Raw genomic sequence first — 449,782 nt, 5'->3', positions numbered from 1 at the left:
ATCTACCGGTGTCTCCGTCGCGTTCGGGTCGAGCTGCGCCCCGACGCCGTCTCCGGCCTGGGCGACGCCGACCGACTGGTCGTTCCTGATCGCGTCGAGCAGCTTCTGGCCGCGCCCGGCATCCGGTTGCACGTGGCCCTCGTAGATGCCCGTGCCGCCCGTCGTGCCCGGGTACTGCACGAAGGTCAGACGCTCGAGCGGGATGTTGTGGAGCGCCCGCGCCATCGCGACCATCGTCGTCGGGTTGGTGAGCTCGGCCGAGAGCTCCATCTTCTCGGAGGCGATCTGTGCGAGACCCACGATCGTGGTCACGTTCGTGAGCGTCCCCTCCGCCGTCAGCTTCCTGACGAGCGCCGACAGGTAGACCTGCTGCGAACTGATGCGCGTGAGATCCGAACCGTCGCCTACCCCGTGCCGGGTGCGCAGGAACATGAGGGCCTCCCAGCCGCTCAGCGTGTGGGTGCCCGCGTCCAGGTGCAGGCCGGTGAACGCGTCGTCGATGGGGCTCGCCACGCACACCGGCACTCCCCCGACGGCGTCCGCCATCGAGGCGACGCCGTCGAAGCCGATGAGCCCCGCGTACTGGATCTCGAGCCCGGTGAAACCGCGCAGCACGTCGACCACGCACCCGAGCCCGCCGTACGCGTAGGCGTTGTTGACGGGCAGCCCGCGGGCCGCGCTCGAGGTGCGCCCCGTCTTCGGGTCGGTGCACGGTGGGAACGGCATGACCATGTCGCGCGGGAAGCTCACGGCGACGGCGCTCGTCTGGTCCTCGGAGACGTGCAGCAGGATGTTGACGTCGTTGAGCACGCTGTCGCGGTCGTAGTACTCGTCCTTGCCGACCACGAGGATGTTGAAGCCGCCCTCGATCGCCCCGATCTCCGGAATGGGCGCCTCGCTCGCGTTGATCACCACTCCCCGCTCGCGCAGGCCCTGGGCGAAGTGGGAGACCTCGATGCCGACCACGGCCACCGTCGCCACGAGCACCACGGCGAGTCCGCTCGCCACCCAGCGGACCGCGGTCACCCACGCACGTCGATGTGGGAGTCTGCCGTGTCGGGTCGCGACCGCCGTCGCGTCTTCGGCCTTCGCCATCGAGGAAGTCTCGCACACCCCGGCACCTCTACGATCGAGGCGAGGGGGTCCCATGGGCGAGCGCAACTGGGCAGGCAACATCGAGTTCGGCGGGACGGTCGCGAGCCCGGCATCCGTCACGGACGTGCAGCGGCTCGTCGCGGATGCCGGGCCCGGCTCGCTGCGTCCGCTCGGCACGCGGCACTCCTTCTCGCCCATCGCGGACACGCGCGGCGCGCTCGTGAGCTCCGCGGGGTTCGCGGATGCGGCCCAGGTGCGCATCGCCGACGACCGGCGCAGCGTCTCGGTGCCCGCCGGCATCCGCTACGGCGAGCTGGCCCGGCTGCTCGAGGCGGAAGGCCTCGCGCTCGCGAACCTCGCCTCGCTCCCCCACATCTCCGTCGCGGGTGCGGTCGCGACCGGAACGCACGGCTCCGGCGTCGCCAACGGATCGCTCGCGACGTCGGTGCGCGAACTCGAGTTCGTCGACGGCGAGGGTGCGCTCGTCACGCTGCGCCGCGGGGACGCGGACTTCGCGGGCGCCGTGGTCGCGCTCGGCGTGCTCGGGTTCGTCACGCGGATCGTGCTCGACGTGGAGCCGAGTTTCACGGTCGCGCAGACCGTCTACCGCCACCTGCCGGTCGACGAGGTGCTCTCCGGCTTCGACAAGCTCGTCGCACTCGGCTACAGCGTGAGCCTCTTCACCTCCTGGGCCGATCCCGACGTGATCGATCAGCTCTGGCTCAAGCGCCGCCTCGACCGCGACGCGCCGGCGCCCGACGAGGTACTCGGGGCGCTCCCCTCCCCCGTGGCGATGCATCCCATCGCGGATGTCGACCCGGTGCACTGCACCCCGCAGCTCGGGCGCCCGGGCCCGTGGCTCGACCGTCTGCCGCACTTCCGGCTCGAGTTCACACCCTCCAACGGTGCCGAACTGCAGTCCGAGTACCTGGTCCCGCGCGCCGCCGCCCGCGATGCGCTATATGCCGTTCGCGGCATGTCAGCCGAGATCGTCCCGCTCCTCCAGATCACCGAGATCCGGGAGATCGCGGCGGACGAGCTGTGGCTCTCCTCCGCCTTCGGCACCGACGCGGTCGGCCTCCACTTCACCTGGAAGCCCGAGCAGACCGCCGTCGACGCCCTGCTCCCCCGCCTCGAGGAGCGGCTGCTGCCGCTCGGCGCGCGTCCGCACTGGGGCAAGCGCTTCCACGCGGACGCCGACACGCTCGCGCCGCTCTATCCCCGCTTCGACGACTTCCGCGCGCTCGCCGCCCGCCACGATCCACGCGGCCTCTTCGTCAACGACTTCCTGCGCGACAAGCTCGCCCTCTGAGCGGCGTCGGCGCGCTCAGTCGGGGATGCTGGGCGTCCAGTCCCCCGTGAGCAGCCCCTTCGCCACGTACAGCGCGACGCCGAGCACCACGAGGACGACCAGCAGACGCACGAGTCCGCGGAACGCACCCGACAGGGACCGCACGATGTCACCCGTCGGTTCCGCCACGGGGTCGAGGCCCGCGCCGCGCTTGGGACCCTCGCGAGCCGGGAGAGCCGAGAGGCCGGGAAGGGACGCGGCGGGGATGCCGGCCCCCTCGGCCACCGCGCGCACGTTGCGCGCCGCCTGGGTGAACTGCTGGAGCATCATCCGCGCCTCGGGGGCGAGCGGCTTCCCCGCGGCGTCGAGCGGCACCACCTCCACCGGATCCGGGATGAGCGGTGCGGTCGAGGTGGCATCGGCGGAGAGCAGGGCGTCGGCGAGCCGCCAGACGGGCGCCTGAGCGGCCGGATCGTCCGGATCGATCACCCGGTCGATCGAGATGCGCGCCGTCTCGTTCCAGGTGGTGACGGTGACGCCGGCGCCCAGCGCGCGGATCGCGTCACGCACCTCCGGGGTGAACAGCGCGATCGCCTCCCCGGCGAACTCGCGCTCCGCCCACAACGCGAACCCCTCGAAGCCGTCGGCGGCGACGTGGTGGGGCAGCGCCTGCGGTGCCTGCGAGGTCTCGTCGAGCGTCTTCAGGCGGAACTCCGGGTAGGTGTGACGGAGCGACACCTGCAGCCACCCGCCGCGCGAGATCGAGCGCACCCACCGGGACGCGCTGTCCGGCCCCCTGTCGATGCGCTGCTCGTGCGTGGTGTGACGTTCGGCGATCAACGCGCCGTCGGGTCTCCGCAGCACGTCACGGTACTCGATGCGCTTCGCGGCGAACCCGGACGCGATTCCGCCCTCCCAGGGCGCGTACCCCATCCCCTGTGCGGCGGCCTGCTGGAAGCGCCGCTCCCACCGAGCCCACGGCAGCACCAACCGCGACACCCTCGTGGCGAACCGCACGACGACCGCCACCAGCACCGCGACCGCGATCCCGATCGGCAGCATGATCGACACCGGGTCGGACACCCACACCGTGCCGGGCAGCAGGGCGAACAGGATGTTCCGCAGCACGCCGAACCACATCGCGACGCCACCCGCGACCCCCAGCAGCCCGAAGACGAAAGGCGTGATGGCATCCGACCAGCCGGCGTAGCTGCGTCGGTAGTCGTAGCGCTTCGCGAGCGCCCTCCACGCGCGCCGCCGATCGGCGGCACCTCCCGACTGCGCCTCCATGGCGACATTGTGGCGGGGCGACCGCTCCCCCGCTACCCGTCGGAGGCAGCCGAAGACGGCCCGACGGCGAGGCTCAGTCGGTGCCGAGGTCGAACGCAGAACCCTCGTTGGCCTCGTCGAGAGCCGACTCGAGCGCCTCCTCGGCGGGGCTCGCCGACTCGGCCGCGTCGAGGATCTGCTCGGCGGCGCCCGCCTCGAGACGCCCGACGAGCTCGCCCGTCGGGCCCCCGATGAGGCCCTGCGCGGCGTACTGCTCGAGACGCGAACGAGAGTCGGCGATGTCGAGGTTGCGCATGGTGAGCTGCCCGATGCGGTCGTCCGGACCGAAGGCGGCATCGCCGACGCGCTCCATCGAGAGCTTCTCGGGGGCGTAGCTGAGGTGCGGGCCGGTGGTGTTGAGGATCGTGTAGTCGTCGCCGCGACGCAGACGCAGCGTCACCTCGCCCGTGATCGCCGAACCGACCCAGCGCTGCAGCGACTCGCGCAGCATGAGCGACTGCGGGTCGAGCCAGCGGCCCTCGTACATGAGGCGCCCGAGGCGACGGCCCTCCGCGTGGTAGTTCGCGACGGTGTCCTCGTTGTGGATGGCGTTCAGCAGCCGCTCGTAGGTGATGTGCAGCAGCGCCATGCCCGGGGCCTCGTAGATGCCGCGCGACTTCGCCTCGATGATGCGGTTCTCGATCTGGTCGGAGGCGCCGAGCCCATGGCGTCCGCCGATCGCGTTCGCCTCGAGCACGAGGGCGACCGGGTCGGAGAACTCGACGCCGTTGATCGCGACGGGGCGGCCCGCCTCGTAGCGCACCGTGACCTCCTCGGGCGCGATCTCGACATCCTCGCGCCAGGAGGCGACACCCATGATCGGGTCGACGATGTCGAGGCCGCTCGAGAGCTCCTCGAGGTTCTTGGCCTCGTGGGTGGCGCCCCAGATGTTGGCGTCGGTCGAGTAGGCCTTCTCGACGGAGTCGCGATACGGGAAGCCGTGCGCGACGAGCCATTCGCTCATCTCCTTACGGCCACCCAGCTCGCGGACGAAGTCGACGTCGAGCCACGGCTTGTAGATGCGCAGCCGCGGGTTGGCGAGCAGGCCGTAGCGGTAGAACCGCTCGATGTCGTTGCCCTTGTAGGTGGAGCCGTCGCCCCAGATCTCGACGCCGTCCTCCTTCATGGCGCGCACGAGCATGGTGCCGGTGACGGCACGGCCGAGCGGCGTCGTGTTGAAGTAGGTCTTGCCGCCAGAGCGGATGTGGAAGGCGCCGCACTGCAGGGCGACGAGGCCCTCCTCGACGAGCGCCGTCTTGGCGTCGACGATGCGGGCCAGCTCGGCGCCGTACTCGAGGGCACGACCCGGCACCGCGTCGATGTCGGGCTCGTCGTACTGCCCGAGGTCCGCCGTGTACGTGCACGGGACGGCGCCCTTGTCGCGCATCCACGCGACCGCACAGGAGGTGTCGAGGCCGCCGGAGAACGCGATGCCGACGCGCTCGCCGACGGGGAGGGAGCTCAAGACCTTGGTCACCCTCCCAGCCTAGGGCGCGGCACGGCGCGCGCCCGCCACCATCCGCCCACGCCCGGCTCCTGGTCCCTGTTTCCGCGCCCGGATCCGCCCGTCTCCCGCCCGCGTACTTTCGCAACTCAGGAACTCCCGCGCTTCCGACGCCGTCGGCGGCCCTTTCGTGCCACATCTCCTGAGTTGCGAAACCTGCCGATGCCGCAACTCAGGAGGATTCCCGCGGGTCGGGGAACCATGGCCGAGAAAGGGGCCGCGTCCTGAGTTGCGGAATCGGCACCTAGCATCGGGGGATGCGCATCCGCCCGTTCTCCGTGTCGGACACCGAGGCCGTCGTCACGCTGTGGCGGGCGGCGGGGCTCACCCGGCCGTGGAACGACCCGTATCGCGACATCGAGCGGAAGCTCACGGTGCAGCCCGAGCTGTTCCTCGTGGCGGAGGAGGCGGATGCCGTGGTCGGCACCGCGATGGGCGGCTACGACGGCCATCGCGGCTGGCTCTACTACCTCGCGGTCGCGCCGGACCACCGACGGGAGGGCATCGGGCGCGCCCTCGTCGCGGCGGTCGAGGAGCGCCTCCTCGCGCTCGGCTGCCCGAAGCTCAACCTGCAGGTGCGCGCCGACGGCGAGGAAGCCCTCGCGTTCTACCGGGATCTCGGCTACCGCGTCGACGAGGTCGCCTCGCTCGGCCACCGGCTCATCCCCGACGCCTGAGCCGCGACGACCCGCGAGCGGGGCGCATCCGGGTGCCCCGATTTCCGGGGATCGCCGCTACCCTGAATGCATGGCGGACCAGCGGCGCACCCCGGGGTCGCAGACGTCTCTGCGCGAGGCGAATCGCGGCCGCATCGTCGACGCCGTCAAGAAGCACGGCGGGCTCACCCAGGTGGAGCTCGCCGGCGCCACGGGCCTCTCCCCCGCCACCGTCTCCAACATCGTCAAGGAGCTCTCCGAGTCGGGCGTGCTGAGCACCTCGAAGTCGATGCGCTCGGGCCGCCGTGCCCAGTACGTGACCCTCGCGCACGCCTCGGGCCTCGTGTGCGGCATCCACTTCTCGCAGCGCCAGCTGCGGGTGGCGCTCGCCGACACCGGCATGACGGTCGTCTCCGAGCACGAGATGCCGCTCGCCCGCGACCACCGCTCCGACAACGAGATCCGCCGCGTCGGCATGCTCATCGCCGACATGCTCGAGAACGTCTCCGCCGACCGCGACGAGCTGCTCGCCGTCGGGATCGCCGTCTCGGCCCCCATGGATGCGGCGAGCGGCATGATCGCCCGCCCCGGCATCCTGCGCGGCTGGGAGGGCATCGCGATCCGCGAGACCGCAGAGCGGGCGCTGCGGGTGCCGGTGTTCGTCGACAACTCCTCCAACCTCTCGGCCCTCGCCGAGCACCGCCTGGGCGCCCTCCGCGGCCACAGCGACGCCGTCTTCGTGGAGGTGAGCGACGGCATCGGCGCGGGCGTCATCGTCGGCGGTCGCGGCTACCGCGGCGCGAGCGGCAGCGCGGGCGAGTTCGGCCACATGGTCATCGTCGAGAACGGACCGCTGTGCCGCTGCGGCAACCTCGGATGCCTCGAGGCGATCGCGGGCGGCGACGCCATCGTCGAGAGCCTCAAGAACCGCTACTCGGGCCTCAAGCTCGCCGACGTCATCGTGCGGGCCATGGCGGGCGACGACGTCTGCATCCGCAGCATCGCCGACGCAGGCTCGCACATCGGGGTCGCCGCCGCCAACATCGCGAGCATGTTCGACCCCGGTCGCATCGTCGTGGGCGGCCAGTTGGCGCGCTCCGGCGAGCTGCTGCTCGGACCGATCCGCCAGGTCGTCGACCGCTCGCTCGCCACCCGGCTGGCCCCGCCTCCCGAGATCGTCGCCGGGCAGCTCGGTGCCCGCGCCGCGGTCGTCGGCGCGATCGGCTTCGCCGCCGACCAGCTCAGCGCCTTCCCCGCTGCGGCAGCCGGTCCCGCCGAACTCCGCGCGGCGTTCGGGTGAGTTGATGTTCCGCGCTTCCCGGGCGGTCGCCGCAACGGCCGCCGCCTTCCTCGCCGCCCTCGCGCTGGCCGCCTGCACCAACGGGGTGCAGGGCGGCGCGCCGACCGACCCCGAGCACGCCCGCATCGGCCTGCTGCTGCCGGATTCGGTCACGGCCCGCTACGACTCGGCCGACCGCCCGTACTTCGAGGAGCGGATCGCGGAGCTCTGCCCCGGCTGCGAGGTGCTCTACGGCAACGCCGACGGCGACGCCGCGAAGCAGCAGCAGCAGGCGGAGTCGATGCTCACCCAGGGCGTCTCGGTGCTCGTGCTGGACCCGTTCGACGGCAAGGCGGCCGCCTCCATCGTCGGCCTCGCGACGGCGCGGAGCGTTCCCGTCATCGCCTACGACCGCCTCATCGACAGCGCGGACATCGCCTACTACATCTCGTTCGACAACGAGAAGGTGGGCCGCCTTCAGGCCGAGTCGCTGCTCGCGAAGCTCGACGAGGACGGCGTGGAGCCGGGCGAGGGCGGCATCCTCATGGTCAACGGCTCCCCGACCGACAACAACGCCTCGCAGTTCAAGCTCGGTGCGCACGCGGTGATCGATCCGAGCGGCTACACGGTGCTCGCCGAGTTCGACACCCCCGGCTGGGATCCCGCCAAGGCACAGGACTGGGTCACCGGGCAGATCACGCAGTTCGGCGACCGCATCGTGGGCGTCTACGCGGCGAACGACCCCACCGCGGGCGGGGCCATCGCCTCGCTGCGGGCCGCGGGCGTGTCGCCGCTGCCCCCGGTGACGGGTCAGGATGCCGAGCTCGCGGGCCTGCAGCGCATCCTGACGGGCGACCAGTACATGACCGTCTACAAGGCGCTCAAGCCCGAGGCCTACCGCGCCGCGGAGCTCGCGATCGACCTCGTGAACGGCCGCACCCCCGCGGGCGAGGTCCAGGTGGAGGTGAAGGGCACCGACATCCCGTCGTTCCTGCTCGTACCGGTGGCGGTGACGCTCGACCAGGTCGGTCCCGTCGTGATCGCCGACGGCTTCTTCACGCTCGCACAGCTGTGCACCCCCGACTACGCGGCGGCCTGCGCGGCCGCGGGGCTGGAGTGACCTCGTGACCATCGCGCCCGTCCCCACCCTGCCCGACCCGATCGTGCCGGACCGGGTGCCCGTGCTCTCGATGCGGGGCATCTCGAAGAACTTCGGCAAGGTTCAGGCGCTCACCGACATCCACCTCGACATCTACGCGGGCGAGGTGGTCGCGATCGTCGGCGACAACGGCGCCGGCAAGTCGACGCTCGTGAAGATCCTCGCCGGCGTGCACCCGGCCGACGACGGCGAGGTCGAGTTCGAGGGGCAGACCGTCGCCATCCCCGATCCCACCGCCTCCCGTGCGCTCGGCATCGCGACCGTCTTCCAGGATCTCGCGCTGTGCGACAACCTCGACGTCGTCGCGAACCTGTTCCTCGGCCGCGAGCTCGCGGGCGCCGCCCTCGAGGAGGAGGAGATGGAGCGCCGTGCGTGGGAGCTGCTGCGGCAGCTGTCGGCCCGCATCCCCTCGGTGCGGGTGCCGATCGCGGCGCTCTCGGGCGGCCAGCGGCAGACCGTCGCGATCGCCCGGTCGCTCATCGGCGACCCGCGGGTCGTGATCCTCGACGAGCCGACCGCGGCGCTCGGCGTCGCCCAGACCGCCGAGGTGCTCAACCTCATCGAACGCCTGCGCGAACGCGGTCACGGGGTCGTGCTCATCAGCCACAACATGGCCGACGTGCAGGCGGTCGCCGACCGGATCGTCGTGCTGCGACTCGGTCGCAACAACGGCGACTTCCTCGCCCCCGACGTCGGCTACGAGGACATCATCGCCGCCATCACGGGTGCCACCGAGCACGCGCAACGCGCACCCGAGGAGCGGCTGCCGCCTCCCCCGCGGATCGGGCCGGCCCCGTGACGGGCCCCGCCATCGGCGCGGTCGAGACGGGACGTTCGCGCGTGGCCTCGGCGGCGCGCGAACTGCGCGACCGCGTCACGGGCGGCAGCCTCGGCTCGCTGCCGGTCGTCATCGGCCTCGTGCTCATCTGGGCGGTGTTCCAGGCGCTCAACCCCAGCTTCCTGTCGGCCGACAACCTCGTGAACCTCACGCTGCAGTGCGCCGCCGTCGGCACGATCGCGATCGGCATCGTGCTCGTGCTGCTGCTCGGTCAGATCGACCTCTCGGTCGGCTCGGTGTCGGGTCTCGCCGCCGCGATCCTCGGCGTCGGGCTCACCCAGCTCGGCTGGCCGCTCGCCCTCACGATCCTCGTCGCCCTGCTCGCCGGCGTCGCCATCGGCCTGCTCTACGGCGTGCTGTTCACGCGTTTCGGCGTGCCGAGCTTCATCATCACGCTCGCCGGCCTGCTCGGCGTGCTCGGCCTGCAGCTCAAGGTGCTCGGGCCGGCCGGCTCGATCAACATCCCGCCGGAGTCGCCCATCGTGCTCTTCGCGCAGAGCTGGTTCCTGCCTCCGTGGCTCGCCTATCTGCTCGCCGCGCTGTGGGCGGGGGCGATGTTCCTCTCCGCGGTGCTGCGCCAGCGCCGCCGCATCCGCGCCGAGCTCCCGACCTCCTCGCTCGGCTGGCAGGCGGCGAAGGCGGGCGGGCTGCTCCTGCTGTGCGCGGCGGCCGTGAGCTACCTCGCGACGGATCGCGGCGTCGGGGTCATGTTCGTGTTCTTCATCGCGCTCGTGATCGTCATGGATGTCGTGCTCACCCGCACGGTGTGGGGTCGCGAGGTGTACGCGGTCGGCGGCTCGGTCGAGGCGGCCCGGCGCGCCGGCATCCGGGTGAACCGGGTGTACATCTCGGTGTTCGTGCTGTGCTCGTGCTTCGCGGTGGTCGGCGGCATCCTGGCCGCGGGGCGGCTCAGCTCGGTGACCCTGTCGTCGGGCGCCGGCGACACCAACCTCAACGCGATCGCGGCGGCGGTCATCGGCGGCACGAGCCTCTTCGGCGGCCGCGGTTCGGCCTGGAGCGCCCTGCTCGGCATCGCCGTCATCCAGTCGATCTCGAACGGCCTCACGCTGCTGACGCTCGACTCCTCCATCCGCTACATGATCACCGGCGGTGTGCTGCTGCTCGCCGTCATCATCGACTCGCTGTCGCGTCGCTCGCGCGCGGCGCACGGGCAGGCCTGACGGCCGCGAGAACGGAGCCCCCATGGACGACGAGGTCCAGACCATCACCGGCAGATCCCGGCAGTCCGAGATCTACCGCGCGGGGGCGTCGGGCGCCCGGCCGCGCGTGCCCACCGGCTGGCCGGCCCTCGTGTCGGCCGCCGAGCGCGCGATGTCGCCGGATGCCTGGGCCTACGTCGCGGGTTCGGCCGGCCGGGAGTCGACCGCCGAGGCGAACTACGACGCCTTCGACTCGTGGCGCATCGTGCCGCGGATGCTGCGCGACGTGTCCAGCCGCGATCTCTCGGTCGAGCTGTTCGGGCGCCGTCACCCCACCCCGATCATCGCCTGCCCGGTGGGGGTGCTCGAGCTCGTCGACCCGGATGCCGACCTCGCGATCGCGCGCGCCGCCGGCTCCCTCGGCATCACGAGCGTCGTCTCGAGCCAGGCGTCCATCCCCCTCGAGCGCATCGCCGAGGCCGACGCCGGCCCCCGCTGGTTCCAGCTGTACTGGGCGGGCGACGACGAACTCGTCGCGAGCTTCGTGTCGCGCGCCGAGGCCTCCGGCGCCGAGGCGATCGTGGTGACCCTCGACACGGGCATGCTCGGCTGGCGACCGCGCGACCTCGACCGCGGCTTCCTGCCCTTCATCCAGGGCATGGGCATCGCCCAGTACACGAGCGACCCGGTGTTCCGGCGGCTCGTGGCCGAGCGCATGGCGCGCCCCGCGACCGGTCCGCGGCCGCGCGTCACACCTGCGGCGGTGCGCACGCTGCTGGCCATGACGCGGCGCTACCCGGGCGCCTTCCGGGGGAACCTGCGCTCCGGCGAACCGCGCGTGGCCGTCGAGACCTTCCTCGACGTGTTCTCCCGTCCCTCCCTCACCTGGGCCGATCTGCCGTTCCTGCGCGAACGCACCCGGCTGCCGATCCTGCTGAAGGGCATCCAGCATCCCGACGACGCCCGCCGCGCGCTCGACGCGGGTGTCGACGGCGTCGTCGTGTCGACGCACGGCGGCCGCCAGGTGGACGGCGCGGTGGGCGCGATCGACGCGCTGCCGGGCGTCGTCGAGGCGGTCGCGGGGCGTGCGCCCGTGATCCTCGACTCGGGCGTGCGCGGTGGAGCGGATGTCGTGCGTGCGCTCGCGCTCGGTGCGACCGCGGTGGGCGTCGGCCGGGCGTGGGTCTACGGCCTCGCCATCGACGGCGAGCAGGGGGCGCGGTCGGTGCTCGCGAACCTCGTCGCGGAGACCGACCTGGTGCTCGGGCTCGCCGGTCTCCGCAGCGTCGCCGAGCTCGACCGCGATGCCGTCGTACGCCTCTGACCGGGGATTTCGGCCCGCGTCAGACGCGCACGAGCACGGTGCCCGCGGCCTTGTCGTGCAGCCCGCGCTGGTCGCGGTCCCAGATGGCCGCCGGGATCACGAGGCACAGCAGCACGGTGCGCACGAGCGGGCGCCACGCGCCCAGGTAGCCGCCGCGGAGAGGCACGAGCCGCATCCGCAGCAGCAGGTGGCCGACGCTGCCGTTGACGATCAGCAGGAACAGGAATTGGAGGGCGGCGAAGATGCCGAGGGTCACGAACGGCGCCGTGCCGTCCGGCGTCGGGAAGAACGCCCAGGACAGGAGGTAGGCGATCGCCCAGTCGATCACGAGCGCCGCGATCCGACGCCCGAGGCGGGCGACCGAGCGCGGACCCGTCTCGGGGAGCCCGAGCCTCTCCCCCGGCCAGCGCTGATCGGGGGCGGCGTCGGGCGGGCTCGCGGTCACTCGACCACTCTAGGCAGCGGCGCGTAACATGCCGGAAACAAACCGGTCACGGTCGGGAAATCCCGTCCCCCTAGCCTCTCAAGCGGCTGCATCCGCAACCACACCCCGTTCCACGCCCTTGGAGTAACGCCCTATGTCCAAGCCCCTTTTCAGCGACTCCTCCGAGGTGCTGAAGTTCATCAAGGACACGGATGTCAAGTTCCTCGACATCCGATTCACCGACCTCCCCGGAGTGCAGCAGCACTTCAACATCCCGGCCTCGACCGTGGATGAGGACTTCTTCACCGTGGGCCAGCTGTTCGACGGTTCGTCGATCCGCGGCTTCCAGTCGATCCACGAGTCCGACCTGCAGCTCATCCCGGACATCTCGACGGCGTACGTCGACCCGTTCCGCACCGAGCGCACCCTCGTGATCGTCTTCGACATCTACAACCCGCGCAACGGCGAGATCTACGGCCGTGACCCGCGCCAGGTCGCCAAGAAGGCCGAGAAGTACCTCGCCTCGACCGGCATCGCCGACACCGCGTTCTTCGCGCCGGAGGCGGAGTTCTACATCTTCGACGACGTGCGCTACGAGGTGAAGCAGAACAAGTCGTACTACGAGGTGGACTCCTCGGAGGCGGCCTGGAACTCGGGCAAGGCCGAAGAGGGCGGCAACCTCGCCAACAAGACCCCGTACAAGGGCGGCTACTTTCCCGTCACGCCGGTCGACCAGCACGCCGACCTGCGCGACGACATCGTGCTCAAGCTCATCGAGGTGGGCCTCGAGGTCGAGCGCAGCCACCACGAGGTGGGCACCGCCGGCCAGGGCGAGATCAACTACAAGTTCGACACCATGGTTCACGCCGGTGACGACATCCTGAAGTTCAAGTACATCGTCAAGAACACGGCGCTCGAGTGGGGCAAGACGGCGACCTTCATGCCGAAGCCGCTCATGGGCGACAACGGTTCGGGCATGCACACCCACCAGTCGCTGTGGAACGACGGCAAGCCGCTGTTCTACGACGAGCAGGGCTACGGCGGCCTGTCGGACATCGCGCGTTGGTACATCGGCGGCATCCTCAAGCACGCCGCCTCGCTGGCCGCGTTCACGAACCCGACGGTCAACTCGTACCACCGCCTCATCCCGGGCTTCGAGGCCCCCGTGAACCTGGTCTACTCGGCCGGCAACCGCTCCGCCTCGATCCGCATCCCGATCACGGGCACCAACCCGAAGGCCAAGCGCATCGAGTACCGCGCGCCCGACGCCTCCGGCAACCCGTACCTCGCGTTCGCGGCCCAGCTCATGGCGGGTATCGACGGCATCAAGAACAAGATCGAGCCGCACGAGCCCGTCGACAAGGACCTCTACGAGCTGCCGCCCGAGGAGGCCAAGGGCATCCCGCAGCTGCCGGGCTCGCTCGGCGAGGCGCTCGACGCGCTCGAGGCCGACCACGACTACCTGCTCGAGGGCGGCGTGTTCACCGCCGACCTCATCGGCGCGTGGCTCGACTACAAGCGCGAGAAGGAGCTCCTCCCCTTCGCGCAGCGCCCGCACCCCTTCGAGTACGAGCTGTACTTCGGGGTCTGAGCCACCTGCACCACAGCGAACGGACGGGCCGTCTCCTTCGGGAGGCGGCCCGTCCGGCGTAGGAGGCCGCGGCGACAACTGCATTCCTCCGCGCGAGGTCCACTCCGACGCCCGCCGCGACGCTCAGCTACACAGCTAGGCCCTGTTCGCAGCTACTCACTGAGAATCTCAGGAAGCGCCGCCTGATAGGCCGACACGACCGTATCCGCGAAGTCGAGCAGCAGCGGAACACGTTCAGGTGTGAGCCAATCGACGGCCGAATAGCCCTTGGTCAGCGCGAGCCTCTTCGACACCGCCTCGATGAAATCGTCCGAGGCCAGCACCGGTATGGGATAGCCGGAGTTCTTGCCCGAAAACGCGCTGAACGAGACGTAGATGCGTCCGTCCGCGAAGGCGGTGAAAACGGTCCGCCATCCACTCGATGATGGCCCCCGCGCACCGAAGCTCAGCAGAGGAGTCCCGCCGCGGATGATCGCCGCCGGGACGGGAAGGTTGCGCGCTTTCCAGGCATCCACCAGGGCGACGGCGGCGGCGCGGCGCTCCCCCGGAAACGCGGACAGCACCTCGTCGAGGCCGACGCGGCGTTCGTACCCGGCCACGCGGCCGGCGACCTCCTGCACGAACTTGCTCGGCTCGGCGACAACCTCGAAAACCGGTGCCCAGGCAGAGTCATCAACACGGATGGCCTTGGCCTCCACCAGCCAGACCTTGATCCCCTTACCGGCCCGCGCTGCGAGGTCGTTCAGGTAGTGCGCGACTTCGCGGAACTCGTCTCGATGCTCTTCCGCGACCACAATCAGGCCCGCCGCCTCGGCTGAGACCGCGTACGCAAGTCCACGAGTCAGGTGATCGTGATCGGCGCGACCGTATTGGTTCTCAATGACGTAGTGGGAACCATCGATCCCGCTGGCCAAGATGTCGATGCGACGGCCACCGGCCGCCGGTACCTCCGTGTCGGGTTGGGAGAGGCCGAGGCCGAGGTCCCGGTCAAGCAATTCGAGATGCCGTGCGAGTTCTGGAGTGAAATCAGCAGCCTCGCCGGGCCAGGCTGAGGTGAGCCTGCCCCATTCCGCTCGTCCCATGGCCATGGACGCAATCTACCGCCACTCGCGAGACTGACGCCCTCACGCGAGCAGTTCGGCCATCGGCATGCCGACGGGCGCCGCGGTCGGGCGGGTGCCGAGGCCGATGACGGTCCATCCCGCCGCCGACCAGCGGGCCGCGTCGAGCTTGTTGCGGGCGTCGATGATCGTGCGCCTCCCCACGAGCTCGCCGAGCGCGACTGGATCGGCGTCGAGGAACTCCGCCCACTCGGTCAGCAGGAGCACGACGTGGGCGCCCCGGATCGCGTCCTCGGTCCCCGCGGCGAACGACAGCGTGGGGAAGGTGCGACGCGCGGTATCCCCCGCCGCCGGGTCGAAGACCGTCACCTGTGCGCCCCGCAGGTGCAGGGCCGCCGCGACGTTGAGCGCCGGCGAGTCGCGCACGTCGTCGGTGAGCGGCTTGAACGCGGCGCCGAGCACTCCGATCCGGGCGTTGAGCACCGAGCCTCCGCAGCTCTGCAGCGCGAGGTCCACGACCCGCTGGCGCTGCGCCATGTTGATCTCGTCGACCTGCTGCATGAGACCCACCACCTCGAGCGCCCCGAGCTCGCCCGCACGGTGCATGAGGGCGCGGATGTCCTTCGGGAGGCAGCCGCCCCCGAAGCCGAGCCCGGCATCCAGGAAGCGTCGCCCGATGCGCCCGTCCAGACCGATCGCATCCGCGAGGGCCGTGACGTCCGCATCCGCGGCGGTGCACAGCTCCGCGATCGCGTTGATGAAGGAGATCTTGGTGGCGAGGAACGCGTTCGCGCTGACCTTGACGAGCTCGGCCGTCTCGAGACCCACCGTGAGGAACGGCGCCCCCTCGGCGACCGGTGCCGCGTACACCTCGCGCATGGCCGTCTCGGCAGCCGCGGATGCTCCCCCGATGACGACGCGATCAGGATGCAGGGTGTCCTCGACCGCCTTCCCCTCACGCAGGAACTCCGGGTTCCAGATGAGCTCCGCCGCCACTCCCTCGGGCGCGAGCGCGCCGAGCAGTTCCCGCAGGCGCGCCGCGGTTCCGACCGGAACCGTCGACTTGCCCACGACGATGCCGTCGTGGCTGAGCGCCCGAGCGATCCCCGCGACGGCCGACTCGACGAACCGCAGGTCGGCCGCGTGGCTCGTCGCCTGCTGCGGCGTGCCCACGCACACGAAATGGATGTCGCTCACCGCGACCGCCTCGGTCAAGTCGGTCGTGAACCGCAGCCGTCCGGTCGCGAGGTGCTCGGAGATGAGCTCGCCGAGACCCGGCTCGTAGAACGGCAGCCGACCCGCGGAGAGCGCCTCCACCTTCGCCGGATCGGTGTCGACCCCGACGACGTCGAAGCCGAGCTCCGCCATCGCCGCCGCATGCGTGGCGCCGAGATACCCCGTGCCGATGACGCTGATCCGAGGGCGGGGCGCGTCCGCACCCGACTCCCCCTCGGTGACCTTCTCGAACATCCCATCTCCTCCCTGATTCAGCCGTTCGGCTGGGTCTTCACGTGGTCCCCGAGCGAGGTAAGCCCGGCCTGGAACGCGGCGAGCGAGTCGGCGCGCGAGTCGATGCGCCAGTCGTTCGTGGCCCGTTCGCCCTGCACGTAGGTGGTCACGGCGAGACTGAACCACCCGAAACCGACGACGTCGTCGTTGGCGGGATCGGCGAGCCCCTCGAAGAAGCTCGCCACCCATTCGGGTTTGTGCCCCTCGGTCTCCGACGCAGCCACCTCGGCGAGCACGATCGGTTTGTCGGTCAGGGCGCGCAACTGAGTGAGCGTCGCCCCGAAGGTCGCGTCGAAGGTGTAGCTCGAGGCGTCGGTGTAGGGCGGGCGCAGGTAACCGGACATCCCGACCCAGTCGACGTAGTCGTCGCCCGGATAGAGCCGCTGCAGGAACTCGGCGGAACGGTTGGCCTTCGGCAGGTTGTCGATCCGGTTCGGCGCCCACACCCAGATGACCAGGTCGTTCGCGCCCTCCTGCTGGAAGATGTCGTGCACGTGCTGCCACATCTTCACGTAGTCGCCGGGGCTGTTGCCGTTGAGCGAACCGCCCGAGGCGTTCGTCTCCGACCACGGATACCAGATGCCGTTCATCTCGTGATCGAGGCGGATGGCGAGCGGCAGCCCCGTCGCGACGATCTGCTGCGCGTAGCGGTGCAGATACTCATCGAACGCCCCGTCGATGATGCGCGGCAGGCTGTAGTCGGGCTCGTCGACCACGTCGTTCTGCGCCTGGATGGGACGGGACTCCCAGGTGAGCATCGGCAGCATGCCGCGCGACCAGGAGCGCGTCACGGCATCCGCGCGGAACTCCTCATCCCATCCGCCGAAGTAGCCCACCATGCTCGGCAGGGCGCCGACCTTCGCGGAGGTCGCGTCGAGGGTCGCCCAGTTGTGCGGCGCCTGCTCGGTGTACATGCCGTAGTAGAGGGCGTCGGGTGCGAGGAGCTCCGCCTTCGAGGGGGCCGTCACGGGCGCCGCCGGGGCGACGGTCGGCGTCTGGCTCCGCGGCGTGGTCGTCGTGACGGGTGCCGTGCTGCGGGCGGCGGACGCGTCCTTCAGCAGCGCCAGCTCCCTGAGGGTCGCCTGGAGGGTGCCGTCGCTCTCGGCGAGGGCCTGCTCGGCGTCGGCCTTCCCCTCGGTGAGCGAGTCGACCTGCGCCTCCAGGGCGTCGATCCGCGCGAGCAGCTGCTCGCGCTCCTTCGCGTCGGCGTCCGCCTGCTGCAGCCCCTCCGCCACGCGGAGCGTCTGCTGCACCGGCGAGATGTCGGGTGAGGTCCAGACGACGACGCTGATGGCGCCCAGGGCGAGGACGAGGGCGGTCGCCGCGACGGCGGTGAACCGGGAACGGGTGCGTGAGACGGCCCACCAGCTGCGGGCTGCGGTGACGCTAGGCAAGGAGCATCGCCTCCAGCCCGAAGATCGTGAAGCCGATGAGGTACGGGATCGCGGCGAGCGGGTTGAGCCTGCGGCGGGCGCGCCGCGGGCCGGTGTGCTCGCGCACCGGACTCGGCGCGAGCCCCGTGATCGCCGCCGCGCCGACCGGCGCCGCCATCGCCCGCGTGAGGGTGGCGACCCCGCTGCGCACCGGCACCGGATCACCACCCGCGTAGGCGCCCGCACGCGTGCCCCAGCCGCTCGCGTGCGCCATCCGGAAGAAGCCCAGCAGCCGGATCGGCATGAGGAAGAACGTCGAGACGATGATGAACACCGGCAGCCGCAGGAAGTCGCCGGGGCGCTCCGAGAGGTGCCGCAGTTGGCGGATGGCCATGCTGAGCACCGAGGAGGCCACCATGAGCACGAGCACGAAGACGACACCCGACTGCAGGCCGTACTCCTCGAGGAAGCCCGCATAGAAGTTGTAGCCCTGGCCGGTGAACGCGCGGTAGGCCCACCCCGCGATGACGCCCCAGAGCAGGAACGGCAGCAGGATGTCCATGACGAAGAACACCGCGAGCACCGGCGCGTGCCCGAGCATCCAGGGCAGCATCCGCAGCGTGTTGTACTGGCTGCCGCGCGCCCAGCGCAGCTGCTGCTTGAAGAGCTTCTTCACCTGAAGCGGCGCATCCGTGTAGACGAGGCTCGTGTACTGGTACACGGTGCGATAGCCCGCCTTCAGGGTCAGGTTCGTGAGGGTGCGGTCGTCGGAGACCTCGAGGAACACCCCGAGGAACCGCGCCGTCATGAAGTCGTGCATGACACGCTCGAGGATCGAGCGCCGGAAGGCGATCGTGCGGCCCGGCAGGCAGCCGACCTGGCCGAGCACGCTCTGGGCCGGCATCGAGTACAGCGCGCGGGAGTTCTCGAGCCAGTCGGCCCAGCGGGTGATCCAGCTGCGCTCCGGCTTCAGGATGCGCTGGCGCGTCGTGACCCCGCCGATCGTCGGGTCGGCGAAGGGCTTCACGAGCTCTGCGAGCGTTCCGTCGGTCCAGACGGTGTCGGAGTCGACGAGCACCGTGATCTCGCCGGTGGAGAGCTCGGTGCCGATCTTGACGGCGTTGCGCTTGCCCGGGATGGGCGTGTGCACCCAGCGCACGAGCGGAGCGAACTCCTCGCAGACCTCGACGAGCCCCGGGTTCGGGGCCCCGTTGATGACGACGATGATCTCGTCGGGGCGCTGCTGGACCATCCGCCCGATCACGTCTCGGAACAGCTCGAGCGGTTCGTCGACGACCGGGACGACGACGCTCGTCGTGCCGCGGAAGGTGTCCGTGTACGGCCGGTATCGCGACGACAACACGACCTTCACGATCCAGAGCACCCAGATGAGCGCCGAGTACACGGCGAACAGGTACAACTCCGGATGACCTTCGGTCATGTGCCGCAACTGCAGCAGGAAGATGAACATGAGACCCCCTCTTTCACGTGTCCGCATGGATTGCCGGAACATCCGCGACGTTGGGGACCTGGTCCTGACCGTTCGTTTCCACGATTCTGAAACGGTGCATCGAGGCTCGCAAGAGGCCCCCACCGCCGCCGCGGGGTGCACCTCTCATACACGAGCGTCCCTTACTTCACCGTGTCCGCGCTTTGGCCGACACCCGCCCAGGGGTGCCGCGAGCCACCCCTCCGGATGACTCGGCGTTCGGGAAAACGCCCGATCACCCGACGCATCAGGGGTCGACTCGTGCGCCGCCTCGAGGGTCGCCCGCTCACCCGGCGCACGTCACCCCGCGAGTCGCCTCCCCCTCGAACGGGGTACAGAATCGCGAGCCGCGAAATCCGCGGAAACTCTCATCTGCGACGTGCGGGGCTTCGGCGTGTCGCGGTCAGACGCGTGCGCCGTAGAAGCGCCGTTCGAACACCTGGCGCGCGATGCGGGTCGTGCGCAGGTAGTCCTCCTCGAGCCGGGTCGCCGAGTGCGGCGGGTACTCCATGAGCCGCGCGACGCCCTCCAGCGCGCGTCGCTCGGTGGGCAGCACGTCGGCCGTCTTCGCGGTCCAGAGGGTCATCGCGGAGCGTGCCCGGGAGGCGATGATCCAGGCCGCGCGCAGACGCTCGGCATCGGCCGCGGGCACGAGCTCGGCGTCGACGGCCGCGGCGAGGGCGCGCAGGGTCGAGGTGGTGCGCAGCCCCGGCACCTCGTGGGCGTGCTCGAGCTGCAGCAGCTGCACGAACCACTCGACATCCGAGAGCGAGCCCCGGCCGAGCTTCAGGTGACGGGAGGGGTCGGCGCCCTGCGGCAGGCGCTCCGACTCGACGCGCGCCTTGATGCGCTTGACCTCGCGCACGGCGTCGGCGCCGATCTCGGCCGGATAGCGCACCTCGTCCGCCATCCGCTCGAACTCGGCGAGCAGCTCGGCATCGCCGACCACGCCGCGCCCGCGCAGCAGCGCCTGCGCCTCCCAGGTGAGCGACCAGCGGTCGTAGTAGGCGCGGTAGGAGTCGAGGGAGCGCACGATCGCGCCGTTCTTGCCCTCGGGGCGCAGCCCGAGATCCAGGTCGAGCGGCAGGCGCAGATCCTCGGTGAGCTGCTTGATCTCGTGGACGATCTGCTCGGCGCGCTTCTGGGCGACCTCGGGCTCACAGCCGGCCGGGCGGTAGACGTACATGATGTCGGCGTCGCTGCCGAAACCCAGCTCCGCGCCGCCGTAGCGGCCCATCGCGATGATGCCGAACTCGACCTCGTCACCCCAGCGGTGGGCCAGGCGCAGCGCGCCCGTGAGGATCGCCGTGGTCACGTCGGCGAGGGCGGGCCCGAGCTCCTCGATGCTCACGAGGCCCACGATCGCCGCGAGGGCGAGCCGCAGCACCTCCCGTCGGCGGGCGGTGCGGAGCGCCTTCGCCGCGGCGTCGACGTCGCCCGCGTGCCGCGCGATCGTCGCCTCCGTCTCCTCGAGCAGCTCCTCGAGGCCACGGGGCCGCAGCTCGCCGTCGTTCTCGAGCCAGGCCGCCGCCTCCGGGAAGCGCTCGAACAGCACGCCCACGAACCGCGAGCCCGCGAGCACGTGGCTGAGCCGGTAGGCCGCGCCGGAGGAGTCGCGCAGCATCCGGAGGAACCAGTAGGCCTCCCCCAGGTCGTCGGAGAGGCGTCGGAACGCGAGCAGGCCGTAGTCGGGGTCGGCGCCCTCGGCGAACCACTGCAGCATGACCGGCAGCAGGGCGCGTTGGATCGCGGCACGGCGCGAGACGCCGCCCGTGAGCGCCGCGATGTGGTGCAGCGCCCCGCGCGGATCCTGGAAGCCGATCGCCGCGAGGCGGGCCTCCGCCTGCTCGCTCGTGAGCGCGTAGCCGTCCTCCGGCAGACCCGCGACCGCCGACAGCAGTGGCCGGTAGAAGAGCTTCTCGTGGAGGCTGCGCACCTCCTGCTGCACCTGGCGCCACTGCTCGACGAGGCCGTCCGCGGTCGTGGCGAGCCGCGATCCGCGCGCGAGCGCACGCAGCTCCTGCTCGCCGCGGGGCATGAGGTGGGTGCGGCGCAGCCGGGTGAGCTGGAGGCGGTGCTCGAGCAGCCGCAGCAGCCGGTAGTCGCGGGCGAACCCGGCGGCCTCGACGCGGCCGATGTAGCCGCGGTCGGCGAGGGCGACGAGCGCCTCGAGCGTGCCGCGCTGGCGGATCTCGGGGTCGGAGTGGCCGTGCACGAGCTGCAGCAGCTGGATGGTGAACTCGACGTCGCGCAGGCCCCCCGGGCCGAGCTTCAGCTGCACGTCGACCTCGTCGCGCGGGATGTGCGCCATGACCCGCTCGCGCATCTTCTGCACCGACTCGACGAAGCCCTCGCGCGAGGACGCCGTCCACACCTTCGGCGCCACGCCCGCGACGAAACGCTCGCCGAGCTCCCGGTCGCCCGCGAGCGGACGCGCCTTCAGGAGCGCCTGGAACTCCCAGCTCTTCGCCCAGCGGTCGTAGTACGCCAGGTGCGAGTCGAGTGTGCGCACGAGCGCGCCGTCCTTGCCCTCCGGCCGCAGGTTGGCGTCCACCTCCCAGAGCGGCGGCTCCACGGCGAGCTCGTGGATGGCGTGCATCGTGTCGACGGCCAGCCGCGTCGCGATCTCGATGGCGCGCGCGTCGGGGATGCCGTCACCCGCGGCCACGAAGATGACGTCGACGTCGCTCACGTAGTTGAGCTCCCGCGCGCCCGCCTTGCCCATGCCGACGATGGCGAGCCGCGTCGCCGCGACCTCCTCGGCCGGGAAGCGCGACTGCGCGCGGGCGACGAGCAGGGCGGCGTCGAGCGCCGCACCGGCGAGGTCGGCGAGGGCCGCCGCGACGCGCGGCACGACGTCGACGGGAGCCTCCTGACCGAGGTCCCACGCCGCGAGCCGCGTGAGCTCGCGACGGTAGGCGATGCGCAGGGCGTTGCGGGCATCCTCCCCCGAGAGCCGTGCCACCGACTCGGCGAGCATCGCGCGATAGCGCTCCGGGCCGGGGGGCTCGGCCATCGGCTCCGCGAGCACGGCGAGCTCGGCCGGATGCCGCTGCAGGAAGGTCGCGAGGCCCTCCGACGCGCCGAGCACCTCCAGCAGTCGGCGGGCGGCATCCTCGTCGGCGAGCAGTGCACCCGACGCCTCGGGCGCCCTCTCGACGAGCCCCAGCAGCAGCCTCAGCGCCTGATCGGGGTCGGCGACGCCCGAGAAGAGCGGCACGACCGCGTCGGGCACCCCCGGAAGCGCGGCGGCGGCGCCCCCCAGGTCGCTGAAACCCAGCCGGGCGAGCTCGGTGAGGGTGACCGCGCTCCTGCTCAGAGCGCCTCCAGGTTCGCTTCCAGCTCGAACGGCGTCACCTGCGCGCGGTAGCCCGACCACTCGCGACGCTTGTTGAGCAGCACGTAGTTGAACACCTGCTCGCCGAGGGTCTCGGCGACGAGCTCCGACTCCTCCATGATGAGCAGCGCGCGGTCGAGGCTCGAGGGCAGCGCCTCGTAGCCGAGCGCGCGGCGTTCGGCGCTCGTCATGTCGAAGACGTCGGCGTCGGCCTCCGGGGGCAGTTCGTAGCCCTCCTCGATGCCCTTGAGGCCCGCCGCGAGCAGCAGAGCGTAGGCGAGGTAGGGGTTGGCGGCCGAGTCGATGCCGCGGTACTCGATGCGGGCGCTCTGCCCCTTGCCGGGCTTGTAGAGCGGCACGCGCACGAGCGCGGAGCGGTTGTTGTGCCCCCAGGTCACGTAGCTGGGCGCCTCGTCGCCGCCCCACAGGCGCTTGTAGGAGTTCACGAACTGGTTGGTGACGGCCGTGATCTCCGGCGCGTGGCGCAGCACGCCCGCGACGAACTGACGGCCGATCTGCGAGAGCTGGTACTGCCCGCCCGCGTCGAAGAAGGCGTTCGTGTCGCCCTCGAACAGAGAGACGTGCGTGTGCATGCCGGAACCGGGATGCTCCGAGAACGGCTTCGGCATGAACGTCGCGTAGACGCCCTGCTCGATCGCCACCTCCTTGATCACGGTGCGGAAGGTCATGATGTTGTCGGCGGTCGCGAGCGCGTCCGCGTAGCGCAGATCGATCTCGTTCTGACCGGGGCCCGCCTCGTGGTGGCTGAACTCGACCGAGATGCCGAGATCCTCCAGCATCCGCACGCTCCGGCGGCGGAAGTCGTGGGCGGTGCCGCCCGGCACGTTGTCGAAGTAGCCGGCCGAGTCGACGGGCACCGGCCTGCCGTTCTTGAGCTTGCTGGACTTCAGCAGGTAGAACTCGATCTCCGGATGCGTGTAGAAGGTGAAGCCGCGGTCGGCCGCCTTCGCGAGCGCGCGTTTGAGCACGTTGCGCGGGTCGGCGACGGCGGGCTGCCCGTCGGGGGTCGTGATGTCGCAGAACATGCGCGCGGTCGGGTCGACCTCGCCGCGCCACGGCAGGATCTGGAAGGTCGCGGGGTCGGGGTGGGCGAGCACGTCGGCCTCGAACGCGCGGGTGAGGCCCTCGATCGCGGAACCGTCGATCCCGACGCCCTCGGAGAAGGCCCCCTCGACCTCGGCGGGGGCGAGTGCGACCGACTTGAGCGTGCCGACGACATCGGTGAACCACAGGCGGATGAACTTCACCCCGCGCTCCTCGATCGTGCGCAGAACGAAGTCTCGCTGCTTGTCCACTCGGGTCTCCTTCTCGCCGCGTCGCGTGCTCGTCCTAGGCTATCGCCATGCCCCGCCTGCGATTGGCACTTGCGCAGTCCAACCCGCTGGTCGGCGACCTCGCGGGGAACGCCGACCTCATCGTGGCGTCCGCGCGCGCCGCATCCGAGGCCGGAGCCGAACTGCTCGCGACCGGCGAGATGGCCCTCACGGGCTATCCCATCGAGGATCTCGCGGCGCAGCCGGGCTTCCTGCGGGCCGCATCCGAGGCGGTCCCGGCACTCGCCCGCCGCCTCGACGAGGAGGGGTTCGGCGAGCTCATCGTCGTGGTCGGCCACCCCGAGGGGCCGTTCGCACCGCGGCTGCTCGGCACGAGCAACGCGCCCACCGCGATCGCCCAGAACTGCGCCTCGGTGCTGCACCGCGGCCGGGTCGTCGCCCGCTACGCGAAGCACCACCTGCCGAACTACTCGGTCTTCGACGAGTACCGCGTCTTCATCCCGGGCGACGAGCTGCTCGTGCTGCGCATCCGCGGCGTCGACGTGGCCCTCATCATCTGCGAGGACCTCTGGCGCGACGGCGGGCCCGTCGGCCGGGTGCTCGACGCGGATGCCGGGCTGCTGCTCGTCGTGAACGCCTCGCCGTTCGAGCGCGACAAGGACGAGGTGCGCCTGCCGCTCGTCACGCGCCGGGCGACCGAGACGCGCACGATCGTCGCCTACGTCAACATCGTCGGCGGCCAGGACGACCTCGTCTTCGACGGCGACTCGGTCGTCGTCGACGAGACGGGCCGCATCCTGGCGCGCGCCCCGCAGTTCCGCGAGCACCTGCTCGTCGTCGACGTGGAGCCGGATGCCGCGGGCGAGGTCCCCGAGCTCGAGAACGTTCGGCGCGTGGTGATCGACGCCGAGGCACCCGAGCTCTCCCCCGAGCTCTCCCCCGACATCGCCGAGCTCCCCGACGACCGCGAGCAGCTCTGGAACGCGCTCGTGCTGGGACTGCGCGACTACGTCGAGAAGAACCGCTTCCCGAGCGTCGTGCTCGGCCTCTCCGGCGGCATCGATTCGGCCGTCTGCGCGGCGCTCGCGGCCGACGCGCTCGGGGCCGACCGTGTGCACGGCGTGAGCATGCCGAGCCGCTACAGCTCCGAGGGTTCGCGCTCGGATGCCGACGACCTCGCCGAGCGGATCGGCCTGCACTACTCGGTGGAGCCGATCGCCGAGCTCGTGCACCCCGTCGAGGAGCAGCTCGCCCTCACCGGGGTCGCCGCCGAGAACCTGCAGGCGCGCATCCGCGGCATCATCCTCATGGCGAAGTCGAACATGGACGGCCATCTCGTGCTCACGACCGGCAACAAGACGGAGCTCGCGGTCGGCTACTCGACCATCTACGGCGACTCGGCGGGCGGGTTCGCCCCCCTCAAGGACGTGCCGAAGACGCTCGTCTGGGAGCTCGCGCGCTGGCGCAACGCGCACGCCGCCGCCCGCGGCGAGACGCCCCCCATCCCGGAGAACTCCATCTCGAAGCCGCCGAGCGCGGAGCTGCGTCCCGACCAGACCGACCAGGATTCGCTGCCCCCGTATCCGCTGCTCGACGCGATCCTGGAGGCCTACGTGACACGGCGCCTCGGCCGCACCGACATCGTCGCCCTCGGCTACGATGCGGAGACGGTCGACTTCGTCACCCGTCTCGTCGACCGTTCAGAGTGGAAGCGCCGGCAGGGTGCCATCGGGCCGAAGATCTCGGGCATGGCGTTCGGCCGCGACCGCCGGCTTCCCATCACGTACCGCCCCGGGGCCTGACCCCGCCGCTCCGCCCGCCCCTGCCCGGGGCAGAAAGCTCCACCCTCCGTGAATCTTCCCTCCTACGTCGAGTCCGTCTACCGCACCGCCGTCGCGCGGAACGCCGGTGAGCCCGAGTTCCACCAGGCCCTCCACGAGGTGCTCGAATCCGTCGGCCCGGTGCTCGAGCACCACCCCGAGTACGTCGAGGCCGGCATCCTCGAGCGGCTCGTCGAGCCCGAGCGCCAGATCATCTTCCGCGTGCCGTGGACCGACGACGAAGGTCGCGTGCAGGTGAACCGCGGATTCCGCGTGCAGTTCAACTCGGCCCTCGGCCCGTACAAGGGCGGGCTGCGGTTCCACCCGAGCGTCAACCTCGGCATCATCAAGTTCCTCGGCTTCGAGCAGATCCTCAAGAACGCCCTCACCGGTCAGGGCATCGGCGGCGCGAAGGGCGGCAGCGACTTCGACCCGCACGGCCGCAGCGACCGCGAGATCGAGCGCTTCTCGCAGAGCTTCATGTCGGAGCTGTACCGCCACCTCGGCGAGCACACGGACGTGCCCGCGGGCGACATCGGCGTCGGCGCGCGCGAGATCGGCTACCTGTTCGGGCAGTACCGCAAGATCACCAACCGTCACGAATCGGGCATGTTCACCGGCAAGGGCGTGCAGTGGGGCGGCGCCGAGGTGCGCACCGAGGCAACCGGCTACGGCGCGGTGTTCTTCCTGCAGGAGATGCTCGCCCGCCGCGGCGAGGGCCTCGAGGGCCGCACGGCGATCGTGTCGGGCTCCGGCAACGTCGCCCTCTACGCGATCGAGAAGCTCCACCAGCTCGGCGCGAAGGCGCTCACCGCATCCGACTCCTCGGGCTACGTCGTCGACGAGGCCGGCATCGACCTCGAGCTGCTCAAGCAGCTCAAGGAGGTCGAGCGCGCCCGGATCGCCGAGTACGCGGAACGCCGCCCCTCGGCGCGCTTCGTGCCGGACGCACGCGTCTGGGAGGTGCCGGGCGACGTCGCGCTGCCCTCCGCCACCCAGAACGAGCTCGACGGCGACGACGCCGCTGCCCTCATCCGGGGCGGGGTGATCGCGGTCAGCGAGGGCGCCAACATGCCGAGCACCCCGGAGGCGATCGCCGCGTTCCAGGAGGCGGGCGTGCTGTTCGCGCCGGGCAAGGCCGCCAACGCGGGCGGCGTCGCCACCTCCGCGCTCGAGATGAGCCAGAACGCCTCGCGCCAGCACTGGGGCTTCGACGACAGCGAGGCACGGCTGCACCAGATCATGCGCGACATCCACGGCGCCGCGTACGACGCATCCGAGCGCTACGGCCGCCCCGGCGACTACGTGCTCGGCGCGAACGCCGCGGGCTTCGTGCGGGTCGCGGACGCGATGCTCGCCCAGGGCCTCATCTGATGCGACGGGTCCCGCTGGTGCTCGGTGCGTTCGCACCGTTCCTGGCGGTGTCGGCCTTCCACCTCGCGGTCAAGCTCGCGGGACTCGTCGAACTGGATCGTGCCACCAAGGGCCTCACGGTCCCCGCCCTGATCCTCGGGGTGGGGATCGTGCTGCTCATCGGGCGGCTGTGGTTGCCGCTCCCCGTGCTGCTGACCCTGCTCGCGGGCCTCGTGCTGTCGTGGATCGGCGACATCACGCTCACCGACTTCGTGGTCGGGCTGAGCTTCTTCCTGGCGGCGCACGTGGCCTACATGGCGCTCTTCCTCGTCGGATTCCGGCGACGGCCGAGCTGGTGGTCGCTCGGGCTCCTCGCCTGGTACGCGGGGCTGCTCGTCGCCCTCGTGCCGTCGCTCGGCGAGCTCACGGGCATCGTGGCCGCCTACGGCGCGGCGCTCGCCCTCATGGCGGCGCTCTCGACGCGCGGCAACCTCTTCACGATGCTCGGCGGCACCCTCTTCGTCGCGAGCGACTCGCTGCTCGCCTTCCGCCTCTTCACCCCGCTGTTCCAGACCCCGCCCGAGGACACCCTCATCATGGGCCTCTACCTCGCAGCCCAGCTCTGCATCGTGCTCGGTGCGCTCCGGCTCGCGACCCCGCGCACCCCGGCGGCGCGGCGCGACGCGGAGGCCGCGGCCTAGACTGGCGAAATGGCAGACGAGGTCGTCAAGAAGGTCCGCACCCGGCATTTCCAGAACGCCAAGGCGAACGGCATCAAGATCACCGGGCTCACGAGCTACGACCAGCTCACCGCCGCCATCTTCGACAAGGCGGGCATCGACTTCCTGCTCGTGGGCGACTCGGCGGGCAACAACGTCTTCGGCTACGACACGACGCTCCCCGTCACGGTCGACCAGCTCATCCCGCTCACGCGCGCCGTCGCGGGCGCCGTGAAGCGCGCGTTCGTCGTCGCCGACATGCCCTTCGGCTCCTACGAGACCGGGCCCGACGAGGCTCTGCACACCGCCTTCCGCTTCATGAAGGAGACCGGCGCCCACGCCGTCAAGCTCGAGGGCGGCGTGCGCTCGGCAGAGCAGATCCGCCGCATCGTGTCGGCCGGCATCCCGGTGATGGCGCACATCGGCTTCACCCCCCAGAGCGAGCACCAGCTCGGCGGCCACGTCATCCAGGGCCGCGGGGAGCGCGTCGAGCAGCTGCTCGCCGACGCCCACGCCGTCGAGGAGGCGGGCGCGTTCGCGGTGGTGCTCGAGATGGTGCCCGCGGAGGCGGCGCGCCGGGTGACCGAGGAGCTCACGATCCCGACGATCTCCGTCGGAGCCGGCCCCCACACGGACGGACAGCTCCTCGTCTGGACCGACTGGGCGGGCCTGACCTCCGGTCGGATCCCGAAGTTCGTGCGGCAGTACGCCGACCTGACGGGGGTGCTCACGGACGCCGCGCGCACCTGGACCGCCGATGTCGCCTCCGGCGCCTACCCCGGCCCGGAGCACTCCTACGAGGACTGAGCCCGGATGGCCGTCGCACGCGTGGGCATGGCCGGCTGGACCTATGCGCCCTGGCGCGGCGACTTCTACCCGAGGGGTCTGCGGCAGGCCGACGAACTGCGTTACGCGTCGGAGCGGGTGACCTCGATCGAGCTCAACGGCTCGTTCTACGCACTGCAGAAGCCCGCGAGCTGGGTGAAGTGGCGCGCCGAGACGCCCGACGACTTCGTCTTCGCGGTCAAGGCGCCGCGCTTCATCACGCACATCCGCCGGCTCGACGACGTCGCCGAGCCGCTCGCCGACTTTCTCGCCTCCGGCATCCTCGGCCTCGGCCCGAAGCTCGGACCGATCCTCTGGCAGCTGCCGCCGAGCCTCGAGTACGACCCGGAGACGATCGCCGCCTTCCTCGCGCTGCTGCCGCACGACACCGGCTCGGCGCTCGAGTCCGCGCGCGGCCGAAGCGAGCGGATGCGGGGCAGGGAGCTGCTCGAGATCGACGAGGTGCGGCCGCTCCGTCACGCCATCGAGCCGCGCGCATACAGCTTCGATGACCAGGAGTTCGCCGACCAGGCCGCGGCAGCGGGGGTCGCCGTGGTGCTCGGCGACTCGGCCGGGCGCTGGCCGCGACTCGACTGGGTGACCGCCGACTTCGCCTACGCGCGCCTGCACGGCGACGAGGAGCTCTACACCTCGGGCTACGACGCGGCGGGTCTCGACGAGTGGGAGGAGTGGACGCGCGACCACCTCGACCACGATCGCGACGTCCACGTGTACTTCGACAACGACCAGAAGGTCCGAGCGCCGTTCGACGCGATGTCGCTGCTCGAGAGGCTCGCCCGATGACCGACCCGCCCGATGCCGTGCCCGCGCGCGCGGCCGCCGCGGTAGCTCAGCCCTCTTCGTCCTCCGCCGCCCAGGCGCGGGCGCGCTCCGCCGCGATCTCGGGGGCGCGCTCGGCCTCCTCGCGGGTCGCGTAGGGGCCGTCGCGGTCCGAGCCCAGCGACTGGGGGCCCTCCTCGACCTGTCCGGTCCTGTGGTTGTACCACCAGTCGGCCATGTTCGGCCCCTTCCGCTCGGTAGTCTGAGCCTATGCCTCGCGACGCAGCCGGTCACCTCGTCGCGGGCAGACTGTCGCCCCGGCGCGCGGTGCCCGCCTCCATCCCGCGGCCCGAGTACGTGGGCCGACCGGGGCCGCGCGCGTTCACGGGCTCCGACGTGTACTCCCCCGCCGACGTCGAGCGCATCCGCACGAGCGGACGGATCGCGGCGCAGGCCGTCGAGGCCGTCCGCGCCGCCGTGCGCCCCGGCGTCACGACCGACGAGCTCGACGCGATCGCGCACGACTTCCTCGTCGCGCACGACGCCTACCCGTCGACCCTCGGCTACCGGGGCTACCCGAAGTCGTGCTGCACCTCGCTCAACGAGGTGATCTGCCACGGGATCCCCGACGACACCGTGCTCGAGGACGGCGACATCCTCAACGTCGACATCACCGCCTACCACGACGGCATGCACGGCGACCTCAACGCGACCTTCCTGGTGGGCGACGTCGCCCCGGAGGCCCGCGAGCTCGTCGAGCGCACCCGGCTCGCGCTCGAGCGCGGCATCAAGGCCGTCGCGCCGGGCCGGGAGATCAACGTCATCGGCCGCGCGATCGAGAGCTACGCCCGCCGCTTCGGCTACGGCGTGGTGCGCGACTACACCGGCCACGGCGTCGGCAGCGCCTTCCACACCGGGCTCATCGTGCCCCACTACGACGCGGCGCCGCGCTACGACACCGTCATGGAGGTCGGCATGGTGTTCACGATCGAGCCCATGCTGACCCTCGGCACACCCGAGCACCCCGGCACCGCCGACTGGGACGAGTGGGACGACGAGTGGACCATCACGACGCGCGACAAGAGCCTCACCGCCCAGTTCGAGCACACCCTCGTCGTCACCGAGACCGGCGCCGACATCCTGACCCTTCCCTGACCACCACCCGAGCCCTGGAGGACCCATGAGCACACTGGCCGTCGGCATCGACATCGGAGGCACCGGCATCAAGGGCGCCCTCGTGGACGTCGCCAGCGGCGAACTCGCGGGCGACCGGGTCAAGGTGCCCACCCCCGAGGGTGGCGATCCGGATGCCGTGCTCGCCGCCGTGGCCGGGATGGTCGCCGGCTTCGGCTCGGAGGCCGACGGCGTGCCGGTGGGGGTCTGCTTCCCCGCGATCGTGCGGCACGGCCGCACGATGTCGGCCGCCAACGTCTCGAAGCGCTGGATCGGCCTCGAGGCCGACCGGCTGTTCGAGACGGCGCTCGGGCGCCGCATCCACTTCGTCAACGACGCGGATGCGGCGGGCGTCGCCGAGGCCCGCTTCGGGGCGGCCGCCGGCGTCGACGGGCTCGTGATCGTGACGACCCTCGGCACCGGCATCGGCAGCGCCTTCCTCTACGACGGCGTGCTCGTGCCCAACACCGAGCTCGGCCACCTGCAGCTGAAGGGTCGGGATGCCGAGCGTCTCGCCTCGTTCTCGGCGAAGGAGCGCGGGCACCTCAGTTGGCGGCGCTGGGCCGACCGGCTGCAGCTGTTCTACGGCACGGTCGAGTTCCTGTTCTCGCCGGAGCTGTTCATCGTCGGCGGCGGGGTGTCGAAGAACCACGAGGAGTTCCTGCCGCTGCTGGAGCTCACGACCCCCATCGTGCCCGCGACGCTGCGCAACAACGCCGGCATCCTGGGCGCCGCGTGGCTCGCGGCGGGCCCGCACGCTCGATGACGCCAGGTTTCAGTTCGGTGAAATCTCGGGCCATCCCCTGTGAGCCCGTCGGCTGCGTGCACTAAGTTGAGCAGACGCCCCCGAGGTGGGGTGCGTGCACCATGAAGAAAGCAGTCTCATGCCCACTGGAACCGTGAAGTGGTTCAACGCCGAAAAGGGTTTCGGCTTCATCACCCCCGACGATGGCGCCCAGGACGTCTTCGCGCACTACTCGGCCATCGACTCGAGCGGTTACCGCACCCTCGAAGAGGGCCAGCGCGTCGAATTCGAGGTCGCTCAGGGCCAGAAGGGTCCGCAGGCCGCGAACATCCGCATCGCCTGACGACCACCACGAGGTAGCGCCCCCGGTCTTCCGGGGGCGCTTCTCTCATCTCGGGGCGAACGGGCCGGCCGATACGCCGGGTTCTGTCGGTCGGTGCCTTGCGGCCCCGATCGGACGGCCATCTCTCTCGGGGGCACGTCGCCGTACCCCTCCAGCGGTCTACCCGACACCTCGGCGAGCAGCCTCATCGGTGTCTGTCTGACCTTGCTCCGGGCGAGGTTTACCCAGCGAGCCCGATCACTCGGGCCCCTGGTGGTCTCTTACACCACCGTTTCACCCTTACCTCGGGACGGATCCCGAGGCGGTCTGCTCTCTGTTGCACTTTCTCGCGGATTGCTCCGGGTGGGTGTTACCCACCGCCCTGCTCTGTGGAGCCCGGACGTTCCTCGGCGCACCCCTCGCGGGATGCGACGCGACCGTCTGGCCGACCCGTTCGCCTAGCCAGGCTAGCGCGCGCGGCCGATCAGCGGCTCACAGGCCGGATTCCGCCGTGCGCACGAGGATCGCGCTCGAGTCGGGGCACAGGATGACATCATCCGGTGCCGCGGCCCGCACGGCATTCAGGTCGGTGGCGTTGAGGGCCACCCCGCTCGCGCTCGAGACCCCGGCGCGCAGGTGCGAGGCGCCGACGCCGTAGCGCTCGCGCTGCTTCTCGTAGAGGGCGAGCAGATCTGCGGGCACCTTGCCGGCCACCGTCGCGCGGTTCGCGGCGATGTGGATGCGGTCCTGTTCGAGCGCCGCGAGGGCGGTGTCGCGGGCCGCGACGGTCTCCGCCGAGCGCGCCTCGAGGGCGGCGAGCTCCTCGCGGGTCGCCGCGAGGGCGGTCTCCTGCTCCTCGACGCGTTCCATCACGACGAGCTCGATCTCCTCGAGCTCGTCCTGCCGGCGGGCGAGGGCGGCGAGCTCCTGCTCGAGCGCCGCGACATCCTTCACCGAGGAGCTGCCCTGCAGCCGGTCGCGGTCGCGCGCGATCCGCGCCTCGACGACCGCGACATCCGATTCGACCCGGCCGAGCTCGGTGCGCGCGTCCTCCCAGCTGCCGGTCTGCTCGGCGAGGGTGCGGCGCACCGTCTCGATCTCGCCGCCGAGGGCCGCCACCGCGGCGTGCTCGGGCAGGGTGCGGGCGCGGTGTGCGAGCTGCTGCAGCCGCGTGTCGAACTCCTGCAGCTCGAGCAGCAGCGCCTGGTCTTCGGGTGCGGCCTTGAGGCCCATGCGGTTTCCGTTTCTGTTGTCGGCCGGAGCCGGGAAGGTCAGACGAGGGCGAAGTCCCACGGGTCGGTGCGCAGCTCGCTCACCGTCACCGTGACCCCGGGCAATGCGGCGCGCAGCTGCTCGGCGGCGACGTCGAGCCACAGCCACTCCGCCGCCCAGTGCGAGATGTCGAGCAGCGCCGGGCCGCCGCCGATGCGGGCGTTCTCGCGCGCCTCGGACGCCGGGTGGTGCCGCAGGTCGCTCGTGACGTACACCTCGGAGGCGAGCACCTCCGGGTGTGCGAGCAGAGAGTCGCCCGCGCCGGCGCACAGCGCGATCCGCTGCACGCGGGCGAAGTAGTCGCCCGCCCCGCGGATGCCCTGCGCGGTCGCGGGCAGCAGCTCCTGCAGGCCCCGCGCGAGCTCCCCGAGGGTCACCGGCTCGGGCAGCTCCCCCATGCGGCCGAGGCCGAGGGCCGGGGCGGATGCCGACGGCACGATGGGCCGCACGTCACGCAGCCCGAGGGCGCGGGCGAGCACCGCGGAGGTGCCGTCGGCGACGACGTCGGCATTGGTGTGGGCGGCGAGCAGCGCACAGCCGCCGCGGATCAGCCGGGAGATCACGGCGCCCTTGTAGCGATCCTCTGCCACGCTCGTGACGCCGCGCAGCAGCAGCGGATGGTGCACGAGCAGCAGCTGGGCGCCGAGTTCGAGCGCCTCGTCGGCGGTCGCCGCGACGGCGTCGACCGCGAGATGCACGGCGGCCACCTCCGCGGACGGGTCGCCCGCGATGAGGCCCGGCGCATCCCAGGACTCGGCGCCCGAGAGCGGCCAGAGCGTCTGGGCGACGTCGGTCACATGCGCGAGGGTCGGGGCCACGCGCCTCAGTCTACGAGGGCGTCGACCGCGGGCATCCCGCCCGACGCCGTGGCGTCGACGGGGCGCTCCTGCCGGCGGATGACGGGGATCGCGGTGGCGAGCGGCAGGATGAGGCCGAGCGCGAGCGCGACGAGCACACCCGCATCCGCCGACCGCCACGGGTCGTCGGCGGCCAGGCCGAACAGCCCCAGCAGGTAGCCCTGCCAGTCGAGACCCGGAAGCTCGGCCGAGGTGAGCCCGAGACCGACGACGCTGATGACGACGAGCCCCACGAGGCTGACCCAGCGCACCTGCGGGTACACCCCGCCCGGCGCGAGCAGCGACGGCGCGTGGAAGCGCCGCAGCCGGATCATCATCTCGCTCGCGAAGATACCCGCCCAGGCGGCCACCGGCACCGCGAGCGTCGTGGTCAGGTCGCGCACGATCTCCTCGGTGTCGCTGCCGCTCGCGAGCAGTCCCACCGCCGCGGCGCCGACGAGCACGGCGGCGATGAGGGATGCGATGGGCCGCGGCGCACGCAGACCCGAGGCGACCACCGCGAGCCCGCCCGAGTAGCTCGTGACGATGGCCGAGGAGAGCAGGCCGAGCGCGGTCGCCCCGAACAGCGGGAGCACGAACCAGTCGGGCACGAGGGCGAGCAGCGCGTCGATCGGATGCCGCGCGAGCCCGTCCGCGAGCTCGGGGTCCGACGCGGCGAGCAGCGCGCCCCAGCCGAGGATGAGCAGGGTCGGCAGGATGACGCCGAAGCTGCCCCACAGCATGTTCGCGCCGCCGGATCCCGATGCCCGCTGGTAGCGCGCGAGGTCGGAGCTGGACTGCGCCCAGGCGAGGCCGACGACGCTGAAGACGATCACGACACCGCCGATCGCGAGCACCCAGGAGCCGTCGTCCGTCTCGAGCGCGGTCTGCACGTCGACGTGCTCCGCGGTGAGCGCGATCGTCGCCACGAGCAGCACGGTCGAGAGGATGCTGAACACGCGCTGCACCCGGTAGAGCAACCCGTAGCCGAAGACGGCCACGATGCCGGCGAGCACGGCCCCCACGAGCACGGTCACGAGCGGCACGACCGTGAGCCCGGGCGCGTCCGCACCGGGGTCGAGCAGCACGGAGGCCGATCCCGCGAGCAGCCACAGCGAGACGCCACCCCACAGCACCCGGCCGAGCACGGCGAGGATCACGGGCAGCACGTTGCCGGCGAGCCCGAAGGTGGCGCGCGAGACGACCATGGTCGGCTGACCGCTCCACTTGCCGGCGAGCGTGCCGAGGCCGAGCGGCAGCGCCGACAGCGCGACGCCCGCGACGACCGCCACGAGCACCTGCCGCAGACTCATGCCGAGCCCGAAGAGCGTCGCCCCGACCGCGACCATCACGAAGGAGGAGTTCGCCGCGAACCACAGCCAGAACAATCGGGCCGCGTGCCCGGCGCGCTGCTCGAGCGGCGTCGGTTCGAGGGCGAGCTGCTCGATCGCGAGGGAGTCGGGCTCGCGCGCGGGGGCGGGCTCCGCGCCGGGCGCGTCCACCGCGACGGCGGCGGCCACGACCGGTGCGGGGGCGACCGAGGCGATCCCCGTGTCGTCGACCGGGATGGGGGCGGCGAGGTCGGCACGGTCGAGCGCGTCGATGCCCTCCATGTCGGGGTCGACGACGGGTTCGGCGATGAGCGCCTCGAAGGCGGGCGGCGTGATGGGCACCGCCGCGACGACGGGCGGGGGCGCGTCGTGGAAGTCGACCGGGACGCCCGCGGTCATCGGCGGGGGCGGCAGGGTCGAGACGTCGACCGGGGGCGGGGTGAACACCGCCGGATCCGCGGTCGGCGGCACGGGAGGTTCGACGAGCGCCGGGGGCGCGAAACTCGGCGGCGGGGCCGACAGCCACGCCTGCTCGGCGGGAGCCTCGGCGAGCGGCGAGCCCTCGTTCTCCGGATCGGGGGCGGGCGTCCAACCGGGCGGGCTCGTGGGCGGCTCGGCGGGAGGCGCTTCGACCTCGGACGGCGGCGCCTCGACCACGGGCTCCGCGAAGACCGGCTCCACGAAGACCGGCTCCGCGACGGGCGGCTCCGCCGACACGTCGACCGGGAACGCGGGCGGCTCGGGGGCCGGCGCGGCGAACGGCACCTGTCCGAAGCCCGCATCGATGTCGACGGGCGGCGTGTCGGCGGCCTCGACGGGTGCCAGCCCTTGCCTGCGCCGCAGCTCGTTCTCGAGCAGGAGGATGGCGTCGAGCGTCGAGCCGGCGGCGGCCTCGTTCTCGACCTCGCGGCTGAGCTCGAAGTCCTCCAGCGGGATCCCCTCGACCGGAGTCGGCTCGGGCGACGGCTCGACCACGGCCGCCGGGAACGACTCGGCATACGGCTCTGAGGCGGTCGGCGGCAGCGCCTGTTCGAGCGTCGGCGGTTCGGGGTCGGCGGCCACCACGTCGGGCGCGATGTACTCGGCGGGCGGCGGGGGCGGCGGAACCGGCACGGGCGGCAGCACGACCTCGGGCGCGGGCCACTCGGCCGACGGCGCCTGCTCGTACACCGGCTGTTCGTACACCGGCTGCTCATACGACGGCTGCTCGTACACGGGCGCCTCGACGTCCGACTCCTCCGCCACCGGAGGTGCCGGGTCGGGGGGAGGCGGCACATCCGCCTGCAGCTCGGCCGGATCGGGCCGGAAGACGGGATCCGAGTTGAGCACCGGGATCGTGATCGGCCCGGTGTACATCGCGGTCTGGGCCGCCAGCGCGGCTGCGAGATCGTCGTCGCTCACCGTCGGCTCGCCGCCGAACGGTGGCGGATACGCCGCGTAGTTCGCGGCGGCACCGTCGCCTGTGGCGGTCCCGTCGTCAGGTGTCTCCCCCGGCGCGGCGTCCGGTGGTCCCTCCGTCATGGCTCGAAGTCTAGGGGGGCTCGCGTCCGGATCCGGGGAGGCCGGGCCGTCACGAGCAGGGCGATTCCGGCGAGGATGACGGCGATCCCGAGCCAGCCGAGCGCCCCGAGCCGCTCCCCCACGACGACCACGGCGAGCACGGTCGCCACGACCGGTTCGAGCAGCGCGATCGTCGTCACGGTCGACGAGCGCAGGGTGCGCAACGCCACGCCGACGAGCAGGTACGCGACGAACATCGGCCCGAGCGCGAGGTAGGCCGCGATCCCGAGGGATGCCGGTGCGGCGATGAGCGGCGCCCCGGTGAGCAGCAGCACGGGCAGCAGCAGCACCGCGCCGCAGCCGAACATCGCCCCCATGACCGCCCGCGAGGGCCGCCCCGCCCCGATGCCGCGCGCCGAGGCGTAGGTGTAGAGGCCGTAGGCGGCGCCCGCGACGAGCCCGAGCAGCACGCCGGGCAGCACGCCTCCCTCCCCGGCACCGCTCGCCTCCGGATGCCGGCCCGTCGAGAGCAGCACGACCCCAGCCACCGCGAGGGCGGTCGCCGCTGCCCAGCGCGCCGAGAGCGGATGCCGTTCGATGATCCGCTCGAGCAGGCCGGTGACGATGGGGCCGCTGCCGAGCGCCACGACGTTGCCGATCGCCACACCCGCCAGGTCCATCCCCGAGTAGAACGCGAGGGGGTAGGCGAACACGCCCACGGCGCCGAGCAGCACCCACCCGCGGGCGCGCGCGTCGCGCAGCACTCCGAGCGACGCACGGGGCGCGGTCGCGAACAGCAACGCACCGCCGACGCCCATCGTCGCGGCGCCCACCGCGAGCGGGCTCACGGCATCCGGCAGGAAGCTCGCCGCGGTGCCCGTGGTGCCCCAGAGCAGCGCGGCGACCACGATCGCGAGGGTCGCGCGCGCCCGGGCCGGCTCCATGTGGGCGCTGAGGGACTCGAACCCCCGGCATCTTCGGTGTAAACGAAGCGCTCTACCAGCTGAGCTAAGCGCCCGGAACACCCGATGCTACCGGGCGCCGGGAATAGGCTCCGTGCATGACCGCCGCCGACTTCCGCGCCCGTCCGGAACACCGCTGGCCGGTCGTCGTCGCACTCCTCGTGGCCGTGGTGCTCTACCTGCTGCTCCCCGGTGCGTTCCTGCCCGCGCTGCGCTACACGATCGCGGGCATCTGCCTTCTCGCCCTGGTGCCGCTCATCGTGTTCAACCCCGTGCGGCTGACGCGGGAGACGCGCCTGTCGCGGCGCCTCTCGATCGCCCTCGCCGTCGTGCTGCTGCTCGCGAACCAGGTGGCGCTCGTGCAGCTCGGCTACCAGCTGCTCGTGGCGCACAACTCCGACGCGCCCGCCATCCTGCTCGCCGCCGTGCAGGTGTGGGCGACGAACGTGATCGCCTACGCGATCATCTACTGGGAACTGGATCGCGGCGGACCCGTGGCCCGGCGTCGCGACGCCCGCGACGCCCTGCCGCCCGCCGACTTCCGCTTCCCGCAGGACGAGGACGACGACGCCGTCGCCGAGGTCGCGGTGCGCTCCTCGACCCGGGCCGACTGGAGCCCGCAGTTCTTCGACTACCTGTATTTCTCGACGACGGATGCGATGGCCTTCAGCCCCACCGACGTCATGCCGCTGTCGATCCGCGCGAAGGCGCTCATGCTGCTCGAGTCGCTGTCGGGATTCGTCGTCCTCGCGCTCGTCATCGCGCGCGCCGTCAACGTCATGGGCGGCTGAACGCCGCCGCGTGCCTCAGACCGAGACCGGCAGCACCTCGTCGAGTGCCGCGCGGTACTCCTCGACGGAGCGCGCCTGCCCGGGGGCGGTGATGAAGGAGGCCCGGATGACGCCCTTGGCGTCGATCACGAAGGTCGCGCGGTTCGCGAAGCCCTTCTCCTCGAGGAAGACGCCGTACTCCTTGGCGACGGCGCCATGGGGCCAGAAGTCGGCCAGCAGGGTGAAGTCGTAGCCCTCCTCCTCGGCCCACGCCCGCAGCGTCGCCTTCGAGTCGACGGAGATGCCGATGAGCTCGACGCCGTGCTGCTGGAACAGGGAGAGGTTGTCGCGGAGCGCGCACAGCTCCCCCGTGCAGGTGCTCGAGAAGGCGAGGGGGAAGAACACGAGCGCGACGGGCTTGCGCCCGCGGAAGTCGCTCAGCCGGACGTGCTCGCCGAACTGGTTCGCGAGGTCGAAGTCGGGTGCCTGCGTGTCGTTCTCCAAAGCCACGAGGAGCGATCATACGCCCGGATCCGCGCGAGTGCCGGTGGCATCCCGGCGATGAGCGAGCGGGAGCCCCGGCAGAACTAGACTCGAAGACGGCCATGACACGATCAGGAAGAGGTCAAGGGTGACGGTGAACGATCAGGATCCGTACTCGGTGCACAACATCGATCAGGATCCGGAGGAGACCGCCGAATGGCAGGAGTCCCTCGACGCGCTCGTCGACGCGAAGGGACCCGGGCGCGGCCGCGAGGTCATGCTCAGCCTGCTGAAGCGATCCAAGGAACTGCACCTGGGCGTGCCCATGGTGCCGACCACCGACTACATCAACACGATCGCCCCGGAGAACGAACCGGAGTTCCCGGGTGACGAGGAGCTCGAGCGGCAGTACCGCCGCTGGATCCGCTGGAACGCCGCCATCACGGTGCACCGTGCGCAGCGCCCCGGCATCGCGGTCGGCGGTCACATCTCGACCTACGCCTCGAGCGCCTCGCTCTACGAGGTGGGCCACAACTGGTTCTTCCGCGGCCAGGACCACCCCTCCGGCGGCGACCAGATCTTCTACCAGGGCCACGCCTCCCCCGGCATGTACGCCCGCGCCTACCTCGAGGGGCGCCTGAGCGAGCAGCAGCTCGACGGCTTCCGGCAGGAGAAGTCGCGCGCGCCCTACGGGCTCAGCTCCTACCCGCATCCGCGGCTCATGCCCGAGTTCTGGCAGTTCCCGACGGTGTCGATGGGCCTCGGCCCCATCAACGCCATCTACCAGGCGCAGAACAACAAGTACCTCACCAACCGCGGCATCGTCGACCGCTCGGACAGCCGCGTCTGGGCGTTCCTCGGCGACGGCGAGATGGACGAGGTCGAGAGCCGCGGGGCCCTGCAGTGGGCCGCCAACGAGAAGCTCGACAACCTGACGTTCGTCATCAACTGCAACCTGCAGCGCCTCGACGGACCCGTCCGCGGCAACGGCAAGATCATCCAGGAGCTCGAGAGCTTCTTCCGCGGAGCCGGCTGGAACGTCATCAAGGTCGTCTGGGGTCGCGAGTGGGACGAGCTGCTCGCCCGCGACACCACGGGTGCGCTCGTGAACCTCATGAACGCCACCCCCGACGGCGACTACCAGACCTACAAGACCGAGGACGGCGCCTACGTGCGCGAGAACTTCTTCGGTCGCGACCCCGAGGCGCTCAAGCTCGTCGAGGGCTACAGCGACGAGCAGGTCTGGAACCTCAAGCGCGGCGGCCACGACTACCGCAAGGTCTACGCGGCCTTCAAGGCGGCCGTCGAGCACGAGGGCCAGCCCACCGTCATCCTCGCGAAGACCATCAAGGGCTACGGTCTCGGCAAGAGCTTCGAGGGACGCAACGCGACCCACCAGATGAAGAAGCTCACGCTCGACAACCTCAAGCAGTTCCGCGACGAGCTGCGCATCCCGGTCACCGACGCGCAGCTCGAGGAGAACCCCTACCTGCCGCCGTACTACCACCCGGGCCAGGAGGATCCGGCGGTGCAGTACCTGCAGGAACGCCGCCGCGAGCTGGGCGGGTACCTGCCCGAGCGCCGCACGGCGCACGTCGCCCTCAACCTGCCCGAGGACTCCGCCTACGAGATCGCCAAGAAGGGCTCCGGCAAGCAGGAGGTCGCCACGACGATGGCGTTCGCCCGACTGCTCAAGGACCTGCTGCGCTCGCCCGACTTCGGCAACCGCATCGTGCCGATCATCCCGGACGAGGCGCGCACCTTCGGCATGGACGCCTACTTCCCGACGGCGAAGATCTACAACCCGAACGGCCAGCACTACACCTCGGTCGACCGGGAGCTGCTGCTCGCCTACAAGGAGAGCCCGCAGGGCCAGATCGTGCACGTCGGCATCAACGAGGCGGGCGCCTTCGCGGCGTTCACCGCGGTCGGCACCTCGTACGCGACGCACGGGCAGCCGCTCATCCCGGTGTACGTCTTCTACTCGATGTTCGGCTTCCAGCGCACGGGCGACGCCATGTGGGCCGCCGGCGACCAGATGGCGCGCGGCTTCATCATCGGCGCCACCGCGGGCCGCACGACGCTCACGGGCGAGGGCCTGCAGCACGCCGACGGCCACTCGCCGCTGCTCGCATCCACGAACCCCGCGGTCGTCGCCTACGACCCCGCCTACGGCTACGAGATCGGCCACATCGTGAAGGCCGGCCTCGAGCGCATGTACGGCGGATCGCATCCCGACCCGAACGTCATGTACTACCTCACGGTGTACAACGAGCCGCACGTGCAGCCGGTCGAGCCCGAGGGACTCGACGTCGACGGACTGCTCCGGGGCATCTACAAGCTCAAGGACGCGACGATCGGCGGTCCGAAGACGCAGCTGCTCGCCTCCGGCGTCGCGGTGCCGTGGGCCCTCGAGGCCCAGGAGCTGCTCGCGAAGGACTGGGGCGTCGCCGCGGATGTGTGGAGCGTCACCTCGTGGAGCGAGCTGCGCCGCGACGGCATCGCCGCCGACGAGCACAACTTCCTCAACCCCACCAAGCAGCCGCACGTGCCGTACGTGTGGCAGAAGCTCAACGGGGCCGAGGGACCGTTCCTCGCGGTGACCGACTACATGCACGCCGTGCCCGACCAGATCCGCGCGTGGGTCCCCGGCGAGTTCGCGACGCTCGGCGCCGACGACTTCGGCTTCAGCGACACGCGCCCGGCCGCTCGCCGCTACTTCAAGATCGACGGCCCGTCGGTCGTCGTGCGCGCGCTGCAGTCGCTCGCCCGGCGCGGACAGGTCGACCCGGCCTACGTGCTCCAGGCGATCGACAAGTACAAGCTGCACGACGTGACCGCCGGCACGACCGGCTCGGCGGGCGGCGAGAGCTAGAGCCGACCCGACCGTGCCCGAGAGGACCAAGGAGCAGACGCTCGCCTGGCTGCGCACGCTGTCAGGCGAGCTCGCGACGACGACGCTCAAGCGACTCGACGAGACGCTCCCCTGGTATCGCGAGATGCCGCCGGGGCGTCGCAGCGCCGTCGGACTCGTCGCGCAGGCGGGCATCACCTCGTTCATCTCCTGGTACGACGACCCGACCTCGACTCCGTGGATCGCGGCCGACGTGTTCGGGGCGGCGCCGCGCGAGCTGCTGCGCTCGGTGAGCCTGCAGCAGACGCTGCAGCTCATCCGCGTGACGGTCGAGGTCGTCGAGGACCGCGTCACGAGCGCGGGAGACGAGCTGCGCGAGGCGATCCTGCTGTACTCGCGTGAGATCGCCTTCGCGGCCGCCGACGTCTACGCCCGCGCCGCCGAGGCCCGCGGGCTCTGGGATGCCCGGCTCGAGGCGCTCGTGGTCGACTCGATCCTCACCGGCGAGTACGACAGCGAGCTGCCGAGCCGGGTCGCCGCGCTCGGCTGGAACGGCCACGGCTCGGTCTCGGTGCTCGTCGGGACGGCACCGCGGATGCTCGACGTCGACCAGCTGCGGCGCACCGCCCGCCACCTCGACGCCGACGTGCTCATCGGCGTGCAGGGCTCGCGGCTCGTGCTCGTGATCGGCCGCGTCGACGCCTCCGAGGAGGCCGAGACCCGGGATGCCCTGCCGTTCATCGAGATCGCCCGCCAGCTCGAGCCCGGCTTCGGTCCGGGGCACCTGGTGCTCGGCCACGAGGTGCCCTCGCTCGTGGATGCCGCCCGCAGCGCGAAGGCGGCCCTCGCGGGCTTCGCGGTCGCCCGGGCCTGGCGCGGCGCGCCGCGCCCGACCCTCGCCGACGACCTGCTGCCGGAGCGCGCCCTCGCGGGCGACCCGCTCGCGCGCGCGACCCTCATCTCGCGCATCTACCAGCCCCTGCAGAACCATTCCACCGAACTGCTCACGACGCTCTGGGCCTACCTCGACAACGGACGCTCGCTCGAGGCGACCGCACGCGAGCTCTTCGTGCACCCCAACACCGTGCGCTACCGCCTCAAGCGCATCAGCGAGGTCATCGGCTGGGACGCCACCGGCGCCCGCGAGGCCCTCATCCTGCAGACCGCGCTCATCGTCGGCTCGATCGCCGACACCGCCCGCCCCCGCGGCTGAGTTCGCCCGCTGTAGACATCCGCCAAGGTCTCGGCGGATTTTCCGTGGCCTGTATGCCACGCAGCGCACCGAGGGTTGGCAGGATGGACGGGTGACCGTCGTGATCGTCGCGCCCGGACAGGGCTCGCAGACCCCCGGATTCCTCGACCCCTGGCTCGCCGAGCCGCGCTTCGCCGAGCACCTCGACGCTCTCGCGGAGGCAGCCGGAGTCGACCTGCGCACCCACGGCACGGTCTCGGACGCCGACACCATCCGCGACACCGCGGTGGCGCAGCCGCTCATCGTGGCCGCCTCGATCCTCTCGCTCGGTGCCGTGCTCGGCGGCGGGCGCCGCGACAAGGTCGCCGGGATCGCGGGGCACTCGGTCGGCGAGCTCGCCGCGGCGGCGGGCGCCGGCATCCTCACGGAGTCCGACGCGATGCGCCTCGTGGCGCTGCGCGGGCGGGCGATGGCCGAGGCGGCGGCCCTCGAGGACACCGGGATGAGCGCCGTCATCGGTGCCGACGAGGCCGAGCTGCTCGCGAAGCTCGAGACGCTGGGCCTCGAGCCCGCCAACTTCAACGGCGGCGGCCAGATCGTCGTCGCCGGCGCCCGCGACGCCCTCGCGCAGCTGCAGGCCGAACCGCCCGCCGGCGCGCGCGTCATCCCGCTGCAGGTCGCCGGAGCCTTCCACACGCGCTACATGGCGCCCGCGGTCGACGCGCTGCGTGCGGCCGCCGCCGGGGTCGACGCCGCCGACCCGAGCCTGACCATCTGGACCAACCGCGACGGCAGCACCGTGGCATCCGGTCGCGCCTACCTCGACCTCGTCGTGGGTCAGGTCGCGTCGCCCGTGCGCTGGGACCTCGACATGGAGGCCTTCGCCACCGCCGGCGTCACGGGGCTCATCGAGCTCGCCCCCGCGGGCGCCCTCGTCGGGCTCGCGAAGCGGGGCCTCAAGGGGCTCCCCACCGTCGCCGTCAAGACGCCCGACGACCTCGCCGCCGCCCACGCCCTCATCGACCAGGAGACCGTCGCGTGACGACCCTCAAGCAGGCCCAGGGCCCGCAGTTCACCCGCATCTACAGCTACGGCGCGGCCCGCGGCGACCGCCTCGTCCCGAATGACGACCTCGTCGGGCCCATCGACTCGAGCGACGAGTGGATCCGCCAGCGCACCGGCATCGTGACGCGCGCCCGCGCCTCCGCCGGCATCCTCGCCGTCGACCTCGCCACCGAGGCCGGCCGCGAGGCGATCGAGAAGTCGGGGGTCGCCCCGGAGTCCATCGACCTCGTCATCGTCGCGACCATCAGCAACGTGCAGCAGACCCCCTCCATCGCGGCCGTCGTGGCCGACCGCGTCGGCGCGAACCCCGCTGCCGCCTACGACGAGAACGCCGCCTGCGCGGGCTTCAGCTACGCGGTCACCCAGGCCGATGCGCTCATCCGCGCCGGCGCCGCCCACTACGCGCTCGTCATCGGCGCCGAGAAGCTCTCGGACGTCGTCGACCCCACCGACCGCTCCATCTCGTTCCTGCTCGGCGACGGCGCCGGTGCCGTCGTCATCGGCCCCGCCGACGAGCCCGGCATCGCGGCACCCGTCTGGGGCTCGGACGGCTCCAAGGCGGATGCCGTGGGCATGAACGCGACGCTCATCGACTTCCGCGACGGCGAGGCCGCCTGGCCGACGCTGCGCCAGGAGGGCCAGACGGTGTTCCGCTGGGCAGTCTGGGAGATGGCGAAGGTGGCGCGTCAGGCGCTCGAGGTGGCGGGCGTCGAGCCCGAGGATCTCGCGCTCTTCGTGCCGCACCAGGCGAACATGCGCATCATCGACGAGTTCGCCAAGCAGCTGAAGCTCCCCGAGACCGTCGTCGTCGCGCGCGACATCGCCGAGACGGGCAACACGTCCGCCGCGTCCATCCCCCTCGCCACCCACCGTGCTCTGCAGGAGCACCCCGAGCTGTCGGGCGGACTCGCCCTGCAGATCGGATTCGGCGCGGGCCTCGTCTTCGGGGCCCAGGTCGTGCGGCTCCCCTAAACTTGTCCCCGGTCACTCGACACCCCTAGGAGAAAACGAACATGGCACTGTCCACCGAAGAAGTCCTCGCCGGCCTGGCTGAGCTCATCAACGACGAGACCGGCATCGCGGCGGACACCGTCGAGCTCGACAAGTCGTTCACGGACGACCTCGACATCGACTCCATCTCGATGATGACCATCGTGGTCAACGCCGAGGAGAAGTTCGACGTCAAGATCCCCGACGAGGAGGTCAAGAACCTCAAGACCGTCGGCGACGCCGTCAGCTACATCGTCAACGCCAGCTAGTCGACGACGGGCGGGGACGCATCCGTCCCCGCCCGACCCCCGACGTCCCGGAACAACCCCACGGGACGAGTACCGCCCATCCTCGGAGTTCCACGAATGACCAAGAAGATCGTCGTCACCGGCATCGGCACGTCCTCCCCGCTCGGAGGCACCGCACCCGACACCTGGAACGCGCTGCTCGCCGGTGAGTCCGGAGCCCACACCCTCACCCACGAGTGGGTGAGCGAGCTCGAGCTGCCCGTCACCTTCGCCGCGGAGGCCAAGGTGCGCCCCGAGGAGGTGCTCGAGCGCCAGGAGATCAAGCGTCTCGACCCGATGAGCCAGTTCGCGCTCATCGCCTCGCGTGAGGCATGGCAGGATGCCGGCGCCCCCGAGGTGGAGCCCGAGCGCTTCGGCGTCGAGTACTCGACCGGCATCGGCGGGCTGTGGACGCTGCTCGACGCCTGGGACACCCTCAAGGAGAAAGGTCCGCGCCGGGTGCTCCCGATGACGGTCCCCATGCTCATGCCGAACGCCGCCGCGGCGGCCGTCAGCATGCACCTCGGTGCGCGCGCCTTCGCCCGCACCGACGTCTCCGCGTGCGCCTCCAGCACCGAAGCCATCGCGAACGCCTACGACCACCTGCAGCAGGGCTACGCCGACATCGTCATCGCCGGCGGCACCGAGTCGGCGATCCACGGCATCACCCTCGCCTCCTTCGCCTCCATGCAGGCGCTCTCCAAGCGCAACGACTCCCCCGAGACCGCCTCCCGGCCCTACGACGTGAGCCGTGACGGCTTCGTCATGGGCGAGGGCGCCGCCTCGATCGTGCTCGAGACCGAGGAGCACGCGAAGGCCCGCGGGGCGAAGATCTACGCCGAGCTCGCCGGTGGCGGCGTCACGAGCGACTCGTACCACATCACGGCCCCCGACCCCGAGGGCTGGGGCGCCTCGCGCGCCGTCCAGGCCGCACTCGCGCAGGCGGGCGCATCCGCCGACGAGGTCACCCACGTCAACGCGCACGCGACGAGCACGCCCGTCGGCGACATCGCCGAGTACAAGGCGCTGCTGTCGGTGTTCGGCGACCGGGTGCACGGCATCCCCGTGTCGGCCACCAAGGCCTCGACCGGCCACCTGCTGGGCGGCACCGGCGCGCTCGAGGCGATCTTCACGATCCTCGCCGTGCAGCAGCGCCTGGCGCCGCCGACGATCAACCTGACCGAACAGGACCCCGAGATCCCGCTCGACGTGGTCACCTCGCCGCGCCCGCTCGGCGACGGTCCGCAGCTCGCGATCTCGAACTCGTTCGGGTTCGGCGGCCACAACTCCGTCGTGGTGTTCCGCTCGGTCTGAGCCGGGTTCGCGCTCAGCCGGAGATGATCCGGCAGCCGTCGTGCTGCGTGCAGAGCCCGTCGAATCCGTCGTCGGGCTCCTCCGCCTCGACCACCTCGGCCACGTGGATCAGGGGCTCCTCGAGCTCGTCGAGCAGTCGGCGCAGATCGATCTCGTCCGTCTTCAGCATCGCCATCGCTCCCTTGCGCTAGCCGACCTTGTGCAGCCAGATGACCGGGCTGTCCTCGCCCGCGTAGCGGAAGGGCTCGAGCTCCTCGTCCCAGGCGTGGCCGAGGGCCACCCGCAGCTGCCGGTGCAGTTCGAAGGCGTCGGAACCCGCGGCCTCCATGGCGGCGCGGATGCGGTCCTCCGGGACGACCGTGTTGCCCGCCGTGTCGGTCTGAGCGAAGAAGATCCCGAGGTCGGGCGTGTGCATCCAGCGGCCGCCGTCGGTGCCGAGGCCGGCATCCTCGGTGACCTCGTAGCGCAGGTGCTCCCAGCCGCGCAGCGCGGAGGCGAGCAGCGCGCCCGTGCCGCGCGGGCCCTCCCAGGTGTACTCGGTGCGATGGGCGCCGGGCAGCACCGGCTGCGGGCGCCAATCGAAGTTGACGGCGCGTCCGAGCGCACGGCCCGCTGCCCACTCGACATGCGGGCAGAGCGCACGAGGAGCGGAGTGGACGTACACCACTCCGCGCGACATCGCAGCAGCCACTTTTCTCTCCGTTCGTCAGATGCGACTTCCCCATCGACCTGACGTACGTTCGCTGTTGCTTGCGGTCATTATGCCCTGTTGACCGGGGGAATCACAAGCGTGTCGTTCGGTGTGTGGCTACTTCGCGTCGGCGTAGCTGTCGACCACGGCGACGCTCAGCGGGAACTCGACGGGCGCCGCGCCGAACAGGATGCGCCCGGCCTCGGCCGCTGACCCGCGCAGGGCGTCGGCGACCCGCTCCGCGAGTTCGGCGGGGGTGTGCACGATGAGCTCGTCGTGCAGGAAGAACACGAGGTGCGGACGCTCGGCCAGGGGGCGCGGATCGCCGTCCGCCCCGCCGAGCTGCCACAGCATCCGCCGCAGTGCACCCATCCAGCACAGCGCCCACTCCGCGGCGGTGCCCTGCACGACGAAGTTGCGGGTGAAGCGGCCCCAGGCGCGACGCCCCGTGCGGTCCCGGTCGCGGTCCTCCGCGGTGCGCGTCTCGTCGTAGCCGGCCTCGGGGCCCCGCGGCGAGGTGCGCCCGAGCCAGGTGGAGACCGTCTCGCCGCGTTCGCCCGCCCGTGCCGCCGCCTCCACGAACGCCATGGCGCGCGGGAAGGCGCGCTCGATACGGGGGCGCATCCGCCCCGACTCCCCCGTGGTTCCCCCGTAGATCGCGCCGAGCATGCCGTACTTCGCCTGCTCGCGGGTCTCGACCGCGCCCGTGTCGACCATCCCCTGGTAGAGGTCGTGGGCGCGTCCGGCGCGGGCCATCGCGGCATCCGACGACATCGCGGCGAGCACGCGCGGCTCGAGCTGCGCGGCGTCCGCGACGACGAGCTTCCAGCCGGGGTCGGCGACGACCGCGCCACGCACCTGGCGCGGCAGCTGCAGCGCGCCGCCGCCGTCCGAGGCCCACCGGCCCGTCACGACACCCGCGGGCACGTAGACCGGGCGGAAGCGGCCCTCGCGCACCCACTCGGCGAGCCACGCCCAGCCGTTCGCCGTGTAGAGCCGCGCGAGGCGCTTGTAGGCGAGCAGCGGCGCCACCACGGGGTGCTCGACCGACTTGAGCTCCCAGCGGCTCGTGCTCCCGACCCGCAGCCCGGCGCGTTGCAGGCTGCGCAGCAGGGTCGGCGCCGAGTCGGGGTTCACCTCGGGGTCGTCGAGGGCCGCCCGGATCTCGGCGACGAGCGCCTCCATCCGGGCGGGGCGCCCGCCGGCCATCCGCTCGCCCAGCAGCTCGGTGAGGATGCGATCGTGGCGCGCGGCGTCCCACGGGAGGCCCGCGTGCCGCAGCTCGACGGCGACGAGCGCCCCGACGCTGTCGGCGGCGCACAGCAGGCCGAGCCGTCCGGGCTCGGCGGATGCGGCGATCGCCGCGCGCTGCCGGTACAGCTCGGCGACCGGGTCGTCGTCGGGCAGCGGCGCCTCCAGCTCGAAGAGGGCGTCGGAGGCCGCGGCGAGGGGGCTCGGCTCGTCCCAGCGGTCGCGGGGCGTGCGGGCCAACTCCGTGTCGCGCGCGGCGGCGGCGTTCCGCAGGAGGAGGCGGCACATCCGCAGGTCGACGCAGCGCTCGACACGGACGCCCGCCGCGAGCAGGCCGGGGTACCAGCGTGTCGTGTCGGCCCACACCCACCGCGGGTGGTCGCGCTCGTGCTCGCGGGCACGCACCGCGAACTCCGTCTCGGCGAAACGCTCCCGCGACGTCGCGTCGCCCTCGGCATCGAGAGCGACGAGCTCGACCCGCCCCGGCGCGGGCGAGCTGACGGCGAGGAACACGTTCCCATTGTCGCCACCGGCCCCGACATCCCGCTCCGTTTCGCAACTCAGGAGATCCGGCCGCCACGGCCCCGACCTCGACCGATACGCCTCCGTTTCCTGAGTTGCGAACCCGCGCGGGTTCCGCAACTCAGGAAGATGCGTCGGTTTCGGTGACGAAACGCGTGGGGAGGCCGGATCTCCTGAGTTGCGGAAGTCCAGGCGGACAGGGAGGCGGATGCCGAGGCGAGGTGGGGGTGCGTGGTCAGGCGAACGGGGTGGCCGTGTCCATGAGCTCGGAGCGGATGAGGAAGCGCACGCCCTCGGGGGCCTCGACCGAGAAGCCGGAGCCGCGGCCGGGCACGACGTCGACGAGCAGCTTGGTGTGCGACCAGTAGGCGAACTGCTCGGCCGACATCCAGAACTCGAGCGCCTGCGTGGGCTCCCCGGGGGCTGCGAGGTCGAACACGCCGAGCAGCACGTCGGCGTCGGAGGTGAGGAACTCCCCCGCCGGGTAGCACATGGGCGAGCTGCCGTCGCAGCAGCCGCCCGACTGGTGGAACATGAGCGGACCATGCCGGCCCCGCAGCCGCCGCAGCAGCGCGACGGCCTCGTCGCTCAGCGCGACGCGCGACCGCGTCTCGCCGGGACGCGTGACGGTGGACTCCAGCATCCCCGCCCCCTTCCCTCGAAGGTCGGGGAGCCGGCCCCCTGCAGGCCCAGGGTGCCGGCTCCCGGTCGGTCGGCCGGCCGCGCGCGTCGAGCCGCGCGGCCGACCGGGTCGATCAGAAGAAGCCCAGCGCCGCCTCGGAGTACGAGACGAGCAGGTTCTTCGTCTGCTGGTAGTGGTCGAGCGCCTGGGCGCTGTTCTCGCGCCCGATGCCGGAGCTCTTGTAGCCGCCGAACGCCGCCCCCGCCGGGTAGGCGTGGTAGTTGTTCACCCACACGCGCCCGGCCTGGATGTCGCGGCCGGCCCGGTAGGCGAGGTTGCCGTTGCGGGTCCACACGCCGGCGCCGAGACCGTAGAGGGTGTCGTTGGCGAGCATGATCGCCTCGGCGTAGTCCTCGAAGGTGGTGACGGCGACGACCGGGCCGAAGATCTCCTCCTGGAACAGCCTCATCGAGTTCTGCCCCTCGAAGATGGTCGGCTCGACGTAGTAGCCGCCCGTGAGGTCGCCGCCGAGGTCGGCGCGACCGCCGCCGACGGCGATCTTCGCGCCCTCCTTCACGCCGATGTCGATGTAGCTGAGGATCTTCTCGAGCTGGTCGTTCGACGCCTGGGCGCCCACCTGCGTGTCGGTGTCGAGCGGGTTGCCCTGCACGGCGAGCTTGGTGCGCGCGACCGCGGCCTCGAGGAACTCGTCGTAGATCGAGCGCTGGATGAGGGCGCGGCTCGGGCAGGTGCACACCTCGCCCTGGTTGAAGGCGAACAGCGTGAAGCCCTCGAGCGCCTTGTCGTAGTAGCTGTCCTTCTGCTGCACGACATCCTCGAAGAACAGGTTGGGGCTCTTGCCGCCGAGCTCGAGGGTCGCCGGGATGATGTTGGCGCTCGCGTACTGCAGGATGAGGCGGCCGGTGGTCGTCTCGCCCGTGAACGCGATCTTCCGGATGCGGTTGCTGGAGGCGAGCGGCTTACCCGCCTCGACACCGAAGCCGTTGACGACGTTGACGACGCCGGGCGGCAGGATGTCGCCGATCAGCTCGATGAGCACGAGGATCGACACCGGCGTCTGCTCGGCCGGCTTCAGCACGACCGTGTTGCCGGCCGCGAGGGCGGGGGCGAGCTTCCACACGGCCATGAGCAGCGGGAAGTTCCACGGGATGATCTGCCCGACGACGCCGAGCGGCTCGTGGAAGTGGTAGGCGACGGTGTCGTGGTCGAGCTGCGTGAAGCTGCCCTCCTGCGCCCGGATGAGGCTCGCGTAGTAGCGGAAGTGGTCGGCGGCGAGCGGGAGGTCGGCGTTGAGCGGTTCGCGGATCGCCTTACCGTTGTCCCAGGTCTCGGCGACCGCGAGCACCTCCAGGTTCTGCTCGATGACATCCGCGATCCGGTGCAGCACCGCGGCACGTTCCGCGGCGGAGGCGCGGCCCCAGGCGGGGGCGGCCTTCTCGGCGGCGTCGAGCGCCGCGTCGATGTCCTCCGAGGTGCCGCGCGCGACCTCCGCGAACGGCTTGCCGTTGACCGGCGAGATGTCTTCGAAGTACTGCCCGAGTTTCGGCTTCACCCACTCCCCGCCGATCCAGTGCTCGTAGCGGGGCTTGAAGTCGATGAGTGCTCCCGGCGTTCCCGGTGCTGCATAGACGGTCATCCTCGACCCTCCTGTGACGTCGTCGTCTGCCCGGCGGTCGCCGGGTGCGCACGACGCTACGGACGCGGAGGTTGCGGGAGGGTTGCAGTCTGTTGCATGCGGCCGAGCTCGTGCTCGATCCGTTCGATGCGCGACACGACGAGCGCCCGTTTCGGCGAGCGGGCGGGCAGCAGCCGCAGGCACGCCTGCCACACCTCGAGGTCGTCGGCGGCGTCGAAGCTGCGCGCGTACTCGAGCAGGGTGTCGACGGAGGCGTCGGCGAGCATCGCCTCGCGCAGCGCCGCCCGCAGCTCCTCGCGGATGGCGACGATGCCGGGCGCATCCGACTGCGGCAGCAGCGGGCCCGGGTAGCTGCCGAGGGCCACCTTGTGGGCGCCGCGTTCGAGGAAGCCGAGCACGCGGTGCACGTCGAGTTCGAGCGGCTCGGTGAGGCGGTAGGGCCGGGACTCCGGGGCGAGGGATTCCGGCAGCTCGCGACGCAGCCGCACCATCTCGGCGCGCAGGGTCACGGTGGCGTCGTCGCGCCCGTAGACGAGCTCGGCGAGCCGCTCGGCGCTGAGGCCCTGCCGATGCCAGGCGAGCAGCGTGAGGATCTCGGCGTGCCGCCGGGTGAGCTCGAGGCTCGTGCGCCCGTGGTCGAGCCGGCCCTCGTCGCGTCCGAGCACGTGCAGCACGGGGCGCACGACGGATGCCGGGGGTCGCCGCACGGGCGCGACCACGTCGTCGAGCCGGCGGATGCGCAGCTCCGCCTCGACGGCCGCGACGGCCGCCTCGAGCAGCGGCAGCGTGGCGGGGGCCGCGGCGTCGTCGCCGCCCGTGATGTCGATGACGCCCACGAGCGACCCGGTGCCCGGGTCGTGCACGGGCACCGCGGTGCACGACCACGGATGCACGACGCGACCGAAGTGCTCGGCACCGGAGATCTGGATGCCGTGGTCGAGCGCGAGGGCGGTGCCGGGCGCGCTCGTGCCGACGGCGCGCTCGGACCAGTCGGCACCCTCGACGAAGCCCATGCTCTCGGCGCGGCGCCGCAGCGCGCGGTCGCCGTCGATCCACAGCAGGCGGCCCGCCTGGTCGCCGACGGCGATGATGAGCCCCGCGTCGAAGGTGTGCCGGATGAGCAGCCGGTGCAGGCTCGGCAGCGCCGAGGAGAGCGGATGCGCGTCGCGGTAGGCGCGCAACTCCTCCTCGCTGAGCTCCACATCCGGCGACAGCTTGTCGGGGTCGACGCGGAAGCCGACCGAGCGCTCCCAGGACTCGCGCACGAGACGCCGCACGCCCTCCGAGTCGCGACGCTCCCCCACGACCGCGTCGTGCGCGGCGCGCACCGCGTCGCGGTGCTCGGTGGGCAGGGCGACCCACGGGCTCGAGGTCACGCAGCGCTCCCTTCGGCGTCGACAGGGTGCTGCAAGGGTAACGCGGACGGGGGCGGCGCGTCCCCTAACGTGGACGGATGCGCATCCTGCTGCTCCGGATCGTGTTCGCCGCCTACCTCGTGGCTGTCGGCTTCGCCGTGTGGGCGCCGAATCCGGCCGACGGCGCGTACGCGGGTGTGCTCGCGATGCCGGCGCGCTGGCTCGCGAGCCTCGGCCTGCCGTTCGAGCCGAGCTACGCCGTGCTCGAGTTCACGGCGAACATCGCGATGTTCGTGCCGTTCGGGGTGCTCGCGATGACCGCGTTCCGGATGCGCGTGTGGTCGACGACCCTCGCGGGACTGGCGACGAGTGCGCTCATCGAGGGTGTGCAGCTGTTCCTGCCGACGCGGTACTCGACGGTCTCGGACCTCGTGGCGAACACGGCGGGTGCACTCGTCGGCGCCCTGCTCGTCGCCGCGGTGAGACGCTCCCGGACCCGGCGCTCACAGCAGCTTCCGAGCGTCGCCTAGAGCACCGCTCAGCGAGCGGGCGCAGGGTGAGCGCGATGACCGCTCCCGCCCGTGCTCCGCAGTCCAAGAAGGAGCTCCGCAAGCTCTCGAAGAAGGAGCAGATCGCCCGCTCCCGCGAGGGCGCGAGGATCAAACGGGAACGGGAGCGCAAGCGCCGGATCCGGAATCGCCTCCTCCTCGCTTCCGGATTGACGGTGGCGGTCGCGCTCACGGCGACCGCCACCGTCACGGTGCAGGCCGCCCAGCAGCGGGAGGCGAACGCCGGTCCCGAGAACATGGCGAGCAACGGCATCCTGTTCACGGGCGACGGCTCGGCGATGAGCGCGACGCGCACGGCGCGGCTCGAGGAGGACGACTCGCCCACGCCGACCGCGCTCGACGAGACCGACGGTGTGGTCGCGGTGACCGCGTACCTCGACTTCGCCGACCCCGACTCGATGGCGTTCCTCACCGCGAACACGAACCTGGAGTCGTGGGTGACCGCCGGCTACCTCACGCTCGAGCTGCACCCGGTGGCGGTGACGGCGACGAAGGTGGGCGACGACTACTCGATCCGTGCGGCGAACGCCTTCGCGTGCGTCGCGCAGTACGCGCCCGACAGCGCCTTCGCGGTCGCCTCCGCGATGGCGAAGGCCTACCCGGCCGACGACGCGGATCCGCCGGCCGACGACGCGCTCGTGCTGCTCGTGCAGAACGCCGGCGTGACCGACGACGATGTCGCGAAGTGCATCACGGATGGCCGCTTCCGGCCGTGGGTGACGCGGGCGACCGCGCGGGCCACCTCGTCCGGCATCCCGAACTCCTCGGTGTCGGCGCTCAGCGCGACCCCGACGATCCTCGTGAACCGCGAGCAGTACACGGGCGACGCGGATGACGCGGATGCGTTCACCTCGTTCGTGCTCGCCCAGTACGACGCCGAGACGGGCACGGATTCCGGCGACACGGGCGACGGCGGCGACACCGGGGACGCGACCGGGGACGCGACCGGGTGAGCGTCGAGGCTCAGTGCAGGAGTGAGCCGTCCTCCTTCACCGCGTTCTTCTCGCCCGCCTCGATGGCGAACGGGAAGCGGTTCTGCTTGGGCGGCAGCGGGCAGTTGAAGGCGTAGCTGAAGGCGCACGGCGGCAGTACGGCCCGGTTGAAGTCGAGCGTGATGGTGCCGTCGGCGTTCGGGGCGACGAAGAGGAAGCGGCCGACGCTGTAGGTGCTGACGTCGTTGGTGGCGTCGGCGAAGACGAGCTGCAGGGCGCGGCCCGACTTGAAGGCGGCGAGGTCGTAGTCGACGCCGTCGCGGCTGAAGGTGATGCGACCGGGCACCACCTCGTCGCGGGTCTTGCCGTCGTCCTTGAGGTGCTCGAAGCCGAGCACGGTGCCCTCCGGGTTGAGCGACCAGTCGGCGGTGACCACCCAGTCGGGGTTGTAGTCGAACGCGTCGATGCCGCCGAACTCCTGGATCGCCTCCGACTGGGCGTCGAAGACGCGCAGCGCGTAGAGGCCGCCCTCCTGGGCGATGACGAAGCCCGTGACGGTGTCGCTGAAGCGCACGGCCGACGGTTCGGGCGAGTCCTTGCCACGCACCGTGACGGTGCCCTCGACGAGCACGCCGTCGACCTGGATGCCGTCCGCCGCGGTCGCGGTGAGGCTGATGCCCGACTCGCCGGCCGGCAGCGGGGCCCAGGTTCCCGGGACGCCCCACACCGTCTGCTCGATGTCGATGACCTGCGTCGTGGTGAGCGCGAGGCTGCCCTGCGGCTGCACGACCGCCAGCTCGCGGCGCGAGTGGAAGAACGCGAACTGCTCTTCGGGGGTCTGCTGTGCGGTGGGGGCGGCGGTCTCGGTCATGCTGTCCATCCTGGTCGACTCCCCCGGTTCAACCGCACGGGACACGGCGATATTTCCTCCCGCGTCCCCTCGCGCCCGCTCCCGGGCTGTCAGCTGGCGTCGGGCAGGGTTGTGTATTCCCTGCCGAGGTAGGAGGTCCATTGCAGTACCCCGCGGGTGTCTTGGACGACTTTCCATCCGCCGTGGTGTTTCAGGGTGTGGTGTCCGCGGGAGAGGTGGGCGAGGTTGTCGTGGTCGGTGGGTCCGTTCTGGGTTGCCCAGTCGCGGGTGTGGTCGATGTCGCATCGTCGGGTGCAGATGAGGCACATCGGGAACCGGCATGATCCGTCTCGGACCCGCAGCCATCGTCGCAATGGTTCGGGGACCCGGTAGGCGGTGCGTCCCATCGACAGCCCGGTCCCGGTGTCTGGGTCGGTGAGCATCCGATACAGCACGGGTGCGTGGGAGGTGAGTTTGCGTGCGGTGGCGGCGTCGATCGGCCCGACCCCTTCCAGGTTCCCCGGTTGGTTCCCGCCGAGGAGAGTGCCGATCGGGACGGTGACGATGACGGTCGGGATGATGCCGGCGAACGGTCCCACGGTGGTCTCCTGGATCGCCAACAACTCGTCCGGGTCCGCGTTCATGGTCTCCAACATGGTCCGACCCAACCCGAGCGTGGAGTCGCGTTCCAGGAGGGCGTCGACGAGCACGTCGACCCGCAACTGGGTCAACGTCCGCGGATCCCCATCCTCCACGGCGTGTCCGGCGGCGGTGGTGGCTTTCTCGTAGATCGCCGCCGCGTCGACCGCGTTGGTGTAGATGCCCAGGTATGCCATCCCGTCTCGGGCAGGTTCGAGCACGAGTTCACGTCGGGTGTGGGCGGTGCGCACCCGTTCGACCATCGACTCCGGGTTCCGTCGCTCCCGCAACCGGCGCACCTTCCTGCGGAACTGTGCCACCGTCACCGACCTGGCAACCCCGAGCGCCACCCGCTCCACCGCCTCCCGATCCACCGGGTCCAGTTCCGCGGTCTCGTCGATCAGCACCTGCGCATGCCGATACGAGAACAACCCTTCCCCCAACGCGGCGAACGTTGCAGGCAGTTGCCGAGTCAGCATCCGCGACTCACCCAACAGCGTCTCGACAGCCCGTTCCGGCATCCGCAACGCACACGCCAACTCCGCCCGCTCAGCACGCTCCCGCAACGGAGCAGCCGACGGCGGATACGCCACCGCGAACGCCGCCTCGAACTCCAACAGAGCCTCCGCACGCGCCGCCGACAGAGCATCCATCTGCGCCTGGATCGCCACGACACGACCCAGGGCGGCATCCGCCACAGCAACCGGATCGGGTCGTTTCCTCATGCCTCAAGGCCACACGAGACCCCCGACATCGAGGACCCGAAACAGGCCCTCAGAGGCCCCACGGCGGGAGCAATTCCCGCACCGTTACCCAGCTGTGACCTACACTGCCCCTGCCGCATCCGCAACGGGCCGATCGACGCCTCAGCGGGGCCAAGGTGGAAGCGCTCGCCCTGTGGCCGGGACGCAACTACGCGGGCGGCGGCCGGTGGCGCGGGGCGCTCAACTGGTCGAAGCGCCTCGACTACGAATCGTTCTACCGGCGGCGGTTCCGCGCAGCAGCCGAGGCGATCGGTCGGCCCACACTGAGGTTCCACGACCTGCGGCACACCGCCGCGAGCTTGTGGGCGCTGTCAGGCATGCCGATGGAGCGTGTTGCCGCAGCCCTCGGACATGCCGACACCGGCGTCACCTATAGGACCTACCTGCACTTCTTCCCCGACGCCTGGGACGCCGACATGGCGCGCTTCGAGGCGAGCCTCGCAGCCCCGAGCGCGCGGGTCACTCCGTTGCAACGGGAGGCGTGGGGCGGGCCAGGAGCCCAGCGGTGAAGAACTGCACCAACGGGACGGCGAGCAGCACCGCCGCCTCTGCCTCGGCGGGCGTCGGCTTGCGGTAGCCGTTGCCACCGTGGCGGCTCTCCTGGCCTTCCCACAGCGACTTCATCATTTCGAGCGGCGCACCCACCGCCGAGGCGGATTCAAGCGGGAGGCGCCAGTCGCCCTGGTCGCGCACCGCAGCGATCATCGTTCCAAGGGTGGCCTTGGGATTCATCGGCAGCACGAGCTCGGCCCCGGCCTCCTCGACGGCCTTGATCGCCTTCTCGTAGGCCTCCTCAGGGTCAGGGTTGCGACCAAAGGCGGCGTGCCACGCCTCGGACAGCAAAGCACCGGCGGTCGCCGAGTTGGCGATGACAGCATCCACGGCGTCGGCAACGCCCTGCGGCACGCGCTTCTCTAAACCGGGGTTCCCGCCCCGGTCGCCGACTTTCCACTCCGAGCCACCGGCATGCAGGATCTCTTCGAGGTCGCGCTTGTGCTGCCAACCGCCGTCGGTGTGTGACAGCTCATAGACGAGCCAGTCAAGAAAGGCAAGCTGCTGCTCCTCATCGAGCCATTCCCAGTAGTGCGCGGCGGCGTCACCCTGACTCCAGTCATCACGGTGGGGCGGGTCATTGCGCATCGCAACGTCCCACTTCGCGACCAATGACTCGTTCAAGAAATAACCGCCCTGCACCCGAAGGAAACGCATTGCCCACGCCTGCACGCTGGTGGCGCTCCACGTCGGGATGCCGGGGACCAGCGCAGCGTGCTCAACCGGGTCAACTCCGGGTGGCGTCCAAGGAGACATACCTACATGTTGCCCGAGCGCACCGACACAAGGCCGCGCGACACGATGGACGGGATTTGCCTTTGCAGGCTTGTGCGCCGATGCCCAAACTTCCCCGTAAACGTTCGGTAGGGCGGACGGGACTTGAACCCGTGACCGACGGATTATGAGTCCGCTGCTCTAACCGGCTGAGCTACCGCCCCGCGACAACGCTACCCGGTGAAGGGAGCGTCGGGCGCCTGCCCGCCGGTGGCCCGCTCGCCGGCGACCTCGATGAGCCATTCGACCCGCCGACGATGGGCGCGTCGCCGCGAGAACCACCCCCACAGCGCGACCACCCCGAGCACGACGCCCGCGATCGTCACGAGGACGCCGACGGCGGGCGGTCCGTAGCCCCGCGCCAGGGCGACCGGCCCGCCGATCACCGCGAGGAGCGCCACCATCCCGAGTACGAACAACCCGACCCCCGCCATCCGACCGCCGGGGGCGCCGAGCCACGCCGCGTGGAAGGGGGTCGGGAGGCCGCGCTCGCCCTGGGCCACGGATGCCGCCGCGAGCCAGCGGCGCGAGGACGCGCGCACACGGGCGTCGTCGACGTCGGCGGCGACCGCCCAGACGATCCCGAAAAGCACGCTCACCAGCATCAACGTCGTCATCACGGCCGTCAGCGGGTCTTCGTCGAACGCGCCGAAGTCCCTCCCGCCCCACTCCATGGTGAGCAGCACCAGGAGGACGATCACCGTCACCACGCACGCGAGGACGAGCGTCCAGAACGCGATCCGTCGCACCAGGCGGGTCCCGCGCGTGACCGAGAGGAGTTCGGCCGCCGCGGCACGATCGTCGGCGAGGGTCACGTCGTCATCGCCGGAGGACGCCGCCGGAGGTTCCTCCTGCACGGCCGCCACCTCAGGCACCTGATGCGGCACCCCGAGCAAGCCGTCGAGCTCGCGCAGCACGAGGCCGCGATCCACCTCCACCTGGCGACCACTCGCCAGCACGTTCTCGCTCAGGAAGCCCCGCTCCTGCGCCGCATCCGCTCCCGCCGGGATGCCGGATGCCGCCACGGCCTCCCACAGCAGCCGCGCCTGAGCGGTGTCGAGCCCCCGGATGGGCGCGCCCGCGACGAGCACCCGGATGCGGCGGCCACCGGCCGTGCGGAACGTCAGCACGAGGTAGCCGGCACCGCCCCCGCTCGACACCGAGCGCCGCACGGTCACCAGTTCGGCCGGGCGCACGGTGACCCCGCGCAGACGCAGCGCGCCGTCCGGCAGCACCACGATCCGCGGATACGCCGCCGCGAGCCCCAACACGATCGCGAGGACCACCGGCACGGCGATCGCCAGGAAGACGAGCACCCGCGGTGTCGCCGGCGGCAGCAGCGCCGCGACGGGCTCCTGCAGCACGATGCTCAGCACGACGACCGCGATGACCATCGGGGCGATCGCCCGACGCCACGCGGCCGGCTGCAGCACCCGCCCGGCCGCGTCCGGCGCGCTCACCGCGCGAGCTCCCCCTCGGTGTCGGGGTCGACGACGCTCTCGCCGCGGTAGAGCGCCTCGAAGATGTCGAGGGTGCGCTGGATGTCGTGGGCCTCGACCGTGCGCAGCGCCCCGCGCTGCAGCCGCTCGAACTCGGCGGGCGGCGCCGTGAGCACCGCGCGCAGGTGCGCGGCGAACTCGTCGATGTCGCCCGGCTGGTACAGGTAGCCGTTCTCGCCGGGGTGCACGAGGTGCGGCAGCGCCATCGCGTCGGCGGCCACCACCGGAAGCCCCGAGGCGAGCGCCTCCATCGTCGCGATCGACTGCAGCTCGGCACGCGACGGCATCGCGAACACGGATGCCGAGGTGAGGGTGCTGCGCAGCACCTCGTCCGAGACCCGACCGCGGAAGTTCACCCGCTCGGCGATGCCGAGCTCACGCGCCCGCGCCTCGAGCTGCTTGCGCACCTCGCCGCCGCCGATGATCTCGACCCGCACGTCGAGGTCGCCGAGCTTCGCGGCGGCCTCGAGCAGTTCGTGGATGTACTTCTCCTCGTCGAGCCGCCCGAGGAAGGCGATGACGTTCTCGGTGCGCGGCGAGAAGTCGGCCGTGTAGAAGCTCGTGTCGATGCCGCACGAGATCGCGAGCACGTGGTCGAGCCCCGTGCCCTTCTCGAAGAACTCGGCCGCGCGGCGCGTGGGCGTCGTCACGGCATCCGCCATCGAGAACCACTTGCGCGCCGAGCCCCACTGGATGCTCGCGAGCCAGCCGAGCATCGCGTTCGGCAGTACGGTGACGTGCTGCAGGATGTTTTCCGGCATCACGTGGTTGGTGCCGATCAGCTGGATGCCGTGGCGCTTCGCCGCCGTGGCGAGCCCTCGCCCGACGACGATGTGCGACTGGAAGTGCACCGCATCCGGCTTCACCTCGCGCACGATGCGCTCGGCGTTGGCCTTGACCCGCCAGGGCAGCATGAACCGCAGCCACGGGTGCGGCAGCCAACGCCACGAGTACACGCGGTGCACCGTGAGCGGCACCCCCTCGTGCTCCTCGGTGAAGGTGCCGACCTTGCCGCGCTGCGCGGGCGCCATGACGTGCACCTCGTGCCCGCGACGGGCGAGGCCGGCGGCGAGGTTGCGCGTGAACGTGGCGGCGCCGTTGACATCCGGGGTGAAGGTGTCGGCGCCGATGAGAACGGTCAGGCGTGGCGCGGAGGCGGGGTTCGACGACGGGGCGTCGCTCACTCGATCAGTCCCTCGGTCGGTGGAAACAACTCCTCCACGCTACCTCAGGGTCGCGAATTCCCCGGGCTCATCGCGGTGGTGGGTCTGCGGATGGTGTTTCGCGAGTTGGAAGACGCCGTAGATGGCGACCCCACCCGAGAGCACCCACATGACGAGCGCCCAGACGGGGGTCTCGGACGCCTCCCCGAGCACGAAGATGCCGATCGCGATCGCCACCAGCGGGTCGATGACCGTGAGCCCCGCGATCACGAGGTCGGGTGCGCCCACCGAGTACGCCGTCTGCACGAAGTAGAAGCCGAGCGCGAGGGCGAGCAGCAGGCCGACGGCGCCGACGACGGTCACCCAGCTCGCGTTGCCGTTGAGGATGCGGTTGATGACGACCTTCGCGATCGAGGCGACGAAGCCGTACAGGATGCCGCCCGCGGCGATGTAGAAGAGCGCCGTGAGGCGCTTGCGGAAGAACACGAACGCGGCCGCGAGGGCGAGCAGCACGAGCCCCAGGATGCCGAGGATGATGATGAGCTGCGTCTCGCCGATGATGTGCTCGGTCGCGTAGAACGCCGCGATCGTCACGAAGGCGCCGATGCCGAGCACGCACATGGTGATCGCGAGGATCGCCGGCCGGTCGAGCTTCACGTGCGAGACCCGCGCGTTGAGGATCGAGGTGAGCACGAGCGCCACGATGCCGATCGGCTGCACGACGATGAGCGGTGCGAAGCCGAGCGCCGTGAGCTGCATCACGATGGCGAGTCCCAGCATGATCGTGCCGAACAGCCAGCTCGGTCGGGCGAGCAGCCGCAGCAGCTGACCGCCCGAGAGGCCGGCCTTCTCGCCTGTGCCGTAGCGCTCCTCGACCTTCTCCACGCCGCGGTGCTGCAGTTGCGCACCGAGTGCGAGGAAGACGGCGCCCACGATCGCGATGAGGATCCCGATGGGCGTCGACCCCTCGAACAGCTGCGCGACGTCGTCGGCGAGGGGGATGGGGTCGAGCACCCGTCGAATCTACCGGTCGCCGCGCCGATATCCTGTGCGAATGGCCGTCCTCCCGATCCGGATCACCGGAGACCCCGTGCTGCACAGTCGCGCGCAGGAGGTGGAGGAGATCGACGAGAGCCTGTTCACCCTCGTGCACGACATGGAGGACACCATGTCGGCCGCGCCGGGCGTCGGGCTCGCCGCCCCGCAGGTGGGCGTGCCCCTGCGCCTGTTCGTCTACAACTGGCGCGACGAGGAGGGCGTGCTGCATCGCGGCACCGCCATCAACCCGCAGCTGCTCATCTCGCCGCCGCCCGTCGGCGTGCCGGATCCGGACGACGAGTCGGAGGGCTGCCTCTCGATCCCGGGCGAGCGCTTCCCGCTGCTGCGCTCGCGCACGGCGCTGCTGCGCGCCGTGGAGCTCGACGGCAAGCCCTACGAGCTGCTCGTGAACGGTTGGCTCGCCCGCATCTTCCAGCACGAGTTCGACCACCTGGACGGCATCCTGTACGCCGACCGTCTCGACGACGCGCACGCGCGCGCCGCGCAGCGCACCGTGCGCCGCCGCAAGTGGGGTGTTCCGGGGCAGTCCTGGCTCCCCGGTCGCGACCACCTCGAGGACTGAGGCGCGTCCGGGCCCTAGCGGGGCTCGAGCGGCACGCCGTGCACGCCGTTGTGGAAGCGCAGCCCGGGGAACACCGCCTGCACGGTGAAGCCGACCCCCGGCACCGTGTGCGCCTCGAACACGCCCCCGAACAGCTCGGTGCGCTCGCGCATCTCGGTGATCCCGCGCCCCGCGGGTGAGCGGGTGAGCGCGGCGAGGTCGTCGTCGACCGTGTAGCTCTGGCGCTGCGCCTCCTCGTAGGGGTCGCGCCCGGCGCGGATCGCCTCGGCCCGGATGCCGTCGTCCTCGACGAGCAGCTGCAGGCCGTCGTCGGTCCAGGTGAAGGCGACCTTCGCGTGGGTGCCCTCGCCGCCGTGCGCGAGCGCGTTGCTGAGCGCCTCCTGCAGGATGCGGAACACCGCGAGTTCGGCGCCGGGCCGCAGTTCGTGCCGCGTGCCGTGCTCGACGAACTCGATGTCGAGTCCCGCGTCGCGCATGACCCCGACGAGCTCGAGCGCCGAGGTCAGCTCCGGCTCGGCCATCGCCTCCGCCTCGCCGTCGCGCACGACGGTCATCACCCGGCGCAGGTCGGCGAGGGTGGCGCGGGCGGCGTCCTCGATGAGGCCGGCGCTGCGCCCGGCGGCCGAGGGGTCCTGGGTGGCGGCGTAGCGTGCACCCTCCGCCTGGCTGATGATGACCGATACGGAGTGCACGGCGATCTCGTGCAGCTCGCGGATCATCCGCAGTCGGCTCCCCTGCTCGGCGAGCGTGAGCTCGAGGTCGATGCGCTCGCGTTCGGCGGCGGCCCGTTCGGTGCGCGCCGTGCGGGCCGCGCGTCGCGCGCGGCGCCACAGCACGAGGAGGATGAGCGCGAGGAGCACGAGCGCCGCGCAGCCGGCGGCGAGGACGACCGTCGTCGTCGAACCGGCGATCGCCGAGACGTCCATGTCGTCCTCCCCGCCGCGGGGCTCGGGTCGCCGACGCGGTCGTGACGATGCTAGCGAAACGCGACCCGAACCCGGTGCTCAGTCCTGCGGAGGCTGCTGCTGAGAGCGCAGCACCTCGAGGCGGGCGCGGTACTCGACCTCCTCGATGTCGCCTCGTGCGAAGCGCTCGGCGAGCACGGCCTCGGCGCTCCGCGCGGCCTGGGCCTGCACCCAGGGATGGGCGCCCGGTCCGGCGCCCCAGTAGGGGTGGCGGCCGAAGCGGCGGCGGCGCGTGACGACGAGCGTGATGATCAGACCGACGATCAGCAGCCAGAAGATCGCGGGCACGAACCAGAAGCCCCACCCCCACGCGTGGAACGGGTGGAAGGCGGCGAGGATCGGGGCGGCCGCGATCGCGACGGTGGATGACATGGCGGGTCTCCTCTCGGATCCGACCCCACGGCGGGGCCGGTGATCCCAGACTCCGCCGGGCACGGCATCCGCGAATCCGCCCGCGGGTGTCGGCCGGCTACTCCCCCGGGACGACGCCGGGCGTCACGAGGCCCGTCTCGTAGGCGACGATGACGAGCTGCACCCGGTCGCGGGCTGCCAGCTTCGTCATGATGCGCGAGACGTGGGTCTTCGCGGTGAGGGGGCTGAGGTACAGGCGCGCCCCGATCTCCTCGTTGGTGAGGCCCTGTCCGACGAGCGCGAGCACCTCGCGCTCGCGCTCGGTGAGCACCTCGAGCCGCGTGCGGTCCGGGGCGACCGCGAGACCCCCGGCCACCCGCGACAGCAGGGTGCGGGTCACGCTCGGGCTCAGCAGCGCATCCCCCGCCGTCACCACCCGCACGGCGCGCAGCAGCTCGACCGGCTCCGTGTCCTTCACGAGGAAGCCGCTCGCGCCCGCCCGGATCGCCTGGGCGACGTACTCGTCGAGCTCGAAGGTCGTCACCACCACGACCCGCACGCCCGCGAGCTGCGGGTCGGACACGATCTGCTCGGTCGCCCACAGGCCGTCGCCGTCGGGCATCCGGATGTCCATGAGCAGCACGTCGGGGCGCTCGAGCCGGGCCGCTGCGACGGCCTCGCGGCCGGTGCCGGCCTCGCCGACGACCTGCATGTCGGGCTCCGAGTCGAGCAGGCTCCGGAAGCCCGCGCGGATGAGCTGCTGGTCGTCGGCGACGACGACGCGGATCACGTCGCACCGCCCGTCGGGAGCACGGCGCGCACCGTGAAGCCGTGCTCGGCGTCCGTCTCGAAGCGACCGCCGAGCAGCTCGACGCGTTCGCGCATGCCGAGCAGCCCGCGACCGGGCACGACCTCGCCGGGTGTGCCGTCGTCGTCGACCTCGACGAGCAGGCCGCCGGGTGCGGCGTCGAGCCGCACCGTCACGCGGCCCACGTCGACCCCGTGCCGGCCGACGTTGGTGAGCGCCTCCTGCACGATGCGGTACGCCGCGGCGCCGACCGCGGCCGGCACCTCGTGCGGGGCGAAGCGGTCGACGAGCTCCACCCGGGCGCCCGGGATCTCGACGGACGCGACCAGCGCGGGGATGCCGTCGAGCGACGGCTGGGGCGCGCGCGGCGCCTGCTCGCCCTCGTCGCGCAGCATCCCGAGCACCGTGCGCACGTCGTCGAGCGCGGTCTTGCTCGTCTGCTTGATGGCGGCGAGGGCCTCGACGGCCTGCTCCGGCCGGCTCTCGGCGAGGTGCAGGCCGACGCCCGCCTGCACGTTGATCTGGCTGAGGGAGTGCGCGAGCACGTCGTGCAGCTCGCGCGCGATCCGCATCCGCTCGGCCTCCGCCGCATCCATCCGCCGACGGGCGAGCACGGCGCGGAACTCCGCGGCGCGTTCGCGGCGGGTGCGCAGGCTCTCGCCGATGCCCATCACGAGCAGCAGGCCGAGCGTCGTCCCCACGATCCGGAGCGGACTCCAGGCCTGCTCGGGCGCGACGAGCAGCACCGCGAAGGCGGTCGCCCAGCCCACCGCGAGCGACACCCAGGCCCAGACGCGGGCGCCGCGCACGACCGCGGCGGCGAGGGCGAAGACGAGGGCGAGGGGCGGCGGGCCGCCGTTGACGCCCACGAGCAGCTCCCCCACGGCCGCGGCCGTCGCGACGGCGGCCACCGGCCCGGGGAGGCGCCGCGCGGCGATGAGGGCGAGCGGGCCGACGGCGGCGAGGGCGATCGTCGCGGTGGCGATCCACGGGTCGGGCTGCACGAGCCGCACGAGCACCGCCGCGACGGGCAGCTGCACGAGCGCGCTCAGCACGACGGGCGCCCACAGCCTGAACCCGGGCGACGCGAACCGCGGGCGAGGATGCCCCGGATCGCCGAGCGCCCACGGCCCGGCACCCCAGGCGACGCCGTCGGCGGATGCGGGCGGCCGGGGCATGCCCCGATGCTACGCGCGTGGGGCGCACCGCCTCATCCGACCGCGGGCGCGGGAGCGGTACTCCCGCGGGAGTACGGGACGAGGGGGAACCTGTGGCTCCCCGGCTTGGACTCGAACCAAGAACCTATCGGTTAACAGCCGATTGCTCTGCCAATTGAGCTACCGAGGATCGCTGCCGAGACAGCCTCGCTAGCTTAGCAAAGGATCGACGGGGCTCCGCGCAGTGGCGGAGTGAAGCGCCCTGGGCTTCGTGGAGGCTCGGCTACCTCGAACCCGTCGATCGTCCGGCACCCGCCGTCGCCGTCGACGACCGATACGCTCGATCGCGTGGGCGGGGGCAGTGCACGGGAACACGACTACGCGCTCGTCGCGCACACGGGGTGCCGGCGGGTCACCGCCCAGACCGATGCCGCGGTGATCGCCGCGCTGGGGCGCCTCGCCGAGCAGGGCCTCGCCGTGCGCGAGGGCGACTCTGTCGCACTCCTCGCGCCCGACGACGCCGGCATCCGCGACCCGGACGCTCGCGACCGGCTCGCCGCCCTCCGAGAGGACTGGCTGCGTCATACCGACGCGCAGGATCGCGAACCCGACGACGACGAGGTGCTCTACGGCGACCTCGGCTACTGGACCCACTGGTGGAACCAGCTGAACGAGCGCCGGGAGTCGGCGAGGCCCGTGCGGATGGACCTCGTGGTGGCCGACGACGGCGCTTTCGACGCGCGGGACTGGATCGGGGAGTTCGATCAGGCGATCCTCGGCCACGTGGTCGCGAACCGTCTGCTGACGGGGCGGGCGATCGTCGCGACGGCCGGTCTCGACGCCCCGTCCGGCGACATCGTTCGCCTCGCCCGATCGCTCGGCTTCCAGGTGCGCGTGCTCGCCTCGCCCGCCCACTACGCGCTCTACGACGACCGCACGGCGGTGCTGCGAGAGCACGCGGCGGACGGGGCGGTGCGGCACCGGTGCACGAGGCGGCCGAGCACGGTCGAGCCGCTGCGGCAGCTGTTCGCGCTGCAGTGGTCGGTCGCCGTGCCGTGGAACGAGGTCGCCAACGGGACCCACGACATCCTGCGCCTGCTCGCGCGCGGGATGACCGACGCACAGATCGCCGCCGCGACGAACCAGTCGATGCGCACCGTCAGCAGGCGGATCACCGAGACGATGCGGGCCGCCGGGGTCGACACACGCTTCCAGCTGGGGATGCGCTACGCGCAGACCGGAGGCCAGGGCGCGCCGAGCTGAGCCGTTGGCGTCTTCGCGCCAACCTCGCGGAGGCGTTTCGGTCGACCGGGGATGCTGGTGCGGTGTGCGCCGCGTCACGGCGCGCCGCCGCGCCGCCGATGCGACGCGGTCGACACGACGCACCAGGGGGATCGCCATGCGCGCCAGCTTCCGCACCCGCCGCCGCGCCCGCCTGCTCGCCGCCGCGCTCGTCCTCGGCGGCCTCGTGGCCACGGCCGGCGTGGCGGCGACGGACACGGCCGCGCAGGCCGCGGTGCCGATCGCGCCGCCGGCGGCCACGCCGCCCATCGCCGCGCCGACGGCGCACTCGCTCGAATCGCAGGTCTGGGTGCGATGGGAGCCGGCGATCCCCGCCGATGGCGAGGCCGTCACCGGCTACACCGTGCACGTCTACGAGGGTGCGAACGAGGTGGCCGAGTGGCACGCCGCCGCGCTGCTGACGGGACGCCTCATCCCCGAACTGACCAACGGCACGGCCTACTCGTTCACCGTCAGCGTCAGCACGACCGAGGGCGAGAGCGCAGAGTCCGACCCGAGCGCGGCGGTGACCCCGGTGGATGCGGTGGCCCCCGACGAGATCGTCGACACGATCGACGTCGACGTCTCGCCGCAGTCGGCGGTGGTCTCGCCGGACGGCACCCGGCTGTATACGGGGAACAACTCCGCCCACACGGTGTCGGTCGTCGACACCGCGGCCGGGGTCGCGCTCGACACGATCGACATCGACGCCACCGCGGGGGCGTTGGCGATCTCGCCCGACGGCCGCACGCTCTATGTGAGCCGGTACGTGTCCGGGATGGGATCCTACGGAGTGTCGGTCATCGACACCGCGACGGGAACCGTCTCGGCCACGATCTCATTCCCGGAGTACATGTCGCGCATGGCCGTCTCGCCGGACGGCGCACGACTCTACGCGGTCATGAACGGATCCGGCCGCATCAGGGTGATCGACACCGCCACGAACACGGAGATCGGCGACGACATCTCTCTCGGCTACGGGATCCCCGGGATCGCGGTGTCGCCGGACTCGACGTCGCTCTACGTCCTGTCGCGGTCGGCTGACGATCAGCTGTTGGTGTTCGACACGGCGACGTTCACCGTCACCAGGGCGGCCCAGATCGCGGGAACTCCCTACCAGCTCGACCTCTCCCCCGATGGCCGCACGGCCTTCGTCCTCGAGCCGACGGGTGGGGAGCTCCTGGTCATCGACACGGCGTCGCTGGCGACGCGCGACCGCATCACTGTCGGAGACGTGTGGAATCACCAGGCATCCACGCCCGACGGGGCGATGGTGTATCTGGTCTCGTCGGATACGGTGGCGATCGTCGACGTGGATGCGGGCGACGTGGTCGCGACCCTGCCGACCACCGGGGAGGGTTCGCTGTCGCCGGCGGTGTCGCCGGACGGCACGGCCGTCTACGTGCCCAGCCTTCGGGGTGGCAGCGTCGATGTGCTGCGGTACGTCCCGCCACCGACGACGGTGGTGTTCGATGCGAACGGCGGCACCGGGACCATGTCGGATCAGACGAGCGGGCGGGATCAGGCGGCCGCCCTCGGCCCGGTGGCCTTCACCAAGGCGGACCACGCCTTCGCAGGTTGGAACACGGCCGCGGACGGCTCGGGCACCGCCTACGCGGACCAGGCGGTCTACGGGTTCGAGGCGGATGCCACGCTCTACGCGCAGTGGTCGAGCACGGTGATCGCCTCGCTGGCGATCCACGGCCCGACCGCCGCGGAGGAGGGCGACCACGTCGACTACACGGTCGAGGCGTTCAACGCCGCCGGAGGCTCACTCGGCGACGTCACGGCGCAGACCGAGCTCGGCACCGACGTCTCCGCCGACGACGTCGTCGGCGCGGAGGTGACCTTCGGCTTCGTCCCGAGCGCGCTCGGCGGCAGCAGCACGAGGGCACTCACGGCGACGCTCTCCACCGACCCCGGGATCACGGCGACGCTCTCGGTCGAGGTCGACTCGGCCGCGTCCGGGATCCGGCTGTCGGCGCCCACGACCGCCGGGCAGGGCGACACGATCACGGTGACGGTCGAGGCCGTGGATGCCGCGGGCGGGGCGCTCGGGAACGTGACGGGGCTCGCGGTGATCACCAGCAGCGTCGAGTCCGACGAGATCGTCGGCGATCAGGTGCACTTCGTGCACGCCAGCCCGCACCTGATCACCGCGACGATCCCCGGGGTGCCGGGTTTCACGGCGCGCGCGACGGTGGAGGTCGCCCCGACGCGGTCCTCGACGCTCGAGGCCACCGGAGCGGACCCGTCGGCCCCCGCCGCCGTCGCCGCGGCGCTGCTCGCGCTCGGCGCAGCCGGACTGCTGCTCGCGCGTCGCGCCGTGCGACGCCCCTGAGCCGGCGGTCGCCTCCCCGCTACGCGCGGGCGAGGCAGGTGGGCGCGGCGACGGCGGTCTCGCCGAGCGGCTCCGGGATGCCGTCCGCCCCGATCCGGAACGTCGAGACGCGGTCGGAGCGCTGGTTCGCGACGTGCAGCAGCTCGCCGTCGACGAGCAGGTGCCGCGGCCAGGCGCCGCCCGAGGGCACGGCGCCGAGCGGACGCGCACCGTCGGCGTCGAGGGACACGACCGCGACGAGGTCGGCACCCCGCAGCCCCGCGTAGAGGTGGCGTCCGTCCGCCGAGAGGCCGAGGGCGGCGGCCTGGTCGGCTCCGGGCGTCGCGCCCGGCAGCGCGAGGATCTGCACGATCTCGAACTCGACGCCCGCCGGGTCGAGGATGAGCAGTTCGCAGCTCCACTCGCCGAGCAGGGCGAGCTCGCCGGAGGGCAGCGCGAGGAGGTCGCGCGGCCCGGTGCCCTCGGGCAGCGGCAGCGAGTCGATGCGCTCGAGCAGTCCGTCTTCGGTGCGGCGGTGCACGTGGAGGCGATCGGCGCCGAGGTCGAGGGTCAGCACGCGCCCGTCGGGCAGCACATGCACGTGGTGGGCGTGCGGACCCTCCTGAGCGGGCAGCGGGCCGGAGCCGGTGCCCTCCAGACGTTGGAGCGGCGCCTCCTCACCGTGCCGCACCACCACGACTGCGCCGTCGCCGTAGCAGGCCACCGCGACCGTGTCATCGTCGAGGAACGCGGCGTGGCAGGGCCAGTGACCGCCCGTCGCGACCACGCCGTCCGGGGCCCAGCCGGCGTCCGTGCGCACGAACCAGGCGAGGCCGCCCTCGCCCTCGAGGGTCGCGACCAGGCGGTCGCCGCGCACCGTCAGCCACGACGGCGAGGGGCACTCGGCGATCAGCTCGACCCCGCCCGGAAGCCCCGCGGATGCCGTGACGATGCCGCGGCCCGCGCCGCCCATGTCGGGCCCGTAGCCGCCGACGAGCAGCGCGCTCACGCGCCGAGCTCCGCGAGCCGCTGCACATAGCCGTGCAGCGGGTTCGCGAGCACCTCGTCCACCGAGCCGTAGCCGACGATGAGCCCCGCGTGCAGCACGGCGATGCGGTCGACCACGGTGCGCAGCTCGCGCAGGTCGTGCCCCACGATGAGCGCGCTGAAGCCGAGCTCCTTCTGCAACTCGGCGACCACTTGCAGAATCGGACCGCGCACCAGCACGTCGACGCCCATCGTCGGGTCGTCGGCGACGAGCAGCTCCGGCTCGAGCACGAGCGAGCGCGCCAGGGCGATGCGCTGGCGCTGGCCGCGGCTCAGCTCGTGCGGGAACTTCTCCATGACCGAGAGCGGCAGCCGCACCGCGTCGACGAGCCCCGCGACGGCGGTGCCGGCCTCGAGGCGGTCGAAGTGCTTGTCGCGCTGGAAGATCGGCTCGGCGACGTTCTCGCCGACGGTCAGGTGGGGTTGCAGCGAGGATCCGCCGTCCTGCGGGAGGTAGCCGACCCGCAGGGCGAGCGCGTCGCGCCGACGCCGACTCGCGCCGCGCAGCTCGCGCCCGAGCACCGTGAGGCGGCCACGGGCGATGACGGGCGCCTCGCGCTCCCCCGGTGCGAGCTGCGAGGCGACCGCGCGCGCCAGGGTCGACTTGCCGGAGCCCGCCTCGCCGATGAGCCCGAGCGTCTCGCCCGCCGCGATCTGGAACGACACCCCGTTGATCGCGGGGAGCTCGTCGTGCCCGTAGAACAGCGTCAGGTCGTCGGCGAGCACCGCCAGCTCGGCGGGGACGTGGCTCCTCGTCATGCCTCCGATTCTGGCAGGGATGCCAGCGCGGCGCGGCGCGCAGCCTGCTCGACGGGGTCCGGCACCGGAAGGGATGCCAGCAGGCGTCGGGTGTACGGGTCACGCGGCGCTCCCAGCACCTCGCGCGTGTCGCCCTGCTCGACGACGTCGCCGTGGTGCAGCACGACCACGCGGTGCGCCACCCGGTCCACGACCGCGAGGTCGTGGGTGATGAACAGCGAGGCGAAGCCGAAGCGCCCCTGCAGCTCCTCGAAGAGTTCGAGCACACGCGCCTGCACGGAGACGTCGAGCGCGCTCGTCGGCTCGTCGGCGATGAGCAGCTTCGGGTCGAGCGCGAGGGCGCGCGCGAGGCTCGCGCGCTGCCGCTGCCCACCGGAGAGCTCGTGCGGGTAGCGGTCGCCGTACGCGCCGCCGAGCTGCACGGCCTCGAGCAGCTCGTCGACCCGGGCGCGCGCGTCGGCGGGCGAGCTCGCGACGCCGTGCACGACGAGCGGCTCGGCGACGCAGTCGGCGATCGTGAGCAGCGGGTTGAAGCTCGTCGCGGGGTCCTGGAAGACGAAGCCGAGCTCGCGGCGACGGGCGCGGAACGCCCGCTCCTTGACCCCGAGCATCTCGGTGCCGAGCACCCGCAGCGACCCGCCCGTGACGGGCGTGAGGCCCGCGATGGCCCGGCCGATCGTCGTCTTGCCGGAGCCGGACTCGCCGACGAGGCCCACGACCTCGCCGGGTGCGATGCTCAGGTCGATCCCGCGCACCGCGAGGAAGGGCTTGCGCCCGAACCGGCCCGGGTACTCGATCTCGAGCCCCACCGCCTCGACGACGGCTCCGCCCTCGACCGCGGGAGGGGCGGCGCGTTCGGTGAGCTCGACGCGCGGCACCGCCGCGAGCAGCTTCTTCGTGTAGTCGTGGCGGGGCGTCTCGAAGAGCTCGCGCACCGGCGCGGTCTCGACGACCTCGCCCTGGAACATGACCGCCACGCGGTCCGCGAGGTCGGCGACGACGCCCATGTTGTGCGTGATGAGCACGATCGCCGTGCCGAACTCGTCACGGCAGCGCCGCAGCAGCTCGAGGATCTCGGCCTGCACCGTCACGTCGAGCGCCGTCGTCGGCTCGTCGGCGATGAGCACCGAGGCGTCGAGCGCGAGCGCCATCGCGATCACGATGCGCTGCTTCTGTCCGCCCGAGAACTGGTGCGGGTAGTCGTCGACGCGCTGCTCGGGATGCGGGATGCCGACCTTGCGCAGCATCTCGATCGCGTGCGCCCGCGCGCGCTTCTTCGAGTACTTCCCGTGCGCCCGCAGGCCCTCGGCGAGCTGCCAGCCGACCGTGTAGACGGGGTTGAGCGCCGTCGACGGCTCCTGGAAGATCATCGCGGCCGCGGTGCCGCGCAGCTCGCGCAGGCGGCGCGCGTCGAGGGTCACGACATCCTCGGCACCCACCATGACGGCACCGCGCACGGTGGCCGTCTCGGGCAGCAGGCGCAGGATGCTGCGGGCCGTCACGGTCTTGCCGGAGCCCGACTCGCCGACGATCGCGAGCACCTCCCCCGGCGCGACCTCGAGGTCCACCCCCCGCACGGCCTGCACGGTTCCGCCGTCGGTGTCGAAGGTGACCCGGAGGTCGCGGATGTCGACGGCCGCTTCGCGCGCGTTCACTGCACGTCCCCCAGCTCCTCACGGGCCGCGGGCTCCGCGGCGGCCACCGCCTGCGCCGGCGTGACGGCGGGCTTGCGCCTCGCCCGCAGGCGAGGATCCGCCAGGTCGTTGAGACTCTCGCCGATGAGCGTGATGCCGAGCACGACGAGCACGATCGCGAGGCCCGGGAAGATCGAGGTCCACCAGATGCCGCTCGTGACGTCGGAGAGCGACTTGTTGAGGTCGTACCCCCACTCGGCGGCGGCGCTCGGCTCGATGCCGAAGCCGAGGAAGCCGAGCCCGGCGAGCGTCAGGATCGCCTCCGAGCTGTTGAGCGTGACGATGAGCGGCAGCGTGCGGGTCGAGTTGCGCAGCACGTGACGGAACATGATCCGACCCGTGGAGGCCCCGACGACCTTCGCCGACTCCACGAACGCCTCCGACTTGACCCGCAGCACCTCCGCACGCACGACCCGCAGGTACTGCGGGATGAACACGACCGTGATCGAGATCGCCGCCGCGAGGATGCCGCCCCAGAGGCTCGACTGGCCGCCCGAGATGACGATGGCCGCGACGATCGCGAGCAGGAGGCTCGGGAAGGCGTAGATCGCATCCGCGATGACGATCGTGATGCGGTCGAACCATCCGCCGAGGTAGCCCGTGAGCAGGCCGAGCGCGACGCCCAGGAACACCGAGAGCACGATCGCGACGATGATCACGAGCAGCGCGGTCTGCGCCCCCCAGAGCACGCGCGAGAGCACGTCGTAGCCGCCGACGGTGGTGCCCAGCAGGTGGTCGGAGCTCGGCGGCTGCTGGGCGCCGAAGAGACCGTCGGGCCCGCGCAGCTGGTTGTAGCCGTACGGCGCGAGCAGCGGCGCGAGGATCGCGACGATCACGAAGATCGTCGTGATGACGAGGCCGGTGAGCAGCATGCCGCGCTGCAGGCCCACGCTCTGCTGGAGCTGCTGCAGCACGGGCAGCCGGCGCCACCACCGCGGGCGGACGCGAGCGGATGCGGGGGTCGGGGTCGTCGCGGTCATCAGTACCTCACCCGGGGGTCGAGGATCGCCGCCACGATGTCGACGATGAAGTTCGTGAGGGCGACGATCACCGCGAGCAGCGCGACGATGCCCTGCACCGCCACGAAGTCGCGCTTGGAGAGGTAGTAGGCCAACTGGAAGCCGAGACCCTTCCACTCGAAGGTCGTCTCGGTGAGCACCGCGCCGCCGAGCAGCAGGGCGATCTGCAGGCCGATGACCGTGATGATGGGCACGAGCGCGGGCTTGAGCGCGTGGCGGCGCACGAGGCGGTACTCGCGGACGCCGCGCGAGCGGGCGGCATCCACGTAGTCCCGGGAGAGCGTGCCGATGACGTTGGTGCGCACGAGCCGCAGGAAGACGCCCGCCGTCAGCAGGCCGAGCGCGAGCGCCGGGAGCACCGCGTGCACGAGCACGTCGCCGATCGCGGCGGCGCTGCCCGTGCGGATCGCGTCGATGAGGTAGATGCCCGTCGGGTCGTCGAGCTGCTGGAACTTGATCTCGGTGCGCGTCGACGCCCGCCCCGCGACGGGCAGCACCTTGAGCCACACGGAGAAGACGAGCTTGAGCACGAGGCCCGCGAAGAACACGGGCGTCGCGTAGCTGAGGATCGCGAACACGCGCAGCGCCGCATCCCCCCAGCGATCGCGGAAGTACGCGGCGACCATGCCGAGCGGGATGCCGACGAGGAAGGCGACGATGAGCGAGTAGAAGACGAGCTCGAGCGTCGCCGAACCGTAGGTCCAGAGGATCTCGGTGATCGGGCGGCCGTCGGTGATCGAGCTGCCGAAGTCGCCCGTGAAGACCCGCCCGAGGTACTCGAGGTACTGCACGATGATCGGCCGGTCGTAGCCCGCCTCGTGGATGCGCTCGGCGAGCTGGTCGGGGGTGAGGCGGTCGCCGAGCGAGGCGGTGATGGGGTCGCCCGTGAGCCGCATGAGGAAGAAGACGAGCGTCACGAGGATGAAGATCGTCGGGAAGATCAGCAGGAAGCGCACGAGCAGGTAGCGCCAGAAGCCGCCGCCTCGCGCTCGCCGGATGCCCGCGGTCCCCGCGCCGGGCGGCGCGGACGGGGCGGTGACGGTCGTCATGTCGTGAATCTCCCTCGATGCCACGAGAACGGGGCGGCCAGCGAGTGGCCGCCCCGTTCCGTGTGCGGACGTATCCGGCTTCGCTCAGCCCTTGGTCAGGCTACCGAAGCGGAACTTGAACGAGCCGTCGAGCACCGCGCCCGAGACGTCCTTGCCCGTGATCGCCGTCTGCGCGCCCTGCAGGAGCGGCAGGGTCGACAGCTGGGCGGCCACCTTGGCCTGGATGTCCTCGAGGATCGCGGCGCGCGCGTCGGGGTCGGTCTCGGTCTGCTGCTGGACGATCAGTCCGTCCACCTCGGAGTCGCTGTAGTGGTTCGCGAGGAAGTTGTCGGTCGCGAAGAACGGCGTGAGGTAGTTGTCCGCGTCCGAGTAGTCCGGGAACCAGCCGAGCTGGTACAGCGGGTACAGGTCGGCCGTGCGGTCCTTCGAGTACTGCGTCCACTCGGTCGAGCCGAGGTTGACGGTGAAGAGGCCGCTCGAGTCGAGCTGGTCCTTGACGAGCGCGTACTCGTCGGCGGACGACTCGCCGTAGTGGTCGGGGTTGTACTGGAGGTTGATCTCGACCGGGGTCGCGACGCCGGCGGCCTCGAGGGTCGCCTTCGCCTTGTCGACGTCCGCGCCGCCGTCACCGTCGCCGTAGAGGTCCTTGAGGACCTCGGTGGCACCGGTCAGACCCTGCGGCACGTAAGAGTACAGCGGCGTGTAGGTGTCCTTGTAGACCTGCGTCGCGATCTCCGAGCGGTCGACGACATCCGCGATCGCCTGGCGCACCGCGAGAGCCTTCGCCGGGTCGGCGTCGGGGGTCGAGGCGCCGTACGGCTGCGTGTTGAAGTTGAACACGATGTAGCGGATCTCGCCGCCGGGGCCGTCGACGACCTTCACCGAGTCCTGCGTGCGCAGGTCGGCGATGTCGGTCGCCGAGAGGCTGCGGTACGCCACGTCGATGTTGCCCTCCTGCACGTCGAGCTTCAGGTTCGAGGCGTCGGCGTAGTACTTGAGGGTGACGTCCGAGTTCTCGGGGGCGCCCAGGTTGCCCTGGTACTCCTCGTTCGGCGTGAAGGTCACGAGCTCGTTGAACTTGTAGCTCGAGATCGTGTACGGGCCGGCGAAGGCCTCGCCCGCGACGATGTCGTCGTCGCTCGTGATCGCGTCGGCCGAGAAGACCTCCTCGTCGACGATCGGAGCGGCGGGGCTCGAGAGCACCTGCGGGAAGGTCTGGTCGTTGCCGTTCTTGAGGTGGAACACGACGGTCGTGTCGTCGGGCGCGTCGATGCTGTCGATGGCGCCGAGGAGGTACGACGGGCCGTTCTCGTCGGCGATCGCGAGCTGGCGGTCGAAGCTGAACTTCACGTCCGAGGAGGTGAGGTCGTGGCCGTTCGCGAACTTCAGGCCCGACTTCAGCACGACCGTGTACTCGCCCTCGGCGGTGTACTCGGCCGACTCGGCGATGTCCGGCGTGACGTCGGAGGTGCCCTGCACGGAGTTGAGCAGGAAGGGGTAGACCTGGTTCATGACGGCGAACGAGCCGTTGTCGTACGAGCCGGCAGGGTCGAGGAAGGTGACCTTGTCGGTGGTGCCGACGATGATGCTGCTGCCGTCCGAACCGCCGTTGTCGTCGGTGTCGGAGGCGCAACCCGCGAGCACGATCGCAGCACTCACGGGGAGTGCGACGGCGGCGAGGACGCGGGTCTTGCGAGAGACGGATGCCATGTCCGTGGACCTCATTCCTTGGGATGTGAAAGGACGGACGACCGTGGTCGCCCGACCATCAGGTCTATCACGGCGGACGGGGCCGCCCTGCCACGAGGCGCCCGGTGGCCCCTTTGTTTACGGCATTGAAACGATTGACGCAGTTTTCCTGCGTGAGCGGGCGATCCATGCAAGAACATGCATCCCGATGGCGGATCTCACTCCCCGCGCAACTCGCGCCGTTCGCTCTCGAGCGCGGCCGACTGGCGGCTGAGCGCGAGCTCGCGCTCGTGGTCGCCGTCGGCACGCGCGCGTTGCATGGCGCCGAGCACCTCGCCCTTGCGGCGCAGCAGGTCGCGGTCGATGAGCGAGGTGACCACGCCCTGGCAGTAGCTCGTCAGCTGCTCCCGCCGCTCCGGGATGGGTGCGACCCCGAGCTGGGTCACGAGGGTGCCGAGCCCCGCGGGCATGTCGTCCGCGACGCGCTGCAACCACTCGCCCGCGCCCAGGTGCTCGAGGTTGGCGCGCACGGCATCCCGCACCACCGCGAGGGTCGCGTTCGCGAAGCGCGCCTCGACGGCCTTGCCGACGAGACCGGCGCCCACGGTCTCCGGATACTGCAGGATCGCCATGAGCGCGTCGCGCTCCATGCGGGTGATCGGGTCGGTCGGCAGCTCGGTGAGGCTCACCTCGCGCGGCGCGGGCGCCTCCGTCTCCCCCGTGGGGCGCTCCGAGCGGCCCTCGACGCGGGCCTCGGAACGCTGTGCCGTGTTCGCCGCGCTCGTGACCGCCCGGCCCACCTCGGTCGGGTCCATGCCGAGCCAGCCCGCGAGGTTGCGCACGTAGCCGACGCTCAGCGAGCGGTCGCGGATGCCGGCGACGACGGGGGCCGCGGCCCGGAGCGCCGCCACCCGACCCTCGACCGTCTCGAGGTCGTGACCCGCGAGACGTCGACGGATCATGAACTCGAACATGGGCTTGCGCCCCGTGATGAGCTGGCGCACCGCCTCGTCGCCGCGGTGGATGCGCAGATCGCACGGGTCGAGGTTGTCGGGGGCGACGGCGACGAAGGTCTGCGCCGCGAAGCGCTGCTCCTCCGCGAAGGCGCGGCTCGCGGCCCGCTGCCCGGCCTCGTCGGGGTCGAAGGTGAAGACCACCTCGCCCGTCGAGGTGGCGTCCGCGTTCTCGACGTCGCCCAGCACGCGCCGCACGACCTTGATGTGGTCGACGCCGAACGCCGTGCCGCACGTGGCGACCGCGGTGGTGACGCCCGCGAGATGGCACGCCATGACGTCGGTGTAGCCCTCGACGATGACGACCTGCTTGCCCTTGGCGATGTCGCGACGTGCGAGGTCGAGGCCGTAGAGCACCTGGCTCTTGTGGAAGACGGGCGTCTCGGGGGTGTTCAGGTACTTGGGGCCCTGGTCGTCGTCGAACAGCTTGCGCGCGCCGAAGCCGACGGTGGTGCCCGTCACGTCGCGGATCGGCCAGATCACCCGGCCGCGGAAGCGGTCGTAGCTGTTGCCCCGGTCGCCCGTGGAGAGCAGGCCCGCGGCCGTGAGCTCCTCGGCGCTGAAGCCCTGCCTCCCGAGCGCGTTCTTGAGCGCGTCGAACGACTTCGGCGCGTAGCCGACGCCGAAGCGCTCCGCCGCCGCCTGGTCGAAGCCGCGCCCTCCCAGGAAGTCGCGCCCCGGCTGCGCGCCGGGCTCGGCGAGCTGGGCGCGGAAGAACTCCTCCGCCGCCTTGTTGGCCGCGAGCAGCCGGGCCCGCTGGCCGTGGTCGGATGCCGGGCCGCCGCCGTCCTCGTAGTGCAGCTCGATGCCGACCCGCGCGGCCATCCGCTCGACGGCCTCCTGGAAGCTCACGTGATCCATCCGCTGCAGGAAGGTGAAGACGTCGCCGTCCTCGCCGCAACCGAAGCAGTGGTAGCGCCCGACGCCCGGTCGCACGTGGAAGCTCGGGCTGCGCTCCTCGTGGAAGGGGCACAGTCCCTTGAGGGAGCCGACGCCGGCCGACTTGAGGGTCACGTAGTCGCCCACGATGTCGGCGATGTTCACCCGGGACCGGACCTCGTCGATGTCGCTTCGACGAATGAGACCGGGCATGCCTGTGATTCTAGGAGCCGCCCCGGATGCCGCGCCCGCTCCGGTGTGCGACACCGTGCACGTAGGCCTCGACGATGGCGCGCAGCTGCTCGTCCGAGCCGTAGGCGACGAGCTCGTCGGCGACCGCCGCCGTGGCCGGATACGCCTCCGCCGACGCCGCACGGATGACGGCCGCGACCGCCGCGCGATCCTGCGCGGCGGGGCGCACGACCGGCGCGAGGAAGCCCGCCGCTCCGTAGACGAGGGCGAGCAGGCCGGTGAACAGCTCCACGGCCTCGCGGTGCGTGAGCCCGCCGCGCAGGGCTGCGGAGAGGTACAGCTCCCCCGCCGCGGTCGCGCCGCGGCCCGGGTCGGGGCGCGCGAAGAGCGCGGGAACGGCCCACGGGTTCGCCCGCAGGTGGTCGAGCAGGCGCAGCGCCGCCTCCACCACCACCTCATCCCACGGGCGCGTCGGATCGTCCTCCCCCGCGATTTCGCCGAGGTACCCGCTCAGCACGAGGTCGAGCAGCTCCTCCTTCGAGGCGACGTGCGTGTAGAGCGCCATCGGCGACGCCCCGAGCCGGGCGCCGCGCAGGCGTGGGCCTTCCGACGCCCGCCCGCCCGCTGGATGGTGGCATCCGCGCTCGGTCTCGCGGTCGGCAACGGTCTCGCGGCCGCGCTCGCCGCGCTGCTGCCCGATTCGCCGTCCGCCGTGCTCGGCGGGGCGGCCCTCGCGGGCGCCGTGCTCGGCGCCGCCCAGGCGATCGCCGGCGCGCCCCTGCGGGCCGTGGCGTGGATCCCGCTCCTCGCCGCCGGCTGGACGCTCGCCTGGGGCGTGAGCCTCGCGCTCGCGATCGACGCCGAGCAGGGATTCGGCATCTTCGGCTCCACGGGCTCGCTGCTGCTCGCCGTCGCGCTCGCCGTCGTGCTGCGTCTCACGGCGGGCACCCGCATCGCCGCGGCACCCGAAGCCTCCCCCGAGACCACGGCGGCCGCGTGATGCTGCCCGCGCTGCTCATCGCCATCCCGCTCGCGTTCAACCTCGCCTACGGCCTGCTCGCCTGGCGGTTCTCGTACCCGGGCATCCTGCGCGAGCCGACCGAGGTCATCCTCGGGCGCTTCCGCGCCGGCGGCTCGGGGCTCGTGCTGCTCTGGTGGTTCTTCGCCCTCACGGCGATCGCGTTCCTGCCGATCCCGGTGCTCGCCGCCGCGCTCGTGGCCGACCCCTCGCTCGCCGCGCTCGGGCTCGTGGTGGGCGTGCTCGCCGCGCTCGTGCAGGGCCTCGGGCTGCTGCGCTGGGTGTTCCTCGTCCCGCACCTCGCGCGCGAGTCGGCCGCGGGCGCCGATCCGAGGACCGTCGACCTCGTCTTCCAGTCGTTCCACCGCTACCTCGGCGTCGCGGTCGGCGAGCACCTCGGCTACCTCTTCACGGGCCTGTGGACGATCCTGCTCGCGATCGGCGCGGCCGGGGCCCTGCCGCTGTGGTCCGTGATCGCGGGCGTCGTGATCGGCACGATGCTGCTCGTCGGCGCCCTCGAGTTCGTCGGGCCCTTCGAGCCCCGCGGCTGGACCGTCGCGGGGATCCTCGTGCCGGTCGGCTACATCCTCTGGTCGGCGTGGCTCATCGCGCTCGGCGTGCTGCTGCTCGTCTAGGCGGACGGCTCAGGGCACCAGCCGCTCGTGCCAGGCGTTGGCCGAGGGGTCGGTGAGCGAGGCGACCTGGTCGACGACGACCCGCTTGCGGGCGGCGTCGTCGCCGGCCGCGGCGAAATCGGCCGCGAAGCCCGCGTCGAGGTGGCTCGGATCCGCCCACAGCGCGTCGGCGAGCTCGGCGAGGATGCGGCGCTGCTGTGCGTAGATCGGCTTCCGGGCGTTCGTCGACATGACGTTCGCCGCCACGATGCCCTTGAGCACCGCGATCTCGGCGCGCGTCTCGAGCGGCACCACGACATCCGCCCCGAAACGCGCGAGCGCGCCCTGCGGATGCGCCTCACGGGTCGAGCGCACGGCCTCCCCGGCGAAGCGGCCGATGAGCTGCGAGGTGAGGTTCTTGAGGCGGGCCTGGTCGCGCCGCGAGCCGTCCCAGGAGTCGATCCAGTCGGGCAGGCTGTCGAGCCGGTCGAAGGCCGCGATGAGCGTCTCGTGGTCGAGCTCGCCGCCGATCCACTCGACCATGCTGTCGACGAGCGCGTCGTGCTCGACGCGTGCCGAGAGGGCGCGGACGTCGAGGTAGCCCGTGATGATGGCGTCCTCGAAGTCGTGCACCGAGTACGCGATGTCGTCGGAGAGGTCCATGACCTGCGCCTCGATGCAGCGCACCCGCGCCGGCGCCCCGGCCCGCAGCCACACGAAGGCGGGCGTGTCGTCCGCATAGAAGCCGAACTTGCTGCGGCCGGAGGGGTCGGGGATGCCGTCCTGCTCGGGCCAGGGGTACTTGCAGCTCGCGTCGAGGCTCGCACGCGTGAGGTTCAGGCCGTAGGCGCGACCGTCGGCGTCGAAGACCTTCGGCTCGAGCCGGGTGAGCAGCCGCAGCGTCTGGGCGTTGCCCTCGAAGCCGCCGATGTCGGAGGCCCAGTCGTTGAGCGCACGCTCGCCGTTGTGGCCGTACGGCGGATGCCCCAGGTCGTGGGCGAGGCACGCCGTGTCGACCACGTCGGGGTCGAGGCCGAGGTTCACCGCGAGCTCCCGGCCCACCTGGGCGACCTCGAGGGAGTGGGTGAGCCGGTTGCGCGCGAAGTCGAGGCCCGCGGTGGGGCTCAGCACCTGCGTCTTCACGGCGAGCCGACGCAGCGCGCTCGAGTGCAGCAGGCGGGCGCGGTCGCGCGCGAAGTCGCTGCGGCGGGAGGAGTGCTCCTCGGGGAGCATGCGCTCGGTGTCGGCCGGCGTGTAGCCGGACGCGAGCTCACCCACCGCTCGTGTCCAACTCGGCCTCGGTCAGCTCGGCCCGGTGGGTCTCCTGCAGCTCGCGCGAGTCGAGCCAGCGGTCCGGCAGGGCGGGCTGCTTGGGGGTGCCCGCGCGTCCGCGCTGGCCCTCCGCATCCGCGCCCGGGTACGGCTGGGCGGGATCGAGGCGGCCGAGCAGCTCGTCGATCTCGGCGAGGCTCGACGCCTGCGCGAGCGCGGCACGGATCTCGCCGCCCACGGCATAGCCCTTGAAGTACCAGGCGACGTGCTTGCGGATGTCGCGGCAGGCGCGACCCTCGTCGCCGTCGAAGAACTCGACGAGCAGCTCCGCGTGGCGGCGGAAGCCCGCCCCGACCTCGCCGAGGGTCGGCTCCGCCTTCAGACCACCGCCCGTGAACGCGGAGGCCAGGTCGCCGAACAGCCACGGACGGCCGAGGCACCCGCGGCCGACCACGACGCCGTCGCACCCGGTCTCGGCGACCATGCGCACGGCATCCGCGGCGCTCCAGATGTCGCCGTTGCCGAGCACGGGCACGCCCGTGACCGTCTGCTTGAGCTTCGCGATCGCCGACCAGTCGGCGGTGCCCGAGTAGAACTCGGCGGCGGTGCGCGCGTGCAGGGCGACCGCGGCGACGCCCGCACCCTCGGCGATGCGTCCCGCCTCGAGGTAGGTCAGGTGGTCCGAGTCGATGCCCTTGCGCATCTTGACGGTGAGCGGCAGCGGGCCCGCGGCCTTCACGGCCCCCTCGACGATCTGGCGGAAGAGCTCGGTCTTCCACGGCAGCGCCGCTCCCCCGCCCTTGCGGGTGACCTTCGGCACGGGGCAGCCGAAGTTGAGGTCGATGTGGTCGGCGCGGTCCTCGGCGACGAGCATCGTGACGGCCTCGGCGACCGTCTTCGGGTCGACTCCGTAGAGCTGGATCGAACGCGGCGTCTCCGACTCATGGTGGCGGATGAGGCGCATCGACTCGGGCGTGCGTTCGACGAGCGCGCGGCTCGTGATCATCTCGGAGACGTAGAGCCCGGCACCGTATTCGCGGCACAGCCGCCGGAACGCGGTGTTCGTGATGCCCGCCATGGGCGCCAGCACGACGGGCACGTCGAGGCGCAGGGGGCCGATCGACAGCGCGGGTGCCGGGGGCGCGAATAGGGTGGACATCTTCTCGATTCTCTCAGATCGAGCCGTGAGGAGGCCGGGCATGGGCGCAGGACGCGATCGGGTGGCGGCGGATGCGGCCGCGCGCGGCATCGAGGTGGAGTTCGTCGAGCGGCAGGCTGCGTCGTCTCTCGAGGAGGCCGCCGCGATCCTCGGCATCACGCCCGCCGACATCGTGAAGTCGCTCGTCGTGAAGCGCAGCGACGGCACCTTCCTGTTCGCGGAGATCCCCGGCGACCGGGTCATCTCCTGGCCGAAGCTGCGCGCGCTCGTCGGCGTCAACAAGCTGCAGCTGCCCGACGCATCCCTCGCCCTCGAGGCGACCGGCTACGAGCGCGGCACGATCACCCCGCTCGGCTCGACCACCGCGTGGCCCGTCTACGTCGACGAGCGGATCGTCGGCCGCCGTGTCTCGATGGGCGCGGGCGAGCATGGCGCGAGCCTCTTCGTCGAGGCCGACGCGCTCATCGCGGGCCTCGACGCGACCGTCGCGGACATCAGCGAGCCCGCCCCGCAGCGCTGATTCCGTTCGGGAGGACGACACGCCGCCCGCAGCCGGTTCAGCGCGACGTGCGCGGCGTGTCGTCCTCCCGAACGAACGGCACCTCGCAGACGTCGCCCTCGCAGGCGATCGCGTCCGGGTCGCCGAGCGGGATGAGGCCGCTCACGCGTCGACTTTCTCGGCCGCGACCTGACGCAGCACCTCGGCGAAGGTGCCGGGCTCCTGGGCGCCCGAGACGCCGTACTTGCGGTCGATGACGAAGAACGGCACCCCCTGGATGCCGAACTCCTGGGCAACGGCCTGGTCTTCACGCACGTCGGCCAGGTGCTCGTCGGCCTCGAGCGAGCGGACCACGTCGTCGCGGTCGAAGCCGAGCTCCGCCGCGAGGTCGGCGAGATCCTCGACGCGACCCACGTGGCGACCCTCCTCGAAGTACGCCGCGAGCAGGCGCTCCTTCATCTCCAGCTGGCGTCCGCGCAGCTTCGCGTAGTGCAGCAACTGGTGCGCCTTGACGGTGTTGGTGTGCTGCAGTGCGTCGTAGTCGTAGTTCAGCCCCACCGTGGAGGCGATGCCGGTGACCCGCTCGATCATCTGCTTCGCGGTCGCCTCCGGAATGCCCTTGTGCTGCGCCAGGAACTCGAACTCGCTGCCGTCGAAGTCGACCGGGGTGTCGGGGGCGAGCTCGAAGGAGTGGTACTCGATCTCGACGGGCACCCCCGCCTCGGCGGCTCCCGCCTCGAAACGGCGCTTGCCGATGAAGCACCAGGGGCAGGCGATGTCGGACCAGATGTCGATCTTGAGAGGTTCAGGCACGACACAGACGAACCACTGTCGTCTACCTGTTATTCCCGCAGGGCCTGCAGTAGCCTGCGAACGTCCGCCGGGGGCCGGAGTTCCCGATAAACCCCGGACCCCGGCGGAACCTCATGACCGCGTCACGCCGACCTCTGCAGGTCTGCCGAGAGCGCGGTACTCCCAGCCGGCGGCACGGTAGTTCTCGACGTCGAGGGCGCTGCGGCCGTCGACGATACGGCGATGGGCGACGAGTACGCCCATGTCCTCGGGGTCGGCGGAGACGAACTCCGCCCACTCGGTGAGCAGCACGACGACGTCGGCGCCGTTCACGGCCTCCGCGAGCGAGCTCGCGTAGTCCAGGTCGGGGTATGCCCGGTGCGCGTTGGCGTTCGCCTGCGGGTCGTAGACGACGACGGATGCACCCTCCAGATAGAGCAGGCGCGCCACGTCGAGGGCCGGGGCATCGCGCACGTCGTCGGAGTCGGGCTTGAAGGCGGCTCCGAGCGCCGCGACGCGGACACCCTGCAACTCGCCGTCGGCCAGTTCGCGCACGAGGTCGACAGTGCGCGAACGCCGGCGCAGGTTGATCTGGTCGACCTCGTGGAGGAAGGTGACGGCGGCGCTCACCCCGAGCTCCTCGGCTCGCGCACGGAACGCGCGGATGTCCTTGGGGAGGCATCCTCCACCGAATCCCAGGCCGGGCTTCAGGAAGCGTCCGCCGATGCGATCGTCGTAGCTGAGCGCCTTCGCGAGAAGCGAGACGTCGGCACCCGCGGCCTCGCACACCTCGGCCATCGCGTTGATGAAGGAGATCTTGGTGGCGAGGAAGGAGTTGGCCGCCACCTTGACGAGTTCGGCGGTCGCCGGGTCGGCGACGACGACGGGGACGCCGTCCGCGACGAGCGGCGCGAAGACCTCGCGCAGCATCCGCTCCGCCCATGCGCTCGTCACGCCGAACACGAGGCGGTCGGGGCGCAGCGTGTCATCGACCGCGTAGCCCTCCCGCAGGAACTCCGGGTTCCAGGCCAGCTCGAGCGCATCGCCTGCCGGCGACATCTCCCTCACCATCGCCGCGAGCCGATCGGCGGTGCCGACCGGGACGGTCGACTTGCCCACCAGCAGAGCGCGGCCGGTGATGCGGCGGGCAAGCTCTCCGAACGCGGCGTCCACGTAACGCAGATCGGCGGCATCCGAACCGCTCGACTGCGGGGTGCCGACGCAGACGAAGTGCACGTCGCCGAACGCCGCGGCGTCATCGAAGTCCGTGGAGAAGCGCAGCCGACCGGTGGCGAGGGTGTCGACGAGCAGCGTGTCGAGTCCGGGCTCGTAGAACGGCAGCCGACCGGAGGCGAGCGCCTCGATCTTGCCGGGGTCGACATCGACGGCGAGCACCTCGAATCCGAGGTGGGCCATGCAGACCGCCTGGGTGGCACCCAGATAGCCGGTCCCGATGACGGTGATACGCGGAGCAGGGGGGATGGTGGTCACGGTACGTCCTCACGTCAGGAGTTTCCGAGTCTCAACTGACGCCACCTATCGGGGTGGTGACGCAATCCCCATCGACCGTGGACGGTGTGACATTCCGGGAGTGGGATCCTGGTCTCCGCCCAACAGCTGCTGGGCTTCACCGTGGCACCAGCGCGCTGCCAGCGTCAAGCCCCCGTGACCCCCGAACGGGGAGGTTTTACGTGCCGTTAACGATCACGACTCTCCACCGTCACGGCGCGACGACGCGAACGGTCACGGGCACGCTCGTCGTCGCCCCGCTCGTCGAGACGACGACCGCGGTCGTCGCGTAGCTCGCGGGCGGGACGCCGGTGAGATTCCAGGCCACGGTCCACCCGCTCGCCACCCGGGTGCCGCGCACGACGACCTTCCCGCTGACGGGGATCGAGAACGATGCGGCCGACGATATCCCCTTGCTCGCGAAGTACGCGTCGATCCCCGGGATGTCGGAACTCGACCCCGCGTCGGCCGTGAGGGTGATCGAGTTCGATCCCCCGCCTCCGCCCGCGCCGCTCGTCGGGGGGACCGGGGACGGCACCGCCCCGAGGTTTGCCCCGGGCACGGCATCCGCGCCCGCAAGCCGCACATCGACCGACTGACCGTCGATGTCCCGTGCCGCGGTGGCTACCGTGCCGAGCTGGGAGATCCGCGCCTGCGTGGGGTTCGTGAGGTGCAGGTCGCCCGCCGAACGATCGCGGAAGTCGACGACGCCGTAGCGCGTGCCGGCGGCTCCCAGCGACGCCGGTCGAGCGCAGACCGCCGTGTTCCACGACAGCAGCACCGAGTTCGTGACCGGTGCCGCGCAATCGGACAGGTAGCCGACGATGTTGCGGTCGAAGACGAGCCCCGGTGAGGCGACCAGGCGCGTGGAACCGTCTAGGATCGTGTTGCCGCGGACCACCAGCCCGCTGATACTCGGCGGCCGCAGGTCGACTGCCGACCCACCCGCGCACAGGGTCGTCTTGACGACGCAGCCCTGGATGAAGTTCGACTCGATGACGATGTCGGTCATCCCCTTCCCCGCACCCGGGGAGAGGATGACGCCCGCGTTGTAGCAGTCGCCCAAGCGGTTGCCCCGCACCGTGACGCGCACGCTGTCGAATATCTGGACGCAGTCCGCGTGGTAGCCGTTGGCGATGCTCTGGTCGTAATCGCGCACGGTGTTGCCCTCGACGAGTACATCCGAGGCGTTGCCGATCTGGATGCCGTCGATCGAGTGCCCGTTCTCGAACAGCGACCCGGTCACCGTCGCCTGCGCCGCCCGCACGAACAACCCGCCCCCGTCGAAGTGCATCCCCGTGAGGGTCGAGCCCGTCGACCCGGCGTTCAGATAGAACGTCGTGGTGACCTTCAGTCCGCTCCAGATGATGTGGGGCGCCGTCGTGCGCACTCGCGTGAGCGTCACGGCGGCCCCGGATGCCGAGGTCACGGTGACAGGGGCCGCGGTGGTGCCGCCTCCCCCGCTCACCACGAGGTCGGGGTAGCTGCCGGAGGTCAGCAGCACACGTCCCCCCGCGCTCGCACCCGCGATCGCCGCGGGCACCGCGCACGGCGCGCTCGACGTGCACGCCGTGCCGCTGCCCGCGGGCGCCGCGTACCGGTCGGCGGGCGCAGCCTGTGTGCCCGCCGCCGGCACGAGCAGCGCCCCCACGAGCACCGCGAGTGCCGCCCCCCTCAGCCCATTGCGCATCCAGCTGTTTCGATCGTGCACGCCGATCGCCCCCGTCCCCTCATCATCAGTTGCGGATCACCACCGTGATCTGCGCACTGTTTCCGGTGTTTCCGGCCGCGTCGCGAGCTTTCGCGACGATCGGGTACGAGCCGTTTCGATATGCAGTTGTATTCACCGTAAGCACCCAGAACTGCCCTGACCAGACCGCATCACCGAGTTTCTGGGATCCGGACCAGAGCGACACCCCTGTCACCCCCACGTCGTCCGATGCGGAGACCGCGGCCGTGAAGGTGCCGCTGATGGTCTGCCCGCTCGTCGGGGTGATGATCGAGACGATGGGCGCCTGCGTGTCCGGCGCCGGGGTGGGCGTCGGGGTCGGGGTGGGAGTCGGAGTGGGCGTCTCGGTCGGAGTCGGGGTCGGTGTCGGACTCGGACTCGGAGTCTCGGTCGGAGTCGGCGTGGGCGTGGGCGTGTCCGTGGGCGTGGGAGTCGGAGTGACGTCGTCGACCGGCACGACGGAGGCCGCGAAACCGAAGTACTTCCCGGCGACGGGGTTCAACGGGTCGCCCACGATGCGATGGTCGCGCAGCAGCGCGGAGGCCGCGGCCTGAGATCGCACGATCTGGATGATGTCCGCACTCGACTTGCCGACGCACGCTCCGCCGGTCGAGAGGCAGTCGAGCACCACGCCGCTCACCGCCGCGGTCGACATGCTCGTACCCGATTGGATGTAGGCGTAACCGTTTCCCTTCTTCGTTGTGAAGGGGCACATCCCGGGGCCCGACACCGTGTGCGCGGCATCCGCGGCGAGCACCGCGAAGCTGCTCGTCACGGCGTAGCTGTCGTCAGGTGTCTCGGCGTCGCAGGGAGCGGCGGCGAGACCGCCCGGGCGGCCATCGTAGTCCGCGAAGTTGGTGACGGTGAGCACCTCGTCGTAGGCGGCCGGGATCTGGTTGCGGAAGTCCACCTTCTGGTTGCCTGCTGCAGCGACCACCGTGACGCCGTCCGCCGCCAGCTCGCAGATCACCTGGTGCACGACGTCACCGTTCGTGTAGCCGCAGTTGCCGTCGTCGGCGCCGGGGGTGCCCATGCTCATGTTGACGACCTTGATGTCGTACTCCGCGTGGTGCTGCACGAGCCAGTCGAGACCGCACATGAGCCCCGTCAGGGTGCCGTCGTTCTTGGAGCCGAGCACCCGCACCGAGTAGATCGGCGCTCCTGGCGCGACCCCGACGATGCCGATCGCATTGTCGTACGCGGCCATATAGCCCGAGACCCCGGTGCCATGGCCATTGGCGTCGCCGACCCCGCCGGATCCGTAGCAGTTCACGGCGCCCGCGAGGTTGTAGTCGGGGTGGCTGTCGACACCGGAATCGACGACGGCGACCGCGGGACCTGTGTAGTCGGTCACACCGTCACCCGCGAAGACGGGGGCCTCGTCCGCCTCCACGGCGCCGGGGACGGGCGTCACGGTCTGCGCGTAGCCCACGACGACGCGGTCGAGCGAGAGACCCCGCACCGAACCGTCGCGCGAGAGGGCTGTCGCCTGCTGCGAGGTCAAGTAGGCGGCGTAGCCCTGCACCGAGGAGTACTCGCGCTCACGGTCGAGTGTGAAGGCGTCGGCGATGCGGTCGGCGGCGGCCGCATCCGAGAAGGCCACGATGTAGCGCCCGGCGGGCAGCGTGAGGGGCGGGGCGACCGTCGCGATGCCGCCGGCGATCGTGGCTGCGAGGGTGATGAGCGCGAGCAGGACGACGAGGGCGATCCGACGGGGGGTCAGCGAGATCGAGCGGATGCCGGGCAGGGTGACCCGGGGTGTGCGGGGGTACGGCAAAGCGGTCATCAGGGGGCTCCATCGGGTTCGGGTTGTGCCTCACGGGGAGGTGTGCGGTGACGCGACGAGGGTCGCGTCCGCAATCGGCACTATCGGGGAGCCGGTCGCGGATTGTCTCTCAGGTGGAACATTCCGCCTCGAAACGGGGATCCGGGGGTGCTCGCGCACCGCGGAGTAGGCCTCGAGTGTCTGGTGGGCGACAGTATCCCACTCGAGGGGGTCGAGGTCTACGGTCACGGGACGGCCCGCCTCGGTCGCCCAGCGGATGGCGTCCGACAGCTCGGCGGAGCTCAGTTCACCGTGGAAGGTACGCACCCACGCGGCGCCGAGTTGCTCGCCGAGCTCGGTGAGCGATCCGAGATCCGGCACCAGCACGGGCCGGTCCGCCGAGAGCGCGAGGATCGCCGAGCCCGAATTGAGCACGGCACGATACGGCAGCACGACGAGGTCCGCGGCGCGCAGCCACCACGCCATCCGTTCGTCGCTCTGGAACGCGAGGTCGAGTACCACGCGAGGATCACCGTCCGCGGCCGCACGCAGATCCTCCGCGAGCTCGGCCGAGGAAGGGCGCCCCGCGACGACGAGGCGCGCGCCGGACACCGCGACATCGGAGAAGGCATCGAGCAGCGCGGGGATGTTCTTGTAGGGCCTGATCTGGCCGACGGTGACGACGAGGGGACCCTCTGCGGGCACGCCGAGCAGTTCGCGCGCACGGCCGCGGTCGAGCGACCAGTCATAGGCGGCGCGGTAGTGGCCGTGCGGGGTCACGAAGCCGGGTAGGGCGTCGAGCTCGGGATAGCGCTGCCGGGCGAGCTCGAGGCTCGACGCCGAGAGGGCGAGCAGGCCGTCGAGCTCGGCGACGAGCATGCGGTGCAGCCGTTCGCGCAACACGGGCGTCGCGCGGCTCTCGTGGGACTCGAGATTGTGGACGGTCCAGACCAAGCGGGTGCCGCGCAAGCGCGCCAGCCGCAACGCATTCCGGAAGAAGAACAGTCGAGCTCGCACGATCGACATTCGATGCCCCGAGAGGAATGTGAGATCGGGCCAGTGCAGATGCACGATGTCCGCGCGTCCGAGCGCGAGCCGCAGATAGCTCAGATCCCGGACCCGCGCCCCGTGCTCGACGAGCGCGTCGGCGAGCAGGGCGTTGTACGGGTTCGCTGCCGCGGTGCGGTAGGCGGGCTCGGCCTCGACGCGCATCGTCATCACACGCCCACCGACCGCTCGGCGGAGAACAACGCCGCCCGCGCCGCGGGGTACCCCGGCTCCCAGTCCGCGCGTCGTCGCCAGACCTCGCGCCACGTGTCCTTGCCGAGCAGCGCCCGCAGACCTGCGCCACCCGCGAGCAGCGCGAGCGCCAGGCGGGCGCGACCCGGGCTCCAGCGCAGCCGCGCATCGGTGGCCTTGCCCGCCATGACGAGGCACATCTTGCGCCCGCTCGAGGCGGTCGATCCGCCCACCTCATGCACGATGACGGCATCCGGGACGATCACCGGACGCATCCCGGCCATGCGCGCGCGCCGTGAGAAGTCGGCGTCCTCGCCGTACAGGAAGAACCTCTCATCCATGCCGCCGAGCAGCTCCCAGTCGTCTCGGGAGATGAGCAGCAGGCATCCCGTGACGACGGGGACCTCGCGCACGGTGTCGCGCTGCCACCGCCCCAGCGACTCGGGGTCGAACAGGGCAGAGCGGTGGAAGAGGGTCGTGAGCCCCGTGGCGAAGCACACGAGGCTCCACAGGGTCGGCTCACCCCAGCACGAGCTCGGGTCGAGCTCGCCGTCGGGGCGCAGCGTGCGGCCGCCGTAGACGCGGTACGCGGGGTGGGCGTCGGCGAACCCGAGAAGCGCGTCAAGCGAACCCGCATGGACGATCGTGTCGGGGTTCAGCAACAGGATGCGCTCCCCGGATCCCGCCGCAGCACCACGGTTGACCCCCGCCGCGAAGCCCAGGTTCTCCCCCGTGTCGACGACCTCGACGTCGGGGAAGCGCGAGCGGAGCAACTCGACGCTGCCGTCGCGTGACCCGTTGTCGACGACCACGACCTCGGCATCCATCCCCTCGGCGAGCACCGAGTCCACGCACGCGGCCGTCGCCTCCGCCGTGTTGAAGTTCACGATGACGATCGTGACGGCGGGGTTCATACGCCGAGCTCCGCCGTCGAGAACTCGCCGTCCGCCGCCGCTTCGGATGCGGCCTCGGGTCGCCAGCCGATGACCTTCGCGGGCACCCCTCCCACGATCGCGAACGCGGGCACATCCCGCGTCACGACGGCGCCCGCCCCGACGATCGCACCGTCGCCGATCGTGACCCCCGCGGTCACGACGACGTTGGCGCCGAGCCACACGTCGTCGCCGATCACGATGTCGCGCTCCACCTTGGGCTGGTCCATGACGGGCGTACCGCGCTCGATCCCGTAGTTGGAGGCGGTGATCGTGACGTGCGGTGCGAGCAGCGCCTTGCGCCCGAGCGTCACTCGCCCGGTCGAGTTGCCCGCCCAGACGATCGAGAACTCGCCGATGTGCGAGCCGTCGCCGATCCGGATGCGTTCCGCGTTGCGGAACGACACGTTGGGCGCGAAGGAGACGTCCGCACCGCGCTCGAGCAGGCGCACCTGCCGCACGTGGGAATAGGAGGCGAAGTGGGCGAGACGGATGCCCTGCAGGTAGGTGCCGACGTCGAGCATGGACTGCAGGAGACCCCCGACGCGGCTCACGCGGGTACCTCGATCGGCGCGGGTGCGGCCGCGAGCAGCTCGGCGGCGATCCGGTCGCGGAGGGCGATCACGGTCGCTTCCTCGGTGCCCGAGACGGCGATCGAGAAGGTGCCGGCGTAGCTTCCCGCGAAGACGCTGAAGTCGTGCCGCGGGTCGAGCACGGGCCAGAGCACGAGGGTGCGCACGAGCGCCTGCCCCGCATACCGCGGTCGTACCCGCCAGGGGAGGTAGGAGACGTACCCGGGCGCGGGACCCTCGACGGCGGCACCGCCCTCGCCCGATGCAGCAGCCGCGACCTGCGATGCCACCGTGGCCACGGCATCCGCGCGCTCGGTTCCGGGCGGCAGTTGCACGCGCGTCATGGAGATGTTGTTGCGCTCGTCTCCCGTCGTACCCGCGCGGCGCGACACCGGGACGAGCAGCGCGGCGCCCGAGCCGTGCGCCACGAGTTCGTCGACGGCGCGGAGAGCACCCGTCACCAGGGCGTCATGCACGGAGCAGCCGGCCTCGCGCGCCGCGAGCTTCACCTCCCGCAGCTCGAGCGTCGTGAACGCATGGTGGCGGGACGGCGGCGGGGTCGTCGACTGCCGACGCATCCGTCCCGGCCGCAGGATCCTCCCGCCCGTACGACGTAGGCGCCGCACGAAGGACTTGCGCGTGTACTCGCGCCACGCCGCCGGGAGGGAGCCCTGTGTCCGCCACCACGAGCCGAAGGCGGCGGCGAGCACACCCACGGCCGTGCGTGGCGAGACGAGCGGCTCGGGCGGCGGCGTCTCGCGCGGGTCGAACGGGGCGTCGGCGGTGAGGTGCTCGATGAAGCGCATCGCGAAGATCCCGTCGCCGAGCGCATGCTGCACCTGCGGCACGAAGGCGACATCGCCGTCCGGCAGGCCCACCACGAGCACGACCCACAACGGACGGTCGAGTTCGAGCAGTCCGTGCTCGGCCCCGCCGAGCACGGCGTCCACGCGCTCAGGCGGGCACTCGTCGAGGAAGCGAACGTGCCACGCGAGGTCGGGTTCGCAAGCCTCCCACACGGGTGTGGTGACCCCGAGCGGCATCGGCCGCACTCGCATCCTGAGCGCCGGCCACTGCGCGACGACGTGACGCACGTGCTCGATGGCGGCCGCATGGTCGAGCGCCCCCTCTGCCGTGCGCAGCGTCTCACCCGCGACGACCAGCGCCCCGCAGGGACGCATCGTCTGGAACGTCGCCCAGTCGCCGATGAACTTCTCGTCGAGCGTGCGCATGAGCTCGACCGGCAGCTTCTGCACCATCAGCTCCCCTCCTCCGTCGTGCCGGAGGCGGCCGGGTGGCTCGCCTCCTCGAGGACGATGGGCGCCGGACGGTCGTCGTCGACGAACCGGCCGCCCTCCAGCGCGAGACGGCGGCTCGACCGGATGCCGGAGATGATGCCCGCGAGCATCGCGCGCTCGGCCGGGCCGCGTCGTGCGTCCGATCGGCTGCGCACCGCTCGACGCAGCGTGCGGGCGGCGAGCGTCACGAACATCCGCATCCCGACGATCGGCCGCAGCCGCATCCACTTGCCGACGAGACCGCCGAGCCCCAGGCCGTAGCCCCGGTACAGGTGCTCGTAGGCGTCGTCGTCTCGGGTGTGCACATGCGTCACGATGCAGCTCGGGTCGTGCACGACGGCGTACCCCGCGTCGAGGATGCGGCAGAAGATGTCGAGATCTTCGGCACCCGCGAGGTGGCGGCCCGCGCCGAGCACCTCGTCGAATCCGCCGAGCTCCACGAGCACCTCGCGGCGGAATGCCATGAGCGCGCCATGACCGGCGTCCAGACCCGCGAGCACCCGGGTGTGACGGGTCGGCCCGAGAGGCGCCGAATGGTCGACGGCCGTATGGTCGATCATCTCCCCCGTGACCGCGCCCACGCGTTCGTCGGCGAACCGTTCGAGGATGCCCTCGGTCCAGCGCTCGACCGCGACGCAGTCGTCGTCCGTGTAGACCAGGTACGGCCGTGCGGTCGCCGAGATGCCGACATTGCGAGCGATCGAGAGCCCCTTCGTGTCGGTGCGCACGTAGCGCACACCCGCCGCATGCGCCGCCTCGCGCGTCGCCGCACTCGTCGACGCGGAATCGACGACGAGGATCTCCGCCTCGCGCGGCGTGTGCAGCACGATCGTGCCGAGCGCGTCCGAGAGCATCCCCGCCCGTTCGCGCGAACAGACGACGACCGCGAGCTCACTCGGCGACGGCATGCGCCACCTCCCGTCGCCGTTCGAGCGCCTCGCGGTAGGCCTCGACGAGCGCGCGGCCCGCCGCCTCCCAGCTGAGCTCCGGGGCGTGGGCGACCGCGGCGGCCGACATCCGGGCGCGCGCGGCGGGATCCGAGGCGAGCAGGTCGAACTGCGCACAGAGGGTGTCGACGTCGCGCGGAGCGTGCACGAGACCGTGCACGCCGTGGTCGAGGTAGGCGCCGGCCGCACTCGACACGAGCGGGATGCAGCCGGCGATCTGCGCCTCGTACGTCACGAGCGCGCTCCCCTCCTCGATCGTGGGCAGCACGAGCGCGTCGGCACCGGCGAGGGCCGCCGACGGATCGCTCGTGAAGCCGCGCAGCTCGACGCCCGGCTGCTCCAGGAGAGGAGCGAGGTGCGTCGCGTACGACGGGATCGCCTCCCCGTGCACCACGAACCGCCCGCCTGCCTCGCGCAGCAGCGACTGCGACCACGCCCGCAAGGCGTAGTGCAGGCCCTTGCGCGGTTCCAGACGCCCCAGGAAGAGCACGACCGGTCCCCCGTCATGCCTCCGCGGCGGGGCGGATGCGACCGTCGCGTGTGCCGACGCGCGCGCCCCGTATCGGTGCCGCACGAGGCGTCGGGGATCGTGCCCGCGCTCGACGAAGCTGCGCGCCACGGCATCCGACGGCGCGAGCACCGCGGTGGCGGCGGCCCACTCCCGCTCCTCGATCGCGAGGTGTGCCGCGTTCGCGGCGTGCGAGGCGGTCGCTGGGAGGTCCACGCCGAGCAGCGCGCACTCCTCCGCGACGACCTCGAAGGCGTGTGCTGTGTGGGTATTCGGCGCCTCGCGCAGGCTCGCCGCTCCCACCTCCGCCGCGGCCGCGAACGTCCGCGTCGCGGCGAGGGGCCAGCCGTGCACGACATCCGGGCGCACCCGGCGTACGACACCCGCCGCGATCCGGTCGTGATGCCGGAACGCGCGGTCACGCCCGACGGCCCGATGCGGCACACGCAGCCCGGCCAGCTCGAGGGTGCGCTGGGAGGAGGCGAGGCCCGGCACGGGCCGGGCGACGCTCGAGGTCACCAGGTGCACCTCATGGCCGGCCGCCACCAACTCGACGACCTGGTTCCAGGCCGTCCAGCCGATTCCGGGCGCACCAAGCGGGTGCGGGAACGAATAGACGACAGAAAGCCGACCGTTGCTCTCTGATCCGCGTTTCGACGTCATGGCTCTCACCTCCGTCGGGATCAGGTGATGATCGACACCCTTATGGGGGGCATACGCCCCGCGCAAGCCCTCCGGGCGAAAGTCGCCCTCCGTTCGCGCAGGTTTTACATGTCGGCAACATGCCGAGGTGGAGCCGGTAACACGGGGCCTGCGAAGGTGAGCGTGAGGGAATCCCCGATACTCCCTCCGCACCTCCCCCCGGTGTCGTGCAATGGCGCCCTCCCGGAATGTCCTCCCCCCGATCGGAAGGTTCCCGCATGGACATCCCGAAGTACCTCCACATCCTCTGGAGCCAGAAGTGGCTCCTCCTCATCGGACTCGTCACGGCCGTCGTGGCCGGCCTCTTCGCCGGCTACACGATCGTCGACGGCACGCTCGTGTCGCGGGTGGTCCCGAGCTACCGAGCGGCCACGACCGTGCTCGTCGGCAGCGCGAGTCAGCCGATCTTCCAGGCCGAGACGCCTGTCGTCGACGGGTCGGCGGCACCGCAGAGCCGAGACCTCACGCAGACGGCCGTCGTCTACGCCTACGTCGTCGCGGGCGACCAGATCCGCGCGGCCGTGGAGGCCGAGATCGGGCCCCTCGGCGACGGCGAGACGATCACCGCGGTGCGTCGCACCACTCAGCCGAGCGGCGACGAGTCCTCACCCGGGCGCTTCTCGCTTCCCATCCTCGACGTCATCGGCACCGCCGAGGGCGCCGAACGCGCCGAGCTCATCTCGCGCACCGCGACCGACGCCTTCCAGGACTACGTCACGGCCGAGCAGGACGCCGCCGACATCGACACGGCATCCCGCGTGCAGTTGACGACCCTCGATCAGCGAGCTGCCGAGGACGTGACCAAGAGCGGATCGATGCTCCCGGTCGTCGTGACGGGGCTCGGCGTCCTCGCCGCCTTCATCGTCGCGGCGTTCGTCGTCTGGAACGTGCGCGAGTCGCGGTCCCGGCGTCGCGCGGCGCGGCCCGTGAGCGTGCTCCCGGCAGGCGACGGCGAGGCGACGACGACCCGGCCCGTTCCGGTGTACGCGGCCGAGTCGCGCTGACGACGGCGACGGTCATGACGCTCCCCGTGGACGTCGTCGCGCCTCGGCAGACCCCGCCCGTCCCACCGGGCGCTGTTCGGCGCGTCGTCTCCGGCCCCACCGTGGCGCTGGTGGCTCTGCTCGCGGTGATCCTGTTCGTGCCCATCCGCACCTACGCGATCCCGGTCCCCCTGCCGTTCCAGCTGGAGCCGTACCGGCTGCTCATCGCCGTGCTGCTCATCGGCGCGTTCTTCGTGCTGCTCGCGCATCCCCGGATGCGGCTGCGCCCGGTCGCCTTCGGGGTACCGATCGCCGTGTTCCTCGGCACCCTCGTGTTGTCGATCGTCGTGAGCATCGTGCCGCTGGCCCAGCAGGGGCTCGTCGGCACCGCGTTCGGCGGTCTCGTGAACCTCATGTTCATCCTCAGCGTGTTCTTCCTCGTGCGGCAATTCCTGAGCTCGGAGCGCGTCGTCATGGCGACGCTCGGATTCCTCGCCTACGGGGGAACCACCGTCGCCTTCTTCGCGATCGTCGAACGCGTGACCCACATCAACGTGTTCCTGCGTTTCGGAGACGTGCTCCCGCTCCAGTTGCTGCGCGACGCGACCGAGGACTGGCGGGCGGGCGGTGCGCGCTCCTTCGGCTCCGCCCAGCACCCCATCGCGCTCTCGGTGATGCTGTGCATGCTCATCCCGATCGTGCTCTACCTGGCGCGGGAGGCGAGCTGGCCGCGCAACACCGTCAATCGCGCGATCGTGCACGGGGCGATGCTCGTCGTACTGCTGGGCGGGATCGGGGTAGCCGTGTCGCGCACGGGCGTCGTCGTGCTCGCGACGATGTTCGTCGTCACCCTGGTGCTGCGCCCGGTGATCGCGGCGGGCCTCGCCCTCGCCACCATCCCGATGGTGCTGCTCGCCTCCTTCGCGAGCCCGAAGACCGTCTCGGAGACGCTCCTGTCGTTCCTCGACCTGGACACGCTCGTCGCCTCGCAGTACACCTCACCCGGATGGGCTGGGCAGGGGCGTCTCGCCGACCTCGGGCCCGCGTTCCAACTCGTCCAACAGCATCCCGTCTTCGGCACCGGCTACGGCGGCCGCATCGTGGTGGGCGAGGACGCCAACGGCTTCATCCTCGACAATCAGGTGCTCGGCATCCTCATGGACTCCGGCGTCGCGGGGGTCATCGGTCTCGCGATCTTCGTACTCGTGCCGTTCGTGCTGCTCGTGCGGCATTCCCTCGACCGGCGCGTGCCCGAGCGGTACCGCACGCTCGCGTTCGCGATCGCGGTCTCGACGGCGGGCTACGCGGCCGCGATGTTCTTCTACGACGCCTTCGGATTCATGCAGACGCTGCTCGTGCTGTGCGTGCTGTGGGCGGTCGGCGCGTGGCTGCTCACCGAGGCGCCCCGTGTGGTCACGGCGCCCGCTGTGAAGGTGCGAACGTGAGCGCGCGCATGTCCGTCATCGTCCCGGCCCATGACGAAGCGCACGTGCTCGCCGTCAACCTCGCCCGGATGACGTCCGGGATTCCGCGCGACGCCCTGCAGTTCGTCGTGGTCGCGAACGGGTGCAGCGACGACACGGCGGAGATCGCACGGGCCGCAGGCGTCGACGTCGTCGAGCTCGCGACGGGGTCGAAGATCGCGGCACTCAACGCGGGCGACGCGGCGGCACGGTACGCGGCCCGCGCCTACGTCGACGCGGATGTGCGGGTGTCGGGTGAGACCCTGCTCGCCCTCGCGGAGCTGCTCACGCACTCCGACGGCCCGCTCGTCGCGTCTCCCCGGTTCACCGTCGACACCCGCTTCTCGTCGCTCTTCGTCCGCGCCCACTACCGGGTCTGGGAGCACACCGACTACCGCCGCTCGGGCCACATCGGTTCGGGGGTCTACGCCCTCTCCGCCCGTGGGCGGATGCGCTTCGACCGCTTCCCAGAGGTCATCGCGGACGACCGCTACGTGCAGCAGCTGTTCTCCCCCGCCGAGCGGGCGCTGCTGCCCGGCCACAGTTTCGAGGTTCCTGCGCCCCGCACCCTGCGCGCGCAGATCCGCCGGGCCACCCGTATCCAACGCGGCAACGACGAGCTCGCCGAGCGGTTCCCCGAGCTGCGGTCCGAATCCGTGGTGAGCCGCGCGGGCGGCCTGCTCGGCCGGATCGCCCGCCGCCCGCAGCTCTGGCCGGCCGTGCCGGTCTACCTCGTCGGCACGGTGGGCCCGCGGTTGCGGGCCGCGACAGCCCGCGGCCCGCAGGCATGGAACCGCGACGAGACGAGCAGACGATGACCGCCCAGCAGGAGGATCAGCGCAGCGCGCCCCCCGCCGACCTCGCCCGCAAGGCGTCCCGCGGCACCCTCGTCACGGCGGGCGGCCTCTGGGGCCGCGCCCTGCTGCAGACGGGGTCGACCGTCGTGCTCGCCCGCCTGCTCGACCCGACCGACTTCGGTCTGCTCGCGATGATCACGGCGATCGTCGGCGTCGCGGATCTGCTGCGCGACTTCGGCCTGACCGCGGCCCTCATCCAGACGCGCACCATGACGACGGCTCTCTGGTCGAGCGCCCTGTGGCTCTCCGTCGTGCTCGGCACCGTGCTCGCCGTCGCCGTCGCCGCGGCGGCCCCCCTCATCGCGTTGTTGTACGGCGAACCGCAGCTCGTGCTCCTCACGATCGTCATCGCGCCCACCCTGCTCATCAACGGCATCGCGATGCCCATGCAAGCCAAGCTCCAACGCGAACTGCGGTTCACGACGCTCGCCCACATCGACGTCGGGTCGATGCTCGTCGGCGTCGCCCTGTCGATCGGTGCGGCCGTGCTCGGCTGGGGCGTCTGGTCGCTCGTGCTGCTCGCCGGCGCCGGCCAGGTCTACCGTCTCGTCGCCCTGTGGCTGAGCGCGCGTCCGCGGTTCGGGCCCCCGCGGATCTCACGCGCCGTCCTCCCGCTGGTCTCGACGGGGGGAAGCGTCTTCGGTGTGCAGCTGCTGAACTACGCGGCCCGCAACCTCGACAACGTCGTGATCGGCCATCAGCTCGGTCCACAGGAGCTCGGCTACTACTCGCGGGCGTACGCGCTCTTCCTGCTGCCCCTCCAGCAGTTGAACGGACCGCTCGGCCGGGTCGCACTGCCCGTGTTGTCGACCCTCCGCGACGAGCCGGAGCGCTTCCGCAGCTACATCCGGGGCGCCGTGCTCATGATCGGCTATCTGACCATCCCCGCGTACGCGGTGGCTGCGGCCGTCTCCGGGCCCCTCATCGCGCTGCTGCTCGGCCCCGGTTGGCAGCCAGCGGGCCTCGTCTTCTCGCTGCTCGCCGTCGCAGGGGTCGTGCAGGCCGTCGGCAGCGTGCAGGGCTGGCTCTACCTCACCCTCGAGCGTGCCCATCGTCAACTGATCTACTACGCCATCACGCGCCCGCTCGTGATCGCGGGCTTCTTCTTCGGAGTGTGGTGGGGTGGCATCGCGGGTGTCGCTCTCGTCTACAGCCTCACGACGCTCGTGCTCGCGGTGCCGGGCTTCTGGTTCGCCATCCGCGGTACCTTCGTGCGCGGCACCGACATCGTCGGGCCGCTCGCGCGTCCCGCACTCGCCGCGCTCCCCGCCTTCGGCGCCGCGTTCCTCGCGCTGCAGTTCGTCGACGGGCCGGCCGTGCTCGAGCTCCTCGCGGGATGCGGGGCGGGCCTCGTACCTCTCGCGCTCGTGTGCCTCATCCCCGCCTATCGTCGAGACCTGCGGCGAATCGTCGGCTTCGTCGCGCTCGTGCGCCGGCGTTCCGCCCCTGCGAGCACCCCGACGCCGGAGGGCGCGGAGGCGTGACTCGACACCTTCCCCCCCTGCGCGCGTCGACGGCCCTCCTCCTCGCGGCCGTGGCTCTGAGCGCCTGCACGCCGGAGACCGCCGGCACCCGTCCCGTCGTCGTCGACGAGCCGAGCCCGGTCGGTCCGACGCGGCCCGCGATCATCGACGAGGTGGAACAGATCCTCGTGCTGGGAGACTCCGTGACCCTCGGCGTCAACGCCTGCACGCGCGAGGAACGCATCTGCGGTGCGGCATCGTGGGCGACAGGAGGATCGGACGTCGACTCGCTCGCCGTGCGGGCCACCGCGCAGAATCCGGGCGCCGTCGTGAGCGCGCTCGCCCGCGACGGCGCGCGGGTGTCGACCGCGCTCGGCAACCTCGACACGATCCTCGCCGAGCACGCGCAGCTCGTCGTGGTGTTCCTGGGGGCCAACGATGCCTGCGCGCCCTCCCTCGACGAGATGACGGACATCGCGACCTTCCGCGACCAGTACGGTCGACTGCTGAATGCGCTGCACGCGGACTCGGACCCGGCGATCCTCGCCGTGCTCGTGCCCGATCTCGAGAACGTCTGGGAGCAGGGCCACGGCACCCCGCAGGCGCTTCGCGCCTGGGGCTCGACGCCCGCCTGCCGCTCGTTGCTGGGCGATGCCGACGACACGGGGGCCACCGCATCCGGCCGTCGTGCCGCCGTCTCCACGCGCGTCGACGAGTACAACGCCGCGATCGCCGAGCTGTGCGGGTTGCTGCCGAAGTGCAGGACGGACGGTGGAGTCGTCCACGACCACCCCTTCGATTCCGGCGAGCTCTCCACCGTCGACTACTTCCACCCCTCCGAGGCCGGCCAGCGGGTGATCGCCTCGCTCGTCTGGTCGGCCCTCGCCGAGCTGCCGACCGCAAACGGATGACCTCGCGCCTCCCCACCCTCTTCGCGATGGTCGTCGCGATCGTTGCGCTCACCGCCTGCACCGCCGAACCCACCCCCGCGGTGGACGCGGCGCCCGTCGTCCTGTCGGTGCTCCCGGACGGCACAGGCGATTGCACGGCGGCCCACCCGTGCGGCTTCGAGACGGCGCTCGCCCGGGCCTCCTCGAACACCCGGATCGAGTTCGGCACAGGAGACTACGGATCGCTCGAGATCTCCGGAAACGGTCGCTTCGCCGAGTTCGCGGTTCCTCTCGTCCTCACGACGGCACCCGATGCCGCCCCCGTCATCGACCGCCTGCGGATCTCAGCGCCGGCCGTGCACCTCGTCGACCTCACCGTGCGCGGTCTCACGGCGTTCGACCCCGGCGCGGACGGCGGGCGCGCCGAGCGTCTGCACGTCACCGGCAGCGGGATGTTCGTGCGCGCCGACCACGTGCGCATCATCGATTCGCTCTTCGAGGGGGGAAGCTCGGTCGACGGCCTGCAGATCGCGGGGGCCAGCGACGTCGTCGTCGAGGGGTCGACGGTACGCGACTACGACCAGGAGGTCGACAACGGCCGCCACGCCGACTGCATCCAGCTCTTCGACATCGCGGATGTCGTGCTCCGCGGCAACCGGCTCGCCAACTGCTACAACGCCGGGATCATCATCTCCGGAGGCGGGCGGGGCATCCAGGGTCTGCTCGTCGAGGCCAACTACGTGCAGGGCTGCGTGGTCAAGACCGAGCGCTGCGGCGGCGGTTCGGCGGCCGAGTTCCGAGAGCAGGCCGTGGACGGGCTCGTGGTGCGGAACAACACGTTCCTCGACGGCTCGGTGCGCTGGGGCTCGGCGCCCGGTGCGGTGTTCGACCGCAACATCGTCGGCTATCTCAGCGAGTGCGGCTCCCGGATCACCCGTTCACTCGTGCTCGCCTGGAACCAGAAGATGTGCGCAGAACCGGCCTGGTTGGGTGCCGACGGCAACCGGACGGGAACCCTCGAGGTGCGCGACCGCGCGGCGGGCGACCTCGCGCCCCTCAACGCCGACGAGGTGCGCATCGACGCCGCCGCCCGGCCCGACGCGCCCATCACCGGGATCGACGGCGAGACCATCCCGGACGACGTCGCGGGGGCGGCCGCCCCCTGAGCGACCGCCCCCGCTCCCCCGTCAGGCCGCGAGCTGCTCGTCGAGGGCGAAGGGAGCCGCCCCGACCGTGCGCGTGGAACGACGCGCGGCATCGAGCAGCAGTTCCGAGCTGAGCTGCTCCGGCGTCGCGTGCACGGCGAGCCCACGGCGCGCGAGCTCCTGGGCGATCTGGACCTGATGGTCGTCGATGTGCTCGTGATGCCGCGCCAGGCGTGGCACGAGCACGGGGCACTTGCCCGCCTCGATCGCGGTGACGGCCGCCCCGACGCCCGCGTGGGCGACGACGAGGTCGGCCTCCTCGATCGCCGCGGTGAGCTCGGCGTGCGGGACCGTCGCCCGGCCCTCGACGCCGAAGCGCGAGACGTCGTGCGGGCCCGTCTGCCACAGCACCTCGGCATCCGCGACGAGCGGGGCGAGGGCCGCGACGAGGCGGTCGAAGGGATAGCCGTCCTGCGTGCCGAGCGAGACCACGACCTTGCGCAGCCGGGGCACCTCGACGGGGTCACCCGCGTCGTAGGCGTCGAAGATGGCGCCGCGGAACTGCCAGTGCCCGTCCGCCCACGCCGGATACTGGGTGTAGGTGTGCACGCGCGGGAAGCGCGAGACGATCTTGGCCGACAGCGAGGGGCCGTCCGCACGCGCCGCGCTCTCGATGTAGTGCGAGGGGATGCCGCGCATCGTCGCCTGCGGGAGCGCCGCGACTGCGGGGCTCGCCCCCGTGCTGACGACGCGGTCGATGTCGCGGCTTGCGAGCAGCTTGCGGACCACCTGGGCGATGCGCGCCGTGTTCCAGGCGTCGCGGGGGGCGGCGAACGGCACGAAGACCGTGTCGCGTCCCTCCAGAAGGCTCGTCGACAGGCCGTTCTCGAACGTCGCCCAGAGCTGCTGCTCCGGGGCGATGCCGAGGCGCGGGGCGAGGGCGTACAGCTGCTTGAGGTGACCGCCCCCCGAGCAGATGAGCAGGGTCTGGTTCATCGGATCTCCATTCAGTAGGCGCCTTCCTTGCGGAACACCGCTCGCGCGGTCTTGAGCAAGATCACGAGGTCCCCGGTGACCGACCAGTTCTCGACGTAGGAGAGGTCGAGCTTGACGCTGTCCTCCCAACTGAGGTTCGAGCGGCCCGACACCTGCCACAGGCCCGTGATGCCGGGCTTGATGAGGAGGCGCCGGTTCACCCGGTCCTCGTACATCTCGACCTCGGCGGGCAGCGGCGGACGGGGTCCGATGAGGCTCATGTCTCCGAGCAGCACGTTCATGAACTGCGGGAGCTCGTCGAGCGAGTAGCGACGCATGATGCGCCCGATGGGCGTGATCCGCGGGTCGTCCTTGATCTTGAAGAGCACGGCGTTGCCGGCATCGCGCTCGGCCTGGAGCTCCGCGAGCCGGGCCTCGGCGTCGACGACCATGGAGCGGAACTTGAACATGGTGAAGGTGGTGCCCTTCAGGCCGACGCGGGTCTGCCGGAAGATGACGGGCCCGTCGCTCGAGAGCCGGATCGACATCGCGAGGAAGGCCAGCAGGGGCGCGAGCAGCACGAGCGCCGCACCGGCGGCCACGACATCCATCACACGCTTGATGGCGTGGTTGACGCCGGTGTACTGCGGCAGGTCGACGTGCACCATGGGCAGGTCCTGCACAGGTCGCAGATGCATACGCGGTCCGGCGACGTCGGTGAGACGGGACACGAGGATGAGCTCCGTGCGCGCGTTCTCGAGCTGCCAGCCGATCTCGCGGATCTGCTCGCGTCCTCCCGGGAGGTTGCCCGCGATCATGACGGCGCGCGTGCGGGTGCGGCGCGAGATGGCCGGGAGCTCGTCGATCGGGATCTCCGGAATGCTGTCGACCCACTCCTTCAGGCGCCTGCCATCGGTCACGACCACGGCGATCGGACGGTAGCCGGCCCGCAGGTTGACCTGCAGCTGGGCGACCACGCGCCGCACGTCCGCCGCGGGCCCCACCACGATCGCGCCGGTCAGGCAGCGACCCGAGCGTCGCAGGGCGACGAGCGTGCGCCGCCACACCACCCGCCCGCCGAGCAGCAGCACGAGACCGACCGGCAGGGCCACCGCGAGGTAGCCGCGGGCGACGTCGAGCTGCGCGATGAAGGCGAGGATCGCGAGCAGGCCGAAGGTCCAGAGCGTCGCGTTGAGCACCCGCTGGTACTCGAGCACGCCGACGCCGATCACGCGGGTGTCGCGGGATCGCGTCGCCGAGAGGGTCACGAGCCACAGCACCGCGATGGCGACGGCCACCCACAGGTAGAGGGACTCCATGGCGGGGCGGCCGGCCGGCGGGGCGCCGAAGCGCACGAGCTGCGCCACCATGAGGCTCACGGCGATCGCGAGCATGTCGGTGACGACGAGCGCGCGCGTGAGCCGACCGGGCCAGGCGAGCCGGATGGGCTGGGCGACCACGCGGGCAGGGCCCGCGGTCAGCGAAGGGGTCGACAGAGCAGGGGTGAGACCGGACATGCAGCGGTGCCTTTCGAGCGGGGGGACTCGAAGACTCCGCGCGACACGTCAGGCAGCGGAAGTACCGCGCGGATGTCTGCGGTGACAGCGTTTCGGATGACCAGAGCGGTCCATCCGGCGGCAATCGGGATGCATCCGGAGAGTGGGTACGGGCATGACGTTAGCCCCCCGTCCGGGGGGTGGCAATGGTGGGCGGGGTTTCGTTACGGGGAGTTCGCGTCGGCGAAATCAGCCCGACACATTCGAGCGCGCGAAGAGCAGCTCGAAGACGTCACGGTGCCGCGACTCCCAGGAGTTGCGGGCGACGAAACGCATCCGCTCCTCCTCGTCGGCGCGGCCCGCGGCGATCACCTCGTCGATCGCGTCCCCGAAGTCGCGCACCCGGGGCACGAGCCGCACGCGCGGGTCGATCCCGTGCATGGGCGGCAGGTCGACAGAGAGCACGGGGGCGCCGGCGGCGAGGTACTCGTAGGCCTTGAGCGGGCTCATGGCCTCGGTGAGCGGGGTCACGCGGTGGGCGACGAGGGCTGCCTCGGCATCGCGCAGCACCGCGACGAGCTCGGCGCGCCCCACGGCCGGGTGCACGATGACGTTCGGGATGCCCTCGACCGGCGCGAGGTGCGCGGGCGCCGCGACGTGGCCGAGCAGCACGATCGTCACGCCCGGGCGGGCGCGCGCGAGCTCCGCGACACCCTCCGCGTCGAGGCGCTCGTCGATCGTGCCGACGTAGACCGCACGCGGGGCGGGCAACGCCGCGAACCAGTCGGGTGCGGCCGGACGCGGTCCCGTCCACTCGGCGACCTCGACACCGTTCGGCACGACCGCCGCCGGACCGGAGGGCGCGATGCGCTCGATGATCTGCGCGGAAACCGCGGCGACCGGCATGCCGCTCTGTGCGATCCGCCGATAGGCCTCGCGGTAGGCGGGCCAGTACTCCGATCGACCCGGGAAGCTGGTCCAGTCGTCGCGGCCGAAGTACACGACGCGCTCCGCCCACTCGGGCTGGGCGAATCCGGCGACGAGCGGATGCGTCGTCAACATCACGGGCCCGCTATGCCCGTGGCGCCTGGCGGCCCGTCCGAGCGCCCGCCCGTAGGCGCGGTAGCGCTCCTCGAGCGCGTCCGGCTCGATCGGGTCGCGGCGGTCTCGCAATCGCCACGGCTGCGCGAGGTGCCGCCCCGCGACCGCGGGGAAAGGCGCACCCGCCCCGGTGAGACGCCGGGCGAGCAGGGTCGGGAGCCAGCGGAACGGGTTCGCGACGATCACGTCCCGCACGGCGGGATCGGCGATGAGCGCTGCCGCCAGACGATCGGGGGGACGCATCATCCCGCGCCGCACCGCGTCGTCCCACGTCTCGTAGGAGAAGGTGAAGACCACGTCGTGGCCGGCGCGCGGGCTCATGCCAGTTGCCTGATCACGCGGGCCGGCGCACCCGCGACGACCGCCCTCGCCGGCACGTCGTCGCGCACCACGCTGTTGGCGCCCACCACGGCGTTCTCGCCGATCGTCACTCCGGGCAGCACCACGACGTTCTGCCCGAGCCAGGCGCCCCGGCAGATCCGCACGGGGGCCACCCGCGCGAGCGGCTGGTCGCGGATCGGGATGTCGCCTCGCTCGAAGCTGTGGGAGTGGTCGGTGATGTAGCACCCGCGGGCGATGTCGACGCCCTCCTCGATGACCACGCTCTGCACGGCCGTGATCGAGGTCTGATTGATCCGCGCGCGATCGTGCAGCTCGATGACGGGCCCCGGATGCTCGCGTGCGGGCGACATGAGCCACGAGCCCGCCCCGACGATGACGCCCGAGCCGATCGAGATCAGGTCGGGGTTGCCCGTGCGGAAGGGCAGCAGGATGCGCGATCCACGCCCGAAGGAGTGGAAGCCCCTCGCCGCCAACATACTGAACGCGGCGTCCCTGGCGCGTTGCAGACCCATCAGAAATTCGAGCGTGTTCATCACGTCTCCTTGTCGGGGTCCATCCCGCGGAGCCCACGATAACCACGAACCCGTACCCCCCCGAAGCGGGGGCACAGGGAATTTACGTCGCGTTTACACGGCGTCCCTCCGCAGCAACATCCCGCGGCTATCGTCACGACATGCAGTCCTCCCCCCCGGGCGCACCTATTCCGCTGTCACGCCGACTGGTCACGGGCGCCCGCGGGCTCGTCCGCGGTACCGCGCTACGCCGTGCCGCGGGTGCCATCGCCGCAGCGAGCGTTCCCGCACGCGCGCGCCCCAACGCGGACCGGCACCTGCTCGTCGCGCCCCCCGGCCACGGCAACATCGGGGACCAGGCGCTCGTCGAGGCGTTCCTCGAGCAGGTGCCGGGGCCGGTGACGGTCATCACCCGGCGCGCGGGCGACATCACGATCCCCGAGGCCGAGCTCGATCGGGTCGTCACGGTCGCTCTGCCCTCGCTCATCTACGGCGGGGCGCTCGGTCACGCGCGTGACGTGCGCGCCTTCGCGGGGCTGTTGCGCGACGCGCGTTCACTGAGCATCGTCGGGGCGGATGTGATGGACGGCGCCTACGTCACGGGCGCCTCGATCGCGCGCGCGGATGCGGCCCGACTCGCCGCGCGTCGGGGCGTCGACGCACGCATCCTCGGCTTCAGCTGGAACGCCGCGCCGCACCCGGAGGCCCTCGCCGCCGTGCTGCGCGCCGAGGCGGGGGGCGTGCGGATGCTGCTGCGCGATCCGATCTCGGCCGAACGCGCCGCGCGCGACGGCTTCGCCGAGCCACGGCTCACCGCCGACATCGTCTTCGCAGCCCGGGAGGCCGACGATCTCCTCGCCGAGGAGCTCTCCGCGCGGCTCGGCGACGCCCCGTTCGCGATCGTGAACGCGAGTGGTCTCGTGGGCGACGTGGAACCGCAGCTCGCCGAGTACCTGCCGATCGTGCGCGCGCTCCGCGAGCAGGGGCTCGGAGTCGTCGTGCTGCCACACGTCTCCCGCCCAGGGGCCGACGATCTGCCGATCTGCCGACGCCTCGTCGACGTCGCCGACGACGCCGGCGTGGTGCTCGTGGAGCACCTCGCCACGCCCCCGCAGATCCGTGGGCTCGCCCGCCGGGCCGAGATCACCGTGACGGGGCGGATGCACCTCGCGATCATGACCCTCCTCGCGGGCGTCCCCGCGGTGACGGTCGCCACACAGGGCAAGGTCGAGGGCCTCATGGCCTCACTCGGCACCCCGGAACTGTGCCAGGAGCCGGGGCCCGGCCTCGGCGCGCGGGTCGTGGAGGTGGTCGCCGCGGCCCTGCCGGTCGACTCGCCCATCCGCCGGTCGATCGCGCATCACCTCCCGACGCTCGTCGAGCGTGCGCGGGCGAACGTCGAGGGCCTCGCGGCCGTTCCGGCGGCGATCGGCTAGGCGGGCGGCGCGACCGGAGCGTGAGGCGCGACCGGGGCGGGCACCGGGAGCGGGCGCACCCGCTCGATACCCGACCGCGTCGCGAGCCGATCCACCCAGAGCACGAACGCGGCCGCGAAGATCGCCTGCAGGAGGGGCGCCTCGGGTCCGGAGCCCTCGGAGCTCATCTGCGTCGTCCCGGTCGCGCCGGTCGCGAGCAGGGCGAGGGCGATCAGGTTGTTGACCACGTGGAGCGCGATGCCCGCCTCGAGCCCGCCGGTGCGCCACGCGACGATCGCGAAGCCGGCGCCCATGACGGCGACGCTCAGCATGCCCCACAGCTCGTACTGGGTGTGCCCGATCGTGAACAGCACGGTCGACAGCACGATCGCGACCCACACCGGGCGCACCCACGCGCCGATCGTCTGCATGAGCAGTCCGCGGAACACGTACTCCTCGGCCGCCGCCTGGAACGGCACGAGCAGCACGATGAGCACGAGGCCGAGCACGAGGTTCACGACCGGCACGGCGACGGGCTCGATCCGCTGCCCGGCGGCGAGCGCGATCCCGAGCGAGACGAGGGTGCTGACGACCGTGATGATGAGCGCGGGCACGAGGCAGCGCGCGAGCCAGCCCCAGCGCAGCCGGAACGCGACCGAGTGCCGCAGGCTCACGGGGCGCAGACCCGCGCAGAGCATCGCGGCGGGCACGAGCGGCAGCAGCACGACGAGGCTCGCGAGCAGCAGGAACAGGCTGAGCGGATTCGACACATCGGTCGCCTGGGCGATGAGGTCGGACTGCAGCGAACCAGTGTCGCCGAGCAGGTCGAGCTGGCCGGTCATGACGGCGATGACGATCCAGACGACGCTCACGGCGATGAGCGCGACGACGGCGAACACCCCGAACAGCACGACCGCGAGGAGCGGACGCCACCATGCGAAGTTCGGCGAGGTGCGGAAGAGCCGGTGGTACGGGATGCCGTCGCTCATGCGCCGCGCAGCCGCTCGGCGAGGTAGCCGTGCAGGCGGTCGAGCGACACGCGCTCCTGCGCCATCGAGTCGCGCTCGCGCACGGTGACCGCCTTGTCCTCGAGGGTGTCGAAGTCGACCGTCACGGCGAACGGCGTGCCGATCTCGTCCTGCCGGCGGTAGCGGCGGCCGATGGCGCCCGCGTCGTCGAACTCGATCATCCAGTCCTCGCGGAGGTCGGCGGCGAGCTCGCGCGCGACGGGCGAGAGCTGCTCGTTGCGCGACAGCGGCAGCACGGCGGCCTTGACGGGCGCGAGGCGACGGTCGAGCCGCAGCACCGTGCGCACATCCGTGCCGCCCTTCGCGTTCGGCGCCTCGTCCTCGTGGTACGCGTCGATGAGGAACGCCATGAGCGCGCGGGTGAGGCCGAACGCGGGCTCGATGACGTACGGCACCCAGCGCTCGTTCGTGGTCTGGTCGAAGTAGGAGAGGTCCTTGCCGGAGTGCTCCGAGTGGGTCTTCAGGTCGAAGTCGGTGCGGTTGGCGATACCCATGAGCTCGCCCCACTCGCCCGAGGCGAAGTTGAACCGGTACTCCACGTCGACGGTGCGCTTCGAGTAGTGGCTGAGCTTCTCCTTCGGGTGTTCGTAGAAGCGCAGGTTCTCCTCGCGGATGCCGAGGCCGCGGTACCAGTCGTAGGAGGCGTCGATCCAGTACTGGTGCCATTCCTCGTCGGTGCCCGGCTGCACGAAGAACTCCATCTCCATCTGCTCGAACTCGCGCGTGCGGAAGATGAAGTTGCCGGGGGTGATCTCGTTGCGGAAGCTCTTGCCGATCTGGGCGATGCCGAACGGCGGCTTCATGCGGGCGCTCGAGAGCACGTTGGCGAAGTTGACGAAGATGCCCTGTGCTGTCTCGGGGCGCAGGTAGTGCATCCCCTCCTCGTCGTCGACCGGCCCGAGGAAGGTCTTCAGCAGTCCGGAGAAGGCGCGCGGCTCGGTCCACTGGCCGCGCGTGCCGCAGTTCTCGCACACGATGTCGGCGAGGCCGTTCTCGGGCGCGCGGCCCTTCTTCTCCTCGTAGGCCTCGAGCAGGTGGTCCTCGCGGTAGCGCTTGTGGCAGTTGAGGCACTCGATGAGCGAGTCGGAGAACACCTCGACGTGGCCGGAGGCCTCCCACACCTGCCGCGGCAGGATCACGGAGGAGTCGATGCCGACGATGTCGTCACGGCGCTGCACCATGAACTTCCACCACTCGCGCTTGATGTTCTCCTTGAGCGCGGTGCCGAGGGGGCCGTAGTCCCAGGCGGAACGGGATCCGCCGTAGATCTCACCCGCCTGGAAGACGAAGCCACGGCGCTTCGCGAGGGAGATGACCTGGTCGAGGGGGTTGGGCGTCGCCACGGGGGTGCTCCTGAGGATGGGCCGCGCCGGCTTGCGCGGTCTGAGAGGTGAGAACCCCCAGCCTACCGACCCGGGAGTGTGGCGAATGCGCCTGTCGCGGCCCGCGTCGCCGTGCCACGCTCGGCGGGTGACCCCGCAGCGCCTCGTCCCCGGCATCATCGGCTTCGCCCCCGCGACGGATGCCGTCTACCTGCGGGAACTGCACGCGGCGGTGCCGACCGCGCAGCTCGGCACCGTCAACACGCTCCGCAGCGTGACCGCATCCCTCGACACCGACGCGTTCTTCGCCCTCGACGTCGCGGGCCGCAAGGCCGAGGCGGAGGCCCTCATCCTCGCCGTCGCGCGCTCGCTGCGGGCGGCGGGCGCCGACTTCCTGGTCGTCACCTCCAACACGGGCAGCATCATCCTCGAGGGCGCCGCCGAGCAGGTGCTGCCGATCCTCGACATCTTCGCGGCGACGGTCGACGCCGCCGTCGACGCGGGGTTCGCACGTCCGGGTCTGCTCTCGACGGCCCGCACCGCCGCTTCCGGTCGGTACCACGCCGCCGCCGATCGGCGCGGCGCGGTCGTGTCGACGCCCCCGAGGGCGCGGATCGCGGGGATCGACGCACTCATCGGGCGCGAGGCGATCCGCGGGGTGCAGACGCCCGAGTCGTTGCGCGTGCTGCAGGACGCCGTCGACGAGCTCGCCGCGGCGGGCGCCGACAGCGTCATCCTCGGCTGCACCGACCTCGTGCTGTACGGTCCCGACCGGATCGGGCACGGCGTGCTGCCGGTCGTCGACTCGACGCACGCCCATGCCCGCGCGGCCGCGCGGCTCGCCCTCGGCGGGTCAGCCTCGTAGCGCCGCCACGATCTCGGCGACGTCGTCCTCGGTGTTCCACAGGTGGAACGAGGCGCGCGCCCGCCCGGCGCGCCCCGAGATGCGGATGCCGGCAGCCGTCATGCGTGCCAGCTGCGAGCCGTCGGGGTCGGGCCACGACACGATCGCCTGCCGCTGCGGGGGCAGGTCGAGCTCGTGGCAGAGCAGCTCGCCGAGCGACGCCGAGCGGTCCCACACCTCGGCGATGTCGAGCCCCGCGAACAGTCCGATCGACTGCTCGGCGCCGATCCACGCCTGCCAGGCGGGTGACACGTCGAAGCGGCGTGCGTCGCGGGCGAGCGTGATGTCGGTGCCGTAGCAGCTGCGCCAGACGTCGTCGCCCGCGTACCAGCCGCTCTGACGGGGGTGCAGCACGGCGTCCGCCTTCGGGCCGACGGTCAGGAACGCGACCCCGCGCGGTGAGCACAGCCACTTGTAGGCGTGGCAGATCGTGAGGTCGAAGTCGCTCGCGTCGACGGGGAGCACGCCGGCGGCCTGGGTGGTGTCGCACAGGGTGAGCGCGCCGTGACGCCCGGCCGCCTCGCGGATCGCCGCGGCGTCCGCGACGTAGCCGGTGGCCGACTGCACGAGCGAGAACACGACGAGGAAGGTGTCGGCGGTGACGGCGTCCGCGAGGCGCTCGATCGGCGCGGAGCGGACGCGGGCGCCGGGGGTCTGCGTGAACGGCATGACGAGGGAGGAGAAGTCGCGCTCGGCGACGAGCACCTCGGCGCCCTCGGGCACGGATGCCGCGACGAGCGAGGCGAGCACCGAGGTCTGAGATCCGATCGCCACCCGCGACGCGTCGACGCAGACGAGGCGCGCGTAGCTCGCGCGGGTGCGCTCGGCCACCGAGTCGTAGCCCTGGGGGTCGCGGTCGGCGCGCGCCCAGGCGTCGAGGTCGGCGCGGAGGGCGTCGACGGTTCGGCGGGGCGGGATGCCGATCGACGCGGTCGCGACGTAGCCGCGCGGTTCGCCGAACTCCGCGATCGCGTCGGCCAGGGCTCGGGAGGGCGCGGTCAGGATGCTCACCCTTCCAGGGTGCGTCGGCGTCATCTATCGCACAAGGGCATGTGCTGCATGCAATCCATCCACTATCGTTATGTGATGGATCTGGACCTCCAGTCGGTGCGCATCGTGCGCGCCATCGCCGAGCACGGCTCGATCAGCAAGGCGGCGCGCGCCCTCGGCTACAGCCAGCCGGCCGTCAGCCAGCACCTGCGACGCGCGGAGCAGCGGCTCGGACTCCCCCTCGTGATGCGTGCGGGTCGCGGCGTGCGGCTCACCGAGCCCGGCATGGTGCTCGCCCGTCACGCGCAGACGATCGGCTCGGCGATGGATGCCGCGAGCGGCGAGCTCGCCGAACTCGTGGGGCTGCGCACCGGAACGGTGCGCGTCGCCGCATTCCCCACCGCCTCCTCGACGATCGTGCCGCGGCTGCTCGGCACCCTGCGCAGCGCGCATCCGGGACTCACGGTCAGCTACGTCGAGGCGGAGCCCCCGGAGGCGCTCGCGATGCTGCGCGACGGCGCGATCGACCTCGCCATCACCTTCGCCTACCCCGGCGACCGCGCCGACCCGCACCGCGAGTCGGAGGGGCCGGTCGAGACCGTCCCGCTGTTCACCGAGCCGGTCGTCATCGCCCTGCCCGAGACGCATCCGCACGCGACGGCCGGCACCCCCGTCGAACTCGCCCGGCTCGGGGACGAGCGTTGGATCGCCGGATGCCCGCTGTGCCGCGGCCACCTGCTCGCGGCGTGCGAGGCGGTCGGCGTCGACCCCGACATCGAGTTGGAGACCGACAACGCGGTCGCCGTGCTCCACCTCGTCGCGACCCAGCTCGGGGTCGCGCTGCTCCCCCGCCTCGCCCTCGCGACGGCGACCGTGCCGGCGGGCGCCGTCATCCGCGCCACCTCACCGTCGAGCGACCGCTCGATCCAGGTCGTCGCCCTCCAGGGGGCGCGCCGGGTTCCGGCCATCGCCACCGTGCTCGCCGCCGTGGAGTCGCTCGACGGCGACGACTGGGGGCTGAGCCCTCAGTAGCGTGCTGAAAAGCCGCCGCCCGGCGGCCGGCTCGCCCGCGCGTCGACGGCGACGCGGCGGGTCGTCCCCCGGTGCCGTCGATCGGGGGATTGTCGTGTGGCGCGGGCGTCGGTAGCATCCGGGGCCATACCCTCCACCGCATCCGTGACCCGAACGCGACGCGGAGCCCGCACCGCGGTGTGCCTGCTCGCGGCGCTGGCGCTCGCCCTCGGGACCGCGGCATCCGCCTCCGCCGCGACCCCCACCCCGACCCCCGCGCCCGCCGAGACGCCGGCACCGGGCACGCAGATCGTGTACGCCGGGCACGCGGCGCTCACCGACATCAGTCCCGACGGCCGAACCGAACCGGGCGAGGGGCAGGACGTCACCCTCACGATCTCCTGCACCGCCGACGACGCCTGCGCGATCAGCGGATGGCCGTTGAGCCTGCCCGGCGATGCCTTCCCCTACACGGGACCGAGCGGCACGTGGGACTTCCCCCTCGAGGGCACCTGGTGCGGCCCGGACGGGAGACGACCGCGCACCATGACGCTCGTGTCGGCGACGGGGAGCGAACTGGTCGGCACCGTCGACTCCCCCGTCAGCGGCTGGATGGACTGCGACGGGACGAACACCAACTTCTGGGGACTCCACTACGAGATGACGCTCGCCTACGTGTCGGGCAACGTCTGTGTGATCGAGGCGACGATCTGCCCGCCGGAGCCGGAGGTCGAAGCCGAGCCGGTCGCCGCAGCCGACGAACCCGTGACCGCCGCGCCGGTGCCCCGCACCGCGACCTCGCCCACCGTACTGAGCGCGCTCTTGACGCCGGCAGAGACGCTCAGCGTGCAGCAGTGCGCGCTCGCCGCGCTGCTCGCCGTCATCCTGGCGCTCCTCATGGGCTTCCCGACGCATCTCATCGGCAAGGTGTCGGACGAGCTCGGGGCGCGGCTCGGCACGTGGTGGCGGCGCGTCCGGCCGCCGCGCGCGACCGGGGAGGCGGCCGACGCGGATGCCGAGGCCCAGCCCGCCACCATCCGCGCGACGGACCGCTTCCGCGGCTGGCTGCCCGCCGCGCTCGGCGTGCTCGCCGCCGCGCTCATCACCTCCTTCGTCGACCCCGCCTTCGGCTTCGACGCCGCGAGCCTGCGCCAGTTCGGTTCGATCGCGATCGGCTTCGCCCTCGACGTCGTGGTGGGCTGGTTCGTGCTCATCTGGGTCGTCGGGAGGCTGCACCCGCAGGCGACCGCGGCGTTCGAGTTCCGCCCGCTGACCCTCCTGGTGGTCGTCGCGACGGTCGTCTTCACGCGGCTCACGGGGTTCCAGCCCGGCATCGTGTTCGGCCTCGTCGCCGGGGTGGCGTTCGGCACCGCGATCGCCACCTCCGCCGCGAAGGCGCGCCTGACCCTCATCACCCTCGGCTGGGGCCTCGGACTCGCCCTGCTCGCGTGGGTCGGCTACACGCTGCTGCAGGATGCGGGTGACGACCTCGGCACCGTCTTCCTCCGCGAGACCCTGGCCTCGCTCACCGCAGCGGGGGTCTCGGCGCTGCCGATCGCGCTGCTGCCGGTGCGCGGACTGACCGGCTCGTCGCTGTTCGCCTGGAACCGGATCGTCTGGGGCGGCGTCTACGCCGCGGGCCTGCTCGCCTTCTTCCTCGTGCTCATGCCCATGCCCACGTCGTGGGCGGAGGTGCCGTTCGCCCTCTGGACCTGGGTCGGCATGTACGCGGCCTACGCGGCGGTCGCCCTCGGCCTGTGGGTCCTCGTGACCCGGCCCTGGCGGCGCGACGGTCAGCGCGCCGCGAGCCCGCCGACCGAGGAGACGGCGGCGAGCAGCCGGTCGACGACCTCCGACGCCTGAAGCGGGGTGACATCCGCGGGAAACGTCAGGCGCACGGCGGTCTGCGCCACCTCGGGCGCGAGACCGAGCGCCACCAGCACCGGTGACGGGTCGTCGCTGCCCGCCGCGCACGCCGAACCCGAGGAGCACACGACGCCGCGCCGCTCCAGCTCGAGCAGCACCGCCTCGCCGCTCGTGCCGGGGAAGCAGAACGAGGCGTGGTTCGGGAGGCGGTGGGTGCGGGAGCCGGTCAGGATCGCACCGGGCACGCGCGCGAGGACGCCGTCGATGATCGCGTCGCGCGCCGCCGCGATCCGCGGCTCGGCACGCCGCTCGGTCGCGGCGAGGGCGAGGGCGGTGGCGAAGCCGACGACACCCGCGACGTTCTCGGTGCCCGAGCGCCGGCCGCGCTCCTGGCCGCCACCGTGCAGCAGCGGCTCGATCGGGAGGGCGCCGCGCACGGCGAGGGCGCCGACGCCCTTCGGAGCGCCGAGCTTGTGGCCGGCGACGCTGACGGCGTCGACGCCGAGCACATCGAGGCCCACCTCGAGCGCACCCGCCGACTGCACGGCATCCGTGTGGAACGGCACGCCGGCCGCGCGGGCGACATCGGCGAGCTCGCGGATCGGCTGCACGGTGCCGATCTCGTTGCTCGCGTGCTGGATGCTGACGAGCGTCGTGTCGGGGCGGACCGCCGCGGCGAGGTCGCCCGGCGCGACGCGCCCCTCGGCGTCGACCGGCAGCACCGTCACCTCGAAGCCGTGCAGTCGCCGCAGATGGTCGGCGGACTCGACGACCGCCTCGTGCTCGATCGGCGAGATCACGAGGTGACGCCCCCGCGGCGCACCCAGCGCGATGCCCTTGATCGCGAGGTTGTCGGCCTCGGTGCCGCCCGAGGTGAACACGACCTCGGACGGCCGGCATCCGAGCTGTTCCGCGACGACCGCCCGCGCGGCCTGCACGGCATGCGCGGCGCGCTCCCCCGGTTCGTGGCGGCTCGAGGGGTTGCCGAACTCGCCCGTCAGGTAGGGCCACATCGCCTCGAGCACCTCGCGTCGCACCGGCGTGGTGGCGGCGGTGTCGAGGTAGAGCTGCCCGGTCATCAGCCGACCGTCACATCCAGCCCGAGGTCGAGGGCGCGCACGCTGTGGGTGAGCGCGCCGACCGAGATGACGTCGACGCCCGCCTCGGCGATGGCGCGCACGGTGTCGAGGTTCACGCCGCCCGAGGCCTCGACGAGCGCCCGCCCGGCGACGAGCGCGACCCCCTCTCGGAGTTCGGCCGGGCTGAAGTTGTCGAGCATGATCGTGTCGACGCCCGCCGCCACGACCTCCTCCACCTGATCCAGCCGATCGACCTCCACCTCGAGGTGGACCGTGTGACCGAGCCGGGCGCGCGCGGCACGGATCGCGTCGCCGAGTGGCACCCCGGATGCCGCGAGCACGGCGAGGTGGTTGTCCTTCGCCATCACGGCATCCGAGAGCGAGAAGCGGTGGTTGCGGCCGCCGCCGTCGCGCACCGCCTGACGCTCGAGGATGCGGAGCCCGGGCGTCGTCTTGCGGGTGTCGACGATGCGCGCGGAGGTGCCCTCGACCTCCGCGACGTAGCGCGCGGTGAGGGTCGCGATGCCGCTCATCCGCTGCACGAGGTTGAGGGCGATGCGCTCGGCGCGCAGCACGGCGCGGGCGGGCCCCGCGACGCGGGCGAGCGCCTCGCCCGCCGCGAACGCCGCGCCGTCGTGCCGCAGCAGCTCGACGGTCGTTTCGGCGTCGACGAGCGCGAACACCCGGGCGAAGACCTCCGCCCCCGAGAGCACGCCGGGCTCGCGCGCGACGAGCGACGCGGATGCCGTGGCCTCCGCCGGCAGGAACGTCTCGCTCGTGAGGTCGCCCCAGGGGGCGTCCTCGGCGAGGGCGCGGGTGATGATGTCGTCGATCGCGGCGCTCATCGCGCGGGCTCCAGTTCTCGTGTCGGCACGGTGCTCCAGACGAGCGGGCGCGCCTGCGCGGGGTCGGTGTCGGGGTGGTCGGTGCGGAAGTGGGCGCCGCGCGACTCGGTGCGCGCGAGGGCGGCGCGCGTGGTGAGGCGGGCGAGCTCGAGCAGGCCGCGGGTCTCGCCGTCGGCGTTCCACCCCTCGAGCGTGCGGAGGGCCGCGGCGAGGGTGTCGCCGTCGCGTTCGAGGCCGACGGCGCTCCACATGAGGGCGCGGATGTCGTCGGCGCCCACCGGTTCCCGGTCGCTCCCCGCGGGGGGTAGTGGCGCGCCGGTCGGCGCGGCCGGAAGCTCCTCGATCACCTGAGCGACCCGATGCCCGAAGACGAGACCCTCGAGCAAGGAGTTGGAGGCGAGGCGGTTGGCGCCGTGCACGCCCGTGCGGGCGGCCTCGCCGACCGCGAACAGCCCCGGCAGGCTCGTGCGCCCGTCGAGATCCGTGCGGATGCCGCCCATCCAGAAGTGGGCGGCGGGCGTCACGGGCACCGGCTCGCGCCTCCAGTCGAGGCCGTGCTCGCGCGTCAGCCGCGTGAGGCTCGGGAAGCGCGCCGCGAGGTAGCCGTCGCCGCGTTCCCGCTCCACCCGCGCCGCGTCGAGCAGCACGGGCGCCCCGTCCTGCCGCGCCATGGCGCGCGCGACGCCCCGGGCGACGACGTCGCGCGGCGCGAGTTCGGCATCCGCGTGCACCTCCGTCAGGAAGCGCCGGCCCTCGGCGTCGAGCAGCACCGCGCCTTCGCCGCGCACCGCCTCCGAGACGAGCGGACGGCCCGGCACGGCGAGGGCGGTGGGGTGGAACTGCATGAACTCGAGGTCGGCGAGCTCGGCTCCCGCGCGGTACGCCGCCGCGATGCCGTCGCCCGTCGTGACCGCGGGGTTGGTGGTGTGCGCGTAGAGCCGGCCGGCGCCGCCCGTGGCGATCACCACGGCATCCGCCCCGAGCACGCCGACCGTGCCGTCGGCATGCCGCACCAGGGCCCCGACCACCCGTCCGGCGTCGACGAGCAGCTCGCGCAGGCTCGTGTGCTCGTGCACGACCGTCGTCGTCGCCCGCACCGCGCGGATGAGCGTCGCCTCGATCGCGCGCCCCGTCGCGTCGCCCCCGGCGTGCAGCACGCGGCGCACGCCGTGGGCGGCCTCCCGCCCGCGGGCGAGCGCGCCGTCGGGATCCCGGTCGAACGGCACGCCGAGCGCGACCAGCTCGCGCACCCGCGCGGGGCCCTCGGTGCACAGCACCCGCACGGCCTCCGGGTCGGCGAGCCCCGCCCCCGCCCGCAGGGTGTCGGAGGCGTGGGCCGCGGCGCTGTCGTCCGGGAAGAGGGCGGCCGCGATGCCGCCCTGGGCATGGCGGGTGTTCGACTCGGTGAGCTCGCCCTTCGTCACGAGCACCACCTCGTGCCGCGCGCTCGCGCGCCACGCGGTGACGAGCCCCGCGATGCCGCTGCCGACCACGACGACGCGCATCTCAGGCCCTCGGCTTGGCGTCGAGCATGCGCTCGAGGGCGATGCGCGCCTCGGCCGCCACGGCATCCGGCACCGCGATCACGTTCGGCGTCTCGCCGCGCACCAGGGCCTCGAGCACCCAGGCGAGGTAGCCGGGGTGGATGCGGTACATCGTCGAGCAGGGGCACACGACCGGGTCGAGGCAGAAGATCTCGTGCTGCGGGAACTCGGCGGCGAGCCGGTTCACCATGTTGATCTCGGTGCCGATCGCGAAGGTCGTCGGCTCGCTCGCGGCCGCCACCGCCCTGCGGATGTGGTCGGTCGAGCCGGCCTCGTCGGCCGCGTCGACGACCGCCATCGGGCACTCCGGGTGCACGATGACGCGCACGCCGGGGTGCTCGGCGCGGGCCTGCTCGATCTGCGCCACCGTGAAGCGCTTGTGCACCGAGCAGAAGCCGTGCCAGAGGATCACGCGGGCATCCAGCAGCGCATCCCCCGCGTGGCCGCCGAGCGGCCTGCGCGGATCCCACATCGGCATCCGCTCGAGCGGCACCCCGAGCTTCTTGGCGGTGTTGCGGCCGAGGTGCTGGTCGGGGAAGAACAGCACCCGCTGGCCGCGCTCGAAGGCCCACTCGAGCACGGTCTCGGCGTTCGAGCTCGTGCAGACGATGCCGCCGTGGCGCCCGCAGAAGGCCTTGAGCGCGGCCGAGGAGTTCATGTAGGTGACGGGGATCACGGGGACCCGGCCCGCGGCATCCGATTCGGTGCCGTAGAGCGCCTCGAGCTGCTCCCAGCACTCCTCGACCGAGTCGGCGTCGGCCATGTCGGCCATCGAGCAGCCCGCGGCCAGGTTCGGCAGGATGACGCGCTGCTCCGGCCGCGCCAGGATGTCGGCCGTCTCGGCCATGAAGTGCACGCCGCAGAACACGATCGCCTCGGCGTCCGGCACCGTCTGGGCGGCGTTCGCGAGCTGGAACGAGTCGCCGAGGAAGTCGGCGTGCTGCACGATCTCGTCGCGCTGGTAGAAGTGCCCGAGGATCACGACGCGGTCGCCGAGGGTGCGCTTGGCGGCACGGATGCGCGCGTGGAGCTCCTCGGCGCTCGCCGTGCGGTACTCCTCGGGCAGGGCGCCCTGGCGCGGGGCACCCGCGGGGATGACGTCGCCCATCGAGGATCCGGGGCCGTACTGCAGCACGCCGTCGAACTCCCACGGTGCGCGGGCGAGGGCGGGGCTGCACGCCTCGGCGGGGCGTCCCGCGGCGTCGCGCCCGGTCGTGCGGATCAGTCGGATGGTGGTGTCGACGGACGTCATGGGGGGATCTCCGGGGGTGTCGGTCAGCGGATGCCGGCTGCGCCGAGCGGACCCGTGTCGACCGGTTCGATCGTGGTGTCGTAGCGGTAGAGCTTCGGGGGGCGGTGCCGGCCGCCGGTCTGCCGCTCGCCGGTCGGCACGACGGCACCCGACGCCTCGATCTGCCGACGGAAGTTGGCGGGGTCGAGGGGCTTCTGCAGCACGAGCTCGTGCACCTGACGCAGCTCGGCGAGCGTGAAGGTGGGGCCGAGGAAGGCGTGGGCGATGCGGGCGTAGCCGAGCTTGGTGCGCAGCCGCCAGAGGGCGTAGCCGACGATGAGGTCGTGGTCGAAGGCGAGCGCCGGGTGCGCGTCGGCCGGGAACCAGGCCACGTTCTCGCCCTCGAGCGCCCGGTCCGCCTCGTCACCGTGCACGAGCGCCCAGTAGACGACCGAGACGACGCGGCCGGTCGGGGACCGGTCCGGCTCGCCGAAGGCGTAGAGCTGCTCGAGATAGCTGGGGGCGAGGCCCGTCGTCTCGGCGAGCTTGCGGGCCGCGGTGTCGGCGAGGCTCTCCCCCGCATCCGCCGCACCGCCCGGCAGCGCCCAGCGCCCCTCGAAGGGCTCCCGGATGCGCCGCACGAGCGGCAGCGACAGCACGAGGCGCCCCTCGGCATCCGGGCGCAGCGCGAAGATCACGGTCGACACCGCCAGCTCGATCCCGCTCATCCGCCCCTCCGACTTAGAGTCACCCAAACCTGAACAAACCCTACCACTGAAGGTCACCCCGCCCCTCACTGCGGGTGGTCAAGCGCTGTAGCGCTTCGTCACACGCGCCAGACACTGCTGCCGCCCCGGGCCGACCGCTGCAGCGTTTGACCAGGGATGTGGAGGCTCAGCGGGTGAGGAGGCCGGCGTCGAGGGTGTACTGGGCGCCCGTCACGTAGCGGGCGCGGTCGGAGACGAGGTAGCGCACGAGCTCGGCGACGTCGGAGGTCTCGATCCACGGGACGCCCGGCAGCAGGTTGCCGGCGCTGCGCTCGGCGATCTCCTGCGGGGTCGCGCCCTCCTGAGCTGCGAGACCGTCGTTCATGGGGGTGTCGACCCCCGTCGGGTGGATCGACACGACCCGCACCCCGAACGGCGCGAGCTCGATCGCCCACGCCTTCGTGAGGCCCGTGAGGCCGTGCTTCGATGCCACGTAGTGCGAGAGCCGGTTGCCGCCGCGCAGCCCCATGACGCTCGAGTTGTTGACGATCACGCCGTGCCCGGATGCCTTGAGGTGCGGCACGGCGGCGCGCGCCACCACGAACGGACCGGTCAGATTGATGCCGATCATGGCATCCCATTCCGCATCCGACATGGACTCGAGCTCGGCGTAGGCGACGATGCCCGCGTTGTTGATGAGGATGTCGATGCCGCCGAACGCCTCGACGCCGGCGTCGACCGCCCGCTGCACCGCCGCGGCATCCCGCACGTCGGCGAGGGCCGGGATCGCGCGTCCGCCCGCCTCGAGGATCTCGGCCACCAGGGTCTCGAGCTCGGCCGTCGTGCCCTGCGCGTAGGCCGGGTAGGCGAGCTCGGCGCCCACGTCGAGTGCCACGATCGCCGCGCCGTCCTCGGCGAGGGCCCGCGCGATGGCGCGCCCCTGGCCGTGCGCCGCGCCCGTCACGAGCGCCACCCGTCCCGCAAGCGGATGCTCCCGCGTCATTCAGGCGCCCCCGGTCAGCAACGGGATCGCCGCGAGGATGGCCAGGCACGCGAGGGTCGCACCCGCGATCGTCGCCGCGACCCCCGCGATCCCTGTGCGCCTCAAGGGCGCTACCACCGCCGAGCGGCCGGGAACCCCCGCGCCCGGATCGCGGTAGTGCTCCGCCTGCCCCGCCACCTCCCGCGCGACCCGGATGAGGCGGAACGCGCCCGCGTAGTCGAGCGGCCGGGCCGAGACGAACGGGGTCGCCGAGACGAACACCAGCCACGCTCCCCGGGTGACGGCCGACCACGACCCCGCGTGATCGATCATGGCCGCCATCACATCGGGCGTCATGATCTGCAGGGCATCCCGCTCGAAGCCGGGCGGGCAGAAGAGGGTGAAGTGCGCGTCCCAGTCCCCCTCGAGCGACAGGGTCTGCGTCTCGTGGATCTCGAGCTCGGCGCCGCCGTCCGCGCGCGACTGGATCGCGATCGTCGGAAGCTCGCGCGGCATCCGGATCGCGACGTAGGCGACCGAGCGCGTCGCCCGGGAGCCGCCGGCATACTCCTCGAGCCAGATGTAGTCGCCCAGCTCCGCGACGCCCGGCGACGGATCGGGGGCGCCGTCGTCCGCGCGCAGCCGGTTCTCGAGGCGATCCGCGATGAGGCGCCCGGACCCGGACACGCCGGGTCGCACGCGCGGCACCGCGACCTCGCGGTCGAGGGTCAAGCCGTTCGCCTCCGCGAACGCGGGCAGGCGGGGCGCGAGACGCACCTGCTCCGAGGTGCCCCAGCGCATCCAGCGACGATCCCAGCGCCAGGCGCCGACGAGCGCCGCACCCGGCACCACGGCGAAGCCCAGGTAGGCGAGCGCCGTCACGGGACGTCCTTGCAGAGCCAGCAGCGCGCTCAGCACGAGACACGCGACGAGCAGGATCAAGCCGAGCAGCACGGCGAGGAAGAACACCACCAGGGTGTTCCTGCGTATCGGCTCGGCCCACCGGAACGACTCCTCGCCGGGACGCGCGGGCGCGAGGAGCACCGAAAGCTCGGGCTCGCCGGTCACCGACGACCCTCCCGTCGATGGGGCGGCGCGGGGCGGCGCCCCTCACTCGGTGCGGTCATCCCCCGGCTTCCGGAAGTCGTACAGCACCTCGTCGAGCGGCACGCGCCCGACCGTGTTGAACAGGTTCGTCGCCACCATGAGGCCCGCGAACGCGACCAGGATGATGCGCAGCTTCGGCGAGAACGCGCGCTCCAACCGCTCGCGGAACGCCGGCGGGATGCCGTTCGGGTCGGTCGCGATCATCCGCCCCCAGTCGAGCAGCAGCTGCTCGGTCTCGGTCACCTGCGGGTCGTCGGGGTCGTCGCCCGATTCGATCAGGATGCGGCGGAAGAACACCGAGCAGACGAGGCACTCGTTGGCGTCCGAGATGGCGTAGGAGAACAGCGACACCGCCCGCTCGCCGATGTACGGCTCGAGCTCGTCCTTCAGCGTGTACCACTCCATGTAGGCGTCGAAGCTCGGCACGTGGCCGAGCAGGGTGCGCTTCATGTTGGTGATGCGGCCACCGTGCAGCTGCACCTGACGCTCGGCCGCCGCGATCGCGTCGGACGAGAGCTCCGCATCCTCGGACATGGGCAGGAAGGTCATGCGCCCAGCCTAGGACGCGCGGACGCGGCTGAGGCTAGGCCGCGACGCGCGGCGACGCACCCGCGATCGGCTCGACCTCGTCGAACACCCCGCGGCGGATCGCCTGGAACACCTCGACGGCCGCCTCGGCGAGCTTGCCGTGGCCGGTGAGCACCGTGCGGCGCACCCGCACGTCGTCGCGGATGGCGAGGTCGGGGGCCGCCTCGACGATGCGCGCACCGAGCGAACGCGCCCAGGCGGCCGTCATCTCGGCCACCAGCGGGTCGGCGGAGACGACGCGCACGCCGTCGCCGCGGCTGAACGGGCGGGTGCGCACGAGGGCGCGCGCGATGAGGCCGGCGCCGAGGTAGCTCACGACCTGCTCGTCGCTGATCCAGCGCGGCACGCCCAGCACGTCGCGCTGCTCGCGCAGCACGAGTTCGCCGAGCTCCTCGCCGGTGTCGCGCCAGGCGACCCGGTCGCGCGGGGCGAAGCCGTTCGTGTCGGGGCCGGCGGCATCCACGGTGCCGACGACGAAGCCGCGCCCACGCAGGGTCGGACGCAGGCGGAGGACGCCCGTGGTCGGGCGCGGGACGGCGGTACGGAGAGCAGTCATATCGTGTGGTGCAACGCGTATGCAGGCGCATGCATTCCCGCCGAGCGGTGCCGCCTAGGAGAACACCTTGCCGGGGTTGAGGATGCCCTGCGGGTCGAACACCGCCTTGAGCTGCCGCTGCAGCCCGTAGCCGTCGTCGCCGAGCTCGTCGCGCAGCCAGCGGCGCTTGAGCAGCCCCACGCCGTGCTCGCCCGTGAGCGTGCCGCCGAGCCGCAGGCACTCCTGGAACAGCTCGTGCGCGGCGTCCCAGATGTGCTCGGGCACCTCCTCGCGCCCGTCGCGCAGGACGGGCCGGTAGACGAAGTTGGGGTGCAGGTTGCCGTCGCCCGCGTGCGCGACGGTCGGGATGCGGATGCCGTACCGCCCCTCGATGCGGGCGATCGCCGCGAACATGGCGGGCAGGGCGCTGCGCGGCACGGCGACGTCCTCGATGAGCACGCTGCCCTGGCGTTCCATGGCGGGGTGGAACGCGCGGCGGATCGCGAACAGCCGCTCGCCCTCCTCGGCGTCGCCGAGCTCCGCGGTGCCGCCGGAGGCCTCCACGACGGCGAGCACGCGCGCCGCCTCCGCGTCCGCATGGCCGCCGTCGGTCTGCACGAGCAGGCGTGCGCCCCCGCCGAGCCCGACTCCGAGATACGCCCCGATCGCGTCGAGCGCACCCGTGTCGAGCAGTTCGAGCGCCGCCGGGCGCACTCCGGAGGCCGTGATCGCCGCGGCCGCGCGCGCGGCGGCGTCGACATCCGGGAACGCCGCGCTCACCGTCACGACGGCGCCGCGCTCGACCGGGCGCACCCGCACGGTCGCCTCCACGATCACCCCGAGCGTGCCCTCCGAGCCGATCATGAGCGCGGTCAGGTCGTAGCCGGTGACACCCTTGACGGTGCGGTGCCCGAGCTCGAGCAGGCGGCCGTCGGCGAGCACGACCTTCATGCCGAGCACCGACTCGCGCGTCACGCCGTACTTGACGCACATGAGGCCGCCCGCGTTCGTGGCGAGGTTGCCGCCGATCGTCGAGATCGCGCGGCTCGCGGGGTCGGGCGTGTACCAGAGGCCGTGCTCAGCGAGCGCCGTGTTGAGCTCGGCGTTGATGACACCCGCCTCGACGACCGCGAGCTCGTCGGCGGCGGAGATCTCGAGGATGCGGTCGAGGCGCGACGTCGAGAGCACGAGCTCCCCCGCGCCCGCCAGGGCGCCGCCCGCGAGGCCGGTGCCCGCGCCGCGCGGCACGACGGGCACCCCGTGCGCGCTCGCCCAGCGCAGCGCCGCCTGCACGTGACCGATCTCCCGCGCCTCGACGATCGCGAGCGGGGCCGCCGCCGAGCGCTGCCCCGACTTGTCGCCGCGCGCCGCCTCGAGCGCCGCGGCATCCGTGACGAGCGCCTCGCCCACGGCCGCGCGCAGCTCCTCCAGCATCCCCCGAGCGTATCGAGGCGCGGCGGAAGCCATGCCACGGAGGTCGTGTCCGATTTCCGCTGGGAGGAGGGGGCGGGGCGTGGCAGGGTGAGGGGATGCGGGCGGATGCGGCGGATGCGGCGGAGTTCTCGCGGCGGTACGCCGCGGTCGCCTCGCGCGATGCGCGCTTCGACGGGCAGTTCATCGTGGGCGTGCACTCGACGGGCATCTACTGCCGGCCGAGCTGCCCCGCGATGACCCCCAAGCCCGGCAATGTGAGCTTCTACCGCACCGCCGCCGCCGCGCACGAGGCCGGGCTGCGGGCCTGCAAGCGCTGCCAGCCGGACGCCGTGCCCGGCTCCCCCGACTGGAACCTGCGCGACGACCTCGCCGCGCGCGCCATGCGGCTCGTGCAGGACGGCGTCGTCGACCGGGAGGGCGTCGAGGGCCTGGCCACCCGGCTCGGCTACTCGAGCCGGCACCTCACGCGGGTGCTGACGGCCGAACTCGGCGCCGGGCCGCTCGCGCTCGCCCGCGCCCATCGCGCGCAGACGGCGCGCACCCTGCTCGCCGCGACCGAGCTGCCGGTCGCCGACATCGCGTTCGCGTCCGGTTTCGGCAGCCTGCGGCAGTTCAACGAGACCATCGCGGAGGTCTACCGTGCGACCCCCACCGAGCTCCGTGCCCTGAGCCGCCGTGGCGTCGGCGCGCCGACCGCCGCGACCGGCGACACGGGTACCCTCACGCTGCGCCTCCCGGCGCGCGAGCCCATCGACCGCGCCGGGCTGTTCGACTACTTCGCACGCCATGCCATCCCGGGGCTCGAGAGCGCTGACGGCGCCCAGCTCCGCCGCCCGCTGGCCCTTCCGGGCGGCCCCGGTGCGCTCGAGGTGCGCGTCGACCCGGCGGGGCCCGGACTGCTGTGCACCGTGCGCCTCACGCGGCTGTCCGACGTGACGGCCGCGGTCGCGCGCATCCGACGCGCCTTCGATCTGGACGCCGACGCGTCGGCCATCGACGTCGCACTCGCCGCCGACCCCGCGCTCGGGCCGCTCGTCGCGGCGGTGCCGGGCATCCGGATCGCGGGCGCCTTCGACCCCGAGGAGGCGCTGTTCCGCACGCTGCTCGGCCAGCAGATCTCGGTCCCCGCCGCCCGCACCGTGCTCGGCAGGCTCGTCGCCGCGCTCGGCGACGGCGGGTTCCCGTCCGCCGCCGTCATCGCGGAGCGCGGGCGCGAGGTGCTGCGCGGGCCGGCGGGCCGCATCGACGCCATCGTCGGCGTCGCGGAGGAGCTCGCGGAGGGTCGGCTCGTGCTCGACATCGGGATGCCGGCGATGGAGTTCCGTCGGGCGCTCCTCGCCCAGCGCGGCATCGGCCCGTGGACGGCCGACTTCCTCGCGATGCACATCCTGGGATCCCCCGACGTGCTGCCCGTGGACGACCTCGTCATCCGACGTTCGGCCTCCGCCCTCGGCCTCCCCGGCGAGCGACGCACCCTCGCGGCGCACGCCGAGGCGTGGTCCCCCTGGCGCAGCTACGCCGCCCTGCACCTGTGGCGCGCCGGCAGCCCACGCCCCGCGAGCACGCCCCGTTAGCAGGCCACCCGGCGCCCGGCAACGGGGCGGCCCCGGATCCGCCGGGGGTCGTAGCATGCCCCCATGGCCGCTGACGACGACGCCCTCCCCGGCGACGGGCGGGACGAGACGGAGACCGAGCGCCTCGACCGCAACTGGAACGAGATCCTGCAGGAGCTGCGCGTCGTGCAGACGGGTACGCAGATCCTCACCGGCTTCCTGCTGACGGTGGCGTTCCAGCAGCGCTTCGACGAGCTCGACCACTACCAGGTCACCGTCTACCTCGTGCTCGTGAGCCTCGCGGCGATCGCGACGCTGCTCGCGCTCACCCCGGTCGGGATGCACCGGGCGCTGTTCCGGCGCCGTGCGAAGCCGCAGATCGTGCACGTGGCGAACAGCATCCTCATCGCGACCCTCGCCGCGGTGCTGCTGACCCTGGCGGGCACCGCGATGCTCATCTTCGACATGGTCGCGGGGCATCCGGCGGGCTTCGTCGCGGGCGGGGTGGTGCTCGCGGGCGGGGTGATCGCATGGTTCGCGATGCCCGCCGCGGTGCGGATCCGGATGCGCTCCCCCCTCTGATGGACGAGGAGCTGCGGCGTGCCCTCGACCCGGGCGACCCGGGACGCCCGACGCGGCTGCCCCCGGGGAGCTGGCGCCTCGCGGTGCGACGCGCGTGGCACGGCTTCGTGCGCCACCGCGGCGTCGACGCGGCGGCGGCGCTCACCTTCTTCACGGCGGTCGCGGCCTTCCCGGCGGCGCTCGCCGTGGCATCCGCCTTCGCGCTCGCGAGCGACCGCGAACGCGCGGTCGAGGACCTCGTGGCGATCGCGCGCACGCTGCTGCCGGACGACGTGGCCGAGTCGCTCGCGGCGCCGGTCGGGCAGCTGCTGCGCCTCGAGAACGCGGGGGTCGCGCTCGCGATCGCCCTCGTGCTGCTCGTGTGGACGGTCTCCGGCTATGCGACGGCCTTCGGCCGCGCCGTGAACGCCGTCTACGAGGTGCAGGAGGGGCGGCCGTTCTGGGCCTTCCGGGCCCGGATGCTGCTCGTCGCCGCCGCGCTCGTCGTGCTCGCCACGATCGCCGCTGCGACGCTGCTCTCGACGCCGACGGCCGTCGACGACATCCTGGGGGAACGCGGCATCGCGCCCGCCGTGACGACCGTGTGGGCGGTGCTGCGGTGGCCGGTGCTGCTCGCGGTGCTCGTGCTGGCGGTCGCCCTGCTCTACACGCTCACGCCGAACGTGCGCCACCAGCGCACCATCTGGGCGAGCGTCGGCTCGGTCTTCGCGATCGCGGTCTGGGCGGTCGCGACCGGCGGCTACGCGCTCTACGTGAGCCTCGTCGGCGCCTACGGGGCGATCTACGGCTCGATCGGCACCCTCCTCGTCGCCCTGCTGTGGGGCTACCTCGGCAATCTCGCCCTCGTCGCGGGAGCCGAGCTCGACGCCGAGTTCGTGCGGCTGCGGCAGCTCGCGCGCGGCATCGACGCCGCGGAGCTCGTGCGCCTGCCGGTGCGCGACACCCGCCGCAACCACTGGATCGCCAGCCGTCACGACGCCGACGTCGCGGAGGCCCGCCGCATCCGCGAGCGCACCGACGAGTAGCACGCCCGCCCCGGATGCGGAACCCCCTTGAGGCTCCGCCCCTGAGGGGGTGGGCTGGAGGCGATGCGGAAGGGGGCTCTCATGCCCGGATCACGGAACGACTCGCTCAAGAACCCGGAGCTCTACGAGAAGCTGCGGGATGAGGGCGACAGCAAGGAGAAGGCCGCCCGGATCTCGAACGCGGTCGCGGCGCGCGGCGGGAAGTCCGTCGGGCGGAAGGGCGGGAAGGCGACCGACCTCGACGAGCGCACGGTGCCGCAGTTGCGCTCGCGCGCGAAGGAGCTCGGCATCACCGGCTACTCGGGCAAGACCAAGGCGCAGCTGATCGACCTCATCCGCCACCACTAGGACGGGTCAGTAGACGAAGATCGGGATCCAGCCGGGGTTGTGCGCGTGCACGATCGCGAGGAACACGATCGCGTCGAACAGCAGGTGCACCGAGAGCACGTAGCCGAGCGAGCGGGTGCGGGCGAAGAGGTAGCCCTGCAGCAGGGCGAACGGGAAGGTCAGCAGCGGGCCCCAGGCACGGTAGCCGAGCTCCCACAGGAACGACACGAAGATCACCGCCTGCACGAGGTTCGCCGGCCAGACCGGCATATGCCGCCGCAGCAGGGCGAAGCACGTGCAGATGAAGAACAGCTCGTCCCAGGTGCCGACCGCGATGACGCCGACGAGGAAGCGCAGCAGCTCGGAGAGGTCGGTGATGTGCGGCCAGTTGAGGTACGCGCCCGAGCGGATGAAGTAGAAGGGCAGGATGAGCCAGCCGAGCAGCGGCACCGCGACCAGGTAGGCGATCTCGAGCCGGGTCTTCTTCTCGCGACTGCGCCACGGGAAGGTGATGGCGCGCCGCCGCAGCAGGAAGCGGTCGAGCACGAACGGCACCGCGACGGCGAGCGCGAGCACCGTGCCGATCCGGAAGAATGCGCCCCAGGCGACGTCCGCCTCGACGGAGGTCGCGGAGACGATCGCGATGCCGACCCCGATGAGGGTCAGATCGGCGCCGAGTTCGCGGTCGAGCCACCACGCGAGGCCGACGGACGCGACGAGCAGCAGGTGCCCCCAGCCGGGCAGCTGGAAGCCGAACAGCACGAGCGCGGATGCGGCGACCCCGGACGCGGGGACGAGCGCGCGTCGCGACCAGGCGGCGACGGGCTGCTGCATGCCTCCAGTGTGTCAGGGGCTCAGCCGGCGGAGCGCTTGGCGGGCTTCTTCTTGGCGGGGGCCGACCCGCGGCGCTTCTCGACGGAGCGCTTGAGCGCCTCCATGAGGTCGAGCACCTCTCCCCCGGCCTCCGCCTGCCGACCGAAGGTGGCCTCCGTGTCGAGTGCGTCGCCCTGCTCGAGCTTCGCCTCGACGAGGGTGCGCAGCTGCTCCTGGTAGTCGTCGGTGAACTTCTCCGGCTCGAAGTCGGAGGCGAAGCTCTCGACGAGCTGCTTCGACATCTTCAGCTCCGCGTCCGTGATCTTCGGGGTCTCGTCGAGCTCCGGGAAGCGGGCCTCGCGCACCTCGTCGTCCCAGAGCAGCGTCTGCATCGTGAGCACGCCGTCGCGCACCCGCAGTGCCGCCAGTCGGGTCTTCTGCCGCAGCGCGAACTTCACGATCGCGGTGCGGTCCGACTCCTCGAGTGTGCGCATGAGCAGCACGTAGGCCTTCGTCGACTTCGAGTCGGGCGAGAGGTAGTAGCTCTTCTCGAACATGATCGGGTCGATCTGGGCGGTCGGCACGAACTCGACGACGTCGATGTCGCGCGAGCGCTCGACGGGCAGCGCCGCGAAGTCGTCGTCAGTGAGGATGACGGTCTGGTCGCCGTCGACGTACGCCTTCGCGATGTGCTCGTAGTCGACCGTCTCGCCGTCGAGCTCGCAGATCCGCTTGTAGCGGATGCGTCCGCCGTCCGCGTCGTGCACCTGGTGCAGTGGCACATCGTGGTCCTCGGTGGCGGAGTACAGCTTCACGGGCACGTTGACGAGCCCGAAGCTGAGCGAGCCCTTCCAGATGGAGCGCATCCCGTCATCGTCCCACCGAATGTGGACAGTGTGAACCCCCGTTGAATCGCCCGCTGCGCGGGGATAGGGTGCCCGGATGACGCCCCCGCGCGATCCGTCCGCCGAGCAGTACGTGAGCGTCGGCGGTCACCGGCTGCGGCTCACGAGCCTCGACAAGGTCATGTACCCGGAGACGGGCACGACGAAGGCCGAGGTGATCGACTACTACACGCGCGTGGCCGAGTTCCTCATCCCGCACGCGAAGGACCGCCCCGCGACCCGCAAACGGTGGGTCTCGGGCGTCGGCACCGCCGACAAACCCGGGCAGGTGTTCTTCGAGAAGAACCTGCCGGATTCGGCGCCCGCCTGGATCGCACGCCGCGAGATCCAGCACGCCGACCACGTCAACAGCTACCCGCTCGTCGACGACCTGGCGACGCTCGTCTGGATCGCCCAGCAGAACGCGCTCGAGCTGCACGTGCCGCAGTGGCGCTTCGGTCCGCGCGGTGCCCGCCGGAACCCCGACCGCATGGTGCTCGACCTCGATCCGGGCGAGGGCGCGGGCCTTCCCGAGTGCGTCGAGGTCGCGAAGCTCGTGCGCGAGATCCTCACCGACATCGGGCTCGACCCGATGCCCGTCACGAGCGGCAGCAAGGGCATCCACCTGTACGCGGCGCTCGACGGCAGCCGCTCGAGCGACCAGATCTCGGCGATCGCGCACGAGCTCGCCCGCGCGCTCGAGGCCGACCACCCGGAGCTCGTCGTGAGCGACATGAAGAAGGCGATCCGCGGCGGCAAGGTGCTGCTCGACTGGAGCCAGAACAACGGCAGCAAGACGACGATCGTGCCGTACTCGCTGCGCGGCAGGCTGCGGCCGACCGTCGCGGCGCCCCGCACCTGGCGCGAGCTCTCCTCGCCGACGCTGCGCCAGCTCGAGTTCGGCGAGGTGCTCGAACGCCTTCGGAAGAAGGGGGATCCGCTCGCCGAACTCTCGGCGAGCCATCCACCTGGGCGCTGAGGTCGACGCGCGGCTCGGCACCTACCGCTCAATGCGCGACGCCGCGAAGACGCCCGAGCCGATGGGCGGCGCGGATGCGGCGAGCCGGGCCGCCGAGCCGATGTTCGTCATCCAGGAGCACCACGCCACCCGCCTGCACCACGACTTCCGGCTCGAGCACGACGGCGTGCTCGTGTCGTGGGCGCTGCCGAAGGGCCTCCCCACCGATCCGGGCGTCAACCACCTCGCGGTGCAGACGGAGGACCACCCGCTCGAGTACGGCTCCTTCGAGGGCACCATCCCGCGGGGCGCGTACGGTGCGGGCACCGTCACGATCTGGGACACCGGCACGTACGACCTCGAGAAGTGGCGGGACGGGCAGGAGATCATCGTCACCATCCACGGCCGGAACCACGGCGACCACCGGCTCGCCCTCATCCGCACGGGCGGGGACGACGCCAAGCCGCAGTGGCTCATCCACCTCATGAAGGATCAGACACCGCACCCGGAGCATGCCGGCGACGAGCCGTACCGCAGGCCGCCCTCGACGTCGCCCGGCCGGGGCCTCCGCCGCGGCAAGACCGTCGTCGGCTCGCGCAAGCAGGTCGCGGGCGTCGTGCACCCCATGCTCGCGACCGCCGCCGAGCCCGCCGAGCTGCGGGGGAAGACCGGATGGCGCTTCGAGATGAAGTGGGACGGCTTCCGGGCGATCGCCCGCATCTCGGGCGACGAGGTGACGCTCACCTCCCGCAACGGCCTCGACCTCACCCCCACCTTCCCCGAGCTCGCGGTGCTCGCGGATGCCGTGCGCGGCGACGCCGTGCTCGACGGCGAGATCGTCGCCCCGGATGAGCACGGGGTGCCCCGCTTCGCCCGCATCCAGCAGCGTGCGGGACTCACCAATCCCCGGGACGTGGACCGCGCCCGACGCGTCGTGGGAGTCGAGTACTACGTCTTCGACATGCTGGAGGAGGGCGGTCGATCGCTCACCGCACTCCCCTACACCGAGCGGCGCGCGCGGCTCGAGGAACTCGTCCGCGGCAACGCGCTCGTGCGGGTGCCGCCCGCGGCGGGCGACGGGCTGGACGACGCCCTCGCCACGAGTCGCGAGCTCGGGCTCGAGGGGGTGATGGCGAAGCGCGCCGACTCGCCCTACCGGGAGGGCCGACGCAGCCGCGACTGGCTCAAGCTCAAGCACACCCGCGCCCAGGAGGTCGTCGTCGCGGGCTGGCGCACCGGCAACGGGGCGCGCGCCGACACGATCGGCTCGCTGCTCGTCGGCATCCCGGATGCCGCGGGACGCCTCCGCTACGCCGGCCGGGTCGGCAGCGGCTTCCGCGACCGCGAGCTCACGCGGGTGCGCGAGCGGCTCGACGCCCTCGCGATCCACGCCCCCGCGCTCGACGGCGTGCCCGCCGAGGACGCGCGCGACGCCCACTGGGTGACGCCCGCGCTCGTCGGCGAAGTCGAGTACGGCGAGTCGACCCCCGACGGCCGCCTGCGGCATCCCGTCTGGCGCGGCTGGCGCTTCGACAAGTCCCCCGCCGAGGTGCGCTGGGAGCGCACCCCGGGGTGAGTCCCGCCCGCTACTCCACGATCTTGCCGACCACGACCGGGATCGCCCCCGTGGGCGGCACGATGCCCGAGAGCCGCTCGGGGGCGAGCACGCGCCCGACCTCCTCGCGCGACATGAGGCCGTGGCCGACGACGAGGTCGGCGATCGAGGCGTTCGTGGTGAGCGCGAGGTGCGCGAGGTGCGCCGCCTCGGTGTAGCCGATGTACGGCGTGAGGGCGGTGACGACGCCGACGCTCGTGGCGACCTGGCCGGCGAGCCGGGCCTCGTTCGCGGTGATCCCGTCGACGCAGTTGATGCGCAGCGTGCGGCAGGCGTTCGTCATCCAGGCGAGCGACTGCAGGATCGAGTGCGCGATGACCGGCTCGAAGGCGTTGAGCTGCAGCTGACCCCCCTCGGCGGCGGCCGTGACGGTCGCATCCGCGCCGATGACGCTGAACGCGACCTGGTTGACGACCTCGGGGATCACCGGGTTCACCTTGCCGGGCATGATCGAGCTGCCGGCCTGTCGGGCCGGGAGGTGGATCTCGCCGAGCCCCGCCTGCGGGCCCGACGACAGCAGCCGCAGGTCGTTGCACACCTTCGAGAGCTTCACGGCCGCGCGCTTGAGCGTGCCCGAGAGCGTCATGAAGATGCCCGCGTCGGCGGTCGCCTCGATGAGGTCGGGCGCGGTCTCCTGCGGGATGCCGGTGAGCTCCTCGAGGTGCCGGCGCACGGCCTCCGCATAGCGCGGGTCGGCCGTGATGCCGGTGCCGATCGCCGTCGCACCGAGATTGATCTCGTTGAGCCACGGCACGACCTCGGAGAGCCGGTCCTCGTCCTCGGCGAGGGTCGTCGCGAAGCCCGCGAACTCCTGGCCGAGCGTCATCGGCACGGCATCCTGCAGCTGGGTGCGCCCGACCTTGAGCACGTGGGCGAACTCGCGCCCCTTCGCGCGGAAGCTCGCGGTGAGCTTGGCGTGCTCCTCGAGCAGCCGCAGCACCCCGAACACCATCGCGAGCTTGATCGCCGTCGGGTACACGTCGTTCGTCGACTGGCTGCGGTTGACGTCGTCGATGGGGTGCAGGTGGGCGTAGTCGCCCTTCGGGTGGCCCAGCACCTCGAGGCACGCGTTCGCGATCACCTCGTTGGTGTTCATGTTGGTGCTCGTGCCGGCGCCGCCCTGGATGACGCCCACGACGAACTGGTCGTGCAGCTCCCCCGCGACGATGCGCTCGCACACGGCGTCGATCACGTCGGCCTTCGCCGGGTCGAGCACCCCGAGCTCGCGGTTGGCCCGCGCGGCGGCCTGCTTCACGCGGGCGAGGGCGCGGATGAGGTCGGGGTAGTTCGAGATCGCGCGCCGCGTGATGGGGAAGTTCACGAGCGCGCGAGCGGTATGCACCCCCCAATAGACCTCGGCCGGGATCTCGAGACTGCCGAGCGAGTCGGTCTCGGTGCGGGTCGGTCCGGTGCCTGAGAGCAGCTCACGGGCGCCGTCGGGCCCGGTGGTGACGAGATCCTCGTCGCCCACGATCAGCTGCTCGGAGGCGGTCAGTCCGGTCGTATCGGGCATCACGCATCTCCTTCGATGGGGTGTGCCCCGAGTCTATGCCGGGGCACATGCCTCAACGCGTGAAGAGCGTGGTGAGGTGGTCGCCCACGATCAGGTACAGCCCGAACACGACGACGACGGCGCACAGCACGAACAGTGCGACGGACAGCGGACGCCGCCAGCTGGCCTCGCCGTCGCCGAAACGCAGGGCGAGCGAGAACAGCGTCACGGCGACGCACGCGGACACGAGCGAGGCGACCAGCACCGTGACGAACGCCATCCAGTCGATCATCGCCGCGCCTTCCTGCGCTTCTTGGGCCGCACGAACACGCCGGGTTCGGGCTGGTGGAGGTTGCGGTGGTCGACCCGGGTGCGGCGCGACCAGAGGAAGATCGTGAGGATCGCGATGCCGGCGAGCACGACGTCCACGACGATGCCGGCCACGCCGAGACTCGCGATGAAGGCGGCGAGCGCACCGACGGCACCCGCCGCGGGGATCGTGATGAGCCAACCGAGGGCGATGCGTCCCGCGGTGCGCCAGCGCACCGAGGCGCCCTTGCGGCCGATGCCCGTGCCGATGACCGAACCGGAGGCGACCTGCGTCGTCGAGAGGGCGAAGCCGAGGTGGGTGGAGGCGAGGATCGTGGCGGTCGTCGCCGCCTCGGCCGCGAACCCCTGGGCGGGCTCGACCTCGGTGATGCCGCGTCCCATCGTGCGGATGATGCGCCAGCCGCCCGAGTAGGTGCCGATGGCGATCGCGACGGCGCACGCGGCGATGACCCACAGCTCGGGACCGGTGCCGACGTCCTGGAAGCCCGCGGCGATGAGCGCGAGCGTGATGACGCCCATGGTCTTCTGCGCGTCGTTCGTGCCGTGGGCGAGGGAGACGAGGCTCGCCGTGAAGATCTGCCCCTTTTTGAAGCCGTCGCGCTCGCGCTTGCGGGTGAGGCTGTAGGCGATCTTGGTCGCGAGGAACGACACGAGCCCCGCCGTGAGGGGCGCCAGGAGCGCCGGGATGAGGATCTTCGAGATGAGCACCCCGCCGTCGATCGCGGCGAAGCCCGCACCCACGATCGCGGCGCCGATGAGACCGCCGAACAGCGCGTGGCTCGAGGAGGACGGCAGCCCGAGCAGCCACGTGACGAGGTTCCAGACGATCGCGCCGATGAGACCCGCGAGGATCAGCACGGGCGTGATCTGCACCCCGCCGTCGCCCTCCCGGATGAGGCCGCCCGAGATGGTCTTGGCGACCTCCGTGCTGAGGAAGGCGCCGACGAGGTTGAGCACCGCGGCGATCGCGACGGCGGCCTTGGGGCCGAGGGCACCGGTCGCGATGGGGGTCGCCATCGCGTTGGCCGTGTCATGGAAGCCGTTGGTGAAATCGAAGAAGAGGGCCAGCGCGATGACGAGCGCAACCAGAATCAGGGGGTCCACTGCGGGCAATCCTCACACGTGAGAGGACGGTGGGCAACTTGCGGGTGAACGTCCGGTGAACGGGGTACACGACGGCGTCCGATCGGGTGGCAGACAGGATCCGAAACCCCCGGAATGGGGAATGTCCGGCCTCTTCTCGGCGGCCCTACTATCCGAGACGACAGTCGGGCCGATCCGGCAGGAGAACAGCGCGTGCGCTCCCGGAGAGTGCTGGGCGCGATCGCGCTCATCGCGATCGTCGTCGCAGCGATCAGTTTCGCCGTGGTCGATGTGTCGACCTCGGCCGCGAACGGCTGCCTGGACGCCCGCACCGTCTGCGGCGAGGAGCGCACCGTGCCCCCGATCGCCGTCGTGTGCGCCGCGATCGGCGCGCTGGCGCTGCTCGGCGGCATCGTCCCGGCGATCCTGTGGCTCGTGCAGACCGTCTCGCAGCACCAGACGGCACGGCACACCGACGTCGACTACTCGCAGGGCCCGTCCGCGCGCGTGCGCGACGACGAGGAGGACGACCTCACAGGCGCGTGAGGCCGCCGACGGTCACGATCGCCTCGCCCGCGAGCCGGGAGGCGTCGAGGTCGACGACCGCCGCGATCCCCCAGTCGTGGTCGCCCGCGGGGTCGTCGACGATCTGCCGCACCTCCCAGCGATCCGGGTGCTCCGTGATGAGCAGCCGGGATGCGCCGCGCGCGTCGGGGCCGATGCCGATCGCGTCGTGTTCGGCGTAGTACGCGTCGAGCGCCTCCGGCCAGCCGGCATCCGGGTCCAGCGCGACGAGCTCGTCGTCCGCCTGCCGCGCGGCGAGCTGCACGCGCCGCCACAGCTGGTTGCGCACGAGCACGAGGAAGGCGCGACGGTTCGACACGACATCCGAGGGCGCGGGAGGCGCGACCTCCGCTGCGGGGCCCTCGAGTGCGCGTGCGGGATCGGTGAGCGCCGCCCACTCGTCGAGCAGGCTCGAGTCCACCTGCCGCACGAGCTCGCCGAGCCACTCGACGAGGTCGCGCAGCTGCTCGGTCTTCGCCTCGTCGGGGATCGTCTGCCTGGCCGCCCGGTACGCGTCGCTCAGGTAGCGCAGCACGAGCCCCTCGCTGCGCCCGAGCTGGTAGAAGGAGACGTATTCGGAGAACGTCATCGCCCGCTCCCAGAGGTCGCGCACGACCGACTTCGGCCGCAGCTCGAAGTCGCGGATCCACGGCTGGCTCGAGGCGAAGGTCTCGTAGGCCTCGGCGAGCAGCTCGGCGAGCGGCTTCGGCCAGCCGACCTCCTCGAGCAGCTCCATGCGCTCGTCGTACTCGATGCCCTCGGCCTTCATGGCGGCGACGGCCTCGCCTCGGGCGCGGAACTGCTGCTGCGCGAGCACGGGCCGCGGGTCGTCGAGGGTCGCCTCGATGACGCTCAGGGCGTCGAGTGCGTAGCCCGGTGACGCCGGGTCGAGCAGTTCCAGGGCGGCGAGCGCGAACGGCGACAGCGGCTGGTTGAGGGCGAAGTCGTCCTGCAGCTGCACCGTGACCCGCATCCGCGCGGTGCCGTCGAAGCCGCCGCCGTCCTGCTCGACGACCCCCGCGGTCCGCAGGGTGCGGTAGAGGGCGATCGCGCGGCGCGCGAGGGCCGCGCGGCGGGCGGGAGGCTCGTGGTTGTCGGTGACGAGCGCCCGCACGGTCCGGAAGGCGCTCGCCGGGTCGGAGGCCGGCGCATCCGCCCCCTCGCGACCGATGAGCTGCAGGAGCATCGCCGCCGTGATCCGCAGCGAGCTCGCGAGCGCCTCGGGCTCGGCGCCGATGAGCCGCTCGAAGCTCGCGGGACCCCAGTTGACGAAACCGTCGGGGGCGCGCTTCTTCACGAGCTTGCGCTTCGCCTTCGGGTCGTCGCCCGCCTTGGCGGCCGCCCGCGTGTTCTCGATCTCGTGTTCGGGGGCGAGCGCCACGACCTCGCCCGCGGTGTCGAAGCCCGCACGCCCCGCACGCCCCGCCACCTGGTGGAACTCGCGCGCCGTGAGCTGCCGCATCCGCGCCCCGTCGAACTTCGTGAGCCCGGTCAGCAGCACGGTGCGGATCGGCACGTTGATGCCGACGCCGAGCGTGTCGGTGCCGCAGATGACGCGCAGCAGCCCCTGCTGGGCGAGCTGCTCGACGAGCCGCCGATAGCGCGGCAGCATGCCCGCGTGGTGCACGCCGATGCCGGACCGCACGAGCCGCCCGAGCGTCTGCCCGAAACCCGTCGAGAAGCGGAACGCCCCGATCGCCTCGGCGATCGCGTCGCGCTGCTCGCGGCTCGCGACCCGCACGCTCGCGAGCGCCTGGGCGCGCTCGACGGCCGCCGCCTGGGAGAAGTGCACGATGTAGACGGGGGCGAGGCCGTCGGCCAGGAGCTCCTCGACCGTCTCCTGCACGGGTGTGACGAGGTAGCGGTAGTGCAGCGGCACGGGCCGCTCGACCCCCGTCACGCGCGCGACCTCGCGGCCCGTGCGGCGCTCGAGGTCGGAGGCGATGGCCGTCACGTCGCCGAGGGTCGCCGACATGAGCACGAAACGGGTGCCCGGCAGCAGCAGGAGCGGCACCTGCCACGCCCAGCCGCGCTCCGGGTCGGCGTAGAAGTGGAACTCGTCCATGACGACGGAGTCGACCGGCGCGTCCGCGCCCTGCCGGAGGGCCATGTTGGCGAGGATCTCGGCCGTGCAGCACAGGATCGGCGCGTCCGGGTTCACGCGCGAGTCGCCCGTCACCATGCCCACGTTCTCGGCCCCGAACAGGTGCACGAGGTCGAAGAACTTCTCGCTCACGAGCGCCTTGATGGGCGCCGTGTACACGGAGCGCCTGCCCTGGGCGAGCGCGATCGCGTGCGAGGCGACCGCCACGAGCGACTTGCCGGTGCCCGTCGGCGTGCTGAGCACGAGGTGCTTCTCGAGCACGAGCTCCAGCACCGCCTCCTCCTGCGCCGGGTACAGCGGCGTGCCGCGGCCGCGCGCCCAGTCCTCGAAGACGGCGAGGAAGGCATCCGGATCCCACGGCCGGGGAAGGGCTGCGGGGAGCTCGGACGGGGCCATCCGTCGAGTCTGCCGCACCCGGGGCGATCGGCCCGTGTCCCTAGGCTTGGGGGTGCCGTCATGTCTATCGGCGCCGATGCGCGCGCCTCTATCATGCACACGGGAAACGTGACGTTTTCGGCGGGGGATGCGATCCGAAGCACCCCGACGGAGACGCGGTGAGGAAGGTATCTCATGGCGGAAGAGGAAGGCCATGTGCCGGCGGGGTGGTACCCCGATCCGCTCGGGCTTCCCCAGCTGCGCTGGTGGGACAACCACGCATGGACCGAGCACACCTCCGACGCGCGCCAGCCGATGGTCGCCCAGGAGACGGTCACCGCGAAGCTCGCGTACGCGGACGACGACGAGTTCCTGACCCGCGAGACCCGCGAGGAGCTGCACACCGACTCCGGTGGTGCGCAGTCCTCCGGCGAGACGATCTTCGCGACCGCCGACCCGGTGCTCTCGCTCGAGGCGGCGCCGCAGGCGCAGGCCCGTGACGAGGCGGAGGTCTCCCCCGGTCTGCGCTTCGCCCAGGAGCACGTCATCGAGGACGCCCCGCAGAGCGCCCCGTTCCTGCTCGACACGAGCTACGACGACCTGCTCGGCGTGCCGATCAACCCGGCCGAGGCCCAGCAGGCCACCCCGCGCTCGGCGTTCGACCACGCGGGCGTCTTCGAGCAGGCCTTCACCGTCGACCCCAACGCCGCCGCCGGCGCCGGGACGTTCACGAGCACGAACTTCGACCCGTCGTCGTTCGGCAACTACAGCTTCACGCCCACCGTGCAGGCCCCCGACCTGACGCAGCCGCTCACGCGCCGCGCCGTCATGGCCGAGAACGGCCTCTCGATCAACACGGGCCCCGTGTGGATCATCGCGCTCATGCCGGTCATCATGCTCGTGCTCGCGCTGCTGTTCCTGCTCGCCGGCGAGGCGGGCCGCGACTCGACGCTGTTCGCCGGGATCATCCTCGGCGGTTCGTACATCGCGACCGTGATCCTCGCCGTCATCGACCGCACCATGCTCAACCGCATGGGGCACGCCCGCACCGCCAACTGGGACTGGGCGTTCCTCGGCGCCCCGGTGTACCTCATCGCCCGCATGGCGAACGTCGTCCGCGAGACCGGCAAGGGCCTGCGTCCGTTCCTCACCTGGTCGGCGCTCACGATCGTGCTCATCGCGTCCGCCGTCGCCGTGCCCGGCATCGTCATGGCGCTCGCGCCCGGCGTGTTCTCCGAGCAGGCGGAGGATGCTGTCGTCGAGCAGGCGAGCATCCTCGGCGCCAGCCTCAAGGTCACCTGCGACGACGTCCCGCCGCTCATCATCGGCGACAGCATGACGTGCAGCGCCGTCTCGCCGTCGAAGGTCTCGAACGTCGAGGTGAGCCTCGTCCGCAAGAACGGCTGGATCGGCTGGCGCGTCGACGACTGGGGCACGTACTCGACCAACCGTGGCTGAGCCGCGGGATCCGCTGAACGATGTTCCGGTCGACGCCGACCAACCCGAGAACGTACAGGAGGTGGTACGCATGACCGATCAGGCGACCCGCGTGGTCCCGGCCGGGTGGTACCAGGATCCGTCCGACGCCGAGAAGGTGCGGTGGTGGAACGGCATCGCCTGGACCGACCACACCCAGGACAAGCCCGACCTCGACGCGATCGCCGAGGCCGAGACCGCCGAGCTCGAGGAGAAGTTCGCCGAGTCCGCCGCCGTGCGCAGCCGCGTGCGCGTGCGGTCGACCTCGACGAGCGAGAGCTGGCTGCTGGCCTTCAGCCCCATCCTGCTCGCGCTCGGCCTGCTGGCCGCCGGATGGGCGTGGCTCTACGTCTCCCCGCAGCTGCTGTGGGTGGGGGTCGCCGTCGCCGTGGTGTACGCGTTCGGCGTCGTCGTCGCGCTGCTCGACCGCCGCAAGCTCCGCCGCTGGGGCCACACCGCTCCCGGGGTGATCCTCGTGATCCTGGGGGCGTTCGTGTACCTCCTCGGCCGCGCGGTACGGCTCAAGAGCTGGGCGCTGCCGATCGTCTGGCTCGGACTGCTCGTCGCCCTCGTCGGCGGCCCCGCGGCCGCCTGGTTCGGCGGTGCCCTCCCGAGCGTGCAGCTCGCGGTCGGCATCCAGGCCGAGCTGCGCGACGAGCTCGTCGGGAACGGGACGGCCAGCGCCGTCTCCTGCCCGCCGGTCGCCGACACCACGACGGTGGGCTCGCTGTACACGTGCGACGTGACGCTCGTCGACGGCAGCCACAAGACGCTGTGGGTGAGCATCGACTCCGAGCAGGGCGACTACAGCACCTCCTTCGCGATCAACTGAGCCGCCGCGCGGGGACGCGCGTAGGCTCGCAGCATGACCGCGCACCGTTCCGACCGCGAGGAGGCGGAGGACGCCCTGCGCGCCCGCGCCTCGCTCGCCGGCGACTCCTTCGACCACGAGGCGCTCGAAGCGCCGGGCTCCGCCGTGGGCTACCCCGCCGAGGACGTCCTCGATTCCGCGGGCGAGCTCGCCGACGAACTCGCCGACGATGAGGGGGACGCGTCGGCGTGAGCGATTCCGGCCGGGAGGCCGGGCGCCCCATGCTGTCTACCCCATAGCCGGGGGTCCCCCTAATGGGGATCTCGTGCGCGCGCGAGGCGGCCCTAGACTCCTTGCCAGCAGCCAAAGGGGAGGCTGCTGCTCAAGGGGGAGGGAACTCGTGAGTCTCAGTGCCGCCGCACCGGTCGCCGCCTGGTATCCGGATCCGACCGACGCGGATCTGCTTCGTTGGTGGGACGGCCTCGGCTGGACGTCGCACACGCGACCGCGTCCGGCGCAGCCGCCCGCCAGCCTGCCGATGCCCGATCCCGCGACCGCCTACATCCCGGAGGCGCCTCCCACGGCGGCTCCCGTGAACGTCGAGCCGATGGCCGGCGTCGCGCCGCCGAGCGCGCAGCCCGCCCCGGACCCCAGTCAGATCGCCGCGGCGCTCGCGGCGGCCCCTGCACCCGCCGCGGGCACCGCGGGGATCGCCGCGGTGCCGTCGCCCACGAGCGCCTTCCCCGCCGAGGCTCCGCCCGCCGCGCCTCCGGCCCCGCCCGTCGCCGCCGCGCCCGTCGAGGACAACCAGTCCGTCGCGGCCGCCCGTGCCGCGTTCGCCGCCGCCCAGGCGGAGAAGGCCGCGGCCGCCGCAGCTGCCGCCGCCCAGGCGGCCGTCGAGGCCGCCGCGGGCGTCGCGTCGGTGTCCGCCCCCGTGGCGACGCCGTCGGAGGCTTCGATCGCACCTGCTGAGACTCTCGCCGCCCCGGCCGCCGCACCCGCATCTCCGGCGGCCGGCGGCGGCGAGGACCAGTTCACCTCGGTCGCCCAGGCCCGCGCCGCGTTCGCCGCAAAGCGCGCCGCCGCGGCGGAGGCCAAGGTGGAGGCGCCGGCCGAGGCGGCACCCTCCGTGCTCGCTCCGGCGCCCGCGAGCACCGACGACGCCCGTCCGGTGTCGGTCGCGGCCGCCCGCGCCGCCGCCGCGAAGGCGAAGGCCGAAGCCGCCGCGCAGGCGACGTCCGACGACCAGCAGGTCGACGAGCACGGCCGCAAGTGGCATCTGCCCAAGTTCAACTGAGCGCGCCATGCTTCATCACCCGAACGGGGGACTGAGCCTCCCCCGCGGTGACGCATAGGCTCGACACACATCACGGACACAGTGGGGGCTCTGACGTGTCGGACATGACCAGCGTGTCGCCTCGGGCGGCATGGTATCCCGACCCCAGCAATGCGAACATGCAGCGCTGGTGGGATGGTCGCGCCTGGACCGCGTACACCACGCCGATCCCGCCCCCTCCGCCGATGTTCGCGACGATGTCGCCACCGCAGCTGCCGGAGCCGACGGTCGAGCCGGCCGTCGCGTCGCAGCCCGCAGTGCCGCAGCCCGTCGCCCAGCCGGTCCAGCCGGTCCAGCCGGTCGCCCAGCAGCCGGTTCAGCCGACGGTGCAGCAGCCGACGGTGCAGCAGCCCGCGGTGCCGCAGCCGGTCACCCCGCAGTCGGTGCAGCCCGTGCAGCAGGCTCCGCAGCAGCCCGTCACCCAGCCTTCCGTGCAGCCCGTGCACGTCCCGCCGACGCAGCAGGCGCCGGTCACGCCCCAGCAGCAGCCCGTCTCCGCGCCCGTCGTGCCGGTCCAGCAGGCGCCGGCTCAGCCCGTGCAGCCCGTGCAGCAGACGTTCCCGCCTGTGCAGCCTGTGCAGCCTGTGCAGCCTGTGCAGCCCACCGTCCAGGCCCCGGCTCAACCGCTGCTGCCGCAGCAGCCCGCCGCCCCGGCACAGCAGCCCGCCGCGTCGGCGCCGAGCTACCCGCAGGTGACCGCGCCCGCCGCTCCGGTCGCGCAGCCCGCTCCGGTCACGCCGGTCGCGGCATCCGTCGCCCCGGAGGTCTCCGCACCCGCGGCTGCGGCTCCCGCCGTCCCGGCCTACAGCCAGCAGCCGGCTCCGCAGCCCAGCCGACCGGCGACGCCGCCCGTGCCGCCGCAGCTCCTCGCGCAGCAGGCGCCGCCATCGGGCCCGCCCGTCGCGTCGGTCGCCCCGGTCGCCCCGGTTGCGCCGTCGGTCGCACCGGTCGCCTCGACCCCGTACGCCTCGGTGTCCTCGGCCGCCCCCGCAGCTCCCGCGGTGACGCCGACGGTGCTGCCCGCCGTCTCGCCCGCGGAGTCCGCGCCCGCCTACGCCGCGGCGCCCGCGCCCGAGCCGCCCGCCCTCGTCGCCCCGCCGAGCGTCTCGCCGCCGAGCGTCTCGCCCGCGCCCGCAGCGCCCGCCGACGCGGGTCCGCCGCGGGTCGCCCCGCCCGGTGCCGCACCGTCGGTCTACCAGAGCGCCCAGCCGCCCTCGATGTACGCCAACGCCCCGGCGCCCGCCGCGCCCCTCGGCGCGCTCGAGGCGGGCCCCTCCGCCTACACGGCCGGCTCGACCATCCCCGGCTTCACCCCCGCCCCTACAGTCCTCGCGCTGCCCGCCCTGCTCGGCGGCGCGTCCACGACCGCTGCGGCACCGTCAGCGCCGGCCCCCACGCCGGCCCCCGATGCACATCACCCCACGATGTCGCCTTCGGCGACGGTGCCGTCGGTGTCGCAGCACTCCCCCGCCCCGAGCGCCCCGACCGGGGGCGGATCGTCGGTGGAGGCGAACGCCGCGTACCTCGCCTCGCTCGGCCTCACGGCGCCCGGAGCTCCGCGTCCCGTCGACTCCAACGCGCCCGCGACCGGGCCCCAGCCGGTGCCCATGCCGAATGACTCCGGCCCGCTCGGTCCGGCCCCCGCGACCGCTCTCGCGCTCCCGCAGGAGCCCGACCGCACGCGCGACCTCGCGCCCGACGGCCGCACCGACTTCGGTGCGCCCCTGCACCGCATCTAGGACGCGTCAGACGAAGCGCACGGCCGCCTGGATGCGCGTGCGCAGCTCGAAGAGGTCCGTGCCCCCCGTGCCGACCCCGGGCAGCCCGCTGCGCACCACGTGGGCGAGCTGCGGTGCGGGGATCAGCAGAGCGCGCGAGCCGCGCACCGAGCCGAGGTCGACGAGCCGCGGCGCATCCGCCTCGGGCACGACGATCCCGATCGCCGAGAACCTCACCCGGGCGCTCCGCGCGAAGGCGCGCGCCCGCGTGGACAGCGCGTGGACGGGCCTCTCGCCGCCGACGGCGGGCCCGATGAGCTCGGACCCCTTGACCTTCACCTCGCCGCCCCAGTCCTCGCTCAGGAGCGCCCAGAGGCCGCTGGGACCGAGCACCACGTGATCGATCTTCCCGGCCGGGGTGTCGACGTCGTGCCACACCGTGTAGCCGATGCCGAGGCCGGTGAGCTCGCGCGCCGAGTTCTCCTCGGCGATCGCGGCCGCCAGCAGGTGCTTCACCTGTCGGGGCGCCGAGCGCACGAGCGCCGGGTCGTAGGGGTCCGGGAGCTCGACCCCGCGCCCCGCCCACTCGCGCACCTCGGCGAGGTAGCGCTCACGGTACCAACCGCCCGGGTGCCCACTCGAACGCGCCTGCGGCCGGGAGTCGGCGCGCGGCCGCGGCGCACGCGGCGCGTAGGCGGGCGGCACCGAATCCGTCGTGCGGGCACCCCGTGCGTCGTAGGCGGCGCGCGCCTCCGGGGTGCCCACGAGCTCCCAGGCGTCCTGTACGGCGTGGAACTCGGCCGCGCGGCCCCCCGCATCCGGATGCGTCTCCCGGAGCCTCCTGCGGTACGCGCGGCGCAGCTCCTCGGCGCTCGCCTGCGCGCTCACGCCGAGGATCTCGTAGGGCGAGTCGGCGAGCGGGCTGTCGGGCACTCCACGATCGTAGAGCGCGCCGCCTCGGAGCCGCCCGGGTGCGACGTAGGCTCGTGGGGTGAGCAGGGACGAGGAGATCGCGGGCGTCCGGCGCCGGGCGAGCCTCGAGGTGCTGCGCGCCGAGGCGGGCGACGAGCTCGGCAGCGTCGTGCTCGAGCGGCTGCGCGCCGGCGAGGACCCGTGGGAGTTCATGCAGGAGCTCCCCACCGTCGACGAGCTCGTCGTGCTCACCCTGCGCGCCGAACTCATCCGCGCCGACAACGCGCGGCGGCCCACCCCCGAGGTCGACTACCGGATGCTGCGGCAGATCGCGCTCGCCTACCCCGCCCTCAGCGCGACCGTCTGGTCGCTGCTGGACGCCGAACGCACCCGACGGAGGACCGCGTGAGCGTCGTCGCCCTCATCGACTTCGACCCGGCGACGGGCGAGGCCACCGGCTTCCACCTCGGCGACGCCGAGGAGCCGCAGCTGCTCGTCACCGACCTCGCGGCGACCCGCGGCGACGGGATCTTCGAGACCGCGAGCCTCGCGCACGGCCACGTGCACGCGCTCGAGGCGCACCTCGCGCGACTCGCCCAGTCCGCCGCGATGCTGCAGCTCCCCGAGCCCGACCCCGCCGTCTGGCGCGCGGCCGTCGAGGCGGTCGGCGAGGCGCTGACGGCCCAGGGCGTCGACGAGGGCGCCGTCAAGTTCGTGCTCACGCGCGGCGTCGAGGGCGGCTCCACGCCGACCGGCTGGGTGTACGGCACCGCATCCCCCGACTTCTCCCGGGAACGCACGGAGGGCGTGCGCATCGTGCTGCTCGACCGCGGCTACCGGCACGACGTGCCGCAGACGGCCCCGTGGCTGCTCGCGGGGGCCAAGACCCTCAGCTACGCCGTCAACCGTGCGGCGTTGCGCGAGGCGGCCAGGCGAGGCGCGGAGGACGTGCTGTTCACCTCGAGCGACGGCTACCTGCTCGAGGGACCCACCTCGACGCTCCTGCTGCGTCACGGCCGGCGCCTCGTGACGCCGCGCGTCGACCTCGGCATCCTCGCGGGCACGACGCAGGCCGACCTGTTCACCTGGGCCGAGGCCGAGGGCTACGAGACCGGCTACGAGCTGCTGACGCCCGCGGACCTCGCCTCGGCGGATGCGGCCTGGCTCGTCTCGAGCGTGCGCCACGTGGCGCCCGTGCGGGCCGTGGACGGGGTCGCACGCGCCGTCGATCGGGAGCTCAGCGACCGGCTGAACGCCGCCCTGCTCGCGCGCGTCCGCTGACATACGAAGGGCCCCCGGGTAGCTAGTCCAGGGGCCCTTCTGTGTCGATGTGGCCGCCGCGCCCCGCGAGCTCTCGGGTCGGGCGTTCGCCGTGAGGACGGAAGCTCGGATCCGGTGGCGAACCACCTCGTCCGAGGCCGCTCCGGGATCGCGGGTCTCCCCCGAGGGACCTCGGCCGGAGCCGGTGGTGCACCCGGTCCGGGCGTCGGCGCCTGCGGAGTCTCCCCCGCTGCGTCTCGGCCCGGCCCTTCGTCACCGCCGCCTTCCGGCGTCGGATCCTCGGAATCCGCCCCGCCTCCGGCTCCGATGAGCCCTACGGCCCACCATCCTCGGCTGCGAGGTGTCACCCTCGGCTTCCCGGTGCTGTCCCACGGACGGAACTCACGTTCCGTGTTCCCTTGGGACCGCTCCCCACCCCTCCCGGGCTGACCCGTTCGGCGTGAGAAGACACCGTCCCCGCTTCGGCTGCGCCCCGCTCACTCCCGGATCTCTCCGTTTGCGTCGGGTTCGCGCCTCATCGGTTGAGTAGAGATTACTCAGCGGTGAACGGCGCACAAGCCGTGAAGTCTCACTAGATAGTTGAGACTCCTCGTCGGACGCCGGCCGAACGGCCTCGGGGCGCGCACGAGGGGTTAAACATGGGCGGCGGTGATGCTGTCCGCGATTCCTCGTACCCCCGTATCGGAATCGCGATGAAGACAGGATCACCGCCGCCGCCTAGTCCCCCAACTAGTGCAGTCATCACCATAGAAGCCCGCGTCCGACCCGCGCGCCCCCCACTACGGGTGACTGACGACGGGCCGCCCACGGGCCTAGCATCCGGGCCGGCAGCCGCTCCCCGGGAACGACGAAAGGCCCCCGGTTGCCGCGTTCCCCCGGCGCCGAAGCACCAGCGGTTCGTCGAGCCCCGAGGGCCTTTCTGTCACCGTCCGGCCGATCCCCGGGGGGATCCGCGCCTTTCGGTGAACACGAGAATACTCAGCGGTGAACACCGCACAACCCGTGAAGTCTCGCTAGATAGTTGAGGGTTGCGCGCGGGTGGCGTCAGAGCTCGGCCACCGCGTCGCGGAGCAGCGCGACGAGCGCCTCGAGCTGCACCGACACCTCGACGCCCTCGGCCGCCTCGCCGTCGAGGGCGCGCGCCGCGAGGCCCGCCTTCGAGTCGATGAGCTCGGCGATGCGGCCGTCGATCGTCTGCGCCGCGATGATCCGCCAGGCGGTCACCGGCAGCTCCTGACCGATGCGGTGCACGCGGTCGATCGCCTGGGTCTGCTCGGCGTTGGTCCAGCTCAGCTCCGCGAGCACGACGTTGGACGCCGCCTGCAGGTTCACCCCGACGCCCGCCGCCGTGAGCGAGCACACCGCGATGGCGACCTCGGGATCGTTCTGGAAGGCGTCGATCTCCGCCTGGCGCGCCTTCGAGCTCTGGTCGCCGCGGATCGAGACCGTGCGCAGCCCCGCCTGGGCGAAGTAGCGCTCCGCCGCGTCCATGACGTCGATGTGCTTCGCGAAGAAGACCACCTTGCCGACGTTGCGCGCGAGGTTCACCGTGTAGTCCGCGGCCGGGGTCGCCTTCGCCTGGCCGATGCGGCGCACCATCGTGAAGACGTTGTCGCCCGAGGCGTCCGCCTGTTTCGACTCCTCGAGCTCGGCCGCCGCGACGAGGCGGATGAGGTCGTCGGTCTCCGAATCCGGTCGCGTCGCGCGCAGCCGCCGGTAGCGCTCCACGAGCCGCGCGACGAGCGCGCGCTCGGCCTCGCGGATCGAGCGGCCGGCCTCGCCGTCGAGTTCGACCGGGATGTCGGCGATGCGGCGCGCCGGGATGTCGGCGGCGACGTCGACCTTCTTGCGACGCACGATGCCCATGCCCACCACGGCGCGACGTGCGGCGGCGAAGAAGCCGGGGTCGACGGGGGTCAGCTCGGTCTCCTCGAGCGCCGCCATGAGCGCCGGCAGCGGCTTCTTCTCGTCGATCCAGCCGAGGAACTGCCAGATCATCCGGAAGTCCTCGATCTGGTTGATGAGCGGCGTGCCGGTCAGTGCGACGAGCAACGGCTGCCGGATGCTCTGCCGGATGCTGCGCGAGAGCGCCTGCACGTGCTTCGAGCGCTGGGAGTCCTTGTTCTTGATGAAGTGGGCCTCGTCGACGATCATGCCGCGGAAGCCGCGCCGCGAGAGCCACGCGACGTGCCGATCGAGCACCTCGTAGTTGACGATGACGATGTCGGCGAAGGCGTCGATGTCGTCGCCGTCGCCGTGCACGACGGTCGCGGTGCGCTGCGGCGTCCACTTCTCGACCTCGCGCGCCCAGTTCACCTTGACGACGTTGGGCACGACGACGAGCAGCGGGTAGGCGTTCGCGACGTCGGCCGCGAGCAGCGCCTGCGCCGTCTTGCCGAGGCCCGGCTCGTCGGCGAGCAGGTAGCTGCGGTGGCCCTCCCGGGCCGACTCGACGAAACGGGCCTGGTGGCGCATGAGCTCGAGGGAGCCGGGCGTCGCGAGGGAGCGCGCCTCCGGCAGCTCCATGCTCGCGGCTCCGCCGCCCGCCCCCACCTCGAAGGCGCGGAACAGCGGCTCGATGAGCTCCCAGTTGTCGAGCTGGCCGCTGCGCGAGGCGGGGGCCGGCTTCTGGTAGGCGCTGAAGTCGGGCGCGAGGAACGGGTTCGACATCTGGTACTGCCGCACCGACTGCGGCACGACGCGCCGCTCCTCGGCGACCGGCTTCTGCTCGGGCTCCACGACGACCACGAGATCCTCGGGCGCGAGCGGGGTGCCGGCCTCGAGCAGCAGGCCGCGACGCACCTCCTGCTGCGCGGGCGTGAGCGGCGCGGCATCCGTGAGCAGCTGGATGAGGCTCGCGTCGCGCGCGGCCGTCTTCGCCATGATCGTGGCGATGCCGTCGAGACGCGTGAGCTCCTTGGTGCGCTCCGCGTCGCTGAGACCCGCATCCGCCTTGATGCGGGCGCGCTCCTCGCGCGCGAGCACGGCGACCACGCGGTAGCGCACGCGGTTCGCCGCGTTCACCTTGCCGCGGTCGGCCGCGTTCTCGATGCCGCGCACGACGCGCGCGAGCACGGGGATGATGCCCGTCTCGTCCTGGTGGGGACGGCGTCGTTGCGTCCCCCGACTCCCGGACGTCTTGGTGCCGGTACGGGATTTCTGGCCCGATGTGGCCATCGTTCTCCTCGGGGGCTGTGACCCCATCGCGACGGAGCACCGTCGCGTCTTCGGCGGTGCGGCGCAGACGCCGGACCGGATTCTCGGTGCAGATCGCTCTCCTGTGGTTCTCCCCTGAACCCGGCTTGGCCGGACGGGGTGGTGAGCACCGCCAGTCTAGCGCACGACGGCCCGGATGGGGCGCGAAGCGCCGTTAGGGTGGGGGCATGCTCACGACGGCCGCCCGCGCACTCGCGCGGAGCTGGCCGGGGCTGCTGGCCTGGTTCCTCGCCGGCTGGACGGCGCGGCTGCTGCTGCTGCGGCTCGCGGGGGCGGTCGGCAACGAGTGGCCGCTGCTCGGCCAGCTCATCCTCCCCCTCGCCGTCATCGCCCGTCTCGCGAGCTACGTCGCGATGTTCCTCGTGCTGCGCTCCGCGCTGCCGCACGTGCCCGATCCCGAGAGCACCGCGGCGGGTTGGCGCGGCTTCCTGTCCCGCTGGGGCACCGCGATCTCCGCGGCGATCCTGCCGTTCTTCGTGATCTACGCGGCGTGGGGCATGATCGCCGAGGACTCCCGCGACTACGCGAGCTCCGCACTCGACCAGGCGAACTACTTCGCCGACCAGTCCGCCCGAGCCCTCGATGTCACGGTCGACGCGTGGTCGCTCTCGCTGCTCGCGGTAGCGTTCGCCGCGCGCTGGCTGCTGCAGCGATTCCGGGAAAAGCTCCCGCGCTGGACGGCCGTCGTCTCGGCGTACCTCGAGGCCGTCTGGGTGCTCGTGGCGCTGCTCATCGTGCGGGAGCTGCTCGCGGGCGTGCCGAACTGGTTCGCGACGCGTCGGATGTTCGCGCCCGTCGTCGACGCGGTCGTCCGCTGGCGTGACGACACCCCGTGGTTCCGCGGGCTCGGCGACGCATTCTCCTGGCTCATGACCCAACTCGGCGATGTCGTGTTCCAACCGCTCGCGTGGGTCGCGCTCGCCGGGGTCGTGTATCTCGGTTCGCGCACCGTCGCCGACCGCTCGACGGCGGGGGCGCGCACACGCCGTGCTCGTGCCGTGGCCGTCGAGCGCTGGAACCGGCTACCCGGATGGGTGCGCACGGGCGTCACCGCGATCACGGGCGGATTCCAGGAGCGTTGGCTGCCGATCGCGGGCTCCGTGCGCCTCATCTGGTCCGCCGGGCCCCTCGTGCTCGCCGGGTTCCTCCTCGCCTACGCCGTCGTGCACGCTGCGGGAGAGTGGGCCGGGATGGGGCTGTTCCGGATGCTCGGACCGAACCCGTACGCCTTCTGGGCCGCGGTCGACGAGCTGATCGACCTCGCGATCGTGATGATCGTAATCCCCCTTCAGCTCGTGCTCGTGGCGGCCGCCTACGACACCGCGGCGCGCGGCGGTGTCGCGCCCCTCAGTCCAGTCGCAGCTGCAGAGCCCGAGGCAGTTCCGAACCGATGACGACCTCGGCGACGACGTCGCCCACGGCGTCCTCGGGGATCAGGAAGGCCGACTCGACCGGGAAGGGCTCCTCGAACGGTCCACACGAGACGGGCACGCCGTCCGGAAGCCCGCGTCCCGGCCAGTAGTCGGTGCCCATCGCCGAGTCGCTCCAGCGGCGGTCGGAATCCGGTTGCAGGAGCTTGACCGTGCACCCGATGAACTCCTCGCCGGCCCCCGTCGGGTCGACCTCGTAGGTGACCGAGACGAGTGCGGCCCCCTCCGGAACCCCGTAGAGCTCCCCGTCGGGTGAGTCTGCGGTCGCGGTCCAGGTGTCGATCACCCGGAGCCGAACGCCGCCGAGCTCTCCCGTCTCCCCCGCGGCCACCGTCGTGATCTCACGGGGCCGCCCGTTCCAGTAGTCGGCGAAGTCGACGGACAGCGCGGCGACCGCGGCCGCGGGCAGCAGCAGCACGAGGGCCAGCAATCCGGCACGCGCCGAGCGCCACCATCCGCCGTGCGAGGTCACCATGTCGCACGCTCCGCAGGCGCGAGGTCGAGCCGATCGGACCGCCCGAGGGTCCCCAGGTCGATCGTCGCCTGGACCACGCTGTCGAGCCGCGCGTCGGAACCCGACATGATCCACAACACCGCGCGATCCGCCCCCGGCACCGACGCGATGTCGGAGGGGAGTTCGAAGACGAAGACGCCCGCCATCGGCAGACCCGGCGCGAGCGTCGTCTTCTGCAGGCTCGAGTAGTCGGCGCGCTGGCTCGGGATCCAGGTGCGCTCCCCGACGTGCAGTTCCGCGCCCGGGAGTGAACTCGTGAGCATCGCCGCCGTCTGCGCCTCGACGACGAGCCACACCCCGCGCGTCTCGCCCGTCCACGAGCCCATCGAGACGGTGTCGGCGAACTCCGCGCCATCCACCTGCGCCGCGATGTTGCGCCCCGTCGCACGCTCTCCGATCGCCACCGTCTGCACGAACGGTGCGAACCTGACCTCCGACTCGGGTTCGGTCCGGGCGACCACGAACGCGAGCGCGAGCAGCACGAGCGCCGCGGTCACGGATGCGAGCCTCGTCCTCATCCATGGCTCCACGGGTAGACGAGCTCATCGCTCGGATGCGGCACGAGCGTCACGCGAACCGCGGCGTGCTCGTCGCGCCAGATCGTGCCGCTGTACAGCACCGCGCGATCGGGGCGTCCGTCGACGATGTGCAGCTCGAGCGGCTCACCCGCCGTGACCGAGCCGAGCGGCACCTCCCAGCGCAGCAGCACCTCCGTCTCGACGCCCGGCGGCAGCGCCGAGGTCCAGGTTCCGTCGGCGACCACCCGCACCAGGGCGTCGCGGTCGATCGGCTTCAGCGCGTCGAGCGCGTCGAAGAGGAGAAGTCCGGCGGCGCCCGAGTCGGTCTCGACCCACTCGTTGCGCAGCACGGCGCGGACGACGACGAACGTCATCCCCTCCTCGGGCACGTCGTAGTCGTCGGGCATGGTCTCACCGACCCAGGCCTCCTCGATCGACACCGAGAAGTGCCGACCAGCGTAGGTCTCGCCGACCGCCAGCTCCGGGATCTCGGCCGTGCGGAGCGTCGCCGTGCTCCAACCGCCGAGCGGGATCGCCACGAGCGCCGCGACGCCGAGCAACACGAGCACCGCGATCGCGACCGTCGCACTGCGGCCCGGGCGACGACGACGGACGGCGGTCTCCGTCCCCGCGCTCACCGGCGGCTCTCCCCCGGCGGCAGCGGCACCTTGATGAGCACGCCCGCCGCGAGGAACGCGATGATCGCCACGTACTGGGCGCCGAGCCAGAGCGGTCCACCGAAGCCGAACGGCACGACGGGGTTCCACAGCACCGCGACCGCGGCGAACACCGGGAGCCACCACCAGTGGCGGGCCTGCACGGCGAACACCATGACGATGAGCGCGAGCACCGCGACGCCCCAGCTGATGTAGACGAAGGCGTCGTCGCCGATGAGCGCGATCCCGACGAACAGCACCACCGCCGCGATGAGGCCGGGCGCGAGCGCGAGGCGCCGGAAGCCGGGGTCGCCGTAGCGGGAGGCGGGACGCGGGCTGCTCACGCCCCCAGCGTATCGAGCCCGGCCGGTGACGCCGTCCGCCGCTCCTAGGATCGGAGCATGAGCGACGCCGCCCTCGAGCGCTTCCGCACCCTGCTGCGCCACGCGACCTTCTCGCACGACGGGGCGGAGGGCGTCGACGAGGCCTTCGACGGATTCCACGCCGACCTCGCGCGGCTGTTCCCGCTCGTCCACGAGCGGCTCGAGCGCGAGCTGGTGGCCGGCCGCAGCCTGCTGTACCGCTGGGCGGGCGACGACCCGACACGCGCGGCCGTGCTGCTCGCCCACCAGGACGTCGTGGCCGTCGACGACGACAGCCGCTGGACGCATCCGCCGTTCGCCGCCGAGCTCGACGGCGACGGCGAGGAGCGCACGATCTGGGGCCGCGGCGCCCTCGACGACAAGGCGGCCCTCGTGTCGACCCTCGAGGCCGTCGAGGCGCGGCTCGCCGCGGGCTTCACCCCGCGCGGCGACGTGTACCTCGCCTTCGGCCACGACGAGGAGGCGGGCGGCACCGGCGCGGAGGCGATCGTCGAGCAGCTGGCCGCGCGCGGCGTCGAGCCGTGGCTCGTGATCGACGAGGGCGGCGCCGTCATGGACGGCCTGCTGCCGGGTCTCGGGCCGACCGCCGTCGTGGGGCTCACCGAGAAGGGCATCATGAACGTCGAGCTCGTCGTCGAGCAGGCCGGCGGTCACGCGGCCATCCCGCTCTCCGGCGGATCGACCGCGGTGCTCGCCCGCGCCATCCTGCGGCTCGAGAACCAGCCGGAGCCCCCGCACCTCATCGAGCCCACGATCGGGCTCCTGGAGGCCCTCGGGGCGCGGATGGGAGGCATCCGCGGGTGGGCGCTGCGGCACGCCCGGATGCTGCGCGGCCCGCTCGCGAAGACGCTCGCCTCCTCGAGCCCGCAGCTCGCCGCCATGACGCGCACGACGCGCGCCGTGACGCAGCTGCGCGGCTCCTCCAGCAAGAACGTCGTCCCCGAGCGCGCGAGCGCGACCCTCAACGTGCGCATCCTGCCGGGCGCGACCGTCGAGACCGCCCTCGCCGACATCGCGCGCACGATCGACGACCCGGCCGTGCAGTTGCGCGTGCTCGACGGCGCGGACCCGGCGCCCGTGTCGCCCGCCGAGGGGCCCGCCTGGGAGGCGATCTCGGCGAGCATCCGCGAGGTGTTCCCGGAGGCCGCCGTCGCGCCCTACGTCATGCTGCAGGCGAGCGACGCGCGGCACTTCTCGCGCATCTCGCGCGCCGTGTACCGCTTCCTGCCGTTCGACCTGCGCCAGGAGGAGCTGCAGTCCATCCACGGCGTCGACGAACGCATCCGCGTCTCCACGTACCTGCGCGCGATCGCGTTCTTCGACGCCCTCGTCGGCCGCCTCTGACGCGCTGTTCTCCGCAACTCAGGAGATTCCGCGACATCCGCCCCGCGACCACCCGTATCCGCCGCCCCTCCTGAGTTGCGAAACAGCCGACGGGCTCAGGTGCCGGGGGCGGTCTCGGCGATCCAGCCGTCGAGCTTCGACGGCTTGTCGGTGATGATGCCGTCGACGCCGTACTCGAGCGCCTCGCTCCAGCGCTTCGCCGAGTTGAGCGTGTAGACGAGCACGCCGAGGCCCGCCTCGTGCATGCGGGTCACGGCCTCCGGGTCGCTCTCGAGGGAGTTCGGGGTCGTGAGGATCGCGATCGCGTCGTAGTACTGCGCGAGCCCCACGGGGTCGCTCGGCAGGTCGCGCTTGATGATGACGCGCGGGATGGCGGGCGCCGCGTCGACCGCGTTCGCGACGGTCGAGAGGTCGAAGCTCGCGAAGACGACGCGGTTCTGCACCCCACGCGCGTAGATGTCGCCGAGGATGCCGCGGATCTCGTCCGCGGTCCAGAACCCCTTCAGCTCGACGAGCGCCTTCTTCTTCGAGCCGGCGAGCGCGTCGAGGAACTCGTCGAGCACGGGCACCTGTGTTCCGGCGAACTCGGGTGCGTACCAGGAGCCGGCGTCGAGCGCCCGGATCTGCTCGAGCGTGAGGTCGGCGACCGCGCCCGTGCCGTCGGTCGTGCGGTCGACGGTCTCGTCGTGAATGAGCACCGGATGCCCGTCGGCCGTCAGCTGCACATCCGTCTCGACGAACTCGAGGCCGGAGGCGAACGCCGAGGCGAACGCCGGCATCGTGTTCTCGGGGGCGGATGCCCGGTCACCGCGGTGGCCGGCGACGAAGGCGGGCTCGCCGGGCGCCCGCAACGGCCCCATGAGGTTCGTCGCGTAGACGCGCACGGCATCCGGCACGAGCAGCAGCACCGCCACCAGGGCGAGTGTCACCACCGCGGACGCGAGCGCCCGTCTCACCGGATGCGTCACCATCGACACGTCCACTTCCGACTCGGGTTCCCCGCCCGATCGCGGGGTGAGCCGACTGTAACACGTCCGTTATCGTTTCGTGACCTCTTCGTGACCCGCGTTCGGGGTCAGATGAGCGACTTCGTGTGCCAGACCGTCTTCGTCTCCGTGAACGCCGTCACCCGGTCGAGCGCGAGGCCGGGCACCCCCGGCTCCGGACGCAGCACGCGCGTGAGCGTCTCGGCGGCCGCGATCTCGAGGTCGACCCAGTCGAGCTCCCCCGCGCCCGTGAGGTCGAGCGCGTCGACGTCGGCGTGCGAGGCGAGCCACGGGGCGATCTCGGCCGGCGAACCCGTGAGCACGTTGACGACGCCGCCCGGCACGTCGCTCGTGGCGAGCACCTCGGCGAGACTGACCGCCGGGAGCGGGAAGCGCTCGCTCGCGACCACCACGACCGTGTTGCCCGCGACGAGCGCGGGCGCGACGGTGCGCACGAGGCCGAGCAGACCATCCGCCTGCGGGGCGACGATCGCGACGACCCCGGTCGGCTCCGGCACCGAGAGGTTGAAGTAGGGCCCCGCGACCGGGTTGCCCGAACCCGCGACCTGCACGAACTTGTCGGCCCAGCCCGCGTACCAGACCCAGGTGTCGATCGCCTCGTCGACCTCGCGCCCCGCGGCGGCGGTCGTGAGCCCCTGCGCGGCCACGAGCTCGGCCACGAACTGGGCCCGACGCCCCTCGAGCACCTCGGCGACGCGGTAGAGCACCTGCCCGCGGTTGTACGCGGTCGCCCCCGACCATCCGGAGACGGCCGCGCGTGCCGCGACCACGGCATCCCGGGCATCCTTGCGGGAGGCGAGCGAGGCGTTCGCGAGGAAGGCGCCGTCGGCGGTGCGCACCTCGTAGCTGCGCCCCGACTCGCTGCGCGGGAACTTGCCGCCGATGTAGAGCTTGTAGGTCTTGGGGATCGTGAGGCGGGTCATGCGGATGCTCCCTTGAGGTACGCGGCGAGACCGTGGCGGCCGCCCTCGCGGCCGTAGCCCGACTCCTTGAATCCGCCGAAGGGGCTCGCGGGGTCGAAGCGGTTGAAGGTGTTGGCCCAGATGACGCCCGCGCGCAGCCTGTCGGCGACGGCGAGGATCTTCGAGCCCTTGTCCGACCAGATGCCGGCCGAGAGCCCGTAGGGGGTGTTGTTGGCCTTCGCGATCGCCTCGGCGGGCGTGCGGAAGGTGAGCACCGAGAGCACCGGTCCGAAGATCTCCTCGCGCGCGATCGTCGACGACGTCGACACCCCCGTGAAGATCGTCGGGGCGAACCAGAAGCCGTTCTCCGGGAGCTCGCACGGCGCGCTCCAGCGCTCGCCGCCCTCCTGCTCGCCGAGCTCGCTCAGCGCGCGGATGCGGTCGAGCTGCTCGCGGGAGTTGATCGCCCCGATGTCGGTGTTCTTGTCGAGCGGGTCGCCGAGGCGCAGCGTCGCGAGTCGCCGCTTGAGCCGCTCGACGACCTCGTCGTGGATGTTCTCCTGCACGAGCAGCCGGCTGCCCGCACAGCACACGTGCCCCTGGTTGAAGAAGATGCCGTTCACGATGCCCTCGACCGCCTGATCGAGGGGGGCGTCGTCGAAGACGATGTTGGCGGCCTTGCCGCCGAGTTCGAGCGTCACCTTCTTGTGCGTACCGGCGACCGTGCGCGCGATCTCGCGGCCGACGGCGGTCGAGCCCGTGAAGGCGACCTTGTCGACATCCGGATGCCGAACGAGCGCCGCGCCGGTCTCGCCCGCCCCCGTCACGATGTTGACGACGCCCGCGGGGAGGTCGGCCTGCTGCAGGATCTCGGCGAACAGCAGCGCCGTGAGCGGCGTGGTCTCGGCGGGCTTCAGCACGACCGTGTTGCCCGCCGCGAGGGCCGGCGCGATCTTCCAGGCGAGCATGAGCAGCGGGAAGTTCCACGGGATGACCTGCGCGGCGACCCCGAGCGCGCGCGGGTCCGCCCCGAGGCCCGCGTAGTCGAGCTTGTCGGCCCAGCCCGCGTAGTAGAAGAACCAGGCCGCGACGAGCGGCACGTCGACGTCGCGGCTCTCCTTGATGGGCTTGCCGTTGTCGAGCGACTCGGCGACCGCGAGCTCGCGGGCGCGCTCCTGCACGAGTCGGGCGATGCGGAACAGGTACTTGCCGCGATCGGAGCCCGACATCCGCGACCACGTCTTCGTGTACGCGCGGCGCGCGGCGGCGACGGCCGCGTCGACGTCGACCTCGGAGGCGGTCGCGATCTCGGCGATCCGCTTCTCGGTGGCGGGCGAGATGGTCGTGAACGAACCGCCCGTGCCGTCGCGGAACTCGCCGTCGATGAAGAGCCCGTAGCTCTCCCTCAGGTGCAGCACCGAGGTCGACTCGGGTGCCGGGGCGTAGTCGAGGAAGCCGCGGCCGGAGATGTCGAGGTCTTTCATGGGAGGGCTTCCTAGTCGATCGTCACGTAGTCGGGGCCGGAGTAGTGGCCGGTGCGGAGCTTCTGGCGCTGCAGGAGCACGTCGTTGAGCAGGCTCGAGGCGCCGAAGCGGAACAGGTGCGGCTGCAGCCACTGCTCGCCGACCGTCTCGGCCACCGTCACGAGGTACTTGACGGCGTCCTTCGAGCTGCGGATGCCGCCCGCCGGCTTCACGCCGACGTACTCGCCCGTGAGCCGATGCCAGTCGCGCACGGCCTCGAGCATGAGGAGCGTCACGGGCAGGGTCGCGGCCGGGCTCACCTTGCCGGTGGAGGTCTTGATGAAGTCGCCGCCCGCGAGGATCGCGAGCCAGGAGGCGCGGCGCACGTTGTCGTAGCTGTTCAGCTCGCCGGTCTCGAGGATCACCTTGAGGCTCGCGTAGCTGCCGTCGGCGCGGCGGCAGGCCTCCTTGACGGCCACGATCTGCTCGAACACCGTGCCGTAGCGGCCCGCGAGGAAGGCGCCGCGGTCGATGACCATGTCGATCTCGTCGGCCCCCGCCGCGACCGCGTCGCGCGTGTCGGCGAGTTTGACGGCGAGCGAGGCGCGACCGGAGGGGAACGCCGTGGCGACCGCGGCGACCGAGACGAGACCGTCGTCCGGGTCGCCGTGGGCGGCACCCAACGCCTCCACCGCGGCCGGCACCATGTCGCCGTAGACGCACACCGCGGCGACGCGCGGTGTCGTCGGATCGGAGGCGTCCGGCTGCAGCGCCTTCGCCACGAGCGAGCGCACCTTGCCGGGGGTGTCGGCGCCCTCGAGGGTCGTCAGGTCGATGAGCTCGATGATGCGGTCGAGCGCCCACGCCTTCGAGCTCGTCTTGATGGAGCGGGTACCGAGGGATGCGGCGCGCTGCTCGAGCCCGACCGCGTCGACCCCGGAGAGCCCCTCGAGGTGCTGCCGGAGGCTGCGTTCGGTGAGGTCGCCTCCGAGCAGGCGCACGGCGCGGTCGGCGGGGGCGAGCACGGTCGTCTCGATGGTCATGAGTCCTCCAGAAGGGCGCGGGCGGTCGCCTCGTCGGTGATGAGCACGCTGCACAGGCCGCTCAGCACGATCGCCCGCGCGATGTCGTGCTTGGCGCGTCCGGCGACGACGCAGATGCCCGTCGATGCGGCACGCAGCGTCTCGAGCGAGATGCCGAGCGTGCGCTCGTCGAGCGCCGGGTCGACGATGTTGCCGTTCGCGTCGATGTAGCGCCCGACGACGTCGCCGATGGCGCCCCGCCGGGCGAGCTCCTCGACGTCGTCGGCACGCAGGTAGCCGCTCTCGACGTGCGCCGAGTTCTCGTCGCCGACGCCGGCGCTGTACAGGTAGGCGTCGGCGTGGGCGGCGCGCTCCAGCACCCCCGCGACGGTGCGGTCGGCCTCGATGGCCTGCTTCGTGGAGACGCGCTCGAGGATCGCGGGGCTCGGCAGCAGCACGGCCTCGCCCCGACCGCGCTGGGCGATCGTCGCGGCGAGGGTCGCCGCCGTGCCGGGACGCCGGTTGAGACTCACCCCGCCGTTGATCTGCACGACCGTGATGCCGTGCGCCCAGCCGTCCGGCATCCGCTCGGCGACCTCGGTGAGCGTGCGACCCCAGCTGACGCCGAGCACGCGCGGGGCGGGGCGCAAGGCCGTGAGGAAGTCGGCCGCGGCCTGGGCGACCCGGCCGGTGACGCCGGCCTCGTCGTCGGGGGTGGGGACGACCACGGCGTCGGCGAGACCGAAGCGCTCGCGCAGCATCCGCTCGCTCACGAGCCGGCGTGCGCGCGGATGCACGATCTCGATGCGCACGATGCCGCGCTCACGCGCCTCGGCGAGCAGGCGACCGGCCTTCCAGCGCGAGATGCCGAGCAGGCCGCCGATCTCGTCCTGCGTCTTGTCCTCGTCGTAGTAGAGCTCGGCGACGCGCACGGCGAGCAGTTCGTCGTCCATCGTCCCTCCGCATCCGACGGTAGCCCTCGGCGGGACGTGCGGCAACATTCGCGTGCGAGTGTGCTCGAATGAGCAGCTGCGGGCGCTCGTCGGCGCGGCTGCGCTCAGCGCGCGCGGCGCCGACCGAGCTCGGCGCGCGCAGCGGCGTCCTCCGCGTGGTGGCGCGTCGACCAGGTGGCCCAGTCGACGGGATGCCCGTGCAGCAGGTCTTCGAGCTGGTCGAGGCGCAGCGACCACAGCGCCTCGCGCTCGGAGAGCCGCCCCCACGCGTCGACCACGGTCAGGCGCAGCACCGTCGATTCGCCGCGGGGGCCGCCGAGGGCGCCCGCGAGCTCGATCGTCACGTCACCGAAGGCGGGCGAGACGACCTGCAGGACCGCGGGTGCCGCAGGGGTCTCCGGCTCCTCGAAGCGCACGGGCGTCGTGCCCGAGACGAGCCGCTCGGCGGGGTGCAGCCAGCCCTCCACGAGCACGGGGTCGACGAGCGCCTCCCACACGATCCCGCGCGGCAGCGGGATCGACCGCTCGGCGCGCAACTCGTCCACGCCTCAACGCTACGCCGCGGCACCGTCACCGCCGTGCCGCCTCGCCCGTCCGCGAAAGTACGCACTTTTGGGCTCGGGATGCGGCGTGTCGGCCCAAAAGCACGTACTTTCGGGGACTCGGGTCAGAGCTCCGAGTCGACGGAGCGGCCGCGGGCGAGGATCGCGCTCGCGGGGAGGATGAGCACGACGGTCGCGAGCAGGAACACGAGCGGCACGGTCCAGCCGCCCGTCGCGTCGTGCAGGATCCCCACGATGAACGGGCCCGTCGCCCCGAGCAGGTAGCCCACGGTCTGCACGAAGCCCGAGAGCGCGACCGTGGATGCCGGGCTCGCCGAGCGCAGGTTGATGAGCACGAGGGCGAGCGGGAACAGCAGCGGCCCGAGCCCCGCGCTCGCGACCCACACGACGGGCGCCGCCGCGGGCGCGAACAGCAGCCCGAGGTAGCCCACCACGAAGCAGGCCATGCCGAGCAGGGCGAGCGGTGCCGAGCTGCGCGGGAACCGCGCCGTGATGACGGGCACGAGCAGGCCCGCCGGGAAGCCCATGAGGGCGTAGAGCGCGAGCAGGGCGCCCGCCGCCGCGTCGTCCATGCCGGCGTGCTCGGTGAGCAGCTTCGGCAGCCAGGCGAAGGCGGCGTACGCGGCGAGGCTCGACGAGCCGAAGATCACGCCGATCGACCAGGCGGTGGGCGAGCGCAGCATCCGCACCCCGAGGCGCGGTCCGCGGGGTGCCCCCGGATGCTCGACGGCCGCCTCCGTCGCGGCGGCCTGCGCGTCCTCCATCGCGACCGCGCCGAGCTCGATCGGGCCGGTCGCGACGGTCTCCGTCGGCGACGCGGCGACCGGTTCCGGCCGCCGCAGGTACGGGATCCACGGCACCGCGGCGATCGCCGCCACGAGCACCCACACCGCGAGCGAGGTGCGCCAGCCCGCCGAGTCGGCGATCGGCACGGCGAGCAACGCCGGGATGCCGGTCGAGACCGACAGCAGGGTCGCGTAGAGCGCGGTCACGAGCCCGACCCGGTCGGGGAAGTACCGGCGCACGACGGGCGGCAGCAGCACGTTGCCGAATCCCGCGCCGAGCAGCGCGACCATGCTCGCGAACGTCAGCACGAGCGACTCGGGCGCCAGCGTGCGGCCGAGGTGCCCGAGCACCATCGCCCCGAGCGCCGCCATGAGCGCGCGCTCGAGCCCGAGCCGGCGGGCGACCAGCGGGGCCAGCAGTCCGCTCGCGGCGAAGGCGAGCGGCGGCGCCGAGCCGATCACCCCGAGCACGACGGTGTCGAGCGGGATGTCGCGCCCGACCTGGTCGAGGATCGGCGAGAGTGCCGCGACGGGTGTGCGCAGGCTCAGCGCGACGAGCAGGATGCCGAGGAGCGCGAGCGAGCGTCCCGCCCACAGCGGGCGCGTCGTCACGGGGCGTCCGCGAGGATGCGGCGGGCGGCATCCGCGTCGCTGCGGATCGCGGCGACGAGCGCGTCGAGGTCGTCGAACTTCTCCATGCCGCGCACGAAGTCGACGAAGGCGAGCTCGATCGTGCGCCCGTAGAGGTCGAGGTCGACGTCGAGCAGGTGCGCCTCGGCCTGGTGCTGCGGCACGCCGTCGAAGGTGGGGTTGTTGCCGATCGAGACCGCCGCCGGGTAGCGGTGTCCGTCGACGGTCGCCCACGCGGCGTAGACGCCGTCTGCGGGGAGGAAGCCCTCGAGGCGCTCGGGGTCGAGGTTGGCGGTCGGGTAGCCGAGCTCGCGACCGCGCCGCTCCCCCGCCACGACGACCGAGCGCACGGTCGGGTACCGGCCGAGCACGCGCCCGGCCTCGACGACGCGTCCGGCGTCGAGCGCCTCGCGCACCCAGGTCGACGACGCGCGCCGCTCGGCGGCATCCGCCCGGTCCTCGCCCGTGCGCACGTCGTCGATGAGCACGACCTCGAAGCCGTGCGCGGCGCCGAGCTCCCGCAGCAGCTCCACGTCGCCCGCGCCCTTGCGACCGAAGCGGAAGTCGCTGCCCGCGAGCACGACGCGCGCGCCGAGACCGTCGACGAGCACGCGGCGCACGAACTCGGTCGGCTCGAGGTCGGCGAGGGCCTGGTCGAAGGTCAGCATGAGGGTCGCATCCACCCCGGCGTCCGCGAGCAGCTCGCGCTTCTGCGGGTTGCTCACGAGCGGCGCGGGGCAGAACGCGGGCGCGAGGAGCGACAGCGGATGCCGGTCGAAGGTCACCGCGACCGAGTGCAGCCCGCGCTCCGCGGCGACGTCGGCGAGCCGGCGGAGCACCGCGCGGTGGCCCGTGTGCACGCCGTCGAACTTGCCGATCGTGACGGCGCTCGGCCCGAAGTCGGCCGGCACCTCCCCGAGCGACGCGAAGAACTGCATCAGGCGGGCGTCTCCGCGCGCCGCCGGGCGCGCAGCCAGAGGATGCCGAGCACGGGCAGCACGAGCGGCACGAACAGGTAGCCGGCTCCGAAGGCGCTCCAGACCGTCGCCTCGCGGCCGAAGGGGTTCGCGTCGTGCAGGCCCAGCACGGCGGGCGCGAGCAGCGAGAGCGCGCCGACGACGAGCACGCCCGCGAGCTCGAAGCTGATCGTGACCCAGGCCACGCGATCCCAGCCGAGGGCGAGCGACAGCGTCGCGAGCACGTAGACGACGGCCGCGACGGCCGACAGGGTGAACGCGACGGGCGCCTCGTCGAAGCGGTCGATGATCTGGAAGCTCGATCGGCCGAGGGCGGCGATCGCGAGGATCCCGTAGAGGGCGACGAGGACGCGACCGACGCCGATGGTGCGGGTGCGGGGCTGGGCGGACATCGCCCACCAGACTATCCCGCCAGCTGCACGCTCCAGATCTGCTCCATCCGCCACAGCATGACGGCGATCGCGAAGGCCGCGGCGCCCAGCACGACGTTGGACCAGCGGGTGCGCTCGACGAGCGACCAGACGATCGCGAGCGGGGGGATGATGAGCGCCGAGATCAGGTACATCCAGAACTCGAGGGGGTTGCCGGTGGGCGTGTTGCCGGCGAACGGCGCGACGATCGCGACGACCGCCTGCGCGACGAGCAGCAGCTCGATCGCGGCGACCGAGAGCACCGTGAGGTCGTTGGGCTTGCGTCCCGCGAGCCCGAGCACGACGCACACGAGCCCCACGAGGGCCGCGTAGACGCCCTGCACGATCGTGAAGCCGATGATCATGGCAGCACCTCCGAGGTCGGCAGCCCGAGCAGCACGCGCGCGCGTCCGCCGCGCAGGGCGACGAGCGCCGCGAGCCGTCCCTCCGGCGTGAGCGCGGCTGCGGTCTCGGCGTCGGGGGCGTCGAGCTCGACGCGCTTGCCGTGGGCGAGGTCGCGCGTCGCGTCGGCGTCGAGGCGGACGACGGGGAACAGCGCCGAGGCGACGTCGGCCGGGTCGCGCAGCACGGCATCCGCGTCGAGGGCCGCCGCCGCGTCGGGATCGTGTCGCGGGTCGGGCAGCGTGACCGCGTCGTCGATGCGGAACGGGCCCACGCGCGTGCGCCGCAGCGCCGTGAGGTGCCCGCCCACGCCGAGCCCGGCGCCCAGGTCGCGGGCGAGGGAGCGGATGTAGGTGCCCGAACTGCACTCGACGCGCACGTCGAGCTCGACGGCCGTGCCCGCACGGCGGGTGGCGAGCAGCTCGAAGCTGCGGATGACGACCCGCCGGGCCGCGAGCGTCACCTCCTCCCCCGCACGCGCGAGGTCGTAGGCGCGACGCCCGTCGACCTTGATGGCGCTGTAGCTGCTCGGCACCTGCTCGAGCTCGCCCGTGAGCGCGGCGATCCCGGCGGCGACCGCCGCATCCGTCACGCCGGAGGCGTCGGCCTCGGAGATCGGGGTGCCGTCGGCGTCGTCGGTGTCGGTCGCGACGCCGAGCCGGATGGTCGCGGTGTACTCCTTGTCGAGGCCCACGAGGTAGGTGAGCAGCCGGGTCGCGCTGTCGACGCCGAGCAGCAGCAGCCCCGTCGCCATCGGATCGAGGGTTCCCGCGTGGCCGACCTTGCGCGTGCCGAGGATGCGCCGGGCGCGCGCGACGACGTCGTGGCTCGTGACCCCCTGCGGCTTGTCGACGAGCAGCACACCGCTCGTCACGAGGTCGGCTCGTCGCGCAGGGCCAGCAGCAGGTCGAGCTTGGTGGGCAGGATCGCCTCGAGCAGCTCGCGCGCGAGCGGGTCGTCGTCGTAGTCGTCGGCCATCCGCATCCCCACGACGGTGTTGAGCAGCATGCCGCCCGCGAGGAAGTCGCTGCACTCGGCGGCGTCGAGTCCCACCTCGTCGCGCAGGAAGCGGTACACGTCGAGCATGCCCTGACGGGCGGCGCGCCCGATGACGGGGTCGGCGCCCATCGCGAAGGCGTGCATGAGGCTCAGCAGCAGCCCGCGGTCGGCCAGCAGGTCGACGTAGGTGCGGCCGATGCAGCGCTGCAGCGCCTCGTGATCGCCCGGGTCCGCGGTCTCGCGGTTCTCCTCGAGCGCGGTGCGGAAGGCCGACATCATGCGGTCGAGCGCGCGCTGCAGCACCTCGAGGAAGAGGGTCTCCTTGTTGCCGAACATCCGCACGACGTAGGGCTGGCTGACGCCCGCCTCGCGGGCGATCTGGTCGGTGGTGGCTCCGTAGTAGCCGCGGTCGCCGAAGACCCGGGTCGCCGCCTCGAGCACGAGGGCGCGGCGGTCCTCGGATCGCATGCGGGTGACGACGGCGTCATCGGTGCTCAGGCTCACGCTTGACATGTTATCAACCGATTACTAATCTCGCTGCTTGTAATCATCCGATTACCTCATCCACGTTTCTCGTCCACCGACGCTGGAGCCATCATGACCACCTCCCCCGCAATCGACGTCGAGACCCGCCCGGCACGGCGGATCCCCTTCGGCCTCGCCGTGCTCGCCACGGCCCTCCCCATGTTCATGGCCACCCTCGACAACCTCGTCATGACGAACGCGCTCCCCGCCATCCGCCTCGACCTCGGTGCCGACATCGAGGAGCTGCAGTGGTTCATGAACGCCTACACGCTCGTGTTCGCGAGCTTCATCCTCATGGCCGTCGCCCTCGGCGACCGCTACGGGCGGCGCACCGTGTTCGCGATCGGCATCGGGCTGTTCACCGCATCCTCCGCCGCGGCCGCGCTCGCGACCGACCCCACCCAGCTCATCGTCGCGCGCGCCTTCCAGGGCCTCGGCGGGGCGGCCATCATGCCGCTCTCGCTCGCGCTGCTCGCCGGCTCGGTGCCCGAACGGCGCCGCCCGCTCGCCATCGGCATCTGGGGCGGGATCTCGGGGCTCGCCGTCGCGGCAGGCCCGCTCATCGGCGGCGCCGTCGTCGAAGGCTGGAACTGGAACGCGATCTTCTGGCTCAACGTGCCGATCGGCCTCATCGCGATCCCCGTCGCCCTCGCCCTGCTGCCGAACGCCTTCGGCGAGAAGGTGCGCGCCGACCTGCTCGGCCTCGCGCTCGCCGGCCTCGGCGTGCTCGGACTCGTCTGGGGCATCGTGCGCGGCAACGACGCCGGCTGGGACAGCGCCGAGGTGCTGCTCGGGCTCATCGGCGGCGGCATCCTGCTCGCGCTCTTCCTGCTGTGGGAGACGCGTGCGAGCGCCCCGCTGCTGCCGCTGCGGCTCTTCCGCGACCGCTCGTTCTCGATCGCGAACGTCGTGGGCCTCGGCTTCGGCTTCGGGATGTTCGGCTCGGTGTTCATCCTCATCCAGTTCCTGCAGATCGTGCAGGGCTACTCCCCGCTCGAGGCGGGAGTGCTGACCATGCCGTGGACGCTCGCCCCCATGTTCGTGGCGCCGCTCGCGGGCATCTTCGCGCCGCGCGTCGGCACGCGCACGCTCATCGTGGCGGGCCTCGTGCTGCAGGCGACCGGCCTGTTCTGGCTCGCCGCCGTCATGACGGCCGACGTGCCCTACGGCGAACTCGTCGGCGCGTTCATCGTCGCGGGCATCGGCATGGGGCTCGTCTTCGCGCCCTCCTCGACGGCCGTGCTCGCGAACATGGTCCCGGCGGACACCGCCAAGGCATCCGGAACGAACTCCACCATCCGCGAGATCGGCATCGCGCTCGGGATCGCCGTGCTGACGGCCGTCTTCACCGGGGCGGGCGGCGAGCTCACCCCGACCGGCTACGTCGACGCCGCAATCCCCGCGGTGCTGACGGGGGCGGCCGTCGTCGCCGTGACCGCGGCCGTCGCCCTGCTGCTGCCCGCCGGCCGCCGCGCCGCGGCACACGCCCCCGCGGATGCCGAAGTCGTCGCCGAGGAGCCGGTGGCCGTCGCGGGCTGAGGCGGTCCGCCGGACACCGCCTAGGCTCGGAGGCATGCGGATCGGCGTGATCGGGGCGGGGGCCGTCGGCGGCACCTTCGCGGGCCTGCTCGCCGCGGCCGGCCACGACGTCGAGGTCGCCGCCCGCGGCGCGCAGCTCGACGCGATCCGCGCGGGCGGCCTGCACCTCGACGGCGGCTGGGGCGAGCACACCGCCGCCGTCCAGGCGAACCCCACGCTCACGGTGCGACCCGAGCTCGCGATCCTCGCCACGAAGGCGCAGGATGCCGCGACCGCCCTCGCGGCGAACGCGACCCGGCTCGAGGGGGTGCCGCTGCTCGTCGTGCAGAACGGCCTCGGCGGGCTGCGCGTCGCGCATGAGGAACTGCCCGACTCGCCCCTGCTCGGCTGCCTCGCCCTGTTCGCCGCCTCCTACCTGGAGCCCGGCCACGTGACCGTCACGGGCGCCAACCCCGTCGTCATCGGCGAGGGGCCGGGCGCCGACCGGGCGCTGCTCGAGCGCGTCGGGGCCCTGGTCGGCGAGGCGCTGCCCGTCGAGCTCACCGACGACCTGGTGGGCGCGCAGTGGACGAAGCTGCTCATCAACCACGTCAACGCGCTCCCCGCGATCACCGGCCTCTCGGTGCAGGAGGTGGTCGCCGACCGACGCCTGCGTCGCATCCTCAGCGCGAGCATGCGCGAGACGGTGCGCGTCGCCCGACGGATCGGCGTGCGGTTCGGGAAGGTGCAGGGCGTCTCGGGCCGCGTGCTCGACCTGCTCGGGGTGCTGCCGCTCGCGCTCGGCGAGCAGTTCCCCCGGCTGCTCGCGCGGCGCATGGGCGCGGTGCCCAACCCGGGTTCGACGCTGCAGAGCATCCGGCGCGGGCAGCTCACCGAGATCGAGTTCCTGAACGGCGCCGTCGTCGATGCGGCGACCGAGCACGGGCTGAGCGCCCCGGTCAACGCCGCGATCGTCGCCCTCGTGCACGAGGTGGAGGGCACGCGCGAGTTCCTCGGCGTCGACCAGGTCGCGGCGCGGGTGCCGGTCTAGGGGCCTCCCCGGGGATCAGCAGGCGTCGGCGAACACGCGCCGCGGATGCTCGACGTCGGTGTTGTCGATGATCGCGATCGCCGCCTGCCGCGGCTTCGCGTCGCGCTCGTAGAGCTCCTGCGCGCCGTCATAGCGGGCGGCCAGCTCGGGCGACGGGGTGGAGCCGTCGCGCACCCGCATCCGCTCGGCCCGCACCTCGGCGTCCGCCTCGAGCCAGATCGAGTAGTTCCAGATGCCGCGCAGTTCGGGGCGGTTGAGGAACACGCCGTCGACGATGAGGAACAGGTCGGCGGGGCCCGTCGTCCACTTCGGCTCGATCGGCGTATCGCGCCGGTAGTCGAAGGCGGCGGTCACGAAGGCGGCCGAGCCTCCCACCCGGAAGGGCTCGATGAGCACGCGACGGAACACGTCGTACTGGTAGCCGTCGCGGTAGCAGCCCTCGGCCGAGAAGCGGCCGCGACGGTAGCGCTGCTCGGCGGGCGCGTGGAAGTCGTCGATCGAGGCGCGCGCGACGGCGAGCCCGCGCCGCTCGAACTCGCGCGCGAGGTCGTCGGCGAAGACCGTCTTGCCGGCGCCATCCGCCCCGTCGACCGCGATCGCGATGCGCCCGCGCCGGTAGTTGCCGAGGATCTCGTCGACGGTCGCCGCGATCACGTCGCGGCGCAGGGGTGCCCAGCGCGCCATGGCGTCAGCCTACGCTGAGCAGGTGCAGCGGGCGGCGGATGCGGGGATCGGCGAGAGCGTCGCCGCCTGGTTCGCGGCGGGGCACCGGCCGCTGCCGTGGCGCGCGACGGGCTTCCCCGCCTGGGGCGTGCTCGTCTCGGAGTTCATGCTGCAGCAGACCCCCGTCGCGCGGGTGATCCCGCGCCTCGCGGAGTGGCTCGAACGCTGGCCGGAGCCCGCGGCGCTCGCCGCGGTGCCGCCCGGCGAGGCGGTGCGCGCGTGGGACCGGCTCGGCTACCCCCGGCGCGCGCTCAACCTGCACGCGGCATCCGTCGCGATCACCGAACGGCACGCGGGCGTCGTGCCGGAGGACATCGAGGCGCTGCTCGCGCTGCCGGGGGTCGGACCGTACACGGCGCGCGCCGTCGCGGCGTTCGCCTACGGCATCCGGGTGCCGGTCGTCGACGTCAACGTGCGCCGCGTGCTCGCCCGCGCGGTGCGTGGGGTCGGGGAACCGGGCCCCGCCCGCACGACCGAGGAGCTCGCCCTCATGGAGTCGCTGCTGCCCGCCGACGCGCCCACGGCACGACTCGCGAACGCGGGGATGATGGAGCTCGGGCAGACCGTCTGCACGGCCCGCACCCCCGACTGCGCACGCTGCCCGATCGCCGCGGCGTGCGCCTGGCGGGCGGCGGGCTACCCCGCGTACACCGGCCCGGCGGCGCCCAGGCAGAAGCCGTACGCGGGATCCGATCGCGAGGTGCGCGGCCGGATCCTGCGCGAACTGCGGGCGAGCGAGCTCCCGGTGCCCGCCTCCCGGGTGGCAGAGCTGTGGGCGGATGCCGTGCAACGCGAGCGCGCCCTCGCGGGCCTGCTCGCCGACGGCCTCGCCGTCGCGGTCGACGACGCGTACGCCCTCCCGACGGCCTGACCCGGCCCGACCGGCGGAAGGCGCTCGATCCGCAGCGCCCGCCGCGCGTCCGCGGCAGACTGTTCGCATGCCCGAGCTGCCGGAGGTGCACGCGCTCGCGACCGAGCTGGATGCGCGCCTGCGCGGCCGGGTGATCGAGCGGCTGCAGGTGGTGGCGTTCCCCGCGCTCAAAACCTACGACCCGCCCGTCGAGGCCCTCGCGGGCGAACGGATCGCGGGCGTCGCCCGGCACGGCAAGTTCCTCGACGTCTCGACCGAGGGCGGCCCGCATCTCGTGATGCACCTCGCCCGCGCCGGCTGGGTCCGCTGGCGCGCGGGCGCGCCGAAGACCTCGGGCCGCCCGGGCTCCGGCCCGCTCGCGGCACGCCTCGTGCTCGACGACGGCTCCGGTTTCGACGTGACCGAGGCCGGCACGAAGAAGAGCCTTGCGCTGTACGTCGTGCGCGACCCCGCGGAGGTGCCGGGCATCGCGCGCCTCGGGCCGGATCCGCTCGCCGCCGACTTCACCCTGGAACGCTTCCGCGGCATCCTCGCGGAGCAGGGCCGCACGCAACTCAAGGGCGTGCTGCGCGACCAGTCCGTCATCGCGGGCGTCGGCAACGCCTACTCGGACGAGATCCTGCACCTCGCGCGCATGTCGCCGTACAAGCCCGCCGCGATGGGCGAGGAGGACTCCGCGGCGCTCTTCGACGCCCTGCGCACGACGCTCGCGGATGCCGTGGCACGCGCCGAGGGCACGGCGGCCACCGAGCTCAAGGCCGAGAAGAAGTCGAAGCTGCGCGTGCACGGGCGCTTCGGCGAACCGTGCCCGGTCTGCGGGCGCCGGATCGAGCAGGTGATCCTCGCCGACCGCACCTTCCAGTACTGCCCCGGATGCCAGACGGGCGGGAGGAAGCTCAGCGACCGGGTACTGGATCGGCTGCTGAAGTAGCGGGCAGACGCTCGGCGAGCAGCTCCAGGGTGCGCTCGCGACCCACCGCGCGGTCGACGGGCTCGTCCTCGCGCGATCCGGCACCCGGCGACACCATGACTTCGTCGACCCCGAAGCGCTCCGCGAGCTCCCGGATGCGGGCGGCCGCGGCATCCGGGGCGCCCACCACCCAGCGCTCGCGCATGAGCTCGATGACGTGGCGCGCGGCCGTGTCGAGCTCCTCGCGCTCGGCCGTCTCGACCGTGTCGAGGGCGCGCAGCGGCTTCCCGGTGCGCAGCCGCGCCATGTTCTGCAGCGCGGGGAGGGCGCGGGCCTCCGCCTCCTCGGCGGTGTCGGCGACGACCACGTTGAGGGTCAGGAAGGTGCGCGGCGCGGCGAGCGTCTCGGAGGCGCGGAACTCGCGCCGGTAGACGTCGAGGGCGAACTCGGTGCCCTCGCCCGAGAAGTGGTGCGCGAACACGTAGGGCAGGCCGAGCTTGGCCGCGAGGTGGGCGGAGTACTCGCTCGAGCCGAGCAGCCAGAGCTCGGGCAGCCCCGCCGCCGCAGGGGTCGCCCGCACCTCGTAGTCGCGCAGGCCGTCGCGCGTGTTGACGGTGACGGTCGCGCCGTCGCCCGCGAGTGCCCGGATGTCGCCGAGGTGCTCCTCGAAGCGGTCGACCTCGCTCGTCGGGCCGCTCGAGCGCAGCAGCGCCGAGATGACGGGGTCGGAGCCGGGCGCCCGCCCGATCCCGAGGTCGATGCGGCCCGGGGCGAGCGCCTCGAGCGCCGCGAACTGCTCGGCGACCACGAGCGGCGCGTGGTTCGGCAGCATGACGCCGCCCGAGCCGACACGGATGCGTTCGGTGCGCGCCGCGACGGCCGCGATGAGCACGGGCGGCGTGGTCGATGCCACAGACGGCATGTTGTGGTGCTCGGCGAACCAGTAGCGCGTGTAGCCGAGCTCGTCGGCGCGCCGGGCGAGCGCGAGCGAGGCGGCCACGGCATCCGCCGAGCTCTGGCCGGTGCGCACGGGCACGAGGTCGAGCACGGAGAGAGCGGGGGTCACCCTCGCCTCAACGCATCCACGACCGACCCGATTCCCGGCGATGTCTCCGCAACTCAGGAGAACCTGCGAAAACGCCTATGCAGCCACGCCGAAAGGCGATATCTCCTGAGTCGCGAACCCGCGGGTTTTCGCAACTCAGGAAATCCGATCGCATCCACGGGAGAAACACCGCACAGGCCCGGATCTCCTGAGTTGCGAAACAGGCGCGGTTCAGTCCTCGTCGTCCTCGTCGAGCTCGCGGGGCTTCACGTACGGGTCCTCGTCGCCCGCGTAGTGGGCGTTCGCGGCGAGGGCCCGCGCCTCGTTGTCGCGCTCGGTCGCCTCGCGCAGCAGCGCGTCGATCGCGGCCGCGTTCTCGGGGATCGCGTCGGCGATGAACTCGAGGCTCGGCGTGAGCCGCAGGTTGAGGTTCTTGCCCACCTCGGTGCGCAGCATCCCGGTCGCCGCCTTGAGGGCGGCCGCGGAATCCACGCGCTCTTCCTCACTGCCGTACACCGTGTAGAAGACGCTCGCGTGCTGCAGGTCGCCCGTCACCCGCACATCCGTGATGGTCACGAAGCCGAGGCGCGGGTCGCGGATGCCGCGCTCGAGGCGACGCGCGATGATCTCGCGGATGCGGTCGGCGACCTTGGCCGCCCGGGGGTTCTCACCCATGGGTCTCTCCTCTCCGAGAGCCGCGAACGGTGCCGAGGCGGGGCCCCGGCACCGTTCGATGCATCAGCCGCGCGGCTTCTCCACCATCTCGATGGTCTCGATCTCGTCGCCGAGCTGGATGTCGTTGTACTTGCCGAGCCCGATACCGCACTCGAACCCTTCCTTGACCTCCGTCACGTCGTCCTTGAAACGACGCAGCGACTCGATCGCGAGACCGTCGGCGAGCACGACGCCGTCGCGGATGACGCGCGCCTTGGCGTTGCGCGTGATCGTGCCCGAGCGCACCAGCACACCCGCGATGTTGCCGAACTTGGAGGAGCGGAACACCTCGCGGATCTCGGCGACACCCGACTGCACCTCCTCGTACTCCGGCTTGAGCATGCCCTTGAGGGACTGCTCGATGTCGTCGAGGGCCGAGTAGATGACCGAGTAGAAGCGGATGTCGATGCCTTCGCGGGCGGCCCGCTCGCGCGCCTTGACGTCCGGGCGCACGTTGAAGCCGATCACGATCGCGTTGTCGATCGTGGCGAGATCCACATCCGACTCGGTGATCGCACCGACGCCGCGGTGCAGGATGCGCAGCTGGACCGAGTCGTCGACCTCGATCTTGAGCAGCGACTCCTCGAGCGCCTCGACGGCACCGGAGACGTCACCCTTGATGATGAGGTTGAGCGAGTCGACCTTGCCCTCCTCGAGCGCACGGGTGAAGTCCTCGAGGCTGATGCGCTTGCGGGCCTTCGCCAGCTGGGCGTTGCGTTCGACGGCCTCGCGCTTCTCGGCGATCTGGCGGGCGGTGCGGTCCTCCTCGGTGACGAGGAAGGTGTCGCCCGCGCGCGGCACGGTCGACAGACCCTGCACCTGCACGGGGCGCGACGGCCACGCCTCCTCGACCGGCTCGCCGTTCTCGTCGTGCATGGCACGCACGCGGCCGTAGGCGGTGCCCGCCACGATCGCGTCGCCGACGCGGAGGGTTCCCGACTGGATGAGCACGGTCGCCACGGCGCCGCGGCCCTTGTCGAGCTTGGCTTCGATCGCGACACCGCGCGCGTCCTTGTTGGGGTTCGCGCGCAGGTCGAGGCCGGCGTCCGCGGTGAGCAGCACCGCATCCAGCAGGTCCGTGATGCCGATGTTGTTGAGCGCCGACACGTCGATGAACATCGTCTCGCCGCCGTACTCCTCGGCCACGAGACCGAACTCGGTGAGCTGCTGGCGCACCTTGGCGGGGTTGGCCCCCTCCTTGTCGATCTTGTTGACCGCGACCACGATCGGCACGTTCGCCGCCTGGGCGTGGTTCAGGGCCTCCACCGTCTGGGGCATGATGCCGTCGTCGGCCGCGACCACGAGGATCGCGATGTCGGTCACCTGCGCACCACGGGCACGCATGGCGGTGAACGCCTCGTGACCCGGGGTGTCGATGAAGGTGATGGCGCGCTCGATGCCCTCGTGCTCGGTCCACACCTGGTAGGCGCCGATGTGCTGGGTGATGCCGCCCGCCTCGCCCGCGACGACGTTCGCCTTGCGGATGGCGTCGAGCAGCTTGGTCTTTCCGTGGTCGACGTGACCCATGACGGTGACGACCGGGGGCCGGATCTCGAGGTCCTCGTCGTCCTCGTCCTCGAGCTCCTGCTCGAGGTCGAGCCCGAAGCCCTCGAGGAGCTCCTTGTCCTCGTCCTCGGGGCTCACGACCTGGATCTTGTAGCCGAGCTCCTCGCCGAGGATCGTGAAGGTCGCCTCGTCGAGCGACTCGGTCGCGGTGGCCATCTCGCCCAGGTGGAACAGGGCGGTCACGAGCGAGCCGGGCTGCACGGTGAAGCCGGTCAGGGCCTCCAGCTTGTCGGCGAGGTCGCTGATGGACGCGCCGCGGCGCAGGCGGATGACGGTCTTGCCGTCGCCGCGGGGAACGCTGACGCCGCCGAGCTGCGGGGCGTCCCGCATCTCGAACTCGGCGCGCTTCGTCCGCTTCGACTTGCGGGCGCGCGACTTGCCGCCGCCCTTGCCGAACGCACCGGCCGTGCCGCCGCCGGGGCCACGACCACGGCCGCCGCCGCCACCGGGACGACCGGCGAAGCCGCCGCCACCGCCGGGGCCGCCGCCGGGACGCTGGAAGCCGCCGCCGGCGCCGCCGGGACGGCCGGGGCCGCCGGGACGCTGCTGGAACGGCGCGCCGCCGGGACGCGGGGCACCGGGGCGCGGGGCTCCCGGACGCGGGGCGCCGGGGCGCGGAGCGGCCGGACGCGGGATCGCGCCGCCGCCCGGACGCGGCATGCCCTGCGTCGAGGAGAACGGGTTGTTGCCGGGACGCGGGGCGCCGGGACGCTGCATGCCCTGGCTGGGCGCGTAGGGGTTGTTCCCGGGACGCGGAGCACCGGGACGCGGGCCGCCTGCGGCGGGCGCGCCCGGGGTGCGCGGGGCCGCGGGGGCCGCCGGACGCTCCGCCGCGGGCGCGGCGGGCGCCGCGGGCGCGCTCGGGGTCTCGGCGGGAGCCGGGGCCGGAGCCGCGGGCGCCTCGGCGGCGGGCGCGGGGGCCGGCTTCGCGGCCGCCGGACGCGGTGCCGGCTTGGCGGGAGCGGGCGACGGCGATGCCGGCGCCACGCCGTCGGCCTGCAGCGCCGCCTTGAGGCGACGCGCGACCGGCGGTGCGATGGAGGAGGACGCACTCTTCACGAACTCGCCCATGTCCTTGAGCTTCTCAAGGGCGATCTTGCTGTCGATGCCGAGTTCGTTCGCGATCTCGTGCACGCGGGGGTTGGCCACAATTCTCCTGTCTGGATTCCGCTCCAGGCAGGAGCGGACGTTATCGGTGGAGGGGTCTCATTTCGAGCCGCTCATTAGTTGTCCATGTGCCGTTCAGCCTGTTCGTCAGGGACTGGATAGAGGTTCGTCAGCTCGCTCGCATCGAGCGCCCCGTCCGTCCGGAGGGCCCGCCCGAGGGCGCGCTTCCGGATGGCCGTCGCGACGCATCCCGGATCCGGGTGGACCCAGGCGCCGCGCCCTGGGAGTCGTGCCGCGGTATCCACCACGACCCGTCCGTCGCGCGCGACGAATCTCACGAGTGAGGTTCGGGGAGCACGCTGCCGGCAACCCAGGCAGGTTCTGACGGACTCCATCCTACCCCCTCGCCCGGACGCGTCGCCGACCGGCGCGCGCCTCAGGACTCCATGACGGAATCGGGCTGGATGTCGATGCGCGCCCCCGTGAGCTTCGCGGCCAGGCGGGCGTTCTGCCCCTCCTTGCCGATCGCGAGCGACAGCTGGTAGTCGGGAACGAGCGCCCGCACGGCCTTGAGCGACTGGTCGACGACGAAGGCGCTCGTCACCTTCGCGGGGCTCAGCGCGTGGGCCACGAAGGTCGCGAGGTCATCGGAGTAGTCGACGATGTCGATCTTCTCGTCGTTGAGCTCGGTCGTGACGGCACGCACCCGTGCGCCGAGCTCGCCGATGCACGCGCCCTTGGCGTTGATGCCGGGCTGGGTGGCGCGGACCGCGATCTTGGTGCGGTGACCGGCCTCGCGGGCGAGCGAGGTGATCTCGACGACGCCCGACGCGATCTCGGGAACCTCGAGTGCGAAGAGCTTGCGCACGAGCCCCGGATGCGTGCGGCTCACCGTGATCGAGGGGCCCTTGAGCCCCTTCGCGACGCTCGTCACGTAGACGCGGATGCGGGCGCCGTGCGGATACTCCTCGCCCGGCACCTGCTCCTCGGGCGGCAGGATCGCCTCCACGGTGCCGAGGTCGATGTGCACCATCCGCGGGTTCGGCCCCTGCTGGATGACGCCCGCGACGATGTCGCCCTCGCGCCCGCGGAACTCGCCGAGCACCTTGTCGTCGCCGATGTCGCGCAACCGCTGGTTGATGACCTGCTTGGCGGCGAAGGCCGCGATCCGACCGAAGTCGTCGGGGCTGTCGATGGCCTCGCCGATGATCTCGTCGTTCTCGTCGCGCTCGGGCACGTAGATGGCGACGTGTCCGGTCTTGCGGTCGAGCTCGGCGCGGGCGCCCGCGTCGGGGGCCTGCCCGGTGTGCTTGAGGTAGGCGGTCAGGATGGCCTGCTCGATGATCTGGACGAGTTCGTCGAAGGGGATCTCGCGCTCACGTTCCATGAGCCGCAGTACGGCGAGGTCGATGTCCACGTCAGCCTCCGATATTCAGATCTCGTCCCGGCGCCCCGGGGGTGCCGCGACCGTCCACTCTACCCGAGCGGATGCGGCGGGCGCACCGACGCGGGACACGCCGGAAACGTTGGGGCGCGTCCGGTCGGCGCCCGGCCCCACACTGGGAGCATGCCCGACGCGCCCGCCGAGTTCACGGACGTCTACCGGCGGCATCTGCCCGCCGTGAGCGCCTACCTCGCCCGCCGCGTCGACCGGGCCGACGTCGAGGATCTCGCCGCCGACACCTTCGCGATCGCGTGGCGCAAGCGCGACGCCGTCGCGGCCGGCGAGGAGCTGCCGTGGCTCTACCGCATCGCCTCGTACCAGGTCGCCAACCACCGGCGTCGGCTCGCGATCCGCGCGAGCGCGCTCGGCCTGCTGAGCGCGCCCGACTCGGCGCCCGGCGCGGATGCGTTCGTCGAGGCCGACCCGGAGCTCGCCGCCGCCTGGCGCGGTCTGCCCGCGCGACACCGCGAGATCCTCGCGCTCGTCGTGCTCGACGAGCTGCCCGTGGGCGAGGCGGCGATCGCCCTCGGGATCAGCCCGAACGCCACGAGCATCCGCCTGCACCGCGCCAAGAAGGCCCTCGCCGACGCCCTCGCGGGGGCGCGCACGGATGCCGGAGGCCAGGGATCGGACCCGGATTCGTCCCCGGGTGAAAGATCGGCGCCCGCCGCGACATAAACCGGGTATGAACGATCTCTCCGACGAGACCACCGCCCGTCTCCGCGCCGCAGCCGCGGCCTCCCCCGCCCCCGACCTGGACCCCGCGGTCGTGGCGGGCGCGCCGGGTCACCACGCCCCGCGCCTCGTGCGGAAGGGCCGGGCCGTGCGCGCCGCGGGCGTCTCGGTCGCGGCCGTCGCCGCGGTCTCGGTGGGGGCGCTCGTCATCGCGAACCCCTTCGCCGCACCCGCCGCCCTGTTCGCGGCCGGCGGCGGCTCGCCCGTGGCCGCCGGTGCCGAGGACTCGGCGCTGTCGGCCGACAGCCGCCTCGCGCTGTGGACGCAGTACGAGTACCTCGCGGGTGCCGGGCTCTCGACCGACGGCGGCCGCGGCACCGTCTACGAGCTGCGCCGCACGGGCGACCCGGAGGCCGTGCTCGCGCGTGCGGCCCGGGCGCTCGGCCTCGACGGAGAGGTGCACGCGTCGAGCTGGTCGACCCCCGAGTACCCCACGTGGATCGTGGGCCCCGAGGACGGCACCGCACCCTCCGCGAGCGTGACCTGGACCGGGACCGGCAGCTGGTGGTACAGCGACCCCACCGCCTCCCCTGCGCCGGTGTGCGTCGACGTGCCCGTCGAGGAGACCCCCGACGGCACGACCGGCGGCTACCAGGACTGCACGCAGCCGGAGGTGCCGGCATCCGAATCGCTCGCGCCGAGCGAGGCCGAGGCACGCGATCTCGCGGCCGAGCTGTTCGACGCCACGGGCTTCCCCGTGAAGGAGTCCGACATCCGCGTGACGGCGGACGCCTGGCAGACCACCGCGAGCGCGAGCCTCGTCGTCGACGGCGTCGCGACCGCGCTCGAGGCGAGCGTCGCATGGTCGACGCTCGGCAGGATCACCTGGGCCACCGGCCACTCGGTCGAGGTCGTCGCCCGCGGCGACTACGACACGGTGTCGGCGGCCTCCGCCGTCGACCGCCTGGACGACGGGCGCTGGTACGGCGCGGCCGGACCGGACTACACGGGCTCCGCCGTGCTGTACGCCGCCGACAGCGGCCTCGCCCGCGACGGCGTCGCCGTCTCCTCGGGCGAGGCGGAGCCGCCGGTACCCTCGGACGGCGACGGTTCGACGGGCGGCGAGCCCGTCCCCGCCCCGACCGAGCCCGCCGACCCGGGCGACCCCGGCGTCGTCCTGCCGGATCCGGGCGTGACCGAGCCGGGCACCGTCCCCGGTACCGAGCCGACCGATCCGCCTCTCGTGGACCCGATCCCGGAGCCGCTGCCGACGCCTGAGACCGTCACCGTGACGCTCGACCACGCCGAGGCCACCCTGCTGCTCATGTGGGACGTCGACGGCAACGCCTGGCTCGTGCCCGGCTACGCCTACGAGATCCCCGAGCAGGACTACTGGACGACGATCGTCTCGCTCGTCGAGGGCGTCATCACGCTCCCCGAGCCCGCGCAGATCGAGCCCCTGTCCGACGAGGCCGCCTACTGACGCAGAGGCCTAGAGATTCGTGCCGTTTGGTCGCTTCGGGGCTCGAATAGCGACCAGACGGCACGAATCTCAGGCTCGTCGCACGATGAGCACGGTGCGGAGGCGTGCGAGGAAGGCGGCAGGGTCGCCGAACAGGTCGGCGGCGGTGACGCGGATGACGCGGTAGCCAGCGTCCTCGAACAGCTCCCGGCGGCGGGGTGCGCGGGAACAGCACCGAGACGTGTAGCGGCTCGTCTGTGAGCCACGACGGGAGGGGCGCCCCGTACAGCGCCGCCGCGGTCACATGGCTGAACGCCTGCCCGTCGAGCATGATCGGCTGGAACGCCGCGCACCGCTCGCGAATCGTGTCAAGCCGCAACTCGACGCCCGAGACGCCGTGGAAGGGATGCGCCACATCCCTTCGCCGCATTCGCGACCTGGACACGTCCCAGATCGCCGCCTCCGAGGTGCGGATCGCGAGCCCCGCGAGTTCGGGCGGGAGTCTCCGGGGAGGACGCGACATCCCCGCAGCATGCCCGGTCCGCCCTCGATGCCGCGCCGCTCATCCACAGGGTGAGGAGATTCGTGCCATCTGGTCGATTCGAGTCCCGAATAGCGACCAGACGGCACGAATCCCGAGTCTCAGGTGAGGGATGCGGTGAAGCGCTCCACGAGGTCCGCGGCGGGGACCTCGGTGCGCTCGTTCGTGCGACGGTCCCACAGCTCGACGAGGCCGTCGGCGGCGCCGCGACCCACGATCACGACGGTCGGCACGCCGAGCAGCTCGGCGTCGCCGAACTTGACGCCCGGGGAGACCTTGGGGCGGTCGTCGTAGAGCACCTCGAAGCGCTCCGCCTCGAGCGAGGCGGCGAGCGAGGCCGCGAGCTCGAAGGCCACCTCGTCCTTGCCGGTCGCGACGACGTGCACGTCGAACGGCGCGATGCCGCGCGGCCACAGCAGCCCGCGCTCGTCGGCGGTGGTCTCGGCGATCGCCGCCAGGATGCGGGTGACGCCGATGCCGTAGGAGCCCATCGTGACGGTCACGAGCTTGCCGTTCTCGTCGAGCACCTTCAGGCCGAGCGCCTCGGCGTACTTGCGGCCGAGCTGGAACACGTGCCCGATCTCCATGCCGCGGGCGAGCTCGACGGGCCCCGAGCCGTCGGGGGCGGGGTCGCCCGCGCGCACCTCGGCGATCTCGACCGTGCCGTCGAGGGTGAAGTCACGGCCCGCGACGAGGCCGAACACGTGCTTGCCGTCGACGTTGGCACCGGTGATCCAGCTCGTGCCGTCGACGACGCGCGGGTCGCCGAGGTAGCGGATGCCGGATGCCGACTCCTCGCCCAGCACCGCCCCGGTGGGCGACCACGGGCCGATGTAGCCCTTCACGAGCACGGGGTTCTTGTCGAAGTCCGCCTCGGTCGCGGGCTCCACCTCCGCGGGCGCGAACGCCACCTCGGCGCGCTTCAGGTCGACCTCGCGGTCGCCGGGCACCGCGACGATGACGAGCTCGCGCGTGCCGTCGAGGTGGGTGAGGGCGAGCACGACGTTCTTGAGCGTGTCGGCGGCCGTCCAGGCGCGATCCTCACGCGGCACGCCCGCGTTCGCGACATCGACGAGCGTCGCGATGGTGGGCGTGTTCGGGGTGTCGTGCACGGCCGCCTCCGGCTGGCCCTCGATGGGCAGCGCCGCGGGCGCGACCGTCGTGAACGCCTCGACGTTCGCCGCGTAGCCGCCCGCGGAGCGCACGAAGGTGTCCTCGCCGATCTCGGTGGGGTGCAGGAACTCCTCGGAGCGCGATCCGCCCATGGCGCCGGCATCCGCCTGCACGATCACGTAGTCGAGGCCGAGCCGCGTGAAGATGCGCTCGTAGGCGTCGCGCTGCGCCTGGTACGAGACGTCGAGGCCCGCATCCGTGTGGTCGAAGGAGTAGGCGTCCTTCATCGAGAACTCGCGGCCGCGCAGCAGGCCCGCGCGGGGTCGCGCCTCGTCGCGGTACTTGTCCTGGATCTGGAAGATCGTGAGCGGCAGGTCCTTGTAGCTCGAGTAGAGGTCCTTCACGAGCAGGGTGAAGACCTCCTCGTGGGTGGGCGCGAGGAGGTAGTCGGCGCCCTTGCGGTCCTGCAGGCGGAAGATGCCGTCGCCGTACTCCTCCCAGCGCCCGGTGGCCTCGTAGGGCTCGCGGGGCAGCAGGGCCGGGAACAGCACCTCCTGGGCACCGGCGGCCGCCATCTCCTCGCGGATGACGCGCTCGATCTTCGCGCGCACCCGTAGCCCGAGCGGCAGCCACGCGAAGATGCCCGGCGCCTGCCGGCGGATGTAGCCGGCGCGCACGAGCAGCTTGTGGCTCGTGGCCTCGGCGTCGGCGGGGTCTTCCTTCAGGGTGCGGACGAAGAGCTGGGAGAGGAGCGTGGGCACCCGTTTACTGTAGCCGCGCGCGCCCGGCGACCCGCACGAGCACGCGGTCACCCGGATGCCGCCGCGAGTACCGCGGATGCCGCGCGCTCGGCCGCATCCGCGTCGCGTAGCCGCTCCCCGAGTCGGGCCGCGCGCGCCGCGACCGCCTCGTCGCCGAGCAACCGTTCGATCGCGGCGCGCAGCTGCGCCACGGAGGCCTCGCGGTGCAGGCTCTCCCCCACTCCGGCCCGCGCGACCGCCTCGCCGACGAGCGGCTGGTCGGCGTGCGAGCTCATGGCGACGACGAGCACCGGGACGCCCGCGGCGAGCGCGGCCATCGTCGTGCCGTGGCCGCCGTGGCCGACCAGCAGCCGCGCCCCGGGCAGCAGCTCCGCGTGCGGGGTGAAGCCGCGTCGCTCGACGTTCGCGGGGATGCGCAGCTCCTGCGCGTCGAGCGACGGCGCGAGCGTCACGACCGCGTCGACCGGCAGTGCCCCGACGGCGTCGAGCGTCCGCTGCAGCGCCTCGCGCTGCCCCGGATAGCTGATGGTGCTGAAGCTCACGACCACCCGCCCCGCCGCACTACCCGCCGCCGCGCCCCCGCCGGCGAGCACGGGCCCCGCCTGCACGAGCCCCGCCGCCGGGATCGCCGACGGATCGACCGGATCGAGCCCGGGGTCGGTCAGCACGATCGCGAGGTCCGCCGGATGCCGTGCCGGGTGGGCGCGCCGCACCCGCAGCCACGCCCCCATCGGGCTCGTCGGGCGCCACTGGCCGGTCCAGTAGCGCGAGAAGGCGTGCAGCACGAGCACCGTCGTCGCCCCGGACGCACGCGCCGGCGCGAGCGCGACGGGGACCATGCAGTCCACGAGCACGACATCCGCCGGCTCGCGCGCGAGCTCCTCGGCGACGTCCCGGGCGATCCCGCGGTCGGAGGCGAGCCCCAGCCAGCCGAGCATCGAGCGGATGCCGGGGCGCGCGGCGAGCGGCGACCACGGCCGCGCGTGACGGTAGGGCAGGAACTCGGCGCCGCTCGCCTCGTACGCCGCCGAGACCGCGGGGTGCGCGAGCACCCGCACCCGGCATCCGCGCCGGGCGAGCGCCGCGATGACGGCCGCGACGGGCTGCGTGTTGCCCCCGGCGTGCGCCGTCACCACGAGCACCCGGGTGCCCGCAGCCGAAGCTCTCGCCGGCACGCGCTCACCCGCCCGTGTCGAACGGCGGCTCGGACCCCTCGGGGAAGGCGAGCACGCCGGCGCGCGGCGTGAGGGTGCTCCACGCGCGCACCTCGTCGAGGTCCTGCGGCATCCCCGCCGCGGGGCGCAGGAACAGCAGCACCCGCTCCCCCGTCGGGATCGGGTCGTCCGCGGGCTGGGGCGGATGCTCGACGCAGTAGTCGCGCGGCGAGGCGGCCCAGAGCTCCGACGCCTCGAGCTCACCCTTGAGCACGGTGTCGATCTCGACGCGGTGCCGGTCCCCCGGACCCGTGTCGAACTCCACCCGACCGTCGGCGCCGCCCGCCGTGCCGGCGACCACGAGCACCGCCTCGTCGTACATCTTCTGGGCGTCGTCGAAGTCGACCCAGTCCGCGCAGGCGTACGCGGTCCGCCCGCAGCCCGCGAGGGCGGGGCCGAGGGCCAGCAGGAGGGCGGCGGTCGCCGCGATGCGTCGCTTCACGGCTCTCACGCTAGGAAGCCGGACGGCATCGCGCCACCCAACGTTTCGCGAGGCTCAGCTCGTGACGACGACGGGCTCGCCGACGCCCGCCTCGTCGCCCATCTCGTCGGCGATGCGGCGCGCCTCGGCGATGAGGGTCCCGACGATCTCGGCCTCGGGCACCGTCTTGATGACCTCGCCCTTGACGAAGATCTGCCCCTTGCCGTTGCCCGAGGCGACCCCGAGGTCCGCCTCGCGTGCCTCGCCCGGGCCGTTGACGACGCAGCCCATGACCGCGACGCGCAGCGGCACCGTCACGTTCTTGAGGCCCTCGGTCACGTCGTTGGCGAGCGTGTAGACGTCCACCTGTGCGCGGCCGCAGGAGGGGCACGACACGATCTCGAGCTTGCGTTCGCGGAGGTTGAGCGACTGCAGGATCTGCAGGCCCACCTTCACCTCCTGGGCGGGCGGCGCCGACAGCGAGACGCGGATCGTGTCGCCGATGCCCTCCGAGAGCAGGATGCCGAAGGCTGTCGCCGACTTGATGGTGCCCTGGAACTCGGGGCCGGCCTCGGTGACGCCGAGGTGCAGCGGCCAGTCGCCGCGCTCGGCGAGCAGCCGGTAGGCCTTCACCATGACGATGGGGTCGTTGTGCTTGACCGAGATCTTGAAGTCGTGGAAGTCGTGCTCCTCGAACAGGCTCGCCTCCCACACCGCGCTCTCGACGAGCGCCTCGGGCGTGGCCTTGCCGTACCGCTCGAGCAGCCGCGGGTCGAGGGATCCGGCGTTCACTCCGATGCGCAGGCTGACGCCCGCATCCTTCGCCGCCTTCGCGATGGCGCCCACCTGGTCGTCGAACTTTCGGATGTTGCCGGGGTTCACGCGCACCGCCGCGCAGCCCGCGTCGATCGCCTGGAAGACGTACTTCGGCTGGAAGTGGATGTCGGCGATGACCGGGATCTGGCTCTTCTTGGCGATGATGTGCAGCACATCCGCGTCGTCCTGGCTCGGCACGGCGACGCGCACGATGTCGCACCCGGATGCCGTGAGCTCGGCGATCTGCTGCAGGGTGCCGTTGATGTTGGTGGTCGGCGTCGTCGTCATCGACTGGACGCTGACGGGCGCGTCGCCCCCGACCAGCACCTTGCCGACCTTGATCTGGCGGGACGTGCGGCGCGGAGCGAGGGTCTCGGGCGCGGACTTGGGCATCCCGATGTTCACAGCAGGCACGGTCCCAGCTTAGATCCGGCACCTGGGTGCCGCCGGGACGGGCGCGGCGCCGGAGCGGCGCGCTAGTGTGCCGCCGTGACCAGCGTCCCGCTCCACCATCGCCTCCGCCGCATCCAGGGCAGGGACCCGGGCGAGCCGCACCGCGCCTCCTCGCCGCTCGAGCTGCTGTTCGACCTGACCTTCGTGATCGCCTTCGGGGCGACCTCGACCCAGCTCGCCCACGCGATCGCGGGCGGGCACACCGCGAGCGGGCTGCTCGCCTTCGGCTTCTCGACGTTCGCGGTGAGCTGGGCCTGGATCAACTACTCGTGGTGGGCGTCGGCGTTCGACACCGACGACTGGTACGTGCGGCTCATGACACTCGTGCAGATGGTGGGCGTGCTCATCCTGAGCCTCGGGGTGCCGCAGGTCTTCGCGAGCATCGAGGAGGGCGAGCTCGACCCGGGCCTCGTCGTGGCGGGCTACATCGTCATGCGCCTCGGGATGCTGGCGCTCTGGCTGCGGGTGGCGGTGCAGGATCCCGTGCACCGCCGCACGGCGCTCGCCTTCGCCGGGTCCCTGCTGCTCGCCCAGCTCGGCTGGGTCGCGCTCGGCCTCGGCCATCTGCCGCTCGTGGCGGGCCTGGTCGCCGCCGTGCCGCTCTACCTCATCGAGACGGTGGGGCCGATCTTCGCCGAGAACCGGCTCCAGCGGACGCCCTGGCATCCGCATCACATCGCCGAGCGCTACGGGCTGCTCGTCATCATCACGCTCGGCGAGGTGGTCCTTGGCACCGCCACGACGATCAGCGCGATCGTGCAGGAGTCGGGGTGGACGGCGGATGCGGCGATCGTCGGCTTCGCCGGGACCGCCCTCGCCTTCGCCCTGTGGTGGATGTACTTCATGCTCCCCTCGGGCGTGCTGCTCGCCCGGTTCCCCCGGCGCGGCTTCGTCTGGGGCTACGGCCACATCGTCCTGTTCGGCGCCCTCGTGGCGACCGGCGCGGGGCTCGACGTCGCCGCACTCACGACGGAGGGCGAGTCGCACCTCACCTCGGTCGCGGTGGCCCTCGCCGTCGCGGTGCCCACCTGGGTGCTGCTCACGGCGTTCTTCGCCCTGTACTCGTTGCTCATCGGCACCTTCGACCCCTTCCACCTGCTGCTCTACCTCGGCGCGCTCGTCATGCTGGCGGCGGCGGTCGGGGTGGCGGCCGTCGGGCTCCCGCTCGCGGTCTGGCTGAGCTTCGTGGTGCTCGCACCCGTCGTCGTGATCGTCGGCTACGAGACGGTCGGCTATCGCCACCAGGCGGAGCGCTTGGCCGAGCTGGACGCCTGAGTCGCGCCGCGTCCCCGACTACTGGAGGGTGACGGGGTTGACGATGTCCGCGTAGATGAGCAGCGCGCTCGACACCGCGAGCACCGCGACGATCACCATCGTGAGCGGCAGGAGGCGTGCGATGTCGACGGGCCCGGGGTCCGGACGTCCCCGCAGCTTCGCGAAGCCGCGGCGGATCGCCTCCCACAGCGCCCCCGCGACGTGGCCGCCGTCGAGCGGCAGCAGCGGGATGAGGTTGAAGGCGAAGAGGGCGACGTTGAGCGCCGCGAGCATCTGGATCAGGCCCGCCGCCCGGTCGGCCACCGGTGCCGCGTCGAGCGCGGTGATCTCCCCCGCGAGCCGGCCGACGCCCACGACGCTGATGGGGCCGTTCGGGTCGCGTTCGTCGCCGCCGAAGGCCGCCTGACCCACCTGCACGAGGCGCTGCGGGAGGGTGAGGATGATCTTCCCGACGGCGACCGTGTTGTCCCACACGGCGGGCAGCACGGCGGTCACGGGCTGCCGTACCTTCTCGGTGGCCGGTCCCACGCCGATGAAGCCGACCTCCTGGGTCACGGGGTTCCCGTCTGCGTCGACGACCCCCTGGCCGTCGTCGCCGACGAGCTGCCGCTCGACGAGCATGGGCGTCACCTGCAGGGTCACCTCGGAGCCGTCGCGCTCGACGACGAAGGCGATCGTCTCGTCGGGGTGGCTGCGGATGAGCTCGCTCGCCTGGTTCCAGTCGGTCACGGCCGTGCCGTCGATCGAGACGAGCCGGTCGCCGGGTCGCAGCCCCGCCTCCGCGGCGGGGGCCGCCGGGTCGGCGTCGGTGCACTCGGTCTGCGAGACGTCGGTGACGACGCACTCGTTGACGGCGCCGAGCGTCGTCGAGTACTGGTTGATCCCGAATCCGCACAGCACGATCGCGTACAGCACGATCGCGATCAGCAGGTTCATGACGGGGCCGCCGAGCATGATGACGATGCGCTTGGGCACCGAGAGCTTGTAGAAGACGCGGTCCTCGTCGCCCTCGCCGATGGTCTCGGCGGACTGGTCGCGCGCATCCTGCACGAGCGTGTCGAAGAAGCCCGTGCTCGCGGTGCGCGACCCCGCACCGACCTTGGCGGGCGGGTACATGCCCGCCATCGAGATGTAGCCGCCGAGCGGGATGGCCTTCACGCCGTACTCGGTCTCGCCGCGTCGACGCGACCACAGGGTCGGGCCGAAGCCGATCATGTACTGCCCGACCTTCACCCCGAACCTCTTGGCCGGGATGAGGTGGCCGAGCTCGTGGAGGCCGATCGAGAGCGCGAGCCCCACGACCACGACGAGGATGCCGAGGGCGTAGAGCAGCACGGTTTCCACCGCGCCAGGCTAGGGCACCCCGCCTGGGAGCGCGCCCAGGCGGGCCCGGGATCGCGCTGAGCGCTAGTAGCGCACGCGCCTGCGTCTCTCGCCGCGTCGGTGCACGATGCCGCCGAGCACGACGAGCAGCACCATGAGGCCGAAGATCGTGCCGACGACGGCGAGCGCGAGCCCCACCGGTACGCCGCCGATCTGCACGTACTTGGTCCGGGTGACGACGGGCGTGTAGTCGGCGCGCGCACCCGTCGAGGTGATCGTGAGGTCCCCCGTGATCTGGCCCGCGGGATCCGGGAAGTAGGCCTCGACGACGGTGAGGTAGGCGCCGAACTGCTTGAGCACGGCCTGGGTCACGGGACCGGCCCACGTCACGTCGCCCGCGACCGTGCCGTCGGGGAAAGCCGCCTGCATGGTGTCGTCGCCGAACAGGTACAGCCGCACGGTCTGCGGGGTCTGGGCGGCCTGCGAGAGCAGCAGCGGGTAGACGACCTCGCTCGTGGCGAACTCGAAGCGCACGGGGTCGAGGGTGCCGTCGAGCGGCTCCTCGCCCGTCAGCTTGAGGGCCGCGAACGACCAGCCGCGGGCGATGTAGTCGGCGAAGAGCGACTGCACGGCCGGGTCGATGCCGTAACCGTTCGCGGTCAGCCACGCCTGCAGTCCCGCGGCGTCGGAGGCCGCGAGGGTGACCGCCTGCACCGGACCGAGATCCACCTCGCTCAGCACCTCGGGCGGCGCACCCGCCGACGCACCGTCGCTCATCCCGCCCCACCAGTCCTCCACGACCTCCACCTCGGGCGCGGTCTGGGTGTCGAGTGCGTCGAAGATCTTCGCGTCGCCGAGGCTCACGGTCGCGGGCGTCGGCGTCGGCAGCACGAGGCCCGTGTCGGCCCCGTCGGCGAGCATGTCGAGCACGAGGTCGATGCGCTCGGTCGTGCCGTCGTAGCTCACGAGTGCGTGCTCCTCGCCGACCGAGACGACGGTGCCCGCGGGGGGCGTCGGCGCCCCGCACGCGCATGCGGCGGCCGGCAGCGCGATCCCGGCGGCGGTGAGTCCCGCGCTCAGCACCGCGGTCGCGAGCACGCCCGCGAGCAGTCGTGTCCTCATCCGTTCACCCCTCCCGCCAGCAGCCGGTCGGCCTCGTCCCGTGCCCAGGATTCCGCGGCGAGCACCCCCGCGAGGGTCGGCTCGCCGGGCACGTGCGATTCCACGACGCGGCGGATCGTCTCGACGATCCCCAGGAACGGCACGCGACGGGCGTGGAAGGCGTCGACGGCCTGCTCGTTGGCGGCGTTGTAGACGGCGGGGTAGGTGCCGCCGAGCTCCCCCACGTGCCGCGCGAGGGCGACCGCGGGGAAGGTCTCGTCGTCGAGCGGCTCGAAGTCCCAGCGCGCGGCGCGCGTCCAGTCGAGCGGTGCACCGACGCCCGGCACCCGGTGCGGCCAGTCGAGGGCGAGCGAGATCGGCAACCGCATGTCGGGCGGCGAGGCCTGCGCGATCGTGGAGCCGTCGACGAACTCGACCATCGAGTGCACGATCGACTGCGGGTGCACGACGACGTCGATCCGGTCGTACGGGATCCCGAACAGCAGGTGCGCCTCGATGACCTCGAGACCCTTGTTGACGAGCGTCGCCGAGTTCGTCGTGATGACCCGCCCCATGTCCCAGGTCGGATGCGCGAGCGCGTCCTCGGGGCGCACCGCGGCGAGCTCCTCCCGGCTGCGTCCGCGGAACGGACCGCCGGATGCCGTGACGACGAGCCGGCGCACCTCGCCGTGCTCCCCCGCCCGCAGCGCCTGCGCGAGCGCCGAATGCTCGGAGTCGACCGGGACGAGCTGACCGGGCGCGGCCGCCGCGAGCACGAGCTCGCCGCCCACGATGAGGCTCTCCTTGTTGGCGAGCGCGAGCACGGCGCCCGTCTCGAGCGCGGCGAGCGTCGCGGCCAGGCCCACCGATCCCGTGATGCCGTTGACGACGACATCCGCGTCGACCTCGCGCACCAGGGCGACCGCCTCGTCGACGCCGAGGGCGGACCGTACTCCCCCGGCGGCTCCGGCCTGACGCGCCAACGCCTCCGTGTTGCGCCCGGCGGCGATGCCGACGAGCTCGAAGCGGTCGCGGTTCGCGGCGATCACCTCGAGCGCCTGCACCCCGATCGACCCCGTCGATCCGAGGACGATGACACGGCGCCGACTCATGCGCCCGAGCCTAGCGAGCGGGGCGCCCCGACGGTCAGACCGTCGGCACCGCCGCGAGCACGTCGACGACGAAGATGAGCGTCTTGCCCGCCAGCTGGCTCGTGTTGTCGCCGCCGGCCTCCCCGTAGCCCTCCGCGGGCGGGATGACGACGATGAACTGCGAGCCGACGGTCTGGCCGACGAGGGCGTTCGTGAAGCCCGTGATGAATCCGCTCGCCGAGCCGCCGTACGGCGCGCCGTCCCAGGTCTGGTCGAACACCTCGCCGGTCTCGGCGTCGAGCCCGTAGTACTGGATGTAGACGCTGTCGGTCGCGGCGACCTCGGCCCCGTCGCCCTTGATGAGCACGGCGGACTGACTCGTGGTGGGCAGGGTGAAGTCGTCGGGGATGGTGACGCTCGGCGCGCCCGATTCGTCGAGCTCGACGGTCGGGAAGCCGGCGGGCGCCTCCTGGGGATCGCCCCACGCGCGCGTCACGGCGTCCACGATGTCGACCACGAAGACGAGCGAGTCGCCGCCCGAGATGCCGTAGTCCTCGAGGCCGTCGTCGCCGAAGGCGTCCGCGGCGGGCACGACGCCCGTCACGCGCGAACCGACCGGGGTGCACTCGACGGTCTTCAGCAGGCCGCTCAGCAGCTTGGTCTCGTCGACCACGAACACCGCCTGCTCACCCTCGGTGAAGTTCGTCGACTCGATGGCCTCGCCCGTGGTGCCGTTGTAGAAGCTGTAGTCGACCGTCACGACCGACCCGTACGGGGTGGGCTCGCCGTCGCCCTCGATCACGACCGTGCGCTGGGTCTCGTCGAGCTCGAGCGGGGCGTCGAACTCGACGGTCGGCAGGGTGCCGATGTCGCCCGTGACCTTGACCGAGTCCGAGACGGGGCCCGAGGCGGTGCACTCGCGCGCATCCGGCGTGCTCGTGTCGGTGGGGGCGGGCTCGGAGTCGGCGGCGCAGCCCACGAGGGCGACGGCGAGCGCCGCGACGGTCAGGGCGGGCAGGAATCGGGGCACGACGGAACTCCTCGGATGCGGTGCGGGACGCCCCATCCTCTCGCACCTTTCCTTGGCGGCAGGTGTGCGCCGAAGGATTCTCACGGCGGGCGCGACCTAGACTCGGCGCATGCCCTTCAGCGTGCCCCAGGAGCGCAAGCTCGTCACCGAACTGCCCGGTCCGAAGTCCCGCGCACTGCAGGAACGCCGGGTCGCCGCGGTGTCCCGGGGCGCGGGCACCCTCGCGAACATCTACATGGACCACGGTTCGGGCGCGATCCTCGTCGACGTCGACGGCAACCAGCTCATCGACCTCGGCTGCGGCATCGGCGTCACGACGATCGGCCACGCGCATCCCGAGGTCGCCCAGGCGGTCGCCGAGCAGGCCGCGAAGCTCACCCACACCCTGTTCACGGTGACCCCGTACGAGAACTACGTGCGCGTCGCCGAGAAGCTCGCCGAGATCACCCCCGGCGACTTCGAGAAGCACACCATCCTCGTCAACTCGGGTGCGGAGGCCGTCGAGAACGCCGTCAAGATCGCGCGCCGCTTCACGGGCCGTCGCGCCATCGTGAGCCTCGACCACGCCTTCCACGGTCGCACCAACCTCACCATGGCGATGACGTACCGCCCGTGGCCGGAGCGCGCCGGCATGGGACCCTTCCCCGGCGAGCTCTACTCGGTGCCGATCTCCTACCCCTTCCGCGACGGCCTCACGGGCGAGGAGGCGGCCGCCAAGACGATCGACTACATCCAGACCCACATCGGCGCCACCGAGGTCGCGGCGTTCTTCGCCGAGCCGATCCAGGGCGACGGTGGCATCGTCATCCCCGCACCCGGCTACTTCGCCGCCATCAAGCGCTTCTGCGAGGACAACGGCATCGTCTTCGTCGCCGACGAGATCCAGGCCGGCATCGCCCGCACGGGCGCCTGGTACTCGATCGAGCACCACGGCGTCGTGCCCGACCTCGTCACGAGCGCGAAGGGCATCGCGGGCGGGATGCCGCTCGCCGCGGTCACGGGCCGCGCCGACATCATGGATGCCGTGCAGCCGGGCGGGATCGGCGGCACCTTCGGCGGCAACCCGGTCTCGACGGCGGCCGCCCTCAAGGTCTTCGAGATCATCGAGCGCGACGACCTGATCGGCGAGGCGCAGCGCGTCGAGCGCGCGATCACCGCGCGCATCGGCGACTGGGCCGAGCGTTTCGACGTCGTCGGCGAGGTGCGCGGCAAGGGCGCCATGTTCGGCATCGAGCTCGTGCAGCCCGGCACCACGACCCCGAACCCCGAGGCGCTCACGGCCGTGCTGCGCCACGCGACCGCGAACGGCGTCATCCCGCTCGACGCCGGTTCCTGGGACTCGGTGCTGCGCCTGCTGCCGAGCGTCGTCATCAGCGAGGAGCTCATCGACGACGCCGCGTCGGTGCTCGAAGAGGCCCTCGCGACCCGGTGAGCCCCGCATGACCGACGAACTCACCCAGCAGCGCGGCACGCCCTCCGCGGATCCGTTCCCGGTGGACGGCGCGCCCGAGTCCGCGCCGCACGCCCGCGTGCGGCCGCCCCGCCGTCGCCGCGGTGGCCGCTGGGTGGGTGCCGTCGTGCTCGTGCTCGCACTCGTCGGCCTCGTGCTGCTCGCGCCATGGGACCCGCAACGGCGGCAGGCCTACGCCGACCAGTTCACGGTGTGGACGGAGCCCCCGAGCGCCCAGGTCGAGCAGCTCGCCGAGGAGCTGCAGCTCACCGAGGACGGCCGTCGGGTCTTCTTCGCCACGCGCCCGCAGGTGGAGACGGCCCGCGATTTCGAGGAGCACTGCCCCTTCGAGGCCGAGATCGTGCTCGGCTGCTACGACAGCGGCCGCATCTACGTCTACGAGGTGAGCGACGAGCGCCTCGCCGGAACCGTCGAGGCGACCGCCGCCCACGAGCTGCTGCACGCCGTCTACGAGCGGATGTCGGAGTCGGACGCGCGGCGCGTCGACGAGCTCGTCGCCGGATACGTCGCCACCCTTCCGGAAGACGACGAGAACGTCACGATCGTCGCCGGATACCCCGCGGCGCAGCGCGCCGACGAGTGGCACTCGCGCCTCGGCACCTCCTACACCGACCTCCCGGCTGAGCTGGAGGCGCACTACGCGACGGTCTTCGCCGACCGCAGCCGCGTGCTCGCCTTCGACGACGGGTCGCGAGAGGCGCTCGAGGAGTACACCGCACGGATCGACCAGCTGAGCGCCGAGCTCGACGCGGCATCCGCCGAGCTGGCCCAGCGCGCGAGCGACTACGACGCGACCCTCGCGACCCTCGACGCCGACGTCACGGCGTTCAACGCGCGGGCGGCGGCGGGAGACTTCTCCTCGCAGAGCCAGTTCGACAGCGAACGGGCGGCCATCATCGCCCGGCAGGACGCGCTGGAGGCCGAGCGCCTCGCCCTCAACGCCGACGTCGACGCCTACAACGCGAAGCTCGCCGAACTGCAGTCCCTCGACTCGGAGCGCGCGGACCTGTACTCGCAGCTCGACAGCCGTCAGGCTCCCTGACGGGCTCCCGGCTCAGCCGAGCGGGTCGTCGGCGAGCCGGATCGTCGGCTCGTGGTGCACGGGGAAGTTCACGGATGCGGCGATGAAGCACAGCTCCGACGCCTCGTGGTGGGCGTCGAGGGCGTCGGCGGGGTCGCCCGCGGCGATCGTGACGACGGGTCTGAGCGTCGCCTCGGTGAAGCGTCCGCCGCCGTCGGGGGTCTGCACCATCTCGCCGACCGCGTCGTCGGTGTAGGCGACGACGACGATGCCGCGCTTCGCCGCGACGTGCAGGTAGCTCAGCAGGTGGCACTCGCTGAGCGCCGCGAGCAGCAGCTCCTCCGGGTTCCACCGTGCCCGGTCGCCGTGGAAGGCGCGGTCGCTCGACCCGGCGAGCTCGTGGAGCTTGCCCTCCGCCCGTGTCACGAGGTCGCGGTCGTAGTCGCGGTAGCCCGAGGTACCGGTACCGCGGTTGCCCCTCCATTCGACGGAAACCGCGTAATGGTGGCGGTGATCCATGGGAATCCTCACTCTGAGCAGGCCACAGCTTCGGAATCAGCAGCATCCGACGGCGGAGAGCCCGCGGTAGGATCGCAGCCATGACCGACACCCTGACCTCCCCCACGGTAGCGCCGCTCGCGCAGGAGCGCCGCCTCGTCACCGCGATCCCCGGACCGCGTTCGGTGGAGCTGCAGGAGCGACGCCGCCGGGTCGTGTCGGACGGCGTCTCGAGCGCGCTGCCGGTGTTCGTCCAGCGGGCGCACGGGGCGATCCTCGTCGACGTCGACGGCAACCAGTTCATCGACCTCGGCGCCGGCATCGGCGTGACGACGATCGGGCACACCGACGACGCGGTCGTCGCCGCGGCGCAGGCCCAGCTCGCGGATGTCGTGCACACCCTGTTCACGATCACCCCGTACGAGGAGTACGTGCGGGTCGCCGAGTTGCTCGCCGAGCACACCCCCGGCGACTTCGCGAAGAAGACGGTGCTCGTCAACTCCGGTGCCGAGGCGGTCGAGAACGGCGTCAAGATCGCCCGCAAGTTCACGGGCCGTCCGGGCATCGCGGTGCTCGAGCACGCCTACCACGGCCGCACGAACCTCACGATGGCGATGAACTTCAAGGCGATGCCCTACGCCCTCGGCTTCGGCCCCTTCGCGGGCGACGTGTACCGCGCACCCAACTCGTACCCCCTGCACGACGGGCTCTCGGGCGGCGAAGCGGCCGAGCGCACCATCGCGTACCTCGAGAAGACGGTCGGCGCATCCGACCTCGCCTGCCTCGTCGTCGAGCCGATCCAGGGCGAGGGCGGCTTCGTCGTGCCCGCCGACGGCTACCTGCCGGCGCTGCAGGAGTGGTGCACGGCGAACGGCATCGTCTTCATCGCCGACGAGATCCAGTCGGGCATGGCCCGCACGGGCGCCTACTTCGCAAGCTCGCACTTCGGCCTCGTGCCCGACCTGGTGCTCTCGGCGAAGGGCATCGCGGGCGGCCTGCCGCTCGCGGGCGTCACGGGCCGCGCCGAGATCATGGACGCCGCCCAGCCCGGCGGCCTCGGCGGCACCTTCGGCGGCAACCCGGTCGCGTGCGCCGCCGCGGTCGCCGTCTTCGAGCGCATCGAGCAGGACGAGCTGCTCGCCGAGGCGCGGCGGATCGAGGCGGGCCTGCGCGCGGCGCTCGAGGCGCTGCGCGAGCGGTTCCCGGTGATCGCCGAGGTGCGCGGCATCGGGGCGATGATCGCGATCGAGCTGCTCGACCCCGAGACGCACCGGCCGCGCGCGGACCTCGTCACGAGGATCGCGGCGGAGGCCGCCCAGCGCGGCGTGCTCGTGCTGACCGCGGGCACCTACGGCAACGTGCTGCGCTTCCTGCCGAGTCTCGCCCTCGGCGACGAGCTTCTCGCGGATGCGATGGGGGTGCTCGCCGAGTCGTTCGAGGCCGCGGGGGCGTGAGCACGCCGCTCGACGTCGACGGCTCGGCCCTGCTCGCGATCGTCGAGCGGTCGGGCTTCCCCGAGTCGCGCCACCTCGGCGCCGCCGCGCTCGTCGATCCGGACGGTGCCGTCGTACGGGCGCTCGGCGATCCCGCCGCACTCGTCTACCCGCGCTCGACCCTCAAGCTCGCCCAGGCGACCGCGGTCGAACTGCTGGGGGTCGTGTTCGATCCCGAGCAGACCGTGCTGTCGGCTGCCAGCCACTCGGGCACCCGCGCCCACGTGGCCGTCGTCGAGCGGATGCTCGCGGATGCCGGCCTCGACGCGAGCGCCCTGCGCTGCCCGGCCGACTGGCCGGGTGATCCGGTGGCGCGGCGGGCGGCGAGCGAGCCCGCGCGGATCACCATGAACTGCTCGGGCAAGCACGCCGGCTTCCTCGCCGCGGCGGTCGCCCACGGCTGGGAGCTCGAGAGCTACCTCGACCCGGAGCATCCCCTGCAGCGCCACGTGCTCGCGACCGTGGAGGAACTCGCCGGGGAGCGGATCACCCACCTCGGCGTCGACGGCTGCGGCGCCCCGGTGCCGGTGCTGAGCCTCGCGGGACTCGCCCGCACCGCCTCCCGCACCGCGCGCGCCGGCACGGCGCTCGGCGACGCCATCCGCGCGCACCCGTGGGCGCTCGACGGCCCGGGGCGCGCCAACACCGTCACGATCGAACGCACCGGCCTCGTCGCGAAGCTCGGCGCCGAGGGCGTGCTCGTGCTCGTCACCGACGAGGGCGCGGCCGTCGCCGTGAAGGCGCTCGACGGCGCCCACCGCGCCACGACCCCCACCGGGCTCGAGCTCCTCGTGCGCGAGGGCCTGCTCCCCCGCGGGCTCGCGGACGCCGCCCTCACCGCGATCGCGGACCCCTGGACGACGCTCCGCCTCGCGTTCTGAGCTCACCTCCGCCGGTTGAGTGCCGCCGCGGAGCGGCGGCACTCAACCAGCGGAGGGGGCGCGCTCACCGAACGGAAGGGGCGGCGCACCTCAGCCGAAGAGCGACGCGACCGCCTCGCGGAAGGCGACCGTGTGGCGCTCGACGTCGGCGGAGGTGGTGGCGGGCGACATGAGCGCCATGTTGTGGAACGGCGTGACGAGGATGCCGCGGTTGAGGGAGTGCAGGTGCAGGTACTGCTGCAGCGCGAAGTCGTCCGCCTCCGCCGCCTCCCGCCCGTCGCGGGGCGGCGTCGGGCGGAAGGAGTACTCGGCACGACAGCCGAGCTGCGTCACCTGCCACGGCACCCCGAACTCGTCGATCGCCGCCTGCACCCCGGCGGTCCACTCGGCCGCCCGCGCGATCATGCCCGGGTAGACCTCGGGGGTCAGCACCTCCGCGAGGGTCGCGCGGATGCCCGCCATCGACACCGCGTTGCCGGCGAGGGTCCCGCCGACACCGCCGACGTCGATGTCCTCGAGCCCCTCGCCGTCCGGGTCGAGCTTCGCGCGCACCGCGTCGGCGAACGTCGTCGTCATGCCCCAGGCTCCCGCCGGCACGCCGCCGGCGATCGTCTTGCCGACGACCACGGCGTCCGGTCGCAGCCCGTCACGTGCCGTCATCCCGCCGGGACCGGCGCACAGCGTGTGGGTCTCGTCGATCACGAGGTAGCTCCCGGCGTCCCGGCACGCCCGCGCGACGCCCTCGTGCCAGTCCGGCTCGGGCAGTACGATGCCGATGTTGGTCATCGCGGGCTCGACGAGCACCGCGGCGACCTCGCCGGTCGCGAGCGCGGCCCGCATCGCGGGCACGTCGTTGAACGGCACGACGATCGTCGTGAGGGCGGGGTCCACGGGCGGCCCGATGTTGCCGCGGCGTGGGATAACGCGACCGTCGGCGTCGAGGGTCGCGTACGCCTCGTCGACGGTGCCGTGGTAGCTGTAGTCGATCACGACGACCTTCGGCCGCCCCGTGACGAGTCGTGCGTAGCGCAGCACGTGGCGGTTCGCATCGGTGGCCGAGAGCGTGAACTGCCAGCGCTCCAGGCCGAAGCGGCCGGCGAGCTCGTGCGCGGCGGCCGCGGCATCCTCCGTCGGCAGCATGAACGTCGAACCCTGGGCGAGGCGTTCGGCGATCGCGCGCACGCTCGCTTCGGGCGCGTGCCCCACCATCGCCCCGGTGTCGCCGAGGCACAGGTCGACGTGGTCGATGCCGTCCGCGCAGCGGAAGCGGGCACCCTTCGCCTCGGTCACGTAGACGGGCCACGGGCCCGGCCACTTCTCCATCCAGAGCATGGGCACCCCGCCCGGCATGACCTCCTCGGCGGCACGATGCAGGCGTGCCGACTCGGGTCGTGCCGCACGGAAGGCGGCGAGTTCCGCCTCCCACAACCGCGTGAGGCGCGCGCGGTCCTGATACACGCTCAGCCCGACTTCGCGAGCTTCCGCCGGCGCGCGCTCGCCGAGAGCTGGGCGATCACGACGATGAGGATCGCCAGCACGAACACGGCGGATGCGATGACGTTGGCCTGCGGCGGGATGCCGCGGGAGGCCGCGACGTAGACGAACTTCGGGAAGGTCTCGGCGTTGCCGGAGACGAAGTTGGTGATGATGAAGTCGTCGAAGCTGAGCGCGAAGCACAGCAGCGCGGCGGCGAGGATGCCGGGCATGAGCAGCGGCAGCGTGACCCGCCAGAACACCTGTGCGGGGCTCGCGTAGAGATCGCGGCCCGCCTCCTCGAGCGCGGGGTCGAGGCTCGCGACGCGGGCGCGCACCGTCACCACGACGAAGCTGATGCAGAACATGATGTGGGCGACGATGACCGTCCACAGCCCGCGCTCGACGCCGAAGTTGACGAACTGCGATCCGAGCCCGGAGCCCAGCACGACCTCCGGGGTCGCCATCGGCAGGAACAGCAGCACCGTCACGAGCGTGCGCAGCCGGAAGGTGTACCGCACGATCGCGATCGCGATCATCGTGCCGAGGATCGTGGCCGCGACGGTCGCCGAGACGCCCACGATGATGCTGTTGCCGAAGGCTTCGCACACACGCGCGTCGTCGCAGATGTCGAGCCAGTTGTCGAAGGTGAATCCGCGCCAGACGATGTTGGTGCGGCGGGCCGAGTTGAAGGAGAACACGATCGTGTAGACGATCGGGATGAGCATGAGCCCGAGCGCGAGGAGCGAGTACACCCCGAGCACGAGCGAGCCGGCACCCCCGCGTCCGTTGCGCGGCCGCCGCTGCCTCCGTGGCGTGCTCTCCGTCTCGGCGAGCACGGCGGCACCCTGCGTCGTCACAGCAGCTCCTCCGATCCGCTCTTGGCCACGTAGGCGATCACGGGGATGAGGATGGCGATCATGAGCAGGATCGACACGGCCGCCGAGACCGGGTAGAAGCTCTGGAAGAACATGTCGTTGATGACGTTGCCCGCCATCGTCGTGCTCGTGGACCCGAGGAAGTCCTTGCTCGCGTTGACGTAGTCGCCGGAGGCCGGGATGAAGGTCAGCAGGGTCCCCGAGACCACACCCGGCAGCGAGAGCGGCAGGATGATGCGCCAGAACCGCTGCGCGGGGCCCGCGTAGAGGTCGCCCCCCGCCTCCACGTACCGCAGGTCCAGCCGCTCGAGGGAGGCGTAGATCGGCAGCGTCATGAAGGGGATGTAGTTGTAGGTGAGGCCGAGGATGACGGTGAAGGCGGTGCCGTTGAGGTAGTCCTCGGGGCCGAGGATGCCGACCGACTGGAGCGCGGTCACGACGGGGCCCTCGTCGGCGAAGATCGCCTTGAGGGCGAGCGTGCGCAGCAGGAAGCTGATGAAGAACGGCGCGATGACGAGGATGAGCGTGAGGCTCTGCCAGAGCGGATAGCGCCGCAGCGTCACGCCGATGAAGTACGCGAGCGGGTAGCTGATGAGCAGCGCGAGCACCGTCGCGATGGCCGAGAACCCGAAGGTGCGCAGGAAGATCTCGCCGAAACGACCGAGCGCCTCGGTGTAGTTCTCCCAGCGGAACGCGAACACGTACTCGCCGACCTCGAAGTTCCCGCCCGGCTCCTTGAAGCTCGTGAGCACGAGCGAGACGAGCGGTGCGACGAAGGTCGCGACGAGGTAGAGCACACCGGGCAGCAGCAGGATGAGGGCGATGTAGCTGCGACGGCGCGGGGCCGCTGCCGAGAGGTCGGGGCCGGTGTTGGCGAAGGCTCCGAAGGCCACCTCAGGCCTCTTCCAGCTCGTCCTCGAGGCGCTGCCTGCGCTGCACCGCGATGGTCTTGGTGTCGTCGTCGTCCGCGAACTTGGGTTCGGGCGCCGGCTCGTCGGCGAGACCGAAGCTGTGCTCGACCCGCCACGACACCCACACCTCGGCGCCCGCCTCGACGACGGGGCCGAACGCCATGTTCTGCGCGAACACCGTGATGACGGGCAGCCCCGGCACCTGCACGAGGTACTGGGTGCTCACGCCCGTGAACGACACGTCCGTCACGACGCCCGGACCGAGCACGTTGACGCCCGCGGCGACCGTGGGCTTCGCGGTGAGCAGCGTGAGCTTCTCGGGCCGCACGCCGATCGTCACCTCGCCGGCGTGGCGCTGGGCGCGCTCCCGCGGCACCTTGAGGCCGAGCCCGGCGATGTCGACGGTGAGCGCATCCTTGCCGGATTCGACCACCTCCCCCGTGAACAGGTTCGACTGACCGAGGAAGTTGGCGACGAAGGCGGTGCGCGGCAGCTCGTAGAGCTCCTCCGGGGCGCCCATCTGCTCGATGCGGCCCTTGTTCATGACGGCGACCGTGTCGGCCATCGTCATGGCCTCCTCCTGGTCGTGGGTCACATGGAGGAAGGTGAGCCCCACCTCGCCCTGGATCGTCTTGAGCTCGAGCTGCATCTGACGGCGGAGCTTCAGGTCGAGGGCGCCGAGCGGCTCGTCGAGCAGCAGGAGGGCCGGCCGGTTGACGATCGCGCGGGCGAGCGCGACGCGCTGCTGCTGACCGCCCGAGAGCTGGGTGGGCCGGCGGGACGCCACATGATCGAGCTCGACGAGCCGGAGCGCCTCGTGCGCGAGGGCGTGCGCGTTCGCGATGCCGCGGCGCTTGAGGCCGAACTCCACGTTCGCGAGCACCGTCATGTGCGGGAACAGGGCGTAGCTCTGGAACACCGTGTTGACGGGCCGCTGGTGCGGCTTGCTGGCGGTGACGTCCTTCCCGCCGATCAGGATGCGACCGGCGGTCGGCTCCTCGAGGCCCGCGACGAGACGCAGGGTCGTGGTCTTGCCGCATCCGGACGGACCGAGCAGGGCGAAGAACGATCCCGCGGGGATCATCAGGTTGAGGTTCTCGAGCGCCGTGAACCCCGGGAACCGCTTCGTGACGCCGACCAGTTCGAGGTCGGCTCCCGACTCGTCGAACGATCCGGCCATCAGGCGCCGATCAGCACCGACTGGAACTCGGCACCGTAGGCCTGCTCCTGGGCGGGGGTGAGCGAGCGGAACCGCTTGACCTGGGAGAGCGTCTCCTCGTTCGGGAAGATCAGCTGGTTGTCGACGAGCTCGGGATCGATCGCCTCGGCCGCCTCCTTCGCGCCGACGACGGGGGTGATGTAGTTCACCCACGCCGCCACCTCGGCGGCGATCTCGGGGTCGTAGTAGAAGTCGATGAGCTTCTCGGCGTTCGTCTTGCGCGGCGAGCCCACGGGGATCATGAAGTTGTCGTTCCAGATCGTGCCGCCCGCCTCGGGGAGCGCGAACTCCCAGCGGTCGCCGTTCTCGAGGTTGAGCGTCGTGACGTCGCCCGACCAGACGATCGCCGCGAGGGTGTCCTCGTTGGCGAGGTCGTCGATGTACGAGTTGCCCTTGATGTTGCGGATCTGCCCGCTCTCGACCTGCTCGCGGAAGAGGTCGATCGCGGCGCCGAACTGGTCGTCCGTGAAGTCGCCCGAGATGTCGACGCCCTGCTCGAGCATGATCACGCCGATCGTGTCGCGCATCTCGCTCAGCACGCCGACGCGGCCCTTGAGGGAGGGATCCCACAGGTCGCTGACCGACTTGAGGCCGTTCGGCACCTTCTCCTTGTTCCAGCAGATGCCGGCGAAGCCACCCTGCCACGGCAGCGACTGCGTGCGCCCCGGGTCGAAGTCGACGTTCAGCAGGCTCGGCTCGAGGTTGGCCCGCGCGTTCGGGAGGTTCGCGTCGGTGAACGTCTGCGTGTAGCCGAGGCGGATCCAGCGGCTCACCATCCAGTCGGTGAGGCACACGAGGTCGGAGCCGATGTGCTGGCCGAGGGCCAGCTGGTCCTTGACCTTCGCGTAGAAGGAGTTGTTGTCGTCGATGTCGACGCGGTAGTCGACGGTGATGCCGGTCGCCTCGGTGAACGCCTCGAGGGTGGGGTGGTTGCCGTCGTCGTCCTCGTCGAGGTAGAGCGCCCAGTTGGCCCAGGTGAGGGTCGGGTCGTTGGCCGAGTTGTCCTCCGCGGGGGTCGGCTTGCCGCTGCCCTCGGGCGCGCATGCGGCCAGGGTCAGCGCCGCGGCTCCGGCTCCGGCACCGGCGAGCACGGCGCGGCGGCTCATCTGGTGACGGCGCGCCTGGATGACGAGGCTGCGGATCAGCGGGTCTTCGGGAAGCGACCGGGTCATCGGTTGGACTCCTTCACGTGGTGCGCGGGCACAGGCGGCGATGCCGTGGGTTGATACTGACACATCGCGACGCAGCAGACGTACCGAACGGGCAAAAGCGTCCATTTCGAAACATAGATTTCACGAAATCAGCATCAGAAGACGTACTTCTCCTTCGGAATCCTCGGTATCCGCGACTACTCTGGCGATATGAAGGTCGGGGTTCCGAGCGAGGTCAAGAACAACGAGTTCCGGGTGGCCATCACCCCGTCGGGGGTGCACGACCTGACCGCGAACGGGCACGAGGTGCTCATCGAGAGCGGAGCCGGGCTCGGCTCCTCCCTCACCGACGCGGCGTACGCGGACGCCGGAGCGCGCATCGTGCCGGACGCGGAGACGGCGTGGGGCGAGGCCGAGCTCGTGCTCAAGGTCAAGGAGCCGATCGAGAGCGAGTACCCGCGATTCCGCGACGGGCTCGTGCTGTTCACCTATCTGCACCTCGCCGCGGAGCCCGAGCTCACGCACGCGCTCGTCGCGAGCGGCGTCACCGCGATCGCGTACGAGACCGTGCAGCTGCCGTCGGGTGCCCTGCCGCTCCTCGCCCCCATGAGCGAGGTGGCGGGCCGCCTCGCGCCGATCGTCGGCGCGAACGTCATGATGCGGCCGCACGGCGGCCCGGGGCTCCTCGTGCCGGGCGTGCCCGGGACCCGGTCGGCCCACATCGTCGTGCTCGGCGGCGGGGTCGCCGGGACGAACGCGATCGAGGTGGCGGTGGGGCTCGGCGCCCAGGTCACCGTGCTCGACACGAACATCGCCCGACTGCGCGAGCTCGACGCGCACTACATGGGCAGGGTCCGCACGATCGCATCCAACAGCTTCGAGATCGAGCGCGCCGTGCTCGACGCCGACCTCGTGATCGGCTCCGTCCTCGTGCCGGGGGCGAAGGCTCCGAAGCTCGTGACCAACGCCCTCGTGGCCCGGATGAAGCCGGGCAGCGTGCTCGTCGACATCGCGATCGACCAGGGCGGCTGCTTCGAGGACTCGCATCCCACGACCCACACCGACCCGACCTTCACGGTGCACGGCTCGCTGTTCTACTGCGTCGCGAACATGCCGGGCGCGGTCGCCAACACCTCCACCTACGCCCTCACCAACGCGACGCTGCCCTACGTGCGGGCGATCGCGAACGCAGGCTGGCGCGAGGCGCTGCGCGCGGATGCGGCGCTCGCGCGCGGTCTCAACGTGCACGCGGGCCGGGTGGTCAACGCCGCCGTGGCGGCCGCCCTCGGCGTCGAGGTCGAGGAGGCCCAGCTCGGGCTCGCCTGAGCTCAGGGCACCACCCGCACGCGACCGGTCTCGCCGCCCTCGACGAGCCACGCCTCGCCGTCGGCCCGCCCGAGCGGCGGCAGCGGCGTGCGCAGCCGGGTGAGGGCGCGATGGTCGGCGGCCGTGCAACCGAGGAGCAGCATCCGCCCCTCCCGGCGCACGGCGCCGAGCGCCGCGTAGTCGGCGAGCCAGTCGTCGACGTCGCCGACGACGACCGCCGGCCGGGGCACGGCACCGGCGGGCCCCGCGTCGACGCCCCGGGCGGTCCAGGCCGCGATGAGCCGTGCGGGGTGCGGCGAGACGACCGCCCACTCCCCTACGCCGAGCCTCGCGTCGCGGAGGCTCGCCCGCCAGGGCGCGGGAACCGGCCCCCCGGGGACGGCGAGCTGCGCCTCCGAACCCCGCCAGACGGCACCGCCCGGCCGGCGGTCCGCGCGGTGACCGCCGAGCTCGCCGCCCGCGAGCAGGTGCTCCTCGCGGCTGGGCAGGCGCAGCAGCAGCCGGTGCTCGAACGCCGACTGCACGGCGTGCAGCGCCCCGCCGACCGCGCGCGCGCTCGCGGCGAGGCCGAGGCCGGTGCGGCGCGCGTCGCGGACGGTGCGCACGAGGAGCTCGCCGAGCTCGGCCCGCTGCTCGGGATCGGCGATCGCGAGAGTGCGGTCGAGGTCGTCGGCGATCACGAGGGTGCGTCCGTCCGGTTCCGCGACGAGGGCCTGCCACAGCTCGGCCGGGTCGTCCGGCACCCAGCGCACGGCGGCATCCGTCACGCGGGCGAGCATCGCGAGCGCGGTCGTCCGGCCCGCCCCGCCCGCACCGACGACGAGCAGGCCACCCGTCCAGGGATCGACGGCGAGCGGCACGCGGCGCTGCTCCGCGGGACGATCGACGAGGCCGATGACGGCCTCCGTCCCCGCTCCACCGCGGGCGGGGAGGGCGGACTCGGGCAGCTCGGCCGGCAGCGGATCGAGCCAGGGCCGCTCGGCGGGCACCGGATGCCCGGCCCAGCGCTCGCGGAGCGCCGCGGCGTCTCGCGGTGTCGAGAGGGCCGTCTGCACGGGGCGGGCTCGCCCGCCCATCCCGAGCAGCGCCCGGCCACGGGCCTCCGCGGGGAGCGCGGCGGCGGCCCGGGTGCCCATGAGCGCCTCGCTGTCGCCCGCGTCGAGCACCCGGAGGCAGATCCGCAGCGTGATGTTCGCGAGCACCGCATCGCGGACGACGCCCGCGGGACGCTGGGTGCCGAGCACGAGGTGCAGCCCGAGCGAACGGCCGCGCGCGGCGAGATCGGAGAACACCCCCTGCAGCTCCGGGTCGAGCGCGACGAGCGCCGCGAACTCGTCGACGACGATGACGAGCCGCGCGAGCGACCCGGGGGGCAGCTCCGCGATCGCGCGGGCGCCCGCCCGTGCGAGCTCGCGTTCGCGGCGCTGCAGCTCGGCCCGCAGACTGCTCACCGCGCGCGTCGCGGTCGCGGCATCGAGGTCGCTCACGATGCCGCGCACGTGCGGCAGCTCCGCGAGCGGTGCGAACGCCGCGCCGCCCTTGAAGTCGACGAGCAGGAAGCCCAGCTCGCCGGGCGGATGGTGCGCCGCGAGGGCGAGCACCCAGCTCACGAGCAGTTCGCTCTTCCCGGAACCCGTCGTGCCCGCGATGATCGCGTGCGGCCCGTCGGCGTCGAGGTCGACGACGACCGGCCCGTCGGCATCCCGGGCGAAGGCGGCCGAGAGGCCGCCCTCCGGCGCGGGAGCCGCCAGCAGGGGGGCGAGGGGCACCCGTTCCGGCAGCGCCGTGTCGCTGCGCCAGCCGCGACGCCGGGCGCGGTCGGCGAGCGCCACGGCCGAGGAGCGCGCCTCCGCGCGGCAGCACAACGCGGGTCGGAACGCGATCGAGCCGCCCCCGGACTCGACGCGCGGCGGGGAACCCGCGGCGTCCCCCAGGCGCACGACGACGGGCCGCGCCGCACCCTCCTCGTGCCGGGTGGAGATCCGGAGGAGGCGACGCCCGTCGCTGCGCACCTCCCACGCCTCTCCCGTCTCGACGGGGTGCGGCAGCAGACGCGCCCAGGGCTCCCCCTCGGGCACGACGACGATCGCGTCCTCGGGCCGGCATCCGGCGGCCGCCTGCAGCACGAGGGCGCGCGCGAAGGCCGCCACGAGCGGCGACGGCCCGAGCGCGACGAGCTCGACCTCGCCGAGCAGCACGGGGGCGCCGTCGACGACGGAGCCCCGGCTGCGCACCCGGGAGACCGCCTCCGCGAGCTCCGGGGCCTCGACGTCGCCCTCCGGCACGAACTCGATGCCGGAGGGCAGGCCGCCCGTGCCGAGCCGCACCCGCAGGGACCCGGGCTCCTCCTCACCCGCGACCCGCGCGCCGAGGGGCGGCCCCTCGGCCTCGAGGACGCGTCGCCGCGTCGCCGCGCGGTCGGCCAGGCGATGCTCCAGCTCGGCGAGGCGGCGCAGCGCCTCCGCCACGTCCCGGCGCCGGGCCCGACGCGCCGTCCGCCGTGCGTCCATCGCGCTCGCGAGGGCGACGACGGGTCCGAGCAGGCCGAACAGCAGCGCGTAGGGCGAGGAGGTCATCACCCACAGCACGACGGCCATGGCGAGCGGCGCGAGCGAGGCGACGAGCGGGAAACCCGAACGGGGAGGAGCGGCCGGGATGCCGGGCAGCGGGATCCTCTCCGTGTCGTGGCTCACATCGGCCAGTCAAGCGCGCAGGCCAAGCCTCGCCGCACGCGGCTCCCGCATCCGGTGGACAACGGCGCACGGCGCGGGCTGTGCAGGATCAGCTGACGATGAAGAACTGCTCCCCGATCTCGACGCGGGTTCCGCGCGCGATGATGTAGCGCCTGCCCGGCTCGCAACGCACCGCCTCGGCATCCGGCTGCCGCACGATCGTGCCGTTCGTGGAGTACCGGTCGCTGATCCAGAACCTGCCGGACTCCTGGCCGAACTCGATGTGCGACTTGGACACCGACTTGCCCACGTCGAAGATCGCGACGAGCTCGTCGACGAACTCCCCCGGCTCGGCGCTCGGGTTGCGTCCGACGAGGCCGCTGCCGGTCACCACGACGCTCTCGCCCGTGCTGAACTGCAGCACGTAGCGCTCCGCAGCGGGTCGGGCGGCGACGATCCGGGTCTCCTCGATGTCCTCGAGCCGCGGCTGTGCGAGGAAGTCGACGGCGGGCAGTTCCTCGACGTCGGGCTCGTCGCCGGAGTCCATCGGCTCCGGGGCCGGCACGACGGCGATCGCCGAGGTGTCCGTGCCCGTGATCGGGCACAGCACGAAGCCGCACTCGGGGCAGAAGATGTCGACGGCCTCCACGGCCTGCCCGCATTGCGGGCAGTGCAGCGTGGCGGCGACCGGATGGGGCGGCACCGGCGCCGGCGCCTCGACGCGCGGCGCGGACGGCGTCGGCAGCTCGCGCTCGGCGACCGAACGCCCGCATTCGACGCAGAACAGGGCGCCCACCGGGAGGGCGGTCCCGCAGTGGCGACAGTTCACGATCGCGCCCCCGGTCGTCGCAGCAGCTGGCGCACCGCGCCGCCCCCGAGGGATCGCACCGACACGAGGGCGCGCCAGCGTTCCCGCCGGGTGCGGCCCGCGTCGAGCGAGCCGCGCAGCTCGCGCACCGCGACCCACACGCGGTCCGCGTCGCTCGAAGCGGGCTCACCGGGCGCGAACACCGCCCGGTCGACGACCGCCGCGAGCACGCGCGACGGCAGCGTGCCGACCGCGGCGGCCACCTCGGATCGCGTCGCGGAGGGCGGCAGCGGAAGGCGGTGGTCGACGACGAGGTCGGCGAACTCGTCCCAGCCGCCGCGGATGCGGGCGAGGGTCGTCGGTGCCGTCTTGCGCAGGTGCCGTCGTCGGGCCTTCGCCCCCAGGACGACGAGGAACGGCGAGAGCGCCGCGAGCACGACCAGCACGACGATCCCCGAGATCCGCAGCACCTGCAGCAGCACCTCGAGCGTCGTGTCGGGCGACACCGGCTGCTCGGCGGTCGTGTCGGGGTCCGTCTGATCCTCCCGAGGGTCGGGGCGGTCCGCGGGCGGCGGCACGATCGACTCCGGACGCGAGACCGGCGTCGGCTCCTCGGGATCCTCTTCGGGGATCGGGCGCACGGGCGGCACGGGGTCGATCGCGACCCAGCCGTAGCGGGCGGTGTCGACCTCGATCCAGGCGGTGATGTCGGAACCGCGCACCGTCGTCGTCGCGTCGACGCCCGCCGACTCGGGTGCGAAGCCGACGACGACGCGGGCCGGGAAGCCGAGCCGATCCGCCATGAGGGCGGCCGCGACGGCGTACTGCTCCGCATCCCCGATCATCCGCGTGCCGGAGAACAGCTCGGCGATGCGGTCGAGGGAGTGACCGGAACGGCTCGCGGGTTCGTCGGCCGAGAGCCCGTGGCTGATGTAGCCGTCGGTGCGCAGCGCGCTGATCGCCGCGACGAGGCGCGCCCCGGCGCCGTCGGTGCCCGCGATGTACCCGTCGAGCGTCGTGGCGAGCTCGTCGGGCACCTCGGTGATGCGGGGAACGTCGGCCGAACCGGGGACGGTCTCGGCGAGGTCGGAGAGGCGCGGCTCGTCGGGCAGCACGGCGTCGAGGTGGTAGCGGTCGCCCGGGTCGAGCTCGCCCAGGTCGGCGGCGGTGCCGCTCGTCTCGTTGAACGCGAAGCCGTCCTCGAGGGTCGTCGCGTCGCCGCCCTGGAAGGCCACGTCGCCGAGCAGCCCCACGGTGGGCACCCACACGCCTGAGTAGCCCACGACGTCGACGTCGAGGCTCAGCTGCTCCCCCGCGACCCCCGAACGGTCGATCGCCGACGGGAGCCGCACGAAGGTCCCCGACGCCGAGTCGACGGTGGCCGAGCCGACCGCGTAGACGACACCGTCATAGCTGTCGAGAGTTGCGATGCGGATGCGGGCGCCGGCGGGGAGGCCCGTCACCTCGAGCATCGTGCGGTCGACGTCGTCGTCGCGGAGGTAGCGGCGGAAGCCCGCGAGCGGGCTCGCGTAGTCGCGCGGGTCGAACGGCTGGGCGACGGCGGTGCGCAGCACGTCGCGCTCGCCGCGCGGGGCCGCGGCGGTCGCCGCGGCGACCGAGCCGGTCACCGCGAGGGCGAGGATCGCGACGGCGCCCACGAGCGTGCGCACCTCCACCCCGAAGCGCAGCAGCGGACCGGACTCGCGGTCGAAGCGACGGGTCGCCGCCCGACGGCGACGCCACCTCCACCAGCTGACCCAGGAGACGCACACCACGAACATGGCGAGCCCGAGCACGAGAGGCGCCATGGCATCCGCGGGCCCGAAGAGGATCCCGAGCACGAACACGACGGCCGGCGGGATCGTGGCGAGCTCGCCGTAGCGCACCCGCAGCGCGATGCTGCCGGAGAGCACCGTGCCGCCGAGCAGCAGCACGAAGGCGGGCACGAGGAGCGCCTGGTAGTCGCCGACCGGAAGCGTGATCGTGAGCAGCTGCTTCCAGCCGAGCGCGACGCCCGAGAACAGGTCGAGGAGGCCGTCGACGCTCGGCAGCACGCCCCCGATCGCGTGCGAGGGGACGGCGAGCGGAACGCCGGCGACGGTGAAGGCCCCGAGCGTGACGAGCATCACGACCCAGGCCGGCCAGCGGAAGGCGGCTCCCGCGACCGCGATCATCGTGCCGATCGCGATCGTCGCGACCGCCATGACGAGGAAGCCGTTCGAGCGGTAGATCGGCCAGAGCATGGCGGCGGCGAGCCCCATCGCGAGCCACAGCTGCACGACGTCGCCGATCGCCGAGAGCCCCACCTGGCGCTTCATGCGACGGCCGCCGATCGCGCGAGCGCGAGCCGGAGCTCCTCGAGGTAGCCGATCGTGAGCACGTTGAGGCCGGCGATCCGCCGCAGACCCGGGATCGCCTCCGGATCGCACACGATCGCGACGACCTCGACGTCGACCGGGAAGCGTGCCGCGCAGGCGCGCAGCTCCTGCGCGGTCGTGCGCGAGCCGCACACCAGGAAGGCGACCGAGATGCCCGGGATGTCGTCGGCCACGACGCGGGCGATGTCGCGCAGCGGCAGGGCCGTCGCCGCCGCGTCGACCGTCGCGAGGTCGTCGAGCAGCCGCTCCGGCAGGTGCACGGCGAGCGGACGCACCGCGTACACGCGGCGCTTCGCGAACTCCGGCGTCAGCGCCGACACGACGACGGCGACCGTGCGCCCGTCGCGCACGGCGCGCACGCCGAGCGAACCCGCGACGCTCACGGCGAGCTCGAACTCCTCCTCGCTCGCGAAGTCGTGCGTCGAGAGGCTGAGCGCGACGACGAGGTGGCTGCGCCGGGTCTGCTCGAACTGGCGCACCATGTAGGTGCCGGTCTTCGCGGTCGACTTCCAGTGGATGTGACGGCGGTCGTCGCCCGCCTGGTACTCGCGCAGCGCGTGGAAGGCGACGTCGCTCGAGGTGAGGTCGCGCGTGGGCGAGCCCTCGAGGTCGCGGATGAGCCCGGTGCTCGTGGACGGCACGCTCACGGTGCGCGGGTGCACGACGAGTTCGAGCCCGTCCGTCCACTCCAGCTCGCGGCGCACGAGTCCGAGCGGATCACCGCGCACGGTCCGCACGGGTCCCACCTTGATGACACCGCGCTTCGCGGTCGGGATGGCGAAGTCCTCGGTGCGGGTCGTGCCGCCGCGCAGACCGGGGAGCCCGAGCTCCACGACGCCGTCGGCGACCGGCACCTCGAGCACCGCGGCGAGCGTGCGCCGGGAGCTCGTGTTGCGCACGCTGATGGCGCCGCGCGCCGCCTCCCCCACGACCGCGCGGCGGTGCGGAAGCTGCAGCGACATCCGGTACGGCGCCCGCCCGATGAGCGCGATCGCACCCACGACCGCGAGCGCGACGGACGCCCACCCGGTCGCCACGAACTCGAGCCAGCCGAAGGCGTAGCCGATCCCGAGCGCCGCGGGGATGAGGGCGAGCACGACCCAGCCGAGGGGCGACACGACGGCGCTCAGCCGCCGGAGGACCCGGAGCGAGACCGACCCGACGGCACGCGCCGCCCGCACCACGCCGACGACCGCGTCCGCGAGCACGCCCGTGCGCGCGCCCACGATGCGGGCGCGCGTGTTGGTGAGCCCGACGGCGTCGATCGAGGACTGCGTGTCGCGGCTCGAGGTGCGCGTTCGTGAGCTCACACGGCTTGCCGATCACTCGGCGGCGGGGTCTCGAGCAGCAGCTGGGCGATGATGCTCGACGCGGTGACGCCGTCGAACTCCGCCTCGGGGTCGAGCACGAGCCGGTGCGCGAGCACCGCCTCCGCGAGCGACTTGATGTCGTCGGGCACCACGTAGTGCCGCCCGCTCGCCGCGGCGAGGGTCTTGGCGGCGCGGACGAGGGCGAGCGCCCCGCGCACGCTCACGCCGAGGCGCACCTCGACCGCCGAACGGGTCGCCTCGACGAGCCGCGACACGTAGTCGTTGATCGAGGGGTCCACGTGCACGGTGCGCACGAGCGCCGCGAGCTCGACGACCTCCTTCGCCGTGATGACGGCCGGGACGACCGTGTCGTGGGCGCGCACGCCCGCGCCCTCGAGGATGCGCACGGTCGAGGCGTGGTCGGGATAGCCGATCGAGGCCTTGAGCAGGAAGCGGTCGAGCTGCGCCTCCGGGAGCCGGTAGGTGCCGGCCTGCTCGATCGGATTCTGGGTCGCGATGACCATGAACGGCGCGTCGACGGGATGGGTCTCTCCGTCGACCGTCACGCGCCCCTCCTCCATGACCTCGAGCAGCGCGGCCTGGGTCTTGGGGCTCGCCCGGTTGATCTCGTCGGCGAGCACGACGTTCGCGAAGACGGGGCCGTGGTGGAAGTCGAAGGCGCCCGAGCGCTGGTCGTAGATGCTCACGCCCGTGATGTCGCCGGGCAGCAGGTCGGGGGTGAACTGGATGCGGTTCGAGCTGCCGTCGAGGCTCTGCGCGATCGCGCGCGCGAGGGAGGTCTTCCCCGTGCCGGGGAAGTCCTCCAGCAGCAGGTGCCCCTCGCTGAACAGCGCGATGAAGCCGAGCCGCACGACGAACGTCTTGCCGAGCAGCACCTGTTCCACGCCGGACACCAGGCGGCCGAACGTCTCGTGGAAGCTGCTCGCCTGTTCGGGCGTCATCGTCATGGAGGAATCCTCTCGGGGTCGGCGGGCCATCAGTGGATGTCCGTCCAGGAATATGTTCGCGTATAGTCGGCGCCGTCCGAGCTCACGGTGACCACCAGATCCGGGTACGCGTCGCCCGTGAGCCCACCGCCGACGACCTCGCACTGCGGCGTCGAGGTGTCGTCGTCGGGTCCGCAGCCGAAGCTCACCGTGTCGTAGCCGGGCGCCCCGACGACGGGCCCACCCGTCCACGACCAGTACCCGGTGCCGGGGGCCGGCGGCAGCAGCATCGGCGGGGCGGTCTCGACCGCCTGCAGACCGTCGAGCTGGATGCGCACCGCACGCCCGAGCACGACGGGGTCGGACCACTCCTGACTGCACAGCAGCACCTCGGTGTACTGGCGGCAGGCCTTCACCTCGACGCTCACCTGGTTGCCGTAGTGGCTGGTGCCCGCCGTGAGGAACGCGCCGAACGGCGTCGGGGCCGAGGCGCTCGTGTCGGTCGTCCCGCCCGAGAGCCGGTACACGAAGCTGTCGACGTCGGCCGAACCCTCCGGGATGTGCAGGCCGTTGAGCTGGAAGTCCCACGTGCCGGTGCCGCTCGCGACGAGCCCGGTGACATCACCCGACTGCAGCACGACCTTGCCGGGGGCGGCCCGCGGAGTCGCCGTCACGGGGGCGGATGCCGTGCATCCCTGTCCGTTGTAGGCGTACACCGTGAGCGTGTAGCTCGTGTTGGGGGTGAGGCCGCCGAAGGTCGCGCTCGTGCCGCTCGTGACCTGCTGCACGTTCGAGCCGCTCGGCGGGGTGAAGGTCGGCGAACCCGACTCGACGCCCGTGACGGTGCACTCCGGCGGGGTGCCGTCGTGCAGGGCCACGTAGTAGGCGCTGATCGCTTTGCCGTTGTCGGCGAACGCTCCCGGCCACGCGACGCTCACGGTCGTGCCGTCGGTGGTGGAGGCGCTCGCCGCGGGGCTCGCCGTGACGATCGGGGCGCCGGCCGGAGTCCCCGTCCCCCCTGCCTCGTTCCAGGTCGCGAGCGAGTTGGGCGCCTTGTTGCGGGCGCTCACCGAGAACGGCGCCACCGCGCCGTTGGCGATGCCGGGCTGGCTGACGACCTTGGAGTACTCGGTGCCGACCGCATCGGCGGGGTCGACCGTGACGGATACGGCAACCCCCGCGACCGTCACGACGTAGCTGTCGACGGGGCTGCCGGAGGTGGTGGCGGGCTTGCGCCAGGTGACGCGCAGTCCGTGGTCGACGGGCGTCGCGGTGACCGCGGAGGGCGGCGGCGGGATGACATCGGACCAGATGCTGCCCGCGAGTTCGGACGGCAGCGACTCGCCGATGGCGTTGATCGCGACGACCGTGAACCGCACGGCGTTCGAGGGCCCGTTGCCCGGCGTCGTCACGGCGCAGCCGACGGTGACGGTGCAACTCGTCGTCGAGAGGGTCGAGCCCGTCGCGGCGTTCGTCATCGTCACCCGGTACTCGGTGATGGCCGAGTTGTTGAACGGCCCGGGCGACCAGCCGAGCTTGAGGGTGCGGTCGCCGAACTCCGTGACCCGGAGGTTGGTGACCGGATCGGGCACATCCTGGACGGAGATCGTGACGGTGCCCCACACGTACCGGTCCGCATCCCCCGTCGCGTCCGCCACCTGGTATTGGAGCGTCGTGTCGAGGGGCTCGGCGGCGTCCGCGACGGTGACGGAGAGCTTCGAGCGATCGGCGCTCGGGGTGATCGAGATGCCGGCGGGCAGGGTCGCCCCGGAGAGGCCGCGGATGTCGACGACGCGCAACGGCACGTCGGGGAAGGGGTTGGTGGCGGCGTCGTTGGCGAGCACGTCCACGACGGTCGTCTCGCCGCGCCGCGCGATCGCCTGGTCGGCGATCGGGCGGGCGAGCGGCCGGGTGGACGGCACGACGCGCAGCTCCACCCGACCGCTCTGGCCCTCGTTGAGCGCGTCGCGGACGCTCAGCGTGATGCTCGTCGTGCTGCCCTTGACCGCGGAGGCGTCGGCGGTGAGCAGCAGGCGCTGGCCGTTGATCTGGTAGCTGAACCCGACGGGGAGCGGCTCGAGCACCGCGTAGGTGAGCTCGTCGATGTCGTCGTCGTAGGGGTACTTGGTGAGTTTGACGAGGTCGAGCTCCTTCTGCTGGCCGGGCTCGAACTCCACGACACCGCCGCTGAAGATGGGGGGCTGGTTCTCGCGCGGGGTCACCTCGATCGGCAGCGAGAGCGTCGTCACGTGTCCGTCGGGGTCCGTCGCCGAGGTGCCGTCCGTGACCTCGAAGCTGATCGAGGCGGGCCCCCAGTACCGATCGGCCGAGGTGAACTCGAGGGTGTCCTCGTCGACGACGAGAGAGGAGCCGTCGGAGTGGGTGGCCCGCACGGTGCTCGAGTCGGTCAGCCGCACCTTCGACCCGCCCAGGGCGACGACGTACTGCGAGAGCTCGATGCGCACGGTCGACTCGCTCTCGACCTTGAGCGGCGGCGCCTTGGTGTTGATCTGCGGAAGGGCGTCGTCGTAACCCGGAACCCGGATGAAGGCGTAGGCCCGGATGGTCGGCTCGTCGGGCCGGAAGACCGCGAAGGGGATGATCTGGCTGCGGTCGCCGATCGTCACCCGCACGCGCTTGTTGGCGAGCACCTCCGCCGACTCCGAGAACCCGGGCACCAGCTCGACCCCGAGCTCGGAGACGTCCCCATCCGCCCAGAACGCGCGCTCGAGCACCGACACGTCGACCGTCTCGCGCTCGAGCACGTCGGTGACGCTCAGCACGGTGTCGGTGACGTTCGGACGGGCGAGCGGCGCATCGGGCGAGACCGTCACCCGGATGAAGTTCGAGCTCGTGCCGCCTGTGTCGTTCTCGATCGTGTAGACGACGCTGTAGTCGCCCGCCACCGAGGGCGGCGTGATGCGGACGACGTCGTCGCCGACGATCTGCGCCTTGGTCACGTCGTCGTTGGGTTCCACCTGCCGGATGCGGAGCACGCTGCCGTCCGGGTCGGAGTCGTTGAGCAGCGCCCGCACCGAGACGGTGCGCCCGGGACGGACGGTGACGGTGTCGATGTTCGCGACCGGGTTGCGGGCCCCCTCGAGGGCAGGCGAGATGCCCACCCGGATGGTGCCGGTCGCGCGGGCGCCGAGCCCGTCGACGACCGCGTACTGGAACACGTCGGTTCCCGAGGAGTAGTCGCCCGCCTGGTACTGGATGCTGTTGCCGTCGACCGAGACGACGCTGCCCTTCTCGGGGTTCGTGGTCTGCCCGATGAGCTGCACGGCGTCGCCGTCGGGGTCCACGCCGCTCGTCGGGATGTCGATGTGCACCGTCTGACCGGCGAGCACCCGCGCCGTCACCGTGCGCGGCACGGGCGGGTTGTTGGTGGCCGCGTTGCGTTCGCGCACCGAGATGAGCACCCGCGCCTGCGCGACCTGCCCGTCCGGGCCGGAGATCGCGTAGACGGCCGAGTAGTTGCCCGCGGTCTGCGGGGCGAGGTAGCGCAGCCGGTCGTCCGCGACGAACAGCAGACCGCCGTCCTCGGGCAGTTCGACGGCGAGGTCGGGCAGCAGGGTGATCTCGGCACCGTCGGGCTGCTCGTCGTTGTCGAGCACCGAGATGTCGATCGCGTCGCCGACGCGCACCGTCACCTGGTCGTCGGTCGCGATGGGCGGCTGGAGGCGCTGCGGGCTCGGGATCTCGACGACCGTGATGGTGCCCTCGGTCTCGGCGAGCCCGTTGCTGATGCGGTAGTTGAAGCTGACGGGGGTGTCGAGCGGTGCGTTGAGGGTCACGCGCACCCGACGTTGGTCCAGCACCTCGGCGACGATGCCCGAGCCCGCCGGGATGTTCATGACACCGGTGACCACGAGCACGCCGCCGGCGGGGTCGATGTCGGTCGTCGGCGGGTCGACCGTCTGCGTGCTGTCGAGGGTCATGAAGATCGTCTTCGGCACCGTGATGGGGCGCGTGGAGGCGTCGGCGGGCGCCGAGACGTCGATCCGCACGAATCCGGTCACGGTCTGGGTGCCGTCGGTCACCGTGAACTCGATGTAGTGGGTGCGCACGTCGTCGGAGAGGAAGGTGAAGGTGCCCGCCTCGAAGCTCGGCACGATCGTCGTGCCGGCCTTGGGCGGCACGCCGCCCAACCGGATCGTCGCGTTGCCGCCGCGCACGTGCTGCATCGGGCGCACCGTGATCTCCTCGCCCGCCGAGGCGAGCGCCACCCAGGGCTCGACGAGGATCGGCACCTCCCCGCGCGGACGCACGGTGACCTGCAGCGATCCGCCGCTCACGGCGCGGCCGTCGGAGACGGTCAGCGCGACCGTCTTCATGCCGGTGCCCTCGCCGCCGTCGGTGAAGACGACGACGCCGTCGGGCTTGAAGCCCACCTGGTCGGGCGCCGCGATCGACGCCGCGGTGAGATAGATGGCGTCGCCGTCGGGGTCGAACCAGTCCCCCAGCACCTGCGTCGAGACGCGTCCCCCGGACGCCACGGTCGCCGTCGAGGTGCGCACCGCCTGGGGAGGCGAGTTCTCCTCCGGGCTCCGCACGGTCACCGTCACCTCCGCGCTCGCGGTGCCCCCGCGGCCGTCGGAGATCGTGTAGCGGAAGCGGATGACGCCGCTCGCCCCGTCGGTGAGGGTGAGCTGCAGCTGCTGGTTGCGGCTCACGAGGTCGAGGCGGCCGAGCGCCTCGTCGATGGGATCGAAGGAGGTCACGACGAGCACGTCGCCGTTCGGGTCGTAGTCGTTCAGCAGCACGGGCAGCACGCTCGCCCGGCCCGGCCGCGCGCCCATCTCGTCGTCGACCGCGACGGGCGGCTGCTGCACCTCCTCGAGTTCCGGGGGCGTCTCGTCGTCGGCCTCCGGCTGCTCCTGCTGCTCGTCGTCGTCGAGGATGAGGTCGTCCCAGTTGTCGATGAGCTCGCCGTCCGACTGGATCGCCCAGCTCGCGCCGCTCGCCGTGTCGTTGAGCGTGACCCGGCCCCCGTTCACGGCGAAGGCGAGCGCGGGGTTGCCCGGCATCCCCGAGAGCGCGAACCGCACGGAGTCGTCCGAACCGCACGTGCGCCAGAGCGCCCCGCTCGTCCAGGCTGCGAAGCGGCACCCGTCGACGACGACCGGTGCGACCGGCACGCCCGCCACGTCGTCGGCGAGCACGGTCGCGTCACCGCCGCCGAGCGGCACCGCGAGCAGGCTCGCCGAGTCGGCCACGAGCACGCGCGAATCCGCCGGCCCCGGCGCCTGCAGGCGCTGATTGGTGCCGGCGAGCGAGCCGAGCTCGTGCACGCCCGAGGCCGTCGCGAGCTCGTCGATCGTCGTGTCGAGCACCGCCCAGTCCTCGCCCACGGCGGTGAGCTGCACGTCGTCGCTGCGCGCGGCATCCCATCCGACACCGGTCCGGTCGCCCACCACGAGCTCCCCGGGTTCGACCCGCCACACCTCGGAGGTCTCCGGGACGTAGGCGAGCAGGGCGCCGGAGCCGGTCACCGTCACGACGGCGCCCTCGCCGAGGCTCAGGGTGGAGGGCGAGGCGGCGTCGAAGGTGTCGAGCTCGGTGAGCGGCACGAGCCAGACCTCGCCGGTGGCCTGTGCGAACACGACCACGCGGTCGCCCGCCAGGAACAGCTCCGGCTGCTGCGGGGGCAGGGCGATGTCGTCGCCGAGGGTCGAGGTGACAGGGTCGACCCGCTGCACGGTCGCGGACGCGCCGTCGACGAGCAGCACGGTCGAGCCGGACTGGACGAGCTGCGCGTCCTCGGCGTCCGTCGGGATGACGCTGTCGAGTTCCAGCACCTCGGTGTTGGCGCGCCCGATCGCCTGGCGGTCGCCGCCGACCACCCAGACCGAGGGGTCGCTGAGATCCATGCGCTGCGCGGTATATCCTGTCGAGACGACCGCGAGAGTGGCGACGAGCGCGGCCACGACCGTGCCGCTCGTCGCGGTCGCGACGAGCGATCGATGCGTCGACAGCCAGGACACGACTCAGCCCTCGGCCGCGTCCACGCACTTCTCGGCGCTCGGGGCGCCCGAGGTGCCGTTCCGGTTCACCGTCACGGTCACGCACACCGTGTCACCCGGGTCGGCGTCGACGACGAACCGCGGCGCCTCCTGCACGGTCGGCGCGGAGGGGACCCCCTCGTCGGTCACCGTCACCTGGTACAGGTCGCCGTCGTCGATCCCGGGGTCGGGCCAGCTGAACTCGACACGCCCGCCCGAGTCGAGCTCCGCCTCGATGTCGGAGACCACCGGGATGCCGCCCCCGACCGTCCGCAGCAGGACGACGAGCGCGATCGCACCGAGCCCCGCGACGAGCACGGCGGCACCCGCGAGCGCCCACGCGAGGCGCCGGAACCCGGGACCCGCGTCGCTCGTGCGGCTCTTCGAATGCGGGCCCTCGGGCCCGCTGCGTTCGCGCACCGTGCCGACCGGGGCGTAGGGCGTGCTCTCGACCGGCCGACGCCGACGCCGACGGTTCGGCTGCGAGGGGCTCGAGCCGGTGGCGACGGGACGCAGGCGGGTGCGCTCCTCCTCGTCCGCCACCGTGCCGAGCGCCCAGTCGTCCATGGCGATCTCGGCGGCCGTCTGCGGCATCCCGAGCTCGGTCTCGACCAGCTGCAGCTCGCGCACGAGCTCGAGCGCGCTCGCCGGGCGCTGCTCGGGGCGGCGCGACATGGCGCGGCGGAGCACCTCCTCGAGGCTCGACGGCACGTCCGGTCGGCCGATCGGCTGGGGCTTCGCGCGGGCGATGCGGCCCATGAGGTCGCTCGAGGTGTTGGCGCCGCCCGGGATCTCGAAGGGCGAGCGGCCGGCGAGCAGCGAGTACACGGTCGCGGCGAGCGACCACACCTCCGAGGCGATCGTTCCGGGCGTCTCGTCGAGCAGCACCTCGGGCGCCGACCACGGGATCGACAGGCCCACCGAATCCTGGTCCTTCTGGCCGGTGAGCGTCGACGCGATGCCGAAGTCGGAGAGCACGGGGTGCCCGTAGGCGGTCAGGAGGATGTTGGACGGCTTGATGTCGCGGTGCAGCACCCCGGCGCGGTGCGCCGTCTCGATCGCCGAACCGATCTTGATGCCGATCCTCAGCACCTCCGGGACGGGCAGCGGTTCGCGGCGGTAGCGCTCGCTGAGGGATGCCGAGCACAGCTCCATGACGAGGAACGGGCGCCCGTCGCTCGAGACGCTCGCCTGGTAGACCGTGAGGATCGAGGGGTGCGCGCTCAGCTGCGCCATCAGGTTCGCCTCGGCCTGGAACATCTGCCGCACCTGGTCGTTGACGACCTCGCTCAGCATGACCTTGACCGCCACCTGGCGTCGGGGCATGTTCTGCTCGAACAGGAAAACGTCGGCGAAACCGCCCGAGCCGAGGACGTGCACGTAGGAGAACCCCGGCAGCACCGGCGGCTGGGACGGCAGTCGACGCGCCATGCCTACCCCCTCGCCCCGGCCGAGCCTTCAGTGTAGGCAGGCGATTCTGAACGTTCGGGGGCGTCGAGCACGTCGACCACGACGACGGTCACGTTGTCGCGCCCGCCCGCCGCGAGTGCGGCGTCGACGAGCGCCCCCGCGGTCTCCGCGGCCGACAGCCGGGCGGCGAGGTGCAGGTGGATGCGCGCGGGGGTCAGCTCCTTGGTGAGCCCGTCCGAGCACAGCAGCAGCCGCATCCCGGTGCGGATGGGCAGCATCCAGTAGTCGGGGCGCGGCTCCTCGCGGAAGCCGAGCGCACGCGTGACGACGTTCGACTCGGGGTGCCCCTCGGCATCCGTCGGCGACAGCACGCCGGCGTCGATGAGCTCCTGCACGACCGAGTGGTCGTGCGTCACCTGGGTCAGCTCGTTGCCGACGAAGCTGTAGACGCGGCTGTCGCCGACGTTGAACACGACGAACTGCGGCTCGTCGCCGCCGAGGTCGAGCACGGCACCCGTGACGGTCGTGCCCGCGCCGAGCGGCAGGTGCTCCGCGATGTCGTCGATGTCGTGCGCGGCGAGCGAGAGGGCGTCGCCGACGACGGAGACGTCGACGTCGCCGCGCCCGGAGAGTGCCGAGAGCCGGTCGACGACGGCGGCGCTCGCGAGGTCGCCCGCGGCGTGCCCGCCCATCCCGTCCGCGACCGCGAACACGGGCGGCTCCACGATGAGGCTGTCCTCGTTCGCGTGTCGACGGTGGCCCACGTCGGTCGCGGCCGCCCAGGCGAGCGTCACCTGCTCGTCGGGACGCCCCGGGATGTCGAAGCTGTGCCGGGCGGCGTCGGCCCCGTGGCGGGTCATCGGGCCACCCCCGGCCTGCCGGGGGTGAGGATCTCGATGATCACTCCCTCGCCCAGGTCGATGCTGCTACCGGGTGTGACGACGATCGACGCACCCCGTTGCAGCACCTGCACGGGCGAGCCGGGCACCCGGATCTCGCTGCCGTTGAGGGTGCGCAGATCGGTCGCGACCACCGCCGAGCCCTGCTCGCGCAACTCGAGGTGGGTCGAGGAGATGCCGCCGTTCGGGCTCTCCACGGCGACCAGCCGCGGCTCGAGCTCGCTCGGTACCCGGGGTGCGCTCGGGCGGCGTCCGATCCGGGCCGGACGGTCCAGCTCCCAGGTCTCCCCCGATCCGACGCGGAAACGGTAGTGCGGGCGCAGCGCCTGCGGCACGGGCGGCAGGTCGACGACCACGGGTGCGGCGGGACGGCGCTTGCGGGAGCCCCGGCCGCGCACGACCGTGTCGCCGAGGGCGTTGTCGACCTCGTCGACCGCGTCGCGCGCGCGCGCGAGCCCGGCCACGACGGCCTGCGGAACCGTGTCGTCGTCGTCTTCGTGCACGCGCGATCCACCCCTCCCTCGTACTCCATTGTCCCGTGCGCCGTGCAGACGCCCGTATCCCCAGAGATGGTGGGGCGGAAAGTCACTCCCCGATGAACGACATCACGTGCTTGATGCGCGTGTAGTCCTCGAAACCGTACATCGAGAGATCCTTACCATAGCCGGAATGCTTGAAGCCCCCGTGCGGCATCTCCGCGACGAGCGGGATGTGGGTGTTGATCCACACGCAGCCGAAGTCCAGGTGCTTCGCGAAGCGCATGGCGCGACCGTGGTCGCTCGTCCACACGCTCGAGGAGAGCCCGTACTGCACGCCGTTCGCCCAGGCGAGGGCCTCCGCCTCGTCCGAGAACGTCTGCACCGTGATGACGGGCCCGAAGATCTCGTTCTGGATGGCGTCGTCGTCCTGGCGGAGCGCGTCGACGATGGTCGGCTCGATGAAGTAGCCGGAGCCCGCCTTGCGCTCCCCGCCCGTCACGATCTCCGCGTGCGAGGGCAGCGCGCCGATCATGCCCATCACCCGCTCGAGCTGGTTCGCGTTGTTGACCGGGCCGAAGAAGGTGTCGGGATCCGACGGCGCACCCGTCGTGACGTTGTCCTTCACGTAGGCGGCGAGCGCCGCGAGGAAGTCGTCGTGGGCGTCGCGGTGCACGAGCACGCGGGTGGCCGCCGTGCAGTCCTGACCGGCGTTGAAGTAGCCGGCGATCGCGATGCCCTCGGCGGCCTTGGCCATGTCGGCATCCGGGAACACGATGACGGGCGCCTTGCCGCCGAGCTCGAGGTGCACGCGCTTGAGGTCGGATGCCGCGGCGCGCGCGACCTCCATACCCGCCCGCACGGATCCCGTGATCGACACCATCTGCGGCGTCGGGTGCTCGATCATCGCCGCGCCCGTGGTCCGGTCGCCCGTGAGCACGTTGAGCACCCCCGGCGGGAGGAACTCGGCCGCGATCTCGGCGAGCAGCAGGGTGGACTGCGGGGTCGTGTCGGAGGGCTTGAGCACGGTCGTGTTGCCGGCCGCGATGGCGGGCGCGATCTTCCAGACCGCCATGTTGAGCGGGTAGTTCCACGGCGTGACCTGCCCGATCACGCCGATCGGCTCGCGGCGGATGGAACTCGTGTGGTCCTTCATGTACTCGGCGGTCGCGCGACCCTCGAGGGTGCGCGCCGCGCCCGCGAAGAAGCGGATCTGGTCGACCGAGAGCATGATCTCGTCGTCGACGAGGGTGGCGCGCGGCTTGCCGGTGTCCTGCGACTCGAGATCGGCGAACTCCTCGGCCCGCTCCTCGAGACGGTCCGCGATGCGGAACAGCGCGAGCTGACGCTCGGCCGGCGTGGTCTCGCCCCAGCTCTCGAAGGCGGCGGCCGCGGCGGAGAACGCGGCATCCACGTCCGCCTTCCCGGAGACGGGCGAGTCGGCGTAGCTCTGCTCGGTCGCGGGGTCGATCACGGCGAAGCTCTCGTCGCCGCGTGCCTCGACGTACTCGCCGTTGATGAAGTTGCGCAGGATCCGTTCGGCCATGCCCTCACCCTAATCGCTCGCCCCGGCCCCCGGAACTTCTGATTTCGTCGCTCGGGCACCCGAGGATTGCGGATTCGTTTGTCAGGACCCTGCCGGGATGAGAGAATCGAGCGCATGGCCGCCCGCAGTCGCCCGATCGCCCTCGACGATGTGTCGAAGGCCATCATCGAGCAGTTGCAGGAGGACGGCCGCCGCTCCTACGCCGAGATCGGCAAGGCCGTCGGGCTCTCCGAGGCGGCTGTCCGGCAGCGCGTCCAGAAGCTCACCGAGTCCGGTGTCATGCAGGTTGTCGCGGTGACCGACCCCATGCAGCTCGGCTTCTACCGGCAGGCGATGGTCGGCATCCGGGTGACGGGCGACAGCACGGTCGTGGCCGAGCGCCTCGCCGAGATCCCGGCCGTCGACTACGTCGTGCTCACCGCGGGCAGCTTCGACCTGCTCGCCGAGGTGGTGTGCGAGAACGACGACGACCTCATCGAGCTGCTGAACCGCCGCATCCGCTCCATCGAGGGCGTGCAGGCGACCGAGACCTTCGTCTATCTGAAGCTGCAGAAGCAGCTCTACAACTGGGGAACCAGGTGATCGCACCATGACCATGACCGAGAACGCCCTGAGCGCGCAGACCGACGAGGAGCTGCAGCGCAAGGCCAAGGACCACCTCTGGATGCACTTCGCACGCCAGTCGGTGCTCGAGGAGCACGGGGCCCCCATCATCGTGAAGGGCGACGGCCACCACATCTGGGACTCGCGGGGGAAGAAGTACTTCGACGGGCTCTCCGGCCTGTTCGTCGTGAACGCCGGACACGGCAGGCGCCGGCTCGCGGAGGTCGCGGCCAAGCAGGCGGAGGAGCTCGCCTTCTTCCCGCTGTGGTCGTACGCGCACCCCGCCGCGATCGAGCTCGCCGACCGGCTCGCCGACCACGCGCCCGGCGACCTCGACCGGGTGTTCTTCACCACGGGCGGCGGCGAGGCCGTCGAGACGGCCTTCAAGCTCGCCAAGTACTACTGGAAGCTGCAGGGGCGTCCCACCAAGCACAAGGTCATCTCGCGCTACGTCGCGTACCACGGCACCCCGCAGGGCGCGCTCGCCATCACCGGCATCCCGGCGATGAAGGAGATGTTCGAGCCCGTCACGCCGGGCGGCTTCCGGGTGCCGAACACCAACTTCTACCGCGCCGCCGAGATGGGCTACGAGGGCCAGAGCATCGAGGGCTTCGGGCAGTGGGCGGCGAACCGCATCGAGGAGATGATCGTGTTCGAGGGCCCCGAGACGGTCGCGGCCGTCTTCCTCGAGCCCGTGCAGAACTCCGGCGGATGCTTCCCGCCGCCCCCCGGCTACTTCCAGCGGGTGCGCGAGATCTGCGACAAGTACGACGTGCTGCTCGTGGCCGACGAGGTCATCACGGGCTTCGGCCGCATCGGCGACATGTTCGCGTCGACGACGTACGACATCCGCCCCGACATGATCACGTGCGCGAAGGGCATGACGAGCGGGTACTCCCCCATCGGCGCGTGCATCGTGAGCGACCGGCTCTATGAGCCGTTCCGCCACGGCACGACGGCGTTCTACCACGGCTACACCTTCGGAGGTCACCCGGTCTCGAGCGCGGTCGCCCTCGAGAACCTCGCGATCTTCGAGGAGGAGGGGCTCGTCGAGCGGGTCAAGCAGAACTCGCCCGTCTTCCGCGCGACGCTCGAGAAGCTGCTCGACCTGCCGATCGTCGGCGACGTGCGCGGCGACGGCTACTTCTTCGGCATCGAGCTCGTGAAGGACAAGACGACCCGCGAGACCTTCGACGACGACGAGTCGGAGCGCCTGCTGCGCGGCTTCCTCTCGAAGGCCCTGTTCGACGCGGGCCTCTACTGCCGCGCCGACGACCGCGGCGACCCCGTCGTGCAGCTGGCTCCCCCCCTCACGATCGGGCCCGCCGAGTTCGACGAGATCGAGGGGATCCTCCGCTCGGTGCTCACCGAGGCCTGGTCCCGCCTCTGACCGCCGCCCAGCCCGCTCCCGTCACCATCCCGGTTCCGTCACCATCCCATCTCAAGGACTCGGGCATCCCATTTCAAGGAGTCGATGTGACAGCTGGGGCTGGTGTCGGCTGATGAGCCCGGATGCGCTGGATGCGTCCTCGAGACCGGTCGCCCGAGTCCTTGAAATGGGATCCCTCGGGGCGCAGCTGAGGGGCGCACGGGGATGAACGAGTACCGGGAGCTGTCCTACTGGCACGACTCGGTCGCCGCGGCGGGCGACCCGCTCGAGAAGCGTCCGGGACTCGACGGGGACGCGGAGGCCGACGTCGCGATCGTCGGCGGCGGCCTGACGGGTCTGTGGACGGCCTGGTACCTGCTCGAGCGGGAGCCGGGCGCCCGCATCCTCGTGCTCGAGAAGGAGATCGCGGGCTTCGGCGCCTCCGGTCGCAACGGCGGATGGTGCTCGGCGCTGTTCCCGCGCGGGACGGCGTCCCTCGCGAAGACGCACGGGCGCGATGCCGCCCTCGCGATGCGCCGGGCGATGATCGACACGGTCGGCGAGGTCGGTCGGGCCGCGGCGGAGGCGGGCATCGACTGCGACTACGTGCGGGGCGGCACGCTCGTCTACGCGCGCTCCGAGGTGCAGGAGCGCGCCGCCCGCGCGGAGGTCGACGAGGCGGCCGGGTACGGGGTCGACCCGCTCGAGTGGTGGGATGCCGATCGGGCGCACGCCGCGGGCGCCCGGGGCGGCGTCTTCGACCCGAACTGCGCGCGGCTGCATCCGGGCAAGCTCGTGCGCGGGCTCGCCCGGGCGCTCGAGGCGCGCGGGGTGCGGATCGCCGAGGGCACGACCGTCACGCGCGTGGATCCCGGACGGGTCGAGACCTACCGCGGCGTGGTGACCGCCGACCGCGTCGTCATCGCGCTCGAGGGCTACGGCGCGACGCTCGCGCAGACCCACCGGCGCATCCTGCCGCTCTACTCGCTCATGATCGCCACCGAGCCGCTGCCTGCCGCCCTCTGGGACGAGCTCGGCATCCCCCACGGGCGCACCTTCAGCGACTACCGCAACCTCATCATCTACGGGCAGCGCACGGCCGACGACCGCTTCGCCTTCGGCGGTCGCGGGGCCCGCTACCACTGGGGCAGCGCCATCCGCGGCGGGTACGACCGGGTCGAGCGGGTGTTCGAGCACCTGCGGCGCACGCTCGGCGAGCTGTTCCCGGCGATCGGGGATGCGGAGGTCACCCACCGCTGGGGCGGGCCGCTCGGCGTGCCGCGCGACTGGCACGCCGCGGTGCGCTACGACCCGGCGACGCGCATCGCGTGGGCGGGCGGCTACGTCGGCGACGGCCTGTCGACCACGAACCTCGCCGGCCGCACGCTCGCCGAGCTGCTCACCGGCGCCGACCGCGAGTTGAGCCGGCTGCCCTGGGTCGGCCACCGCTCCCCCGACTGGGAGCCCGAGCCGCTGCGCTTCCTCGGCGCGAACGCCGGGCTCCTCGGGATGACGGCCGCCGACGTGGAGGAGCGTGTCACCGGGCGCGCCTCCCTCGCCGCCCGCGTGCTCGGCCCCCTCACCGGTCACTGACCGCGTCAGCCGAGTCGGCCCGCGTCGAGCGCGATGTAGCTCGTCTCCAGATACTCCTCGATGCCCTCGGAGCCGCCCTCGCGTCCGTACCCGCTCGACTTCCAGCCGCCGAAGGGCGCCGCGACGTTGGAGAGCACCCCGCGGTTGAGCCCGATCATGCCGGTCTCGAGGCGCTCCGCCACCCGGACCGCCCGGTCCAGGTCGCGCGTGAAGACATAGGAGGCGAGACCGTATTCGGAGGAGTTCGCCCAGCTGAGGACCTCATCCTCGTCCGAGAAGCCGACGACCGGGGCGACCGGGCCGAAGATCTCCTCCGTCACGAGCCGCGAGTCGTGGGGAACCGCGTCGACGACGGTGTGCGGGTAGTAGCTTCCGGCCCCTCGCGGGATCTCGCCTCGGAAGCGCACGACCGCGCCCGCCGAGGTCGCGGCGCCGACGAGCTCCTCGACCTTCGCCACCGCCGCCGTGTCGATGAGGGGGCCGATGCCCACCCCGGGCTCGGTGCCGCGGCCGATCCGTACGCCCGCGAACGCCTCCACGAGGCGGTCCACGAACTGCGCGCGCACACCCTCCTGGACGAAGATCCGATTGGCCGCCGTGCACGCCTCGCCGTTGTTGCGCAGCTTCGCACGCATCGCGGCCTCCACGGCGACATCGAGGTCGGCGTCGTCGAAGACGATGAAGGGCCCGTTGCCGCCGAGTTCGAGGGAGAGACGCAGCATCCGCTCGGCGGACTGCCGCACGAGCTCGCGCCCGACCTCGGTGGATCCCGTGAAGGAGAGCTTGCGCAGGCGAGCGTCCCCCATCAACCGAGCCACCACGCTGCGCGAGTCGCGCGTCGTGACGATCGAGACGACGTCTGCCGGAAGCCCCGCCTCGAGCAGCAGCGCACCGAGCGCGAGCATGGACAGCGGGGTCTGCTTGGCGGGCTTGACGATCGCCGTGCAACCGGCGGCGAGCGCCGGGCCGAGCTTGCGGGTGCCCATCGCGAGCGGGAAGTTCCAGGGCGTCACGAGCAGCGCCGGCCCGACCGGCTTCCGCATCGTCCAGATGCGCGACGCCCCGTCGGGTGCGACGCTCCAGCGGCCGTTGATTCGCACCGCCTCCTCCGAGAACCATCGGAGGTAGTCCGCCGCGTAGGCGACCTCGGCGTGCGACTCGGCGAGCGGCTTGCCCATCTCGAGCGTCATGACGAGCGCGAGCTCGTCGCTGCGCTCGAGCATGAGCTCGTAGCAGCGGCGGAGGATGTCGGCACGCTCGCGCGGTGGGGTACGGCCCCAGCGGTTCTGGGCGTCGGCGGCCGTCGCGAGGGCGAGCTCGGCATCCGCGACCGAGCCGTCGGCGACGTGCGCGATCGTCTCGCCCGTCGACGGGTCGTCGACCGCGAAGGTCGCGCCGCCCTCCGCCTCGCGCCATCCGTCGATGAGCAGGGTCGTCGGCACGGCGGCGACCGCCGCCGCCTCCGCGGCAGCGAGGCTCACCGGGGAACCTCCTTCCCGGCGGCCGAGAGCTCCTCGACCATGATCGGCACGCCGACGGTCACGGCGTGGATGCCCAGCACGCTCGAGATCTCCATGACCTCGAGGATCTGCCCCACCGTCGCACCGTGGTTGAGCGCGTTGCGGATGTGGAGCTTCGTCCCGGGCACGTAGAGGTGCGTCGCCGCGATGTCGTAGGAGATGTAGATGAGCTCCTTCTCGGCGGGCGTGAGCGCTCCCGTACGCCACGGGACCGACGAGAACTCGGTGTAGGCGCCGAACATCTCGGGGTCGAGTTCGAGCATCTCGTTCCAGAAGTCGTGCCAGTAGCCACGCACCCGCGTGAACTCGGCCTTGAGCTCCTCCCGCCGCGCATCGAGCGGCGCGGGTCCCGTGCGCCCGCGCTCCTCGAGCACCTCGACGAGCAGGGGGACGCCGATGTTCATGGTGTGGATGCCGAGGGTCGCGGCGAGCTCGAGCACCTCGACGATCTCGGCGGGCGTCGCGCCGAACTCGATCGCCCGCCGCATGTGGGCGCGGATCCCCGGCTCGTGAAGGTGCGTCGCCGCGGCGTTCCAGGCGAGATAGCAGAGCTCCTTGAACTTGTCGCTCAGCTCGTTCTTCGTCCAGGGCACCTGATACATGTCCAGGTAGGCGGCGACGAAGTCCGGGTCGACGGCGAGCACGGTGTCCCACGGCGCTCCCCAACTGCCGCGCGCGGCGATGTACCGGTCCTTGATCTCCTGCTGTTTCGGGGTGAGCGTCATCGCTCGGCTCCTCGTGTCTGGTCGACGGCGTGCGGGCACGCCCCTCCGCCGACGGCGTGGGTGGGTGGTCCGCGGCGGCGACCTCAGTCGCCGGAGCGGATGTGGTGCAGGGCGGTCACGGACGCCGCCCGGATGTGCTCGGTGGTGCGGCGCGCGGCGAGCTCGGCATCGCGCTCCTTGATGGCGTCGACGATCCCCTGCAGCTCCCGGACCGCGGCGAAGGTGCGCCCCTCCTCCGAGAGCGACGTCGCGCGCAGCACCTGCACGCGGGCCTGGATGCCCTCGAGCAGCTGCTGCAGCGCGGTGCTGTTCGCCCCCTCGATGAGCACGACGTAGAACTTGTCCTTGGCCGCGAGGATCTGCCGGATGTCGGCGGTGCGGATCGACGCATCGGCGAACCCCTGTACGGCCTGCTCGAGTCGCCGCACCTGCTCGTCGCTCGCGCGTTCGATGAAGCGTTGCACGACGAGCGACTCCAGCGCGGCGCGCACCTCGTAGAGGTCGAGCGCGTCGTCGGGGGTGGGCGTCGCCACGACGGCTCCCCGCTGGGGCACGACCGTCACGAGACCCTCCGAGGTGAGTTCGCGCAGGGCCTCACGCACCGTCGTACGGGAGACGCCGAGCTGCTCCATCAACTCGCGTTCGACGAGTCGCTGACCGGGCTTGAGGTGGAAGTCGAGGATCGCCTGGCGCAGCGATGCCAGCACCTGCTCGCGCAGAGGGGCGGCCACCCGCCCGATGGGCTGGGCGTTCCAGGATTCCGCCAGGGAGTTCTCGCGCGCCATCTCTCCGCTTCCAGTTGTGCGATCGCCAGGTTGTCCGACATCGTGACTAGATCGTCATCTTAGGCCCCTCCCCTCGCCTGAACCCACTTCGCCACCTCGGTGTGGTCGGCGCGTTCCGGGAGTCCCTCTGCCGCGCGCGCCCACAGCTCGACCGCATCGGCCCCGAGCGCACTCGGTGCACCGAGCTGATCGGCGAGACCCACCGCGATGCGCATGTCCTTGAGCATGAGCCGCAGACCGAATCCGGAGTCGTAGCGTCCCGTGAGCACGAAGTTCGGCCACTTGTTCTCGGTCGAACCGCTGCGTCCGCTCGAGCTGTTGAAGATCGACAGCATGACCTCGGGGTCGAGACCGAAGCGCTGCCCCACCGCCATCGCCTCGGCGGTGATCCACAGATGGGTCGCCGACAGGAGGTTGTTGAGCGCCTTGATGGCATGCCCCGACCCCACGGGACCCGCGTGCACGACCGTGCCGAGCTCCTCGAGCACCGGACGCACGCGCGCGACGGCGGTGTTCGATCCGCCGACCATGATCGTGAGACTCCCCGCGACGGCCCCCTTCACCCCGCCCGAGACGGGCGCATCGACGAGCTCCACCCCCCGGGCGTCGAGGCGCGCCGCGAGGGCGCGCGTCGCCGCCGGCTCCGACGAGCTCATGTCGACCACGATCGAGCCGGGCACGAGCGCCGCGAGCAGGCCCTCGTCGCCGATCACCTGCTCGACCACGCGCGAGTCCGGGAGCATGAGGATGAGCAGTCCTGCGTCGGAGGCCGCCTCGGCGAGCGATCCCGCCGGTTCGCCTCCCGCCTCCGCGAGCGCTCTGCGGGTTTCCTCGGAGACATCGAAGCCGCGCACCCGGTGGCCGGCCGCGACGAGGCGGCGGGACATGGGCGCACCCATGTTCCCGAGCCCGACGAAGCCGACGGGGACGGTGCTCGCGGGCCCATCGCTCACTGGCGCATCTCCTGGATGACCCGCTCCGCCACGCGGAACGACTCGAGCGACGCCGGCACGCCGACGTAGATCGCGGTCTGCAGGAGGACCTCCTGGATCTCCTGCTCGGTGACCCCGTTGTTGAGGGCGCCGCGGACGTGGACGGCCAGCTCGTGCGAACGGTTGAGCGCCGTCAGCATCGCGATGTTGATGAGGCTGCGCGTCGCACGCGGCAGACCGTCGCGGCTCCAGATCTCGCCCCAGCAGTACTCGGTCACGAGCTCCTGGATGGGCTTGGAGAACTCGGAGACCTGGGCGAGCGAGCGCTCGACGTGGGCGTCGCCCAGCACCGCACGCCGCACGGCCATGCCGCGTTCGAAGGTCTCCTGGTGGGTGGTCTCAGTGGTCATCGGTGGTGTCCTTCTTCTCGCTGGGTGTCGCCTCGTATTCGGCGGGGGTTACCTCGTCCGACCACACCGTCGATCCGAGTGAGATCGCGGTGTGGGTGAGGAAGCTGTCGGGGGCTGCGCCGTGCCAATGCCGCTCGCCCGGGGGGATCCAGATCCAGTCGCCCGTCCGGATGGGCTCGGGGGATCGACCGTGGGTGCAGATGAGCCCGTAGCCGGCATCCACCCGGAGGATCTGCCCGTGCTCATGGTGGTGCCAGTGGGTGCGGGCGCCCGGGGCGAAGGTGACCGTGTTGATGATCACCCCGTCGGTCGCGGGCAGCACCGAGTCGCCTACGGCGTCGCCCGTGAAGTTGGATGCCTTACCGGGCGCGACGCGGCTCTCGTTGGCGTGACGGATGATCATTCGCCCTCCTCGGGGTCGTGCAGGCGGATGCCGCCGGAGACGTCGCCGATCGCGTCGACGACGGTGTTGCTGATCTGGTCGGCGTAGCCGAGCTGGCGGGCCAGCCCGAAGGCGGCGAGCGGCGCCGGCGCGTTGAGCGCCGCGACGCCGAGTTCCGAGAGCAGCTCGGTGTAGAGCACGACGTCCTTCATCATGAGCGTGTTGGTGAGCCCGCCCTTGAGGTAGTCGCCCGTGATGATCTTCGGGAACCGGTTCAGGGTCGCGAAGTTCACGCCGGAGCTCTTGTTGAAGACGTCGAGCACCGTGGCGAGGTCGAGTCCCGCCTTCTTGGCCGCCACCATCACCTCGGCGGTCGCCGACAGGGCGATCGCGTTGAGGAAGTTGTTGAGCAGCTTCGTGGTGTGCCCGGCGCCCGGCCCGCCGACGTGGAAGACGTTGCTCGCGAAGGGCGACATCGCATCCCGCACCTTCTCGAGCTCCTCGAGCTCGCCGCCGACCATGAGGGTGAGCGTCCCCGCCTCCGCGGCGGCGGCCCCGCCCGAGATCCCCGCGTCGAGGTAGCCGACGCGGCGTTCCCAGGCCAGGTCGTGCAGTCGGCGCGTGGATGCGGGTGCCGAGGTGCTCAGGTCGACGATGACGGTGCCCGCGCGCGCCGCGGCGAGCACGCCGTCGTCGCCGAGCACGACCGCCTCGACGACGTGACTGTCGGGCAGCGAGAGGAACACGATGTCGCTTCCCGCGGCGAGCTCCGCGGCGGAGGGCGCCGGGTCCGCGCCCGCCGCCTCCGCGGCGCCCGGCTGCGGGTCGAACCCCCGCACACGTGTGCCGGCGTCGACGAGGCGGCGCGTCATCCGTCCGCCCATGTTGCCGAGGCCGATGAATCCGATGTCGGTCATGCTCCGCTCCAGTTCCCGCTGTTCCGATAGAGCGGCTCGTCGACCGCCCGGGTGTCCCATGCGCCCGCGCCACCCGATGGCCGCACGGTGTTGACGATCGTCGCGCCGCCGTCCGCGCTCACGAGCTGGCCGGTGACGTACCCGGCGTCCTCGCTCAGGAGGAACGCGACGACGCCCGCGATCTCCTCGGGGGTGCCCGCCCGCCGCAGCGGGGTCGTCGAGGCGCGCCGAGTCATGTCGTTCTTGCCTCCCGAGTCGTCGGCCGCGCTCGCGAACAGCTCCGTCGGCACGATGCCGGGTGCGACCGCGTTGACGCGGATGCCGAGCGGACCGCCGTAGACGGCCGCCCCGTGCACGAGACCCGTGACCGCGTGCTTGGAGGTGTGGTACGCGAGCAGGTCGGCGGCTCCGGTCAGGCTCGCGATGGAGGCGGTGAGCACGATCGAGCCGGCGCTCCCCTGCGTCGAGAACTGCCGGAACGCGCCTCGGAGGCCGAGGAACTGGCCGCGCACGTTGACCGCCATGACGCGCTCGAACTCCGCGAGCGGCAGCTCCGGCAACGGGATGAACGCGCCGAAGATGCCGGCGTTGAGGTGGTGCAGGTCGATGCGCCCGAAGCGCTCGACGGCCCGGCGCAGGTAGTCCTCGACCTGCGCCTCCTCGGCGACGTCGGCGCGCACGACGAGGGTCTCGCCCGCGATCGTCTCCGCGACCCGGGTCGCGGCATCCTCGTCGACGTCGACGAGCACGACGCGTGCTCCCTCCGCGCCGAGCCTCCGGGCCGAGGCGCGTCCGAGACCACTGCCCGCACCGGTGACGACGGCCACGCATCCGTCGAACCGCCCGCTCATGCGCGCCTCCCGATGACGGCGGCGTCGCCCGCGAGCGGGGCGCCGAGGGCGGCGAAACCGTCGAGGGTGCCCGGGTCGTGCCCCGGCACGAGGTGCCTCACGGTCCCGTCGTCGAGCAGCTCTCGGATGCGGTCGAAACCCGCGTACATGTCGACGAGGTTCGCGACCGACATGAACGGCAGGTCCGCCTCGTACTCCTCCAGGTAGTGCACCGCGTCGGAGGCGAGCAGCACGGGTCCCTCGGAGGTCTGCACGATCACGACCGACTGGCCGGGGGTGTGACCGCCCACCCGCAGCATCCGGATGCCGGGGGCGACGTCGACCTCGTCCTCGAAGAGGTCGATGCGGCCGTCGCCGTCGGCGGCGACGAGCGCCGCGATCTCCTCGTCCTCGGCCGAGTGGTGGAACTGGGCACGGTGGGCATGCGGCCCCGTCCAGAACTCGAGTTCGGCGCGCGCCATCCGGATGCGGGACGCCGGGAAGTCGGCCACGTGACCCGTGTGGTCGTAGTGCGCGTGCGTGAGGAGGATCTCCGGAGCCGTCTCGGGGGTGATGCCGAGCCGTGCCCACGCCTCGAGTGGCGGCACGACCGTCGTGCGGTTCCGGCGCGCCCCACCGGCCGCCGAGAAGCCCGTGTCCACGAGGATCGTGCGCGCCTCGTTGCGCACCACCCAGACGAAGTAGTCCATCCGGATGGGCCCATCGGGCTCGTGATAGAGCGGGTAGTTGAGGAACACCTCGCCGCGGGTCGTCTCACGCGTGCCGTAGCGCACGATGATGACCTCGTACGTGTCGTCGCTCATCGTCTCTCCCCTCTCGTCGTCTCGTCTGTCATGTCCATCGGTTTAGCCCAGGTACGCATCGATCAGGGCGCGACCCTCCGCGCCGATGTCGTCCGCACGCCCCTCGTCGACGATCCGCCCGCCGTAGACCACGTAGACCCGATCGCACACCTCGAGTGCCAGGTCGACGCGCTGTTCGACGAGCAGGATCGAGTGGTCGCGCTCGCGCAGCCGCCGCAGCGCCGCCGAGAGGTCGGCGATCGCGAGCGGCGCGAGGCCGAGCGAGGGCTCGTCGAGGAGCATGAGCGAGGGGTCGCTCATCATCATGCGGCCGATGGCGACCATCTGCTGCTCGCCACCCGACAGCGCCGTCGCCTCCCGCCTGCGGTACCGCTCGACGACGGGGAACAGCTCGAAGACGCTCTCCAGCAGCTGCTCCGTACGCTCGCGGTCGCGTCGATGGCGGAGGCCTCCGAGACGCAGGTTGTCCTCCACGCTCTGCCCGACGAACAGCCGCCTGCCCTCCGGGACCATCGCCGCGTGTCCGCGCGCGATGCGGTGCGGTGGCAGCGAGCCGACGTCGACGCCGTCGATCTCGACCCGTCCGCGACGACGCGCGAGCAGCCCGGTGAGGGCGCGCATGATGGTGGTCTTGCCTGCGCCGTTGGGACCGAGCAGGGCCACCGCCTCACCGCGTCCGACACGGAAGGCGATGTCGTGGATGACGTCGAAGCGGTCGTAGCCGCCGCTCAGCCCCTCGACGACGAGGGTGTCGCTGTTCTCGCTCATTGCCCCAGGTAGACCTCTCTGACGCGTTCGTTCTCCCGTACCTCGGCGGCGGCGCCGCTCGTCACGAGCTCCCCCGCGGCGAGCACGGTCACGTCGTCGCAGTTGTCGAAGATGAAGCGGGTCTGGTGTTCGATGACGATCACCGTGACGCCGCGTTCGCGCAGTCGGCGCAGGATCTGCGCGACGTGCGTGACCTCCGCGCCCGAGAGGCCGGCGAGCGGCTCATCGAGCACGAGCACGCTCGGCTCCGAGACGATCGAGGACGCGAGTTGGGTGAGCTGCTCCACGCCATGCGGCACGTCGCGCACCGGCATCGGATGCCAGCTCGCGTCGAGACCGACGGCGGCGAGCGCCGTGGAGGCCCGCGCGCGGAGCTCCCGTCCGTCACGCCGCGCACCCGGCAGCAAAGGCCAGATGACCGACCGCGCGGCGATCCCGCGCACCGTGCTGTAGAGCCCGATGGTGGTGTTCTCCCGCAGCGACAGCTCGCGCACGAGCACCGCGCTCTGGAAGGTGCGCATGAGCCCGTGCCGGGGACGGGCGGGCGCCCCGAGTCGCTCGACCCGCACCCCACCCAGCTCGATCGAGCCGGATGCCGGGCGCAGTTCCCCCGAGATGAGGTTGACGAGCGTCGACTTCCCCGAGCCGTTCGGCCCGATGAGTCCGTGGATGGTCCCCCGTCGCACGATCATGTCGACGTCGCGCAGCACGGGTACGCCCGGCACGTAGCCGAAGCGGATGCCGCGGGCGGCGAGAGCGACCTCTTCGGCCGGCTCCCCCTGCTGCGCGGCCTCGGCGATCGGTGCGACCTCGACCTCGGTGATCGCCGCCTCGCGCTCCTCGACGCCGCGACGCGCCTGGCCGCGTCCCCGGATGCGGCGCACGAGCTGCTCGGCGATGCCGACGATGCCGCGGGGGAAGAAGACGATGACCGCGACGAAGACCGCGCCGAAGACGACGTTCTGCCAGAACGGGTCGATCTTCACGACGAACGGGAAGACGCTCACGAGCACCGCACCGAGGATCGGTCCGAACCTCGTGTTCATGCCGCCGATGATGACCATGACGAGGAGATAGACCGACTGCACCCAGCCGAACTGTCCCGGTGACTGGTAGACGAGGAACGAGAACACCCATCCGGCCATCGCTGCGAGGCCCGCCGAGAGGGCGAAGACACCGACCTTGACGAGCGCGGTGCGCACACCGTTCGCCCGCGCGTACGGTTCGGCGTCGCGCACCGCGAGCAGCACCGGATAGAACGCCGAGGCCCGGATGCTCCACACGATGACCACCGCGACGATGAGCACGGCAGCGACGGCCCAGACGACCGAGCGGCCCAGCACGTTCTGCACGGCGAGCGGGAACGCCGGGAAGATCGGCCCCGACAGCCCCTGCAGGCCCATCGTCCAGGACGAGTTGCTGAGCACGACGTACACGATGATCGTGAAGATGAAGGTCGTGATGGAGAAGTAGAGGCCGCTCACGCGGAGCGACAGCGCCCCGAGGAGCGCCCCGACGATCCCCGCGCCGACGATCACGATCGGCAGCAGGAGGAACACGTCGAGGTGGAGGTACCTGCTGAGCAAGGTGGTGCCGTACGCGCCGATCGCGAAGAGACCCGCGTGGCCGAGGGAGTAGAGCCCCACGTATCCGGCGACGAGGTCCAGGCTCACGGCGAGCACGACGTAGACGGCGGCGACCGTGACGATGCTCTGGAGCCCGAAGTTGCCCTTCGCGACCACCCAGGTGCCCACCAGCACGGCGAGCAGGAGGAGCACGCCGCCGACCCAGCGATTGCGGGTGAGGAGCGCGTTCATGCGCGGCCTCCCGTCGCGAGCGCGGGACGGCGGAAGATGCGTCGCAGCTCCGAACCCGAGGCGAACACGCCGTTCGGGGTCAGCAGCAGCACGAGGAGCACCAGCACGAACGGGAACCAGTCGGATGCCTGCGCGCCGATGTAGGTGTTCGCCGCGATCGACAGCACGCCCAGCACGAGACCTCCTCCCAGAGCTGCGGCGGGGCGCTGGACGCCTCCGATCATGAGCGCGATGAAGCCGAAGATGCCGTAGGTGTCACCCAGGTACGGGTTGCCGTAGGTGATGGGGCCCACGAGGATGCCGGCGAGCCCCGCCAGGAGGCCGCCGACCGCGAAGGAGCCGACGGCGAAGGCGGTGACGTTGGCGCCGACCGTGCCGGCGATCTCCGGATCGGTCGAGATCGCCATCCCCAGCTTGCCGAGCAGCGTGTGGCGGCGCAGCAGCGCCCAGCCGACGATCGCGAGCAGCCCGATCGCGAGGGTCACGAGCTCCTGCACCGTGATGGTCGCACCGGGGAGCCGGATGGGGATGGCGTGCCAGCCCCGCGGGAAGGGCTGCGAGGCGGGGCCGAAGATGAGGGCGAAGACCGACTGGATGACGATCGCGACCCCGAGGGTCGACACGAGCCAGGCGAAACTGAAGCGATCGAACCGCAGCACGGGACGCACCGCGACGAAGTAGGTGGCGACGCCCAGCAGCGCCGAGAGCAGGAGGGCGAGCACGATCGCGACGCCGTCAGGCAGGCCGAGCTTCACGAGGCCGACGGTCGTGAGGATCGACACCATGAGCAACTGCCCGGTGGCGAAGTTGATGACCTTGGTCACGTAGAACACCACGGCGAACGCCATGGCGACGAGGCCGTAGATCGTTCCGACCGCGAGGCCGGAGAGGAGTACCTGGAGCATGGATGACCTTCGAGAACTGTTCCCGGATGACAGGGCTGGGCGGCTGGGCGGCGGTCCCGGCGGAGTCGTCACCACTCCGCCGGAACCGCCGGAACTCACTCCATCGGCTCCCACTTCTTCGAGCCGTAGTTCCACTGCACCATCGTCAGCTGCTCCTTGTTGATGGTCGTGTGGATCTGCTCGGTGAAGCTGAGCTTGCCGGTGAGGCCGTCGAAGTCGGTGAGCTTGTTGAGCCCCGCACGGATGGTCTCCGGCGAGGTGTCGCCGTCGGCATCCTCGATGACCTGCTTGAGGATGTAGACCGCGTCGTAGCTGAGCTCCGCGAACGGTCCGGGCTCGAGTCCGTCGAACAGGCCGCGATACTCCTCCTGCCACGCCGACAGCCGCTCGTCCGGGTAGACGTCGGAGGTCAGCAGCGCCGAGATCATCCCGTCGCCCTCCGGCCCGGCGAGATCGACGAAGGTCGCATCCGCGTTGGTGACGTCGTTGCCGAGCACCTTGAGGTCGGTGATGCCGAGCGAGGCGATCTCCTGCATGAAGGCCGCCTCGTCACCCGGGGTCAACCACACCTCGACGCAGCTCGCGCCGGAGTCGACGATCTTCTGGATCTCGGCGTCGAGGTTGACGGTCGCGCCGCTCCCCCAGTTCTCGGTGATCGACTCGACGTAGACGAAGTCGTGCCCGGTCTCCTCGAACACCATCTCGAAGCCGGCGAGGCCGCCGAGCCCGTAGGTCGTGGGGTCGTGCAGCATCGCGAGCCCGTTCGGGCAGTTGTCGATCGACCACTCGGCGAGCTTGCCGCCCCAGGCGAAGGTGTTGAGCGAGGTGCTGAACGTCCAGGCGTACGGGGGCTCGTCGGGACCGTTCGGGTAGACGGTGAGCCCGCCGTCGTCGACGGCGCCGAGCACCGGGATCTGCATCTGATCGCCGAGGGCGGCGGTCGTGGGGCCGGTGTCGGGAGAGCCGAGGATCGCGACCGCGCCCTCGCTCACGTACTGCTGGAACAGCTGGGAGGACTTCGTCGCGTCGGCGGCGTCGTCGTCCCAGCGGAAGTCGATCTGGCGTCCGGCGATGCCGCCGTCCGCGTTGATCTCGTCGACCGCCATCTGCGTGCCGTTGATGACGGCGATGCCGACCGCGCCGTAGGCGCCCGTCGTGCCGGCGATCCCGCCGATGACGATCTTGTCGCCGGATCCGGACCCGTCCGATCCGGGATCACCGGAACATCCGGCGAGGGCGAGCGTGGCGACCGCGAGGGCGGCCACACCGGGGACGATTCGCTTCATTGCAGAACCTCTCTGTCTTGTCTGTGCTTCTCGGTGGGGTCGAGGCGTCGGGGGTGGACGCCACGGGTGGTCACTGGGCGAGGTACCCGCCGTCGACGACGAGGGCGGTGCCGGTGACGTAGCTGGACTCGTCGCTCGCCAGGAAGAGCGCGGCGTACGCCGTCTCGTGCGGCAGGCCGGGACGCCCGAGCACGGTGCCGGCGATGAGCGCGGCGTTGATCTCCGGCGCCTGGTGCTCGTTCATCGGCGAGAGGATGTAGCCCGGGTGCAGCGAATTGCAGCGCACGCCGTCCTTGCCGTGCGTGGTCGCCACGTTCTTGCTGACGTTGAGGATCGCGCCCTTCGCCGCCTGGTAGGCGAAGGAGTTCGGCACGCCGCCGAGGCCCCAGATCGACGAGACGTTGATGATGGATCCCGCCTGCTGCGCGATCATGTGCGGCAGCACCTCCTTCGTCCCGAGGAAGATGCTCTTGAGGTCGATGTCGAGCACGCGATCCCATTGCTCGAGCGTCGTCTCGAGGATCGGTTCGTACTCGCACACCGCGGCGTTGTTGATGAGCACGTCGATGCGTCCGTGCTCGGCCACGATGTCGCCCACGACGCGCGCCCAGTCCTCGGGGCTCGTGACGTCGAGCTTCCGGAAGTCGACGCGGCTGCCCTCGGGCTCCCGGGGGTCGAGCACGTCGCCCGAGATCACGGCAGCGGCGCCCTCGTCGAGGAACAGCTCGGCCATCGCGCGTCCCTGTCCGCGGGATGCTCCGGTGATGAGGGCGACCTTGCCCGTCATGCGATCCACCATGGGTTTTCCTTTCGTGTGGTGCGGTTGCGTGGTCCGCGTCAGCTGGTCTTCAGATAGCGACGGGAGAGGGTGGCGAGTCCGACGGCGAGGATGAGGATCCCGCCGCTGAAGACCTGCTGGGCCCAGGAGGGTGCGCCGAAGATGCTGAGTCCGTTGAAGCCGACCGAGATCACGAGCACGCCGACGAGGGTGCCGACGATGTGGAACTCGCCGTCCCGCAGCGTCGCCGAGCCGAGGAAGACGGCGGCGAACGCGTCGAGCAGGTAGCCGTCGGCGGCCGCGAGCGTGCCGCTGCCGAGCAGCGACGACAGCATGACGCCGGTGAGGGCGGCGCAGACGCCGGCCGTCGCGAAGGCGAAGATCTTCACCCGGTCGACGCGGATGCCGGACAGCCGCGCCGCCTCCGGGTTGCCGCCGACGGCCTGCATCCGGATGCCGAGGTTGGTCTTGTTGAGCACGACCCAGAGCAGGGCCAGCACGATGACCATGATCGGGATCGAGTTCGGGACGCCCGGGATCAGCCGCCCGAGGGAGATCTGCGAGAACTCGGTCGGGATGTTCGTGACGATCGGGAACGGGCTGTACGCGAATCCGAGCCCCGTGAGGATCGTCCCGACGCCGAGTGTCGCGATCACGGCGCTGATGCGCGCCTTCGTCACGAGCACGCCGTTGAGCGCGCCGATGATCCCGCCGATGACGAGCATGAGCGGCACGGCGAGCCAGATCGGCAGCCCCTGCAGCGCCATGAACCCCACGACGAGCAGCCCCGCGAAGCTCGCGGTGTAGCCGATGCTGAGGTCGAACTCGCCGACCACGAGGGTCATCGTGAGGCCCGCCGCGATGATCGCGGTGAGCGAGCCCTGGGCGAGGATGTTGGTGAAGTTCTGCGCGCTGAAGAACGCGGACGGAGCCCGGACCGTGAACAGCACGATCATGAGGGCGAGCCCGATGAGGGTGCCGTAGCGCGAAAGGATGAAGAGGGTCAGCTGGCCGGGCGTCCGCTTCGTGCGGGGCGTGAGCCCGGGAGCCGAGCCGACCGGGACGGTCTGGGTCATCTGGTCACTTCCTGCAGTTCGTGGACGGGTGCGTAGCTGAGCTCGACGATGTTCTCCTCGGTCACCGCCGCCCCCTCGAGTTCGCCGGTCACCTCGCCCTCCCGCAGCACGACGACGCGGTCGCACAGCATCGCGAGCTCCTCGACATCCGAGGAGATGACGACGGTCGCGACGCCGCGAGCGGCGAAATCGCGGATGGCGGCGTGGATCTCCTCGCGCGCGCCGACGTCGACGCCGCGTGAGGGCTCGTCGAAGAAGATGAGCCGGATGCCGGGCAACAGCCACCGGCCGATGACGACCTTCTGCTGGTTGCCGCCGGAGAGCCGCCCCACGTTCTGGGCGGGTCCCGCGGTCTTGACCGCGAGCGCGCGGATGATCTCGAGTGTTCGAGAGCGCGTGCGGCGATCGCTCACGAAGGGCAGGCGGCCGAGCGACCTCAGGGAGTCGAGGGCGGCGAGGCTCGCGTTGAAGCTCACCGACTTCTCGAGCAGCAGCGCCTGTGAGCGCCGCTCCTCGGGGATGAGGGCGACCCCGCGCGCGACCGCGTTCGCCACCGAGCGGGGCGCGTACGGGGCGCCGTCGAGGAGGAAGTGCCCCGCGTCGAGCTTCTCGGCGCCGAAGGCAAGCCGGGCGACTTCGGTGCGCCCCGCTCCCACGAGGCCGCCGAGTCCCAGCACCTCGCCCGGATAGACCGAGAACGAGACCTCGCGCACCATGGGCGCGTCGCGCACCCCGACGGCTTCGAAGAGCGGTGCCGAGCGGTCGACGGCGTCACGGGCCTGGCGCGTCGACGCCTTGACCTCGTGGCCCACGATCGCGCGGATGAGGCCCCGCTTGTCGAGGTCGCCGCGCACGGCACGGTCGGTCACCCGCCCATCGCGGAACACCGTGATCCGGTCCGAGAGGTCGAGCACCTCGTCGAGGCGGTGGGAGACGTAGAGGATGGAGACGCCGGATGCGGCGAGCTCTCGCACGATCCGGAACAGGGACGCGCTCTCCTGGTCCGACAGCGACGCCGTCGGCTCGTCCATCGCGATGAGGGAGGCGTTCTGCACGAGGGCGCGCGCGATCATGATGAGCCAGCGGTCGCCGACCGAGAGCTCGTCGACGCGGCGGTCGAGCGGGAAGTCGGCGCCGATCCGTTCCGCGGCGCTCTTCGCGAGCACGCGCGCCTCCCGACTGCGGACGAGGCCGAGCCTCGTCGGCTGGTCGATCCCCAACAGGATGTTGTCAACGGCGTCGAAGTGGGGCACCAGGTTCAGCTCCTGGTGGATGAAGGCGAAGCCGGCGCGTTCCGCATCGCGCGGGGTGGCGAGCTCGAGCGGTTCTCCGTCGAGCAGGATCTCCCCCTCGTCGGGGCGCACGACGCCGGCGAGGCACCGGATGAGGGTCGACTTGCCGGCGCCGTTGGCACCGACGAGGCCGTGCACCTCTCCGCGGTGGATGTCGAGGTCCACCGCGGAGAGGGCGACCGCACCGCCGTACCGCTTGCTGAGTCCGCGGACGCGCAGGCGCGCGTCGTGCTCGGTGTGCGTCACGTGTCCTCCCGTCCTCGGCGTCGGTTCGGCGGTGCGGTCGGGTGTCACGGGTTGAGCGCGTTCGGGTGCTCGGTCAGGAACTGGTCGATGTTGTCGGCCGTCACGACCACGCCCGGCACGTCGATCGTCTTCTGGTCCCACCCGTCGGGTGCGGCGAGGTAGTCCACGGCGGCCTGCATCATCTCGGCGCCCTCGGTCTGCCCGTCCTGCCAGACGACCTGCCGGATGGTGCCGTCCTTGACCGCCTGCAGCGCCTGAGGTCCGCCGTTGATCGAGTACACCCGGACGTCGTCGCGTCCCGACTGCTGCAGCGCGGCGACCGCGCCGATCGCGGGCTCGTCCCAGGCGCCCCAGACGGCGAGCGGTCCGCTGCCCTCAGGGTTGCTCGCGAGCCATGCGGAGGTGAAGCGCGTGCCGTCCTCGACCTGTCCGGGGATGGCGACCTCGTTGCGCGTGACGTTGAGGGAGGTGAGCGGCGCGACGGTGTCGTCGAAGGCGTAGCCGCGGTAGAGGCAGAGCACGCCGGTGTGATACGTGAGCGCGAGGATCGCGCCCTCGTCGCCGAAGTCGTCGAGCAGCGCGTCGATCGAATCCTGGCCGACCGCGCGGGCGCTCGTCGTCGCGACGATGCCGGCGCCGAGTTCGCCACCCCAGCTGACGACCGGGATGTCGGCTGCCTGCGCGGACTGGAGTCCGGCCTGGAGGGCGTTGGTCTGGAACGCCATCACGGCGATCGCGTCCATCTTCTGCGTGGTCGAGTAGGTGATCATGGCGGCGTTGGCGGCTTCGACGCTGCCGTTGGTGTCGGTGACGTGCACCTTCCAGCCGTTCTCCTCCGCCACCTCGGTGACGCCCTGGATGACGGCTGCGTTGAGCGCATCGGTGGCGACGAGCGCGACGACCCCGATGGTCTTCGTGCCGTCGTCGGATGCGCCCCCGCCTCCCGCGGGCTCCGAGCAGGCGGTGAGGCCCACGGCCAGGCCGACGGCCGCCGCGAGCGCCAGAATTCGCTTCATTGCAAACCCCTTGCTGTGTTGTCCGGACCGGAGGCGGAGCTTCCTCGCTCGCGCCCTCTCCCCTCATTGGAAGACCGTCCGATTGTCGTACAATCATTCAATGTCTAGACGGGACGCCTGGCGGCTGTCAAGTAGACAGGCCGGACGCGCATTCGGTTGACGCAGATTGTCGGACGATCGTATAGTCAGCGAATCGGGCGCCGTGCCCCACCTGCGCCCCAGATGAACGAAGGAGTTCACAGATGCCCGCGAACGGACTCTCGGTCTGGTCGGTCAAGTACGGCGAGCGCGTCGTCCGCAAGAGCGACGTCTTCCACGACTACGCCCAGTACGGTCTCCCCGACGGCGACCTCGACATGGACTACAACTTCTGGGTTGTCCGCGACGGGGAGACGATCATCCTCGTCGACACCGGCTACGACATCCCCAAGTTCGATTGGCTCGGGGAGATCAGCGTCACCCCTACCCCGCGCGGCCTCGACATCCTCGGGATCGATCCCGCCGACGTCTCGATGGTCATCACGAGCCACTACCATTACGACCACATCGGCTACCTGGGTCTCTTCACCAACGCCCAGGTCGTCTCGGGCCGCGCCGAGCGCGACTACTGGTTCGGCAAGGAGGAGCGTGGCGAGCTCGAGGGCGAGTTCTCGACGGTCGACGACCTCGCGCCCGTGCACCGCGCCGAGGCCGAGGGCAGACTGCGGCTCGTCGACGAGGAGACCGAGGTCTATCCGGGCATCACCGTCTACCCGATCGGCGGGCACTGCCCCGGCGAGCTGCTGACGCGCATCGAGACCGCGTCCGGCGGGCTCATCCTGTCGGTCGACGCCGCCCACTTCTACGAGCAGGTCGAGCACGAGTGGCCGTTCTTCGCCTACACCGACCTCGAGGAGATGAAGGCGGGGCTCGCCTTCATCACGAAGCTCGCCGCCGAGACCGGCGCCACCGTCGTACCCGGGCACGACGGGCGCACGCGCGACCGCTTCCCCGCCGCGCCCGGGGCGGCCGGCGAGATCGCCACCGTGCTGGCCTGATCGCGATGGCCCTCACCGCACGGCAGGAGGAGCTCAAGGCCGAGTTCGAGCGCGTGCACGGCGCGTGGGACGACGGATGGCAGGCCGTCCTCGAGCTGGACTCCGACTTCTTCGCCGCCTACCTCGGCTTCGCGGCAGTGCCGCATCGCAAGCAGCATCTCGACGCGAAGACCCGCGCGCTCATGGCGCTGACCGTCGACGCCGCGACGACGCACCTGCACTCCCCCGGCATCCGGCGGCACGTCGCGGCGGCTCTGGCCGCGGGGGCGACCCCGGGCGAGGTCATGGAGGTGCTCGAGTGCACGGCGACCCTCGGCATCCACGCGATGAACCTCGGCGTGCCCGTGCTCGTCGAGGTGCTCGCCGAGCGCGGCGACCGCACCGAGCCGGCACCGCTCAGCGCGTACCAGGAGCAGGTGAAGGCCGAGTTCACCCGTGACCGCGGCTACTGGAACCCGACCTGGGACGAGATGCTCGAACTCGACCCCGAGCTGCTGCAGGCCTACACCGATTTCTCGGCGCACCCGTGGCGGCACGGCACCCTCGGTCCGAAGCTCCGGGAGTTCGTCTACATCGCATTCGACACCTCGGCCACGCACCTCTACCGGGTCGGGCTCAAGCTCCACATCGAGAACGCCCTGGGGTACGGGGCGACCCCGCAGGAGATCCTCGAGATCATGGAGATCGCGAGCGTCATCGGGATGCAGAGCGTCACGGCCGCCGCCCCGATCCTGCGAGAGCTCGCGCGGGGCTGAGAGGTGAAGCGTTCAGCCGCCACGGCTGCCTGCATCGTGGCGCTGCTCGCCGGGTGCGCGGCGCTTCCCGTCGACGCGGCTTCCGCCCCCACGACGACGACCCTCCCGGGCCCTGTCGGTCACGCCGAGCTCCGGGTGGCGGGCGAGTGGGAGGGCGAGCTCGACGAGCGCGGCTTCGGCGTGCTCGCGATGAGCGTCGAACCCACGGAGGTCGCGACCGAGTTCGAGGCGCTCGTGACCTTCGTCGACAGGACGGGCACCCGGACCGAGCCCTCGCGCGGGGAGATGACGCCCAACGGCCACCTCGTCATCGAGGTGGGTGAGGATGCCATGGTCGAGGCCCACATCACCGACCCGGTGACGTTCGACTACTGCTTCGTCGTCTACGGCTTCGATCCGGTGTACAGCTGCGGGCGCCTCGTGCACGCGGATGCGACGGACTAGGCGGCCCGCGGGAAGAGCCCGTCGATGTACGCGTGCTCCTCGGGGGTGGGACGCCAGGCGGTGCCCGCGTCCGCGTTCGCGCGGATCTGCTCGGGGCGCGTGGCGCCGGCGATGACGCTCGTGAGCTCGGGGCGGGCGAGCAGCCAGCCGAAGGTCGCCTCGAGGATGCCGATGCCGCGCTCGGCGGCGAACGCCTCGATCGCCTCGATCGCATCCCACGGCGCGTTCTCGGCGATGTGCGGGCGCTGGCGCGAGATCCGCGTGTCGGCAGGCCGCTCGGTACGGCTGAACTTGCCGGTGAACAGCCCGTTCGCGAGCGGGAAGAACGGCAGGAAGCCGAGACCCCGCTCCCGCACCGCCGGCAGCAGTTCGAGTTCGGCGCCGCGGGCGAGGAGGCTGTACTCGTTCTGCGCGGAGGCGAAGCGGATGATGCCGAGCGCGGTCGCGGCGTCGTCGGCCGCCCGGAGCTGCACGCCGTCGAAGTTGGACTGACCGATCGCGCGCACCTTGCCCTCGCGGACGAGTTCGTCGAGCGCAGCCAGGGTCTCTTCGACCGGGGTCGCCGCGTCGGGGGTGTGCTGCTGGTACAGATCGATGCGATCGGTCTGCAGCCGACGGAGCGATCCCTCGACGGCGGCGCGCAGGTAGGAGCGGCTGCCGCGCGGGCCGACGTCGGAGAGCGGCGAGGGGAAGTCGACGTGCCCGAACTTGGTGGCGATGACGGCCTCGTCCCGCCTGCCGCGCAGGGCCTCGCCGAGCAGCGTCTCGGAGAGGCCGTACTCGGTGCCGTAGATGTCGGCCGTGTCGAAGAACGTGACGCCCGCATCGAGGGCGGCATGCACGACGGCCGTCGCCCCCTCCTGGGTGAGGGTCGCCGTGCCGGCGCGGCCGAGGTTGTTGCAGCCGAGTCCGACGACGCTGAGCGACAGGGACGAGGGGCCGAGGATGCGGGAGTCCATGACCCGAGCGTACGCGTCCTCTCCTCCCCTACCCGCGCCGGCGGCGCCCCTCCACGCGATGTCCGATTCCCGCCGGTCGGCGTCGGCGGCGGCGGTTACGCTCGAGCCATGACCTCCCCCGCATCCCCGCCCGTCGCGCTCCAGCGTCTCGACAGCCCGATCGGGCGCATCGAGGTCGTGGGCGACGGCTCCGCGATCATCTCCCTCTCGATCGAGCACGACGGCCTGCTCCCCCACGACGAGCTCGACGAGCGACCGGACGCCGTGACGCGGCTCGCGGCCCGGCAGCTCGGGGAGTACTTCGACGGGCGCCGCCACGACTTCGACGTCCCCGTGTCGCTCACCTCCGGCACCGAGTTCCAACGCGCGGTCTGGGAGCAGCTCGTGGAACTGCAGTGGGGCGAGGTCATCTCCTACGGCGAACTCGGCCAGACGACGGGCCGCCCGGCGGCGGGCCGCGCGGTGGGTGGCGCGGTCGGCGCGAACCCCGTGCCGATCATCGTCCCCTGCCACCGCGTGCTCGGCGCGAGCGGCCTCATCACGGGGTACTCCGGCGGCGAGGGCATCCCCACGAAGTCCTGGCTGCTCGAGCACGAGGGCATCCCGCACAGGCTCCCGGGCGCGCTCCGGGCCGACCCGGCACCGATGCTCGACCTCCCCGGCGAGGAGCCCGCCGCGTGACGCGCGCCGAGCTCGTCGTCGGCGACGACGATCTCGCCCGCTGCGGCTGGGTCGGCGACGACCCCGAGTACCGCCGCTACCACGACGAGGAGTGGGGGCATCCGTTGCACGGCGACCGGGCGCTGTTCGAGAAGATCGCGCTCGAGGGCTTCCAGGCGGGGCTGTCCTGGATCACCATCCTGCGGCGGCGACCTACCTTCCGCGTCGCGTTCCGCGGCTTCGACCTCGACGCGGTCGCCGCCTTCGACGACGACGACGTCGAGCGGCTGCTGGCCGACCCCGGCATCATCCGCAACCGCGCGAAGGTCGAGGCGACGATCTCGAATGCCCGGGTGATCCAGGCGCTCGTCGCCGACGATCCCGGCGCGCTCGACCGTCTCGTCTGGTCGTTCGTGCCGGTCGACCCCCGACCGCGGCCGACCGGGTTCGCCGAGGTGCCCGCGGTCACCGCCGAGGCGACCGCGCTCAGTCGCGCCCTCAAACGGGCGGGGCTCCGCTTCGTCGGACCCACGACGATGTATGCGCTCATGCAGTCGGCGGGTCTCGTCGACGACCACCTCGTGGGGTGCTGGCGCGCCTCCTAGACCACGAGGTCGAGCTCACCCGGTGCACCGGGCTCCAGGCGGATGCCGACGCTCGACGCCCAGGCGAGGAGCGAGTCGGCGTCCGGGTGGTCGATGCCGGCGAGCAGGAGCTCGCGCGTGAATCGTCCCTTGCCCGCCTTGTTGAAGTGGTTGAGCGCGCGCCGTCGCCCACCGTCCTCGGTGACCACCCGCACGAAGAGCGCGTCAGCCCGCTCGGGCACCGGCCCGAGCGCCGCATAGGCCTCGGAGCGGAGGTCGAGCGCGAGCCCGGGTGTGCGCGCGAGCTCCGCGCCGATCGGTGCCGTCCAGAGCTGCTTCAGGCGCAGGCCGGGCAGGCGCGAGCCGGCCGAGAGACGATAGGCCGGGATCGGGTCGAGGGCGCGGGTGAGGCCGAACAGCGCCGAGGCGATCGCCACGTGCTCCTGCGCGAAGGCGCGGGCGGCATCCGGCAGCGTCGCGGCGTCGAGCGCGTCGTAGAGCACGCCGTCGTACCGGTCGATCGCGGGCATCACCGGCGACCGACGGATGCGGCGATTACGTTCCGCCTCGTGCGCCTGCGTGGGGCCGAGGCCGAGCACCACGGCCGAGGCCTCCGGATCCTTCGCGAGCTCCTCGAGCGCGACGAGGGCCGTCCGCCGGGCCGCTGCGAGGCCCGGGAACGAGAGCCGTCCGAGGGCGAGCCGGCTCCCCGGCTCCCCACCCTCCCGTTTGGTCTCGGAGGGCGGCAGCAGGATCAGCACCTCAGCGCTGCAGGAACGCGAGCGCGCGTTCCACGTTGACGCCGAGGGGTTCCACCGAGTCGAGGGTGATGCGGGCGATGGCGCCGCTGGCCCCCGACCACTCCTCCCACTCGTCGAGGCTCTGCTCCACCGCGAAGGCCCCCGGGAGCGCGGTCTCGGCGAGTCGCGCCGCACGCGCCTCGAGGCGCTCACGGTGCAGCTCGGCATCCGAGCAGACCACTTCGACTAAGCGGATCTCCGCCTTCTGCGCCTCGGCGAGCTTCACCCACTGCTCCCGCGCGGGGTTCACGGCGTTCACCGCGTCGACGATGATGCTGCCGCCGCCCGCGAGCACGGCATCCGCGAACGCCCCCGCGACGAGATACGCGGCGAGCCCCGTGGGCTGGTCGGCGTCGATGCCCGCCGAGAGGATCGCGGTCTCGATCGGATCGACGGAGACGACGGGCAGCCCCATCCGATTGCCGACCACCTCGGCAATCGTGCTCTTGCCGGCCGCCGGAAGTCCCGCCATCACGATGAGCATGGCTCCACTCTACGGTGCGTCGGCGTCGGCGCGATCCGCGAAGCGGCGTGAGCGCACGAGCGCGATCAACAGGAATCCGACCATGAGCACCGCAGCCGCCCACATCACCGCCGCGCCGACGTCCACCCCGGTCGCTCCCAACCGGTCGTCCGCGGTGAAGGTCAGTCGCCCGAGGACGCTGCCGGTCGGGTCTTCTCCCGGAGGCGCCGTCAGCGTCGCCGTGACGGTGACCGTCGTGGCACCCGCCGCGAACGTCACGGGTCCGGCCAGGTTCTGCGGGTCGACGCAGACGCCGCTCGACGCGCACACCTCGATCCGCAGGTCGACATCCTGCATGACTCCCTCGCGTTCCAACCACGAGAACCCGGTGAGCTGAGCCTCACGACCGAGCGAGAAGTCGTCGCTGCGGGTCTGCGGCACTCCCTGCTCGAGGAGGTCGAACTCCAGCAGGAAGACGGTCGGCTCGGGTGGCGCGGCGTGCGCCGCACCACCCGCGGCCAACCCGATCGCGCTCAGCGCGACGGTGGCGAAGGCGGCCGTTCCGACCCATCGCCGTCTCATGCGCGCGCCCCCGGCTCATCGATCGGATCCCCCGCGCGATGGGCGTGCGCCCGGCGACGGCCGGAGGGCACCATCGTGAACCCGATCAGTGCGACCAAGGCGACGATGGCCGGGACGATCACCGCAGGACGCAGGACCCTCTCCAGCACCGCCCCCGCACCGGGGACCGTCACCACGGGATGCCAGACCCTGTCGTCCGAGGCGACGCGGTACGGCTCGGGGTCCGGGGTGCCGTTGGCATCTCCCTGCATGGTGACGAGGTAGTCCTGCCCGAGCTGCTCGATCCCGACGATCCGGTGCGTGATGTAGCGGCCCGTCTGCGGGTTCGGCAGGGTCGCGACCTCACCGACACGCAGCTCACGGGCTTCCACCGGCACGGCGAACAGCAGGTCGCCCGTCGCGATCTTCGGCGACATCGACCCCGAGACGACGATGAGCGGTTGCACCCAGCCGACGGCATTCGCCGCCCACACCAGTCCCGCGAGCACGCCGACGGAGGCGAGCACCCACAGCAGGGTGTCGCCGATCCGACGGAGCGTCCTCACGGAACCGGGAAGTCGAGGGTCAGTCGCTCGTCCCCGTCACCTGGATCACGATGGTGGCGTCCAGACCGAAGGCGCCGTCGTCCCAGGTGTCCGGGGTCTCGATGGTCAGCGTGCCCTGGACCGTGGCATTCGACGCGCCGATCGTGGGAGAGGCCAGGGTCGCATCGGCGTCGGCGTCGGCGAGGTATCCCTCGTCGACCAGGTCACCGGATACGGTGACCTCGGTGACCACGATATCGCCACCGATCGTTCCGGCGTTGCGCAGGCAGAACGGCACCGTGTAGGTCTCATCGGGGGCGATCGCGCCGAGCGCCGTGGTGGTGATGTCGACGTAGTCGGTCGAGGTGGTCTCCGTGCCGCCGGCGATGTCCTCCCAGGCCCCCTCCGCCACCGCAGCGCAGTTCGCGGCCGCACCGAGAGGTGCGCCCTGCAGGTCGAAACTGCTCGCGGTCGCGGTCGCGCCGAAGAACACGTCGTCGACCCAGGCAGCCGAGGTGGCCGCCGCGCCGATGCCGAGCACGGCGACGCTTCCGAGGACGATACGAAGGGCGATGGCCCGACGCCGCGGGCCCTCATGGGCTGGTGTGGTGTTCATGTGGATCTCCTATTCGGTGGTGGGTGGTGATCAGTTGTAGGTGCAGGCGGTCAGGACGACGTTCGAGAACAGATTGACGAATCGGGTCAGGGCGTTGTAGCCGGTGAAGGTGACGAGGTGGTCGGCTCCCGTGACACCGGAGGCTGTACTCCCCCACCAGTACACCCGCGGCAACCACGAGTCGTATTGAGCTTGCGTGATGACGCCGTCGGTGAGGGCGTCATCCAACAGCGCGTGATAGTCGAAGTTCGCGGTGAAGCCGAGGAAGTAGGGGGTGTGGCCCACGACCGTCAGCGTCACGCAGGGGTTCCCACCGCTGACGTCCAGCACGGGAGCGAGCACTGTGTAGGTCGTGTCCCCGGGCGGACTCCACGGCGGATCCGGCACATTCGCGCACACCCTCATCGTCAGCGGAGAGCTCGCCGAGATCGTCGCGTTCTCGAAGGGGACGATGTCCACCAACCCGGTGTTCACGAAGTCCGGCGTCTCCTCCCACGACGAGAAGGGATCGACCCAGACATTGCTCGTGTAGTCCCCTGTCGCGAACGGAGCCGGGAAGTTGAACGGCTGCACGGCGAGATTCACCCTGACCCGGAACGGCACCGGCGTCTCGGACGTCGTGGACACTTCGAACGCCGCGCAGAAGGCGTTCGGAACGGGCGGATCGTCGGAGCTGTCGCTCTTGGTCCAGGTCCATTCGTCGGGATCGTCTCCGACGATCGTGTTGGCGTCGCCCGAAGTGAAGGGCAGTTCACGGTCGTCCGCGATGGCGCCGGCCTCGACGGGGACGATGGCCTTCCCGTCATCCACCCACGCAGCCTCGGTGGCGAAAAGAGCCCCGCTCGACACACCCATGACCAGCACGAAACCGGTCACCATCCCTGCCGCGACGAGCCCCATCTCGCGTGCGCTCACGGCTGGACACCCACCACGGAGATCTGAATCGAGAACTGCCCCGCACTACCGTCGAGGTCATGCCCGAAGTCCGTCGTCGTGAACTGGATCCACCCGAAGAGCGGTTCGGCGGCGCCATCCGACGCGCACGAGTCCGCCGGGATCGTCGTCCCCACATCGATGGTGTCGACATCGATGCTCGTCAATTCGACCAGCCCCGTGTCGGTCGTGATGATCGCCTCCGCGATCTCGCCGTCCACATCGCCGTCGTTGCAGAGCTCGATGGGTACCGCATAGCTCGTCAGCGGGTGCAGGTCGCCGACGGTCGGAGCGACGATCGGCACGACCAGCGTGTCGGGGTCACCGGGTAGCCCCACGTCGTACCAGGCTCCCGGCGTCCACACCGGGGCGATGTCAGGGTCGGTCGGATGGCGGTCGACGGTCCCCGTGCGCGCCTGGATGTCGAACGTCGACGGAGTCGCCTCGGCGCCGAGGAACACGTCGTCTCTCCACGCCGCGGCTGTGGTCACCGCACCGGCTCCACCCAGCAGCAGACCGACGAGCACGAGCGCGACCGACCTCGCCCGCGCGCCCGCACCGGTCTTCTCAGTCATGTGATCCTCGGAGAGTTTTCTCCGAGTCTGACATGCCCGGCAGGCGCGGGCTAGACGAGCTCTGCGGTGCCCGCGACGATCGTGACCGTGTCGCCCTGCACCGAGAGGAAGCCGTCCTCCACGCGCGCCTTGACGACGGTGCCGTCGGTCGTGGTGATGCGCGACTCCCCCGGCGCCAGGATGCCGAGCACGGGCTCGTGGCCGGTCAGGATGCCGATCTCACCCACCGTGGTGCGGGCGACGACCTGCTTGGCCTCGCCCGACCACAGTTCGCGTTCCGCCGAGACGACGGAGACGTTGAGGGCCATGATCAGCCGTTCTCCTTCTGCAGCTGCGCCCACTTCGCCTCGACGTCCGAGATCGGGCCGACGTTGAAGAAGGCCTGCTCGGCGACGTGGTCGAAGTCGCCGCGCACGATCGCGTCGAACGACTCGATGGTGTCGCGCAGCGGCACGGTCGATCCCTCGACACCGGTGAACTTCTTCGCCATGTAGGTGTTCTGGGAGAGGAACTGCTGGATGCGGCGGGCGCGCGAGACGGTGATCTTGTCCTCTTCGGAGAGCTCGTCGACACCGAGGATCGCGATGATCTCCTGGAGTTCCTTGTTCTTCTGGAGGATCGCCTTCACCGAGGTGGCCACGCGGTAGTGGTCCTCGCCCAGGTAGCGGGGGTCCATGATGCGCGAGGTCGAGGTGAGCGGGTCGACGGCCGGGTACAGACCCTTCGACGCGATCTCACGCGAGAGCTCGGTCGTCGCGTCGAGGTGCGCGAAGGTGGTCGCCGGCGCCGGGTCGGTGTAGTCGTCGGCCGGCACGTAGATCGCCTGCAGCGAGGTGATCGAGTGGCCGCGCGTCGAGGTGATGCGCTCCTGGAGCACACCCATCTCGTCGGCGAGGTTCGGCTGGTAGCCCACCGCGGAGGGCATGCGGCCGAGCAGCGTCGACACCTCGGAACCCGCCTGCGTGAAGCGGAAGATGTTGTCGATGAACAGCAGCACGTCCTGCTTCTGCACGTCGCGGAAGTACTCGGCCATGGTGAGCGCCGAGAGGGCGACGCGCAGACGCGTCCCCGGGGGCTCGTCCATCTGGCCGAAGACGAGGGCGGTCTTGTCGAAGACGCCCGCGTCCTCCATCTCGTGGATGAGGTCGTTGCCCTCACGGGTGCGCTCGCCGACACCGGCGAACACCGACACACCACCGTGGTCCTGCGCGACGCGCTGGATCATCTCCTGGATGAGGACGGTCTTGCCGACGCCCGCGCCGCCGAAGAGGCCGATCTTGCCACCCTGCACATACGGGGTGAGCAGGTCGATGACCTTGATGCCGGTCTCGAAGAGCTGGGTCTTCGACTCAAGCTGGTCGAATGCCGGGGGCTTGCGGTGGATGCCCCAACGCTCGGTGATCTCGATCTTCTCGCCGGGGGCCGCGTTCAGCACCTCACCGGTGACGTTGAAGACCTTGCCCTTGGTGACGTCGCCCACGGGAACCGAGATGGGGCCGCCGGTGTCGCGCACCTCCTGGCCGCGGACGAGACCGTCGGTCGGCTTCAGGGCGATCGCACGCACGAGGTCGTCGCCGAGGTGCTGGGCGACCTCGAGCGTCAGCGTCGTCGTCTCACCGCTCAGGGTGATCTCGGTCTGCAGCGCGTTGTAGATGTCGGGGATCGCGTCGTGCGGGAACTCGATGTCGACGACGGGACCCGTGACGCGCGCGATGCGTCCGACGCCGCCCGCAGCGGGAGCCTCCGACGCCGGTGCCTTCTTGGTAGCGGTAGCCATGGTTTCTCTTCCTGATCGTTACTTCGCCGAACCGAGGGCGTCAGCGCCGCCCACGATCTCGGAAATCTGCTGGGTGATCTCCGCCTGACGCGCGTTGTTCGCGAGGCGGGTGTAGTCGCGGATGAGCTTGTCCGCATTGTCGGATGCCGACTTCATCGCCTTCTGCGTCGCGGCCTGCTTGGAGGCGGCGGACTGCAGCAGCGCGTTGAAGATGCGGCTCTCGATGTACACGGGGAGCAGCGCGTCGAGCACCTTCTCGGGCTCCGGCTCGAACTCGTAGAGCGGGAACACCTCGGCGCCACCCGGCTCCTCGACGCCCTCCACGACCTCGAGCGGCAGCAGACGCACCACCTCGGGCTCCTGGGTGAGCATCGAGACGAAGCGGTTGTAGACGATGTGGATCTCGTCCACGCCGCCCTCGGCCGTCGACTGCACGAAGCGGGCGACGATCTCCTCGCCGATCTCCTGCGCGGTCGCGAAGCTCGGCGCGTCGGTGTCGCCGATCCAGGCGCGCTCCGGGGTGCGCTTGCGGAAGTTGAAGTAGCTCACCCCGCGGCGGCCGACGACGAAGTGCACGACCTCCTTGCCCTGCTCGGTGAGCAGGGTGGTGAGCTCCTCGCTCGCCCGCAGCACGTTCGCGTTGAACGCACCGGCGAGCCCCCGGTCGGAGGTGAAGACGAGCACCGCGGCGCGGTGGATCGTCTCCGGCTCGGTCGTGAGCACGTGGCCCACGTTCGAGTACGTGGCCACCGCCGAGACGGCGCGCGTCACCGCACGGGCGTACGGCGTCGACGCCGACACCCGCTGGAGCGCCTTCTGGATGCGGCTCGCCGCGATCAGCTCCATGGCACGGGTGATCTTCTTGGTCGTCTGGGCAGAGCGGATCTTCTGCCGGTAGACCCGAAGCTGGGCTCCCATGTCCTATCTCTTCCTGTCGGTGTGTCGATCGTGGATGCGCGAACCGCCGGAGCGGATCAGCGCTTGCCCTTCACGATGCGCTCCTGGTTGACGTCCTCGACCTCCGTCGCCGCGAACTCCTCGTGGCCGGGGGCGTCGAGGTCGACACCGCCGCCGGGCTGGAACTCGACGAGGAAGGCGTCGACCGCCTTCTCGAGCTCGGCCTCGGTCGCGTCGTCGAGCACGTTCGTGTCGCGGAGGGTGTCGAGCACCTTCGTGTTGCGACCGAGGTGGTCGAGCAGCTCCGACTCGAAGCGCAGCACGTCCTCCACCGGGATGCTGTCGAGCTTGCCCTTCGTGCCGGCCCAGATCGAGACGACCTGCTGCTCGACGGGGAACGGCGAGTACTGCGGCTGACGCAGCAGCTCCGTGAGGCGGGCGCCACGCTCGAGCTGGCGACGGCTCGTCGCGTCGAGGTCGGAGGCGAACAGCGCGAACGCCTCGAGCGCACGGTACTGGGCGAGCTCGAGCTTGAGCGTTCCCGAGACCTTCTTGATCGACTTGACCTGGGCGTCACCGCCGACGCGCGAGACCGAGATGCCGACGTCGACCGCGGGACGCTGGTTGGCGTTGAACAGGTCGGACTGCAGGAAGATCTGGCCGTCGGTGATCGAGATCACGTTGGTCGGGATGTACGCCGAGACGTCGTTCGCCTTGGTCTCGATGATCGGCAGGCCGGTCATCGAGCCGGCGCCCAGCTCGTCGGAGAGCTTGGCGCAACGCTCGAGCAGACGCGAGTGCAGGTAGAAGACGTCGCCGGGGTAGGCCTCGCGGCCCGGCGGGCGACGCAGCAGGAGCGACACGGCGCGGTAGGCCTCGGCCTGCTTCGACAGGTCGTCGAAGATGATCAGCACGTGCTTGCCGCCGTACATCCAGTGCTGGCCGATGGCCGAGCCGGTGTAGGGGGCGAGGTACTTGAAGCCGGCGGGGTCGGACGCCGGGGCCGCGACGATCGTCGTGTACTCCATGGCGCCGGCGTCCTCGAGGGCGCCCTTCACCGCGGCGATGGTCGAGCCCTTCTGGCCGATGGCGACGTAGATGCAGCGCACCTGCTTGTCGACGTCGCCCGAGTCCCAGTTGGCCTTCTGGTTGATGATCGTGTCGATCGCGATCGCCGTCTTGCCGGTCTGGCGGTCGCCGATGATGAGCTGACGCTGGCCGCGGCCGACGGGGATCATCGCGTCGATGGCCTTGATGCCGGTCTGCAGCGGCTCGTGCACCGACTTGCGCTGCATGACGCCGGGTGCCTGGAGCTCGAGGGCGCGGCGGCCCTCGGCCTTGATCTCGCCGAGGCCGTCGATCGGGTTGCCGAGCGGGTCGACCACGCGGCCGAGGAAGCCGTCGCCGACGGGCGAGGAGAGCACCTCGCCGGTCCGGGTGACCTCCTGGCCCTCCTCGATGCCGGTGAACTCGCCGAGCACGATGACACCGATCTCGTTCTCGTCGAGGTTGAGCGCGAGGCCGAGCGTGCCGTCCGCGAAGCGGAGCAGCTCGTTGGCCATGGCGCCGGGGAGACCCTCGACGTGGGCGATGCCGTCGGCCGCGTCCACGACGGTGCCGACCTCGGTGGTCGCCGCGGCGCCGGGCTGGTAGCCGGCGACGAAGTCGCGGAGGGCGTCGCGGATCTCGTCGGGACTGATCGTGATGTCTGCCATGTCTGTACCTGTCTGATGTTTCGCGGGTGACCGCGGGGGTTTTCGGGGCCGGCGTCAGCCGGCGAGCTGGAGTCGGAGGTCGCTGAGCCGCGAGGACACGGTGCCGTCGACGACCTCGTCGCCGACCTGCACACGGATCCCGCCGAGCACCGCGGGGTCGAGCACGACGTCGATGAGCACCTCACGGCCGTACTGCGCGGCGAGGGCGGCGCCGAGCCGCTTCACCTGGGCGTCGGACAGCGCGACCGCGGTCGTGACCGTCGCGACGAGCCGGCCGGCGGTGTCCGAGACGATCCGGGCCGCGAGCGAGATCAGCTCGCCGATGCGGCGTCCGCGCGGACTCTGCACGAGGTGCGCGAGGATCGCGGTCGTCGCGGGCGAGGCCTTGCCGGCGAGCAGCTTCTCGACGAGTCGGCCCTTGGCGGCCGGGTCGCCGAGCTTGCTGCCGAGCGCGAGCTCGAGTTCGGCGTCGGAGCCGATCACGCGGCCCACCGAGAACAGCTCCTGCTCGATCGAGTCGGCCGCATCGGCGCCCGCGATCGCACGGATGCCGAGCTCCTCGACGCCCGCGACGAGCTCGTCGGAGCTCGACCAGCGGCTCTCGGCGACGACGGCGAGCAGACGGCCCGCCCCGGCGCCGACGCGCGCGAACGCGGCGGAGATGAGCTTCGACTTCTCGGCACCCGGGATGGCGGGGTCGGCGAGCACGGCCCGCAACTGCGGCGAGCCGGCGAGGGCACGGGCGGCGGCGAGGAGCTCCTCACCGGTCGCGAGCGTGGTGCCCTTCTCGGCGTCGAGCGCCGCCTTCGCGGTGGCGAGGGCGCTGCGGGTCGCGCTTCCCATTACTTGGCCGCCTTCTCGCTGGCTTCGAGGTCGGCGAGGAACCGGTCGACGAGCGCGGAGGCGCGCTTGTCGTCGGTGAGGCTCTCACCGATCACACCCGACGCGAGGTCGAGCGCGAGCGAGCCGACCTCGCCGCGCAGCGAGACGAGCGCTGCGGCGCGCTCGGCCTCGATCTGCACCTGGGCGTTCGCGATCACGCGGGCAGCCTCGGCCTGCGCCTGCTCCTTGAGCTCCGCGAGGATCGCGGCGCCGTCGGTGCGGGCCTGCTCGCGGATGCGGGCGGCCTCGGTGCGGGCGTCGGCGAGCGCCTGCTCGTACTCGCCCTTCTTCGCCTCGGCTGCCGCCTCGGCGCGCGATGCGCGCTCGATGCCGCCCTCGATGGCTTCACGACGCTCGTCGAGCGCCTTGTTGATCGCCGGGAGCACCTTCCAGATGACCACCACGAGCACGACCAGGAAGGCGATCGAGCCCCAGATCAGGTCGGGCAGCTCCGGGATGAGGATGCTGTGGCTCTCGCCACCGTCCTCCGGCTCGGCAGCGGCGAGGATGAATGCGGTCTGCATTCAGACTCCTATCGGATGCGGGGGCGGATTTACGGCGCGGGGAACGGGATGAACGCGACACCGATCGCGATGAAGCAGAGGGCCTCGGTGAGCGCGATACCGATCCACATGAGGGTCTGGAGTCGACCCTGCAGCTCCGGCTGGCGGGCGACCGACTCGATCGTCTTGCCGACGATCAGGCCCACGCCGATACCGGAGCCGATGACGGCGAGACCGAACGCCAGCGGGGCGAGCTGTCCAACGATGTTCATGGTTTTCCTTTCAAGGGGTGGTGCAAGCGACCGACCGGGAGGTCAGTGCTCGTCGGCGAGCGCCATCTGGATGTAGATGGCGGTCAGAATGGTGAAGACGTAGGCCTGCAGTCCGGCGACGAAGATCTCGAGCACGACGAAGGCCGTGCCGAAGGCGAAGGTGCCGATGCCGATGAGGCCGAAGGCGCTCCCCTGCCCGAAGAGCAGGGTGACGAAGAAGAAGTTCGTCGCGAGGAAGCAGAGGGTCAGCAGCATGTGGCCGGCGACCATGTTCATCGTGAGACGCAAGGTGAGCGTGATCGGGCGGATTATGAAGGTCGACAGCGCCTCGAGCACCGCGATGACCGGTGCGATCACGAGCGGCACGCCCGGCAGCACGGTGGCGTTCTTGAAGAACTTGAGGCCGTGCTTGCGGATGCCCGCGTAGATGAAGGTCACGTAGGCGATGACCGCCATGATGAGCGCCTGGCCGATGAGGCCCGTGCTCGCGATCTGCAGGCCCGGGATGGTTCCCGTCATGTTGAGCGCGAGCGTCAGGAAGAAGATCGTGAAGAGCAGCGGCATGAACCGCTTGCCCTCCTTCTCACCCAGCGTGCCGATGACGATGCCCGTGCGGACGAAGTCGATGATGAACTCGAGGGCGGCCTGGCCGCGGCTCGGGACGAGCTTGAGGCGCCGGGTGCCGAGCCACAGGATCAGCACGATGACGGCCGTCGCGAGGAGACGGATGAGCAGCACCCGGTTCAGTTCGAACGGCGTCCCGGCGAACAGGATGGGGTCCGGGAAGAACTCATCGATCGAAGGTCCGTGGAATTCCCCGTCGCCCGGATCGTCGGCTGCGACGAACGGGACGAGGGTGGCAAGTAGAGACAGAATGCTCTCCAGAATCGGGGCGTGCAAAACGCGGCGATCGAAGGGGATGTGGCTTTCACATTACCAGAGATTCGGGGGTCACCTGACGGCGTCGTCGGTGTCCCCCGTGGCCTCCGGACCCGGCAGTTCGACGTCCACGTAGGGCACCCGGGTGCGGATCGCGGCGACCATGTCGACCACGAGCGAGGCGACCACGGCGACGATCGCGACGATCGCGAAGACCGTGGGGTTGAGCCAGTCCTGCCCGCGCAGCCAGAGGGCCAGCACGACGAAGATGACGAGCTTGAGGAACCAGGTGCCGAGCACGATGCCGAGGTAGGCGGGGCTCAGCATGTTGCCCCGCGACACCCGCGAGGCGATGAGCACGCTCGCCGCGGTGGTGCCGACGAAGAGGAAGGCGATGCCGGCGCCGAGCGCTCCCCCGACGAGCCCCGGGGCCCCGTCGACGAGCCAGCCGATGCCGCTGCCGAGCACCGCGAGCACCGCGGCCACGACGGCGCCCCAGCGCAGCGCCCCGCGTTGCACGGCATCGCCGGAGTTCGCGCCCATCAGGAGTCCTCTCTCTCGTGGAGCCGCGTGAGCACCTCGCGCACCTCGTCCTCGCTCGGCGCCTCGCCGTCCGTCGCCGCCGCGTCGAGCGGGTCGAAGCGCGCGACGTCCGCGTCGTCGAGCGCCGGGTCGGCGCTCTGGGCGGCCGCCTCGGCGGCCTTGCGCCTGCTGAGCGGCGCGAGGGTCACGATCGTGCAGGCGAGCAGGCCGAGCGCCGTCGCGAGGGCCGCCCACCAGGTGTCGATGAAGAGGAACAGCAGCAGGCCGATCGAGGCGGCGCCCGTCCAGCCGTAGAGGATGAGCACCGCATGCAGGTGCGAGTGCCCCATGTCGAGCAGGCGGTGGTGCAGGTGCTTGCGGTCGGCGCTGAACGGCGACTTGCCGGCCCGCAGACGCCGGATGATCGCGAGCCCGAAGTCGAGCAGCGGCACGATGAGGATCGTGAACGGCAGGAGCAGCGGGATGAGCGCCGGCACGAGCTGACGGGCGCTGCCGACCGTCTCCTCGACGGAGGTGGCGTCGACCTGGCCGGTGACCGAGATCGTCGAGGCGGCCATCATGAGCCCGACGAGCATCGACCCCGCATCCCCCATGAACAGCCGCGCGGGATGCCAGTTGAGCGGTAGGAAGCCGAGGCAGGCACCGATGAGCACGGCGGAGATGAGCTGCGCGAGGCTGAAGTAGTCGCTCTGCTGCCCGGTGGAGAGCATGAAGACGTACACGGAGAACACGCCGTTGGCGATGATCGCGACGCCCGCGACGAGGCCGTCGAGGCCGTCGATGAAGTTGATCGCGTTCATCACGAGCACGATCGAGATGACCGTGATGACGAGCGACTGCCACGAGGCGAGGTTCACGACGACGCCGGGCAGCGGGAACGACAGGAACTGGATGCCCGACCAGGCCAGCAGCGCCGCGGCGAGCATCTGCCCGGCGAGCTTGGTGAACCAGTCGAGGTCCCAGATGTCGTCGGCGACCCCGATGAGCACGATCATGAGAGCCGCGCCGATGAGCCCCCACACGTGCATGGGCTGCGAGTAGGCGAGGGCGAGCGAGGGCAGGAACGATCCGATGCCGAGGGCGATCACGACACCGAGGAACATCGCGACGCCGCCGAGCCGCGGGGTGGGGCGGGTGTGCACGTCGCGCTCGCGGATCTTCGGGTACAGCCGGTAGCGCGTGGAGAGCTTCCAGATGACCATCGAGAGGGCGAACGAGACGATCGCGGCGATGCCCGCCGCCGCGACGAAGGCGATCACGCGCATCGCTCGGCCCCCACGACGCGCACGATCTCCTCGTCGGGGATCACGCCGTGACGCACAATGCGGAGGCGGCCCTCGGGATGCTCGAGGTTCGTGGCGTCGACGATGGTCGACCCGGAGTGCGCCGGGGCGTCGGGGTACCCCGCACCGGCCGCCCCCGCGTCGAGGTACACCGCGACGGCGTCGCCCAGCATCCGCTCGGCCTCCGCGGCCGTGAGCGCGGCGGGCTCCCCCGTGCGGTTGGCGCTCGAGACGGCGAGCGGGCCCGTCTCGGCGAGCAGTTCGAGCGCGATCGGGTCGGAGGGCATGCGCAGCGCGACGGTGCCGCGGGTGTCGCCGAGGTCCCAGTCGAGCATCGCGCGGGCGCGCAGGATGACGGTGAGCCCACCCGGCCAGAACTCCTCGACGAGGCGACGCACCTCCTCGGGCACGGGGTCCGCGAGCGCGTCGAGGGTCGCGACGCCGGGCACGAGCACGGGCGGCGGCGCGCTGCGGTCGCGGCCCTTCGCGTCGAGCAGGCGCTGCACGGCCTCGGCCGAGAAGGCGTCGGCGGCGAGGCCGTAGACGGTGTCGGTGGGGATCACGACGAGCTCGCCGCGCCCGATGGCGCCGCGGGCGAGGCGCATGCCCGTCAGCAGCTGGTCGGGGACGCCCGTGTCGTAGATCGCCATGGCATCCCCATCCTAGGTTCGCGGGCCGCGTGCGGCGGTCGTCGCGCGGTCGCGTCCGAGCAGGTCGCGATGGGTCGCCGTGGCCCGCCAGCCGTCCGCCTCGAGCAGCGCCCGCAGCTCCGCGCCCTGGAGCTCGCCGTGCTCGATGACGAGGGCTCCCCCCTCGCGCAGCAGCCGGAGGGCGCGCTGGGAGAGCGCCCGCACGATGTCGAGCCCGTCGGGGCCGCCGTAGAGCGCGACGGCGGGGTCGTGCAGCCGCACCTCCGGGTCGCGCGGGATCGCGTCGTCGGGGATGTACGGCGGGTTCGACACGACCACGTCGACCGTGCCGTCGAGCTCGGGGACCGCATCGGCGAGGTCGGCGAAGACGAGCCGCAGGTTGTCCGCGTCGACCGTGCGGGCGTTCTGCTTGGCCCAGATGAAGGCGCGCGGCGAGTTCTCGACCGCGGTGACCCGGGCGTGCGGCACCTCGGTCGCGAGGGCGAGGGCGATGGCCCCGGAGCCCGTCCCGAGGTCGACGGCGACGGGCTGGGGCACGGCCGTCGCCTGCAGCGCGTCGATCGCGAGCTGCGCCACGAACTCGGTCTCGGGCCGCGGCACGAAGACCCCGGGTCCCACCGCGAGCTCGAGCGAGCGGAACGGGGCGACCCCCGTGATGTGCTGCAGCGGCTCCCGCGCGGCGCGACGTTCGAGCGCCTCGACGAAGGCGAGCCGCTCGTCCGCCCCGACCACGCCGCCCGTGACGGCCTTCGCCTGCACCTGGCCGCGCGTGAGGCCGAGCACGTGCGCGAGCAGCAGCTCGGCATCCGCCTCGGGCGTCGGCACGCGCGCGGACTCGAGCACGCGGATGCCGTGGGCGCGCAGCTCGGCGACGGTCGGAGCCATCAGTCGTCGGCGGTGCCGAGGGCCGCGAGGCGCGCCTCCTCGTCCAGCTGGATGCACGACTCGATGACGGGGCCGAGGGCGCCGTTCATCACCTGGTCGAGGTTGTAGGCCTTGTAGCCGGTGCGGTGGTCGGCGATGCGGTTCTCGGGGAAGTTGTAGGTGCGGATGCGCTCGGAGCGGTCCATCGAGCGGATCTGGCTCCTGCGGGCGTCCGAGGCGACCGCCGCGAGCTCCTCCTGCTGCTTGGCGAGCAGCCGCGCGCGCAGCACGCGCATGCCCGCCTCGCGGTTCTGCAGCTGCGATTTCTCGTTCTGCATCGACACCACGATCCCGGTGGGGAGGTGGGTGATGCGCACCGCGGAGTCGGTCGTGTTGACGGACTGGCCGCCGGGGCCCGAGGAGCGGAAGACGTCGATCTTCAACTCGTTCGGGTCGATGTGGATCTCCTCCGGCTCGTCCACCTCGGGGAAGACGAGCACGCCCGTCGTCGAGGTGTGGATGCGGCCCTGCGACTCGGTGGCCGGCACCCGCTGCACGCGGTGCACGCCGCCCTCGTACTTGAGGCTCGCCCAGACGCCCTCGGCGGGGTCGGTGGCGTTCGACTTGATCGCGACCTGCACGTCCTTGTAGCCGCCGAGGTCGGACTCGGTGCGCTCGAGCAGCTCGGTCTTCCAGCCGCGCGACTCGGCGTAGTGCAGGTACATGCGCAGCAGGTCGGCCGCGAACAGCGCCGACTCCTCGCCGCCCTCGCCGCCCTTGATCTCCATGATCACGTCACGCCCGTCGTCCGGGTCGCGCGGGATCAGCAGCCGCCGCAGCTTCTCCTGGGCAGCCTGGAGACCCTCCTCGAGCGAGGGCACCTCCTCGGCGAACGCCTCGTCCTCGCGGGCGAGCTCGCGCGCCGCCTCGAGGTCGGACTCGGCCTGCTGCCACTGCTCGTGGGCGTGCGCGATCTGACTCAGCTCGGCGTAACGCCGGTTGACCTTCTTGGCGCGCGCCGCATCCGCGTGGATCGCGGGATCCGCGAGCTGCTGCTGGAGCTGTTCGTGCTCGGCCAGCAGCGACTGGACCGAATCGAACACGCCTCAGCCCTTGTGGTGGGCCGCGCCGCCGTTGCCGTTGCCGCCGCCCGCGGGGAGCGACTGCTGGATCTGCACGAGGAACTCGGTGTTGGAACCGGTCTCCTTGAGCTTGGACAACACGACCTCGAGCTGCTGCTGCAGTTCGAGTCCGGCGAGCGCGCGACGCAGACGCCAGGTGATCTTGACCTCGTCGGCCGAGAGCAGCTCCTCCTCGCGGCGGGTGCTCGAGGCGTAGATGTCGACCGCCGGGAAGATGCGCTTGTCGGCGAGGGCGCGCGAGAGCCGCAGCTCCATGTTGCCGGTGCCCTTGAACTCCTCGAAGATGACCTCGTCCATCTTGGAGCCGGTCTCGACGAGCGCCGTCGCGAGGATGGTCAGCGAACCGCCGCCCTCGATGTTGCGCGCCGCGCCGAAGAAGCGCTTCGGCGGGTAGAGGGCCGAGGCGTCGACGCCGCCGGAGAGGATGCGCCCGGAGGCCGGCGAGGCCAGGTTGTAGGCGCGGCCGAGGCGGGTGATCGAGTCGAGCAGCACGACGACGTCGTTGCCGAGCTCGACGAGGCGCTTCGCGCGCTCGATCGCGAGCTCCGCGACCGTGGTGTGGTCCTCGGCGGGACGGTCGAAGGTCGAGGCGATGACCTCGCCCTTCACCGAGCGCTGCATGTCGGTGACCTCTTCGGGCCGCTCGTCCACGAGCACCACCATGATGTGGACCTCGGGGTTGTTGACCGCGATGGCCTTGGCGATGGCCTGCAGGATGAGCGTCTTGCCCGCCTTCGGGGGCGCGACGATGAGGCCGCGCTGGCCCTTGCCGATCGGCGCGATGAGGTCGATGATGCGCGTCGAGAGCTTCTCAGGGCTCGTCTCGAGGCGCAGGCGCTCGTTCGGGTAGATCGGGGTGAGCTTGCCGAAGTCGACGCGGTCCGCGGCCTCGTCGACGGTCTGGCCGTTGACGGAGTCGATCTTCACGATCGCGTTGTACTTCTGGCGACCGCTGCCCTGCTCGCCGTCGCGCGGCTGGCGGATGGCGCCGACCACGGCGTCGCCCTTGCGCAGGTTGTACTTCTTCACCTGGCCGAGCGAGACGTAGACGTCGCTCGGGCCGGGGAGGTAGCCGGTGGTGCGCACGAAGGCGTAGTTGTCGAGCACGTCGAGGATGCCGGCGATCGGGATGAGCACGTCGTCGTCGGAGATCTCCGGGTCGAGCTCGTCGACGACCCCGCCGCGGCCCCCGCGCTTGCGGTCGCGGTAGCGGCCTCGGCCCCGACCGTCGCCCTCCTGGCCGCCCTGGTTCTGGCCCTGCTGGCCGCCCTGCGACTTCTCGGCGGGCTGCTCGGCGTCGCCCTCGGCGGCGGAGCCGCCCTGGTTCTGGCCCTGCTGACCCTGGTTCTGGGCGCCCTGCCCGCGGCCTCCGCGGCGGTTGCGGCTGCGACGGCTCGGCTGGGCCTCGCCCTCGGCCTCACCCTCGGCCTCGGCGGCCGGGATGAGCTTGTCGAGCTCGAGTCCGAGCTCGGCCTGGGCGGCGTGCTGGGCGGCGCTGCGGCGCGGCTGCTCCGTCGCGGTCACGGTCGGCAGGACGGCGGCGATCGCCGCGGCGTCGGCGGAGGCGGCGCTCGCGCGACGCGAGCCGCGGCGGGCGGGGGCGACGGGCGCCTCAGCGGCCGGCTCCTCAGCGGCGGGCTCCTCGACGGGCGCCTGCTCCTCGGAGACCGGCGCCTCCTCGGCGGGGGCTGCCTCCTCGCTCGTCGCACCCTCCTCGGGTGCGGGGGTCTCCTCGACGGGTGCCTCCGCGGGGGCGTCCTCGACGGGTGCGCCCTCGGTCTCGGAAAGGTCGGAGAGAGTGGTCACGAGATCTCCTTTTCGCATCTGGGAAACGCCGGTGATGCCGCGTGCGGCGGCGAGAGCCTGGAGCTCCGCGAGCCGCAGCCGGCTCAGCGCGGCGCGGTTCCCCGCGCCATCGGCGGGGATGGTGGTGTCGGTCACGACTGGATCGTCCTTTCGACCCGGGCACAGAACTTCCCGGGTGGGGGGCATCGCCGGTTGCGGTCGGGTTGCACGGATGCGCAGAACTGCGGTTGGCGAGTGCCGGTGAGATGCACCCTCGCGCCGGGTTACGCCGCGGCGTCGTCCGAGTGCAGCACCACTGTAGCACCCCGGAAGTCGACGGCGAGCATCCGGCAGTCCCACTCCGACTCGGCGTGCTCGGCGATGAGCTCCGCCGCGCGCAGCCGCTGCGAGGGGTCGCTGCCGAGCACCAGGATCGAGGGACCGGCCCCGGAGACGACGGCCGCGAGGCCCTCGGCGCGGAGCATCTGGATGAGGGCGTGGGTCTGCGGCATCGCGCTCGCCCGGTAGTTCTGGTGCAGCTTGTCCTCGGTCGCGGCGAGCAGCAGCTCCGGGCTCTGGACGAGCGCCGCGATGAGCAGCGCGGAGCGCGAGACGTTGAAGATGGCGTCCTCGTGCGGCACCGACTCGGGCTGCAGGCTGCGGGCGAGCGCCGTCGACATCGTGAGCTCGACCGGCACGGCGACGAGAGGGCTCACCCCGCGGTGCACCATGAGCTTCTTGAAGCGTGGCCCCTCGGGGGTGACCCAGGTGATCGTGAGCCCGCCGAACAGCGCCGGGGCGACGTTGTCGGGGTGCCCCTCGAGCTCGGTCGCGAGCTTCAGCAGGAGCTCCTCGTCGAACTCGACGACGCCCTCGAGCAGCCCCTTGGCCGCCATGATCCCCGAGACGATCGCGGCACCGGAGGATCCCATCCCCCGGCCGTGCGGGATGGCGTTGTGGGCGACGAGCTCGAGGCCCGGCAGCTCCTGGCCCACCGCGGCGAAGGTGTGCGCGATCGAGCGCACCACGAGGTTGCTCTCGTCGGTGGGCACCTCGCCCTCGCCGACCCCGATGACCTGCACGGTCGCGCCCGGCTGCTCGCGCACCGTCACCTGCAGCTCGTCGTAGACGGCGAGCGCCATGCCGAGGGTGTCGAACCCCGGTCCGAGGTTCGCCGTCGTCGCGGGAACCCGCACCGTCACGGCGCGCCCGAGGAGGCTCATGCAGCGCCCTGCGCGAGGCCCAGCACGCCGGCGATCTCGGCGACGTCGACACCGACGCTCGTCGGCTGCACGTCGGATCCGTCGGCCGTCTTGAGCGCCCACTGCGGGTCCTTGAGGCCGTGGCCGGTGACCGTCAGCACGATCGTCGCATCCTTCGGGATCGCACCGGCCTCCGCGCGGTCGAGCAGACCCGCGACGCTCGCGGCCGAACCCGGCTCGACGAAGATGCCGACCTCGCTCGAGAGGATGCGGTGCGCCTCGAGGATCTTGGCGTCGCTGATCGCCCCGAAGTAGCCGTCGGTCTCGTCGCGCGCGGTGAGCGCGAGCTCCCAGGAGGCGGGGTTGCCGATGCGGATCGCGGAGGCGATGGTCTCCGGGTTGCGCACGATCTCGCCCCGCACGATGGGGGCCGATCCCTCCGCCTGGAAGCCGAACATCCGCGGGCGCTTCGTCGTGACGCCGCGCTCGGCCTCCTCCTTGTAGCCCCGCGTGTAGGCGGTGTAGTTGCCGGCGTTGCCGACCGGGATGAAGTGGAAGTCGGGGGCGTCGCCGAGCACCTCGACGACCTCGAAGGCCGCCGTCTTCTGCCCCTCGATGCGGTCGTTGTTGACCGAGTTCACGAGGTGGACGGGGTAGTTGGCGGCGAGGTCGCGCGCGATGTCGAGACAGTCGTCGAAGTTGCCGCGCACCTGCAGCAGCTCGGCGCCGTGGGCGATCGCCTGGGCGAGCTTGCCCATGGCGATCTTGCCCTCCGGCACGAGCACGGCCGCGGTGATGCCCGCGTGGGTCGCGTAGGCGGCCGCCGAGGCCGAGGTGTTGCCGGTCGAGGCGCAGATGATCGCCTTCGCGCCGTGCTCGACGGCCTTCGAGACGGCCATCGTCATGCCACGGTCCTTGAACGAGCCGGTGGGGTTCATGCCCTCGAACTTGACCCACACCTTCGCGCCCGTGCGCGCCGACAGCGCGGCGGCGGGGATGAGCGGGGTGCCTCCCTCGCCGAGGGTGATGACGGGGGTCGCCTCGGAGACGTCGAGTCGGTCCGCGTACTCGCGGAGGACGCCGCGCCACTGGTGTGCCATGTATTCCCTACTGTCTGACTCTCTCGTCGGCTCCCTCGAGCCGGCTACAGGCCCTCGACCCGCAGCACGCTCTCGACGCGCTCGACGACGGGGCTGTCGGCGAGGGCGGCGACCGTGTCCGCGAGGGCGGCCTCGGTGGCCCGGTGCGTGCCGATCACCAGCGTAGCGCCGCCGGGCTCGTCGCCCGGACCGCCGGAGACGGGGGCGGGGACGCTCTGCTGCACCGCCTCGACCGAGACGCCGTGCTCGCTGAACAGGGTCGCGATCTGGGCGAGCACGCCCGGGCGGTCGTACACGCTGAGGGTGATCTGGTAGCGCGTGACGACGGAGCTGATCGGCAGGATCGGCAGGTCGGCCTGTGTCGACTCCGCGACGCCCGGGCCGCCGACGACGTGGCGGCGCGCCGCGGACACGAGGTCGCCGAGCACGGCGGATGCGGTCTGGACACCGCCCGCGCCCGCGCCGTAGAACATGAGGTCGCCGGCGGCCTCCGCCTCGACGAACACGGCGTTGTTGGCGCCGTGCACGGCGGCGAGCGGGTGGCTCGCCGGCACGAGCGCGGGGTGCACGCGGGCGCTCACGCCGTCGACGCCCGTCTCCGGGTCGGTGAGCCGCTCGCACACGGCGAGCAGCTTGATGACGTAGCCCGAGCGCTGCGCCGAGCGCACCTGCTCGTGGGTGATGCCCGTGATGCCCTCGCGGTGCACCTCGTCGACGGGCACGATCGTGTGGAAGGCGAGGCTCGCGAGGATCGACGCCTTCTGCGCGGCGTCGTAGCCCTCGATGTCGGCCGTGGGGTCCGCCTCGGCGTAGCCGAGCTCGGTGGCCACGGCGAGGGCCGACTCGAGGCTGTCGCCCTGGCGGTCCATGCGGTCGAGGATGTAGTTCGTCGTGCCGTTGACGATGCCGAGGATGCGCCGCACCCGGTCGCCCGCGAGGCTGTCGCGCAGCGGGCGGATGATGGGGATCGCGCCGCCGACCGCGGCCTCGTAGTACAGCTGGGCGCCCACCTGCTCGGCGATCGCGAAGAGCTCGGGGCCGTGGGTCGCCAGCAGCGCCTTGTTCGCGGTGATGACGTCGGCACCCGAGGTGAGGGCGAGCTCGATGTACTCGCGGGCGGGCTCGATGCCGCCCATCACCTCGATGACGATGTCGGCGCCCAGGATGAGCGAGCGCGCATCCGTCGTGAACAGCTCGCGCGGCAGCTCGGCCGTGCGCGGCGCGTCGAGGTCGCGCACGGCGATGCCGACCACCTCGAGGCCGGCGCCGACACGACCGGCGAGCTCCTCGCCGTGTTCGAGCAGGAGGGCGGCGACCTGGGCTCCGACGGAGCCTGCGCCGAGGATGGCGATGCGGAGGTTGCGGTATTCGATCATGGAAGGCTCACGGTCGGGTGGAGTGGTCGATGTCCTCGGCGCTCGAGCTGTAGCCGGAGTCGCGACGCAGCAGGTCGAACTCCGTCTCGCGGCGCACGAGCACGCGGCTGCGCCCGTCGCGCACGGCGACGACCGCGGGACGGCCGAGGTAGTTGTAGTTGCTGGAGAGCGACCAGCAGTAGGCGCCCGTCGCGGGCACCGCGAGCAGGTCGCCCGGGCGCACGTCGCCCGGCAGGTAGTCGGCCTGCACGACGATGTCGCCCGACTCGCAGTGCTTCCCGGCGATCCGCACGAGCGCGGGGTCGGCATCCGAGACGCGGTTCGCGATGCGCACGGAGTAGTCGGCCTTGTAGAGGGCGGTGCGCAGGTTGTCGCTCATGCCACCGTCGACGCTCACGTAGCGGCGCACCGCGGTGTCGTCGACCGTCACGTCCTTGACGGTGCCGACCTCGTACAGGGTGACGCCCGCCGGCCCGATGATGGCGCGCCCCGGCTCGATCGCGATCGCGGGCACCGGGATGCCGAGCCGTGCGCACTCCGAGCCCACCACCTCTGCGAGCTCCGTCGCGAGACGCTCGATGGGGGCCACCTCGTCGGCGCCCGTGTAGGCGATGCCGAAGCCCCCGCCGAGGTTCAGCTCGGGCACCTCGCCGCCTTCGAGGAGCGTCGCGTGCACCTCGAGCAGCCGACGCGCGGCCTCCGCGAAACCGGCGGACTCGAAGATCTGCGAGCCGATGTGGGAGTGCAGGCCCAGGAACCTCAGGCTCGGCTGGGCGCGGATCGCGGCGACGGCGGCTGCGGCGTCGGCGAGCGGGATGCCGAACTTCTGGTCCTCGCGGGCGGTCGCGAGGTACTCGTGGGTGGAGGCGTGCACGCCGCTGTTGATGCGCAGCCGCACGTTCTGCACGCGCCCGTGACGGGTGGCGGCCTGGGCGACACGGTCGATCTCGACGACGCTGTCGAGAACGATCGCGCCCACGCCGAGCTCGACCGCCTGGTCGATCTCGGCGAGGCTCTTGTTGTTGCCGTGGAACCCGAGCCGGTGCGGGTCGATGTCGGCCGCGAGCGCGACGGCGAGCTCTCCCCCGCTGCACACGTCGAGGTTGAGGCCGTCGTCGACCATCCAGCGCGCCACCTCGATCGTGAGGAACGCCTTGCCCGCGTAGTAGACGGTCGTGCGCGCGCCGCTCGACGCGAAGGCGTCGGCGAAGGCGTCGCGGATGCGCGCGGCCCGGTCGCGGGCGGCTTCCTCGTCGACGACGTAGAGCGGGGTGCCGTAGGCGGCGTGCAGCGCGGGCGCGGTGACACCCGCGATGCGCAGCGCCCCGGAGCCCGCGCGGTCGGCGTTCGCCGGCCAGACGGCGGGCGCGAGGGCGTTCGCGTCGTCCGGATGGGCGAGCCACCCGGGTGCGAGCGGATTGACGGTCACGGGAATCCCCACAGAGGTCGTCGTCGGAACGATGAGAGTGAGGCGAGCGGACCCGGCTTGGCCCCTGAAGCCGCCGTCAGTCTAGCGGGGTGCACATGCCCACGTGGATGCACGGGGCTCAGGAGGCGGGGCAGGTGCCCTTCGTGTCGTAGTCGGCGAGCGGTGCGCCGGAGCCGTCGAGCACGACCCGCAGGGTGCCGCCCACGACATCCGCGTCCGCGAGGGTGAGCGCGTCCGGCAGCCGGTCGGCGATGCAGACGCTGCGCTGCTGCAGCACGGTTCCCGCGATCGCGCCCCACACCGGGTCGCCCGTGAGGGCCGCCGTGTCGAGCTGCTGGTCGCCGATGCGGATGCTCGTCACGGTGAAGGCGATCGCCCCGTCGGCCACGCCCGGCGTGAGCCCGAGGCCGAGCGGCAGCGAGAGGCCGAACACGGAGACGGTGCCGTCGGCCACGATCTCCGGCTCGGCGAGCGTCACCGAGTCGATGGGCACGCCGCTCAGCTCGGAGGAGATGCCCTGCAGGGCTGCCTCCGGGATCGTGAAGCTCGCCGTGAGCGCCCGCGTGGGCTGCGCCGGGTCGATCGGCACCCCCTCGGCGTCGATGGCGAGGTCACCCGAGAGCGGCCCGAGCCCGAGGGCGTCGACACGGATGCCGACCTCGTCGATGCTGCCGCCGAGTGCCTGCAGCAGGATCGATCCGCCGCCGAGGTCCACCTCGACGGGGGTGCCCGCGGGCACGTCGAGCGCATCCGCGACGCGGTCGGCGATCAGGTCCTCCGCGTAGCCGCGCGCGAGCAGATCGACCGCGACGGCGGCGCCCGCCACGAGCAGCACGATGCCGCCGAGCACCCACGGCCACGCGCGGCGCCTCCGGGGAAGCGGCGCGGGGCTCGTGACCCCTGCGGTCACGTCACATCCGCTCGGGTGCCGAGACGCCGAGCAGCGCGAGGCCGTTGCGCAGCACCTGGCCGGTGGCGTCGTTGAGGGTGAGGCGCGCACGGTGCACGTCCTCGACGGGGGCGTCGCCGAGCGGGATGACGCGGCAGGCGCCGTACCAGCGGTGGTACGAGCCGGCGAGCTCCTCGAGGTAGCGGGCCACCCGGTGCGGCTCGCGCAGCTCGGCCGCCTGCAGCACGATCCGCGGGAACTCGGCGAGGGCGCCGAGCAGCTCGCTCTCGGTCTCGTGCACGAGCAGCGCCGGATCGAACCCGGTGCGCTCGACACCGGCGGTCGCCGCGTTGCGGGCGACGGCGCGGGTGCGGGACTGCGCGTACTGCACGTAGAAGACCGGGTTGTCGTTGGTCTTCTTGGCGAGCAGGTCGAGGTCGATGTCGATGTTGGAGTCGATCGAGCTGCGCACGAGCGCGTACCGCGCCGCGTCGACGCCCACGGCATCCACGAGGTCCTCCATCGTGACGACGGTGCCGGCGCGCTTGGACATGCGCATCGGCTCGCCGCCGCGCACGAGGTTCACGAGCTGCCCGATGAGGATCTCGTGGTTGACGTACGGCACGTCGCCGAAGGCGGCCGTCATCGCCATGAGGCGCTGCACGTAGCCGTGGTGGTCGGCGCCCAGCATGATGAGGCAGCGGTCGAATCCGCGTTCGCGCTTGTCGAGGTAGTAGGCGAGGTCGCCCGAGATGTAGGCGGGCTCGCCATCCGACTTGATGACGACGCGGTCCTTGTCGTCGCCGAACTCGGTCGTGCGCAGCCAGGTGGCGCCGTCGGCCTCGTAGATGTGACCGAGTTCGCGCAGTCGCGCGACGGCCCGCTCGACCGCGCCGGATTCGTGCAACGAGTTCTCGTGGAAGTAGACGTCGAAGTCGACCCCGAAGTCGTGCAGGCTCGCCTTGATCTCGCCGAACATCTGGGTGACGCCGAGCTCGCGGAACACCTCCTGCTGCTCGGCGCGGCTGAGCGCGGAGAGGTCGCCCGGGTAGTCCGCCTCGACGCGCGCCGCGATGTCGAGGATGTAGCTGCCGCCGTAGCCGTCCTCGGGGGCCGGCTCGCCGAGGTGGGCCGCGAGCAGCGAGCGCGCGAAGCGGTCGATCTGCGCGCCGTGGTCGTTGAAGTAGTACTCGCGGGTGACCTCGCCACCCTGCGCCTCGAACAGCCGCGCGAGGCTGTCGCCGACCGCCGCCCAGCGGGTGCCGCCGATGTGGATGGGGCCGGTCGGGTTGGCGGACACGAACTCGAGGTCGATGCGCACGCCGGCATACAGTTCGCCGCGCCCGTACGCCTCCCCCGCCTCGAGGATCCGCTCGGCGAGCACGCCGGCGGCGGCCGCGTCGAGGGTGATGTTGAGGAAGCCGGGTCCGGCCACGTCGGCCGCGGCGACGCCGTCGACCTCGCGCAGCGCCGCGACGAGCTGCTCGGCGAACTCGCGAGGCGGTACGCCGAGGCGCTTGCCGAGCTTGAGGGCGGCGTTGGACGCCCAGTCGCCGTGCTCGCGGTTGCGGGGCCGTTCGAGCGCGGCGTCCTCCGGCGCGATCGTGTCGGGGTCGGTCCCGCGCTCGGCGGCGGCCCTGCGGACGATCTCGAGCAGGACGGCGGCGAGTTCGGCGGGGTTCACGAGGTTCGATCCTATCCGGGTGAGAATGGGGGAATGCCGCGCCGCTCCCCCGTCACCGTGCTGTCCGCATCCGCGCTCCTCACCGCCGCGCTCCTGCTGACGGGGTGCACGACCCCGGAGCCCGCCCCCGTCACCGACCCGCCGACGCCGAGCGACACCCCCACCCCCACCCCGGAGCCGACCGAGACGACGGCCCCGCCGCAGTCGAGCCCCGTCGAGGTGCCGTGCGACACGCTCGTGAGCGCGCAGGCGATGTACGACTTCAACCCGAACTTCAGCCTGCTCGACTCGTGGACGCCGGATGCCTCCTCGGCCGCCGCGCACGCGCTCGCCGACGAGGGCACCGCCTGCCGCTGGCAGAACGACACGAGCGGCGAGACGATCGACGTGTCGGTCGCCTCCTACGACGCGGCGACCCTCGAGCAACTCGCGAACGAGGCGTACTCGTCGAGCACGATGGTGCCGACCTACGACGCCGACGAGGCGTACTTCGCGGTCACCGCCGGCGTCGGCGAGGCGATCGTCTTCGACCGCGACTACTGGGTCGTCGTGCGTTCGAGCTACTTCCTCGAGCCGGGCGACGCCGAGCCGATCGTCTCGGCCGTGCTGACCGCGCTGCCCTGAGCGGCCCTCGCTCAGCCGAGTTCGACGGGCTCGTCGGGATCGTCCGCGAACACGGTGTCGGCGCGCGCGTCGATCGACATCGTGAGCAGTTCGACGTCGGCGAGGGTGTTGGTCTCGAACGCGGTGTCGGTCGCGTCGCGGCCCGTCGCGATGCGGACGAGGCCGGTGCGCGGCGCGAGGCGTGTCGCGTCGACGACGACCCACCTGCCCTCGACGAGCACCTCGACGACGGCGTGCAGGTCCATGGGGTCCAGCTGCGGCGCGTACACCGACACGATCCGGGCCGGATGGTCGAGGGCGCGCAGCAGCGCCGCCGTGAGGTGCGCGTAGTCGCGGCAGACACCCGCACCCACCTCGAGCGTCTCGACGGCACCCCCGGTCGGTGAGGTGGCGTCCGGCCGGTACTCGAGCCGGTCGTGCACCCACTCGCCGACCGCGCGGGCGAGCGGCCACCCCTCGAGCCCGCCGAAGGTGTCGCGGGCGAACGGGGTGAGGGTGTCCGACTGCACGTAGCGGCTCGGCCGCAGGTACACGACCGCGTCGACGGCGTCGACGGGGGCCGGCTCCGCGCGCCCGACGACCGTCGCCGTGTAGTCGAGTTGCAGGATGCCGGGGGTCGTCTCGAACAGCGACAGCCGCGTGCCGTGCCCCTCGGTGAGCGGACGCGGCTCCACCGGCTCGCCGTCGAGGGCCACCCGCAGGGTCTCGACGGTCGTGGGCACCCCCTCGGCGACGGCCACCGCGAGCACGAAGGCGGTCGGGTCGGACACCTCGAACACGAGGCTCGTGCACACCTCCCGCCGGGGCGTCACGGGCGCCGGCAGGTCGCGGAGGGGGCGTGGTCCATGCTGCTAACCTAGGTCAGTCCCGCCCTTGTAGCTCAGTGGATAGAGCGCTTCCCTCCGGAGGAAGAAGTCGCACGTTCGAATCGTGTCAAGGGCACCCTCTCCCCAACGTTCTCCCTCGAACCTCCGTCTGATCAGATAGAGGGGAGGAATCCGTGGCACGCACATCCGGCTGGGAGCAGGTCGTCGCCGAGCTCGTCGCCGAGCGCGGGGATGCGCTGCTGCGCTACGCGCGGCTGCTGACCGGCAGTCCGGATGACGCCGCCGACCTCGTGCAGGACGCCCTCGTGCGCACCTTCGGCCGCCTCCGCAACGGTTTCAGCGTCGAATCGGCCGAGGCCTACGTGCGCCGCGCCATCCTCAACGCCTCCCTCGACCACGGCCGGCGCGTGACCCTGTGGCGGCGGATCGCGCCCGCCCAGTACCAGCCCGACGAGCTGCCCCCCGCGGACGGCGCGATCGAGCTGCGGCTCGACGTGCACGAGGAACTCCAGAAGCTCACCCCGCGCGAGCGCGCCTGCCTCGTGCTGCGCTACTACGACGACCTCAAGGTCGACGACATCGCCGCGACGCTCGGCATCAGCTCGGGTGCCGTCAAGCGCTACCTGAGCGACGGCCTCGCCAAGATGGCGATCGCGCTCGCCGACGACGGCACCGCGGAGGGGCGGCTCGGTCCGGGCGGCGCCCGCCCCGGCACCGGCACGACGCCGCTGCGGCGCCCCGCGTCCGCGCCCGACCCGAAGGAGGGCGACCGTGCCCGACGAAGCTGAACTGCGCGCCATGCTGCGGGGCGACGGCGGCGAGGAGTCGCGTCTCGACGTCGACGCCGTCATCCGCCGCGCCCGCGCGCGCCGTCGTCCGCGCCAGGCCGCGGCGGGCCTGATCGTCGGTCTCGCGGCCGTCGCCGTCGTCGTGCCGGTCGGGTACGGCGTGGGCGCGATGCGTCCGATGGGCGCGAGCGACGAAGCCGGATCCGCCGCGGCTCCCGACGCCGCCGACGGTGCGGGGCAGGAGTTCGACGCCCGCTCCACGCAGGAGGGCACGCCCTACCCCGGGATCACGGTGTCGTGCCTGCCGCCGCTCTGGAGCGGTGAGGAGCTGACGACTGCGACGCTCACGATCACGCAGGAGGTCTCGGGAGGGGACGTCGCGCTGATGCTCGCGAACGGGGGCGACGACGAGCTGCGCGGCGTGCTCGCCTCGGCCCCCACGCTGCTGCTGTCGTCGGACGGCGTCGTCGTGGGCTGGTCGACGGGCGGTGAGGATGCCGCGGACGTGGCACTCGCACCCGGCGACGTGCGGGAGTTCGACGCGCCGCTCGACGCCGTCGACTGCACCGGCGCACCCCTCGCCGCGGGCGGCTACGACGCGGGCGCGGTGCTCGCGATCCGCCGCGACGACGGCACGATCGCGTTCGCCACTTCCGCGTTCACCCCGATCACCGTCACCTCCGCGCAATAGGATCCGGTACGGGCGCACCCCCGCCCGCCATCCGATCCGGGAGGCACCATGGCCGTCTTCGTCGTCGTCCCGCAGTGGCAGGGCTCGCCCTCGAGCCGCGCGATGCGGCTCGCCGAGGGCGCCGCCGCGATCCGCGCCGACCTGCCGGACTCCGCGACCCATGAGGTGGCCGTGCCGCTCGAGTCCGGCGACTCCCAGGGCACCGGGATCGCGCGCTTCAGCTCGCTGCAGCTCGTGCGCGAGCGCCTCATCGACACGCTCGACGAGCACGACGGACCCGCGATCGTCATCGGCGGCGACTGCGCCGTCTCGGCGGGCGCCGTCGCCCACGTCGCGGGAGACGACCTCGCCGTCGTGTGGTTCGACGCCCACCCCGACCTCAACACGCCCAGCACCTCGCCCTCCGGCGCCTTCGGCGGCATGGTGCTCGCCGCCCTCGTCGAGGACGGCACCGTCGACGCCTCACGGGTGCTCGTCGCGGGCGCCCGCTCCTGGGACGCCGCCGAGGAGGACTTCGCGGCCGCGAAGGGCATCGTCTCCCTCGACGTCGACGCGATCGCGGAGGCCGAGCGGCTCGCGGATGCCGTGGCCGCGACGGGCGCGGCGCGGGTCTACATCCACATCGACCTCGACGTGCTCGACCCGTCCGAGTTCTCGGGGTTGCTCGAGCCGATCCCGTTCGGGGTGACGACGGCGCAGCTCGTCGCCGCGGTCAAGGCGGTCCTCTCGCGGGCGCCGCTCGCGGGCGCCACGATCGCGTCCTTCGCCCCGGAGTCGGCCGAGCACGCGGTCGACGACGCCCCGGCGATCCTGCGGATCATCGCGGCCCTGCGCGGCTGAGGCCTTCGCGACCGGGCCGCGGACGCCTACGCTCGGGGCATGGGCGTGCGCGAGGTCGACGTGATCGTGATCGGCGCGGGTGCGATCGGCGAGAACGTCGCCGACCGCACCACGCAGGGCGGACTCGAGACGGTCATCGTCGAGGAGGAGCTGGTCGGCGGCGAGTGCTCCTACTGGGCCTGCATGCCGTCGAAGGCGCTGCTGCGCGCCGGGGCCGCCCTCCGCGCGGCGCGGGCGGTCGCGGGTGCCGCGGAGGCGGTCACGGGCGAGCTCGATCCGCGCGCGGTGTTCCGCCGCCGCGACCGCATCACCCACGACCGCTCCGACGCCTCCCAGGTGCAGTGGCTCGACGGGGCGGGCATCGAGCTCGTGCGCGGCCATGCGCGGTTCACGGGCCCGCGACGCGTCGTCGTCACGGCGTCCGACGGCACGGTCGTCGAGCTCGAGGCGCGGCACGCGGTCGCCGTGTGCACCGGCTCGGTGCCGGTGCTGCCCGCCGTGCCGGGTCTCGCCGAGCTCGACCCGTGGACGAGCCGCGACGCGACCTCCGCCTCCGAGGCGCCCGCGACGCTCGCCGTGCTCGGCGGGGGCGTCGTCGGCTGCGAGCTCGCGACCGCCTACGCGAGCCTCGGCAGCCGCGTCACCCTCGTGGCCCGGCACGGTCTGCTGGGTGGCCAGGAGCCGTTCGCGGCGGATGCCGTGCGGGCGGGGCTGGAAGGCGCGGGCGTGCGGGTGCTCACCGACACCGACGTCGTGGCGGCGCACGCCGCCGAGAAGAACGCCGTGCTGACCCTCGGCGACGGCAGTCGCATCCTCGCCGAGCGCGTGCTCGTCGCGACCGGACGCACGGGGCGCACGCGCGACCTGGGGATCGAGGAGCTCGGGCTCGCCGCCGGCGACCGCATCGAGGTCGACGACACCCTGCGGGTGCCGGGCTTCGAGTGGCTCTACGCGGTCGGCGACGTCAACGGCCGCGCCCTGCTCACCCACCAGGGCAAGTACCAGGCGCGTGCCGCGGGTGACGCGATCGCCGCGCGCGCGGCGGGTCGCGCGGTCGACGACGCCCCGTGGGGTGCGCACGTGGCGACCGCCGACCACCGGGCCGTGCCCCAGGTGACCTTCACCGATCCGGAGGTCGCCTCGGTCGGGCTCACGGCCGCCGCCGCCGAACGGGCGGGCCTGCGCACGCGGGTGCTCGACTACGAGCTGTCGTGGCTCGCGGGCGCCACGGTGTACGCCGACGACTACGCGGGGCGGGCGCGAGCCGTCGTCGACCTCGACCGCGGCGTGCTCGTCGGCGCGACCTTCGTGGGCCCGGATGTCGGCGAGCTGCTGCAGGCGGCCACGATCGCGGTCGTCGGCGAGGTGCCGCTCGATCGGCTCTGGCACGCCGTTCCCGCCTACCCCACCGTGAGCGAGGTGTGGCTGCGGTGGCTGGAGGCGTTCGGGCGCCCGGGGACCACCGGATGACGCCTCCCGTGCGGCCGCTGCATCCGAACCGCGTCGAACGGGCGGCGGCGGGTCTCGTACGGGCCGTCGTGGCGGTGCCGGGCCTGCGTCGGGTGCTCCTCTGGCGCGCGGTCGCGCTGCCCGGCTACTGGTTCGCCACCGCGTGCGCCTTCGTGTGGGGCAGCATCCTGCTGGGACGCCACCGCACGAGCCACGGTCTGCACATCATCCACCGGCTGCCGCGCTGGGCCTTCGGTCGCGGCGGCACCACGATCGGCGCCGTGTACCTCACGCGCGACAACCTCTCCGACCCCGTGCTCGCGCACGAGGCCGCGCACCGCGTGCAGTGGCGGCACTACGGGATGAGCCTGCCGCTGCTGTACCTCGCGGCGGGGTCGGCGCCGCTCACCAACCGCTTCGAGGTGGAGGCGGGGCTAGAGAGGGGCGGCTACGTCTGAGCCGCTGCTACCGACGCGGAACCGCGCCGACAGCAGCGTCGCGTCGCGCGACGAGGGTCCCACGAGAACCTCGAAGTCCCCCGGCTCGACCACCCGCACGCCCGCCGCGTCGACGATCGTGCAGTCGGCGACCCGGAGCTCGATGCGAACCCGCTCGGATGCGCCGGGCGCCACGGTCAGCTGACGGTAGGCCTTGAGCTCCTTGTCGGCCCAGCTCGCACTCGTCACCTCGTCGCGCAGGTAGAGCTGCACCGTCTCGCGCACCGGCCGCCGCCCGGTATTGGTCACGGTGACCTCGGCGACGACGGTGTCGTCGATGCCGGCCTCGGATCGTGAGAGCGCGAGATCGCGGTAGTCGACGCCCGTGTAGGAACGCCCCTCGCCGAACGCCCAGGCGGGCGACTGCGTGAGGTCGGCGTACCGGTCGCCGTGTTGGCCGCGGATCTGGTTGTAGTAGATGGGCTGCTGCCCGACGTGCCGGGCGAAGGAGATCGGCAGCCGTCCCGAGGGCTCCACGTGCCCGAGCACCAGCTCGGCGATCGCGCGACCGCCTTCCATGCCCGGGTTGGCGGCCCAGATCACCGCGGCGGCATCCGCCACCGACTCCGGCAGCACGAGCGGCTTGGAGGCGAGCAGCACGACGACGACGGGCGTCCCGGTCGCGACGAGTGCGTCGAGCAGGGCGTTCTGGCCGCCGAGCAGCTCGAGGGTCGCGGTCGAGCGGCCCTCGCCGACGAGCTCGATGTGGTCGCCGACCACCGCCACCACGACGTCGGCCCGCACGGCATCGGCGACGGCCGCCGCGATGAGCTCCGCATCGGGCGGGCACGCCTGCACGACGGGCGGCCTCGGCTGCCCGTCGGCGAAGTGCGAACCCAGCGGATGCGGTTCGAGGGTCAGGATGTCGGCGCCGCGCGCGTAGTCGACGTGCGACCCCGCGGGCGCGAGTTCGCGCAGGCCGTCGAGCACCGTCGTGATGAGCTCACGCGGTTGCCCGTCGAGCCAGCCCGCCTGTCCCGAGCCGCCCGCCCAGTCGCCGAGCTGGTACTGGGCGTCGTCGGCGAGGGGGCCCGCGACCGCGATGCGCAGGGGCCGCGTCGCGGCACCCGCCGCGCCGGGCTCCACACCGAGCGGCAGGGTGCCGTCGTTCTCGAGCAGCACGAGCGAGCGCCGGGCGATCTCCCGGTTGAGCTCCCGATGGGCGGGCTGCCCGACGATGTCGTCGTGGTCGGCGACGGGGAGGCGCGGGTCCTCGAAGAGCCCGAGATCGAACTTGAGGGCGAGGATCCGCGCCACGGCGGCGTCGAAGGCGTCCTCCGGCAGCATCCCGCGCTCGACCGCCTCGAGCGCCCCCTCGAAGAAGCCGGGGGTCGTCATGATCATGTCGTTGCCGGCGCGGGTTGCCGCCGCCGCCGCGTGCGCGTAGTCGGGCTGCACGCGCTGCTCCCACACCATCCGCCCGACGTTGTCCCAGTCTGTGACGAGGGCGCCGGTGTATCCCCACTCGTTCTTGAGCACCTCGGTGAGCAGCCAGTCGTTGACCGTGATCGGCACGCCGTCGGTCGTCTGGTAGCCGAGCATGAAGGTGCGGCACCCCTCGCGCGCGACGCGCTCGAACGGCGGCAGGAACCAGGAGCGCAGCTTGCGACGCGAGATGTCGGCCTCGGATGCGTCGCGGCCGCCCTGTGTCTCGCTGTAGCCGGCGAAGTGCTTCGCGGTGGCGAGGATCGCGGTGCGGTCGGCGAGACCGTCGCCCTGATAGCCCCGCACCATGGCGGAGGCGTACTCGCCGATGAGGTGCGGGTCCTCGCCGAAGGTCTCGTCGACGCGCCCCCAGCGCAGGTCGCGGGCGATGCAGAGCACGGGCGAGAAGGTCCAGTGGATGCCCGTCGCGGCGACCTCGACCGCCGTCGCGCGCGCGACCCTCTCGAGCAGCTCCGGATCCCACGACGAGGCCATGCCGAGCTGGGTGGGGAAGATCGTGGCACCCGGCCAGAACGAGTGCCCGTGGATGCAGTCCTCGGCCACGAGCAACGGGATCCGCAGGCGGGTGTCGGCGGTGAGCCGGTTCGCCTCGAGGATGCGCTCGGGCGAGGTGTGCAGGATCGAGCCGGCGTGGCGTCGTCGCACGATGTCCGCGAGGTCGCCCCGCGCATCCAGCTGCAGCATCTGGCCGATCTTCTCCTCGAGCGTCATGCGCGCGAGCAGGTCGGCGACCCGCTCGCTCGTGTCGAGGGTCGGGTCGCGGAACGGTTCGGTCATGCCTGGACTCTCTCGCCGGGCGCGGCGGGTTCGGGGCGCACGGCGGTGACGGCGTCGTTCACGTCGAGGCCCTTCTTCTTGAGCGCGCGGGCGCGCTCGCCCGCCGAGCGCAGGCGCGGGTTGACGTACTCGTCGATGCCGAAGTTGATGAGCGAGAGCGCGACGCCGATGATCGCGATGCAGAGACCCGGAGGCAGGTACCACCACCACTGGTTCTGCTGGAAGGCCCCCTGCGCCGAGGCCCAGTTGAGGATCGTGCCCCAGTTGTAGGTCGTGACGGGGATGACGCCGATGTAGGAGAGCGTCGTGAGGCCGAGGATGGCCGCGGTCACGGTGCCGACGAAGCTCGCGGCGATGAGCGCCATGAGGTTCGGCAGCATCTCGACGAGGATGATGCGGCGCAGCGGCTCGCCGTTGGCCCGCGCCGCGAGGATGAAGTCGCGGTTGCGCAGCGACATCGTCTGGGCGCGCAGCACGCGCGCGCCCCACGCCCAGCCGATGAGCCCCAGCACCGCGGCGATCGCCCACAGCGGCGGGTCCTCGAAGATGGAGGCGACGACGATGATGAGGGGGATGCCGGGGATGACGAGGAAGACGTTGGTGAGCGCGGACAGGCTCTCGCTCTTCCACCCCGTCAGGTAGCCCGCGATCACGCCGACGGTGATCGCGATGACGGTGGCGATCGCCGCGGCGAGGAAGCCGACGACGATGACGCCGCGCGTGCCGTGGATCACCTGGCTGAGCACGTCCTCGCCGATGTGGGTCGTGCCGAGCCAGTGCTCGGGCGACGGGGGCTTGAGGCGCTCGGTCGGGTTGACCTTGGTCGGCGAGTAGGGCGCGAGCACGTCGGCGAAGATCGCCACGAGCACGAAGAACGCGAGGATCGCGAGCCCGGTGATCGACTTGCCGTTGCGGAACATGGCGAATGCCGAGCCGATGCGGCTCCCGAGCCTCCCCCGGTCGCCCGAGCCCCGCGGGCTCGTGGCCGTGCGGATCAGCAAGGTCTCGGGGGTGCCGACCCCTGTGGGCCGGTCGCGGTCGCGTGTGGTGTCTGTCATGGTTCAGGCCTCGGTCTGACGGGTGCGCGGGTCGAGGAAGGCGTAGGCGACGTCGGCCAGCAGGTTGGCGACGAGCACGGAGAGGGTGATGACGAGGAACACGCCCTGCATGAGCGCGTAGTCCTTCGCGTTGGTGGCGTCCAGCAGCAGCTTGCCGATGCCCGGATAGCTGAACACCATCTCCATGACGATCGTCCCGCCGACCACGAAGCCGAGCGAGAGCGCGAAGCTCTGGATCTGCGGCAGCACGGCGTTGCGGGCCGCGTACCCCCACAGCACGCGGCGGTTCGGCATCCCCTTCGCCTGGGCGACGGTGATGTAGTCCTCGTCGAGCACGGTGAGCATCATGTTGCGCATGCCGAGCATCCAGCCGCCGAGGGAGGCGATGACGATGGTGAGCACGGGGAGCGTGCCGTGGTGGATGACCTCGCCGATGAACTCGAACGACCACTCGGGCTTCGTGCCGACGCCGTACGCCTTGCCGATCGGGAACCACCGCAGGTTCACCGAGAAGGCGGCGATCGCGAGCATCCCGAGCCAGAAGTACGGGATGGTGCCCAGGAACGTCGTGATCGGGATGAACACGTCGAGCCTGCTGCCGCGCCGCCAGCCGATGATCGCCCCGCCGACCGTGCCGATCGTGAAGGCGACGATCGTCGCGAAGCCGACGAGTCCGATGGTCCACGGCAGGGCCTGAGAGATCACCTCGGTGACCGGCCGCAGCCCGTGCAGGAGCGAGACGCCGAGGTCGCCGCGCAGCAGGTGCGCCCAGTAGTCGATGTACTGCTCGAAGAGCGACTTGTCGGTGTCGAGCCCGAGCAGCGCGCGCAACGCATCCGCCGCCTCCGGGCTGACGTTGCGGTTGCGGGCGAGGTACTGGTCGACGGCGTCGCCCTTCATCATGCGGGGCAGGAAGAAGTTGATGGTGATGGCCGCCCACAGCGTGAACAGGTAGAAGGCGGCGCGGCCGCCGAGGAAACGCCACGGGATGCGGGAGCGCGCGCCGGTCGTGCGGGTCGCGGTGGTGCCGACCTCGAGGGCGTCGACCTCGGGTTCGAGGGTCGGCGGCTGGACGGCGGTCATCGCGCTCCTCCCGGCTCGCGACCCACGGTCGCGAAGTGCTTCTCGGGGTCGGGGGACGCCGCACGCAGCTCGCGCGTGTACGGATCCTGCGGGTGGAGGATGACCTCGTCGGCGGGACCTCGTTCGACGACGCGTCCCTGGTTGAGCACCATGATCTCGTCGCTGAAGTGGCGGGCGGTCGCGAGGTCGTGCGTGATGTAGAGCACGCCGAGCCCCTCCTCGCGCTGCAGTCGGGCGAGCAGGTTCAGCACGCCCGAGCGGATCGACACGTCGAGCATCGACACCGGCTCGTCGGCCACGAGCAGCTTCGGCCGCGAGGCGAGGGCGCGCGCGATCGCGACGCGTTGCCGCTGACCGCCGGACAGCTCGTGGGGACGGCGCTCGATCACGGCATCCGGGTCGAGGCGCACGCGCTCGAGCAGACGCCGCACCTCGGCATCCACCTGATCGGACGGCACGACGCGATCCAGTCGCAGCGGGCGCTCGAGGTGGTAGCGGATGGAGTGGTACGGATTGAGGGAGGCGAACGGGTCCTGGAAGACCATGCGCAGCTGCTGCCGGTAGCGGCGCAGCGCCTTCCCGTGGCGCGGGATCGGCGCGCCGTCGAGCAGCACGCGGCCGGTGGTGGGGGTCTCCAGCTGGGTGAGGATCTTCGCGATCGTCGACTTGCCGCTGCCGGACTGGCCGACGAGTCCGATCGTGCGGCCCGACTCGAGCGTGAAGCTCACGTCGTCGAGGGCCTTCATCTGGCCGGCGCCCCGCACGTTGTAGATCTTGGTGATGTGGTCGAACTCGAGCACGCTCATCGGGCCACCACCCCCCTCTCCCCCGTCAGGCGGGGGAACGAGGCGAGGAGCATCCGGGTGTAGTCGTCCTGCGGGTCGTTCCAGATGCGCTCCGCGGCGGCGAGCTCGACGATCTCGCCCTCGCGCATGATCGCGATCCGGTCGCTGATCTCGAGCAGCAACGGCAGGTCGTGGGTGATGAAGATGACCGAGAAGCCGAACTCGTGACGCAGTTGCGAGATCTGCCGCAGGATCTCGCGTTGCACGAGGACGTCGAGCGCCGTGGTGGGCTCGTCCATGACCATGAGCTGCGGACGCAGCGCGAGCGCCATCGCGATCATGACGCGCTGCCGCATGCCCCCCGAGAGCTCGTGCGGGAACGAGCGGGCGCGCGCCGCGCCCACCTTCACGATCTCCAGCAGCTCCGCCACCTCGGCGCGTCGCGTCGCGCGCGACATCGCGGGGCGGTGCACCTCGAAGACGTCCTCGAGCTGCCGCCCGATCGGGGCGACCGGGTTGAGCGCGTTCATGGCGCCCTGGAAGACCATCGACACCTTGTCCCAGCGGAAGCGCCGCATCTCCTCGGCGTCGAGTGCGTTGACGTCGATGTCGGCACCGGATGCGTCATGGAACACCACGGATCCGCCGGTGATGACGGCGGGCGCCTTGAGCAGGCGCTGCACCCCGTAGGCGAGCGTCGTCTTGCCGCATCCGCTCTCGCCCGCGAGTCCCAGGATCTCGCCGCGGCGCAGTTCGAGGGTCACGTTCTTCACGGCGGCCACGGGAGGATCGACGTCGTACACGACCGAGAAGTCGCGCACGCTCAACAGCGCTTCGCTCATCGATGTCGCTTTCGTTCGGCACGCGTCGGGGTGGATGCACGCAACGCGCACCCACCCCGACGTGTGTGGATCAGTTGGCGGGCTTCAGCTTCGTCAGGATCTGGACGACCGCCGGCTGGGTCGGGTCGGCCGACGCGTACAGGTCGTCCTCCGACGGCCACCCGACGTAGTTGCGGGTGTTGAACTCGCCGAGCAGCGGGTGCGATCCGAGCGGGATGGCCGGCACGTTGTCGACGAACGCCTTCTGGATCACGGCGAGCGCCGCCTGGCGGCTCCCGTCGTCGGATGCGTTGGCGTAGTCGTTGAGCGCCTGGGTCACCTCGGGCTCGTCGAAGCGGCCGAAGTCGTACTGGGCCTTCCCGTCGACGATCCACTTGGGGTCCATCGTCGAGGTGTAGAGGCCGTACGCGTTCCCGGTGTCCTCGAGCCAGTGGATGATCGCCTGGAAGGTGCCCTCCTGACGGGCGGCGTCCCAGCCGCCCCAGTCGGGCTGGTCGACCTTGACCTCGATGCCGAGCGCCTCCTTCAGCTCTTCGGCGATGAGCGCCTGCTCGGTGTTCCAGTCGCTCCAGCCGGCCGGCACGGAGATCGAGAAGCTGACGGCCTCGCCATCCGGATCGATGAGCTGGTCGTCCTTCCAGGTGTAGCCGGCGTCGGTGAGGATCTGCCGGGCCTTGTCGACGTCGACCGAGTAGTTCTCGTCCTTGTACTCGGGCAGGATCTCGTCGTCGAGCAGCTCGCTCAATCCGGTCGCGCTCCAGATGGCGGAGCTGGCACCTTCGCGGGCGATGTCGACATAGGCGTCGCGGTCGATGGTCCAGGCGAGCGCCTGGCGGAGGGCGACGTTGTCGAAGGGCTTCGTCTGCAGGTTCATGAAGACGGTGCCGGCGCCGAGGGTCGGTGCGGCGAGGAAGTGGTTGTCCTCGTCGGCGGCCAGGAAGCTGTCCTTGATCTGCGGGATGAACGCCTGCGCCCAGTCGGCTTCGCCCGACGAGAGCGCCGTGGTGAGCGCCGCGTTGTCGCCGTAGGAGACGTAGTGCAGCTCGGGCACGGCGAGCTCGCCGCCCCAGTAGTCCGGGTTCGCCGTCAGGGTGACCGACTCGGTCGTCCAGCTGTCGAGCACGTAGGGTCCGGTGCCGACGGCGAGGCCCTCGCCGGTGAGCGGGTCGGTGTTCGGGTCGTCGATGTTCTCCCAGATGTGCTTGGGCACGATCGCCGTGTGCAGCACGCGCGCCTGGGCCGTGTACTTCGAACCGCCGAAGGTGATGACGACGGTGTCGCCGTCCACCGTGACATCGGTGACGCCCAGCGCGCCGCCGTCGGTCAGCTTGCCGGACTGCAGCATGCCGAAGGTGAAGGCGATGTCGTCGGCGGTGAAGTCCTCGCCGTCGCTCCACTTCACGCCCGCGCGCGGCACGACCGTGAGCTGGCTGTAGTCGTCGTTCCACTGCACCGACTGGGCGAGCCACGGGGTGGTGCCGAGGTCGCCGGTCGGGTTGACGAGCGCGAGCGGCTCGAAGATGACCTTCGCGTATCCGTACTTGGAGGCCGACGAGTCGCCGAGGAAGGGGTTGTGGGATTCGGTCGTGATCGCGCCGTCCGGCTTCGCGATCGTGAGGGCGGCGCCGGTCGTTCCCGGGTCGGTGCTGGTCGAGCATCCGGCGAGTGTCGCCGCGCCGAGGGTGAGGATCGCGCCGACGGCGATCAAGGACTTTCTGAGCTTCATTGCTTCTCCTTGGGGCAGGGCTTGCTGCGTGTCCGATGGGGGCCCATCGGAGCGACTGATTGCCTACTTGATCACTTACTTACTCTTTAGTAAGTCAGCGACCACGCTAAGGTTACTCACGAGAAAGCTGTCCCGCAACATGACGACAAGGGGATCCCGTGGCGCAGACATCCAGCAGCGCGACGCGCAGCCGTCCGGAGACGGCGCGCAAGCGCACCGAGATCCTGCAGGCGGCGATCGAGACGTTCGGCGCCAAGGGGTCCGCGAACGGCACGCTCGCCGACATCGCCGAACAGGTCGGCATGACGCACGCGGGCGTGCTGCACCACTTCGGGTCGAAGCAGAAGCTCCTCCTCGAAGTGCTCGCCTATCGCGACGAGTCGGACGTGCAGGCCCTCGTCGACCGGCACATCCCGGGCGGCCCGGAGCTCTTCCTGCATCTCGTCCGCACGGCGCACGCGAACGCCCTGCGCCCCGGCATCGTGCAGGTGTACGCCGTCCTGTCCTCCGAGTCGGTCACCGACGGCCACCCCGCCCGCAGCTTCTTCGAGCAGCGCTTCCGCGTGCTCCGTCAGGATGTGCGCGACGCGTTCCTCGAGCTGTGCGCCCAGGAGGGCGTGACCGATCGATCCACCGTGGACATGGCGTGCGCGTCGATCCTCGGCGCCATGGACGGGCTGCAACTCCAGTGGCTACTCGACCCCACCGCGATCGACCTCGGCGAGGCAACCGAGTTCGCGATCACGGCGATCGTCAACGGCGTGCTGCACCCCGGGCCGCCGCTCGCGAGCCGCATCGAGCCGCTCGGCTGACCCGCAGCTGCCGGATCAGTCCGAGGTGAGGGCGTGGGCGACGCGGTCGCCGGAGATCCACGCGTAGACCTGGTGCTCGCGCTCGGCCTCGACGGGCAGCATCTCGGCGAGCCAGGCGTCGACCGCGGCGCGCATCGACTGGCCGAGGTCGCGGCGCAACCAGGTGACGCAGACACGTCCGGGCGCGGCGAACTCGCGGATGCCGGCGGCGTCGGCCACCTCGAGGAAGATGCGGCCGCGCGCCTTGGCGGGCAGGGTGGCCGCGACCGTCTCGGCGATGGCGATGTCGGCGTCGACCGCCCCGAGCAGCACCGAGTCGCCCTCGCGGGGATTCCAGGCGATGGTGGCGGGGAGCAGGTCAGAGAGGAACATCACCCTCAGTATAGGTCAGCCTTACCTAAGGCGATGCTGCGAGTCCGCTGCGACTCCGGGGCTCACGCCGTCCAGGCGGGGGGATGCCGACGCTGCCAGCGCAGCCGCCGCTCGAGCTGCGCGCCCAGCGCCAGCAGGGTGCGCTCGCCACCCGGTCGCCCGACGAGCTGCACGCCCATCGGCAGCCCCTCCGCTGTCGCGTGCACCGGCAGCGTGATCGCCGGGAGCCCCGCGACGTTGACGAAGCTCGTGAACGGCGTGTACCGCACCTGCTGCGCGAAGTTCTCCTCGCCGTCGTCCGGGTCGTACCAGCCGACCGGCCGCGGGGTGAGGGCGAGCGCGGGCATGAGCACGGCGTCGTACGGGGCCAGCCGCGCGATCGTGCGGCGCTCGTAGCCGGCGAGCCAGGCGAGCGCCTCGCCGAGACGGCGGGCGTCGAGAGCGCGCCCGCGCTCGACGAGCCACCGGGTGAGCGGTTCGACGAGCTCGAGCAGGGCGTCGTCGAGCGGCAGGGTGGCGGCGCCCGCCTGCCACACCGTGCGGAAGGCGTCGGAGTAGCCCGGTTCCTCGGGGATGCGGAGCTCCTCGATGCCGTGACCGAGCGCCGTGAGCTCGGCGATCGCGAGCTCGAGCGCCGCGCGCGCCGCCGGGTCGAGCGCGAGCTCGTAGGCGCCGGCCCACGGGCTGTCGGTGCTCACGGCGAGCTGGAACCGGCCCTCGCCGCGCGTCGCCGCCGCGAGGAAGGGGCCCTCGTCGGAGCCGGGCGGCGCGGTCGCCCACGACGCGGCGGCGCCCGGCGGGGCGACCAGCGCATCCAGCAGCAGTCCGGCGTCGGCCACGGTGCGGGCGAGCGGTCCCGCGGTCACGAGGCCCGCGAGCGTCTCGAACCCGGATGCCGCGGGCACCCGGCCGCGCGAGGGCTTGAGGCCCACGAGACCCGTCGCCGCGGCGGGGATGCGGATCGAGCCGCCGCCGTCGGAGCCGGGCGCCACCGGGAGCAGGCCCGCCGCGACCGCGACGGCCGCTCCCCCGCTCGAGCCGCCCGCGCCGAGCGCGAGGTCGTAGGGGTTGCGCGCGGGACGCCCGGCGAGCGGCTCCGTGTAACTCGGGAAACCGAACTCGGGGGCGGCGGTCGCGCCGAGGCTCACAGCGCCCGCCGCGTCGAGCACGAGGGCGAGCTCGTCACTCTCGGCGGGAACGTGGCCTGCGAAGGCGCGCGAGCCGAAGGCGCTCACCCGTCCCGCGCGGGCGACGAGCGCCTTGTCGGCGGTCGGCAGACCCCACAGGGCCAGCGCGTGCGGCAGGGCGGCGGCCGCGTCGGCGCGGGCGAGCGCCGCATCCGCGTCGACCACGGCGAAGGCGCCGAGCTCCCCGTCGAGGCGCGCGATGCGGGCGAGGTAGTGCTCGGCGAGCTCGCGCGGCGTGATCTCGCCGCGGCGCAGCCAGTCCAGTTGTTCGACGGCGCTCAGGTGGTGGAGTTCGAACACCTTCCGAGCGTACGGCGGCTCGGGGCTTGACACGGCTCCCGCCGCATGGTTGGTTAGTTACTCAAGTAACTAACCCATCCACCACAGGAGCCCACCGTGGACGACAGCCGCCCGATCTTCCTCCAGATCGCCGAGCAGCTCGAGAACGACATCATCTCCGGCGCGCTCCCCGAGGAGACCCAGGTCCCATCCACCAACGAGCTGGCCGCGTTCCTGCGCATCAACCCGGCGACAGCCGGCAAGGGCGTGAACCTGCTCGTGGACTCGGGTGTGCTCTACAAGAAGAGAGGAATCGGAATGTTCGTCGCCGACGGCGCCCGCGCGCGCCTCATGGCCGAGCGTCGAGACCAGTTCCGGGAGCAGTACCTCGCTCCCCTGCTCGCCGAGGCGCAGAAGCTCGGGATCACCCCGGTGCAGCTGGCCGCCATGATCCAGGACGGCACGCGATGAGCGCCGTCATCCGGGTCGAAGGGCTCGAGAAGACCTTCGGCGTCGGCCAGAACGCCGTGCACGCGGTGCGCGAGGCGAGCTTCACGCTCGAGGAGAACCGCATCCACGGCCTGCTCGGACGCAACGGGGCCGGCAAGACCACGCTCATGCAACTGCTCACCGGCCAGGAGTTCGCGAGCCGCGGCAGCATCCGCGTGTTCGGCGAGTCCCCCGTCGAGAACGCCCGAGTGCTCGACCGGGTCTGCTTCATCAAGGAGAGCCAGCGCTATCCGGACGACTTCCGGGTGGCGCACGTCCTCCGGAGCGCCCCGTGGTTCTTCTCGGGGTGGGACGCCGACTACGCCGCGGAGCTCGTCGAACGGTTCCGGGTGCCGGTGCGGCGCCGGATGAAGAAGCTCTCGCGCGGCCAGCTCTCGGCCGTCGGCGTGATCGTCGGGCTCGCGAGCCGGGCGCCGCTCACCTTCTTCGACGAGCCGTACCTCGGCCTCGACGCCGTCGCCCGGCAGCTGTTCTACGACGCGCTGCTCGCCGACTACGCCGAGCACCCGCGCACGGTCGTGCTGTCGACGCACCTCATCGACGAGGTGTCGAACCTGCTCGAGCACGTGATCGTGATCGACGAGGGACGCATCCTCATCGACGCGGATGCCGAGGCGCTGCGCGGATCCACGATCGATGTCGTCGGCGCCCGCACCGCGGTCGACGCGTTCACCGCCGGACGCGAGGTGCTGCACCGGGCGAGCCTCGGCGGACTCGCCACGGCGACCGTCGCCGGCCTCGACGAGGCGGGGCGCGCCTCCGCCCGCGCGGCCGGGCTCGAACTGGCCCCGGTCTCGTTGCAGCAGCTCGTGATCCGCACCACCACCGGCGGCGAGGCCGCCCCCGCGAACGGAGCAGACGCATGACCACCCTCACCGCACCCGCCCCCACGACACCCCCGGCGTTCGCGCGGGTGTGGCGCATCGTGAAGCTGCTGACGGCCAACCCCTGGACGGTCGTGTGGATGCCGCTCATCATCCTCGGCGCGATCTTCGTGCTGACGTGGTCGATCTGGTGGCTGCTCTTCCTCAACCTCGACCTCGACCAGGCGGACGATGCGGCCGCCGGCATCCAGTACAACGGCGCGTCGAGCTACATCTTCGTGTACATGCTGATCGTCGCCGTGCAGGCGGTGAATCTCGCCTTCCCGCTCGCGCTCGGCTACGGCTCGACCCGGCGTTCGTTCACCCTCGGACTCTCGCTCACCTTCCTGATCATGTCGATCGGCTACGCGATCCTGATGACGGTCGGGGCGTTCCTCGAAGAAGCGACGGGCGGCTGGGGGCTGCGGGGCAGCTTCTTCCGCACCTTCTACTTCACGACGGACGGGTGGCTCGTGCAGTGGTGGGTCTACTTCTGCTGGTTCGTGTGCTTCTTCTTCACGGGAACCGCATTCGCCGCGATGTTCGTGCGCTGGAGGGCCCCCGGTCTCATCGTCGCGTTCGGCGTGCTCGCCGTCGTCGTCCTGGGCGGGGCCACGCTGCTGACCCTCGCGGACGGCTGGCTCGGATTCTGGGGCACCATCGGCGACCTGGGAACCGTCGGCGTCGCGAGCGCACTCCTGGTGCCCGCGGCGATCGGGGCCCTCATCGGCCACCTCGTGCTGAGCCGGGCGACGCCACGCGGCTGACACGTCGGGGTGGTAGCTTTCACGGCATCCGGAAGGGACGGGGATGGGCACGGCTCGCGACGTCGGCACGACGCTCGCCGTCGCGCTCATCCCCCTCGCCCTGTTGAGCGGGTGCGGCGCGACACCCGGAGAACCGGGCGCCGCGCCGAGTCCGCCCGCATCCGCGGAGCCGACGCCCACGACGACTCCCACGCCCACCCCCACGCCCGTGGAGTTCCGGATGCCGACCGCGTGCGCCGAGCTGCTGCCGCCCGAGCGGATCGCGGACCTGGAGGCGGTCGGCATGGAACTGCTCGCCGGCCCCGACGGCAAGTACGGCGACGCCTATCTCGCCGACCCCACCCCCGAGCAGCAGGTCGGCGGCATGACCTGCATCTGGGGTGAGGAGCAGGTGCCCGAGAACTCGGTGACCGTCTCGGTGGCCTCCCTCGACGCCGCGACGCACGACGAGGTCGTCGCGGCGCTCGTCGCGCAGGGACTCAACACCCGGACCGAGGGCGACGCGGTCGTCTACGAACGCGTCGGCGACGAGATCGCCGCCCCCGCGATCGTCAACCTCCTGCGCGAGGACAGCTGGATCTCGGTCATCGAGGGCCTCGGCGGCACGGCCTTCCACGAGGAGGCCGTCGACATCGCGGCCGAGGTCGAGACGCAGCTCGGCGCGCGGTGACCGGCCCGGGGGCGTCCTACTTCAGGCTCTTCTGCATGAGCACGGTGCCGAGCCAGCGCCCGAACTTGAACCCCACCTTGCCCATGTGGCCGATCTCCTTGAAGCCGAAGCGCTGGTGCATCGCGATCGAGGCATCCGCCCCCTTGTCGGCGATGACGGCGATGACCTCCTTGATGCCCGCCGCCTTCGCGCGGCGCAGGAACTCGGCCATGAGCGCCGTGCCGAGGCCCTTGCCGGTGGAGGCGGCACGCAGGTAGATCGAGTTCTCGACGGTGTAGCGGTAGGCCGCCTTCTGCTTCCACGGGGAGGCGTTCGCGTAGCCGAGGATCTGCCCGGTGGGCGACACCGCGACGAGCCACGGGTAGCCGAGCTTCGCGTTGTGGCGGAACTTCGCCCGCAGTTCCGTGAGGGTCTGCGGCTCCTCGTCGAAGGTCACCGTCGAGTTCGCGACGTAGTGGTTGTAGATCTCCCGGATGTCGGGGAGGTCCCGCTCCGTCGCGTCGCGGATCTCGAACGCGAACCCCGGCTCGGGGGCGGCCTTCTTCTTGAGGTGCTGCGGCAACGCGCGCCGCGGGTTGTACTCCTCCTCGAGCATCGGCCGCTCCTCCCGCGGATCAGGTCACATCGCGCCGCCAGGTCGTCGCCGCGCCCGCGACCAGGAACAGGGCGGCGTATCCCGCGAGCACGAGACCACCCTGCCACCATTCGAGCGGCTGGACCGCACTTCCGCCGGTGAGGGCCGAGAAGATGCTCGACCCGACGAGGGCGTCGCCCGCGGCCCCGGGCAGGAACCGGCCGACCGCCGCCGACCACTCCCAGAAGGCGGCCGCCGTGCGCAGCAGCGGCTCGACGAACTGGGTGAAGGCGAGCACGATGACGATCACGGCCACCTGGTTCGGCACCAGCACGCCGAGGCCCACGCCGATCACCGCCCACAACACCATCGCGATGACCACGCGGCCGAGCAGCGCCCAGGTGTCGCTCGCGCCGAGCAGCGGGTCGTGGCCCGTGGCCGCGATGACGATGCCGCCGAGTCCGACCGCCCCGAGCGAGCCGACCACGGCGTAGACCACGCCGAACACGACCGCCGTGACGACCTTGCCGCCGAGCACGGTCGAGCGGCGCGGCGTCGCGAGGAAGGTGGGGGTGAGTGTCTGGTGCCGGAACTCGCCCGTCGTCGCGAGGGCGCCGAACAGCACCGGGAACACGTAGCCGAACGCGGTCGTCAGGCTGTAGATGAGCGGGGGGATGCCCTCCTCCGGGATGCCCTGACCGCCCTGCTCCGTCAACTGGTCGGATGCGAAGGCGAACAGCGCGGCCATGCCGGCGGCGACGAGTGCGATGTAGCCGAAGAGGATGAGCGCGAGGATCCACCAGATGCGGGTCGTCAGCACCTTGCGGATCTCGGAGTGGATCGAACGCAGCATCAGCGCACCCCTCCCTCTCCGACGATGCCGAGGAAGACGTCTTCCAGGCCCTCCTTCTCGGGCACCAGGAGTCGGAGCGCGAGCCCCGCCCCGAGCGCCAGCTCCCCGATCCGCGCGGCGTCGAGCCCCGCGACGTGCAGGCCGTCGGGCGAGGTCTCGACCGCGCCCCCCTCGGCGGCGAGCACCCGGCCGAGCTCGGCACGGTCGGCGGCATCGACGTGCACACGCGCGGTGCCCGCCTCGAGCCCGTCGAGCGTGCCCTGGTAGGCGAGCCTGCCCTGGCTGATGATGACGACGCGGTCGACCGTCTGCTGCACCTCGCTCAGCAGGTGCGAGGAGACGAGCACCGTGCGGCCCTCCGCGGCGAGCCTGCGGAGGAACTCGCGGATCCAGCGGATGCCCTCGGGGTCGAGCCCGTTGATCGGCTCGTCGAGCACGAGCGCACCCGGGTCGCCGAGCAGCGCGAAGGCGAGGCCGAGGCGCTGCCGCATGCCGAGGGAGTAGCCGCCCGCGCGGCGCCGCGCGGCGGCCGTGAGGCCCACCCACTCGAGCACCTCGTCGACGCGCGCGTCGCCGATGCCCGCGGCGGCCGCGGCGACCCGCAGGTGGTCGCGCCCGCTGCGACCGGGGTGGAAGCTCGAGGCCTCGAGCGCCGTGCCCACGGTGCGCAACGGATCCCGCAGCTCGGCGTAGGCGACCCCGTCGAAGGTCGCCCGTCCGCTCGTGGGCGACACGAGCCCGACGAGCGAGCGCAGCGTCGTGGTCTTGCCGGCGCCGTTCGGGCCGAGGAAGCCCGTGACGACGCCGGGTTCGACCCGGAAGCTGAGGTCGTCGACGGCTGTCGTGCCGCCGAAGCGTTTGGTGAGGCCCTGGATCTCGATGACTGCTCCGGTCATGTCCCCCACGCTATCCGCGCGATCCGGCGCCGTCCTCCCCCGTGTGGCGGAGATCCCAGTCGACCGGCGCCCCGCCCGCCTGCTCGAGCAGCGCGTTCGCCCGGCTGAACGGCCGCGAGCCGAAGAATCCGTTGTGCGCCGACAGGGGGCTCGGATGCGCCGAGGAGATCACCGGCGTGCTCCCCATCAGCGGGCGCAGGGTGCCGGCATCCCGCCCCCAGAGGATCGCCACGAGCGGTGCGTCGCGCGCCACGAGCGCCCGGATGGCGTGCTCGGTGACAGCCTCCCAGCCCATGCCGCGGTGCGACCCCGAGGCGCCCGCGCGCACCGTGAGCACGCGGTTGAGCAGCATGACGCCCTGCTCGCTCCAGCCCGACAGGTCGCCGTGCTCGGGCGGCGTGACGCCGAGGTCGTCGTGGAGCTCGCGGTAGATGTTCTGCAGGCTCCGCGGCACCGGACGCACGTGACGCTCGACCGCGAAGGAGAGCCCGATCGGATGCCCGGGCGTCGGATACGGGTCCTGGCCGACGATGAGCACGCGCACCGCGTCGAAGGGCTGGGTGAAGGCGCGCAGCACGTTCGCTCCCGCGGGGAGGTACGGCCGGCCCGCCGCGACCTCCGCGCGCAGCAGCTCCCCCATCCGCGCCACCTGGGGGGCGACCGGTTCGAGCGCGACGGCCCAGCCGGGGTCGACGAGCTCGGAGAGCGGCCGCGGGGCGCTCATCCGCCGAGGGTTCCCACGATGACGCCCGCCGGCTCGTCGAGCACCTGCCAGACGCTTCCCTCGCCGAACACCGCGAAGCCCTCGTCGCCCACCACGAGCACCGTCTTCTCGTCGATCGCCACGCCGCCGTCGACGAGTCCCGCCTCGGTCGCCGCGACGAGGCGGCTGAGCGTGCCCCACTGGGCGGCGTGCACGTCGACCGCGAGGTCGACGAGGCCGAGCCCCTCGACGACGGTGACCTCGTCGAGGTCCTCGCTCGTCTCCTCCGGGCACACGGCGATGCCGTTGATGCGCCAGCCGCCGACGATGGCCCGATCGGCGGCGATCATCGCACCTGCCGAGAAGCCGAGGTAGGGCAGGCCGTCGGCGACGAGCAGCCGGATCTCCTCGACGAGCTCGTCGACCGCCGCGTGGTAGGCGGGGGTGAGGCCGCCGCCGACCAGCAGCCCGTCGACGTCCGTCAGCACGCTCGGCGCGAAGGACTCGCCCGCGGCGACGATCGTGACGACGGGGTCGCACGCGGCGACCGCCCGGAGCGACGCCGGATAGCCGACGCGGTACTCCTCGGACGGCGTGCCGCCGTCGACGACGATGAGCACGGCGATCCGCGGCACCATCCGCCCGCCGCCCGCCGCGCGCGCGGCCGCCTCGGCGAGGAACGTGGAGGTGACCGCGGGATCGCCCTCGGGCGACCAGCCCCCTCCCACGAGGTGCACGCTCACGCGGCGCCCTCCGCGTCGTCCGGGTAGGAGACGGGGCCGGCGGAGCTCCACGGGAACATGATCCAGCGGTCCGTGCGCTTCCACGTGTAGTACGGCTCGTGCACCGTGCCGGGCTTCGCGTAGAGGCAGACCGTGCGCACCTCTCCCCCGCCCGCCTGCAGCAGCTGCAGCACGAGCGCGAGGGTGCGACCCGAGTCGGCCACGTCGTCGGCGAGCAGGATGCGCTTGCCCACGAGCGAGTCGCGGTCGAGCGTCGGCGGCAGCACGACGGGCTCGTCCAGCCGCGACTCGACGCCCGTGTAGAACTCGACGTTGAGGCTGCCGAGCATCTTCACGTCGAGGGCGTAGCCGAGCGCGCCCGCGAGCGGCAGGCCGCCCCGGGCGATCGCGACGATGGCATCCGGTCGGAACCGGTCGCCCGCGATCGTCTCCGCGAGCTCGCGCGAGGCGCGTCCGAAGGTGTCCCAGTCCAGAATCTCGCGCTCGTCTCCCGCCATGCCTCAACGCTACCGACCCGCGAACGGCCTAACATCCGTTCATGGCGACCCGAACCACCCGATCCGTCGGCGCGATCACCTTCTCGCTCGTCGGATTCCTCTTCCTCGTCGAGCTCACGAGCGGCATCCTGCAGGGCTTCTACGTGCCCCTGATCCCCGACCTCGTCGACCACCTCCGCATCCGCGACGGCGACTTCAACTGGTTCGAGGCGGGCGGACTGCTGCTCTCCGCGATCATCGTGCCCGTCTTCTCGAAGCTCGGCGACATGCACGGACACAAGCGGATCCTGCTGATCTCGACCGCGCTCACGGCGGGCGCGACGTGGTGGCTCGCCGTGACGGCCGACTTCTGGAGCTTCCTCGCGGCGTGGTCGCTGCAGTCGTTCTACGTCGTCTGGCTGCCGCTCGAGGTGGCCCTCATCTTCGACCGCGGTCGCCGCACCGGCACCGCCGCCTCGCAGACCCGCCGCGCGGCGGGCTTCCTCGTGGTGGCCCTCGAGGCGGGCGCGATCATCGGCGCGCTCGGCGCGAGCGCCGTGCTCGCGGCGTTCGGCGGGGACCTGATGCTGACCCTGTTCGTGCCCGCCGTCGCCGTCACGCTCGTGTTCTTCGCGATCCTGTTCGGCGTGCCCGAGTCGGAGCCCCTGCCCGGCCGCTCGCTCGACCTCGTCGGCTTCGGCATCCTGACCCTCGGACTCATCGTCATCACCTCCGGGCTCGTGCTGCTGCGCGAGGACGCCGGGATGATGGGGCTGCTCGGCGTCGTCGGCCTCATCGCGGCGGGGCTCGCGATCCTGGTGGGCTTCGGGTTCTGGGTGCTCCGGCGCCCCGACCCCGCGATCGACCTGCGGGTCATGCGACGGCCGAACATGTGGCCGGTGCTGGTCACGGCGGGACTCTTCGGCATCAGCGTGCTCGGCGCCCAGGCGCCGCTCACGACTTACGCGGGGACGGATCCGGCGCTCGGCTACGGGCTGGGGCTCAGCTCCGGCCAGCGCTCGATCATCATCGGCGTCTACCTCGTCGCGATGATCACGGGCGCCCTCGTCTTCTCGGCCGTGTCGAGACGTGTCGCCCCGCGGCTGTCGCTCATCGTCGCGACGGCCGTCGTGGCGCTCGGCTACCTGCTGTTCCTGCCGTTCCACCTCGAGGCCTGGCAGGTCATCACCAACATGGCGATCGCCGGGCTCGGCTCCGGGGCGCTCGTCGCGGCGCTCCCGGCCGCCGCGGCCGCCGCCGCCCCGCGCGGGCAGACCGGCATCGCGGCCGGGATGACGAACACCACCAAGACGATCGGCGGCGCCTTCGCCTCGGCGATCTTCGGCGTGGTGCTGGTCGCGGGCGTGACAGGCGACGAGACGGCGGCGCCGCTCTCGGGCTACCTCACCGTGTGGGCGATCTGCGGTGTCGGCGCCCTCGTCGCCATGGTGCTGCTGTTCTTCGTGCCGAAGCTCGCCTTCGCCGACGTCGAGGAGGACCCGGCGCTCAGTCCTTCGGCGTGAGCGGCCCGCGGTGGATGGTGCGCACGGCCGACTGCGCGACGGGCTTCACGACCACGAGGTCGAGGTCGACGTGGCTCGGCAGCTCGACGGCGTGCACGATCGCCTCGGCGATGTCGTCGGCGAGGAGCGGATGCTCGACTCCCTCGTACACGGCATCCGCGAGCGCCGCATCGCCCTTGTAGCGCACGAGCGAGAAGTCGGTCTTGACCATGCCGGGCGCGATCTCGATGACCCGCAGCGGCTCGCCGCCGAGCTCGAGCCGCAGCACCGCCATGACGGCGTGCTGGGCGTGCTTCGCGGCGTTGTAGCCGCCCCCGCCCGGGTACACCGTGTGGCCGGCGATCGAGGTGACGGCGACGATGTCGCCGCTGCCGCGCCCCCGCGCGCCCTCCCGGAGCGCGGGCAGCAGCGCCGCGGTCACCCGCTGGGTGCCGATGACGTTCGTCTCGTACATCGCGCGCCAGTCGTCGGGGTCGCCGTCCTCGATCGACTCGGCGCCGAGCGCCCCGCCCGCGTTGTTGACGAGCGCGTGCAGCACCCCGCCCACCTCGGCGCGGATGCGGGCCACGTCGGCGGCATCCGTCACGTCCGCGACGATCGGGGTGAGCACCCCCTCCGCCTCGAGGGCGGCGAGCCGCTCCGCCCGGCGCGCGACGCCGAGCACCTCCCAGCCGCGGGCCGCGAAGCGACGTGCCGTCGCCTCCCCGATGCCCGAACTCGCCCCGGTCACGACCACGCGATAGCTCATGCCCTCCACGCTACGGGAGTGCGGGGGCGCCGCGCGTAGGGTGGAACGGGTGACGGAGACCAAACCGCGCGTGCGCGTGCCGTTCTGGGACAACGCGCGCTTCGCCTGCATCGTGCTCGTCGTCATGGGGCACGCGATCCAGCGGCAGACGGCCGACTCCGACAACGCCCTGACGCTGTACCTGTTCATCTACGCGTTCCACATGCCCGCGTTCGCGATCGTGTCGGGCTTCTTCTCGAAGGCGACGCCGCCGGGCCTGCGGCAGATGCGCCGCGTCGTCACCGACATCCTGCTCCCGTACCTCATCATGCAGACCATCTGGTCGCTCGTGCAGTGGCTCGTCGAGGGCAAGAACGTCTTCAACCCGACCGAGCCGCACTGGACGCTGTGGTTCCTGCTCGCGCTCGCGATCTTCCGGATCGTGCTGCCGTACCTCGCGCTGCTGCGCTGGCCGCTCGTCTGGGCCGTCGCGTTCTCGGTGACGATCGGCTACTTCGCCAACGTCGACTCGACGTTCTCGCTGTCGCGCGCGATCGGCATCCTGCCGTTCTTCGTGCTCGGCTGGCGGCTGCGGCACTGGGGGCTCGTGGATCGCTGGCGGCGTCTCGGCACGGGGGCGGTGTGGGGCGCGCGCGTCGCCGCGATCGGCGTGTTCGCGGCGTGGCTCGCGGTCGTGGCGCTCAACGTGCAGGCGTTCCGCGCGTTCGACCTGCGCTACTGGTTCTTCTACGACGACTCCTACCAGGCGCTCGGCGAGCCCACCTGGTGGGCGGGCCTGCTGCGGCTCGGGCTCATCGCGCTCGCCGTGCTGCTGAGCGCCGCCTTCTTCGTGCTCGTTCCGCGTCGGCGCACCTTCTTCACGACCTTCGGGCAGGCCACGATGTACGTCTACCTGCTGCACTCCTTCGTGCTGTATCCGATCCGCGAGTCCGGGGTGCTGCGCGACGACCACTCCTCGGCCGTCTGGCTGCTCACCATGGTGTTCGCCTCGCTCGCGATCTCGGTCGCGCTCTCGAGCCCCTGGGTGCGGAAGGTCTTCCGCCCGCTCATCGAGCCGAAGCCGCGCTGGCTGCTCGCCCACGCCGACGACGACCCGCCGACCGCCTCCCGCACCGACCCCACCGGCTCCCGTCGGAGGTGACAAACGCTGCAGCGTTTCCCGGTCGGCCGCAGTGATTCCTGCCGCCCCGGGCCAACCGCTGCAGCGTTTGACAGATCACTCGGAGGGGATGGTCTGGTAGCCGCGGTCGACGCGCTTGGGGAGCACGAAGACGAGGGCGAACGCGGCGACCGCGAAGGCGGCGGAGACGAGCATGGCGTGCGCCGCCGAGCTCGCGAAGGCGGGTGCCACGTCCGCGGGTCCCGAGATCTCGAGGGTGCCGAAGAACACCGAGCCGATCACCGCGATGCCGATCGCCGAGCCGATGCGCTGCATCGTGCCGATGACACCGGATGCGGCGCCCGCCTCGGTGCGGTCGACCGTGGCGACGATGAACTGCGCGTTCGGCGCGATGAAGATGCCCGAGCCGACGCCCGCGACCGCGAGCGGGGCGAGCAGCTCCCAGTTGGTGAGGTCGGCGGCCGGCACGAGCAGCAGCACGAGCCAGACGGCGATGAGCCCGAGCGCGACGAGGGCCGTGCCGATGACGAGCGCACGGCGCCCCAGGTGGTGCGCGAGCCGGTCGCTGAACGCCGCGCCGACGATCGAGCCGAGCGCGAACGGGATCGACACGAGGCCCGACTCGAGGGCGGTGTGGCCGAGGCCGGACTGCCACAGGATCGAGATGGTGAAGAAGATGCTCGTGAAGGCCGCGAAGTAGACGAGCGCGAGTACGACACCGCCCGAGAACGCCGGGTGGCTGAACAGGTGCGGCGGCACGAGCGGGCTCGTGCGTCCGCGGCGGGCGAGGGCGAGCTCCCACAGGGCGAACAGCACGAGCAGCACCACGCCACCCGCGAGCGACAGCCACGTCCACAGCGGCCAGTCCTGGTCCTGCCCCTCGATGAGCGGCACGAGGATCGCCACGAGCGCACCGCCGAGCAGCAGGAAGCCGAACCAGTCGGCGCCCTTCGCATCCGCACCCTCGGCACCGCCCGGCAGCACGATGAGGGCCGCGATGACCGCGATGACGCCGAAGGGCAGGTTCACGAAGAAGATCGAGCGCCAGCCCTCGGCCTCGCCGAGCCACTCGATGAGCAGGCCGCCGACGATCGGGCCGAGCGCCGTGGAGACGCCGATCGAGGCGCCCATGACCGCGAAGGCCTTGCCGCGGGCCCGGCCGGGGAACATGAGCTGGATGAGGGCCGTGACGGGCGGGAAGAACAGCCCGCCGAACAGGCCCTGCGCGACGCGCGCGACGACGAGGGCCGTGCCGTCCTGGGCGAGACCGCAGGCGAGGCTCGCGACCGTGAAGCCCGTGAGTCCGACGAGGAACACCCACTTGTGCCCGATGCGGTCGCCGATGCGGCCGGCCGGGATGAGGATGAGGCCGTACGCGAGCGCATAGCCCGAGATGATCCAGGAGAGCACCGACTCGGAGGCGTCGAGGCTCGTGCGGATGGTGGGCAGCGCGACGTTGACGATCGTCGTGTCGAGCATGCCCATGACGACGCCGAGGATGAGCACCGCGAGCGCGAGCCATGCCTTCCGGGTCGACTGCAGGGAGGTGGGAGAGGTGGCGCTCATGACTGTTCCTTCGTCCGGGTCCGCTCGTCGCGGATGATGTCGGGCACGGCGGCGAGCAGCTCGTCGTGCCAGTTCAGCTCGGCCTCGAGGCGACGCTCGCCGTGCTGCGTCGCGATCCACTCGGCGACCGTCAGGTAGCGGCGGATGCGGGCGCGATGGCGGCGGGTCTCCTCGAGGACGGCGGCGATGCGGTCGCGTCGCGCGCGCACCACCTCCTCGAGCTCGTCGAGCGCGTCGGGGTCGAGGCGGGACACGGCCAGGTCGACCGGGTCGTGCCGCCAGGAGAGCTCGGCGAGGCCCTCGCGCTGCAGCGTGCGCAGGGCGGCGCGCCCCGCATCCGTGATGCCGAAGACCTGGCGCTCGGGATAGTTGCCCTGCCGCTCCACGCGCACGGCCTCGATGAGGCCCTCGCGTGCGAGGCGGCGGGCGGCGCCGTACAGGCCGCCCACCGAGATGTCGGTCCACTCGTGCACGTGCTCCTGCTCGGCGAGCGCCACGAGTGCGTGACCGTGCATGGGGCCCCGCTCCGCGAGGGCGGCCAGGATGTAGAAGCGGATGGATGACACGCGACTACTTTCACGCAAGTAGTCGCGTGTGTCAAGTGGATGTGACGCAGCGTTTCGGGGGAATTGCCCGCCGGGCGGGGGCGACGTAACGTTCCCGGAAAGCAGGCGCACGCCCGCACGCCGACCCGAACGAGGAGCAGACATGTCGGACTGGAAGTTCGAGACCCAGCAGATCCACGCGGGCGCCGCCCCCGACCCGGTGACCAACGCGCGCGCCACCCCGATCTACAAGACGACCTCGTACGTCTTCAACAACGCCGACCACGCGAAGAACCTCTTCGCGCTCGCCGAGTTCGGCAACATCTACACGCGCATCCAGAACCCCACCCAGGCGGTCGTCGAGGAGCGCGTCGCCGCGCTCGAGGGCGGCACCGCGGCCCTCGCCACGGCATCCGGCTCGAGCGCCATCACCTACTCGATCCTCAACATCGCGCAGGCCGGCGACCACATCGTCTCGTCGAGCTCGATCTACGGCGGCACCTACAACCTCTTCAAGTACACGCTCGCGAAGCTCGGCATCGAGGTCACCTTCGTCGAGAACCAGGACGACGCCGCCGAGTGGCGCGCCGCCGTGCGCCCCAACACGAAGGCGTTCTTCGCCGAGACGATCGGCAACCCGCGCATCAACGTGCTCGACATCCAGCTCGTCGCCGACATCGCGCACGAGAACGCGGTGCCGCTCATCGTCGACAACACGATCGCGACCCCGTACCTCATCCGCCCCTTCGAGCACGGCGCCGACATCGTCGTGCACTCGGCCACCAAGTTCCTCGGCGGCCACGGCACCGTCATCGCCGGTGTGCTCGTCGACGGCGGGAAGTTCCCCTGGTCGCAGCACGTCGACAAGTTCCCCGGCCTCACCGAGCCCGACCCCTCGTACCACGGTGCGAGCTACACGGGTGTGCTCGGCGACGCGATCGCCTACGTGATCAAGGCCCGCGTGCAGCTGCTGCGCGACACCGGCGCCGCCCTCTCCCCCGACAGCGCGTTCAGCCTCATCCAGGGCATCGAGACGCTGTCGCTGCGCATCGAGCGCCACGTCGAGAACGCCCAGAACATCGCCGAGTGGCTCGAGGCACACCCGGACGTCGCCTCGGTGAACTACTCGGGACTCCCCTCGAGCCCGTGGTACGCGGCTGCCAACAAGTACGCCCCGAAGGGCGTCGGTGCGGTGCTGTCGTTCGAGCTCAAGGGCGGCGTCGACGCCGGCCGCGCGCTCGTCGACAACGTGACGCTGTTCAGCCACCTCGCCAACATCGGCGACGTGCGCAGCCTCATCATCCACCCCGCGTCGACCACGCACTCGCAGCTCACGCCCGAGCAGCAGCTCACGGCGGGCGTCACGCCCGGACTCGTGCGCCTCTCGGTCGGCCTCGAGCACATCGACGACCTCACCGCCGACCTGCAGGCCGGCTTCGACGCGGCGCGCCGCGTCGTCACGGCGAACGCGCAGGCCTAGGCCTCGTCACTCCCACGCGGGCCCCGTCCTCGGACGGGGCCCGCGTGCGTAACACGGTCCGCCGACGCGACAGAATGGCGGGATGGACTGGCAGACCCCCGAGGACACGGTGCAGGCCGCGTTCGTCACCGAGTCCAACCGGCGCGCCATCTCGGCCGCCCCGCCCGCCTCCGGCGCCTGGCGCATCGGCGACGACCCCGGCGACCGCGCGTTCGCCCACCTCGGCCCGATGGAGTTCGAGCGCGGCGGTTCGCTGCCGGCCGTCACGATCGCCTACGAGACCTGGGGCAGCCTCAACGAGGCCGGCGACAACGCCGTGCTCGTGCTGCACGCCCTCACGGGCGACAGCCACCTGACGGGCCCTCCCGGACCGGGCCACGCGACCGCGGGATGGTGGTCGGGGCTCGTCGGCCCCGGCAAGACGCTCGACCCCGAGCGCTGGTTCATCGTCGCCCCCAACATGCTGGGCGGATGCCAGGGATCCACAGGCCCCGCATCCGTCGCACCCGACGGCGTCGAGTGGGGGTCCCGCTTCCCCTTCCTCACGATCCGCGACCAGGTCGCCGCGCAGCGCGCCCTGAGCGACGAGCTCGGCATCCGCAGCTGGGCGGCCGTCGTCGGCGGCTCGATGGGCGGCATGCAGGTGCTCGAGTGGGCGATCACCCACCCCGAGCGGGTCGAGAAGTTCGCGGTGCTCGCGGCACCGCCCCTGTCGAGCGCCGATCAGCTCGCCCTCAACTTCGTGCAGTCCGAGGCGATCCGCATCGACCCCGCCTTCGCGGGCGGCGACTACTACAACTCCCCCGACGGCGAGGGCCCGCATCGCGGGCTCGCCCTCGCGCGGCGGATGGCGCTGCTCAACTACCGCTCCCCCACCGAGCTCGACGACCGCTTCGCGCGCAGCTGGCAGAGCGGCCTCAACCCGATGGGCGGCGGCGGCCGGTTCGCGGTGGAGAGCTACCTCGACTTCCACGGCAACAAGTTCACGCGCCGCTTCGACGCCAACAGCTACCTCGTGCTCGTCGACGCCATGAACTCGCACGACATCGGCCGCGATCGCGACGGCGTCGCCGCGGCGCTGCGTCGTGTGACAGGGCTCGGCCTCGTGCTCGGCATCGACTCCGACCGGCTGTTCCCGGTGCCCGGCCAGGAGGTCATCGCGGCAGGCCTGCCGAACAGCCTGACCGGCAGCGAGCCCGTCGTCATCTCCTCGCCGTTCGGCCACGACGCCTTCCTCATCGAGGACGCGCTCGTCGGCGCGCAGATCGCGCGGCTGCTCGACGCGTGACGCGCGGGCGTGGCACCCCCGTTCGGGTGCCGCGATCTGACAGCATGTGATCGAGGAGGCCCCGGTCACCCGAGTGCGGGGTTGTGTGCGCGATGGATCTGATCGCCAAGGAACGCGACCGCGTCCTGCAGCGGACCGCGCGCGTCTACGGCCTGAGCTTCACCCTCGTGTCGGCCCTGTGCTACCTGCTGCCGGGTGCGGTCGAGGGCGCCGCCGCCCTCTGGGGCGGCCTGGCGCTGTACCTGCTGCTCGCCGCCGCGCAGTTCATGCTCGGCATCAGCCGCAATCCGGTGTGGATCCTGCTGCCGCTCGGCGCCGGTCTCGGCATCGTCGCGCTCGCCACCGGCCTCGGCACCGTCGACCTCGGCGAGGGCGGCCGCACCGCGATCCAGCTGCTGCTGTCGGGCTCCCTCGCCTCCGTCGCGATCGTGCTGACGGGGACCGCCTGGCGCATCATCGGTCTCGGCGCGGCCTTCGTGGTCGTGACCCTCGCCGCCCTGTGGTTCACCTCCCTGGCCCAGCCGCCGCTGCGCACGGGCGGGTTGCTGCTGCTCGGCTGGTTCCTCACGGGCGGCATCGGCATGTGGATCTCGGCGGGCGTGCCGCAGGTCAGCAAGCGCATCGCGAGCATCGGGCGCGCCCACCGCGCCGAACGCCAGGCGAGCGAGCTCGAGGCGCAGCGCCGCCAGTCCGCCCGCCTGCTGCACGACACCGTGCTCGCCACCCTCACGCTGCTCGCCCACTCCGGCGTCGGCGTCACCCCCGACGCCCTGCGTCAGCAGGCGGCCGACGACGCCCGGCTGCTGCGCCAGCTGCGGCTCGGCTCGACGCCCACCCCGCAGTCGTCCGGCAGCTACCAGCTCGAACCGGGCGGCGAGGCGGAGCCCGTGCTCGGACGCACCCTCGAATCCGTCAAGCAGCGCTTCGGCCGGATGGGGCTCGAGGTGAGCTGGCACGGCACCGGGCAGGTGCTGCTGCCGAGCGAGGTGCTCGACGCCTTCCTGCTCGCGCTCGCCGAGTGCCTCGAGAACGTGCGACGCCACTCCGGCGTCACGCAGGCGCACGTCACGATCACCGACGACGAGACCACCGTGCGCGCCATGGTCACCGACGCGGGCGTCGGCTTCGCGATCGCCGACATCGACGAGGCGAAGCTCGGCTTCGCGGAGTCGGTCGTCGCCCGACTGCGCGAGGTGGGCGGCAACGCCCGCCTGTTCTCCTCCCCCGGCGCTGGCACGACCGTCGTGCTGGAGGTGCCCCGATGACCGGCATCCCCGAGGAGAACACCCTCGGCATCGTCGTCGGCAACGCGGCCCGCGCCGTGTCGAAGACGGCCCGCCGGATCGGGCGCGCCGGCGCCCGCCCGGGCCTCGGCAGCTCCTTCCTCGCCCTCGGCGCCGACATCCTCGTGGTCCTGCGGTCGCTCTACGGGATCATCGTGTTCATCGGCCTGTGGAGCCTGTACCCGGCGCCCGCGGCGGCGGCATCCGCCTGGGGCGTGCTGCTCGTCGTGATCGCCGGCACCATCATCGGCACGCGGCTCGGCGGCGACCGGATGCCGACCTGGGCCTTCCTGCTCGTGCTGTGCGGTCTCGCGGCGGCGGTCGCGCTCGACGTCGTCGCCGTGTGGGAGCTGCATGACCTCGGACGCACGCTGACCGCCGCGACGGCGGCGGGCACCACCCTGCTGCTCGTCGTCACCCACCGCGGCGCCACCGAGGTGCTCGTCGCCGCGGGCGTGCTCGGGGCGACGCTCGTCGCGCTGATCTTCTTCAACACGCCCCCGGGCACCCCGTTCGACTCCGACCACTTCGCGCCCGCCCTCGCGACGATCGCCTTCGCCGTGCTCCCCGCGATCATCGGTGTCGTGGTCGTGCACGGCTACCGGCAGATGGTGCAGCTCGAGCTCGACCGCGTGCTCGTGCAGTCGAACGTGTCGGCGCCGCGCTTCGCGGTGGGCATGCTCGCCTCCGAGGAGCTCGCCCGCCTCGACCTCGCCGCCGAACGACTGCTCGACTCGATCGCCACCAAGAAGACCGCCCTGCCGCTCACGCCCAAGACGGCCTCGCTCGCGGCATCCCTCGCGACCGAATTGCGACTGCACCTCATCGAGGGCCGCCGCGAGACGTGGCTCTACCACGCGGTGAGCGAGTCGGAGATGCTCGGCAAGTCGGTGACCCTCGTCGACAAGTCCTCGCTCGCGGGCCTGCTCGACCCGACCCAGCGCGACGGCCTGCTGTCCACCGCGTGGCTGCTCGTGAGCGACACCCGCAAGAAGTCGAGCCCGCACCGCACCGTGACGGTGCAGGTGGGGCCGCTCGCCCCGAGCCCCGAGGCCCGCACCGACCGCAAGATCGTCATCCCGATCCGGATCACGAGCACCGGCATCAGCCGCAATCGTGTCGATCCCGCGATCTGGGCGGCACTGGGACGGGTGGGCCGCTACTCTGACTCCACGGAGGACGGCAGCCTGCGGGTCGACATCGAGACGATCGTCGACAACCCGGCCGACGTCTGACCCCCACCACAGAAGGAGACGCGCAGATGGCAGCCCCCATCCGACTCGCCGTCGTCGACGACCACCGCATGATCCTGAGCGGACTCGCGAACTGGATCCGGAACGCCACCGACGAGATCGACGTCGTCGCCGAGCTCGCGACCTGGCCCGAGCTGCTCACGCACCCCTCGTTCCCCGTCGACGTCGTGCTGCTGGACCTCGACCTCAAGGACAACATCCCGGTCGCCGTGAAGATCTCGGCCCTCAAGTCGACGGGCGTGCGCGTCGTGCTCATGAGCACCTACTCGGAGCCGAACGTCGTGCGCGAGGCGCTCGCGGCCGGCGCACTCGGGTATCTCGTGAAGAGCGAGGATGCCGAGATGATCGTGGAGGCGATCCGCGCGGCAGCGCAGGGCGAGAGCTTCGTCTCGGCCGAGCTCGACCTCGCGATCAACGCCTCCGACATCGGCGGCGCCCCCAAGCTCTCGGCGCAGGAGCGCCGTGTCATGGCGCTCTACGGCGGCGGCGAGCCCGTCAAGTCGGTCGCCTACCAGCTCGGCATCTCGGAGGAGACCGCCAAGAGCTACCTCAAGCGCATCCGCGAGAAGTACCGTGTGGCGGGCATCGACGTGGGCACCAAGGTGGCCCTGCGCCGTCGCGCCATCCAGGACGGCATCCTCATCCAGGACGCCCCCACCGGCTCCTTCTGATCCGCTACCTGCGCGAGGTGACCCAGGCGCCCGCGAGGGCGAGCAGGATGCCCGGGGCGCAGAGCACGAGGCCGAGCCAGGTGGGCGCGAGGTAGCCCCAGCCGGCCGCGATCACGGCGCCGCCGAGGAACGCGCCGAGCGCGTTGCCGATGTTGAGCGCGGAGTGGTTGACGGCCGCCGCGAGGGTCTGGCTGTCGCCCGCGACGTCCATGAGACGGGTCTGGATGGCCGGCGAGAGCGCCGCCGCCGCGCCACCGACCCCGAACAGGAAGCCGAACAGGCCGAGCGGCTGCGCCGCCGTCAGCGCGAGGCCGAGCAGCACGACCGCGAACACGCCGAAGCACAGGAACAACGCCCGCAGCACCCCGCGATCCGCCGCCCAACCCCCCAGCAGGTTGCCGAGCGTCATGCCCACGCCCAGCGTGACGAGCGCCCACGGCACGGCCGACTCGGGCAGCCCCGTGACCTCGGTCGTGAGCGGGGCGACGTAGCTGTAGACCGCGAAGAAGCCCGCGAAGCCCACCGAACCGGTGAGCAGCGCGAACCACACCGCGGGGCGCGCGAAGGCGCCGAGCTCGCGACGCGGCGTCGCATCCGGGTCGCCCGGCTGCGTCGGCACGGTGAGGCGGATGGCGACCACGGACGCCGCGAAGATCGCGGCGACCACGAGATACGCGATGCGCCAGCCGGCCGACTGCCCGAGCGCCGTGATGAGCGGCACGCCCACGACGTTCGCGACCGTGAGACCCGAGAGCACGAGCGCGACACCCTGGCCGCGCTTGCCCGGGCCCATGAGCGAGGCCGCCACGAGGGCGGCGATGCCGAAGTACGCGCCGTGCGGCAGCGCCGCGACGAAACGGAACAGCACGACGAGCCCGAAGGTGGGCGCGAGCGCCGAGGCGACCGTGCCGAGGGTGAACGCGACCGTCAGCGCGAGCAGGATGATGCGGCGCGGCACCCGGGCCGCGAACACCGCGATGGTCGGCGCGCCCACCACGACGCCGAGGGCGTAGGCGGCGATCATGACGCCCGCCTGGGCGATCGCGTCATCCGAGGACGAGGCCCAGACGCCCGGCAGCAGGTCCTGCGCGATCTGCGGCAGCAGGCCCATGGCGACGAACTCGGTCGCGCCGATCCCGAATCCGCCGAGGGCGAGCGCGAGCAGCGCGAGACGGGTGCGGGCGGGCGAGAGCACGGGAGGCGCGGCGGTCACGAGGGCTCGGAATCCGATCTGACGGCGTCGACGAGGGCCGTCACGGCCCAGCCGACGAGGATGACGTAGAACACGTTGCGCGCGGTCAGCGCGATGAGGACAACCGTGTCGAGGCCCAGAAGCTTCCCGTACAGGTACGGGTACACCACCTGGGTGAGCGCCCCGATCACGAGCGCGAGGATCGCGGGCACGCGGAAGGATCGCCCGCCCTCGAGCCGTGCGGTGACGAGTCCGAACAGCACGGGCGCGGCGAGCCAGCCGGCGAACTGCGGCGAGCCGACCTTGTTGAACAGGATGAGCACGGCGGTCAGCGCGAGCAGCAGCGGGGGCAGCAGCACGGCGGACGGACGCCGTCGCACGGCACCGACCACGCCGAGCGCGGCGACGGCGCCGACGGCGAGGGCCAGCAGGGGCGTCGAGAGGCTCGCGGCGAACTCGGTGCCCGGACCCTGGAGCTGGAACGTCAGGATCTGCCGGTCGTAGTAGATCGAGGTGCCGCCGTGCGCCCACGCCGTCCACATCGCGACGATCGCGAGCGGCGACTCGATCTGTAGACCGCGGCCGCTCTGCTGCGTGATGAAGCTCAGCAGCCCGGTGCCGCCACCCAGGATGAGGCCGATCAGCAGCACCACGGCGCTCGTCGCGACCGCGGCGGTGAGCACCGTCACCCGCTGCCGCAGCGCGATGACCGCCCCTGCGACGAGCGCCGCGGGCCACACCTTGATCCACGCCGCGATCGAGAGCAGCACCGAGCCGAGCACGGGACGACCGACGATGACGAGCACCCCCACGATCGCCACGGCGGTCGCGAAGGAGTCGATCCGGCCGAGCGCGACGGGTCCCACCGCCGCCAGGAACGCGAGCCACCACCACGCCACGGGGGCCGTCGCCCGCTCGGGTCGACCGCGGTGCAGCAGCACCGCGAAGGCGGCCGCGTCGACCGCCATCACGAGGCTCAGCCAGGTGCTCGCGTAGAACGTCCAGCCGAACACGGCCGACGCCGCCATCGGCACGATCGCGAGCAGCGGATAGACCCAGGCCGTGTCGATGCCGACCCAGACGTCGGCCTCGAGCCCCTGCCGCATCCAGTACTCGTAGACGATCGTGACGTCGCCCATCGGCAGGCTCGGATGCGTGAGGCAGATGAGGCCGAGCACGAGATGCACGAGCACGAAGGCCGCCCACAGCACCGCGGGATGCGACGCGACGGACGCGACGCGGGACCGGATGCCGGAGCCGGTCGCCGCATCCGTCATGGATTCCAGCGTACCGGCGCGCATGACACCGCATGACGCGGCGAGGCAGCGCGCGCCGACCGGGCACGGGAAGATGGAGGTCCCGACACAGCATCTGGAGGCCCCCATGACCCGCATCCGCACCCGCCTGGCCGCCGTGGCCTCGGCGGCCGCGATCGCCCTCAGCCTCGCCGCCTGCGCGAGCGACGCCCCGTCGTCCGACGGCGCCGACGAGGGCTACATCACGCCCGGCAAGCTCACCATCGCGACCGGCGAGACCGCCTACGAGCCCTACGTGATCGACGACAATCCGGAATCCGGCGAGGGCTTCGAGGCGGCGGTCGCGTACGCGGTCGCCGCGGAGCTCGGCTTCGCCCCGGAGGACGTCGTCTGGGTGCGCACGAGCTTCGAGGCGGCCATCGCGCCCGGGCCGAAGACCTTCGACTTCAACATCCAGCAGTACACGATCACCGACGAGCGCAAGCAGGCGGTCGACTTCTCGAGCCCGTACTTCGAGGCGAGCCAGGCGATCGTGGCGCTGAAGGGCGGCGCGGCCGACGGTGTCGCGTCGATCGCCGACCTCAAGCCCCTCGTGCTCGGTGCGATGGCCGGCTCGACGAGCGCGACCACGATCGAGAAGGCCATCGAGCCCGACAGCGACCCGCAGCTGTACAACTCCAACGAGGACGCCGTCGCGGCGCTCAACGCGGGTCAGATCGACGCGCTCGTGCTCGACCTGCCGACCGCCTACGTCGCCGCCAACTTCTACATCGAGAACGCCTTCCTCGTCGGCGAGCTCCCCGCCGCAGGCGTGCCCGACCAGTGGGGCCTGCTGCTGGCGAAGGACTCGCCGCTGACGCCGGCCGTCACGGCGGCCGTCGACAAGCTCCGCGAGGACGGCACCCTCGCCGAGCTGCAGGACAAGTGGCTGTCGGTGCTCAGCGAGGGCGTCCCGCAGCTGCAGTAGCCGGCGCCCGCTAGCGTCGTCACCGTGAGTTCCTCCGTTCCGGCCTCGAGCCGACCGGCTCCCCACGAGCCGAGTCGGCTCGAGGTCGAACGTCGCGCCTTCCGCCGCGCCCGCGAGCGGCGCTCGGTGCTGCTCGCGATCGCCTCCACCCTGGTGTTCGCGGTGCTCGTGTGGGCGACCGTCGTCAACACCCCCGGCTGGGCGGCCGTGCAGCAGGCGTTCTTCAATCCGGAGATCGCGCTGCGCTCCCTCCCCCGGGTGTGGGACGGCTTCCTCTTCAACCTGCAGGTGCTCGGCATCTCGGTCGTCACCGTCGGCATCAGCGCGCTGCTGCTCGCCTCGCTGCGGACGCTGCGCGGCCCCGTGTTCTTCCCGGTGCGCGCGCTCGTCGCCGCCTACACCGACATCTTCCGCGGACTGCCGTTCATCATCGTCGCCTACCTTATCGGCTTCGGCCTGCCGACGATCCTGCAGGCCCGCATCCCTCCCCTCTGGCTCGGTGTGCTCGCCATCACGCTCACCTACTCGGCGTACGTGTCGGAGGTGATCCGGGCCGGCATCGAGGCGGTGCACCCCTCGCAGCGACTCGCGGCGCGCGCCCTCGGGCTCGGCTACGTGCAGACGCTGCGGCGCATCGTGCTGCCGCAGGCGCTGCGCAAGATGACGCCGCCGCTCATGAACGACTTCATCTCGATGCAGAAGGATGTGGGGCTCGTCTCGATCCTGGGGGCCGTGGACGCCGTGCGCGCGGCGAACATCGAGGCCTCGCAGACGTACAACTTCACGCCGTACATCGTCGCGGGCATCCTGTTCATCCTGCTCGCGATCCCCAGCATCCGGCTCGCCGACTGGTACACGGCGCGGCTGCGCGAGCGCGAGCAGACGGGGTCGGCGCTGTGAGCGCGGTGCTGCGGGCCGAGGGCCTCTGGAAGGCGTTCGGCGAGCGCGAGGTGCTGCGCGGCGTGGATGTGGCCCTCGCGCGGCACGAGGTGGTCGCGCTCATCGGGTCGAGCGGCTCCGGCAAGTCGACGCTGCTGCGCTGCCTCGGGCTGCTCGAGCCCATCGACGACGGCCAGATCTTCCTCGGCGAGGAGGACATCTCCGACCCCCGCGTCGACGGCAACCGCGTGCGGGCGCGGTTCGGGGCGGTGTTCCAGGCCTACAACCTGTTCCCGCACCTCTCGGTGCTCGACAACGTGACCCTGGCATCCCGTGTCGTGCACCGGGTGCCCCGCGGCGAGGCCGAGGAGCGCGCGATGGCGCTGCTCGAGCGCATCGGGCTCGCCGACAAGGCGCGGGAGCATCCCGACCGGCTCTCGGGCGGCCAGCAGCAGCGCGCCGCCATCGTGCGGGCGATCGCGACCGACCCCGAGGTGCTGCTGCTCGACGAGATCACCTCGGCGCTCGACCCCGAACTCGTGGGCGAGGTGCTGGAGCTCGTGCGCGAGCTCGCCTCCGACGGCGCCACGATCCTCATGGCGACGCACGAGATGGCGTTCGCGCGCGACGTCGCGAACCACGTGCTGTTCCTCGACGGCGGCGTGGTCGTCGAGCAGGGCCCGCCCGCCGAGCTCTTCACGTCCCCCCGACACCCGCGCACCCGCGAGTTCCTCGCCCGCCTCGCCCCGTGAGTTCCGGTCAAACGCTGTAGCGGTTCTCCACGCGCGGCAGCAGTTGCCGGCGCGGGGGGCCGGCCGCTACAGCGTTTGACTACCCCGCGAGGAGGGAACGGATCGTGGCGGGCAACTCGGCGCAGAGGTCGAGCACGGTGAAGGGGCCGCCGCCGCTCGCCCGCTCGGCGGCGAGGCCGTGCAGCACGGCGGCGGTCGCGGCGAGGGGCGCGGCGATGCCCGGGTCGGCCTCGAGCTCGAGTGCGTGCGTCGCGAGCAGCGCGCCCAGGATGCCGGCGAGCGCGTCTCCGGTGCCTGCGGTCGCCGTCCAGGCGGGGGCGGATGCGGCGCTCAGCAGGCCGCCGTCGGCATCCGCGACATACGTGGTGTGGCCCTTCAGCAGCACGACCGCCGAGAGGCGGGAGGCGGCCTCGAGGGCGGCGCCGGCGGCATCCGCCTCGACCTCGGCGCGGTCGCGACCGAGCAGGCGGGCGAGCTCGCCGGCGTGCGGGGTGAGCACGCGGGTGCCGGTCGCGCGGCCCGCGAACGACAGTGCGCCGGCGTCGAGCACCGTCGGCACGGGGTCGGCGAGTGCCCGCTCACGCAGCGCCGCGGTGAGCTCGTCGACGTCGTCGGGATCCTGGCCAGAGCCCACGACCCACGCCTGCACGCGCCCCTCCGCCGTGACCGCCTCGGGCCGGCGCTGCAACACGAGCCGCGTCGGGCGACCCGCGCCGAGGTAGCGCGCCATGCCGACGCCGGTGCGCAACGCCGCCTCGACCCCCAGCACGGCGGCGCCCGGGTAGCGTGCCGAGCCCGTCACGAAGCCGACCACGCCGCGCGAGTACTTGTCGTCCGCCGGGCCCGGCACGGCGATCCACCGGGCCGCCTGCTCGGGGCCGAACGATGCGTCCATGCGGCCACGATAGTTTGGCGAGGTGAACTCCGGAGGTCATGGTCCCATCCGCATCCCCGACCGGGTGGTCGTCTTCGACTACGGCGAGGTGATCTCGATGTCGCAGAGCGAGCACGACCGTCTCGCCCTGCTCGGCACCGCCTCGCAGACGGCCGAGGCGTTCTGGCCCGTCTACTGGCGCCACCGCGACGCACTCGACAAGGGCGAGCTGCGCGTCGTGGAGTACTGGAGGGCGGTGGCCGACGAGCTCGGCGTCAGCTGGGATCTGCCCACGGTGCAGCGGCTCTGGGCGATCGACTTCCGCAGCTGGATCAGCGTCGAGCCCGGAACCGTGCGCGTGCTGCAGGAGCTGCACGACGGCGGCACGCGCATCGCGCTGCTCTCGAACGCGGGCTTCGACTTCGGCGACGCCTTCCGGAACGCCCCCTTCGCCACCCTCTTCGAGCGCATCTTCGTGAGCGCGGAGCTCGGGATGCTGAAACCGGACGCCGAGATCTACCGGCACGTGACCTCCGAGCTGGGCATCGAGCCCGCGCAGCTCGTGTTCATCGACAACAAGGCCGTCAACGTCGAGGGCGCCACCGCACTCGGGGCCACCGGTCACGTCTTCACGGGCGTCGCCGAGCTGCGCGGCTTCCTCGACTCGCTCGCGGCGGAGGCCTGATGCCCGGCCTGTTCGACCCGCTCACCCTGCGCGGAACGACCTTCCGCAACCGGCTGTGGGTCGCGCCGATGTGCCAGTACTCGGTGCCGGCGCGCGACGGCGTGCCGACCGACTGGCACCTCGTGCACCTCGGCTCGCTCGCCCGCGGCGGCTCAGGGCTCGTGATCGCCGAGGCCACCGCCGTCGCGCCGGAGGGCCGCATCTCGCCCGAGGACACCGGACTGTGGAACGAGGCGCAGGAGGCCGCCTGGTCGCGGATCGCGGACTTCGTGCGCGGCCAGGGCGCGATCCCCGGCATCCAGCTCGCGCACGCCGGCCGCAAGGCCTCGACGTTCTCGGTGTGGGGCGATGAGCGGGACGGCTCGGTGCCGTTCGACGAGGGCGGCTGGCAGACTCTCGCCCCGTCGGCGATCGCCTTCGAGGGCTACGCGGAGCCGCGCGCGCTCGAGCTCGCCGAGCTGCCGGACGTCGTGCGGGCCTTCGCGGATGCCGCGGTCCGCGCCGTGCGCGCCGGTTTCGGCCTCGTCGAGGTGCACGCCGCCCACGGCTACCTGCTGCACCAGTTCCTCTCCCCGCTCTCGAACCGGCGCGACGACGCCTACGGCGGTCCGCTCGAGCACCGCGCCCGCCTGCTGCTCGAGGTGGTGCGCGCGGTGCGCGAGGCGGTCGGCCCGGAGCTGCCCGTGCTCGTGCGCTTCTCCGCCACCGACTGGGTGGAGGACGGCTGGGATCCCGAGCAGACCGCCACGGTCGCCGCCTGGGCACGCGAGGCCGGCGCCGACCTGTTCGACATCTCCTCGGGCGGCCTCGTCGCCGGCGCCCGCATCCCCCTCGGCCCGGGCTACCAGGTGCACCTGGCCGAGTCGGTCGGCGAGGACGCCGAGGTGCCGGTCGCCGCGGTGGGCCTCATCACGACCCCCGCCCAGGCGGATGCCGTCATCCGCGAGGGCCGAGCGGATGCCGTGCTGCTCGGCCGCGAGCTGCTGCGCGACCCGCACTTCCCGCTCCGCGCCGCCCACGAGCTGGGCGTCGACCTCCCCTACTGGCCGCCGCAGTACCTCCGCGCTCGCTGGCGTTGAGGACGGGCAGTCTCGCAACTCAGGAGAGGGTTCCCCAAGCCGGGTAGAGGAACTTCAAGTCCGAGCTCCGTCCTGACGTGCGAGGCTACAGGCCGAGCACGCGCGACTTGGCCGCCGCAAACTCGACATCGCCCAAGATGCCGGCCTCGTGCAACTCGGCGAGCTTCAGGATCTGCGAGTACTGGTCATCCACTCGCCCCACGATCTTGTTCTTCGCGGCCTCGAACTCTGCATCCGTGATTGCCCGCGTGTAGAGCAGCTTCTGCAGGTTCTGGATCGCCTGCGCGGTTGCCGGATCGGAGAGCGCGTCGATCTGTGCGGCGGCAGCAGACTCCGCATTAGTCGCTGTCGATCGAGGTCGAATCACCCGCTCGATGCCCGCCACGATCCCCCACGCGTTCGCCCTTCGCCTCTTCGCCGCCGCCACCTTGCGCTCCTCTGCGAGGCGAGTCTCGACCTCTTGTGTGGTCGGACCTTGACCGCGAAGGAAATAAACGCAGGCCGCCCCCGCGACCAACAGCACGACGATCCCCAGGACTAGATAGATGGCGTTCTGCGACTCGGCGAACCCGAGGATCATCAACAGACTGAACCCTCCGCCCGTGCCAGTGACGACGGTCGCCCACGTGGTCTCGTGCGAGGCCGCAGCGAACGGCCTACGCCGCGGCCTGGCGTCACCCGTCCAGCGCGAGCCGTCCCAGTACCTCGCGCCGCCCGTGACTGGATCTGGATACCACCCACTCGCGGAAGGACCGTATTCGCTCAACTTTTTCTCACTTCGCTGTGGTTTTCGCGGGCATCAGTTTGGTGAACTGAGACAGAAACTCCGCATTGAACAACGCGCCCAGAGCGTCGCCGTCGAGCGCCTCGTCACCACCTTCGACAAGGCGCTCGCACACTGCCGCCCAGGCGTACCCGATCGCTCCCGTGATGGCGCCTGCCGTGACACCACTGATGATGCCGCCCACGATAGAGCCGCCGACAGGGATGAGCTTGAGTAGTCCGACGACGGCGGCCTTGCCCGCGTTAGTCGCGATGACAGGCATCAAGGTCGCCGCCATGGCCGCTTTGTCCGGCTTGATTCCGTAGATCGCCGAGATAGACGCGATGAGGCCCACTTGCAGTGGTGCGAGGAGCAACGCGTCAGAGAAGGGGATGGGAATTCCGCCGATACCGCCAGCCGTCCCAATAGCGGCGCCGATCGCTGTCGTCGCCTTGGTACGCTTGCGCGCCAAGTCGATCTTCTGTGCCGCGATCAACGCGTCTCGAACCGCCTCCGGAACGACGCGAAACGTGGCATCGAGAAGTTCCTCGAGGCCGTGCTGGGTCTGGCCCGTGAACTCGTCGGCCATGGCCATCAGCATTATCGGCTCTCCCTCGATCGGGAGGTTCTCCTTCGCGATCTCGTCGGCCATCGCAATGGCGTGCGCATGCCGCTGACCGTCGCGCGCGGGGACTTGTGTCAGCACCACGATGACGGGGAGATCCAGCTCGCCAAGACGCCGAATGAACTCCGCTTCGGTCGGCTCGAAGCGGCGATCCATCGCACGCACGCAGTACCAAGCCGCGTGAATCTGGTCGGACAGCGGCTTCTTGCGGTTCTCGTGAATCAGTTCCTCGAGAGCTTTGATGATGGTGTCGGAGTCGTCACCAATCTCGACGCCACGGGTGTCATAGATGCCGAGGAAGTCCGCGCTGCTGAGGTAAAGATGGCTGTCCATAGTGACAGGTCGCCCAATGCCCGTCGCCGCGACATCCTCGCCGAAGACAGCATTGATGAGCGTCGACTTGCCGACACCTGTCTTTCCGAAGATCGCGAGGTTGAATCGGCCGAGCTTGTCAGCGTGCTCCTGGTACTTTTCCCGGAACTGGGTCTCGAACCAGGTGTCAATCGGTTCGGTGGGCTCGGATGACATGGTGACGCCTTTCGGGTAGCGCGCGGATCCACAGCGAGTGTCTCAGCATCCGCCTATGAACGCACTACCCGAAAGTAGGGGCAGCCTCCGACGGCGGTTGCGAGACGGGTCCACCCGTGAAGGAGCCCCCTCGACTATCTGACGGTCAGCTACGACTGCGCGCATAGAGGGCATGAGCTTCCAGGCCGCGTCCCCGCCTGCCAGAGGCGGATGCGGGCCGGGGGAAGCGGGCGGTTCAGCCCGGGTTGCGACGGGTCGCGTCCTGCACCTCTCCGACGAGCTCCTCGATGATGTCCTCGAGGAAGAGCACGCCGCGGGTGGCTCCGTTCTGGTCGAACACGCGCGCCACGTGGCTGCCGGCGCGGCGGAGGGTCGCGAGGGCGTCCTCGAGCTCCATCCCGCGATAGAGCGAGATGAGCTGGCGGATGCGCTTGGGCGGCACCGGCTCGGTGTACTCGTCGTCGTCGAGGTCGATGACGTCCTTCAGGTGCACGTACCCGGTCGGCTCGCCGGCCTCGTCGACGAGCACGTAGCGGCTGAAGCCGTGCTGGGCGACCGCGCGGTCGACGTCCGCGGGGGCGGCGTCCTCGGGCAGGGTGACGAGCTCGTCCATGCCGACCGCGACATCCTTCACCTTCTTGGTCGTGAACTCGAAGGCATTGCTGAGGGTGCCGGTGGTGTCGGTGAGCACGCCCTCGCGCGTGGAGGTGCGCACGATGAGCTCGACCTCCTCGACCGTGAAGGCGCTCGTGGCCTCGTTCTTCGGCTGCACCCGGAACAGCAGCAGCACACCGTTGGCGGTCGCGTTGAGGGCCCGGATGATGGGGCGGAACACGGTGGCGACGGCGACCAGCGGGGTGGCGAGCAGCAGCACGGAGCGGTCGGGCACCGAGAAGGAGATGTTCTTCGGCACCATCTCGCCGAACACCACGTGCAGGAACGACACGAGCACGAGGGTGACGATGAACGAGACCGTGCCGATGACCTCCTCGGGCCATCCGGTGAGCCCGAACGGCACCTCGAGCAGGTGGTGGATGGCCGGCTCGGAGACGTTGAGGATGAGCAGCGAGCAGACGGTGATGCCGAGCTGGCTCGTCGCGAGCATGAGGGTCGCGTGCTCCATGGCCCAGAGCGCGGTGCGGGCGGCGCGCGATCCGGCCTCCGCCCGCGGCTCGATCTGGGAGCGGCGCGCGGAGATGACGGCGAACTCGGCGCCGACGAAGAAGGCGTTCACCGCGAGCAGGATGAACAGCCACGCGATGCCCCACCAGTCGGAGCCGCTCATGCCTCGGCCCCCTCGTCGGTCTCGACGGGGCGCGGCGTGAACCGCAGCCGGTCGATGCGGCGGCCGTCCATCCGTTCGACGCGGAAGGTGCCGGCGTCGATGTCGACGGTGTCGCCGGCGGCGGGGATGCGACCGAGCTCGCTCATGATCCAGCCGGCGACGGTCTCGTAGGGGCCGTCGTCGGGCACGGTCACACCCGCGCGCTCGAGCAGTTCGTCGGGCCGGAGCGCGCCGGGGAAGGTGAGCCAGTCGCGACTGCGCACGACGCCGGCGAGCGAGCGGTCGTGCTCGTCGGAGACCTCGCCGACGAGCTCCTCGACGAGGTCTTCGAGGGTGGCGACGCCCGCGGTGCCGCCGTATTCGTCGACGACGACGGCGAGCTGGTAGCTGCGCGCGCGCAGTTCGCCGAGCAGCACATCCAGTCTCATCGTCTCGGGCACCCGCAGCGCCTCGGTCTGCAGCGCGGAGACGGGAACGGATGCGCGCCGATCGCGCGGCACGGCGACCGCCTGCTTGACGTGCACGACGCCGACGATGTCGTCGACGTCGTCCTCGACGACGGGGAAGCGCGAGTAGCCGGTGCGGCGGGCGAGCTCGACCACCGTCTCGGCGGTGTCGGTGCGTTCGACGGATGCGAGCCGCGGGCGCGGCGTCATGACGTCGGCCGCGGTGTGCTCGGAGAAGGCGAGGGTGCGCGCGAGCAGGGTCGCGGTGTCGCGGTCGAGGGCGCCCTCGCTCGCGGAACGGCGCACGAGGCTCTTCAGCTCGTCGGCGGTGCGGGCCGAGCTCAGCTCCTCCTTCGGCTCGATGCCGATGCCGCGGAGCACGGCGTTGGCGGTGCCGTTGAGCAGGGCGACGAACGGCCGGAAGACGGCGGTGAACACCACCTGGAAGGGGATGACGACCTTCGCCGTCTGACGCGGCAGCGCCATCGCGAAGTTCTTCGGCACGAGTTCGCCGATGATCATCGACAGCAGCGTGGCGACCGACACCGCGACGATGGTCGCGACGACGCGCGAGGTGGCCGCCCCGAGGCCCCAGGCGTCGAACAGGGGGCGCAGCCATCCGCTGAACGCGGGTTCGAGGGTGAAGCCGGCGAGCAGGGTCGTGAGGGTGATGCCGAGCTGCGCGGAGGAGAGGTGGGTCGAGGTGACCTTGAGCGCCCCGATCGTGGGGCCGAGCATCGTCTCGCCCTTGGACTGGCGGTCCTCGAGCTCGTGCCGGTCGAGGTTGACGAGCGCGAACTCGCTCGCGACGAAGAAGCCGGTGCCGACCGTGAGGACGAGGCCCGCGATGAACATCCACCATTCGGTGGTCATCGCGCATCACCCCCTGCGGCGGCCACCGGCGTGGGATTGTGGTCTGGCTCTGACGTCGAAGACGGAGGGTCACCCATGATCGGCCAGCCTAGCGGCCCGCCCGCCCCCGCGCCTGGGCGATCGCCCGAAGCCCCGACCGTTGTTGTCAAACGCTGCAGCGCTTGCCCTCGCGCGCCAGACAATGCCGCCGCGCGGCGTCAAGAGATGGCGCGCGACGTGCCCTCCTCCCCAACCCGGACTCAGGGTCGCGTATCCACGGATGGCGGCATCCGCCCTCCGCCGGCCTCGGCGTGCGCGTGACGCTACAGCGATGAACACACGACTCCACCGCATCACCCGCCCCGAAGCGCTCGACCAGGGCTTCACGGACCGTCAGGTCGCCGCGCTCATCCGCCTCAAGCAACTCCATCGCGTCCGCCCCGGCGAGTACGCGCTCCCCGAGGAATGGACGACCGCGGAACCCCACGAGCGGCACCGAGAACTGGTGCTGCGCACGTCCGAGAGGGTCGCCGAGCCGCAGGTGTACTCGCACCTCGCCGCCGCCGCGCTCTGGGGGATCCGCATCCTCGGCACGTGGCCGACGCGCGTCGATGTGCTCGTTCCCCGATCCTCCGGCGGCCGATCGAGCGGACGACTCCGCCGTCATGCGATCGGCTACGACGACCGCGACGTGGTCGAGCTCGACGGCATCCTCGTGACCTCCCCCGCCCAAACCGTGGTGGATCTCGCCCGCATGCTGCCGTTCATGGATGCGGTGGTCGCCGCGGATTCGGCTCTCGGCACCGCGTTCGGTCGCGCGCCGCTGACGACCCTCGACGAGATCTCCAAGATCGTCCGCGCGGCGGGTCGGGGCCGCGGCGTTGCGCGGGCACGCGCGGCACTCGCCTTCGCCGACCGCCGGGCCGAAGCTCCCCCCGAGACGGTCTCGCGCGTGGGGGCGACGGTTCTCGGGTTTCCTCCGCCCGAACCGCAGAAGGAGTTCGCGACCGCAAGCGGGCGACGGCGCGTGGACCTGTGGTGGGGAGCCTTCGGACGGGTGGGCGAGAGCGACGGGCGGGCGAAGTACACCGATCCGGCCCTCCTTCGCGGCCGCTCCCCCGATGAGGTGTTCCGTCGCGAGAAGCAGCGCGACCGTGAGCTGCTCGCCCTGCCCGAGGTCGACGGCATCACCCACTGGGAACCTGCCGAGTTGTACTCTCCCGCGAAGTTCTACGACATCCTGCGCGCAGCGGGTCTTCCGACCAGGCTGCCCCGTCCACGCTTCACGAGCTGGTCATCCCCTGACGTGGCGCTCGCGGCCGCGCGCCTCCGGCCGAGCGACGCGCGCCAGTCTTCGGCAAGTGGCGCTACACATCCCTACCGCGGGTGACCAAGCGCTGCAGCGTTTGACAAGAAGACCGTCACCACGAGACGGGGAGGGCCTTGCCCTCCTCGTAGCCGGCGGCCGACTGGAAGCCGACGACGGCGCGCTCGTGGAACTCGGCGAGGGATGCCGCGCCCGCGTAGGTGAAGGAGCTGCGCACACCCGAGGTGATCATGTCGAGCAGGTCCTCGAGCGAGGGGCGCAGCGGGTCGAGGTAGATCTTCGAGCTCGAGATGCCCTCCGCGAACAGCTCCTTGCGCGCCAGTTCGTAGGGGTCGAGCCGCCCGAAGCGCTCCTGCACGGCCTTCGTGGAGGCCATGCCCCAGCTCTCCTTGTAGAGCTTGCCCTGCGCATCCGTCTCGAGCAGGCCGGGCGCCTCGATGGTGCCGGCGAACCACGAGCCGACCATGACGGATGCCGCCCCCGCGGCGAGCGCGAGCGCGACATCGCGCGGGTAGCGCACGCCGCCGTCCGCCCACACGTGGGCGCCGAGCGCGCGAGCCGCCTCGGCGGTCTCGAGCACGGCCGAGAACTGCGGCCGCCCGACGGCGGTCATCATGCGCGTCGTGCACATGGCGCCCGGGCCGACACCGACCTTGAGGATGTCCGCCCCCGCCTCGACGAGGTCACGCACGCCCTCGGCGGTGACGACGTTGCCCGCCGCGATCGGGATGCCGAGGCCGAGCCCGGCGACGGTGCGCAGCGCCGCGAGCATGCCCTCCTGGTGTCCGTGGGCGGTGTCGACGACGAGCACGTCGACCCCCGCGTCGGCGAGCGCGCGCGCCTTCGACGCAACGTCGCCGTTGATGCCGACGGCCGCGGCCACCCGCAGACGTCCGTCGGCGTCGAGCGCGGGTGCGTAGAGCGTCGACCGCAGCGCGCTGCGGCGCGTGACCGCGCCGACGAGGTGGCCGTGGTGCCGCACGAGCGCGACGTCGAGGCCGGCCTCGACGAGCAGGTCGAAGGCGGCGCGCGGTCCGGTCAGGTCGTCGGCGTCGAGGGAGGCCACGGTGCCGTGCACGAGGTCGCCGAGTCGCGCATCCGGGAGGGCCGTGCCGAGCCGCGCGGCGGGCACCGATCCGGCCTCGGAGCCGTCCTCGGCGCGCAGCACGATGACGCCCGCCGAGATCGCCGGCACCACGCGCCGCGCCTCGAGCACGGTCGTGTGCGCGGGCAGCTCGACGGGGGCGTCCCAGCCGACCGGCTGCGCCTTCACCCAGCGGATCGCCGCATCCAGCTCCTGCAGCGGCAGGTCCTGCGGCAGCACCCCCAGTCCGCCGCGCCGCGCGAGGGTCGCCGCGAGGCGCGGGCCGGTGACGGAGTTCATGTTCGCGGACACGATCGGGATGGTCGCACCGGTGCCGTCGGTGGGCGCCAGATCGACCGAGAGCCGGCTCGTCACCCCCGAGCGGCTGGGCACGAGGAACACGTCGGAGTAGGTCAGATCGTGGGCCGGAACCTGTCCCGTGAATCGCATACCCTCACGCTACGCGTTCGCAGCCTTCTGTTTTGCTGGATCGTGCCGCCGGGAGTCCGCATCCGGCGGGTACCCGGGTTAGGCTTGACGTCGGTGTGACCAGCGGGGATCACCCGGATCCCTGGCATCGGCGAGTAGTGAGAGTGGGCGGTCGGCTGTGTCCAACCCCGTCACAGGTGTGACACCCGAGGAGAACGCCTCGGGAGAGTTCGGAGCCAACGAATGGCTCGTCGACGAGATGTACGAGCGGTACCTCGTCGACAAGGAGTCGGTCGACCGCAGCTGGTGGCCGATCCTCGAGTCGTACCGCCCGGTCGACGACCCGACACCCACCCAGGTGCTGCCGGTCGTGACCCCGGATGCGGCGCCCGCCGCGGCCGCGCCCACGCCCGAGCCCACGCCGGCGGCAGCACCCGAGCCGGCCGCAGCGGCGGCACCCGCGCCCGCCCCGGCGGCGACGCCCGCGCCCGAGCCGGCCCCCGCATCCGAGGCCGCTCCCCCGACGACCCCCATCGCGCGCACCACCTCGGCACCCGCGAAGCCGCAGCCGATCCCGGCCGAGGCTCCGACGACCGCCTCGACGCCCGTCGTGCCCGCGACGACCGAGCCCGAGGAGTCGGTCACCGTGCTCAAGGGCATGTCGAAGACCCTCGCCGCGAACATGGACCAGAGCCTCACCGTGCCGACCGCCACGAGTGTGCGCACCGTGCCGGCGAAGCTCATGATCGACAACCGCATCGTCATCAACAACCACCTGCGCCGCGCGCGCGGCGGCAAGGTGTCGTTCACGCACCTCATCGCGTGGGCCATGGTGAAGACGCTCAAGGAGTTCCCCAGCCAGAACGTGTTCTACCGCGAGGACGACGGCAAGCCCACCGTCGTCGCCCCCGCCCACGTGACGCTCGGCATCGCGATCGACCTCCCGAAGCCCGACGGCACCCGCTCGCTGCTCGTGCCGGGCATCAAGCGCGCCGACACCATGAACTTCGCCGAGTTCCTCACCGCCTACGAGGATGTCGTGGCGCGTGCCCGGGCGAACAAGCTCACGGCCGCCGACTTCCAGGGCGTGACGATCTCGCTCACCAACCCCGGCGGCATCGGCACCGAGCACTCCGTGCCCCGGCTCATGCGCGGGCAGGGCTGCATCATCGGCGCGGGCGCCCTCGAGTACCCGGCCGCGTTCCAGGGCGCGAGCCCGAAGACGCTCGTCGAGCTCGGCATCGGCAAGACCATCACGCTCACGAGCACCTACGACCACCGCGTCATCCAGGGCGCCGGTTCGGGCGAGTTCCTCAAGAAGGTGCACGAGCTGCTCATCGGCGAGCGCGGCTTCTACAGCGACATCTTCGCGGCGCTGCGCATCCCCTACGACCCGATCCACTGGGCCGAGGACATCAACGTCGACCTCTCGGAGCGCATCTCCAAGACGAGCCGCGTGCAGGAGCTCATCAACTCGTTCCGCGTGCGCGGCCACCTCATGGCCGACGTCGACCCGCTCGAGTACCGCCAGCGCTCGCACCCCGACCTCGACATCGCGAGCCACGGCCTCACCTTCTGGGACCTCGACCGCGAGTTCGTGACGGGCGGCTTCGGCGGCAAGCGCCAGTCGCTCCTCCGCGACATCCTCGGCGTGCTGCGCGACTCCTACTGCCGCACCGTGGGCATCGAGTACATGCACATCCAGGACCCCGAGCAGCGCGCCTGGTTCCAGGAGCGGCTCGAGCAGAAGTACGAGAAGCCCTCGCACGACGAGCAGCTGCGCATCATGGGCAAGCTCAACGAGGCCGAGGCCTTCGAGACCTTCCTGCAGACCAAGTACGTGGGCCAGAAGCGCTTCAGCCTCGAGGGAGGCGAGTCGACGATCGCCCTGCTCGACGAGATCCTGCAGGGTGCGGCGGAGGCGGGCCTCGACGAGGTCGCCATCGGCATGGCCCACCGCGGGCGGCTCAACGTGCTCACCAACATCGCGGGAAAGACCTACGGTCAGGTGTTCCGCGAGTTCGAGGGCACCCAGGACCCGAAGTCGGTGCAGGGCTCGGGAGACGTCAAGTACCACCTCGGCACCGAGGGCACCTTCACCGCGATGAGCGGCAAGGAGGTTCCGGTGTACCTCGCCGCGAACCCCTCGCACCTCGAGGCCGTCAACGGCGTGCTCGAGGGCATCGTGCGCGCCAAGCAGGACCGCACGGGCGACGGCCAGTTCGGCACCCTGCCGATCCTCGTGCACGGGGACGCCTCGATGGCGGGCCAGGGCGTCGTGGTCGAGACGCTGCAGATGTCGCAGCTTCGCGCCTACAAGACGGGCGGCACGATCCACCTCGTCATCAACAACCAGGTCGGCTTCACGACGACGCCGCAGGATGCGCGCAGCTCGGTGTACTCGACGGATGTCGCGAAGACCATCCAGGCACCGATCTTCCACGTGAACGGCGACGACCCAGAGGCGGTGGTGCGCGTCGCGGAGCACGCCTTCGCCTACCGCCAGAAGTTCAAGCGCGACGTCGTCATCGACCTCGTCTGCTACCGCCGTCGCGGGCACAACGAGGGCGACGACCCGTCGATGACGCAGCCGCTCATGTACAACCTCATCGAGGCCAAGCGCAGCGTCCGCACCCTCTACACGGAGGCCCTCGTCGGTCGCGGCGACATCACGCCGGAGGAGTTCGAGGAGGCGCAGAAGGACTTCCAGGAGCGCCTGGAGCGGGCTTTCGCGGAGACCCACGCGGCGCAGACCGGATCCATCCCGGTCATCGCGCACGACCAGAGCCCCGTGGCGGACCTCGAGCGCCCCGTCGCGCAGCAGCGCGAGGACTCCGGCGCGGGCGAGCCGGCGTCGACGGCCGTCGACCTCGGCGTCGTCGAGCTCATCGGCGACGCGCACGACAACCCACCCGCCGGCTTCACGGTGCACCCGAAGCTGCAGCAGCTGCTCAAGAAGCGCTTCGACATGAGCCGCAACGGCTCGATCGACTGGGGCTTCGGCGAGCTCATCGCGCTCGGCTCGCTGCTGCTCGAGGGCACCCCGGTGCGCCTCGTCGGCCAGGACGCCCGCCGCGGCACCTTCGTGTCGCGCCACGCGGTGTTCCACGACCGCGAGAACGGCCAGGAGTGGCTGCCGCTCGGCAACCTCGCCGACAACCAGGCCCGGCTCGCGATCTACGACTCGCTGCTGTCGGAGTACGCGGCGCTCGCCTTCGAGTACGGCTACTCCGTCGAGCGGCCGGATGCGCTGGTGCTGTGGGAGGCGCAGTTCGGCGACTTCGCGAACGGCGCCCAGACGGTCATCGACGAGTTCATCTCGAGCGCCGAGCAGAAGTGGGGCCAGCGCTCCGGCGTCGTCATGCTGCTGCCGCACGGCTACGAGGGCCAGGGCCCCGACCACTCCTCGGCCCGCATCGAGCGCTACCTGCAGCTCGCGGCGGAGAACAACATGACGATCGCGCGCCCCTCGACGCCGGCGTCGTACTTCCACCTGCTGCGGCGCCAGGCGTACGCGCGCCCGCGGCGTCCGCTCATCGTCTTCACGCCGAAGTCGATGCTGCGCCTGCGCGGTGCCACGAGCGAGGTGGCCGACTTCACGCAGGGCCGCTTCGAGCCCGTCATCGACGACGCCCGCATCCAGGACCCGTCGACGGTGAAGCGCGTGCTGCTGCACTCCGGCAAGATCCACTACGACCTGCTGAACGAGGTCGAGAAGCGCGGCGACGCGGGAGCGTTCGCGCTCGTGCGGCTCGAGCAGTACTACCCGCTGCCGACCGAGCAGCTGCTGCCGATCCTCGAGCGCTACCCGGATGCCGAGGTCATGTGGGTGCAGGACGAGCCGGCCAACCAGGGCGCCTGGCCGTTCCTGGCGATCGAGCTGGCACCGCTGCTCGGCGACCGTCAGCTGCTGGTCTCCTCGCGCGCGGCATCCGCCTCGCCCGCGACGGGCTCCTCGAAGCGCAGCGCGGCCGAGCAGACGGCGCTCATCGCGGCGGCGCTGGAGCTGTAGCCGGCGAGAGGCCACCACGGAGAGAGGACGCCCCGTCGAGGGGCGTCCTCTCTGGTCTCGATACACCGCGCTGCGCGCGGCACTCGACCAGCGGGCCGGCGAGCGTAGCGGGGGTGCGGATCCGCTCCCCCGCGGAGCGGGGTGAGGCTAGCTGTCGAGGGAGGCGAGGATCGAGGCCCGCAGCTCCTCGGGGGCCTTCTCCTGGCAGGCGCGCTGCACCTTCTGGGTGAGCGTCAGCCCCACGAGGTGCTCGCCGGAGCAGTCCTCGCAGCCGTCGAGGTGCTCCTGGATGTCGACGAGGTCCTGCTCGGAGAGCTCCCGGTGCAGGAACTCCTCGAGCTCGGCCTTCGCCTTCTCGCAGCCGCAGTCGGTCATCTCGTGCTCCCGGAGGGTGTGTCCGCGGCGGTGTACCCACGCTCGCGGGCGTAGTCGGCGAGGCGCTCGCGCAGCAGGCGGCGTCCGCGGTGGAGTCGGCTCATGACGGTGCCGACGGGGGTCTTCATGATGTCGGCGATCTCCTGGTAGGAGAAGCCCTCGACGTCGGCCAGGTAGACGGCGAGGCGGAAGTCCTCGGGGATCGACTGCAGCGCCTCCTTGACGTCGCTGTCGGGGAGGTGGTCGATCGCCTCGGCCTCGGCCGAGCGGGTGGTGCGCCCCTGGGTGAGGGACTCCGCGGAGCCCAGCTGCCAGTCCTCGAGCTCGTCGATCGCGCCCTGGTACGGCGTGCGCTGGTTCTTGCGGTAGCTGTTGATGTAGGTGTTGGTGAGGATGCGGTAGAGCCACGCCTTGAGGTTTGTGCCCTGCTCGAATCCGCGGAACGCCGCGAACGCCTTCGCGTAGGTCTCCTGCACGAGGTCTCCCGCATCCGCCGGGTTGCGCGTCATGCGCATGGCGGCCGCGTAGAGCTGGTCCATGAACGGGATCGCCTGCTCGGCGAACAGCCCCCGCAGCTCGTCGGGGGTGGGCTCGGTGCGTGCGCTGTCAGCCATCGCGGTCGAGTCTATGCCGAGCATCGCCGTGAGCTCGGCCGTCGTCGGCACGTCCAGCACCAGCACCTCGACTCCTTCCCGCCCTCACGGGCACTACCCTTGACAACCGATGGGCGTTCTCAGGTATTCCGGTCGCGACGAGCTGATCCCCGAGCTTCCGGGCCGTGCGGAGGATCCCTTCGTGCTGCCGGGCGACGCGCTCGCTCCCGCGATCGCGGATGGCCCGTGGGTCGCGCCGCTCGCCGACGGCCCGCTCGCCGCGCACCTGACCCTCCCGGGCTCCAAGAGCCTCACCAACCGCGAGCTCGTGCTCGCGGCGCTCGCCGACGGTCCGTCCACGATCCGGCGGCCCCTGCACTCGCGCGACACCGCGCTCATGATCGAGGGCCTGCGGAATCTGGGCGTGGGCATCGTCGAGGTCCCGGGCGACGGCGAGTTCGGGCCGGACCTGCGGATCACCCCGGGCGAGCTGCTCGGTTCGAGCATCGACGGCGGCCTCGCCGGCACGGTCATGCGCTTCCTGCCGATCGTCGCGGCGCTCGCCCTCGGCCCGACGAGCGTCGACGGCGACCCGTACGCGCGCAAGCGCCCCATGAACGTCACGATCGAGGCGCTGCGCGGCCTCGGCGTCGAGGTGAGCGACGACGGCCGCGGCACGATGCCGTTCACGGTGCACGGCACGGGCGCCGTGCGCGGCGGTGAGCTCGCGATCGACGCCTCCGCCTCGAGCCAGTTCGTCTCCGGTCTGCTGCTCGCGGCGCCGCGCTTCGCGGAGGGGCTGACGTTGCGCCACACGGGCGAGCGGCTGCCGAGCCTCCCCCACATCCGCATGACGATCGCGTGCCTCGCCGCGCGTGGGGTCACCGTCGAGGAGCCGGAGCCCGGCGTCTGGGTCGTGGCACCGCAGCCGATCCGCGCGGTCGACGTGACGATCGAGCCCGACCTCTCGAACGCGGGCCCCTTCCTCGCCGCGGCCCTGCTCGCGGGCGGCACGGTGACGATCGGCGGTTGGCCGGCGGAGACCACGCAGGTGGGCGACGAGTTCCTGCGCATCCTGCCGCGGCTCGGCGCGACCGTCACGGTCGACGGGGATGCGGTGACGGTCGACGGCGGCGCGGGGGTCCGCGCGGGCGGCACGGTCACCGCGACCGACATCGACCTCGCGATCGGGGGCGAGCTCGCCCCCACCGTGGCGACGCTGCTCGCCTTCGCCGACGGTCCGAGCACGGTGACCGGCATCGGCCACCTGCGCGGTCACGAGACCGACCGCCTCGCGGCGCTCGCGGCCGAGCTCGGACGACTCGGCGGCGAGGTCGTCGAGCTCGACGAGGGGCTCGAGATCCACCCGCGCCCGCTGCACGGCGGCGCCTGGGAGGCCTACGCCGACCACCGGATGGCCACCTCCGGTGCGCTCGCGGGCCTCGTCGTGCCGGGCGTCACGGTCGACGACATCGGCACCACGGCGAAGACGCTGCCCGAGTTCCCGGAGCTCTGGGGGCGGATGCTGGGGCGCTCGGCGCAGGGCACGCACTGGGAGTCGCTGCCCCTGTGAGGCAGACGGTGGGGCCGTCCCGGTGAGCTGGCTGAGCGACGACGACGAGGAGCCGGAGGGCTTCGACGCGTGGGACGAGACGGATGTGCGCATCCGTCCGAACCCGAAGGGCAACCGGCCCCGCACCAAGATCCGCCCGAGTCACGACGACGCCGTCGACGGGCGCGTGCTCTCGGTCGACCGCGGCCGCTACACGGTGCTCGTCGACGAGGATGCGGCCGACGAGCGCACCGCGACCGCGACACGCGCCCGCGAGCTGCGCGACGTGGCGATCGTGACGGGCGACCGGGTCGACCTCGTGGGCGACGCCACGGGCGAGGCGGGCACCCTCGCCCGCATCGTGCGGGTGCAGCCGCGCACGACGCTGCTGCGCCGCAGCGCCGACGACACGGATGCCGTGGAGCGGGTCATCGTCGCGAACGCCGACCAGCTGCTCATCGTGGTGGCGGCTGCGAACCCCGAGCCGCGCCCGCGGCTCGTCGACCGCTACCTCGTCGCTGCGTACGACGCCGGCATCCACCCGCTCATGGTGATCACGAAGACCGACCTGGCCGATCCGGAGCCGTTCCTCGCCAACTTCGCGGGGCTCGACATCCCCGTGGTGCGCAGCGCCCGCGACGCCTGGCCGGTCGCCGAGCTCGCCCCGCTGCTCGCGGGGCACACGACCGTCGCGGTCGGCCACTCCGGGGTGGGCAAGTCGACGCTCGTCAACGCGCTCGTGCCGGGCACCGACCGTGCCACCGGCGTCGTCAACGCGGTCACCGGCCGCGGCCGCCACACCTCCTCGTCGACCGTGTCGCTGCGGGTGCCGACGGGCGGCTGGATCATCGACACCCCCGGCGTGCGCTCCTTCGGGCTCGGGCACGTCGACCCGGCCAACATCCTGCGCGGCTTCCCCGACCTCGACGCCGTCGCCGAGGACTGCCCCCGCGGCTGCACCCACCTCGCCGACGCGCCCGACTGCGCGCTCGACGAGGCCGTCGCCGACGGGCGAGTCGACCCGGCCCGCGTCGACTCGCTGCGCCGCCTGCTCGCGAGCATCGGCCCCGAGGCGCTTCGCTAGGCTCGGAGCGTGAGCGACTCCCCCGACTACACCGTCGCCGACGACCTCGCGGTCGCGCTGACCCTCGCCGCCGAGGCCGACCTCATCGCGATGGACCGCTATCGCTCGCAGGATCTCGGCATCCAGCTCAAGGCCGACAAGTCGATCGTCACCGACGCCGACACGCGCGTCGAGCGGATGATCCGCGACCACCTCGCCGAGGCGCGCCCGCACGACGCGGTGCTCGGCGAGGAGTTCGGCGATGCGGGCTCCTCCCACCGCCGCTGGATCGTCGACCCCATCGACGGCACGAGCAACTTCGCGCGCGGTGTGCCGATCTGGGGGGCGCTCATCGCGCTCGTCGTGGACGAGGTGCCCGTCGTGGGCGTCGTGAGCGCCCCCGCTCTCGGGCGCCGCTGGTGGGGCGCGACCGGGCACGGCGCCTGGGTGCAGGAGCACGGCGGCGAGCCGCGGCGCATCCGGGTGAGCGCGGTCGACGCCCTCGAGGACGCGACCCTGAGCTACAACAACCTGCAGACGTGGGACCAGTACGGTCACCTCGACCACCTCGTCGCCCTCTCGAGATCGGTGGGCCGCACGCGCGCCTTCGGCGACCTGTGGTCGTACATGCTGCTCGCGGAGGGCGCGATCGACGTCGCGGGCGAGTTCGACGTGAAGCCGTGGGACATCGCGGCCCTCGTGCCGGTCGTAACGGAGGCGGGCGGTCGCGTGACGAGCGCGAGCGGCAGCTCCTCGTTGTCGGAGCTGAGCGTGATCGCGAGCAACGGCGTGCTTCACGACGCGGTACTGACGCGCCTCCGGGGCTAATCCTTCACATCGTGAACTGAACTCAACACGTCGGCTCGGCGCGTTAGGCCGTCCACTTCCGCCGAAAAGCTGCGCTGTTACCGAATAGTTACCGAATTTCAGCCGCGCCAGGTATCTTCAAGTCTTGAAGTCAGTGCACAATCACACTGCCGCTGTTCAATGCCGAGAGCGGCACTCGAGGAAGTTCCCCCTCACACCAATGAGAAAGGGAGTGACGTGAAGAAGTCATCGATGATTTCGCTCGCAGCACTCGCCGGTGCATCCGCACTGGTTCTGGCCGGATGTTCCACCCCGTCGGGCGACGGAGGCAACGAGGGAGGCACCGCCTCCACGCGCGCCTGCGTCATCCTCCCCGACACCGAGTCGTCGGACCGCTGGGAGAACGGTGACCGTCCCGCGCTCGAGAAGGCGTTCACCGACGCCGGCTTCGAGGCCGACATCCAGAACGCCCAGGGCTCGACCGACAAGATGGCGACCATCGCCGACCAGCAGCTCTCCAAGGGCTGCGGCGTGATGCTCGTCGTCGACTACCAGGGTGCCGGCGTCGCCGTCACCGAGAAGGCCAAGGCCGAGGGCATCCCGGTCATCGCCTACGACCGCCCGATCTCGGGTGCCGACTACTACGTCTCGTTCGACAACGAGAAGGTCGGCGAGCTCGAGGGCCAGTCGGTCGTCGACGGCCTCGAGGCCGCCGGCAAGGACCCGGCCACCGCGATCGTCGTCTACATGGGCGGCGACCCGTCCGACGGCAACGCGGCCATGTTCCACGACGGCGCCGTGAAGGTCATGGAGGCCGCGGGCATCAAGCCGGCCGCCGAGCCCACCGGCGTCTGGGACACCGAGAAGTCGGCTGACAACTTCGAGCAGGCGCTCACCTCGCTCGGCGGCAAGGTCGACGCGGTCTGGTCCGCGAACGACGCCAACGCCGCCGGCGTGATCTCGATCCTCGACAAGAACGGCCTCACCGTTCCCGTCTCGGGTCAGGACGCCTCGGTCGCGGGTCTGCAGAACGTGCTCCTCGGCAAGCAGACCGCCACGGTCTACAAGCCGTTCCAGCTCGAGGCCAAGGCTGCTTCCGACCTCGCGATCGCGCTGCTCAACGGCGAGACCCCGACGGCCGACAAGAAGCTCGACGACGGCACCCCGTACATCGCGGTCACCCCGGTCCTCGTCGGACCGAGTGACGTGCAGTCGGTGATCGACGACGGCAACGCGAAGGCGTCGGAGCTCTGCACCGGCGACGTCGCCGCCAAGTGCGACGAGTACGGCGTCAAGTAACACCCGCGAGGAGGGGCCTCGCGTCGGGAGAGATTCCACGGCGCGGGGCCCTTCCCACGACGGAACCCACCTCGAGTGGGAACATGACATCACGGGACGAGGACGTCCCAGAAAGGAGGGGGCCCCGTGGATGCGCCCCTCATCGAACTCTCTGACATCGTCAAGAGCTTCGGCCCGGTGAGCGTGCTCAAGGGTGTGAACCTCAAGGCCTACGCCGGCAAGGTCACCGCCCTCGTGGGCGACAACGGCGCCGGCAAGTCGACCCTCATCAAGGGCCTCGCGGGCGTGCAGCCCTACGACGGCGGTGAGGTGCGCTTCGAGGGCGAGGTCGTGCACCTGCACACGCCGCGTGACGCCTCCCACCTCGGCATCGAGGTCGTGTACCAGGACCTCGCGCTCTGCGACAACCTCGACATCGTGCAGAACATGTTCCTCGGCCGCGAGGAGACCGCCGGTCTCACCTTCGACGAGGGGCAGATGGAGCGCGAGGCGAGCGAGACGCTGCGCTCCCTCTCGGTGCGCACCGTCAAGTCGGTGCGCCAGAAGGTCTCCTCCCTCTCGGGCGGCCAGCGCCAGACCGTCGCCATCGCGCGATCCGTGCTCAAGAAGGCCAAGCTCGTCATCCTCGACGAACCGACCGCCGCCCTCGGCGTCGCCCAGACCGAGCAGGTGCTCAACCTGGTGCGGCGACTCGCCGACCAGGGCGTCGCCGTCATCATCATCAGCCACAACCTGCAGGACGTATTCAAGGTCGCCGACTTCATCAACGTGCTCTACCTCGGCACGATGGTCGCCGCCATCCCGACGAGCGAGACCACGAGCGACGACGTCGTGGGCTACATCACCGGCAGCAAGACCTACGACGGAGTCAACGCATGACCACCACCCCCGGCACCCCGCATCCCTCCCCCACCGACACGACAAGCCTCCCCGCCGAGGGCGGCTTCATCGGCAGCGGCCAGGAGGGCGGGATCCTCGACCAGGTGCGCGCGTACATCCAGCGCGTGCGCCACGGCGACATGGGCGCCCTGCCCGCCATCGGCGGACTGTTCGTGCTCGTGATCCTGTTCACGATCCTCAGCGAGGCGATGCTCGGCCAGCAGTACTTCCTCACCGAGCGCAACTTCGCGAACCTGCTCACCCAGGCCGCGTCGCTCGTGATGCTCGCGATGGCGCTCGTGTTCGTGATCCTCCTCGGCGAGATCGACCTCTCGGCCGGTGTCACCTCGGGCGTCGCGCTCTCGGCCTTCGTCGTGCTGACCAAGCCCGACGGCATCAACATGAACTGGATCCTGGCGCTCGTCATCGCGCTCGCCGTGGGTCTCGTGATCGGTGCCTTCATCGGCTTCTTCGTGGCGCGGGTGGGTATCCCCTCGTTCGTCGTGACGCTGGGTCTGTTCATCGGCCTGCAGGGCGTGACCCTCATCCTGCTCGGCGCGGGCGGCGTCTTCCGCATCCAGATCCCCGAGTTCCTCGCGATCCAGAACGCCAACCTGCCGATCTGGGCGGGCTGGACGATGCTCGCGGTCATCCTGCTGATCTCCTTCGCGACCTCGATGTGGGACCGGTACCTGCGCAACCGCGCCGGGGTGCCCAACCGCACCTTCGCGCTCGTGATCGCCAAGCTCGCCGTCATCGCGGTGATCGGCGGCTTCGTGATCGCGGTGCTGAGCGACAACCGCTCCTCGAGCATCAAGGTCATCGAGGGCGTGCCGATCGTCGTGCCGATCGTGCTCGCGATCCTCTGGATCGGCACCTTCGTGCTCGACCGCACCAAGTTCGGCCGCTACATCTACGCGATCGGCGGCAACGCCGAGGCGGCGCGGCGCTCCGGCATCAAGGTCATCACGATCCGCTGGCTCGCCTTCGTCGTGTGTTCGCTGCTCGCGGTCGTCGCGGGCGTGTTCAGCGCGAGCAAGGTCGGCTCGGTCAACGCCGGATTCGGCACCGACACGGTGCTGAGCGGCGTCGCGGCGGCCGTCGTCGGCGGCGTGAGCCTCTTCGGCGGACGCGGGCGTCTCATCCACGCCGCGATCGGCGCGCTCGTGATCGCCGTCATCGCGAACGGGCTCGGCCTGCTGAACCTGCCCGCGGGCGTCAACTACATCGTGACCGGCAGCGTGCTCGTGCTCGCGGCGACCGTCGACGCGGTCTCCCGGGTGCGGGCGGGCGGCTCGCTCATGCGCACCTGACGCATCCGTTCTCGGGTCAAACGCTGCAGCGCTTGCCCCGCCGCGCCGGCAATACCGGGCGCGCGCGGGCAAGCGCTGCAGCGTTTGACCAACCGGGGCTCAGAGGTGGCGCTCCTCGGGGCCGACGTACTCCGAGAGCGGTCGGATGAGGGCGTTGGCCGCCGCCTGCTCGCGGATGTGCGCGGTCCACCCGGTGACGCGGCTCGCCACGAACAGCGGGGTGAAGAGCTCCGTGTCGAAGCCGATCAGGTGGTACGCGGGCCCCGAGGGGTAGTCGAGGTTCGGCTTGATGCCCTTGCGCGCGTCCATCGCCTGCTCGAGCGCCGTGTAGAGCTCGCCGAGGTCGGCGCGGTCGTACTCGACGAGAAGGGTGTCGAGCGACGCCTTCATGGTCGGCACGCGCGAGTCGCCGTTCTTGTAGACGCGGTGTCCGAAGCCCATGATCTTGCGCTTCTCGGCGAGGGCCGCATCCAGCCAGCCCTCGGCCCGGTCGGCGAAGACGATCTCGTCGAACATGTGCATGACGGCCTCGTTCGCCCCGCCGTGCAGCGGCCCCTTGAGGGCGCCGATCGCCGCGGTGACGGCCGAGTACAGGTCGGCGAGGGTCGAGGTCACGACGCGCGCCGTGAAGGTCGAGGCGTTGAAGGAGTGCTCGGCGTACAGGATCATCGAGACGTCGAAGGCGGTGACGACCACCAGATCCGGCACCTCGCCGAAGGTCATGTGCAGGAAGTTCGCCGAGTAGCCGAGGTCGTCACGCGGCTCGACGAGCTCCTCGTCGCGCAGGCGCCGCTGCGTGTAGGCCACGATCGCGGGCAGCTGGGCCCACAGCCGCTTCGCCTGGTCGAGCTGGGCCTCGGGGCTCGGGTCGGCGACGCTCGGGTCGGCCGCACCGTACGCCGAGACGGCGGTGCGCACGACATCCATCGGATGCGCGTCCAGCGGCAGCAGGTCGATCGCGTGCTTCGCGACGTGGCTCAGCTCGCGGTGCGCGCGCTCGAAGGTCTGCAGCTCCTCGAGCTGCACCGGCGTCGGCAGCTCCCCGTGCCACAGCAGGTAGGCCACCTCCTCGAAGGTGCAGTTCGCGGCGAGCTCCTGGACGGGGTAGCCGCGGTAGAGCAGCGAGTTCGTCTCGGGGTTGACCTTCGAGATCGCGGTCACGTCGACGACGACGCCCGCGAGCCCCTTCTTGATGTCGGCCTCTGCCATGTCAGCTCCTGTTGTTGGTCAGATCGAAGGTGTAGACGCCCGCGTCGAACTCCGAGTACCCGGCGTAGTCGACCAGCTCGTACAGCCTCGCACGGGTCTGCATCTCGGGCACCCGGCTCGTGAGGCTGCCCTCGGCGAGGATCGTGTCGAGTCCGCGCTCGGCGGCGCCCATGGCGAGCCGCAGCAGGCTCACCGGGAAGATGACGATGTTCACGCCCACGTCGGCGAGCTGCTGCGTCGTGTAGAGGTCGGACTTGCCGAACTCAGTCATGTTGGCGAGGATCGGCACGTCGACCGCCTCGCGGATGGCGGCGAACTCGGCGAGGTCGGCCATCGCCTCCGGGAAGATCGCGTCGGCGCCCGCATCCACGAGCTTCTTCGCGCGGTCCTTCGCCGCCTCGAGCCCCTCGATGCCGCGGATGTCGGTGCGCGCCATGACGAGGAAGTCGGGGTCGCGACGCGCCTCGACGGCGGCCCGGATGCGCTTGAGCGCGGTCGCCTCGTCGACGACCGCCTTGCCGTCGAGGTGGCCGCAGCGCTTGGGGTTGACCTGGTCCTCGAGGTGCATGCCGGAGATCCCGGCGTCCTCGAGGATCTGCACCGTGCGGGCGACGTTCATCGGCTCGCCGAAGCCGGTGTCGGCGTCGATGAGGGTCGGCAGCTCGGTCACGCGCGCGATCTGGCCGCCACGCCCGGCGACCTCGGTGAGCGTCGTCAGGCCGATGTCCGGCAGCCCGAGGTCGGCCGAGAGCACGGCGCCCGAGATGTAGACGCCCTCGAAGCCCTTGTCCTCGATGAGCTTCGCCGAGAGCGGGTTGAACGCGCCCGGCATCCGCACGAGCTCGCCCGAGGCGAGTCGCGCGCGGAGCCCCTGGCGCTTGGCGGATGCGGTGAGCTTCGCGTGCAGCATCAGAACAGTCCTTCCGGAGGGGTCGGCAGGCCGCTCGCCACGACGTTGAGCCGGGCGACCTCGGCCGCGGTGAGCTCGGGCAGGCGCTCGGCGAGGCCGAGGAAGCGCTCGATCTCGGCGTCCGCGAGCACACCCGTGGCGAGGGTGCGGAACTTCTTCACGTAGTCGGCGCGGGCGAAGGGGCGGGCGCCCAGCGGGTGCGCGTCGGCGACGGCGATCTCCTCGACGATGCGGGAGCCGTCGGCGAGCTCGATCTCGACGCGGCCGCCGAAGGCCTTCTCGGCCGGATCCTCCGAGTGGTAGCGGCGCGTCCACTCGGCGTCCTCGGCGGTCGTGACCTTGTGCCAGAGCGCGACGGTGTCGGGGCGGCCGGCGCGCTCGGGGGCGTAGGAGCCCACGTGATCCCAGGCGCCGTCCTGCAGGGCGACGGTGAAGATGTACGGGATCGAGTGGTCGAGGGTCTCGCGGCTCGCCGTGGGGTCGTACTTCTGCGGGTCACCCGAGCCCGAGCCGATCACGTAGTGCGTGTGGTGGCTCGTGTGCAGCACGACCTGGCGCACGGCATCCGGGTTGCGCAGTTCCGGGTGCTCGAGGCCGAGGCGCCGGGCGAGGTCGATCCAGGCCTGCGCCTGGTACTCGGCCGAGTGCTCCTTCGTGTAGCTGTCGAGGATGGCGCGCTTCGGCTCGCCCCACTCGGGCAGCGGCACCTCGTAGCGACCGTCCGGGCCGTCGAGCAGCCAGGCGATGACGCCGTCCTCGCCCTCCCAGATGGGAGCGGGCGAGGTCTGCCCGCGCATCGCGCGGTCGATCGCCTCGACGGCCATCTTGCCGGCGAAGGCGGGGGCGTGCGCCTTCCAGGTGGAGATCTGGCCCTTGCGCGACTGGCGGGTCGCCGTGGTCGTGTGGAGCGCCTGGCCGATCGCCTGGTAGATGGTCTCCGGGGCGAGGCCGAGGAGGGTGCCGATGCCGGCGGCGGCCGAGGGGCCGAGGTGGGCGACGTGGTCGATCTTGTGCTTGTGCAGGCTGATGGCGCGCACGAGGTCCATCTGGATCTCGTAGCCGGTCGCGATGCCGCGCACGAGGGCCGCCCCGTCGGCACCGGTGTGCTGGGCGACCGCGAGGATCGGCGGGATGTTGTCGCCCGGGTGGGAGTACTCGGCGGCGAGGAAGGTGTCGTGGTAGTCGAGCTCGCGCACGGCGACCCCGTTCGCCCAGGCGGCCCACTCGGGGTCGTGGACGCCCTCGACGCCGAAGACGGCGGATCCCGCGCGGCCCGGGCGCGCATCCGCCTGCGGACGCGACTGCGCCTGCCCGCGGGCCGCGACGACGGGGCCGCGGGAGAGCGAGGCGACCGCGACGGAGGCGTTGTCGATGACGCGGTTGACGATCATCTCGGCCACCTCGGACTCGACCGCGACGGGGTCGGCGGCGACCTGGGCGACCTTCCAGGCGAGCTCCTCCTCGCGCGGGAGGTGCTCGTCGCTGCGGTGGGTGCGGACGGTGTGGAGCTTCATCGGCTCTCCTTCGTGTGCGAGGCGGTGGCCTCGAGGATGTGGTTCAGGCTCGCGTGCAGGTGCACGGCGGTCGCATGGCGGGCGAGGTCGGGGGCGCCGTCGCGGATCGCCTCGGCGATGAGGCGGTGCTCGGCCGCGGCGCTCTCGAGCCGCGCGGGGTCGTCCTGCGCGAGGCGGCGGATGCGCGTGAGGTGGGTGCGCACGCCGCGCAGCGCGCCTACGAGCGCGGGGTTGGCGATGCTCGCGTCGATCGCGGCGTCGAAGCGGCCGACGAGGCCGTAGTAGGCCTCGAGCTCACGGCGTCGTGCGAGCTCGGCGGCATCCGCGAACTCGCGCGCGAGCGCGGCGAAGACCTCGGGGTCGCGGCGTTCGGCGGCGAGCGCCGCGGCGGCGGTCTCGAGCGCGACGCGCAGTTCGAACAGGCCCCGCACATCCGAGACGTCGGCGGAGGACACCACGAGGCCGCGGCCCGACTGCGCCTCGACGAGCCCCTCGGCCGACAGCCGCGACAGCGCCTCGCGCAGGGGGGTGCGCGAGACGCCGAGCCGGGCGGCCTGCTCGACCTCGCCGAGCACGGTTCCGGGCGCGAGGCGCCACTGCAGGATCTCCTCCCGCAGCACCTCGTAGGCACGGTCGCTCGCGCGTCCGCTGGGCATGCTCACAGGTTCAATGTATACATTGAACCCCGGTTACGCTACGGAATAGCCCCAGAAGGCCCCGCTTGTATACAAGCGGGGCCTTCTGTGTGTCCGTCTCCCCACCGGAGAAATGCAGGAGATCCGCCGCGGCGACGGGCCGCATACCCGTGGATCCGGGTCACCGCCGGGGAGCCTCCTGCATTTCTGGAGGTGAGGGGTTACTTGACGAGGGCGAAACCGGCGGTCCAGGCGGTCTTCTCGGCCACGGCGAGCGTGAGCTGCAGGAAGCCGAGCGCCTCGAGCTCGCGGGCGCGCTTGAGCGATCCGGCATCCTCGCCGCGGAGTCCGGCCGCGCGCACCACGGCGAGCAGGGCGTCCTTCGAGGCCTGGTCGTCGCCCGCGACGAGCACCGTCGTCGGCTGGTCGCCGACGGCGCCCGAGGCGAGGGTCGCGGCGAAGTTCGTGTTGAAGGCCTTCACGACGTGCGAGGCCGGGAGCTTCGCGGCGATGACGGCGGCGGCCGAGGAGTCGGCGGGAACGACGAGGTCGTCGAAGGTCGAGAAGTCGAGCGGGTTGGTGATGTCGACCACGGTCTTGCCCGCGAGCTGCGCGCCGTACTGCGCGATCACCTCGTCGACGGCCGGGTACGGCAGCGCCAGCACGACGATGTCGCCCGTGAGCGCCTGGTCGGAGCCGCGTCCGACGAGCTGCACCTCCGCGCCGCCCTTCGCCGCGATGCCGGCGATGGCGCCGCCCATGTTGCCGGTGCCGATGATGCTGATCGAGGTCATGTCCCGACCTTCCTTCCGATTGGTTGTTGCGTCAACGATATGCCCAACATGGTTGTCTCTGCAACCATTCCCGTAGGATGTCGTCATGACCCGACTCGTGCCCCGCCTCGACGCCGAGGAGTCCGCGGCGTGGATCTCGCTCGTCGCGCTCCTCGAGCTGCTGCCGAGCGCACTCGACTCCCAGCTGCAGCGCGACTCCGACCTCACCCACTTCGAGTTCGCCGTGCTCTCGGTGCTGCGCTTCTCGAAGGACGGACCCATCCGGATGAGCGAGCTCGCGGCCGGCACCTACGCGACCCTCCCCCGCCTCTCGCACGTGGTGACGCGCCTCGAGCGCCGCGGCCTCGTCGAGCGCACCCCGTGCGCCGAGGACCGCCGCGCGACCAACGTCGGCCTCACCGACGAGGGCCGCCGTGCCCTCGTGCGGGCGACCTCCGGCCACATCGACCTCGTGCGCCGCGTCGTCATCGACTCCCTCAGCCGCGAGCAGCTCGCCCAGCTCACCGACATCGCCGGAACGATCGACCGCGCCCTCGACCCCGACCAGCGCTTCGCCTCCCTCTTCGACGCGCCCTCCTCCTGAGCTTCGCCGTGAGGTCGCCGCTCCCGCCACGCCAGGTTCTCGTGGAGGCGCGAGGGTTCTAGGCTCATGCGCATGACGGATGGTGACGACGCGGTCGCAGCCGCGCGGAAGGCTCTCGAAGACGCGCAGGCCGCGCTCGCGCAGGCGGAGGCCGCGGCGAAGGCGGCCGAGGCCGCGCCGGCACCCGCGGCGGAACCGGCACCCGCGGCATCCGCACCGGGCGGGCCGCTCGACGCGGCGGCCGTCGACGCGATCCGGGCGGGCTACGCCTTCGATGCACCCGCGCTCGAGATGGGGGCGCTCGTCAACGGCGACGCGCGCGCCGACGTGCCCATCCGCATCCCGCTGTCGATGGTCAACCGCCACGGGCTCGTCGCGGGCGCCACCGGAACCGGCAAGACGAAGACCCTGCAGGTGCTCGCCGAGCAGCTGAGCTCGGCGGGCGTGCCCGTGTTCGCGGCCGACATCAAGGGCGACCTCTCGGGCATCGCCTCCCCCGGCACGCCGAGCGAGAAGCTGCTCGCCCGCACCGCCGGCCTCGGCCAGCAGTGGACCGCCCACCCCTCGCCGACCGCGCTCTACGCGCTCGGCGGCGACGGCATCGGCGTGCCGATCCGCGCGAGCGTCGAGGGCTTCGGCTCGGTCATGCTCAGCAAGGTGCTCGGCCTCAACGAGACCCAGGAGTCGAGCCTCGGCCTCGTGTTCCACTACGCGAAGGAGCAGCAGCTGCCCCTCGTGACGCTCGACGACCTGCGCGCGGTGCTGCAGTACCTCACGAGCCCCGAGGGCAAGGCCGAGCTCGAGAACCTCGGCGGGCTCTCGAAGGCGACCGCGGGCGTCATCCTGCGCGAGCTCGTCGCCTTCGCCGAGCAGGGCGCGGATGTGTTCTTCGGCCTGCCGCAGATCGACACGGCCGACTTCTTCCGCACGGAGCTCGGGCCGGACGGCGTCACGCGCGGCGTCGTCAGCCTGCTCGAGGTGCGCAGCCAGCTCGGTCGCCCCGAGCTGTTCTCGACGTTCCTCATGTGGCTGCTCACGCAGCTGTACGCGTCGCTGCCCGAGGTGGGCGACGTCGACAAGCCCAAGCTCGTGTTCTTCTTCGACGAGGCGCACCTGCTGTTCGCGGATGCGAGCGACGACTTCCTGAGCATCGTCACCCAGACCGTGCGCCTCATCCGCTCGCGCGGGGTCGGCATCTTCTTCGTGACCCAGACCCCGAAGGACGTGCCGGGCGACGTGCTCGCCCAGCTCGGCAGCCGCGTGCAGCACCAGCTGCGCGCCCACACGCCCGACGACGCGAAGGCCCTCAAGTCGACCGTGTCGACCTACCCGAACTCGGCCTACGAGCTCGGCGAGGTGCTCACGACCCTCGCGATCGGCGAGGCGATCGTGACCGTCATGAACGAGAAGGGGGCGCCGACGCCCGTCGCCTGGACGCGGCTGCGCGCACCCGAGGGGTCGATGGATCCGACCCCGGATGCGACGCTGCAGGCCGCGGTCGCCGCGTCGCCGCTGTCGGCGAAGTACGCGGGGGCCGAGACGAAGGGCGCGGCCGCCGTGCTCGCCGAGCGGGCCGCCGCGGCCGGCCAGGCGGCCGGCGCGACGGATGCGGCCGCCGGCGCGGCATCCGGGGCGACGGCCGCCGAGATCGCCCGCGCGCAGAAGAAGGCCGAGCAGGAGGCCGCGCGCGAGAAGAAGCGCCTCGAGCAGGAGGCGGCCCGCGAGGCGCGCGAGCGCAAGAAGCAGGCCGACCGCATCCAGAAGGAGGTCGTCTCGGGCGGCCTGCGCATCGCACGCGACGTGATCAACGGACTGTTCCGCAAGCGGTAGCCTCGATGCGGCCATGACCGCACCCGACATCCGCCCCCTGGCACCCGAGCCGACGCCCGACGCGGCCGTCGACGCGCCCGCGTCGCGCCCTCGGCGCGCACGCGCACGGCGCCCCCGCCGCCGTACCGTGCTGCTCGTCGCGGGTGTCGCCGCGGTGCTCGTGGCGGCCGGGATCGTGGCGGCGCTGCTCGTGAGCGCCCACCTCGCCCGGCAGGACGCCCTCGCGGAGCTCGCCACCGCCCGCGCCGACGCGAGAGCCGCCTCGGCCGGGCTGAACCTCGCCCAGCAGCAGCGCATCGACGCCGTCGAGAAGCTCGAGGCGCTGCTCGGCCACGCGGATGCGGTCACCGCGATCACCGGGACGGGCATCGACCCCGCCGCGACCGAGCAGCTCGCCGCCGCGCGCGCGGCGATCGCGGTGCCCGAGGTGGATGCCTCGCCGGTCGAGCCGGCCGGCTCCCTCCCCCTCGACGAGGCCGACACCGCGCAGCTGCGGGCCTATGCGACGGCGCAACACGACTACGCCGACCGCCTCGACGGACGCGCCGAGGCCGAGCGCTCCGCCGCCACGCAGGCGACCGCGGACGCCGACACGCTCACCGCGGCGTTCACCGTGTTCGCCGAGGCGACCGTCGAGGAGGGCGACGCCCTGCTCGGCGAACGCGCGGATGCGGCCGACGACGCGAAGGCGGCGCTCGAGGCCGCGGGCGACGCGCTCACGGCATCCGCACCCGACGCCCTCGCGGCGGCGCTCGCCGCCTACCGCGCGGCGGTGGATGCGGTCGTGACCTCGTCCGACGCGGCCCGCACCCCTGCGAGCGGGCACATCGGCACGGGCGTCGACGACCCCACCTCGCTCACCGTGGTCGTCAACAAGCGGCGCGCCCTGCCCGCGAACTACGCCCCGAACGACCTGCGCCGACCCGCGGGGGTCGGCAACGCCCTGCCCCTCCGCGCGGTCGCGGCGAGCGCCGCCGAGCGGATGGCGGCCGACATGGCCGCGGTCGGCATCCAGCTGCGCATGTCGAGCGGCTACCGCAGCTACAGCCGCCAGCAGACCATCTACAACGGCTTCGTCGCCCGCGAGGGCGTGGCCGGAGCGGACGAGCACTCGGCGCGTCCCGGGTTCTCCGAGCACCAGACCGGTCTCGCGGCCGACTTCGACGACGGCGCCGGCTGCAACCTCAACGTGTGCTTCCGTGACACCGCGGGCGGGCGCTGGCTCGCCGAGAACGCGTGGAAGTACGGCTTCATCCTGCGCTACGGCGACGGCTGGCAGCCGACCGTCGGCTACCGCTTCGAGCCCTGGCACTACCGGTACGTCGGCGAGACGGTGGCCGCCGACATGCACGAGCGCGGCATCACGACCCTCGAGGACTACTTCGGCTTGGGGGCGGCGCCCGACTACGGGTGAGGCTCGACGCGTCGCGCTGCTTAGGTTAGCCTTACCTATGTGATCGACGAGCCCCACTTCCTCCTCGTCGGCGACAGCAGGGACATCCCCGCCATCAGTGGGATGCTCACCCGTCTCCCGGTCGGCTCCTTCGGCCAGGTGTACCTCGAGGTGGCGTCCGCCATCCAGATGCGTCGCCTGCCCGCCCCCGACCGCGTCTCGGTGACCTGGCTGTGCCGCGACCGTCAGGCCTCCGCGAGCGGCGCCATCGCACCGCGCGGCGAACTCGCCGCGCGGGCCGCCGCCGCCTGGGTCTCCGAATGGATGCCGGAGGACTCCGACACGCGCCCGCATCCCTACATCATGTGGATCGGCTGCTCGACGAGCGCCCCCGTGAGCGAGCTCTACCGCCGCCTCGCCGACCGCCTCGGCGACGCCCACCTGCACCACCCGCACTACTGAGACCGCAAAGGAACCCCGTGTCCCCCACCGAACGCCGCCTGTCCGCCACCGTGCTCGTGATCGGCACCGGGGGCTCGGGCCTCCGCGCCGCCATCGAACTCGCCGAGGCGGGCGTCGACGTGCTCGTCGTCGGCAAGCGCCCCCAGGCCGACGCCCACACCTCGCTCGCCGCCGGCGGCATCAACGCGGCGCTCGGCACCATGGACCCCGACGACTCGTGGCAGCAGCACGCGGCCGACACCCTCACCGAGAGCTACCTGCTCGCCGACCCGCGCACCGTCGAGATCGTCACGCGCGAGGCGGCCCGCGGCATCGAGGACCTCGAGCGCTACGGGATGCCGTTCGCCCGCGAGGAGGACGGTCGCATCTCGCAGCGCTTCTTCGGCGCGCACACCTTCCGCCGCACCGCGTTCGCGGGCGACTACACGGGGCTGGAGATCCAGCGCACGCTCGTGAACCGGGCGGCGCAGTTGCACATCCCCGTGCTCGACTCCGTCTACATCACGCGCCTCCTGACACGCGACGGGGCGGTGTTCGGCGCCTACGGCTTCGACGTGGGCGACGGCACGCGCTTCCTCGTGCACGCGGATGCCGTGATCCTGGCCGCGGGCGGCCACAACCGCATCTGGCGCCGCACCTCCTCGCGCCGCGACGAGAACACGGGCGACTCCTTCCGGCTCGCCGTGGAGGCGGGTGGGCGCCTCCGCGACGCCGAGCTCGTGCAGTTCCATCCCTCCGGGATCCTCGAGCCCGAGAACGCCGCGGGAACCCTCATCTCCGAGGCCGCGCGCGGCGAGGGCGGGATCCTGCGGAACGCGCTCGGCGAGCGGTTCATGGGCCGCTACGACGCCGAGCGCATGGAGCTCTCCACGCGCGACCGCGTGGCGCTCGCCGCCTACACCGAGATCAAGGAGGGCCGCGGTACCGCGAAGGGCGGGGTGTGGCTCGACGTCTCGCACCTGCCGCGCGAGACCATCATGCGGAAGCTCCCCCGCGTCTACCAGACGATGCTCGAACTGCAGATGCTCGACATCACGACCGACCCGATCGAGATCGCGCCGACCGCGCACTACTCGATGGGCGGCGTATGGGTGCGGCCCGAAGACCACTCGACGGATGTCGAGGGCCTCTACGCGATCGGCGAGGCGGCATCCGGGCTGCACGGCGCCAACCGACTGGGCGGCAACTCGCTCATCGAGCTGCTCGTCTACGGGCGCATCACGGCGCAGGCCGCCGCAGCGTACGCATCCGGCCTCGACGCCCAGCGCCGCTCGGCGGACGCCGAGGCCTTCGCCCGCGCCGAGGTCGACGGCCTGCTCGCCGCCGACGGGCCGGAGAACGTGCGGGCGCTGCAGCGCGGCGTCCGCAACACCATGACCGAGCACGCCGGCGTCGTGCGCGACGAGGCGGGACTCACCGCGGGCCTCGCCGAGCTCGACGCGATCGAGGAGCGGATGCGCGACGTCGGCGTGCACCCCGACATCGCCGGCTTCCAGGACCTCGCCCACGCCTTCGACCTCAAGGCCTCCGCCCTCGCCGCCCGCGCCACCCTGCAGTCCGCGCTCGAGCGGCGCGAGACCCGCGGCTGCCACAACCGCTCCGACTTCCCCGAGCTCGACCCGGCACTGCAGGTGAACCTCGTGTGGTCGGCCGACGGCACGGTCGAGCGCGAGCCGATCGCCGCCATCCCCGCCGAGATCGCCGAACGGATGCACGAGGTCTCGGCCGCGGGCAAGCTCGTGGAGTAGTGGCTCACGAGATCCCCGCAGCGCGTGATGACGACCGATGGTGGAGATGGGGGGAATTGAACCCCCGTCCATCGCTGTGAGCCTGCGCCTTCTCCGGGCGCAGTCCGTGAAAACGTTCTACTCGGCTCCGACCTTCGTCACGAACACCTAGGTCGACGAGCCCAGCCCCAGTGAAAGTCCCGCGCGACCCTGGAACTCAGCCGCACAGCAAGCCCTCTAGATGACGCCAGGGTCCGGATCGAGGGCGAGTCCGGTCTGACGGACCTATCTACTCCGCTTAGGCAGCGAGAGCGAGGTCGGTGCGCTTAACGTTGGCACCTATGGATTGCGGAGGGCGTTAACGAGATAACCCCGCATCCTCGGCCCGCTTCTCGCAGTTTCGCAGGCGATGTCGAAACCGATCATCCCCATGGTCACCTCGGGATCTCTCCCGTTCGAGGTGGGCCGTCATCACGCGCTGTGGAGTTGTGAATCCGCGCCGTCTCCGGCGCAGCCCTTCATCATAGCCGAGGAGGGCGCCGCCTGGCAGGATGAGGCGATGGGCACCGTCATCACCGTTCAGGGCCACTTCACCGCCTGGTATCCCGCCGAGCGCGCCACCGTCCGTCTCGCCGTCGCCTTCGACGGTGCGAAGCGCGAGGGCGTGCTCGCCTCGGCGACCGCCGCGGTGCAGACCGTCACCGACTCCGTCAAGCGTCTGCACGATCCGGATGCCGGACCCGTCACCTGGTGGGCGAGCGACCGCATCCGGGTGTGGGCGCAGCGTCCCTGGAACAACGAGGGCAAGCAGCTGGCGCCCGTGCACCACGCGGCGATCTCGATCACCGTGAAGTTCAAGGACTTCGACGCCCTCGCCGACTGGCTCACCGAGGCCGCCACGGTGCCCGGTGTGCAGGTGAGCGGCATCGAGTGGGGGCTCACGGAGGCCAAGCGCACCTCCGTGACGACCGAGGTGCGCTCGCGCGCCGTCACGGACGCCGCCGACAAGGCGCGCGTCTTCGCGCAGGCGATCGGGCTCGCCCAGGTGACGGCGACCGCGATCGCCGACCCCGGGATGCTGGGGGTGACGGGCGACCCGGGCGCCCCCGCCCCGACGATGATGCGGGCGGCCGCGTTCGCCGCTCCCCCGCCGGGAGGCGCATCCCTCGACTTCACCCCCGAGGACATCGAGGTGTCGGCATCCGTCGACGCGCGCTTCGAGGCAGACTGAGCGTCTACTCCCCCAGGTGGCGGCGGCTCGCCATCGCGCGGTCGGCCTCGCGCTTGTCCTGCCGCTCGCGCAGGGCCTGGCGCTTGTCGTACTCGCGCTTGCCCTTCGCGATCGCCAGCTCGACCTTCGCGCGGCCGTCCTTGAAGTAGATCGAGAGCGGCACGAGCGTGTAGCCGCCCTCCTTCGTGCGGTGGCTGATCTTGACGATCTGCTCCTTGTGCAGCAGGAGCTTGCGCTTGCGACGCGTGGCGTGGTTCGTCCACGAGCCGGAGCCCCACTCGGGGATGTGCACGGCATCCAGCCACAGCTCGCCGCCGTCGATGAAGGCGTAGCCGTCGACGAGCGACGCCTTGCCCTCGCGCAGCGACTTCACCTCGGTGCCCGAGAGCACGATCCCGGCCTCATAGGTGTCCTCGATCGTGTAGTCGTGGCGCGCCTTGCGGTTGGTCGCGACGACCTTCTCACCCTTCTCACGGGGCATGGCGCACCTCCTTCGACTCTCGTGCCGTGCGCGCGGCAGCCGTTCAGTCTATGTCAAACGCTGCAGCGCCTGTCTCCGCGCGGCAGACATCACCGCAGCGCGAGGGGAAGCGCTGCAGCGTTTGACACCTAGGCCTTGAGGTAGCGGCGGATGGCGACGCTCGCCGAGAGGGCGGCCAGCAGGGCGCCGACCCCGACCAGGATCGGGGCGACCAGCAGCGCATCCTGGATGCCGATGAAGGAGTAGTTGGTGAAGTTCTCGCTGAGGTAGCCCGTGACGAAGAAGTGCACGATCGCGACGACCGCGCCGCTCGCCAGCACCGAACCGATGAGCGAGGCGAGCACGCCCTCGAGGATGAACGGCGTCTCGATGAAACGGTTCGAGGCGCCGACGAGCCGCATGATCGCGAGCTCACGCCGGCGGGAGAAGGCCGACAGCCGGATCGTGGTCGAGATGAGCAGCACCGCCGTGACGAGCATGAGGCCCGCGATGCCGACGGCCGTGTAACTCGCGGCGTTCATGACGTCGAAGATCGGCTGCAGCAGCGCCCGCTGGTCGCGCACCTCGTCGACACCCGGCATCCCCGTGATCGAGTCGATGATGACGTCCGACTGGTTCGGGTCGTAGAGCTTCACCTGGAAGTCCGGGCCGAAGGAGTCGATCGTCGCGAGTTCGGCGAGGCTCGACCCCGCGAACTCCTCCTGGAAGCGCGCGAACGCCTCCTCGGTGGACTCGAAGTTGACGGTCTCGACGAAGTCGGCGAGCGTCGGGCTGTCGAGCTGCGCCTGCACGGCGTCGATCTGCTCCTGGGTGGCGTCGGCTCCGTCGCACGCCTTCACGATGTCGGTGCACATGTACACCGTCACCTCGGCGCGGTCGTACCAGTAGCCCTTCATCTGCCCGATCTGCAGCTGCAGCAGCACGGCTGCGCCGAAGAAGGTGAGCGAGATGAAGGTCACCAGGATGACCGACACGACCATCGAGAGGTTGCGTCGGAACCCCTGACCGACCTCCGAGAGGATGAGTCCCAGTCGCATCAGTCGGCCTCCGGCTCCACGAGCGGCGGCGGCACGGGCGGCGCCGAGGAGGTGGCGGATGCCGCGGGCTGCGTCACCGCACGCACGGACGCGGTGACGGGCTCGCGCGGCTCGACGGGCGCGGTGCGCGGGGCGAACGGCGACACGGCGGGTGCGGATGCCGCTGTCGGCACCGCGGGGGCGGTCGGCGCAGCGGGCGTCGCCGCCGTGACCGGCGGCACCGAGGTGCGCAGCGCATCCGGGGCGGGCGCGCCCGAGGCGGCGAGCCGCTCGCGCTCCATCGCGGCGCCGAAGTCCTGCACCGGGATCGCCTGCGTCTGGTAGCCGCCCTGGCGCTCGTCGCGCACGATCTGACCCGAGACGAGCTCGATGACGCGACGCTTCATGGTGTCGACGATGCCGGAGTCGTGGGTCGCCATGAGCACCGTGGTGCCGTTGGCGTTGATGGTCGACAGCAGCGTCATGATCCCGGCGCTCGTGGCCGGGTCGAGGTTGCCGGTCGGCTCGTCGGCGAGCAGGATCGCAGGCTTGTTGACGATGGCGCGCGCGATCGCGACACGCTGCTGCTCACCGCCCGAGAGCTCGTGCGGGAACCTGCCCGACTTGCCGGCGAGGCCCACCATCTTGAGCACATCCGGCACCGCCTCCTGGATGAAGCCCTTCGACTTGCCGATCACCTGCAGGGTGAAGGCCACGTTGTCGAAGACGGTCTTCGCGGGCAGCAGACGGAAGTCCTGGAACACGACGCCGAGGCTGCGTCGGAAGTAGGGCACCTTGCGGTTGGCGAGGCTCGTGAGGTCGTGGCCGAGCACGTGGATCCTGCCCTTGCTGGGCCGCTCCTCCTTGAGGATCAGCCGCAGGAAGCTCGACTTGCCCGACCCGGAGGCGCCCACGAGGAACACGAACTCCCCCTTGAGCACCTCGAGGCTCACGTTGTTGAGGGCGGGACGTGTGGCACCCGAGTAGGTCTTCGTCACCTGGTCGAATCGGATCATGGCGTTTCGAGCCTAAGCAGGCTTTCGCGGGAGCCGGGGCGCGACACTCCCCCCAGTTCGGGATCGGCGGATCTCGATACGCCGCTGCGCGGCTACTCGATCAGCGGAGGTTGTTCGGGATCGGCGGATCAGTCCTCGTGGTCCTGCTTGCGCCAGCGGATGCCGGCCGCGATGAGCCCGTCGAGGTCGCCGTCGAAGACGGCGGCCGGGTTGCCGACCTCGTAACCGGTGCGCAGATCCTTCACGAGCTGCTGGCCGTAGAGGAAGTAGGAGCGCATCTGGTCGCCCCAGCTCGCCGTGATGACGCCCGCGAGCTCCTTCTTCTTGGCAGCCTCCTCCTCGCGCTTGAGCAGCAGCAGGCGGGTCTGCAGCACGCGCATGGCGGCGGCGCGGTTCTGGATCTGCGACTTCTCGTTCTGCATCGAGACGACGAGCCCGGTCGGCAGGTGGGTGATGCGCACCGCCGAGTCGGTCGTGTTGACCGACTGGCCGCCGGGTCCGGAGGAGCGGAACACGTCGACGCGGATGTCGCCCTCCGGGATCTCCACCTCCTGCGCCTCCTCCATGACGGGGATCACCTCGACGGCCGCGAAGCTCGTCTGGCGCTTGTCGGCCGAGCCGAAGGGGCTGATGCGCGCGAGCCGGTGGGTGCCCGCCTCGATCGAGAGGGTGCCGTAGGCGTAGGGGGCGTCGACCTCGAAGGTGGCCGACTTGATGCCGGCGCCCTCCGCGTAGGAGGTGTCCATGACCTTCACGGGGTAGCCGTGGCGCTCGGCCCAGCGCAGGTACATGCGCAGCAGCATCTCGGCGAAGTCGGTGGCGTCGTCGCCGCCGGCGCCGGAGCGGATGGTGACGACGGCCGAGCGGGCGTCGTACTCGCCGTCGAGCAGGGTCTGCACCTCGAGGTCGCCGATGGTCTTCTTGAGCGCCTCGTACTCGGCCTCCGCCTCGGCGGCCGTGTCGGCATCCTCTGCCTCGCGCGCGAGCTCGACGAGCACCTCGAGGTCGTCGATGCGGCGCTCGACGCCGGTGATGCGGGTGAGTTCGGCCTGGCGGTGGCTGAGCGCGCTCGTCACCTTCTGGGCGTTCTCGGGGTCGTCCCAGAGGTCCGGGGCGCCGGCCTTCTCGGAGAGGTCGGCGATCTCGGCCTCGAGCCGCTCCACCCCCACGACGGCGCGGATGTCGTCGAAGGTGCTGCGGAGGGCGGCGAGCTGTGCGGGGAGGTCATCGAGCATGGCGGTTACAGCCTAGGCGAGTAACGTGGTCCGGCCATGACCGCGCGCCCCGACGATCCCCGTTTCCCGTGGCGTCAGGTCGTCGTGGCGGCGTTCCTGCCGACCATCCTGTTCTCGATCGGCGAGGGCGCGATCATCCCGGTGATCCCCGTCGTGGCCCACGAGCTGGGCACCGGGCTCGCGGGCGCGGGCCTCATCGCGGCGATGATCGTGGTCGGCGAGCTGCTCGGCGACATCCCGAGCGGCGCCCTGGTGGCGCGGATCGGCGAGCGCGCGGCGATGATCGCCGCGTGCGTCGTGTCGATCGCGGGCAGTGCGCTCGCGGTGTTCGCGACGGAGCCGTGGATGCTGGGGGTCGCGATTCTGCTGATCGGCCTCGCGACGGCGGTGTTCGCGCTGGCCCGCCACGCCTTCATGACGAGCTTCGTGCCGCCGGTGTTCCGCGCGCGGGCGCTCTCGACGCTCGGGGGCACCTTCCGTCTCGGCTTCCTGATCGGCCCGTTCGCCACCGCCGGGGTGATCCAGGCGACGGGCGTCGCCGCGTACGCGTTCTGGATCCAGGTGGCGGCCTGCCTCGCCGCCGGCGTGGTGCTCGTCGTGCTGCACGACCCGGCCGAGGTGGCCGCCGCGGGCCCCACGGCGGGCGTCGTGGAGGCGGTGGAGGCCGAGCGGGGGCTCTGGCGCACGATCGCGGCGAACCGCCGCGTGCTGCTGACGCTCGGGAGCGGCTCCGCCACGGTGGCGGCGCTGCGCTCGAGCCGCAACGTCATCCTGCCCCTGTGGGCGGTGTCGATCGGCATGCACGAGGCGACGGCGGCGATCGTGATCGGCTCGGCAGCCGCGGTCGACTTCGCGCTGTTCTACGCGGGCGGCTGGATCATGGACCGCTTCGGGCGCCTGTGGACGGCGGTGCCGTCGATGATCGGCCTCGGGCTCTCGCACCTGCTGCTCGCGGTCACCCACGACGTGCCGAACGCCCAGCTGTGGTTCGTGGTGGTGGCGGTGACGCTGGCGCTCTCGAACGGCATCGGGGCGGGCATCCTGATGACGCTCGGCGCCGACCTCGCCGACCCCGCGCATCCGGCCCCCTTCCTCGGGGCGTGGCGGTTCACGAACGACACCGGAGCGGCGCTCGCCCCGCTCGCGATCGCGGGCGTCACGGCGGTGGCCTCGCTGCCGATCGCGGTGGGCGTGATGGGGGTCGTCGGGCTGCTCGGCGCGCTCGATCTGCGCATCTTCGTGCCGCGGTACTCGCAGCGGCGTCCACGCTGAGGCCCGGCCGCTCAGCTGGTGAAGACCACCGCGTCGCCGATCAGGATCGAGGTGATGAGGCCGTCGGCGACGCCGAAGATGACGATCGTGCCGTCGGCGGCCTGCGCCGAGACCACGTCGGCGGGTATCAGATCGCCGTACCAGCCGGCGCGGAAGGCGTCGAGCTGGGCGTCGGGAACCGGGGAGGACCAGCTGCTCGCCGACAGGTAGCCGCTCGCACCCGCGACCTCGGACGCCGCGATGAGGCCGCAGCATTCGCTCGCGGCGAGGATGTAGTTCACGGGGTCGGCGAGGTAGGGACGGATGTCGTCGATCCGTCCGGCGTTGAGGGCCGCGATCACGGCCGCGCGTTCGGTCGCGTCGAGCGCGGGCGCCTCGGCGACGGGCTCGTCCGCCGGCTCCTCCTCGGCGGCCCCGTCGTCCGTCTCCTCGACGGTCGGTTCGTCGGAGGCGGCCGCGGTGGGCGTCTCGGAGGACGACGCGTCGTCCGGTGCGACGGGCCCCGCGCATCCGCTGAGCGCGAGGAGGAGGGCGAGGGCGCCCGCGGCGGCCCCGAACGTGGTGGTGGTCTTCATGCCTTCACGACGCGTGGATACCGCTGCGAGGTTGACACGCTCACCCGAAGACGGACCTCGCGGTCGCGGTGGCGTCGATGCGGATGCCGTCGGGCACGAACACGGTGACGATCGGCGGGCGCCAGGTGGCCGACATCGTGACGGTCGCGCTGCGACCGTCGACGCTGGCCGCCTCGTCGACGGCGAGCTCCTCGAACTCGGCCATCGGGTTGCCGTCGAGGTAGCCGGCGACCGCGGATGCCACGTCCGCGCTCTCGAGCACGGGCCGCGGTCCGTCCGGCGTGAGCGACACCGCGTCGAGCTCGAAGGCCTCCGCACCGACGAGCGCGGCACCGTCGGCGAGCGTGAACAGCCGCTTCTTCTCGAGGTAGAGCGAGGTGGCGGCCGTCACGACGAGCACGACCGCGAGCGCGAGGAAGCCGAAGAAGATGACGAGGGGCAGCGTCGAGCCCTCGTCCGCGGCGAGCCGCTGCCGCCTCATCCGCCCACCCGGAAGCGCGAGACCTGCTCGGTCGCGACCGCCCGCACCGGCACCCCGGCCGGCACGTCGAGGGTCAGCACGGGTGGGGCGAGGGGCAGCGGCACGACCGTCGCGATCTCGACGGTGACGAAGCCGCGGCGGGCGAGGCAGTCGGCGGGGTCGGGTCGGCAGCTGATCGCGACCTGCGCGGCGGATGCCTGGAGCCCGTAGTCGGCGAGCGTCACCGCCACCGCGCGCTCGGCGGCGGCACGCGCCTCCTCGAGCGTCGGCTCCTGCACGAAGACGCGACTCGCCTGCCGCGCCGCGCCCTCGACCCCGAGGGCCGCCGCCTGCAGCGCCGAGACGGTGAGCACGAGGTAGACGAGCGGCACGAGCAGCAGCACGCCGACGGTGATGAACTCGAGCGAGGCGGAGCCCCCGTCGGTTCGCGCGTGCGCGAGCCGGTGCCGCAGCGCCTCAGTCCAGCGTCTCGCGAGCCGCATGGCCCTCGACCTCCAGCGCGCGGTCGGGGCCGAGCAGTCCGAGCAGCGGCAGGGTGGTGCGCACCGTGACGATGACGGCGGGCGCGCCCATCCACGAGCCCTCGCTCACCCGGATGTCGCGCGCGTAGTCGGGGCCGACGGCGGTCGCGATGAGCTCCGCGGTGCGCGGCGCCGCATCCGCCGGCACGTTGTCGGCGAGCGCCCCGAAGCGGGCGCCCTCGGCGGCCGCGTCGAGCACGGTGTTGCGGATGTGCAGCGCGAGGGCGAGCTGCAGCACCGCGAGCGTGAGGAAGGTCAGCAGCACCCCGACGAGCACGAACTCGACGGGCGCCGATCCGGCGTCGTCGGCGAACACGCGACGGATGCGGCCGGCCCCCACCTCAGATCCCGGAGACCTTGTCGATGGCGTTCTGGAAGATGTCGGAGAGTGCGGGCCCCGCGAGCGCCCAGATGAGGATGACGAGCGCCGCGGTCATGAGGGTGATGAGCACCCACCCCGGCACGTCGCCCCGGTCGTCTCGAAGCCGCAGCAGGAAGCGTCGCATGCCGCCCAGTGTGGTGCGGATCCGCCGACGGCGTCGGCGGTTATCCACAGGCTTCCTCGACCGCGTTATCGGATCGACGACGGATGGTGATCGTGTCGAGACCTTCCGTGCCGCTCCGCTTCCTACGATGACTGCGTGAACCACCGCCGAGTCGCCGCACTGGTCGCCACCGCGACGCTGTCGTGCTGCGGGCTCTCCGGCTGCACCCCGGGAACGCCGGTCGCCTACCACGTGACCGCCGGCACCGTCGACATCGCGTTCTGCGACACCTTCACCGCTGACTCGGTGGTGATCTCCTTCGTCGGGCCCGCCGGAGAGCCGGCCTCTCCGTCCGGGATCTCGGCCTCGGGCGAATCGGCCGACTTCGGCAATGGAGTGCCCGTCTCCGTCTCGATGGAGAACTGGGTCGAGACCCCCGGGTCCGAGGGCATCCCCTCCGATTGGGCACGCGTCGACTACGAGTTCTCCGCGGACGGCGACTACGCCGGCGAAGAGTACCTCTTCCGACGCGACGTGGGCTCGTCGGGGTGGGGATGGACCAGCGGTTTCAACGTCGCCTCGCCCTCCTGCGAGCTGCAGCTCGAGTCGAACGCCAGCCGCTGAGGCGCCTAGAACCCCAGCTCGAGCACGAGGGTGGCCGGGAACAGGGCGAAGACCACCGTCACGGGCAGGATGAGGAACACGAGCGGAACGAGCATCGTGACCTCCTTGCGCCCGGCCGACTCGAGCAGCGACCGCTTGGCGTCCTCGCGGGAATCCTGCGCCTGGGCCCGCAGCACCTCGACGAGCGGGCTGCCGCGGTCGAGCGCGGTGACCAGCTGCTCCGTCGCGCGGCTGAGGGCGGGCAGCCCGAGCGCGTCGGCGCAGCGGGAGAGCGCATCGGTGAGGGGCACGCCGATGTCGACGTCGGCGATCACCCGGCCGAGTTCGGCGGCGAGCTCGCCGCTGCCGACACGGGCGACGCGGCGCAGGGCGTCGCGCACCGTCTCGCCCGCCGAGAGCGCGAGGCTCAGGAACTCGAGCACGGTCGGCAGCTCGTCGGCGATGCGGGCCACGCGGGCGCGTGCCCGCCGGGCGAGCAGCTGCTCGGGCAGCAGCAGGCCGCCCGCGGCCAGCACGACCCCGAGCACGACCGACACCACGGGCTGCACGGCGGCCGTCTGGGCCAGCAGCAACGCCACGACGATGCCCAGGGCGGCACCGGCGGCCGCGCACGCGAGCTGCCGGGAGCGGAATCCGGCCACCGTGAGCATCGAGCCGGCCTGCCGCAGGCGGCGGGCGACCGTCACGTCGCCGCCCAGCAGGTTCGCGAGCAGCCCGCGCGCCCGGTCGAGCGCGGGGCCCGCGAGTCCCGCGATGACGGATGCCGGCTCGCCCGAGCGGCGAGCGCGCAGCGCGCGGGCCTCGGCCGAGACGTCGAGCACGTACGGGGCCACCCGGTCGGCGAGGCGTCTCGCGCCGAGGCGGGGCAGCATCCCGGCGAGCGTCCAGAGCCCGAGCCCCAGCCCGATCCCGGCCGCCACGGCGAGCGCGAGCGTCGGGCTCACGCGAACCACCGCCGTTCCTCGGGCAACCTCCCGAGCGCGAGCATGAGACGGTAGGCGACGACCGTCACGACGAGACCGACCGCGAGCACCGTCACCCCGAGCGGCGAGTTGTAGGCGCGCACCGCCTCCGGACGCGCGGCGAGCAGCAGCAGCACGAGCCAGGGCGCCGCCACCCCGAGGCGCGCGGCGCTGACGACCCAGGTCTGCCGCGCCTCGACCTCGGAGCGGATGGCGGCATCCGCTCTCAGGTGCGCGGCGAGGGCCCGCAGCACGGGCGGCAGCTCGGTGCCGCCCACCTCGCGCGCCACCCGCACCGTCTCGACGACGCGATCGGCGACGGGGTCGGCGAGCCGGGCCTTCAACTCGTCGAGGGCGAGGGAGAGCTGGCCGGTCGCCCGGTAGTCGTCGGCGAGTTCGAGGAACGCGGGGCGCAGTGGCGTCGGGCCGCTCTCGCCGAGCGCGCAGAGGGCGTCGGCGAGCGGGAGACCGGATCGGAGCCCGGCGACGAGGTGGTCGAGCGCATCCGGCCAGACGGCCCGCATCGCGCGGCGGCGGGCCCGGGCGCGGGCCGAGATGAGGGCGAACGGCAGCGCCGTCGCCGCGAGCCCCGTCGCCACCGCGAGCGCGACGACGGGGGTGAGGGCGAGCACGAGCACGCCCGCCGCGATGCCGATGACGACGGCGACCGCGATCACGACGGGCCCCGAGACGCGGGAGAGCCCCGCCTGCGCGAGCCGCTCCTCGAGCCGCACCAGCGGATCGCGCCGCACCCGCCGCGGCGCCCGCGCGTCGGCGGGCCACAGCCACGGGGAGGCGACGAACAGCAGCCCGACGCCGAGCAGCAGTCCCCACGCGACGGCGATCACGATGCCGACGCGCTCTCGCGCAGGATGGGCGCCGGGTCGACCCCCGCCCGCTCGAAGGCCGCCATCCGGGGCGGCAACGCACCCGTCGCCACGAGCCGGTCGCCCGCGAGCGCGAACAGCGTGGTCGCCTCGACGACGCCGTCGACGACCCGGCCGCTCGGGGCGAGCACCTCGACGACGCGGCGGCGCCCGTCGCGCTGCAGCTCGGCGTGCACGACGAGGTCGATCGACGAGGCGACCGTCGGGGTGACGAACCCGACGTCGATGTTGCGCCCGGCGAGCAGCGGCAGGGTGCACAGCTTCACGAGCGCCTCCCGGGCGCTGCCCGCGTGCAGCGAGCACATGCCCGGGATCCCCGAGTTCAAGGCGATCAGCAGGTCGAGCGACTCGGCCTCGCGCACCTCGCCCACGATGAGCCGGTCGGGTCGCATCCTCAGCGACTCCTTGATGAGCCGCCGCAGGCTGATCTCGCCCGTGCCCTCGAGGCTCGGCTGGCGGCACTGCATCGCGACGTGGTCGACGGCGGAGACCGAGAGCTCGAAGGTCTCCTCGACGGTCACGACCCGCTCGCCCGGGCGGCACGAGCCGAGCAGCGCGCCGAGCAGCGTCGTCTTGCCGCTGTGGGTGGCCCCCGTCACCAGGATGTTGTGGCCGGTGCGCACGGCGACGTGCAGGAACCCGGCCGCCTGGCTCGTGAGCGAGCCGAGCTTCACGAGGTCGACGAGCGTGCGCATGCCCGCCCGGAAGCGGCGGATGTTGACAGAGATCTCGGCGCGCGTGACGTCCGGGATGACGGCGTGCAGGCGCGAACCGTCGGGCAGCGAGGCGTCGACGAACGGCGAGGCCAGGTCGACCCGGCGGCCGGTCTGGTGCAGCATCCGCTCGAGCAGCTCCCGCACCTCGCCGGGGGTGAGCGCGAGCGGCACCCGCTCGGCGATGCCGTCGCGCGCGACGAAGATGCGGTCGGGGGCGTTGATCCACAGCTCCTCGACGCGCGGGTCGTCGAGGTACGGCTGCAGCGGGCCGAGGCCGGTGAGGGCGGCCACCACCTGCCGGGCCACGTGCGCCTCGTCGTCGAGCAGCGGCACGGAGCCGCCGAGCGCGAGCTCGGCGTAGCGCTGCACCTCATCGCGCACGTAGCGGTCGGCGAGCGCCGCATCCGCCCGGAGGTCGACCCCCTCGCGCCGCACGCGCTCGCGCACCTGTTCGGCGATGAGTCCGACCGCGCTCGTCACCCGGTCATGATGCCCGGCCGCGGCGGGAGGCCGCGGAAGTTGTCCACAACCGGCGGATGCGGCGCCTCCTAGACTGAAGCTCCTGCGGGAGTGGTGGAACGGTAGACACGCAGGATTTAGGTTCCTGTGCCTCACGGCATGCGGGTTCGAGCCCCGCCTCCCGCACGCCCCCCCCCCCCCCCCCCCCGCTGACCGGTCGGTGATTCGCCTCATCCGGGCGGTTTAGGGCTGGAAACCGACCACTCAGCGACGTCGGCTCGCACCAACCCGGGGGTGAACCCCCAGGTTGCGGATGCCGTGAGCGGCTACGCTGAACGCACCCGCCACCCGCCGATCGCCCCGCGACCGACGTTCAGGAGAACCCTCTCGTGCCGTTCACCACCGCCGCCCTCGCGTTCATCGCCGCCGCGCCGATGGGACTCATCCCCTGGCTCGACCCGCACGAGATCATCGTCAACGCCGGCCCGTGGGCACTGCTCGTGGTGTGCCTCATCGTCTTCGCCGAGACGGGCCTGCTCGTCGGCTTCATCCTGCCGGGCGACACCCTGCTCATCATCACGGGCCTGTTGAGCTTCACCGGCACCATGACCGAGTCGGGCACCGGCATCCAGATCCCGATCTGGTGGGTGTGCCTCGCGATCGCGGTGGCCGCGTTCCTCGGCGGCGAGGTCGGCTACCTCATCGGCCACAAGGCGGGACCGCGCATCTTCGAGCAGAAGGAGAGCGGGCTGTTCTCGAAGGAGAACGTCATCCGCACCAACAAGTTCTTCGAGCGCTGGGGCCCGATCGCGATCGTCATCGCCCGATTCGTGCCCATCGTGCGCACCTTCGCCCCCGTCGCGGCGGGCGTCGCCCACATGGACTATCGCCGCTACTCGCTCTACAACGCGGTCGGCGCGTTCGTCTGGGGCGCCGGGCTCACCTTCGCGGGCTTCCTGCTCGGCTACATCCCGCCGCTCGCCGACTTCGTCACCGAATACATCGACGTCATCCTGCTCGCCGCGATCTGCCTCGCGATCATCCCGACCGTGTTCCACTACGTGCAGGGTGTCGTGAAGGCCCGCCGCGCCCGCAAGGCGGGCGTCACGCCGCTCACCGACGAGGAAGCCGCCCTCGACCCCAAGCTGCTCGACGACTGAGCCGCGTCGCGGCCGTCCGGGCTGTCGCGCATCCGCAACTCAGGAGATCCGCGCCGGTGAGCGGCCGATAGGGCCCGTACCCCTCGTCTCTCCTGAGTTGCGAAACTACGCGTGACCGCAACTCAGGAGATATCGGCGAAAAGCGGATGCCGCCCGCAGGTCGGCGCGGATCTCCTGAGTTGCGGAATCCGGCGTTGCGGAATCCGGCGTTGCGGCGACGGCCGCACAGGCGCTAGCCGCCGGTCGCGAGCAGCACGAGCAGCGTCGCGTTGAGGGCGATGAGCAGCACGGCCGCGAGCGCGGCGAGCGCCGTCGTCCACGGCCGGTTCGCGGCATCCCCCATGAGCTCGCGCCGCGTCGTCAGCCGCACGAGCGGCACGAGCGCGAACGGGATGCCGAACGACAGCACCACCTGGCTGAGCACGAGCGCGAGCGTCGGTTCGAACCCCAGGAACAGCAGCACGAGGGCCGGCGCGAGGGTCACGAGACGCCGCACGAGCAACGGGATGCGGGCGCGCAGCAGCCCCTGCATGATCTCGGCGCCCGCGTAGGCGCCGACCGAGGTCGAGGCGAGTCCGGATGCGAGCAGCCCGACCGCGAAGAGCGTCGCGATGACGGGCCCGAGTGCCGCGCCGATCGCCGCGTGCGCCCCCTCGAGGGTGTCGGTGCCTTCCACCCCGGCGAGGGTGGAGGCGGCGAGCAGCAGGATCACAAGGTTGACGGTGCCGGCGACCGCGAGCGCGATCGTCACGTCCACCCGCGTGGCGCGCAGGATGCGGCGCCGCTCGGGGCCCTCCGGCACGCGCCCGAAGCGGTCGCGGGTGAGGGCCGAGTGGGCGTAGATGGCGTGCGGCATGACTGTGGCGCCGAGGATCGACGCGGCGAGCAGCACCGAGCCGGCATCCGCGAACCGCGGGACGAGCCCGCCGAGCGCGGCCGCCGGGTCGACGGGGGCCACGACGAGGCCCGCGCAGAAGCCGATCGCGATGATCGCGACGAGGCCGATCACGACCCTCTCGAAGAGGCGCGGACCGCGACGGCTGTGCAGCGTGAGCAGCGCGATCGACACCGCCCCCGTGATGACCCCGCCGAGCGGCAGCGGCAGCCCGAACAGCAGGTTGAGGGCGATCGCGCCGCCGATCACCTCCGCGATGTCGGTCGCCATCGCGACGAGCTCGGCCTGCACCCAGTAGGCGTACCGCGCGCCGCGGTGCCGGAACCGGATGCCGAGCAGCGCGGGCAGACTCTCGCCGGTGGCGATGCCGAGCTTCGCCGAGAGGTACTGGATGAGCCACGCCATCGCGTTCGCGAGCACCACGACCCACACGAGCAGGTAGCCGTAGGCGGCCCCCGCGCTCGCGTTGCTCGCGACATTGCCGGGGTCGAGGTAGGCGACCCCGGCGACCATCGCGGGGCCGAGGGCGCCCCACAGCCCGACGCGGTTTTTCGGCATACCGAAAAATCTAGCGGAGCACGACCACCCACACCGACTCGGCCGCGCCGTCGGGCAGCTCCCCCACCGTCACGACCGTGTCGAGGCCGATGCCCGCGGCCTCGATGCGCCGCAGCACCTCGGGGTCGCGGTCGTTGATGCGGGCCACCCGCCCGGCGACGCCCGGCTCCAGGCGCGAGGCGAGCACGGCATCCGGGCGCGCCACCCGCCCCTCGCCGTCGGGGATCGGATCCCCGTGCGGGTCGCGGACGGGGTGCCCGAGCTGGGCGTCGATCGCGTCCAGCAGCCGGTCACTCAGGGCGTGCTCGAGCACCTCGGCCTCGTCGTGCACCTCGTCCCAGCGGTAGCCGAAGCCCTCCACGAGCCAGGTCTCGACGAGCCGGTGCCGGCGCACCATCCGCAGCGCCTCGGCTCGACCGGCATCCGTGAGCGTGATCGCCCCGTACGGGGCGTGCCGCACGAGCCCGAGCGCCACGAGCTTCTTCACCATCTCGGTCACGCTCGACGGCACGAGGCCGAGCCGCGCGGCCAGCTGCGAGCCCGTGATGGGCGCGTCCTGCCACTCGGTGTGACCGTAGATGGTCTTCAGGTAGTCCTCGATCACCGAGGATGCGGGCCTAGCGATGGGCGTGCTCCTCGTGCTCGGTGTGCCCGGCCGGTTCGAGCTGGAAGGTCGAATGCGCCACGTCGAAATGCTGGGCGAGGCAGCCGCCGAGCGCGTCCAGCAGCGCGTGGGTCTCGCCGCGCGAGAACACCTCCGGCTCGACCACGACGTGCGCCGTGAACACCGGGGCGCCGGAGGTGATGTTCCAGATGTGCACGTCGTGCACGGCCACCACCCCGGGCGCCTCGCGGATGTGGTCGCGGATCTGCGCGACGTCGCGGTCGCGGGGCGCCGACTCGGTGAGCACCCGCACGACGTCGCGCAGCAACAGCACCGCGCGCGGCACGATGAGCGCGGCGATCACGAGCGAGGCGATCGCATCCGCCGGCACGAAGCCGGTCGCGAGGATCACGACCGCGGCGACGATCGCGGCGATCGAGCCGAGCATGTCGCCGAACACCTCGAGCAGGGCGCCGCGCAGGTTGAGCGCGTGGCGGTCGCCGCCGCGCAGCACGAGGAAGGCGACGACGTTCGCGGCGAGGCCGACGGCGGCGATCACGAGCATGGGCCCCGCGTCGACGTGGGCCGCACGTGTCGTGAGCCGCCCGATCGCCTCGACCGCGACGACCGCGGCCACCACGACGAGGATCAGGCCGTTCACGAGCGCCGCGAGCACCTCCATCCGCTGGAAGCCGAAGGTGTGGCGGTCGGTCGCCGGCCGGGCGGCGACGAGGGATGCCGCGAGCGCCACCGCGAGGCCGATCGCGTCCGACGACATGTGGCCCGCGTCCCCGAGCAGCGCGAGGGAGCCCGACACCGCGGCACCCACGAGCTCGACGACGAGCACCGTGAGCGTGATGGCGAGCGCGATCGCGAGTCGCGCCCGGTTGCCGGTCGCATGCTGCGCGTGATCGTGCCCCACCCCACCAGGCTAGGGCCGCGCGCGCCGGGCGAGGCCGCCCCCGGCCTTCTCGGGAACGCTGCTCACAACCGTTCTCAGCGCTCAGCCGTAGAGCTCCCGCAGACGCTCGACGAGGGCGCCGAAGGCGCGGGCGCGGTGGCTCACGGCGTTCTTCTCGTCGGGGGTGAGCTCGGCCGAGCTGACCTCGAGGCCCTCGGGGCGGAACACCGGGTCGTAGCCGAAGCCGTGCGCCCCCGAGGGCGCCGTCAGCACCTCGCCCGGCCACACGCCCCGCACGGCGAGCTCGGTGTCGCCGTCGACGAGCGCCGCCGCGCACACGAACTCGGCCGCGCGATCCGCGACCCCGTCGAGCTCGGCGAGCAGCCGGGTGTAGTTGTCGACATCGTCGCGCGTGCCCGCGTAGCGCGCCGAATGGATGCCGGGGGCGCCGCCGAGCGCGACCACCGCGATCCCCGAGTCGTCCGCGATCGCCGGGAGCCCCGTGTGCGCGTTGGCCGCGCGCGCCTTGATGAGGGCGTTCGCCTCGAAGGTGTCGCCATCCTCCACGGGCTCCGGCCCGTCGTAGCCGACGAGCTCGTGGGGCCCCAGCCGCTCCCCCAGGATGCGGCGCAACTCCTCCACCTTGTGGGCGTTGTGGGTGGCCAGCACGAAGGTCGTCATACCCCGAGCCTATGGCCCCGTTCGGGGGGCAGAGGACGCCGCCGGGACGGGCGTAGCATCCGGCACGACGGCACCGCATCCGGCGACGCCGGGCAACGATGGCGCACCCGACACCGTCGCGCATGGGCGGGAGTCGCCATGTCGATGGACATGCACATCTGGTACCGGGAGACCGGGCAGACGGCGAGCGGGCTGCGTCTCGCCGAGGCGTGGGAGGACGCCGAGCACCCCGACGGCGTCTACCTCGACGAGGTGCCGGGCGACGCGGCGCTCGTCTGGAAGTCGACGGAGACGGATGCCGCGCTGCTGCACGTGACGATCCCGGAGGAGCGCGCACCGGGCGTCCCGCACCTGTGGTTCACGGCCGCCGACGAGCCACACGCGGCCCCGCGGGCCTGCACGCTGTCGGCCTACACGGACGGGCCGTTCGTGTCGGGGTCGATCGTGTCGCCCCTCGCCTTCGCGACCCTCGGCATCCGGGGCGACGACGAGCTCGGCACGGTGCGCTGGCTGCGGGACGGCCTCGTCGTCGACCTGTACGTGGCGCCCGATCTGCGCCGTCAGGGTGTCGCCACGTGCCTGCTGCTCGCGGCGGGCGCCTGGCAGCAGGCCAACCGCTGGCCCGGGTTCATCCACGCGGACCGGCCGCGCACCCGGCTCGGGCGCGCCTTCCTCACCCGGCTGCGGCATCCGGGACGCGTCGCGCGGGATGCCGGACCCCGGTTCGACGAGGAGGAGTAGCTCGGGCACGGGTGCCGCCCGCGGCTCAGCCGGCGAGCGCCTCCGTCTGGATGCGGGCGAGCTCGGCGTTGCCGGCGAGGGCCAGCTCGAGCAGCGCGTCGAGCTCGCGGCGGTCGAAGGGCGCGCCCTCGGCGGTGCCCTGCACCTCGACGAACAGCCCGCGGCCGGTGACGACCACGTTCATGTCGGTCTCGGCCCGCACATCCTCGGTGTATGCCAGATCGAGCATGGGCTCGCCGTCGATGATGCCGACGCTCACGGCCGACACCGTGTCGATGAGGGCCTTCGCGTTCTTGCCGATGAAGCCCTTCTCGCGGCCCCAGGCCACGGCATCCGCGAGCGCCACGTACGCGCCCGTGATGGCGGCGGTGCGGGTGCCGCCGTCGGCCTGCAGCACGTCGCAGTCGATGACGATCGTGTTCTCGCCGAGCGCCTTCGTGTCGATGATGGCGCGGAGGCTGCGGCCGACGAGCCGCGAGATCTCGTGGGTGCGGCCGCCGACCCGACCCTTCACCGACTCGCGGTCCATGCGCTCGTTGGTGGAGCGCGGCAGCATCGCGTACTCGGCCGTCACCCAGCCCTTGCCCTTTCCGGTGAGCCAGCGCGGCACGCCGTTCGTGAAGCTCGCCGTGCACAGCACCTTCGTGTTGCCGAAGGAGATGAGGGCGCTGCCCTCGGCCTGGGCGCTCCAGCCGCGTTCGATCGTGACGGGGCGCAGCTGCTCGGGGCTGCGGCCGTCGGCGCGGGCGTCGGTCATGGTGGCTCCTTCGGGGCGGATGCGGATGCGGGGTCAGGCGGGCGGGGCCGGCACCGTGATGGCGCCGGTGGGGAAGTTCTCGACGTGCCGCACTTCGGGCCCGAGGAAGCGCGCGGCGAGGGCACGGAAGGCGCGTTCGTCGTCGCCCGTCGACTCGAAGCGGTGCACGGGCGGGGTGCCCGCGGTGCGCTCGAGACCGTGCGAGACGAGCGTGCGGTAGACGTCGGCGGCGGTCTCCTCGGCGCTCGAGACGAGCCGCACGCCGGGACCCATCACGTACTGGATGGCGGCCGACATGAGCGGGTAGTGGGTGCAGCCGAGCACGAGGGTGTCGACATCCGCCTCGATGAGCGGGGTCAGGTAGCCCTGGGCGGCCTCGAACAGCTCGGGCCCGCTCGTGACGCCCGCCTCCACGAACTCGACGAAGCGGGGGCAGGCCTCGCTGAACAGCTGCAGTCCGTCGGCGGCGGCGAAGGCGTCGTCGTACGCCCGGGATTGGATGGTGCCCGCCGTGCCGATCACGCCGACCCGCCCGTTGCGGGTGGCGCGCACCGCGGCGCGCACCGCCGGCTGGATGACCTCCACCACCGGGATGCCGGCGCCGACCGTGTACCGCTCGCGCGCATCCCGCAGCACGGCGGCAGACGCGGTGTTGCAGGCGATGACGAGCGCCTTCACCCCCTCCGCGACGAGGTCGTCCATGACGGCGAGCGCGTAGGCGCGCACCTCGGCGATCGGCTTCGGGCCGTAGGGGGTGTGGGCGGTGTCGCCGACGTAGAGGATCGCCTCGTTGGGCAGCTGGTCGAGGATCGCCCGCGCCACCGTGAGCCCGCCGACCCCGGAGTCGAACACCCCGAGGGGTGCGTCGGTGGGCACTGCTGCGGTCACGATGCCCCAGCGTACCCGCGACGGCCGACCCGGGCCGCGCTCCCCCTCCCCACCCTCCCCCGCGTCGGAGTCGTGCTTCCCGAATCAAGGAGGTCGTGTGAGTGGTGTGGCCCGTGCGCCTCATCAGCCGCAGCTGCCGGGCCGACTCCTTGGCACGGGTGCTCCACATCCTTGAGATGGGATGCCCCGCTCCCCGACCCGGGTCGGCGGATGCGAGGACCTGTGGATGAGATTCCCGCCGGGCGCGCGCGTGCCCTAGCGTGTCGGCATGCGCAGAACGGCCCGTCTACTCCCCGCCGTGCTGCTGCTCACGCTCGTCGGCTGCGTGCCGAGCGACCCACCCGTCACTCCCCCGCCGACCTCGGCGGACCCCGTGTTCGCCTCCGACGAGGAGGCGCTTGCGGCGGCGGAAGAGGCGTACCGTGCGTACATCTCGGCGGTCGACGACATTCTGGCGAGTGGGGGTGTCGATTCTGGCCAACTCGATGGCCTTGTCTCTCCCGAGGTCCTAGCAGTTCAAGAAGAGGGCTTCCAGCAATTCCGTGATCTCGGGTGGCGTGCGACTGGAAGCACGATACTTCGGAACTTCACACTCCAGCAGTTCGATGGAGAGTCGATGCTCGTCTTGTATGTGTGCTCTGACGTGAGCGACGTTGACGTCGTGGATGCAGAAGGGGTTTCACAAGTGTCAGCGGATCGTCCGACCACGACAACTTTCGAGTCGTCGCTCGCCTACGACGGTAGAAGGTTCACCGTGGAGACCGACGATCCATGGGAAGGGTCGGGGGTTTGCTGACCCCGGCGATCGTCTTCCTCGCGGCTGCATTGGCCGTGAGCGCTATCTTGCCGGCGAGCGTGCAGGCCCCAACTTGCAGTCGAGCAGAGGAAAAAACTGTCGGTTGCGAGGCAGCCCAAGGCAGCATCGAAGGAGACGAGGCGGTCCTCGCCGGAAGCGAGACAAGGCCCGGCGGCCCTTCATCCGGCGACACCCGTGGCGCCCCCTCCACCCGCGACACCGAGACCGACCCTGACGCCGCCGACCCTCGCTACCACTGCAAGTCGGGCGACGACCTCATCTCGGTCTGCGATGGGCGCGACCCCTACACGGTCGTCACCGTCACGCTCTCCGACATCGCCCGGTTCCGTCCGACGCCCGGCATCCAGCGCATGGAACCCGACGGGTGGGTCGTGGTGGGCCTGCCCGCGAACATCTATTCGCTCGTCGACACCCAGATCGTGCCCGGAACCCTGCTCGGGCTGCCCGCCGACGTGCGCTTCACCCCGGTCGGCTGGAACTGGGACTACGGCGACGGCACCACCGCCACGCTCCCCACCCGCGGCGGCACCTGGTCCGCCCTGGGCCTGCGCGAGTTCGACGCCACCCCCACGAGCCACGTCTACGAGCGAGGCGGCGACTACACGATCCGTCTGAGCATCACCTACCGCGCCGAATACCGCATCGACGGCGGCGGATTCGTGCCCATCGCCGGCACGATCACCCTCCCCGCGAACGAGCTGTACATCACCGCCGGCGGTGCCAAGACGGTACTCGTCGACCGCGACTGCACGGTCGCGCCCGCCGGCCCCGGCTGCTGACGCCTGCACTCCCGCACGAAGCGCGCCGCCCGCACGAAGCGCCCCCGACATCCGCGTCCCATCTCAAGGAGCGCGGCATCCCATCTCAAGGAACCCAGGGCCCGGATGCTGCACTACAGCCCCAGCAGGCCACACGAGCCACACGAACTCCTTGAGATGGGATGCCGCACTCCTTGAGATGGGAGGGGACGGGGACCGGGAGCCGCACGAGGCGAACGGGCACCGGGATGCGGGCGGCGGGTGATCGCGGCGACGGAATACCCTGGGCGCATGACGTCGACGGCGCTCCGCACCGACCGCTACGAGCTCACGATGATCGACGCGGCCCTCCGCGCCGGCACCCACGACACCCCCAGCGTGTTCGAGCTGTTCGCGCGGCGGCTGCCCGACGGGCGGCGCTACGGGGTGGTCGCCGGCACCGGCCGACTGCTGGATGCCATCGCCGAGTTCCGCTTCGGACCCGAGGAGCTCGCCTGGCTGCGACGCGAGCACGTCGTCTCGCCCGAGGCCCTCGACTGGCTCGAGGCCTACCGCTTCACGGGCACCATCCGCGGCTACCGGGAGGGCGAGCTGTACTTCCCGGGCTCCCCGCTGCTCGTCGTGGAGGCGGGCTTCGCCGAGGGCGTCGTGCTCGAGACCCTCGCCCTCAGCGTGCTCAACTACGACTCCGCCGTCGCGAGCGCCGCCGCCCGCATGGTGGCCGCCGCCGTCGGCAGGCCGCTCGCCGAGATGGGCTCCCGCCGCACCGGCGAGCACTCGGCGGTCGCCGCCGCGCGCGCCGCCTACATCGCCGGGTTCGGCGCGAGCTCGAACCTCGAGGCCGGGCGCCGCTGGGGCGTGCCGACGATGGGCACCGCCGCACACGCCTTCACCCTGCTGTTCGACAGCGAGGAGCGCGCCTTCGAGGCGCAGGTCGCGAGCCTCGGCGCCGGCACCACCCTGCTCGTCGACACCTACGACATCCGCCGCGGTGTCGCGAACGCGGTGCGCGCGGCGGGCACCGGTCTCGGCGCGGTGCGCATCGACTCCGGCGACCTCGGCGTCGTCGTGCGCGAGGTGCGCGCCCAGCTCGACGAGCTCGGCGCCACCGGCACCCGGATCACCGTCACCAACGACCTCGACGAGCACGCGATCGCCGCCCTCGCCTCCGCCCCCGTCGACTCCTACGGCGTCGGCACCTCGCTCGTCACCGGCTCCGGCGCCCCCGCCGCGGGCATGGTCTACAAGCTCGTCGCCCGCAAGGATGCCGCGACCGGCTGGGTCTCGGTCGGCAAGTCGTCCGAGGGCAAGGCCACCGTCGGCGGGCGCAAGCAGCCCATCCGCGCCCTCCGCGGCGGGGTCGCCGTCGCCGAGGACATCCACGTGGAGGACCCGCCCGTCGAGGCGCTCGGTCCGGACGCGGGGCGCGCCCTGCACGTGCCGCTCGTGACGGCCGGCACCCTCGACGAGCGCTGGCTCGGCAGCGCGGGCGTCGCCGCCGCGCGCGAGCACCACGCCGCCGCGATCGCCGAGCTGCCGGCCGACGCGCTGCGCCTCTCCCGCGGCGAGCCCGCGATCCCGACGCGGTACCTCTGAGCGGGTGCTCCCCTACTTCAGGCGGTCGTAGATCTTCTGGCAGTCGGGGCACACCGGGAACTTCGACGGATCGCGCCCCGGCACCCACTTCTTGCCGCACAGCGCCCGCACGGGCTTGCCGGTCACGGCCGACTCGACGATCTTGTCCTTCTGCACGTAGTGCGCGAAGCGGTCGTGGTCGCCGTCCTCGGTGAGCTCGCCCTCGAGCAGCTTCTCCAGCTCGCGATCGAGCACATCCGTGCTCCCGCCGACCCGGTCCGCATCCAGTTCGCTCATCCGCCCAGGGTACGTCAGCCGGGCATCCGGCGCAGCCTCGCGGATGCGGGTCAGTTGCGCTGGGTGAAGGCGAGCAGCTCGGGCGCGCGCTTGTCGAAGGAGGCCCCGCCGCCGCGGGTGCCGACGACGTAGACGACGACCCCGGAGGCGACGCCCGCCGCGAGCGCCACCCAGCCCCACCAGCCGCCCTCGATCCACCACATGACGGCTGCCGCGAACGGCGGGACCGCGACGAGCAGCACGAGGAACACCGACATCGACTGCGCCACCCCGCCCTGGCTGCCCGCCACCTGCGGCGCCTGCCAGGCCGGATCGCCCGGCCGGGTCGCCGGGTACGGGAACCGGGCCGAGTAGGCGCTGCCCACCCCGACCCCGCCGAGCAGCAGCGCGACGCACACACCGGTGAGCGGGGCGGCGAGCGACAGGTCGCCGAAGCCCCACACGGTGAGCGGGATGCCGACCAGGAGCAGCAGGGCACCCCACGCGAGCACCGGCACCGAGCGTCCGCGGCGGTCGTCGACGCCGGGCGTCTGCGCCGCGACGTGCTGCCAGACGGCGGTGTTGTCGTAGGCGACGTCGTTGTGCAGCGTCGACCACGACAGCAGCAGCGTCATGACGGGCAGCGGCACGAGCACGGCGGCCTGCGCGGGCACGCCCCCCACCCAGCACACGAGCAGCATCAGGATGGGCACGGCCGGCAGCACCGTGAACACGGCCCGGTAGCGGGGGTCGCGCATCCAGTACGTCACCGAGCGCGCCGCGATGGCACCGGCGGGCGTGGCCGGGAAGTGGGCGAACCAGCCGGGCACGCGGGTGCGCCGCGGCGCCGGCAGCCGGTAGGTGGGGCGCAGCTGGTACCCGACGATCGCGAACCAGGCGACGAGCAGCACGAGCACCACGAGCACGCCCGCCCCGAGCGTCTGCCAGGCGACGGCAGGCGTGTCGACGGTCGACGAGGCGTAGCCGGGGGCGGCCCACAGCATCCCGAACGGGGTCATCGCGAGCCAGCCGGGCATCTGCAGGAACAGTTCGTTGAACGGCCGCGCGAGGTTCACCACCCACCGCAGCTCGGGCACCCGCTGCGCCAGGATCACGACCACCACGACGGCACCCACCGCGAGCAGCAGCACGCTCAGGAAGTCCACCCACGCGGCGAGGCCCGGTCGACGGCGCAACCCGACGCCCGCCTGGCGTGCGAGCTTGATCGACAGCAGCCCCTGCAGGAACAGCAGCGGCGCCGCAGCCCACGCCACCTGCACGGAGGCCGCATCCGGCCAGGCGTTGACGGGTGCGATCGCGAGCGGCACGAGCAGGATGCCGGGGCCGACGAGCGCGAACATCAGGAAGGCGAGCGCGACGGCCATCGGCGGCAGGCCGTAGCCGAGGAAGGCGCGCGGCGGGATCGCGGTGTGCCGGATCGCCATGAGCGGGATGAGCACGGCGGCGAGCGAGAGCCAGGTGCCGACGACGACGGTCGCGCGCATCACGTACAGGTCGTCCCACTGGTGCAGCCAGAAGGAGCCGAACCACACGAACGCGGCGCCGCCGAGTCCGAGCAGCAGTGACACCGCCACCCCGACGGCCTGCAACGGCGGCCGCCGGAAGCCGTTCACGAGGACGCGCAGCCTCAGTCGGAGAAGTTCTGCAACCACTCCATGCCCTCCACCGCTGCCTCGCCGCCCGCGAGCTCCACGAAACGCTCCTCGAGGCTCTTCCCCTCGAGCACCTCGGCGAGCGGCCCCTCGGCGAGCACCACGCCGTCGGCGATGATCGCGATCGCGTCGCAGACGCGCTCGGTCAGCTCCATGCTGTGGCTCGAGAGCACGACGGTGCCGCCCGCGGCCGTGAACCGCCGCAGCACGTCGAGCACGACGGAGGTCGAGACGGGGTCGACGGATTCGAAGGGCTCGTCGAGCACGAGCAGCCGCGGCGCGTGGATCATGGCGGCGGCGATCGCGATCTTCTTGGTCATACCGGCCGAGTAGTCGGAGACGAGCCGGTGCAGCGAGTGCTCGAGGCCGAACGCGGCCGAGAGGTCGGCGGCCCGCTGGGCGATCGTCGCCCGGTCGAGGCCGCGGAGGGCACCCGCGTGGTAGAGGAACTCGGCCCCGGTGAGGCGGTCGAACAGCCGCAGGCGGTCGGGCAGCACGCCGATCTTGCGCTTCGCGAGCGTCGGGTTGTCCCACACGTCAAGCCCGAAGACCCGCACGAGTCCGCCGTCCGGGCGCAGCAGGCCGGTGACCATCGAGAGCGTCGTCGTCTTGCCGGCACCGTTCGGGCCGACGATGCCGAAGAACGAGCCGGCCGGCACCTCGAGATCGATGCCGTCGACGGCCGCGGCCGAGCCGAAGAACTTCGTGAGCCCCTGCACCGAGAGGGCGACGTCGGCGGATGCGGGGGTCGCCGCGGGAGATTCGGGCGCCGTGCGCCGCACCGGGCGGCGCTTCTTCGCCGGCGCGGGTGGCTCGACGAGCTCCTCGACGGAGGTCTCGAGGGGCGTCTCGACGACCTCGTCGGCAAGCTCGTCGACGGGGGCCTCGACCGTCTCCTCGACGAGGAGCACGACATCCTCCGGCGCCTCGATCGCCTCGACGGGCGGCTCCGGCCGCTCGAGCACCGTGACATCCGCGGCCGTCGGGCGGGGCGGGTCGACGTGCGGCTGACCGCTGCGCGCCCGGGAGGCGGCGGAGGCCGATCCACGGCGCGCCGACGAGCCCGAGGGGCGTCGGCTGGAGGTTGTGGGGGTGGTCGGCTCAGACTCCACCGGTTCACCGTATCAACTGCTCACGCACCGCCCGAGAGCCTCCCAGCGAGATCATCCCCGAGGATGACTCGCGACGTCATAGAGTCGGGAAGCCGGTTATCACGAATAGAGAACAACCGGTGAACTCCCCGTGACTTCCCAACGACGATCGATAAAATCCACTGAGCACAACGGCGTGTCCTGAACCATCGCCCGCAGGTGAACGACACCTGAGCGACACCCAGTCGCACGGGCCGCAGAGACCACCGAGGAGACCCCGTGACCACGAACATCGTGATCCTTGCCGCCGGAATGGGCAGCCGTCTGGGCCGCTCGCTTCCGAAGCCGCTCACCGAGTTGAACGACGGCCGCACCATCATGCAGCAGCAGTTCGACAACATCCACCAGGCGTTCGGTCGCGACGTCAAGGTCACGATCGTCGTCGGCTACAAGCTCGAGCACATCATCGAGGCCTTCCCGCACGCGAACTTCGTCTACAACGAGGCCTACGACCAGACCAACACCTCCAAGAGCCTCCTCCGCGCCCTCCAGGCCACCAAGGACGCCCCGGTGCTCTGGATGAACGGCGACGTCGTCTTCGACCCCGAGGCCCTCGTGCGTGCCGGCGACCTGGTCGCCCGCGACCAGAGCTTCGTCTCGGTCAACACCGCCAAGGTGTCCGACGAGGAGGTCAAGTACACGACGGATGCCGAGGGCTTCATCCGCGAGCTGTCGAAGACGGTGCGCGGCGGGCTCGGCGAGGCCGTCGGCATCAACTTCGTCTCCAGCCGCGACAAGGCCGCCCTCGTGCGCCAGCTGCAGCGGGTCGACGCGCAGGACTACTTCGAGCGCGGCATCGAGCTCGCCATCGAGCACGACGCGGTGCGCTTCGAGCCGGTCGACATCAGCGACCTGTACGCGGTCGAGATCGACTTCGCCGAAGACCTCGAGCGCGCCAACCTCTTCGTCTGAGCGGCCGCCGCTCCTGCGGGGGTTTCGATACGCGCCTGCGGCGCTACTCAACCAGCGGGGTTCGCGCGCATTAGATTGATGCGGTGACCTCCGCCGCGCTCTCCCGACGCGACTGGTCGCCGTTCACCCGGTACCGGCGCTCGCTGTGGCTGCTGACCACCCGCGACCTCAAGGTGCGGTACTCGACCTCGTTCCTCGGGTACTTCTGGTCGATCCTCGACCCGCTCGTGATGAGCGGCATCTACTGGTTCGTGTTCACCCAGGTGTTCCAGAAGACCGTCGGCCACGAGCCGTACATCGTGTTCCTGCTGTCGGCACTGCTGCCCTGGATGTGGTTCACGGGCGCGATCTCGGACTGCACCCGCGCGTTCACGCGGGAGGCGAAGCTCATCCGCTCGACGACGATCCCGCGCACCATCTGGGTGGCGCGCCTCGTGCTGTCGAAGGGCATCGAGTTCGTCGCGAGCATCCCCGTGATCATCGTGTTCGCGATCTTCACCACGGCAGAGCTCCACTGGGAGGCCGTGTACGCGGTGCTCGCGATCGTCCTGCAGGCGATCCTGACGCTCGGCATCGGCCTGATGGTGGCCCCGCTCGTGGTGTTCTTCCGCGACCTGGAACGCGCCGTGAAGCTCGTGCTGCGGTTCCTGTTCTACGCCTCGCCGATCATCTACGGACTCGACGACCTCGCCGACATCGGGCTGTCGTTCTGGGGCTCCTTCAACCCGCTCGCCGGCATCTTCACCCTGTACCGGGCGGCGTTCTTCCCGCAGCAGCTGGACTGGTTCGCGGTGGCGGTGAGCGCCGGCATGAGCCTCGTCGCGCTCGGCATCGGCGTCGCCGTCTTCCAGCGCACCATCCGCACCGTGCTCAAGGAGATCTGATGGCGCCCGCCGCACGCGATGCGCCCGTCATCTCGGTGACGGATGCCGGCATCCGGTTCAAGCGCAACCGCTCCTCGCGCCGCAGCTTCAAGGACCTCTTCGCGGGCCGCAACCGCCGCAGCAGGCCGGGCGAGTTCTGGCCGCTGCGACACGTGAGCTTCGACGTGCACGCGGGCGAGGCGATCGGCGTGGTGGGCCGCAACGGCCAGGGCAAGTCGACCCTGCTGAAGCTCGTGGCGCAGGTCGTGTACCCGGATGAGGGCGCCGTCGCGGTGCGCGAAGGCGTCGCCCCGCTCATCGAGATCACGGGCGGCTTCGTCAACGACCTCTCGGTGCGCGACAACGTGTACCTGACGGCGGGCCTGCACGGCATGACGCGGCGCGAGATCGACCAGCGCTTCGACGAGATCATCGAGTTCGCCGAGATCGGCGACTTCGTCGACACCCCCTACAAGCACCTCTCGAGCGGCATGAAGGTGCGCATCGCCTTCGCCGTCATCTCACGGCTCGAGGAGCCCATCATCCTCGTCGACGAGGTGCTCGCGGTGGGCGACAAGGCGTTCCGCGAGAAGTGCTACACGCGTATCGAGGAGCTGCTGGCGGGCGGCCGCACGCTGTTCTTCGTCTCGCACAGCGAGCGCGATCTGCTGCGGTTCTGCACGCGCGGGCTCTACCTCGACAAGGGCTCACTCGTGCTCGACGCGCCCATCCGCGAGGTGGTGGACCGCTACAACGCGGACTACGGCGTGGTCTGACGGGTTCGCGACGCCCGCCGCGGTGGTGATTCCGGTCGGCTCGCGTAGCGTGGAGTCGTGCAGGCTCCCCCGGATGGCGTCGAGGGCGCGGCGCCCACGTCGGCGCCGGGCGGCGAGCTGGTGCCCGTCGTGACGCCATCGCAGGTGCTGCCGGGTGACACGGGTCCGGCGCCGGGCTCCCCCTCGGGCGAGGCGTCTCCCGCATCCGGGTCGGTCACGGGGGCTCGCGTCGACGCGATCCTGGATCGCATCATGTCGGTGCACCGGCCGGCGGTGCTCGCCCATCTGCGCGGCATCCGCTCGAAGTACCCGGATGCCTCCCCGCAGGAGGTGCTGCGGATCCTGGAGCGGCGCTACCTGACGACGGTGACGGCGAGCGGTGCCGGGGTCGGGGTGGCGGCGGCGGTGCCGGCGGTGGGCACCGGGGCGGCGCTCGCGATCTCGGGGGCCGAGACGGTGCTGTTCCTGGAGTCGACGGCGCTCTTCGCGCAGTCGGTGGCGGAGTTGCACGGCATCCCCGTGGAAGACCCGGATCGCGGACGCGCACTCGTGCTGGCGATGGTCGTGGGCGGGCCCGCGCAGGAGCTCATCACGCAGTTCGCGGGGCAGGCGACCGGCAGCGGGCAGTCGAAGCCGCAGTTCTGGGGCGCGCTCATCGCGAAGAACCTGCCGCGCACGGCGGTGACGCAGTTCATGGATCGGGTGCGCAAGGTGTACCTGCCGCGGATGATGGCGTCGGCGGGCGGGGGCATGGTCGCCCGGGTGCTGCCGTTCGGCGTGGGTGCCGTGGTGGGCGGCACCGCGAACCAGCTGCTCGGGCGTCGCGTGGTGGGCACGGCGCGCACGGCTTTCGGTCCGCCGCCGTACGTCTTCCCGGCGTCGACCGCGCCGAAGGTGGTGGCGCCGGGGCCGCGCCCCTCGCGTCGCGCCGAGCGGGCTGTGGCGGCCGGCGAGCGCCGTGCGATCCGCGCCGCCCGCAAGCGCCAGCCGCCGCCCCCGCCGTCGGTCGAGTAGCGCCCGCGGCGCGTGCGTCGAGACCGGGCGGACTCAACCGGCGCGAGAGTGCCGGTTGCGCGCAAGGTCGCGTTGCACGGGACTCTTGCCCGGCATGGGGATGGGTCTGCGTGCCGGGTCGACGCCCTCGGGCGGGATCAGCACGAACGCGCCCGAGCGCTTCTCGATCTCCCAGCCTTCGTTGTGGATGCGGAGGTGGTGGTACCGGCAGAGGAGGATGCCGCGTTCGACGCTCGTTCCGCCGCGATCCCGCTCCCAGTGGTCGATGTGGTGGGCCTCGACCATGCCGGCGCTGCGGCCGCAGTCGCCGAAGCGGCATCCGCCGTCGCGGATGGCGAGCGCCACGCGCTGCTTCGCTGTGTGCAACCGCCGAGTGCGGCCCACGTCGAGCGGGTTGCCCGACCGGTCGACGGTGATCTGCTGGACGCCGTCGCTGCAGAGGTGACGCTCGACGGTGTCACGAGAGACCGGGTCGGGCTGTCCGGCTACCCACCCGTGCCCTGTGGGCTGGTCGAGCTGCTCACGCGTCACGACCAGCTGCACCGCCGCACCGTGGACCCCGAGCAGTTGTGAGGCGTCGACGCCGGATCCGGCGCGAAGGAGGTCGAGGAACACGTCGGAGGCGAGTTGCTCGGGGGTGCGCGGATCGAGTTCGATCTGCTCGGCCGCCGCGCGCTGGCCCGGGTCGACGAAACGGGGACCGCCGCGCTTGGGCGAGGTGACGCGGTCGTAGAGATCGGTGACGTAGGCAGCCGACTCCGGATCGAGCAGCCACGAGAGTCGCGTCATCCCGTCGGGCTGGGGCAACAGCCGCAGCGCACGCTGTGCGAAACGCTGCCGTTCGCGGTCGGCGATGCCGGCCTCGTCGAGTTCGTCGCGCAGTTCCCGGGCGCGACGGAACACACGATCGGCATCGGGCACCGCGAATGACGACGCGGCTTCGGCGCAGATCGTACGGGCGGCATCCGTCAACTGCTCGACACTCACCCCGTCGGCGGGATCGCCGAGCCCACGCCGGATCGAGGCGACATGCTCGGCCCCGAACACCCCCGCGCGAACAGCCTCGGCGACTGGCCGCATCCACGACGCCGTGGGCACGACGATCTCGCCCGTGCGGGCGTCCGGAAGCTCGGCGGCCCCGTGGAGCGCCTGCCCAGCCCGCACCGCCGTCTTCACTTCGCGCATCGTGGCGCCGGTATGGGCCCGCAGGAACTCCTCTGTCGTGCGGTGGCCAGCCCGCTGGGCGAGCCCGTCGTAGCCGAACGCGGGTGCCGAGCGCCGGGCGATCTCACCCGCCACGAGCGCCCGGTGGCCGTCGAGCGCACGCTGCACCTCGCCGATGAGACGCGACACCTCGAGAAGCGCCGCGTCGTCGCTGCCGCGGTAGTCGGCCACCTCCGCCGGAAGACCACGCAGGGCCGCGAGGTGCCCGTGGAGCGTGTCGACCAGTTCGAGGGTTGCCATGCAGTCATTCTCCCACATTCGTATCTATGTTCCCATAGGGTGCAGCGAACTCAATTCAACAAAGGATTGAAGGTTGAACCACTCCTCCACAGAACGGCCGCAACCGATCCATCCATAGAACATGCGTTCGAGTCAGTGGCCGCACCTACCGTGCGCGGCATGGAGCCGTACCGCGTGCCTTTCACCTTCGACCGCAGCCGCGCGCCGCACTTCCGGCTGCGCAACACGGGCAGCGAACCCGTGCGCGGCGTGACCGCGACGCTGCTCGGCCGCGGCGTGATGCCGGCGGGTCCCCCGCGTGCCCTGCAGCCGGGCGATCAGCTCGAGCTGGTGGTGCGCGGCGACGACCTCGCCCGCGAGACGACGCTTGTCATCCGCTGGCTGCGCCCGAACGGCGAGGAGTACCTGTGGCGCGTCGCGTTCTGAGGTGCGGGCTCAGCCGTTGCGGCGCTTCTCGCGCAGGAAGTCGGCGACCGTGTAGCTCGACTTCGAGGGAGGCAGGTCACCGAGCCCGAGCCCCGTCACGAGGTCCGCCGGGTCGCGCTCCATGACACCCGCGAGCCGCACGATCGTGTCGAGCGTGGGGTTGCCGATGCCGCGCTCGATCTTGCCGTAGTTGGCGACGTTCATCCCCGCGAGATTCGCGAGCTCCATCTGCGAGACGCCGAGCTCCTGCCGGGCCTCCTTCAGCCGCTCCCCCACGATCCGGGCGGCGTTCGAGGAGGCTGCGGCTGGCACCCCTCATGCCTACTGTTCGGATGTCTCTGCCACGAGATTGCTTAAGCATCACTGCTTTAAGCATGATGTCTGTGTGCCGCACGTTGTCTTCCCCCGGTGTCGGCCCGGAGCCCGCGCGTGAGCAGCCTTGGCTCGTTCGTCTGGCAGATCGCCGACCAGCTCCGCGGCGTCTACAAGCCGCACCAGTACGGCGACGTCATCCTGCCGATGACGATCCTGCGACGTCTCGACTGCGTGCTCGAGGGCACGCGAGCGAAGACGGATGCGATCCTCGCCGAGCACGCCGACGACGCGCGACGCGACGCCCTCATCCGCCGCACCACCGGCCTCCGCTTCTACAACGCGAGCCCGTGGACCTTCGCCCGGCTGCTGCAGGATCCGGACGGCCTCCGCGCGAACCTCGTCGACTTCATCGCGGGGTTCTCGAAAGAGATCGACGTCTTCGAGCAGTTTAAGTTCGAGAACGAGATCCACACGATGGCGGAGAACAACCGCCTGCTGCTCGTGGTGCAGAAGTTCGCCGGGCTCGACCTGCACCCGGATCGCATGTCGAACGCCGAGATGGGCGACCTGTTCGAGGAGCTGATCCGCAAGTTCGCGGAGGCGTCCAACGAGACCGCCGGTGAGCATTTCACCCCGCGCGATGCGATCCGGCTGATGGTCGACCTGCTGTTCGCGGGCGACGACTCGGGGCTCACCGACGCGGGCACCGTGCGCTCCGTGTACGACCCGACCGCCGGCACGGGAGGCATGCTCTCGGTGGCCGAGGAGCGCATCCTGGCGCTCAACCCCGATGCCCGTCTCGCGCTCTACGGGCAGGAGATCAACCCTCAGTCGTACGCGATCTGCAAGTCGGACATGATCGCGAAGGGGCAGGATGCATCGAACATCCGCCGCGGCGACACCCTCGCCGACGACCTGTTCGCCGGCACCCGCTTCGACTACGTGCTCTCGAACCCGCCGTACGGCGTCGACTGGAAGGCCTCGCAGGAGGCGATCAAGCTGCACGTGCAGCAGGCGGGCGAGGCGAGCCGCTTCCCGGGCGGGCTGCCGCCGATCAGCGACGGGCAGATGCTGTTCCTGCAGCATGTGGCGACGAAGCTGCGGCCCAAGCACGACGGCGGGGGCCGCGCCGGCATCGTGCTGAACGGTTCGCCGTTGTTCACGGGCGCAGCCGAGTCGGGGCCGAGCCAGATCCGCCGTTGGCTGCTCGAGAACGACCTGGTCGACACGATCGTTGCCCTGCCGACGAACATGTTCTACAACACGGGCATCGCGACCTACGTATGGCTGCTCGACACCGACAAGCCCGCGGAGCGCGCGGGCACCGTGCAGCTGATCGACGCATCCGGCTTCTTCACGAAGATGCGCAAGAACCTGGGGCAGAAGTCGCGCGAGGTGTCGGAGGAGGACCGCGCGCGGATCGTCGAGCTCTACGACGCGCACTCCGAGGGCGAGCACTCGAAGATCTTCCCCACCGACACCTTCGGCTACTGGACGATCACCGTGGAGCGCCCGCTGCGCGACGAGGCGGGCGAGGTCGTGACGGATGCGAAGGGCCGCCCTAAGCCGGACGCGAAGCTGCGCGACACCGAGAACGTGCCGTTCGGCTACGGCGGCAATACCGAGGGCGCCTCCGGACGCGACGCCACTATCCGCGCCTACCTCGACGCCGAGGTGCTGCCGCACGTTCCGGACGCCTGGCTCGACCCCGCCAAGACGAAGGTCGGCTACGAGATCCCCTTCACACGGCACTTCTACACCTACGTGCCGCCGCGGCCGCTCGGGGAGATCGACGCCGAGCTCAACACCCTCGTCGCGGAGATCATGGAGCTGCTGCGCGAGGTGGAGCGGTGAGCGGCGTCGCTCCCTTCGCAGCTTACCGAGCAAGCAGTACCCCGCTGTTGCCAGACCCACCCGCCCATTGGAGCGACGAGCCGGTATGGACCATGTTCAGTCGGACCGCTCGGAAGGGATACCCGGACGAGACGCTTCTCTCGGTGTATCGCGACCATGGGGTCGTGCCGAAAGCCAGTCGCGATGACAACTTCAACCGGGCGTCCGAAGACCTCAGCGCATATCAATTGGTTGAGCCGGGCGACCTCGCGGTGAACAAGATGAAGGCCTGGCAGGGGTCGTTGTCAATCTCTAGGCTCAGGGGGATCGTGAGCCCTGCGTACTTCGTCTACGCGGCTCACCACCGCCACGAGGACCGGTATCTTCACCACCTCCTGCGCGCCACCCCACTCGTCGCCGCATATCGCACCCTTTCGACGGGGGTGCGAATCGGGCAATGGGACCTGGACCCACAGGCGTTCTCACGAATGAAGCTGCCGATGCCTCCTCGAGATGAGCAACGCGCCATCGCCGACTACCTCGATTGCGAGACCGCCCAGATCGACACGCTCATCGCGAAGCAGGAGGAGTTGATCGCGCGGCTGCGCGAGCGGCAGTACTCCACGTGGGCACGCTCGTACCAACGAACGCTTGAGTCAGCTCCAACCGTCGCGCTCCGACGCCTTGTGTCTTCGATCGTTGACGGACCATTCGGGTCGTCGCTGACGAGCTCCCACTACTCGGATACAGGGGCACGCGTGATCAGGCTCGGAAACATCGGGATCAACGAGTTTCGAACCGATGACATCACCTACATTCCGCTCGACTACTTCGCGCAGCTCAAGGCGCACGAAGCACTACCTGGTGACGTCGTGGTTGCCGGGCTCGGGGATGAACGCATGCCACTCGGGCGAGCAGCGGTCGTTCCTGATCTCGGCCCCGCCATCGTCAAGGCCGATTGCTATCGGTTGCGCCCTGACACGTCAACACTTTCCACATACCTAGCTTGGGTCCTCTCGGCGCCTCAGACGCGCGAACAGTTCGCGTTGCTCGCTCGGGGCTCAACCAGATCACGCTTGAACACATCCGTGGTTCTGGAAGCGAAGGTCCCCGTCCCCACCCTCGCACAGCAGCGCGAGATCGTCCTCACGTCCGACCAGCAGCAGTCCAAGATCGACGCGCTCATCGGGAAGGCGGAGCGGTTCATCGCGCTCGCGAAGGAACGGCGGGCGGCGCTCATCACTGCGGCCGTCACCGGCCAGCTGGATGTGACCGCGGCGTAGCCACCGCATCCGCAACTCAGGATGCGGCGCGCGTTTCGGGCATCCGCATCCCCGCCGCGACCGTGCGTCCTGAGTTGCGAAGGAGGCGGTCGACGCAACTCAGGACGGATGGTCGGATCCGGCAGCAGCAGCGGCGGAACGCGCGGGTTCTCCTGAGTTGCGAATCCACGGCGCCGGAATGCCGGGGCGCGACACGCCGCTTCGCGGCTGCTCAACCAGCGGGGCGTGTCACCCCGGGAGCGATCTCTCACACGGCGGCGGGGGCGCCAGCGGGGCGACCTGACTGCAGGTTCTCGGTGAAGGTGCGGATGTCGCGGCGGAGCTGCGGGTGCGCGCCCGGGAGCGGCTCCTCCGCGACAACGGCGGAAGCCAGCTTCGCGAGGGTGTCGTTGACGAGGGGCGCCGCGCGGCGGAGGCCCCAGGAGGCGAACTCGGCGAGCAGGTCGTCGCGCGTGACCTCGGCGTGCCGGTAGACGCCGTTGACGGCGAGCGCGAGCTCGCCGTCATTCGGGAGGTGCGCCTGCGGCACGACATCGTAGGCGGGCGCGAGCAGCAGCTCGCCATCCTCCGGGTGCAGCAGGCCGAGGTTCTTGGTGTGCAGGTCGAGGTTGCCGATACCGACCGCGAGTACCACCATCCGCGCGAGCCGCCGCAGCTCCGTCTCGGGGGCGTGCCGCACGAGCACGTCGGCGACCCGCGCCAAGCTCACCACACCCCCGATGCGCTGGTACTTCTGATTGCCGCTCGCGCCGAGCGCCTGGCTGAAGTCCTCCTGGTGCACGCGGCGTCCGCCCACCCGGTCGTAGCGTTCGATGACGAGCGCGGCAAGGCCGTCGAACACCTCGATGGCGGTTCCGAACGACGCCAGCCCGAGCCTGCGCGCCAGGCGCGACCCGTACTCCTCGTCGAAGATCACCGTCCCCGCGGGGCCGTCGAGTTGCGGCTTCAGGATGTGCGTCGTCGGGTAGCCGCCGAGCGCCCGCGCCCAGCCCCGCGATTCCCGCGCGAGCACGATCTTCGGCTGCACCCCGCCGAGAGAGGACTTGCCCGCGGCGGGGTCGTTCCCCAGGGGCGCGCCGATCGGATCCTCGAGCAGCGCACGGATGCCGGCGTCCGTCAGCGGCTCAAGCTCGGGCGTTCTCGGCTCGCTCGGGTCGTCAAGATCCCAAAGTTGCAGCGCGCCCGGCACATCCCGCCCGTAGCGGGCGAGGAACGCGGGCGTATCGCCACGACGGATGCCGCCCTGCGCGAGCAGGTAGTCGTACTGGTCGCCCTCCGGCAGCAGCTCGGCGAACCAGTTGCGGCGACGGCCCGCCTGATCGCGGCGCTGCTGCGACACGAGCGGAATGCTCGTCGCGAGCGCGGTGCTCCCTCTTCCGAATCGCTCGATGCCCTCCGGGGAGGCCGTGAAGTCGAAGGTGCGCGCGTCGCCGTCGAGGGTGCCGACGACGGTGTCGTACAGCTCAACCGCGAGGCGCATCATCAGGCTCCTCCCACGTCGCGGCGAATTCGAGGCCCGTCGCGCGGGCGAGCGTCAGCAGGCGCCGCAGGTAGATGGTGCCCTTGCCGTTCTCGATCTCGCTGATGGCGCTCTGGGTGAGGCCCAGTTCGGCCGCCAGCTCGGTCTGGGAGAGTCCGCGGGCGAGGCGGGCCTGTTGCACGGCGAGCCCGAAGTCGGCCGGGCTGCGCAGGCGGGTGGAGTGCTGCGACACGGGGCGCCTCCTCGGTTATCGGGATTTCAGGATAGTCGGGAGGCATCGGGAAATCTAGATATCCACCCAGTATCTGAATATTCAGATATCGGCGCCCGCAGCCGTCACCCGAGCGGGGCCTGGGGCGCAGTGCATGAATGCGCCATGCTTATGGGCATCATGGCAATCCACCACGAGAGCGGGCTCGAACTCGAGATCTGCGAGGCGCTCGAGTCCGACGGCTGGCTGTACTCCCCCACCGGGAAGGGCTACGACCAGGTGCGCGCCCTCTATCCCGAGGACGTGTTCGCGTGGCTGCAGGAGAGCCAGCCCGAGGAGTGGGCGAAGGTCGTGAAGCCCACCGCATCCGCCGCCGAGCAGGAGACGGCGAAGCAGCAACTGCTCGACCGGCTGGTGAAGACGCTCGACCTGCCGCTCGACGCAGGTGGCGGCACCCTCAACGTGCTGCGCACCGGGTTCAAGAAGACGCCGGCCAGCTTCGCGATGTGCGCCTTCAAGCCCGCGACGAGCCTCAACACGGCCGCGATCGCACGCTACGAGGCGGTGCGGCTGCGGGTGATGCGGCAGGTCCACTACTCGACCAAGAAGAAGGACTCGATCGACCTCGTGCTGTTCGTCAACGGGCTGCCCGTGGCGACGCTCGAGCTGAAGACCGAGAACACCCAGGCCCTCGCCGACGCGATCACCCAGTACCGCCACGACCGCGACCCGAAGGGCGAGCCGTTGCTCGGCTTCGGCAACCGCGCCCTCGTGCACTTCGCCGTCTCGGACGACCGGGTCGCGATGACCACGAAGCTCGCCGGAGCCGCCACCCACTTCCTGCCCTTCGACCGTGGCGCCGACGGTCGCAGCGGCAACCCGGTCAACCCGAACGGCGCGGCATCCGACTACCTGTGGACCCGCGTGCTGCAGCGCGACGCGTGGCTGCACATCCTCGGCAAACTGCTGCACCTCGAGAAGCGCACCGACACCGACCCGATCACCGGCGCCGTCACGAAGTCGACGAGCCTGCTCTTCCCCCGCTTCCACCAATGGGAGCTCGTCACGACCCTGCTCGACGCCGCCCGCGAAGAGGGGCCCGGGCACCGCTACCTCGTGCAGCACTCGGCCGGCTCCGGCAAGACCAACTCGATCGCCTGGCTCGCGCACGGCCTCTCCACGCTGCACGACGCATCCGACAGCAAGGTGTTCGACACCGTCATCGTGGTCACCGACCGCACCGTGCTCGACGACCAGCTGCAGCGCGCCATTCGCGAGATCGAGGGCGTCGACGGCACCGTCGCCACCATCAACGCGGACGAGGTGCGCAGGGCCGGCGATCAGGTCGCCTCGAAGTCGGGACTGCTCGCGCGCGAGCTGCTCTCGGGCAAGCACATCGTGATCGTGACGCTGCAGACCTTCCCCTTCGCGCTCGAGGCGATCCGGAACAACGCCGGTCTCGCCGGTCGGCGCTTCGCGATCATCGCCGACGAGGCGCACTCCTCGCAGACCGGTGAGGCCGCGAAGAAGCTCAAGGAGGTACTCACCGCCGAGGAACGCACGGACGTCGACGACGGTGCCGACTTCGACACCGAGGCGGTGCTCGCCGCGCAGATGGCGGCGCGGGCGGACTCCCCGAACCTGTCGTTCTTCGCCTTCACCGCCACCCCGAAGGCGAAGACCCTCGAGCTGTTCGGGCGGATCGGCGACGACGGCACGCCGCATCCGTTCCACCTCTACACGATGCAGCAGGCGATCGAGGAGGGCTACATCCTCGACGTGCTGAAGAACTACACCACCTACGACACCGCGTTCCGAGTGGCCGAGCGCGACCAGCGCCGCCTGCAGGCGGTCGAGGTGGTCGACGAGGCGGAGGCCACCCGGAAGCTCATGCGCTGGGTGTCACTGCATCCCACCAACATCGCCCAGAAGGTGCAGATCATTGTCGAGCACTACCGCACCAATGTGCGGCACCTGCTCGACGGGCACGCGAAGGCGATGGTGGTGACGAGTTCGCGCGAGCACGCGGTGCGCTACAAGGAGGCGATCGACGCCTACATCGCCAAGAAGGGGTACCGGATGGCGACACTCGTCGCGTTCTCGGGCACCCTCACCGCGGAGCAGGTCCCCGGTGCGCAGCTCACCGGCGTCGAACCGCCCTATTCGGAGGCGAACCTCAACAGCGAGCTGCGCGGGCGCACCCTGCCCGCCGCGTTCGCATCCGACGACTTCCAGATCCTCATCGTCGCCAACAAGTACCAGACTGGCTTCGACCAGCCGCTGCTGTGCGCGATGTACGTCGACAAGCGCCTCTCGGGGGTGACGGCGGTGCAGACACTGTCGCGACTCAACCGCACCTACCCGGCCGCGGGCAAGGACACCACCTTCGTGCTCGACTTCGTGAACGACCCCGCCGAGATTCTCACCTCGTTCCAGCCGTACTTCCGCGACGCGCGCCTCTCGGCGGTGACGGACGTCGACGACATCCACGACATCCGGTCCCGCCTCGATGCGGCCGGGATCTACACGGATGCCGAGGTCGATGCGTTCACGGAGGCCTACCACGCGGGCGCCACCCGCAGCGCGCACACGGCGCCGCTCAAGGCCGCGGCCGACCGCTTCAACGGCCGCCTCGCGGATGCCGTCGACGCGGACCACCGCGCCGATGTCGAGGAGCTGGAGCTGTTCCGCAAGAACGTTGGCACCTTCGTGCGCATGTACGACTTCCTCTCCCAGATCGTCGACTACGGCGACACGGGCCTCGAGAAGCGCTCCCTCTACCTGCGGCTGCTGCTGCCACGGCTCACCGGGCGTCGCGAGGAGGAGCCGATCGACTTCTCCGCTGTCGAGCTCACCCACATCAAGCAGGCGCGATCCGGCGACCACCACCTCGACCTCGCGCACGGCGAGACGGTCGAACTCGCCCCGTATCTCGACGCGGGCTCTGGCGCCGCGCGTGACCCACGGATGGTGCGCCTGGCCGAGGTGCTCGCGCGGATCAACGAGCTGTTCGCCGACGAGGACTTCACCCCCGCCGAGCAGCAGTCGTGGGTGGAGGGGCTCGTGACGGTGCTGAGCGCCGACCCGCTCATCCGCACCCAGGCGGTCGCCAACACCCGCAATCAGTTCATGGAGTCACCGGACCTCGGACACGCCGTCACCGAGGCGATCATCACGAGCCATGCGAGCCACCAGCGCATGACCGACCTCTACTTCACCCGCGCTGAGCTGCAGGTCGAGATGCGCAAGTTGCTGGGCGAACTCGTGCACGAGGCGATCTCGGGCGAGCGCGGCGCATAGGCGCCCCCGCTACTCCCCCGCGTGGTGCACGGCCGCGGTCAGCAGGCGCACATAGGCAGCGTCGGGGATGCCGTCGCCGACGATGAGGGGCGAGAGGCCCGCCATGGTGAGCAGCATCGCGAAGGCGGTGGCATCCACACCGGCGACCCGCTCGCCGCGGGCGGCGGCCTGGGCGAGCACCTGCTCGACGCGGGCGCGCGTGCGGCCGAATACTTCGGCGCGCAGCACGGCGGCGAGCTCCTCGTCGTGCGAGGAGGCGCCGATGAGGGTGAGCAGCGCGGTACCCACGCCCCCCGCCATCGCGGCGTGCTTGTGGGCGAGCAGTTCGGCGAGGTCGCCCGCGAGGGTGCCGGTGTCGACGGGGGCGAGGGCGTCGTCGACGAGCCGGGCGGCGGTGTCGGCGACGAGCTCCTGCTTGGAGCGCCAGCGACGGTAGATGGCCGCGGTCGAGGAGCCGGCGCGGCGGGCGACACCCGCCGTGGTCAGCCCCGCGTAGCCGAGTTCGATGAGCTCGGCGATCGCCGCCGCGATGAGCGCGTCGTCGAGCGCCGGGTCGGCGGGGCGCCCGAGGGCGCGCGGCTCGCTCACGCGGCCACCCGGGCGGCGAGCCCGGGCAGGTGCTCGCGCAGGTGCATGGCCTGCAGGCTGGCGGCCTGCGGCACCGTGCAGCGCCCGTAGACCGGATGCGGGTGCAGCTCGCCGGCGAAGCCCGCGAGACGCTCCACCGCATCCCGCAGCTCGGCGACGCTCGCCGCGAGCGCGGCGTTCGGGTCGAGTTCGGGCGCGCCGGGGACGGGGGCGGCGAGGTTGTGCCGCATGGCGCCGCGCCGCAGGAACACCTTCTTCACCGCGTGCCCGACGCTGTGCCGAACGACCGCGGGCGAGAGCTTCGGGTAGCCCTCCATGGCGTAGCGGATGCTCTGGGCGGCGTGCTGCACCGTCTCGCCGAGCGGGAAGCCGCCGCGCGGCCCGAGCAGCCCCTCGGTGTCGCCGCTCTCGGCGGCGGATGTCAGGGCCGCGGTGAGCGCCCGGAGTTCGCGGATGCCGTCGGCGGGGGTTTCGTCGGTCATGGCAGCGAGACTAGCAGAAACGAAACGGATGCGTTCCGTTTCTGATATGGTCACCCCATGACCTCGACCCTCAGCGCCGACGAACTCACCCGCATCAGCGACACCGTCGCCCGCAGCCGCGCCCGGTTCGAGAGCGGCGTCACCCGTCCGCTCGCCTGGCGACGCGGCCAGCTCACCGCCCTCGCCCGCCTGCTGAACGAGCACGAGGACGCGCTCGCCGACGCCCTGCACACCGACCTCGGCAAGAGCCGCGGCGAGGCACTGCTCACCGAGCTCAACGTCGTGCACGGCGAGATCGCGCACACCCTGCGCCACCTGAGGCGCTCGGCCCGCCCGCGCCGCGCCCCGCTCCCCCTCGCCCTCGCCCCGGCAAGCGCCAAGCTCGTCCCCGAGCCGCTCGGCGTGATCCTCATCATCTCGCCCTGGAATTACCCGCTCCAGCTGCTGCTCTCGCCCCTCGTCGGCGTCATCGCCACCGGCAACACCGCCGTGCTGAAGCCGAGCGAGCTCGCCCCGGCCACCTCCGCGATCCTCGCCCGGCTGCTGCCCGAGTACCTGGATGCCGACGCGGTGCAGGTGGTCGAGGGCGCCGTCGACGAGACCACGGCTCTGCTCGCCGAGCGCTTCGACCACATCGTCTACACCGGCAACGGCGCCGTCGGCCGCATCGTCATGCGCGCCGCCGCCGAACACCTCACCCCCGTCACCCTCGAGCTCGGCGGCAAGTCGCCCGTCTGGTTCGACGACGACGCCCGCATCGACCAGGCCGCGCGCCGCATCGCCTGGGCCAAGTTCGTCAACGCCGGCCAGACCTGCGTGGCGCCCGACTACATCCTCACCACCCCCGACCGCGTGGATGCCCTGGCCGCCGCCCTCGACCGCGCCGTCGCCGAGATGTGGGGCGCCGACCCGCGCACGGGCGGCGACTACGGCCAGATCGTGAACACCCGCCACTTCGACCGCCTGCTCGGCTACTTGGGCGACGGCGAGATCGTGAGCGGCGGCGAACACGACCGCGACGCCCGCTACCTCGCCCCCACGATCATGCGCGTGCCCCAGCCGGCCGACCCGCGCGCCGCGCGCACCCCCGAGACGACGCCGGCCATCCTGCGCGACGAGCTGTTCGGGCCGATCCTGCCGATCGTGCCGGTCGCCTCCTTCGACGATGCGATCGCCTACGTCAACGCGGGCGACAAGCCCCTCGCGCTCTACGTGTTCTCCGGATCCGCGGCCACCCGCGAGGCCTGGATCTCGCGCAGCTCCTCTGGCGCGGTGGGCATCGGCGTCGGGCTCGCGCACGCGGGCGTGCCGACGCTGCCCTTCGGCGGGGTCGGCGCGAGCGGCATGGGCGCGTACCACGGCGACGCCTCGTGGCGCAGCTTCAGCCACCTGAAGCCCGTGCTGAAGAAGCCGCTCAGCCCCGACACGCTGCGCTTCATCCAGCCGCCGCTCACCGGCATCCGCGCGAAGATGGCGAGCATCATCGGCCGTTGAGCCGGGTCGTTTTCGAGAAGCCGCGACGACATCCGCGGTCCTACGCTCGGACTCACGAGTCGAAGGAGTGACGGATGGCCGAGAAGACCGAACGCGGTGGCGACGTCTGGAGCGCGGAGGAGAAGGCCGCGATGAAGGAGCACGCCGCCGAGCAGAAGGCGGCGCGCTCGCGCACCGGCACGAAGGAGCAGAAGGCCGCGGCCGACGCGCAGGCGCTGCTCGAGAAGATCGCCGAGCTTCCGGATGCCGACCGCGCGATCGCCGAGCGGGTGCACGAGCTCATCACCTCGACGGCCCCGCAGCTCGCGCCGAAGACCTGGTATGGCATGCCGGCCTACTACCGGGACGGCAAGGTGCTGTGCTTCTTCCAGGCCGCCTCGAAGTTCAAGGCCCGCTACGCGACGCTCGGCTTCGACGAGTCGGCGGCGCTCGACGACGGCGACATGTGGGCGACCTCCTTCGCGCTCGCGAAGCTCACCCCCGCGGTGGAGAGGCGGATCGTCGGGCTCGTGCAGCAGGCGATCGGCTGAGCCTCTAGTCGCCCGAGGCGGGGAGCCCCTCTTCGTCCTCGTCGTCGTCGAAGGGGTCCGACTCGGAGGTGTGGCGGTCGGTCGCGTGCACGACCGCGTGACGGTCCCACTCCGCGATGAGCTGCTCGACGGCCCCGTGGAAGCGGGCGGTCGCGGCGCCGGGCGCCGTGTCGCCGAAGTGGTGGGTCGACCAGTAGGCGAGCTTCTCGCGGGCCTCCGGGTCGTTGAGCTCCCGCTCGAGGGCCGCCAGCACGTTCGGCGCGTCGTCGGCGTACAGCCAGGTGGTCGCCCCGAGGAAGCCCTGCTCGTCGACCTCGGCGTCCGGGGATGCGGGGCGCGCCACGATGATCGGCTTGCCGACCGCGAGGCGGTCGTAGACCATCGCCGAGATGTCGGTGATGGCGACGTCGGCATCCGCCAGCTGCCAGCCGAGCTGCGGACCGTCGTCGTACACGTGGTGGGCGGTCGGGTCGGCCTCGTTCGCCGCCGCGATCGCGGCGATGATGCGCTGGTTGGCCGCGCGGTAGGCGCGGTCGATGACCCCGGATCGCGGATGCGGGCGGTACACGAGCCGGTGCGCGGGCGAGGCGAGCACGGCATCCGCGAGCGCCACCCCGTGCGAGGCGATCGAGCCGTAGGCGGCGGCCGGGCGGTCGCCCTCCCAGGTGGGCGCGTACAGCACGACGGTGCGCTCGTCGTCCGGGTAGGGCACCTCGCCCGCGAAGTGGTCGGCCTGCGGGCGCCCGATCGGGATCGCCTTCGTGGCGACGTCGTACCCCCACAGCTTCGCGGAGAGCCGGTCGACGGCCGCCTGGCCCGCCACGAGCGCGTAGTCGTACGCCTTGAACTGGTTCGTGGTCATGTACATCTTGTCGGACTCGCCGTGGTTGATGAACACGTGCCACATGCGCCCGTACCGGAACATCTGGAAGTTCTTCATGTTCTGGTTGACGTAGAACACGATGCGCACGTCGTGCCGCCCGACGAAGGCCTCGAGGTCGGTCACCCGGCGGCAGTACACGACCGGCACGGGCGCCTCGTTCTTGAGCGTGAGCGTCGCGCCCGGGCTGCGGGTGATGATCGTCACCGGATGCGTCCTCGCGAGCTCCGCGAGCGGCGCGTACCACTGGCGGATCTGGTACAGGTTCACGCGCGTGTCGGCGAAGTACACCGCGATGTGCACCTCGGCGGGTTCGCCGGTCCCCTCGGTCTGGATGCGGTGCGCCAGTTCCCGACGCGTCTCGCGGGAGCGCAGCGCGTTGCGCAGCACCTTGCGTGCCGCCTTCAGATCGCTGACGATCCCCATCCGCCGTGTTCCTTCCCGGGGCGCGCGGACGCCCGTCCCATTACACCAGCCGCGCCCGCGCGGGCGGCGCCGGACCGCGGCATCGTTACCGTTCGGTTGCCCGCGCGAACCGTCCGTTCCGCCCGGGTCGGCATGCCAGAATCGTCACGTGCCGGCCACTTTCACCTTCGGCGCCGGCAACGCCCGCAAGTTGCTCCGCCTGCCCCTCTACGCGCTCGGCGCGCTCGCCGCCCTGCTCGTGCCGCGCACCGCGAAGCTGTGGGCCTTCGGTTCGGGTATCGGCCTCGGCGAGGGCGCCCTGCCGCTCTACCGGCTGGCCCGCGAGCGGCTGGGCGAGCGGGTGCGGCTGGTGTGGCTGGCCGGGTCGGATGCCGAGCTCGCCGAAGCGCGCGCCGCGGGTCTCGACGCGGTCGCGAAGCACTCGGCCCGCGGATTCTGGATCACCCTGCGCGCCCGCGTGCTCGTCGTCACGCACGGCTTCGGCGACGTCAACCGCTACGCCACGGGCGGCGGGTTCGTCGTGCAGCTCTGGCACGGCATCCCCCTCAAGAAGCTGCACCTCGACTCCCCCGCCGCCCTGCGCATCCGCGGGGTGCCCGACCACCGCTACGTGCGCGCCGTGCTGTCGCGCGCCTACCGTTTCGCGGGCCGGGGCATCGACCTGTTCCCGGTCGCCTCCGAGCTCGTCGCGCCCCGCATCGTGAGCGCCTTCGGGGTGCGCCGCGAGCGCGTCGTGGCGCTCGGCGACGTGCGCGACGACGTGCTCCTCTCGGGCGACCCGGGCGCCTCGCGGGAGGCGGCGCGCACGCTCATCGCGGATGCCGCGGGCCCCCTCGGCGGGGCCACCCGCGTCGTGCTCTACGCGCCCACCTGGCGCGACGGCGCCCCCGACCCCGGTGCGCCCACCCGCGAGGAGTGGCAGCTCATCGCCCGCTGGCTCGAGGCGCGCGACGCCGTGCTGCTCGTGCGCTCGCACCCGCTCGGCCTCGGCGACTACGCGGCGGGGCCCGCCGCCTCCGACCGCATCCGGATGCTGGGCTCGCGCGAGCTGGTCGATGTGACGCCGGCGCTCCCGGGCGTCGACGTGCTCGTCACCGACTACTCCTCGATCGCCTACGACTACGCGCTCGTCGACGGCCCCATCGTCTTCTTCGCCCCCGACGTCGAGCTCTACGCCCGCGCGCGCGGGCTGTACGAGAACTACCGCATCTTCAGCGACGACCGCTACGTCACGAGCTGGCCGCACGTGCTCGAGCACCTGGATGCGGCGGGCACGGCCTCCCCGCTCGGCGAGCGGATCGCGCGGCTCACCACCTGGCTGCGCGAGGAGCACTTCGACCGCCCGGACGGCCGCGCCGCCGAGCGCGTGCTGCACGAGATCCTCGTGCGCACCGGCGCGGATGCCGCGGGCGCCGCCCCCGACGGGCGACTCCCCCGTGCCCGGCTCGTCGAGGCGGTCGTCGAGGACGCCGCCGACGGCCCGGCCCTGCGCGTGACCGTCGCCGACCCCTCGCGCCCGGTCACCGGTGTGCGCCTCGAGGGCCCCCGCGCCCGGGTGGATGCCGTGGTCGACGGCCCCGGCGCGCTCACCGTGCGCCTGCCGCTGCTCGCCGCGCGCTGGGGCACCCCGCAGCTCGCCCTGCCCTCGGGCTCCTACCGCCTCACCCTCGACGCCGAGGTGCCCACGAGCCGCCTCGAGCTCGACGCCGAGCTGCCTCCCCGCTACGAGCATCCGCTGTTCCATGCCGAACTGCTCGCGCGCGCGGGCGGGCTCGAGCTGCGGGTGTCGGCACCGCTCGCCGACGACGAGCGCGGCGCCCGCAACCAGAGGCGCCTCGAGCGGGCCTACCGGCGCAGCCGCCCGAGCCCCGAGGACGCCGTCTTCCTCGAGAGCTTCTACGGCCAGTCGGCCTCCTGCAACCCGGCGGGGATCGCCCGGATGCTGCGCCGCATCCGCCCCGAGGTGACACGCTACTGGAGCGTCGTCGACGGCTCGGTCGCGATCCCCGAGGGCGACGTGCGGCTCATCGAGGGCAGCCGGGAGTGGTGGCGCGTGCGGGCCGCGGCCCGGGCCCTCGTCGTCAACGACTGGCTGCGCAAGCGCTACCGGCCGCGCCCGCACCAGCACGTGCTGCAGACCTGGCACGGCACGATGCTCAAACGCCTCGGCATCGACCGGCCGAACGTGGGCCTGCGCACCCGCGTCGCGGTGCGGCGCGAGAGCGAGCGCTGGGACGCCCTGCTCACCCAGAACAACTACAGCGCCCGCATCTTCCGCTCGGCCTACGCCTTCGGGCGCGAGACGTGGGACGAGGGCTACCCGCGCAACGACCGCCTCGTCTCAGGGGCGGATGCCGGACGCATCCGCGCCGCGGTCGGCATCCCCGACGGAGCCCGCGTGGTGCTCTACGCCCCCACCTGGCGCGACGACCGCACCGAGATGGTCGACTACCTCGACCTGACGAGCTTCGCCGCGGAGCTCGGCGACGACCACGTCATGCTCGTGCGCGGCCACTCCCGCACCCTGCGCTACGGGCGCGACCTCGAGGGCGATCGGCTCATCGACGTGACGAGCTACCCCAACGTGGCCGACCTGCTCGAGGTGGCGGACGTGCTCGTCACCGACTACTCCTCGGTCATGTTCGACTTCTCGGCTACCGGGCGGCCGGTGATCTTCTTCACCCCCGACCTCGCGCACTACAGCTCCGACCTGCGCGGCTTCTACTTCGACCTGCTCGCCGAGGCGCCGGGGCCGGTCGTGCGCACCCGCGAGGAGCTGCTCGACGCGATCGCCGACGCCGACACGGCGCGCGAGCGCTACCGCCAGCAGAGCTCCCGCTGGCGCGAGCGCTTCACGCCGCTCGACGACGGGCACGCGGGCGAGCGCGTCGTGCGCCGCATGATCGACGCGGGCTGGTTCCCGACCGACTGAGCCGGGATCCGGACCTCCGGGGCTCCGGCCCTCAGGACTCCGTGCGCGAGGTGTCGACGGCATCCCGCGCGCCGCGCAGCACCCCGACGAGGAACCCGCCGCCCCAGCTCAGATGCATGACCGCGAGGGCATACGCGAAGCGGATGCGGTCGCCGAGCGAGCCGCCGACGCCCGCCGCCGCGACGACGAGCAGCACGAGGTACGCCGCCGGCGCGAGGTAGGCGAGCGCGAGCACCCACGCGATCCAGCCCGAGATGAGCCCGGTGGCCAGGAACGGCGTGAGGAGCACGCTCGTGACGAGCCCGATGACGAGAGCCGGCGGGGCGAAGTAGCGCAGCGAGTTGCGGGTGCCGAGACGCCGCACGAGCTCGCCGCGCCACACGCCGGTGGCCCAGAACTGCCGGGCGAGCGCGCCCCAACTGGAACGCGGCCAGTAGCGCACCTGCAGCGCGGGGTCGAACCACACGGGGTGCCCGGCCGTGCGCAGCCGGAAGTTGAGCTCCCAGTCCTCGCCCCGGCGCACCGTCTCGTCGTAGCCGCCGATCGCGCGCAGCACCTCGGCGTCCATGACCCCGAGGTAGGCGGACTCCGCGGGCCCCTCCTTCGCGTCGGCGCTGTGGTAGGCGCCGCCGCCGAGGCCGAAACGGCTGTTGTAGGCGTGTGCGACGGCGGCCTGCACGCCCGGGCGCCCGACCGCCCTCATGACCCCGCCCACGGTGGCCGCCCCGGTGCGGCCGAGCGCCGCCACGCCGAGCCGCGTGTAGTCCTCCGAGAGCTCGGAGTGGGCGTCGACCCGCACGATCACGGGGTGCCGGGCCGCGGCGACCGCGAGGTTGAGCCCGATGGGGATGTCCATGCCGGGGTTCTCGACGACCCGGATGCGCTCGTCCTGCGCGACGAGCCGGGCGACGACCTCGGCCGTGCCGTCGGTCGACGGGCCGAGCGCGAGGATCACCTCGACGGGGCCCTCGTAGCGCTGCTCGAGGATCGAGCCGACCGCGTCGGCGAGGTAGTTCACCTCGTTGAGCACGGGCATCACGTACGAGACGCCGGGAAACGCATCCGGCGGCAGTGCCATGCGTCCTCCCGGTCGCCGCGCGGGTGCGCGGTGCCGTCGAGCCTAGCAATGCCGCCGGATGCGACGGGACTCAGGAGTCCAGTTCTCCCAGCTTCACGGTGACGGTGGTCGCCTTGCCGTCGCGCTGGTAGACGAGCTCGGCGCTCGAACCTGCGGCGAGGGCGCGCACCTGCGCCGTGAGGTCGGTGCTGCTGGTGATGGGGTGGCCGTTGAACTCGGTCACCACGTCGCCGGCCTTGATGCCCGCGGATGCCGCGGCGCCGCCCGAGGTGACCTCCTGGATGAGGGCGCCCACGACATCCGAATCCTCGGAGGTCGCCGTGCTGACGCTCGCACCCAGCAGGCCGTGGCTGGCGGTGCCGTCGGCGATGATCTCCTCCGAGACGCGCTTCGCGAGCGACGCCGGGATCGAGAAGCCGACGCCGATCGAGCCGCTCTGGCTCGACCCCGACGACGAGCCGGTCGAGGCGATGGCGACGTTGATGCCCACGAGCTTGCCCTCGTCGTCGAGCAGCGCGCCTCCCGAGTTGCCGGGGTTGATGGCCGCGTCGGTCTGGATGACGGGGAGCGAGATCGTGGAGCTCGCCGAGTTGCTCGAGGAGCTGCCGCCGTTCTGGTCGAAGTTCCAGAAGTCGAAGGGGCCCTGGCCGCCGTTCTGCTGCTGGTCGGGGGTCTGGTCGGTGTCGCCCGAGTCGGGCACCGCCGAGGAGGCGATCTGGATGCTGCGGTCGAGCGCGCTCACGATCCCGTCGGTGACGGTGTTCGAGAGCCCGAGGGGCGCGCCGATCGCGATGACCTGGTCGCCCACGTCGAGCGCGTCCGAGTCGCCCCACTCGATGGGGGTGAGACCGGAGGCGTCGTCGAGCTTGATGACGGCGAGGTCGACGATCGGGTCGGTGCCGACGACGGTCGCCGAGTAGATGCGGCCGTCGGCCGTCGTGACCTCGATCGTGCCGTCGGCGGACTCGCCGTCGAGCGTGACCACGTGGGTGTTGGTGAGCACGTAGCCGTCCTCGCTCAGGATGACGCCCGATCCGGTGCCGCCCGAGCTGCCGGCGGTCACCGAGATGGTCACGACCGAGGGGGCCGCCTTCGCGGCGACGGCCGTGACGGCGTCGACGCTCGAGGGGTTGTTGACCGTGATGGTCTGCGGCGAGGCGGGGCTCGCCGTCTGCTGGGAGGTCTGGCTCGTGATCGCCCAGGCGGCGACGCCGGCGCCGGCACCGCCCCCGAGGAGCGCCGCGACGACCGCGGCGGCGATGACGGGAACCGCGACGGAGCGCTGGCGGGGAGCCGGCGGGGTGGCGGATGCGGCGGCCGGGGCCTGCGGCACCGGCGGGACCGCGGAGAAGGCCGCGGGGGCGGGCGTCGCCACCGGCGGGGCGGGCTGCACGATCGGGGCGGGGGGCACGAAGGGGGCGGGCGGTGCGCTCGTCTCCGACTCGACGGCTCGCGGCTCGGAGGTCTCGGGCTGGGGGTTCGCTGACGACTCGTTCTCGGACATCGGGGGCGCTCCTTTCACGCGTTCGCCAGCGTGCGATCCGAAGCTGAACGAACCCTATGCTCGCCCTGCGAGCCTACTTCGGCTCGCCTCGGCGCTCGCTGCGGACGCCTGGACGGTAGCGTGTGCGGGTGACCGCACGACCCTGGATGCGCGCCGCCCGCGGCGCCCTGCTGCTCGGCGACGACGGCAGCCCGCGCCCCACGATCTTCGCCGAGATGTCGGCGCTCGCGGCCGCGACGGGGGCCATCAACCTCGGCCAGGGCTTCCCCGACGAGGACGGTCCCGCCGAGGTGCTCGAGGCGGCGCGCGAGGCGATCGCCGCCGGCATCAACCAGTACCCGCCCGGCCTCGGGATGCCGGTGCTGCGCGAGGCGATCGCGCACCACCAGCGCCGCTTCTACGGGCTCGAGGTCGACCCCGACACCGAGGTGCTCGTGACCGCGGGAGCCACCGAGGCGCTCGCCGCGACGCTGCTCGCCTTCGTCGACGACGGCGACGAGGTGGTGACCCTCGAGCCGGTCTACGACTCCTACGCCGCGATCATCGCGCTCGCGGGCGGGCGGCACGTGCCGGTGCCGCTCGCGGCACCGGACTTCCGGCCCGACCCCGACGCCCTGCGCGCCGCCGTCGGCGACCGCACGCGCGTCATCCTGCTGAACAGCCCGCACAACCCGACCGGGGCCGTGCTCGACCCCGCCCTCCTCGACCTGGCGATCGAGCTCGCCCACCGGCACGACGCGATCGTCGTGACCGACGAGGTGTACGAGCACCTCGTGTTCGACGGGGTGCGGCACGTCCCGGCGGCGACGCGGCCCGGAGCCCACGGGCGGGTCGTGTCGATCTCGAGCGCCGGCAAGACCTTCTCGACCACCGGCTGGAAGATCGGCTGGGTCACCGCAGCCCGCGAGCTGCGGGATGCCGTGCTCGCCGTCAAGCAGTTCCTCAGCTACGTGAACGGCGCGCCGTTCCAGCCGGCGATCGCGCTCGGTCTGGGGCTCCCCGACGCCTTCTTCACCGGTGCGGCCGCCGCGCTGCAGGCCAAGCGCGACCTGCTGTCGGACGGACTGCGGGCCGCGGGCTTCGCGGTGAGCCGGCCCTCGGGCTCCTACTTCGTGATCGCGGATGCGGCACCGCTCGGCGTCGAGGACGCGGCCGCGTTCTGTCGCGAGCTGCCGGAACGGGCAGGCGTCGTCGGCATCCCGCTCACCGCGTTCGTGCATCCGGACCGTCGCGCACCGTTCCGCTCGCACGTGCGGTTCGCCTTCTGCAAGCGCACCGAGGTGCTCGAGGAGGCCGCCGCGCGCCTCGCGGGTGTCGCCGGATGACGCGAACCCCCGAACAGGGTGTACAGACAGTTCCAGCGTGCCCCTAGGCTGACCACAGCACTGAAACAACCCGGATCGGCACCATGGAACCCACCACCTCCCTTGCCGAGCGGATCCTCGACGCGGCTGCCGAGATCGTCATCGGCGACGGCGTGGATGCGCTCGGCTACGGAACGCTCGCAGAGTCCCTCGGCATCCCCCGTGCCGACGTCACCGCCGCGTACCCCGTCTTCGAGCGGCTGCTCGCCGACCTGCTCACGCGCGAGACCGCGGACCTCACGCAGATCGTCGTCGACAACGTCGACCGCGACCCGCGCGGCGGCCTGCCCTCGCGCATCTTCGGCTACGCCCTGAGCGCCGTCTACGAGCACCCGCTGGCCCGTGCGCTGTACATCGGCGACCCCGACGGTCTCAACCGGATCATGCGGGCCATCGACGGCGTGACGACGCTGCCCCAGCTCTCGATCCACCCGGAGCTGCTCGGGGCCCTGCAAGCCGCGGGCACGGCACGCCACGACTTCGACGCCACGGCGGTCACCGCGGTCATCACGGTGCTCGGCTCGGGGGTCTCGATGTCGGCACCCGGTCAGCACCTCGACTCGGTCGCGAGCGGCTTGATCACGCTGCTCGAGCGCGCGGTCGACGCGGAGGTCGCCGACACCGCCGCGGGCAAGGCCGCGTTCTTCCGCTACGCCGAGACCCTGGCCGACACCGGCGGGCCTCGCTAGGCTCGGCCGCGAGGCCGGATGCGGATGCCCGGCCGGGTTCGGAGGGGACAACCGCATGTCGGACGCGATCGAGGTCAGCAGGTTCATCAAGTCGGTGTGGTGGCTCGTGCTGCTGCGCGGGATCTTCGCCATCGTCCTCGGCATCCTGGCCTTCATCTGGCCGGTCGCGACCGCGGTCGCGTTCGTGTGGGTGTTCGGCATCTATGCGATCGCCGACGGCGTCGTCAACATCATGCAGGCGATCGCGCGCCGCAAGGAGGACCCGAGCTGGGGCTGGCTGCTGACGATCGGCGTCGTCGGCCTGATCGCCGGCATCCTGGTGCTCATCTTCCCCTTCGCCGCGGGGGCGCTCGCGCTGCTCGTGCTGCTCTGGATCATCGCGATGTGGGCGATCGTCGGCGGCATCTTCGGCATCCCGGCGGCCGCCGCGCTCTCGAACGGCGGCGCGAAGGTCTACGGGATCGTGCTGTCGGTGCTGTCGATCGTCTTCGGCGTGATCCTCGCGATCATGCTCATCGGCAACCCGGCGCGCGCCGGCATCGCGCTCATCTACGTGCTCGGCGCCTACGCGATCCTCGCCGGCGTCGTGCTCATCGTCATCGCCTTCCAGGCCCGCGCGGCCGCGAACACGGTGCTGAAGGGCGCCTGAGCTACCGCTCGACGACCCGGAACCGGCGCAGCTCGAGCGCCGGGTTGACGTGCCGCACCTGCCGGATGCGGGCGGGGCTGATCCAGGCGACCGCGGTGTCCGTGCCCTCGCCGATCGTCACGAGCTCGACCCCCATCGGGTCGACCACCATGCTGTTGCCGGCGCCCACGGGCGGAGCCTGGTCGGCCGCCGCCACGAAGACCGTGTTCTCGATGGCGCGGGCGGTGACCAGAGTGCGCCACGCCGACTCCTTGAGCGGCCCGCGCACCCACTCGCTCGGCAGCAGCACGAGGTCGACGCCCGCGTCGACGAGGCGCCGGGTCACCTCGGGGAAGCGCACGTCGTAGCAGGTCTGGATGCCGACCGTGAAGCCGCCCGCGGCGAAGGTGCGCGGCTCCTCGACGGGGCCGGCCACGATCCAGTCCGACTCCCGCTGGCCGAACGCGTCGTAGAGGTGCTGCTTGCGGTAGTGGGCCACGAGCTCCCCGTCGGGGCCGAGCGCGACGATCGTGTTCGCGGCGCGCTCCGGCTCGCCGGGCACGAGCTCCAGCATCCCGGCGATGACGTGGACGCCGAGCTCGACCGCGATCTCGGCGAGCCCGCGCACGAACGGCCCGTGCAGGGTCTGGGCGTGCTCCACCCAGTCGGCGCCCATCGTGGCGGTGAAGTAGGAGGAGTACTCGGGGAACACCACGAGCATCGCCCCGCGTGAGGCGGCGTCGACGGCGAGCCGCGAGATCGTCTCCAGGTTGGCCGCGGTGTCGTCGCCCGGCGCGAACTGCGCCACGGCGACCGCGAACGGGGCGTCTTCGGCGTTCATAACGGTCACACTACGCCCCCACGTTTCGGGGGCGGCGGGCGTTATCATCGGCGCACCACCACCACCACGAGAGAACGAGGTGCACGATGCTCCCGCCCTCCCGCTCCACCCCCCGTCCCCGCACGATCCTCCTGGCGCTCGCCGCCGTCGGCCTCGCGACCGCCCTGACCGCCTGCGATCCGCTGCCGCCCGACCCGAGTCCGAGCCCCAGCGTCGTCGACACGCCCACCCCGACGGCCGAGACCGACGAGCCCACTCCCGAGCCGACGTCCACGACCCCGTCGGGAACCGTCGACCCCGCCCTCGTCGAGAACGTGCGCGATGCGATCGCGAGCGGCAACACGGCCGCCCTCGAGGGCTACTTCACCGATCCGGTGCGCGTCGTCATCGCCGCGAGCGAGGCCGACGACCAGTTGAGCCCCGTCGACGCGGTGCTCTCGCTCGACTACGTGGGGCCGGGCGTCGGCACCTGGGACTTCGCGCTCCCCGAGGCGACCGTCGACGGCTACCGCACGAGCGTCTACTACGCCGACTACTTCCCCGAGGACGTCATCGTGGGCCGCTCCTCCGAGGGGCCGGTCGTCGCCTTCTCCCCCGCGGGCGACGGCATCGACACCGTCTTCATGTCCATCGACGAGGACCTGCTGTTCTACTGAGGCGGGCGCGCACGCTCCCGGAGGATGCGTTCGCCGGCGTCGACGTAGCCGGCGAACATGTCGACGACGTCGCGCAGACGTTGCGTCGCGTCGGCATCCTCCGTGAGCTGCTCGGCCGCCTGCAGCGTCCTGATGAACATCCGGGTGCGCTCGTGACTGGCGGCGAGGAGCTGCTCGAAGCCGCCGGCGGCCTCGACGAACAGACGACGGCTCCCCGGCTGCGGGATGGTGCGTGCGAGCCCCCACGACACCAGCTCCCGGATCGCGGTGCTGACCGCGCCCGAGCTCAGGGACAGCGCGTCGCGCAGCTCCTCGGAGCTCGACGGCTCACCCCGCAGCAGCAGGTGACCGTAGACGCGACCCGTCGCCCGGGGCAGGTTCCAGCCCGCGAGCATGTCGCCCATCGCATCCACGAAGCGCTGCCGTTCGGTGCTCATGCGCGCACCGCGCCACCGTCGGGCGCCGTCGGACCGCGCCACTGCTCGAGGATCCGGAGCAGGGTCTGCGCGGTCGCGGTCGGCGCATCCCACGTGACGATGTGACCGGCGTCCGGGATGACGTGCTCCGTGATCCCCTCGTGCTCGGCCCAGCGCGCCATCGCGGTGGCGATGTTGCCGGTGCGGTCCTGCGCGCCCCGCACGAGGGCGAGCGGCACGGCGGAGCGGTGGGCCGGGTCGGGGTCGACGAACGAGATGGTGGCCGACCACACGTCCCGGAAGCGCGACTTGGGCATCCGGGCGAAGACCGCCTCGGTGCGCGCGACCACCGACGGCACGACCGACGAGGCGCGCGCCATGAGCCCCGGAAGGACGCGCGCCGGGATGAGGGCGAGCGAGGGTGCCGCGATGCGGAGTGCGAACCGCTCCATCGCGGAGAGCGGGCCGGTGTTCCACGTCGAGTCCAGCACGATCAGCCCGGCGACCCGGCTCGGATGGGCGCGGGCGTAGGCCTGCGAGAGGTTCCCGCCGAGCGAGTGCCCGACGAGCACCGCGTCATCGATGCCGCAGGCGTCGAGGAGCGCCGAGAGGTCGTCGAGCGCGTCCGCGGCCGTGAAGCGCACCTCCGGGTCGAGCGTCGACGCACCGTGCCCGCGCAGGTCCCAGAGCACCACGCGATGGCCGGCCGCAGTGAGGGCGGGTGCCTGCTCGTCCCACATCGTGTGGTCCATGCCCGCGCCGTGGGTGAGGACGACCGCCGGTGCGCCTTCGCCGGAGTCGGCGAAGGCGAGCTCCGCCCCGGGGCGCGTAAGCCGCCGGTCGAGCGGCGCCGCGGGATCTATTTTCACCATAGTCTGAATATAGCGAACATCTGCGCCCCTGCGCCGGACAATGAAGAAGGCCGCCCTTGCGGACGGCCTTCTTCATTTGGTTGCGGGGACAGGATTTGAACCTGCGACCTCTGGGTTATGAGCCCAGCGAGCTACCGAGCTGCTCCACCCCGCGGCACAAGGAATGAGCCTAGCACGGAACCGGGACGCCCGCCGACCGCGGGCTTCCCGCCGCCGAGGCACCCCATCCGCATCCCATCTCAAGGAGTCCGGCAACCCATCTCAAGGAGCGCGCGGCGTCGACGTTGCTCAGCAGCCGCATCCGTCGCATCCGTCACGCGGAGTCCTTGAGATGGGTTGCCGGACTCCTTGAGATGGGAAGGATGGGAAGGGCGGGAACGAGGGGAAGAGCGTCGGAGCGGGATGCGAGACGGGACCGCGGCGGGCGTCAGCCGGCGAGCTCGATGGCGCGCTCGACGGCCTCCTGCATGCGCTGGTCGGCCTCGGCGGCGGCGACCAGGTCGCCGTCGGCGTAGGCGGCGGTGCGGTCGTCGAGCGCCTTCTTGTAGTCCGCGAGCGCCTCCTTGAGGGCCGAGGAGTCGACGTCCGAACCGGTGCCCTCGTCGGTGCCCGGCGTCTCGCCCGTGCCCTCGTCGGTCCCGGTGCCCTCGTCGCCGCCCTCGGCATCCGCGTCTCCCGCGGGGGCGCCCGAGTCGCCCTCGAAGAGCGCGTCGAGGGCCTCGTCGAGGGTGTCCTCGAACGCGACCTTGTCGCCGAACGCCACGAGCACCTTGCGCAGCAGCGGGTAGCTCGTCTCACCGGTCGAGCGCACGTAGACCGGCTGCACGTAGAGCAGACCGCCGCCGACCGGGAGGGTCAGCAGGTTGCCGCGCGTGACCGTCGTCGAGCCGCGCTCGAGCAGGGCGATCTGGTTCGCCACCTCGGTGTCGGTGTTGAACGAGTTCTGCACCTGGCCGGGGCCGGGCACCGTCGTCTGCGACGGCAGGGTCAGCAGCGTGAGCTTGCCGTAGTCCTCCCCCGCGTCCGCATTGGCCGTGAGATAGCCCGTGAGCACGCTCTGGCTGTCGGAGCCCGCCTGGGTGCGCGGGATGTAGGTCGAGTAGATCGTGAACGCGGGGCTCGTGCTGCCGGGCACCTGCATCGTCAGGTAGTACGGCGGCTGCGCGACCTCGTTCGTCTGGGTCGGGTCGTCGGGCGTGGCCCAGGCGTCCTCGCTCGAGTAGAAGGTGCCCGCGTTGGTCACGTGGTAGGTCTGCAGGATCGACCGCTGCACCTTGAAGAGGTCGGCCGGGTAGCGCACGTGCGAGGTGAGCTCGGCGCTCATCTCGGATGCCGGGCGCAGCGAGCTGGGGAAGATCTTCTGCCAGGTCTTCAGGATCGGGTCGTCGGTGTCCCACGCGTAGAGCGTGACCTCGCCCGTGTAGGCGTCGACGGTGGCCTTGACCGAGTTGCGGATGTAGTTGATGTCGTCGATCGGGTACCCGGGCGCCGGCGTGTAGGTGTCGGCGATCGTCGACGACAGCTGCTCGATGCTCGAGTAGGGGTAGTCGGCGGTCGTCGTGTAGCCGTCGACGATCCACACCACGTGCCCGTCGACGACGGCCGGGTAGGTGTCCGAGTCGAGCGTCAGGTACGGCGCCACCTTCTTCACGCGGTCGAGCGGGTCGCGGTCGTACAGGATCTGCGACTCGGAGGTCACCGCATCCGACAGCAGCAGGTCGGCCGACTGGAACTTGAGCGCGTAGACGAGCTTCTTGACGATGTTGTCGAGCACCGGGCCGCCGTCGCCGGCGTAGGTGGTCTTCGCGTTGACGTCGCTCTCCTCGCCACCCGAGGGGTAGTCGAGCTCGATCGGGTCGGCACCCTCCGGGCCGCCGACGATCGAGTAGGTGGGCGACTTCTCGCCGAAGTACACGCGCGGCTCGAAGTCGCCGAGCTCGCCCGTCGACGGGATGCCCGACTCGAGGAACTCCGGCTGGCCGTCGACCGTGCGCTTGTTGCCGTAGGCCGCCACGACGCCGAAGCCGTGCGTGTAGACGAGGGTGTTGTTGTACCAGCTCGAGGAGTTCTGCCCGGCCTGGTTGAGCTCGCGCACCGCGAGCACGGTGTCCTGGGTCTGGCCGTCGATCTCGTAGCGGTCGACGTCGAGGTGGTCGGCGAACTGGTAGTACTGCTTCACCCGCTCGAGCTGCGAGAAGGTGTCGCTCACGAGCGCGGGGTCGAGGATGCGGATGCTCGCGGTGGTCTCGGCGTCCTCGCGGAGGGCGCCGGAGGAGGCGGTCGTGACCGCGTCGTAGGGCACGACGTCGATGTCGTCGACGCCGTAGGCGGCACGCGTGGCCTCGATGTTGCGGTTGATGTACTCGGCCTCCGCGGTGCGGGCGTTCGGGTCGACCGTCAACCGCTGCACGATCGCCGGGTAGACGGTGCCGATCACGAGGCTCGACACGATGAGCAGGCCGGTGCCGATGAGCGGCAGCCGCCAGCGTCCGATGACGGCGGTCACGATGAACAGCACCGCCACGAGGGCCGCGATCCCGGCGAGGATGGCGCGCCCCGGGATGCCGGCGTTGACATCCGTGTAGGTCGCACCCGTGACGATGCCGGTGTCGTCGGTGAGGGTGGCGTACTGGTCGAGCCAGATGCTCACCGCCTGCAGCGCCACGTAGACGGCCGCGGTGACGGCGATCTGGATGCGCGCGGGCCGCGTGATGCGCACCTCGCGACCGTTGATGCGGATGCCGCCGTACAGGTAGTGGGTGGCGATCGCCGCGAGGCCCGCGATGAGCACGATGGCCGAGGCGTAGGCGACGACGCCGCGGTAGAACGGCAGCTCGTACACGAAGAAGGAGATGTCGAAGCCGAACACCGGGTCGGTCTGGCCGAACGGGGTGCGGTTCACGAACTGCAGCGCCACCGCCCAGCGCGAAGCGGTCGAGACACCCACGAAGAGGCCGAGCAGCACCGGGATCCCGACCATCGCGAGGCGGCGCAGCGGCTCGACGACCTGCTGGTAGCGGTCGAGCTGCGAGTTGAGCTTCTGGTAGAGCGGCCGCGAGCGGAACGCCAGGTACACGCTCAGCCAGATGGCGAGGCCGGTGGTGGCGAAGCCGATGAAGAACATGACCGCCATGGCGGTCCACTGCGTCGTGAGCACCGGCAGGTAGCCGAGCTGGTCGAACCAGAGCACATCGGCGTACAGGTTCGCGAAGACGAGGAAGCCGACGACGATGACGGCGAGCACGGCGATGACGATGGCGACGGTGCTGCGCCCACGCGTGCGGGGATCGGTGCTGCTGACGGATGTCACGGGTAACACTCCTGCGGGTCAGCGGGGTGGATGCGGTCCCCGCGGCTCACCACGATCCTAGGGGCGCGCTCCTGGGCAGGCTCTGGGAGCTCAGGGCGAGCAGCCCGCGAACCCGGCGGTCGAGGCGCCGTCGCCGATCGCCGTGACGACGTCGGTGGCCTCGGCGAGCGTCGACACGGCGAACACGGTGAGCCCGTCGGGGATGTGCCCGACGACGGCGTCGCAGTTCGCCTCGGGGGCGAGGAACCAGTCGGCTCCGGCATCCCGGGCGCCGATCATCTTCTGCCGGATGCCGCCGATCGCGCCCACCGCGCCGTCGGCGGCGATCGTGCCGGTGCCGGCCACATGCTCGCCGCCGGTGATCGCGCCGGGGGTGAGCTTGTCGGCGATGGCGAGCGCGAACATCATGCCGGCGCTCGGCCCTCCGACGTCCTGCAGGCGGATGTCGACGTCGAACGGGAAGTCGTACTCGATGGCGGGCACCACCCCGATGATCGGGGTCGGGTCGCCGGCGGAGCGCTCGACCGGCACCAGGGTGACGGCCTGCTCCACCCCGTCGCGCCGGATGCCGAGCTCGAGCGGCTCGCCGACCCCGCCCGCCTGCACGGCGGCGCGGAGTCCGGCATCCGTCGAGACGGCCGTGCCGCCGACGGTCAGCAGCTCGTCGCCCTCCTCGAGCACGCCGTCGGCCGGCGCCCCCTCGGAGACCGCTCCGACGGTGACGACCGAGTCGAAGTCGATGCCGAGCTCGGTGAGCGCGGCGGCCGTCGCCGTCTGCTGGGACTGCTGCATGTCGAGGGCGCTCTGCGCGTCCGACTCCTCCTGCGTCTGCCCGGCGGGGAACACCGACTCGACGGGCAGCACCGCCTTGCGCGGGTCGAACCAGGCGGCGATGACGTCGAACCAGTCGAGCGGATGGTCGGGCGAGCCGTCGAGGTAGACGGTGAGCAGGTCGAGCCGCCCGTCGGTCGGGTAGGTCTCGGCGCCCGAGATGTCGATGACGGGCACCTCGTCTCCGTCGACGTCGGTCGTGCCGAGGGTGTCGTAGACGGGGCCGGGTCGTTCGACGACGTAGGGGCTCGGCGAGATCGCGAGCAGCAGCGTCGCGAGCACGGCGGCGAGGATGAGCACCTGCCCGACCAGCTGGCCACGGGTGCTGCGCTCCTGCGGCGGGGCGGCCGGGAACAGCGTCACGAGGGTCCTCCGTGTTCGCTGCGGGCGCAGCCGAGACGGGCCCAGCCTAGGGCCAACCCCCGGTGCTTCCCTGGGAGCGGGGTCTAGCGTTGACCACATGGCAGACGACCCGCGCGACCCGATGCGAGACGGAGACGGCGACCCGGGCGAGGAGTTCCGCGACATGCTGCGCGACTTCCTCTCCGGCAACTCGGACCTCGACCCCGCCCAGCTCGCGAGCGCCGCCGGACTGCCCGCCGATCCGGAGCTCGTGCAGCGCCTCATCGGCCAGCTGCAGCAGGCGCTGCAGAACTCGGGCGACGGCATCAACTGGGGTCTCGCCCGCGAGCAGGCCACCGCCCTCGCGGCCCGTTCCGCCGTCGCGGCGACCCCCGCCGAGGTCTCCGCCCTCGAGCAGGCGCTGCATGTGGCGGCCCTGTGGCTCGACGAGGCCACCGACATCGCCGCGCTCACGACCGAGCCGACCCTGCTGACGCGCGCCGGCTGGGCGGAGGCGACGATGCCGGTCTGGACCCAGCTCGCCGAGCCGGTGGCCACCTCGATCGCGACGGCGCTCACCGAGGTGCTCGAGGAGCAGGCCCCCGAGGAGTTGCAGTCGGTGCTGGGCGACGCCGGCCGGCTGATGCGCAACGTCGGCGGCACCCTGTTCGCGATGCAGCTCGGCCAGGTGGTCGGCCAGCTCGCCCAGGAGGTGGTGTCGGGCGGCGACGTCGGCATCCCGCTGCTCGACGGCGAGACGCGCCAGGCGGCGCTCGTGCCGCAGAACGTCGACGGCTTCGCGAAGGGCCTCGAGATCCCGATCGACGAGGTGCGCCTGTACCTCGCGGTGCGCGAGCTCGCCCACGCACGGCTGTTCCGGCACGCGAAGTGGCTGCGGCTGCACCTGCTCACGCAGGTCACCGACTACGCGCGCGGGGTGCGCATCGACACGGGCCCCCTCGAGGAGCTCGCCGCCGACTTCGACCCGCAGAACCCCGAGGCGCTGCGTGAGGCGATGACGAGCGGCAAGCTCATCCCGCCGAAGACGGAGGAGCAGCTCGCGGCGCTGTCGCGTCTGGAGACCATGCTCGCCCTCGTGGAGGGCTGGGTGGATGTCGTGACCGCCCAGGCGACCACGCGGCTGCCGAAGTCGGCGGCGATCGCCGAGTCGGTGCGTCGTCGGCGCGCCGCGGGGGGCCCCGCAGAGTCGGCGTTCGCGAGCCTCGTGGGCCTCGAGCTGCGCCCGCGGCGCCTGCGCGAGGCGGCGGCCATGTGGCAGGCGGTGACGGATGCCGTGGGCGCCGAGGCGAGGGACGCCCTGTGGGCGCACCCCGACATCGTGCCGACCGACCGCGACATCGACGACCCGACGCTGCTCATCGCGCGGCTCACGGGAGACGAGCCCGCGGAGGACGACGTCGACCGCGCCCTGCAGGAGCTGCTCGACGACACGACGGGCGAGCGCCCGCACGAGGACTGAGCCCGCGGCTCGCGCGCGGACGGCTCAGACGGGCGCCGCGAGCAGCGCCACGACGATCGCGCCGCCCTTCGTCGCCTGACGCCCCACCTCGGCGAAGCCCATCGCCGCGTGGAAGGCGAGCGATTCGGGGTTCGGCGGCTCGACGTTCACCTCGCAGGTGACCTCGGAGGCGCCGCGCGCCCGGGCCGCGTCGAACACCCGCCCGTAGAGTTCGCGCCCGAGCCCCGCGCCGCGCGCCGCGGGAGCGAGCACGATGCGGTCGATGTAGAGGAAGTCGTCGGAGCGCGCCGAGAAGAAGCGGTAGTTCTCGCTCGCGTAGTCGAGCCCCGGGACCATCGCGAGCACGAAGCCCACCGGCACGGCATCCCGCTCGGCCACGAGCGCGAGCGTGCTGTCGGCGACGAGGGAGGCGAACTCGTCCGGCGGCGTCACGGGCACGGCCGGCGTCGCCGCGTCGTTGATCGCGACGAGCGCGGCGAGGTCGCCGACCGCGACGGGGCGGATGACGGTCTCGGGCACCCTGCCACCGTATCCGGGGCGGCCCGCGCTGTCAGCCCGCCCAGGCCTCGGTGACGTGCGTGCGCAGCCAGGCGAGCGGGTCGACGAAGGTGTTCTCGTCGACGATGATCGAGAAGTGCAGGTGGGTTCCCGAGGTGGGGCCCGTGTTGCCGATCAGCCCGATGACGTCGCCGCGCGAGACGACCGTGCCGACCGGCACGTTCGAGCCGCTCACGAGGTGGGCGTAGCCGCTGTAGACGGTCTGGCCGTCGATGTCGTGCTGCATGACGACGTAGCTGCCCCAGTCGGACATCGAGCGCGCGACGACGACGCCGTCGGCGATCGCGTGCACGGGCGTGCCGTAGCCGGGGGTCCAGTCGACGCCGGAGTGGTTGGTGGAGCAGCCCACGCACGGCGCCGAGCGGTGCCCGAAGCCGGCCGTGACGGTGCTCGACGGGTCGACCGGCCACTGCACCATCGAGTAGGTGATGACGTCGTAGCCGTCGCGCTCCTCGGTGACGGGGGCGCTCAGCTTCGAGGTGACGGATGCCATGGTGATGTTCAGCTCCTGCCCCTCGAGCTCCACCTCGGGCGCGGCGACGGTCGTGGCGCTCGCCGGCAGGTCGTGCACGACGACGAGGGCCATGATGAGCGCCAGGGTGCCGATCGCGAGGGTGCGACGGCTGACGGCGAGGAAGCCGCGGAGCGGTGCGTGGAGGTGCGCGGACGCGTGAACGGGTGAAGACGGGTGGGGCACGAGGTCGGGTCTTTCGGGTTTCTCGAACCGCGGAGCGGTTCAGCGCAGCTGCGCGCCGTCGGATCGGTCGGGCCGTCGATCGGGAGGGCGGATGGACGGCGGAATGATCACACCGAAGCCTCCCGGGCCGCTATCCACGGTGCCTCAGCTTCCTGGCAGAACCCTGGCATCCGCCTCGGCAAGCCGTGGGAACGTCACCATGGCGAGCTTTTCGGTAACACTCGGACAACTCCCGAGGTATTCCCTTGTCACACGCAGGCGAGCGGTCGTCTAATGGAAACGTCCCCCGAACGAGGGAGAGATCGAGAAGGGACGCTCCGCCATGCACCACACGATCGAATCGCCGACGACGATCGCCGTGCTCGAGGTCGAACGGGTCCTCGACGATGTCCACCGGGTCCGTGCGGGGAAGCACGTGCTCGGCTACATCCTCGAGACGGGTTCCGTGTACGTGACCCTCCGCGGTGACATCTTCAACACCTCGGTCGAGGTCGGGCAGTCGCACGACCTCGACGCAGCCATCCGCATCCTCGCGGGCGACTGAGCCACCACCCGGGCGCCGCGCGGCGTCCCGGGGACGTGGCGTGCCCGCATCCGCGCGCCCCGCCGCTACAGTGTGCTCGTGACGACGGCGTACCCCACTCCGGTCGGCGGCAGCGCCCTCGACCGGCGCGACCTGACGCTCGACCTGGCGCGTGTGTTCTGCGTGCTCATGGTCGTGGCGATCCACCTCATGTTCGTGGGGGTGGGCCCGGATGCCTCGGGCGGCATCTCGGTGAGCCGTCCCCTCGAGCAGCAGCCGTGGTTCTGGGCGGCCACCTGGGCGGGGCAGATCATGCCGCTGTTCTTCGTGGTGGGCGGCTTCGCCACCGCGACCTCGCTGCGCAGCACGCGCCGCCGCATCCCGGATGCCGGGCTCGCGGCGCGCTCCTTCGTGCACGGACGCATGCAGCGTCTCGCCCGCCCGGCCCTGCCGGCGCTGCTGTTCCTGGCGATCGCGCTCACCGGCGCGACGCTGCTGGGCGTCGACCCGGCGCTCGTCGACTCGGTCGCGACGGGCGTCGGCAGCCCGCTGTGGTTCCTCGGCGCCTACCTCATCTGCCAGCTCGCCGCGCCCGCGCTGCACGGCTGGCACGAGCGGGCCCCGCGCGCGACGCTCGGCGTGCTGTTCGCGTGCGTCGTGACGGTGGACGTGCTGCAGTTCTCGCTGCCGTGGGTGCCGCAGGACGACTCCGGCATGAGCTTCCTCGGCTACCTCAACCTGCTGTTTGTGTGGCCGCTCGTGCAGCAGCTGGGCTTCTGGTACGCCGACGGCTGGTTCGCCCGCCGCGCCTGGTGGCAGCTGCTGGGGATCGCGGCGCTGTGCTGGGCGAGCCTCGTGCCGATGACCGTGTGGGGTCCGTACTCCGACAACATGCTCACCAACCTCAACCCGCCGACCCTGCCGCTCGTGGCGCTCGGGCTCGGCCAGGCCGCGCTGCTGCAGCTGCTCAAGGCGCCCCTCACGGCGCTCATGCGCACGCGGGCCGCCCGCGGCGTCGTGTACGTGGTCGGCACGCGGCTCATGACGATCTACCTGTGGCACCTGCCGCTCATCGTCGCGCTCGCGGGGCTCGGTCTGCTGGTGCCCGCGCTCGGCCCCGTGCCGGGCAGTGCCGCCTGGTGGTGGTCGCGGCTGCTCGTCTACCTCGTGGTGCTCGGGCTGCTCGTGCTGCTGTCGTTCGCGGTGGGCCGGTTCGAGCACCCGCTGCCGGTGGACCGTCCGGCGTCGACGGGTGTGCTCGCGGTGGCCGGCGCCCTCACGATCGTGCCGACCGTGGCGATCACGATGCTGGGGCTGGATGCCGTGCTCGCGGTGGTCGCGGCGCTCGGCTACGCCGTGGCGGTGCTGCTGCTGCGCTCGGGTCAGAACCCGAAGTCGCCGAAGTCGGCCGAGCCGAAGTCGGCCGAGCCGAAGTCGGCATCCGCGGATGCGTCGGCACCCGCGTCGGAGGCCCCCGTGTCGGAGGCGGCCGGGTCGTAGGCGGCGTCCCACGGCAGGAAGGCGCTCACGAGCGCCGACCCGATCACGTAGCCCGCGACCGTGCCGAGCATCGAGCTCGCGAGCATCGACCCGAACGACGGACCGCCGGGCGTCACGCCCGCGGTGCTGCCGGAGAGGGAGCGCTCGAGAGATCCCGGCGAGCGCAGCTCGGCGCGGGTCGCCGCGCGCGCGAGGGTCGCCGGCTCGCTCGACAGCGGACGCTCACCCGTGCCGGCGCCGCGGCTGAGCTCCTCGTAGATGAGGGCGCGCTGGCTGTCGGTGAGGCGGGCGAAGGCCTCGGCGTGCACCTGCTCGATCGTCTCGGGCGGGGCGGTGCGCAGCAGGTAGCGGTAGCGCTCGATCGCACGCCGGTCGACCGTGTCGGCCGCCGGGACGGGCTCCCGGGTGCGCGCCTGCGGCTCATCCGATCCGAACAACCGATCGAGAAATCCCATGAAAGCGCCTCCGGTCGTCACGCTAAGCGGGCGGCCTGGACGGCGGCTGTGATGCGGCTGGCTGTCGGCTAGACGAGCGGACGGAGGACCCCGTCGGCGACCAGTTCGCGCACCTCGGCGACGATCCCGAGACGCAGCGGGGCGGCATCCGTCTCGAGCAGCGCGGCGACGGCGTCGACGATGACGCCGAGCGGGAGCTCGCCGTCGCACGCCCCGACCACCGCCGCGAGCGCCGGGTCGACGCGCAGCTCGCGGCGCAGCCCCCCGCCCTGACGCAGCAGGATGACGGAGGGGTCGGCCTCGCCCGGCCAGTGGCTGCGCTCCTCGGTGACGTCGGGGGCGACCCGCAGCCGCAGCCCGAGCAGCGTCTCGTCGTCGAGCGCGGCGACGAGGTCGCGCGCCGCGAGGCACTCGGCGAGGTGCGCGCCGATCCCGGCGACCTCGTCGAGCGGGGCGCTCACGCGCTCGGCGCGTCGGAACGGCGGTGTGCCGTCGGCCAGGCGCAGCACGAGGTAGCCGAAGCCGACGCCCGTGACGCCGCGGCGGGCGAAGTCGTCGAGCCAGGCCGCGCACAGCCGCTCGAACTCGGGGGTGCCGGGCCGCGTGCCGCCGTCGCGGATCCAGGTCTCGGCGTAGCGCGCCGGATCGAGCTGCTCGCGTTCGACGATCCAGCAGTCGAGGCCGGCGTCCGTGGCCCAGTCGGCGGCGCGCTCGAGGCCATCGACGCCGGCGCGGTACTCCCAGTTGCCGAGCAGTTGCGCCGTGCCACCGGGCGCCAGGTGCGCGGCGGCTCCCGCGATCACGGCGGCGACGAGCGCGTCGCCCTCGAGCCCGCCGTCGCGGTACTCGTAGGCCGGCACCTCGGGGCTGCGCGGGGTGATGACGAACGGCGGGTTCGACACGATGCGGTCGACCCGCTCGCCCGCGAGCGGTGCGTAGAGGTCGCCGAGGCGGAACTCGATGCCCTCGACGCGGTTGAGCTCGGCGTTCAGGCGCGCGTAGCGCAGGGCGCGTTCGGAGATGTCGGTGGCGACGACGCGGTCGGCGAAGCGGCGCGCGTGCAGTGCCTGGATGCCGCAGCCGGTGCCGAGGTCGAGCGCCGTGGCGACGGGTGTCGAGAACTGCAGGCCGGCGAGCGTCGTGGAGGCGCCGCCGACGCCGAGCACGTGGTCGACGCGCAGGGTGCCGCCCGTCGCGAGCTCGCCGAGGTCGGAGGCGATCCACCACTCCCCCGCGCCGTGCAGGTCGACGAAGGCGTACGGCCGCAGGTCGACGAGCGGGCGCGCGAGCCCCGCGTCCGCCTCGAGGAGCCCCAGCTCGGCGGCACCCCCGAGACCGAGCGCCGGCAGGGCGGCGGCCACGGCATCCGCGGCGACCGTCTCGCCGAGCACGAAGAGCCGGGCGAGCACCGCGACCGGCTCCGCGGATGCGGCGAGCGCGCGGGCGGCGGGCACCCGGTTGCCGCGACGCAGCGCGGCCTCCGCCTCCGCACCCCACAGCCCGTCGAGCCGGTCGACGCGGTAGCGGGCCGCCTCGAGGTCGGAACGGAGCGCATCGACGAGGGTCACGTGACCATTGTGTCGGCACCGAAGGGTGACATCCTGTCATGTGTACGCCGTCCACATGACCGCGCCCCTAGGATCTGAGCAACACCCGACGCGTTCCGGAGACACATGAGCACGCCCCGCGCCAGCTACCGCCACGGCGACCTACGCCAGGCGCTGCTCGACGCCGGCATCGAACTCGCCCGCGAGGGCGGCCCGGATGCCGTGGTGCTGCGCGAGGCCACCCGCCGCGCCGGGGTCTCGCCCAACGCCGCGTACCGCCACTTCGCCGACCGTGCGGCGCTCGTGCAGGCGGTGAGCGACGCGGCGCAGGGCCACGCGGCCCGTTCGATCGAGCAGGAGCTCGCCCAGGTGCCACCCGGCACCGACGTCGCGGGAGCGCAGGAGCGGCTGCGCGCCGTCGGCATCGGCTACCTGCGGTTCGCGCGCGACGAGCCGGGGCTGTTCCGGGCCGCGTTCAGCGTGCCGGCCGACCTGAACCGGGCGTTCGGCCCCGAGAAGGCGGGCCCGGGAGGTCGGAGCCCGTTCGGCCTGCTCTCGCAGGTGCTCGACGAGCTCGTCGCGACGGGCGCGCTGCCGCCCGAGCGCCGACCGGGCGCCGAACTGCTCGCCTGGTCGTCGGTGCACGGGCTCGCGATGCTCGTGCTCGAGGGGCCGCTGCGGGGCCTCGACCGCGACACCGCGACCGCCGCCGGCCGCGCCCTCGTCGAGATGGTCGTGCGCGGACTCTGAGCCGCATCCGTGCGGTCGGGCTAGCCTGGGGCCACATGCTTGCACTCACCGCCGCCGAGATCCGCGACTGCTTCGTCAACGCGGGCGCGATCGACACCGACCGCATCCCGCTGCCGGGGCTGCACGAGGTGCTGTGGGACGACCGCGAGTTCCTGGGCTGGCGGGACGGCTCGACCGCCCACCGCGGCTACCTCGTGTTCTGGCGGGGCACCCGCCCCGTGGGCATCGTGCTGCGCGCCGCCGAGACGCGGCTCGCGGGCGGCTCGGCGATGTGCTCGCTGTGCCAGATCACCCAGCCCGCCGGGCAGGTGCGCATGTTCACCGCCCTGCGCGCGGGCGACGCCGGCCACGCGGGCGACAGCGTCGGCACCTACATGTGCGCCGACCTCGGCTGCCCGCACCTCATCCGCATCGCCCCGCACGGGAGCCCGTGGGATCCGAACCCGGAGGCGGTCGTCGCGCAGCGGGCCGAGGGGCTCAGCCGGCGGCTCGAGGCGTTCGCGGCGAAGGTGCTCGCCGCGCGGTAGCTCAGTCGAACCGCTCCAGCAGGTGGAACGGGATCATGAAGGCGACCGACGCCAGCACGATGCCGCCGAGGAAGAGGGCGCCCGCCTCGAAGCCGTCGAGCGAGAACGCGTAGCCGAACGCCAGGAACGACGCGACGAAGAGCACGAGCGACAGCAGGAAGACGACGACCTTCATGCCGCCACTCTAGCGGCGTCAGGCCTTCGAGACCGCCACCGAGACGGGCGTCGCGTTGGCGAACAGGTCGAGCACGGGGCAGTGCTCATCGACCGCCGTGCGCAGCTGCTGGTAACGCTCCTCCGACTCGGGGCCGGTGATGCGGATGTCGAGACGCACCGCACCGAAGCCGGGCCGCACGGTCTCGTCGATGCCGAACAGCTTCTGCGCGTCCAGATCGCCCTCGGCGAGGATCTCGATGTCGTCGACGCGGATGCCGAGGGCCTGCGCGTAGAGGCGGTAGACGACGATCTGGCACGAGATGAGCGCGCCGAGCGCGTACTCGACGGGGCTCGCGGCGACGTCGTCGCCCGCGAGGGCGCCCGGCTCGTCGACGACGAACTCGTGGCGGCCCGCCGTGATGCGCGAGGCGACCGAGCCCTCGCCCGTGCCGCGCACGCGGTAGGTCAGCTGCGCCGCGGAGGCGTCGGCGGCGATGCGCTCGCCCCACGCGGCACCCGCGGAGTCGAGCCGGGCGGCGCGCTCCTCGGCGGTCGAGGCGGGGACGGAGGTGCGGACTGCGGTGTCGAGGATCGTCATGTCCGCGACGGTAGGGCGTCCGCGGCGCCGAGGCGAGGGCCCCGCAACGCACCGTCACGGAACGTCACGGGGTGACACATCCGGGGCCTGCGAGAATGGACGGATGAGCGGCGCGGCATCCCCCACGAACCTCGTGCGCCGGGCGCTGCACAGCTGGGTGTGGGTGCTGCCGGCCCTCGGGGTGATCGCGCTCGTGCTCACCTGGAACCGGGAGCTGCCGACCGCCGTCTACCTGCTCGTCGGAGCGGTGCTCATCGGGGTCGTGCTCGCCGCGGTGCACCACGCCGAGATCGTCGCCCACCGGGTGGGCGAGCCGTTCGGCTCGCTCGTGCTCGCGGTCGCGGTGACCGTCATCGAGGTGGGCCTCATCATCACGCTCATGCTCGGCAAGGCATCCGTCGACACCTCGACGCTCGCCCGCGACACGGCGTTCGCGGCCGTCATGATCACGCTCAACGGCATCCTGGGCATCTCGATCCTCATCGGATCGCTCAAGCACGAGACGCCGCGCTTCAACCCCGAGGGGGCGGGCGGGGCGCTCGCGGTGGTCGTGACCCTCACCACCCTCACGCTCGTGATCCCCTCGTTCACGGTGTCGGAGCCGGGGGCGCGGTTCTCGCCCGCGCAGCTCGTCTTCGTCGCGATCGCCTCGATCGTGCTGTACGGCGCGTTCGTGCTGCTGCAGACGGGACGCCACCGCGACTTCTTCCTGCCGGTGGCGAAGGACGGGCGCATCATCGACGAGGACCAGCACTCCGACCCCCCGTCGACCCGCACCACGATCGTGAGCCTCGGGCTGCTGCTCGTCGCGCTCGTCGCCGTCGTCGGCCTCGCGAAGGCGGTCTCGCCCGGCATCGAGAACGTCGTGGAGGCGGCCGGGGTGCCGCAGTCGTTCGTCGGCGTCATCGTGGCGCTCGTCGTGCTGCTGCCGGAGGGGCTCGCGGCGGCGAAGGCGGCGGCGCGCAACCGCCTGCAGACCTCGCTCAACCTCGGCATCGGCTCGGCCATGGCATCCATCGGCCTCACGATCCCGGCGCTCGCGGTGGCCTCCATCTGGCTGCCGACGCCGCTCACCCTCGGCCTCGGGCCGGTGCAGATCATCGAGTTCCTGCTGACGGTCGCGGTCGCGACCCTCACGGTCGTGCCGGGACGCGCCACGCGCCTGCAGGGTGCCGTGCACCTCGTGCTGTTCGCGGCGTTCCTCTTCCTCGCGACCACCCCGTAGCCGCGGCGCCGGTCACTCCTCGGGGACGACGATCCAGAGCACGACGTAGACGACGATCGCCGCGCCCGCGAAGAACGCGGCGACCACGGTGAGCACGCGGGTGAGGGTCACATCCCAGCCGAAGCGCTTGGCGACGGCGGCGCAGACACCCCCGATCACGCGGTCGGAACGGGAACGGACGAGAGGGGTTGAGGCGGTCATGACCCCATCGTGCCCCCTCGCGCGGCTCCCCGACATCCGGTGAACCCCCGATGCGGCCGCGCCTGTAGGGTCGGAACGAGCCCAGGGAGGCACGGATGCCGGAGCTGACGGACGACACCGACCGCGTCGCGGTCTACATCGACTTCGACAACATCGTCATCTCGCGCTACGACCAGCTGCACGGCGACGGCGCCTGGCGCAAGGACAACGCACGGGATGCGCGGGACGAGATCTCGGCCAAGCTCGCGGCCGCCTCCGTCGACGTGTCGGCCGTGCTCGAGTACGCCTCGTCGTTCGGCACCGTCGCGATCTCGCGCGCCTACGCCGACTGGTCGGTTCCGGCGAACGCCGCCTACCGCCGCGACCTCGTCGACCGGGCGGTCGACCTCACCCAGCTGTTCCCGGCATCCGGCACCAAGAACGGCGCCGACATCCGTCTCTCGGTCGACGTCATCGAAGACCTCTTCCGCCTCGAGGACATCACGCACGTGGTGATCGTCGCGGGCGACTCGGACTACATCGCCCTCGCCCAGCGCTGCAAGCGGCTCGGGCGGATCGTGGTGGGCATCGGCGTCGCGGGCGGCACGAGCAAGGCGCTCATCTCGGCCTGCGACGAGTTCGCCGGCTACGACGAACTGCCCGGGGTGGAGGCCGCGCCGCCGCGCCCGAAGGGCCGCGCCGCCGAACCGGTGGGCAAGCACGCGGCCGAGGCCGCCGACGCCGAACCCGAGACGGCCGCGAAGAAGAAGCCCGCCGCCAAGAAGGCCCCGGCGCCGGTCGCCGCGCCCCCGGCCCACGACCCCTTCATCTCCCCCGACAGCACGGTGAGCGACCGCGAGGCCACCCGACTGCTGGTGCGGGCGCTCGAGTTCGGGCACGCCAAGAACGAGGATGCCGAGTGGCTCAACGCCTCCGGGGTGAAGTCGCAGATCAAGCGGCTCAACCCCTCATTCAACGAGAAGACCCTCGGCTTCGCGAGCTTCACCGACTTCGTGAAGTCGCGCGGCAACCTGGCAGAGGTGCAGATCGACGGGCAGCACCGCCGCATCCGCCTGCGCGACCGGGCGCGGGCGGCGGAGTAGCCGCCGCACCCCCATAACGGGCGCTCCCCCGGCATCCGGTGAACGGAAAGGATGGAGGCGAGCCACACCAGGGGGAACGCCGTGTCGGGAGGAGACTCCGCAGCGCGCGAGGCGCGGTCGCATCGCGCGCTCGCCGAGGAGATGCGCAGGCAGGCGCACGTCTACGAGCAGATGGCGTTCAACTTCGAGGCCGCTGCTGCGAGCGAGCACCGGCTGGAACAGACCCTCGCCCCGCTGCAGTCTCAGGGATTCCACGTGCTCCCCGATCGCCGCTGGCCCGGCAGCCGCGCCCAGGTCGACTTCGTGGTCGTCGGGCCGTCGGGTGTCTACATCGTGGATGCGAAGACCTGGAAGGACGTGCGCGTCGAGAAGCACGGCTCCGAGTCGCGAGTGTTCCAGGGCGACGACGACGTGACGGAGCGGTTCGCCGGACTCGCCGACCTCGGGATGACGACCGAGCAACTGCTCGCCGAGATCGGACTCGCGCCCACCGAGGTGCACACGCTCGCCGTCTTCACGAACCGGCGGGACTTGCGGGCCGGAGTCATGGGCGTCGACCTGATGTCGGAGGGCGCCGTCGTCGAGCGGATCCTCTCCCGCGGTCGGCGCCTCTCCCTCGTCGAGGTGGAGCGGGTGCTGACGAGCGTCATGCAGCACTTCCCGCCGTATGCGGCGAGCGCCGCCCCGGCATCCGTCATCGTGACGGCCCCGCCCGCCCCGGCGCCGGTGCAACCCGAGTTGCTGACCATCGAGGAGCTCAACGCGGCCGCATTCGCGGGCCTCACCGCGGAGCCGATCGAGTCGTGGATGGCCTTCCTCCATCCTGAACAGGCGAAGGTGGTGCGACGAACGTTCAACGGCCCGTGTCGCATCCGCGGAGCGGCGGGTACCGGCAAGACGGTCGTCGGGCTGCATCGGGCCGCGCACATCGCCCGCACCCGGCCGGGCAAGGTTCTGGTGACCACGTACGTGCGCACCCTCCCCGACGTGCTCAGCGCGCTCTTCGAACGTCTCGCCCCCGAGGTGTCGTCCCGGGTCGAGTTCGAGAGCGTGCACGCCTTGGCGGGCAACATCCTTAAGTCGCGCGGGGTGCGTTACAGCCTGAACGGACGCAAGGCCGGTGATGTGTGGCGGAAGGTCTGGCGAGAGCACGGCGCGCACGGGCCGGTGGGCGCCATCGACCCCGACGAACGATATTGGCGGGAGGAGATCGCGAGTGTCATCAAGGGGCGCGGGATCTCGAACTTCGCCGAGTACGAGAACTGCGCTCGGGTCGGACGCAGCCGTCGCCTGCAGCCGACTCAACGGGCCGCGGTGTGGGCTCTCTACGAGCGGTACGCGGCGGCGCTGCGTGCCGAACACATCTGGGACTTCGAGGATCTGATCCTCGCGGCGGAAGCATCGCTCAGGCAGGAGCCGTCGGACGAGTACGGCGCAGTGGTGATCGACGAGGCTCAGGATCTGTCGTGCGCCATGATCCGCATGCTGCATCTGCTCGCGGGCGACGGGCCCGACGCGTTCAACCTCATCGGAGACGGGCAGCAGTCGATCTACCCCGGCGGCTATACCCTCGCCGAGCTCGGTATCTCGATCGCGGGACGCGGCATCGTGATGGACCGCAACTACCGCAACACGCTCGAGATCGCGCAGTTCGCGACGAGCCTGGTGCGCGAGAACTCCTTCGTCGACATCGAGAGCGGCGCCCGCGGCACCGCCGACACCGCTGAGTTCCTTCGGCGCGGCGCGAAGCCGAAGGTGATGCGGTTCTCCTCGCGTCAGCGGCACGACCTCTCGGTCGTCGACCACGTGAGGAGCTTGCTCGACGATCCGGAGGTCGGCCCGGGCGACATCGGTGTGCTCGCGATGTACCGTCATCAGGTCAACGACCTGCTCGTGGCGTTCGCCGCCGCGGGGCTTCCCGTGATCGATCTCGAGAAGTACGACGGACACCCCGTGGAAGCCGTCAAGGTCGGCACCATCAAGCGCGCCAAGGGCCTCGAGTTCAAGCAGGTGGTGGTCGCACGGACTCCGCTCTCGCTGATGGAGGGGGCACCCGGCGCCCCCGAGGAGAGCTCCGAACGAGAGCGCCTCGAACTGGAGCTCCGCGAGCTCTACGTGGCGATGACCCGCGCCCGCGATGGCCTGTGGGTAGGCGTGGTGGCCGCCTGAGGCGTGCGCCCCGCGGCGGAGTAGCCGCCGCGGGAATGCACCCGGGTCGCCGTTCGTTCGAGCGGACATGACGACGTACGGAATCATCGGCGCAGGCAACATCGGATCCCAGGTCGCGCGGGCGCTCGTCGCCCACGGCCATGACGTGGTGATCGCCAACTCGCGCGGGCCGGAGACGCTCGCGGGGCTCATCGAGGAGCTGGGTCCGCACGCGCGGGCGGCGACCGCCGAGGAGGCGGCCGAGGCCGCGGATGTCGCGGTCGTCACCGTGCCGCTGCGCGCCTACGCCGCGGTTCCGGTCGCGGCTCTCGCGGGCAAGATCGTGCTCGACACGAACAACTACTACTGGGAGCGCGACGGGCACATCCCCGAGCTCGACCGGGGCGAGGCGACCGTGTCGGGTCTGCTGCAGGCGCACCTGCCGGGGTCGAAGGTCGTGAAGGCGTTCAACCACATCATGGCCGCCGACATCACCACGACCGGGTCGCCCGCGGGAACCCCGGACCGTCGGGCGCTCGGCACCGCATCCGACTTCCCGGAGGCCGTCGAGCTGGTGACCCGTCTCTACGACGAGCTCGGCTTCGACACCGTCTCGGCGGGCACCCTCGACGAGTCGTGGCGGCTCGAGCGCGACCGCCCTGCGTATGTGGTGCGTCAGAACGCGGAGGAGCTGCGGGCGAACCTCGCGAAGGGCTTCCGTGTGCGCCCCCAGGATGCCGCCTGACGGGGTGATGTGTACGCTGTCCACATGGCAGCGCCGCTCATCTACTTCAGCACCGTCTCGCTCGACGGCTACCGCGAGGACGCGGACGGGCGCTTCGACTGGAGCTCGCCCGACGAGGAGGTGCACGGCTTCATCAACGAGCTGTTCGCCCCCGTGACGCTGCATCTCTACGGACGCCGCAACCACGACATCATGATGTTCTGGGACGAGACCTCCCCCGACGAGCTCGAGGGCGCATCGCGCGAGTGGGGACGCTACTGGAACGGCGTCGACAAGGTCATCTACTCGCGCACGCTCACCGAGACGCCGATGCGCCGCGCGCGACTGCGAGCCGACTTCGACATCGACGAGGTGCGGCGCTGGAAGGCGGAATCGGATGCGCCGATCGGCATCGGAGGCGGCGAGCTCGCCTCGGTCGCGGCGCGGGCGGGCGTGGTCGACGAGCTGCACATGATCGTGACACCCACGCTGCTCGGCGGCGGCACCCCGTACCTCGACCACGGCATCCGCCGGGAGCTCGAGCTGCTCGACGAGCGGCGGTTCGCGGGCGGATCGGTGTACCTGCGCTATCGCATCGCCTGAGGCGGCGCGAGCGCTCGACAGCACCCGTCCCTAGCGCAGGCCGAGTGCCCCGAGCACCGCGAAGCAGCCCCACCACACCGCGAGCCCGACGAGCAGGCCCACGACCATCTGACGGCGGGCGAGGCGCCAGGATGCCCAGGCGGCCGCGGCGGCGAGCAGCGACGGGCCTGTCGTGAGGAGCGACAGCTCGCCGCCCGGCGCGACGAGGCCGGGGATCGCGATCGCGCCGAGCACGGCGGGCCCGACGAGCGGGAGATAGCGCTGGACCGCCGGCGGCGGGCGCAGCTTCCGGCTCACGAGGAACAGCACGCGGGTGAGGTAGGTGGCGATGCCGCCGAGCAGGATCGCGAGCGCGTCAAGCATCGGCGGCCCCCGCGTCCGGGGTCTCGGGCGCAGGTTCGGGCTCGTCGCGGCGCGTGCGGGCGAGCACGATGCCGCCCGCCACGAGGCCCGCGGCCGCCCCGACGAGCGTCGACAGCCCGAGCGGCAGCCCCGAGGCCAGCAGCGCCGCGATGCCGCCGACGATCGCGGCCACGGCGCCCGCCGAGTCCTTCACGAGCGGCAGCAGGAGCAGCAGGAAGGTGAGCGGGATCGCGAGGCCGAGCGGGATGTCGTCGGGGATGATGCCGCCGAGCAGCACCCCGGCGCCGGTGAGCGTCGTCCAGCCGACGAGGCAGGTGACGCCCGCCGCGAAGTAGTAGCCGTACTGCTCGCCGCGGGCGCCCGCGCCGCCCGGTCGCTCGAAGCGGGCGATCGCGAGCGCGTAGACGGGATCGGCGAGCAGGAAGGCGCCCAGCATCCGCAGGCCGCGCGGCCACTCGGCCAGGTGCGGCTCGAGCGAGGCGCTGTAGAGCAGGTGCCGGGCGTTGATGACGAGGATCGTGAGCACGACGAGCGCGATGCTCGCCCCCGCGCCCAGCAGCTGGATGCCGGCGAGCTGCGCCGCGCCCGCGAAGACCACGACCGACGACGAGACGATCAGCCACGGGTCGACGCCGCTCGTGACGAGCGCGGCACCCATCGCGAGCCCGAACGGGATGTAGGCCACCACGATGAGCCCCGAATCGCGGATGCCGGCACCCACGGCGGCACGCACGCGCGCGCGGGGGTCGAGGCTGGTCACCGGATCACTGTCGCATCCGCCGCGGACGCCCGCCCGGGCCGATCGGCACGCCGTGGCCCGCACGCCTACGGGACGCCGTGCTCGGCCTGGCGAGTGCGGGACGCGGACGTCGGGTATGTTCACGAGGTGTCCTCACCGATTCCCTACGACTTCTCGGGCCTCACGCGACCGATGGCGAGGCCCGAGGTGCGGGCGCGACGGCGGGCGATCCTGGCCGGCAAGTCGTACTTCAGCGCGCTCGAGATCGAGCACGCGGCGGGCCTCCTCGTGGTGGGCGGCATCTGCCTGCTGATGCTGATCCCCACCGCGGTGGTGCTCGCGGTCTCGGGGATCGCAGCCGCCCACCTCGTGTCGAACGCGGGCGAGGCGGTCGGGCTCGTGGCGGTCGTGGTGGGCGCGCCCCTCGCGGCCGCCGCGATCACGTACTTCTCCATCCGGGCGCTCGTCATCCCGCCGCGCTGGCGCGCCTGGGTGCGGATGCACCGCTTCGCCGAGGAGAACGGTCTCGAGTTCGTCCGCGAGGAGTCGGGGGTGCGGTACCCGATCGCGGCCCGGACCCCGGCGAGCTGGGGCCCGCCGCGGCTCTACGGCGCCTTCCGCGACCACGCGCGCGGCATCACCCTCGGCGACTACGTCATCCTGCCGATGACGCCCCGCGGTCTCGCCGAATGGCTCGGGGTGATCGAGGTGCGCCGTGCAGAGGTCGAGCTCGACGACGCCGCGGTCGCGGCGCTCAGGCGGGTGCTCGACGAGGCGGCGAGCCCGTGGATGTCGGAGCTCGTGGTGCGCGAGGGCGACGTGCTCGCCGTGAAGCGGTTGCCGTTCCGCACCCGCAACAGCGCGAACCTGGAGCGCGCCTTCCGGATCGCGTGGGCGCTCCGCGAGCAGCTGCCCGGTCGCCCGGGCACCTGAGAGCTTCGGGTCTACTTCGGCTGCGTCGCGCGGCCGGTGAACGCGTCCATGGAGCTGTAGACCCGGAACCAGCGGCCGCCGACGAGGTCCCACACGCGGGGCGGCAGCAGGCCGCGGCCCACCTTGCTCACGTGCACCATCGCGGGCATCAGCAGGAACGGCTTGGCCGACTTCATGGCGCGCCAGGCCGCGGATGCGATGCGCTCCGGGTCGAGGATCGGCGTCCACCGCGGCCCGCGCGCACCCTCGAACATTCCGGTGGCGACATACGAGGGGCACACGGTCGTGACGCCGATGCCGACCGGGGCGAGCTCGAGCCGCAGCGAGTCGCTCCAGCCGACGAGGCCCCACTTGCTGGAGGCGTAGACGCTCATCCGCGGGTTGGCCAGCAGCCCCGCGGCGGAGGCGATGTTGACGATGCGGCGCCCCTCCGGCGCCTCGAGCATCGCCGGCAGGAAGGCGCGCGTCGTGTGCAGTGGGGCGGTCAGGTTCACGTGCATCGTCGCGTCGATGTCGGCCCGGGTGTGGTCGACGAAGAGCTTGCCGCGCACGATGCCGGCGTTGTTGATGAGCACGTCGGGGGCGCCGTGCTCGGCGAGCACCGCCGCGGCGGCGCGCTCCACGGCATCCGTGTCGGTGATGTCGAGCGGCACGGGCACGAAGCGCTCCCCCAGCTCGGCGGATGCCTCGGCGAGGGCCGCGGCATCCGCATCCCAGCCGATCACCGCGCGTGCGCCCTCGGCGAGCGCGTAGCGGCAGTAGAGCAACCCCATGCCGCGCGCGGCGCCCGTCACGAGCACCACCTTGCCGTTCACGTCGCGGATGCGCTTCGTGCGCTTCACCTGCGGCCTCCTCGCCTCGAGCGTCGTCACCATTCTGCTCGCGGTTGGCGCGAACTTCGGCCACGATGGGCGCATGGACCTCAGCAGTTGGACGTGGATGCTCCTGCCGCTCCTCGCCTACGTCATCGGCATCGCCATCGCGTTGCTGTTGTTGTACGCCGTCATCCGCGTCGGCGTCGCCCGCGGGCTGCGCGACCACCAGCTCTGGATGGAGCGCAACCGCCCCCAGGGTCCGAACTTCGACCCGAACGGCACCCGGCGGTTCTAGCCCTCAGGCGGTGCGGCGGCGCCCCACCGCTCGCAGGGTGACGAGCACCAGACCTGCGCCCAGGGCGAGCACCGCGAGCGGGAGGCCGGCATCCGCATCCGACCCCGTCGAGGCGAGTGCCGCCGGCGTCACGGCGAGCGCGAACCAGCCGAGGAGCGCACCGGATGCGTCGTACACGGCCACCCGGTGCCCGCCGGGCGCCAGGGTCGCCGGGATCGTGAGGCGCACGGTGCCCGCCGCGCTGACGGTGTGGGTGCCGAGCGAGGTGGGGGTCGAGAAGACGTAGCCGTCGACGCGCTCACCGGCGTGGGAGGCGCCGACCGTGACCGTGATGGTCGAGCCGGCGCGTGCCGAGCCGGGACCGGTCACCTCGTCCTGGGTCTCGGGCGTGAGGTCGCCGGAGTCGGGCTCGCCGGGGGTCGGGTCGGTGCCTCCGCCACCATCGCCGCCGCCCGGCTGCCCACCGCCGTCGCCGCCGTCGTCACCGCCGCCGCTCACCGTGCAGCGGATGCTGCCCACGCGCAGCGAGACGCCGTCGGTGTTGGCGTCGTCGGCGTAGTACACCGGCTTGGCGCCCGCGACACACGCCGACTGCGGCGCGATCACGAAGCCCTCGTTGGCGTAGTTGGCGGCGGATGCGGGGCGCGCGTAGCGGTGCGTGACCTCGTAGCGCCCCGTGCCGCCGATCTGCAGGGTGGCGGTGCGTCCGTCGCAGGCCTCGTCGCAGATCGCCCACAGCAGCTGGGTCTCGGGCTCGTAGTCGAGCTCGCGGGCACCCGGGGTATCGATCGTGGCGACGCGCGTGAAGGTCGAGCCGGTGAGGTCGAGGGCGTACGCGTAGACGTCGTCGGTGGCCTCGAGCGAGACGAAGAAGATGCCCGTGCCGTGCTGCAGGTAGTCGGCGGGGTCGTAGGCGAGGCCCGTCGACTCGTCGACGAAACCGCGAGCCGTGAGCACGGCATCCGGGATCCAGGTGATGCCCTCGAGCCCGGAGTTGGCGCCGATCGTGCCGACCGTGGCGGTGAGGTCGGCCGACAGGTTCCACTCGTTGGTGGCGATCAGGGTGGTGCCCGTGCCGCTCACGTCGTAGCGCAGGATCGAGGGGCGGCTCGTGGAGCTCGCCGCGCTCGAACGCTCGGTGGCGACGTAGACGCCTCCCGCCGAGCCGCCATCCGCGACGGTCACGCCCTCGGCATCCGGGGCGGTGGAGCCGTCCGGGTAGGCGAGCTGCTTGCCGGCGCCCCAACCTGTGGCGCCGTTCCAGGCCCCGCCGGTACCCGGCGTGAGCTTGGTGAGGGTGCCGGTGCCGTTGGTGACGGCCCACAGAATGTCGCCGCCGAGCAGCCCGGGCTCGTAGTCGAGGCCCGAGAGGTCGCCGTCGAAGGCGATGTCGGTGGGCACCGCAGTCTCGGTGATGCCACCCGGCCACACTTCGACGTCGGGGTCGGGCTCGGGGCCCGTGCCGTCGCTGCAATCGTTCGCGGTGCCCTTCGTCGAGGCGCCCGAGTCGCGGAAGTCGCCCGTGCCGTCGGGGCAGCGCGCCCAGGTGACGGATGCGTGGCCCGCCCACGTGGTGGTGTCGGCGACGGTCGTGCCGTCGGCCTCGAACAGGGTGACCGAGTCGCCGGAGCCGAGCCCGAAGCCGAGGAACGCCTCCTCGATCACGAGGTAGCCACCGGATTCGATGGTCGTTCCGTCGGCGAACGGCACCGCCGTGTGGCCCGTGTCGTTGTCGCGGATGCGCCACCCGCTGAGGTCGGCGGAGTGCTCGGCGTCGAGGTTCTTGAGCTCCACCCAGTCGCCCGGGGTGCCGCCGCTCGACTCGACCTCGTTGATGACGACGGTCGTCGTGGTGGGTTCGGGCTCTTCGACGGCGGCGCAGTCGTTGGCCGCACCCTTCGTGGCGCTCTCGGTGATCGCGAAGCCGCCCGCGGCATCCGGGCACCGCCCCCACGAGGGGCTCGCGTGGGTGCCGTCGGGCCAGCTGGTGGAGTCGAGCAGGGTGGTGCCGTCGGTGCCGAAGAGGCGCACCGAGTCGCCCTTGCCGAGGCCGAAGAGGAAGTCGGTGCCGTTGTCGAGCACAAGGTAGCCGCCGGCGGCTACCCAGGTACCGGCGGGGATCGTGTACGGGTCGTCGGTCTTGTTGTCGAGCACGATGAGGCCGCCCGCGTCGACCGGCACGGCGCCCGTGTTGACGAACTCGATCCAGTCGCCGGGGGTGCCGCCGTCGCTGACCGCCTCGTTGATCTTGAGCGTCGCCGCCGCGTCCGGGCACGCGTTGGCGGCGCCGGGGGTGGATGCGGTGGTCTCGACGAAGGCGCCCGTGCCGTCGGCACAGCGACCCCAGGTGAAGGCGGCGTGCGCCGTCCAGCTCGTGCTGTCGACGAGCGTGGTGCCGCCCGGCAGGTAGAGCCGCGCGCTGTCGCCCTTGCCGAGGCCGTAACCGTCAGCCCCCTCGTCGACGACGAAGGTGAGATACCCGCCCGGCGCGATGGTGGTCTCCGCCGGGATGGTCTTCGCGTGGTCGTCTTCGCTGTCCTTCACGACCCAGCCGCCCACATCGACGGGGTCGGTGCCGATGTTCTTCAGCTCGACCCAGTCGGCGGGCGTGCCGCCGCTCGACTCCACTTCGTTGATGACGATGGTGGGGAGCTCGACTTCCGCGGCGCGCGCCATGCTCGCGGTGACGAGCACCCCTCCCGCGACGAGGGCGGCGGCGAGCGCCCCTCCGACGATGGCACGGATGCGGCGGGCTGCGTGGTGGGGCATGTGCGGCAGCGTTGCGAACCCGGGTGACCCGGAAGTGAACGAGAGGTGGCCGTGACCCGCCGGTCGAGTAGCGCGCGAGGCGGGCGTGTCGAAACCAGCTCGCCAGCATCCGATATTCGTGCGAGATGGTCGCTAAGACGCACGTGAAACGACCATTCGGCACGATTGACGCCGCTCTCGGGATGACGCGGAGCGACCGCAGGGCGCACGATGGGTGCGTGCCCTGGATCGACGTCCTCGACTCCACCACGATCGACGCCGTGCGGTACGACGCCGCGCGTGGGCTGCTCGACATCCGGTTCACGAGCGAGCAGGTCTACCGCTACGAGCGCGTGCCCGAGTTCGTGTTCCGCGCGCTGCTGCGCGCCGACAGCAAGGGGCGCTACTTCAACGACGTCATCCGCGACGGGTACGACTACGAGGAAGTGGGATGAAGGGGTCGCGTTGACGCCCGAGCGACGGGCCGACCGTCAGCATCGAAAATGCCCCATGCACTGACCGCGTGGGCGGTCAGGCTGGCGCGCCGATGGGTTTGCGCCGTCGACTCAGAGCGACCGATCCCGACGCCACACAACATGGGTGGCGATTCGCACTGCCGGGCCTTCAGGTCAAGTGATCGACGATTGCGCCCACGAATACGGTGTCAATAGGATCGTCGCCTTCGGATTCACGGGGTGGCCGTTGCCCAACCGAAAAGTAGATTCGGTTGATGTTGGGCCGAAGCTTGGTGTGCCATTCGCAACTCACAATTTGGCCGTCGAATACGAACCGTCTAGCTGCCATCGCGCCCGAGTTTCTCCGGGTGTTTCCGTTCTCCGGAGAGGCAACGACCCCCATCGCGCCCAACGCTGACTGTCGCGCGAGGGTTTCGCTTTCCATTTCCCAGAGCTGGACGACTGAATCGTTTAGAACGCCGAGGTGGTGAATGAGAGCGTCCCGCAGTTCACCTCGGTCCCCCTGAAGCGAACCGATTCCATTCCACGCGCTCGGGTGGAATGTCAAGGCCGGAAACATGTCCGGTGCGAATGTCTCAAGTTCCGCAGGGTCGGACCCCACGACGCGAAGAACGGAGGCCCGGGTGCCCTTCAGTGCATTCAGACGCTTCTGGTCCTCAGTGCACCATTCATCCTCAAGAAACAGTGCGGGTTCGTCGCAATCAGTGCAGGCTCCAACCCTCCCTGACCAGCAACCCGATACCGTCTTGAGACGGACCATAGTTCCCAATCCTGTTGCCGCAAGGTCGGATGCAATCCGCGAACCGTTGCCGATGTCCCCCAGGCCCGGGGTATACCCCTCCACAGTGTGATCGCAGGTTTCGCGCTCGGATGTCTGCGGAACAAGCCCACGCGATACGTACTGGCCAAGGATCCGCCAGAAGTCGTTGACGGGAAGGAGCGACGGTGGGCTCTGTGCAAGCACGAGTAGGGCGTCGAGAGTCGATGGACCGAGACGAGGGGTCCTGTCGTCAGCGCACCGCACCATTCGGTCCCAGAATTGATAGTTTCCAGCACCATCCCGCGACGGAATCACGAACTCTGGGTCCAGCAAGTGCACCGGGCTTCTAGACATCCAGGCTTCCACGCGCACGCTCGACGTTATGGCGCAGGATCTCTCGTATGTCCTCTTCAGTCGAGGACAAGAAACCTTCCGGCCATTCGCTCAGGTCTCCGAACTCCGTGAGCCCGAGTCTGCGCGCCACCGATCCGGAGTCTGAAGTTTCCACGAACGCAATGTCGACGTCCTTGAGCGGCAGAGTGCCCTCCGCAGCGCGGCGACGAATTCTGGTGATGAACGCTTCGCTGTGCGTTTCAACTATCACCGACATGTCTGGCCGGGCGCGGAGCAAGAAATCAGCCAAGCGCGCCTGGACTGCCGGATGGAGGTGGAGTTCCGGTTGCTCAACGATGAAGACAGAGGATTGCGGCGACTTCAGAAGCCCAACAAGCAGTGGAAGAGCTTGACTCACGCCAACTCCCACCGACGTGAGGTCGCGAGTGCGCCCGTTGATCTGCAGATCGAAACCGACACCGAGCTTTCCTCTCGGACGGGCCACGACATCGTCGCCAATCTCCAGATGCGCCAACCACTCGTTGACGGCGCTCGAGAGGGGCGCCATCTTAGGCTCACCGTTGGGCGAGCGGTAGGAGACGAGAGCCGAGTCACCCCGCGACAGCACCGCGGCGCTGAACTCTCCTCGAGTGCCGACCGGGAGCCCTCGCGCAAGTTCGTTCCAATGGTTCCAGACCACGCGAGGCTCATCTCGCAGAGGCCCCAGGTACTGCACGCGCTGGGATAGATCATCGAGGCACTCACTGAGCAAGAGCAACGCGACGTAACTGTCGCCCAATATCTCTTCGAGTTGCGCTTCGAGCACTCCGTCGCTCATCGACCGAAAAGACCAAAGCTGCTTCACCGGGAGACATACCCACGGCGATCGCGCCCTCTGGTCAGCTGCGATGTCGAGAATCGCGTCTCGCTGCGAAGCATCGAGTTCGCGCATCGCACGCCTCAATCGAGACGGAGTTAACCCTCTCGATCGCACCGCATCCTGCAATCCGCTTTCCGAAAACTCGTCCCTCTGAATTACGTCAGAGAGGACGCGTGCAAAATCCCGGGCGATGGAAGGCGCAGTCCCCAGGCCATCCAAAGGATGTGCCACCCGCTCATCCTCAGCAATCCAAGCGGCGAATGCTTTCCGGTATCGCGTGCGGACCGCTTCTGGGCTTAGCAATTGAACAACAACCACCGGCCGAAGCCCTTGCATCGCAACATATGTTCGCAACTGTCGCCTGTCGTCGCCAAGGAGCGATTTCACGTGCAGCACATCGCATTCTCCGAAATGGCGTGTCGCCTGTAGCGCGAGTTCTACATCACTCCCCCGCGAGTTTTGACGTGCGAGGACGAACGGTTCGCTACTGAATTCAGTTCTCTCGATCGTTACTCTTCGCGCTCGCAGCGTTGAATGGTCCTCGCTGGAGACGAGTTCGTACGATACCTGCGCCTCCGGATCCGATGGTCCTCTGGCCGAGCGCGCTGGGTCCAGGTTGAGGCGGATTCCGATGCTGTTGCTCTCTGCGCCCTCCCGAACAAGGTCTTCAGCATCTCCGAGTCGAACCAGCGGCCCGTTCAACACAATCGGACCATCGTCGTAGAGGCTTTGCGCCGTAAGTAGCAGCGACTGAATCGTCGAGGACTTTCCGCTACTGTTCACGCCTGTAATCACAGTGGCGTGACCAGGCGAAATGTCAAACTCTGCCCTGGCGATGCCCTTGAAGTTGGTGATTTGCCAGCGCATACGATCTTGTCCTTCGGCGTTCGCAAGCGGTCAGCACGCCGCCAATCCACGAGTTGTATCCGTTGTCAAGCTCATGCGGCAGGCGCGCTCGATCACAATAGCGGTATCCGTGTTCGGCAGCAGTCGCGAATGCCGGCTCTTGGACCGTTCGCTAGCTCGCGACTGAATCGAGCCCCGGTCTGTACTAGGCAACAGCCGGTCCCGTAGCGAGGTCGAAGGGCACGTAGCGGCGGCGGGAACCTGCCAGAGATAGCCCGAAACAGCCGCGAGTGCGATTGCGCCGGGACGCAATGACGGGCCGTCCCGGCCCGCACTGTGGTTGGGGCTCGCACAGCGCCAACTGACGTGTTGCCTCCGCCCCCTAACTACTCCCCCGTCGCCCGCTCCAGCACGAGTTCGCGCACGCGCGCCGCATCCGCTGATCCCCGCATCGCCTTCATGACCGCGCCGATGACGGCGCCGGCGGCCTGCACCTTGCCGTCGCGGATCTTCTCGAGCACGTCGGGCTGGGCGGCGAGCGCCTCGTCGATCGCGGCGATCAGGGCACCGTCATCCGAGACCACCTTCAGACCGCGGGACTCGACCACTTCCGACGGCCGCCCCTCCCCCTCGATGACGCCCTCCAGCACCTGGCGGGCGAGGCGGTCGGTGAGGTCGCCCGACTCGACGAGGGCGATCAGCTCCGACACGTGCAGCGGCGACACGAGCTCAGCCGGCTCCGCCGAGCGGCTGTTCGCGATGCGGGCGATCTCGCCCGTCCACCACTTGCGGGCCTGAGCGGGGGCGGCGCCGGCGGCGACCGTCTCCTCCACCTCCACCAGCAGTCCGGCGTTCTTCACGTCGCGGAACTCCAGGTCGGTGAAGCCCCACGCCTCCTGCAGGCGACGCCGGCGCACCGTCGGCGACTCCGGCAGCGCGGCACGCAGCTGCTCGATCAGCTCGGGGCTCGGCTCGATCGGCAGCAGGTCGGGCTCCGGGAAGTAGCGGTAGTCGTCTGCATCCGACTTCGGGCGACCGGCGGAGGTCACCCCGCGATCCTCGTGCCAGTGGCGGGTCTCCTGCGTGATCGAGCCGCCCGCGGCCAGAATCGCCGCCTGCCGCTGGATCTCGTAGCGCACCGCACGCTCCACCGAACGGAACGAGTTCACGTTCTTCGTCTCGGTGCGGATGCCGAGCTTCACCTCGGGGTGCGGGTCGATGGAGGCGTCTAGGTGGGTGGGGGTGGCGGTGGTCTCGAGACGCGTGCCGTCTTCGGCGGCTCGCTCCTCGACCACCTGAGAGGGGCGCTCCTCGACCACCTGAGTGGCGGCAGGCACGCTGCGGGGACGCAGGGAGACGTTCGCGTCGCAGCGGAGGTTGCCGCGCTCCATCCGGGCCTCCGAGATGCCGAGGGCGCGCACGATGTCGCGGATCGTCGAGACGTACGCCTTCGCCACCTCGGGCGCGCGGTGCTCGGCGCCGAAGATCGGCTTCGTCACGATCTCGACGAGCGGCACACCCGCCCGGTTGTAGTCGACGAGCGAGTACTCGGCACCGTGGATGCGTCCGGTCGCGCCGCCCATGTGGGTGAGCTTGCCGGCGTCCTCCTCCATGTGGGCGCGCTCGATCGGCACCGTCACGATGGTGCCGTCCTCGAGCTCCACCTCGACCGAGCCCTCGAACGCGATCGGCTCGTCGTACTGGCTGATCTGGTAGTTCTTCGCGAGGTCGGGGTAGAAGTAGTTCTTGCGGGCGAAGCGGGATGACGGGGCGATCTGGCACCCGAGGGCGAGCCCCAGCGAGATCGAGTACTCGATCGCCTTCTCGTTCACCACCGGCAGGCTGCCGGGCAGACCCAGGCACAGCGGCGTGATCTGCGTGTTCGGGCCGGCGCCGAAACCGCCCGGGGCGGCCGGGTTGGGGGCGTCGGAGAACATCTTGGTGGCGGTCGACAGCTCGACGTGCACCTCGAATCCGAGCACCGGCTCGAACAGCTCGAGCGCCTTGTCGAAGTCCATGAGGTCGGGCTTGGCCATGGTTCGATTCTAGGCGGGCGCCGCCCCCGCATCCGCCCGCCGTCAGCCGCCGCGGGGTCCGCGCAGCTCGATCGCGATCTGGGATGCGTCGAGGTTGGCGAGCGCGTTCTCCAGCACCTCGGCGTCGAAGGTGCCGTCGTCGCGCGCATCGAGCAGCGCCGTGCGCTGGGCCTGCAGCACCGCCATCCGGTACGTGCGCTGCTGCTCGAGCTGCTCGCGACTCGGGATGTCGCGCGCCGGCTCGGGCGGGGCGGGGATCGTGTCGGATGCCGTGCGCAGCAGCTCCATGAGCCGCGTCCACTCGGCGTCGGCCTCCGCCCGCGCCTCGACCTCGTCGCGCTTCGGCGTGATGCGGCGCACGAGCGGACCCACCGTGCCGCCCTGCACGAGCAGCGACAGCAGCGCCACCGCGAACGCGATCAGCACGAGCACCGAGCGCTGCGGGGTGTCCACCGGCAGGGTCTGCGCCGCCGCCACCGTGACGGCGCCGCGCATGCCCGCCCACACCACGACCACCCCGTCGCGCCAGCCGAGCGGGCGGCGCACGAAGTAGTCGATGTCGGCGAGGGCCCGCCGCACCCGCACCGCCAGCACCTCCACGTCGCGCGCCGTGCGGCGCCGCGGGCCGCCCGCGCCCGGAACGATCACGGCATCCCGCCGCGGTCTGCGGCCGGGAGTCGGCTGGGCGTTCAGCTCCTCGAGCGTCTCCCGCTTGCCCTCGGGCGTCGACATCTGCTCGCGCGCATCCTCGAGCCGGCCCCGCAGTCGCTCGCCCCGCCGCGAGCGCCGCCCCAGCACCCACAGCAGCGGTGCCACGTAGGCGGCGCGGATGAGGATCGTCAACACGAGCGCACCCACCGCGATGAGCACCGCGACGCCCGCGCCGGCGTGGTCGCGCTCCACCGCCTCCACGATGCCGGTCAGCTGCAGCCCCATCGTGAGGAACACGGCCCCCTCGAGCACGAACTCCACCGTGTGCCAGTTCTGCGCATCCGAGAGCCGGTGCTGCGGCGACAGCACGCGCGGCGCTCGGATGCCGGACACGAGCCCCGCGACGACCGCCGCGACGAGGCCCGAGGCGCCCGCGAGCTCGGCCGGCACGGATGCCAGGAACGGCACCGTGAACGAGATGACGGTGTTGACGGTCGCGTCGGAGATCCGCCGTCGCACCGCCAGGTTCAGCCAGCCGACCAGGCCGCCGATCGCCATCGCCACGAGCACCGAGTAGGCGAAGGTGCCCACCGTGCCCCAGAACGAGAACGCGGCCGCCGTCGCCACGATCGCCGTGCGCAGCACCACGAGCGCGCTCGCGTCGTTCAGCAGGCTCTCGCCGTCGAGCATCGCCACCGCCCGCGACGAGACCGAGGTGCGTTTGATGATCGAGGTCGCCACGGCATCCGTGGGGCTCACCACCGCGCCGAGCGCGACGCCCCACACGAAGCCCAGGTCGGGGATCACCAGCATGAAGAACACGCCGAGCAGCAGCGACGTGACCACGACGAGCACCACCGACAGGCCGCCGATCGCGCCGAACTCGCGGCGGAAGTTCATCGCCGGCATCGACACCGCCGCCGAGTAGAGCAGCGGTGGCAGCACCCCCTCGAGGATCCACTCGGGCTCGATCTCCACACCCGTCATCGCGGGCAGGAAGCTCGCCGCCACCCCCACCGCCACGAGCACGAGCGGCGAGGCGATGCCGAGGCGGCGGCCGAGCAGCGTCGAGGCGGCGATCACCACGAGGGCGAGCACGAGCACCACGAGCAGCTGCGTCATGCCGCCAGCCTCGCAGCCCGCGGATGCGGCGTCGAGGGCCCGCGCATCCGTGCGCTGTCACGCGCTGTCAGGGTGGTGGCGCCGCGCCACGGCCCGACGACTTATCCACAGATTCGGCGCCGAATATAGAACATATGTTCGAGACGTGGGATGATGGACCATGGCCTCGATCACCGACACCCTCGCCCGTCTGGGCGATGTGTCGACCCCGTTCACCGCTCCGGCGGTGGGGTCTTTGCGCGACGAGGAACTGCTCACGGCGCAGCGCGCCCTCGCCGAGGTGCGGCGGCGGCTGGATGCGGTCTCGACGGCGATCGCGGGCGAGATCGCCCACCGCTCGCGCCGCGAACTCGGGCACTCGGGACTCGCCCAGTCGCAGGGGCAGCGCACGGCCGAGGGCCTGATCTCGCAGCTGTCGGGGGGCTCCGCGCGCGAGGCGCGCACGTGGGTGAAGACGGCCGAATTGCTGCCCACCGCCCGCATCGTTCCGGAGGCTCCCCCGCTCGCGCCGTGGATGAAGGCGCTGGGCGAGGCGGTCGCGCAGGCCGCGATCTCACCCGAGGCGGCCGAGGTCATCCGCACGCGCCTCACCGCGGCGGCCCGTCCGGGCGCCGAAGACGCCCTCGCCGAGGCGGCGGCGCGGTTGGTCGCCGACGCCGCATCCCTCACCATCGAGCAACTCGTGGTGCGGGCCTCGCGATTCCGTGACGAGATCGACCTCGCCGGCATCGCCGAGCGCGAGCGGGAACTCCACGAGAAGCGCTTCCTGCGCTTCACGAAGCAGCCCGACGGCATGACGCGGGTGTCGGGCCTGCTCGACCCCGAGTCGGCGGCGATCGTGATCCCCGTGCTGGACGCGGTCACCGCGCCCCGCCGCAGCGGTCCGCGCTTCGTCGACCCCGCCGAGGCCGCGCGCGCAGAAGACCTCGTGCGCGACGAGCGCACCACCGAGCAGCTCGTCGTCGACGCCTTCGTCGACCTCGTCCGCCAGGGGTCGCGCGTCGACGACGGCACCCTGCTGGGAGAGCGCAAGCCCGCAGTCCGCGTGCTCGTCACCGCGAAAGACCTCGACGGGCGGAACGGGGCGGCCTACTTCGAAGGGCAGGCCGACGCGGTCTCCATCGCCACCGCGGAGCGGTTCATCTGCGCCGACGGGGCCATCCCCCTGCTGTTCGACGGTGACGGGCGGGTGCTGAATCTGGGGCGAGCGCAGCGGTTGTTCACCGAGAAGCAGCGGGTGGCGATCGCCGCCCGCGACGGCGGCTGCCTCATGTGCGACCGGCCGCCATCCTGGTGCGAGGCGCACCACATCGACCATTGGGAAGAGCATCACGGCCGAACAGACGTCGACGACGGAGTGCTCCTGTGCAGGTTCTGCCACCTGCTCGTGCACAACCGCGGGTGGCGCATCCGGCGCACGGGCGGCGACTACACGCTCGAGAAACCGGACGGCGACAGGGTGATCAGGGCGACGGCGTTGCCGACGCGCTCACCCGCACTGCAGCGGATGCGCGCGTCGGCCTGACGCCGCCACGCGGCCCGATCAGTGGGTCACGAAGTCGACCAGCAGCTCGGCGATCTCGGTGCCATGGGTGGCGAGGAAGCCGTGCGGGGCGCCCTCGATCTCCACATAGCGCGCGTTCGGCACGAGCTTCGCGAACGGGCGCCCGGTCGCGTCGATCGGCAGGATGTTGTCGCCCGTACCGTGCACGATCAGGATCGGGATGTCGAGCTCGGCGATCTTCGCCACGTCGGCACGGAAGTCGGTCGCCCAGGTCGGCACCGCCGCCCAGTCGGCCACCGCGCCCGAGCTGTAGGCCACGCGCTTGTCGTTGGCGACGTGCTCCTCCGAGATGCGGGTGCCGAGGTTCTCGTCGAGGTTGTAGAAGTTCTTGTAGAACTCGGTGAACCAGGCGTAGCGGTCCTTCTTCACGGTCGCGACCGTGCCGTCGATGAAGCCCTGGTCGATCGGGCCGTCGGGGTTGTCGTCGGCCTTGCCGAGGTACGGCTCCAGCGACGCCAGGAACGCCGCCTTCGACACCCGCTCGGTGCCGTAGGTGCCGAGGTAGCGGCCCACCTCGCCGGTGCCCATCGAGAAGCCCACGAGCACGGCATCCCGCACGTCGAGCGTCTCGAGCACCGTGTTCAGGTCGGCGGTGAAGGTGTCGTAGTCGAAACCGGTCGAGACCTGGGTCGACTGGCCGAACCCGCGGCGGTCGTAGCTGATCACGCGGAAGCCCGCGTCGAGCAGCGCCTGCTCCTGGGTCTCCCAGGAACGCCCGTCGAGGGGGTAACCGTGGATGAGCACCACCGGCTGGCCGCTGCCGCGGTCGTCGTAGTGCAGCTCGATCGGCGTGCTGTTCTCGGTGCCGACGGTGATGAAACCCATGATGTCCACTCCTTGCGAATTGTGAGAACGTACGTTCTCTGATGTCGATCACTCTAGAGAACGTCCGTTCTCAAGTCAAGCTATGATGTCGACGTGACGATGAACACCACCGAAACAACCGACCCGCGCACCCGCGTGGTGCAGACCGCCGACGAGCTCTTCTACGCCCGCGGCGTCTCGACCGTCACCATGGACCAGCTGCGCGACGCATCCGGGGTCTCCCTCAAGCGCCTCTACTCGATGTTCCCCTCGAAGGAAGACGTGGTCGTGGGCGTGCTCGAGCGCCGACGGTCCATCTGGACGGAAGGCGTGGAGAGCCTCATCGACGCGGCCCCCGACGCGCGCAGCAAAGTGCTCGCCGTGTACGACTTCCTCGCCGCCTGGTTCTGCGACGCCGACTTCCGCGGCTGCGTCTTCGTCAACACCTTCGCCGAGCTCGGCGCCACCTCGCCGCGCGTGGCGGCGGTCGTGCGCGAGCAGAAGGCCGCCTTCCAGCAGCGGATGGCGCAGCTCGTGACCCAGCTCGGCGGCTCGGAGCTACTCGCCGCCCAGCTCGCGATCCTCGCCGAGGGGGCGCAGACGACCGCCGCCATCTCGGGCGCCCCGGATGCCGCCGCCGTCGCCCGCGCGGCCGCGGAGACCCTCATCTCGGCCGAACTGTAGAACCCGGAAAGGCGTAGCCTCGGGCGCATGAGCACCTGGACCGAGGTCGACGACTACTTCGCCCGCCTGTTCCCCGACGACCCCGCCCTCGACGCCGCCCACGCGAGCTCGAGCGAGACCACGCTCCCCGGGGCGGATGTCACCCCGCACCAGGGCGCGCTGCTCGCCATCCTGACGCGCGCGATCGGGGCGCGGCGCGTGCTCGAGTTCGGCACGCTCGCCGGCTACTCGACCATCTGGCTCGCCCGGGCGGTCGGACCCACGGGCCACGTCGACACCCTCGAGCTCGACGCCGGCAACGCGGCCATCGCGCGCGTCAACTTCGATGCCGCCGGGGTGGCCGACCGCGTCGAGGTGCACCTGGGCGCCGCCGCCGACACGGCCGATCGCCTCATCTCCGAGGGCGTCGAACCGTACGACCTCGTCTTCATCGACGCCGACAAGCCCAGCAACCCGCTCTACCTCGCCGCCTCGCTGCGCCTCACGCGCCCCGGCGGCCTCATCATCGTCGACAACGTCGTGCGCGGCGGCGCCGTCGCCGACCCCGACGACACGACGGCCGCCGTCGAGTGCGTTCGCAGCCTCGTCGACGACATCGTCGCCGCGGGGCTCGAGGCCACCGCCATCCAGACGGTCGGCGACAAGGGCTGGGACGGCTTCGCCGTCATCCGAGTGCCCGACTGAGTCGGCTCAGAACGCGGCGTCGCGGATGTTGAGCACCGCGCGCCCGGTGATGTGGCCGTGCCGCATCTCGTCGAGCACCTCGTTGACCTCGCCGAACGGATGCTCGGTCGCGATCGTGCGCACCTTGCCGCGGGCCGCGAAGTCGAGAGCCTCCGCGAGATCCGCCCGGGTGCCCACGATCGAGCCGCGCAGTGTCGTGCCGCGCAGCACGGTGTCGAAGATGCTCACCGGGAAGTCCCCCGGGGGCAGGCCCGTGATCGACACGGTGCCGCCGCGGCGCACCATGTTCATCGCCTGGGCGAAGGCGCTGCGGCTCGGGGCCGTGACGAGCACGCCGTGCGTGCCACCCACCTCCCGCTGGATCACCTCCACGGGGTCGTCCTTCTCGGCGTTGACGACGATCGCCGCCCCGAGCTTCGTCGCCAGCTCGAGCTTGTCGTCGCCCACGTCGACGGCGGCCACGTTGAGCCCCATCGCGACGGCGTACTGCACCGCGAGGTGCCCGAGCCCGCCCACGCCCGAGATCGTCACCCACTCGCCGGGGCGCACGTCCGCCACCTTGAGGCCCTTGTACACGGTGACGCCGGCGCACAGGATCGGCGCGATCTCGACGAGGTCGACGCCCTCCGGGATGCGGCCCGCGTAGCGCGAGTCGACGAGCATGTACTCGGCGAAGGAGCCGTTCACGCTGTAGCCGCCGTTCTGCTGCTGCTCGCACAGCGTCTCGCGCCCGGTGAGGCAGAACTCGCACTCGCCGCACGCGCTCCACAGCCACGCGTTGCCGACGCGGTCGCCGACCGCGAGGTGGCGCACCTGGTCGCCGACGGCGACCACCACGCCGTGCCCCTCGTGGCCCGGCACGAACGGCGGGCTCGGCTTGACCGGCCAGTCGCCCTCGATCGCGTGCAGGTCGGTGTGCCAGAGCCCCGTGTACTCGACGCGCACGAGTGCCTCGAAGGGGCCCGGCTCGGGGACCGGCAGCTCCTCGATCACGAGCGGGGAGCCGAACTCCCGCGCGATCGCTGCGAACATCGTGTCGGTCATGGCGTCACCTCGTCGTGGTCGGTCATCTCGATCGTAGGCGCGGATGCGGATGTCGGCACCCATGTGTACAGTGTCCACATACGATCGAGGAGGATCCATGACATCCGCACTCCCCCGCGTGGCCGACGCCGACAGCTGGCGCGCCGAGCTCGACGAGCTCCGCATCCGCGAGAAGGCCGCCACCCGCGAACTCGACGCCATCGCCGCCCAGCGACGCCGCCTGCCGATGGTCGAACTGCCCGAGTACACCCTCGTCGGCGAGCACGGGCCGGTCACCCTCGCCGAGGTGTTCCAGGACAGGACGCAGCTCATCACCTACCACCACATGTGGCAGCGGGGCGCCGAGTGGCAGTGCCCCGGCTGCACCGGCTACACCGCGCAGTTCACCCGGCTCGAGTTCCTCGAGCCCTACGACGCGCGCTTCGTGCTCGTCTCGCAGGCGCCCATCGACGAGCTGCTCGCCTACCGCGACAAGGTCGGCAACCGCATGGAGTGGTACTCGACCTTCGACAGCCCCTTCGGCGCCGACATGGACGCCCCGCGCGACGGCGGCTTCGCCGTCAACGTGTTCCTGCGCGACGGCGACACCGTCTACCGCACCTGGCACACCAACGGGCGCGGCACCGAACAGCTGAGCCACACCTTCGCGCTCATCGACCTGCTGCCGTACGGGCGGCGGGAGTCGTGGCAGGACTCCCCCGCAGGCTGGCCGGAGGGCGAGCCCGGCGAGGGCTGGGGCGCCTCGTGGGACATCGCGGCGGCCTACGGCCCGGCGGATGCGGTGGTCGTGCCGGGCGAGCACCACCACCACTGAGAGGGGTGGGGTCACCCGCCGATCTCGAGACGCGTCGCCAGCGCAGGGGTTACAGCGCGGGAGCCTTCGCGAGGAGGGGGCCGCCCCACTGGGACTGCAGCAGCTGCTCGAGCGCGGCGCCCACGGTGTACAGGCGCGCGTCCTCGCGGGCGGGCGCCATGAACTGGATGCCGACCGGCAGGCCGTCCTCCTCCGCGAGCCCCGAGGGCAGCGAGATGCCCGGCACGCCCGCGAGGTTCGCGGGGATCGTGGTGAGGTCGTTGAGGTACATCGCGAGCGGGTCGTCGACCTTGGAGCCGAGCGGGAACGCGGTCGTCGGGGCGGACGGCGTCGCGAGCACGTCGACGTTCGCGAAGGCGGCGTCGAAGTCGCGCTGGATGAGCGTGCGCACCTTCTGGGCCGAGCCGTAGTAGGCGTCGTAGTAGCCCGCCGAGAGGGCATAGGTGCCGAGGATGATGCGGCGCTTCACCTCGTCGCCGAAGCCCGCCTCGCGGGTCGCCGACATGACGTCCTCGACGGTCGGCTGGCCGTCGGGGGTCACCCGCAGACCGAAGCGCACCGAGTCGAACTTGGCGAGGTTGCTGGACGCCTCCGCCGGGAGGATCAGGTAGTACGCGGCGATCGCGTACCGGAACGACGGCGCCGAGACCTCGACGAGCTCGGCCCCCTGCGCCTCGAGCAGCGCGAGCGCCTCCTGGAACCGCGTCACGACGCCGGGCTGGAAGCCCTCGCCGCCGGCGAGCTCCGAGACGACGCCGATGCGCAGCCCCTTCACGGCGCCCTCGCGGGTGCCGGCACGCGCGGCCTCCGCGAACGACGGCCAGGCATCCGGGATCGAGGTCGAGTCGTGCGGGTCGTGCCCGCCGATCACGTCGTGCAGCAGGCCCGCGTCGAGCACGGTGCGGGTCACCGGGCCCACCTGGTCGAGCGAGGAGGCGAGCGCGATCGCGCCGTAGCGCGAGACGCCGCCGTAGGTGGGCTTGACGCCCACCGAGCCGGTCACCGCGGCGGGCTGGCGGATCGAGCCGCCCGTGTCGGAGCCGAGCGCGAGCGGGGCCTCGAAGGCCGCGACGGCCGCGGCCGAACCGCCGCCGGATCCGCCCGGGATGCGGGTGAGGTCCCACGGGTTGTGGGTGTTGCCGTAGGCCGAGTGCTCGGTGGAGGAACCCATCGCGAACTCGTCCATGTTGGTCTTGCCGAGCGGCACGAGGCCCGCCTGGCGCAGGCGCGCGACGACGGTCGCGTCGTACGGCGGCACCCAGCCCTCGAGGATCTTCGACCCCGAGGTGGAGGGCATGTCGAGGGTGCAGAGCACGTCCTTGATGGCGACCGGCACGCCGGCGAGCCCGGATGCGGTGCCCGCGGCGCGCGCGGCGTCGACCGCCGCCGCCGTGTCGAGCGCGGCCTGGTTCACGTGCAGGAAGGCGTGGATGTCGCCGTCGACCGCCGCGATGCGGTCGAGGTGCGCCCGGGTGACCTCGACGCTCGAGACGTCGCCGGCATCCAGCAGGGCGGCGAGCTCGGCCGCCGACTTGGTGACGAGGCTCACTGCTCCTCCCCCAGGATCGAGGTGACCTTGAAGTAGTCGCCGTCGCGCTCCGGGGCGCCCGCGAGCGCCTGATCGGGCGTGAGCGTCTCGCCCACGACATCCGGGCGGGTCACGGTGCCGAGCGCGATCGGGTGGCTCGTCGCCGGCACGTCGGGCGTCGCGACGGCCCGCACGGTGGCGACCGCGTCGACGATCTGGCCGAGCTCCCCGGTCAGACGCTGCACCTCGTCATCGGTGAGCCCGATGCGTGCGAGGTCGGCGAGATGGCGCACGACTTCCGGAGTGATCTCAGACACGACCTCCATCCTACGAGGGGCGGATGGGGGCCCGGCTACGCGACCGGCGCCTGCCGCTTGCCCGACGCCTTGATCGCGTCGCCCGCCGCGCGGTCGGCATCCGTCACGAGCGCACCCTCGTCGATGCCGATGAGCGCGAGGTTGCGCAGCGAGCTGCCGCCCTCGGAGAAGTAGTCGTTGTGGGTTACGGCGCCGTTCAGCCGCTGCCCCGTGATCGGGTCGACGCCGGGCGCCACCGAGAAGCGGTGGGCGCCGTACGAGGCCGAGGTGGGCTGGCTGCCGAACACCCCGGATGCGGGGATCGGGTCCCAATCCGCGGCCCCCACCCACACGTTGCCGTCGGTCACCTGCAGCTCGCTCACGGTGCGGGCGGGGCTGCCGGGCGAGCCGACGAGGGCGAGCGCGTCGACCGAGACGTCGTCCTCGGCGAGCGACAGCAGCGCCGCGGTCGAGCCGTAGGAGTGGGCGAGCACCGCGAGGTACGGCTGGTCGTCGCCGCGTGCCGCCCGCAGCCCCTGCAGGGTCGCGGTGAGCTCGCGCTGCCCCTCGCGGGCGAGCTCCATGGAGGCGACGTTGACGAGGCTCGGGGTGCGGTAGCCGATCCACGCCACTGCCGCCACGGCGAGGTGCTCACCCGGGTGCAGTCGGTCGAGCCACGCCTCCTGGTCGGAGACGAGCGACTCGGCGGTGTCGCTCCAGGCGGCGATCTGGGCGTCCACCCCGAAGAACATGCCCGGCACGAGGATGCTCACGTAGTCGGCGCGTGCGAGGTCGCCGATCGCGATCACCGCACGCCCCTCGCCTGTCGGGTCGAAGGCGAACAGCCGCCGGGAGTGACCGTCTTTCGGCAGCAGCGCCTCGGCCACCTGCTCCACCATGTGCAGCCGGGTGCCGAGCTCCTCGCGCTCGGCGCGCCCCACCTGGCCGTTCAGCCGCTTCTCGAGCGCATCCGCCGCCGCCGCGAGCGAGGAGCGGTTGGCGGTGTCGCGCACCGAGAACGGCACGCCCTCGAGGTTGCCGACGAGCTCGGGCGCCCCCCTCAGCAGGGCACGCCGGGTCGACGCGGGGCTCGCGGCCCACCACCCCGCCACCGACGCGGCGGCCGGCGGCTGGGCGAGCAGCTCGGAGACGGCATCCGGGTGCGCGGCGAGGTAGCTGTGCACCTCACCGCGCGACAGGTCGCCGAGCCGGTCGAGGAAGGAGATGCCGGTCAGCTGGTCGAGCGGCGTCGACGGTCCGGAGACGATCCCCGCCGAGGGGCCGATCGGCGCGACGAGCGGATCGGGCGCACCCGCAGGCATGACGACGACCCCGAGCACCAGCATCGGGGTGGCGAGAAGCGCGGTGACCTCGAACAGCTGATTGCCTTCCCAGTGACTCTCAGCAGCGGACGGGTCATTCTACCGCCGGAATACGCCCCACCGGCCGGGCGGAAATCGACCCGTAACAGTCCGCCCGGCGCCCCGTGGCCGCTCAGTCGAGCGCGGCGGGCCCCTGCTCGACGAGGATGCGGAACTGGGCGGCGTCGATGATGCGCACCCCCAGCTCCTCCGCCTTCGTCAGCTTCGAGCCGGCTCCCGGGCCCGCGGCCACGAAGTCCGTCTTCTTGCTCACGCTGGAGGCGGCCTTGCCGCCCGCGCGGATGATCGCCTCCTGCGCGCCCTCGCGCGTGTAGCCCTCGAGGGCGCCGGTGGCCACCACGGTGAGCCCCGCGAGCGGCCCATCGGCCGCCGCCGCGTTGCCCGGCCCGGGATGCCCCGGCGTCGCCCACTGCACGCCGGCGGCCGCCCAGCGCTCGACGATGTCGACGTGCCAGTCGATCGTGAACCAGTCGAGCACGGCATCCGCGATGATCCCGCCGACGCCGTCGACCGCCGCGAGCTCCTCGCGGGTGGCGCCGCGGATGGCGTCGAGCGAGCCGAACCAGTCGGCGAGGGCACGCGCCGCGACGGGGCCGACGTGCCGGATGTTGAGGGCCACGAGGAAGCGCCACAGTTCCTTCGTCTTCGCCTTCTCGAGCTCGTCGAGCAGCGTCTTCGCGACCTCCGAGGGGCCCTCGACCGCGGGGTGGTCCTTCCGGGCGTGCTGCACGATCTTGCGGAACGGGGTGCGCAGGTCGTAGGAGCCGTCGGGCAGCGTCTTGCGCTCGCCGGTCTCGACGTCGCGCACCACCACCTCGATCGGCATGAGCTGCTCGAGGGTCAGGTCGAAGAGCCCCGCCTCCGTCTCGAGCGGTGCGGGGCGCGGGATCTCGGGCTGGGTGAGCGCGGCGGCCCCCACCTCGCCGAGCCCCTCGATGTCGAGCGCACCCCGCGATCCGATGTGCTCGACGCGACCGCGCACCTGGGCGGGGCAGGCGCGCGCGTTCGGGCAGCGCAGGTCGACGTCGCCCTCCTTGGCGGGCGCGAGCGGGGTGCCGCACTCGGGGCAGTCCGCCGGCATCACGAACTCGCGCTCGGTGCCGTCGCGCTTCTCGACCACGGGCCCCAGCACCTCGGGGATGACATCCCCGGCCTTGCGCAGCACGACCGTGTCGCCGATGAGCACGCCCTTCGCCTTCACGACGTCCTGGTTGTGCAGGGTCGCCTGCCGCACGGTCGAACCGGAGACGTGCGCGGGCGCCATGACGGCGAAGGGGGTGGCGCGGCCGGTGCGGCCGATCGAGACGACGATGTCGAGCAGCGTCGTCTGCACCTCCTCGGGCGGGTACTTGTAGGCGATGGCCCAGCGCGGGGCGCGGCTCGTGGCGCCCAGCTCGTCGTGCAGGGCGAGCTCGTCGACCTTCACGACGATGCCGTCGATCTCGTGCTCGACGTCGTGGCGGTGCTCGCCGTAGTGCTCGACGTAGGCGATGACGCCGTCGACGTCGGGACTCACGCGGCTGTAGGGGGTGGTGGGCAGGCCCCAGCCCTCGAGCAGGCCGTAGATCTCGCTCTGGGAGGCGACGGGCGGGTCGGGCCAGGCGCCGATGCCGTGCACGTACAGCCGCAGCGACCCGACGCGGGCGAGGGCCGCCTCGAGTTCGAGGCCGTCCTTCTTGTCGAGCTGCTGGCGCAGCCCTCCGGATGCCGCATTCCGCGGGTTGGCGAACGCCGGGAACCGCCGCGCGGCCGAGGCGCGGGCCTTCTGCTCGTCGAAGGCGCCCGCGCGGCCCTTCGACCGCTCCTCGGACTCGGCGAAGGCGCGCTCGCGCAGCTCCGCCTGCAGGGCGTTCAACCGTTCGAAGGCCTTCACCGGGATGAACACCTCGCCGCGAACCTCGACGAGCGCGGGGTGACCCGTGCCCGAGAGACGCTCGGGCACATCCGCGAGCCGCAGCGCGTTCTCGGTGACGAGCTCGCCCGTGCGGCCGTCGCCGCGGGTGGCGGCGCTCGTGAGCACGCCGTGCTCGTAGCGCAGGTTGATCGCGAGCCCGTCGATCTTCAGCTCGGTGAGCCAGTGCACGGGGCGGCCCGCGGCATCCGCGGTCTTGACGCACCACTCGCGCAGCTCGTCGGCGGAGAAGACGTTGTCGAGGCTCAGCATGCGCTCGGCGTGCACGATCGTGGCGAGGCCGCTCGTCTCGGTGCCGCCGCCGACGGTCTGGGTGGGCGAGTCCTGGCTCTGCAGCTCGGGGAAGAGTCGCTCGAGCTCTTCGAGGCGGTGGATGAGGCCGTCGTACTCGGCGTCATCGACGAGGCTCGTGTCGCGCTCGTAGTACGCCTCGCGCAGTTCGAGGATGCGGGCGGTCAGTGCCTCGGCCTCCGCGTGCGCCCGCTGCAGCGAGGTGCGCGTCGCCTCCGGAACCTGCTCCACCTCGTCGGTCTTCGCCCCACGTGCCACGGCTGCCAGCCTACGGCCGACCCCCGACGGCCGCCCGTCCCCCTCCCCCTCCCCGACGTCGCGCCGCTGAGTGGTCGGTTTCTCGCCCCAAAAGCGCCGAATGGGGCCAGAAACCGACCACTCAGCGTCGGGGGCTAGCGGGAGGCTGGGACGGCGGAGACGGTGCGGTCGATCGTGCACTGGCCGACGACGCGGGTGCCGACGTAGACGACGGCGGTCTGGCCGGGGGCGACGCCCTCGATGGGCTCCTCGACGCGGATGACGAGCTCGCCGTCCTCGAGGCGGGCGGTCGCGGGCACCGGGTCGGCGTGGGCGCGCACCTGCACCTCGCAGTCGAAACCGGATGCGGCATCCGCGGGTGCGGCGCCCGCCCAGCTGAAGCGGGCGCCGGCGAGCTCGGAGATCGCGAGCGCCTCCTTCGGGCCGACGACCACCTCGTTGGTCTTCGGGCGCACCTCGAGCACGAAGCGCGGGCGGCCGTCCGGGGACGGGTAGCCGATGTTGAGGCCCTTGCGCTGACCCACCGTGAACGCCGCGGCGCCCGGGTGGGTGCCGATGCGCTCGCCGGAGCGGTCGAGGATCGCACCCTCCTCCGCGCCGACGCGGGAGGCGAGCCAGCCGCGGGTGTCGCCGTCGGGGATGAAGCAGATGTCGTGGCTGTCGGGCTTCGCCGCGACCGAGAGCCCGCGCGCCTCCGCCTCCGCCCGCACCTCGGCCTTCGAAGGGGTGGCGCCGAGCGGGAACCAGGAGTGCGCGAGCTGCTCGGCGGTGAGCACACCGAGCACGTAGGACTGGTCCTTCGCCCAGGCGGCGGCGCGGTGCAGCTCCACGCCATCCGGGCCCTGCCGCACCTCGGCGTAGTGGCCGGTGACGACGGCGTCGAAGCCGAGCGCGAGCGCCTTGTCGAGCAGGGCCGCGAACTTGATGCGCTCGTTGCAGCGCATGCACGGGTTGGGGGTGCGGCCAGCCGCGTACTCGGCGACGAAGTCGTCGACCACGTCGGCGCGGAAGCGCTCCGAGAAGTCCCACACGTAGAAGGGGATGCCGAGCTTGGCGGCGGCGCGGCGGGCGTCCATCGAGTCCTCGATCGTGCAGCAGCCTCGGGATCCGGTGCGCAGCGTCCCCGGCATCCGGCTGAGCGCGAGGTGCACGCCGACCACCTCGTGGCCCGCCTCGACGGCGCGCGCGGCCGCGACGGCGCTGTCGACGCCGCCGCTCATCGCCGCGAGTACCTTCACCGCTCCAGGGTACGCGGCTCGCCGTCCGGCCCTCCCCTCCCAGAAATGCAGGAGAATCCCGGGCCGGTCGCCGCGGAGTCAGGACGCAGCCGTCACCTCGGCAAGGATCTCCTGCATTTCTGGACTCAGGATGCGGCGGCGCGGGCGCGGGCGACCGCGGCCGGCAGCGCGGCGAGGAAGGCGTCGACGTCGGCGTCGGTCGTGTCGTGGCCGAGGGTGACGCGCAGGGCGCCGCGGGCCTCGGACTCGGGGACCCCCATCGCGAGGAGCACATGCGGGAGCTCGGCGACGCCCGCCTGGCAGGCCGAGCCGGTGGAGACGGCGATGCCGGATGCGTCGAGCAGGTAGAGCAGGGCGTCGCCGTCGACGCCCGCGAAGGTGAAGTGCGCGTTGCCGGGGAGGCGTTCCGGACCGGCCCCGCCGCGCAGCACCGCGCCGTCGACGGAGGCGAGCACGCCCGCCACGAGACGGTCGCGCAGTGCCGCGACCCGCGAGAGCGGCAGCGCCGCGACCGCGCGAGCGGCCGCGGCGCCGAACGCCACCGCGCCGGCGGCATCCTGGGTGCCCGAGCGGCCGCGCTGCTGGTCGCCGCCGTGCAGCAGCGCCTCGAGCTTCGCCGTGCGGGCGAGCGCGAGCGCCCCGATGCCCACCGGCCCGCCGATCTTGTGCGCCGACACCGACACGGCATCCGCGCCCACCGCGTGCACGTCGATGGGCAGCTGCCCGTAGGCGGCGATCGCGTCGAGGTGCACGGGCACGCCGCGCGCGTGGGCGAGCTCCACGAGCTCGGCGACCGGCTGCACCGTGCCCACCTCGTTGTTGGCCCACAGCGCCGTCACGAGCGCCACCTCGTCGCCTCCCTCGGCGAGCGCCCCCGCGAACGCGTCGAGGCGGATGCGTCCCGCCGCATCGAGCGGCACCCAGTCGACCGCCGCGCCCTCGTGGCGCTCGAGCCACTCGACCGCGTCGATGGTCGCCTTGTGCTCGCCGAGCGGCACGACGATGCGGCGCCGCGCTGGGTCGGCCGCGCGCGCCGCCCAGTACAGCCCCTTGACGCCGAGGTTCACCGACTCGGTGCCGCCGCCCGTCAGCACGACCTCGACGGGGTCGACGCCGAGCGAGCGGGCCACCGCCTCCCGACCCGACTCGAGCAGCTCGCGCGCCGCCTGCCCCGGTCCGTGGATCGAGGAGGGGTTGCCGACGAGCCGCAACGCGTCGGTGTAGGCCGCGAGCACCTCCTCCGGCATGGGCGAGGTCGCGGCGTGGTCGAGGTAGACCGCCATGAGGCTCCTGCTGTTCGCGTTTACAAGTCCGTCACGCGCACGTCCTAACCTAGACGTCATGTCGCCCGCCGATCCCTTTCGCAGCCTCGGCGTGCACCTCACCTCGCGCGGCGGCGAGATCCGGGTGTGGAGCGCGAACGCCACCTCGATCGAGCTGTGCATCTTCGACGCCGACGACCTCTCCTGGGTCGCGAAGCGCGTGCCGCTCACCCGCGACGGCGACGTCTGGCACGCGACCACGCGATCCCTCGCGGCGGGCACCTGGTACGCGCTGAGCGTCGACGGACCGGACGGCCCCACCCACGACTTCGACCCCGATCGGTACCTGCTCGACCCGTACGCGCGCGGCCTCGCCCGCACCCGCGACGGCGCCTGGCGCGGCTACGTGCAGGACGACGCCTTCGACTGGGGCGGCGTCGGCAAGCCGAACACCCCGCTCGATCACACCGTCATCTACGAGGCCCACGCGAAGGGCCTCACGAAGCTCAACCCGGCGCTGCCGGAGGAGCTGCGGGGCACCTACGCCGGTCTCGCGCACCCGTCGACCATCGAGTACCTGAAGGAGCTCGGCGTCACGGCGGTCGAGCTGCTGCCGGTGCACCAGTTCGTCTCCGAGCAGCGGCTCGCGAAGATGGGCCTCGTCAACTACTGGGGCTACAACACCCTCAACTTCTTCACCCCGCACGGCGCCTACGCGACGCGCGACGCCCAGTTCGGCGGCACCGGCGCGGTGCTGCGCGAGTTCAAGGGCATGGTCAAGCTGCTGCACGAGGCGGGGCTCGAGGTGATCCTCGACGTCGTCTACAACCACACCGCCGAGGAGGGCCGCGGCGGCCCCACGAGCTCGTTCCGCGGCATCGACAACGCGAGCTACTACCGCCAGCAGGCCGACGGCAGCTACATCGACACCACCGGCTGCGGCAACACGCTCGACTACGAGCTCGAGGTCACCCAGCGGCTCGTGCTCGACTCGCTGCGCTACTGGGCGAACGAGGTGCAGATCGACGGCTTCCGCTTCGACCTCGCCGCCACCCTCGGCCGCGGCGCGGGTGCGGAGTTCTCGACCGACCATCCGCTGCTGCACGCCATCCTCGAGGACCCGGCGCTGCAGGGCGTCAAGATGATCGCCGAGCCGTGGGATGTCGGCATGGGCGGCTGGCAGGTGGGCAACTTCCCGCGCGGCTGGTCGGAGTGGAACGACGGCTACCGCGACCGGATGCGCAACTTCTGGCTGCGGGACATCGCGCGGGCGCGCGAGACCGGCTCGGCGAGCGAGGGCATCGGCTCGCTCGCACGGCGGCTCGCCGGCTCGAACCACGTGTTCTCGCTCGAGCGCGGGCCGCTCGCGAGCATCAACTTCATCACCGCCCACGACGGTTTCACGGCGGCCGATCTGGTGGCCTACGACAAGAAGCACAACCTCGGCAACGGCGAGAACAACCGCGACGGCACGAGCGACAACAAGTCCTACAACCACGGCGTCGAGGGCCCGACGAGCGACGAGACGATCCAGGCCACCCGGCGCAAGGCCGTGCGCAACCTGCTCGGCACCCTGCTGCTGAGCGCCGGCATCCCGATGCTCACCGCGGGCGACGAGTTCGGCCGCACCCAGCGCGGCAACAACAACGCGTACTGCCACGACTCGGAGCTCACCTGGCTCAGCTGGGACCGCAACGAGTGGCAGCAGGACCTCTTCGAGGTCGTGCAGACGCTCATCCGACTGCGCCGCGAGAACCCGGCGCTGCGCCCCGTGCGCTTCGGGCGCTGGGGTGAGACGACCCCCTCGGCGAGCCAGATGGACTGGTACAACAAGGAGGGCCAGGCGATGAGCCTCGAGGACTGGGACTCCCCCGAGGAGCGCACCCTGCAGTACCTCGCCGCGTCGACGCCCGAGTTCGAGGAGTTCAACCGCATCCTGCTCGTCGTGCACGGGCTCGAGACGGATGTCACGGTCACCCTGCCGGCGCACGAGGGCGTCGAGCGGTACACGCTGCTGTGGGACTCGGGGCACGACGACATCACCGGCATCGAGGGCGTGCACCACCCGGGCGAGGAGCTCGCGATGGCGCCCACCTCGATGCTGCTGTTCCGGGCGGACTGAGCCGGATGGCCGGAACGCCCGCGACGGCCGCGCTCTCGGCGGCCGGCATCCCCTTCAGCGAGCACGCCTACGCGCACGACCCCGCGAACCGCGACTTCGGCATGGAGGCGGCCACCGCCCTCGGGCTCGACCCCGATCAGGTGTTCAAGACGCTGCTCGCCGACGTCGACGGGCGCTTGGTGGTCGGGATCGTGCCGGTGACGGGCAAGCTCGACCTGAAGGCGCTCGCGGCGGCGGTCGGCGGCAAGAGGGCGGCGATGGCCGACCCCGCGCTCGCGGAGAAGCGCACCGGCTACGTGGTGGGCGGCATCAGCCCGATCGGCCAGAAGCTGCGACACGAGACGGTGCTCGACGAGACCGCCGAGCTGTGGGATGTGGTCTACGTCTCGGGCGGTCGCCGCGGCTTCGACCTGGGGCTCGCGCCCGCCGATCTCATCCGCGCCACGGATGCCGTGGTGGCCGATATCGCACGCTGACGCTTGACAGCGCGGCACGGTCGTGCCTGACTGTAACCGGTCACAGTCTGTGACCGGTCCCAGTATCGCCACTTTCTCAACGAGGAGAAGAGAGATATGCGCACCACCTCCCCCGCCCGACGCCGCCGGCGTCGCGGCCTCACCCTCGCCGCGGCGCTCGTCGCGGCATCCACCCTGACCGTCGGAGGCATCGCCGAGCCCGAGAGCGCGACGGCGGCGGGCACCCTCACGATGCTCGGAGCGGACGTCTCGTCGCTGCAGCGCAGCCTCGACCTCGGGGTGACCTACTACAACGCCGCAGGCGTCGCGCAGAACCCGCTGCAGATCCTCAAGAACAAGGGCGTCAACTACGTGCGCCTGCGGGTCTGGAACAACCCGGCGAGCGGCTACAACAACAAGGCCCGGGTGCTGCAGCAGGCGGCATCCGCGAAGGCGCTCGGCCTCAAGGTGATGATCGACTTCCACTACAGCGACACCTGGGCCGATCCCGGCAAGCAGTACAAGCCGGCCGCCTGGGCCTCGCACAACATCGGCCAGCTGCAGACCGACGTCTACAACTTCACCTACGACGTGTGCACCGCGCTCAAGAACCAGGGCACGACGCCCGACAGCGTGCAGATCGGCAACGAGATCAACGTCGGGATGCTGTGGAACGAGGGCAAGGTCGTGAACAACGACTTCACGAACCTCTCGCTGCTGCTGAAGTCGGGCTACAACGCGACGAAGGCGTGCAGCAGCGGCACGCAGGTGATCATCCACACCGCCGACGCCGACAGCGACGCCAACATGCGCTGGTTCTACGACGGCATCAAGGCCAAGGGCGTCTCGTGGGACATCACGGGCCTCTCGTACTACTGCATGTGGCACGGCACGCTCGCGAACCTGTACAACGTGATCGTCGACGCCAAGTCGCGCTACGGGAAGCCCGTCGTCATCGCCGAGACCGCGTACCCGTTCACCACGGCGAACGCCGACGGCGAGGCCAACTCGACGAGCGCCACCTGCGACGGCAACGCCGCGAGCTGGACCGGCCAGGCGACCGAGTTCACCTGGATCCAGAACACGGCGCGCAACGCGGGCGCCATCGGTGTCTTCTACTGGGAGCCGACGTGGGTCGCGACCTCGGGCAACGGCTGGGACCCGGCCAACATCTGGGGCACCGGCAACCAGTGGGACAACATGGCCGTCTTCGACTGGACGGGCCACGTGAACCCCAACATCGTCTGGACGCCGTGATCGGCGCCTGACCCCACGTCGGGCCGTCGTGCGTTCGGATCGCGCGGCGGCCCGACCCTGTGTCGGGCGCTATCCGACCGGGCGCTATCCGGCGAGGGCGCTATCCGGCGAGGGCGACGAGGCCGAGCTCGGCGTCGGAGGCGAGCAGCGGGTTCCGCGGCACGATGCGCACCGTGTAGCCGAAACCGCCGGCCCGCGCGAAGCGCACCGACCCGGTGTAGACGGCGGGCTTGCCGAGGTCGTAGCTCTCGAGCTCGAGCGGCAGCACCTGCGGGTCGGCGAGCTCCTCGCCGGAGCGGGGCCGCCCGTGCACGAGCTCGACCGCGACATCCGTCGGCGCGAGGTCGCCGAGCTCGACGAAGGCGCGCACGTGCAGCTCCTCCCCCACGTGCGGCGAGGCGTCGACCCCGCCCGACTCGACGTGCGCCACATGCACCTCGGGCCACGCGGCGCGCACCTTCGCGGTCCATGCGGCGAGCTCGCGGGCCGCGCCGGCATCCGCGGAGGTCATCGCCTGCTCGGCGGCGGCGGCCGGCAGGTAGAGGCGCTCGACGTACTCGCGCACCATGCGGTCGGCCGACAGCGCGGGCGACAGCGTCGCGAGGGTGTGGCGGATGTCGCCCACCCAGGCGCCCGGCACCCCGTCGGCCCCGCGGTCGTAGAAGCGCGGGGCGATCTGGTGCTCGATGAGGTCGTACATGGCGGCCGCCTCGAGCGCGTCGCGCTCCGCGGCGTCCCCCGCCGAGTCGGCGGAGGGGATCGCCCAGCCGTTGCCCTCGTCGTGGAACTCGGCCCACCAGCCGTCGAGGATCGACAGGTTGAGCGAGCCGTTGAGCGCCGCCTTCATGCCGGAGGTGCCGCACGCCTCGAGCGGCCGCAGCGGGTTGTTGAGCCACACGTCGCATCCGGGGTAGAGCTTCTGCGCCATGCCGATGTCGTAGTCGGGCAGGAACACGATGCGTTCGCGCACATCCGGCTCCTGCGAGAACTCGACGAGCAGCTGGATGAGGCGCTTGCCCCCGTCGTCGGCCGGATGCGACTTGCCGGCCACGACGAGCTGCACGGGCCGCTCGGGGTCGGTGAGCAGGGCGCGGAGGCGGTCCGGATCCTGCAGCATGAGGGTGAGGCGCTTGTAGGTGGGCACCCGGCGGGCGAAGCCGATCGTGAGCACGTCGGGCGAGAGCAGCTCGCGGTACCACGGCGGCGCGGGCACGCCGGGGTTCTGCTCGTCCCACGCGTTCGTCATGCGGGTGCGTGCGTCGGCCACGAGCTGCGCGCGGAGGCTGCCGCGCAGCGCCCACAGCTCGGCGTCGGTGACGGCATCCGAGGTCCAGTCGCACGCTGTGGCGTCGCTCGTGCCGAGGCGGGATGCGGCGAGCGCGCGCACCTGGGGGTCGGTCCAGGTGGCGGGGTGCACGCCGTTGGTGATGGAGGTGATGGGCACCTCGCCGGGGTCGAAGCCGGGCCACAGCGCGCCGAACATGTGGCGGCTGACCTCGCCGTGCAGCTTCGAGACGCCGTTCGCGCGCTGGGCGAGCCGCAGCCCCATGACCGCCATGTTGAAGGTGTCGGGGGTGCCGCCCGCGTAGTCCTCGGCGCCGAGCGCGAGCACGTCCTGCACGTCGACGCCCGGCAGCAGGTCCGTGGAGAAGTAGCGTTCGACGAGCGGGGCGTCGAAGCGGTCGATGCCGGCCGCGACGGGCGTGTGGGTCGTGAAGACGGTGCCCGCGCGCACCACCTCGAGTGCCTCGGCGAACGAGAGCCCGTCGGCGACGAGCTCGCGGATGCGCTCGAGCCCGAGGAAGCCCGCGTGGCCCTCGTTGGTGTGGAAGACGGCGGGCTCGGGCAGCCCGGCGAGGCGCGTGTAGAGGCCGACCGCGCGGGCGCCGCCGATGCCGAGCAGCAGCTCCTGCAGCAGGCGGTGCTCGCCTCCGCCGCCGTACAGGCGGTCGGTGACGGTGCGCAGCTCCTCCGAGTTCTCGGGCACGTCGGTGTCGAGCAGCAGCAGGGTGACGCGGCCCACCGCGAGGCGCCAGATGCGTGCGGTGAGGGCCTTGCCGTCGGGCAGGGCGAGGATGACCTGCATCGCGGCGCCGTCCGGCCCGCGCAGCACGCTCATGGGCAGCCCGTCGGGGTCGAGCACGGGGTAGCTCTCGAGCTGCCAACCGTCGCGCGAGATGGCCTGACGGAAGTAGCCGGAACGGTAGAACAGGCCGACGCCGACGATCGGCACGCCGAGGTCGGAGGCCGACTTGAGGTGGTCGCCCGCGAGGATGCCGAGGCCGCCCGAGTACTGGGGAAGCGCATCCGCGATGCCGAACTCGGGCGAGAAGTAGGCGATCGTGGCGGGCGCGTCGGCGAGGCCCTGATACCAGCGCGGCTCGGAGAGGTAGGCGCGCAGCTCGTCGCGCTGCGCCTCCGCACGGGCGACGTACGCCTCGTCGGCCGCGAGCTCCGCGAGCCGGGCCGGTTCCACCTCGCCGAGCAGTCCGTACGGATCCTTGCCGAGCGCATCCCACAGCTCGGGCGCGATGTCGCGGAAGAGCTCCAGGGTGGGCTGGTGCCACGACCAACGCAGGTTCGCGGCGAGCTCCTCGAGCGGGGCGAGCGCCTCGGGCAGCACGGTGCGGACGGTGAACCGTCGGATGGCCTTCACCCGGCCAAGCCTAGGGGCGCCGGGTTACGGCCGGATGTCGCGCGCGGGCGTCTCGGCCGCGTTCACGCGCAGAAGATCAGCATGCTGCTGTGCCATTGGTTGGGGGTGACCGTGACGTCGCGGGTGGCGATGATCGTGCCGGGCCCCGCCAGACTCGAGTCGGTGTACATCCGCACCTGGACACGGAATGACCCGGCCGTGGAGAAGAGGGACGAGCCGACGTACTGCATCGTGCTCCAGTAGCTCGGGCTCCCCTGCACCTCGATGACGCTTCCCCCGCCGAGCGGAACGACGGACACCCGGTACTGCGTCGACGTCGGAACACCGGCCGGATTACTCCAGCTGATGATGGCGTTGTAGTTTCCATCCGCCTCAGCGCAGTTGGCGATGCTGCCGCCGACGTCCTGCGTGAACGCTCCACTCGCCGACGCCGTCCACGTACTGCCTGTCGTGGTTCCGGTGAGCTTGAGGGTGACGGTCGTCGACTGCCCGCCATAGGTGGCGGAGCTCCCGGTGAAGGTCGTCGCGGCGCACACGACGACCGAACCCGGAGCTGCCAGGCTGGTCGCACCGGTGGGGAGCGCGGGCGGGGCGGCGAGGGTGCCGGTGGTCGCCCCGCTGCCCGAGGTGCCGCAGCTGCCACCGCTGCGCACCCACAGGCTGAGGCTGATCTGACCGGCGAGCGCCGCGTTGGTCGTGGTCGTCGAGATCGACAGGGTCACCGGACCGGATCCGGTCGCCTGGATGCTGAGGGACGCGACGTAGGGGCCGAGGGACGCACTCGTGTAGCTCTTCGTGAGATCGGCGTAGCCGATCAGCGTCACGGCGGGATCTGCGACGCGCACCGTGCCGGTGGCCGTG

Annotated in this window: 418 protein-coding genes, 6 tRNA genes, 2 other RNA genes and 1 pseudogene (2 of these 427 running past the window's edge); 159 read left to right on the top strand and 268 right to left on the bottom strand. The window is 71.7% G+C overall.

Annotated features, from left to right (window positions below; genetic code table 11):
- A protein-coding gene (locus D7I47_RS12540; RefSeq protein ID WP_157981732.1) for an LCP family protein crosses the window boundary here: on the bottom strand, nucleotides 1-1,026 show its 5' portion. It extends 105 nt beyond the left edge of the window; 1,026 of the gene's 1,131 nt are visible here — the first part of the coding sequence; its start codon is at nucleotides 1,024-1,026; the stop codon falls past the left edge of the window.
- Between the two features lie 121 nt (nucleotides 1,027-1,147).
- Between D7I47_RS12540 and D7I47_RS12535 the strand changes: the two genes are divergently transcribed.
- A complete protein-coding gene (locus D7I47_RS12535; protein ID WP_120763366.1) occupies nucleotides 1,148-2,407 on the top strand; it encodes a D-arabinono-1,4-lactone oxidase in 1,260 nt (419 codons plus the stop codon).
- Nucleotides 2,408-2,422: 15 nt separating this feature from the next.
- Here D7I47_RS12535 and D7I47_RS12530 read toward each other — a convergent pair whose 3' ends face one another.
- Both D7I47_RS12530 and argG read right to left on the bottom strand, forming a co-directional pair.
- On the bottom strand, nucleotides 2,423-3,676 hold the full coding sequence (locus D7I47_RS12530) for a hypothetical protein (protein WP_120763365.1): 1,254 nt from the start codon (nucleotides 3,674-3,676) through the stop codon (nucleotides 2,423-2,425).
- Nucleotides 3,677-3,749: 73 nt separating this feature from the next.
- On the bottom strand, nucleotides 3,750-5,192 hold the full coding sequence (gene argG, locus D7I47_RS12525) for an argininosuccinate synthase (RefSeq protein WP_120763364.1): 1,443 nt from the start codon (nucleotides 5,190-5,192) through the stop codon (nucleotides 3,750-3,752).
- A 284-nt stretch (nucleotides 5,193-5,476) separates the two neighbouring features.
- Here argG and D7I47_RS12520 point away from each other — a divergent pair, with 284 nt between their 5' ends.
- The 6 genes from D7I47_RS12520 (at nucleotide 5,477) to D7I47_RS12495 (ending at nucleotide 11,635) form a co-directional block, all read left to right on the top strand.
- Nucleotides 5,477-5,896, top strand: a complete 420-nt coding sequence (locus tag D7I47_RS12520; protein WP_120763363.1) for a GNAT family acetyltransferase — start codon at nucleotides 5,477-5,479, stop codon at nucleotides 5,894-5,896.
- A gap of 70 nt (nucleotides 5,897-5,966) precedes the next feature.
- A complete protein-coding gene (locus tag D7I47_RS12515; protein ID WP_120763362.1) occupies nucleotides 5,967-7,175 on the top strand; it encodes an ROK family transcriptional regulator in 1,209 nt (402 codons plus the stop codon).
- Between the two features lie 4 nt (nucleotides 7,176-7,179).
- Complete coding sequence (locus D7I47_RS12510; protein WP_120763361.1) at nucleotides 7,180-8,274, top strand: ABC transporter substrate-binding protein; 1,095 nt, start codon at nucleotides 7,180-7,182, stop codon at nucleotides 8,272-8,274.
- 70 nt (nucleotides 8,275-8,344) lie between these two features.
- Complete coding sequence (locus D7I47_RS12505; protein ID WP_120763975.1) at nucleotides 8,345-9,112, top strand: ATP-binding cassette domain-containing protein; 768 nt, start codon at nucleotides 8,345-8,347, stop codon at nucleotides 9,110-9,112.
- Nucleotides 9,113-9,123: 11 nt separating this feature from the next.
- A complete protein-coding gene (locus D7I47_RS12500) occupies nucleotides 9,124-10,332 on the top strand; it encodes a sugar ABC transporter permease (protein WP_405083453.1) in 1,209 nt (402 codons plus the stop codon).
- 22 nt (nucleotides 10,333-10,354) lie between these two features.
- The gene (locus D7I47_RS12495) at nucleotides 10,355-11,635 is read left to right on the top strand and encodes an alpha-hydroxy-acid oxidizing protein (RefSeq protein ID WP_120763359.1); all 1,281 of its coding nucleotides are present in this window, start codon (nucleotides 10,355-10,357) and stop codon (nucleotides 11,633-11,635) included.
- 19 nt (nucleotides 11,636-11,654) lie between these two features.
- Here D7I47_RS12495 and D7I47_RS12490 read toward each other — a convergent pair whose 3' ends face one another.
- Nucleotides 11,655-12,080, bottom strand: coding sequence for an RDD family protein (locus tag D7I47_RS12490; RefSeq protein WP_120763358.1), 426 nt, complete (start codon nucleotides 12,078-12,080; stop codon nucleotides 11,655-11,657).
- Between the two features lie 133 nt (nucleotides 12,081-12,213).
- Between D7I47_RS12490 and glnA the strand changes: the two genes are divergently transcribed.
- Nucleotides 12,214-13,650, top strand: coding sequence for a type I glutamate--ammonia ligase (gene glnA, locus D7I47_RS12485; protein ID WP_120763357.1), 1,437 nt, complete (start codon nucleotides 12,214-12,216; stop codon nucleotides 13,648-13,650).
- Between the two features lie 152 nt (nucleotides 13,651-13,802).
- Here the strand turns inward: glnA and D7I47_RS12480 are convergent, their stop codons facing one another.
- The 6 genes from D7I47_RS12480 to D7I47_RS12455 all read right to left on the bottom strand — a co-directional run bounded on the left by D7I47_RS12480 (nucleotide 13,803) and on the right by D7I47_RS12455 (nucleotide 23,735).
- Nucleotides 13,803-14,738 (bottom strand): hypothetical protein, encoded by a 936-nt coding sequence (locus tag D7I47_RS12480; RefSeq protein ID WP_120763356.1) that lies wholly within the window; start codon nucleotides 14,736-14,738, stop codon nucleotides 13,803-13,805.
- 36 nt (nucleotides 14,739-14,774) lie between these two features.
- Complete coding sequence (locus D7I47_RS12475; protein ID WP_120763355.1) at nucleotides 14,775-16,181, bottom strand: UDP-glucose dehydrogenase family protein; 1,407 nt, start codon at nucleotides 16,179-16,181, stop codon at nucleotides 14,775-14,777.
- A gap of 17 nt (nucleotides 16,182-16,198) precedes the next feature.
- A complete protein-coding gene (locus tag D7I47_RS12470) occupies nucleotides 16,199-17,614 on the bottom strand; it encodes a glycoside hydrolase family 26 protein (protein ID WP_120763354.1) in 1,416 nt (471 codons plus the stop codon).
- Nucleotides 17,607-19,064 carry a glycosyltransferase gene (locus D7I47_RS12465; RefSeq protein ID WP_120763353.1) on the bottom strand — a complete coding sequence of 486 codons (1,458 nt, stop codon included), beginning with the start codon at nucleotides 19,062-19,064 and terminating at the stop codon, nucleotides 17,607-17,609. Before D7I47_RS12465 ends, D7I47_RS12470 begins: the two co-directional genes overlap by 8 nt.
- Before the next feature lie 421 nt (nucleotides 19,065-19,485).
- On the bottom strand, nucleotides 19,486-22,401 hold the full coding sequence (locus D7I47_RS12460) for a bifunctional [glutamine synthetase] adenylyltransferase/[glutamine synthetase]-adenylyl-L-tyrosine phosphorylase (protein WP_120763973.1): 2,916 nt from the start codon (nucleotides 22,399-22,401) through the stop codon (nucleotides 19,486-19,488).
- Nucleotides 22,398-23,735, bottom strand: coding sequence for a glutamine synthetase family protein (locus D7I47_RS12455; RefSeq protein WP_120763352.1), 1,338 nt, complete (start codon nucleotides 23,733-23,735; stop codon nucleotides 22,398-22,400). The genes D7I47_RS12460 and D7I47_RS12455 overlap by 4 nt, the downstream gene beginning before the upstream one ends.
- Before the next feature lie 47 nt (nucleotides 23,736-23,782).
- On the opposite strand from D7I47_RS12455, the gene D7I47_RS12450 reads away from it, so the two are divergent.
- From D7I47_RS12450 to D7I47_RS12430, 5 genes are read left to right on the top strand one after another with little or no spacing between them, the layout of a single operon-like run.
- Nucleotides 23,783-25,516: an NAD+ synthase gene (locus D7I47_RS12450; protein WP_120763351.1), complete on the top strand. Its 1,734-nt coding sequence runs from the start codon at nucleotides 23,783-23,785 to the stop codon at nucleotides 25,514-25,516.
- 48 nt (nucleotides 25,517-25,564) lie between these two features.
- The gene (gdhA, locus tag D7I47_RS12445; RefSeq protein ID WP_120763350.1) at nucleotides 25,565-26,908 is read left to right on the top strand and encodes an NADP-specific glutamate dehydrogenase; all 1,344 of its coding nucleotides are present in this window, start codon (nucleotides 25,565-25,567) and stop codon (nucleotides 26,906-26,908) included.
- Nucleotides 26,908-27,588: a lysoplasmalogenase family protein gene (locus tag D7I47_RS12440; RefSeq protein ID WP_120763349.1), complete on the top strand. Its 681-nt coding sequence runs from the start codon at nucleotides 26,908-26,910 to the stop codon at nucleotides 27,586-27,588. Before gdhA ends, D7I47_RS12440 begins: the two co-directional genes overlap by 1 nt.
- Before the next feature lie 9 nt (nucleotides 27,589-27,597).
- Complete coding sequence (panB, locus tag D7I47_RS12435) at nucleotides 27,598-28,413, top strand: 3-methyl-2-oxobutanoate hydroxymethyltransferase (protein ID WP_120763348.1); 816 nt, start codon at nucleotides 27,598-27,600, stop codon at nucleotides 28,411-28,413.
- A gap of 6 nt (nucleotides 28,414-28,419) precedes the next feature.
- A complete protein-coding gene (locus D7I47_RS12430) occupies nucleotides 28,420-29,235 on the top strand; it encodes a DUF72 domain-containing protein (protein WP_120763347.1) in 816 nt (271 codons plus the stop codon).
- A gap of 46 nt (nucleotides 29,236-29,281) precedes the next feature.
- Here the strand turns inward: D7I47_RS12430 and D7I47_RS12425 are convergent, their stop codons facing one another.
- Nucleotides 29,282-29,449, bottom strand: a complete 168-nt coding sequence (locus D7I47_RS12425; protein WP_120763346.1) for a methionine aminopeptidase — start codon at nucleotides 29,447-29,449, stop codon at nucleotides 29,282-29,284.
- A 32-nt stretch (nucleotides 29,450-29,481) separates the two neighbouring features.
- On the opposite strand from D7I47_RS12425, the gene map reads away from it, so the two are divergent.
- The 3 genes from map to cspE all read left to right on the top strand — a co-directional run bounded on the left by map (nucleotide 29,482) and on the right by cspE (nucleotide 31,472).
- Complete coding sequence (gene map, locus D7I47_RS12420; RefSeq protein WP_120763345.1) at nucleotides 29,482-30,366, top strand: type I methionyl aminopeptidase; 885 nt, start codon at nucleotides 29,482-29,484, stop codon at nucleotides 30,364-30,366.
- A gap of 25 nt (nucleotides 30,367-30,391) precedes the next feature.
- Complete coding sequence (ppgK, locus tag D7I47_RS12415) at nucleotides 30,392-31,150, top strand: polyphosphate--glucose phosphotransferase (RefSeq protein ID WP_120763344.1); 759 nt, start codon at nucleotides 30,392-30,394, stop codon at nucleotides 31,148-31,150.
- A 118-nt stretch (nucleotides 31,151-31,268) separates the two neighbouring features.
- Entirely contained in the window at nucleotides 31,269-31,472 is a 204-nt protein-coding gene (gene cspE / locus D7I47_RS12410) for a transcription antiterminator/RNA stability regulator CspE (protein ID WP_120763343.1), read from the top strand.
- Nucleotides 31,473-31,528: 56 nt separating this feature from the next.
- Here cspE and rnpB read toward each other — a convergent pair.
- From rnpB to D7I47_RS12380, 6 genes are all read right to left on the bottom strand, one after another.
- Nucleotides 31,529-31,904: RNase P RNA component class A (gene rnpB, locus D7I47_RS12405), an RNA gene on the bottom strand.
- Between the two features lie 39 nt (nucleotides 31,905-31,943).
- Nucleotides 31,944-32,684, bottom strand: a complete 741-nt coding sequence (locus D7I47_RS12400) for a zinc ribbon domain-containing protein (RefSeq protein WP_120763342.1) — start codon at nucleotides 32,682-32,684, stop codon at nucleotides 31,944-31,946.
- A gap of 38 nt (nucleotides 32,685-32,722) precedes the next feature.
- The gene (locus D7I47_RS12395; protein ID WP_120763341.1) at nucleotides 32,723-33,541 is read right to left on the bottom strand and encodes a Nif3-like dinuclear metal center hexameric protein; all 819 of its coding nucleotides are present in this window, start codon (nucleotides 33,539-33,541) and stop codon (nucleotides 32,723-32,725) included.
- A 5-nt stretch (nucleotides 33,542-33,546) separates the two neighbouring features.
- Nucleotides 33,547-36,411: a cytosine permease gene (locus D7I47_RS12390; protein ID WP_120763340.1), complete on the bottom strand. Its 2,865-nt coding sequence runs from the start codon at nucleotides 36,409-36,411 to the stop codon at nucleotides 33,547-33,549.
- A complete protein-coding gene (locus tag D7I47_RS12385; RefSeq protein ID WP_120763339.1) occupies nucleotides 36,408-37,334 on the bottom strand; it encodes a DMT family transporter in 927 nt (308 codons plus the stop codon). Before D7I47_RS12385 ends, D7I47_RS12390 begins: the two co-directional genes overlap by 4 nt.
- Before the next feature lies 1 nt (nucleotide 37,335).
- A tRNA-Val gene (locus D7I47_RS12380) sits at nucleotides 37,336-37,408 on the bottom strand.
- A 42-nt stretch (nucleotides 37,409-37,450) separates the two neighbouring features.
- Between D7I47_RS12380 and D7I47_RS12375 the strand changes: the two genes are divergently transcribed.
- Entirely contained in the window at nucleotides 37,451-38,143 is a 693-nt protein-coding gene (locus D7I47_RS12375; RefSeq protein ID WP_120763338.1) for a DUF1345 domain-containing protein, read from the top strand.
- A gap of 15 nt (nucleotides 38,144-38,158) precedes the next feature.
- Here the strand turns inward: D7I47_RS12375 and D7I47_RS12370 are convergent, their stop codons facing one another.
- A complete protein-coding gene (locus D7I47_RS12370; RefSeq protein WP_120763337.1) occupies nucleotides 38,159-38,632 on the bottom strand; it encodes a peroxiredoxin in 474 nt (157 codons plus the stop codon).
- A 121-nt stretch (nucleotides 38,633-38,753) separates the two neighbouring features.
- Here D7I47_RS12370 and aceE point away from each other — a divergent pair, with 121 nt between their 5' ends.
- The 6 genes from aceE (at nucleotide 38,754) to fabF (ending at nucleotide 46,307) form a co-directional block, all read left to right on the top strand.
- Nucleotides 38,754-41,480 (top strand): pyruvate dehydrogenase (acetyl-transferring), homodimeric type, encoded by a 2,727-nt coding sequence (gene aceE / locus D7I47_RS12365; RefSeq protein ID WP_120763336.1) that lies wholly within the window; start codon nucleotides 38,754-38,756, stop codon nucleotides 41,478-41,480.
- A 13-nt stretch (nucleotides 41,481-41,493) separates the two neighbouring features.
- The gene (locus D7I47_RS12360; RefSeq protein ID WP_120763335.1) at nucleotides 41,494-42,672 is read left to right on the top strand and encodes a PucR family transcriptional regulator; all 1,179 of its coding nucleotides are present in this window, start codon (nucleotides 41,494-41,496) and stop codon (nucleotides 42,670-42,672) included.
- Between the two features lie 91 nt (nucleotides 42,673-42,763).
- A complete protein-coding gene (locus tag D7I47_RS12355; protein ID WP_120763334.1) occupies nucleotides 42,764-43,693 on the top strand; it encodes an ACP S-malonyltransferase in 930 nt (309 codons plus the stop codon).
- Nucleotides 43,690-44,688, top strand: a complete 999-nt coding sequence (locus tag D7I47_RS12350; RefSeq protein WP_120763333.1) for a beta-ketoacyl-ACP synthase III — start codon at nucleotides 43,690-43,692, stop codon at nucleotides 44,686-44,688. Before D7I47_RS12355 ends, D7I47_RS12350 begins: the two co-directional genes overlap by 4 nt.
- Nucleotides 44,689-44,729: 41 nt before the next feature.
- A complete protein-coding gene (locus D7I47_RS12345; RefSeq protein ID WP_120763332.1) occupies nucleotides 44,730-44,975 on the top strand; it encodes an acyl carrier protein in 246 nt (81 codons plus the stop codon).
- 96 nt (nucleotides 44,976-45,071) lie between these two features.
- Nucleotides 45,072-46,307, top strand: coding sequence for a beta-ketoacyl-ACP synthase II (gene fabF, locus D7I47_RS12340; protein ID WP_120763331.1), 1,236 nt, complete (start codon nucleotides 45,072-45,074; stop codon nucleotides 46,305-46,307).
- Between the two features lie 13 nt (nucleotides 46,308-46,320).
- Here the strand turns inward: fabF and D7I47_RS14805 are convergent, their stop codons facing one another.
- From D7I47_RS14805 to D7I47_RS12315, 6 genes are all read right to left on the bottom strand, one after another.
- On the bottom strand, nucleotides 46,321-46,476 hold the full coding sequence (locus tag D7I47_RS14805; protein WP_157981731.1) for a hypothetical protein: 156 nt from the start codon (nucleotides 46,474-46,476) through the stop codon (nucleotides 46,321-46,323).
- Between the two features lie 18 nt (nucleotides 46,477-46,494).
- Nucleotides 46,495-46,986: a DUF3145 domain-containing protein gene (locus D7I47_RS12335; protein ID WP_120763330.1), complete on the bottom strand. Its 492-nt coding sequence runs from the start codon at nucleotides 46,984-46,986 to the stop codon at nucleotides 46,495-46,497.
- 129 nt (nucleotides 46,987-47,115) lie between these two features.
- Nucleotides 47,116-48,762 carry a bifunctional 3'-5' exonuclease/DNA polymerase gene (locus D7I47_RS12330; protein ID WP_120763329.1) on the bottom strand — a complete coding sequence of 549 codons (1,647 nt, stop codon included), beginning with the start codon at nucleotides 48,760-48,762 and terminating at the stop codon, nucleotides 47,116-47,118.
- A 244-nt stretch (nucleotides 48,763-49,006) separates the two neighbouring features.
- A complete protein-coding gene (locus D7I47_RS12325; protein ID WP_120763328.1) occupies nucleotides 49,007-49,414 on the bottom strand; it encodes a DUF779 domain-containing protein in 408 nt (135 codons plus the stop codon).
- A 112-nt stretch (nucleotides 49,415-49,526) separates the two neighbouring features.
- Nucleotides 49,527-51,050: an acetaldehyde dehydrogenase ExaC gene (gene exaC, locus D7I47_RS12320; protein WP_120763327.1), complete on the bottom strand. Its 1,524-nt coding sequence runs from the start codon at nucleotides 51,048-51,050 to the stop codon at nucleotides 49,527-49,529.
- A gap of 56 nt (nucleotides 51,051-51,106) precedes the next feature.
- The gene (locus tag D7I47_RS12315; protein ID WP_120763326.1) at nucleotides 51,107-52,426 is read right to left on the bottom strand and encodes a GAF domain-containing protein; all 1,320 of its coding nucleotides are present in this window, start codon (nucleotides 52,424-52,426) and stop codon (nucleotides 51,107-51,109) included.
- Nucleotides 52,427-52,503: 77 nt separating this feature from the next.
- Between D7I47_RS12315 and D7I47_RS12310 the strand changes: the two genes are divergently transcribed.
- Nucleotides 52,504-52,935, top strand: a complete 432-nt coding sequence (locus D7I47_RS12310) for a VanZ family protein (RefSeq protein ID WP_120763325.1) — start codon at nucleotides 52,504-52,506, stop codon at nucleotides 52,933-52,935.
- Nucleotides 52,936-52,970: 35 nt separating this feature from the next.
- Nucleotides 52,971-53,927, top strand: a complete 957-nt coding sequence (locus D7I47_RS12305) for a DsbA family protein (protein WP_120763324.1) — start codon at nucleotides 52,971-52,973, stop codon at nucleotides 53,925-53,927.
- A 10-nt stretch (nucleotides 53,928-53,937) separates the two neighbouring features.
- On the opposite strand, the gene D7I47_RS12300 is transcribed toward D7I47_RS12305, so the two are convergent.
- Both D7I47_RS12300 and D7I47_RS12295 read right to left on the bottom strand, forming a co-directional pair.
- Nucleotides 53,938-54,777, bottom strand: coding sequence for a DUF1684 domain-containing protein (locus tag D7I47_RS12300; RefSeq protein ID WP_120763323.1), 840 nt, complete (start codon nucleotides 54,775-54,777; stop codon nucleotides 53,938-53,940).
- An 89-nt stretch (nucleotides 54,778-54,866) separates the two neighbouring features.
- Nucleotides 54,867-56,120 (bottom strand): HNH endonuclease signature motif containing protein, encoded by a 1,254-nt coding sequence (locus D7I47_RS12295; protein WP_120763322.1) that lies wholly within the window; start codon nucleotides 56,118-56,120, stop codon nucleotides 54,867-54,869.
- Nucleotides 56,121-56,275: 155 nt separating this feature from the next.
- Between D7I47_RS12295 and D7I47_RS12290 the strand changes: the two genes are divergently transcribed.
- Complete coding sequence (locus tag D7I47_RS12290) at nucleotides 56,276-56,668, top strand: tyrosine-type recombinase/integrase (protein ID WP_157981730.1); 393 nt, start codon at nucleotides 56,276-56,278, stop codon at nucleotides 56,666-56,668.
- Here the strand turns inward: D7I47_RS12290 and D7I47_RS12285 are convergent.
- The 5 genes from D7I47_RS12285 to D7I47_RS12265 all read right to left on the bottom strand — a co-directional run bounded on the left by D7I47_RS12285 (nucleotide 56,619) and on the right by D7I47_RS12265 (nucleotide 61,161).
- Complete coding sequence (locus tag D7I47_RS12285; protein ID WP_120763320.1) at nucleotides 56,619-57,368, bottom strand: hypothetical protein; 750 nt, start codon at nucleotides 57,366-57,368, stop codon at nucleotides 56,619-56,621. The genes D7I47_RS12290 and D7I47_RS12285 overlap by 50 nt on opposite strands.
- A gap of 207 nt (nucleotides 57,369-57,575) precedes the next feature.
- Nucleotides 57,576-57,649, bottom strand: a tRNA-Ile gene (locus D7I47_RS12280).
- A gap of 9 nt (nucleotides 57,650-57,658) precedes the next feature.
- Entirely contained in the window at nucleotides 57,659-58,945 is a 1,287-nt protein-coding gene (locus D7I47_RS12275; protein ID WP_120763319.1) for a hypothetical protein, read from the bottom strand.
- Nucleotides 58,942-60,168 carry a glycosyltransferase gene (locus D7I47_RS12270; protein WP_227000669.1) on the bottom strand — a complete coding sequence of 409 codons (1,227 nt, stop codon included), beginning with the start codon at nucleotides 60,166-60,168 and terminating at the stop codon, nucleotides 58,942-58,944. The genes D7I47_RS12275 and D7I47_RS12270 overlap by 4 nt, the downstream gene beginning before the upstream one ends.
- A gap of 39 nt (nucleotides 60,169-60,207) precedes the next feature.
- Nucleotides 60,208-61,161, bottom strand: coding sequence for a DMT family transporter (locus D7I47_RS12265; RefSeq protein WP_227000667.1), 954 nt, complete (start codon nucleotides 61,159-61,161; stop codon nucleotides 60,208-60,210).
- A gap of 40 nt (nucleotides 61,162-61,201) precedes the next feature.
- On the opposite strand from D7I47_RS12265, the gene def reads away from it, so the two are divergent.
- Nucleotides 61,202-61,768, top strand: coding sequence for a peptide deformylase (gene def, locus D7I47_RS12260; RefSeq protein WP_120763318.1), 567 nt, complete (start codon nucleotides 61,202-61,204; stop codon nucleotides 61,766-61,768).
- 14 nt (nucleotides 61,769-61,782) lie between these two features.
- Here the strand turns inward: def and D7I47_RS12255 are convergent, their stop codons facing one another.
- From D7I47_RS12255 to D7I47_RS12235, 5 genes are all read right to left on the bottom strand, one after another.
- On the bottom strand, nucleotides 61,783-62,694 hold the full coding sequence (locus D7I47_RS12255; protein ID WP_120763317.1) for a sensor histidine kinase: 912 nt from the start codon (nucleotides 62,692-62,694) through the stop codon (nucleotides 61,783-61,785).
- 78 nt (nucleotides 62,695-62,772) lie between these two features.
- Nucleotides 62,773-63,105, bottom strand: a complete 333-nt coding sequence (locus D7I47_RS12250) for an SHOCT domain-containing protein (RefSeq protein WP_227000665.1) — start codon at nucleotides 63,103-63,105, stop codon at nucleotides 62,773-62,775.
- A gap of 97 nt (nucleotides 63,106-63,202) precedes the next feature.
- Entirely contained in the window at nucleotides 63,203-63,874 is a 672-nt protein-coding gene (locus D7I47_RS12245) for a response regulator transcription factor (protein ID WP_120763316.1), read from the bottom strand.
- Nucleotides 63,871-65,070, bottom strand: coding sequence for a sensor histidine kinase (locus D7I47_RS12240; RefSeq protein ID WP_120763315.1), 1,200 nt, complete (start codon nucleotides 65,068-65,070; stop codon nucleotides 63,871-63,873). Before D7I47_RS12240 ends, D7I47_RS12245 begins: the two co-directional genes overlap by 4 nt.
- Before the next feature lie 93 nt (nucleotides 65,071-65,163).
- Nucleotides 65,164-65,239 (bottom strand) — tRNA-Asn (locus tag D7I47_RS12235).
- Nucleotides 65,240-65,397: 158 nt separating this feature from the next.
- On the opposite strand from D7I47_RS12235, the gene D7I47_RS12230 reads away from it, so the two are divergent.
- A complete protein-coding gene (locus tag D7I47_RS12230) occupies nucleotides 65,398-66,312 on the top strand; it encodes a helix-turn-helix transcriptional regulator (RefSeq protein ID WP_120763314.1) in 915 nt (304 codons plus the stop codon).
- A 136-nt stretch (nucleotides 66,313-66,448) separates the two neighbouring features.
- Nucleotides 66,449-68,671: an InlB B-repeat-containing protein gene (locus D7I47_RS12225; RefSeq protein ID WP_120763313.1), complete on the top strand. Its 2,223-nt coding sequence runs from the start codon at nucleotides 66,449-66,451 to the stop codon at nucleotides 68,669-68,671.
- A 19-nt stretch (nucleotides 68,672-68,690) separates the two neighbouring features.
- Here the strand turns inward: D7I47_RS12225 and D7I47_RS12220 are convergent, their stop codons facing one another.
- From D7I47_RS12220 to D7I47_RS12185, 8 genes are all read right to left on the bottom strand, one after another.
- Nucleotides 68,691-69,659 carry a lactonase family protein gene (locus D7I47_RS12220; RefSeq protein WP_120763312.1) on the bottom strand — a complete coding sequence of 323 codons (969 nt, stop codon included), beginning with the start codon at nucleotides 69,657-69,659 and terminating at the stop codon, nucleotides 68,691-68,693.
- On the bottom strand, nucleotides 69,656-70,456 hold the full coding sequence (locus D7I47_RS12215; protein WP_120763311.1) for an ATP-binding cassette domain-containing protein: 801 nt from the start codon (nucleotides 70,454-70,456) through the stop codon (nucleotides 69,656-69,658). The genes D7I47_RS12220 and D7I47_RS12215 overlap by 4 nt, the downstream gene beginning before the upstream one ends.
- Nucleotides 70,453-72,111 (bottom strand): dipeptide ABC transporter ATP-binding protein, encoded by a 1,659-nt coding sequence (locus tag D7I47_RS12210; RefSeq protein ID WP_120763310.1) that lies wholly within the window; start codon nucleotides 72,109-72,111, stop codon nucleotides 70,453-70,455. Before D7I47_RS12210 ends, D7I47_RS12215 begins: the two co-directional genes overlap by 4 nt.
- Complete coding sequence (locus D7I47_RS12205; protein ID WP_120763309.1) at nucleotides 72,108-73,130, bottom strand: ABC transporter permease; 1,023 nt, start codon at nucleotides 73,128-73,130, stop codon at nucleotides 72,108-72,110. Before D7I47_RS12205 ends, D7I47_RS12210 begins: the two co-directional genes overlap by 4 nt.
- Nucleotides 73,130-74,218, bottom strand: a complete 1,089-nt coding sequence (locus tag D7I47_RS12200) for an ABC transporter permease (protein WP_120763308.1) — start codon at nucleotides 74,216-74,218, stop codon at nucleotides 73,130-73,132. Before D7I47_RS12200 ends, D7I47_RS12205 begins: the two co-directional genes overlap by 1 nt.
- Before the next feature lie 84 nt (nucleotides 74,219-74,302).
- Nucleotides 74,303-75,928 carry an ABC transporter substrate-binding protein gene (locus tag D7I47_RS12195; protein WP_120763307.1) on the bottom strand — a complete coding sequence of 542 codons (1,626 nt, stop codon included), beginning with the start codon at nucleotides 75,926-75,928 and terminating at the stop codon, nucleotides 74,303-74,305.
- 197 nt (nucleotides 75,929-76,125) lie between these two features.
- Nucleotides 76,126-78,012, bottom strand: coding sequence for a DNA primase (gene dnaG, locus D7I47_RS12190; protein WP_120763306.1), 1,887 nt, complete (start codon nucleotides 78,010-78,012; stop codon nucleotides 76,126-76,128).
- 10 nt (nucleotides 78,013-78,022) lie between these two features.
- Nucleotides 78,023-78,556, bottom strand: coding sequence for a hypothetical protein (locus D7I47_RS12185; protein WP_120763305.1), 534 nt, complete (start codon nucleotides 78,554-78,556; stop codon nucleotides 78,023-78,025).
- Between D7I47_RS12185 and D7I47_RS12180 the strand changes: the two genes are divergently transcribed.
- Together D7I47_RS12180 and D7I47_RS12175 are read left to right on the top strand one after the other, a co-directional pair.
- The gene (locus D7I47_RS12180) at nucleotides 78,539-78,991 is read left to right on the top strand and encodes a hypothetical protein (RefSeq protein WP_157981729.1); all 453 of its coding nucleotides are present in this window, start codon (nucleotides 78,539-78,541) and stop codon (nucleotides 78,989-78,991) included. The two genes, D7I47_RS12185 and D7I47_RS12180, sit on opposite strands and share 18 nt — an antisense overlap.
- Complete coding sequence (locus tag D7I47_RS12175; RefSeq protein ID WP_120763303.1) at nucleotides 78,991-79,644, top strand: DUF4386 family protein; 654 nt, start codon at nucleotides 78,991-78,993, stop codon at nucleotides 79,642-79,644. The genes D7I47_RS12180 and D7I47_RS12175 overlap by 1 nt, the downstream gene beginning before the upstream one ends.
- 9 nt (nucleotides 79,645-79,653) lie before the next feature.
- On the opposite strand, the gene D7I47_RS12170 is transcribed toward D7I47_RS12175, so the two are convergent.
- Together D7I47_RS12170 and dusB are read right to left on the bottom strand one after the other, a co-directional pair.
- Complete coding sequence (locus D7I47_RS12170) at nucleotides 79,654-80,856, bottom strand: deoxyguanosinetriphosphate triphosphohydrolase (protein WP_120763968.1); 1,203 nt, start codon at nucleotides 80,854-80,856, stop codon at nucleotides 79,654-79,656.
- Between the two features lie 37 nt (nucleotides 80,857-80,893).
- Nucleotides 80,894-82,054, bottom strand: coding sequence for a tRNA dihydrouridine synthase DusB (gene dusB, locus D7I47_RS12165; protein ID WP_120763302.1), 1,161 nt, complete (start codon nucleotides 82,052-82,054; stop codon nucleotides 80,894-80,896).
- Nucleotides 82,055-82,094: 40 nt separating this feature from the next.
- Between dusB and D7I47_RS12160 the strand changes: the two genes are divergently transcribed.
- Nucleotides 82,095-82,574 (top strand): aminoacyl-tRNA deacylase, encoded by a 480-nt coding sequence (locus D7I47_RS12160; protein WP_120763301.1) that lies wholly within the window; start codon nucleotides 82,095-82,097, stop codon nucleotides 82,572-82,574.
- A gap of 141 nt (nucleotides 82,575-82,715) precedes the next feature.
- Here the strand turns inward: D7I47_RS12160 and D7I47_RS12155 are convergent, their stop codons facing one another.
- The 10 genes from D7I47_RS12155 to D7I47_RS12110 form a co-directional block, all read right to left on the bottom strand.
- On the bottom strand, nucleotides 82,716-83,366 hold the full coding sequence (locus D7I47_RS12155; protein WP_120763300.1) for a DsbA family oxidoreductase: 651 nt from the start codon (nucleotides 83,364-83,366) through the stop codon (nucleotides 82,716-82,718).
- 111 nt (nucleotides 83,367-83,477) lie between these two features.
- Nucleotides 83,478-84,836, bottom strand: coding sequence for a UDP-glucose dehydrogenase family protein (locus D7I47_RS12150; protein ID WP_227000661.1), 1,359 nt, complete (start codon nucleotides 84,834-84,836; stop codon nucleotides 83,478-83,480).
- Nucleotides 84,837-85,065: 229 nt separating this feature from the next.
- The gene (locus D7I47_RS12145) at nucleotides 85,066-86,544 is read right to left on the bottom strand and encodes a right-handed parallel beta-helix repeat-containing protein (protein WP_120763299.1); all 1,479 of its coding nucleotides are present in this window, start codon (nucleotides 86,542-86,544) and stop codon (nucleotides 85,066-85,068) included.
- A gap of 46 nt (nucleotides 86,545-86,590) precedes the next feature.
- Nucleotides 86,591-88,369 carry a S8 family serine peptidase gene (locus D7I47_RS12140; protein WP_120763298.1) on the bottom strand — a complete coding sequence of 593 codons (1,779 nt, stop codon included), beginning with the start codon at nucleotides 88,367-88,369 and terminating at the stop codon, nucleotides 86,591-86,593.
- Nucleotides 88,370-88,399: 30 nt separating this feature from the next.
- Entirely contained in the window at nucleotides 88,400-89,566 is a 1,167-nt protein-coding gene (locus tag D7I47_RS12135; protein ID WP_157981728.1) for a glycosyltransferase family 4 protein, read from the bottom strand.
- Nucleotides 89,566-90,501, bottom strand: coding sequence for a glycosyltransferase family 2 protein (locus D7I47_RS12130; RefSeq protein WP_120763296.1), 936 nt, complete (start codon nucleotides 90,499-90,501; stop codon nucleotides 89,566-89,568). Before D7I47_RS12130 ends, D7I47_RS12135 begins: the two co-directional genes overlap by 1 nt.
- Nucleotides 90,498-91,073 (bottom strand): acyltransferase, encoded by a 576-nt coding sequence (locus D7I47_RS15235; protein WP_319592665.1) that lies wholly within the window; start codon nucleotides 91,071-91,073, stop codon nucleotides 90,498-90,500. Before D7I47_RS15235 ends, D7I47_RS12130 begins: the two co-directional genes overlap by 4 nt.
- Entirely contained in the window at nucleotides 91,070-92,350 is a 1,281-nt protein-coding gene (locus D7I47_RS12120; RefSeq protein ID WP_120763295.1) for a wax ester/triacylglycerol synthase domain-containing protein, read from the bottom strand. Before D7I47_RS12120 ends, D7I47_RS15235 begins: the two co-directional genes overlap by 4 nt.
- Entirely contained in the window at nucleotides 92,350-93,297 is a 948-nt protein-coding gene (locus tag D7I47_RS12115) for a glycosyltransferase family 2 protein (RefSeq protein WP_120763294.1), read from the bottom strand. The genes D7I47_RS12120 and D7I47_RS12115 overlap by 1 nt, the downstream gene beginning before the upstream one ends.
- Entirely contained in the window at nucleotides 93,281-94,507 is a 1,227-nt protein-coding gene (locus D7I47_RS12110) for a glycosyltransferase family 4 protein (protein ID WP_120763293.1), read from the bottom strand. Before D7I47_RS12110 ends, D7I47_RS12115 begins: the two co-directional genes overlap by 17 nt.
- Before the next feature lie 257 nt (nucleotides 94,508-94,764).
- Between D7I47_RS12110 and D7I47_RS12105 the strand changes: the two genes are divergently transcribed.
- The 6 genes from D7I47_RS12105 to D7I47_RS12085 are packed head-to-tail and all read left to right on the top strand — an operon-like array spanning nucleotide 94,765 to nucleotide 101,368.
- Nucleotides 94,765-95,550: a YveK family protein gene (locus tag D7I47_RS12105; protein WP_120763292.1), complete on the top strand. Its 786-nt coding sequence runs from the start codon at nucleotides 94,765-94,767 to the stop codon at nucleotides 95,548-95,550.
- A gap of 14 nt (nucleotides 95,551-95,564) precedes the next feature.
- On the top strand, nucleotides 95,565-96,974 hold the full coding sequence (locus D7I47_RS14800; RefSeq protein ID WP_157981727.1) for an O-antigen ligase family protein: 1,410 nt from the start codon (nucleotides 95,565-95,567) through the stop codon (nucleotides 96,972-96,974).
- Complete coding sequence (locus D7I47_RS12100; protein ID WP_157981726.1) at nucleotides 96,971-97,810, top strand: glycosyltransferase; 840 nt, start codon at nucleotides 96,971-96,973, stop codon at nucleotides 97,808-97,810. The genes D7I47_RS14800 and D7I47_RS12100 overlap by 4 nt, the downstream gene beginning before the upstream one ends.
- On the top strand, nucleotides 97,807-99,333 hold the full coding sequence (locus D7I47_RS12095; RefSeq protein ID WP_170154381.1) for a lipopolysaccharide biosynthesis protein: 1,527 nt from the start codon (nucleotides 97,807-97,809) through the stop codon (nucleotides 99,331-99,333). The genes D7I47_RS12100 and D7I47_RS12095 overlap by 4 nt, the downstream gene beginning before the upstream one ends.
- A gap of 50 nt (nucleotides 99,334-99,383) precedes the next feature.
- Complete coding sequence (locus tag D7I47_RS12090; RefSeq protein ID WP_157981725.1) at nucleotides 99,384-100,223, top strand: GDSL-type esterase/lipase family protein; 840 nt, start codon at nucleotides 99,384-99,386, stop codon at nucleotides 100,221-100,223.
- The gene (locus tag D7I47_RS12085) at nucleotides 100,220-101,368 is read left to right on the top strand and encodes a right-handed parallel beta-helix repeat-containing protein (protein WP_120763289.1); all 1,149 of its coding nucleotides are present in this window, start codon (nucleotides 100,220-100,222) and stop codon (nucleotides 101,366-101,368) included. Before D7I47_RS12090 ends, D7I47_RS12085 begins: the two co-directional genes overlap by 4 nt.
- A 21-nt stretch (nucleotides 101,369-101,389) precedes the next feature.
- Here the strand turns inward: D7I47_RS12085 and D7I47_RS12080 are convergent, their stop codons facing one another.
- From D7I47_RS12080 to D7I47_RS12065, 4 genes are all read right to left on the bottom strand, one after another.
- Complete coding sequence (locus tag D7I47_RS12080; protein ID WP_120763288.1) at nucleotides 101,390-102,343, bottom strand: glycosyltransferase; 954 nt, start codon at nucleotides 102,341-102,343, stop codon at nucleotides 101,390-101,392.
- Between the two features lie 11 nt (nucleotides 102,344-102,354).
- Nucleotides 102,355-103,839, bottom strand: a complete 1,485-nt coding sequence (locus D7I47_RS12075; protein ID WP_120763287.1) for a sugar transferase — start codon at nucleotides 103,837-103,839, stop codon at nucleotides 102,355-102,357.
- Between the two features lie 228 nt (nucleotides 103,840-104,067).
- Nucleotides 104,068-105,240: a glycosyltransferase family protein gene (locus D7I47_RS14795; RefSeq protein ID WP_157981724.1), complete on the bottom strand. Its 1,173-nt coding sequence runs from the start codon at nucleotides 105,238-105,240 to the stop codon at nucleotides 104,068-104,070.
- Nucleotides 105,237-105,794, bottom strand: a complete 558-nt coding sequence (locus tag D7I47_RS12065) for an acyltransferase (protein ID WP_120763285.1) — start codon at nucleotides 105,792-105,794, stop codon at nucleotides 105,237-105,239. The genes D7I47_RS14795 and D7I47_RS12065 overlap by 4 nt, the downstream gene beginning before the upstream one ends.
- Nucleotides 105,795-105,934: 140 nt before the next feature.
- On the opposite strand from D7I47_RS12065, the gene D7I47_RS12060 reads away from it, so the two are divergent.
- Nucleotides 105,935-107,209 (top strand): polysaccharide pyruvyl transferase family protein, encoded by a 1,275-nt coding sequence (locus D7I47_RS12060; RefSeq protein WP_120763284.1) that lies wholly within the window; start codon nucleotides 105,935-105,937, stop codon nucleotides 107,207-107,209.
- Here the strand turns inward: D7I47_RS12060 and D7I47_RS12055 are convergent.
- Together D7I47_RS12055 and D7I47_RS12050 are read right to left on the bottom strand one after the other, a co-directional pair.
- On the bottom strand, nucleotides 107,206-108,177 hold the full coding sequence (locus D7I47_RS12055) for a CPBP family intramembrane glutamic endopeptidase (protein ID WP_120763283.1): 972 nt from the start codon (nucleotides 108,175-108,177) through the stop codon (nucleotides 107,206-107,208). The genes D7I47_RS12060 and D7I47_RS12055 overlap by 4 nt on opposite strands.
- The gene (locus tag D7I47_RS12050; protein WP_120763282.1) at nucleotides 108,174-109,559 is read right to left on the bottom strand and encodes a glycine--tRNA ligase; all 1,386 of its coding nucleotides are present in this window, start codon (nucleotides 109,557-109,559) and stop codon (nucleotides 108,174-108,176) included. The genes D7I47_RS12055 and D7I47_RS12050 overlap by 4 nt, the downstream gene beginning before the upstream one ends.
- Nucleotides 109,560-109,686: 127 nt before the next feature.
- On the opposite strand from D7I47_RS12050, the gene D7I47_RS12045 reads away from it, so the two are divergent.
- Nucleotides 109,687-110,403 (top strand): aspartate/glutamate racemase family protein, encoded by a 717-nt coding sequence (locus D7I47_RS12045; protein ID WP_157981723.1) that lies wholly within the window; start codon nucleotides 109,687-109,689, stop codon nucleotides 110,401-110,403.
- Here the strand turns inward: D7I47_RS12045 and D7I47_RS12040 are convergent.
- Nucleotides 110,392-111,447: an aminotransferase class V-fold PLP-dependent enzyme gene (locus D7I47_RS12040; RefSeq protein ID WP_227000988.1), complete on the bottom strand. Its 1,056-nt coding sequence runs from the start codon at nucleotides 111,445-111,447 to the stop codon at nucleotides 110,392-110,394. The genes D7I47_RS12045 and D7I47_RS12040 overlap by 12 nt on opposite strands.
- A gap of 81 nt (nucleotides 111,448-111,528) precedes the next feature.
- Here D7I47_RS12040 and D7I47_RS12035 point away from each other — a divergent pair, with 81 nt between their 5' ends.
- Both D7I47_RS12035 and D7I47_RS12030 read left to right on the top strand, forming a co-directional pair.
- The gene (locus D7I47_RS12035) at nucleotides 111,529-112,464 is read left to right on the top strand and encodes a LysR family transcriptional regulator (protein WP_227000659.1); all 936 of its coding nucleotides are present in this window, start codon (nucleotides 111,529-111,531) and stop codon (nucleotides 112,462-112,464) included.
- Between the two features lie 144 nt (nucleotides 112,465-112,608).
- Nucleotides 112,609-114,306: a hypothetical protein gene (locus tag D7I47_RS12030; RefSeq protein WP_120763280.1), complete on the top strand. Its 1,698-nt coding sequence runs from the start codon at nucleotides 112,609-112,611 to the stop codon at nucleotides 114,304-114,306.
- Here the strand turns inward: D7I47_RS12030 and D7I47_RS12025 are convergent.
- From D7I47_RS12025 to D7I47_RS11980, 10 genes are all read right to left on the bottom strand, one after another.
- Complete coding sequence (locus D7I47_RS12025; RefSeq protein ID WP_120763279.1) at nucleotides 114,237-115,388, bottom strand: cysteine desulfurase family protein; 1,152 nt, start codon at nucleotides 115,386-115,388, stop codon at nucleotides 114,237-114,239. The two genes, D7I47_RS12030 and D7I47_RS12025, sit on opposite strands and share 70 nt — an antisense overlap.
- The gene (nadC, locus tag D7I47_RS12020; RefSeq protein WP_120763278.1) at nucleotides 115,388-116,233 is read right to left on the bottom strand and encodes a carboxylating nicotinate-nucleotide diphosphorylase; all 846 of its coding nucleotides are present in this window, start codon (nucleotides 116,231-116,233) and stop codon (nucleotides 115,388-115,390) included. The genes D7I47_RS12025 and nadC overlap by 1 nt, the downstream gene beginning before the upstream one ends.
- Nucleotides 116,230-117,738, bottom strand: coding sequence for an L-aspartate oxidase (locus D7I47_RS12015; RefSeq protein WP_120763277.1), 1,509 nt, complete (start codon nucleotides 117,736-117,738; stop codon nucleotides 116,230-116,232). The genes nadC and D7I47_RS12015 overlap by 4 nt, the downstream gene beginning before the upstream one ends.
- A gap of 1 nt (nucleotide 117,739) precedes the next feature.
- The gene (gene nadA / locus D7I47_RS12010) at nucleotides 117,740-119,029 is read right to left on the bottom strand and encodes a quinolinate synthase NadA (protein ID WP_120763276.1); all 1,290 of its coding nucleotides are present in this window, start codon (nucleotides 119,027-119,029) and stop codon (nucleotides 117,740-117,742) included.
- Nucleotides 119,030-119,052: 23 nt separating this feature from the next.
- Nucleotides 119,053-119,736 (bottom strand): NUDIX hydrolase, encoded by a 684-nt coding sequence (locus D7I47_RS12005; protein ID WP_120763275.1) that lies wholly within the window; start codon nucleotides 119,734-119,736, stop codon nucleotides 119,053-119,055.
- A 166-nt stretch (nucleotides 119,737-119,902) separates the two neighbouring features.
- On the bottom strand, nucleotides 119,903-120,718 hold the full coding sequence (locus D7I47_RS12000; protein ID WP_120763274.1) for an SDR family NAD(P)-dependent oxidoreductase: 816 nt from the start codon (nucleotides 120,716-120,718) through the stop codon (nucleotides 119,903-119,905).
- The gene (locus tag D7I47_RS11995) at nucleotides 120,719-121,765 is read right to left on the bottom strand and encodes a hypothetical protein (RefSeq protein WP_120763273.1); all 1,047 of its coding nucleotides are present in this window, start codon (nucleotides 121,763-121,765) and stop codon (nucleotides 120,719-120,721) included.
- A 42-nt stretch (nucleotides 121,766-121,807) separates the two neighbouring features.
- Nucleotides 121,808-122,353, bottom strand: a complete 546-nt coding sequence (locus D7I47_RS11990) for a hypothetical protein (RefSeq protein ID WP_120763272.1) — start codon at nucleotides 122,351-122,353, stop codon at nucleotides 121,808-121,810.
- 34 nt (nucleotides 122,354-122,387) lie between these two features.
- Nucleotides 122,388-122,948, bottom strand: a complete 561-nt coding sequence (locus D7I47_RS11985; RefSeq protein WP_120763271.1) for an MDR/zinc-dependent alcohol dehydrogenase-like family protein — start codon at nucleotides 122,946-122,948, stop codon at nucleotides 122,388-122,390.
- A 54-nt stretch (nucleotides 122,949-123,002) separates the two neighbouring features.
- Nucleotides 123,003-124,361, bottom strand: a complete 1,359-nt coding sequence (locus D7I47_RS11980) for an FAD-binding oxidoreductase (protein ID WP_170154380.1) — start codon at nucleotides 124,359-124,361, stop codon at nucleotides 123,003-123,005.
- 95 nt (nucleotides 124,362-124,456) lie between these two features.
- On the opposite strand from D7I47_RS11980, the gene D7I47_RS11975 reads away from it, so the two are divergent.
- The 4 genes from D7I47_RS11975 (at nucleotide 124,457) to D7I47_RS11960 (ending at nucleotide 127,869) form a co-directional block, all read left to right on the top strand.
- Nucleotides 124,457-125,935 carry a DNA-3-methyladenine glycosylase 2 gene (locus tag D7I47_RS11975; protein ID WP_120763269.1) on the top strand — a complete coding sequence of 493 codons (1,479 nt, stop codon included), beginning with the start codon at nucleotides 124,457-124,459 and terminating at the stop codon, nucleotides 125,933-125,935.
- A 63-nt stretch (nucleotides 125,936-125,998) separates the two neighbouring features.
- Nucleotides 125,999-126,496, top strand: coding sequence for a DUF6328 family protein (locus tag D7I47_RS11970; protein ID WP_120763268.1), 498 nt, complete (start codon nucleotides 125,999-126,001; stop codon nucleotides 126,494-126,496).
- Complete coding sequence (locus D7I47_RS11965) at nucleotides 126,445-127,521, top strand: YihY/virulence factor BrkB family protein (protein WP_227000657.1); 1,077 nt, start codon at nucleotides 126,445-126,447, stop codon at nucleotides 127,519-127,521. The genes D7I47_RS11970 and D7I47_RS11965 overlap by 52 nt, the downstream gene beginning before the upstream one ends.
- A gap of 81 nt (nucleotides 127,522-127,602) precedes the next feature.
- Entirely contained in the window at nucleotides 127,603-127,869 is a 267-nt protein-coding gene (locus D7I47_RS11960) for a DUF7218 family protein (protein WP_120763266.1), read from the top strand.
- Nucleotides 127,870-127,875: 6 nt separating this feature from the next.
- Here D7I47_RS11960 and D7I47_RS11955 read toward each other — a convergent pair whose 3' ends face one another.
- Both D7I47_RS11955 and ku read right to left on the bottom strand, forming a co-directional pair.
- Nucleotides 127,876-128,682: a CPBP family intramembrane glutamic endopeptidase gene (locus D7I47_RS11955; RefSeq protein ID WP_120763265.1), complete on the bottom strand. Its 807-nt coding sequence runs from the start codon at nucleotides 128,680-128,682 to the stop codon at nucleotides 127,876-127,878.
- A gap of 20 nt (nucleotides 128,683-128,702) precedes the next feature.
- Complete coding sequence (gene ku / locus D7I47_RS11950) at nucleotides 128,703-129,527, bottom strand: non-homologous end joining protein Ku (protein ID WP_120763264.1); 825 nt, start codon at nucleotides 129,525-129,527, stop codon at nucleotides 128,703-128,705.
- A 76-nt stretch (nucleotides 129,528-129,603) separates the two neighbouring features.
- Between ku and ligD (D7I47_RS15295) the strand changes: the two genes are divergently transcribed.
- The gene (ligD, locus tag D7I47_RS15295; RefSeq protein WP_450091338.1) at nucleotides 129,604-130,524 is read left to right on the top strand and encodes a non-homologous end-joining DNA ligase; all 921 of its coding nucleotides are present in this window, start codon (nucleotides 129,604-129,606) and stop codon (nucleotides 130,522-130,524) included.
- Nucleotides 130,525-130,555: 31 nt separating this feature from the next.
- The gene (gene ligD / locus D7I47_RS15290; RefSeq protein ID WP_450091337.1) at nucleotides 130,556-132,079 is read left to right on the top strand and encodes a non-homologous end-joining DNA ligase; all 1,524 of its coding nucleotides are present in this window, start codon (nucleotides 130,556-130,558) and stop codon (nucleotides 132,077-132,079) included.
- Between the two features lie 10 nt (nucleotides 132,080-132,089).
- Here the strand turns inward: ligD (D7I47_RS15290) and D7I47_RS11940 are convergent, their stop codons facing one another.
- From D7I47_RS11940 to D7I47_RS11930, 3 genes are read right to left on the bottom strand one after another with little or no spacing between them, the layout of a single operon-like run.
- Nucleotides 132,090-133,631 (bottom strand): aspartate ammonia-lyase, encoded by a 1,542-nt coding sequence (locus tag D7I47_RS11940; RefSeq protein WP_120763263.1) that lies wholly within the window; start codon nucleotides 133,629-133,631, stop codon nucleotides 132,090-132,092.
- Nucleotides 133,632-133,683: 52 nt separating this feature from the next.
- Complete coding sequence (locus D7I47_RS11935; RefSeq protein WP_120763262.1) at nucleotides 133,684-133,902, bottom strand: hypothetical protein; 219 nt, start codon at nucleotides 133,900-133,902, stop codon at nucleotides 133,684-133,686.
- The gene (locus D7I47_RS11930) at nucleotides 133,899-135,044 is read right to left on the bottom strand and encodes an inorganic phosphate transporter (protein WP_120763261.1); all 1,146 of its coding nucleotides are present in this window, start codon (nucleotides 135,042-135,044) and stop codon (nucleotides 133,899-133,901) included. Before D7I47_RS11930 ends, D7I47_RS11935 begins: the two co-directional genes overlap by 4 nt.
- Before the next feature lie 192 nt (nucleotides 135,045-135,236).
- On the opposite strand from D7I47_RS11930, the gene D7I47_RS11925 reads away from it, so the two are divergent.
- Nucleotides 135,237-135,569, top strand: a complete 333-nt coding sequence (locus D7I47_RS11925; protein ID WP_157981722.1) for a hypothetical protein — start codon at nucleotides 135,237-135,239, stop codon at nucleotides 135,567-135,569.
- Here D7I47_RS11925 and D7I47_RS11920 read toward each other — a convergent pair.
- Nucleotides 135,556-138,087, bottom strand: coding sequence for a DEAD/DEAH box helicase (locus D7I47_RS11920; protein WP_120763259.1), 2,532 nt, complete (start codon nucleotides 138,085-138,087; stop codon nucleotides 135,556-135,558). The two genes, D7I47_RS11925 and D7I47_RS11920, sit on opposite strands and share 14 nt — an antisense overlap.
- Nucleotides 138,088-138,261: 174 nt before the next feature.
- On the opposite strand from D7I47_RS11920, the gene D7I47_RS15095 reads away from it, so the two are divergent.
- The 5 genes from D7I47_RS15095 (at nucleotide 138,262) to D7I47_RS11895 (ending at nucleotide 143,428) form a co-directional block, all read left to right on the top strand.
- Nucleotides 138,262-139,524 carry a DUF2510 domain-containing protein gene (locus tag D7I47_RS15095; RefSeq protein WP_227000655.1) on the top strand — a complete coding sequence of 421 codons (1,263 nt, stop codon included), beginning with the start codon at nucleotides 138,262-138,264 and terminating at the stop codon, nucleotides 139,522-139,524.
- Nucleotides 139,525-139,594: 70 nt separating this feature from the next.
- Entirely contained in the window at nucleotides 139,595-140,374 is a 780-nt protein-coding gene (locus tag D7I47_RS11910) for a DUF2510 domain-containing protein (protein ID WP_120763258.1), read from the top strand.
- Nucleotides 140,375-140,407: 33 nt separating this feature from the next.
- Nucleotides 140,408-140,605, top strand: a complete 198-nt coding sequence (locus tag D7I47_RS11905) for a hypothetical protein (protein ID WP_120763257.1) — start codon at nucleotides 140,408-140,410, stop codon at nucleotides 140,603-140,605.
- A 148-nt stretch (nucleotides 140,606-140,753) separates the two neighbouring features.
- Nucleotides 140,754-141,650, top strand: coding sequence for a DUF2510 domain-containing protein (locus D7I47_RS11900; protein WP_170154379.1), 897 nt, complete (start codon nucleotides 140,754-140,756; stop codon nucleotides 141,648-141,650).
- A 104-nt stretch (nucleotides 141,651-141,754) separates the two neighbouring features.
- Nucleotides 141,755-143,428, top strand: a complete 1,674-nt coding sequence (locus D7I47_RS11895) for a DUF2510 domain-containing protein (RefSeq protein ID WP_157981721.1) — start codon at nucleotides 141,755-141,757, stop codon at nucleotides 143,426-143,428.
- A 6-nt stretch (nucleotides 143,429-143,434) separates the two neighbouring features.
- Here the strand turns inward: D7I47_RS11895 and D7I47_RS11890 are convergent, their stop codons facing one another.
- Complete coding sequence (locus tag D7I47_RS11890) at nucleotides 143,435-144,340, bottom strand: J domain-containing protein (RefSeq protein ID WP_120763254.1); 906 nt, start codon at nucleotides 144,338-144,340, stop codon at nucleotides 143,435-143,437.
- A 58-nt stretch (nucleotides 144,341-144,398) separates the two neighbouring features.
- Between D7I47_RS11890 and D7I47_RS11885 the strand changes: the two genes are divergently transcribed.
- Entirely contained in the window at nucleotides 144,399-144,728 is a 330-nt protein-coding gene (locus tag D7I47_RS11885; protein ID WP_193726439.1) for a tryptophan synthase subunit alpha, read from the top strand.
- Nucleotides 144,725-145,600 carry an aminodeoxychorismate lyase gene (locus D7I47_RS11880; RefSeq protein WP_120763253.1) on the top strand — a complete coding sequence of 292 codons (876 nt, stop codon included), beginning with the start codon at nucleotides 144,725-144,727 and terminating at the stop codon, nucleotides 145,598-145,600. Before D7I47_RS11885 ends, D7I47_RS11880 begins: the two co-directional genes overlap by 4 nt.
- Nucleotides 145,601-146,644: 1,044 nt before the next feature.
- On the opposite strand, the gene D7I47_RS11875 is transcribed toward D7I47_RS11880, so the two are convergent.
- The gene (locus D7I47_RS11875) at nucleotides 146,645-148,777 is read right to left on the bottom strand and encodes a DEAD/DEAH box helicase (protein WP_120763252.1); all 2,133 of its coding nucleotides are present in this window, start codon (nucleotides 148,775-148,777) and stop codon (nucleotides 146,645-146,647) included.
- Between the two features lie 206 nt (nucleotides 148,778-148,983).
- On the opposite strand from D7I47_RS11875, the gene D7I47_RS11870 reads away from it, so the two are divergent.
- On the top strand, nucleotides 148,984-150,210 hold the full coding sequence (locus D7I47_RS11870; protein WP_120763251.1) for a hypothetical protein: 1,227 nt from the start codon (nucleotides 148,984-148,986) through the stop codon (nucleotides 150,208-150,210).
- Here D7I47_RS11870 and D7I47_RS11865 read toward each other — a convergent pair.
- The 4 genes from D7I47_RS11865 to D7I47_RS11850 are packed head-to-tail and all read right to left on the bottom strand — an operon-like array spanning nucleotide 150,164 to nucleotide 152,278.
- A complete protein-coding gene (locus D7I47_RS11865; protein WP_120763250.1) occupies nucleotides 150,164-150,721 on the bottom strand; it encodes a hypothetical protein in 558 nt (185 codons plus the stop codon). The genes D7I47_RS11870 and D7I47_RS11865 overlap by 47 nt on opposite strands.
- A complete protein-coding gene (locus D7I47_RS11860; RefSeq protein WP_157981720.1) occupies nucleotides 150,715-151,278 on the bottom strand; it encodes a hypothetical protein in 564 nt (187 codons plus the stop codon). Before D7I47_RS11860 ends, D7I47_RS11865 begins: the two co-directional genes overlap by 7 nt.
- The gene (locus tag D7I47_RS11855) at nucleotides 151,275-151,916 is read right to left on the bottom strand and encodes a hypothetical protein (protein WP_120763248.1); all 642 of its coding nucleotides are present in this window, start codon (nucleotides 151,914-151,916) and stop codon (nucleotides 151,275-151,277) included. The genes D7I47_RS11860 and D7I47_RS11855 overlap by 4 nt, the downstream gene beginning before the upstream one ends.
- Nucleotides 151,913-152,278, bottom strand: coding sequence for a DUF6804 family protein (locus D7I47_RS11850; protein WP_120763247.1), 366 nt, complete (start codon nucleotides 152,276-152,278; stop codon nucleotides 151,913-151,915). Before D7I47_RS11850 ends, D7I47_RS11855 begins: the two co-directional genes overlap by 4 nt.
- A gap of 57 nt (nucleotides 152,279-152,335) precedes the next feature.
- Between D7I47_RS11850 and D7I47_RS11845 the strand changes: the two genes are divergently transcribed.
- Nucleotides 152,336-153,661 carry a M20/M25/M40 family metallo-hydrolase gene (locus D7I47_RS11845; protein WP_120763246.1) on the top strand — a complete coding sequence of 442 codons (1,326 nt, stop codon included), beginning with the start codon at nucleotides 152,336-152,338 and terminating at the stop codon, nucleotides 153,659-153,661.
- A 95-nt stretch (nucleotides 153,662-153,756) separates the two neighbouring features.
- On the opposite strand, the gene D7I47_RS11840 is transcribed toward D7I47_RS11845, so the two are convergent.
- From D7I47_RS11840 to D7I47_RS11785, 12 genes are all read right to left on the bottom strand, one after another.
- Nucleotides 153,757-154,632: a glycerophosphodiester phosphodiesterase gene (locus D7I47_RS11840; protein ID WP_227000987.1), complete on the bottom strand. Its 876-nt coding sequence runs from the start codon at nucleotides 154,630-154,632 to the stop codon at nucleotides 153,757-153,759.
- Between the two features lie 104 nt (nucleotides 154,633-154,736).
- Nucleotides 154,737-155,591 carry an aldehyde dehydrogenase family protein gene (locus D7I47_RS11835; protein ID WP_120763244.1) on the bottom strand — a complete coding sequence of 285 codons (855 nt, stop codon included), beginning with the start codon at nucleotides 155,589-155,591 and terminating at the stop codon, nucleotides 154,737-154,739.
- Nucleotides 155,588-157,054, bottom strand: coding sequence for an aldehyde dehydrogenase family protein (locus D7I47_RS11830; RefSeq protein ID WP_120763243.1), 1,467 nt, complete (start codon nucleotides 157,052-157,054; stop codon nucleotides 155,588-155,590). Before D7I47_RS11830 ends, D7I47_RS11835 begins: the two co-directional genes overlap by 4 nt.
- An 11-nt stretch (nucleotides 157,055-157,065) precedes the next feature.
- Nucleotides 157,066-158,076 (bottom strand): deoxyribose-phosphate aldolase, encoded by a 1,011-nt coding sequence (gene deoC / locus D7I47_RS11825; RefSeq protein ID WP_120763242.1) that lies wholly within the window; start codon nucleotides 158,074-158,076, stop codon nucleotides 157,066-157,068.
- Complete coding sequence (locus D7I47_RS11820; RefSeq protein WP_120763241.1) at nucleotides 158,073-159,008, bottom strand: sugar-binding transcriptional regulator; 936 nt, start codon at nucleotides 159,006-159,008, stop codon at nucleotides 158,073-158,075. The genes deoC and D7I47_RS11820 overlap by 4 nt, the downstream gene beginning before the upstream one ends.
- A gap of 104 nt (nucleotides 159,009-159,112) precedes the next feature.
- A complete protein-coding gene (locus D7I47_RS11815) occupies nucleotides 159,113-159,553 on the bottom strand; it encodes an SRPBCC family protein (protein WP_120763240.1) in 441 nt (146 codons plus the stop codon).
- Between the two features lie 122 nt (nucleotides 159,554-159,675).
- Nucleotides 159,676-160,968 carry an MFS transporter gene (locus D7I47_RS11810; protein ID WP_120763239.1) on the bottom strand — a complete coding sequence of 431 codons (1,293 nt, stop codon included), beginning with the start codon at nucleotides 160,966-160,968 and terminating at the stop codon, nucleotides 159,676-159,678.
- Nucleotides 160,965-161,924, bottom strand: coding sequence for a bifunctional riboflavin kinase/FAD synthetase (locus D7I47_RS11805; RefSeq protein ID WP_120763238.1), 960 nt, complete (start codon nucleotides 161,922-161,924; stop codon nucleotides 160,965-160,967). Before D7I47_RS11805 ends, D7I47_RS11810 begins: the two co-directional genes overlap by 4 nt.
- Nucleotides 161,924-162,355 (bottom strand): hypothetical protein, encoded by a 432-nt coding sequence (locus D7I47_RS11800; protein WP_120763237.1) that lies wholly within the window; start codon nucleotides 162,353-162,355, stop codon nucleotides 161,924-161,926. Before D7I47_RS11800 ends, D7I47_RS11805 begins: the two co-directional genes overlap by 1 nt.
- An 11-nt stretch (nucleotides 162,356-162,366) precedes the next feature.
- A complete protein-coding gene (locus D7I47_RS11795) occupies nucleotides 162,367-162,738 on the bottom strand; it encodes a hypothetical protein (RefSeq protein ID WP_120763236.1) in 372 nt (123 codons plus the stop codon).
- Nucleotides 162,735-163,649 carry a tRNA pseudouridine(55) synthase TruB gene (truB, locus tag D7I47_RS11790; protein WP_120763235.1) on the bottom strand — a complete coding sequence of 305 codons (915 nt, stop codon included), beginning with the start codon at nucleotides 163,647-163,649 and terminating at the stop codon, nucleotides 162,735-162,737. Before truB ends, D7I47_RS11795 begins: the two co-directional genes overlap by 4 nt.
- Nucleotides 163,646-164,278 (bottom strand): TetR/AcrR family transcriptional regulator, encoded by a 633-nt coding sequence (locus D7I47_RS11785; protein WP_157981719.1) that lies wholly within the window; start codon nucleotides 164,276-164,278, stop codon nucleotides 163,646-163,648. Before D7I47_RS11785 ends, truB begins: the two co-directional genes overlap by 4 nt.
- A gap of 93 nt (nucleotides 164,279-164,371) precedes the next feature.
- Between D7I47_RS11785 and D7I47_RS11780 the strand changes: the two genes are divergently transcribed.
- Both D7I47_RS11780 and D7I47_RS11775 read left to right on the top strand, forming a co-directional pair.
- Nucleotides 164,372-165,838 carry an MFS transporter gene (locus tag D7I47_RS11780; protein WP_120763233.1) on the top strand — a complete coding sequence of 489 codons (1,467 nt, stop codon included), beginning with the start codon at nucleotides 164,372-164,374 and terminating at the stop codon, nucleotides 165,836-165,838.
- Between the two features lie 34 nt (nucleotides 165,839-165,872).
- Nucleotides 165,873-166,868, top strand: a complete 996-nt coding sequence (locus D7I47_RS11775) for a ketopantoate reductase family protein (RefSeq protein WP_120763232.1) — start codon at nucleotides 165,873-165,875, stop codon at nucleotides 166,866-166,868.
- A gap of 15 nt (nucleotides 166,869-166,883) precedes the next feature.
- Here the strand turns inward: D7I47_RS11775 and D7I47_RS11770 are convergent, their stop codons facing one another.
- A complete protein-coding gene (locus D7I47_RS11770) occupies nucleotides 166,884-167,552 on the bottom strand; it encodes a nucleoside/nucleotide kinase family protein (RefSeq protein WP_120763231.1) in 669 nt (222 codons plus the stop codon).
- Here D7I47_RS11770 and D7I47_RS11765 point away from each other — a divergent pair.
- A complete protein-coding gene (locus tag D7I47_RS11765) occupies nucleotides 167,551-168,462 on the top strand; it encodes an HhH-GPD family protein (protein ID WP_120763230.1) in 912 nt (303 codons plus the stop codon). The genes D7I47_RS11770 and D7I47_RS11765 overlap by 2 nt on opposite strands.
- Nucleotides 168,463-168,529: 67 nt before the next feature.
- Complete coding sequence (locus D7I47_RS11760; protein WP_120763229.1) at nucleotides 168,530-169,393, top strand: Fpg/Nei family DNA glycosylase; 864 nt, start codon at nucleotides 168,530-168,532, stop codon at nucleotides 169,391-169,393.
- Here the strand turns inward: D7I47_RS11760 and D7I47_RS11755 are convergent.
- The 5 genes from D7I47_RS11755 to nusA form a co-directional block, all read right to left on the bottom strand.
- The gene (locus D7I47_RS11755) at nucleotides 169,359-170,438 is read right to left on the bottom strand and encodes an LLM class flavin-dependent oxidoreductase (RefSeq protein ID WP_120763228.1); all 1,080 of its coding nucleotides are present in this window, start codon (nucleotides 170,436-170,438) and stop codon (nucleotides 169,359-169,361) included. The two genes, D7I47_RS11760 and D7I47_RS11755, sit on opposite strands and share 35 nt — an antisense overlap.
- A gap of 210 nt (nucleotides 170,439-170,648) precedes the next feature.
- Nucleotides 170,649-171,092 (bottom strand): 30S ribosome-binding factor RbfA, encoded by a 444-nt coding sequence (rbfA, locus tag D7I47_RS11750; RefSeq protein ID WP_120763227.1) that lies wholly within the window; start codon nucleotides 171,090-171,092, stop codon nucleotides 170,649-170,651.
- 63 nt (nucleotides 171,093-171,155) lie between these two features.
- Nucleotides 171,156-173,846: a translation initiation factor IF-2 gene (infB, locus tag D7I47_RS11745; RefSeq protein WP_193726438.1), complete on the bottom strand. Its 2,691-nt coding sequence runs from the start codon at nucleotides 173,844-173,846 to the stop codon at nucleotides 171,156-171,158.
- A gap of 74 nt (nucleotides 173,847-173,920) precedes the next feature.
- Nucleotides 173,921-174,199 (bottom strand): YlxR family protein, encoded by a 279-nt coding sequence (locus tag D7I47_RS11740; RefSeq protein WP_120763226.1) that lies wholly within the window; start codon nucleotides 174,197-174,199, stop codon nucleotides 173,921-173,923.
- A 41-nt stretch (nucleotides 174,200-174,240) separates the two neighbouring features.
- Entirely contained in the window at nucleotides 174,241-175,221 is a 981-nt protein-coding gene (gene nusA / locus D7I47_RS11735; RefSeq protein ID WP_120763225.1) for a transcription termination factor NusA, read from the bottom strand.
- 150 nt (nucleotides 175,222-175,371) lie between these two features.
- Here nusA and D7I47_RS11730 point away from each other — a divergent pair, with 150 nt between their 5' ends.
- Complete coding sequence (locus D7I47_RS11730) at nucleotides 175,372-175,926, top strand: RNA polymerase sigma factor (protein ID WP_120763224.1); 555 nt, start codon at nucleotides 175,372-175,374, stop codon at nucleotides 175,924-175,926.
- Between the two features lie 7 nt (nucleotides 175,927-175,933).
- Nucleotides 175,934-177,406, top strand: a complete 1,473-nt coding sequence (locus tag D7I47_RS11725; RefSeq protein ID WP_120763223.1) for a hypothetical protein — start codon at nucleotides 175,934-175,936, stop codon at nucleotides 177,404-177,406.
- 621 nt (nucleotides 177,407-178,027) lie between these two features.
- Here the strand turns inward: D7I47_RS11725 and D7I47_RS11715 are convergent.
- The 4 genes from D7I47_RS11715 to ispG are packed head-to-tail and all read right to left on the bottom strand — an operon-like array spanning nucleotide 178,028 to nucleotide 182,644.
- A complete protein-coding gene (locus D7I47_RS11715) occupies nucleotides 178,028-179,800 on the bottom strand; it encodes a proline--tRNA ligase (protein WP_120763221.1) in 1,773 nt (590 codons plus the stop codon).
- Nucleotides 179,801-179,847: 47 nt separating this feature from the next.
- Nucleotides 179,848-180,975, bottom strand: coding sequence for a glycosyltransferase (locus tag D7I47_RS11710; protein WP_157981718.1), 1,128 nt, complete (start codon nucleotides 180,973-180,975; stop codon nucleotides 179,848-179,850).
- Nucleotides 180,976-180,979: 4 nt separating this feature from the next.
- Complete coding sequence (locus D7I47_RS11705; RefSeq protein WP_120763219.1) at nucleotides 180,980-181,456, bottom strand: hypothetical protein; 477 nt, start codon at nucleotides 181,454-181,456, stop codon at nucleotides 180,980-180,982.
- Between the two features lie 54 nt (nucleotides 181,457-181,510).
- Nucleotides 181,511-182,644, bottom strand: a complete 1,134-nt coding sequence (ispG, locus tag D7I47_RS11700; RefSeq protein ID WP_120763956.1) for a flavodoxin-dependent (E)-4-hydroxy-3-methylbut-2-enyl-diphosphate synthase — start codon at nucleotides 182,642-182,644, stop codon at nucleotides 181,511-181,513.
- 96 nt (nucleotides 182,645-182,740) lie between these two features.
- Here ispG and D7I47_RS11695 point away from each other — a divergent pair, with 96 nt between their 5' ends.
- Nucleotides 182,741-183,979 carry a low temperature requirement protein A gene (locus tag D7I47_RS11695; RefSeq protein WP_120763218.1) on the top strand — a complete coding sequence of 413 codons (1,239 nt, stop codon included), beginning with the start codon at nucleotides 182,741-182,743 and terminating at the stop codon, nucleotides 183,977-183,979.
- Nucleotides 183,980-183,997: 18 nt separating this feature from the next.
- On the opposite strand, the gene D7I47_RS11690 is transcribed toward D7I47_RS11695, so the two are convergent.
- From D7I47_RS11690 to D7I47_RS11675, 4 genes are all read right to left on the bottom strand, one after another.
- Nucleotides 183,998-185,323 carry a M50 family metallopeptidase gene (locus tag D7I47_RS11690; RefSeq protein ID WP_193726437.1) on the bottom strand — a complete coding sequence of 442 codons (1,326 nt, stop codon included), beginning with the start codon at nucleotides 185,321-185,323 and terminating at the stop codon, nucleotides 183,998-184,000.
- Nucleotides 185,324-185,386: 63 nt separating this feature from the next.
- Complete coding sequence (locus tag D7I47_RS11685; RefSeq protein WP_120763217.1) at nucleotides 185,387-186,424, bottom strand: DUF2330 domain-containing protein; 1,038 nt, start codon at nucleotides 186,422-186,424, stop codon at nucleotides 185,387-185,389.
- Entirely contained in the window at nucleotides 186,421-187,515 is a 1,095-nt protein-coding gene (gene dxr, locus D7I47_RS11680; protein WP_120763216.1) for a 1-deoxy-D-xylulose-5-phosphate reductoisomerase, read from the bottom strand. Before dxr ends, D7I47_RS11685 begins: the two co-directional genes overlap by 4 nt.
- A gap of 34 nt (nucleotides 187,516-187,549) precedes the next feature.
- Nucleotides 187,550-188,524 (bottom strand): FKBP-type peptidyl-prolyl cis-trans isomerase, encoded by a 975-nt coding sequence (locus tag D7I47_RS11675; RefSeq protein ID WP_170154377.1) that lies wholly within the window; start codon nucleotides 188,522-188,524, stop codon nucleotides 187,550-187,552.
- 109 nt (nucleotides 188,525-188,633) lie between these two features.
- Here D7I47_RS11675 and gabT (D7I47_RS11670) point away from each other — a divergent pair, with 109 nt between their 5' ends.
- Nucleotides 188,634-189,956, top strand: coding sequence for a 4-aminobutyrate--2-oxoglutarate transaminase (gene gabT, locus D7I47_RS11670; RefSeq protein WP_120763214.1), 1,323 nt, complete (start codon nucleotides 188,634-188,636; stop codon nucleotides 189,954-189,956).
- Between the two features lie 7 nt (nucleotides 189,957-189,963).
- Entirely contained in the window at nucleotides 189,964-191,037 is a 1,074-nt protein-coding gene (locus D7I47_RS11665) for a hypothetical protein (RefSeq protein WP_120763213.1), read from the top strand.
- 12 nt (nucleotides 191,038-191,049) lie between these two features.
- Here the strand turns inward: D7I47_RS11665 and D7I47_RS11660 are convergent, their stop codons facing one another.
- Nucleotides 191,050-191,535 (bottom strand): OsmC family protein, encoded by a 486-nt coding sequence (locus D7I47_RS11660; RefSeq protein ID WP_120763212.1) that lies wholly within the window; start codon nucleotides 191,533-191,535, stop codon nucleotides 191,050-191,052.
- A gap of 80 nt (nucleotides 191,536-191,615) precedes the next feature.
- On the opposite strand from D7I47_RS11660, the gene gabT (D7I47_RS11655) reads away from it, so the two are divergent.
- Entirely contained in the window at nucleotides 191,616-192,968 is a 1,353-nt protein-coding gene (gabT, locus tag D7I47_RS11655; RefSeq protein WP_120763211.1) for a 4-aminobutyrate--2-oxoglutarate transaminase, read from the top strand.
- The gene (locus D7I47_RS11650) at nucleotides 192,965-193,888 is read left to right on the top strand and encodes an asparaginase (RefSeq protein WP_120763210.1); all 924 of its coding nucleotides are present in this window, start codon (nucleotides 192,965-192,967) and stop codon (nucleotides 193,886-193,888) included. The genes gabT (D7I47_RS11655) and D7I47_RS11650 overlap by 4 nt, the downstream gene beginning before the upstream one ends.
- Nucleotides 193,889-193,978: 90 nt before the next feature.
- Here D7I47_RS11650 and D7I47_RS11645 read toward each other — a convergent pair whose 3' ends face one another.
- From D7I47_RS11645 to D7I47_RS11625, 5 genes are read right to left on the bottom strand one after another with little or no spacing between them, the layout of a single operon-like run.
- The gene (locus D7I47_RS11645; protein ID WP_227000653.1) at nucleotides 193,979-195,346 is read right to left on the bottom strand and encodes a transaminase; all 1,368 of its coding nucleotides are present in this window, start codon (nucleotides 195,344-195,346) and stop codon (nucleotides 193,979-193,981) included.
- Between the two features lie 2 nt (nucleotides 195,347-195,348).
- Nucleotides 195,349-196,221 carry an ABC transporter permease gene (locus D7I47_RS11640; RefSeq protein ID WP_405083436.1) on the bottom strand — a complete coding sequence of 291 codons (873 nt, stop codon included), beginning with the start codon at nucleotides 196,219-196,221 and terminating at the stop codon, nucleotides 195,349-195,351.
- The gene (locus D7I47_RS11635) at nucleotides 196,218-197,132 is read right to left on the bottom strand and encodes an ABC transporter permease (RefSeq protein WP_120763209.1); all 915 of its coding nucleotides are present in this window, start codon (nucleotides 197,130-197,132) and stop codon (nucleotides 196,218-196,220) included. The genes D7I47_RS11640 and D7I47_RS11635 overlap by 4 nt, the downstream gene beginning before the upstream one ends.
- Before the next feature lies 1 nt (nucleotide 197,133).
- Complete coding sequence (locus D7I47_RS11630; RefSeq protein ID WP_120763208.1) at nucleotides 197,134-198,330, bottom strand: ABC transporter ATP-binding protein; 1,197 nt, start codon at nucleotides 198,328-198,330, stop codon at nucleotides 197,134-197,136.
- The gene (locus D7I47_RS11625; RefSeq protein WP_120763207.1) at nucleotides 198,330-199,541 is read right to left on the bottom strand and encodes a polyamine ABC transporter substrate-binding protein; all 1,212 of its coding nucleotides are present in this window, start codon (nucleotides 199,539-199,541) and stop codon (nucleotides 198,330-198,332) included. Before D7I47_RS11625 ends, D7I47_RS11630 begins: the two co-directional genes overlap by 1 nt.
- Before the next feature lie 189 nt (nucleotides 199,542-199,730).
- Here D7I47_RS11625 and ald point away from each other — a divergent pair, with 189 nt between their 5' ends.
- Nucleotides 199,731-200,846: an alanine dehydrogenase gene (gene ald / locus D7I47_RS11620; RefSeq protein WP_120763206.1), complete on the top strand. Its 1,116-nt coding sequence runs from the start codon at nucleotides 199,731-199,733 to the stop codon at nucleotides 200,844-200,846.
- 2 nt (nucleotides 200,847-200,848) lie between these two features.
- On the opposite strand, the gene D7I47_RS11615 is transcribed toward ald, so the two are convergent.
- From D7I47_RS11615 to D7I47_RS11570, 10 genes are all read right to left on the bottom strand, one after another.
- Nucleotides 200,849-203,539, bottom strand: coding sequence for an FtsK/SpoIIIE domain-containing protein (locus D7I47_RS11615; RefSeq protein ID WP_120763205.1), 2,691 nt, complete (start codon nucleotides 203,537-203,539; stop codon nucleotides 200,849-200,851).
- Nucleotides 203,540-203,627: 88 nt separating this feature from the next.
- On the bottom strand, nucleotides 203,628-204,347 hold the full coding sequence (locus D7I47_RS11610) for a zinc-ribbon domain-containing protein (RefSeq protein ID WP_170154376.1): 720 nt from the start codon (nucleotides 204,345-204,347) through the stop codon (nucleotides 203,628-203,630).
- Nucleotides 204,344-206,644, bottom strand: a complete 2,301-nt coding sequence (locus D7I47_RS11605) for a transglutaminase-like domain-containing protein (RefSeq protein WP_157981717.1) — start codon at nucleotides 206,642-206,644, stop codon at nucleotides 204,344-204,346. Before D7I47_RS11605 ends, D7I47_RS11610 begins: the two co-directional genes overlap by 4 nt.
- Nucleotides 206,641-208,014, bottom strand: a complete 1,374-nt coding sequence (locus tag D7I47_RS11600) for a DUF58 domain-containing protein (RefSeq protein ID WP_227000652.1) — start codon at nucleotides 208,012-208,014, stop codon at nucleotides 206,641-206,643. The genes D7I47_RS11605 and D7I47_RS11600 overlap by 4 nt, the downstream gene beginning before the upstream one ends.
- Nucleotides 208,011-208,982: an AAA family ATPase gene (locus D7I47_RS11595; RefSeq protein WP_120763202.1), complete on the bottom strand. Its 972-nt coding sequence runs from the start codon at nucleotides 208,980-208,982 to the stop codon at nucleotides 208,011-208,013. Before D7I47_RS11595 ends, D7I47_RS11600 begins: the two co-directional genes overlap by 4 nt.
- Nucleotides 208,983-209,011: 29 nt before the next feature.
- The gene (locus D7I47_RS11590) at nucleotides 209,012-214,948 is read right to left on the bottom strand and encodes an Ig-like domain-containing protein (RefSeq protein ID WP_120763201.1); all 5,937 of its coding nucleotides are present in this window, start codon (nucleotides 214,946-214,948) and stop codon (nucleotides 209,012-209,014) included.
- A gap of 3 nt (nucleotides 214,949-214,951) precedes the next feature.
- Nucleotides 214,952-216,397, bottom strand: a complete 1,446-nt coding sequence (locus D7I47_RS11585; protein ID WP_120763200.1) for a serine/threonine-protein kinase — start codon at nucleotides 216,395-216,397, stop codon at nucleotides 214,952-214,954.
- 2 nt (nucleotides 216,398-216,399) lie between these two features.
- Nucleotides 216,400-217,236: a PP2C family protein-serine/threonine phosphatase gene (locus D7I47_RS11580; RefSeq protein ID WP_120763199.1), complete on the bottom strand. Its 837-nt coding sequence runs from the start codon at nucleotides 217,234-217,236 to the stop codon at nucleotides 216,400-216,402.
- Nucleotides 217,233-217,778 (bottom strand): hypothetical protein, encoded by a 546-nt coding sequence (locus tag D7I47_RS11575; protein WP_120763198.1) that lies wholly within the window; start codon nucleotides 217,776-217,778, stop codon nucleotides 217,233-217,235. Before D7I47_RS11575 ends, D7I47_RS11580 begins: the two co-directional genes overlap by 4 nt.
- A gap of 82 nt (nucleotides 217,779-217,860) precedes the next feature.
- Entirely contained in the window at nucleotides 217,861-219,297 is a 1,437-nt protein-coding gene (locus tag D7I47_RS11570) for a gamma-aminobutyraldehyde dehydrogenase (protein WP_120763197.1), read from the bottom strand.
- 114 nt (nucleotides 219,298-219,411) lie between these two features.
- On the opposite strand from D7I47_RS11570, the gene D7I47_RS11565 reads away from it, so the two are divergent.
- The 3 genes from D7I47_RS11565 to D7I47_RS11555 all read left to right on the top strand — a co-directional run bounded on the left by D7I47_RS11565 (nucleotide 219,412) and on the right by D7I47_RS11555 (nucleotide 222,862).
- A complete protein-coding gene (locus D7I47_RS11565; RefSeq protein WP_120763196.1) occupies nucleotides 219,412-219,879 on the top strand; it encodes an Lrp/AsnC family transcriptional regulator in 468 nt (155 codons plus the stop codon).
- Nucleotides 219,880-219,892: 13 nt separating this feature from the next.
- Entirely contained in the window at nucleotides 219,893-221,290 is a 1,398-nt protein-coding gene (locus D7I47_RS11560) for an aspartate aminotransferase family protein (RefSeq protein ID WP_405083435.1), read from the top strand.
- A gap of 204 nt (nucleotides 221,291-221,494) precedes the next feature.
- Nucleotides 221,495-222,862, top strand: a complete 1,368-nt coding sequence (locus tag D7I47_RS11555) for an NAD(P)/FAD-dependent oxidoreductase (protein ID WP_120763194.1) — start codon at nucleotides 221,495-221,497, stop codon at nucleotides 222,860-222,862.
- Nucleotides 222,863-222,867: 5 nt separating this feature from the next.
- Here D7I47_RS11555 and D7I47_RS11550 read toward each other — a convergent pair whose 3' ends face one another.
- The 17 genes from D7I47_RS11550 to D7I47_RS11470 form a co-directional block, all read right to left on the bottom strand.
- On the bottom strand, nucleotides 222,868-224,343 hold the full coding sequence (locus D7I47_RS11550) for an NAD-dependent succinate-semialdehyde dehydrogenase (protein WP_120763193.1): 1,476 nt from the start codon (nucleotides 224,341-224,343) through the stop codon (nucleotides 222,868-222,870).
- The gene (locus D7I47_RS11545) at nucleotides 224,340-225,107 is read right to left on the bottom strand and encodes a carboxymuconolactone decarboxylase family protein (protein WP_120763192.1); all 768 of its coding nucleotides are present in this window, start codon (nucleotides 225,105-225,107) and stop codon (nucleotides 224,340-224,342) included. Before D7I47_RS11545 ends, D7I47_RS11550 begins: the two co-directional genes overlap by 4 nt.
- Before the next feature lie 83 nt (nucleotides 225,108-225,190).
- The gene (locus tag D7I47_RS11540) at nucleotides 225,191-225,892 is read right to left on the bottom strand and encodes a GntR family transcriptional regulator (RefSeq protein WP_120763191.1); all 702 of its coding nucleotides are present in this window, start codon (nucleotides 225,890-225,892) and stop codon (nucleotides 225,191-225,193) included.
- Nucleotides 225,893-225,951: 59 nt separating this feature from the next.
- Entirely contained in the window at nucleotides 225,952-226,845 is an 894-nt protein-coding gene (locus D7I47_RS11535; RefSeq protein WP_227000650.1) for an NAD(P)-dependent oxidoreductase, read from the bottom strand.
- Entirely contained in the window at nucleotides 226,842-227,234 is a 393-nt protein-coding gene (gene pcaC / locus D7I47_RS11530) for a 4-carboxymuconolactone decarboxylase (protein WP_120763190.1), read from the bottom strand. The genes D7I47_RS11535 and pcaC overlap by 4 nt, the downstream gene beginning before the upstream one ends.
- Nucleotides 227,224-227,637: a cupin domain-containing protein gene (locus D7I47_RS11525; protein ID WP_120763189.1), complete on the bottom strand. Its 414-nt coding sequence runs from the start codon at nucleotides 227,635-227,637 to the stop codon at nucleotides 227,224-227,226. Before D7I47_RS11525 ends, pcaC begins: the two co-directional genes overlap by 11 nt.
- Nucleotides 227,634-228,533, bottom strand: a complete 900-nt coding sequence (locus D7I47_RS11520; protein WP_120763188.1) for an NAD(P)-dependent oxidoreductase — start codon at nucleotides 228,531-228,533, stop codon at nucleotides 227,634-227,636. Before D7I47_RS11520 ends, D7I47_RS11525 begins: the two co-directional genes overlap by 4 nt.
- Nucleotides 228,530-229,384: an SDR family NAD(P)-dependent oxidoreductase gene (locus tag D7I47_RS11515; protein WP_120763187.1), complete on the bottom strand. Its 855-nt coding sequence runs from the start codon at nucleotides 229,382-229,384 to the stop codon at nucleotides 228,530-228,532. The genes D7I47_RS11520 and D7I47_RS11515 overlap by 4 nt, the downstream gene beginning before the upstream one ends.
- Entirely contained in the window at nucleotides 229,381-230,187 is an 807-nt protein-coding gene (locus tag D7I47_RS11510; protein WP_120763186.1) for an N-acyl homoserine lactonase family protein, read from the bottom strand. The genes D7I47_RS11515 and D7I47_RS11510 overlap by 4 nt, the downstream gene beginning before the upstream one ends.
- A 42-nt stretch (nucleotides 230,188-230,229) precedes the next feature.
- Nucleotides 230,230-230,955, bottom strand: coding sequence for an ABC transporter ATP-binding protein (locus D7I47_RS11505; RefSeq protein ID WP_120763185.1), 726 nt, complete (start codon nucleotides 230,953-230,955; stop codon nucleotides 230,230-230,232).
- Complete coding sequence (locus D7I47_RS11500; protein WP_120763184.1) at nucleotides 230,952-232,772, bottom strand: branched-chain amino acid ABC transporter ATP-binding protein/permease; 1,821 nt, start codon at nucleotides 232,770-232,772, stop codon at nucleotides 230,952-230,954. Before D7I47_RS11500 ends, D7I47_RS11505 begins: the two co-directional genes overlap by 4 nt.
- On the bottom strand, nucleotides 232,769-233,677 hold the full coding sequence (locus D7I47_RS11495) for a branched-chain amino acid ABC transporter permease (RefSeq protein ID WP_120763183.1): 909 nt from the start codon (nucleotides 233,675-233,677) through the stop codon (nucleotides 232,769-232,771). Before D7I47_RS11495 ends, D7I47_RS11500 begins: the two co-directional genes overlap by 4 nt.
- 95 nt (nucleotides 233,678-233,772) lie before the next feature.
- Entirely contained in the window at nucleotides 233,773-234,963 is a 1,191-nt protein-coding gene (locus D7I47_RS11490) for an ABC transporter substrate-binding protein (RefSeq protein WP_120763182.1), read from the bottom strand.
- A 70-nt stretch (nucleotides 234,964-235,033) separates the two neighbouring features.
- The gene (locus D7I47_RS11485) at nucleotides 235,034-235,762 is read right to left on the bottom strand and encodes an SDR family NAD(P)-dependent oxidoreductase (RefSeq protein WP_120763181.1); all 729 of its coding nucleotides are present in this window, start codon (nucleotides 235,760-235,762) and stop codon (nucleotides 235,034-235,036) included.
- A gap of 38 nt (nucleotides 235,763-235,800) precedes the next feature.
- Nucleotides 235,801-236,817, bottom strand: coding sequence for an ABC transporter permease (locus tag D7I47_RS11480; RefSeq protein WP_120763180.1), 1,017 nt, complete (start codon nucleotides 236,815-236,817; stop codon nucleotides 235,801-235,803).
- Nucleotides 236,814-238,355: a sugar ABC transporter ATP-binding protein gene (locus D7I47_RS11475; RefSeq protein WP_157981716.1), complete on the bottom strand. Its 1,542-nt coding sequence runs from the start codon at nucleotides 238,353-238,355 to the stop codon at nucleotides 236,814-236,816. The genes D7I47_RS11480 and D7I47_RS11475 overlap by 4 nt, the downstream gene beginning before the upstream one ends.
- Before the next feature lie 44 nt (nucleotides 238,356-238,399).
- Nucleotides 238,400-239,371, bottom strand: a complete 972-nt coding sequence (locus D7I47_RS11470) for a sugar ABC transporter substrate-binding protein (RefSeq protein ID WP_120763178.1) — start codon at nucleotides 239,369-239,371, stop codon at nucleotides 238,400-238,402.
- 242 nt (nucleotides 239,372-239,613) lie between these two features.
- On the opposite strand from D7I47_RS11470, the gene D7I47_RS11465 reads away from it, so the two are divergent.
- Genes D7I47_RS11465 through D7I47_RS11455 form a run of 3 tightly spaced genes read left to right on the top strand, consistent with a single transcriptional unit; the run spans nucleotide 239,614 to nucleotide 241,607 of the window.
- Complete coding sequence (locus D7I47_RS11465) at nucleotides 239,614-240,408, top strand: N-acyl homoserine lactonase family protein (RefSeq protein WP_120763177.1); 795 nt, start codon at nucleotides 239,614-239,616, stop codon at nucleotides 240,406-240,408.
- Between the two features lie 5 nt (nucleotides 240,409-240,413).
- Nucleotides 240,414-241,163, top strand: coding sequence for a carboxymuconolactone decarboxylase family protein (locus D7I47_RS11460; protein ID WP_120763176.1), 750 nt, complete (start codon nucleotides 240,414-240,416; stop codon nucleotides 241,161-241,163).
- 3 nt (nucleotides 241,164-241,166) lie between these two features.
- Nucleotides 241,167-241,607, top strand: a complete 441-nt coding sequence (locus tag D7I47_RS11455) for a hypothetical protein (protein ID WP_157981715.1) — start codon at nucleotides 241,167-241,169, stop codon at nucleotides 241,605-241,607.
- Here D7I47_RS11455 and D7I47_RS11450 read toward each other — a convergent pair.
- Entirely contained in the window at nucleotides 241,604-242,566 is a 963-nt protein-coding gene (locus D7I47_RS11450) for an aldo/keto reductase (protein ID WP_120763174.1), read from the bottom strand. The two genes, D7I47_RS11455 and D7I47_RS11450, sit on opposite strands and share 4 nt — an antisense overlap.
- A 108-nt stretch (nucleotides 242,567-242,674) precedes the next feature.
- Here D7I47_RS11450 and D7I47_RS11445 point away from each other — a divergent pair, with 108 nt between their 5' ends.
- A complete protein-coding gene (locus tag D7I47_RS11445; RefSeq protein ID WP_120763173.1) occupies nucleotides 242,675-243,247 on the top strand; it encodes a methylated-DNA--[protein]-cysteine S-methyltransferase in 573 nt (190 codons plus the stop codon).
- Entirely contained in the window at nucleotides 243,244-243,831 is a 588-nt protein-coding gene (locus D7I47_RS11440) for a DNA-3-methyladenine glycosylase I (protein WP_120763172.1), read from the top strand. The genes D7I47_RS11445 and D7I47_RS11440 overlap by 4 nt, the downstream gene beginning before the upstream one ends.
- Here D7I47_RS11440 and D7I47_RS11435 read toward each other — a convergent pair.
- From D7I47_RS11435 to argS, 27 genes are all read right to left on the bottom strand, one after another.
- Complete coding sequence (locus D7I47_RS11435) at nucleotides 243,828-244,571, bottom strand: YaaA family protein (RefSeq protein ID WP_120763171.1); 744 nt, start codon at nucleotides 244,569-244,571, stop codon at nucleotides 243,828-243,830. The two genes, D7I47_RS11440 and D7I47_RS11435, sit on opposite strands and share 4 nt — an antisense overlap.
- Before the next feature lies 1 nt (nucleotide 244,572).
- Nucleotides 244,573-245,094, bottom strand: a complete 522-nt coding sequence (locus tag D7I47_RS11430; protein WP_120763170.1) for an AAA family ATPase — start codon at nucleotides 245,092-245,094, stop codon at nucleotides 244,573-244,575.
- A gap of 9 nt (nucleotides 245,095-245,103) precedes the next feature.
- Nucleotides 245,104-245,655, bottom strand: a complete 552-nt coding sequence (locus tag D7I47_RS11425) for a hypothetical protein (RefSeq protein WP_120763169.1) — start codon at nucleotides 245,653-245,655, stop codon at nucleotides 245,104-245,106.
- Complete coding sequence (locus tag D7I47_RS11420) at nucleotides 245,652-246,200, bottom strand: signal peptidase I (RefSeq protein ID WP_120763168.1); 549 nt, start codon at nucleotides 246,198-246,200, stop codon at nucleotides 245,652-245,654. Before D7I47_RS11420 ends, D7I47_RS11425 begins: the two co-directional genes overlap by 4 nt.
- A gap of 19 nt (nucleotides 246,201-246,219) precedes the next feature.
- The gene (locus D7I47_RS11415; protein WP_157981714.1) at nucleotides 246,220-246,795 is read right to left on the bottom strand and encodes a hypothetical protein; all 576 of its coding nucleotides are present in this window, start codon (nucleotides 246,793-246,795) and stop codon (nucleotides 246,220-246,222) included.
- Between the two features lie 30 nt (nucleotides 246,796-246,825).
- Complete coding sequence (locus tag D7I47_RS11410; RefSeq protein ID WP_120763166.1) at nucleotides 246,826-247,710, bottom strand: hypothetical protein; 885 nt, start codon at nucleotides 247,708-247,710, stop codon at nucleotides 246,826-246,828.
- The gene (locus tag D7I47_RS11405) at nucleotides 247,707-248,303 is read right to left on the bottom strand and encodes a hypothetical protein (RefSeq protein ID WP_120763165.1); all 597 of its coding nucleotides are present in this window, start codon (nucleotides 248,301-248,303) and stop codon (nucleotides 247,707-247,709) included. The genes D7I47_RS11410 and D7I47_RS11405 overlap by 4 nt, the downstream gene beginning before the upstream one ends.
- A gap of 50 nt (nucleotides 248,304-248,353) precedes the next feature.
- Nucleotides 248,354-248,611, bottom strand: a complete 258-nt coding sequence (locus D7I47_RS11400; protein ID WP_120763164.1) for a F0F1 ATP synthase subunit epsilon — start codon at nucleotides 248,609-248,611, stop codon at nucleotides 248,354-248,356.
- A gap of 2 nt (nucleotides 248,612-248,613) precedes the next feature.
- Nucleotides 248,614-250,080: a F0F1 ATP synthase subunit beta gene (gene atpD / locus D7I47_RS11395; RefSeq protein ID WP_120763163.1), complete on the bottom strand. Its 1,467-nt coding sequence runs from the start codon at nucleotides 250,078-250,080 to the stop codon at nucleotides 248,614-248,616.
- Between the two features lie 18 nt (nucleotides 250,081-250,098).
- Nucleotides 250,099-250,998: a F0F1 ATP synthase subunit gamma gene (locus D7I47_RS11390; protein ID WP_120763162.1), complete on the bottom strand. Its 900-nt coding sequence runs from the start codon at nucleotides 250,996-250,998 to the stop codon at nucleotides 250,099-250,101.
- 56 nt (nucleotides 250,999-251,054) lie between these two features.
- Nucleotides 251,055-252,692, bottom strand: a complete 1,638-nt coding sequence (gene atpA / locus D7I47_RS11385) for a F0F1 ATP synthase subunit alpha (RefSeq protein ID WP_120763161.1) — start codon at nucleotides 252,690-252,692, stop codon at nucleotides 251,055-251,057.
- A 54-nt stretch (nucleotides 252,693-252,746) separates the two neighbouring features.
- Nucleotides 252,747-253,535: a F0F1 ATP synthase subunit delta gene (locus tag D7I47_RS11380; RefSeq protein ID WP_120763160.1), complete on the bottom strand. Its 789-nt coding sequence runs from the start codon at nucleotides 253,533-253,535 to the stop codon at nucleotides 252,747-252,749.
- Nucleotides 253,535-254,098, bottom strand: a complete 564-nt coding sequence (locus tag D7I47_RS11375; RefSeq protein WP_120763159.1) for a F0F1 ATP synthase subunit B — start codon at nucleotides 254,096-254,098, stop codon at nucleotides 253,535-253,537. Before D7I47_RS11375 ends, D7I47_RS11380 begins: the two co-directional genes overlap by 1 nt.
- Before the next feature lie 29 nt (nucleotides 254,099-254,127).
- Nucleotides 254,128-254,349 carry a F0F1 ATP synthase subunit C gene (gene atpE, locus D7I47_RS11370; RefSeq protein WP_120763158.1) on the bottom strand — a complete coding sequence of 74 codons (222 nt, stop codon included), beginning with the start codon at nucleotides 254,347-254,349 and terminating at the stop codon, nucleotides 254,128-254,130.
- A gap of 42 nt (nucleotides 254,350-254,391) precedes the next feature.
- Entirely contained in the window at nucleotides 254,392-255,087 is a 696-nt protein-coding gene (atpB, locus tag D7I47_RS11365) for a F0F1 ATP synthase subunit A (RefSeq protein WP_264371272.1), read from the bottom strand.
- 213 nt (nucleotides 255,088-255,300) lie between these two features.
- Nucleotides 255,301-255,771, bottom strand: a complete 471-nt coding sequence (locus D7I47_RS11360; protein ID WP_120763156.1) for a hypothetical protein — start codon at nucleotides 255,769-255,771, stop codon at nucleotides 255,301-255,303.
- On the bottom strand, nucleotides 255,771-257,036 hold the full coding sequence (locus D7I47_RS11355; RefSeq protein WP_319592663.1) for an MraY family glycosyltransferase: 1,266 nt from the start codon (nucleotides 257,034-257,036) through the stop codon (nucleotides 255,771-255,773). Before D7I47_RS11355 ends, D7I47_RS11360 begins: the two co-directional genes overlap by 1 nt.
- On the bottom strand, nucleotides 257,027-257,704 hold the full coding sequence (locus D7I47_RS11350; RefSeq protein ID WP_120763155.1) for an L-threonylcarbamoyladenylate synthase: 678 nt from the start codon (nucleotides 257,702-257,704) through the stop codon (nucleotides 257,027-257,029). Before D7I47_RS11350 ends, D7I47_RS11355 begins: the two co-directional genes overlap by 10 nt.
- 12 nt (nucleotides 257,705-257,716) lie before the next feature.
- A complete protein-coding gene (gene prmC, locus D7I47_RS11345; protein ID WP_120763154.1) occupies nucleotides 257,717-258,589 on the bottom strand; it encodes a peptide chain release factor N(5)-glutamine methyltransferase in 873 nt (290 codons plus the stop codon).
- The gene (gene prfA, locus D7I47_RS11340) at nucleotides 258,589-259,671 is read right to left on the bottom strand and encodes a peptide chain release factor 1 (RefSeq protein WP_120763153.1); all 1,083 of its coding nucleotides are present in this window, start codon (nucleotides 259,669-259,671) and stop codon (nucleotides 258,589-258,591) included. The genes prmC and prfA overlap by 1 nt, the downstream gene beginning before the upstream one ends.
- Nucleotides 259,672-259,674: 3 nt before the next feature.
- Entirely contained in the window at nucleotides 259,675-261,702 is a 2,028-nt protein-coding gene (rho, locus tag D7I47_RS11335; protein WP_193726436.1) for a transcription termination factor Rho, read from the bottom strand.
- Nucleotides 261,703-261,779: 77 nt separating this feature from the next.
- Nucleotides 261,780-262,718 carry a homoserine kinase gene (gene thrB, locus D7I47_RS11330; RefSeq protein ID WP_120763151.1) on the bottom strand — a complete coding sequence of 313 codons (939 nt, stop codon included), beginning with the start codon at nucleotides 262,716-262,718 and terminating at the stop codon, nucleotides 261,780-261,782.
- On the bottom strand, nucleotides 262,715-263,797 hold the full coding sequence (gene thrC / locus D7I47_RS11325) for a threonine synthase (RefSeq protein WP_120763150.1): 1,083 nt from the start codon (nucleotides 263,795-263,797) through the stop codon (nucleotides 262,715-262,717). Before thrC ends, thrB begins: the two co-directional genes overlap by 4 nt.
- 44 nt (nucleotides 263,798-263,841) lie before the next feature.
- Complete coding sequence (locus tag D7I47_RS11320; protein ID WP_120763149.1) at nucleotides 263,842-265,173, bottom strand: homoserine dehydrogenase; 1,332 nt, start codon at nucleotides 265,171-265,173, stop codon at nucleotides 263,842-263,844.
- A 7-nt stretch (nucleotides 265,174-265,180) separates the two neighbouring features.
- Complete coding sequence (gene lysA, locus D7I47_RS11315) at nucleotides 265,181-266,602, bottom strand: diaminopimelate decarboxylase (RefSeq protein ID WP_120763148.1); 1,422 nt, start codon at nucleotides 266,600-266,602, stop codon at nucleotides 265,181-265,183.
- A gap of 118 nt (nucleotides 266,603-266,720) precedes the next feature.
- Complete coding sequence (locus D7I47_RS11310; protein WP_157981713.1) at nucleotides 266,721-267,512, bottom strand: LmeA family phospholipid-binding protein; 792 nt, start codon at nucleotides 267,510-267,512, stop codon at nucleotides 266,721-266,723.
- Nucleotide 267,513: 1 nt separating this feature from the next.
- Nucleotides 267,514-269,175: an arginine--tRNA ligase gene (argS, locus tag D7I47_RS11305; RefSeq protein ID WP_120763146.1), complete on the bottom strand. Its 1,662-nt coding sequence runs from the start codon at nucleotides 269,173-269,175 to the stop codon at nucleotides 267,514-267,516.
- Between the two features lie 33 nt (nucleotides 269,176-269,208).
- On the opposite strand from argS, the gene D7I47_RS11300 reads away from it, so the two are divergent.
- The gene (locus D7I47_RS11300; protein WP_120763145.1) at nucleotides 269,209-269,799 is read left to right on the top strand and encodes an arginyl-tRNA synthetase; all 591 of its coding nucleotides are present in this window, start codon (nucleotides 269,209-269,211) and stop codon (nucleotides 269,797-269,799) included.
- A gap of 11 nt (nucleotides 269,800-269,810) precedes the next feature.
- On the opposite strand, the gene D7I47_RS11295 is transcribed toward D7I47_RS11300, so the two are convergent.
- A complete protein-coding gene (locus D7I47_RS11295; protein WP_227000648.1) occupies nucleotides 269,811-270,611 on the bottom strand; it encodes a transglutaminase-like domain-containing protein in 801 nt (266 codons plus the stop codon).
- 57 nt (nucleotides 270,612-270,668) lie between these two features.
- On the opposite strand from D7I47_RS11295, the gene D7I47_RS11290 reads away from it, so the two are divergent.
- The 6 genes from D7I47_RS11290 to D7I47_RS11265 all read left to right on the top strand — a co-directional run bounded on the left by D7I47_RS11290 (nucleotide 270,669) and on the right by D7I47_RS11265 (nucleotide 274,852).
- Nucleotides 270,669-270,741: transfer RNA gene (locus tag D7I47_RS11290), tRNA-Arg, on the top strand.
- Between the two features lie 58 nt (nucleotides 270,742-270,799).
- A complete protein-coding gene (locus D7I47_RS11285; protein ID WP_120763144.1) occupies nucleotides 270,800-271,414 on the top strand; it encodes a SigE family RNA polymerase sigma factor in 615 nt (204 codons plus the stop codon).
- The gene (locus tag D7I47_RS11280; RefSeq protein WP_120763143.1) at nucleotides 271,398-272,105 is read left to right on the top strand and encodes a hypothetical protein; all 708 of its coding nucleotides are present in this window, start codon (nucleotides 271,398-271,400) and stop codon (nucleotides 272,103-272,105) included. The genes D7I47_RS11285 and D7I47_RS11280 overlap by 17 nt, the downstream gene beginning before the upstream one ends.
- A gap of 48 nt (nucleotides 272,106-272,153) precedes the next feature.
- On the top strand, nucleotides 272,154-272,945 hold the full coding sequence (locus D7I47_RS11275; protein WP_120763142.1) for an arginase family protein: 792 nt from the start codon (nucleotides 272,154-272,156) through the stop codon (nucleotides 272,943-272,945).
- Nucleotides 272,946-272,984: 39 nt separating this feature from the next.
- Complete coding sequence (locus D7I47_RS11270; protein WP_120763141.1) at nucleotides 272,985-274,415, top strand: dihydrolipoyl dehydrogenase family protein; 1,431 nt, start codon at nucleotides 272,985-272,987, stop codon at nucleotides 274,413-274,415.
- Nucleotides 274,412-274,852, top strand: coding sequence for a hypothetical protein (locus D7I47_RS11265; RefSeq protein WP_227000646.1), 441 nt, complete (start codon nucleotides 274,412-274,414; stop codon nucleotides 274,850-274,852). Before D7I47_RS11270 ends, D7I47_RS11265 begins: the two co-directional genes overlap by 4 nt.
- Here D7I47_RS11265 and D7I47_RS11260 read toward each other — a convergent pair.
- From D7I47_RS11260 to D7I47_RS11235, 6 genes are all read right to left on the bottom strand, one after another.
- The gene (locus tag D7I47_RS11260) at nucleotides 274,829-277,114 is read right to left on the bottom strand and encodes an exo-beta-d-1,3/1,6-glucosidase (RefSeq protein WP_120763140.1); all 2,286 of its coding nucleotides are present in this window, start codon (nucleotides 277,112-277,114) and stop codon (nucleotides 274,829-274,831) included. The genes D7I47_RS11265 and D7I47_RS11260 overlap by 24 nt on opposite strands.
- On the bottom strand, nucleotides 277,111-278,034 hold the full coding sequence (locus tag D7I47_RS11255; protein ID WP_227000985.1) for an ABC transporter permease: 924 nt from the start codon (nucleotides 278,032-278,034) through the stop codon (nucleotides 277,111-277,113). The genes D7I47_RS11260 and D7I47_RS11255 overlap by 4 nt, the downstream gene beginning before the upstream one ends.
- Nucleotides 278,035-278,175: 141 nt before the next feature.
- Nucleotides 278,176-279,255, bottom strand: coding sequence for an ABC transporter permease (locus tag D7I47_RS11250; protein ID WP_120763138.1), 1,080 nt, complete (start codon nucleotides 279,253-279,255; stop codon nucleotides 278,176-278,178).
- Nucleotides 279,252-280,061 (bottom strand): ABC transporter ATP-binding protein, encoded by an 810-nt coding sequence (locus D7I47_RS11245; RefSeq protein WP_120763137.1) that lies wholly within the window; start codon nucleotides 280,059-280,061, stop codon nucleotides 279,252-279,254. Before D7I47_RS11245 ends, D7I47_RS11250 begins: the two co-directional genes overlap by 4 nt.
- Nucleotides 280,058-280,882, bottom strand: coding sequence for an ABC transporter ATP-binding protein (locus tag D7I47_RS11240; protein ID WP_120763136.1), 825 nt, complete (start codon nucleotides 280,880-280,882; stop codon nucleotides 280,058-280,060). Before D7I47_RS11240 ends, D7I47_RS11245 begins: the two co-directional genes overlap by 4 nt.
- Nucleotides 280,883-280,952: 70 nt before the next feature.
- Complete coding sequence (locus tag D7I47_RS11235; RefSeq protein ID WP_120763135.1) at nucleotides 280,953-282,608, bottom strand: ABC transporter substrate-binding protein; 1,656 nt, start codon at nucleotides 282,606-282,608, stop codon at nucleotides 280,953-280,955.
- Between the two features lie 158 nt (nucleotides 282,609-282,766).
- Here D7I47_RS11235 and D7I47_RS11230 point away from each other — a divergent pair, with 158 nt between their 5' ends.
- Nucleotides 282,767-283,420, top strand: a complete 654-nt coding sequence (locus tag D7I47_RS11230; protein ID WP_120763134.1) for a TetR/AcrR family transcriptional regulator — start codon at nucleotides 282,767-282,769, stop codon at nucleotides 283,418-283,420.
- 15 nt (nucleotides 283,421-283,435) lie between these two features.
- On the opposite strand, the gene D7I47_RS11225 is transcribed toward D7I47_RS11230, so the two are convergent.
- Together D7I47_RS11225 and D7I47_RS11220 are read right to left on the bottom strand one after the other, a co-directional pair.
- Nucleotides 283,436-283,792 (bottom strand): SIP domain-containing protein, encoded by a 357-nt coding sequence (locus D7I47_RS11225; protein ID WP_120763133.1) that lies wholly within the window; start codon nucleotides 283,790-283,792, stop codon nucleotides 283,436-283,438.
- Between the two features lie 62 nt (nucleotides 283,793-283,854).
- The gene (locus tag D7I47_RS11220; protein ID WP_120763132.1) at nucleotides 283,855-285,279 is read right to left on the bottom strand and encodes an amidase; all 1,425 of its coding nucleotides are present in this window, start codon (nucleotides 285,277-285,279) and stop codon (nucleotides 283,855-283,857) included.
- Between the two features lie 96 nt (nucleotides 285,280-285,375).
- On the opposite strand from D7I47_RS11220, the gene D7I47_RS11215 reads away from it, so the two are divergent.
- The 4 genes from D7I47_RS11215 to D7I47_RS11200 are packed head-to-tail and all read left to right on the top strand — an operon-like array spanning nucleotide 285,376 to nucleotide 288,068.
- On the top strand, nucleotides 285,376-285,729 hold the full coding sequence (locus tag D7I47_RS11215; RefSeq protein ID WP_120763131.1) for a GntR family transcriptional regulator: 354 nt from the start codon (nucleotides 285,376-285,378) through the stop codon (nucleotides 285,727-285,729).
- A complete protein-coding gene (locus D7I47_RS11210) occupies nucleotides 285,726-286,634 on the top strand; it encodes an ABC transporter ATP-binding protein (RefSeq protein ID WP_120763130.1) in 909 nt (302 codons plus the stop codon). The genes D7I47_RS11215 and D7I47_RS11210 overlap by 4 nt, the downstream gene beginning before the upstream one ends.
- Complete coding sequence (locus tag D7I47_RS11205; protein ID WP_120763129.1) at nucleotides 286,631-287,398, top strand: hypothetical protein; 768 nt, start codon at nucleotides 286,631-286,633, stop codon at nucleotides 287,396-287,398. The genes D7I47_RS11210 and D7I47_RS11205 overlap by 4 nt, the downstream gene beginning before the upstream one ends.
- A 43-nt stretch (nucleotides 287,399-287,441) precedes the next feature.
- Nucleotides 287,442-288,068, top strand: coding sequence for a hypothetical protein (locus D7I47_RS11200; RefSeq protein WP_120763128.1), 627 nt, complete (start codon nucleotides 287,442-287,444; stop codon nucleotides 288,066-288,068).
- A 16-nt stretch (nucleotides 288,069-288,084) separates the two neighbouring features.
- Here the strand turns inward: D7I47_RS11200 and D7I47_RS11195 are convergent, their stop codons facing one another.
- The 6 genes from D7I47_RS11195 to D7I47_RS11170 are packed head-to-tail and all read right to left on the bottom strand — an operon-like array spanning nucleotide 288,085 to nucleotide 292,334.
- Nucleotides 288,085-288,663: a GNAT family N-acetyltransferase gene (locus D7I47_RS11195; protein ID WP_120763127.1), complete on the bottom strand. Its 579-nt coding sequence runs from the start codon at nucleotides 288,661-288,663 to the stop codon at nucleotides 288,085-288,087.
- Between the two features lie 19 nt (nucleotides 288,664-288,682).
- Nucleotides 288,683-289,495 (bottom strand): ABC transporter permease, encoded by an 813-nt coding sequence (locus D7I47_RS11190; RefSeq protein ID WP_120763126.1) that lies wholly within the window; start codon nucleotides 289,493-289,495, stop codon nucleotides 288,683-288,685.
- Nucleotides 289,495-290,391, bottom strand: coding sequence for an ABC transporter ATP-binding protein (locus D7I47_RS11185; protein ID WP_120763125.1), 897 nt, complete (start codon nucleotides 290,389-290,391; stop codon nucleotides 289,495-289,497). The genes D7I47_RS11190 and D7I47_RS11185 overlap by 1 nt, the downstream gene beginning before the upstream one ends.
- Nucleotides 290,392-290,401: 10 nt before the next feature.
- Nucleotides 290,402-291,115 carry a uracil-DNA glycosylase gene (locus tag D7I47_RS11180; protein WP_120763124.1) on the bottom strand — a complete coding sequence of 238 codons (714 nt, stop codon included), beginning with the start codon at nucleotides 291,113-291,115 and terminating at the stop codon, nucleotides 290,402-290,404.
- Entirely contained in the window at nucleotides 291,112-291,837 is a 726-nt protein-coding gene (locus D7I47_RS11175) for a Type 1 glutamine amidotransferase-like domain-containing protein (protein ID WP_120763123.1), read from the bottom strand. The genes D7I47_RS11180 and D7I47_RS11175 overlap by 4 nt, the downstream gene beginning before the upstream one ends.
- Complete coding sequence (locus tag D7I47_RS11170) at nucleotides 291,834-292,334, bottom strand: phosphoribosyltransferase (protein ID WP_120763122.1); 501 nt, start codon at nucleotides 292,332-292,334, stop codon at nucleotides 291,834-291,836. Before D7I47_RS11170 ends, D7I47_RS11175 begins: the two co-directional genes overlap by 4 nt.
- Before the next feature lie 41 nt (nucleotides 292,335-292,375).
- On the opposite strand from D7I47_RS11170, the gene D7I47_RS11165 reads away from it, so the two are divergent.
- Nucleotides 292,376-293,836, top strand: a complete 1,461-nt coding sequence (locus D7I47_RS11165) for an MFS transporter (RefSeq protein WP_120763121.1) — start codon at nucleotides 292,376-292,378, stop codon at nucleotides 293,834-293,836.
- Here D7I47_RS11165 and D7I47_RS11160 read toward each other — a convergent pair.
- Nucleotides 293,820-294,584: an SDR family oxidoreductase gene (locus D7I47_RS11160; RefSeq protein WP_193726435.1), complete on the bottom strand. Its 765-nt coding sequence runs from the start codon at nucleotides 294,582-294,584 to the stop codon at nucleotides 293,820-293,822. The genes D7I47_RS11165 and D7I47_RS11160 overlap by 17 nt on opposite strands.
- 49 nt (nucleotides 294,585-294,633) lie before the next feature.
- Here D7I47_RS11160 and D7I47_RS11155 point away from each other — a divergent pair, with 49 nt between their 5' ends.
- Nucleotides 294,634-295,725, top strand: coding sequence for an acyltransferase family protein (locus D7I47_RS11155; RefSeq protein WP_227000644.1), 1,092 nt, complete (start codon nucleotides 294,634-294,636; stop codon nucleotides 295,723-295,725).
- A 75-nt stretch (nucleotides 295,726-295,800) separates the two neighbouring features.
- On the opposite strand, the gene D7I47_RS11150 is transcribed toward D7I47_RS11155, so the two are convergent.
- Nucleotides 295,801-297,270 carry an MFS transporter gene (locus D7I47_RS11150; protein ID WP_120763119.1) on the bottom strand — a complete coding sequence of 490 codons (1,470 nt, stop codon included), beginning with the start codon at nucleotides 297,268-297,270 and terminating at the stop codon, nucleotides 295,801-295,803.
- Nucleotides 297,267-297,836 (bottom strand): PadR family transcriptional regulator, encoded by a 570-nt coding sequence (locus D7I47_RS11145; RefSeq protein WP_157981712.1) that lies wholly within the window; start codon nucleotides 297,834-297,836, stop codon nucleotides 297,267-297,269. Before D7I47_RS11145 ends, D7I47_RS11150 begins: the two co-directional genes overlap by 4 nt.
- Before the next feature lie 142 nt (nucleotides 297,837-297,978).
- Here D7I47_RS11145 and D7I47_RS11140 point away from each other — a divergent pair, with 142 nt between their 5' ends.
- The 5 genes from D7I47_RS11140 to D7I47_RS11120 all read left to right on the top strand — a co-directional run bounded on the left by D7I47_RS11140 (nucleotide 297,979) and on the right by D7I47_RS11120 (nucleotide 303,790).
- Nucleotides 297,979-299,295 (top strand): bifunctional o-acetylhomoserine/o-acetylserine sulfhydrylase, encoded by a 1,317-nt coding sequence (locus D7I47_RS11140; RefSeq protein WP_120763117.1) that lies wholly within the window; start codon nucleotides 297,979-297,981, stop codon nucleotides 299,293-299,295.
- Between the two features lie 82 nt (nucleotides 299,296-299,377).
- The gene (gene metX / locus D7I47_RS11135; protein WP_120763116.1) at nucleotides 299,378-300,583 is read left to right on the top strand and encodes a homoserine O-acetyltransferase MetX; all 1,206 of its coding nucleotides are present in this window, start codon (nucleotides 299,378-299,380) and stop codon (nucleotides 300,581-300,583) included.
- Nucleotides 300,584-300,675: 92 nt separating this feature from the next.
- Entirely contained in the window at nucleotides 300,676-301,848 is a 1,173-nt protein-coding gene (locus tag D7I47_RS11130; protein WP_120763115.1) for a sensor histidine kinase, read from the top strand.
- Nucleotides 301,845-303,101 (top strand): hypothetical protein, encoded by a 1,257-nt coding sequence (locus tag D7I47_RS11125; RefSeq protein WP_120763114.1) that lies wholly within the window; start codon nucleotides 301,845-301,847, stop codon nucleotides 303,099-303,101. Before D7I47_RS11130 ends, D7I47_RS11125 begins: the two co-directional genes overlap by 4 nt.
- A 26-nt stretch (nucleotides 303,102-303,127) precedes the next feature.
- On the top strand, nucleotides 303,128-303,790 hold the full coding sequence (locus D7I47_RS11120; protein WP_120763113.1) for a response regulator transcription factor: 663 nt from the start codon (nucleotides 303,128-303,130) through the stop codon (nucleotides 303,788-303,790).
- A gap of 4 nt (nucleotides 303,791-303,794) precedes the next feature.
- Here the strand turns inward: D7I47_RS11120 and D7I47_RS11115 are convergent, their stop codons facing one another.
- Nucleotides 303,795-305,003 (bottom strand): MFS transporter, encoded by a 1,209-nt coding sequence (locus D7I47_RS11115; RefSeq protein ID WP_227000642.1) that lies wholly within the window; start codon nucleotides 305,001-305,003, stop codon nucleotides 303,795-303,797.
- A complete protein-coding gene (locus tag D7I47_RS11110; RefSeq protein ID WP_157981711.1) occupies nucleotides 305,000-306,259 on the bottom strand; it encodes a glycosyltransferase 87 family protein in 1,260 nt (419 codons plus the stop codon). Before D7I47_RS11110 ends, D7I47_RS11115 begins: the two co-directional genes overlap by 4 nt.
- Before the next feature lie 106 nt (nucleotides 306,260-306,365).
- Here D7I47_RS11110 and D7I47_RS11105 point away from each other — a divergent pair, with 106 nt between their 5' ends.
- Genes D7I47_RS11105 through D7I47_RS11095 form a run of 3 tightly spaced genes read left to right on the top strand, consistent with a single transcriptional unit; the run spans nucleotide 306,366 to nucleotide 308,836 of the window.
- Complete coding sequence (locus tag D7I47_RS11105) at nucleotides 306,366-307,205, top strand: ABC transporter substrate-binding protein (RefSeq protein ID WP_120763111.1); 840 nt, start codon at nucleotides 306,366-306,368, stop codon at nucleotides 307,203-307,205.
- A gap of 24 nt (nucleotides 307,206-307,229) precedes the next feature.
- The gene (locus D7I47_RS11100) at nucleotides 307,230-308,105 is read left to right on the top strand and encodes an amino acid ABC transporter permease (RefSeq protein ID WP_227000640.1); all 876 of its coding nucleotides are present in this window, start codon (nucleotides 307,230-307,232) and stop codon (nucleotides 308,103-308,105) included.
- Nucleotides 308,102-308,836, top strand: coding sequence for an amino acid ABC transporter ATP-binding protein (locus D7I47_RS11095; RefSeq protein WP_120763110.1), 735 nt, complete (start codon nucleotides 308,102-308,104; stop codon nucleotides 308,834-308,836). Before D7I47_RS11100 ends, D7I47_RS11095 begins: the two co-directional genes overlap by 4 nt.
- A 79-nt stretch (nucleotides 308,837-308,915) precedes the next feature.
- Here the strand turns inward: D7I47_RS11095 and D7I47_RS11090 are convergent, their stop codons facing one another.
- The gene (locus D7I47_RS11090; protein ID WP_120763109.1) at nucleotides 308,916-309,731 is read right to left on the bottom strand and encodes an ADP-dependent NAD(P)H-hydrate dehydratase; all 816 of its coding nucleotides are present in this window, start codon (nucleotides 309,729-309,731) and stop codon (nucleotides 308,916-308,918) included.
- Nucleotides 309,732-309,753: 22 nt separating this feature from the next.
- Here D7I47_RS11090 and D7I47_RS11085 point away from each other — a divergent pair, with 22 nt between their 5' ends.
- Nucleotides 309,754-310,395 (top strand): HAD family hydrolase, encoded by a 642-nt coding sequence (locus D7I47_RS11085; RefSeq protein ID WP_227000639.1) that lies wholly within the window; start codon nucleotides 309,754-309,756, stop codon nucleotides 310,393-310,395.
- The gene (locus D7I47_RS11080; RefSeq protein WP_120763108.1) at nucleotides 310,395-311,474 is read left to right on the top strand and encodes an NADH:flavin oxidoreductase/NADH oxidase; all 1,080 of its coding nucleotides are present in this window, start codon (nucleotides 310,395-310,397) and stop codon (nucleotides 311,472-311,474) included. Before D7I47_RS11085 ends, D7I47_RS11080 begins: the two co-directional genes overlap by 1 nt.
- 85 nt (nucleotides 311,475-311,559) lie before the next feature.
- Here D7I47_RS11080 and D7I47_RS11075 read toward each other — a convergent pair whose 3' ends face one another.
- The 5 genes and pseudogenes from D7I47_RS11075 to D7I47_RS11060 form a co-directional block, all read right to left on the bottom strand.
- Entirely contained in the window at nucleotides 311,560-312,054 is a 495-nt protein-coding gene (locus tag D7I47_RS11075; protein ID WP_227000983.1) for an SHOCT domain-containing protein, read from the bottom strand.
- Between the two features lie 108 nt (nucleotides 312,055-312,162).
- Nucleotides 312,163-312,240, bottom strand: a pseudogene (locus D7I47_RS15270) (DUF2510 domain-containing protein); the annotation flags it as partial.
- Between the two features lie 7 nt (nucleotides 312,241-312,247).
- Complete coding sequence (locus D7I47_RS11070; protein ID WP_120763106.1) at nucleotides 312,248-313,390, bottom strand: GTPase; 1,143 nt, start codon at nucleotides 313,388-313,390, stop codon at nucleotides 312,248-312,250.
- Nucleotides 313,391-313,625: 235 nt separating this feature from the next.
- Nucleotides 313,626-314,675 (bottom strand): hemolysin family protein, encoded by a 1,050-nt coding sequence (locus tag D7I47_RS11065; protein WP_120763105.1) that lies wholly within the window; start codon nucleotides 314,673-314,675, stop codon nucleotides 313,626-313,628.
- Nucleotides 314,672-315,994, bottom strand: a complete 1,323-nt coding sequence (locus tag D7I47_RS11060; RefSeq protein ID WP_193726434.1) for a hemolysin family protein — start codon at nucleotides 315,992-315,994, stop codon at nucleotides 314,672-314,674. The genes D7I47_RS11065 and D7I47_RS11060 overlap by 4 nt, the downstream gene beginning before the upstream one ends.
- Nucleotides 315,995-316,304: 310 nt before the next feature.
- On the opposite strand from D7I47_RS11060, the gene D7I47_RS11055 reads away from it, so the two are divergent.
- The gene (locus D7I47_RS11055) at nucleotides 316,305-317,363 is read left to right on the top strand and encodes a hypothetical protein (protein WP_120763103.1); all 1,059 of its coding nucleotides are present in this window, start codon (nucleotides 316,305-316,307) and stop codon (nucleotides 317,361-317,363) included.
- A gap of 31 nt (nucleotides 317,364-317,394) precedes the next feature.
- On the opposite strand, the gene guaB1 is transcribed toward D7I47_RS11055, so the two are convergent.
- On the bottom strand, nucleotides 317,395-318,834 hold the full coding sequence (guaB1, locus tag D7I47_RS11050; RefSeq protein ID WP_120763102.1) for a GMP reductase: 1,440 nt from the start codon (nucleotides 318,832-318,834) through the stop codon (nucleotides 317,395-317,397).
- A gap of 157 nt (nucleotides 318,835-318,991) precedes the next feature.
- On the opposite strand from guaB1, the gene D7I47_RS11045 reads away from it, so the two are divergent.
- Nucleotides 318,992-322,825 (top strand): multifunctional oxoglutarate decarboxylase/oxoglutarate dehydrogenase thiamine pyrophosphate-binding subunit/dihydrolipoyllysine-residue succinyltransferase subunit, encoded by a 3,834-nt coding sequence (locus D7I47_RS11045; protein WP_120763101.1) that lies wholly within the window; start codon nucleotides 318,992-318,994, stop codon nucleotides 322,823-322,825.
- Nucleotides 322,826-322,972: 147 nt separating this feature from the next.
- On the opposite strand, the gene D7I47_RS11040 is transcribed toward D7I47_RS11045, so the two are convergent.
- Together D7I47_RS11040 and D7I47_RS11035 are read right to left on the bottom strand one after the other, a co-directional pair.
- Complete coding sequence (locus D7I47_RS11040; protein ID WP_120763100.1) at nucleotides 322,973-323,200, bottom strand: zf-HC2 domain-containing protein; 228 nt, start codon at nucleotides 323,198-323,200, stop codon at nucleotides 322,973-322,975.
- A complete protein-coding gene (locus D7I47_RS11035) occupies nucleotides 323,197-323,814 on the bottom strand; it encodes a sigma-70 family RNA polymerase sigma factor (protein ID WP_227000981.1) in 618 nt (205 codons plus the stop codon). Before D7I47_RS11035 ends, D7I47_RS11040 begins: the two co-directional genes overlap by 4 nt.
- A gap of 109 nt (nucleotides 323,815-323,923) precedes the next feature.
- Here D7I47_RS11035 and aroA point away from each other — a divergent pair, with 109 nt between their 5' ends.
- The 6 genes from aroA (at nucleotide 323,924) to D7I47_RS11005 (ending at nucleotide 330,706) form a co-directional block, all read left to right on the top strand.
- Nucleotides 323,924-325,366 (top strand): 3-phosphoshikimate 1-carboxyvinyltransferase, encoded by a 1,443-nt coding sequence (gene aroA, locus D7I47_RS11030; RefSeq protein WP_120763099.1) that lies wholly within the window; start codon nucleotides 323,924-323,926, stop codon nucleotides 325,364-325,366.
- Nucleotides 325,367-325,388: 22 nt separating this feature from the next.
- Nucleotides 325,389-326,429 (top strand): ribosome small subunit-dependent GTPase A, encoded by a 1,041-nt coding sequence (rsgA, locus tag D7I47_RS11025; protein ID WP_120763098.1) that lies wholly within the window; start codon nucleotides 325,389-325,391, stop codon nucleotides 326,427-326,429.
- Between the two features lie 9 nt (nucleotides 326,430-326,438).
- Nucleotides 326,439-327,236 (top strand): inositol monophosphatase family protein, encoded by a 798-nt coding sequence (locus tag D7I47_RS11020; RefSeq protein ID WP_120763097.1) that lies wholly within the window; start codon nucleotides 326,439-326,441, stop codon nucleotides 327,234-327,236.
- 231 nt (nucleotides 327,237-327,467) lie between these two features.
- A complete protein-coding gene (locus D7I47_RS11015) occupies nucleotides 327,468-328,514 on the top strand; it encodes a sugar ABC transporter substrate-binding protein (protein ID WP_227000637.1) in 1,047 nt (348 codons plus the stop codon).
- A 126-nt stretch (nucleotides 328,515-328,640) separates the two neighbouring features.
- On the top strand, nucleotides 328,641-329,393 hold the full coding sequence (locus tag D7I47_RS11010; RefSeq protein WP_120763095.1) for an ATP-binding cassette domain-containing protein: 753 nt from the start codon (nucleotides 328,641-328,643) through the stop codon (nucleotides 329,391-329,393).
- Nucleotides 329,390-330,706 (top strand): sugar ABC transporter permease, encoded by a 1,317-nt coding sequence (locus D7I47_RS11005; RefSeq protein ID WP_120763094.1) that lies wholly within the window; start codon nucleotides 329,390-329,392, stop codon nucleotides 330,704-330,706. Before D7I47_RS11010 ends, D7I47_RS11005 begins: the two co-directional genes overlap by 4 nt.
- A 99-nt stretch (nucleotides 330,707-330,805) precedes the next feature.
- Here the strand turns inward: D7I47_RS11005 and D7I47_RS11000 are convergent, their stop codons facing one another.
- The 5 genes from D7I47_RS11000 to D7I47_RS10980 form a co-directional block, all read right to left on the bottom strand.
- The gene (locus tag D7I47_RS11000) at nucleotides 330,806-331,915 is read right to left on the bottom strand and encodes a bifunctional 2-methylcitrate synthase/citrate synthase (protein ID WP_120763093.1); all 1,110 of its coding nucleotides are present in this window, start codon (nucleotides 331,913-331,915) and stop codon (nucleotides 330,806-330,808) included.
- Nucleotide 331,916: 1 nt separating this feature from the next.
- Nucleotides 331,917-332,825 carry a methylisocitrate lyase gene (prpB, locus tag D7I47_RS10995; protein WP_120763092.1) on the bottom strand — a complete coding sequence of 303 codons (909 nt, stop codon included), beginning with the start codon at nucleotides 332,823-332,825 and terminating at the stop codon, nucleotides 331,917-331,919.
- Nucleotides 332,825-334,339, bottom strand: a complete 1,515-nt coding sequence (locus D7I47_RS10990; protein ID WP_120763091.1) for an MmgE/PrpD family protein — start codon at nucleotides 334,337-334,339, stop codon at nucleotides 332,825-332,827. Before D7I47_RS10990 ends, prpB begins: the two co-directional genes overlap by 1 nt.
- Nucleotides 334,336-334,995 (bottom strand): GntR family transcriptional regulator, encoded by a 660-nt coding sequence (locus D7I47_RS10985; protein WP_120763939.1) that lies wholly within the window; start codon nucleotides 334,993-334,995, stop codon nucleotides 334,336-334,338. The genes D7I47_RS10990 and D7I47_RS10985 overlap by 4 nt, the downstream gene beginning before the upstream one ends.
- 200 nt (nucleotides 334,996-335,195) lie before the next feature.
- Nucleotides 335,196-335,768 carry an NADPH-dependent F420 reductase gene (locus D7I47_RS10980; protein WP_120763090.1) on the bottom strand — a complete coding sequence of 191 codons (573 nt, stop codon included), beginning with the start codon at nucleotides 335,766-335,768 and terminating at the stop codon, nucleotides 335,196-335,198.
- Between the two features lie 85 nt (nucleotides 335,769-335,853).
- Between D7I47_RS10980 and D7I47_RS10975 the strand changes: the two genes are divergently transcribed.
- The 5 genes from D7I47_RS10975 to D7I47_RS10955 all read left to right on the top strand — a co-directional run bounded on the left by D7I47_RS10975 (nucleotide 335,854) and on the right by D7I47_RS10955 (nucleotide 341,784).
- Nucleotides 335,854-336,351 carry a MarR family winged helix-turn-helix transcriptional regulator gene (locus D7I47_RS10975; RefSeq protein WP_120763089.1) on the top strand — a complete coding sequence of 166 codons (498 nt, stop codon included), beginning with the start codon at nucleotides 335,854-335,856 and terminating at the stop codon, nucleotides 336,349-336,351.
- A gap of 72 nt (nucleotides 336,352-336,423) precedes the next feature.
- Nucleotides 336,424-338,181, top strand: coding sequence for a helicase HerA-like domain-containing protein (locus tag D7I47_RS10970; protein WP_120763088.1), 1,758 nt, complete (start codon nucleotides 336,424-336,426; stop codon nucleotides 338,179-338,181).
- A gap of 13 nt (nucleotides 338,182-338,194) precedes the next feature.
- Nucleotides 338,195-339,595: a M15 family metallopeptidase gene (locus tag D7I47_RS10965; RefSeq protein WP_120763087.1), complete on the top strand. Its 1,401-nt coding sequence runs from the start codon at nucleotides 338,195-338,197 to the stop codon at nucleotides 339,593-339,595.
- Between the two features lie 39 nt (nucleotides 339,596-339,634).
- Entirely contained in the window at nucleotides 339,635-340,036 is a 402-nt protein-coding gene (locus tag D7I47_RS10960) for an SIP domain-containing protein (RefSeq protein ID WP_120763085.1), read from the top strand.
- Nucleotides 340,037-340,053: 17 nt separating this feature from the next.
- Nucleotides 340,054-341,784, top strand: coding sequence for an L-aspartate oxidase (locus tag D7I47_RS10955; RefSeq protein ID WP_120763083.1), 1,731 nt, complete (start codon nucleotides 340,054-340,056; stop codon nucleotides 341,782-341,784).
- Between the two features lie 38 nt (nucleotides 341,785-341,822).
- Here D7I47_RS10955 and ssrA read toward each other — a convergent pair.
- Nucleotides 341,823-342,193, bottom strand: a transfer-messenger RNA (tmRNA) gene (gene ssrA / locus D7I47_RS10950).
- Between the two features lie 129 nt (nucleotides 342,194-342,322).
- Here ssrA and D7I47_RS10945 point away from each other — a divergent pair.
- Nucleotides 342,323-342,994 (top strand): SIMPL domain-containing protein, encoded by a 672-nt coding sequence (locus D7I47_RS10945; RefSeq protein WP_157981710.1) that lies wholly within the window; start codon nucleotides 342,323-342,325, stop codon nucleotides 342,992-342,994.
- A gap of 4 nt (nucleotides 342,995-342,998) precedes the next feature.
- Here D7I47_RS10945 and smpB read toward each other — a convergent pair whose 3' ends face one another.
- From smpB to prfB, 4 genes are all read right to left on the bottom strand, one after another.
- A complete protein-coding gene (gene smpB, locus D7I47_RS10940) occupies nucleotides 342,999-343,475 on the bottom strand; it encodes an SsrA-binding protein SmpB (protein WP_120763079.1) in 477 nt (158 codons plus the stop codon).
- 128 nt (nucleotides 343,476-343,603) lie between these two features.
- A complete protein-coding gene (ftsX, locus tag D7I47_RS10935) occupies nucleotides 343,604-344,512 on the bottom strand; it encodes a permease-like cell division protein FtsX (protein ID WP_120763077.1) in 909 nt (302 codons plus the stop codon).
- Nucleotides 344,512-345,507, bottom strand: a complete 996-nt coding sequence (gene ftsE / locus D7I47_RS10930; RefSeq protein WP_120763075.1) for a cell division ATP-binding protein FtsE — start codon at nucleotides 345,505-345,507, stop codon at nucleotides 344,512-344,514. Before ftsE ends, ftsX begins: the two co-directional genes overlap by 1 nt.
- 128 nt (nucleotides 345,508-345,635) lie before the next feature.
- Nucleotides 345,636-346,742 (bottom strand): peptide chain release factor 2, encoded by a 1,107-nt coding sequence (prfB, locus tag D7I47_RS10925; protein ID WP_120763073.1) that lies wholly within the window; start codon nucleotides 346,740-346,742, stop codon nucleotides 345,636-345,638.
- 36 nt (nucleotides 346,743-346,778) lie between these two features.
- Here prfB and D7I47_RS10920 point away from each other — a divergent pair, with 36 nt between their 5' ends.
- Nucleotides 346,779-348,014, top strand: coding sequence for an MFS transporter (locus tag D7I47_RS10920; RefSeq protein ID WP_120763071.1), 1,236 nt, complete (start codon nucleotides 346,779-346,781; stop codon nucleotides 348,012-348,014).
- An 11-nt stretch (nucleotides 348,015-348,025) separates the two neighbouring features.
- Here the strand turns inward: D7I47_RS10920 and D7I47_RS10915 are convergent, their stop codons facing one another.
- Genes D7I47_RS10915 through D7I47_RS14890 form a run of 5 tightly spaced genes read right to left on the bottom strand, consistent with a single transcriptional unit; the run spans nucleotide 348,026 to nucleotide 350,097 of the window.
- Entirely contained in the window at nucleotides 348,026-348,589 is a 564-nt protein-coding gene (locus D7I47_RS10915; protein WP_120763069.1) for a hypothetical protein, read from the bottom strand.
- Nucleotides 348,590-348,629: 40 nt separating this feature from the next.
- Nucleotides 348,630-349,070, bottom strand: coding sequence for a pilus assembly protein TadG-related protein (locus D7I47_RS10910; protein ID WP_120763067.1), 441 nt, complete (start codon nucleotides 349,068-349,070; stop codon nucleotides 348,630-348,632).
- Entirely contained in the window at nucleotides 349,067-349,552 is a 486-nt protein-coding gene (locus tag D7I47_RS10905; protein ID WP_227000636.1) for a hypothetical protein, read from the bottom strand. Before D7I47_RS10905 ends, D7I47_RS10910 begins: the two co-directional genes overlap by 4 nt.
- Nucleotides 349,527-349,931, bottom strand: a complete 405-nt coding sequence (locus D7I47_RS10900) for a TadE/TadG family type IV pilus assembly protein (RefSeq protein WP_193726433.1) — start codon at nucleotides 349,929-349,931, stop codon at nucleotides 349,527-349,529. The genes D7I47_RS10905 and D7I47_RS10900 overlap by 26 nt, the downstream gene beginning before the upstream one ends.
- A 1-nt stretch (nucleotide 349,932) precedes the next feature.
- Nucleotides 349,933-350,097 carry a hypothetical protein gene (locus D7I47_RS14890; protein WP_170154375.1) on the bottom strand — a complete coding sequence of 55 codons (165 nt, stop codon included), beginning with the start codon at nucleotides 350,095-350,097 and terminating at the stop codon, nucleotides 349,933-349,935.
- A 135-nt stretch (nucleotides 350,098-350,232) separates the two neighbouring features.
- On the opposite strand from D7I47_RS14890, the gene D7I47_RS10895 reads away from it, so the two are divergent.
- On the top strand, nucleotides 350,233-350,700 hold the full coding sequence (locus tag D7I47_RS10895) for a hypothetical protein (RefSeq protein WP_120763065.1): 468 nt from the start codon (nucleotides 350,233-350,235) through the stop codon (nucleotides 350,698-350,700).
- Nucleotides 350,701-350,705: 5 nt separating this feature from the next.
- Here the strand turns inward: D7I47_RS10895 and D7I47_RS10890 are convergent, their stop codons facing one another.
- From D7I47_RS10890 to D7I47_RS10880, 3 genes are read right to left on the bottom strand one after another with little or no spacing between them, the layout of a single operon-like run.
- On the bottom strand, nucleotides 350,706-351,653 hold the full coding sequence (locus tag D7I47_RS10890) for a type II secretion system F family protein (RefSeq protein WP_227000634.1): 948 nt from the start codon (nucleotides 351,651-351,653) through the stop codon (nucleotides 350,706-350,708).
- Nucleotides 351,641-352,510 carry a type II secretion system F family protein gene (locus D7I47_RS10885; protein WP_319592662.1) on the bottom strand — a complete coding sequence of 290 codons (870 nt, stop codon included), beginning with the start codon at nucleotides 352,508-352,510 and terminating at the stop codon, nucleotides 351,641-351,643. The genes D7I47_RS10890 and D7I47_RS10885 overlap by 13 nt, the downstream gene beginning before the upstream one ends.
- Entirely contained in the window at nucleotides 352,507-353,745 is a 1,239-nt protein-coding gene (locus D7I47_RS10880) for a CpaF family protein (RefSeq protein WP_227000632.1), read from the bottom strand. Before D7I47_RS10880 ends, D7I47_RS10885 begins: the two co-directional genes overlap by 4 nt.
- Nucleotides 353,746-353,829: 84 nt before the next feature.
- Between D7I47_RS10880 and D7I47_RS10875 the strand changes: the two genes are divergently transcribed.
- A tRNA-Leu gene (locus D7I47_RS10875) sits at nucleotides 353,830-353,910 on the top strand.
- Nucleotides 353,911-354,158: 248 nt separating this feature from the next.
- Nucleotides 354,159-354,884, top strand: a complete 726-nt coding sequence (locus tag D7I47_RS10870; protein ID WP_120763933.1) for a DedA family protein — start codon at nucleotides 354,159-354,161, stop codon at nucleotides 354,882-354,884.
- Between the two features lie 232 nt (nucleotides 354,885-355,116).
- Here D7I47_RS10870 and D7I47_RS10865 read toward each other — a convergent pair whose 3' ends face one another.
- The 4 genes from D7I47_RS10865 to rdgB form a co-directional block, all read right to left on the bottom strand.
- Entirely contained in the window at nucleotides 355,117-356,337 is a 1,221-nt protein-coding gene (locus D7I47_RS10865; protein WP_120763064.1) for an Nramp family divalent metal transporter, read from the bottom strand.
- A 10-nt stretch (nucleotides 356,338-356,347) separates the two neighbouring features.
- Nucleotides 356,348-356,941, bottom strand: coding sequence for a metal-dependent transcriptional regulator (locus tag D7I47_RS10860; protein WP_264371271.1), 594 nt, complete (start codon nucleotides 356,939-356,941; stop codon nucleotides 356,348-356,350).
- Between the two features lie 13 nt (nucleotides 356,942-356,954).
- Nucleotides 356,955-357,863: a cation diffusion facilitator family transporter gene (locus D7I47_RS10855; protein ID WP_120763061.1), complete on the bottom strand. Its 909-nt coding sequence runs from the start codon at nucleotides 357,861-357,863 to the stop codon at nucleotides 356,955-356,957.
- Between the two features lie 81 nt (nucleotides 357,864-357,944).
- A complete protein-coding gene (rdgB, locus tag D7I47_RS10850; protein ID WP_120763059.1) occupies nucleotides 357,945-358,523 on the bottom strand; it encodes an RdgB/HAM1 family non-canonical purine NTP pyrophosphatase in 579 nt (192 codons plus the stop codon).
- A gap of 138 nt (nucleotides 358,524-358,661) precedes the next feature.
- Between rdgB and D7I47_RS10845 the strand changes: the two genes are divergently transcribed.
- Nucleotides 358,662-359,264 (top strand): GNAT family N-acetyltransferase, encoded by a 603-nt coding sequence (locus D7I47_RS10845; RefSeq protein WP_157981709.1) that lies wholly within the window; start codon nucleotides 358,662-358,664, stop codon nucleotides 359,262-359,264.
- Between the two features lie 25 nt (nucleotides 359,265-359,289).
- Here the strand turns inward: D7I47_RS10845 and rph are convergent, their stop codons facing one another.
- Both rph and murI read right to left on the bottom strand, forming a co-directional pair.
- Nucleotides 359,290-360,021, bottom strand: a complete 732-nt coding sequence (gene rph / locus D7I47_RS10840) for a ribonuclease PH (RefSeq protein ID WP_120763055.1) — start codon at nucleotides 360,019-360,021, stop codon at nucleotides 359,290-359,292.
- Nucleotides 360,022-360,054: 33 nt separating this feature from the next.
- The gene (gene murI / locus D7I47_RS10835; protein WP_227000630.1) at nucleotides 360,055-360,909 is read right to left on the bottom strand and encodes a glutamate racemase; all 855 of its coding nucleotides are present in this window, start codon (nucleotides 360,907-360,909) and stop codon (nucleotides 360,055-360,057) included.
- A 298-nt stretch (nucleotides 360,910-361,207) separates the two neighbouring features.
- Between murI and D7I47_RS10830 the strand changes: the two genes are divergently transcribed.
- From D7I47_RS10830 to D7I47_RS10820, 3 genes are all read left to right on the top strand, one after another.
- The gene (locus tag D7I47_RS10830) at nucleotides 361,208-361,705 is read left to right on the top strand and encodes a hypothetical protein (protein WP_157981708.1); all 498 of its coding nucleotides are present in this window, start codon (nucleotides 361,208-361,210) and stop codon (nucleotides 361,703-361,705) included.
- A gap of 35 nt (nucleotides 361,706-361,740) precedes the next feature.
- Nucleotides 361,741-362,505 (top strand): hypothetical protein, encoded by a 765-nt coding sequence (locus D7I47_RS14790; protein WP_157981707.1) that lies wholly within the window; start codon nucleotides 361,741-361,743, stop codon nucleotides 362,503-362,505.
- 270 nt (nucleotides 362,506-362,775) lie between these two features.
- The gene (locus D7I47_RS10820; protein WP_120763050.1) at nucleotides 362,776-364,080 is read left to right on the top strand and encodes a nicotinate phosphoribosyltransferase; all 1,305 of its coding nucleotides are present in this window, start codon (nucleotides 362,776-362,778) and stop codon (nucleotides 364,078-364,080) included.
- Nucleotides 364,081-364,092: 12 nt separating this feature from the next.
- Here the strand turns inward: D7I47_RS10820 and D7I47_RS10815 are convergent, their stop codons facing one another.
- From D7I47_RS10815 to D7I47_RS10805, 3 genes are read right to left on the bottom strand one after another with little or no spacing between them, the layout of a single operon-like run.
- Nucleotides 364,093-364,356: a DUF3039 domain-containing protein gene (locus D7I47_RS10815; RefSeq protein WP_120763049.1), complete on the bottom strand. Its 264-nt coding sequence runs from the start codon at nucleotides 364,354-364,356 to the stop codon at nucleotides 364,093-364,095.
- A 50-nt stretch (nucleotides 364,357-364,406) separates the two neighbouring features.
- The gene (locus tag D7I47_RS10810; protein WP_120763047.1) at nucleotides 364,407-365,969 is read right to left on the bottom strand and encodes a hypothetical protein; all 1,563 of its coding nucleotides are present in this window, start codon (nucleotides 365,967-365,969) and stop codon (nucleotides 364,407-364,409) included.
- 14 nt (nucleotides 365,970-365,983) lie between these two features.
- Nucleotides 365,984-367,120 (bottom strand): ABC transporter ATP-binding protein, encoded by a 1,137-nt coding sequence (locus tag D7I47_RS10805; protein WP_227000628.1) that lies wholly within the window; start codon nucleotides 367,118-367,120, stop codon nucleotides 365,984-365,986.
- A gap of 258 nt (nucleotides 367,121-367,378) precedes the next feature.
- Here D7I47_RS10805 and D7I47_RS10800 point away from each other — a divergent pair, with 258 nt between their 5' ends.
- The 4 genes from D7I47_RS10800 (at nucleotide 367,379) to D7I47_RS10785 (ending at nucleotide 370,724) form a co-directional block, all read left to right on the top strand.
- A complete protein-coding gene (locus D7I47_RS10800) occupies nucleotides 367,379-368,071 on the top strand; it encodes a phosphocholine cytidylyltransferase family protein (RefSeq protein ID WP_120763045.1) in 693 nt (230 codons plus the stop codon).
- 83 nt (nucleotides 368,072-368,154) lie between these two features.
- On the top strand, nucleotides 368,155-368,955 hold the full coding sequence (locus D7I47_RS10795; protein ID WP_120763043.1) for an ABC transporter permease: 801 nt from the start codon (nucleotides 368,155-368,157) through the stop codon (nucleotides 368,953-368,955).
- Nucleotides 368,955-369,710 (top strand): ABC transporter ATP-binding protein, encoded by a 756-nt coding sequence (locus D7I47_RS10790; protein WP_120763041.1) that lies wholly within the window; start codon nucleotides 368,955-368,957, stop codon nucleotides 369,708-369,710. Before D7I47_RS10795 ends, D7I47_RS10790 begins: the two co-directional genes overlap by 1 nt.
- Before the next feature lie 57 nt (nucleotides 369,711-369,767).
- Nucleotides 369,768-370,724: a hypothetical protein gene (locus tag D7I47_RS10785; protein ID WP_120763040.1), complete on the top strand. Its 957-nt coding sequence runs from the start codon at nucleotides 369,768-369,770 to the stop codon at nucleotides 370,722-370,724.
- 33 nt (nucleotides 370,725-370,757) lie between these two features.
- Here the strand turns inward: D7I47_RS10785 and D7I47_RS10780 are convergent, their stop codons facing one another.
- Nucleotides 370,758-372,188 carry an HNH endonuclease signature motif containing protein gene (locus tag D7I47_RS10780; RefSeq protein WP_157981706.1) on the bottom strand — a complete coding sequence of 477 codons (1,431 nt, stop codon included), beginning with the start codon at nucleotides 372,186-372,188 and terminating at the stop codon, nucleotides 370,758-370,760.
- Between the two features lie 159 nt (nucleotides 372,189-372,347).
- Between D7I47_RS10780 and D7I47_RS10775 the strand changes: the two genes are divergently transcribed.
- Nucleotides 372,348-372,614, top strand: a complete 267-nt coding sequence (locus D7I47_RS10775; RefSeq protein WP_120763037.1) for a hypothetical protein — start codon at nucleotides 372,348-372,350, stop codon at nucleotides 372,612-372,614.
- Nucleotides 372,615-372,623: 9 nt separating this feature from the next.
- Here D7I47_RS10775 and D7I47_RS10770 read toward each other — a convergent pair whose 3' ends face one another.
- Nucleotides 372,624-372,926 carry a helix-turn-helix domain-containing protein gene (locus D7I47_RS10770; protein ID WP_120763036.1) on the bottom strand — a complete coding sequence of 101 codons (303 nt, stop codon included), beginning with the start codon at nucleotides 372,924-372,926 and terminating at the stop codon, nucleotides 372,624-372,626.
- Nucleotides 372,927-373,043: 117 nt separating this feature from the next.
- Here D7I47_RS10770 and D7I47_RS10765 point away from each other — a divergent pair, with 117 nt between their 5' ends.
- The gene (locus tag D7I47_RS10765) at nucleotides 373,044-374,783 is read left to right on the top strand and encodes a type I restriction-modification system subunit M (RefSeq protein ID WP_120763932.1); all 1,740 of its coding nucleotides are present in this window, start codon (nucleotides 373,044-373,046) and stop codon (nucleotides 374,781-374,783) included.
- On the top strand, nucleotides 374,780-376,045 hold the full coding sequence (locus D7I47_RS10760; protein ID WP_157981705.1) for a restriction endonuclease subunit S domain-containing protein: 1,266 nt from the start codon (nucleotides 374,780-374,782) through the stop codon (nucleotides 376,043-376,045). Before D7I47_RS10765 ends, D7I47_RS10760 begins: the two co-directional genes overlap by 4 nt.
- A 247-nt stretch (nucleotides 376,046-376,292) precedes the next feature.
- On the opposite strand, the gene D7I47_RS10755 is transcribed toward D7I47_RS10760, so the two are convergent.
- Both D7I47_RS10755 and D7I47_RS10750 read right to left on the bottom strand, forming a co-directional pair.
- Nucleotides 376,293-377,525: a type II toxin-antitoxin system HipA family toxin gene (locus tag D7I47_RS10755; protein ID WP_120763034.1), complete on the bottom strand. Its 1,233-nt coding sequence runs from the start codon at nucleotides 377,523-377,525 to the stop codon at nucleotides 376,293-376,295.
- Nucleotides 377,509-377,757 (bottom strand): helix-turn-helix domain-containing protein, encoded by a 249-nt coding sequence (locus D7I47_RS10750; RefSeq protein ID WP_120763032.1) that lies wholly within the window; start codon nucleotides 377,755-377,757, stop codon nucleotides 377,509-377,511. Before D7I47_RS10750 ends, D7I47_RS10755 begins: the two co-directional genes overlap by 17 nt.
- A 159-nt stretch (nucleotides 377,758-377,916) precedes the next feature.
- Between D7I47_RS10750 and D7I47_RS10745 the strand changes: the two genes are divergently transcribed.
- A complete protein-coding gene (locus D7I47_RS10745; RefSeq protein WP_120763931.1) occupies nucleotides 377,917-381,036 on the top strand; it encodes a type I restriction endonuclease subunit R in 3,120 nt (1,039 codons plus the stop codon).
- A gap of 9 nt (nucleotides 381,037-381,045) precedes the next feature.
- On the opposite strand, the gene D7I47_RS10740 is transcribed toward D7I47_RS10745, so the two are convergent.
- Nucleotides 381,046-381,624: a TetR/AcrR family transcriptional regulator gene (locus D7I47_RS10740; RefSeq protein WP_120763030.1), complete on the bottom strand. Its 579-nt coding sequence runs from the start codon at nucleotides 381,622-381,624 to the stop codon at nucleotides 381,046-381,048.
- Nucleotides 381,621-382,106, bottom strand: coding sequence for a DUF1569 domain-containing protein (locus D7I47_RS10735; protein WP_120763029.1), 486 nt, complete (start codon nucleotides 382,104-382,106; stop codon nucleotides 381,621-381,623). Before D7I47_RS10735 ends, D7I47_RS10740 begins: the two co-directional genes overlap by 4 nt.
- Nucleotides 382,107-382,163: 57 nt before the next feature.
- On the opposite strand from D7I47_RS10735, the gene D7I47_RS10730 reads away from it, so the two are divergent.
- Together D7I47_RS10730 and D7I47_RS10725 are read left to right on the top strand one after the other, a co-directional pair.
- On the top strand, nucleotides 382,164-383,600 hold the full coding sequence (locus D7I47_RS10730) for an aldehyde dehydrogenase family protein (RefSeq protein ID WP_120763028.1): 1,437 nt from the start codon (nucleotides 382,164-382,166) through the stop codon (nucleotides 383,598-383,600).
- 74 nt (nucleotides 383,601-383,674) lie between these two features.
- Nucleotides 383,675-384,130, top strand: a complete 456-nt coding sequence (locus D7I47_RS10725) for an iron chaperone (RefSeq protein WP_120763027.1) — start codon at nucleotides 383,675-383,677, stop codon at nucleotides 384,128-384,130.
- Between the two features lie 4 nt (nucleotides 384,131-384,134).
- Here D7I47_RS10725 and D7I47_RS10720 read toward each other — a convergent pair whose 3' ends face one another.
- Nucleotides 384,135-385,436, bottom strand: coding sequence for a CDP-glycerol glycerophosphotransferase family protein (locus tag D7I47_RS10720; protein WP_120763930.1), 1,302 nt, complete (start codon nucleotides 385,434-385,436; stop codon nucleotides 384,135-384,137).
- 148 nt (nucleotides 385,437-385,584) lie between these two features.
- On the opposite strand from D7I47_RS10720, the gene D7I47_RS15085 reads away from it, so the two are divergent.
- On the top strand, nucleotides 385,585-388,368 hold the full coding sequence (locus D7I47_RS15085; protein WP_227000626.1) for a CDP-glycerol glycerophosphotransferase family protein: 2,784 nt from the start codon (nucleotides 385,585-385,587) through the stop codon (nucleotides 388,366-388,368).
- A gap of 31 nt (nucleotides 388,369-388,399) precedes the next feature.
- Here D7I47_RS15085 and D7I47_RS10710 read toward each other — a convergent pair whose 3' ends face one another.
- Together D7I47_RS10710 and D7I47_RS10705 are read right to left on the bottom strand one after the other, a co-directional pair.
- Nucleotides 388,400-389,446, bottom strand: a complete 1,047-nt coding sequence (locus tag D7I47_RS10710; protein ID WP_120763026.1) for a glycosyltransferase family 2 protein — start codon at nucleotides 389,444-389,446, stop codon at nucleotides 388,400-388,402.
- A 70-nt stretch (nucleotides 389,447-389,516) separates the two neighbouring features.
- On the bottom strand, nucleotides 389,517-390,950 hold the full coding sequence (locus D7I47_RS10705; RefSeq protein WP_120763025.1) for a S1C family serine protease: 1,434 nt from the start codon (nucleotides 390,948-390,950) through the stop codon (nucleotides 389,517-389,519).
- A gap of 146 nt (nucleotides 390,951-391,096) precedes the next feature.
- Between D7I47_RS10705 and D7I47_RS10700 the strand changes: the two genes are divergently transcribed.
- From D7I47_RS10700 to D7I47_RS10690, 3 genes are all read left to right on the top strand, one after another.
- The gene (locus D7I47_RS10700; protein WP_120763024.1) at nucleotides 391,097-392,275 is read left to right on the top strand and encodes a pyridoxal phosphate-dependent aminotransferase; all 1,179 of its coding nucleotides are present in this window, start codon (nucleotides 391,097-391,099) and stop codon (nucleotides 392,273-392,275) included.
- Between the two features lie 83 nt (nucleotides 392,276-392,358).
- Complete coding sequence (locus D7I47_RS10695) at nucleotides 392,359-393,003, top strand: TetR/AcrR family transcriptional regulator (RefSeq protein ID WP_120763023.1); 645 nt, start codon at nucleotides 392,359-392,361, stop codon at nucleotides 393,001-393,003.
- 55 nt (nucleotides 393,004-393,058) lie between these two features.
- On the top strand, nucleotides 393,059-393,652 hold the full coding sequence (locus tag D7I47_RS10690; RefSeq protein WP_120763022.1) for an HdeD family acid-resistance protein: 594 nt from the start codon (nucleotides 393,059-393,061) through the stop codon (nucleotides 393,650-393,652).
- 1 nt (nucleotide 393,653) lies between these two features.
- Here the strand turns inward: D7I47_RS10690 and D7I47_RS10685 are convergent, their stop codons facing one another.
- Entirely contained in the window at nucleotides 393,654-394,472 is an 819-nt protein-coding gene (locus tag D7I47_RS10685; protein ID WP_120763021.1) for a carbon-nitrogen hydrolase family protein, read from the bottom strand.
- An 86-nt stretch (nucleotides 394,473-394,558) separates the two neighbouring features.
- On the opposite strand from D7I47_RS10685, the gene D7I47_RS10680 reads away from it, so the two are divergent.
- Nucleotides 394,559-395,128, top strand: coding sequence for a hypothetical protein (locus D7I47_RS10680; protein WP_120763020.1), 570 nt, complete (start codon nucleotides 394,559-394,561; stop codon nucleotides 395,126-395,128).
- Here the strand turns inward: D7I47_RS10680 and D7I47_RS10675 are convergent.
- From D7I47_RS10675 to D7I47_RS10655, 5 genes are all read right to left on the bottom strand, one after another.
- Entirely contained in the window at nucleotides 395,122-395,565 is a 444-nt protein-coding gene (locus tag D7I47_RS10675; protein WP_120763928.1) for a GbsR/MarR family transcriptional regulator, read from the bottom strand. The two genes, D7I47_RS10680 and D7I47_RS10675, sit on opposite strands and share 7 nt — an antisense overlap.
- Nucleotides 395,562-396,416: an alpha/beta fold hydrolase gene (locus D7I47_RS10670; protein ID WP_120763019.1), complete on the bottom strand. Its 855-nt coding sequence runs from the start codon at nucleotides 396,414-396,416 to the stop codon at nucleotides 395,562-395,564. Before D7I47_RS10670 ends, D7I47_RS10675 begins: the two co-directional genes overlap by 4 nt.
- A 77-nt stretch (nucleotides 396,417-396,493) precedes the next feature.
- Nucleotides 396,494-396,570, bottom strand: a tRNA-Met gene (locus D7I47_RS10665).
- A gap of 273 nt (nucleotides 396,571-396,843) precedes the next feature.
- Nucleotides 396,844-399,726 carry a UPF0182 family membrane protein gene (locus D7I47_RS10660; RefSeq protein ID WP_193726432.1) on the bottom strand — a complete coding sequence of 961 codons (2,883 nt, stop codon included), beginning with the start codon at nucleotides 399,724-399,726 and terminating at the stop codon, nucleotides 396,844-396,846.
- 90 nt (nucleotides 399,727-399,816) lie between these two features.
- Nucleotides 399,817-400,920 carry a YlbL family protein gene (locus D7I47_RS10655; RefSeq protein ID WP_227000624.1) on the bottom strand — a complete coding sequence of 368 codons (1,104 nt, stop codon included), beginning with the start codon at nucleotides 400,918-400,920 and terminating at the stop codon, nucleotides 399,817-399,819.
- Nucleotides 400,921-401,017: 97 nt separating this feature from the next.
- Here D7I47_RS10655 and D7I47_RS10650 point away from each other — a divergent pair, with 97 nt between their 5' ends.
- Nucleotides 401,018-402,379, top strand: a complete 1,362-nt coding sequence (locus tag D7I47_RS10650) for a zinc-dependent metalloprotease (protein ID WP_120763017.1) — start codon at nucleotides 401,018-401,020, stop codon at nucleotides 402,377-402,379.
- Nucleotides 402,380-402,403: 24 nt separating this feature from the next.
- On the opposite strand, the gene D7I47_RS10645 is transcribed toward D7I47_RS10650, so the two are convergent.
- Together D7I47_RS10645 and D7I47_RS10640 are read right to left on the bottom strand one after the other, a co-directional pair.
- Complete coding sequence (locus D7I47_RS10645) at nucleotides 402,404-402,898, bottom strand: GNAT family N-acetyltransferase (RefSeq protein WP_227000622.1); 495 nt, start codon at nucleotides 402,896-402,898, stop codon at nucleotides 402,404-402,406.
- A 31-nt stretch (nucleotides 402,899-402,929) separates the two neighbouring features.
- Nucleotides 402,930-403,634: a M23 family metallopeptidase gene (locus tag D7I47_RS10640; RefSeq protein WP_120763016.1), complete on the bottom strand. Its 705-nt coding sequence runs from the start codon at nucleotides 403,632-403,634 to the stop codon at nucleotides 402,930-402,932.
- 322 nt (nucleotides 403,635-403,956) lie between these two features.
- Between D7I47_RS10640 and D7I47_RS10635 the strand changes: the two genes are divergently transcribed.
- Both D7I47_RS10635 and D7I47_RS10630 read left to right on the top strand, forming a co-directional pair.
- Entirely contained in the window at nucleotides 403,957-404,178 is a 222-nt protein-coding gene (locus tag D7I47_RS10635) for a hypothetical protein (protein WP_120763015.1), read from the top strand.
- Nucleotides 404,179-404,256: 78 nt separating this feature from the next.
- Nucleotides 404,257-405,657 carry an acyltransferase family protein gene (locus D7I47_RS10630; protein ID WP_227000620.1) on the top strand — a complete coding sequence of 467 codons (1,401 nt, stop codon included), beginning with the start codon at nucleotides 404,257-404,259 and terminating at the stop codon, nucleotides 405,655-405,657.
- On the opposite strand, the gene D7I47_RS10625 is transcribed toward D7I47_RS10630, so the two are convergent.
- Nucleotides 405,540-406,112, bottom strand: coding sequence for a hypothetical protein (locus D7I47_RS10625; protein ID WP_120763014.1), 573 nt, complete (start codon nucleotides 406,110-406,112; stop codon nucleotides 405,540-405,542). The two genes, D7I47_RS10630 and D7I47_RS10625, sit on opposite strands and share 118 nt — an antisense overlap.
- A 68-nt stretch (nucleotides 406,113-406,180) precedes the next feature.
- The gene (locus D7I47_RS10620) at nucleotides 406,181-407,680 is read right to left on the bottom strand and encodes a DUF7059 domain-containing protein (RefSeq protein WP_120763013.1); all 1,500 of its coding nucleotides are present in this window, start codon (nucleotides 407,678-407,680) and stop codon (nucleotides 406,181-406,183) included.
- A gap of 105 nt (nucleotides 407,681-407,785) precedes the next feature.
- Between D7I47_RS10620 and D7I47_RS10615 the strand changes: the two genes are divergently transcribed.
- Both D7I47_RS10615 and D7I47_RS10610 read left to right on the top strand, forming a co-directional pair.
- The gene (locus D7I47_RS10615; protein WP_120763012.1) at nucleotides 407,786-408,409 is read left to right on the top strand and encodes a TetR/AcrR family transcriptional regulator; all 624 of its coding nucleotides are present in this window, start codon (nucleotides 407,786-407,788) and stop codon (nucleotides 408,407-408,409) included.
- Nucleotides 408,410-408,444: 35 nt separating this feature from the next.
- Entirely contained in the window at nucleotides 408,445-408,936 is a 492-nt protein-coding gene (locus D7I47_RS10610; RefSeq protein WP_120763011.1) for an FBP domain-containing protein, read from the top strand.
- Between the two features lies 1 nt (nucleotide 408,937).
- On the opposite strand, the gene D7I47_RS14785 is transcribed toward D7I47_RS10610, so the two are convergent.
- Together D7I47_RS14785 and D7I47_RS10605 are read right to left on the bottom strand one after the other, a co-directional pair.
- Complete coding sequence (locus D7I47_RS14785) at nucleotides 408,938-409,111, bottom strand: hypothetical protein (RefSeq protein ID WP_157981704.1); 174 nt, start codon at nucleotides 409,109-409,111, stop codon at nucleotides 408,938-408,940.
- Nucleotides 409,112-409,129: 18 nt separating this feature from the next.
- Nucleotides 409,130-409,690: an OsmC family protein gene (locus D7I47_RS10605; protein WP_120763010.1), complete on the bottom strand. Its 561-nt coding sequence runs from the start codon at nucleotides 409,688-409,690 to the stop codon at nucleotides 409,130-409,132.
- A gap of 103 nt (nucleotides 409,691-409,793) precedes the next feature.
- On the opposite strand from D7I47_RS10605, the gene D7I47_RS10600 reads away from it, so the two are divergent.
- Nucleotides 409,794-410,915, top strand: a complete 1,122-nt coding sequence (locus tag D7I47_RS10600) for a calcium:proton antiporter (protein ID WP_120763009.1) — start codon at nucleotides 409,794-409,796, stop codon at nucleotides 410,913-410,915.
- 12 nt (nucleotides 410,916-410,927) lie between these two features.
- Here D7I47_RS10600 and D7I47_RS10595 read toward each other — a convergent pair whose 3' ends face one another.
- A complete protein-coding gene (locus D7I47_RS10595) occupies nucleotides 410,928-411,116 on the bottom strand; it encodes a PspC domain-containing protein (RefSeq protein WP_227000618.1) in 189 nt (62 codons plus the stop codon).
- A 95-nt stretch (nucleotides 411,117-411,211) separates the two neighbouring features.
- On the opposite strand from D7I47_RS10595, the gene D7I47_RS10590 reads away from it, so the two are divergent.
- From D7I47_RS10590 to D7I47_RS10575, 4 genes are all read left to right on the top strand, one after another.
- A complete protein-coding gene (locus D7I47_RS10590; RefSeq protein ID WP_120763007.1) occupies nucleotides 411,212-412,198 on the top strand; it encodes an NYN domain-containing protein in 987 nt (328 codons plus the stop codon).
- An 81-nt stretch (nucleotides 412,199-412,279) separates the two neighbouring features.
- Nucleotides 412,280-414,367, top strand: coding sequence for a nuclease-related domain-containing DEAD/DEAH box helicase (locus D7I47_RS10585; RefSeq protein WP_120763006.1), 2,088 nt, complete (start codon nucleotides 412,280-412,282; stop codon nucleotides 414,365-414,367).
- A 67-nt stretch (nucleotides 414,368-414,434) separates the two neighbouring features.
- Nucleotides 414,435-415,091 (top strand): NADPH-dependent F420 reductase, encoded by a 657-nt coding sequence (locus D7I47_RS10580; protein WP_120763005.1) that lies wholly within the window; start codon nucleotides 414,435-414,437, stop codon nucleotides 415,089-415,091.
- 24 nt (nucleotides 415,092-415,115) lie between these two features.
- Entirely contained in the window at nucleotides 415,116-415,673 is a 558-nt protein-coding gene (locus D7I47_RS10575; protein WP_120763004.1) for a dihydrofolate reductase family protein, read from the top strand.
- Nucleotides 415,674-415,703: 30 nt separating this feature from the next.
- Here the strand turns inward: D7I47_RS10575 and D7I47_RS10570 are convergent, their stop codons facing one another.
- Both D7I47_RS10570 and D7I47_RS10565 read right to left on the bottom strand, forming a co-directional pair.
- Nucleotides 415,704-416,036: an AzlD domain-containing protein gene (locus D7I47_RS10570; RefSeq protein WP_120763003.1), complete on the bottom strand. Its 333-nt coding sequence runs from the start codon at nucleotides 416,034-416,036 to the stop codon at nucleotides 415,704-415,706.
- A complete protein-coding gene (locus tag D7I47_RS10565; protein WP_120763002.1) occupies nucleotides 416,029-416,796 on the bottom strand; it encodes an AzlC family ABC transporter permease in 768 nt (255 codons plus the stop codon). The genes D7I47_RS10570 and D7I47_RS10565 overlap by 8 nt, the downstream gene beginning before the upstream one ends.
- Nucleotides 416,797-416,922: 126 nt before the next feature.
- Between D7I47_RS10565 and D7I47_RS10560 the strand changes: the two genes are divergently transcribed.
- A complete protein-coding gene (locus D7I47_RS10560; RefSeq protein ID WP_120763001.1) occupies nucleotides 416,923-417,708 on the top strand; it encodes a hypothetical protein in 786 nt (261 codons plus the stop codon).
- Nucleotides 417,709-417,719: 11 nt separating this feature from the next.
- Here D7I47_RS10560 and D7I47_RS10555 read toward each other — a convergent pair whose 3' ends face one another.
- The gene (locus D7I47_RS10555) at nucleotides 417,720-418,550 is read right to left on the bottom strand and encodes an SDR family NAD(P)-dependent oxidoreductase (protein ID WP_227000616.1); all 831 of its coding nucleotides are present in this window, start codon (nucleotides 418,548-418,550) and stop codon (nucleotides 417,720-417,722) included.
- On the opposite strand from D7I47_RS10555, the gene D7I47_RS10550 reads away from it, so the two are divergent.
- Complete coding sequence (locus D7I47_RS10550; protein WP_170154347.1) at nucleotides 418,531-418,818, top strand: hypothetical protein; 288 nt, start codon at nucleotides 418,531-418,533, stop codon at nucleotides 418,816-418,818. The two genes, D7I47_RS10555 and D7I47_RS10550, sit on opposite strands and share 20 nt — an antisense overlap.
- A gap of 3 nt (nucleotides 418,819-418,821) precedes the next feature.
- Here the strand turns inward: D7I47_RS10550 and D7I47_RS10545 are convergent, their stop codons facing one another.
- Entirely contained in the window at nucleotides 418,822-421,587 is a 2,766-nt protein-coding gene (locus D7I47_RS10545) for a lamin tail domain-containing protein (RefSeq protein ID WP_227000614.1), read from the bottom strand.
- 218 nt (nucleotides 421,588-421,805) lie between these two features.
- On the opposite strand from D7I47_RS10545, the gene D7I47_RS10530 reads away from it, so the two are divergent.
- Entirely contained in the window at nucleotides 421,806-422,021 is a 216-nt protein-coding gene (locus tag D7I47_RS10530; protein WP_227000612.1) for a KTSC domain-containing protein, read from the top strand.
- A gap of 169 nt (nucleotides 422,022-422,190) precedes the next feature.
- Here the strand turns inward: D7I47_RS10530 and D7I47_RS14780 are convergent, their stop codons facing one another.
- From D7I47_RS14780 to D7I47_RS10515, 4 genes are all read right to left on the bottom strand, one after another.
- Nucleotides 422,191-422,802 (bottom strand): hypothetical protein, encoded by a 612-nt coding sequence (locus tag D7I47_RS14780; protein ID WP_157981702.1) that lies wholly within the window; start codon nucleotides 422,800-422,802, stop codon nucleotides 422,191-422,193.
- Between the two features lie 346 nt (nucleotides 422,803-423,148).
- Nucleotides 423,149-424,882 (bottom strand): AAA family ATPase, encoded by a 1,734-nt coding sequence (locus D7I47_RS10525; protein ID WP_120762997.1) that lies wholly within the window; start codon nucleotides 424,880-424,882, stop codon nucleotides 423,149-423,151.
- A gap of 365 nt (nucleotides 424,883-425,247) precedes the next feature.
- Nucleotides 425,248-426,897 (bottom strand): Asp-tRNA(Asn)/Glu-tRNA(Gln) amidotransferase subunit GatB, encoded by a 1,650-nt coding sequence (gene gatB, locus D7I47_RS10520; protein ID WP_120762996.1) that lies wholly within the window; start codon nucleotides 426,895-426,897, stop codon nucleotides 425,248-425,250.
- Between the two features lie 42 nt (nucleotides 426,898-426,939).
- Nucleotides 426,940-428,670 (bottom strand): cation:proton antiporter, encoded by a 1,731-nt coding sequence (locus D7I47_RS10515; protein ID WP_120762995.1) that lies wholly within the window; start codon nucleotides 428,668-428,670, stop codon nucleotides 426,940-426,942.
- 160 nt (nucleotides 428,671-428,830) lie between these two features.
- Here D7I47_RS10515 and D7I47_RS10510 point away from each other — a divergent pair, with 160 nt between their 5' ends.
- Nucleotides 428,831-430,195, top strand: a complete 1,365-nt coding sequence (locus D7I47_RS10510) for an HNH endonuclease signature motif containing protein (protein WP_120762994.1) — start codon at nucleotides 428,831-428,833, stop codon at nucleotides 430,193-430,195.
- A gap of 18 nt (nucleotides 430,196-430,213) precedes the next feature.
- Here D7I47_RS10510 and D7I47_RS10505 read toward each other — a convergent pair whose 3' ends face one another.
- Nucleotides 430,214-431,059, bottom strand: a complete 846-nt coding sequence (locus tag D7I47_RS10505; RefSeq protein ID WP_120763923.1) for an alpha/beta fold hydrolase — start codon at nucleotides 431,057-431,059, stop codon at nucleotides 430,214-430,216.
- 99 nt (nucleotides 431,060-431,158) lie between these two features.
- Between D7I47_RS10505 and D7I47_RS10500 the strand changes: the two genes are divergently transcribed.
- Both D7I47_RS10500 and D7I47_RS10495 read left to right on the top strand, forming a co-directional pair.
- Nucleotides 431,159-431,722 (top strand): TetR/AcrR family transcriptional regulator, encoded by a 564-nt coding sequence (locus D7I47_RS10500; RefSeq protein WP_120763922.1) that lies wholly within the window; start codon nucleotides 431,159-431,161, stop codon nucleotides 431,720-431,722.
- Between the two features lie 27 nt (nucleotides 431,723-431,749).
- Nucleotides 431,750-432,406, top strand: coding sequence for an O-methyltransferase (locus D7I47_RS10495; protein ID WP_120762993.1), 657 nt, complete (start codon nucleotides 431,750-431,752; stop codon nucleotides 432,404-432,406).
- A 6-nt stretch (nucleotides 432,407-432,412) separates the two neighbouring features.
- On the opposite strand, the gene adhP is transcribed toward D7I47_RS10495, so the two are convergent.
- Nucleotides 432,413-433,450: an alcohol dehydrogenase AdhP gene (adhP, locus tag D7I47_RS10490; protein ID WP_120762992.1), complete on the bottom strand. Its 1,038-nt coding sequence runs from the start codon at nucleotides 433,448-433,450 to the stop codon at nucleotides 432,413-432,415.
- 97 nt (nucleotides 433,451-433,547) lie between these two features.
- On the opposite strand from adhP, the gene D7I47_RS10485 reads away from it, so the two are divergent.
- Entirely contained in the window at nucleotides 433,548-434,264 is a 717-nt protein-coding gene (locus D7I47_RS10485; protein ID WP_120762991.1) for a DUF899 domain-containing protein, read from the top strand.
- Nucleotides 434,265-434,313: 49 nt separating this feature from the next.
- On the opposite strand, the gene gatA is transcribed toward D7I47_RS10485, so the two are convergent.
- From gatA to D7I47_RS10455, 6 genes are all read right to left on the bottom strand, one after another.
- Complete coding sequence (gene gatA / locus D7I47_RS10480) at nucleotides 434,314-435,813, bottom strand: Asp-tRNA(Asn)/Glu-tRNA(Gln) amidotransferase subunit GatA (protein ID WP_120762990.1); 1,500 nt, start codon at nucleotides 435,811-435,813, stop codon at nucleotides 434,314-434,316.
- A complete protein-coding gene (gatC, locus tag D7I47_RS10475; protein WP_193726431.1) occupies nucleotides 435,810-436,118 on the bottom strand; it encodes an Asp-tRNA(Asn)/Glu-tRNA(Gln) amidotransferase subunit GatC in 309 nt (102 codons plus the stop codon). The genes gatA and gatC overlap by 4 nt, the downstream gene beginning before the upstream one ends.
- 26 nt (nucleotides 436,119-436,144) lie before the next feature.
- Nucleotides 436,145-437,434, bottom strand: a complete 1,290-nt coding sequence (locus D7I47_RS10470) for an alpha/beta hydrolase (protein WP_120762988.1) — start codon at nucleotides 437,432-437,434, stop codon at nucleotides 436,145-436,147.
- A 148-nt stretch (nucleotides 437,435-437,582) separates the two neighbouring features.
- Entirely contained in the window at nucleotides 437,583-439,931 is a 2,349-nt protein-coding gene (gene ligA, locus D7I47_RS10465; RefSeq protein WP_405083434.1) for an NAD-dependent DNA ligase LigA, read from the bottom strand.
- 134 nt (nucleotides 439,932-440,065) lie between these two features.
- Nucleotides 440,066-441,169 carry a tRNA 2-thiouridine(34) synthase MnmA gene (gene mnmA, locus D7I47_RS10460; protein ID WP_193726430.1) on the bottom strand — a complete coding sequence of 368 codons (1,104 nt, stop codon included), beginning with the start codon at nucleotides 441,167-441,169 and terminating at the stop codon, nucleotides 440,066-440,068.
- Nucleotides 441,170-441,294: 125 nt separating this feature from the next.
- The gene (locus D7I47_RS10455) at nucleotides 441,295-442,452 is read right to left on the bottom strand and encodes a cysteine desulfurase family protein (RefSeq protein WP_120762987.1); all 1,158 of its coding nucleotides are present in this window, start codon (nucleotides 442,450-442,452) and stop codon (nucleotides 441,295-441,297) included.
- Nucleotides 442,453-442,510: 58 nt separating this feature from the next.
- Between D7I47_RS10455 and glgX the strand changes: the two genes are divergently transcribed.
- The 3 genes from glgX to D7I47_RS10440 all read left to right on the top strand — a co-directional run bounded on the left by glgX (nucleotide 442,511) and on the right by D7I47_RS10440 (nucleotide 446,265).
- A complete protein-coding gene (glgX, locus tag D7I47_RS10450; RefSeq protein ID WP_120762986.1) occupies nucleotides 442,511-444,553 on the top strand; it encodes a glycogen debranching protein GlgX in 2,043 nt (680 codons plus the stop codon).
- A gap of 5 nt (nucleotides 444,554-444,558) precedes the next feature.
- The gene (gene ybaK, locus D7I47_RS10445; RefSeq protein WP_120762985.1) at nucleotides 444,559-445,029 is read left to right on the top strand and encodes a Cys-tRNA(Pro) deacylase; all 471 of its coding nucleotides are present in this window, start codon (nucleotides 444,559-444,561) and stop codon (nucleotides 445,027-445,029) included.
- Between the two features lie 96 nt (nucleotides 445,030-445,125).
- Nucleotides 445,126-446,265 (top strand): glycoside hydrolase family 53 protein, encoded by a 1,140-nt coding sequence (locus D7I47_RS10440; RefSeq protein ID WP_120762984.1) that lies wholly within the window; start codon nucleotides 445,126-445,128, stop codon nucleotides 446,263-446,265.
- 100 nt (nucleotides 446,266-446,365) lie between these two features.
- On the opposite strand, the gene glgP is transcribed toward D7I47_RS10440, so the two are convergent.
- A complete protein-coding gene (glgP, locus tag D7I47_RS10435; protein ID WP_120762983.1) occupies nucleotides 446,366-448,921 on the bottom strand; it encodes an alpha-glucan family phosphorylase in 2,556 nt (851 codons plus the stop codon).
- 62 nt (nucleotides 448,922-448,983) lie between these two features.
- Nucleotides 448,984-449,782, bottom strand: partial view of a hypothetical protein gene (locus D7I47_RS10430; protein WP_120762982.1) — the 3' portion only. 119 nt of this gene lie beyond the right edge of the window; 799 of the gene's 918 nt are visible here — the last part of the coding sequence; its start codon lies beyond the right edge, outside the window — the gene reads right to left on this strand; it ends in the stop codon at nucleotides 448,984-448,986.

Source organism: Protaetiibacter intestinalis (assembly GCF_003627075.1).
In the GTDB taxonomy this organism is placed as follows: Bacteria; Actinomycetota; Actinomycetes; order Actinomycetales; family Microbacteriaceae; genus Homoserinibacter; species Homoserinibacter intestinalis.
This window is presented reverse-complemented; position numbering and strand designations above follow the sequence as displayed.

Excerpts from the sequence above, each read along its gene's own strand:
- D7I47_RS10915 (WP_120763069.1), bottom strand. The coding sequence starts at position 348,589 with ATGAAGACCACCACCACGTTCGGGGCCGCCGCGGGCGCCCTCGCCCTC.
- D7I47_RS11075 (WP_227000983.1), bottom strand. The coding sequence starts at position 312,054 with ATGATCCTCGGGTTCGCCGAGTCGCAGAACGCCATCTATCTAGTCCTG.
- D7I47_RS11795 (WP_120763236.1), bottom strand. The coding sequence starts at position 162,738 with ATGATCATCGGCTTCACGATCGTGCAGGGCGTCTACGCGGCCCTCGTG.
- D7I47_RS10755 (WP_120763034.1), bottom strand. The coding sequence starts at position 377,525 with ATGCGCCTCGCGGTTGAGCTGTACGACACCGTCGTCGGCACCCTCGAC.
- D7I47_RS11940 (WP_120763263.1), bottom strand. The coding sequence starts at position 133,631 with ATGCCCGATACGACCGGACTGACCGCCTCCGAGCAGCTGATCGTGGGC.
- D7I47_RS12250 (WP_227000665.1), bottom strand. The coding sequence starts at position 63,105 with ATGTCATCCACCGTCGCGATCGCGGCCGCCCCGATCCTCGCCGCCTTC.
- D7I47_RS12160 (WP_120763301.1), top strand. The coding sequence starts at position 82,095 with ATGGGCGCAGGACGCGATCGGGTGGCGGCGGATGCGGCCGCGCGCGGC.
- rho (WP_193726436.1), bottom strand. The coding sequence starts at position 261,702 with ATGCCCCCCACCCGGGAAGTTCTGTGCCCGGGTCGAAAGGACGATCCA.
- D7I47_RS12505 (WP_120763975.1), top strand. The coding sequence starts at position 8,345 with ATGCGGGGCATCTCGAAGAACTTCGGCAAGGTTCAGGCGCTCACCGAC.
- D7I47_RS12115 (WP_120763294.1), bottom strand. The coding sequence starts at position 93,297 with ATGCCGTCGCCGAGTGAGCTCGCGGTCGTCGTCTGTTCGCGCGAACGG.
- map (WP_120763345.1), top strand. The coding sequence starts at position 29,482 with ATGCCTCGCGACGCAGCCGGTCACCTCGTCGCGGGCAGACTGTCGCCC.
- ftsE (WP_120763075.1), bottom strand. The coding sequence starts at position 345,507 with ATGATCCGATTCGACCAGGTGACGAAGACCTACTCGGGTGCCACACGT.
- D7I47_RS11390 (WP_120763162.1), bottom strand. The coding sequence starts at position 250,998 with ATGGGAGCCCAGCTTCGGGTCTACCGGCAGAAGATCCGCTCTGCCCAG.
- D7I47_RS11545 (WP_120763192.1), bottom strand. The coding sequence starts at position 225,107 with ATGACGCTCACCCCGAAACAGCAGGAGATCAAGGACCGGTACATCGCC.
- D7I47_RS11515 (WP_120763187.1), bottom strand. The coding sequence starts at position 229,384 with ATGAGCGGGCGGTTCGACGGATGCGTGGCCGTCGTCACCGGTGCGGGC.
- D7I47_RS12450 (WP_120763351.1), top strand. The coding sequence starts at position 23,783 with ATGCCCCGCCTGCGATTGGCACTTGCGCAGTCCAACCCGCTGGTCGGC.
- D7I47_RS12335 (WP_120763330.1), bottom strand. The coding sequence starts at position 46,986 with ATGTCGCGCGGAGTGGTGTACGTCCACTCCGCTCCTCGTGCGCTCTGC.
- D7I47_RS11090 (WP_120763109.1), bottom strand. The coding sequence starts at position 309,731 with ATGGACGCATCGTTCGGCCCCGAGCAGGCGGCCCGGTGGATCGCCGTG.
- D7I47_RS12240 (WP_120763315.1), bottom strand. The coding sequence starts at position 65,070 with ATGCCCCGGCCGCCCGCATCCGCCGACGGCGTCGCCTGGGGTGCCGGG.
- D7I47_RS10965 (WP_120763087.1), top strand. The coding sequence starts at position 338,195 with ATGACCGCACCCGACATCCGCCCCCTGGCACCCGAGCCGACGCCCGAC.
- D7I47_RS12515 (WP_120763362.1), top strand. The coding sequence starts at position 5,967 with ATGGCGGACCAGCGGCGCACCCCGGGGTCGCAGACGTCTCTGCGCGAG.
- D7I47_RS11800 (WP_120763237.1), bottom strand. The coding sequence starts at position 162,355 with ATGTCCGCCCAGCCCCGCACCCGCACCATCGGCGTCGGTCGCGTCCTC.
- D7I47_RS10780 (WP_157981706.1), bottom strand. The coding sequence starts at position 372,188 with ATGGCAACCCTCGAACTGGTCGACACGCTCCACGGGCACCTCGCGGCC.
- D7I47_RS11360 (WP_120763156.1), bottom strand. The coding sequence starts at position 255,771 with ATGGGCGCGAACTCCGGCGATGCCGTGCAACGCGGGGCGCTGCGCTGG.
- D7I47_RS10980 (WP_120763090.1), bottom strand. The coding sequence starts at position 335,768 with ATGACCTCGATCAGCATCATCGGCACCGGCAACATGGGCGGCGCCATC.
- D7I47_RS11840 (WP_227000987.1), bottom strand. The coding sequence starts at position 154,632 with ATGGTGACGCATCCGGTGAGACGGGCGCTCGCGTCCGCGGTGGTGACA.
- D7I47_RS11570 (WP_120763197.1), bottom strand. The coding sequence starts at position 219,297 with ATGGCCGAACGGATCCTGCGCAACTTCATCAACGGCGAGTACGTCGAG.
- D7I47_RS11005 (WP_120763094.1), top strand. The coding sequence starts at position 329,390 with ATGACCACCACCCCCGGCACCCCGCATCCCTCCCCCACCGACACGACA.
- D7I47_RS10610 (WP_120763011.1), top strand. The coding sequence starts at position 408,445 with ATGCTTGCACTCACCGCCGCCGAGATCCGCGACTGCTTCGTCAACGCG.
- D7I47_RS11770 (WP_120763231.1), bottom strand. The coding sequence starts at position 167,552 with ATGGCGCGCTGGGCACCCCTGCGCCGCGACGTGATCGCGGCGACCGTC.
- metX (WP_120763116.1), top strand. The coding sequence starts at position 299,378 with ATGGACTGGCAGACCCCCGAGGACACGGTGCAGGCCGCGTTCGTCACC.
- D7I47_RS10495 (WP_120762993.1), top strand. The coding sequence starts at position 431,750 with ATGAGCACCTGGACCGAGGTCGACGACTACTTCGCCCGCCTGTTCCCC.
- D7I47_RS11730 (WP_120763224.1), top strand. The coding sequence starts at position 175,372 with ATGCCCGACGCGCCCGCCGAGTTCACGGACGTCTACCGGCGGCATCTG.
- nadA (WP_120763276.1), bottom strand. The coding sequence starts at position 119,029 with ATGACGTCCGTCGACACCACCATCCGACTGATCCGCACGACCGGGCGC.
- D7I47_RS10525 (WP_120762997.1), bottom strand. The coding sequence starts at position 424,882 with ATGCGCTGGCAAATCACCAACTTCAAGGGCATCGCCAGGGCAGAGTTT.
- D7I47_RS11970 (WP_120763268.1), top strand. The coding sequence starts at position 125,999 with ATGGCCGCTGACGACGACGCCCTCCCCGGCGACGGGCGGGACGAGACG.
- D7I47_RS10545 (WP_227000614.1), bottom strand. The coding sequence starts at position 421,587 with ATGCCCCACCACGCAGCCCGCCGCATCCGTGCCATCGTCGGAGGGGCG.
- D7I47_RS10600 (WP_120763009.1), top strand. The coding sequence starts at position 409,794 with ATGAGCGGCGCGGCATCCCCCACGAACCTCGTGCGCCGGGCGCTGCAC.
- D7I47_RS11205 (WP_120763129.1), top strand. The coding sequence starts at position 286,631 with ATGACCACCCTCACCGCACCCGCCCCCACGACACCCCCGGCGTTCGCG.
- D7I47_RS11740 (WP_120763226.1), bottom strand. The coding sequence starts at position 174,199 with ATGGAGTCCGTCAGAACCTGCCTGGGTTGCCGGCAGCGTGCTCCCCGA.
- D7I47_RS11875 (WP_120763252.1), bottom strand. The coding sequence starts at position 148,777 with ATGGCCACATCGGGCCAGAAATCCCGTACCGGCACCAAGACGTCCGGG.
- D7I47_RS10680 (WP_120763020.1), top strand. The coding sequence starts at position 394,559 with ATGCTCCCGCCCTCCCGCTCCACCCCCCGTCCCCGCACGATCCTCCTG.
- D7I47_RS11260 (WP_120763140.1), bottom strand. The coding sequence starts at position 277,114 with ATGACCGAACCGTTCCGCGACCCGACCCTCGACACGAGCGAGCGGGTC.
- D7I47_RS11080 (WP_120763108.1), top strand. The coding sequence starts at position 310,395 with ATGCCCGGCCTGTTCGACCCGCTCACCCTGCGCGGAACGACCTTCCGC.
- D7I47_RS12075 (WP_120763287.1), bottom strand. The coding sequence starts at position 103,839 with ATGTCCGGTCTCACCCCTGCTCTGTCGACCCCTTCGCTGACCGCGGGC.
- D7I47_RS11150 (WP_120763119.1), bottom strand. The coding sequence starts at position 297,270 with ATGAGCGCCACCTCTCCCACCTCCCTGCAGTCGACCCGGAAGGCATGG.
- D7I47_RS11990 (WP_120763272.1), bottom strand. The coding sequence starts at position 122,353 with ATGACCTTCCTGCCCATGTCCGAGGATGCGGAGCTCTCGTCCGACGCG.
- D7I47_RS11275 (WP_120763142.1), top strand. The coding sequence starts at position 272,154 with ATGGCCGTCTTCGTCGTCGTCCCGCAGTGGCAGGGCTCGCCCTCGAGC.
- D7I47_RS11595 (WP_120763202.1), bottom strand. The coding sequence starts at position 208,982 with ATGACGATGACGCCCGAACAGGCGAGCAGCTTCCACGAGACGTTCGGC.
- D7I47_RS10905 (WP_227000636.1), bottom strand. The coding sequence starts at position 349,552 with ATGCGGCTCGCGAGACGCTGGACTGAGGCGCTGCGGCACCGGCTCGCG.
- D7I47_RS10500 (WP_120763922.1), top strand. The coding sequence starts at position 431,159 with ATGAACACCACCGAAACAACCGACCCGCGCACCCGCGTGGTGCAGACC.
- D7I47_RS10685 (WP_120763021.1), bottom strand. The coding sequence starts at position 394,472 with ATGAACGCCGAAGACGCCCCGTTCGCGGTCGCCGTGGCGCAGTTCGCG.
- D7I47_RS11270 (WP_120763141.1), top strand. The coding sequence starts at position 272,985 with ATGGGCGTGCGCGAGGTCGACGTGATCGTGATCGGCGCGGGTGCGATC.
- D7I47_RS12140 (WP_120763298.1), bottom strand. The coding sequence starts at position 88,369 with ATGACCGCTTTGCCGTACCCCCGCACACCCCGGGTCACCCTGCCCGGC.
- D7I47_RS12170 (WP_120763968.1), bottom strand. The coding sequence starts at position 80,856 with ATGCTCCCCGAGGAGCACTCCTCCCGCCGCAGCGACTTCGCGCGCGAC.
- D7I47_RS11865 (WP_120763250.1), bottom strand. The coding sequence starts at position 150,721 with ATGGTGACCTCGCACGGCGGATGGTGGCGCTCGGCGCGTGCCGGATTG.
- D7I47_RS11070 (WP_120763106.1), bottom strand. The coding sequence starts at position 313,390 with ATGTCATCCGAGCCCACCGAACCGATTGACACCTGGTTCGAGACCCAG.
- D7I47_RS12310 (WP_120763325.1), top strand. The coding sequence starts at position 52,504 with ATGCGCATCCTGCTGCTCCGGATCGTGTTCGCCGCCTACCTCGTGGCT.
- D7I47_RS11555 (WP_120763194.1), top strand. The coding sequence starts at position 221,495 with ATGAACGAGTACCGGGAGCTGTCCTACTGGCACGACTCGGTCGCCGCG.
- D7I47_RS11430 (WP_120763170.1), bottom strand. The coding sequence starts at position 245,094 with ATGCTCATCGTGATGGCGGGACTTCCGGCGGCCGGCAAGAGCACGATT.
- ispG (WP_120763956.1), bottom strand. The coding sequence starts at position 182,644 with ATGCCCAAGTCCGCGCCCGAGACCCTCGCTCCGCGCCGCACGTCCCGC.
- panB (WP_120763348.1), top strand. The coding sequence starts at position 27,598 with ATGGCAGACGAGGTCGTCAAGAAGGTCCGCACCCGGCATTTCCAGAAC.
- D7I47_RS12255 (WP_120763317.1), bottom strand. The coding sequence starts at position 62,694 with ATGGACGTCTCGGCGATCGCCGGTTCGACGACGACGGTCGTCCTCGCC.
- D7I47_RS10710 (WP_120763026.1), bottom strand. The coding sequence starts at position 389,446 with ATGGCACTGCCGCCGGATGCGTTTCCCGGCGTCTCGTACGTGATGCCC.
- D7I47_RS11935 (WP_120763262.1), bottom strand. The coding sequence starts at position 133,902 with ATGATCGACTGGATGGCGTTCGTCACGGTGCTGGTCGCCTCGCTCGTG.
- D7I47_RS10510 (WP_120762994.1), top strand. The coding sequence starts at position 428,831 with ATGGCCTCGATCACCGACACCCTCGCCCGTCTGGGCGATGTGTCGACC.
- D7I47_RS11040 (WP_120763100.1), bottom strand. The coding sequence starts at position 323,200 with ATGACCGACTGCGGCTGCGAGAAGGCGAAGGCCGAGCTCGAGGAGTTC.
- D7I47_RS11505 (WP_120763185.1), bottom strand. The coding sequence starts at position 230,955 with ATGAGCGAGAACAGCGACACCCTCGTCGTCGAGGGGCTGAGCGGCGGC.
- D7I47_RS11870 (WP_120763251.1), top strand. The coding sequence starts at position 148,984 with ATGCTCACGACGGCCGCCCGCGCACTCGCGCGGAGCTGGCCGGGGCTG.
- D7I47_RS11300 (WP_120763145.1), top strand. The coding sequence starts at position 269,209 with ATGCCGCGCCGCTCCCCCGTCACCGTGCTGTCCGCATCCGCGCTCCTC.
- D7I47_RS11000 (WP_120763093.1), bottom strand. The coding sequence starts at position 331,915 with ATGGCAGAGGCCGACATCAAGAAGGGGCTCGCGGGCGTCGTCGTCGAC.
- D7I47_RS11465 (WP_120763177.1), top strand. The coding sequence starts at position 239,614 with ATGCCCGCGAACGGACTCTCGGTCTGGTCGGTCAAGTACGGCGAGCGC.
- D7I47_RS12035 (WP_227000659.1), top strand. The coding sequence starts at position 111,529 with ATGGATCTGGACCTCCAGTCGGTGCGCATCGTGCGCGCCATCGCCGAG.
- gatB (WP_120762996.1), bottom strand. The coding sequence starts at position 426,897 with ATGGCCAAGCCCGACCTCATGGACTTCGACAAGGCGCTCGAGCTGTTC.
- D7I47_RS10735 (WP_120763029.1), bottom strand. The coding sequence starts at position 382,106 with ATGACCGACGAAACCCCCGCCGACGGCATCCGCGAACTCCGGGCGCTC.
- D7I47_RS12085 (WP_120763289.1), top strand. The coding sequence starts at position 100,220 with ATGACCTCGCGCCTCCCCACCCTCTTCGCGATGGTCGTCGCGATCGTT.
- D7I47_RS11235 (WP_120763135.1), bottom strand. The coding sequence starts at position 282,608 with ATGAAGCTCAGAAAGTCCTTGATCGCCGTCGGCGCGATCCTCACCCTC.
- D7I47_RS10720 (WP_120763930.1), bottom strand. The coding sequence starts at position 385,436 with ATGGGGATCGTCAGCGATCTGAAGGCGGCACGCAAGGTGCTGCGCAAC.
- D7I47_RS11565 (WP_120763196.1), top strand. The coding sequence starts at position 219,412 with ATGGCCGCCCGCAGTCGCCCGATCGCCCTCGACGATGTGTCGAAGGCC.
- D7I47_RS11255 (WP_227000985.1), bottom strand. The coding sequence starts at position 278,034 with ATGTTCCGCAACGGCAAGTCGATCACCGGGCTCGCGATCCTCGCGTTC.
- D7I47_RS10775 (WP_120763037.1), top strand. The coding sequence starts at position 372,348 with ATGGAGCCGTACCGCGTGCCTTTCACCTTCGACCGCAGCCGCGCGCCG.
- D7I47_RS12005 (WP_120763275.1), bottom strand. The coding sequence starts at position 119,736 with ATGAGCGGGATCGAGCTGGCGGTGTCGACCGTGATCTTCGCGCTGCGC.
- D7I47_RS11480 (WP_120763180.1), bottom strand. The coding sequence starts at position 236,817 with ATGACCCAGACCGTCCCGGTCGGCTCGGCTCCCGGGCTCACGCCCCGC.
- D7I47_RS12465 (WP_120763353.1), bottom strand. The coding sequence starts at position 19,064 with ATGTTCATCTTCCTGCTGCAGTTGCGGCACATGACCGAAGGTCATCCG.
- D7I47_RS11820 (WP_120763241.1), bottom strand. The coding sequence starts at position 159,008 with ATGGACGACGAACTGCTCGCCGTGCGCGTCGCCGAGCTCTACTACGAC.
- D7I47_RS10650 (WP_120763017.1), top strand. The coding sequence starts at position 401,018 with ATGGCAGACGACCCGCGCGACCCGATGCGAGACGGAGACGGCGACCCG.
- D7I47_RS10440 (WP_120762984.1), top strand. The coding sequence starts at position 445,126 with ATGCGCACCACCTCCCCCGCCCGACGCCGCCGGCGTCGCGGCCTCACC.
- D7I47_RS11225 (WP_120763133.1), bottom strand. The coding sequence starts at position 283,792 with ATGTTCCTCTCTGACCTGCTCCCCGCCACCATCGCCTGGAATCCCCGC.
- D7I47_RS15095 (WP_227000655.1), top strand. The coding sequence starts at position 138,262 with ATGGCGGAAGAGGAAGGCCATGTGCCGGCGGGGTGGTACCCCGATCCG.
- D7I47_RS12205 (WP_120763309.1), bottom strand. The coding sequence starts at position 73,130 with ATGACCGCGACGACCCCGACCCCCGCATCCGCTCGCGTCCGCCCGCGG.
- D7I47_RS12305 (WP_120763324.1), top strand. The coding sequence starts at position 52,971 with ATGACCGCTCCCGCCCGTGCTCCGCAGTCCAAGAAGGAGCTCCGCAAG.
- thrB (WP_120763151.1), bottom strand. The coding sequence starts at position 262,718 with ATGAGCCTCCTCGGGCGCGCCGTGACGGTGCGGGTTCCCGCGACGACG.
- D7I47_RS11470 (WP_120763178.1), bottom strand. The coding sequence starts at position 239,371 with ATGAAGCGAATTCTGGCGCTCGCGGCGGCCGTCGGCCTGGCCGTGGGC.
- D7I47_RS10470 (WP_120762988.1), bottom strand. The coding sequence starts at position 437,434 with ATGCTGGTGCTCGGGGTCGTCGTCATGCCTGCGGGTGCGCCCGATCCG.
- D7I47_RS12065 (WP_120763285.1), bottom strand. The coding sequence starts at position 105,794 with ATGAACACGCTCGAATTTCTGATGGGTCTGCAACGCGCCAGGGACGCC.
- D7I47_RS12110 (WP_120763293.1), bottom strand. The coding sequence starts at position 94,507 with ATGACGTCGAAACGCGGATCAGAGAGCAACGGTCGGCTTTCTGTCGTC.
- D7I47_RS10945 (WP_157981710.1), top strand. The coding sequence starts at position 342,323 with ATGGGCACCGTCATCACCGTTCAGGGCCACTTCACCGCCTGGTATCCC.
- D7I47_RS11140 (WP_120763117.1), top strand. The coding sequence starts at position 297,979 with ATGTCGGACTGGAAGTTCGAGACCCAGCAGATCCACGCGGGCGCCGCC.
- D7I47_RS10695 (WP_120763023.1), top strand. The coding sequence starts at position 392,359 with ATGGAACCCACCACCTCCCTTGCCGAGCGGATCCTCGACGCGGCTGCC.
- D7I47_RS11350 (WP_120763155.1), bottom strand. The coding sequence starts at position 257,704 with ATGGCGATCTACGACACGGGCGTCCCCGACCAGCTGCTGACGGGCATG.
- smpB (WP_120763079.1), bottom strand. The coding sequence starts at position 343,475 with ATGCCCCGTGAGAAGGGTGAGAAGGTCGTCGCGACCAACCGCAAGGCG.
- D7I47_RS12025 (WP_120763279.1), bottom strand. The coding sequence starts at position 115,388 with ATGACCGGGCAGCTCTACCTCGACACCGCCGCCACCACGCCGGTGCGA.
- D7I47_RS12135 (WP_157981728.1), bottom strand. The coding sequence starts at position 89,566 with ATGACGATGCGCGTCGAGGCCGAGCCCGCCTACCGCACCGCGGCAGCG.
- D7I47_RS11625 (WP_120763207.1), bottom strand. The coding sequence starts at position 199,541 with ATGACCCGGTCGCTTCCCGAAGACCCGCTGATCCGCAGCCTCGTCATC.
- D7I47_RS11170 (WP_120763122.1), bottom strand. The coding sequence starts at position 292,334 with ATGGCGGGAGACGAGCGCGAGATTCTGGACTGGGACACCTTCGGACGC.
- D7I47_RS12225 (WP_120763313.1), top strand. The coding sequence starts at position 66,449 with ATGCGCGCCAGCTTCCGCACCCGCCGCCGCGCCCGCCTGCTCGCCGCC.
- D7I47_RS12510 (WP_120763361.1), top strand. The coding sequence starts at position 7,180 with ATGTTCCGCGCTTCCCGGGCGGTCGCCGCAACGGCCGCCGCCTTCCTC.
- gabT (WP_120763214.1), top strand. The coding sequence starts at position 188,634 with ATGCCCTTCAGCGTGCCCCAGGAGCGCAAGCTCGTCACCGAACTGCCC.
- D7I47_RS11760 (WP_120763229.1), top strand. The coding sequence starts at position 168,530 with ATGCCCGAGCTGCCGGAGGTGCACGCGCTCGCGACCGAGCTGGATGCG.
- D7I47_RS14805 (WP_157981731.1), bottom strand. The coding sequence starts at position 46,476 with ATGCTGAAGACGGACGAGATCGATCTGCGCCGACTGCTCGACGAGCTC.
- D7I47_RS11525 (WP_120763189.1), bottom strand. The coding sequence starts at position 227,637 with ATGATCATCCGTCACGCCAACGAGAGCCGCGTCGCGCCCGGTAAGGCA.
- D7I47_RS10730 (WP_120763028.1), top strand. The coding sequence starts at position 382,164 with ATGACCTCGACCCTCAGCGCCGACGAACTCACCCGCATCAGCGACACC.
- D7I47_RS10515 (WP_120762995.1), bottom strand. The coding sequence starts at position 428,670 with ATGACGCAGCTGCTCGTGGTGCTCGTGCTCGCCCTCGTGGTGATCGCC.
- D7I47_RS11985 (WP_120763271.1), bottom strand. The coding sequence starts at position 122,948 with ATGACTGCTCTCCGTACCGCCGTCCCGCGCCCGACCACGGGCGTCCTC.
- thrC (WP_120763150.1), bottom strand. The coding sequence starts at position 263,797 with ATGGCACACCAGTGGCGCGGCGTCCTCCGCGAGTACGCGGACCGACTC.
- D7I47_RS11500 (WP_120763184.1), bottom strand. The coding sequence starts at position 232,772 with ATGAACGCGCTCCTCACCCGCAATCGCTGGGTCGGCGGCGTGCTCCTC.
- ybaK (WP_120762985.1), top strand. The coding sequence starts at position 444,559 with ATGGCCGGAACGCCCGCGACGGCCGCGCTCTCGGCGGCCGGCATCCCC.
- D7I47_RS12060 (WP_120763284.1), top strand. The coding sequence starts at position 105,935 with ATGCAGTCCTCCCCCCCGGGCGCACCTATTCCGCTGTCACGCCGACTG.
- D7I47_RS11520 (WP_120763188.1), bottom strand. The coding sequence starts at position 228,533 with ATGACCGACATCGGATTCATCGGCCTCGGCAACATGGGCGGACGGATG.
- D7I47_RS11425 (WP_120763169.1), bottom strand. The coding sequence starts at position 245,655 with ATGAGACGGCGATGGGTCGGAACGGCCGCCTTCGCCACCGTCGCGCTG.
- D7I47_RS10815 (WP_120763049.1), bottom strand. The coding sequence starts at position 364,356 with ATGAGCGAACTGGATGCGGACCGGGTCGGCGGGAGCACGGATGTGCTC.
- D7I47_RS11980 (WP_170154380.1), bottom strand. The coding sequence starts at position 124,361 with ATGCTGGAGGAGCTGCGCGCGGCCGTGGGCGAGGCGCTCGTCACGGAT.
- D7I47_RS11780 (WP_120763233.1), top strand. The coding sequence starts at position 164,372 with ATGACCACCTCCCCCGCAATCGACGTCGAGACCCGCCCGGCACGGCGG.
- dxr (WP_120763216.1), bottom strand. The coding sequence starts at position 187,515 with ATGAGTCGGCGCCGTGTCATCGTCCTCGGATCGACGGGGTCGATCGGG.
- rdgB (WP_120763059.1), bottom strand. The coding sequence starts at position 358,523 with ATGACGACCTTCGTGCTGGCCACCCACAACGCCCACAAGGTGGAGGAG.
- atpE (WP_120763158.1), bottom strand. The coding sequence starts at position 254,349 with ATGAACATCGTTGGACAGCTCGCCCCGCTGGCGTTCGGTCTCGCCGTC.
- D7I47_RS10570 (WP_120763003.1), bottom strand. The coding sequence starts at position 416,036 with ATGCTTGACGCGCTCGCGATCCTGCTCGGCGGCATCGCCACCTACCTC.
- D7I47_RS11160 (WP_193726435.1), bottom strand. The coding sequence starts at position 294,584 with ATGAGCTATCGCGTGGTCGTGACCGGGGCGAGTTCGGGCATCGGGGAG.
- D7I47_RS11485 (WP_120763181.1), bottom strand. The coding sequence starts at position 235,762 with ATGGTGGATCGCATGACGGGCAAGGTCGCCCTCATCACCGGAGCATCC.
- D7I47_RS10455 (WP_120762987.1), bottom strand. The coding sequence starts at position 442,452 with ATGGCGGTCTACCTCGACCACGCCGCGACCTCGCCCATGCCGGAGGAG.
- D7I47_RS11660 (WP_120763212.1), bottom strand. The coding sequence starts at position 191,535 with ATGGATCACCGCCACCATTACGCGGTTTCCGTCGAATGGAGGGGCAAC.
- D7I47_RS11450 (WP_120763174.1), bottom strand. The coding sequence starts at position 242,566 with ATGGACTCCCGCATCCTCGGCCCCTCGTCCCTGTCGCTCAGCGTCGTC.
- ku (WP_120763264.1), bottom strand. The coding sequence starts at position 129,527 with ATGCGCTCCATCTGGAAGGGCTCGCTCAGCTTCGGGCTCGTCAACGTG.
- D7I47_RS11060 (WP_193726434.1), bottom strand. The coding sequence starts at position 315,994 with ATGACCACCGAATGGTGGATGTTCATCGCGGGCCTCGTCCTCACGGTC.
- nadC (WP_120763278.1), bottom strand. The coding sequence starts at position 116,233 with ATGAGCGCCGCGATCGACGACATCATCACCCGCGCCCTCGCCGAGGAC.
- D7I47_RS11580 (WP_120763199.1), bottom strand. The coding sequence starts at position 217,236 with ATGACCCGCCACGGGGCCGACGCCGCCCGGCACAGCTTCGACATCCCG.
- D7I47_RS11540 (WP_120763191.1), bottom strand. The coding sequence starts at position 225,892 with ATGGCGCGCGAGAACTCCCTGGCGGAATCCTGGAACGCCCAGCCCATC.
- D7I47_RS10575 (WP_120763004.1), top strand. The coding sequence starts at position 415,116 with ATGGCAGCGCCGCTCATCTACTTCAGCACCGTCTCGCTCGACGGCTAC.
- D7I47_RS10745 (WP_120763931.1), top strand. The coding sequence starts at position 377,917 with ATGGCAATCCACCACGAGAGCGGGCTCGAACTCGAGATCTGCGAGGCG.
- D7I47_RS12480 (WP_120763356.1), bottom strand. The coding sequence starts at position 14,738 with ATGGCCATGGGACGAGCGGAATGGGGCAGGCTCACCTCAGCCTGGCCC.
- D7I47_RS11055 (WP_120763103.1), top strand. The coding sequence starts at position 316,305 with ATGAACACACGACTCCACCGCATCACCCGCCCCGAAGCGCTCGACCAG.
- D7I47_RS12385 (WP_120763339.1), bottom strand. The coding sequence starts at position 37,334 with ATGGAGCCGGCCCGGGCGCGCGCGACCCTCGCGATCGTGGTCGCCGCG.
- D7I47_RS11405 (WP_120763165.1), bottom strand. The coding sequence starts at position 248,303 with ATGACTGAGAAGACCGGTGCGGGCGCGCGGGCGAGGTCGGTCGCGCTC.
- D7I47_RS12215 (WP_120763311.1), bottom strand. The coding sequence starts at position 70,456 with ATGACGAGGAGCCACGTCCCCGCCGAGCTGGCGGTGCTCGCCGACGAC.
- D7I47_RS11105 (WP_120763111.1), top strand. The coding sequence starts at position 306,366 with ATGACCCGCATCCGCACCCGCCTGGCCGCCGTGGCCTCGGCGGCCGCG.
- D7I47_RS10675 (WP_120763928.1), bottom strand. The coding sequence starts at position 395,565 with ATGAGCACCGAACGGCAGCGCTTCGTGGATGCGATGGGCGACATGCTC.
- D7I47_RS11830 (WP_120763243.1), bottom strand. The coding sequence starts at position 157,054 with ATGAAAGACCTCGACATCTCCGGCCGCGGCTTCCTCGACTACGCCCCG.
- atpA (WP_120763161.1), bottom strand. The coding sequence starts at position 252,692 with ATGGCAGACATCACGATCAGTCCCGACGAGATCCGCGACGCCCTCCGC.
- D7I47_RS11605 (WP_157981717.1), bottom strand. The coding sequence starts at position 206,644 with ATGAAGCGCCAGGTGGGGCTCTCGGCGATCGGCGACGTCGTGCAGCTG.
- fabF (WP_120763331.1), top strand. The coding sequence starts at position 45,072 with ATGACCAAGAAGATCGTCGTCACCGGCATCGGCACGTCCTCCCCGCTC.
- exaC (WP_120763327.1), bottom strand. The coding sequence starts at position 51,050 with ATGACCGTCTATGCAGCACCGGGAACGCCGGGAGCACTCATCGACTTC.
- D7I47_RS14780 (WP_157981702.1), bottom strand. The coding sequence starts at position 422,802 with ATGGTCCGTCTCAAGACGGTATCGGGTTGCTGGTCAGGGAGGGTTGGA.
- D7I47_RS12300 (WP_120763323.1), bottom strand. The coding sequence starts at position 54,777 with ATGACCGAGACCGCCGCCCCCACCGCACAGCAGACCCCCGAAGAGCAG.
- D7I47_RS11200 (WP_120763128.1), top strand. The coding sequence starts at position 287,442 with ATGGGCACGGCTCGCGACGTCGGCACGACGCTCGCCGTCGCGCTCATC.
- D7I47_RS10690 (WP_120763022.1), top strand. The coding sequence starts at position 393,059 with ATGTCGGACGCGATCGAGGTCAGCAGGTTCATCAAGTCGGTGTGGTGG.
- ligD (WP_450091337.1), top strand. The coding sequence starts at position 130,556 with ATGCGCGACGCCGCGAAGACGCCCGAGCCGATGGGCGGCGCGGATGCG.
- D7I47_RS12390 (WP_120763340.1), bottom strand. The coding sequence starts at position 36,411 with ATGACGGAGGGACCACCGGACGCCGCGCCGGGGGAGACACCTGACGAC.
- D7I47_RS11210 (WP_120763130.1), top strand. The coding sequence starts at position 285,726 with ATGAGCGCCGTCATCCGGGTCGAAGGGCTCGAGAAGACCTTCGGCGTC.
- D7I47_RS12530 (WP_120763365.1), bottom strand. The coding sequence starts at position 3,676 with ATGGAGGCGCAGTCGGGAGGTGCCGCCGATCGGCGGCGCGCGTGGAGG.
- D7I47_RS11125 (WP_120763114.1), top strand. The coding sequence starts at position 301,845 with ATGACCGGCATCCCCGAGGAGAACACCCTCGGCATCGTCGTCGGCAAC.
- def (WP_120763318.1), top strand. The coding sequence starts at position 61,202 with ATGGCCGTCCTCCCGATCCGGATCACCGGAGACCCCGTGCTGCACAGT.
- D7I47_RS11015 (WP_227000637.1), top strand. The coding sequence starts at position 327,468 with ATGATTTCGCTCGCAGCACTCGCCGGTGCATCCGCACTGGTTCTGGCC.
- D7I47_RS11775 (WP_120763232.1), top strand. The coding sequence starts at position 165,873 with ATGCGGATCGGCGTGATCGGGGCGGGGGCCGTCGGCGGCACCTTCGCG.
- D7I47_RS11845 (WP_120763246.1), top strand. The coding sequence starts at position 152,336 with ATGAGCGACGCCGCCCTCGAGCGCTTCCGCACCCTGCTGCGCCACGCG.
- D7I47_RS11180 (WP_120763124.1), bottom strand. The coding sequence starts at position 291,115 with ATGAGCGCCCCGCGGCCGCTCTCCGAGCTCGTCGACCCCGGCTGGGCC.
- D7I47_RS11245 (WP_120763137.1), bottom strand. The coding sequence starts at position 280,061 with ATGAGCGTGCTCGAGTTCGACCACATCACCAAGATCTACAACGTGCGG.
- D7I47_RS14890 (WP_170154375.1), bottom strand. The coding sequence starts at position 350,097 with ATGCGACGCTTCCTGCTGCGGCTTCGAGACGACCGGGGCGACGTGCCG.
- rph (WP_120763055.1), bottom strand. The coding sequence starts at position 360,021 with ATGACCGACGCCCGCGCCGACGGCCGCAGCCCCGAGCAGCTGCGCCCC.
- D7I47_RS11960 (WP_120763266.1), top strand. The coding sequence starts at position 127,603 with ATGCCCGGATCACGGAACGACTCGCTCAAGAACCCGGAGCTCTACGAG.
- D7I47_RS10605 (WP_120763010.1), bottom strand. The coding sequence starts at position 409,690 with ATGACGATCCTCGACACCGCAGTCCGCACCTCCGTCCCCGCCTCGACC.
- glnA (WP_120763357.1), top strand. The coding sequence starts at position 12,214 with ATGTCCAAGCCCCTTTTCAGCGACTCCTCCGAGGTGCTGAAGTTCATC.
- D7I47_RS11445 (WP_120763173.1), top strand. The coding sequence starts at position 242,675 with ATGACCTCCCCCGCATCCCCGCCCGTCGCGCTCCAGCGTCTCGACAGC.
- D7I47_RS12145 (WP_120763299.1), bottom strand. The coding sequence starts at position 86,544 with ATGCGCAATGGGCTGAGGGGGGCGGCACTCGCGGTGCTCGTGGGGGCG.
- D7I47_RS10865 (WP_120763064.1), bottom strand. The coding sequence starts at position 356,337 with ATGCCGAAAAACCGCGTCGGGCTGTGGGGCGCCCTCGGCCCCGCGATG.
- deoC (WP_120763242.1), bottom strand. The coding sequence starts at position 158,076 with ATGACCATCGAGACGACCGTGCTCGCCCCCGCCGACCGCGCCGTGCGC.
- D7I47_RS12475 (WP_120763355.1), bottom strand. The coding sequence starts at position 16,181 with ATGTTCGAGAAGGTCACCGAGGGGGAGTCGGGTGCGGACGCGCCCCGC.
- D7I47_RS12535 (WP_120763366.1), top strand. The coding sequence starts at position 1,148 with ATGGGCGAGCGCAACTGGGCAGGCAACATCGAGTTCGGCGGGACGGTC.
- D7I47_RS12375 (WP_120763338.1), top strand. The coding sequence starts at position 37,451 with ATGACCGCCGCCGACTTCCGCGCCCGTCCGGAACACCGCTGGCCGGTC.
- D7I47_RS12440 (WP_120763349.1), top strand. The coding sequence starts at position 26,908 with ATGCGACGGGTCCCGCTGGTGCTCGGTGCGTTCGCACCGTTCCTGGCG.
- D7I47_RS10845 (WP_157981709.1), top strand. The coding sequence starts at position 358,662 with ATGTCGATGGACATGCACATCTGGTACCGGGAGACCGGGCAGACGGCG.
- D7I47_RS12200 (WP_120763308.1), bottom strand. The coding sequence starts at position 74,218 with ATGACGACCGTCACCGCCCCGTCCGCGCCGCCCGGCGCGGGGACCGCG.
- D7I47_RS10705 (WP_120763025.1), bottom strand. The coding sequence starts at position 390,950 with ATGTCCGAGAACGAGTCGTCAGCGAACCCCCAGCCCGAGACCTCCGAG.
- D7I47_RS10615 (WP_120763012.1), top strand. The coding sequence starts at position 407,786 with ATGAGCACGCCCCGCGCCAGCTACCGCCACGGCGACCTACGCCAGGCG.
- D7I47_RS11510 (WP_120763186.1), bottom strand. The coding sequence starts at position 230,187 with ATGAGCGACGACACGTACGAGGTCATCATCGTGCGCTACGGCACGCGT.
- D7I47_RS10505 (WP_120763923.1), bottom strand. The coding sequence starts at position 431,059 with ATGGGTTTCATCACCGTCGGCACCGAGAACAGCACGCCGATCGAGCTG.
- D7I47_RS12130 (WP_120763296.1), bottom strand. The coding sequence starts at position 90,501 with ATGAACCCCGCCGTCACGATCGTCATCGTGAACTTCAACACGGCGGAG.
- D7I47_RS12295 (WP_120763322.1), bottom strand. The coding sequence starts at position 56,120 with ATGAGGAAACGACCCGATCCGGTTGCTGTGGCGGATGCCGCCCTGGGT.
- D7I47_RS11355 (WP_319592663.1), bottom strand. The coding sequence starts at position 257,036 with ATGCGCGTGATCGCCTTCGTCGCGGCGGCGGGCATCGCCGCGATCGTC.
- D7I47_RS11400 (WP_120763164.1), bottom strand. The coding sequence starts at position 248,611 with ATGGCCCTCAACGTCTCCGTCGTCTCGGCGGAACGCGAACTGTGGTCG.
- D7I47_RS12055 (WP_120763283.1), bottom strand. The coding sequence starts at position 108,177 with ATGAGCGACGGCATCCCGTACCACCGGCTCTTCCGCACCTCGCCGAAC.
- gabT (WP_120763211.1), top strand. The coding sequence starts at position 191,616 with ATGACCGACACCCTGACCTCCCCCACGGTAGCGCCGCTCGCGCAGGAG.
- gatC (WP_193726431.1), bottom strand. The coding sequence starts at position 436,118 with ATGGAGGTCGTGTCTGAGATCACTCCGGAAGTCGTGCGCCATCTCGCC.
- D7I47_RS11195 (WP_120763127.1), bottom strand. The coding sequence starts at position 288,663 with ATGCTCGAGGAGGAGTACAACCCGCGGCGCGCGTTGCCGCAGCACCTC.
- D7I47_RS12175 (WP_120763303.1), top strand. The coding sequence starts at position 78,991 with ATGCTGCCCGCGCTGCTCATCGCCATCCCGCTCGCGTTCAACCTCGCC.
- D7I47_RS11725 (WP_120763223.1), top strand. The coding sequence starts at position 175,934 with ATGAACGATCTCTCCGACGAGACCACCGCCCGTCTCCGCGCCGCAGCC.
- D7I47_RS10970 (WP_120763088.1), top strand. The coding sequence starts at position 336,424 with ATGACGGATGGTGACGACGCGGTCGCAGCCGCGCGGAAGGCTCTCGAA.
- D7I47_RS11765 (WP_120763230.1), top strand. The coding sequence starts at position 167,551 with ATGGCGTCAGCCTACGCTGAGCAGGTGCAGCGGGCGGCGGATGCGGGG.
- D7I47_RS11685 (WP_120763217.1), bottom strand. The coding sequence starts at position 186,424 with ATGAGGACACGACTGCTCGCGGGCGTGCTCGCGACCGCGGTGCTGAGC.
- guaB1 (WP_120763102.1), bottom strand. The coding sequence starts at position 318,834 with ATGCGATTCACGGGACAGGTTCCGGCCCACGATCTGACCTACTCCGAC.
- D7I47_RS10700 (WP_120763024.1), top strand. The coding sequence starts at position 391,097 with ATGCGCGCCGCCCGCGGCGCCCTGCTGCTCGGCGACGACGGCAGCCCG.
- D7I47_RS10550 (WP_170154347.1), top strand. The coding sequence starts at position 418,531 with ATGCGCTTCGTGCGCTTCACCTGCGGCCTCCTCGCCTCGAGCGTCGTC.
- D7I47_RS10920 (WP_120763071.1), top strand. The coding sequence starts at position 346,779 with ATGACCGCGCGCCCCGACGATCCCCGTTTCCCGTGGCGTCAGGTCGTC.
- D7I47_RS12425 (WP_120763346.1), bottom strand. The coding sequence starts at position 29,449 with ATGGCCGACTGGTGGTACAACCACAGGACCGGACAGGTCGAGGAGGGC.
- D7I47_RS11380 (WP_120763160.1), bottom strand. The coding sequence starts at position 253,535 with ATGGGAAGCGCGACCCGCAGCGCCCTCGCCACCGCGAAGGCGGCGCTC.
- D7I47_RS11250 (WP_120763138.1), bottom strand. The coding sequence starts at position 279,255 with ATGACCGCCGTCCAGCCGCCGACCCTCGAACCCGAGGTCGACGCCCTC.
- D7I47_RS12080 (WP_120763288.1), bottom strand. The coding sequence starts at position 102,343 with ATGAACCAGACCCTGCTCATCTGCTCGGGGGGCGGTCACCTCAAGCAG.
- D7I47_RS12000 (WP_120763274.1), bottom strand. The coding sequence starts at position 120,718 with ATGACGCGGGAGCATCCGCTTGCGGGACGGGTGGCGCTCGTGACGGGC.
- D7I47_RS11860 (WP_157981720.1), bottom strand. The coding sequence starts at position 151,278 with ATGAGGACGAGGCTCGCATCCGTGACCGCGGCGCTCGTGCTGCTCGCG.
- D7I47_RS11165 (WP_120763121.1), top strand. The coding sequence starts at position 292,376 with ATGGCGACCCGAACCACCCGATCCGTCGGCGCGATCACCTTCTCGCTC.
- D7I47_RS11495 (WP_120763183.1), bottom strand. The coding sequence starts at position 233,677 with ATGCTCCAGGTACTCCTCTCCGGCCTCGCGGTCGGAACGATCTACGGC.
- D7I47_RS10975 (WP_120763089.1), top strand. The coding sequence starts at position 335,854 with ATGACCCGACTCGTGCCCCGCCTCGACGCCGAGGAGTCCGCGGCGTGG.
- D7I47_RS10590 (WP_120763007.1), top strand. The coding sequence starts at position 411,212 with ATGCCGGAGCTGACGGACGACACCGACCGCGTCGCGGTCTACATCGAC.
- D7I47_RS11975 (WP_120763269.1), top strand. The coding sequence starts at position 124,457 with ATGCGGGCGGATGCGGCGGATGCGGCGGAGTTCTCGCGGCGGTACGCC.
- D7I47_RS10595 (WP_227000618.1), bottom strand. The coding sequence starts at position 411,116 with ATGACCGCCTCAACCCCTCTCGTCCGTTCCCGTTCCGACCGCGTGATC.
- D7I47_RS11965 (WP_227000657.1), top strand. The coding sequence starts at position 126,445 with ATGGTTCGCGATGCCCGCCGCGGTGCGGATCCGGATGCGCTCCCCCCT.
- D7I47_RS11910 (WP_120763258.1), top strand. The coding sequence starts at position 139,595 with ATGACCGATCAGGCGACCCGCGTGGTCCCGGCCGGGTGGTACCAGGAT.
- prpB (WP_120763092.1), bottom strand. The coding sequence starts at position 332,825 with ATGCTGCACGCGAAGCTCACCGCATCCGCCAAGCGCCAGGGGCTCCGC.
- D7I47_RS10670 (WP_120763019.1), bottom strand. The coding sequence starts at position 396,416 with ATGGTGAAAATAGATCCCGCGGCGCCGCTCGACCGGCGGCTTACGCGC.
- D7I47_RS10790 (WP_120763041.1), top strand. The coding sequence starts at position 368,955 with ATGGCGCCCGCCGCACGCGATGCGCCCGTCATCTCGGTGACGGATGCC.
- D7I47_RS11120 (WP_120763113.1), top strand. The coding sequence starts at position 303,128 with ATGGCAGCCCCCATCCGACTCGCCGTCGTCGACGACCACCGCATGATC.
- aroA (WP_120763099.1), top strand. The coding sequence starts at position 323,924 with ATGGGCGTTCTCAGGTATTCCGGTCGCGACGAGCTGATCCCCGAGCTT.
- D7I47_RS11415 (WP_157981714.1), bottom strand. The coding sequence starts at position 246,795 with ATGAACACCACACCAGCCCATGAGGGCCCGCGGCGTCGGGCCATCGCC.
- D7I47_RS10990 (WP_120763091.1), bottom strand. The coding sequence starts at position 334,339 with ATGAAGCTCCACACCGTCCGCACCCACCGCAGCGACGAGCACCTCCCG.
- D7I47_RS11560 (WP_405083435.1), top strand. The coding sequence starts at position 219,893 with ATGACCGAGAACGCCCTGAGCGCGCAGACCGACGAGGAGCTGCAGCGC.
- D7I47_RS11630 (WP_120763208.1), bottom strand. The coding sequence starts at position 198,330 with ATGGCCGGATCGTTCGACGAGTCGGGAGCCGACCTCGAACTGGTCGGC.
- dusB (WP_120763302.1), bottom strand. The coding sequence starts at position 82,054 with ATGTCCACCCTATTCGCGCCCCCGGCACCCGCGCTGTCGATCGGCCCC.
- D7I47_RS11585 (WP_120763200.1), bottom strand. The coding sequence starts at position 216,397 with ATGGCGCGTCGACTGCCGTCCCAGCCGCCGGTGCTGCCGGGGTTCTCC.
- D7I47_RS12400 (WP_120763342.1), bottom strand. The coding sequence starts at position 32,684 with ATGGGCCTCAAGGCCGCACCCGAAGACCAGGCGCTGCTGCTCGAGCTG.
- D7I47_RS12430 (WP_120763347.1), top strand. The coding sequence starts at position 28,420 with ATGGCCGTCGCACGCGTGGGCATGGCCGGCTGGACCTATGCGCCCTGG.
- D7I47_RS11065 (WP_120763105.1), bottom strand. The coding sequence starts at position 314,675 with ATGAGCGGCTCCGACTGGTGGGGCATCGCGTGGCTGTTCATCCTGCTC.
- D7I47_RS12120 (WP_120763295.1), bottom strand. The coding sequence starts at position 92,350 with ATGGTGCAGAAGCTGCCGGTCGAGCTCATGCGCACGCTCGACGAGAAG.
- glgX (WP_120762986.1), top strand. The coding sequence starts at position 442,511 with ATGTCGCCCGCCGATCCCTTTCGCAGCCTCGGCGTGCACCTCACCTCG.
- cspE (WP_120763343.1), top strand. The coding sequence starts at position 31,269 with ATGCCCACTGGAACCGTGAAGTGGTTCAACGCCGAAAAGGGTTTCGGC.
- D7I47_RS14795 (WP_157981724.1), bottom strand. The coding sequence starts at position 105,240 with ATGAGCCCGCGCGCCGGCCACGACGTGGTCTTCACCTTCTCCTACGAG.
- D7I47_RS10820 (WP_120763050.1), top strand. The coding sequence starts at position 362,776 with ATGACGTCGACGGCGCTCCGCACCGACCGCTACGAGCTCACGATGATC.
- ftsX (WP_120763077.1), bottom strand. The coding sequence starts at position 344,512 with ATGCGACTGGGACTCATCCTCTCGGAGGTCGGTCAGGGGTTCCGACGC.
- D7I47_RS12325 (WP_120763328.1), bottom strand. The coding sequence starts at position 49,414 with ATGCTGGAGTCCACCGTCACGCGTCCCGGCGAGACGCGGTCGCGCGTC.
- prfB (WP_120763073.1), bottom strand. The coding sequence starts at position 346,742 with ATGCTCGATGACCTCCCCGCACAGCTCGCCGCCCTCCGCAGCACCTTC.
- prmC (WP_120763154.1), bottom strand. The coding sequence starts at position 258,589 with ATGGCTCCGACCGTCGCCGAGCTGCGCGCCCACGGCATCCGCGTGCTC.
- ppgK (WP_120763344.1), top strand. The coding sequence starts at position 30,392 with ATGAGCACACTGGCCGTCGGCATCGACATCGGAGGCACCGGCATCAAG.
- D7I47_RS11265 (WP_227000646.1), top strand. The coding sequence starts at position 274,412 with ATGACGCCTCCCGTGCGGCCGCTGCATCCGAACCGCGTCGAACGGGCG.
- pcaC (WP_120763190.1), bottom strand. The coding sequence starts at position 227,234 with ATGACCACTGAGACCACCCACCAGGAGACCTTCGAACGCGGCATGGCC.
- D7I47_RS12285 (WP_120763320.1), bottom strand. The coding sequence starts at position 57,368 with ATGCGTTTCCTTCGGGTGCAGGGCGGTTATTTCTTGAACGAGTCATTG.
- D7I47_RS12495 (WP_120763359.1), top strand. The coding sequence starts at position 10,355 with ATGGACGACGAGGTCCAGACCATCACCGGCAGATCCCGGCAGTCCGAG.
- D7I47_RS10625 (WP_120763014.1), bottom strand. The coding sequence starts at position 406,112 with ATGGGATTTCTCGATCGGTTGTTCGGATCGGATGAGCCGCAGGCGCGC.
- D7I47_RS11835 (WP_120763244.1), bottom strand. The coding sequence starts at position 155,591 with ATGACCCGCCTCACGATCCCCAAGACCTACAAGCTCTACATCGGCGGC.
- D7I47_RS11460 (WP_120763176.1), top strand. The coding sequence starts at position 240,414 with ATGGCCCTCACCGCACGGCAGGAGGAGCTCAAGGCCGAGTTCGAGCGC.
- ald (WP_120763206.1), top strand. The coding sequence starts at position 199,731 with ATGAAGGTCGGGGTTCCGAGCGAGGTCAAGAACAACGAGTTCCGGGTG.
- D7I47_RS11905 (WP_120763257.1), top strand. The coding sequence starts at position 140,408 with ATGACCGCGCACCGTTCCGACCGCGAGGAGGCGGAGGACGCCCTGCGC.
- D7I47_RS11920 (WP_120763259.1), bottom strand. The coding sequence starts at position 138,087 with ATGGCCCCGTCCGAGCTCCCCGCAGCCCTTCCCCGGCCGTGGGATCCG.
- D7I47_RS10635 (WP_120763015.1), top strand. The coding sequence starts at position 403,957 with ATGCACCACACGATCGAATCGCCGACGACGATCGCCGTGCTCGAGGTC.
- D7I47_RS11240 (WP_120763136.1), bottom strand. The coding sequence starts at position 280,882 with ATGAGCGAAGCGCTGTTGAGCGTGCGCGACTTCTCGGTCGTGTACGAC.
- D7I47_RS11955 (WP_120763265.1), bottom strand. The coding sequence starts at position 128,682 with ATGCAGCAGCCCGTCGCCGCCTGGTCGCGACGCGCGCTCGTCCCCGCG.
- D7I47_RS11185 (WP_120763125.1), bottom strand. The coding sequence starts at position 290,391 with ATGACCGGAGCAGTCATCGAGATCCAGGGCCTCACCAAACGCTTCGGC.
- dnaG (WP_120763306.1), bottom strand. The coding sequence starts at position 78,012 with ATGCCCGGTCTCATTCGTCGAAGCGACATCGACGAGGTCCGGTCCCGG.
- D7I47_RS10910 (WP_120763067.1), bottom strand. The coding sequence starts at position 349,070 with ATGAGGCGGCAGCGGCTCGCCGCGGACGAGGGCTCGACGCTGCCCCTC.
- adhP (WP_120762992.1), bottom strand. The coding sequence starts at position 433,450 with ATGACCGACACGATGTTCGCAGCGATCGCGCGGGAGTTCGGCTCCCCG.
- D7I47_RS12185 (WP_120763305.1), bottom strand. The coding sequence starts at position 78,556 with ATGGCGCTCTACACGCACGTCGCCTCGAAGGAGGAGCTGCTCGACCTC.
- D7I47_RS12095 (WP_170154381.1), top strand. The coding sequence starts at position 97,807 with ATGACCGCCCAGCAGGAGGATCAGCGCAGCGCGCCCCCCGCCGACCTC.
- D7I47_RS10985 (WP_120763939.1), bottom strand. The coding sequence starts at position 334,995 with ATGCCCAGCGGACGCGCGAGCGACCGTGCCTACGAGGTGCTGCGGGAG.
- D7I47_RS11895 (WP_157981721.1), top strand. The coding sequence starts at position 141,755 with ATGACCAGCGTGTCGCCTCGGGCGGCATGGTATCCCGACCCCAGCAAT.
- D7I47_RS11490 (WP_120763182.1), bottom strand. The coding sequence starts at position 234,963 with ATGAAGCGAATCGTCCCCGGTGTGGCCGCCCTCGCGGTCGCCACGCTC.
- D7I47_RS10870 (WP_120763933.1), top strand. The coding sequence starts at position 354,159 with ATGGGACTCATCCCCTGGCTCGACCCGCACGAGATCATCGTCAACGCC.
- D7I47_RS12195 (WP_120763307.1), bottom strand. The coding sequence starts at position 75,928 with ATGGCATCCGTCTCTCGCAAGACCCGCGTCCTCGCCGCCGTCGCACTC.
- D7I47_RS12345 (WP_120763332.1), top strand. The coding sequence starts at position 44,730 with ATGGCACTGTCCACCGAAGAAGTCCTCGCCGGCCTGGCTGAGCTCATC.
- D7I47_RS10580 (WP_120763005.1), top strand. The coding sequence starts at position 414,435 with ATGACGACGTACGGAATCATCGGCGCAGGCAACATCGGATCCCAGGTC.
- D7I47_RS11035 (WP_227000981.1), bottom strand. The coding sequence starts at position 323,814 with ATGGCTGACAGCGCACGCACCGAGCCCACCCCCGACGAGCTGCGGGGG.
- D7I47_RS12105 (WP_120763292.1), top strand. The coding sequence starts at position 94,765 with ATGGACATCCCGAAGTACCTCCACATCCTCTGGAGCCAGAAGTGGCTC.
- D7I47_RS11805 (WP_120763238.1), bottom strand. The coding sequence starts at position 161,924 with ATGCAGTTCTTCGCGTCGCTCGGGGAGGTGCCGGCCGACTTCGGGCCG.
- D7I47_RS11375 (WP_120763159.1), bottom strand. The coding sequence starts at position 254,098 with ATGCAGACCGCATTCATCCTCGCCGCTGCCGAGCCGGAGGACGGTGGC.
- ligD (WP_450091338.1), top strand. The coding sequence starts at position 129,604 with ATGACGCCCCCGCGCGATCCGTCCGCCGAGCAGTACGTGAGCGTCGGC.
- D7I47_RS14785 (WP_157981704.1), bottom strand. The coding sequence starts at position 409,111 with ATGAAGGTCGTCGTCTTCCTGCTGTCGCTCGTGCTCTTCGTCGCGTCG.
- D7I47_RS11320 (WP_120763149.1), bottom strand. The coding sequence starts at position 265,173 with ATGATCGAATACCGCAACCTCCGCATCGCCATCCTCGGCGCAGGCTCC.
- rbfA (WP_120763227.1), bottom strand. The coding sequence starts at position 171,092 with ATGGGTGAGAACCCCCGGGCGGCCAAGGTCGCCGACCGCATCCGCGAG.
- D7I47_RS11665 (WP_120763213.1), top strand. The coding sequence starts at position 189,964 with ATGACCGACGAACTCACCCAGCAGCGCGGCACGCCCTCCGCGGATCCG.
- D7I47_RS12015 (WP_120763277.1), bottom strand. The coding sequence starts at position 117,738 with ATGCGCGTCGTCGTGGTCGGCAGCGGCATCGCGGGGCTCGTCACCGCG.
- D7I47_RS14800 (WP_157981727.1), top strand. The coding sequence starts at position 95,565 with ATGACGCTCCCCGTGGACGTCGTCGCGCCTCGGCAGACCCCGCCCGTC.
- D7I47_RS10485 (WP_120762991.1), top strand. The coding sequence starts at position 433,548 with ATGACATCCGCACTCCCCCGCGTGGCCGACGCCGACAGCTGGCGCGCC.
- D7I47_RS12520 (WP_120763363.1), top strand. The coding sequence starts at position 5,477 with ATGCGCATCCGCCCGTTCTCCGTGTCGGACACCGAGGCCGTCGTCACG.
- D7I47_RS11130 (WP_120763115.1), top strand. The coding sequence starts at position 300,676 with ATGGATCTGATCGCCAAGGAACGCGACCGCGTCCTGCAGCGGACCGCG.
- atpD (WP_120763163.1), bottom strand. The coding sequence starts at position 250,080 with ATGGCTACCGCTACCAAGAAGGCACCGGCGTCGGAGGCTCCCGCTGCG.
- D7I47_RS10725 (WP_120763027.1), top strand. The coding sequence starts at position 383,675 with ATGGCCGAGAAGACCGAACGCGGTGGCGACGTCTGGAGCGCGGAGGAG.
- D7I47_RS11190 (WP_120763126.1), bottom strand. The coding sequence starts at position 289,495 with ATGCTGCGTTCGATCCACTCCGAGATCCGCAAGGTGCTGACGACCCGC.
- D7I47_RS11110 (WP_157981711.1), bottom strand. The coding sequence starts at position 306,259 with ATGACGGATGCGGCGACCGGCTCCGGCATCCGGTCCCGCGTCGCGTCC.